The following is a 461,373-nucleotide window of genomic DNA, read 5'->3' on the forward strand; positions in this document are numbered from 1 at the left end:
AGCTGCTCCAGCGCGCGGTGGGCAGCGCCGGCGCGGTGGTCATCAGCGTCATCATCGCCATCTCCGCGCTGACCTCCGCCAACGCCACGGTGCTGACGGGCGCGCGCACCCACTATGCCTTCGGCCGGGACAGTGTGCTGTTCAACGGCCTGGGCCAATGGCATGCGAGGGCCAACGGCCCCGCGCGGGCGCTGCTGGTGCAGGGGGCCATCTCCCTGGCGTTGGTGGGGCTGGGCACGCTGACACGCCAGGGCTTCGAGACGATGGTGGAGTACACCGCGCCCGTCTTCTGGCTCTTCTTCCTGCTCACGGGCGTGGCGCTGATGGTGCTGCGCGTGCGTGAGCCGGACGCGCCCCGGCCCTTCCGGGTGCCGCTGTATCCGCTGACGCCGCTGCTCTTCATCGGCGTCTGTGCCTACGTCCTGTACTCCAGTCTGGCCTACACCGGACTTGGCGCGCTGGCGGGGCTCGCCGTGCTGGGGACGGGCGGCGTGCTCTTCGCCGTGGAGATGGCGCGCACGCGCCGCGCGGCGCACGGCACGCCTTCCAACACGACAACCACTCCCAGGCTGCAAAGAACGAAGGAGGCGACATGAAGCGACAGATGATGGTTCTCGCGCTCACGATGGGGACGGTGGCGGGCGCAGCGGGCGTCTCGACGGCGCAGCAGAAGGTGACGGTGCAGGTCCGCGGCTCCACGAGCGGCACGGCCCCGTCCCCCGACGTCCCCTACGTCCCCACGCCCGAAGAGGCCGTGGACGGGATGCTGGCGCTGGCCGGCGTGAAGCCCGGGGACACTGTCTATGATTTGGGCAGCGGAGACGGACGCATTGTCATCTCCGCCGTCCAGAAGCATGGGGCGAAGCGCGGCGTGGGCGTGGACATCAACCCGGAGCGCATCACCGAGGCGAACCAGAACGCGAGTCAGGCCGGCGTGAAGAACAAGGTGGAGTTCCGCCAGGGTGACCTCTTCGACGCGAACATCAGCGACGCGTCGGTGGTGACGCTCTATCTGCTGCCCTCGGTCAACGAGCGGCTCAAGCCCAAGCTGCTCAAGGAGCTGAAGCCCGGCACGCGCATCGTGTCGCACAGCTTCGACATGGGTGACTGGGAGCCGACCAAGACGGTGCAGAGCGGGGGACGGACCCTCTACCTGTGGGTCGTCCCCGAGCGCGGCACGGGCGGGGCGCCCAAGTAGGCGTCCACGAGGCGACAGCCTGGCGCGGACGGGCCCGGTGCCACCGATGGGGGGGCGCCGGGCCGTTCCCTGTCAAGGCACGGGCTGCGGCTTGCCCGGGCTGCGCGAGTAATGGAGCACCATCTCCTCCAGGCGCGACAGGGCCTTGTCCAGCGTCTCCATCGACGGACCGAAGGACAGGCGCACGTAGCCGCGGAAGCGCGAGGGCCGCGCCCGGCGCTTGCCGGGATTCACGTCGAAGAACTCGCCCGGCACGGCGATGATTTTCTGGTCCAGCGCGGCGCGGAAGAAGCCCATGCCGTCGTTGAGCGGCGGCGGCAGGCCGGACACATTGCCCCAGACGTAGAAGGTGCCATCCGGCGCGCGGTCCGTGCGGATGCCGATGCGCTCCAGCCGGGAGTGGAAGCGGTCCCGCTTCTCGCGGAAGACATTGTGGATGGCCAGGGTCTCCTTCACCACCGGCTCCTCCTGGAGCAGCGGAATCGCGGCGCGCTGGAGCGGCCGGCTGCCACCGCCATCCAGGAAGCTGCCCGCGCTGGAGACGGCCTCGATGACCTGCCGGGGCCCCACCGTCCAGGTCATGCGCCAGCCCGGGTAGCGCCAGTTCTTGGTGAAGCCGTCGAACACGACCACCGGGTCCTTGTTCACGTCCTCCACGTAGCGAGTGGCGCTCTCCACCGGCAGGTGCCCGGGGCGGCCCGTCCAGATGTAGTGCGAATAGAACTCGTCGATGAGGAGCGTGCACTCGTGCTCGCGGGCCACGCCCACCCAGCGGGCCATCTCCTCGCCGTGCACCAGCTTGCCGGTGGGGTTGCAGGGGTTGGAGAAGAGCAGCGCCGACAGGCCCCGGCCCTGCACCTCGCGCCGCAGGTCCTCGGCGGTGAAGGCGTAGCCGCGCTCACCCTCCAGGAGGATGGGGATGGCGGTGAAGGCCTTGAAGACGTCCAGCAGCTCCTCGTAGGCGGTGTAGTCCGGCAGGAAGTGGCCCAGGTTGACGGCGCCCAGGCTCGCGGCGGCGCGCGTGAGGGCCGCGCGTCCGCCGCCGGAGAGGCACACGTTCTCCGCGCTGTACTGGCTGGGCATGCCCCGGCGGTAGAGCCGGTTGTAGAGGCTGGCGATGGACTCGCGCACCTCCCAGAGGCCGGCGACGGGCGCGTACTCCATGTCCGCCACGTCGATGGTGACCTGGTTGAGCCGGGGCGGCGCGCCGGGGAGCTCGCCCGTCTCCGGCTGCCCCTGGCCGAGGTTGCACCACTCCGGGTCGCTGGAGCGGTAGCCGCGGCGGGTGGCCTCGGCGGTGACGAAGATGACGCCGGTGCGGGGCACGGCGCGGAATGCCGGAAGGGAAACGTCGTCGCTCACGGCGCCCACCCTAGCGGAAGTCCGGAGCGGGCGCGCTGCCTGCTCGCGCCCGGCTCGGGACCGTCCGCTCGCCTGCCCCGGAGCGAGCTTCAGCCCTCGAGCGAGGCGCGCAGGAACCAGGCGTGCTTCTCGAACTCGGTGATGATGTCCGTGGCGAGGCCCTCGGAGTCCGTATCCCCGTGCTCGATGAAGAGGGCGCGGCTCTTGCGCAGGCCGTCCAGGTACACCTCGATGCGCTCGGCCAGGAGCTTCACGTGCTCCATGTCGCGCGTGGTGTCCTGCGGATACTCCGGCAGGCGGCTCGTCTTGCCGACGTGGCGGCTGGTGCCGTAGGCCTTGCCACCCAGCGTCACCGCGCGCTCGGCGATGGAGTCGTTGTGCGTGGCCAGGCTCACCGCGAATGTCTCGAACAGCGGGTGGAGCGCGGCGAACTGCGGGCCCTTGATGTTCCAGTGCGCGACCTTGATTTGCGAGTGCAGGTCGAGCCCGTCGGCGAGCCGCTCGTTGAGGGAGTCGGTGATGGCGGCGCGGGCCTTCTCGGGCAGGGGGCTGGGGCTGCGGTACATGATGTCTTCCTTTCGGCTGCGTGTTTGTCGATGTCTGGCAGGTTGGATGCGCGGCGGCCAAAAAAGGAGCGCCCCCCGGTGTTTCCACCGGAGGGCGCTTGAATCATCGGCGATGCCTCGCGACAGGCCGGCTTACGACTCCAGGCCCACCGCCGCGGCGTGGATGACCGCCGCGATGCGGACCGCGTCGTGCACCTGTTCCTCGGAGAGGCCGCCCTCGAGGACGACCTTCTCGTGGGACTGCATGCACATCTCGCAGCCGTTGATGGCGCTGACGGCGAGGCAGACCAGCTCGAAGTCCACCTTGTTCGTCAGCACCTGCGCGAGCCGGTTCATCCGCAGCCCGGCGCGCTTGGTCGAGTAGGACTCCTTCCCGATCATGTGCCGGAAGCGGTAGTACACATTGTTCATCGCCATCAGCGACGCCGCCGCACGCGCGTCCTCGATGACAGGCTCGGGGTTCGCGAGGGCCTTCTTCGCCTCGTTGAGCATCGCCTCCTTCAGCCGCTCGTTCCGAACGGCGAAGGCCGATGCCACCGCCACGCCCCAGCGCTGCTCCGGGGTGAGGCTGCCACCTTCCAGGACGCCCTGGAGGTTGAGGCGGGTGTCCTTGTGGGCGTCCGCGAGCTCAGAGCGGACGACTTCGAGCGAGGCCATGGTGGATTACCCCGCCTTCGCCAGCTTCTGGGTCAGGGTCTCCTCACCCTTGGTCCAGTTGCAGGGGCACAGCTCGTCCGTCTGGAGCGCGTCCAGCGTGCGGAGCGTCTCGGAGACGTTGCGGCCCACGGACAGGTCGTTGACCGTGACGTGGCGGATGATGCCCTCGGGGTCCGCGATGAACGTCGCGCGGAGGGCCACGCCCTCCTCCTTGTGGAGGATGCCCAGCGCGTTGCACAGCTCGTGCTTCAGGTCCGCCAGCATCGGGAAGGGCAGGTCCTTCAGGTCCGGGTGGTGCGTGCGCCACGCGTGGTGCACGAACTCGCTGTCGGTGCTCAGGCCGAGGACCTGCGCGTCACGGTCAGCGAAGTCCTTGTTCTTCTTGCCGAACTCCGCGATCTCCGTCGGGCAGATGAAGGTGAAGTCCTTCGGCCAGGCAAACAGGACCAGCCACTTGCCCTTGAAGGTCTCGTTCGTGATGTCCTGGAACTCCTTGCCCTTCTCCAGGGACACGGTGGCCTTCACCTTGAAGTTCGGGATCTTGTCGCCAACGGTCAGCATTACGGCTCCTTGGGATGGGGGCCCGGCGGTGAAGCCGACCCCGGTGAATGAGTTCTGTCCTACTGCTTAGCAGTCACCGTGCCAGGACCTCGAATCAGTGATTCCAAGGGGTTGGCTTCAACCCCCGCTGGGTCGGTGCCGCTGGGCCGGTGTCTAACGAAATCTCGGTGGGGCTCGCCACTGCAATTTCGGTGGATCGAAAAACTGGGTGCGGCTGGCTGCTTCCGCCCCGGCCGGGACGCGGCGGCGCAAAATACGAGAACCCCCGTGTGGTTGCACCCGGCGCGGACAGCCAGGCGCACGATTGTGCAGCGGCGAACGCGTGCTCCGTCCACCTACAACAGGGGACATGGGCACGCCCTTCGCCAAAAGCACCAGGGCATGGCCTTCGGGGGCTCCGGCTCCGGTTGGCCCGGACGCTGGGGCGCCGACCCCGGCGCGTTCGCGAGCCCCGTCAAGCCTGGGGACGCCCCATGGGACATCCCAGCTGAATCACCTGGAATTCCAGGGGGTTGGTGAGTCCAGGCAGGCGGGCCACGAAATCTCGGTGGCGGTGGGCACTGCAATTTCGGTGGAACCCTATTATTTCGTAGGCATGCAGGACGACTTTTCAGGCTCCCTCAGCAGCGCGAAAGACGCTCAGGACCTCATCGAGCTGGCCACCGCGGAGGACGCGGTCGGGGACCTTTTGCGCCGGGGCCTGGACTGGCTGACCCGGGTGGTGCGCTTCGACCTGGCCACGGTGTTCCTCCTCAAGGAGGGTCGGCTGGTGGCGGTGGCGGCACGCGGGCCGCTGGCCAACGCGCGGGTGCGCCAGCACACGCTGCAGCTGTCGGAGTTCCCCACGCTGCGGCAGGCGCTGGAGACGCGGCGGGCCAAGGCCTTCACGGAGGAGGACCACGCGCACGGGGACGGCGACCCGTTCGACGGCGTGCTGGACCTGCCGCCCGGACATTCGTGCATGGTGGTGCCGCTGTGCGCCGGGGAGCGCTGCTACGGCGTGCTGTCCCTGGACCGGGCGGAGTGTGAGACGTACCCGCAGCCGGTGGTGGACCTGGTGGAGGTGTACGGGCAGATGCTGGCCACGGCGCTGCAATCCGCCGAGCAGCGCGCGACCTTCGAGCGGCTCCACCGCCAGGACCACGAGCACGCGAAGCTGCTGGAGGCGCAGCTGGGGGGCGACTCCGAGGGCATCCTGGAGACGTCGCGGAGCCCGGTGATGCGCGACCTGGCTCGACGGGCGCGGCAGGTGGCGGAGACGGACACGCCGGTGCTGATTACCGGTGAGACGGGCACGGGCAAGGAGCGGCTGGCGCGCGCCATCCACCGTTGGAGCGCCCGGGCGGACCAGCCCTTCGTCACGCTCAACTGCGCCGCCATTCCGGCGGGCCTGCTGGAGAGCGAGCTGTTCGGCCACGTGAAGGGGGCCTTCACCGGCGCCACGAAGGACCGGGCCGGGCGCTTCCAGATGGCGCACGGTGGCACGCTGCTGCTGGACGAGGTGGGCGAGCTGCCCTTCGACCTCCAGGCGAAGCTGCTGCGCGCGCTGCAGGAGAAGACCTTCGAGCCGGTGGGCAGCGACAAGACGGTGCGCGCGGACGTGCGCATCCTGGCGGCCACGCACGTGGACCTGCAGCAGGCCATTGCCCAGAAGCGCTTCCGCGAGGACCTCTACTACCGGCTGAGCGTGTTCCCCCTGCGGCTGCCGCCCCTGCGCGAGCGGCGCGAGGACCTTCCGCAGCTGTGCGCCTTCCTCCTGGAGGAACAGGCGCGGCGGACGGGACGGAGGGGCATGCGCGTGACGCCCGCGGGGCTGGCGCGGCTGGAGGCCTACGACTGGCCGGGCAACCTGCGCGAGCTGGCCAATGCGCTGGAGCGCGCCACCATCCTCTCCCGGAGCACGGAGCTGGGGCCGGAGGCGTTCGACGTGCCCACGGGCGGCGCGGTGGTCGCCCCGCCATCGGTGGAGCCGCCGTCCTCGGCGGGAGAGCCGAAGCTGGCGCCGGTGCTCACGCTGGCGGCCGTGCAGCGTGAGCACATCATGCGGGTCCTCACGCTCACGCGAGGCCGCGTCTACGGCGCCAATGGCGCGGCGGCGCTGCTGGGACTCAAGCCGTCCACGCTCCAGAGCCGGATGAAGAAGCTGGGCATCGCCCGGCTGGAGCAGTTCGTCGTCGACGAGGCGTGAGGCGGGCGCCGCCGCCGGCTAGCTGACGCGCGGCGCCTCGGGCGTCACCGGATAGCTGCCCTGGCGGCCGAAGGGCGGGTCGAACAGGGCCGGGTCCGACTGGCGGGAGCGGAAGAGGTCGACGATGTAGTTCATCCGCTGGTCCAGCTGGCTCCAGTCTTTCGCGCCGGTGCCATTGAGGCTGTCCGGGCTCTTGTCGAGCTGGTCCAGCAGCGTGCGCAGCTCGGGGTTCTCGATGCTGCGCAGGTGCGGCGGGAAGAGCGTCGACTCCATGCCCGGAGGCGGCGGCAGGTCATTGCCCAGCTTGAGGGCGCCGCCCGGAACCGCCAGCTTCATCATGTGCTCGGTGGCGAGGCGGCGGAAGACGTTGGCCATGCCGTCCACCACGGGGCTCAGCGCTGCGTCCACCAGCCCCGTCCTCAGGGCCGCCTTGCCCGCGAGGTTGGCGGGGAAGGGGAGCGCGTTGATCTGCGCCTCGACCGTCTGCTCGAGGACGTCGCGGAAGGTCTCCTTCACCGGGGCGTTGAGCGCCTTCTCGACGTAGGGCTGCAGCTGCGTCTGCTCGTGCAGGCCCACCTTGTCGTTGGCCAGCAGCATCAGCTCGGCCTTCTTGTTCGGGTCCTTCTCGAACATGGCCTCCGCGTAGTGGCCGAAGGCCTCCTTCATCAGCGGCTTGTCCGTGGGGAAGCCGCTCAGGTACTGCGCCACCTTGGCCGCGTCGTACTGCGTGTCGCCCTGGAAGGTCTCCACGAAGCGGGCGAACTCCTGACCCACCTCCTCGAACACCCGCTTGTTGCCGTCGGCGATGGCCTTGCTGACGTTCTGGAGCGCCTCGTTGCCCGCCGAGGCGAGGTCACCCAGGGGCAGCGAGGGCAGGCCCAGCTTGCGCAGCAGGTCGTCCACCTTGGCCAGCGGCCCCATCACGTTGTCGGCCTGCTTGAGCGCGTCCGTGAAGAACTTGGGCATGTCCTCGCCACGGATGCTCACGCCGGCCTGCTTCGAGGCCCACGTCGCGAAGGTGGACCAGTTGGCGTTCTCCGTGCCCAGCAGCTGACCCATCGCGTTGGACAGGTCCGAGTAGCCCTGCGTAATCGCGTAGTTGCGCGCCACCGGGTCCTGCATGGCGGCGATGTTCCGCACGTCCGCGGCGGTGGGGTAGCTGCCCGGCGCGACGCGCGGACCCTGCGCCAGGGCCGCGGGGGCGTTCAGCGCCACGGGTTGTTGCCGCGGGGCCGTGGGCTCGAACTGGGACACCCCGGACATGCCAGGCCGGGACACCTGGGCCTTGGCCTGGGGCTTCACCTCGTTGCGCGCGGGACGCGGCGGCTCGCGGAGCTCCGTGGGACGGGCGGGGATGCGGGAGGGAATTCTAGGGGGCGTCATCTTCTCCAGTATCGATGAATCCCCGGAAAAGTTGCGTGGCCCTCAGGCGACGCGTGGGGCCGACGGCGCCACGGGATAGCGACCCCGGCGGCCGAAGGGCGGGTCGAACAGGGCCGGGTCCGACTGGCGGGAGCGGAAGAGGTCGACGATGTAGTTCATCCGCTGGTCGAGCCGGCTCCAGTCCTCGGCACCGCTGCCATCGAGGCTGTTGGGGCTCTTGTCGAACGACGCCAGCAGCGCGAGCAGCTCCGGGTTCTCGATGCTGCGCAGGTGCGGCGGGAAGAGCGTCGACTCCATGCCCGGAGGTGGTGGCAGGTCGTTGCCCAGCCTGAGCGCGCTTCCGGGAACGGCCAGCTTCATCATGTGCTCGGTGGCGAGGCGGCGGAACGCGGCGGCCAGGCCATCCACCACGGGGCTCAGCGCCGCATCCACCACGCCTGACTCGAGCGCCGCCCTGCCGGCGAGCCTGGCAGGGAAGGGCAACGCGTGGATGTTCGCCTCGACCGTCTGCCGCAGGATGTCGTGGAACGTCTCCTTCACCGGCGCGTTGAGCGCCTGCTCGATTTGCGGCTGGAGGCGTCGCTGCTCGTGCAGGCCCACCTGGTTGTTGGCCAGCAGCATCAGCTCGGCCTTCTTGTTCGGGTCCTCCTCGAACATGGCCTCCGCGTAGTGGCCGAAGGCTTGCCGCAGCACCGGTTTGTCCGTGGGGAAGCCGCTCAGATAATGCGCCACCTTGGCCGCGTCGTACTGCGTGTCGCCCTGGAAGGTCTCCACGAAGCGGGCGAGCTCCTGGCCCACCTCCTCGAAGACCCGCTTGTTGCCCTCGGAGATGGCGAGGCTGACGCCCTCGAGCGCGTCGTTGCCGGCGGAGCCGAGGTCGCCCAGCGGCAGCGCGGGCAGGCCCAGCTTGCGCAGCAGGTCGTCCACCTTGGACAGCGGCCCGATGACGCTGTCGAGCCGCTTGAGCACGTCGGTGAAGAACGTGGGCATGTCCTCTCCGCGGATGCTCACGCCGGCCTGCTTGGAGGCCCACGTCGCGAAGGTGGACCAGTTGGCGTTCTCGGTGCCCAGCAGCTGGCCCACGGCATTGGACAGGTCCGAGTAGCTCTGTGTCACGGCGTCGTTGCGCGCTACCAGGTCCTGCATGGCGCAGATGTCCCGCACGTCCGCGGCGGTGGGGTAGCTGCCCGGCGCGACACGTGGACCTTGCGGCGGGGGCGCGGGCACCTTGGGCGTATCGGCTTGCGTGAGCGCGGCCGTGGGTTCGAACGGGGCGTTGCCGGGAACGGCGCGCGGGGGCACCTGGCCCTGGGGCTTCAGTTCGTTGAGGGCAGGGCGTGCTGGCTCCAGGGACTCCGTGGAGCTCGCGGGGGCACGGGGACTGGGGCGGGGAGGCTTCATCCCGCCATTATCGAGGGAAATCAGGAAAAAGATTCAGCCCCACCCCAGAGGGCATGTCAGACCTTCCAGGTAGGAATCACTGGACACGCTGTTACAGGTGGGGTTCCACTTGGGGGAGGCAGGACTGATGATGGAGGGGTGGGAGGCGGCTGGCCTGGGGAGTACCGAGATGGGGAATGAGACGAAGCGTCCCGCGACGTATGAAGACCTGGTGGCGCTGCCCGAGAACATGGTCGGGCAGATCATCGATGGCGAACTGATTGCCCAGCCACGTCCCGCGAGCCCGCACGCGGTGGCGCACTCCGTCCTCGGAGGTCTTCTGGTCTCTCGCTTCCAGGTCGGACAGCGGGCGCCGGGGGGCTGGTGGATTACGAATGAGCCCGAGCTGCACTTCGGTCAGGACGTCCTGGTCCCCGACATCGCCGGGTGGCGCCGGGAGCGCATGCCGGTGATGCGGCGCGTCCCCTTCTTCACCCTGGCGCCGGACTGGGTGTGCGAGGTGCTGTCACCATCGACGCGGAACCTGGACAGGAATCGCAAGCGGGAAATCTATGCACGCGAGGGCGTCGGGTACGTGTGGCTGGTGGACCCTGCGTCTCGGACGCTGGAGGTCTTCGCGCGCTGGGAAGGGGACTGGGTGCTGCGGGGACAGTACTCGGGGACCGCCTGTGTCCGCGCCGAGCCGTTCGAAGAGCTGGAGCTGGACCTGGAGGCCCTGTGGCCTCCAGAGCTGGAAGCCCCGTGAGCCCACGGGGGCGCGCTACGCGGGGCGGCGGACGTCCAGGCCGAAGCGCTCCGCATGCTCTCGCCAGGCCTGCCGTGCCTCTGCGAGGCCCACTTGCTGGAACCGGATGGCGGCCCCCGGACGTCGCGCGCACAGCCGGCCCCAGTCGGCGCGGATGACGGTGGCGATGAGCGGATAGCCTCCGGTGGTCGGGTGGTCGGGGCCCAGCACGATGGGCGTCCCCGACAGGGTGACCTGGATGGCGCCGCGCACCATGGGGCGGGATGTGCCCGAGCCTTCATCACCGTGGGTGAGCGGGGGGCCTTGCAACCTCATCCCCACGCGGTCGCTCGATGCCGAGACGCTGAATGCCCCCGACAGCAGCAGGGCCACCGTGGCTGGCTCGAAGCGCTGCGCGTCTGGCCCGAGCGTGACTCGGATGGGCGCAGTGGCATCCAGGGCCTGCTCCAGCTCCAGGGGCACCGCGGCTCCGCTGGCGCCGCCGAGCGGGAGCGCGTCACCCGAACGCAGCAGGCGCCCTTCATGCCCGCCCAGCCGAGCGACCGGCAGCGTGCCGCGCCCTCCCAGCACCTCCGGCACCGCGAGCCCTCCATCCACCGCGACGTAGCGCACGCTCAGCGCGTCAGGTGCGGGCACCGTGAGGCTTCCGCCATCCGCCACGGTGAAGGTGCGCCCGTCCACGGCGACGCGGACCTGACGTCCTCGGGCACGTAGCTCCAGCCTGCCGAAGGCTTCCAGGGCCGCCGCGCCGCTGGCGTTGCCCACGGCGCGGTTGGTGAGCGCCAGCAGCTCCGGTACCAGCGCGCCTCCGGGCGGCACCCCATGGTGCATCTGTCCCGGGCGTCCGGCGTCCTGCACCGTCACCGGGGCGCCCACGCTGATGACATCGAGCCAGCCCGTCATCGGTCCACCCGTTCGAAGCGCACCCGGTCGCCGAGCTGCAACGCCGCGCCCCGTTCGGGTGTGAAGGCGGTGAAGTCGAGCGCGGTCCCGATGAGGTTCCAGCCCCCAGGCGAGGCGAAGGGGTACACGCCCGTGCGTCCCCCCGCGATGCCCACCGCCAGCGCTGGCACCCGGGTGCGTGGTGTGGCGAGCCTGGGGATGGCGATGCGCGGGTCCACTTCACCCAGGTAGGCGAACCCTGGAAGGAAGCCCACGCAGCGCACCGTGTACTCGCGTGCCGCATGGCGGCGGGCCACCTCGTCCTCGGTGAGGCCCGCGCGTGCGGCGACCGCGCTCAGGTCCTGTCCGTCGTAGCGCACGGGGATGGTCGTGAGCGGACGTCCGGGCGTGGGCGCGGGAACGCGGAGCAGCCGCGTCAGCGCGAGCCGGGGCTCGTCGGGTGGGGCATCCGGGGCGAAGTACACGCAGGCGTGTTCCTCGGTGATGACGGCGTCCTGCACGAGGGGAAGGGAACGGAGGGCCTCCTGCGCGGCGCGCCGCTCCAGCCCTTCGGGGAGCACCAGGCGCAGGGCGCCGTCACCCAGCGGCTCCGAGGGCAGCGCGAGGGCGTCCAGCGTGGCGCGGACCTCGCGCGCCAGCTCCACCGCGCCCGGCGTGTCGCCGTGCACGCAGACGGTGTCCACGCCGCCGCCGGTGGCGAGCCTCACGGTGTTCGCTCGCGCCAGGGCGTGGTCGGTCAGCACCGCGCCGGGCTGCCCGCGCGGGATGAGCGAGCCATCCGGCCGCGTTCCCCGGTCCGCGAAGCCTTCGCGCGCATACGCGAGGCCGGCCGCGCGGGCCGCCTCGTGAAGGGCGCCGGTGCCGGGGCCGATGAGGGTGACGCCCGGCCCGAGCGCCGCCACCACGCCGTCCACCACGGCCCGGGCCAGCGCGGGCGCCGCGTTGGCCGCGTGATACAGCGCACCGTGCGGCTTGGCGTACTGCACAGGCAGGTGGCGTTCGGCGGCCAGCGTCGCGAGCCGCGCGCACTGGCCGGCGACCTGCGCTCGCAGCTGCTCTGGCGCCACGTCGAGTGCCCGGCGGCCGAAGCCCTCGCGGTCCTCATAGGACGGGTGCGCGCCGGCCCGGGCGCCGTGCCGCTCGCACAGCTCCAGGGCATGGCGCATGGAGGCGTCGTCCCCCGCGTGCCCGCCACAGGCGATGTTGGCGATGTGGGCCAGCGCATAGAGCTGGGCGTCCTCGCCGGGAAGCTCGCCCAGGTCGATGTTGAGGAGGCACTCCGTCATGCGGTGCACCGTACGCGAGCGGCGCTCCGGGTGCAGCCATCCCAGAAGCCGCAGGCCGGGGCGGGCCAGCCGACGATGCCAGGGGAAGTCTCACGCGCCACCCCGGGGCTGGGGCCGGTTGGCACCGGGGTGGCACGTGCCCGGACGGGGCCTCGACGAGGCACTGTCCGGGAGCTTCCACCTTGCATACGCCGGCCGGGGATTTTCCCGGTCATTTCCAGGACGTTTCCCGGACGGAGGCGGTCGCCTCAGCGCGACGTGGAGGGCAGCGAGTCCGGGCCGCCCGCCTTCAGCCAGCGCACGAGCGCCCGCGCCGTCTTCTCGTCAATCAGCTCGGCGTAGGTGGGCATGGGCGTGCCGGGGAGGAACTGCTCGGGGTTTCGTACCCAGCGCACCAGCTCCGCGTCACTGCGCGTGGAGACCTTCGCGAGCCGGTCATGGTAGCGCGCGCCCGGGGCATGGCAGCTCGCGCAGCCGAGCTGCGTGAAGAGGGCGGCCGCGTCCACCGCCGGCGTGCTGGGACGTGGCTTGTGCACGGGGCCGGGCTTGCGTGCGGGGGGCGCGGCACCTGTCGCGCCCACAGGCGTAGGCGCGCTGGCGGACCGTTCCGCCTCACCTGCGTGCTGCTCGGCGGAGGCGGCAGCCGTCGAAGAGACGTGAGGGAGCGCGGCGGTGGCTGCATCCGCTTCTGCCGCCGGCGCGGCCCGGCCGCTGGCTTTGTCCGAGGGGGCGTGAGCCGACGTGTTGCCGGGGACCGGCTCCCCCCCGGAGGAGCCGGAGGCGACCGCGGTGTCCACCGGCTGTGCTTCCTCACCCGAGGCCCCGTCGTCCGTCGTGGCGCCCTCCGTCACCCACTGGGGGCGCACCGAGGTCGCGGTGAGGCGGGGCCGCGCGCCCTTCACGGCGTTCTTCTTGGGGGGCACCGAGCGCAGGTAGTCATAAAGCGCCCGCGCCTCCACTTCGTCCATGCCCCGGAAGCGCGGCATGGGGGAGCGCAGCACGGAGCCGTCCGGCGCGAGCCCGTCCCGCACCGCCCGGGTGAAGTCCTCCAGCGTCCAGTGCGCGAGGCCCGTCTCATGGAACGTGATGTTGCTGGAGTGGACCTTCTGGCCCTCCGGGTCCACGAAGGCCATGCCGCCGGCGAACACGTCGTCTCCCTCCGTCTTCCGGGGGCTGAAGCCGTCCGTGTGACAGGAGGCACAGTCGTAGACGTCATGCGCCATGTAGTGGCCGTACTCGAGCGTCGCCGCCTTCGGGGGCACGGGGATGCCGGAGGCGGGCCGCTCCACCGGCTCGTTGCCGGTGATGACGCGGAAGCCAATGCCGCCGAAGAAGCTGAATTTCGAGGGCGGCACGGGCTCCGGAGTCGGCGCGAAGAGCGGATGCCCGGAGCGCATGAAGCCCAGCACCGCCGCCAGGTCCGCGTCGCCCATGCCGTAGCTGGGCATCACCATCAGCCGCCCGTCGCGGCTCACGCCGTAGCGGATGGCCCGGGCGAGCTCCTCGTCCGTCGCGCCGCCGATGCCCGCCTCCGCGTGCGAGGTGAGGTTCGCGGCGTAGAAGCGTCCCATGTACGAGGGCAGCTCGCGCAGCGGCGCCCCGGACGCCGTCTCCGCGTCACCGCCGCGGTGGCAGGACTCGCAGCTCGCGTGGAAGATGGCGGCGCCTCGCTCCAGCGCGGCCGGAGACAGGTCCGCGCGGATGGGCGGGTAGGGCGCGTGGACGGTTCCCGCACAGCCCGCGAGCAGGCTGGCTCCCGCAAACAACGTGCTCCTCACGGCGTCCAGGATGGTTCGGCGCATGGGCCCTCTTCGCGTCGAGCAGGACCTGACGCATATCGCATCCGCCCGGAGGACGGAAAAGGGCCCGGCTGTCCGCCGCGGACACCCGGCCCCACGCGTGCCCCGCCGCGGCGCGGCGGCGTGGCTACACTCCCAAGCACCATGACGCGCCCGCTCGAGTCCTACCGCGACCTCTTCCCCGTGCTTCGGGAGCAGCTCTACCTCAACCACGCCGGGGTGGCGCCCACCAGCCTGCGCGCCGCCGAGGCCGTGCGCGGCTGGATGGAGGACCTCGTCCACCACGGCATCAAGCACGAGCGTGGCTGGGAGGCCCACTGCGAGCGCGTGCGAGCCCTGGCCGCTCGCCTCATCAACGCCGAGCCCGGCGAAGTGGCCTTCGTGCGCAACACCAGCCACGGCCTGGGGCTGGTCGCGGAAGGGCTCGACTGGAAGCCCGGTGACGAGGTGGCCGTGGCGTCCTCGCTGGAGTACCCCTCCAACGTCTACCCGTGGCTGCATCTCAGGGACCGGGGCGTGGAGGTGCGTGAAATCCAGGCGCCGGAGGGCGGCGTCACGCCGGAGGCGGTGGCCGCGGCCCTCACCCCGCGCACCCGGGTGGTGGCGGTGTCGTCCGTGCAGTTCGCCACCGGCTACCGCACGGACCTGGACGCGGTGGGCGCCCTGTGTGAGCGCGCGGGCGTGCTCCTCTGCGTGGACGGCATCCAGAGCGTGGGCTGCATCCCCGTGGACGTGAAGAAGAGCCGCATCCACTTCCTCAGCGCGGACAGCCACAAGTGGATGCTGGGCATCGCCGGCAGCGGGTTCCTCTACGTGGCGAAGGACGTGCTGCCCCGGCTGCGGCCGGTGCTCGTGGGCTGGCGCAGCACCACCGACGCGTGGAACTTCAACCGCAGCCACTTCGAGCTGCGCCCCGACGCGGGGAAGCTGGAGGATGGCAGCGCCGCCTACACCGGCATCTACGCGCTGGGCGCCGCGCTGGAGCTGCTGCACGAGGTGGGGATGGACGCCATCTCCGCGCGCATCCGCGAGCTGCTCGCCCGCCTGGAGTCGGGGCTGCGCGGGCTGGGCTGCGACGTGGGGCCCGCGCCGGAGCACCGCGCGGGCATCCTCACCTTCCTGCCGCCAGAGGGCGAGGCCCGCCCGCTCGGCGCGTGGCTGGCCGGGCGGGACGTCGCCCTCTCGGTGCGCCGCGGGCGCGTCCGCCTCTCACCCCACTTCTACAACCTGCCCGAGGAGATGGACCGGCTGGTGGAGCTCGTGCGGACGCACCGCGGCTGAGGGCCCGCTACTGGGCGGGGAACAGCGTCTCGATGGAGAGGTAGCGCTCACCCGTGTCGTAGTTGAAGGTGAGCACGCGGCTGCCGTCGTTCATCTCGCCCAGCTTCTGGTTCACCGCGGACAGCGCGGCGCCGGTGGAGATGCCCACGAAGATGCCCTCCTCGCGCGCGGCGCGGCGGGTGAACTCGAAGGCGTCCTCCTCGGCCACCTGAATCACGCCGTCCAGCGCATCCTTGTGCAGGTTCTTGGGGATGAAGCCGGCGCCGAGGCCCTGGAGCGGGTGCGGACCCGGCTGGCCGCCGCTGATGACGGGCGACTTGGTGGGCTCCACCGCGAAGACCTTCAGCTTCGGCCAGACCTTCTTCAGCTCCTCGGCGCACGCGGTGATGTGGCCGCCGGTGCCCACGCCGGTGATGAGGTAGTCGAGCCCCTCCGGGAAGTCCTTGAGGATTTCCTGCACCGTGGTGCGGCGGTGGACCTCGATGTTGGCCTCGTTGTCGAACTGCTGCGGCATCCACGCGTTGGGCACCTGCGACACCAGCTCGTTGGCGCGGGCGATGGCGCCCTTCATGCCCTGGGCGCGCGGGGTCAGCTCGAAGGTGGCGCCGTAGGCGGCCATCAGGCGGCGGCGCTCGATGCTCATGGACTCCGGCATCACCAGCACCAGCTTGTAGCCCTTCACCGCCGCGACCATGGCCAGGCCGATGCCGGTGTTGCCGCTGGTGGGCTCGATGATGACGCTGTCGGGCTTGAGCAGGCCGCGCTTCTCCGCGTCCTCAATCATGGACAGCGCGATGCGGTCCTTGATGCTGCCGCCCGGGTTGGCGCGCTCCAGCTTCATGTGCACCGTCACGCGGGACGGGAACAGCCGGTTGATGCGCACGTGCGGCGTGTTGCCGATGGTCTCCAGGATGTTGTTCGCCTTCATGTGGGGGGCCTCGTCGGTGGGTCAGATGTGGAACTCGAGTGCGTCCAGCGAACCGTCCGCGCCGCGCTGACGCACCTCGCTGCGGCGGGTAACCACGGATTGAGAGGGGATGCTCTGCGTGAGCCAGGCGTTGCCGGCGATGATGCTGCCCCGGCCCACCACGGTTTCACCGCCGAGGATGGTGGCGTTGGCGTACACCACCACGTCGTCCTCGATGGTGGGGTGACGCTTCTTGTCCGTCAGCCCCTTCTCCACCACGAGCGCGCCCAGGGTGACGCCCTGGTAGATTTTGACGTTGTCGCCGATGAGCGTCGTCTCGCCGATGACGACGCCCGTGCCGTGGTCGATGACGAAGCGCCGGCCAATGGTGGCCCCGGGATGGATGTCCACGCCCGTTCGCTGGTGCGCGTACTCGGTCAGCAGCCGGGGCAGCAGCGGGAAGCCCAGCGCGTGCAGCGCGTTGGCCACCCGGTAAATCGCAATGGCGTAGAAGCCCGGGTAGGTGAGGATGACCTCGTCCACCGTGCGCGCGGCCGGGTCCGCCTCGAAGATGGCATCGGCGTCTTGACGCAGCCAGTCATAGAGGCCCGGCAGCCGCTCCATGAAGCGCGCGGGGAGGTCCCGCTCGATGCCGGGGTAGAGCGGCGCCAGGGTGTCGCGGATGCGGTGGAGGCTGGCCTCGACGGTGGTGACGTCCCGGCGGACGGCGGCGGCCGTACACTCCAGGCGCTCGGCGAAGTGGGGGAAGAGCAGGCCCAGCACCTGCCCGACGAATTCGGGGGCGGCGCGCCGTACGTCCGCAGGGAAGCAGTGGCGCTGCCGGGCTTCCAGCAGGGCCGCGACCAGCCTGGCGTTGGAGTCGTCCATGAGCCTTCGTTTCTAACGCAGTGCGTGGGCCGGCTGCACGGCGGAATGGCCGATTCCGGGATGGACTGTCGTTTCCCGGGAAGGCCCGCTGTCCAGGACCCGCGCCATCAGTGCGAGCCGCTGTCCTCCAGGCCCGCCAGGCGCGCGCCCGCCGGGTGGGTCCGGGGTGCTTGCCGCACGCCACCACCGGCGGGACGATGACGCCATGTCCCAAGCCCCGGCCCCTTCCTACGCGCATGGCACCAGCACCACCCCCCTGCTGGGAGAGACAATTGGTCAGAACCTGCGGCGGACGGTCGAGCGGTACGGAGACCGGGAGGCGCTGGTGGTCGCCTCCCAGGGGTACCGGGCCACGTACCGCGAGCTCTGGGCGCTCACCTCGCAGGTGGCGCGCGGGCTGATGGCGCTGGGGATCGAGAAGGGGGACCGGGTGGGGCTCTGGTCACCCAACCGCTTCGAGTGGGTGGCCGTCCAGTACGCCACGGCGCGAATCGGCGCCATCCTGGTCAACATCAACCCGGCCTACCGCACCACGGAGCTGGAGTACGCGCTCAACCAATCCGGGACGAAGGTGCTGGTGCTGTCGCGAGGCTTCCGGCAGACGGACTACCGGAGCATGGTGCAGGAAGTCCATCCGCGCTGTCCGGGCCTGCGCCAGGCGCTGGTGATGGAGGACGACTGGCAGCGGCTGCTCGAGGGGGCGAAGGACGTCTCCGAGGAGGCGCTGGCCGCCCGCGAGGCGTCGCTCCAGTTCGATGACCCCATCAACATCCAGTACACGTCCGGGACGACGGGCTCGCCGAAGGGCGCCACGCTGTCGCACCACAACGTGCTGAACAACGGCTTCTTCATCGGCGAGGCCCTGCGCTACGGGCCGGAGGACCGGGTCTGCATCCCCGTGCCCTTCTACCACTGCTTCGGCATGGTGATTGGTAACCTCGCCTGTACCAGCCACGGCGCCACCATGGTGATTCCAGCCGAGGCGTTCGACCCGTTGAGGGTGCTCCAGACGGTGCAGGCCGAGCGCTGCACGTCCCTGTACGGCGTGCCCACCATGTTCATCGCGGAGCTGGACCACCCCCGCTTCGGTGAGTTCGATTTGTCGACGCTGCGCACCGGCGTCATGGCTGGCTCGCCATGTCCGGTGGAGGTGATGAAGCAGGTGCAGTCGCGCATGCACATGCGCGAGGTGACCATCTGCTACGGCATGACGGAGACGTCGCCGGTGTCCACGCAGAGCGCGCTGGACGAGCCGCTGGACAAGCGGGTGTCCACGGTGGGGCGCGTGCACCCGCACCTGGAGGTCAAAATCATCGACGCGGGCACGGGCGCGGTGGTGCCCCGGGGCTCGCCCGGCGAGCTGTGCACGCGCGGGTACAGCGTGATGCTGGGGTACTGGGCCAACCCCGAGGCCACCGCGGCGGCGGTGGATGCCGCCGGCTGGATGCACACGGGCGACCTCGCGGTGATGGACGAAGAGGGCTACGTGAAGGTGGTGGGCCGCATCAAGGACACCATCATCCGCGGCGGTGAGAACATCTCCCCGCGCGAGGTGGAGGAGTTCCTCCACTCGCACCCGGGCGTGAGCGAGACGCAGGTCATCGGCGTGCCGAGCAAGAAGTACGGCGAGGAGGTGATGGCCTGGGTGCGCACGAAGCCCGGCGTGACGCTCACCCCCGAGGAGCTGACGGCCTTCTGCACCGGGCGCATCGCGTCCTTCAAGATTCCCCGCTTCTGGAAGTTCGTTGACGCGTTCCCGATGACGGTGACGGGCAAGGTGCAGAAGTACAAGATGCGCGAGGCGTCCATCGGCGAGCTGGGACTGGAGGACGCCGCGGCCATCAAGACGGCTTGACGCGGGACGCGCGTGGCTTCGCGCGGGCCGTGTGTTGGCGGGGGCCGCCTTTGGGCGCGAGGCTTCCGGAGCGCGGCCTGGGCCGGCTTTACGGACTGCTTCGCCGCCGCCTTGCCTGGGCCAGCGTCACGGACTGCTTCGTCGCCGCCTTGCCTGGGCTGGCTTCGCGGGCCGCTTCGCCGTCGTCTGTGGCTGCTTCGCGGGCGCCTTCGCTGCCCGGGGCGTCGACGTCTTGGGCGCTCTCGTCGCTGCCGGTGTCTGCTTCGAGCCGGGCTTCTTCGCTGCCGCCTTGGCCTGGACTGGCTTCACGAGTTGCTTCACCGCCGCTCGTGCCGGCTTCGTGGCTGTCTTCGCCGCCGTCCGGACCGGCTTCGTGGCTGTCTTCGCCGCCGTCCGGACCGGCTTCGTGGCTGTCTTCGCCGCCGTCCGGACCGGCTTCGTGGCCGTCTTCGCCGCCGCAGGGACCTTCGTCTTGGCCGTCTTCGTCGCTGTCCGGGCGGGGCGCTGCTTCTCGGCAACCTGCGTCTCGGGAGCAGGGGCCGCGGCCCTCGCCCGAGGCTTCTTCGCCGCCTTCTTCAGCGCCGCCCGGTTGGCCGCGTCCACCGCGCGCCGGGCCCAGGGCAGCAGTGCGTAGGCGTCATCCGCCGCGTCCGCGGGCGGCGTCCAGTAGCCCATCTCCACCGGCTTGCTGCCGCCGTCGTAGACGAAGGGCCGGCACCCGGCGGCCTGGAAGTCGGGCTTCGTGACGTCATCCACCTTCAGGAAGAGCTGGCCCTCCGCGATGAGCCCGAACATCCGCCCGCCCAGGTAGAGCCCCCAACCGCCGAACATCCGGCGTGACTGCACGGGCCCCACTTTCTCCAGCAGCTCCACGGTGTACTCAACGAAGCTGTCCGTCCGGGCCATGGTGATTCTCCGTGTATCGACGGCCCACGAGCGCGGAGGCCATCACGCGCGGCACGCTAGCGCACCCGGGGGCCGGGTGAAGCCTTCCTCATGCCCCACGGCTCGGGCATGGCGCGCACGCGCTCCACGATGAAGGCCTTGAGCGCTCTCGCCGCGGCCGTGAGGTAGCCCTCGCCCCGGTGTATCAGCGCCACCTGTCGTTTCAGTCCCCCGCGCGCCAGGGGCACCACGTCGAAGCCCTGGGCCCGGTGGTCCCTCACCATCAACTGGGGCACCAGCGCCACGCCCAGGCCTCGCTCCACCATGCGGCGCATGGCCTCCGCGTTGTCCGTCTCCAGCGCCAGCCGGGGTGTCACGCCACGCGCCTCGCACGCCGCCTCCATCGCCCGGGTGCCGCTCATTCCTGGGATGACGACCCAGGGCTCTTCCACGGCCTCGTCCAGGGCCACGGGCTTGCCCAGCCGCGTGAGGCGGTGGCCCCTGGGCACCGCGAGCACCAGCGACTCCTCCCACAGCTTCTGGGCGACCAGGTCCGCTCGCCGCACCGGAAGGGACAGGATGGCCAGGTCCAGGACACCGCGCGCCACGCCTTCCTCCATCGCGGGCGCCAGGCCCTCGCTCAGCCGCGGGCGGACTTCCGGATACCGCTGCGCGAAGGCCGGGATGATGTCTGGCAGCAGATAGGCCCCGACGGTGTGCAACGTCCCGAGTGCCACCACGCCGTGCGGCGTCCCGGACAGCCGCTCCAGCTCCGAGGTGCCCGCCGTCAGGGCGTCCAGGGCGCGCTGGGCGTGGGGCAGGAAGCGCTCCCCCGCGTCCGTCAGCACCGCGCCGCCCGGGGTGCGGACGAGCAGGCGCGCGCCCAGCGTGGCCTCCAGCGACTGGAGCTGCCGGGACAGGCCCGACTGGGACAGGCCCAGGCTCCTCGCGGCGGTGGCGAGGCGTCCCGCCCGGGCGACTTCAAGGAAGGCTCGAAGCTGTTCGGAGGTCATGCGGATTCCGCAAGCAGCCTATGCGGAAGATGCGATTTCCGCATGGAGCACCGAGGCGTAGAGAAAGGCGATGGACGGAAGCGGCGTCACGGTGGAACCCAGGGTCAGTGCGCGTCCGGGCACGGCGCGGCGGATGGCGACGGGCGCGGTGCTGCTGGCCCTGGTGGTCAGCGCCTTCGAGGGCACCGTCGTGACGAGTGCCATGCCCACCATCACCCGGGAGCTCGGGGGGCAGCACCTGTATTCGTGGGTGTTCTCCGCCTTCCTCTTCGCGTCCACGGTGGGTGTGCTCGTCTCCGGCAAGCTGGCGGACCGGCTGGGGCGCAAGCCCGTGTTCTTCGCCGGCATGGGCCTGTTCCTCCTGGGCTCGGCCCTTTGCGGCCTGGCGCAGTCGGTGCCCGGGCTCATCGCCTTCCGCGTGCTCCAGGGCCTGGGCGCGGGGGCGCTGCAGCCGACCACGCTCACCATCTCCGCCGACCTCTACACGTTGCGCGAGCGCGCCGCCGTGCAGGGCCTCTTCACCGGCGCCTGGGGCGCGGGCAACGCGGTGGGGCCGCTCATCGGCGGCTGGCTGGTGATGCACGCCTCCTGGCGCTGGGTGTTCCTGGTCAACGTGCCCGTGGGCCTGTTCGCCGCGGCGCTGCTGTACTTCTCGTACCGTGACCCGCCCCGCAGGCGGGACGTCCGGATGGACCGGTGGGGGACGGTGCTGGCCGGGGCCTCCGCCGCGCTGCTCCTGTTCTCCCTGGAGCCGGGGACTCCCGGCCTTCGGTGGCTGTGCGCGCTGGCCGCCTTGGGCGCGGGCATCGCGCTGGTGCTCCATCAGCGGAAGGCCGAGGTGCCGCTGCTGCCGGGCGAGCTGCTCAAGGACCCCGCCATGCTCACCGGCATCGCGGGGGGCATGGCGAGCGGGGCGCTTCTGTACAGCATGGCCGCGTGGGTGCCGCTGTGGATGACGGAGCAGGGCGGGCACACGCCGCTGGCGGCGGGCCTGGCGCTGCTGCCCATGCTGCTGGGCTGGTCCGTGGGCTCCACCTTCGGCGTGAGGTTGCTGGTGCGAGGCGGCATGCGGCTGAGCGCGGGCGTGGGCTTCACGGTGGCGGCCGTGGGCGCCGGGTGGCTGGCGCTGGCGGCCGCGCGCGGGTGGGGCGTGACGGCCGCGCTCATGGGGCTGGCGGTGCTCGGCCTGGGGCTGGGACCGGCCGCCAGCACGTCCCTGCTGGGGCCCCAGTCGCGCGCGCCCTGGCACCACCGGGGCATCGTCACCAGCACGCTGTACGCCACGCGGCTGCTGGGAGGCTCGTTGATGGTGGCCGCGCTCGCGCTGGCCAACGGGCACTTCGCGCGCCAGTTCGCCCTCGCCGCGGGGCTCACGGCCGTCGCGGCGCTGGTGCTGGCCCTCGCCGCTCCCGGACGGGCGGAGCCGGCCGCCGCCGACGCGTGAGCCGGCGCGGGTGCGTGCCATGGAGGCGGTGCCGACGTTGCGCCTTGGCTCGGGCACGCCCGCATGTCGGGGCTCGGTGCGTGCCGCGCCAGGCCGGGGGAGCGCGTCCTGGGATGCGGCGCTCAGCCCACACCACCGTCCGGCACCGACGCACGGGCTCCCGGGGTCGGTGCCCGCGCGGCGCCGGCCAGCGCCAGGGGCCACAGCTTCGCCAGCGCGGAGCGCAGCTCGGCGGCGCCCCGGTAGCGGTCCTCGGGGCGCTTCTCCAGCAGCTTCAGCACGACGCGCTCGATGGGCTCGGGGAGGTTCGGCCGCAGCGTGCGGGGCGGCACCGGGCGCTCCTGAACGTGCAGGAACATCAGCGGCACCGGGTCGGCATGGCGGAAGGGGAGCTGGCCGGTGAACAGCTCATAGGCCACCACGCCGAGCGCATACAGGTCCGTGGCGGGTGAGACGGCGGGGCTGCCCATGACCTGCTCGGGGGCCATGTACTCCGGCGTGCCGAGCACCGCGCCCTGCGCCGTCGTCCCCATGACGTGCGTGCTCTTGGCGAGCCCGAAGTCCATCAGCTTCAGCACGCCGGCGCGGGTGATGAAGAGGTTGGCGGGCTTCACGTCGCGGTGGAGCACGCCCCGGCCGTGCGCGTGCTCCAGCGCCACCGTGGCGTGGGTGAGCCAGCGCAGGGCCTCGGCCAGCGTGGGCCGCCGCTCCAGCAGCCGCTGCCGCAGGTCCACGCCGTCCAGCAGCTCCACCGTGAGGAAGTGTCGCTCGCCGTCCACGCCCACGTCGAAGACGCGCAGGATGTTGACGTGCTCCAGCGCCCGCGCGTGCTCCACCTCCTGGCGGAAGCGCGCCACCAGCGCGGCATCCGCGTGGGGCACCGCGAGGACCTTGAGCGCCACGCGCGTGTCCTGCCGCAGGTCCGTGGCCTCGTAGACGGCGGAGCTGCCGCCGGCGCCGAGCCAGCGCTCCACCCGGTAGCGGCCCGCCACCGCCTGCCCGGGCACCAGCCCGCGCACGACGCTGGACGGCGACGCGGGGACGGGGATGCCCTGGAGCAGCGTGCCGTGCGGCGACATGGGCGTCACCGGCCGCAGCGTCTCCGCCAGCGAGAGCGCCGGCGGGGGCGTCACCGGGCGGAGCGCGACGTCAGGGGGCGTGTCGCCCCGGTGGGGGAGGCCCGTGCCAGGGCCCTGGGGCCTTGCGATTGCCGGCGGCGGCGTCACCCGCGGCGGTGGCTCCAGCGTGGCGCCCCCCAGGTACGCCACGCCTTCTTCGTCGTCGGTCGAGTGCACCTCGGCCTCCCTCGTCGGCCTCGTCGCGGCGTGGGTTCAGGGGTCCAGCAGCGAGACGTGGGACGGTGCGCCCACGCCCTCGATGTCCAGGTGCGGCGTGGGCAGGTTGTACTCGGCCGCGGCGGTGGTGGCCTCGACGATGATGGGGCCGGCAATCTCCGGCGGCTCGCCATGGCACAGCAGGTCCACCACGTGCTCCAGCGTCCACTTGCCCAGCCGGCTCAACACCAGCCGCGTGCCGTCGTACTGCGCGGTGTCCGACAGCTCCTGGCTCGCCGCCAGCTTGACCTCCACCGAGTCCCCCAGGTAGCCGCGCGCCAGCGCCAGCACCCGGTCCAGCACGGCGTTCCAGGCCTGCAGGTGCGTGCGGTCCTGCGCCTCGTCCATGATGTCCAGGCCCACCTGGAGCTTCTCCATGCGCTCCAGGAACTGCTGCACCAGCGACCCGCGGATGATGCGGCCGTGCTGCGGCGCAATCATCTCCACCCCGGGCTCCAGCTTGCGGATGGCCGCCACCGCGCGCTGCAGGGCCGAGTTCACCGGCATGTAGATTTGATGGAACGCGCGGATGCCCGCCCAGTCGGACTCGTCCGCCCAGAGCCCCTTCGCGTTGGAGTCCGTGAGGCCGCCGAAGAGGTCCCCTGTGAAGAGCACGCGCGTCTGCGGGTCGTAGAGCATGACGGCGCCGCGGAAGTGGCAGAAGGGCGAGGGCACCGGCAGGAGCCGGTGGCCGGTGGGCACGCTGAGCCCCTGCGCGAACTTCTCCGTGGGGATGAAGCGGTGGCGCGGCAGGTTCTGGTGGACGATGAGCCGCCAGGTGTCCTCCGAGCAGAGCAGGCCGGCCCGGGGCGCGTAGCGCGCGGAGATGATGCTCGCCGACGAGCCCACGTCCGGGTCCTGGTGGTTGATGAACATGGCGGACAGCCGCTCCATGCCACCGATGAGGGACGTCACCTTGGTGTGGATGGTGGAGAAGTCGCTGCTCGAACCCGGGTCGACGAGGAGGTTGAACTCCGTGGGCCGCTGCGTCTTCTTGTCCGTGCCGCGGAAACGCAGCAGGTAGGGGTTGGCGTAGAAGATGTTGCCAGGCTCGCGCTTGCCCACCCAGAACGTCTCGGGGGCAATCTCCACCGGCACGAGGCGGAGGTCGGAGCTCTGGCTCGGGCTCGGGACTGGGGCAACGGTGCTGCTCATGGGCGCGGCGTTCCTTCCCTCTCTTGGGTGTATGCCCTTGCCCCGTAGCAATCGCCGCGCCGGGAGCGCTTCCCTGGGGAGGGCACGTGCGCGCGCCAGCGCGCGGCGCAAATCCTGCGCGGAGGCGGGGTGGGGCGCAGGTCCTGCGTCCCGGGTGTTGGCGGCCGTGCACGGGCCCGTGCGGCGTGGCAGGCTCGCGAGCCCCACGCGCGCTCCGCCCATGCCCGACCCGTCCGTACTCGCCACCTGGGGGCTCCCGGGGCTCTTCCTCATCGCGATGCTGGCGGGCTCGGTGGTGCCGGCGCCCTCAGAGGCGCTGCTCGCCGCGCTCGTCTACGGCGGGACGGCGCCCGCGACGGCCGTCGGGGTGGCGACCACGGGCAATGTGCTGGGGGCCCTCTCGCTCTATCTGCTGGGCCGGTGGGTGGCTCGCGGCGGCGGTGGGGCCGTGGGGCGGTGGTACGCGCGGCGGCGCGAGAAGGAAGGCCCGCGGCTGGAGCGCATCGAGGCGTGGACGCGGACGTGGGGCGCGCCGGTGCTGGTGCTGTCCTGGCTGCCCGTGGTGGGGGACGCGTTCGTCCTCGCGGGAGGCATGCTGGGTGTGCGCCCGCTGCCCTTCGTCTTCTTCGTCACGCTTGGCAAAGGCTTGCGTTACCTCGCCGTCGCGTTGTCGGCCGCGGCGGTCGTGTAGCGCGTGGTGCCTGACGTTTCACCCATGTTTCACGCAACGACGGCGGTGTGCCGGTCGAAAAACGAGACAGGTGAACAGCGCATTCCCCGTGAGTCGGGGGTAGTGTGCGAATGTCTCACCTGACCTCTCAACAGCTCCTTGCCAGGAGCAGGACCGGACATCGTGCGTGACAAGGCAACTCCTTCAGGGCTTGGGCAGTCCAACTGGCGGCGGCAGGCCGCGGCGCTGCTCCTGGCGGTGCTCGCGGCGTGTGGAGGTGAGGACCTGTCGCAGGAGGCCCCGGGCCTCGACGATGCCGCGGTGGGGCAGCGGCAGGACGCGCTGGGCAATGTCCGCCTCCGGCTGCTGGCCGCCAACACGTCCAGCGGCAACGGGCAGGACTACGACCTGGGGCACGGCATCCGCATCTTCCAGGGCACCGACGCCGACGTGGTGATGATTCAGGAGTTCAACTACCGCTCGAACACGGCGGCGGACCTCCGCAGCTTCGTGGACACGGCCTTCGGTCCGGGGTTCCACTACTACCGCGAGGGTGGGGCGCAGATCCCCAACGGCATCATCAGCCGCTATCCCATCATCGCCTCGGGCGAGTGGGATGACCCGTATGTCTCCAACCGCGACTTCGCCTGGGCGCGCATCGACGTGCCGGGCCCGCGGGACCTCTGGGCGGTGAGCGTGCACCTGCTCACCACGAGCAGCGGCAACCGCAACGCGGAGGCGTCCAGCCTGGTCAGCCGCATCCGGGCCAACATCCCCGAGGACGACTACCTGGTCATCGGCGGCGACCTGAACACCGGCAGCCGCAGCGAGTCCACCTTCAGCACGCTGGCCCAGGTGGTGCGCACCGCCGGCCCGCACCCGGCGGACAAGAACGGCAACACCAACACCAACGCGGGCCGCAACGAGCCCTATGACCACGTGCTGGTGGACAACGACCTGTACGCGTACCAGACGGCGGTGGTCATCGGCGGCAGCTCCTTCGCCAACGGCCTGGTGGTGGACACGCGCGTGTACACGCCGCTGAGCGAGATTTCCCCCGCGCTCTTCGGTGACAGCGGCGCCTCCGGGATGCAGCACATGGCCGTCATCAAGGACTTCCTCATCCCGGGCGATGACGCCTCCCATGACGCCTTCGTCACCGTGACGTCGCCCAATGGCGGCGAGAGCTGGGCGGCCGGCGGCGTGCGCAACATCACCTGGGCGTCCTCCGGCATCAGCCAGGTGAAGCTGGAGTACACGCTGAACGGCAGCACCTGGAGCACGCTGGCCGCCAGCACCTCCGCCGCCACGGGCAGCTACGCGTGGACGGTGCCCTCCAGCGCGACCACCACCGCCCGCGTGCGCGTCAGCAACGCGGCCGACGCCAGCGTCAGCGACACCAGCGATGCGGCCTTCACCATCACCACCTCCACGGGTGGCGGCACGGGCAAGGTCCTGGTCAACGAGGTCCTGGTCAACGAGCCGGGCTCGGACGTCCGGGGCGAGTTCGTGGAGCTGGTGAACACCGGCTCCGCGGCGGTGAACCTGAGCGGCTGGACGGTGTCTGACGCGGCCAGCGTCCGTCACACCTTCCCCAGCGGCACCTCGCTGGCGGCGGGCGGCGTCATCGTGGTGTTTGGCGGCGCGGCGGGCATTCCGGCCGGCACGCCCCATGCCGTGGCCGCCTCCACGGGCACCCTGGGCCTGTCCAACAGCGGCGACACCGTCACGGTGAAGTCCAGCACGGGCGCGGTGGTGGACACCGCGGTGCTGTCCTCCGGCGTGAGCGGCACGGATGGCGTGTCCGCCAACCGCAGCCCGGACCTGGGCGAGGGCGCGCCCTTCGTGCTGCACACCAGCCTGTCCAGCCTGAAGTCCTCGCCGGGCCGGCGCGTCAACGGCGCGTCGTTCTGAGCGGCGCCGTCCGAAGTGCCACGGCCCTGTTTCCCCTGGCGGGAGGCGGGGCCGTTCCGCGTCCAGGTCTCAGTGGCTCTCCGGAGGCGTGGGGGACAGGGGCACATGTGTCTCCGCGGGCCGCGCCGAGGGGCGGATGATGAGGCCCTCCTCGGTGTCGGGAGGGCCTCCGGGCGTGGCCGGGTCGCCGGGGCGCGGCGTGGGCCGGCCGTAGTCACGCTCGTAGATGCGGAGCAGGGCAAGGAAGAAGGCCACGATGAGCGGCCCCAGGAGCAGGCCCACCGTGCCGAAGGCCGCGAGGCCTCCGAGCAACGCGAAGAAGACGATGGCCCCGTGCTGGTGCATGCCGCGCTTGGCGAGCAGCGGCTTCACGACATTGTCCACCAGGCCCACCACCACCGTGCCCCAGATGGCGAGGAACAGCGCCGCCCAGGGATGGCCGCTGAAGAACATCAGCGCCGCGGCGACCAGCACGACGATGGCCGCGCCCACGGCGGGAATGAGCGCCATGAAGAAGGCCACCCCCGCGAAGAAGAGTGAGGCGGGGACCCGGGCGATGAGGAAGCCGACGAGCGCCGCCGCTGACTGCACTCCGGCCGTGGCCACCGAGGACACCAGGACCGCTACGGAGACGTTGCGGAACTCCCGCAGGATTTCGTGCGTCTGGCCGCGCCGCAGCGGCGACACGCTCTCCACCCACGCCACCAGCCGCGCCCCGTCTGTCAGCAGGAAGAACAGGGCGATGAGCATCATGATCGTCTGGAAGGCGATGGAGCCCGTCGCCGCCACCGCCCCCGTCACCGCCCGCGCCGCCGTTCCGCCCTGGGAGCTCACCTGCTGCTGGAGTGTTTCGTCGAGCTGGGCCTCCTCCAGCGGGATGCGCTCGAGCAGGCTCTCCACCGGCCCGCGCACGGGGCCCGGAATCTTGTCAATCAGCCCTTCCACGCCCTCGCGCTGCACCGTGTCGGAGACGAACTTCACGCCGTCGGACACCTCGGTGACGACGAAGGCCGTCAGGCCGCCCAGCGGCAGCAGCAGGGCCAGGATGACTCCCGAGACGATGATTCCGGCCGCCAGGCCGGAGCGCCCGCGCAGCTTCCGGCTCAGCCCGGAGTAGAGGCCGTAGAAGGTCCCCGCGAGCACCGCCGCCAGGAAGAAGGCTTTGGCAAGCGGGCGGACGACCAGGGCCAGCAGGAGGATGGACAGGAGGATGAGACCGGTGAACACCCGCCGGGCGGTCTGCTCGGTTGCCATACCCGTCAAGGTAGGGCGACCTCCGCGGATGGGCAGGGGCGGGCGGCGCCTCTGCCTGCTCGCCCGCTGTCCTGGCAAGAAGGCTTGGGCTCGGCGCCAGGGCGGCTAGAGTGGCCGCGCCATGCCGCCCTTCGAATCCACCCAGTTCACCGTCTGGCTGCTCCAGGCGCTCTGCGCCAGCTTCCTGGCCATCCTCTTCCTCCAGTCCGGGCTCGACAAGGTCATCGACTGGAAGGGCAACCTGGGTTGGCTCACGGGCCACTTCGCCAAGAGCCCGCTGCGTGGCGTGGTGCCGCCGATGCTGGCCGTCCTCACGCTGCTGGAGCTCGCCGCGGGCGCGCTCAGCGCCGCCGGGCTGGTGGCGCTGGTGGCGACGGGCCGCGCGACGCTGGCCTTCTGGGGCGCGCTCCTCTCCGCGGTGTCCCTGGTGGCGCTCTTCTTCGGCCAGCGGATGGCCAAGGAGTACGCGGGCGCCGGGGGCCTGGTGCCGTACTTCCTGCTGGCGCTGGCGGCCGTGTACATCACCCGCCTGGGCTGAGGCCGCGCGCCGCCTCAGAGCACCTTGCGCGTGGGGACCAGGGCGTTGGCGGACAGCAGCCCCGCCACCAGCGCCACGGCCACCATCAGCATGGAGAAGGCCGTGTCCACGCCGGCCACCACGTCCCGCTCCAGCAGCGAGGACAGGCTGCGGAAGCCGACGCTGCCCGGCACCAGCAGCATGAGTCCGGGCACCAGGGTGGTGATGGAGGGCTTGTTGCGCAGCCGGGCCAGGGCGTTGCTGCCCATGGCTAGCAGCAGCGAGCCCACGAAGGCCCCCAGCTGCGCGCCCAGCAGCAGCGAGCCCAGCCGGGCGCCCGCGAAGGCGAAGGTGCAGGCCCCGGCAATCCAGCCCCAGTCCCGGGGGCGGGCGCGGAAGAGCACGCACACCGCGAAGATGGCCACCAGCAGCATCGGGAGCTGCGTCCAGCCCGGCAGCCCGGGCGGCAGCGGCGCCACCGGTGGTGGTGGCAGCACCGCCGACAGCCGGCTGCCCAGCGCCACGCCGAAGCCGAGCTGGAGGAAGGCGAGCGCCGCGGCGGTGAGCCGCGAGGTACCGGAGATGAGGTTGCGCGTGGCCAGCTCGTTGATGGCCACCGTCAGGGACAGGCCGGGCAGCAGGACGATGAGGCCCGCCAGCGTGGCCACCTGGGAGGACAGGGGCCCCAGCAGGCTCGCGGCGAGCGCGGCGAGGGCGGAGGACAGGATGGCCGCCACCGGCTCCAGCACTCGCGCCGTCGTGGGCTGCTTGCGCGTGAGGACACCCAGGGTACCGATGAGCAGGCTGCTGAACGCCGCCACCGCCATCTCCTTGAGTCCGCCGCCGAACAGCCTTCCCGCCGCGCCGCCGGCCAGCATCCAGCACAGGAGCTGGAGCGCGGGGCCGAAGCGCTCGGGCTGGGCGAGGATGGCCTCCACGCGCCTGGAGCCCTCGATGGGATGGACATCACCATGGATGACCTCGTCCGCGAGGGTGTCCAGCAGCGTCAGCCGCTCCAGGTCCATGTCCCCGGGCTCCACGCGGATGAGCGAGGTGCGCAGCGCCTCCGGTGGCCCGAAGGACGAGAAGATGGACGTCGGCGTGGAGAAGAAGCGCCCCTCCAGGCCGAAGCGCTCCGACACCCGCGTCATCAGCAACTCCAGGCGGTGCGCGGGCGTGCCATAGCGGTGCAGCGCTTCGCCCAGCCGGAGGGTGAACGCGACGGCGGGGCCCGGCGGCGGTGGGTGACTGGCGGCGAGGAGCTCGGGAGGGACGGCCACGGCCGCGCACATGGCAGAGGCTCCGGGCCGAGTCAAACGCGGGGGGGGCGGGCGGACCGCTCCCCCGCGCCGATGCTTCGGCCCGTGACACGTCTGTGAGGGGCTCGGGGCGCTCCGGGCTTCAGCGCTTGAGCAGCCGGCCGAGCACGAAGCCTGCCGCCAGGCAACCCGCGACGACGAGCCCCGGGCGCTCCCGGGCGCGGTCCTGGGCGTCCGCCATCAGCTCCGCCGTGGTCTCGTTCTCCAGCCGGTCCGAGGTGCGCCGAAGCACGCCCGCGGTGCGGGTGAGCAACGGCCGGGCCACGCCTGCCTCCTCCGTGCGCGACGCGCCCTCCAGTGTGGACGCCAGGCTCTGGATGCCCCGGGCCAGGCCGCCGCGGTGGCCGTCCACCTGCCGGTAGAGGTGCTCCCGGGCCGTGCCTCGCAGGTGACGCAGCGGAGCCTTGCCGCCCTGCCTGCGCGACAACGCTGACGACGCCTCGCTGTCGCCTGGGGCGGTCCGCTCGGGGCGCGAAGGGACGCCCGGGGCTGGTGGGAAGGGGGAGTCGGTACCGATGCCCATGTCATGTCCTCCAATCGTTTGTTCGGCGGGGCCGCACGACACGCTTGTGCCCGCGCCACATTGCCCAGAAGGTAGGTCCGCGGCGTCGATGGACGGACGCGGGCCCGCCCCTCCGGCTGGGCAGGCTGCGGCGGAGGTGGGCGTCATCGGCCCGGGGCCAAGGCAAGGAGATGGGCGGATGGCGCGCAGGCAGCGGACACCCAGGTGGCTGGAGGCAGCGAGGCGGCGGGGGCCGGAGGACGCCCGGTTCGCTGACAAGCCGGACTGGCTGGCGCGGGCGCTGGGCAAGGCGGGCGTCATGCCTCGCGCCCAGGCCGAGGCCGCCATCCGCGAGGGGCGGGTGACGCTGGCCGGGCAGGTGGAGCGCGAACCCTTCGCCCCAGTGCGCCCTGGCGTCGAGGTGCGCGTGGATGGGCAGGTCGTGCGGCTGGAGGCACCGGTGCTGGCGTTGATGTTCCACAAGCCCGCGGGCCTGGTGGTGCACGGCTCGGATGCGGAAGGCGTGGGCACCGTCTTCGAGTGGCTGTACGAGGTGCTCCCGCCGCCCATGCGCGGCTTCGAGTGGCTCGCCGTGGGCCGCCTGGACCGGGACACCACGGGCCTCCTGCTCTTCACCAATGATGAGCGCCTGGTCCGGCACGGGACGTCACCCGAGCAGCACCTGCCCAAACGCTACGTGGCGGCCGTCGCCGGGAAGCCAGGGGAGGACGCGCTCCGGCGCCTTCGCGAAGGACTGGTGCTGGAGGACGGCCCGACGCGGCCCGCGGGGGCCCGGCTGCGCGCGCCGGACGTGGTGGAGCTCACCCTCACGGAGGGGCGCCACCACCAGGTGAAGCGGATGCTGGCGGCGGTGGGGCATCCGGTGTGGACGCTGCATCGCGAGGCCGTGGGCGGTGTGGCGCTTGACGTGCCCGAGGGCGCCTGGCGGCGATTGGACGACTCGGAGGTGTCGGACGGGCTGGCCTTCACGCCCACCTGACGGCGGGAGTGGCCGAGCCTGGCGCGTGTCGCACCCGGACCATGGAGGTCTCCGCGGCTCCCCTGCCAGGGGGAGACCGGCGGGTGGGGTTCACCGAGGAGCTTCCCTCTTCCCCGCTCGTCCCTCCTCGCCATCGACACACTTATCGGGACGCGACCTCAGCGCTCGCGCGCCGCCGCGGACCCGACGAGCGCTCGGACCTCGCTCGCCAGCGCCAGGCTCTCAGGCAGGGGCCGCCCGAGCAGCCGTGGGACGCCCGTGGCCAGCATGGCGGAGTTGGTGAAGAGGCAGGCGCTGACGTCGGCGAGGCGTGCGAAGGGCACGGCTCGCTCCATGATGGGCCGCGTCCCCACGCGTCCCACCTCCAGCAACACCTCGCGGACGATGCCCGGCAGGCAGGGGGCGGACAGGGGCGGGGTGATGAGCGCGCCATCGAGCTGGAAGAAGACGTTGGCCGTGGGCAGCTCGCAGACCTCGCCGGATTCGTTGCCGAGCAAGCAGAGGCGCTCCATGCATGCGTACTGGCGGAAGTAGGCGAGCCCCTTGTGGTTCAGCGTGGGCTCTCCGCCGCGGTAGGCGCCCGGCTCCCAGTCGTCCAGGGCCCGCCCTTCGCTGTGCAGCCGCTCCGTCTCGGGCGCGTGCGCGCGGAAGGTCAGCAGCACGCGTCCATCACTTGCCGACAACTTGCCCACACCGCGGAAGCCTGGCCCGAGCGCGGCATCGGCATGGAGGCAGCGCCGGAGCGTCTCACGCACCGCGGCTTCGTCGAGCCACTCCGCCGGAGGAGGGCGGACGGCGTTGGGAAAGGCCGCCAGACTCGACCGCAGCCGCGCCAGGTGCCGGGCGAGAAACCAGGGGGCTCCTGCTTCGATGCGGAAGGTCGTGAAGAAGCCTGCGCCGAAGAAGAAGCCCTGCGAGAAGTCACTCAGCCGCAGGTCCTCCCAGCGCCGCACTTCGCCGTTCACCGCGACGGTGGAGAACATTCGAGCCTCCCGTGCGCTCAGCGCGCCGGCTCCAGGAAGTTGGCGAGCAATCGGGGACCCTCGGGCGTGAGGAACGACTCGGGATGGAACTGCACGCCCTCCAGTCGAGGCAACTCGCGGTGCCGCAGGCCCATGATGAGGTCGTCCTGCCACGCCGTGACTTCCAGGCACGCGGGCAGGCGCTCCGGGTCCACGACCAGCGAGTGGTAGCGAGCGGCGGTGAAGGGCGAGGGGAGTCCCCGGAAGACGCCCTGTCCCGAGTGCTCGATGGCGGCTGTCTTGCCATGCACGGGCACGGGCGCGCGGACCACCTTCGCGCCAAACACCTGTCCCAGGCACTGGTGCCCCAGGCACACGCCGAGCAGGGGGATGCGTCCGCCGAAGGCGCGGATGAGCGCCATGGACACGCCCGCCTCGTTGGGCGTGCAGGGCCCGGGGGAGATGAGGATGTGGTCGGGACGGAGCGCCTCGACCTGGGCCACGGTGATGGCGTCGTTGCGCACCACCTTCAGCTCCGCGCCCTGCGCACCCAGGGCCTGCACGAGGTTGAAGGTGAAGGAGTCGAAGTTGTCGATGAGGAGAATCACGCCATCCTCCTCACGGCGGACAGCGCGAGGAGCTGCGAGCGCGCCTTGTTGAGCGTCTCCTTGTACTCCTGGCGGGCCACGGAGTCGTGGACGATGCCGCCTCCGACCTGGGCGTAGGCCCGGCCCTCCTTCACCACCAGCGTGCGGATGACGATGTTCAGGTCCAGGTCCCCGGTGAAGGACAGGTACCCGAGCGAGCCCGTGTAGAGGCCTCGGGCCTGCGGCTCCAGCTCGGTGATGATCTGCATGGTGCGAATCTTCGGCACGCCGGTGATGGTCCCCCCGGGGAAGAGCGCGCCCACCACGTCCAGCGGCTCCACGCCCGGAGCGAGCTGGCCCACGACCTCCGACTCGATGTGGATGACGTGGGCATACTCGACGATGTCCATCAGCTTCGTCACCTTGACCGAGCCGTAGGTGCAGACCCGGCCCAGGTCGTTGCGCTCCAGATCCACCAGCATGGCGTGCTCGGCGCGCTCCTTCTCGTTGGTGCGCAGCTCGTGGACGAAGTGGGCCTCCTCCTCGGGCGTGCCCCGTCGGCGCGTGCCGGCAATGGGCCGCGTGGTGGCGCGGCCAGCCTCCACGCGGACGAGCCGCTCCGGAGAGGCGCTGACCACGTGAAAGCCATCCCCTTCGAGATAGCTGGCGAAGTGCACGGGGTTGATGGCCGACAGTGCCTCGTAGAGCGCGAGCGGCTCACCGGCGAAGTCCACCTCCAGCCGCTGCGAGAGGTTGACCTGGTAGGTGTCGCCCGCCCGGATGTACTCGCGCACGCGCTCCACCGCGTCCAGGTAGGCCTCCTGGGTGAAGTTGGAGCGGTATGCCGCGCCAGGTGCATCCGCAGGAGGGGGCGCGGGGCGCGGAGTGGGGCCCGCCGAACGGACGCAGGCCTCCAGGGCCCCCAGCCGGCGTTCGCAATCCTCCCAGTCCGAGCCGGTGGCCACCACGAGCAGCGCTCCCTCGTGGTGGTCCACCACCAGGAAGGTGTCGATGAATGACAGGGCGATGTCGGGCAGGCGCAGGTCGTCCCGCGGGTGGTGTGGCAGGGCCTCGAAGCAGTGCGCGGCTTCGTAGCCGAAGAAGCCCACCGCGCCGCCACAGAAGAGCGGCATTCCCGGGTGGCGCACCCCGCGCCACCGGCGCAGCAGCCCGCGCAGGACCTCCAGCGGTGGGCCTGGCTGGCGCTCGCCGTCGATGAAGCACTGCCCCTCCTTGGCGGTGAAGCTCAGGAAGGGGCGCGCACCGAGGAACGAGTAGCGCCCCTCCGCGCTGACCCGGGTGCTCTCCAGGAGGAATCGGCTGCCCGCGGGGAGGGCACGCAGCAGGTCCACGGGGCGCAGCATCCCGAGTGGAAGCCGCTGTACCACGGGCACCTGGTTGTAGCCCTGGGCCACGAGCGCCTCGAAGGACGCTCGGTCCGGAAAGCGGGTGGGGGGAGGTGGCCGGCGCATGTGGAGGCGCTTGATACCAGGAACCCCGCCGAGCGTTTCCAGAACCCTGCATGCGGCCGGGGCGCCTCGCGCGGTGCGCGGCGCCTGGCACGTGGGGAAGCCCACCCGGGTGCTCGGAAGATGACGCCAGGAGGCCAACGGCTTCCCTGTCGACCGGTGTCGTTGGGACGGGCGGGGTCTCCCTTGTTGACGGTGGCAGTGCCGCCGTTTCTAGCTCCGACGACGTTGCCTGGCCGTCCTGGGCGACGACGTCTGTCTTCGGGGACTGGCCGCCTCCAGGTTCCGGCGGGCCTCCGCCACGCGGCCCGCCGGGTTTCGCCGGTGTAAGTGCACGCCAGAGCGCCTCCGCCGAGGCCTGGACCTCCTCCTCCAGCAGCTCCTCGCCCTGGCTGACTCTGCGCACGAGCTCTCCCAGTACACCCCATACCAGGCACTCGTGGACGCGGGTTCGGCCGGGCGCCAGGGCTCCCTCCCGTTCGCCATGGATGAGGACCTCGAGTACCTGCTCGCGCGTCTGTCCTCGAAAATCCGCGTGCGCTTCGGTGCCCACCGCCGGGTGGAGGAAGGTGAATCCAAACAGGTCGGGCTGTTGGAGCGCCCAGTCGGCCAGCTCGTACCAGAAGGCGAGGAAGACCTCGCGGAAGTCCCCCTTGCGCTGGCTTCCATCCGCCAGTTTGTAGGCGACGAATCCGACGTAGGACAGCTCTTGTTCCGTGAGGTTCCTCACCGCCTGCGCGAAGCCACGCTTGCTTCCGTAGGCGCGGTAGAGCGAGCCCACCGAGATTCGCGCGGCCCGGGCCAGCTCTTCGGCCCGGACGTTGTCGAAGCCGCGCTGCGCCAGCAGCTCTGCCGCGTTGCGCAACCCACGGGCCCGTATCTGCGCCAGTGTGAACATCTGTCCCGCCCCCCTTCGCGGCGACCGCTGCGTGGAAGGAACGTTCCTTCCACGCAGCCATGTCTACAGGGAGGGGCTGACATGCGCTGAGTCGTCAGTGCGGGCCACCGGCCTTGGGTGTCCCGGCCGTGCTGCTGCGCTCCAGCGTGCGGCGCGCCTCCTTGAGGATTTCGTCCTCGGAGAGCTGGTCGGTCTTGATGACGGACCGGTCGGCCTTGAGTTGCTGTACCTGGCCGTCCCGCAGGACATGGAACTGGCCTTGCTTCTGGCCAGGGAGCCTGGTTTCTGCATCGACCCGGGCCTCGGAGAACATGGGCTTGAGTTTCTTCAGGGCGTTGTCTTCCTTGACGCCTCCAACGAACCAGGTCCGCACGTTCTCCCGGCACTTGTAGTCCAGGTCCCCTGGGCTCTGGGTGGCGAGCATGACGCCGATGCCTGCCGAACGCGCACGTTTGAGCAGGTTCTCCATGGGCTGTTTCGTTGCGGGTTTGCTCGTCGCTGGCAGGTAGAGGTCCGCCTCATCGAAGAGCAGCACGGCTTGAAGCTCGGACGAAGGGTGCTGACTGGCCCAACGGTTGGTCTCGAGGAGGAGCTGCGCGACCCAGAAGAGGATCCGGGAGTTGTCTCCCAGGTACTTGGTGCTGATGATGCTCAGCCGCGTCTTCCCAGGTGTCTTGGACGCGCCGAGGCCTAGCAGGTCCTCGACATCCAGGCGCTCGCCACCCGCCGCCAGCATCGGGCGGATGTCGAGTCGAAGCACTTCCAGGTCCTGCGCAAGCTTGGCGAAGGTCCTCGCCGGGAGGCCCCTGGTTTCCTGAAGGAGCGCCTCATCCTGGTCGGCAACGAACTTCTGCACCATGTCCAGTGACAGTTCCTTGCCCGGGGGGCGCTGCACCAGCAGCCGCAGCGCTTGGGCCAGCAGCGCCCGCGCCGCCTTGTCGTTGGGGGTGGCCTTGTAGTCGAGCATGCCCGCGATGGCGTCCGCGGCCTGCTGGACACCCTGCTCGCGCTCTTCCGTGGGAAGGGATTCGAGGCCCCGCGGAATCACGGGGATGGCGAGCGGCCGCCCGTCGGAGCGGCCGGGCGTGTAGACGGCGACTTCGACGCGCTCGCGCAGCAGCCTCCTTCGCTCGAGGAGCGCGCTGTCCTCCAGCTTCTCTTCCCAGGAGGCGTCGCGCGCATACGCGGCGAGGTCGCCTTTGCGGTCGATGAGGATGGCGGGGATGCCGCGCAGCAGGAGTTGCTCCAGCACATTGAGGGCCAGCGTCGTCTTGCCGCTACCGGAACCGCCCAGGAATGCGCTGTGCCGCGTCAGCTCGGAGGGTTCCAGGGTCACGACCTGCGTGAAGACACCCTCCGACGCGCCAATCCGCAGCGGTCCGGTGAGAACCTCCGCGGGAGGCGTGGGCGTGGCCTCCGTGGCGGGAGGAACGCTCTGGTTGCCGGCAAAGCCAATGCGCGGCTTCGTGCCACCTGGAGGCGTGACCGTGCGAGCCGTTGTCAGCATCGGCGATGGGATGGTCAGGTTCTGCAACGGGTCATCTGAAACGGGGGCCGCCGCGGTATTGCGGCTCATGCCCAGCTCTGACTCATGGCGAGGCAAGGTGTCACCTGGCGCAAGCCCGGTTGCTTCGGCGCGAGCAGCTGGCTCCCGGGTGGCCCCAGCGCGCAGTTCGACGGGAACAGGGGTGCCATAGGGCAGGGTGGTTGGCCCATTGAACAACTCGGTCTGTCCCTTGGCGGCCGTGGGGCGGGCGCCGACCTGGCCAATGGGGACCCCGACCCCGGTGTCGCTCCTGGGCACGGGCCTGGTGGACTTCGGTCCGGAGGGCGGTGGGGGCGAGTCCAGCCGCTCCAGCCCCAGGATGTCGCTCACGGACTTGAGCCGCGTGATGGGCTTGGCGGTTCGGCTCCACTCGATGAGCGCGGCCTCAGCGGCATGCTTCTCCCGGAAGCTGCGCAAGGCCACGAGGTCTCGGAGCTCGGTGTCACCCACGATGACCCGACGCCCCCCCTTGCGCATCAGCACGCCAATCTGCTCTGCGACAATGGTCCCGGTCGACGAGGGAAACTCCGACGTCCGTACGAGGACCGGCGTCTTGCCCGCGGCCTTCTTCAGCGCCTCCGTCATCTGCCGGCCGAGCGCGCCACCTCGTGGATTCCGGTCACAGAGCGCGACGAGGAGCTTGCGGCCCTCCGGCTGGACCTGGACATCCAGCATTTCGTTGTCCTTGGGCTTCACATCGAAGCGTGGCGTGCCTCCAAGCTCGTTGCTGCCCGCCTCGATGGCCCACGCGAGCAGGGCCGCGACATCGGAGTCCTCCTCCGGCAGCTCCGCCTTGAAGGCGGCGCGGAAGTCCGTCCAGAGCTGGTCCATGTCCAGCGTGGGTGGGTGCGCAACGGTCGTGTGCGCCTTTCCATCCGCCCGAGGGCGTTTGAGCGGAAACTCCGCTGGCAGCTTCTGGTCCTGGATGGCGCGGTCGCGATAACGACGGCACTCGTTCAGAACATCACGTGCGCGGTGTCCACCGAGCACATCGAAGCCCTGCGCTGGGATGGGCCACGTCGGGTCTGCCGGATTGCTGGAGGCCCCGCGCTGCTCGAAGAGCGAATGCAGCCGTCGAGCCGCGAGGTCACGAGCCGTGTCGGCCGTCACCGTTTGCTCCAACATCACCGGCTCGGGGTCGTTCTCGATGCGGTCCACAATCGATTGATTGAGGAGGGGTCGCATCTTTGCCCAGTAGTCGGAGAGGCAGCAGAACACCACGATGGACCGAGGGACCCGGCTGGCGATGGCCGCGAGGCTGTTCATGGCGCGGCGGAACGAGCCCTCCATTTGGGGCCGTTGCTCGAAGTCGCTGACGTCCTCCACCTGGTCCACGCAGAGCACGAGCGCCTGGCCCAGCGCGCCCATGAGTCGTCCCAGATGCTCCACCATCCGTGCGGGGGCGTCGTCGGCGGTGCGGGGAATCAGGTCGCCAATGACACGTCGGTCCGCGAGGGACAAGTCCTCGCAGCGCAGCCAGTGGAAGATGCGACGGTTGAGGCGTGGGTCTCGCCGCTGCAGGTAGATGAGCGCCCGCAGCAGGTCCACTTCCACCTGCTGGAAGCGCGGGTCCGCAAGCAGTTCATCTGCCACCGCGCGGATGGTGCCGTGCAGCTCGTCGTCCTCCAGGACCTTTTCGTCCGGGATGAGCGGCGCGAAGGCGCTGTTGCACTGGGCCATCAGTGCATCCGACAGATGCATCAAGCCGCTGTCGTCATCGTCTCCCGCCAGGTCGAAGGGCTTGTCCAGGGAGTCGATGAGGTTGGAGAGGATGTAGCGGTCATACTGCGCGGCATCGACCGTCATCGGCATGTAGCCGACGAAGCCCTGGCGCTGACCGTGCGCGAAGTTGCGGAACGCGCGCACCAGGTGCGTCTTGCCGCTGCCCGACTCTCCAAGCAGGAGCAGCAGCTTTCCCGCGTCCGGGGGCGCGTCCGACGTGGCCCGGGCGAGCAGCCGCTTGAAGGCGCGGCGAGCCGGGGCATTGAGGGCCTCCACGTCGAACGGGTCCGCCTGCCAGATGTGCTGGCCCTGTTCGACGCTGCTGAAGACCTCGCGGGGGTCGTTGAGGAAGATATCGAGTCGAGGGTCGTTGGCCACGGGACGCTCCTGGAAGACGGGCTAGACGACGACGAAGTGGAAGCTGGCGCCGAACGAACGCACCTCTGACTCGGCGACATCCTTGGGGTCCATGGCGGACACGAGGTCCGCCCGCGTCAGTGACAGCAGTCGGTTGCGGTTGGCCTCCAGCAGCGCCGCGTCGAAGGACTCCCGGTTGCTCCACTCCGGCTGGAGGGCCTTCCACACGTGGGAGATGAAGACCTTGTTCGGGCCGAAGCGGCCCGTGGGGAGCGCTCGGGCCACCGTGAGCACGTGCTCGGCGAAGACCGCTGGAGACCGCTGGGGCGGCACATCCGCGTCTGGCGCCGACACAGCGGCGGGGACCGTGGGGGTGATGGTGACGCCAGCGTGCCGGGGCATGACACCCTCGGCCGTGGACGGCGGCGTTGAATGCGAGGGCTCTCGCAGGGCCTTGCTCGAGTCGGGCTGTGCCCGGGACTCCGTCTCGGAGGCTCGTTGCGGTGTGGTGTCAGGCGCCGCGCGTGAGGCCTTGCTCGAAGCGGGCGCCGTCTCGGAGGCTCGCGGCGCGGTGCCAGACGCGTCCTCGTCCTCGGAGAGGGCCCACCGCCGCAGCAGTGACAGCCGCACGGCCTCCGCGTCCCCCCGGGTGGCGCCGGCGGCCCGGGCGGCGAGCTGCTCCACGCCCCGGCGTGGGTCCTTCGCCTCCGCGTCCAGCAGCTGGCCGAGCAGGTGCGCCTGCACCGCGCTCAGCGTGAAGGGGCGGGCCGTCTCCACGCCGAGCTGCCGCCAGAGGAGCCGGTCCCGCGTCTGCGCCAGGGTGAGGCCTTCTCCGACGTCCAGCGCATGCGCCCGCTGCAAGGCGGCGGCGCGGACCCCATCCGCGCCCTTCATCCGGGCCAGCACGGCCTTCGTCAGTGGCAGGTCCAGGCTGTACGCCGCCAGGTAGGTGGCCTTCAGCTTCTTCCAGGTGAGGCCGCGAGGCGGCTGCTCCAGCTTGAGGAAGCGCAGCACCCGCGTCCGTCCGGAGGGCGTCAGCTCCAGGGCGCTGCGCGCGCGCAGCGCCACCAGGTTCCCATCCAGCAGTGCCTCCAGCAGTGAATCGAAGCGCGCCTTCCATTCCGCACGGCTGAGCCGGTGCTCCACGAAGGGCCGGAGCGCGGCCTCCAATTCCTTGCGCGTGCCGCGGCGCTCGGAGCGGGTCATCAGCCAAGACAAGGCAATGCCTGAAAGGCGGTGGTCAGCGCTTCCCATGCGGTGCGTCCTTCCCGGTGAGCTCACCCCTGCGGGTGGCAATCAACGTGTCGAGGGTTTCGAGAATCTCTTCCAGGCGGTCCACCACGTCGTCCGCGAGGAAGCGGACCACCCAGTAGCCGGCGCACTGGAGGGCGACGTCCTTGCGCCGGTCCCTGCGGAACCCGTCCGGGTTGCGGAAGTGGAAGTACCCGTCGATTTCCACCGCCAGCCGCAGCTCGGAACAGAGCAGGTCCACTTCCAGCGGCCGGCCGCCGTTGCCTGGGTCCAGCCGACCATTGAGGATGAAGAGGCCGCGGGTGGCGGGGTGCTCCTGGAGCCGGGCATGCAGGAACTTCTCCGCCTCGCTGCGGGCCCTGCCATCGGCGTCCCTGTAGGCGGAGGCAATGGTGCGCGCCGCCGCGTCGTAGAGCGAGACGACCTTCTCGGAGGCGCCCTCTTGCCGGAGCCGCGCGCGCGTGGAAGCCACCGAGCCTCCCACGGTGACAGGCAGCTCCACCACCGCCTGGGCGAGGTCCAGCCGTCCCTCCCGCAGCATGGCGAGGACGTGGGACTCGCCCCGCCGGAGGTGCTCGTCGATGGCCTCGGGCGCGAGCACGCAGCCCGCAGTGAGTGCGGGCGCCGCCGCACACAGCGCCGCGGCGGCGCGGAGCGGCCTGAAGTCCGAAGGGCCGGCCCGGACGCGGAGCGCCGGAGTGCTTCCCTCGGGCGCCAGCGCGAGCAGGGCTTGCAGCGCCTCGAGGGGCGCGCGGTCGATGGCCTTGCCCACCGCCTCCGGGAGCACGCCTGGCGGCGCGCCCACGGGGGCCTCCAGGATGGCCTGACACAGCTGCCAGGTGGCGGCATGGGCATGGGGCGGCGTCAGCCCTTCCAGCAGCACCCGACGCTCATGGGCCGTCTTGCCATGGAACCGGGGCACCCGCCCCTTGTCCATGGGTTGGGTTCGCAGGACGAACGCCTCGGCGTCTTTCGACAGGTTCCTGTCCCTGGCCAGGGCCGCCGCCCAGGCGGAGACGACGGCTCGCAGGTCGTCCCCATCCACGACGACGACGCTCGACCCCCGGCGCTGAATCCACTCCGTCCAGACAGACAGCGCCCGTTCCGGAGGCCCGACGAGCGTGCTCAGGGTGGCAATGCCTTGCGCACGTCTCTGGGCATGTCGGTCCAATGCGTCGAGAAGCGCCGCATCCAATGATGGCTGCAAGCCATTTCCCCCGGAATCGCGTGACGGGTGGGAAGCCTGCGCCTCCCAAGGACTTCAATGCAACCCCCTGGGGAGGTATGGACAGATGCAAGTCATTGTGCTGGGGCGCGACGCTGAGTCAGACATCACATCTCGAGGTCCGACGGGCCCCAGTCATTGCAACTCCAGACAGCGCTGTTCGCGCTCAAGGCTCATCGACACCCAGCGCGGCCCGCATCTCTGGCAGGCGGGCGAGCGGCACCGCGCCAAAGACGAAGCGGTCCGGCCGCACCACGGCGATGTCCGCCTCGTGCTGCCGGAACCACTCCGACAGCCGGCCGGTGTGGTCCTCCACGTCGTCCTCGTACAGGCCCGGCACGCCCGCGGCGCGCACGGTGATGGCCCGGCCGCCCAGCGCCTCGGCCAGCTCGCGCGCGGCGTCCGCTCCCGGGCTGCCACCCCGGCTCAGCACCGCGAAGCCCGTGCCCAGGCGGTCATCCAGCAGCCGCTCCTCGCCGGAGGCCCAGCGCACGCGTGGCTGGGGCAGGTAGCTGCCTTCGGGGGCATTCCTTCCCGAGCGGCGGCCCCCCAGCACCCAGCCCTCTTCAATGGAGGGCGCGGGTTTGAAGGGAAAGCCCTCCACGAAGCGGCGCGTGGCCGGCAGGGCATGGAGGCCCCGGAGCACCGTGTCCCGCACCCAGGCCATGGGACGGCTGCGGGCCGTGAAGATGGCGCCCAGCCGCGCCGAGACGTCGAGCAGGGCCCGCACGTGGGGCCTGCGCTCGGAGGCATAGGTGTCCAGCAGTGCCTCCGGGGCGCGGCCCTGGAGCACCCACGCCAGCTTCCACGCGAGGTTCGCCGCGTCGCGCAGGCCGGACACCAGCCCCTGGCCCAGCAAGGGCGGCATCAGGTGGGCCGCGTCCCCCGCCAGGAAGGCGCGCCCCACCCGCCAGCGCTGCGCCACCACCGAGCGGAAGCTGTAGAGCTGCGCGCGCTCCACCTTCACCCGGTCTGGATTCACGTACGGGCCAATCAGCCGGCGAATCATGCCCGGCTGCATCATCTCCTCGTCCGTCTCGCCGGTGCGCAGCCGGAACTCCCAGCGGAACTGGCCCACCGGCCCGCGCCCCACGAAGCCCGGGCGCTCCGGGTCGCAGACGACGTGGCACTCGGGGGACGCGTCCTCCTCCGCCACGGTGCCGGAGATGGCAATCCACGGCTCCTGCGGGCCGCGCTCCTCCAGGGGGATGCCCAGCAGCGCGCGCACCGTGCTCCGCCCGCCGTCGCAGGCTACCAGGTAGCGGCACCGCACCGCATGCCGCTCGCCGGTGGAGGGCGCGTGGTAGCGCACCGTGACGCCCGTGCTGTCCTGCTCGAGCGACTCCACGTCCGTGCCCGTGCGCAGCTCGACTGCGGGGAAGCGCGACAGGCCCTCGCGCAGCGCCTTCTCCAGGAGCGGCTGGTAGAAGAACCAGATGGGCGTGTACCCGAAGCCGGAGTCCACCTCGCCCAGGCGCACCTGGGCAATTCGCTGGCCGCCCACGCCGGTGAAGGTGACGCGCCGGCCCTGGCGCAGGTCCGGCTTCAGCACGTCGATGAGGCCAGCGGCCTGGTAGATGCGCAGCGCCTCGTCGTCACAGGAGAAGGCGCGGGGCTGCCCGTGGGGCGTCCGCTCGCGTTCGAGGACGAGCACGCGCACGCCCTGGAGTCCCAGGAGGTTGGCGGTGAGCACGCCCACCGGCCCGCCTCCCACGATGACGACATCCACTTCCTCGACGTCCGCCGACATGGACTTCCCCCCGGAAGCAGGTCCGCTACGGGGGAAGTCTAACGTGCCTCGCGGCCCGCGGGGAGGATGGGGGCCGATTCCCGGTAGATGCGCAGGGAGTCCGCCACGCTGTGTCGGTACTCGAAGCCCGTGGCGTCCAGGAAGCGGCGGTTGTCCACGACGATGGGGAAGCGCAGGTGGTCCAGGGCGCCCACCGACAGGCGCGGGAAGCCCGCCCGGCCGAGCAGCAGCGACAGCAGCGGCGCGGGCAGTGGCACCGCGGTGCGCCCCGTCTCCCGGACGATGACGGACAGCGGAATCGGCGGCGGGCCCGCCACGTTGAAGATGCCGCGAATCTGCTTCTCCAGCGCCAGTGTCAGCGCCGTCACCACGTCCTCCTCCTGGAGGACATGGAACAGCGGGTCATACCCGAGCACCAGCGGCACGCGCCGGCCCTTGAGGAAGGACGACAGCGTCCCGGTGCCCGGCGCGCCCAGCGTGTAGGGCAGCCGCAGCACCGCCGTCGTCATCTTCGGCAGGCGCCACAGCGCGGTGGCGGCGTACAGGTCGGCGGCCACCAGGTCCGCCAGCTCGGGGATGGCCTCCAGCGCGCGGGGCGGCTCGTCCTCGGAGTGGTACAGCGGCGAGTCCGGTGCCGCGCCGTAGAAGGTGTGCCGCCCCACGAAGAGAACCTGCTTCACGCCGTGGGCCGCGCAGTGGTCGAACACCGCCTTGGTGCCGTCCAGGTTGATGCGCCCCCGCTCCTTGCCCGGCACCGTGAAGGCGGTGACGGTGGCCATGTGCACCACCGCCTCGGGCCGCCACCGGCGGAAGACGTCCTCCGCGGCCCGCTTGCGCACGTCGCCGCGGTACACCTGGATGCCCGCCTCGCGCGCCTCCGCCCAGGGACGGGTGTCGATACCGGCCACCTGGTGTCCCCGCGCGTGCAGGTGCAGCGCGAGCTGACGGGCGATGCCTCCCGAGATGCCCGGAATCAGCACCCTCATGGCAGCAGCTTCCTTCCGAGCCGGCGGCTGTGCCGCTGCGCGCGGCCGCGCTCGATGAGCCCCGCGATGCGCTGCTTCACCTTCTCCACATAACCCTCGATGACGTGGTCCTCCTCGTCCCCCGTCCCCTGGAACACGAGCGGCTCGCCGTAATGGATTTCCAGCTGCACCGGCATGGGCAGCGGCAACAGATAGGGCGTCAGCGGCACGTAGGGCACGCCGAGGAGCTTGCCCAGCGTGTACGCGTTGAACACCGTGGGGATGGCCGAGCCGCCGCCCAGGAACGCAAAGGGGATGATGGGCGAGCGCGTCTGCAGGGCGAGGCGGACGAAGCCGGTGCCGAAGTCCACCAGCGAATAACGCTCGTTGTAGAGCTTGGCGGTGCCGCGGGCGCCCTCGGGGAAGATCATCAGCAGCCGGTCGTCCTCCAGCAGCCGCCGGGCGTGCTCGGGCAGGCCGATGAACTGGCCGGTGCGGCTGGCCCACAGCGAGGAGATGGGGAAGCTGTGGAGGAAGCGCTCCACCATGCCCTGCGCCAGCCGGGGCGGGTCCATCTCCAGCATGGTGGACGTCAGCACCATGGCGCCGTCCACCGCCACGCCGCCGGAGTGGTTGCCCACCAGCATTCCCCGGCCCCGCGGGGGGATGTGCTCCACTCCGTAGCAGCGCACGCGGAAGTAGTAGCGGTAGATGGCGCCAAAGATGCGCAGCGCGTGTTTCACATGAGACTTGGAGATGCCGTACGGGTCGACGCCGAATTCGTTGAACGGCAGTTCCAGCCGGTCCACCCGGGCATCCAATGAGTCGGTCAGGGCCACGGCCTGGCACCGTAGCATCCCGACGCGCTCGACCCCTCGGGTTTCCACACCGGGTCCGTTGGGCTCCAGCCGGGTGTTGAGCCATACTCGCTCGCGCTCCCCCGGCGCCCTCTTCATGACACACCCGGACGAACTCGACATCGAGGTCCAGCGCTTCGGCGACTGCGCAGCCGTGGAGGGCATCGACCTGCACGGCCGCCGCGGCGAGCGAGTGGGCCTGCTGATTCCCCAAGGCGCGGGCCTGGCGTCGCTGGGCACGTCCGTGGGGGCGTGGACCGTGTCGCCGCTGTTGCTCGCCAGTCGCCTGTTCCGCTGGACCTGAAGGAGCGCTGCCTTGTCTCAGCCTGCTATCGCGCCGTCTCCCGCATTCGTCCAGCAGCTCAACTTTCACGCGCGCGACGCCAGCAATGAGGCCGCGGCGCTCCAGGCCGCCTTCTCGCTCGGGCTCTTCGCCCACCTGCCCGAATCCGGCACGGCCGAGCCGGTGTCCCTGGAGGCACTGGCGGCGCGGGTGGGTGGGGCGGTGCGAGGCGTTCGCGCCGTCATCGAGCCCCTGGTCGCGCTGGGCTTCGTCCACCTGGAGGACGGGCGGGGGTACTCGCTGCCTGCGTCGAGCGCGGCCTTCCTCCGCGACGCGGCCTTCGCCGCCACGCTGGAGGAGGCGCGGCGCTGGTGGCAGGTGCTGGCGCTGCTTCCCCAGGCCGTGCGCGGCGGCGCCCCGGTGGAGTGGGATGGCGCGTCGTGGGACCTGCTGGGCTGGTACCGCGCGCTGTTCCTGGCGCCGCCCGTGCCCGCGCCGAGCGCCCAGGCCCGCGACTTCCACGACCGCTTCGCTCGCAATCCCGCCCGCACCCTGGCGCTGGTGGCGGCGGCGGAGCTGGACGTGCTGGCCCGGCTGGTGCGGGGGCCGGTGCCGCTGGCGGCGCTGGCCCGGGAGGCGGACGCGGTGCCCGAGGCGCTGGCGGTGCTGCTCGGCGTGCTGGCGTCGATGGGCATCGCCCAGGAGACGGACGGGGGCTGGGCCTTCACCGAGTCCGCGGGCCGGGCACTGGACGCCCAGAGCCTGCCGTACTTCCAGCGGGCGCTGCCGGCGACCCTGGCCTACTGGGAGGCCCTGGGGCACCTGGACGAGGCGGTGCGCGAGCAGCGCTTCCGGTTGGACTTGAGGGACCCGGAGGCCGCGCGCCGCATCTACCAGGAGAACGCCTCGCGCATCTCCAGCATCTTCGCCTCGCACCTGCGGCTGAGCCGGCAGGCGGCGGCGCTGGTGCGCTCCATGCGTCCGCTGGCGGAGGCGCGCGTGCTGGACGTGGGCACCGGCTCGGGCGTCTGGGGCGCGGCCTTCGGGCTGGCGGACCCGTCCTCGCACGTCACCTACCTGGACTCGCCGCACGTGCTGGACGCGGTGCGGCCCCACCTGGCGAAGCTGAAGCTGGAGGCGCGCTCGCACCTGTGGGCCGGGGACTGCCTGGGCGTGGACTACGGCGAGTCCCGCTATGACATCATCCTGCTGCCGCAGATCATCCCCGCGCTGCCGCCTTCGGAGCTGCCCGGCTTCTTCCGCAAGCTGGCCCGCGCGCTGAAGCCCGGGGGCCTGCTGCTCATCTCCGGCTATCTGCTGACGGACCGCCGCGATGGGCCGCTGGACGCGCTCTACTTCGCGCTGCGCCGGTACGTGACGAACGAGGGCGACGTGCTGTCGCTCCCGGAGTTCCGCGCGCTGCTGGCGCCCGTGGGGCTCACCCACGCGCGCGCCTTCGACATGCCCATCCAACAGGTCGTCATCGCCCACCGCGGCGACGTCGCGTGGGCCGACGCCGCCTCCTCTGCCGCCTGACCTCGCCCAGGAGCACCATGGACCCGCTGCGAACCTTCTTCATGGAGGACTACCTGGAGGGCTCGCGCTTCACCGCGCGCTACAACCTGGGGGAATCCGGTGGCCGTCCCGTCACCGTGGGCGAGCTGCTCGCCGGCTCGGGCGTCAGCGCCGAGCGCGCCATGGAGGTGTTCCTCTCCACGCCCCTGAATGACAGCCCCAACTGGGGCCGCGCGGACCTGCGCGACGCCGTGGCGGCCATGCACCCGGGCGCCACGCGGGACAACGTCCTCATCACCACGGGCACCAGCGAGGCGCTGCTGCTGCTCTTCCGCCAGCTCCGGCCGCGCAAGGTGGCGCTGGCATGGCCCGCCTTCCAGCTCCTCTACGAGCTGCCCCTGCGACAGGGGGCCGAGGTGGTCCGCCTGCCGGTGCGCTGGGACGCGCGGGGCGTGCCCTCCGTCGACGTGGACCGGTGGCTGGCGCGGCTCGAGCGCGAGCGGCCCGACACCCTCATCATCAACAACCCCCACAACCCCAGTGGCCTCGTGCTGGAGACAGAGGCCCTCGCGGCCCTGGAGGCCTGGGCGGAGCGCACGGGGGCCACGGTGGTGGGGGACGAGCACTACCGCTTCCTGTCCTCGGAGACGTCCGTGCTGGGGGAGACGGTGTACCGGCCGGGCTCACGCCACTTCGTCACCGGCTCCTTCATCAAGTGCCTGGGCTGTCCGGGGCTGCGTATCGGCTGGACGGTGGGGGACACGGCGATGCTGGCGCGGATGCAGAACGAGAAGAACTACACCACCCACACGGTGAATCCGGTGACGGAGTGGATTGCGCGAGAGGTGCTGCGCGATTTGCTCAGCCCGGCGCTGCGCCGCGCGCGCGAGGACTGGCTGCGCAACCGGGCCACGCTGGCGGCCTTCCTGGAGCGCTCGCGCGGCGTCTATGGCGTGGCGCCACGAGGCGGCCTCGTCACCTGCATTGGCCTGCGCGCCGCACGGGACGCCGAGGATGCGGACGCGCTGCTGAAGGCGCTGTCGGAGGCGGGGGTGTTCGTCCTGCCCCTGAGCGCCATGGAGGCGGGGGCGCCGGAGGGGGCGCACCCGCTGGAGCGCGGGTATGGCTTCCGGTTGGGGCTGGGCATCTCACCGGAGCGCTTTCCCGAGGCGCTGGAGGCGATGGAGCGCGCCACCGCACGGTGAGCCGCCGCTACCGCGTCAGCGCGGAGAAGGCGTGCTCGCGCGCGGCATACTCCGCGTCGCGCAGCAGCAGGTGGTGCACGCGCCCCTGGAAGGGCGTGGGCACCGCGGGGAAGAGGTGGTGGGTGAGGTGGTACTGGTCATTGCGCGGGAAGAGCAGCCGGTTGAGCAAGCCCCACGCGAAGATGTGGTTGCGCGAGCGGTGGAACTCGTCCGCGGATGCGATGATGCCCGCGTGGTCCACGGCGTCGGACCAGTAGCGGATGACCTGGTAGGCGACGAAGTAGGGCACCGCGTAGGCACGCAGGAAGACGGCCCAGCCCACGAAATGCCCGAGGGTGAGCAGCCCCGCGATGAAGGCCCAGCGCATGAGCGTCACCCACGCCGGGTCCTCGCGGTGGAACAGCACCGGGCGGATGAAGGCGGGCAGGTGGATGAGCAGCAGGGGCCGCAGCAGGTGGTCCCGGGCGAAGGGCCGGTCGGGGTCCGCGAAGCCGAAGCGGCGGCGCGGCTGGAAGTCCAGGTCCTTCTCGGCGTCACCCAGGTGCAGGTGGTGGGTGAAGTGGTCCCTCCGGTACGGGGCCAGCGCCGTCAGGTCGAGCACCGCCAGCAGGTGTCCCAGGTTCCGGTTGTTGCGTTTGCCGCGCACGAGCATGCCGTGACAGGCCTCGTGCAGCATGTTGCCCACCGCACGGAAGCGGGTGGCGATGAGGAAGGCGGCCACGGGGTACAGGAGCCAGCCGGCCCGGGGCGCCAGCGCCAGCACCTGCTCGAATGCCGCCGCCACGCCCACGGCGAGGCCCAGGTGCATCGCCAGGTGCGCCAGGGCCCCGGGCACGGCGTGCGCGTGGTAGCCGAGCGCGGCGACCTCCCGGGCATACTCGGCGCGCAGCCTCGCGGCGATGGAGCCCGCGCGCACGCCGCGGACGGGCCGCGCGGCCGGGGACGGCAAGGCGTTGCTGTCCTCCCTGGGGGCGGCGCTCACTGAAGACCTTTCGATGCAGGGGGGGAACAGGGGAACGGTAGCCGGGGCCTCCCGGCCGGGCAAGGCGGCGCCCGCGGCAGCGGCACAACGTGTCAGGCGGACGGCGCTCGGGGCGGAGCGGCCAGCGCGGTGGGCAGCGGGACCCCGGCGCGCGCCGCGAACACCAGCTCCTGCGTGGGCAGGGGGATGCACACGGAGGACGGGAGGCCCGCGTCCGCGAGCAGCTTCGCGTACTCGGAGGCGGAGAACAGGTCGCCCTCATTGGTCATGAAGCGGCGCAGGCCGAAATAGAGGTGGTCCAGGGGGCCGTCGCGGCGCTCGTTCAGCACGTACTCGGCGATGACCAGGATGCCGCCGGGCCGCAGCGCGCGCGCCACGCGGGCCAGGAGGCCCGGGACGTCCTCGGGCCGCAGCACGTTGAGCACCTGCGGGAGGATGATGACGTCGAAGTCCGCGGTGCCGAAGTCCTGGGTGAAGAGGTTCCCCGGCCAGAAGCGCGCCCGGTCCGCCACCTCCAGCTTCGCCACGTTGCGCCGCACCTGCTCCAGCACCACGGCCTGGTCGAAGTAGGTGACGTGCGTGGAGGCGGACGCGCGCGCGAAGGCCGCGCCCCACACGCCCGAGCCCGTGCCGATGTCGAGCACCGAGGCCTCCTCCAGCGGCCGCACGCTCGCGAGCGTGGTGGCGGCGCGGCGGCTCAGCTGGAAGTGCGAGGCGAACACGGCGGTGATTTGCTGGGAGTTGTCCGCGTAGAAGCGCCCGCTCACCTCGGGGTCCTTCAAGTCCAGCACGTAGCGCTCGTGGCGCACCGTCTCGTCGAGGCGGCCCAGCGCCTCCCAGTACCGCGCGGAGACGGAGAGCGAGCGCACCAGGTACGCCAAGGCCTTGCCCTCCAGCACCGGGGCGGCTTCGGGAGAGAGGGCCCAGTCCTCGCCCTGACGTCGCGTCAGCCCCATGGCCGCCAGCGCCTCCACGAGGACGCCCGGGCTCCGCGTGCGCGTGGCCTCTCCCAGCGCCTCCAGGGAATGGGGGCCCCTGGCAAGCGCCTCGAGCACGCCCAGGCGCCCCGCCGCCAGGAGCACCTGGTGCCGCAGGCCGCCGCGGGTGAAGCGGTCGAAGAAGTCCGCCTGCTCGGCGGCGGTGGGAGGCGCGGGCTCCACCAGGTGCTGGCGCACATGTCCCAGGACGTCCCAGCGCTGGCCCTCGACGTCCACCGCCTCGCCGGACGTTACCGCCTCCGCCAGCAGGCCCATGGGGCCCCACCACGGCAGCTCCGCGCGGAGTCGCGCCTGAAACACCGCGTCATCCAGGAGCGCCGCCGTGTGGGTCGCGAGCCTGAAACGGCGTGTGTCATCCATCTGGACGAATCCCAGACACACCAGCAGCTCCAGCAAGGCGCGGAGCCCTCGCGCCGAGCACCCCAGCCGCTGGGCGAGCTGCTCCACCGCCGGCGCCGTGGCCGCGTCTCCCACGGCGAGTGCGTCGAAGAGCCCCAGCCGGAGCGAGGCCTGGAGCAGCGCGGACTCGTTGGAGGCATTGCGCGCCCAGAAGTGCAGGGACTGCGCGAGGGAGGGGGGCTCGTGGGGGGCGGCCATGTGGACGCAGCTTGGCCTGTCCTTTCCATGGCGTGCAACCCGGCCCTCGGGGGGCCGCGTGGCAAACGGCTCTGATACGCTTGAAACATGGAATCACGCGTGTCGGTGGTGCAGCTCGCGGAGGCGCTCCTGCGTTCGGACGACCGCGTCCGGGACGTCTGGGTGGCGGAGCAGGTGGCCTGGGTGGTGCCCCGGCGCGCGGTGACGTCGGCGGAGCTGACCGCGTGGCTCGAGGAGCGGATGCCGGGGGAGGCGCCGGCGGTCGCGCTGGTGGACGCCCTGCCGAGGCAGGACTCCGGGCGCGTGGACGAAGCCGCGCTGCGAGCGGCGCGGCCTCCCATCCCCTCGAGGCTCCGGGCGCTGGAGGACGCGCTCCAGCACGAGGGCACCGAGGCGGTCGCGCTCGTGGGACCTCGCCAGGACGCGGAGTCCTTCACGCCCCTGGCCAGCCTGCTGCCCGACGCGCTGCTGGCGAGGGCCGGCGGCGTGGCGCCCGTGGAGGCCGCGAGCGCGTCGGCGTCGGCGCCCGTGGATGCCAGGCCGTCGCTCATCGACTCGGGGCCGCGCCAATCGCCGCCGGGCGCGCCCCGGACGCTCATCGAACTGCTCCAGCAGGCCGGGGCGGAGGCCCCGGAGCGGGTCATCACCTTCATCGACGTGGAGGGCCGGCGTGAGACGCTGACCTTCGCCGCGCTGTGGGACGAGGCGCTGCGTGCCTGGGGCGGCTTGCGTGCGCGGGGCGTGAAGGCGGGGGACCGGGTGATGCTCGCCATGGAGCGCCCGGGCGACTTCGTGCGCGGCTTCTGGGCCTGCACGCTCGGCGGCGTGGTGCCCGTCCCGCTGGCGTTGCCCGCGTCGCTGGAGCGCGCCCAGCCCGGCGTCGCGCGGCTCGCGTCGGTGTCGGAGCGGCTGGGCGCGCCGCTGCTGCTCACGGACGCACGGGCCGCCGCGCCCCTGGCGGAGCTGGGCCTGCGGGCCCTGGGCCTGGACGCACTGGCGGACGCGGAGCCGGGGGCGCCCGCCGCCGTCACGCCGGAGTCGCCCGCCATTCTCTCCTTCACGTCGGGGAGCACCGGCCGCCCCAAGGGCGTGGTGCTGTCGCACGCCAACCTGATGGCGATGGGCGAGGGCATGGTGGCCGGTGGGTGGTACCTGCCCGGGGACCTCGGGGTGAGCTGGATGCCGCTGGACCACGTCGCGGGGACGAGCTACCCGCACCTGCTCGCGCTGCGGACGCGGACGCCCCACGTGCTGGTGGCGCGCGACTACGTCCTGTCGGATGTGCTGCGGTGGCTGGACCTGCTCACGGAGTTCGGCGGGACGATGAGCTGGGCGCCCAACTTCGCCTACGGGCTGGTGGCGGACCGCCTGGAGCGCGGGGAGCGCCGCGCGTGGCGGCTCGAGCAGGTGCGCGTGCTGGGGTGCGGCGGCGAGTCGGTGCTGCCCGCGACGCTGCGGCGCTTCTCGGAGCCGCTGCGCGAAAGCGGGCTTCGCGAGGACGCGGTGTGCCCGGCCTGGGGCATGGCGGAGACGTCGTCGTACTTCACCATGACGCGCGGGGTGCGGAGCCATCCGGTGGAAGGGGCCACCGAGCTGGGGCCGCCGCCCCGGGGGGCGGCCCTGCGCGTGGTGGACGATGCCGACCAGGTGGTGCCGCAGGGGCGCGTGGGGCACCTCCAGGCGCGCGGCGCGCAGGTGCTGTCCGGCTATCTGGACGACGCGGAGCTCAACGCCCGCTCCTTCACCGCCGACGGCTGGTTCCGTACCGGCGACATGGCCGTGATTCGCGACACGCAGATGTGCATCGCGGGACGGCAGAAGGAGGTGCTCATCCTCCACGGCAACAACGTCTACCCCCAGGACATCGAGGAGGTGGTGGAGACGGTGCCCGGCGTGCTGCCGTCGTACACGGTGGCCTGCCCGACGCGGAGCGGTGATGCGCAGACGGACGAGCTGGCCGTCTTCTTCGTCCCCGCGCCGGACGCGCCGCCGCTGGCGGAGCTGCTGCGAAGCATCCGGGAGATGGTGGGGCGGGTGCTCGGCTTCCACGTGGCGTGCCTGCTGCCGCTGGAGCGTCACCAGGTGCCTCGCACCGAGCTGGGCAAGCGGGGCCGGACGGAGCTCCGCCGCCGCTTCGAGGCCGGGGAACTGGCCCGCGAGCACCAGCGCGCGCTGCGAATCCTGGGCGGGCCCGCCACGATGCCTCCGTGCCTCGCCGTGGCACGGTGGGTGGTCCGGCCGCTGCCCACGCCGGCGGGGGACGCCACGCGGGGGGTCCTCATCGCCCTGGCGGACGAGGCCTTCACCGAGGGGCTGCGCGCGCGGCTGCCGGGCCGCGAGGTGGTGCGGGTGGCGCCGCACCAGGGGCAGACGCTCGCCCAGGTCCTGGGCGCGCTGGCGGGGCGGGGCGTGCACTGCGAGGACGTGGTCGTCGCGCCGCCCGGAGTCGAGGGGGCCGCGGCCTCGTCCGAGGCCGCCGCGTGCGTGACGCCGGTGCTGCACGCGGTCCAATCGCTGGCACGGGACATCTCGCGCTCCGGCCCCGTGCGCCTGCTCGTGGTGCTGCCCGAGGCGGAGCGTGACGCCGCGGGCCTGCTGCTGGTGCCCGGCCTGTCGTGGGCCGCCGCGGCGGAGGTGCCGGGCCTGGAGGCTCGGGTGGTGTGGACACCGGATGGGGCGGAGGAGTCGGCGCGCCTCGCCGCGCTGGAGCTGGCGTCCCGGGATGCCGCGCGCGAGGTGGCCTGGCGGGACGGCACACGGTGGGAGCGCGTCTTCACGCCCTGGATGCCGCCGCCACTCACCGCGGCGAAGCGACTGAAGCAGGACGGCCTCTACCTGGTGACGGGCGCGCTGGGCGGGCTGGGGCGTGCCTGGGCGCGGCTGCTGCGTCAGGGCCTGGGCGCGCGGCTGCTGCTCGTGGGCCGGCGGCCTCACGGGCCCGAGGCCCGGGCCCTGGAGTCCGAGCTGGGCGCGGCGATGTACGTCTCCGTGGACGTCACCGACGTGGCGGCGCTGGGCGAGGCGGTGCATCGCGCGGAGGCGCACTTCGGTCGCCCCTGCGAGGGGGCCTTCCACTTCGCGGGCACGCTGACGCCGGCCACGCTGGCGGAGGAGACGCCGGAGGCGCTGGTGAAGGGCGCGTCCGCTCATGCACGCGGCGCGCTGTCCGTCGCCGCCGCCCTGGAGCACCGGCCCCAGGCCCTCCTCGTCTTCGCATCGTCGCTGATGGGGACCCTGGGCGCGGGGCGTCACGCGGCCTACTGCGCCGGAACGGGCCTGCTCGAGCGGCTCGCGGAGCGGCTGGCCGCGCGAGGCCGGCCCGCGGTGACGGTGTCGCTGAGCCAGGTGCGGGAGACGGGGCTCGCGCGCTCGCTGGGGGCCGCGCCGCCGGGCTACCGGGTGCTGGAGCCTTCCCAGGCGCTGGCGGCGGTGGCGCTGGGGGCGGAGCATGGCCCGGTGCATCTGCTGGCGGGCGTGGCGGCATCCGCCTGGCCCTGGCGCCACGCCGGCCTGGGGCAGGGGACCCCCTTGGAAGCGGCGCATGTCTTCGCCGTTCCTGGAGCGACGGGCCGCGCGCTGGAGGTCCTCGGGGACGCGGTGCTCCACGCCGTCACGGACTGGCCCCGCCGCGCGGATGGCGGCGTGGACCGTGAGGCCCTGGCGGCGCGGCTGTCAGGGGCCACTGGGGACGCGCCGCCGGGACCGCTCGAAGCGGTGGTGATGGAGGCGTTCCACGAGGTGCTCGGCGCGCAGGGCGTGGGGGCCGGCTCCGACTTCTTCACGCTGGGTGGGAGCTCGCTCCAGGCCACCCGGGTGATGGCGCGCATCAACGAGCGCACCGGCCTCCGGCTGCGCGAGGCGGCCCTCTTCGAGCACCCCACGGCCACGGCGCTGGCGGACCACGTCCGGCGCGTGGTGGACGTGACGCAGGTGGACATCTCGGCGCTCAGTGATGCCCAGGTGGACCTGCTGCTGCGCGTGCTGGGGCCGACATGAGCGGGGAGCGGTAGTTCATCCGGGTTGTCCGGTGTAGCGTCCCTTCCGCCCGGGTCGAGGTGTCACCCGGGCTTGTCATCGTCCCAGGAGCCTGCGTGACGCTGTGGTGGCTCACCCTTCAAAGCGTGCTGGCCCGCCCCCGGAGCTGGGTGGTGGGGCTGCTCGCGGCTGGCGCGGCGGCGTTGCTGACGCCGGGCGTGTCTCTGATGAACAGCATCCACGAGGGCACCCGGCGCAGCCTCATCGAGAGCGGCGCGGGCGACCTCCAGGTGTATGCCGCCGCTTCCGCCGGCACGCCGCAGGTGGTGGTGGGGCCGGGCGGTGTGCCGGACCTGCTCCCCATCCCTGACTACGCGGCGCTGGAGCCGCGGCTGAGCGCGATGCCCGGCGTGCGGGCGGTGGTGCCGCTGGAGCTGGGCATGGGCGCCACGTTCCGCGGCAACGCCCTGGACGAGAAGCTGGCGGTGCTGCGCGCGGTGGCGCGCGAGCCGGCCACCGAGGCGCGGGACGCGCGGCTGCGCCGGCTCGGCGAGGACCTGCGGCAGACGCTGGAGCGGGTGGCCCGGAACGCGGACCGCCGGGGCGAGGCCTTCGCGGAGGACCCCGTCTTCACCGAGGACCTCCGCGTCCTCCGGGAGGCGGCGCAGCCCGCCTTCTGGGCGGGTTTCACCGAGGACCCGCAGGGTCTGCTGGAGCTGCTGGAGAACCGGGTGGCGCGGCAGGCGGGCGAGGGCGAGGAGCTGCCGGTGGACTACCTGGGCACGGACGTGACGCGCTTCGCCCAGGCCTTTCCGCGCTTCGAGCTGGTGTCCGGGCAGCTGCCTCCGCCAGGCACGCGCGGCCTGGTGATGGGCCACGCCACCTACGAGCAGCACTTCAAGCACCCCATCGCCGTGCGCCTGGACACGCTGCGCCGCGACCGGGGGCAAGGCTACACCCTGGCGGAGGACGAGCAGCTCCGCACGCTGGTGGCGCGCAACCTCGCCGAGGTGCCGGACCTGGTGGCCCGGCTGGACGTCGAGCGCGCCACGGCGCTCCAGGCGGAGCTGGCCCGGGTGCTGGGGGAGACGGGGGAGCTCGAGACGCTGCTCACGCGCTTCCTCTCGGTGGACGACGCGAACTTCGACACGCGGTATGGCCAGTTCTACGGTGAGCTGGCGCCGCACCTGCCGCTGTACCGGCTGAAGCCCGGCGACACGCTCACCCTGCGCTCTCCGCTGGAGAACGTCATCTCCGCGCCGGTGCGCGTGTACGGCACCTTCCGCTTCCGGGGGCTGGGCGGCGACGACAGCCGGGTGAATACCTTGAGCCTCGTGGACCTGGTCACCGCGCGGCGCCTGTCCGGGCGTCCCACGGAGGCCCAGCAAGCCGAGGCCCGGGAGCTGTTCGAGTCCTTCGGCATGGAAGGGGACGCGACGGCGCCGCCCGAGTCGCTGGAGGCGTTCCATCCGCCGGCCATCGTCGAGGGCGAGGCCCAGACGGAGCACCGGGAGATGTCGCCCGTCTTCGAGCGGGCCCGGGCCCTGCCGGAGACCTACTCTGAGGAGGACCTCACCGGCGGCGCGGTGATGCAGGCCGCGGTGGTGCTGGAGCCGGGCGTCGCCGCGGAGGACGTCGCCGCGCGCATCGGCGCGCTGCCCGGCGGCGACGCGCTGGCCACGGTGGGCTGGCAGGAGGCGGGCGGACTGCTGGGAGGCCTGGTGGTGATGCTCCAGGCAGTCCTGCTGCTGTTCGCGCTGCTGCTGTCGTCCTTCGTCGCGCTGGTGGCCGCCGGCACGCTGCTGCTGCTGGCGCGAGAGCGGGTGGCGGAGGTGGGCACGCTGCGCGCGGTGGGCATGCAGCGCCGCGAGGTCTTCACCTCCCTGCTGCTGGAAGGGGCCTTGCTGGGCGGCGCCGGGAGCCTGCTGGGCGCGGCCCTGGGGGCGTTGCTCCTGCGGCTGGCGACGGGCGGGGGCGTGGCGGTGGAGGATGGCTCGTTGCAGTTCTTCCTCGGAGGGCCGGTGCTGCATCCGGAGCTGTCGCTGGGTGGGACGCTGGGGGTGGTGGTGGCGGTGACAGGGGTGGTGGTGCTGGCCTCGCTGGTGCCCGCGTGGCGCGGCAGCGCGGTGGCGCCCATCGAGGCCATGCGCAAGGGCGAGGGCTGACCGGATGCGAGCGCTCTTCCAGATTGCCTTCCGAAACCTCCTGGCCCACCGCGAGCGGGGCCTGCTGCTGCTCGCCGTGCTCGCGGGTGCCAGCGCGGTGCTGGTGGGGGTGATGTCCGTGAACGCGGGCATCGCCAGCGCCCAGCGTGAGGCCGTGCGGACCTTCCTCGCGGGCGACCTCAACGTGGGGGGCTACTTCAAGGAGCACCCCGACTCCATCTTCCCCGTGGTGGGTGACACCGCCGGCGTGCGCTCCGTGCTCCAGCCGCACGTGCCGGCGGAGTGCCAGGTGCGCGAGCGCGGCCGTGGCTCGGCCACGGCGGGCGCGGGCCGGCACCGCGTCCGCTCCTACCTGATGAGCCTGGACGTGGAGGCCGAGGGCACCGCGGGCTTCCGCGTGCGCTCGGGCGCGCTGGAAGCGCTCGCGAAGCCCCGGACGATTGCGCTCTCCACGTCGATGGCGGAGCGGCTCCAGGTGGAGGTGGGGCAGCTGGCCACGCTCTTCGTGGAGATGCCCGGCGGCAAGCGCAACGCCGTGGACGTGGAGGTGGTGGCGCTGCTGGAGCGGGCCGGCGTGCTCGGCGAGTCCGCGGGGCTGCTCGTGTCCAACACGCTGCTGCGCGAGCTGTATGGCTTCCGGCCAGGTGCGGTCAGCGTGATTCAGCTGCTCTGCGAGGACGGCGTGGCGCTGGAGCCGCTGGCGGGGGCGCTGCGCGGCGCGCTGGGGCAGGCCGGCTTCGAGGTCCTCCCGCCGGCGCACGAGGCCTACGGCGACAAGCTGGGGCCGCTGCTGCGCGAGGGCTGGGCCGGCCAGCGCCTGGACGTGAGCACCTGGGAGGACGAGGCCGCGTTCCTCGACTTCGTCGGCCAGGGCCTGGGGCTGCTGCTGGTGCTGGTGGGTGGGGTGGTGTTCGGCGTCGTGGTGGTGGGCCTCTTCGTCTCGCTGAGCGTGTCGGTGCGCGAGCGCACGCGCGAAATCGGGACGCTGCGCGCCATGGGCATGCAGCGGCGCTCGCTGGTGGCCGCCTTCGTGCTGGAGGGGCTGCTGGTGGGGCTGGTGGCCTCGCTGGCGGGGGCCGTCCTGGCGGCGGGGCTGGGCGTGCTGCTCCGCGACGTGGTGCCGGTGCCGGACGCGCTCGCCACGCTGTTCTTCAGCGGCACCCTGCCGCTGGCCCCCACCGCCGGGCACGTGGTGGTGGCGGTGTTCCTGGTGACGCTCGGGGCGGGGCTGGCCTCCATCGGGCCCGCCTTCCGGGCCGCGTCGCTTCCTCCTCGTTCCGCCATGGAGTCCCTGTGATGAACAACCCGCGCCGTTCGCTGTCCGTCCTGTTGCTCGGCTGGGCCCTGCTGCTGCCGGCGGTGTCGCTGGCGGAGGGCGAGGAGCGGCTGGCGCCCGAGGCCCTGCTGCGTCACATCGACGAGAAGATGTCCTTCACCAGCGACTACAAGGGCGTCATCCGCCTCTATGAGACGCGCAAGGACGGCGCCAAGCGGGCCATGGAGGTGCACGTCTACCGCCGCGAGGCGGACAACGACCTGCTCTTCCTCTCCACCAAGCCGCGCTACCTGGCGGGCATGGGGACGCTGCGCATCGGCCGGAACCTGTGGGACTACGAGGCGACCACGGGCTCGTGGCGGCGCAACACGCAGCGCACCAACCTGCTGAACACCTTCACCTGCGAGTCCGACTTCGACCGCTCCCGCCTGGCCCTGGACTACAAGGCCGTGGACGAGGGCGACGAGACGGTGAGCGGCGTGAAGTACCGCAAGCTGCTGCTGACGGCGACGAACTCGCAGGTCACCTTCCCCCTGCTGCGCATCTGGGTGGACCCGCAGAACAACATCGTCAAGCGCGTGGGCTACACCTCCTCGGGCCGCACGCTGCGCACCGACATCGTGCGCAGCTACCAGCGCATCAAGGACCCGCTCTCCGGCAAGCACGTCCTCCACTACAAGGAAGTGCTGGAGACGGAGGAGCAGGAAGGCACGCAGATGGTGGTGCGCTACGACGAGGTCGTGCTGGCGCCGCTGGACCCCAACATCTTCACCAAGGCGTGGCTGGAGAGCCGGCTCCGTTAGTCCCGCCGCGCCAGCCAGTCCAGGACGCGCGCCGCCAGCTCCTGGACGTTGGGCGGCTGGAGCGTGCCGAAGTGGGAGCTGGCCAGCGGCACCACGTCGATGCGCTCGCGCGGCAGGTGCCGCTCCCAGCCCAGCGCCTCGCCGTGCTGCGCCCGTGACGGCGCGCTCGCGAAGAGCCGCGCCCGGGCCCGCAGCGGCGGCACCTTCCAGCCCAGCACCTGCGGCACCATGACCTCGCCGAGCACGTGCCAGATGCGGCGCAGGTCCGCGGGCTGGGCGTGCGGCGCCAGCATGCCCAGCCCGCGTCCCAGCGCCGTCACCCGCGCCCAGCGCGCGTCGTCGTCGAGCGCGGCCAGCTCGGCCTCCAGCGCCGCGTCGAGCACGCCGAACTCCTCGGCCATGGCGCGCACCGGGTCCTCGGACGCCTCGGGGCCCTCCTTGGCCGGGAGGGCATCCACCAGGGCCAGCAGCTCCACCGCCTCGCCCTGGGCCTCCAGCGCCGCCGCGACGCCCAGCGCCGGGTAGCCGCCGAAGGAGTAGCCGAGCAGCCGATAGGGGCCGTGCGGTTGGACCTCGCGCACGTCCCGCACGTAGGCGGCGATGCGCTCGTCGAAGGTGGCGTGGCCGTGCCGGGACATCGTCTCGGGGGCCTGGACGCCGTAGCACCGGAGCGCGGGCTCCAGCAGCGGCGTGAGGTACCGGTAGTAGTGCAGCTCGCCGTCCGCGGGGTGGAACAGGAAGAGGGGAGGCGCGTCCTTCGGCGTGCCCTTCGCGGACAGGGACACCACGCTGGAGCGCGGAGGCCCCTCCTCCAGCAGCGCGCGCACGGCGTCCGCCGTGTCGCGCAGCACCGGGTACTGGAAGAGCGTGGCCAGCGGCACCGGCAGGCCGAGCTCTTCCTCGAGCCGGCTCAGCAGGCGCATGGCGAGGATGGAGTCGCCGCCGGACTGGAAGAAGTCGTCGCCCGCGTCCACCTCCTGCTGCCCCAGCACCTCGCGCCACAGCCGCTCCAGCGCCATCTCCAGGGTGGAGCGGAAGCGCGTCTCCAGGTGCTCGCCCGAGGGCGTCGTGGCGGGCATGGCGGTGCTGGCCGCCGGAGCCGCCTCGAGCGAGGGCAGCGCGCTCCGGTCCACCTTGCCGTTGGCGTTGATGGGCAGTGATTCCAGGACGGCGAAGGCCGCGGGCACCATGTACGACGGCAGCCGCGCGGCGACGTGCTCGCGCAGCGCCTCCACGCGGGCCTGGGCGGGCTGCGCCTGGACGAAGGCGTGGAGCTGCAGCTGGCCCGAGGCGCCCGTGCGCGCCAGCACCACGGCCTCCTCCACGCTCGGGAACTGGCGCAGGCAGGCCTCGATTTCGGCCAGCTCGACGCGGAAGCCGCGAATCTTGAGCTGGTGGTCCGCGCGGCCCAGGAAGCGCAGGCGGCCATCGGGCAGCATCCGGGCCAGGTCACCCGTGTGGTACATGCGCGCGCCGGGCTCGGGGGAGAAGGGGTCTGGGATGAAGCGCTCCGCCGTCTGCTCCGGAGCGCCCAGGTAGCCGCGAGACAGGGCCGCGCCGCTGATGTACACGCGGCCCGGGAGGCCCGGCAGCACCGGCTCCAGGTGCTCGTCGAGCAGGCGCACCTGGACGCGGGGAATGGGGCGGCCGATGGGGAACGTCGCCTCCGTGCCCAGCCCCTCCACGCCGGGGATGTCGCAGGTGGCGGACGTAATCGTGCACTCGGTGGGGCCGTAGACGTTGAGCCACGGCGCATGGCCGCCGCCCACGCGCACCCAGGCCTCGTACGTCTCGCGCTTGAGCACGTCGCCGCCGGGCGCCAGCAGCCGCAGCCGCGCGGGCACGCGCTGGCCGTGGGACTCCATCTGCCGAATCCACTCCTCGATGTACGTGGGCGGCAGGCTGATGAGCGTGATGCCCGTCTCCTCCAGGTACGGCGTCATGGTGTGCGCGGGGACCAGGCCGCTGCGCATCACCACCGTCGCGCCGACCACGAGGGGCGGATAGAGGTCCTCGGCCGCCGCGTCGAAGCTGAGCGGCGCGAACTGGAGCATCCGGTCTCCCGGGCGCAGGCCGAAGCGCGCGGCCAGGGCGACGTTGTGGTTCACCACCGAGCGGTGCTCCACCATGACGCCCTTGGGCTCGCCGGTGGAGCCCGACGTGAAGACGATGTACGCCAGCTGCGAGTCCGCCACGCGGCGAGGGCCGGGACGCGTGTCCTCCGCCACCTGCGCGGGGCACGGCGGCGCCTCGACGTCGGGCACCAGCCCCGCATGGGCCTCCAGGGCCTCCGCGTCCACCCAGAGCCGCCGGACGCCCGAGCGCGCCAGCACCGCGCGCTTGCGAGGCTCCGGCCACCCCGCGTCCAGCGGCACGTAGGCGCCGCCGGCCTTGAGGATGCCCAGCAGCGCGGCCATGCCCTGGTTGGAGGGCTCCATCACCACGCCCACGCGCTCCTCGGGCTTCAACCCCTGGGCCAGGAGGTGCGCGGCCAGCAGGTTGGCGCGGGCGTTGAGCTCCGCGTAGCTCCACGTCGAGTCCCCGTGCGCCACGGCCGGGGCGTGCGGTGAGCGGCGCACCTGCGCCTCGAAGAGCGTGTGGATGCAGGCCCCCTCGGGCACTGCCTGCGCGCCGCCGTCGAGCGCCTTCAGCACCTGGGCGCGTTGCCCGGCGGAGAGCAGCGACAGCCGCGCGAGGGGAGCGTCCGGTGCGCGGACGGCCTCGGCGAGGAGCTGCTCGAAGGCGCGCGCCATTCGCTGGGTCGTGGCGGCGGTGAAGAGCGCGCCGTCGGTGGCGAGGAAGCCCAGCGTGCCGCCCGTGGGCTGCTCGATGAGATGCACCACCACGTCGTAGGCGGGGAAGATGCTGTCTCCGTCCAGGTAGGTGGTGCTCAGTCCGGGGAAGGACACGGAGGCGGGACTGTCCAGCAGCAGCAGCGCCTGCGCGAGGTGCGGCGCCGTGCGAGGCGCGTCCGGCTGCACCGCGTCCGCGATGCGCTTGAACGGCACCTCCTGGTTCGCGGTGGCGTGGGCCACGACGTCCCAGGTCCGGCGCAGGAGCGCGCGGAACGACGGCGCGCCCGCCACCTCCGTGCACAGGGGCAGCACGTTGGCGAAGTAGCCCACCTGCCGCTCGGTGTGGGGCAGCACGCGGCCGGCGAACGGCGAGGCCACCACGACGTGTGGCTGGGCGCTGAGCCGGTGCAGCCACAGCTGCATCAGGGCCAGCACGGCGGTGAAGGGCGAGACGCCCTCGCTCCGAGCCAGCGCCAGGAGCGAGGCCATGGCCTCGGCGGACGGCTTGAGGGGCTCCGGCCGCATGTTGGCGTTGAGCGCGGGCGCGCGGCGCGGGAAGTCGAGCGGAAGGTCGAGGACGGGCGGCGCCCCGGTGAGCGCGTGCTTCCACGACGCCAGCGCGGCGTCCACCTCGCGCAGGTGCTCCGGCTGACGCTGCCAGAGCGCGAAGTCCGCATACGTCCGCGGCAGGGGCGGGAGCGGGGACGTCGCGCTCCAGGCCTGGGCGAGCTCTTCGAGGAACACGCCCATCCCCATGCCGTCATTGACAAGGTGGCTCATGGACGCGACGAACACGTGCCGCGTGCCTTGTGCGTCCAGCTTCGCCAGCTCGAAGCGGTACAGCGGTCCCCGGTCCACGGCGAAGGGCTCGCGGTCGTGACGGGTGGCGATGGCGCGCGCGGCGGCCAGGGCCTCTTCGGCCGGCAGGTGGGACAGGTCCACGCGGGTGAGCACGGGCCGCGACACGGGGTGCTCGCGGGTGACGAGCTCGCCCTGCTCCATGGCGAACGTGGTGCGCAGCGTTGCGTTCCGCTCCAGCACAGCCTCCAGGGCCGCCTCCAGCCGTGAGGCGTCGAGCGGGCCTTCCAGGGCGAGCGCGGAGACGACGACGAAGGCGGGCGCCTCCGGCAACTGCATCGCGTACCAGAGGCGCTCCTGGACCAGCGACGCGGGGATGCGTGCCGGGCGCGCTGGCACGGCGGACATGCCCGCTTCCCGATGCCGAGGCATCGCGTCGATATGGGCCGCGAGCTCCGCCAGCGTGGGATTGGCGAAGACCGCCGAAATCGGCAGCGTGACGCCCAGCCGCTCCCGCACCCGCGAGGCGAGCTGCACGGACAGCAGCGAGTGCCCTCCCATCGCGAAGAAGTCATCCCCTGCGCGGACCTGACGCACGCCGAGCAGCTCGGCCCAGAGGGACGCCAGCGCGGTTTCCGTCGCGGTGGCCGGTATGGCGTGCCCCGCGCCCTCTCCCTGGAGCGTGGACGCATCGGGGGCGGGCAGGGCGCTCCGGTTCAGCTTCCCGTTGGGCGTCCGTGGCAGCGCCTCCAGCGCGACGATGGCCGACGGCACCATGTGCGATGGGAGCCGCCGCGACAGGGCGGTGCGCAGGGCCGCTCCATCGGGAAGCGCATCATGGCCGGTGACGTAGCCCACCAGACGGGGACCGGCGGCGCCGTCGTCGCGGAGGACCACGACCGCGGAGGCGACCCCGGGTAGCTCGCACAGCGCCGCTTCGACTTCACCCGGCTCGATGCGCATGCCGCGCACCTTCACCTGGAAGTCGACGCGGCCGAGGAAGGAGAGGGAGCCATCGGCGAGCCACAGGCCCCTGTCGCCGGTGCGGTAGAGGCGAGCGCCGGGGGTGGAGCTGAAGGGGTGGGGGACGAAGCGCTCAGCGGTGAGCTCGGGCCTGCCGACGTAGCCGCGGCCGACGCCGGTGCCGCCGATGAAGAGCTCACCGGGGACGCCAGGAGGGAGAGGCTGGAGGGCGTCGTCGAGGACGTACACCTCCATGTTGGGCTTGGGGGTGCCGATGGGGGTGCTGGCGCCGGAGGGAGGCGCGAGCATGGAGAAGAGGGTGGCGGTGTCGGCGCACTCGGCGGGGCCGTAGGCGTTGACGAGGGGAATGCCTGGGTAGCGCTCGAACCAGGCGCGGCAGGTGGAGGGGGGAAGCGCCTCGCCGATGGTGAGCATCCGGCGGAGGGCTGGGAGAGGAGGGGGGCTGGGCTCCTCGAGGAGTGCCTGGAGGAGAGAGGGGACGAGCTCGACGACGGAGGCACGGGAGTCGGCGAGGGAGGAGAGGAGGCGGGAGGGCTCGCGGACGACGTCGTCGTCGAGGACGAAGGTGGTGGCGCCGCAGGCGAGGGGGCCGAGCATCTGCCAGAGGGAGATGTCGAAGGAGAGGGGGGCGGTTTGGGCGAGGACGTCGGAGGGGCGCAAGTCGAGGGAGTGCTGCATGCCCAGCAGGTGGTTGAGCATGGCGCGGTGGTCGACCATGACGCCCTTGGGGGAGCCGGTGGAGCCGGAGGTGAAGAGGACGTAGGCGAGGGAGGAGGGGGAGACGAAGGAGGGGAGAGGGGAGGTGGGTGCGGCGTCGAGGCCCGCGAGGGAGAGGAGCTGGGGGCGGTGGCCGTCGGGGAGGAGGGAGAGGACGGAGGAGAGGAGGGAGTCGACGGGGCCGAGGGGGAGGAGGAAGGGGGCGCGGCTTTCGGACAGCAGCTGGGCGAGGCGAGCGGGGGGAAGCTGGGCGTCGAGAGGGAGGTAGGCGGCGCCGGCCTTGTGGAGGGAGAGGAGGGCGCGGACGGTGGCCTCGGAGCGGCGGCCGAGGACGGCGACGAGGGACTCGTGGCGGACGCCCTGGGCGCGCAGGGTATGGGCGGCGCGGAGGGTATGGGACTCGAGCTGGGCATACGTCCAGCGGGCGTCATGAGAGGCGAGCGCGAGGTGGTGGGGCGTGGCCTGTGCGAGGGCGCTGAGGCGCTGGGGCAGGCAGGTGTCGAGGTCGAAGGAGACGGGCGGGGGAGAGGCGAAGCGGAGGACGCGGGCGCGCTCGTCGGAGGAGAGGAGGGAAAGGCGGGAGAGGGGCAGGTGCGGGGCGTCGAGCACCTGGGCCAGCAGGCGCTGGTAGTGCTCCAGCATCCGCCGCGCCGTATCAGCCTCGAAGAGCTCCGTCCCGTAGCGGAACGCGAGCGTATAGCCGCCAGCGCTCTCCGCCACCCAGAGGGACAGGTCGAAGGGGCTGGTGAGCAGCTCCGGCTGGAGCGGGCGCGCGCGAAGGTCGACGAAGGCGTCCGCGAGCGTGCGCTCCGTCCGCACCATGTCGAACATCACCTGGAACAGCGGAGAGTGTCCGGCGGAGCGCTCCACCCCGAGCGCCTGGACGACACGGTCCAGGGGCACGTCCTGGTGGGCCAGGGCCTCCAGCACGGTGGCGCGCACACCGCTCACCACCGTGGTGAACGGCGCCTCGGGCGCCACCGGCGTGCGCAGCGCCACCGTGTTGAGGAGCAGTCCGACGACGCCCTCCAGCGCGGGATGCGTGCGGCCCGAGACGGGCGTGCCGATGCAGAAGTCCTCCTGCCCCGTATAGCGGTGAAGCAGGGCGGAGTACGCCGCGAGCAGCACCATGTACGGCGTGGCCTGATGCTCCCGGCAGAACGCATGCAGCGCGCGCACCGTCTCCGAAGGCAACACGAGGCCCTCGGTGGTGGCACCCGCGAGCAGGGGCTCGGTGGGCCGGCGCTTGTCGGTGGGGAGCCGCAGCACGCCGGGCACGCCGTCCAGCTTCTTCCTCCAGTACGCGAGCTGTGCCTCGTCTCGTGCGCGGACGGGAGGCGTGCGCAGCCACGCGGCGATGTCCGCGTGCCCCAGCCGGGTCGGTGGCAGCGTGAGGGCACGCCGGTGGCGGAACGCGGCATAGGCCTCGCCCAGCTCCCGCACCAGGACGTCCAGCGCCAGGCCATCCACCACCAGGTGATGGAAGGCGAGCAGCAGCACGTGCCGATCCGGCGCCGTGCGCAGCAGCCCGAAGCGGTACAGCGGGCCCTGCACCAGGTCGAAGGGTTGGTGGACCGACTCTCTCGCCCACCGCGCGGCGTCCTCTGCTTCGGTGACGTCCAGCACGCGCGAAGGCACCGGGCGCAGCACGGGCGCGGGTTGCCCATCCTGCGCGGGGACGGCGAGCCGGAGTACGGCGTGCCGCGCCACCAGCCACCGCAGGGCCTCCTCCATCGCGGTGGCGTCGAGCGCGCCTTCCAGCTCCACCGCTTCCGCCAGGTGGTAGGCGCTGGTGCCTGGATGGAGCTGCTGCACGAACCACAGCCGCTCCTGCGTAGGGGACAGCACCAGGGGGGAGCCCTCGGGCAGGGCCACGGGCGCCGGCAGCAGGGATGCGCCGCCGCGTCGCTCCTCCAGGGCCCGTGCGAGGCCCGCGACGGTGGGCTCGGTGAAGAACGCCTGGAGCGGCAGCTCCACATCGAACGCCGCGCGCACCCGTGCCACCAGCCGCGTGGCGGCCAGCGAGTGCCCGCCCAGGTGGAAGAAGTCGTCCTCGCGCCGCACCTGCGGCAGGCCCAGCACCTGGCAGAACAGCAGGGCGAGCAGCTCCTCCGCGGCGCCGCGCGGCCGCTCACCGGGAGCCGTCTCCTGTGGTGCGTCCACCACCGGCAGCGCGGCGAGCGCCTTGCGGTCCACCTTGCCACTGGTCGTCATGGGCAGGGCTGGCATCACCGTGAAGCGTGAGGGCACCAGCGCGTCCGGCAGCGAGCGGGACAGCGACTCGCGCAGCCGCGCCTCGCCCCGGGCCGCGCCTTCCTCCAGCACCAGGAACGCCTCCAGCCGTGCGTCACGCTGGCTGCCGCGCACCACGACCGACGCCTGCCGCACGCCGGGCTGGCGCAGGAGGGCGGCCTCCACTTCCTCCAGCTCCACGCGCACGCCGCGCACCTTCACCTGGAAGTCGGTGCGGCCCAGGAAGCCCAGCGAGCCGTCGCCGTTCCAGCGGACGCGGTCTCCCGTGCGGTACAGCCGGCCGCCGGGTTCTCCCGAGAAGGCGTCGGGGACGAAGCGCCCGGCCGTGAGCTCCGGGCGGTCCCGGTAGCCACGGCCCAGGCAGGTGCCGCCGATGTAGAGCTCGCCCGGCACGCCAGGGGGCACCGGCAGTCCACGCTCGTCCAGCACGTAGAGGCGGCAGCGGTCCAGCGGGCGGCCCAGGCGCACGGGCCGGTCGGGCAGCGTGATTTCCGCCGCGACGTTGATGCTCGTCTCGGTGGGGCCGTAGGTGTTGACCAGCCGCGTCCGGGTGAGCGCGAGCTGCCGCACCAGCGGATCCGGCAGCACCTCTCCGCCCGTGACGAGCACCTTCAACGCGCGGAACGCCTCGGGAGCGCCCGGCTCTTCCAGAGCGGTGGCCAGCGAGGACGGGGTGATGACCACGTGGGTGATGCCGTGGCGGAGAATGTCGCGGCCCAGGCCGAGGGGGCCGACCTCGCGCAGCACCGTGCGGGCGCCTCGGGTGATGCTGAAGAGCAGCTCTTCCAGGTGGATGTCGAAGGACAGGCTGCCCGACGAGGCCCAGCAGTCGCCCGGCTGGGTGGCGTAGTACGTGTCGAACGCGGCGAAGCAGTGGACGACGTTGCGGTGCGTGAGCTCCACGCCCTTGGGCTCACCCGTCGAGCCGGAGGTGTAGAGCAGGTACGCGAGGTGCTCGGCCCGTGCCGGCTTCAGCGCGGCGATGGTGTCGCCCTGCACGTCGGGCGTGACCATGGGAACGCCGGGCTCCACGTCGGCGAAGAGGCCTGGACGGCTGACGACGAGCCGCGCGCGGGCCTGCCGCAGCAGCGCCGCGCGACGGGCGGGCGGATGGGTGGCCTCCAGGGGCAGGCAGCCCGCGCCGCTCATGAAGATGGCCAGCAGTGACACCACCGCGTCCAGCGAGCGCTCCAGGCACAGGCCCACCACGGCTTCGGGCGCCGCGCCCGCGGCGGCCAGATGTCCCGCGAGCCGCGAGGCCCGTGCGTGTAGCTCCCGGAAGGTCAGCGTCCCTTCCGGCGCCACCACCGCGGGCGCGTCCGGCGTGCGAGCCACCTGCGCTTCGAACAGCGAGACGACGGTCGCCTCGGCGTCGAACGGACGCTCGGTGGCGTTGAACCCGTGGAGGACCTGTTCGCGCTCGACGGGCGACAGCAGGGACAGCTCACCCACGGCCGTGCGCGGCGAGGCCACGGCGTGCGCCAGCAGCTGCACGTAATGGTTGCGCAGCCGCTCGATGGTGCCGGCGTCGAACAGGTCGGTGCTGTACTGGAAGTAGACCTCGAAGCCGTTGCCCACCTCGATGGCGGTGAGGAACAGGTCCACCTCGCAGGTCCACGTCTCGATGGGGACGCGCCGCGCGCCCTGGGCGTGGAACCCGCTTGCGGCGGACAGCTCGGTGCGGTGCAGGTCGAACATCACCTGCACGAGGGGCGCGTGGCTGGGACTGCGCTCCACGCCCAACGCCCGCACGAGCTGCTCGAAGGGGACGTCCTGATGGGAGAGCGCCTCCAGCGTGGTGCCGCGCACCTGCTCCAGCAGCGACGCGAAGGACGTCGTGCTGTCCACCTGCGTGCGCAGGGGCACGGTGTTGGCGAGCAGGCCGACGACGCCCTCGAGCGAGGGATGGGTGCGGCCGGAGACGGGCGTGCCGACGCAGAAGTCCTCCTGCTGCGAGTAGCGGTAGAGCAGTGCCGCGAAGGCGGCATACAGCACCATGAACGGCGTGACCTGGTGCTGCCGGCACAGCGTCCGCAAGCTCTCGGAGAGCGACAGCGGGAGCGGGTGGTAGCCGGTGTTGTCTCCGCGGTGGGAGAGGACCGCGGGGCGAGGCTTGTCGGTGGGAAGCTGGAGCAGCTCCGAGGCACCGGAGAGCCGCTGTCTCCAGTAGTCGAGCTGGGCCTCGTTGCGCGCCTGGACGGGCGCGGAGCGCTGCCATGCGGCCACGTCGGCGTAGTGAAGCGCCACGGGCGCGAGGCCCGGCACCTGACCTTGCTGGAGCGCGGCGTAGGCCTCGCCCAGCTCCCGCATGAGCAGTCCCGCGGAGAGCGCGTCACTCACGAGGTGGTGGAACACGACGACCAGGACGTGACGATCGTTCTCCGCGTCGAGCAGCAAGAAGCGGTACAGCGGTCCGTGCTCCACATCGAAGGGCCGGTTGCCTTCTTCGGTGAGCCGACGGGCCTGCCGGGCCAGGGCATCGGCTCCGGGCTCCAGTGCCTCCAGATGAAGCACGTGCGCGGGGACGGAAGACACGGCCGCCACGGGTTGGCCCTGCTTGGAGGACACGGTGGTGCGAAGCACCGGGTGCCGCTCCAGCAGCCAGCGCGCGGCCGCGTCGAGGGCCTGCACATTCACGGGGCCTGTCCACTCCGCCGCCTGCCCGACGACGTGCGCACCCGACTCTGGCTGGAGCTGGTGGATGAACCAGAGGCGCTCCTGGGCCTGGGAGAGGAGAGGAGGCGCGAGGGAGGGGAGAGGCGGAGGCAGCTCGGAGGAGGGGCGCTGGAGTGAGGAGACTTCGAGGGCGAGGGAGGCGACGGAGGGGGAGGTGAAGAGGGAGGCGAGAGGAAGCTGGACGCCGAGGGAGTGGCGGACGCGAGCGACGAGGCGGGTGGCGGAGAGGGAGTGGCCACCGAGGTGGAAGAAGCTGGCTTCGCGCTCGATGCGCTCGAGGCCGAGGACCTGGCAGAAGAGCTGAGCGAGCAACTCCTCGAGGGGGCCGCGAGGGGGGCCGCCAGCGGGAAGTGCGTCGGCGTCGGAGACGTCGAGAGGGAGAGAGGCGAGGGCCTTGCGGTCGAGCTTGCCGGTGGAGGTGAGAGGCAGCTGGGGCCTGAGGACCCAGCGGGAGGGGAGCATGAAGGGCGGCAGCAGCCGAGAGAGGGCTGCCTGGAGGGAGGAGACGTCGACGTCAGGGGAGGAAGGGACGACCCAGGCGGCGAGCCAGGAGTCGGAGGGCCCACGGCGCTGGACGGTGACGGCGGCGGAGCGGACACCAGGGAGGGAGGCGAGAGCGGCCTCGACTTCACCCAGCTCGATGCGCATGCCACGCACCTTCACCTGGAAGTCGACGCGGCCGAGGAAGGAGAGGGAGCCGTCGGCGAGCCACAGGCCCCTGTCGCCGGTGCGGTAGAGGCGAGCGCCGGGGGTGGAGCTGAAGGGGTGGGGAATGAAGCGCTCAGCGGTGAGCTCGGGCCTACCGACGTAGCCGCGACCGACGCCGGTGCCGCCGATGAAGAGCTCACCGGGGACGCCAGGAGGGAGAGGCTGGAGGGCGTCGTCGAGGACGTACACCTCCATGTTGGGCTTGGGGGTGCCGATGGGGGTGCTGGCGCCGGAGGGAGGCGCGAGCATGGAGAAGAGGGTGGCGGTGTCGGCGCACTCGGCGGGGCCGTAGGCGTTGACGAGGGGAATGCCTGGGTAGCGCTCGAACCAGGCGCGGCAGGTGGAGGGGGGAAGCGCCTCGCCGATGGTGAGCATCCGGCGGAGGGCTGGGAGAGGAGGGGGGCTGGGCTCCTCGAGGAGTGCCTGGAGGAGAGAGGGGACGAGCTCGACGACGGAGGCACGGGAGTCGGCGAGGGAGGAGAGGAGGCGGGAGGGCTCGCGGACGACGTCGTCGTCGAGGACGAAGGTGGTGGCGCCGCAGGCGAGGGGGCCGAGCATCTGCCAGAGGGAGATGTCGAAGGAGAGGGGGGCGGTTTGGGCGAGGACGTCGGAGGGGCGCAAGTCGAGGGAGTGCTGCATGCCCAGCAGGTGGTTGAGCATGGCGCGGTGGTCGACCATGACGCCCTTGGGGGAGCCGGTGGAGCCGGAGGTGAAGAGGACGTAGGCGAGGGAGGAGGGGGAGACGAAGGAGGGGAGAGGGGAGGTGGGTGCGGCGTCGAGGCCCGCGAGGGAGAGGAGCTGGGGGCGGTGGCCGTCGGGGAGGAGGGAGAGGACGGAGGAGAGGAGGGAGTCGACGGGGCCGAGGGGGAGGAGGAAGGGGGCGCGGCTTTCGGACAGCAGCTGGGCGAGGCGAGCGGGGGGAAGCTGGGCGTCGAGAGGGAGGTAGGCGGCGCCGGCCTTGTGGAGGGAGAGGAGGGCGCGGACGGTGGCCTCGGAGCGGCGGCCGAGGACGGCGACGAGGGACTCGTGGCGGACGCCCTGGGCGCGCAGGGTATGGGCGGCGCGGAGGGTATGGGACTCGAGCTGGGCATACGTCCAGCGGGCGTCATGAGAGGCGAGCGCGAGGTGGTGGGGCGTGGCCTGTGCGAGGGCGCTGAGGCGCTGGGGCAGGCAGGTGTCGAGGTCGAAGGAGACGGGCGGGGGAGAGGCGAAGCGGAGGACGCGGGCGCGCTCGTCGGAGGAGAGGAGGGAAAGGCGGGAGAGGGGCAGGTGGGGGGCGTCGAGCACCTGGGCCAGCAGGCGCTGGTAGTGCTCCAGCATCCGCCGCGCCGTATCGGCCTCGAAGAGCTCTCCGCTGTAGCGCAGGAACAGCTCGAACCCACCCTCCCGCTCGATGACGCTGAGCGCGAGGTCGAATGGGCTCGCCTTGATGTCGACGGCGACGGGCCGTGCATCCAGGCCCACGAAGGCATCCGCGAGCGAGCCCTGGAGCCGGTGCAGGTCGAACATCACCTGATACAGCGGAGAGTGGCTGAGGCTGCGTTCGACGCCGAGCGCCTGCACGAGCCGCTCGAAGGGGACGTCCTGATGGGACAGTGCCTCCAGGGTGGTGCCGCGGACCTGCTCCAGCAGCGACGCGAAGGACGTCGAACTGTCCACCTGCGTGCGCAGGGGCACGGTGTTGGCGAGCAGGCCGACGACGCCCTCGAGCGAGGGATGGGTGCGGCCGGAGACAGGCGTACCGACGCAGAAGTCTTCCTGCTGGGCATAGCGGTACAGCAGCGCCGCGAACGTGGCGTACAGCACCATGAATGGCGTGGCCCCATGCTCGCGACAGGCGCGCTGTACGTGAGCCGTCAGCTCGGGCGCCAGCGCCCGCGTGCCCGTCGAGGCGCCCTGATGCGTGAGGACCGCGGGGCGGGGCTTGTCGGTGGGCAATTGGAGCAGCGCCGGTGAGCCCGAGAGCCGCTGCTGCCAGTACGTGAGCTGCGCTTCGTCGCGCGCCTGGACGGGCGCGGAGCGCTGCCACGCGGCCACGTCGGCGTAGTGAAGCGCCACGGGTGGAAGGGTGGGCGACCGGCCTTGCTGGAACGCGGCGTAGGCCTCGCCCAGCTCACGCAGCAGGATGTCCAGCGAGAGCCCATCCACCACCAGGTGGTGGAAGACGACGAGCAGCACCCTCCGGTGCCCGGCTCCGTCGAGCAGCAGGAAGCGGTACAGCGGGCCATGCTCCAGCGAGAAGGGCCGCCAGGACTCCTGCTGGAGCCGCCTGCCGAGCGCGTCGGCGTCGTCGCTCAAGGCCTCCACCTGAAGCACCTGGGACGGTACGGGCGACACGCTGGGAAGCGTCTGCCCCTGCTTGGAGGACACGGTGGTGCGAAGCACCGGGTGTCGCTCCAGCAGCCAGCGCACCGCGGCGTCCAGCGCCTCTGCGTTCACCTCGCCACGAAGCTCGACAGCCTGGGGGATGTGGTAGGCGCCCGAGCCCGGCTGGAGCTGATGGATGAACCAGAGGCGCTCCTGGGCCTGTGAGAGGAGAGGGGGCGCGAGGGAGGGGAGAGGCGGAGGCAGCTCGGAGGAGGGGCGCTGGAGTGAGGAGACTTCGAGGGCGAGGGAGGCGACGGAGGGGGAGGTGAAGAGGGAGGCGAGAGGAAGCTGGACGCCGAGGGAGTGGCGGACGCGAGCGACGAGGCGGGTGGCGGAGAGGGAGTGGCCACCGAGGTGGAAGAAGCTGGCTTCGCGCTCGATGCGCTCGAGGCCGAGGACCTGGCAGAAGAGCTGAGCGAGCAACTCCTCGAGGGGGCCGCGAGGGGGGCCGCCAGCGGGAAGTGCGTCGGCGTCGGAGACGTCGAGGGGGAGAGAGGCGAGGGCCTTGCGGTCGAGCTTGCCGGTGGAGGTGAGAGGCAGCTGGGGCCTGAGGACCCAGCGGGAGGGGAGCATGAAGGGCGGCAGCAGCCGAGAGAGGGCTGCCTGGAGGGAGGAGACGTCGACGTCAGGGGAGGAAGGGACGACCCAGGCGGCGAGCCAGGAGTCGGAGGGCCCACGGCGCTGGACGGTGACGGCGGCGGAGCGGACACCGGGGAGGGAGGCGAGAGCGGCCTCGACTTCACCCAGCTCGATGCGCATGCCGCGCACCTTCACCTGGAGGTCCGCGCGCGAAACGAACTGGAGCACGCCTTCGGGCAGCCAGCGTCCCAGGTCTCCCGAGCGGTACAGCCGCGCCCCGGGGGTGGAGCTGAAGGGGTGGGGGACGAAGCGCTCGGCGGTGAGGCCCGGTCTGCCGACATAGCCACGCGCTACCCCCAGGCCGCCCAGATACAGCTCGCCCACGACGCCCGCCGGGACAGGCTGGAGGGCGTCGTCGAGGACGTACACCTCCATGTTGGCCTTGGGCGTGCCAATCGGAGTGAAGGTGCCCTCCGGGGGCTCGTTGATGAAATGCAGGCTGGCGATGTCCGAGCTCTCGGTGGGCCCGTAGGCGTCGGCCAGCCGGCATCCCGGGCAGCGCTCCATCCACGCCCGGCACAGCGCGGGGGGCACGGGCTCACCACCGAGCACCACCCAGCGCATGTCCGGGAAGTCCTGCTCCACGGGAGCGGCCTCATGGATGGCCTGGAGCACGGACGGCACCATCTCCATGACGGTGGCGCGGCCCCGCACCAGCGCCTCGACGAGCCGGGGCGGGTCCCGCATCACGTCGTCTTCGATGAGGTACGTGGCGCCGCCGCCGGGCAATGCGCCCAGCATCTGCCAGATGGAGATGTCGAAGCTGAGCGCGGCAATCTGAGCCACGACGTCGTGCGCGTCCAAGCCCAGCGCCTCGCGCATGCCCAGCAGGTGGTTGAGCATGCCGCGGTGGTCCACCATGACGCCCTTGGGCGTGCCGGTGGAGCCCGACGTGAAGAGGACGTAGGCCAGACAGTCCGGTGTGGCGCGAGGTGGCAGCCGCCCGGCGCTCTCCGCGTCGAGCCCCTCCAGCGACAGCACCCGGGGCCGCCGGGAGTCGGGCACGCCCGCGAGCACTTCGCTCAACAGGGCTTCGTCGGTGCCCAGCGGCAGGACGAAGGGCGCGCGGCTCTCATCCAGGAGCCGGGCCAGTCGCGCCGCCGGGAGCTGGGCGTCCAGGGGCAGGTAGGCGCCTCCCGCCTTGTGCACGGAGAGGAGGGCGCGCACGGTGGCCTCGGAGCGGCGGCCGAGCACGGCCACCACCGACTCCGGGCCGACCCCCTGGGCCACCAGCCGGCGCGCGGCGCGGTTGGTATGGGCCTCCAGCTCCGCGTAGGTCCACCGTGCGCTGGAGGACGCCAGGGCCACGTTGCCGGGCGTGCGCTCCGCCTGGGTGGAGAAGAGCTCGTGGAATGGCGCCTCCATCGGGAAGGGCCGGCGCGGCGGGCTCGAGTCAGCCAGCACCTGCCTGCGCTCCGCGTCGGGCAGCAGCGCCAGGGCATCGATGCGCGTCTCCGGGGCGCGCATCGCGTGGGTGAGCAGCTGGATGTAGTGGCCCAGCAACCGGCGTACGGTGGCGGCCTCGAAGAGGTCGGTGCTGTAACGGGCGAAGAGCTCGAAGCCGGACGCGCTCTCGAAGACGGTGACGTGCAAGTCGAACTCACACGCCCCCGTATCCATGGGGAGGTCGCGGGCCTGGGTCCGCGGGAAGGCGCCCGCGAGCGAGTGCTCGACCCGGTACAGGTCGAACATCACCTGGAACAGCGGCGACTGGCTGAGGCTGCGCTCCACGCCCAGCGCCTGCACCAGCCGCTCGAAGGGCAAGGCTTGATGGCCCAGCGCGCCCAGTGTGGTGGTGCGCACCTGCTCCAGCAGCGAGCCGAAGGCGTCGGCGGCGGAGACCCGCGTGCGCAGCACCACGGTGTTGACGAAGAGCCCGACGAGGCCCTCGAGCGAGGGATGCGTGCGGCCCGAGACAGGGGTGCCGACGCAGAAGTCGTCCTGCCGCGAGTAGCGGTACAGCAGCGCGGCGAACGCGGCGTACAGCGCCATGAACGGCGACACCTGCCGCTCGCGGCTGAAGGTGCGCAGCGTCTCGGCGAGCGCGGAGGGGAGGGGAACGCGCTCCGTCAGCGCGCCCCGGTCCGAGCGCCGCGGGGGACGCGGCTTGTCGGTGGGCAGCTCCAGCCCCTGCGGCGCCCCTTCGAGCTGGCGCTTCCAGTACGCCAGCAGCTCGGGCTCCTGCGCGGAGGCGTCGGCGGTGTGCTGCCAGGCAGCGGCATCCGCGTACGACAAGGGAAGCTCGGTCAGCGCGGGCGCTTCACCCTGGAGGTGCGCGGCGTGGAGCACGCCCAGCTCGCGCATCAACACGTTGATGGAGGCGCCATCCGTGACGAGGTGGTGGAACACCAGCACCACCACCTGCCGCTCCGGCGCGAGGCGCAGCAGGCGGAACCGGTAGAGCGGGCCTTGCTCCAGGTCGAAGGGCCGTGAAGCCTCCTCGCGCAGCCTGCGCGGCAGCGCGGACTCCTGGGCATCCTCCAGCGACAGCACGCGCGACGGGACATCGAGGGTGCGCACCTGGGGCCGGCCGTTCACCGCGGGGAAGCAGGCGCGCAGCAAGGGGTGACGCACCAGCAGGGCCCGGAGCGCCCCGTCGAGCGCATCCGCGTCCACCGCGCCTTCGAGCATCGCCGCCCAGGGCACGACGTAGGTCGCGGTGTCCGGGCGGAGCTGATGCAGGAACCACATGCGCTCCTGCGCGGGGGACAGCACGTCGGGCGTGCCTTCCGGACGGCGGGAAGGGCCCACCACGTTCCGGTGGGGCGCGCTGCTGGCCGCGGGGCTCGCGCCAGCGGGCGCCTTGCGCTCCAGCAGCTTGCGCAGTTGCTCGCGCTTCGCATCGGAGGCGAGGGAGTCGGAGTCGGATCGCGAGGTCATGAGGCGGATTCCGGAAGGCCCGATGGGCTAGAGGCGAACGTAGAGGCTCACGCCGGCGCGGAAGACGCCGAGCCCCGAGCCGGGGACGGTGGGGTCCGCGGGGACGCTCTCGAAGCGGAACTCGCTCCCGCGCTCGCCGTAGGGCACCTCGACGAAGGTCTGGACGAAGATGTCCCGGATCTCGAAGGGCGAGGAGTTGAACGCCAGCCGCGACAGGTAGGACGCATCCTGCACGTTGGCGATGGTGGTGAAGATGAGCGACATCTGCGACATGCCGCGCCGGCCGATGTTCACCTGCCCCAGGGCGTAGTAGCGGCCGTAGAACAGCGGCCGGTAGTCGCCCTGCGCGCTCAGCCACGGCAGGTAGGCGCGGTCGTCATAGCCCAGCGGGTTGTGGAAGCCCTCCACCCGGATGACGGCGCGGTAGAGCTCGGCGAAGTTGAACGTCGCGGACACGCCGGCGCTGACCAGCAGCTTGCGGCCCTCCAGCGCGCGCTCCACGAAGCCGTCGCCCTCCCGGGCCCACAGCCGCGTATTGGCGTCGCCCACCCAGGCCACCTCGGCGTTGAAGTCCAGCAGGCCCAGCGCCATCGTCGCGTCCAGGCCGTACCGCGGGCGGCGTGACTGGTCGAACACCGCCGTGGCGGCGACCTCGCCCGTGCCCACCGCCATCTCCGCGCGCACGCCGCCGCCGTAGCGCAGCCGCCGGAGGTCCGTGCCCACCTCCTCCACGTTGGCCGTGCCCAGCAGCGACAGGTTGGCGGCCATGGCCTCCCACGGCACCGTGAGCCGGACCATGTCGACGCCCGTGCGCAGGTCGAAGGTGTTGAGCGGGTCCGGGTTGGGGGCCTGCAGGAAGTCGGTGGGATTCCAGATGAGCGAGCTGCCCCAGCGAATCTCCTGCCGTCCGGCCGTGACGAACAGCCGCTGGGCGATGTCGAACTTCAGCCACATCTGCCCCAGCGCGGCGGCCGGGCCGTTGGCCTCGGTGGACAGCGGGTCGTACGCGAGCCGCCCCATCAGGAAGCCGCGCACGTGCTTCGACGGCGTGGCGTCCAGGTAGATGTCCGCGAGCGCGGGCAGCACGGGCTCGAACGACGTCTTCCCTTGCGAGCGCACACCCGTCAGCTCCGCGCGCTGGAAGTAGATGCCGCCCACCGCCAGCACGTCCTGCCGCTCCTGGTGGTTCTCGTGCCACGGGTCCTCGGCCTCGCCGCCCGGGCCCTGCCACCCCGTCACGACGGCGCCGGAGCCCGGCGCGGCGCCGGTGGGGGCGGGGGCATCGAGCAGGCCCTCGAAGCCCGCGGGCGCCTCGCCTTCCTCCGTCACCACCGATGCGGTGGCGAGCCCGGTGGCGCTGTCCTCGGCGGGTGGCGGCGGCACCGCCGCGGGGGCCAGCACGGGCGTGTCCCGTTGGGTCGCGACGGCGGGGACGGCGGCCGGCCTCTCGCCCGCGCGCGTGGGCGCGGGGGCAGGCTCGGGCTCGGTGTAGACCATCGACTTCACCTGCTGCCGCCGGTCCACCAGCACGGACAGGCCGCGCGCCCGGTAGTGCAGCCAGCGCTGGCGGGCCGGTGCCGCCGCCGCCTCGTGGCAGCCCGCGCCCGCGGGCGCCTCCGCGCCGCACGCGGGGCCGTACAGCGCGATGAGCCCCGCGTACTTCGGAGGCTTCGTGGGCGTGACCTCGATGCGCCGGAGCACGCCCTGGCGCGCATCGAAGTGGAAGCGCGTGCTGCGCGTCCCTCCCGGCGCCGCCTTGCGTTGGTAGGTCAACACCACCTCGCCATCCGTATGGACCTGGCGGCTGGGGGCACCGAACGAGAGAAGGACCTGCTGGAGCGTGGTGGTGCCCGGCTCGGCGCCGTTCCACGGCTCCGCGGACACGCCATGGCTCCAGAGCAGGACGGCCGCGGCCAGGGCTCGGACGAACGAGGGGGGCATCATCACAGGGGCCCCCCGAGCGTATACGACTCTCAATCAACGATACATGTGTCGAAAAATTCTTAAGAATGGGGACTCTGGATTGACAGGCCCCCCTGTCAACCGGAAACATTCGCGCCCCCCACCCCCCGCTCCAGGAGGCCTCATGGCTTCGGAAGAGACCCTTCACGTACCGTCCGCCCAGTCCACGTCGTCTTCCGAGCCTGCCCCCACCGAGGCCTCCGCGGCGCCGGAGAAGCTGGATGAAATCGAGGAGATCGACTTCCTCCTCGAGGAGATCGAGAGCAAGATCGCTCCGCTCGCGCTGGCGTAAGGGTCGTGCGTTCCTACGTTGACGCCTTCTCTCCCTATTGGCACCCGGTCGCGTTCTCCCATGAGCTGACAGGCGCTCCGCTCGCGGCGCACCTGCTGGAGACAGACCTGGTCCTGTGGCGGACGGGGACGGGCGTGGCCGTCACGCACCGCCGCTGCTCGCACCGGGGCGCGGACCTCAGCCTCGGGCGCGTCACGCCCGACGGACTGCGCTGTGGCTTCCATGGCTGGACCTATGGCGTGGACGGACGCTGCGTGCGCGTGCCGTCACAGCCGGGTGCGCCCATTCCCGCGGGGGCGCGCGTCTCCGCCTTCCGCGCCACGGAGCGGTACGGGCTCATCTGGGTCTGCCTGGCGCCGGAGGCCGCGGCGCCCCTGCCGGAGTGGCCGGAGCTGGAGGACGGCAGCATGGCCACCGTCCCGCTGCCGCTGCTGGACTGGAACGTGTCCGCGGGCCGGATGATCGAGGTCGTACTGGACGTGGCGCACCTGTCGTGGGTCCACGAAGGCACCTTCGGCAACCCCGAGCAGCAGGAAGTGCCCCCATATGAGGTGGAGCGGCGTCCCACGGGCGTGGGTGCGCGCATCGTCTATCCCGCGCTGGCTCCGGCGATGGACGACATGCCGCCCCGCGTGGACCGCACCACGCTCACGTACGACGTGACCTTCCCCTTCGCCGCGAAGCTGGCCTTCAAGCCCACGCTCTTCTACGTCCACACGGTGTACGCCATCGCGTCGCCGCTGTCGGAGGAGAAGATGCGGTGCTTCTACTTCGCCTCCTACCATCCCCGGCTGCGCAACCACTTCCCGGACATGTTCGTGAAGAGCGAGCTGGCCATCCTCGAGCAGGACCGTCGCGTGCTGGAGGGCGTGCGTCCCCGCGCCCACCCCCTGGATTTCGCGGGGGAGGTCCACACGCCCGCGGACCGCCTGCCCATCGAATACCGCCGGGGCATCATCGCCCTGCGCCTGGGCCGTCCCGTGGATGGGCCCGCTCCGGAGTGAGGAAAGAACCCCCGATGCGTTCCTGCCTGCCCCTGTTGTTGCTGGCGTTGTGTGCCTGCAAGCGCGACGAAGCGCCACCCGCGCCACCGCCTACCCCCGTCTCCACCCCCGCGCCGGCCCCCAAGCCCACGACCGCCCCGGCGGGTGACGCGGCCACGCTCGAGCGCGGGCGCTACCTGGTGGAGAACGTGCTCGCCTGCGGCTCGTGCCACACGCCGCGCGACTGGTCCCGCTTCGGCGGGCCGGCGTCCGGACCCGCGCTCTCCGGCGCCTGCTGGGATGATGCGAGCTGGGAGCTGCCGGGCCGCGTCTGCGCGCCCAACATCACCTCCGACCCCGAGCACGGAATCGGCAAGTGGACGGACGCGGAGCTGATGCGTGCCTTGCGTGACGGCACCGGCCGGGACGGGAAGACGCTCGTTCCGCTGATGCCCTTCCTCCTCTACCGGGAGATGTCGGACGCGGATGCGCGCGCGGTGATTGCCTTCCTGCGTCAGACCCCACCGTCCCCCCGCGCGAGCGTGCGCTCGGCCATCCCGGACGAGGTGTATGCGCAGTACAAGGACCTCGCCGCGCCCATGACGGCCGAGGTGCCGGAGCCCGCGCGCGACGACGTCTCCCGTGGCCGCTATCTCTCCACGTTGGCGCAGTGCGCCGCCTGTCACGCCGGCATGGACGAGGCGGCCACGCCCTTCGCCGGAGGCAGGCCCATGCCCACGCCCTATGGCCCGGAGGTCGTGGCCAACCTAACGCCGCATGCGCAGGGCCTCGGCGCGCTCGACGAGGAGGCCTTCGTGGCCCGCTTCACCGCGTTCAAGGACCTGGCGCCGGCGTCTTCGAAGGCGGGGCAGGTCAACAAGCTCACCATGCCCTGGGGCTTCTTCGCCGGAATGGCGGAGGCCGACCTCCGGGCGCTCTACCGCTACCTGCGCACGGTGCCCGCGGCGGCACCCGTTGCGTCGTCCCCTCCTGGCAAATGACCCATTCTGGCGCCATCCGGGAGCGTCCAGTAGACTCCCGGAGCGTCCCCGAAAGCCCAACGTCCCGCCCCATTCCCCCGTGGTTGCGCGTGACGCGTGCCCTCATGAAATCTCTCTCTCAGAGACTGCTCCTGTCCTTGCTGGCGCTCGTCGCCGGCTGCGACGTCTTCAACATCAGCGACGCCGAAGGGACCCGCGGCCGTGGCGCGAGGGCCTTCGACCCGTACTCGAGCTCGGCCTCCGGCGCCATCTCCCTGTCCCTGCTGTACTTCAACGGCTGCGCCATCCTGCCCTCGGGTGAGCCGGTGTCGCCCGGCTCGCTGTCGCTGCCGGACTACCCCACCACCTGCGAGCACATGAACCAGCAGGGCGCGCAGGTGGTGCCGTCCGCGCGGCTGGAGGTCACCCCGGGCGTCAGCTACTTCGTCCGCGAGTTCACCGCGGTGGACACCGTCTCGGGCGTGCACACGGACTTCAACAACCGCCACGCCCCGTCCTTCTGGATGCGCAACCAGTCGCGCTTCAAGGACCTGGACTGGTCGGGTGTCAGCGTGGGCCGCGACGAGTGGACCAACGACTACGACAGGACCTTCCAGCGCGAGACGTACTACGAGAACGCCGCGTGGATGCTGTCGCTGGACGACACCTTCCTCATCGAGGTGCTCGACGCGGACGGCGCCGTGCGCACCTCCGCGACCTACAGCCGCCGCGACTTCATGGGGGAGAGCCCCATCACCGGCCGCACGCGCGCCAGCTGGCTGGTGGCGGACGTGGCCCGGCCGCTCTTCCCGGGGGACCCGGAGGTGCGGATGCTCCCCGACGGAACGCCTCCCAGCTACAAGACGATGGTGAAGGCGTCCTTCTCCGGCGCGACGAACCCCTTCAAGACGCTGACCATGCCGCAGCTGTCCGGCGAGGGCGTCATCCGCGTCACCTGGAGCCTGCTGCCGCTCCAGCCCTTCATCTTCCCGGTGACGTTCACGCCCGAGTCCGAGCGCCCGGCCACGTGCTACCGCCTGGACGCCAACGGGCTGGCCACCGACGAGCAGGTGCCCTGCGGCTTCGGCCTCAGCCAGGCCGTCCGCCTGGCGCGGCCGTCCAACGGCAGCTACTACATGCCCGGTGAGGCGGTGAACTTCGTGGTGTCGCTGCGCGATGGGGACGGCAACGGCCTGCACCCGCGCGACGTGATGCCCAGCTACAACGAGTACGTCGGCGAGGCCTCCAACGGCCTGGCGTACTTCAACGAGGGCATGCTGCTGACCTACCGCGATGCCAGCTCCTCCGAGTCGGGCTTCAAGGTGGTGGGGCCGCTGCAGGACCTCCAGGTGTCGCGCGGCTCCTACTCGCTGCCGTACTTCTCCTTCCCGCAGTACAGCGAGCCCTACTTCTACCTGCCGCCGGGCTCCAACATGCTCGCGGGCGGCGGTGATGCCCGGCCACCCACGCGCTACTCCGTGCAACTGCCGCCGGACGCGAAGTCGGGCACCTACGCCATCATCCTCAAGGGCCACCGCACCTTCATGGGCGAGCGCCTCAACCGGCTGGACCCCTTCTTCTTCCAGGTGGGGCAGGCCGAGCCCACGACGTACCCGGGCCGCGTGGGCAACTGCCAGGTGTGCCACAACGGCGTGAACTCGCTCTCCAACGTCCACCACGGCATGTCCGTGGACCACGTGGAGGCCTGCAAGACGTGCCACACCGAGGAAGGGTACGGCTACCTGCCGGACGTCATCCACCGCCTCCACATCAACTCGCGCAAGTACACCCAGAACAAGGGTGACTGCACGATGTGCCACCTGACGCGCGAGAGCACGGTGTGGCCCAGCCTGATGAGCTGCAACGGCTGCCACGTGACGTCGCACGGCTCGGAATACTTCGACCTGCGCTTCGAGCCCGTCCAGAACACGCCCAACGGCTACGGCAACTGCGCCGAGTCCTGCCACGTCACCACGCCTCCGGCCGAGCACATCCTCCCGCCTCGCTGAGCCCTCTGAGGACCGCCATGAAGGTTCGCTCCCTCGTTGTCTCGTCCCTGTCCGCCGCCGTGCTCTCCGCGTGCGCGGACAGCAGTGCGCCGCCGCCGCCGGTGCTGGACTCCAAGGCGCCCTACATCGATGACCTGCCCGAGCACCGGATTCCGGTGTCGGGCGTCGTCTTCGACCCGGAGGCGATGTTCTATTCCTTCGTCACCTGGCCGGCCGACCCTGAGGACCCGGAGGGCGCGCCGCCTCCCGCGCTCCTCTACGGAATGCCCACGGTGATGCGCTCGTCCGTCTGGGGCGCGCAGGTCCACATGGTGTCGCCCACCGGCGAGGTGGTGGACAGCAGCGGCCCGGCCCTTCCGCCCTGGGGCAACTTCCAGACGCGGGGCCTGCCGGCGGACCCGACGGTGCCCTACCTCATCCGCGCCGAGCCCGCCGAAGGCCTCATGGTGGGCGCCTCGGACTTCTTCCCGCCGGAGGCGGGCTTCGCGCCCATCCCCGCGGTGCCCTACTACCCGACCACCAGCATGCGGCCCATCGCGGCCACGGGCACGCAGTGCCTCATCCAGTCGCCGGCCATCGTGGGCGAGGCGGGCGCGCTCGGCGCACTGGCGCAGGTGATTTCCGAGGAGACGGGCACCTCGATGTCCGTGGCCAGCCTGGCGGATGCCGCCTCCGGGCGCTCGGTGGCCCTGCTGTGGGTCTACTCGCCCAGCCCGGTGCTGGACGCGTTCCTCTTCCCCAGCGGCGACATCGCGGCGGAGACGACGGCGGGCACGCTGTACGCCATCGACTGGGCGCCGCCCGGCTCGTTCCTGGGCCAGACGGAGATGGGCTACTTCGCCACGCGGGACGGCGTCAGCACGCTGGGGTACTACGCGCTGGTCGTGCAGCCCGGCACCGCGGGTGCGCTCACGGTGAGCTTCGTGGACACGCTGGAGGACCCGGAGATGGGCCGGCCCTGGGAGGTGCCTCCCTTCTTCGTCCAGGGCCTGCCCCCGGGCGTGTCCTTCACGCGGCTGTTCGCCATGGCGCCCATGCCGCCCGTGGAGGAGAACCCCTACGAGGAGCCCGCGCCGCCGCCGGACTTCGGCTTCCTCTGCTATCCGATGGAGTGACGCCCCCGGGCACCCACGGTGCTCACCGGGTGGGCTCGACCTGGAGCCGCCGGAAGCGCACCGTGGGCTGCCCGAAGGACACCGGGAGCGGGCCGTGGTCCAGCTTCCGGCAGCCGCGCGTGGCGAAGAGGTTCTTCGCATCCGCGCCCACCGCGTCGATGGCCGCCAGCGCGTCCAGTCCGTTGCCTCGGAGGACGCCGGGGCCCACGCGGCGGCCGGGACGCCCGTCCCGAATCTCCCGGGCCTCCACGATGTAGAAGCTGAAGTCCCCCGACAGCAGGTCCATCTGCCTGGGCAGCAGGTGCTGCACCAGCAGGCCATGGGGGATGTCCGCCATCAGCGCCTTGAGGTGGCCTTCGTGCGCCTCCACGCGCGTGTGCGCCATGCGAGGCAGCGGCGGGTGCCGGTAGCTGACACGCCGTCCGTGGCCATTGGGTGCGCGGCCCAGCGCGGTGGCACTGCGAGCATCCAGCAGGGGCGCGTCCACCCGGCCCTCGCGGATGAGCGTCACCGGCAGGGCGGCGTGGCCCTCGTCGTCCCACGCGAAGCCCAGCGCGCCGCGCCCGTCCGTGGGGTCGTCGGACACGGTGAGGTGCGCACCCGCCACCGCCTGGCCCAGCCGCCGGGCGAGATAGGAGCCTCCGCGCGCGACGACGTCTCCCTCCAACGGGTGGCCGCACACCTCGTGGAAGAAGCACCCCGAAGCCGCGCCCGGCGGAAAGACGATGGGGAGCGCGCCCTCGGGGCAGGGCACCATGGGCGACGTGTCACGCAGCTCGCGGACCATGCCCTCCACCAGGGCCTCCAGCTCCGGCAGCGCCGCGTGCCGTTTCGTCCCGTCGGGCCAGGCCGCGCAGCGCCAGAGCTCCGCGACGCCAGCGCCCGTGTCATGGAAGGCCTTCACCTCGAGCAGCGCGTGGCGCTGTGCGTCCTCCCTCGAGTGGGATGGGCTGGCGGACAGCGTGCGCCGGTCCACCTCGCGCAGCAGCACGTCCAGGTGCGTGGCCCCCGCGGCTCGCGCCGTCTCCACCAGCCTGCGCACGAGCGCCAGCGGGGCCTCCGTGTCGCCGGGGAGCGTGGGGTCGGCGTCGAGCAGCGGACGGGCGCGGTGCTCCAGCTCGGCGGGCAGGACGCCGCGCCGCCACTGCGCGCCGGCCACCGGGGCCCAGCGCCAGCGCATGCCTTCCGGAACGCGCTCGCCCAGGGACCATCCCCGGTCGAGCAATGGCGGGATGACGCGCGGGCCGGACCGCGTGTGGAGCACCTCGGTGACTTCTCGCCGCTCCACGAACCAGTCCACGCGTGTGTCCTCCGGCCGAGAGAGGCTTCGGGTGAGGGGCCGTGCCACGGGCCAGCCGGGCGCCAGGCAGGGCCGGATGGGAAGCATACGCCAGCCAGTGTGACGACCCCACGCACGGAGGGCGCACGCGCGGAGGAAAGAGACCGGTATCCTCACGCTCGAGCCCGGCGAACATCAGGTGGAGGCAACGGATGCAGGGCAGGTTCAAGGAGGAGGGGGCGTCGAGCGCGTGCGCGGGGCTGGAGCCAATGGCGTTGCTGACGTCCGCCAGCGACGCGCTGGATGCCTTCACGCGCAGGCACGCGCCCTCTCAGGCGGAGGTGTTCCTCGCCGCGGAGCGCAGGCTGTCGCTCGAGTACGAGGCCGGCACGGGGACCTCCGTCCTCAACCAGGGCGCGTCGATGGATGCCACGGCGCGCGTTGCGTGGAGCACCCGGCAGGGACTGCTGAGTGCCCCCGTGGACGATGCGGCCGGGCTGTCGCTGCTGCTCGACCGCGCCGAACAGCTCGCGTCGCCCGGACGCGCGGCCGTCCTTCCCGACCTCCCCGCGCCCGCCTCGGCGCTTCCCGCGGGCCCTGCCGGACTCCTGCCCGAAGCCGCCGCGCGCCGGATGGCGCACTTCATTCGTACCTCCGTGCCCCGGGACAGCGTGGTGCAGGCGGCCGTGCTCTCCCAATCCTCGACGTGGCGCGCGGTGGTTCGGGCGGGCGGCATGCGCAGCGCTCGCGCGGAGTGGCGCGAGGAGCTGTTCGTGCGTTGCGAGACGCCGCGCGGCGCCGTCGTGGACGCGGTGTCGTTCCCTCCGGGCGCGGAGGATGAGGCCGCGCTCGTGGCCCTGCGGCTTCGCCTGGCGGAGGCCGTTGAAGCCCTCACGGGGCCCGCCGAGGCGGTGGACCGGAGTCTGCCCCTGGTGCTGCGGCCCGCGGTGGCCGCGCCACTCGCCGCGGGGCTCGTCTGGTTGTTGCGCGGCGACATCGCCGCCGCCACGCCCGCCCTGGGCCGGGCGGTGGGCCGCAAGCTGTTCCCCTCCGCGCTGAGCGTGGTGGATGACCCGAGCCATCCAGCGGGCACGCGGCGCGTGGACCTGGACGATGAAGGCGTGCCCACCGCGGCCGTGTCGTTGGTGGAGGAGGGAAGGCTGCGGGGCTTCCTCCATTCCGCGGACACCGCGTCACGGCTCGGTGCGCCGCTCAACGCGCGTGGCTTTCGGTCCTCGCAGGGGGCACCCACCCCCGAGGCCGTGAACCCCTTCGTGGTGCCCGGCGCGTCCCTCGCGCTTCCCGCGCACCACACGGAGCTCGTGGCGCGCGTGGAGACCTTCACCACCATGCCGCGCCCCGGCACCGTCACGCTGGTGGCGGGCGGCTGGGAGGTGCGCGACGGCCGCCGCGTGCGCCGGGTGGCGCCGGTGGAGCTGGAGCTGCCCGTGCTGGAGACCTTCCGCGCCCTTCGGGGCGTGGGCGCGGACCTGGCCTTCTTCCCCACCGCCGAGGGCTGCGGCACGCCGACGCTCGTCTTCCCGCCCTTGCTGGCCGGTGGAGGGGGCGGGCAGGCGTCCAGGTGACATCCACGTCCCTGGGGGTGGGGTGGGGCCGGCTGAGGGACGCCAGGCGGCCTGCCCAACGAGCAGGGCGCGCGTGGGCGCTGAATCCGGTGCATGCTGCGCGCACGACGCCGGGTCGCCGGGCCAGGACCCAAGGGCGCATGTGGGCGGCGTCACGGGAGGACGCGGATGTCGGGTCAGTCGCTGGCGGCGAAGATGCTGGAAGGGGCACGGGAGTGGGCGAAGCGGCTGCCGTCCGCGCTCTCCAATGACATGGCGGTGGATGTGGGCCGCCGGCGGGTGCGGCTCTCCCATGCGCGTGTGGAGACCGTGGTGCGCCAGCTGCTGAGCCGGCTGAAGAACTTCGAGCTGCGGGAGTGGTCCGCGCGCAACGAGGTCTACGAATTGCGCTTCTCCGTGCACGGCTGGAAGCTGCGCGTGGAGACGGCGCTGGAGCGCGTGGAGCTCGCGTCCGGGCGCTACCGCCTGTGGCTGAAGACACCGGGCGTGGTGGAGTTGGAAGAGTCCCGGACGGCATCGTCGTTGATGATGGGCGTGCTGCGCGCGGGGGCGGGGCGGGCGGCGATGCGCATGTTGGCGGAGCGGCTGCTTCCGCCCGGCATCCGCTGGGACGGGCAGGTGCTCCAGGTGGAGGGGCCCCTCCCCGAGGAGGGCGTGCTGCCCGCCAGGCTCTTCGAGTCCGCGTCGCTGGCGATGACGGCCGAGCATCAGGCCGAGGGCCTGTGGCTGGCCGCCGAGGCTTGGCCGGGGTTGATGGACCTGCTCCAGGTCGTGTTCGGCACGGAACTGCCGCGCACGCCCCCGGGCGCCTAGCGCTTGCTGGGACGCCCGCGTGCGGCGTGCGCCCGGCCCGTCCGGCGAGTGAAGCGGAGCGGCGTCGCCCTGGGGCCTGCCCTTCAAGGCGCTCCCCGAAGGCCTCGGGGGCACCCACATTGGCTGGGAGTCAGGTCCGGTCCGGCGGCACGGTGGAGGCGCCAAGGGGCCGGAATTCTTCGGTAAGTCGTCGCGTTTCCTTCACACGGCGAACAGCCGGTGGAGATTGGGGGCCTTCCACATTCGACATGGGCCCCTCGACAGGCTAGAGGCTACCTGTCCCGCGGTTGGGATGGGCTGCGGCCTCGCGCCGTACGCAGAAAGAAGAAGAAACATGGCAACTGGCACCGTGAAGTGGTTCAACGACGCGAAGGGCTTTGGCTTCATCGCCCAGGACGACGGGGGGCCTGACGTGTTCTGCCACCACACCGCAATCCAGGCGGACGGCTTCCGCACGCTGGCCGAGGGCCAGAAGGTGGAGTTCGAGACCCGGAAGGGCCCCAAGGGCCTCCAGGCCGAGAACGTTCGCGTCGTCGGCTGAGAGCGCAGGCTCCAGCACGCATCAGCCCGGTCTCCTCGCGAGCGAGGCCGGGCTTTTCTTTTCGTCGAGGGAGGCGCAATGCAAGGACGATCAACGAAGCGTCAAAAGGAACAGGCGCGCAAGCAGCACCAGCAGGAGAAGGACGCCAAGCGCGAGGAGCGCAAGAAGCTGAAGGCCGAGCGCGGACCGCGTCAGCCGGGCGACGTCGACCCTGACATCGCCGACATCATCCCCGGCCCTCAGCCGCCGCTGGAGTACTGAGCTCCAGCCGGATGCCGCCCAGGGCTCGCCACGCACCGTGGAGTGCCCAGGGCACCCCCTTCCGGGATGGCAATCCAGCCCCCCGGGAGGACGCCGTACCTACCTCTCCGAGCGCTCCAGGTGCGTCCCATCCTGGATTCGAAGCCGGGAGGGGCTGGCGCGCGCCCCGTGCTCAATCCGGGTGCGGGAGTTGCTGAATCCTGCCGGCGTTGACGAAGAAGAGGCCCATGTCGTTCACCGCCAGCTGGCTGATGCCACGGAGGTCCGGCAGGAGGCGGGAGAAACGGCTCTCTTTCACGTTCCATTGGTGGATTCCCTGGGCGTGCGTCGAGACGTAGTAGACGCTCCCCTCGTGAAACCCGAGGCTCGCTGGTCCGGGGGGCAGCTCCTCGAGGCTGGTGAGCTGGGCCGCTGCGTGCGGCTCCAGCGGGAGATGCACCAGCCTGCGTGAGGGCTCGTCCTCCAGGCCGAACATGGCGAAGAGGCCCAGGGGCGTTGGCATCATCGGGATGGGCGCATAGGGAGTGACCAGCCCCTCTTCTTCGGGCCAGGTGAGTACATCCACTTGGGGGCCCTCCGACTGGATGTCCAATCTCACCAGCGCGTTGCTGACCACGCGGGGGCTGTCGCTCACCGTCCTTTTTTCCCGCCAATAGAAGTACGTCCCACTCCGCATGAAGTTGTACGTCGAATGCTCCGAGATTCCGGCGACGCGTTCGATGGGGCCTGGCGCATCGGCGCTCGTGCGCCAGAGCGAGCTCGTGGGTTGATACGCGCTGTTCAGCCAGTACAGGTGGGAGCCCGCGAGGACTGGCTCTTCGATGTATGCCAGTTCCAACCCCTCGGTGAGCAGCTCCTTGCTGCCACCCGACCTGGGGACGCGAAAGAGACGGCCCAGGTCGCGGTATCCACCGTTCGGGGGCTCATCGACACGCACGTGCTCGACGAAATAGACGTGCGTGGGGCCCACCACGAAGCGGCTGAAGGTCCCTTCCGCCAGGACCGTGGCGGCCTCCTGAGGCGCTCCGATGGGCGTGCGATAGAGCGTTGCCCGAGGCGGCCCGGCGCGCTGTGAGTCTTCGATGACGTTCAGCACGTAGACCGAGCTGTCATCCACCTCGACCTGCGCGACGTACACCTGGCCGGGCCGCGGCGCGAGGGTGAGTGGCTTCAGGCCATCCGTACCTTCGGAATCCCCGCACTCCCCCTCATGGCTTCGTGGAGCGCAGCACCTCCGCATGGGCGATGCGGTCCAGTCGGAAGGGGCGCCGCTCGCCCGTGGTGATGTCCTCGCAGTCCACGCGCGTCTCGTGCCGGTTCATGATGACGGACAGGATGCGCACGTCTCGGACCGACTCGATGAAGTTGCCATCGACGTAGGTGATGCGCAGCGGCTGCTGTTCGAACCACGCGCGCTCCAGGGCTTCCCGGACGGGCTTCTTGCTTGGCAGCGACGGCACGCCGATGAAGGACAGCTCCCTGAGCCGCGTGAGCAGCTCGCGCTGCGCGGACGTGGAGAGCGCGGCGCGCACCTTGTCCAGCGCCGACTCCAGCGTGCCGGCGAAGGGCAAGAGCCGCATGTCGATGGCGAAGCGTCCCAGCGCGACGATGAGCGCCGCCTCCCGCGCGGTGAAGTTCACCGGCGGCAGGCTGTAGCTCCGGTCCAGCGCGTAGCCGCCCCCGCGTCCGCGCTCGGCGGAGAGGGGCAGGGCGGAGGCCCGCAGCGAGTCCAGGTCGCGGTAGATGGTCCGCACCGTGACGCCGAACCGCTCGGCGAGCACCTCGGCGGTGACTCCGGTGCGACGGCCCCGGAGGTATTCGGCGAGGGCGAAGAGACGCTCGGTGCGCTGCATGGTGAGGAAACCTGACATACCACTGTCACCCTCCACCACCAAGATGACCTCATGCCCCTCGAGCAACGCGCCTTGCATCCCACGCCGACAGCGGCTTGCATCGCGCACGTTCACGGCACGCACGCCCGGAGGGATTCCATGGAGGACGAGTGGCTCTGGGGGTGGGACCCCACGCCGGGCATCGTCTCCGTGTGGGCGGAGCCGGATGGCCGCGCCTTCGTGTGGCGCCGCATCCCGAAGACGGGGGCGCTCGTGCGAGAGGACGTGCGCTTCCGCCCGTGGCTGCTGCTCGCGTCGCTGGAGGACCTGGGGCACCTGGGCCCTCGGCTGCGCCCGGAGTCGGAGGGGCCCGCGCGCCACCGCGTGACATGGCAGGAGCTCGAAGGGCCTGGAGCGCTTCGGTACCTGGTCCGCGCGGACGACGGCCGGGCCCTGGCGGGCGCCGTGCTCGAAGGCGCGTCGCGCCGGCTCGGCCGCCCGGTGGGGCACCTGAAGGAGCTGGGGGCGAACGCGGTGCTCGCGCTGCCACCGGAGGAGCAGTACCTCACCACCTCCGGCCGCACCTACTTCCGCGACCTCGCCTTCGACGAGCTGCGCCGCATGCAGTTCGACCTGGAGACCACCGGACTGGACCCATCGCACCACCGCGTCTTCCTCGTGGCGCTCCGGAGCCCGGACGGGGAGACGGAGACGCTCGAAGCGCAGGGGGATGACGACTCGGCGGAGGCGGACCTCCTCTACCACCTGGCGGAGCGCGTGCGCGCGTGGGACCCCGACGTCATCGAGAACCACAACCTGCACGGCTTCGACCTGCCCTTCCTCGCCCGGCGCGCCAGGCACCTGGGCGTGTCGCTGGCGCTGGGCCGTGCGGGCGCACCCGGCTTGCGCCACCGGCCCTCCGCGCGAGGCGCCGCGCTCGGGCGCCCGGTGCCCGGTGCGCCGCCGGATGCGATGCGCCGCGCCCGCTACACGGTGCCCGGACGCGAGCTCATCGACACGCTGGACGCGGTGCTGCGGCACGACTTCTCCACCCGGGACCTGCCGGGCCATGGCCTCAAGGCCGTCGCCAGGCACCTGGGGATTGCGGGGCCGGAGCGCGAGCACATCCCTGGCGCCCGGGTGTACGAGGTCTTCCGCACGGACCCGGAGCGCGTGCGGCGCTATGCGCGCGACGACGTGAAGGAAGCGGCCGGGCTCGCGCGGCTCCTCGGCGGCGCGGCCTTCGCGCTCGCGCGCATGGCGCCCCGCCGCTACGAGCGGCTCGCGGACGCGGGGCCGGCCACCGGCGTGCTGGACCCGCTGCTCGTCCGGGCCTACCTCCGGGAGGGCGCGGCGCTTCCCACGCATGAAGAAGGGGACGGCACGTCGCACAGCGGCGCGGCGCTCCACCTGTTCGCCAGCGGGGTGGCCCGGCGCATCGTGAAGGCGGACGTCGCCAGCCTGTATCCCTCGCTCATGCGCCAGTACCGGATTGGCCCCAGCCGCGACCGGCTGGGCGTGCTGCTGGCGCTGGTGGACCGGCTGGTGGACCAGCGGCTGGCGGCGAAGGGCCGGGCGCGCGCCGCGCCCGTGGGCTCGCAGGAGCGCTTCACGAACGAGGCCCTGTCCGCGGCGATGAAAATCGTCGTCAACTCGGCCTACGGCTATCTGGGCGCGGTGGGGCTCACGCGCTTCTCGGACGTGCACGCCGCCAACGAGGTCACGCGTCAGGGCCGCGAGGTGCTGGGCCTGCTGTGCCGGGAGCTGGCGCGCCGCGGCGTCACGCTGCTGGAGGCGGACACGGACGGGGTGTACTTCGCCGTGCCGGAAGGCTGGCAGGAGGCCGATGAGCGCCGTGTCGTCGCGGAGGTCGCCGCGCTCCTGCCGCCCCGGGTGCAGCTGGAGTTCGACGGGCGCTACGCCGCGATGCTGTCGCACGAACCGAAGAACTACGCGCTCCAACCGTATGACGGACCGCTGGTGCTGCGCGGCGTGGCCTTCCGCTCCAGCCGCGCGGAGCCCTTTGGTGAGGCCTTCCTGCGCCGCGCGCTGCGCTGTCTGCTGGCGGGCGACATCCCGGGCGTCCGCGACGTGTACGTCTCCACGGTGATGGCCCTGCGCCGCAGGGCGCTGCCCACGCCGGAGGTCTGCGCCCAGGTGCGGCTGACGAAGACGGGCGCGCAGTACCTCGCCATCCGCTCGCGCCGCCGGGAGCTGCCCTACGAGGCCATGCTGGCGAGCGGGCGCAGCGACTGGCCCGTGGGAGAGCAGGTCCGCGTCTACCGGGCGAACGGAGGCCGCGCGGGCCTGCTTCCCGTCCCGGAGACGGACGACGTGGGGACGTCCCGGCCACTCACGCGCGAGGAGGACCCGCGCGACTACGACGTCGAGTACTACGTGCGGCTGTTGCGGGAGACGTTCGCCGCCCGGCTGGTGCGCGCGCTGACGCCCGAGGACTTCCGGACGGTGTTCGACGACCCGGGACAGCCCTCGCTCTTCGCCCCCTCGCTCGCGGAGGCGAAGCCCATCCTCACGGTGCTGATGGGGCCTGGCGGCCCGGAGTAGCCGGGCCGTTCACCGCCCCAGCGCGTAGCTGCGCCGGAGCGGCACGCGCCCGCTCAAGGTGTTCCGGTGAACGGCTCCACGGCGCCACTGGCCGCCGGCGGCATCGTCTGCTGCGCCAGGGCGGAGCGTTGCAGCCAGCCCGCCAGCCCCATGAGCACGAGCCCCGAGGTGCGGAGCGTGCGCAGCAGCTCCTCTCCCTGCGCGGCGCCCCCGGGCAGCAGCGGGGCGAGCCAGACGCGGGCGTCGTAGAAGAGCCACATGGCGCCGGAGATGCCCATGGCCCACCACACCCAGGCCAGCCGCCCGCCGCGCAGCATGTACGCCACCCCCAGGATGGGCGCCACGAGCAGGATGGTCGTCATGTCGGCCAGCGTCGAGGCGATGCTGATGATGGCGGACTGGGTGGCGCTGGTGCTGGAGCCCAGGTCTCCCACCGCGGCGGCGAGCGCCGGCAGGCCCACGGCCAGCGCTGCCACGGCCGTCCCCGCCCACAGCGCGTTGCTGCGGAGGGTGGAGGGCGGCTGGAGACCGGACTGCCGGTACGTCATCGCCAGCAGGATGAGCGCGTAGGTGGTGCACACGTTGGCCAGCACCACGACGACCATGCGGACCGGCAGCAGCGGAGACGCGGTGAAGGGCACGTCCGGGACGGCGTGCAGCCAGTAGCTGCGCAGCGCCGTGCTGACCAGCGACAGCAACGCGCCCGCCGCGAGGCCGCCCCACACCTTGCGCAGGTAGTCTCCCGACTCGAACGAGCGCGCCGCCGCGAAGGTCCCGAACACGGCCAACAGGCCACTGCCCCAGCCGACGACGTCGTGCACCAACTGAAGCCGGTGGGGCTCGCCCAGGGACGCCGCGGCCGCGAAGGCGTGGGCGAGCTGGAGCACGAGCACGGCCCCGAACCAGGGCACGATGCTGCCGGATGCACGTCCCGAAGCCTGAGCGCTCATCGCAGCTTCTCCAGGGAGGCGGAAATCTCCCCGAGGATGACCTTCGCGTGGAGGGCACCGATGAAGGTGTTCAACATGGGCTTGAGTCCCTCGAGAAGCTTGGGGAGGTCCTCACGCCCCAGCTGCTCGGGGGGACGCTTGAGGGTTCGGAGGGAGGCAGTCTGGATGGCCATTTTCGCGGTGAACGCGCCGAGGAGCGGCTCCAGGTGACGCACGAGCGTGTCGTGCCAGCCGGCGGGGGGGCTCTGGGAGGACGAAGGAAGAATCGCGCCACCTCCTGGTGGAGACCTGGAGCGTAGGCAGTTTCCAGCCCGCACACGAGGGGCACACCCTGTCTGGCCATGCGGAATGTGGCAGGTTTTGCTTGTTTTTAATTGAATGCCTGGAGTTGAGTCGGGCTCGCTGGCCGGGAGCTGCCGTGCTGACTGTTTTTCCCGGAGGTGGCGTGCCCAGGCCGTCCCCTAGAATGCGCCGGCCCGTCTCAAGAGAGCCCATGAACGCCCCACGCCTGAGAGATGTCCCGTCACCCTCCGCTCCCCGGCCGCATGCCGTCCGGGCGCCCGCGCCACGCCGCTACTGGGACTGGCTCAAGAAGGGGCTGGGAGCCCTGCTGGCCGTGTGGGGGGCGGGTACCGCCTTCTTCGGGGCGATGGGGATGATGGTGGGCGTCGCGGAGACCGTCTCGCCGGACGAGGGAAGGTCCACCGCGGATGGCCTGGGCATGCTGCTGGTATTCGCGGTGTTCGTCGCCGTGGGCCGCTTCGCATGGAAGAAGGGGCTGGCTCCCTTTCGGAACGCGCGCCGCCGCGAGCAACTGCTCGGCTTCATCCGCGCCCATCCGCGCATCCGCGTCAGTGACGTGGCCGCGCAGCTCCGGCTCCCAGAGGAGGAGGTCGCGGCGATGCTGACCACGCTCATCGCCCGCCATGAGGTGGACCTCGTCTATCTTTCGGATGAACGCGTTTACCTCCACCGCGAAGCTTTGGAGCGGGGGCAAAACGTCGCCCAGCGGTGCCCCTCGTGCGACGCCCCCGTGTCCGCGGTGGCCGTCCTTCCGGGTGACAAGGTCACCTGCGCGTACTGCTCCGCGGCCTTCCTGGTGGCGTAGACAATCGGCTCCTCGGGGACCGTGCGGGTTGCCGCTGGCCTGAATCTTTGGCAATCGGAACTCGCAAAGCGCCGTAGTGGCTCCGTCATTCGACGAGTAGCCAGGTCACCCAGGGGAGGTCCGATGAGAAGAGTATTCGGAGCGGTAGCACTGGCCGCGTTCACCGGCTGCGCGACCACGCAGGAAGCCCAGAAGCCGGAAGCGCCGCCCGCCGTGGAAGCGGCGAAGGTGGAGCCGTCCGCGGCGCAGCCGAAGCTCCAGGTTCCCGTGGACTACTACAAGCTCGACAACGGGCTGAAGGTGGTCCTCTCGCGCGACAGCTCGGCGCCCAAGGCCGTCGTCGCCGTCTATTACAACATCGGCTTCCGCATCGAGCCGAAGGACCGCACCGGGTTCGCGCACCTGTTCGAGCACATGATGTTCCAGGGCTCGCAGAACCTCGGGAAGATGGAGTTCGTCCGCCTCATCCAGAAGAACGGCGGCATCCTCAACGGCTCCACCCGCTTCGACTTCACCAACTACTTCGAGGTGGTCCCCTCGAACACGCTGGAGACCATCCTCTGGGCCGAGGCCGACCGCATGCGCGGGCTCGAGGTGACGGAGGAGAACCTCAAGAACCAGCAGGGCGTGGTGATGAACGAGGTGAAGGTCAACGTCCTCAACCAGCCCTATGGCGGCTTCCCGTGGCTGGACATGCCGCAGGTGGCCAACAGCAACTGGTACAACGCCCACAACTTCTACGGCGACCTGAAGGACCTGGAGGCGGCCTCGCTCGAGGACGTGCGGGCCTTCTTCAAGACGTACTACGCCCCCAGCAACGCCGCGCTCGTGGTGGTGGGTGACTTCGAGCCGGAGCAGGTGAAGGGCTGGATTCAGAAGTACTTCGGCCCGCTGCCCACGGTGGCGCAGCCGTCCAAGCCGGACATCTCCGAGCCGCGCCAGACGCAGGAGAAGCGCCACGACAAGCAGGACAAGCTGGCCCAGCGCCCGGCGCTCGCCGTGGGCTACCACATGCCCGACGTGGGCACGCCCGAGTACTTCGCCATGGCGCTGGTCGACGAGGTGCTCCTGCATGGCAACGACAGCGCGCTCTACCAGCAGCTCGTGCAGAAGAAGGGGCTGACGGGCGACGTCTCCGGCGGGGTGAACCAGCTGGGCAACCACTGGAATTACAACGGCCCCATGCAGTGGACCGCCTACCTGTTCCATGACGCGGGCACCCCGACGGAGACCATCCTGAAGGAGTTCGACGCCGTGGTGGAGCAGCTCCAGCGCCAGCCCATCGACGCGGCCACGCTGGCCCGGGCCCGGGTGAAGGCGCGCTCGCGGCTGTACGGGCAGCTGGAGGGCTTCCTCGGCTTCGGCCGCGCGGACCTGCTGGCCTCCTTCGCGCTCTTCTTCGACGACCCGGCGCGCATCAACCGGCTCGAGGACGAGCTGATGAAGGTGACGCCGGAGCTCATCCAGAAGACGGCGCAGGAGTACCTCCGCCGCGAGAATCGCACGGTGCTGACGGTGACGCCGGCCGCAGCGACTGCCTCCAAGACGCAGGCCCCCTGAGGACATGCACCCATGACCACGCACTCAATTCGCACCCGCCTTGTCGCGCCCGCGCTGATGGTGCTCGGGATGCTGTCCGCCCCGGCGCTCGCGGCCGCTCCCGCCGCTCCCGCGCCCACCCGGCAGGCGCCTCCGGCCCCCGCCGCGCCCAAGCCCTTCAAGGTCCCCACCCGCACCGAGTTCAAGCTCGACAACGGCCTTGAAGTCTCCCTGCTGCCCTACGGCGACATGCCCAAGGTCGCCATCCAGCTGGCCATCGACACGGGCAACATCCACGAGAAGGCCACCGAGACGTGGCTGGCGGATCTGACGGGCAAGCTGCTGTCGGAGGGCACCACCACGCGGTCGGCGGAGCAGATTGCCCAGGCGGCCGCGCAGCTCGGCGGCTCGCTCAACATCGGCACGACGATGGACCAGACCTTCGTCGGCCTGGAGGTCCTCTCCGAGTCGGCGCCGGACGCCCTGGCCCTCATCGCGGACGTCATCCAGAACCCCGCCTTCCCGAAGGCGGAGGTGGAGCGCGTGAAGGGAGACCTGGCGCGCGAGATGGCCATCTACAAGAGCCAGCCGGGGACGATTGCCGACGAGAAGCTCCTCCAGGCCCTCTACGGCGACCATCCGTATGGCCGGTACTTCCCGCCCGAGGCGCAGCTCAAGGGCTACACGCAGGAGGCCGTCCGCGCGCACTACGAGGCGAACTTCGGCGCGGCCCGCTCCCGGCTGTACGTCGTTGGCCGGTTCGACCCGGCGCCCGTGGAGAAGGCCATCCGCGACGCCTTCTCCGGCTGGAAGGCGGGCCCGGCGCGGCTGCAGAACCTGCCCAAGCAGCAGGTGGCGAAGGCCGTGCAGTTCATCGACCGCCCGGGCGCGGTGCAGTCCACGGTGCGCGTCGCGGTGAAGGCCCTGCCGCCCTCCCACCCGGACTTCGTCAAGCAGACGGTGCTGAACACGCTGCTCGGCGGCTACTTCAGCTCGCGCATCACCGCGAACATCCGCGAGGCGAAGGGCTACACGTACTCGCCCTACAGCGAGGTGTCCGCGCACCTGGAGGACGCGTACTGGGTGCAGAACGCGGACGTCACCACGGCCGTCACCGGCGAGTCGTTGAAGGAAATCTTCAAGGAGGTGTCCACGCTGCGCAAGACGCCGCCTCCCGCCGAGGAGCTGAGCGCCGTCCAGAGCTACCTGGCGGGCACCTTCCTGCTCCAGAACTCGTCGCGCGGCGGCATCATCAACCAGCTCCGCTTCGTGGACCTGCACGGCCTGCCGGACTCGTACCTGCAGAACTACGTCCAGTCGGTGATGGCGGTGACGCCGGAGGACGTGCAGAAGCTGGCCGCGAAGATGCTGACGCGTGAGGCGATGACCATCGTCGTGGTGGGCGACCAGAAGGTCGTCTCGCCGCAGCTGAAGGTCGTCTCCCCCGCGCTGAAGTGAGTTTCGGGAGGGCGGAGGCCGTCCTGGGCCTCCGCCTTCCCGCGCGGAACCTGCTCTTCCACGGCGAGCTGGTGTCGCTGGGCCCCATCACCGTGCAGGAGGTGGCGTGGACCTACTACAACGACTACTCGACCTACGCGGATTCGTTGAAGGCGAGAGTCGTCGTGGCGGATGACCGCTCCGACGCGGTGGATGACGTGCGGGCGGACCGTCACTGAGCAGGCCTGTCAGGGCGGGGAAACCTGACAAAAGGCTGTCACTGACAGGCCCCATGACCTCCAGAGTCACTTCACTTCCTCTGGAGAGCCCGCCATGACCGACTCCCCAACGAGTTCCATCTCCCTCAAGCGCCACCAGGGCGGCTGCCAATGTGGCGACCTTCGCTTCCATCAACGTGAACTGCATCGATGACATCGACCCGGCCACGCTGACCTACCAGTACTGGGATGGCCGTCACGACAACTGGGCGGCGGGGTTCCGTGACACGCCCTGGCCGGTGCATGCCTGAGACGTCCCGGCGTCTGGTTGGCCGCCCGAGCAGACCTTCCGCATCGCGGGCCTCCGGATGCCGGATGGGAGCACGCCGACCGCGAATCACTCCTGGCTCGGGAGCTGGCGAGCGAGCTGAGCCCGGAGGCGCTCCAGGCCTGAGGCGACAGGGCCTGGCGCTGGAGCGCCGCGCGGCGGTGAATCAGAGGCAGTCGCCCAGGCCTTGGTAAATCGTCGTCTGGGTGCCGGGCAGCGTCGCGTAGAGCGGCGACGTACCCGCCAGGGCCGTCAGGAACGCCTGGAAGGTGGTGTTCGGGGCCAGCGGAACCTGGCAGCTCCACGTCTGGGCATCCACCGTCACGGCGCCCGTCGTCGGGGACACCTCTTCGTTGCTGGCGGCGAACACCCAGACGCACTGGCCAATTTGGCCCGTCGTCGTCTCCACCGAGCAGCGGAACCGCAGCGACTCGATGTTGCTGTAGTCGCCTTCGCAGAACGTATCACCGCAGATGTCGTCGAAGTTCTGCTTGAGGTTGTACCGGAGCTGGAACCACGCCTCGATGTCCCCCTCGGACGTCACATAGCTGGAGGCATCCACGTACTGGCTGGTGACATTGCTCTCAGAAGCCAGGGCGGCGGTGGAGGTGAGAAAAGTCAGACTCAGGGCGGCGATGGAAAGCGGGGTGGGGATGGTCATGCCGTCTATTTAATACCATCCCCGCGTTTGTGAATCCGGTCACATGTCCTGACACGGAGTTTTGACCGCAGCCGGATAGGAAAACTTCGTCTGTGTTGCCGCTACCCAGGCCCGGGCCGTGAAGCAAGGGCCTCGGTGGGGCATGGACAGCCGAGTCTGGACGGCTGCCGCCTGCGTGCCTTCGCTCACGGGCGCCGCGCCAGTCTCCTCATGCGTCATGGCTCCACCACATCCCGTGGCGACCCACATGCCCACCACGCCAGCCATCGCCTTCCATCCCTCACGCATCGCTGTCTTCCCCCCTAGCGATGCTTCGCCTCAGCGTGGACCGCGAGGTGCCCGGTGTAGGCAGCCGCGCATCCACCGTGGGGCGGCTTGAGCAAGCGCGGTGCCGCTTTCGGGATGTCCGAGGGGAAACCGTGGCTCCATCAGGCGGGCTGCCAGGACCTGCCTGCCGGGACAGGTGCCATGGCGGTCAGCCGATGGCACTGCGCGGATAGAGTCACCACCGCTCCCCGTCGAAGTGCCACCGGGTCACAGACATGGCACATCGTGGGAACCCTGGGGCCGCGCTGCACTCGCAGCGCGGCGCCACTCACGGGAGGAAGGCGTCCTTCACCGCGTCGAGCAGCGGATTGGCGCCGGTGGCCGGGTCCGTGCATCCCTGGTTGATGGTCCAGATGATGGTGCCGCCGAACCCGTTGTCATGCGCGAAGGCGCCCTTGGCGGCAATGGCTTGCGGTGAGTCATACGAAATCCACCGCACGGTGCCGTCCTCCACGGGGACGTCGAAGGTGACATAGCTGGCCTGCGCCGCCGCGTCCCAGTGGTGGACGCCCGTGGCGGACAGCTGGAGAATCTTGCTGTAGGGGAAGGAGTTGTCGCTGCCCACGTAGTCGGACCAGTGGGTGTACGGCTGGTAGGGGCCGGTGATGTTTCGCCAGGCCATTCCATAGAAGGGGATGCCCATGCCCAGCTTGGTCTTGGGGATGCCCGCGTTCGCCCAGGCATGGAGGCTGGCGGACACGGACGTGGGGTGATAGCCCGACTCCCCCGTCAGCGCGGAGGTGTACCAGGACAGCCAGCCGCCCCACGGGCCCGTCATCTCGTAGGTCATGACGTTCATCTGGTCCAGGTAGGGAACCAGGTTGGCGAACCAGGGGTCCGCATCCTCCGGGAAGTTGCTGTTCACCCAGCCAATGGGCATGGTGAGCAGCATCTGCGGGCGGGCCGCGCGCAGCGCTTGAATCAGCGCGAGCAGAGACGGTTTGTCGGCGGGCTCCACCGGCTCCCAGTCGATGTCCAGTCCGTCATAGCCAAAGGTATCCATCGCGTTGAGGAGGTTCTGGACGAAGCGCGCGCGGTTCGCGTTGGAGGCGGCGCCCACCCAGCCATGATGCTCGCCCGCGCCACCCACCATGATGAGGGCCTTGCGGCCCGCCGCGTGCGCCCGGGTGGCCAGCGTGCGCGCGATGGCGGGCCCATTCGAGTTGTCGAACTGGGTGTTCACCGTGCCGTCCGGATTGGGCGTGACACGCCCGACGAGGATGTGCGTCAGCGCCGAGAAGTCCACCTTCTCGGGCGGGTACAGGTCGGCGTTCCAGCCGGTGTAGTAGCCCGACACCCACTTGCCGCCCGGCGGAGGCGGCGTGCTCTGCACGGTGACGGTGGCCACCGCGGACTTCGTGGGGGCGGCCTGGCTCGTCGCGACCACGTGATAGGTGCCCGCGGACGCAGGGGCGGTGTAGAGGCCTCCCTGGGTGATGGTGCCGCCGGCCGCGCCTTCCTGGACGGACCACGTCACCGCCGTGTTCGAGCTGCCCGTCACCGTGGCCGTGAAGGCCTGCGTGCCCGAGACGGGCAGCGTGACGGAGGTCGGGGCGATGGCCACCTCCACGGGCGGCGGTGGCGTGGACGGCCTTCGCACCCCCAGCTCGTCGAAGTACAGCGTGGGCAGGCTCAGCCCACCGCCCTCCTGGATCAGCAGCCCCGTCAGCGCCCTCTCCTGGGGAACCAGCACGGAGATGGGCACGTCGCACGTCACCCAGGTATTGGCGCGAATGCGGCCACCGGTGCAGTAGGGGCCCAGCTCGGTGCCGGGCATGAGGGTGCCGTTCACCACGGCCCGCACCAGGAGCACCGCGTTGTCCCCTGACGTTCCGCCATGCACGCGCAGGGTGAACATGGTCCCGGGAGGCGCGGCGAGCGGCGACGTATTGAAATACAGGGCCTCCCGCGCACGCATCGTCGTGGAGATGGAGTAGCGTCCCGCCGCGACGGGCGTGGTGTTGGTGAGTGAGTGCGGCGCCCACGAGTAGTCCTGCCACGGGGCCTCCATGGCATCGCGGTAGATCCAGCTCGTCGTACCGGGCTCGAGCTCGGTAGGGGCCTGCTCCTCCGTTTCACTGCCCTGGATGGAAGCCCCTGCCTCGGCCTGCGCCGCCAGGGCCGCGCTTCCACCCGTGGCCAGGGCCATGGCCATCCATGAAACCAACCATGCGACCAACCGGTTCATTTGCTTCTCCTGTTGAGGCCCGCTGGAATTCATCGCGCATACATGCAACGCCGTGTGACAGCGTCCGGCTGCCTGACTGAGATTGATGGGCCTCGGGCAACCTGGGGGAGGAGCCCTTCATGGCAAAGCCCTCCTCAAGGCCGCTTCCATCACGCTCAAGCCAACAGTCCAGACGCAATGCAGCTCGCCAGTCGGCGTTGGAGGACCTGGCCGCCGGGCACCTCCCGGGACGTAGACAGCGATGAAATCCGCGCACTCCCGCCAGTGTCAGCCGCGAAGGCCTTGCGGCACACGGCGACCGTGGCATGGTCCGGCTGGTATTGAGTGAGATTGGGTTGTATTTGTATGTCTATTGCGCGGCCTGGATGGGACGGCCCAGGCCGCTCATCGGGAGGCCCGGGCCGGGACTGCATGCCGGTACCGCGGCGGGCCTTCCGGCGCGTCAGCGCAGCGGCGCTTCGAGCGGGGCACCGGCCAGGGGCGCCTCCCTCCCGGGCGCCAGGCCGCCGAGGACCTGCTGCGTCTGCGCCCGTGACAGCGCGCCGTTCCCGACGGAGACGACGGCGCTGCCGGGAGTCCGTGCCCGGAACGAGAAGGTGGCCTGGGCCTGGGCGTTCCCCAGGTCGAGCGTCGTCACGGCGGGGCCGGTGCAGGAGGCGTTGGCGAAGAACTGGAGGCCGACGGACGCGGGGCCCGTCGCGGTGACGTCGAAGGTGGTCGCGGCGGAGCGGGACAGGTTTCCGCTGGCGTCCTGGGTCTGGACGATGAGCGGACCCGAGCAGGTGCCCACGGTGGACGTGTGTGCTGGCGTGAGGAACGTCAGGTTTGCCGCGGCGCCCGCGAGCACGTCCACGGCGTACGTGGCTTCAGGCAGGGTCGCCGGGTCATACCCGGCCCCGGTGACGACGTTGGAGTGGATGACGTTGCCGGTGCCCAGGTCGGAGATTCCGGCCTGGTACACGTAGCCGTTGGTCACGTCGTCGTAGTGAATCAGGTTCCCCACGACCTCGATGTCCGTGGGCACCGGCGGAGGGCTGCCGTCCGCGTTGCCCTGGGCCAGGTAGACGCCGATGTCGTTGTTGAACAGGGCGTTGTCCCGGATGGTGACACCTGTCGACAGCGGGCCTCCGTACTGCTCGCCACCGTAGACGAGGATGCCGGCCGCCACGCCCTCGCCGGTGTATGAGTGTCCGGAGATGGAGTTGCCCACGACGCTGCCGGTGGCCCCCAGCCCGAGCTGCACACCCGCCTGGGCGATGTTGCCAATGGGGCCCGCTCCCATGATGCGGTTGCGGGTGACATTCACCACGACGTCTCCCGTGGCCACGATGCCCGCCTTCTGGTGACCGACGAGGAAGCTGTTCCGGATGTCGACGGTGCGCGTCTCCGTCGTGGTGCCCTCGTTGCGGACCATGACGCCCACGCCCTCCTGGCACCCGCCGCTTCCGTCGCCGTGGCGGATGTTGAAGAGCTGCGTGTTGACGACGGAGCCGGAGGCGTTGTCGAAGACGATGCCGGTCAGCATGTCGTCACCGACGTCGCAGACGCTCGCGAGCCCCAGCATCATGAGCCTCAGGTTCCGGTACGAGGCGCTGGTGCCACAGTTGCGCGCGATGGGGCCGACGAAGTGCGTCGTCGGTCCGTCGATGGCGATGATGGAGTGTCCCGCGCCGTCGAGCGTGTAGCCCTCCGGGATGAACATCGTGGAGAAGGTGGCACAGCTGCCCACCAGCGTCAGGACATTTCCGGCCACGGAGACGGGGCAGGGGATGAAGCCACAGGTGGGGTCCTGAAAGGTCTCATGAAGCGAGGCCTCCTGCTTCGCGGTGGCGTGGGCGTGCGTCTCTTCGGGAGAGCGTGCCTCGCCTGAACACCCCACCGCGGGAGCCGCCAGGGCTCCCGTGAGGATGGCCCTGAAATACATCCATCTTGTCCTACGCATGCCGTGCTCCTTCCACTGAGCAGATGCTCGGTTGAGCAGGCCTGGATAGTGTGAGTCCGTGCAGGGCAACATGGACTCTCCGGACGGTGTTGTCGCTCAATGTGGACAGTCTTTCAGGCCCGGGCCCGTGTATGATGCGCGTGGGTTGGTGAGTGCGATTGCACTCCAGCGGCCCTCTTGCCGCATGGCTGTGGCGGATGCCGTCCGTGCGGTGCGCCCGTGGCCGTGTCGGCGCGAGACACAGGGGACGGGGCCCGCGGTGGTGTGGGGTGCACGGGGGACGGGCATTCTCGTCGTTCAGACGACGGGTGACTGCCCCGGAGGGGGGCTCGCTTGCAGCCCCGATGGCGCGTTGCATGGATGCCAGGTTCCTGGTGCCCTGGGGTAACCCTGTTGGGAGGATGCCGCGATGAAGTGTGTGGACACACTGAGCCTGTTCCGTCTGGCGGGCGTGTTGTTGCTGGCCGCGACGGGGTGTGACCTGAAGGATTCGCCGGTCCTCGAACTGGAGCCTTCCGCGTCGGCGAGAGTCCTGGTGGTGCTGCCGCGCTCGCTGGAGGCCACGTCCGTCACGGCGGTTCGCGCCACCGTCACGCCCGCCCATGGCGAGGCCGTGGACGCCGTGCTCGGAGGCGGGGACGGTCTGCGACAGGCGCTGGTGCGGGGGCTTGTCTCCGGCGGCGATGCCCGGGTGCGAGCCACGGTGGAGGGGGCGGGCGGTGACGTCGTGGCGCAGGTGGAGGTTTCAGCCATGACGCTGGACGCCCATCGGACGGCGCTTGCGGTCCTGGTACCCCGGCCCACCGCGCCGAACCGCCCTTCGATGCAAGTGGCCCCGTTCATCGACGCGGTGCTGGCGTCGCTCGCGGAGGTGCGGCCCGGCGGGCAGGTGGCGCTGCGGGCTGTCGCGGAGGACGCCGTCCCGGGCGGAGCGCTCACGTTCGCCTGGCGCGCGTCGCACGGAAGCTTCGGGGACGCCTCGGCGGTCGCGCCCGTGTGGACGGCGCCGGAAGAGCCCGGGCTCGTCACGCTGACGCTCCAGGTGACGAACGCGGCGGGGGCGGGCGCCGTGCTGGACGTCCCGGTACGGGTGGCCAGGGACCATGGCTTTGGCGTGGAGGCGGAAAGCCGACTCAACCGCTGGCCCATGCTGGTGGAGTTCGGGTCGCAGCCTGCCAGCGAGGTCCCCTACGGTGACTCCGTCCAGTTGCACGCGCAGGGCTGGGACGATGATGGGGACGCGCTCACCTACGCATGGACGGCGAGCTGCGAGGGCACCTTCGATGATGCCAGCGCCGCGTCGCCGCGGTTCACGCCGTCGTCGCCGCCGGCCGGGGCCTGCGGGGCGTGCCAGCTCCGCGTCACGGTGCAGGACAGCTGGGGCGGTGTCCGGGAAGACGCGGTGGACCTGTGCGTGGTGCAGCGGCTGCCGCCCGTCATCGTCTCTGTGTCCCAGTCGAGCGCCGAGGCCGTGGGCGGGGACGTGGTCCGTTTCCAGGCGGTGGCGGAGGACCCGTGGGGCGGACCGCTCACCTTCACGTGGACGGCGAACACCGGCCTGCTGGGGCCGTCGTCCCAGCAGGGCGCGCGGGTGGAGGTGAACTGGTCCGAGCTGTCCTGCGTCCCCGCCGGGCAGGTGCCCACCGTGCGGCTCACCGTCACCAATGCGTCCGGGATGAGCGCGACGCACACGTATCAGCTCCGCTGGGAGGGGCGCGGGTGTGGCGCGTTTCCTCCGTGCGCCGCCCGGCTGGAGGATGGCCGGGTGACGTTGACGGCGGACTGCACGACGGAGGGCACGGTGTATGTCCCGGACGGGTACCTGTTCGACGGGGCGGGACACGTGGTGACGGCCGTGGACCCGGAAGGCGACCGCTTCCGGGGCGCGGTGCTCCGGAACCGGGGCGGGACGGCCCACGTCCACGACGTGACGGTGGAGGCGCGAGGCTTGTCGGAGAGCGCATGTGACGGAGGAGAGGCGCTGCTGGGGGGCATCCGCTTCGTGGACGCCAGTGGCTCCATCACCGACAGCCGCGTGAGGGACGTGCGCCAGAATGGAGACCAGGGCACGTGTCAGGAGGGCGTGGCCATCGAGGTGCGCAACGCCCAGGGCGCTTCCCAGGTGACGCAGGTGGAGGTCCTGCGCAACCACGTCACTGGCTATCAGAAGCAGGGCATCCTGGGCTCGGGCCCGGTGGTGCTGGCCGTGGAGGACAACACGGTGGAGGGTGGGGGGCCCGCGGCGGCTATCGCCAGGAACGGCATCCTCCTGAGCGCCGGCGCCACGGGGCACGTGGTGGGCAACCACGTGAGTGGGCATGGCTATACCGGGCCCGGCTACGTCGCCGCCGGCATCCTGGTCATCGGTGGCCCCTACTACGACACCCCGCTGTGTGAGGACATTCGAATCCAGGGCAACACGCTGATGGCGAACGACATCGGCATCGACCTGGCGCAGGCGGAGGCGGGCGGAGGTCCGCTCACCCAATCCACGAGGCTGGTCGTGGTGGAGAACACGTTGCACCATGACGCGGTGGTGAACGGCTTCCCCTATCAGGCAGCCATCTCGGACCTGGGTGGCGCCAACATCATCAGCCGCAACCGCATCAGCGGTGCGGGGTATGACCGGGCCACGCTGCCGGGCGCCACCTTCGACGTGGACGTGGTCGCGGGGGTGGCGGAGCGGGTGACGTTCCTGACGCCGCCTCGGGACGTGGCGGCGGGCGCGTGCTCCGAGGCGCTGGTGGTGCAGAGCCAGGACACCGTGGGCAATCTCTCCCAGCTGGCGTCGGCATTGCTGCGGGTGGAGGCCCAGGGGCCGACAGGCGGTGTGTCTTTCTTCCTCGATGCGGCGTGCACGCAGCCCCTGCCATTGGCGGGAGAAGACAGCGTGGTGTCGCTGGAAGGACCACAGCAGGAGGCCGTGTTCTACTTCCGTGCGTCACAGGCGGGGCCTGTCGGCGTGCGCGTCTGGGGGGATGATGTGGAGGCGTCCCAGGGGCACATCGTGCGGTAGAAGGCCGCGCCAGCTCCGCGGTGGGGAGCGGGCGCGGGCCCTCGCGTTACGGGTAGCAGAACTGCGGCTGGTTGACGCAGTCGCGACACAGGCCATTCACGCACGTGGTGGTGCCAGGGCACCAGTTGTCCGGCTCCGCGCAGGCCAGTCCCTGCTCGATTTCGCCCGGCGCGGGAGCTTCGGCTTCCGGCGGCGGACCCCCACAGCCCAGCAGCGAGACGACGGCCATCAACCCCAAGGCATGCTTCCAGAGTCCATGCATGGAATACTCCTCGTTCGGGTTTGTACGGCCCGATGAGGGTAGCTGACTTCCGTCAGCGATGCGGACCCAGAGGCCGGTCGCGTTCCGCGGTAGGGGTTTTGAATAAAGATTCACCCCGGCCGTTGTCCGCACCGCCAGCGCTTCTTCCGGTTCGCCATGACTCCGAACTCTTCCGGGCCTGCGTACACCATCCAGACCCCTCGCACGCTGATTCGTTGCTGGTCACCCGCGGATGCCGCGCGGGCGCTCCGTGCCATCGAGTCCAGCCTTGACCACCTGCACCCGTGGATGGATTGGGCGCGGAACTATCCGATGAGCGTGGCGCAGCAGGCGGCCGTGCTCCGGCGCTTTCGCGGCCTCTTCGACCTGGGACAGGACTTCACCTATGCGGTGGTCGACCGCAGCGGCATGGAAGTCCTGGGGGGCTCGGGACTGCATCCTCGCGTGGGCGAGGGTGCGCGGGAGATTGGCTATTGGATTGCGGCCGAGCACGCCGGACAGGGGCTCGCGACCGAAGTCGCAGCCGCACTTACACGCGTCGCGTTCGAGCTCGAGGGCGTCCGCCGCGTCGAGATTCATTGCGACCCGCGCAATGTCCGCAGCGTCGCGGTGGCCCGCAAGCTCGGCTTCACGCACGAAGGCACCTTGCGCAAGCGCCTGATGGCACCCGACGGCGTGTACCGCGACATCATGCTCTGGACCTTGCTGGCGGAGGACTACCGGGCCAGCCCCGCGGCCGCCAGCAACCTGGAGGCGTTCGACGTGCTGGGGCAGAAGCTGCTGTAGGCCCCCTGGCTCAGGACTCCGCCGACGCCTTCTCCTGGGCCGCCGGAGCCGCCGTGTCCGGGGCAGCCTCGGGCGCCTGGTTCTCGCGAGCCGGTTCTTCCTCCAGCGTCACGTCCCGCGGCGGCGAAAAGTAGACGCCAATGGTGGTATCCCGGGGAGCACCCAGGTCGACGACGCCTCCGGCAGGGCCGAGCTGCAGATGGCTGCAGCCGAAGAGCGCGAAGAGAGGAAGGGCAGCCAGTCGACGCATGGGATGGACCTCCGTGGGACGGCGGCGCTCATTGAACCGCGCGCATGGTGGGGAATTCCAGGGCCCCGGAGGAGGGGCGGCGCGGTGGTGACTGCAAACACCAGGAGGGAGCGCAGTCACCAGGATGCCGCGGCGCCGGGCCCCGGCCGTGGCCGCTCTGCCTGAACGATTTCAGCAGGTTGTGAGGGCCTTGGCGCGAAGGTGGGCATGGCACGGCGCCTGCTCCTGGTGGCGGCATCCACCCCGAGCAGAAGGACCCCTTCCATGGCGCTCTCCCCCGTTTCCCGTTCGTGCGTCTCCAGCCCCTCCCTCCCGCGCGCCGCCGGAACCGAGGGCCCCGCGACGCCGCGGCAGTCCGCCGCGGGGCTGCGCCAGCTCGAACCGCTCCGGCAGTTGCTCCAGCGCGATGGATTCGACGCGCCGCGGGGCGCGGTGCAGGGCAGTGGCGTGGAGGCGCTGGCGCAGAACTTCGCCAGGCTGGCCCAGCTGCTGACGGACGCCGCTCGCGTCCTGGGGGGTGAGGGCGCCCCGCGGCCGCAGGGGGGCACCCAGCCGCCGGCTCCGGCAACGGCTGCCGCCCCGGCCGCTCCGCGGAACCAGAAGGTCGCGGGCGTCTCCGAGGCACCGGGCGTGTCGAAGGATGGCAACACCATCACCTTCACCAACGATGGCACCTCGCCCATGACCATCCAGTTCACGCCCAACGCAGGGGAGAAGGCGATGGATTCCATCACCCTGGCGCCGGGCAAGACGCAGACCGTCCCATTCCCGGAGAACTGGTCCGGCAACTTCCGGAGCACGTCGGGGGACGGGAGCGCGGCCACGCTGGGCGAGGTCAAGTTCGACGGGGGCTTCGGCAAGACGTACTACGACGTGAGCTACATCGAGGGCCACAACGCCTCCATGACGATGCAGCCCGAGGAGGGCGGCCGGGTGTCTGGCACGCACGACGATTTGCTGGCCGCTGCTCCGGAGGCCATCAAGGCGCGCGACGCGGATGGCTCCGTGTATGGCATCAAGAAGAGCACCACCTCCAACGTCCAGGACCCCGGCGTGGTGGACTTCTACCGGAAGCACGTGGGCGCGGATGAGGGCTACGTCATCCCCACCGACGACGCGAGCACGCTGGGCACCAGCGACAAGAACCTCGTCGTCCGCATGAAGAACCTCGTCTGAGCGAAGCGGGCCCGAGCCGGAAGGCGACGCGCCAGCGTGCGTGGGGGAAGCCGGGCCGCTGACGTGGCGGTCAATGCCGCCAGGTTCGCCGTGTCCGTCGTTCGGTCAGGTACCACGGCGTGTTGATGATGACGATCCGCGGGCCGCCGCGGAACAGGAGCATCATCTTCAGCAGCGTGGCGGTGTGGCTGGGAAGGATGTAGTGATGCCAGCGGCGCTCGACGAGCTCCGGCACGAGCACCGCGATGAACCGGCCCGGATGCTCCGCGGCGAGCCGCCGGACATAGCCGAGCAGCGGGTCCACGAGCTGCCGGTAGGACGGGACGAGCACGTCCAGCCGAGGGGTTGGAAGGCCCGCCGCGCGTAGTGGGGCGGCGACCTGGCACTCCCAGCGCTGCTCCAGCGGCTCCGACGCATCCGGCTGCCCGCGAACCTGCACGGCGTACACGTCCCGGGAGATGGACAGCGCCAGGCGGAGCCCCTTCTGCGTCACGCGGTCCAGCCGCCGCAGGGGCACCACCACCACGGGAGCGGCCAGGGGCTTCACGGGGATGGGGCCGTGGGTCTCCGTCGCGGTGTGGACGCGCTCCGCGTGGTAGCGGGCCGTCCGGAGCAATGCATATGTCAGGGGGATGAAGACGACGGTCAGCCAGGCGCCTTCGGTGAACTTGGCCGTCGCCACCACGACCAGGGCGGTCGCCGTGCAGGCCGCCCCCACGCCGTTCACCCACTGGAACCGGCGCGTGCCGTGCCCGCCCATGCGGCGCCAGTGCATCACCATGCCGAGCTGGGACAGGGTGAAGGCCGACAGCGCCCCCACCGCGAACAGGGGGATGAGGTGGTCCGTCACGCCGTTGAAGAGCACCAGCAGCACCGCGGCCAGCAGTGACAGCACGATGATGCCCGTGGAGTACACGAGCCGCCGGCCCACGTGCGCGAAGGCCGGTGGCAGGTTGCTGTCGAGCGCCAGCGCCCTGCACAGTCGCGGGAAGTCCGCGAAGCTCGTGTTGGCGGACAGGCACAGCACCCCCACGATGGCCGCGAGCGTCACGTAGTAGAAGACACCGCGCCCGGTGATGGCCGCGACGACCTGGGAGAGCACGCTCTGGTAGCCCGCCTGCCCCGGAGGCGTCGCCCCAATCCCGTAGGCGTGGCTCATCCACGCCACCCCGCAGAGCAGCATCACCAGGATGCCGACGATGCCCGCCAGCGTCCGCCGGGCGTTGCGCACGCGGGGCTCGCGGAAGATGGGGACGCCGTTGCTGACGGCCTCGATGCCGGTCATCGCGGTGCAGCCGTTGGCGAAGGCATGCATCAGCAGCCACAGGCTCGCGGTGGCCGTGCTCTCCGGAAGCCGGGGCGGCGCCACGACGGGCACGGGACTTCCGCCGGAGGCCAGCGCCTTCCAGGTCCCGGTGAGCAAGGTGATGCCCAGGCAGCCGACGAAGAGGTAGGTGGGCAGCAGGAAGGCCGTGCCCGCCGTGCGGATGCCTCTCAGGTTCACCAGCATCAGGAAGCCCAGCAGGGCCAGACACAGGGACAGGGTGTGGGGGAAGAGGCTGGGGACCGCGGACACGAGCGCCCCCACTCCGGCCGAAATCGCCACCGCGACGTTGAGCACGTAGTCCAGCGCCAGCGCGGCGGCCGCCAGCAGCGCGGGCCGCACGCCGAGGTTCGCCCGGGCCACGGAGAAGGAGCCACCGCCGTCGGGGTAGGCGGCAATCGTCTGCCGGTAGGAGAACTGCACCACGAGGAGCAACGCCACGATGATGCTGGTGAGCAGCCCGATGTACTGGAGCCCCGCGCCGCCCAGGACGAGCAGGGCGGTGAGCGCGGCCTCGGGCCCGTAGGCCGCGGATGCCAGCGCATCGAGCCCGAGCACGGGAATGCCGGTCAGCGGGCCAATCCTCTCCTCTTCCGCCTGCTCGTTCGGGATGGGCCTGCCGAACAGGAGCTGCCGCAGGGACATGCCTGGAAGGTAGTACCGGGCACGCGAGGACTCCGACTGGCGGCGGGCCATGCGCCCGGCCCTACTTGGAAAGTTCCTGCGGGCTGCGCACCCTCGTCATGGATTTCCACTGCATGACGGAGGCGCCATGACCCCGCCCGAGTTGACGGCCCAGGAGCTGCAACATCAGGTGCATTCGCTAGGGGAGTGGTTCCACAACCTGGACCTGCGTGGCGTGCAGACGGCGCCCCTGCACCCGTTGGGGGACTTCCCGTCGGTGTTCTGGAAGACCTTCCAGCGGGCCTTTCCCCGGGACCTGAGGGGCAAGTCCGTCCTCGACATCGGCTGCAACGGAGGCTTCTACAGCATCGAGATGAAGCGGCGGGGCGCATCCCGCGTGGTGGGTATCGACAGCGACCCGCGCTACCTGGCCCAGGCCCGGCTCGCCACCCAGGTGCTGGGCGTGGACGTGGAGCTGCACCAGCTCGACGTGTACGACGCCCGCTGGCTGGGCGAGAAGTTCGACGTCGTGCTGTTCATGGGCGTCCTCTACCACCTGCGCCATCCGCTGCTCGCGCTGGACCTGCTGCACGAGCACGTCGTGAAGGACCTGCTCATCTTCCAGACGATGGAGCGCGGCAGCACGCAGGTGGGCCCCGTGGCGGAGGATTATCCCATCGGCGAGCGGTCCGTCTTCGAGCGGCCGGACTTTCCGAAGCTGCACTTCATCGAGCACCGGTACGCGGGGGACCCGACCAACTGGTGGGTCCCCAACGCCGCGTGCTCGGAGGCCATGCTCCGCTCCGCGGGCTTCGAGGTGCTCGAGCGACCCGCGCGGGAAATCTATCTGTGCAGGCGGAACACGCGGCCGGAGGTGCGCCGATGATTGAAGCGGTGAAGTTGTGGAACGAGCCCAACAACATGTCGCACTGGGACTTCGGGCTCGACCCGGACTGGCGCATCTTCTCGCGCATGGTGCGCCTGGCGGGCGAGGCGGTGCGCGCGGAGAGTCCGCGGCTGCCGCGGGTGCTGGGCGGCATGGCGCCCATCGACGCCTCGTTCCTTCGCCGCATGGAGGCGCAGGGCGCCCTGGACGAGGTGGACATCGTCGCGGTGCACGGGTTCCCGCTCGACTGGAACCACTGGCAGCTGGACGAGTGGCCCCAGCGCCTGGAGGAGATTCGCGCCGTGTCACGCCATCCCGTCTGGGTGACGGAGGTGGGCGTCTCCACCTTCGGCGCGGAGGAGGTGCAGGAGTTCGGCCTGCGCCGCACGGCGGAGCTCCTGCTGGGCAACGTGGACCGCGTGCACTGGTACAGCCTCTATGACCTGCCCAAGGCCTGGCCCGCCACCACGCGTCACCGGGAGGCGGAGGGCTCGTCGTACTACCGCCACTTCTACATGGGCCTGCTGCGCGAGGACGGCTCACCCAAGCGCGCGATGCGCCACTTCGCGGACTACACGCCCCAGCTCGGCATCTGCCAGTGGTTCCACTTCGAGGACCATCGGCTGGATGACGCGGTGGCGTGGCTGCGGAAGATGGGGGTCCGCAAGCTGCGCACCGGACTGAGCTGGGCGGACAGCCACCGGCCCGGCGCCGAAGCCTGGTTCGACCGGCAGATGCGGGCGCTGGACGGCTTCGAGGTGACGCTGACCTACTGCTTCACGCCGGGCTCCCGCGGCCTCCGGGACCACCACACGAGCCCGCCCCAGCAGGTGGAGGAGTTCGCGGACTTCTGCGCGCGGATGACCCGCAGGTACGCGCGCTGACGCGGGTCAGTGTCGGACCCGCGCGGGTGCCAGCAGGGCGTCCCGGAGCAGGGCCGTGTAGCGCGCCGCCGCGCCACGAAGCCGCAGGGCCTCTGCGGGGGCCACCGTCTCCAACGCGGTGGCCGCCAGGAGCTGATGGCCGACCTGGAAGGCCAGATAGCAGGGCCGGTAGAAGGCCCGCAGCGCGGCGCTGACGGGGCGGCCGCTCACCTGCGCGACGTGCGCCGCGAGCGCCGTCTCCGAGGTGGCGTCGAGCCCCAGCTCCACCGCGGCCCCCACCACATCCCAGGCCACGTCCTGACAGCCCACCAGGTCGTGCCCGGCATGGTGGTCCACCGCATCCGCCTTGAGGAGCCGCCCGCCGGGCAGCACGAGCCACTCCCATGCTTGCAGCTTGTTGTCCGTCTCCACGCGGCGCAGCGCGTGCGCGAGCGCCACCAGATGGGGGGCCCAGGCCTGTTGCAGTCGCCGCGCCAGCGCTTCCCCATCTCCGCCCAACGCGCGCGCGGCGTTGTAGCGCGCCATCTCCAGCAGGGCGTCCAGCGAGGCGCCCCGGTCTGACGCTTCCACCGGAAAGTGGCGCGCACGGAAGCCGAGATAGTCGCCCACGCGCCCGCTCCACCGCGAGCGCTCGTGCTCCGGTGCCAGGGCCAGGGGACGCGCGTCCCCGAGCCAACGCTGGACGAGGAACCCATGGCGCAGTCCTTCCACTCGGGGGCTGAACCCGGCGTCCGCGAGCTGCCGCGCCCGGTGCAGTCGCCGCGCTCCGAAGTCTCCCAGCCCCGCGAACTTGAGCAGGAAGACGCCGCGCGGCGTGGTGAGCCGGTACTTGCGCCGCTCCTGCTGCACGTGCACGGCGGGCCAGGTGTCCACATCGGGGAACACGCCGCGCCGCCATGCCCCCGCGCCCAGGTCTTCCAGGGGGCCGATGGCGGGACCCGTGAGGTCCTCGCACCAGCGGATGAGGGGCGTCAGCACCGCGTCGAAGTCCGCCACGTACCTCCGTGCGCCCGACCACCGCGCCCGATGTCGCTCGCTGGCCATGGGGCCGAGCCCTCCCGTGTGGCTGGGGAAGAAGCACAGCCGCTGCGGGGCCACGCCCCGGTCCTCCAGGAAGTCCGCCACCGCGCCGAAGGAGCTGCCCGACAGGCCTGGTCCTTCGTCCACGATGGCCACGTCGCCACGCGTGGCACGTGTGAGCAGCTCGCGCTCCAGGGCGGGGCCCAGGTGGCAGGTGCGCTGGAAGGGATGCCCCACGGGACGCACGGTGATGGGGGGCGCCGCCGTCACCGTCGCCGCGACACCACACGCCAGGCTCGCGCCGATGCCTCGAATGCCCACCACCAGCGGCGGATGCAGTGCGCGCAGCGCCTTCGCGGCCTCCAGGTACAGCTCTGGGTAGAGGGCATGGTAGGCGTAGCCCTCAGGCACGGAGCAACCCACGCGCTCGGGGAGCGGCAGGCGCTCCAGCGCGTCGAGCGTGGCGGCGGGCACCGGCATCACCTCGGCGAAGCCCGTCGTCCAGGAGCGCTGGAGCGCCCGGGCGAGGGCGAAGGGGAGCGCGAGACATGCGGCGCCAAGCGGCCCGGGCTCGTCGCGTTGCCGGTCCGCGAAGTCCCGGTCGAGCACGCCCTGCGCCAGGGCGCCTGCATCGATGAACAGGGAGACCAGCGCTACATGGCGGTCGAGTCCAGGTGCCATCGTCGCCCACCGTTGGAGCGCTGTGCGGAGCGCCGCCACGAGCTCCCGAGGGTGTGCTTCCCTCGGGGTGTCTCCATAGACGCGCATCCGCTCCTCATCCGTCCTGGCGCAGGTGGCTGTAGGCGATGTCCGCGAGCGCGTCGAACGCGGGGACCTCCCAGGGCACGTCCCGGGAATCGCGGAGCGCCCGGGTGTACGCGATGAACGCCGTCAGCTGTTCGGGGCTGGGAGACACACGCCGTCGGCGGCGCTTGGCGAGTGACAAGGCCTCCAGGGGCGCGAGCCCGTCTTCCACGAGGACACAGAGCGCCAGCAGCGCGCTGCGGCCAATGCCATGCTCACAGTGGATGAGGACCTTCTCCTGGCGTTGCAGCCGTGAGCGGACCCACGCCACCCCGTCCAGAAGCATGGGCAGCCGGATGGCGCAGGTGTCTTGCGTGGGCAGGTGGAGCAGGGTGATGCCGTGCCTGCGGAGCACCCGCTCGTCGTCGCAGTCCTCCACGCGGACATCCACCACGGAGCGGATGCCCAGGTGGCCGGCCAGGTAGGCCGCAGCCTCCATGGGGTAGCGGCCCCCCACGCAGAGCGCTGGCGTCATGGCGTCGAGGTTGAGCTCCCACGTCCGCGAATGTCCCCGCATGGCTGCCTCCCCACGCTGCCGGTGCCGTCGTCCATGGAAGATAGGGAGGGCCACGCCAGGGACGGCATCCGTTCACGGGTTCGTCAGGCCAGCGGGCTCACGGTCATCCGCAAGCCCAGGCGTTCCCCGTGGCGCTCCGCGCGCGGTGACGCGGCACCCGGCCCGCCGTGCGCCGGCGCGGGCGTCAGCGCCAGGACACAGGGCGCGTGACGTGTCATCCGCCGGAGGCCAGGGACGTTCTGCGGTCCACGGCCGCCCGGCACGTCCCACGGGGCGGGTTGCCTGGGCGCTGACGGCGACACAGAACGGCAGGAGCACACCCGGGACGGGAGGAGCGGGATGGCGGACGGAATGATGCGGGCGGCGGTCGTCGCCGGGCCTGGACGGACGCGGGTGGACCACATCGCCCGGCCCGAGCCCGGTCCGGGCGCGGTGCGCGTGCGGCTGGAGGGCTGCGGCGTCTGTGGCTCCAACCTGCCCACCTGGGAAGGACGTGACTGGTTCCAGTACCCGCTGCGGCCCGGCACTCCGGGCCATGAGGGCTGGGGCGTGGTGGATGCGCTGGGCAGCGGCGTGACGGGGCTTCGCGTGGGGGACCGGGTGGCCACGCTCTCCTCGGCGGCCTTCGCGGAGTACGACGTGGTGGACGCGTCGTCGGCGGTGGTGCTCCCGCCCTCGCTCGAGGGCAAGCCCTTTCCCGGGGAGCCGCTGGGGTGCGGCATGAACATCTTCCGCCGCAGCGACCTCCAGGCGGGGCAGACGGTGGCCATCATCGGCATCGGCTTCCTGGGCGCGGTGGTGACGCGGCTCGCGGCGAACGCGGGGGCGAGGGTCATCGCCATCTCCCGGCGCCCCTTCGCCCTGGAGCTGGCCCGCGCCTACGGCGCCACCGAGTGCATCCCCCTGGACGACCATGGCCGCATCATCGAGCGTGTGAAGGCGCTCACCCAGGGCGCCCTCTGTGACAGGGTCATCGAGGTCGTCGGGACGCAGTGGCCGCTCGACCTCGCCGGCGAGCTCACCCGCGAGCGGGGACGGCTCGTCATCGCGGGCTACCATCAGGACGGTCCCCGCCAGGTGAACATGCAGCTGTGGAACTGGCGTGGCCTGGACGTCATCAACGCCCATGAGCGGGACCCGCGCGTCTACGTGGAAGGCATCCGGCTCGCCGTGGAGGCCGTGGCCTCTGGCGCGCTCGACCCTTATCCCCTCTTCACCCACCACTTCCGCCTGGACGAGCTCGGCCGCGCCTTCGAGGCCCTGCGCTCCCGCCCGGACGGCTTCCTCAAGGCCCTGGTCACCCCATGAGCACGCCAACCCGGCACCGGCCCCGGCTCGGCTTCCTGGGCGTGGGGTGGATTGGCCGCCACCGGATGGAGGCCCTGGTCCGCGATGTGGCCGTGGACGTGGTGGGCGTGGTGGACCCCTCGGATGCCGCCGCCCAGGAGGCGAGGAAGCTCGCGCCAGGCTGTGAGCGGGTGGACTCCCTGGACGCGCTGCTCGCGCTGGCTCCGGACGGCGTCGTCATCGCCACGCCCAGCGCCGTCCACGCGGAGCAGTCCATCCAGGCGCTGGAGCGCGGGGTGGCGGTGTTCTGCCAGAAGCCGCTGGGCCGCACGGCGGACGAGGTCCGGCGCGTGGTGGAGGCCGCGCGCCAGGCAGACGTGCTGCTCGGCGTGGACTTCAGCTACCGCTTCACGGAGGGGCTGCGCCGACTGCGAGCGCACCACCAGTCCGGCGCGCTGGGGCACGTGCACGCCGTCAACCTCGTCTTCCACAACGCCTATGGTCCGGACAAGCCGTGGTTCTACGAGCCGGCGCTCGCGGGCGGCGGCTGCGTCATGGACCTGGGCATCCACCTGGTGGACCTGGCGCTGTGGGTGCTCGACTTCCCCGCCGTCCGCAGGGTGAGCAGCCAGCGCTTCGCCCAGGGGCGTCCGGTGCGTGGCCGCGACACGGCCGTGGAGGACTACGCCGCCGCCCTGCTGGAGTTGGAGGGAGGCACCGCCGTCCAGCTCGCCTGTTCCTGGAAGCTGTCGGCGGGCTGCGACGCGGTGATTGAAGCCTCGTTCTATGGCACGGACGGCGGCGCGGCGTTCCGCAACGTGAATGGCTCGTTCTACGACTTCACGGCCGACGCCTTCCGGGGCACCGGGCGTGAGCGGCTCGCCGAGCCCCCGGATGGCTGGGGCGGACGGGCCGCCGTGGACTGGGCCACCCGTCTGGCCCAGGGCGAGCGCTTCACGCCGGAGAACGAGCAACTGGTCCGGGTCGCCGAGGTGCTCGACAGCCTCTACGCCTGAGAGCGTCCGCATGCCCGTCTCCCGAGACGCGGAGGTGTCGGGCCCCGCGGACTGACGGAAGGGGCGGGCGGGACACGCCGTTCCTCGTCGGACCATGCAGACTCCTCCCGTCTCACGCGGCGCGATGTGGCGAGCGCTGGGCTACCTGCGGCCCTACCGTCGCACCATCGCCTTCATCCTGTTGCTCGTCCTGACCTCCGCGAGCCTGAACGCCCTGGAGCCGTTGGTCCTCAAGAGCATCTTCGACCACCTGGGCAGCGCCGACGCCACGAAGCCCGTGCTGGTGGGCGTGGGGCTGCTGGTGCTCATGGGGCTGGCGCGCGAGGCGCTGGGAGCCGCCTCCAACTGGCTCACCTGGCGCACCCGCATCCAGGTGCACTTCGCCCTCAACGAGGCCACCGTGACGCGGCTGCACCGGCTGCCGCTCAGCTTCCACCGGCAGGAGGGCGTGGGCGCGCTGATGACGCGGATGGACCGCGGGCTCCAGGGCTTCGTGGGCGCCATCACCGAGCTCACCTTCAACGTCATCCCCGCCGCGGTGTACCTGTGCATCGCGGTGGGCGTCATGTTCCAGCTCGACTGGCGGCTGGCGATGCTGGCCCTGGCCTTCGCGCCGCTGCCCGTGCTCATCGCCCGGCGCGCCGCCCCCGTGCAGGCGCGGCGCGAGGAGTCGCTGCTGGAGCGGTGGACGCAAATCTACGCCCGCTTCAACGAGGTGCTCTCCGGCATCATCACCGTGAAGAGCTTCGCCATGGAGGAGCGGGAGAAGCAGCGCTTCCTGCATGGGGTTCAGGACGCCAACGCGGTCGTCACGCGGGGCGTGGCCTTCGACTCGGCGGTGACGGCTGGCCAGAATACCACCGTCCTCATCGCGCGCGTGGCCTCCATCTGCATGGGCGGCCTGCTGGTGATGAAGGGACAGCTCACCGTGGGAACGCTGGTGGCGTTCCTGGGCTACATCGGCGGCCTCTTCGGCCCGGTGCAGGGGCTGAGCGGCGTGTACAAGACGCTGCGGACGGCGTCGGTGGCCATCCGTCAGGTCTTCTCCATCCTCGACGCGCAGGACTCGCTGGGCGACGCCGAGGACGCTCGGGAAGTCACGCACATGCGCGGTGACGTGACGTTCGAGGACGTCCACTTCGCCTATCCCTCGGGCGCCGGCCAGCCGCTCATCAACGGCATCTCCCTCCACGTCCGCCACGGCGAGACGGTGGCCCTGGTGGGGCCCAGCGGCGCGGGCAAGACGACGCTGATGAGCCTCTTGTGCCGCTTCTATGACCCGGACCAGGGCGTCGTGCGCGTCGACGGGAGCGACCTCCGGACGCTCAAGCAGCTGTCGCTGCGGCGCCACATCGGCGTGGTGCTCCAGGACGCGTTGCTCTTCAACGAGAGCGTGCGCGCGAACATCGCCTACGGGCGGCCCCACGCCTCGGAGGCGGAAATCGAGGCCGCGGCGCGGGCGGCGCACGCGCACGAGTTCATCCGCAACCTCCCCCAGGGCTACGACACGCTGGTGGGCGAGCGCGGCAGCCGGCTGTCCGCCGGTGAGCGGCAGCGCATCGCCATCGCACGCTCGCTGCTGAAGAACCCGCCCATCCTCATCCTCGACGAGCCCACCAGCGCGCTCGACGCGGAGAGCGAGGCGTTGGTGCAGGACGCGCTCGGCGAGCTGATGAAGGGCCGGACCACCTTCGCCATCGCGCACCGGCTCTCCACGGTGGTGAACGCGGACCGAATCCTGGTGCTCAAGGACGGCCGCATCATCGAGGAGGGGACGCACGTGGAGCTGATGCGCCGGGACGGTTACTACGCCTCGCTCGTGCGCAAGCAGACGCGGGGGCTGCTCCCCGAGCTGCCCGCGTCGCCGGTGCCGCCGGCGTCCACGCCCGTGGCCGCGTAGGGGCCCGCCACCCTGGCGGCTCGTGAGCAGCCATGAGGGAGGCGCTCCCCCGGGCGCCGGCCCGCGGCGTGCTGGGGCGCGTGCAGGCGCCTGACCGGGATGAACGTCGGTAGCAGATGGCTAGCACCAACAGGTGTGGTGGCTACCTTCAACATGCGTGGAGGTCATCCGCGACGCGCATCCAACGCCTGCATGGGCCGGGGGGCACATGACGCAGAAGCAGATTCTCATTACGGGAGGCGCGGGCTTCATCGGCTCGCACCTGGCGGATGCGCTCCTGGCGCGTGGCCATCGCGTGAGGGCCCTGGATGCGCTGGTGCCCCAGGTCCACGGTGAGGCCCGGCGGCGTCCGGCCTATCTGTCCCCGGACGTCGAGCTCATGGTGGGCGACGTGCGCGACCGCGACACCGTCCGCCGCGCCCTCGAGGGCGTCGACGCCGTGTACCACTTCGCCGCGGCGGTGGGCGTGGGCCAGAGCATGTACGAGGTGGCCCACTACACCTCGGTGAACAACCTGGGCGCGGCCGTGCTGCTGGAAGCCCTCATCGGCCACCCGGTCGAGCGGCTGGTGGTGGCCTCCAGCATGAGCGTCTACGGCGAGGGGCTCCTGCGCGCTCCGGATGGACGCCTCGTCACCCGCGAACAGCGGTCGCTGGAGCAGCTCAAGCGAGGCAGGTGGGAGCTGGAGGGACCCGACGGCGAGCCGCTGACGCCGGTGCCGACGCCGGAGTCCAAGCCGCCCGACCTCTCGTCCGTATATGCGCTGTCGAAGTTCGACCAGGAGCGGCTGTGCCTCATCCTGGGCCGCGCCTATGGCATCCCCACCGTGGCGCTGCGGTTCTTCAACGTCTACGGCCCGCGGCAGGCGCTCTCCAATCCCTACACCGGCGTGCTCGCCATCTTCGGCGCCAGGCTCCTCAACGGAGGGGCGCCGCTCCTCTTCGAGGACGGGCTGCAGCAGCGCGACTTCGTCAACGTGCGGGACGTGGCACGGGCGTGCGTGCTGGCGCTGGAGGCGGAGGACGCGGCGTCACGGGTCATCAACGTGGGCAGTGGCCGGGCCATCACCGTTCGGGAGGTGGCACTGGCGCTCGCCGAAGTGATGGGTCGGCCCGCGCTCCGCCCCGCGGTGGCGGGCCGCTATCGGATGGGCGACATCCGCCACTGCTTCGCGGACATCTCCCTGGCGCACGACCTGCTGGGTTACGCACCCCAGGTCTCCTTCCACGACGGGCTCACGGAGCTGGCGTCGTGGCTCGAGGACCAGGTGGCGATGGACCGCGTGGCCGAGGCGCGCGCGGAGCTCGAGGCGCGAGGGTTGACCGTATGAGCGCGGCGGAACCGTGGAAGGAGGAAGGGGGCAGGACGGTCATCTTCGGTGGTGCCGGCTTCATCGGCTCCAACCTGGCGGACCACTACCTGTCCGCGGGACGGCACGTGCGCGTCGTCGACAACCTGACGCGGCCGGGCGTGGTGCACAACCTCCGCTGGCTTCAGGCGCGTCATGGCTCCCGGCTGGAGGTGATGACGGCGGACGTGCGGGACGCGTACGCGGTGAAGCAGGCCGTGCTCGGCGCCAGCCACGTCTTCCACTTCGCGGCGCAGGTGGCCGTCACCACCAGCCTGGAGGTCCCCGTCACCGACTTCGAGGTCAATGCGGGTGGCACCCTGAACGTGCTGGAGGCCCTGCGGGCCATGGAGCGCCCCGCCTCGCTCGTCTTCACCTCCACCAACAAGGTCTACGGGGGCATGCCGGGGCTGGAGCTCGTCCAGGGCCCCAGCCGCTACGAGCCCCGGGACGCGCGCGTGCGCAGCCAGGGCGTGGACGAAGGCTGCCCGCTGGACTTCGAGAGCCCCTACGGCTGCTCCAAGGGCGCGGCCGACCAGTACGTGCTCGACTACGCGCGGGCCTACGGCCTTCGGACGGTGGTGTTCCGGATGAGCTGCATCTACGGCCCCCGGCAGTTCGGCACCGAGGACCAGGGCTGGGTGGCGCACTTCCTCCTGCGCATGCTCGAAGGCCAGCCGCTCACGCTCTACGGCGATGGCAAGCAGGTGCGCGACATCCTCGACGTGGGGGACCTGGTGCGGGCGCTGAGCCTGGCGCAGCAGCACATCGGGCGGCTCAAGGGACAGGCCTTCAACATCGGTGGAGGCCCCGGGCGCGCGGTGAGCCTGCTGGAGCTGCTGAGCCTCCTCACGCAGCGCACCGGCCTGCGGCCCACGGTCCATTTCGAGGACTGGCGCACCGGAGACCAGCGCTACTACGTCTCCGACACCCGGAAGTTCCAGGCGGCCACGGGGTGGGCACCCCAGGTGGGGATTCGCGAGGGCGTGGACCGGCTCCACGACTGGCTGCGGACCCTGGTGCGCGAACGGCCGGCGGCGTCCGGGCTGGGAGAGGCACGTGAAGTCCACGCTGGCTAGGGGGCGTCCCGTCCGCCGCGTCCTGATGACCACCGACACCGTCGGGGGCGTGTGGACCTACGCGCTGGAGCTCTGCCGGGCCCTCGCCGAAGCGGAGGTCCAGGTGGACCTGGCGACGATGGGCGAGCCCGTGACGGCGATGCAGGCCGAGGCGGCGCGCGAGGTCCCCGGGCTGCGGCTCCACGAAAGCACCTACCGCCTGGAGTGGATGGACGACCCGTGGGAGGACGTGCGTGCCTCGGGCGACTGGCTGCTGGCGCTGGAGGACCGGCTGGCGCCGGACGTCATCCACCTCAACGGCTACGCCCATGGCGCGCTGCCCTGGCGGGTGCCGTCGGTGGTGGTGGCCCACTCGTGCGTCCTCTCGTGGTGGGAGGCGGTGCTGGGGACTCCCGCGCCCGCGCGTTACGCGCGCTACCGGCGCGAGGTCCGGCGCGGGCTGCGCGCGGTGGACAGGGTGGTGGCCCCCAGCGCGGCGATGCTCGCTTCCCTCGAACGGCACTACGGGCCGCTGCCGTCCAGCTGCGTCATCCCGAATGCGCGCCGGGCAGAGGCCTTCTTCGCGGCGCCGAAGGAGCGCTTCGTCCTCGCCGCGGGCCGGCTGTGGGACGAGGCCAAGAACCTGGCGGCGCTGGAGGCGGTGGCGTCGCGGTTGTCCTGTCCCGTGCGCGTCGCGGGAGAGACGCGGCACCCGGGGGGCGGCAAGGTGGCCCGTGCGCGGAACACCGAGCCGCTGGGGCAGCTCTCGCCGGAAGCGCTCGCCGGGTGGATGAGCCGCGCCGCCATCTACGCCCTGCCGGTGCGCTACGAGCCCTTCGGACTGTCGGCGCTGGAGGCCGCGCTCTCGGGGTGCGCGCTGGTGCTCGGCGATATCCCCAGCCTCCGGGAGGTGTGGGCGGACGCCGCGGTGTTCGTGCATCCGGACGACCTGGAGGGCCTGGCGCGGGAGCTGCGAGGCCTCCTGGACGCCGCGTCCCGGCGGGAGCGCATGGCCGCCCGGGCCCGTGCCCGCGCGCTGACCTTGAACCCGCGCCGCATGGCCGAGGACTACCTGCGGCTGTACGCGACGCTCTGGGCGCGGCCGGTGCGGCCCGAAGCCGGGCTCGCGCTCGGCGCGCCTTGAGGACGGGAGGGCCCTCGCGAATGCGCATCGTCTTCTTCTGCCACTCGCTCCTGTCGGACTGGAACCACGGCAACGCGCACTTCCTGCGCGGAGTGGTGACGGAGCTGGCGCTGCGCGGCCACGACGTCCGTGTCTTCGAGCCCGCGGATGCCTGGAGCCTGCGCAACCTGCTGGCGGAGCCGCGCGGCGAGGCCGTGCTGGAGGAGGTCCGCCACGTCTATCCGCGGGTGCGCCCGGAGCAGTACGTGTTGGAGTCCTTGGACCTGGACCGCGCGCTGGAGGGGGCCCACCTCGTCGTCGTCCACGAGTGGAGCGCCCCGGAGCTGGTGCGCCGCCTGGGCGAACGCCGCAAGGCGGGCGCGGCCTTCCGCCTGCTGTTCCACGACACGCATCATCGTGGGGTGAGCGCTCGGGAGGAGATGGCCCGCTACGAGCTGACCCACTACGACGGCGTGCTCGCCTTTGGCGACATCCTCCGCCGGCTCTACCTGGAGCAGGGCTGGGCCCGGCGGGCGTGGACCTGGCACGAGGCCGCGGACACGCGGGTGTTCCACCCGAGGCCCGAGGTGGAGCCGGAGGCCGACGTCGTCTGGATTGGCAACTGGGGCGACGAGGAGCGCACCGCGGAGCTGCACGAGTTCCTGCTGCGCCCGGTGCGGGCGCTCGGGTTGAAGGCGCGCGTCCATGGCGTGCGCTATCCGGCTGACGCCCGTGAGGCGCTGGCCGCAGCGGGGTTGGCTTACGCGGGGTGGCTGCCCAACCACCGGGTCCCCGAGGCCTTCGCCCGCGCCCGTGTGACGCTTCACGTTCCCCGGCGGCCCTATGCCACGTCCCTGCCAGGCATCCCCACCATCCGCCCCTTCGAGGCGCTCGCCTGCGGCATTCCCCTGGTGAGCGCGCCGTGGGAGGACGCGGAGGGCCTCTTCACACCGGGGAGCGACTACCTGGTCGCGGACACCGGAGCGCGGATGCGGAGCCACCTGCGCGCGTTGCTGGCGGACGCGGACCTGCGCCGCGCGCTCGCCGAGCACGGGCGCCGCACGGTGCTGGCCCGCCACACCTGCGCGCACCGGGTGGACGAGCTGCTGCGCATTCACGCGTCACTGGCGCCCCACGCCACGGAGGCGGGGCCAATGCCACGGGGGAGGGTCACCGCATGAGCAGGGGACTTCGCATCGCTTTCTTCGGCTCCAGTCTCGTCTCCGCCTACTGGAACGGCGCGGCGACCTATTACCGGGGCCTCATCCGCGCGCTGCACGCGCGGGGGCACCAGGTGACCTTCTACGAGCCGGATGCCTTCGGACGGCAGCAGCACCGCGACATGGCGGACCCGGACTGGGCGCGGGTGGTCGTCTACTCCGAGCAGGGCACGGCGGACGTGGAGCGGTGCCTGGAGGAGGCGCGCCAGGCGGACGTGGTGGTGAAGGCCAGCGGCGTCGGCGTGTTCGACGCCCTGCTGGAGGCGCGGGTGCTCGACCAGCGGCGCCCGGACACCCAGGTGGTGTTCTGGGACGTGGACGCGCCCGCCACGCTGGAGCGCCTGGAGCAGAATCCCGCGGACCCGCTCCGGGCGCTCGTTCCCCGGTACGACCACGTCTTCACCTACGGGGGCGGAGCGCCGGTGGTGTCCGCCTACCGGGCCCTGGGCGCGCGGCGGTGCGTGCCCATCTACAACGCGCTGGACCCCACCACGCACCACCCCGCGCCGGCGGAGGCCCGCTTCGTGGGGGACTTGGCCTTCCTGGGCAACCGGCTGCCGGACCGGGAGGCGCGGGTGGAGTCCTTCTTCCTCCACGCCGCGGAGCGGCTCCCCGACGCGCGCTTCCTGCTGGGGGGGAGCGGCTGGGACGCGCGGCCCCTGCCGGCCAACGTGACGAACCTGGGCCACGTCTATACGCACGAACACAACGCGCTGAACTGTTCCGCACGGGCGGTGCTCAACATCCACCGGGACAGCATGGCGCGCTTCGGCTTCTCGCCCGCCACGCGCGTGTTCGAGGCGGCTGGCGCCGGTGCGTGCCTCATCACCGATGCCTTCGAGGGCGTGGAGCTGTTCCTGGAGCCGGGCCGGGAGGTCCTCGTCGCGCGCTCCGGCGAGGACGTGGCCGAGCACGTCCGCCGGCTGACGGGGCCCGAAGCCCGGCGAATCGGTCAGGCCGCGCTCCGGCGCGTGCGGGCCGAGCACACGTACATGCACCGCGTCTCGCAGGTGGAGGCGGCGCTGGGGCTTCGTGCCGAGCCTGTCAGCGCGACCCAGGAGTGCGTGGCATGAACGTGGTCATCCTCGGACTGTCCATCACCTCGAGCTGGGGCAATGGCCACGCGACCACCTACCGGGGGCTGGTGCGTGGGCTGGAGCGGCGGGGGCACGACGTCCTGTTCCTGGAGCGCGACGTGCCCTGGTACGCGGCCAACCGGGACCTGCCCCACCCACCGCACGGCCGGACCGAGCTGTATGCAGGCCTCGACGACCTGGCCGAGCGCTTCACGGAGAGCGTGCGCCGGGCCGACCTGGTGGTGGTGGGCTCCTACGTCCCCCAGGGCGTGGAGGTGGGCGCCTGGGTGCAGCGGACGGCGCGGGGCATCACCGCCTTCTATGACATCGACACGCCGGTGACGCTGGCACGGCTGGCGCGGGGGGATTGTGAGTACCTGCGGCCGGAGCTCATCCCGGGCTACCGGCTCTACCTGTCCTTCACCGGAGGGCCCACGCTGGCGCGCATCGAGCGGGAGCTGGGCGCTCCGGCGGCGCGGCCGCTCTACTGCAGCTGCGACCCGGAGCTGCACGTCCCGGCGCCGTGCGAGCCGCGCTGGGCGCTCGGGTACCTGGGGACCTACAGCGAGGACCGGCAGCCGGTGCTGGAGCGGCTGATGCTAGACGCCGCGCGGGCCTGGCCGGAGGGCCGCTTCGCCGTCGCGGGGCCTCAGTACCCCGAGCACCTCCACTGGCCGGGCAACGTCACCCGCCTGGAGCACCTGGCGCCGCCGGAGCATCCGGCCTTCTACAACGCCCAGCGCTTCACCTTGAACGTCACCCGCGCGGACATGGTGCGAGCAGGCTACTCGCCCAGCGTGCGCCTCTTCGAGGCCGCCGCGTGCGGCGTGCCCGTCATCAGCGATGACTGGGCCGGGCTGGACACCTTCTTCGAACCCGGGCGGGAGCTCTTCATCTCGCGCTCGGCCGACGAGACGCTGCGCTACCTCCGGGACGTCCCGGAGCAGGAGCGTCAGGCCATGGGCCAGCGTGCGCGGCAGCGCGTGCTGGCGGAGCACACGGCGGAGCATCGCGCGCGGACCCTGGAGGACTACGTCTCGAGCGCGTAGGGGGCCTCCGCGAGCGGGGAGAGACATCACCATGCGCATTGCCATCATCGGAACCGGATATGTGGGCCTCGTGGCGGGCACGTGCTTCGCGGAGTCGGGGCATGACGTCACCTGCGTGGACCTGGATGTACGCAAGGTGGAGGCGCTGCGGCGCGGAGCGCTGCCGCTCTACGAGCCAGGCCTGGAGGAGCTGGTGCGGCGCAACATGGCCGCGCGGCGGCTGCGCTTCACGGACCTCCTGGCCGAGGCGGTGTCCCCCTCGCAGGTGGTCTTCATCGCGGTGGGCACGCCGCAGTCGGAGCGGGGTGGGGCGGACCTCCAGTACGTGCTCTCCGCCGCCGAGCAGATTGGCCGGGCGCTGCGCCACTACACCGTCATCGTGAACAAGAGCACCGTGCCCGTCGGCACCTCGGACCACGTGCGCGCCGCGGTGGCCCGCTGTACGGACGTGGCCTTCGACGTGGTGTCCAACCCCGAGTTCCTCAAGGAGGGCGCCGCGCTCGACGACTTCCTCAAGCCGGACCGGGTCGTCATCGGCACGTCCTCCGAGCGGGCGCGCAAGCTGATGGCGGACCTGTACGCCCCCTTCGTGCGGACGGAGAACCCCATCCTCTTCATGGACCCGCACTCCGCGGAGCTCACCAAGTACGCGGCCAACGCGATGCTCGCCACGCGCATCTCGTTCATGAACGACATGGCGCTGCTGTGCGAGCGCGTGGGCGCCAACGTGGACATGGTGCGCAAGGGCATGGGCGCCGACCGCCGCATCGGCTACGCGTTCCTCTACCCGGGCATCGGCTACGGTGGCAGCTGCTTCCCCAAGGACGTGCGGGCCCTGATGTCCACCGCGCGCGACGTGGGCGTGGAGCTGGACCTGCTGCGGGCCGTGGAGAGCACCAACATCCGGCAGAAGCGCTGCCTGCTCACCAAGGCGCTGAAGTTCTACGGCTCCCTCGACAGCCACACCTTCGCCGTGTGGGGGCTGGCCTTCAAGCCGAGGACGGACGACATGCGGGAGGCGCCCTCCGTGGAGCTCATCGAGGGGCTGCTCGGCAAGGGCGCGCGCGTGCAGTGCCATGATCCGGTCGCGGGGCCCGTGGCGCGTCAGTACTTCGGGGAGCGGGTTGCCTACGCGCCCACCTGCTACGAGGCCGCCGAGGGCGCGGACGGCATCTTCCTGGTCACCGAGTGGAACGAGTTCCGCCGCCCCGACCTCAAGCGCCTGCGGAGCCTGATGCGCCGACCCATCATCTTCGACGGCCGCAACGTGCTCGACCCGCAGCTCGCTCGGAGCGAGGGCTTCACGTACATCGGCATCGGGCGCGACTGAGGGGCTCTCGGCCGACCGCCCGCGGTCGTGGGTTGGTGGCTCCAGGGCGTTCGTGGTGGTATCCCGCGCTCCTGCCCCGATGCGCACCGACGCCCCGCACGCCGTTCCTCAGGAGGTCTTCCGGACGAAACTCGATGGGCTGCTCATCGCGTTGATCGTCGTCTGGGGGCTCACCCAGCTCGCGCCACACCTGGCCCATCCCGCCATCTACATGTGGGATGAGGCGATGCACCAGGCCGCCACGCGCGGCACGCACGACACCTTCTTCACGCCGCACATCTACAAGGACCCGCTCTATCCTGTGGACATCCGGCACTGGTGGGCCGCGCACATCTGGATGCACAAGCCCACGGGCCCGTTCTGGTTCGGGGCGCTGATGATGCACATCGTGGGCGTGACGCCGCTGGCGCTGCGGCTGGGCTCGCTCCTGGGGCACCTGGCCGCGGCGGTGGCCATCTACCTCATCCTGAGGCGGCCCACCGGGCGCTTCTGGGCCGTGCTGGGGGCCGCGGGCTTCCTGGCGATGCCCTTCGGCTGGCAGCTGGTCCAGGGGCGCATGTTCGGGGACGTGACGGACTGCACGCTGACGGGCTGCAACGCCGTCGCGGTGGCGCTGCTCTTCCATGCCACGCGGCGGGGCTCCTGGCGGTGGGGGATGGCGGCGGGTGGGGTGGTGGGGCTGGGCTTCCTGTGCAAGACAGGGCTCGCGCTGACGCCGCTGGGCATCGCGGCGACGCTGTGGGGCCTGGGACGGCTGCGCTTCTGTGAGGGCCCCCGGTTCGGCACGGTGGCCGCCATGGTGGGCACGGCCGTGGTGGTGGTCGCGCCCTGGAGCCTCTACTCCGCGTGGCGCTGGCCCGAGCTCCATGAGCTGGAGTCGCGCGTCACCCGCGCGCACCTCTTCGCCGACCCGACGGTGGACGTGGGCCCCTGGCACCGGCCGGTGGACGCCCTCCTCAACGAGGTGAACATCATCAGCTTCGCGCCGCTGCCGGCGGTGGTGCCGCTGCTCGCCTTCGTGTGGCTGCTGGTGCGCGCCGTGCGCAAGCGCGAGCTGGAGGTGGTGGGGCTCGCGCTGTGGGTCGGGGCGACGTGGCTCGTCCTCTCGTTGAGCGTGGTGAAGGTGCCAGCCATTGCCTGGGGCGCGGTTCCGGCGGTCCTGGCCGCGCTGGCCATCGCGGGCGCGGACGCCAGACGCCACCCCGCGCTCGCGGCGGCCTTGCTGGTGGGCGTGTCGACGCCCTGGCTCCTCGAACACCTGCCTCGCATGGGACGCGTGCGCGCGGCGCTTCCCACCTTCCTGGCCCAGACACGCTCCACCCCTGGGCTCGCCGAGGGCGTCCTCCTGTCCGCCATCGCGGCGCTGCTCGTCGTTTTGCTGTCCCTGCGCCTGTCGCGGAGGCTGCCGTGGGCCTTCACGGGCCTGGGCGCTCTGGGGACGGTCGCGGTGGCCTGGGTCCTGGCCGTGACCTTTCCCCTGGCGCGGGCGCGCTACGTGGCGGACCACCTGGACGAGCTGTACATCAGCTACTCACGTGAGGTGGGACAGGCGCTCGCCAGGGCCACGCCGGAGCGGAGCGTGCTCTTCCTGGCCCATGACTCGGACGTGCCTCGCTCCATGGAGTACTTGAGCCTCATGTTCTGGAGCAACCGCATGGCGTATCGGCGAGCACCGGACACGGCGGCGGCCCATCGCCGCGACTACCACCCCTATCTGGTCTCCCCTCTGGCGGAGCGCTATGCCCCGGTTCCTGGCGTGCCGGCGTCCGCCGCGCTCCGCGCCTATGACTTGAAGGCACCTCGCCCCACGCCGGCGCCGCTCCCGGAGGGCGTCACGCCGTTGTCGTTCCGTGAAGGCGACATGGAGGTCCTCGGCGTCGCGGCGGGCCACGCCGGCGCCGGGCGTGACCAGTACGCCTTCTACGTTCGCTCGCACGGCACCCTCCGCTCGTTGAGGGTGGTCTTCCAGGGACCGGACGGCAGCGTCGAGCGCATGCTGGAGCCCGGCGCCGCGATACGGAAGGACACCGCGTTGCGGCGCGCGGACTGGTTCATCGTGCCCGTGCTGGGGCCACCCGCTTCTGGTGTGACGCACCTGGAGCTGGGGAGCAGCGGCCAGCGCGTCGCGCTCTCCCTGCCAGACGCGTGAATCGGCGGGGAGCGTCGGCTTACGGCTCCGGCCGTGCGTCGCTCGGCTCGACGGGGACGTCTCGAGGCGTCGCGAGCTGGGTGTCGCCCTCCGGGTGATGACGACGTCTCCCCCAGGCACGGCACGAAGAGCCGTCCATCCGGCAGCAGCCCGGACCGCCGCGGGGCGCCTGGAAGTCCTCGCCAGGGCTCCGCGACGTAGGCGCCGTCGCGTGCCACCTCCCGGTAGCGCCGCCCGCGATTGAAGACGATGTGGGCCAGTCCCGCCACGGCGATGACGTGCTCACCGCTCGTCCCTCGGGGCCGCCTCCTGTCGGGTGCAGTGACTTCACCATGGGAGGCATCTGCAGGGCCATGGGAAGCGTTTGCCATGGTCACCTGGGTGCGCGGCGGTCGCGGGTGAACCCTTTGCCCTCCTCGCGAAGCCGCGACATTGCTCCGGTCGCGCCGGGCGGCTCCCCACAATGGGGCGCGGATTTCCCCACGACGCGAGGAAGGGCGTAACACCTACCTCCATTGGGGAATCCTTGTGTCAGGGGCTTGTCGCCTCGCTTGTTCCCGCTGATGGCACAAACAGTGAAAACACCGCGCCCGAGCCTTGGTGGCTCCTGAACGAGGTCGAAACAATGCGGATGCAGAAGAAGCGCAATTGGGTCGCGGCTGTCTGTGCGGTGGCGATGGGCGGCAGCGGCGTCGCAAGCGCCCATGACCTGATTTGCGAGAAGCGGGTGAATGGGCAGCGGGTGGCCGTGGCCGATTCCTTTCCATACACGGCCAATTACAGTTTCGAGGTCACCAACGTGCACCCCACGTTGCCCTCCATCCTGCTGACGGCGACGGATGACGTGCTGTCCAGCGAGGGGTTCATGTTCACGCCGACGCCGCCGGTCAGCATCCCCGTCAACGGCTCGCTGACGTCGAACTTCGCGCTCGAGATTGACAGCTACGAGGATTGCATCGCCCTCGCGGAGCAGGACGGCCTGGCGGACACGCACATCGACAACGTGTTCACCGTGACGTTCGACCTGGGGTCGTCCTACTGCACGGCGCGCCTGACGTGTGAGCAGGACGAACCGCCTGCGTGCACCGCTGCGACGCGGACGCTGGGCTTCTTCAGCACCCACATCCTCGCCGTCACGCAGTGCCTGGCGCAGGGCCCCATCAACCTGGGCGCCATCGGGACCATCTCCACGCTGCCCGCCGCCGAGGGCATCCTGTGGGGCAGCCCGGCCATGTACCCGCAGGGCGGGATGCGCAGCGAGCTGGACCGGCTCCGCTTCCTGCTCGCGCGCCAGACGCTGGTGGGCATCTGCAACCAGCGCCTGTTCGGCGCGACGCCCACCCCGTCGTCGCTCCTCACGGACGCGGTCGCCGCGCTGAACACCACCAACTGCAGCCTCATCTCGTCGCTCATCGACCCCGTGGATGACTTCAACAACGGCTGCGACTCGTTCCCGTTCCCCCCGAGCTTCATCCCTGGCCCGTCCACGCCGCAGACCGCGCAGGCCATCGCGGTCGACCCGACGTCCAACTCCGGCCAGAGCTGCTCGCCCTGAGCCACTTCTGATTCATTTCCAATCCATCCCTCGAAATTCAAGGAAAGACACGCCATGAAGAAGATCATGTTGTCGACATGTGTTTCCGCGGCCCTGGCCCTGACTGCCTGCGGAGGCGACGGCGCTCGGCTCAGCTCCGTCCACGACCAGAACCCCACGCCCACCGAGCAGACTCCGCCCGTGGAGACCGCGGACGGACGGCGCTTCGAGCTGCGGCTCCGCGGCTCCGCGGTGGAAGGCTTCGACAAGCTGGAGCTCCCCATCGGGGCCGTCCGCGTCACCGCGGATGGCAAGCCGCTCAAGGTGGAGCTGGCGGCTGACCGGGTGGACGTGGCGGTCGCCAACCACGCGCCCCTGGTGGCCCACTTCTACGTACCGGAAGGTGTGGAGCGCGTCCGCGTGATGCTCCAGCTCGAGGGGCTCGGGGGCTACGCCCAGGCGGAGAAGGCCGGCCTCGTCGACGCCACCGTGGCGCCGGTCACCTTCGAGGCGCCCGTGCACGAGCTGGCGCTGCGCGGCCGTGCGGTGGTGCAGCTCGATGTGGCCCGCTCCCTCGTGGACATGGGAAGCCACCGCCTGCTGCTCCCCAACGGCGTGGTCGCCTACTGAGCCCTACCTCCCTCCTGAACGTCCCTCCTGCTGAGCCCGCTTGACTGTCAGCGTCTCATGTCACATATGAAGTGGCATGAGACGCGACAGCCGGCTCTCAGTCGCCTTGCATGTCCTCCTGCACATGGAGGACATGGGGGGCGTGGTGACGTCAGAGGTGATGGGCCGGCTGCTGAAGGCCAACCCCGTGGTGGTCCGGCGGACCATGGCCGGGCTGCGGAAGGCGGGCATCCTGACGTCGGTGAAGGGGCATGGGGGTGGATGGTCACTCGCACGCACGCTCGACACCGTGACGCTGGGCGACGTGTACGTCGCCCTCGGGACGCCAGCGCTCTTCGGCATCGGGCCTCGGGACGAGAGTCCGGGCTGTCTGGTGGAGCAGGTTGTCAATCGCTCGCTCCAGGAGTCGCTCGACGAGGCCGCGGCGCTGCTCATGCAGCGCCTTCACGGGACGACGGTGGCGGACCTGGGGCGCCGGGTGCGCCGCAGCCAGCCCCGCACGGCGAAGAAGCGTGGCCGGTCCGTATCTCCCTTTCCTTGAACCCACTGAAAGCCGGGAGCGCGCGACATGGCCGACATCAAACATCACACCGTCAGGACGAATGGCATTCACCTTCACGTCGCGGAGGCCGGCCAGGGGCCGCTCGTGCTGCTCCTGCATGGTTGGCCGGAGTCCTGGTATTCGTGGCGCCATCAGCTCCATGCGCTCGCGGAGGCGGGTTACCGCGCCGTCGCGCCGGACATTCGCGGCTATGGCCGCAGCGACAAGCCGGAGCCGGTCGAGGCGTACAGCATGAAGCACCTGATGGGCGACGCGGTCGGCCTGCTCGACGCCCTCGGTGAGCAGACGGCGGTCGTGGTCGGTCACGACTGGGGCTCGGCGATGGCATGGAATTGTGCCGCCCTCCATCCCGACCGCTTCCGCGCGGTGGTGGGGATGAGCGTTCCCCATCTGGGGCGTGCGCCCATGCCGCCGACGCAGCTCTTCGAGCGCATGTTCGGCGAGAAGTGGTTCTACATCCTCTACTTCCAGACGCCGGGTGTCGCCGAGGCGGAGTTCGAGGCGGACGTTCCGAAGACGGTCCGGACGATTTTCGCCGGAACGCCTGGCTTCGATGTGACGGCCAGCGCCGTGCAGGCCAAGAAGAAGGGCGACCGGTTCCTCACCGGCCTCGACACGCCGGCGACGTTGCCCGACTGGCTCACGGAGGAGGACCTCGCGTACTTCGCGAGCGAATTCTCCCGCAGCGGATTCCGAGGGAGCCTCAACCGCTATCGCAACATGGACCGGGACTGGCAGGAGCTCCCGGAGCTGGCGACGGCGACCATCAAGCAGCCCGCGCTCTTCATCATCGGGGAGAAGGACCCGGTGCGGGCGTTCTCCCCCGTCGATGCCATGAAGGCCCTGGTGCCGAACCTCGAGGACATCCTCGTCGTGCCGGGCGCGGGCCACTGGATTCAGCAGGAGCGGGCGTCCGAGGTGAACGCAGCGCTGCTGGCCTTCCTGAAGAAGCTGCCCGCCTGAGCACCGTGCGTCCACCGCGCTCCGGGAAAGTGTGCCGCTCTCGGGGCGCCGCAGCTGTGCTGCAAGCCCTCTCATGCGGTGGCGCCCCGGGGCGAATGGGGTATAGGTGAGCGCCGCTGGAATGGAGGCTGCGCTCATGGTGATTCCTGGGAAGTGCCACTGCGGCAATCTGTCTTTCACGCTCGTCTGGGAGCCCGCTCCCGACGAGATTCCCGCTCGGGCTTGTGGCTGCTCGTTCTGTACCAAGCACGGGGGCGTGTGGACCTCGAATCCCAGCGGCGCGCTCAGGGTCGTGGTTCAGGACCCCTCGCTCGTCTCCCGGTATTCCTTCGGGACGCAGACCGCGGAGTTTCACACCTGCAGCCGGTGCGGCATCGTGCCCGTGGTGACGAGCCGCATCGACGGACAGCTCTTTGCCGTCGTCAACGTGAATGCCTTCGAAGGGGTCGACCCGGCGCGGATTCGCCGCAGCGCGGGTGTCTTCGACGGCGAGGACACGGCGACGCGCCTCGCGCGCCGGAAGCGCAACTGGATTGCCAACGTGGAGTACATCGAGCCGCAGGGGACCTGAGCTCCCGCCGCGCTGATGCAGCGCTCCTGGATTTTGCCGACGCAGCGAGAGGGCTCGGGGCCCGGATTGCAGGATGCGCCCGTTGCATCCGTATAATCCCACCTTCCTTGTCTCAGTCTGTGGAGGTCCCCATGTTCCGAATTCTGTCTGTGGTGGCGGTGTGCGCGCTGGGGCTCACGGCGTGCGGTACGGATGTCGCCGAAACGCCCGATGCGTTGGAGAGCAGCACCCAGGGGCTGGCGTGTGAGTACGGCACGTGGGAGTGCCCGGGGAACACCGTGTGTGCCTTCCTGCGTGATGACGAAGGGCTCTGCCGCCCTCCGTGCATCAACGGTGCGTGCGCGAACACCTCCCAGGTGTGCTGCACGCAGCCGAGCGGCCAGCCGTACTGCAACAGCCACTGCTTCTGACGCGGTGGGGAGGGCTGGGCCGCTGGCCTGGGGGCGGCTTCAGCCAGGCCAGTGGCCGTCGGCGTGTCAGGACGCGGATGCGCTCTCCAGCGCGGGGCGGGCGCGCTGATACACGTCCAGGTCCCGGTCGCTGAAGAGCACGACGGTCACCCGCTGGAGCGACGGCATCCGCTTGAGCGCGGCGAGAATCTCTCGCAGGGCAATTCGCGAGGCCCGCTCGATGGGGTAGCCGTAGGCGCCGGTGGAGATGGAGGGAAAGGCGATGGTGCGCAGCCCGTGCTGCTCCATCAAGGCGAAGGCGCTTCGATAGCAGTTCGCGAGCAGGGACTCCTCTCCACTGCCGCCGCCCTGCCACACGGGCCCCACGGCATGGATGACATGGGCCGCGGGCAGGTTGTAGCCGCGGGTGATGCGCGCCTGTCCCGGAGGACACCGGCCCAGCGTGCGGCACTCGGCCAGGAGCCCGGGGCCGGCCGCGCGGTGGATGGCCCCGTCCACGCCACCGCCTCCTGTCAGCGAGGCGTTGGCTGCGTTCACAATCGCGTCCGCCTGGATGAGGGTGATGTCCCCGCGCATCAGCTCCAACCGCTCGTCACCCATGGTGCCCTCCATCGTTCCTGTGCGTGTGAACAGGCAATGCTCGCCTGGCTCAGGAAGAACCCCTCTATCATCATGCCCATGGCCAATCTTCTCAGAGACACACTCCTTGGACAGCTCGACATTGCCTGGGCGCTCACGTGCTACCACCTGGAGGGCGTGACGACGGAGGAGTGCCTCCGGCGGCCTGGGCGTCAGGGGTTGCATGTGCATCGCGGCGAGGATGGGCGCTGGCGTGCGGACTGGCCCGAGCACGAGGGCTACGACCTGGGGCCCGCGAGTGTCGCGTGGCTGACGTGGCACCTCGGCTTCTGGTGGTCCATGGTGCACAACCACTCCTTCGGAGACGCGACCCTGGCAAGGGAGCACGTGGACTGGCCGGGCACCGCCGACGAGGTGCGGGCCTGGGTGAACCGCCTCCACGCCGAGTGGCGCGCGGCCATCGAGCGCCTCACGGACGAGGACCTGCGGTCGACTGAACGAACGCGCTGGCCACTGCAAGGCAAGCCGTTCGGAGACATCGTGGCCTGGGCCAACCTGGAGCTGATGAAGAACGCGGCGGAAATCGGTTACGCCCGGTTCGTCCTGGCCGTGGCACCCACGGGCACGACAGGCGCCTGACACGGCGCGTCGCGCGGTCAGTCCCCTTCGGGGGAGACATTGTTGGCAGAGCGCCAATAGTATGGGGCCATGGGTCTTCCGGTGCGTGCCGCGCTGCTGGAGTCAGTGAAGGGTCCCTTCATCATCGATGAGGTCGAGCTCGAGCCGCCTGGAGCAGGGGAGCTGCGGGTGCGGGTGGTGGCGAGCGGCATCTGCCACACGGACCTGACCTACCGCGCGGGGGCGGCCCGCTTCCCGTTCCCCGCCGTGCTCGGCCACGAGGGGGCGGGGGTGGTGGAGTCCGTGGGGGAGGGCGTGACGGGCTTCGCGCCGGGGGACGCGGTGGTCCTCAGCTATTACGCCTGCCGGGCGTGCAGCCTCTGTGAGCGGGGGCATCCGGCGTACTGCCAGCGAGGGGTCGCGGCGAACGTGTCGGGTGCCCGGCCCGATGGCTCCTGGCCCATGCGCTGGCGCGGCGAGCCGGTGCGCTCGAGCTTCTTTCATCAGTCGTCCTTCGCCACGCACGTCCTCGCGCACCAGCACAACGCGGTGAAGGTCGACGCCTCGGCTCCCCTGGCTCTCTTCGCGCCGCTGGGCTGCGGCTTCCAGACCGGCGCCGGCGCGGTGCTCGCGTCCTTCCAATGCCAGCCAGGGCAGCAGCTCGCCGTCTTCGGCGCGGGCGCCGTCGGGCTCGCGGCCATCATGGCGGCGCGCGTGGCGGGCGCGTCGCGCATCCTCGCGGTGGACCTCAGCGAGGCGCGGCTGGAGCTCGCGCGCGAGCTGGGCGCCACGGACACCTTCCTCGCGAGCGAGCCCGGCCTCACCCAGGCCATGCTCAAGCGCACCCGGGGCGGAGTGGACTACGCCCTGGAATGTGTCGGCTCGCCCCAGGTGCTGCGCCAGGCGTTCGACGTGACGCGGCCCCTGGGGACGTGTGGGCTGCTGGGCCTGCCAGGCCCCGGCGCGACGGAGGTCACCCTGTCGATGATGGCGCTGCTCTCCGGCAAGCGGCTGGTGGGCATCCTGGAGGGGGACGCCGACCCGAAGACCTTCATTCCCAGGCTGATTGCGCTGCATGGCGAGGGGCGGTTCCCCGTGGAGAAGCTGAGCCGTCCCTACGCCTTCGAGGCCATCAACGACGCGGTGCACGACATGGAGATGCGCACGGTCATCAAGCCCGTGCTGTGCATGAACGGAGGAGCGAGGTCATGACGTTCGACGAGGTGGTGAAGTCGGGGCGCATCCGCGGCGAGGACGCGCTCGCGTTGTTCGACAGCCTGCCCACGGTGGACCTCGCCTTCATGCGTGGCACGTGGAAGGGCAGTGAGCTGCAGACAGGGCACCCGATGGACGGGATGCTCGGTGCCACCGGCTGGTACGGCAAGCAGTTCCTCGATGAGGAGCGCGTGCACCCGCTGCTCTTCTTCACGGAGGACCGCGCGTCGGTGTTCGCGGTGGACCCGCGGAAGTGGCCCTCACCGGAGCTTCGTGGCCTCGTGGGCGCACACCGCGCCGCGGTGGAGACCTCGCAGTTCAAGGCCCGCCTGCGCCTGACGGAGTTCCGCGGAAAGGTCAGCGCGACGATGATCTACGACGACCGGCCCATCCTCGACGTGTTCCGCAAGGGCGACGCGTCCACGGTGCTCGGGGTGATGGACGCCCGGGGGATGGCGGCGCCGTACTTCTTCGTGCTCCGGCGCGACGAACGTGCGCCTGCCGTGGGGACGCGGGCCGGGGCGGGCACGCCGTAGTCCGGCGGCCACCGGCTACGGCTTCTGGACGTCCACGACTTCGACGTTGCGGAAGTCCTCGCAGGGCTGCTTGAGGCCCAGCACGTACTTCAGCGAGCGCAGCTCCATCATCAGCTTGGCCCAGAGCTTGCGCGGCAGGCTGGGCCCCAGGGGCTCGGGAGGCGCCAGGGCGAACGTGTTCAGGTCGAGGTAGTGCGTGGCCGTCCGACCCACGCCCTCGAACTCGTGCTCGAGCCCGCAGGTGAGCTGGCGCAGCTCCGGCGCGAGCCGCTGGTGCACCACGTCGGTCATCAGGACGTACTCCGAGACGGGCACGTCGTTCTTCAGCATCCGGTGCACGAGGATGACGTCCACGCCGGCGAGCTCGGTGAGGTGCTTCACGCGCTGGAAGGCGACTTCGCCGGCATGGGCCACGAACTTGAGCGTCAGGGCGCCCACCTGCATGCAGCCATCACACTTGCACATGCGGTCGACGACGAACCGCTCGCGCCGGGACAGGAAGGCGCGGCGGATGTTCGACACCTGCTGCGCGAAGGCGGGGAAGTCCTCCCCCACGGCGTAGAAGAAGGCGGCGTCCCCCTCGAGCTTGGCGAGCTTGAGCGGGCCGGAGGCGTCGATGACGGCCTCGAGCAGCTGCGCCACCGTCTCCTGCGCGTGCGCCAGGCTGAAGCGGTGATGGCTCATGAAGCGGGTGTACCCGCCGATATCTGCGATGAGCAGAAGCGCCTTCTCGATCGCCATGCGGCTGGCACCCTACCACGCTCGCCGATGGCTCGGCGTGGTTCACCGACCGCTCCGGCGGCTTCACAGATGGGTTCACGGATTGTGCGCGGCCATCGCCTAGCGTCGACACCGCGCCAGCCCCCCCCCTCATCCGGCGCACGGAGGATGACCCTGTCCCGCTTCGTCTCTTCACGTCGAGCCGTCCTCGCGGGCGCCGCCGTGGCGGCCTCGGGGCCCGCGCCGCTGCCGGTGGGGCGTGAGGCCGGGTGGTAGGCTCCGCCGCATGAACCACCGGCCGGCCCCCGCCCCCTCCTTCTGGGCCCTGCAGCTGGGGGGATGGGGACTCTATGCCCTGCTGCTCATCGTCACCTTCCTGCCCATCGCGTCGGCCGGTGACAGTGAGCTGCGCCTCGTGCTGGCGAAGGGCTCGCGCGCGGTGTACGGCCTGGCCCTCACCAGCGTGATGCGGCTGTGCTACCGGCCCCTCTTTCCTGGCTCCTTCAAGCGCCAGGCGGTCTGGTCATTGCTCACGAGCGCGGTGTTCGGGGGCCTCTGGATGGCGCTCGCCGAGGTCTGGGCCAGCTGGTTCTACTCGGGGACCTACCACTGGATGGACCACCGCCGGAGCTTCCCACGGTATGCGCTCGACTACGCCGTGACGCTGCTGGGGTGGAGCGGCCTCTACTTCGGCATCAAGCACGCCCGGGCCTGGCAGCAGGAGCGGGAGCGTGCGCTCCGGGCGGCCACGCTCGCGCACGAGGCCCGGCTCGCTTCCCTGCGGCATCAGATGCACCCGCACTTCCTCTTCAACGCGCTCACCTCCGTGCGGGCCTTGATTGGGGAAGACCCTGCCCGGGCCCGTCGCATGGTGACGGAGATGGCGGACTTCCTCCGCTTCTCGCTCCAGAAGGGGGATGCGCCCCAGGTCCCGCTGGAGGAAGAGCTCGCCATGGTGCGCAGCTACTTGAGCATCGAGTCCGTGCGCTTCGAGGAGAAGCTCGAGATGCACCTGTCGGTGATGCCGGGGACCGAGCAGCTCACCGTCCCGGCGTTCCTCATCCAGCCGCTCGTGGACAACGCGGTGAAGCACGGCCTGGCCTCGGGGGAGCTGCCGGTGCGCGTGCGTGTGGACGTGAGCCGGGAGCGCGAGGTCCTCCGCATCCATGTCGCCAACTCCGGGCGCTGGGCGCCGCCGACGCGGACGCCGGAGCCCCAGGGCACGGGCACCGGCCTGCGCAACGTGCGCGAGCGGCTGGCGCAGCTCTTCGCGGAGCGGGCTCGCCTGGAATCCGTGGAGAAGGACGGCTGGGTCCACATCACCATCGAAATCCCCGCCCGGGAATGGACGCCCATCATCGCCGAGGAGTCCCATGACGCTGCCATTGCGCGCCTTGCTGGTGGATGACGAGCGGCTGGCGCGAGCCGAGCTGCGCGAGCTGCTGGCGCCCCACCCGCAGGTGAAGGTGGTCGGAGAAGCGGATGGCGTGGCCGCCGCGCTCGCGCAAATCGAGGCGCTGCGGCCGTCGCTCCTGTTCCTGGACGTGCAGATGCCAGGGGAGGGCGGCTTCGAGCTGCTGGCCCGGCTGCCCGAATGTCCCTTCGACGTCGTCTTCGTGACGGCCTATGACGCCCATGCGCTGCGGGCGTTCGAGGTCAACGCGCTGGACTACCTCCTGAAGCCCGTGCACCCAGAGCGCCTCGCGCGCACGCTGGCGCGGCTCTCGGCCCGGGACACCGGCAAACCCTCGCCCCCGCAAGGCCCCGTGCGCCAGAAGCTCGTGGAAGGCGACATGCTGTTCCTGGAGAACGGCGCCCGGTCGCGCTTCGTGCGGGTGGACCAGATCGTCTGCCTGTGTGGTGCGGGGGACTACGCGGAGGTCGTCACCGCGGATGGCCTGCGCACGCTCTCCCCGCGCCCGCTGAAGGAGTGGGAGCAGCGGCTTCCGCCCCGCACCTTTGCCCGCATTCATCGCTCCGCGCTGGTCAACCTGACCTTCGTCGAGCGGGTGGACCGGGGGCTGGGGGGCAGTGGGGAGGTCTTCCTCCGCGGCGTCCCCGAGCCGTTGCCGCTCAGCCGCAGCCACGCCACGGCGCTGCGCGAACGCTTCGGGTGACGGCGGAGCCCCCGGCCGACTCCAGGGCGGGACGGATGTCTGCTTTTGTCCTGTCGCCCGCCGCGGCTCGCCTTTCCGGCGGCCGAGGGTTGCCAGGAATTGCCGCGCGATTCTAAGTGACGCCCGCTCATCTCGACGGATTGGGAGTGGTTCGCTCGAACTTCCCGGCGTGGAAACCCATGCCGGAGTCTGGATGCGTGTGTCATCGACTCAAGGGAGCCGGAAAATGAACGTCATCAAGACGCCCGAGGTATCCACGAAGGAAGGCAAGGTGCAGGGGTTGGTGGAGGGGAGGATCTCCGTCTTCAGGGGCATCCCCTACGCGAAGCCGCCCACCGGTTCGCGCCGCTGGCGCGCCCCCGAGCGGGCCCAGCCATGGACTGGCGTGCGCGACGCCTTCGAGTTCGGGCCCTCGTCCCTGCAGTCGCGGCAGGACTGCATCGAGAACGGCGGCGGAGACCCGGGGGAGCTGAGCGAGGACTGCCTCTACCTCAACGTGTGGACGCCCAGGGTGGACTCCTGCGCGAAGCTGCCCGTGGTGTTCTGGATTCACGGCGGGGCCTTCGTCATCGGCTCGGGCCGCGTGCCGCCGTATGACGGCATCAAGCTGGCCTCGCGCGACGTGGTGCTGGTCACCATCAATTACCGGCTGGGCCACCTGGGCTTCTTCATGCATCCGGCCCTGGAGAAGGAGAACCCGGGCGGTCCGGCGAACTTCGGCCTGCTGGACCAGATGCTGGCGCTGGAGTGGGTGCGCGACAACATCGCGGAGTTCGGTGGCGACCCCGACAACGTCACCGTGATGGGCCAGTCCGCCGGCGCGAAGAGCGTCCTGTCGCTCTACACGTCGCCGCACGTCCGGGAGAAGAACCTCTTCCGCCGGGGCGTGGCGATGAGCGCGTATGCGCTGCAGGAGAAGTCCTGGGCCGACGCGAAGCTCGCCGGCATGGCCTTCGCCTGGAGGAACGGGCTCGACCGGCTCCTGGCCACCATGGAGGAGTTGCGTGGGCTGGACGCGGAGAAGTTCTGGACGCTGCCCCCTGACACCGTGAATGCACCCAGCTCCATCTACGGCGACTCCGTGCTCCCCGAGCCCATCCGCAACACCTTCGCGAGCGGGGGGCAGCTCGACCTGCCGCTCATCGTCGGCAGCACGAGTGATGACTCCAGCGTGGTGTCCGCGTTCGACATCGACCCCGCCACCATCCTCGAGAGGCTGGGGGCCTTCGCCCCGGTCATTCGCCAGCTCTACCCCGACGTGAACGACGACCGGGAGATTGGCCGCCGGATGTGCCGCGACTTCGTGTTCACCGTGTTGCCGCGGCTGCTGGCGAAGCACCACGTGGCGAAGGGCGCCCCGGTCTGGCGCTACTACTTCGAGTACCGCGCCAGGTTGCTTGCACCCAGGCAGCGTCTGGGGGTTCAGCACGGCGGCGAGGTGTCCTACTTCCTGGAGACCGCCGCGGATGTCCCGCCCGCGGGCGAGCTCTTCACGGATGAGGACCGGGTCTTCATGCGCGGCCTCGTGACGTCGCTGGTCCAGTTCGCCAGGACGGGCACGCCCGGGCCTGTGGGGCAGGTGACGTGGGAGCCGCATACCGAGAGCCAGGACCGGCTGCTGAGGCTGGATGCGACGTCCACGGTGGAGGCCAACTTCGCGAGCACCGTGCTCCAGGCGGCGGAGAACATCCTGCCCATCCTCGACACCATGGCCAGGCCGCCTCCGCCCAAGCTGCCGAAGTCCGCGCCGGCAGCGGCTGCGGCTGACTCGAAGCGGCCCGAGGTCCGTCCGTAGTCGCGGGTCGCGCCGGCCCGGGGGATATCCAGCGTGACACCGGTGCGATACCAGGAGGCTGGGGCTTTTTTGCCCTGGCCCTGGATGTATCACCGGCGCGCCAGGCACCCTCCGGGCCGCGCGTTGCGCCTTCAATGACAAGCCGCGGACGCTCGCCCCAGCTTGAAGTGCGACGCGGATGTAATGAAACAGGCAGGCCGCACGACGTGTGACCAGGAATCATCAGGGAGAGCGGATAGATTCTGGAGGGTCTGGTTAGTTGGTAAAACTGTGTGTTACGGTTTTTCCGTGAGCCGGTGTTTCATTGCCTGACGGTTTCACGTCCCTCCCTTACCCGAGGTCTCCATGCGTTCAGTGCAGTTCATGCGTCGTTGGTCGACAGTGGGCGCCATGTCGTTGCTGGTCGGTTGCGGACCGGAGCTGGCCGAGCAGCAGGCGGAGGCGGTGACGCCGGCCACCATCGAGCAGGACATCATTGGTGGCACCAACACGACCATCGGCGCCAACCCCTGGCAGGTGTCCCTGCAGGACGGCACCTTCCACTTCTGCGGTGGCTCCATCCTCAACGAGAACTGGATTCTCACCGCGGCGCACTGCGTGGTGGATGGCGCTCCGGGCCGCATCCTGGCGGGCAGCACCACCCGCAACGGCACGGGCCAGTCGCGCACCGTGGCGCAAGTCATCGTCTATCCTGGGTATGTCGACGTGGTCGAGGGCAAGGACGTGGCCCTGCTTCGCCTGTCCTCACCGCTCGACCTGAGCGGGGCGAACGCCAAGGCCATCCCCATCGTCACGGCGGCGGACGCCCAGAATGGGGCCACCAACGCGGGCGTGGTCGCGCGCGTCACGGGCTGGGGCAGGACCTCCACCAGCACCTCGCCCACCACGCTGCAGACGGTGGACGTCAACCTGATTTCCAACGCCCAGGCGCAGAGCAGCTACCCCAACGAGACCATCACCGCGGACCAGCTCGGTGCCGCCGCCCCTGGCAAGGACTCCTGCCAGGGTGACAGCGGTGGTCCGCTCACCGTGTCCGTCAATGGCACCCGCAAGCTCGCGGGCGTCGTGAGCTGGGGCTACGGCTGCGCCGACTCGCGCTACCCGGGCATGTACGCGCGGGTGTCTCACTTCGAGAGCTGGATCAACTCCTACATCGGTGGCACGAACCCGCCGCCGCCCCCGCCGCCCCCGCCCGGCACCATCCTGCTGGAGGAGACGGGGCTGTCGGGGAGCCGCGGCTCGTGGGAGGACTTCGAAATCACGGTGCCGAGCGGCGCCACCTCGCTCGTCGTGACGCAGACCGGCGGCAGCTCGGGTGACGCGGACCTCTACGTGCGGCAGGGCTCCCTGCCCACGTCCACCCGGTACAACTGCCGCTCCCAGGCGAGTGGCAACAACGAGACCTGCACCATCTCCAACCCCGTCGCCGGCCGCTGGTATGTCTCCGTGTACGGCTACAGCGCCTACTCGGGCGTCTCCGTGACGGCCACGGTGCCGTAGCGGACGAGCCCACTGGCGGTTCCAGAAGCCCCCTGTCTTCCCTCGGGAGACAGGGGGCTTTGTCTTGGCCCACGCTGCCGCGGGGCCTCAGCCCAGGCCTACTCCACCCAGTCCTGCGCGGTGAGCACGCGGTAGCCCGTCGCCGTGTCGATGAAGAAGGCGACGACGGTGCCAGCCCAGCTGGCCTCGGTGTAGTAGCTGATGTAGCAGCCCTTGAAGGTGCCGCCGGCGGTGTTCGCCTCGAGCTCCGCCAGGCCGGCGGTGATGACTTCCTCGGCGAGCGGGCCGTTGCGCTCCGCGTACCCGACGGTGCTCTCGACCTGGCCGAGGACCTCGGCGCCCGTGGCCAGCGCCGGACGGGTGTTCCACTCGCCCTCGGGGTAGAGGTTCGGGTCGATGCCGAAGCACGTGGCGTTATCGAGGCGGCCACCGTTGCTGTAGGCGCCGTTCAGGACGGACTCCACGCTGAAGTTCTGGCTCAGCCGGCTGGTCCACAGGGACTCGGGCTGCGCGTTGATGGCGGCGATGAGCTCCGCCAGGGCATAGCCCTGGGTGGCGGCGTTGCGCAGGTCCCGCAGGCTCGCCGAGCCGATGCCGCTCGTCGCGGAGACAGCCTGGATCGAGCTGAAGGGACGAAGGCCGATGAGGTTCGCCGCGCCCGTCGACGCGTTGGGCAGGATGGCGTACAGCGTGTGGGCGGCCACGGTGTTCACCAGGGAGACCACCGCCGCGGCGTCCTCGGTGGAGAGCGCGAGCTCGTCGTAGATGCCCGCGCAGGTGCTGGTGATGAAGCCCAGCTCACGAGAGGCCCCTTCAATCTGCGTCAGGCGCGCCGCACCGACGCCGCTGACCGAGGCCACCTGGGCCATCGTCGTGAAGGGCGCCGTCGCACGCTGGTTCACGAGGTTGGTGGCGACGTTGCTGGGCAGGTACGCGTCCAGCGCCTCGAAGGACGCCGTGTTCAGGTAGGTCAGGATGCCCTGGCACTCGGGCGCCACGTCCACGTCCGTGGTGGTCAGCGGCGCGCCCTGGCGCTCGGTGGACGGAGACGACGGCTCGGACTCGGCGGGACCACAGCCGACCAGCAGGCTCGCGGAAAGAAGGGCGGGAACGAGATGACGCATCGAGGACTCCTCTGAGGGACTGCGGGGACCGCGCCTCCATACACCAGTCGCGCGGCTCGCTGTTCATTCTCGGAATGTGCAGAATGAGGTGTTTACGAGAAAGTCATCATCGAGGCTGTCCATGCCCGACGTCCGAACCCTCTTGTCGGAGCTCCGCACCTGGCATTCGCGCCTGCCCGACCAGCAGGCCGCACCCGTGCAGGGGCTCGCGGCGACGTGTGAAGCGCTGCTCTACGGGGAGCTGGGCTACGCGGACGAGACGCTGTTCCTCTATGGCTACAGCGTGGGGGAGGATGAGCACTGCTTCCTGTACGATACGCCCTGGGACGAGGTGCACCGGGCTCTTGGCGGGGGACATCCCCCGGAGTGGTACGACGGCCTGGAGATGCCGCGGTCCTTCCAGGTGCGCTACGCCGTCGCGGAGCCCCGCCGACACGAGATTCTGGACCCGCTGCTGAGGGAGATGATGCAGCGGCCGCTCCGGTATGTCGGGACGCGGCCCGCCGTGCCCCACCTGCTCACGGCGGGGGCGGAGGCGCTCTTGCGGGATATCCAGGAGTGGGATGAACGGCTCCGCTTCCTGAGGCGTGGCTACACCCTGCTGGCGGCGGATGAGCCCAGGGCCGAGGGCTGGACGCAGGCGGTTGCCCGGTTCGGTGGGCTCGTGGGGAGCGGGAGCGCCACCTATGCGCACTACCGTTATGCGGCCGCGGGGACGAACTACGTCTTCGCCGTGAAGTGCCAGCCACCCCTGGCGAGAATGACGCCCAGCAGCCATGCGCCCATGAACTCCCGGAAGGAGCGTCGCGCGCATCTGGCCCTGGCGCGCCGGCAGGAGCAGGGCTTCCGGTTGTTGTCGCCCGGCGAGGAGCTGCAGGTGCGGTTCAACCCGGTGGACCCGGGAGAGCACGCGCTGGGCCCCATCCTGCGCTCAGTGGGACCCGAGCCGCTCGAGCTGTCTTCGTCCGTCGTGGCATTCCAACTGGAGCCCGTCCGGCTGCCCCGGTCGAGATAGGGGCGGGCGCACCGTGACGTCCATGTCCTGTCCATCCGGGGGCCCGGTATGACGGCTCTGCCTTGCCAGGGGTGTTGCGCAGGATGGGCGAGCGTTAACTGGCGACGTCTGTCATTGGGGGGACGTGCCGTGCGAGCGGGGCGACCCCGGATGGCTCGTCGCCCGGGAGCGGGCACCTGGCTGGAAGGAAACGTTCGTCGTGGACCTGAGCCTGGACCTCCCTCGGTTCGGGGCCACGTTCTGACTACCGCGGGGGCGCGGCGACGCTCGCGCGCGCCCGGTCGCATTCTTCGCAGGCGGCGTCCGGTGGGCAGAGGAAGATGAGCGGCTCCGCGCGGAGCCGCTCGACCGCGACGCTCACGATGTCGCGGGCATCGCAGAGCCAGGCGTCCGCGTGGCCCACCTTGCCTTCGCGCGGCAACCCGCGGGCCTGGAGCCAGCCGTCGGCGCGCTGGAAGCCACGGCAGCAGTGGTCCGTCTCGGCAATCTCCACCGTCTGGACCACGCCATCCACCTCGACGACACAGGGGTGGGTGACGGAGTAGGGCACGGGGGCGAGGGCCTCCGCGAGATGGAGCGTCGTATTCTCCCCCTGTGTCACGCCGAGCAGGAGCACCTGGCCGCCCAGCTTGTGGACCTCGCCCACCGGGCTTTCAGGGCCATGCGGAGGTGACAGGGGCTGGGGCTGGCAGATGCGCTCCGCCTGGGGACCGGCGGCCGCGAAGGAGCCGCCGGGATGCGTGCTGCGCACGACGCCGGGTTGCCGCCAGAAGAGCTCGGCGGTGATGCCCATGCCGTCGGTGGGCGTGGTTCGGGGGTCGAACACGCTTTCGCCATCCGTCATGGTGGGCATGACGAGTGTGCCCTCGCTCCCGAGCGCCTCGCGCAGTGCGCGAATCAGCCCGAGCGGGCCTCCTTCGACGGGGCGAACCGCCCTGAACGACGTGTGCACCAGGAGGACACCGCCCTGGCGCACGCCCAGGCTCCGGAGTTGCTCCACCATCTGCGCGCCGCTGACTTCGTTCATGGGTGGGTTATCGCGCGGCCCCCAACCATCCGCAAACGCGGAGGTGACGCGAGGCTCGGAGCGGGATGCTAGAAGTGCCACGTCGCGAGCCCGGCGCCACGGCGCTGACGCTCGGTACGGATGGAGCGCATGGCGAACCGGTCAGAAGACGTCGAGCGATACATGCGGGAGCTCCAGCACTCCCGCAAGGACGAGGTCGAGCGCCTCAGGGCGGCCATCCTGGACGCGCACCCGGGCATCACCGAGCGCATCAAATGGAACGCGCCGAGCTTCTGCTTCAAGGATGATGACCGGGTGACGCTCAAGCTGAAGCCCAGGGATTGCGTCCAGCTCATCTTCCACCGAGGTGCAAAGGCGAAGAGCGCCCGCGGCTTCTCGTTCGAGGACCGAAGCGGCCTGCTGCAGTGGGTGGCCGAGGACCGGGCCGTCGTCACGCTTCAGGACATGAAGGACGTAAAGGCGAAGAAGGCGGCACTGAGCAAGCTCGTGGTCCAGTGGATGGAGTCGACCACGCCGCGGGAGTAGGCACGGCCCGGGCGCGCGCCATCCAGGCGCGGCCTCTCTCTCAACCTCTTCGGCCCTCAATCGCCCGGACGTGACCCCGGGGCGCGCCGGTCCTTGTCGAGGCGCCCTCCGGCCAGGAGCCAGTCGCGGACCGCGAGGAAGCGCGCCGTGGGCGCCGCGGCCTTGCGCCAGGCCACCCAGAGGGTTCCCCAGGGCTGCCGGGGCGAGCGCCGGGGCGTGTCGGGCGTGAGTGTCACGAGTCGGCCTTCCCGCACCGCTGTCTCCACCAGGTAGTCGGGCAGCACCGCCAGGCCCACGCCGGCCTCCGCGAGGGCCTGCATCTCATCCAGGTTGGCGATTCGGCAGACCACCTGGGCCGGAAGTCGCTCCTTCGGCCCGAAAGCCGCGCGCCACCAGGGCGCGAGCATCGCCAGGTCGGCGTCGAAGGCGATGAAGCGGTGGGCCGCGAAGTCCCGCGCGCTTCGGGGCGTGCCCCAGCGATTCAGGTAGGCCGGCGAGGCCACGGCCAGGAAGCGCTCCTGGGCCACGGCGCGGACCTCCAGGCCGGGGGCCTCTGGCAGGAGCCCGACGATGCCCAGGTCCAGCTCGCCGTCCAGGAGCCGGCGGGCGACGCGGCTGGGCACGTCGAAGCGGACGTCCAGGTGCAACTCCGGGAAGTGCTCCAGGAGGCCGGGAAGGCGGGGCCGCAGCCAATGCCGGAAGAAGGGCCAGGGGCCCCCGAGGGAGACCTCGCCGCGCACGGCCCGCTGGGCTTCGGAGGCCTCCTCCAGCGCGGCGTCCAACGCGGGCAGGTGTTCACCCAGCCGCTGGACCAGGGCCGTTCCGGCCGCCGTGAGCCGGGCCCGGCGTCCCACGCGTTCGAACAGCACCACGCCCATGTGCCGCTCCAGCGCCTTGAGCTGCTGACCAACCGCCGACGCGGTGATGCCCAGGCGCGCCGCCGCGGCGGCGTGGGTGCCCGCCCGGCTCACCTCCCACAACGTCCAGAGGGCCTCGTGATTGCCAAGCATGGCTTCACATTATGCGAAGGTCCTCTCGGTTTTCTTGGGGGTAGGGGCGGCGTACTCCTTCGTGCCATCGCCCCCATCCGGAGGGCGGAAGGAGCCATGCCATGGAAGCCCTGACCGCCGTGAAGATTCTGCTGATTGTCACCAGTCATTCCCAGTTCGGAGATACGGGGGAGCGCACGGGCTTCTGGTTGGAGGAGCTCGCCGCCCCATACGAGCAGTTCGTCCAGGCGGGAGCACAGGTGGACATTGCCTCGCCCAAGGGCGGCGCGGCTCCGGTGGACCCTCGCAGCGAGAAGGAGGCCACCGCCGCCACACGCGCCTTCCTGTCCGATGCCCGGGCGGCGAAGAAGCTCGCGAACACGCTCGTGCTGTCGGAGGTGAAGGACACCTACGACGCCTACTTCGTCGTGGGCGGGCATGGCGTGATGTGGGACCTGGCAACGCATGCCCCGCTCCACCAACTGCTCTCCCAGAGCTTCGCGCGAGGCGCCGTGGTGGCCGCGGTCTGCCACGGCCCGGCGGCGCTGGTGGGCGTGAAGGGGCCGGACGGCGAGCCTCTGGTGAACGGCCGGCGTGTGGCGGCCTTCAGCAATGCCGAGGAGAAGGCGGCGAAGTTCGACGCCATCGTTCCGTTCGCGCTGGAGACCCGGCTTCGCGAGCTCGGGGCCCGGTACGAGTCGGGTCCGTTGTGGGCCAGCTTCACGGTCCGGGACGGGCGGCTCGTCACCGGGCAGAACCCCGCGTCGTCCGCCGACACGGCCCGCGAGGTGCTGCGCGTGCTGCGCGAGAAGAAGTAGCCACCTGATTCGCCCCACCCCTGGGTGGACGGCGCGTGGGCGCCCGTGTCGTGGCTACCAGGAGCGGGGGCGTTACGGGTGATGAAGCGGCCCGTCTTCGAGCGTGGCAGCCGGGCCGCGTCCATCACGCGCTGCGCGCCCCCGTCCGCGGTCAGCGTGCGCGCACCAGCCGTGGCGGCGGATTCCCTGCGCACGCTGGCCGGACTGCTCGCGCGAGGGCTGCGCCATTCGCGAGGGTCAGGCCGGGTCGTGGAGCTTCAAGACGTACAGGAGGTCCCGTTCGGTGCGTCCCCGTCCCAGGACCAGCCCCTCCCGCAGGATGAGAATCTCTTCCATCGCGTCGTGGAAGTGGACGAAGGGTGAGTGCTCCTGCTGTCGATGATACGCGACGGGGCCGTCTCCCAGGGTCTCCCAGTACCGTCGGCGCACGACGTCCTCGGGGGGGGCGCATCCGTCCAGCGTGACGAGCAGCGCGCCCGTGGCGAGGTCGAAGACACGCGTGCGCATGTCATCGGCCTGCGTGACGACCACCTCGTCACCGACGGCCACTGCGTAGGCCAGGGCTGGATGGGGGAGCTCATGCAGGACCACGCCTCTGCGGGAATCGAGGAGCCGTACCCGCTTGTCCATGCAACAGGCCGCGACGAGGCTGCCGTCATCGGAGAGGCCCAGGCCGATGACAGGCGCCCCCGCCACGCGAAGGACCCGCTGGGCACCGCCAGGCAGTTCGCAGAGTTCCACCTCGCCGGACGTTCGGCCCAAGGCGATACAGGGCGCCTGCGCCGCCGCCGCATACGCGGGGGCGGGATGCAACAGGGCCGTGGTGTCAATGACCCGCGTACCGCTTCGCGCCTCATGGACCAACACGCGAGCACTGCGCTCGTAGCCAGACACCACGAAGGTGCCGTCTGGCGTGAAGTCCACAATGGCCGCGGGCTCCCGTGGGCCTCGCAGCGTGTGGACCAGGGCTCCATCGGAGACACGCCAGACGTGAACCGCGCCCTCCTGGATGAAGGCCGCCAGGAGCTGCCCGTCAGGGGAGAAGGCCATGGGCAAGCGGGTCGCGATGACGCTCTTTTCCGCTGGGCCCTTGGGGGACGCCGCCAGGGTGTGGATGGGCTCCAGGCTCCGCGTGTCGATGAGCTGGATGCCCGGCCGGTCGGGGCGCTCGCCGAGGTACATGAGGGGCCGCGCCAGCAGGACCCCGTCGGGGCTCACCTTCCACGGGACCAGGGCGGCTTCCCGGTAGTCATGCGGGACGGTGTGCTCGCGCCCGGCCGTGTCGAAGGTCAGCGCCGCCTGTCTCAGCCGAGCGACGCCTCGCGCTCCCTCGGGTTGTCCCCACAGGTGGTCGACTGGGTTCTGAAGTGCCAGCAGCGTGGGAGAAGGTGTCTCCTCCAGGTCGCCGATGAGCAACCGCCCATTGGCAGCCGTCAGGGCAAAGTGCTTGCCAGCAGGGTGAAACGCGGCGCTGCGCTGATGCCCGTCGCTCAGATAGGGCCGCGTCCGCAGCACGTCGCCGCTTCGAGCATCCAGCACTTCCACGCGGTTGAAGGCGAGCACCCCCAGGCGCGAATCGTCCACCCATGAGACACCCGAGTAAGGGCCCTGCCCCGTCACGCCGGGCTCGCGCTTCCAGTCTTGCGTCGCCACCCGGACGATGCCGTCCAGGTCCGTCAGCGCGAGCCAGGCGCCATCCGGGCTGAAGGCCACGGACCCCACGCTGCTGATGGTGGGGATGCGGGCAACCTGCGTACCCGTTTCCAAATCCCAGACGCGGGCGGTGTTGTCCGACGCCCCCGTGGCCAGCCAGCGGCCGGATGGGTGGAAGGCCACGGCCAGCACGGACTGCTGATGGCCTTTGAGGGTGCGAACCACCTGCCCCGTGGCCACATCGACCAGCCGGACGAGCCAGCCCAGGTTCGCCGCGGCGAGCCAGCGGCCGTCGGGGCTGAAGGCCACCGACGTCACCTGTCCCTCCTGTCCCGTCAGCGCATGTAGGAGGGCTCCCGTCTCCACGTCCCAGATGCGCGCGTCATGGCCCCGCGAGCCGGACGCCAGCCGCGTACCGTCCGGGCTCCAGGCGACGCTCCGCACCTCGCCCTCGTGCCCGGCCATGGTCTGGATGCACGTCCCGGTGGCTACGTCCCAGACGTGAACGTTCCGCCCGTCCTCCCATGTCCCTGTGGCCAGTCGTGCTCCGGAGGGGCTGTAGGCCGCGCTCAGCACCTGGGCGTCATGCGCGAAGAAGCGGTCGTCGCCCTCCAGCGGGCCCGGGAGCGGGCGTAGGGACTCCACCCATGGCGCGCGACCTGGGGACGCCCACTGCTGGCGCCAGTGCTCCGCGAGCCGCCACACCTGCGCTTCCGGGGCGCCAGCAACGAAATGCGCCGCGGCGTCGGGTGCGTCGAACCATCGCAGCCGGTTGTAGAGGCACTGGAAGAGTGACTCGGGATGCGCGCGCAGGAACGCCTTGTCGAGCGCGAGGGCACGCAGGAGGACGCGCAGGGCTCTCGCGGCGACCCGAGGGCCTCCCTCCCGCTGGGCGTATGATTCGGGAGGCGTCTGGGATTGCAGTTGCTCCAGGGCGGCGATGAGCGCATCCAGCCCCTCGTTTTTCAGAAGGCCTTCGAGTGTGGAGAAGTCGGCGAGGGCTGCGAGGGTCAGGGCTTGCTGGGGCATCCGTGGCTCGGTGTCTCGGTCGTGGCGCCACACCGCTTCAGGAGGGCTCCATGAAGCGGGGATGGCTGCGTCATTGGCTGAAGGCGGGCTGCAGGAAGAGCAGGTAGTGGTTCGGCAGGTCGTTGTACTCGGAGACCACGGCGTAGCCCGCGGACTGGGCGGCGGAGACGAGCGGCGGCCGGAGGGCGCGAAGATGCGTCACCGCGATGCGGCCCTGGGGCGTGAGCGCGGGGCGCAGCTTGTCCAGGTAGGCCACCCGGTCCGCGAGGAAATGGTCGACCTCGGAGAGCAGGATGAGGTCGTACTTTCCCGGCTCGAGCCCTGGCTCGTCCGGTGCCACCTTGCGCACGACGACATTCTTGCGGTCCGCGACGCGCCGTCGAAGCCGCGCGAGGGCCTCGTCATTGATGTCGGTCGCGACCACCTGACCCGTCGGCCCCACCGCGTCCGAAAGCCGCAGCGTGAAGTATCCCAGGCCCGCGCCGACATCCGCGATTCGCTGCCCGGGTGAAATCTCCAGGGCCGCGATGAACCGGGCCGGCTGGCGGGACTCGTCATAGGCGGCCCTTTCGCCCTCGATGCCTCCGACCCCGTGCAAGGGCACCGGTGGTTCTCGCGGAGTTGCTTCCACGGGCGCGGGAGGCGTCTCACGGTGCTGACGCTCGCCTCCCTCGGAGCGGCAGCCGCTCGTCACGGCTGTCATCAGACAGAGGCACCAGCGCACCCAGCCACCACGTGTCGTCGCCATTCGAGTCCCCCGAGCAAGCAAGGCGTTGCGTCTGAATCCAATCAGGGTTTCGTGCCCCGGTCGACGGTTTGCGGGCGAGCAACCCGGCTCGGAACCTCTCGCACGGCCTCGGGGCTGGCGGGAGAGGCCAAGGGTGACTCCCGGACGGCCGCGTGGCAGTGTGCCCCGCCGTACCATCCGGCCTTACGCTCGAGTGCAGCATGACGACGGACGCAGGAGCGCCATCCGGCGCGGAGCCCGTGCCGATCAACCGCGGTGACGTCTTCTGGCTGGGGCCGGACGACGCTCGCGGTCCTGTCCCGGCCTATGCCCATCCCCACGTCGTGGTCCAGGACGACATCTTCAACCACTCGCGCATCGCCACGGTGGTGGTGTGCGCCTTGACGTCGAACCTGCACCGGGCCAGCGAGCCTGGCAACGTCCTGCTCGAGGTGGGCGAGGGGAACCTTCCCAAGCAGAGCGTCGTCGTCGTGTCCCAGATTTCCTCGGTCGAGAAGACGCGCCTGGGCGCGCGCATCGGAACGCTGTCCGATGCACGGGTGGAGCAGATTCTGGCCGGGCTGCGATTCCAGCAGGTGTCGTTCTTCCGGCGGTAGCTGCCCGTTCCAGGCTGGCGCCGTCAGGTGGGGCTCACGTCTTCACCGGCAGAGCCCGCAGGGGCCCGCGTTGCGACTTTGGCAGTCCGCCGTCTTGCTCGACACCTGGGCAATGAGGGATGCCTGGGAGCGGGGTGCGGGCAGGTGTACGCTCCCGCTCGCCATGGAAGCGAATCGCAACTCGATTGCTAGGGCTCGATGGGGCGTCTGGTTCTTCCTGGGGCTCGTGCCCTGGCTGATGGGCGCGGCCACCGCGCCGGTCGACCCCGCAGCGTCATTGGTGGGGACATGGGGCAGCGAGCGGGTCCTCGGGCCGCAGGTCCGGGGCGAGTTGACGCTGGTGCGTGGCGAAGGCGCCTGGCGTGCTCGTATCGGTGCGTTCGACGTCCCCGTCCGGGTGGAGGGCAGGCGGATCTCCGTCGCTCTCCCGGGGGGCCAGGGTGAGCTTCGGGGAACGCTGGAGGCGCGAACGGGCCACATCTCCGGCCACTGGATTCAGCCGCGGGTGCTGATGAGCGGTATGTCGTTCGCCACGCCCGTGGTGTTGCGCGTCCTCCAGCCGGGCGTCTGGCGCGGCGTCGTCGCGCCCCTGGAGGACCGGTTCTCCTTGTACCTGGTGGTCCAGAAGCAGCCGGATGGCGCCGTGAGCGCGTTCATTCGAAATCCGGAGCGGAACTTCGGCAACCGGCTGCTGTTCCGGGTGGCGCTCCAGGGAAGCGACGTGCGCCTGACGTCGACCACGGGGAACGTGCAGCTCGAAGGGCGCTTCGACGCGCAAGCGGGGCGGCTGTCCTTGTTCCTGCCGTCCCTGGGCACGACGTTCGATTTCACGCGTCGGGACAGGGACCAGGCCGTGGGCCTCTATGCGCGTACGCCCGCGCCGGGGCCCTATGTCTACCAGCCTCCCATCGCCGAGGATGACGGCTGGGAGACCGCTTCCCTGGCCGATGTCCAGATGGACGTGAAGCCCATCCGTGAGCTCGTGCAGCAGATTCTCGACCAGGAGCCCGGGCCGGAGTCCGCGCCCGCCATCCAGGGGTTGCTCATCGCGCGCCAGGGGAAGCTCGTCGTCGAGGAGTACTTCCAGGGCTTCGACAAGGAGCGTCCCCATGACCTTCGCTCCGCCGCGAAGTCGTATGCCTCCTTGTTGATGGGCATCGCGCTGGACCAGGGGGACTCCTTCACCGTGGACACGCCGGTCGTCTCGATGTTCCCGGAGTACAAGGGGCAGATTGCGAACCTCGACGAGCGCAAGCGCAAGCTCACCGTCGCGCACCTGATGACCATGTCGACGGGGCTGGCCTGCGACGATGATGACCCGGCCTCGCCTGGCAACGAGGACCGGTTCTGGGACGACGTGCCGGACTGGTACAAGTACACGCTGGACCTGCCGATGGTGGGCGCGCCCGGTGAGAAGGGCGTGTACTGCTCGGCGAACATCAACCTGCTGGGGGGCGTCCTTCGCAACGCGACCCACATGTGGATTCCGGAGTTCTTCGAGAAGAACGTGGCCCTGCCGCTCCAGATGCGCGGCTATCACGTCGACCTGATGCCTTCGGGGGAGCAGTACCTGGGCGGCGGCATCTACATGCGCCCTCGCGATGCCCTCAAGCTGGGGCAGCTCTACCTGTCAGGAGGCATGTGGAATGGCCGGCGTGTGGTGAGCCAGCGCTGGGTGGAGCGCTCCACGGAGAACCACGCGACCATGGGGGATGGGCGTACCTACGGCTACACCTGGTGGCGCCACGAGCTGCGTGTCGGCGACCGTGTGTACTCGCAGTACGAGGCCAGTGGGAACGGGGGCCAGCTGGTGATGGTGGTTCCCGAGCTGGACCTCGTCGTGATGTTCACCGCGGGCAACTACAACCATGTGTCCATCTGGCGGAAGTTCCGGGAGGAGCTGCTGCCGAGGTTCATTCTGAGCGCCGTGGCCGCCCCGTAGACGCTCCGTCGCTTCCGGGGCGGCAGTGTTCCGAGGCGCGTCACCGTCACGCGGGGAGCCCCGTGAAAAAAGCGCATGGGAAGTGAAGGGATTTCCTCCTCACGCCTCTGAGCTGGCGAAAGGAGGAAGCATGAGCACGAAGAGTTGTGACGAGTACCAGCTGGCGCTGGAGATGAGCCGCCACGGTGCACTCGATGCCCTGGAGATGAAGGAGGCCGCGGCGCACGTGGCCACGTGCCCGGTGTGCCAGCGCGCGGAGGCGCTGTCGGCGGAGGTGGGGCGTGCGCTCAGCACTGGCCCCAGGCCCGCCTCGAGGTACGCAGTCGTCTCGAAGGCGCTGGCCAGGGACCGCTTCTGGCTCAAGTACGGGCCCTGGATTGCGGTTGCGTCCTTCGTGGGGCAGGGCGCGTTTCTGGGACCGCTGTTCGCGCCGGATGCACCGCTTCGGCTGTGGGCCATCATCTCGGCGGTGGGGGTGCTCTTCGCGGTGGGGTTGGCCCTGACGCTGCGTCACCAGCAGCGCCGGGCAGCGGAGGCGGCCAGCGTCGGTGTCGAGGCCTGGATAGGGCACCGGCGGGCTCAGATCGCCACGGAGCTGAAGGACCTGCGCACCCAGCTGTGGCTCTGGCCGATGATGGCGGTGGGAATGGTGGGGACCGCGTTCCTCGTACGCCACAAGGGGACCGCTGGCTTCGTCACCCTTCTCTTCGCCGCCACGGTCAACATCGCCGTGACGGTCTACATCATCGGCAAGCGAAGGCCGCAGCTGCTGCGTGAGCGCGCGGAGCTCGAGGTCGAGCGATGACGCCGCGCCTGCCATTCGACGAGGAGGCCCTGCGCGCCACGGCCCTTTCGGGGGACGCCACCGTGCGCGAGGACGTCATCCGCCGCCTGTATGAGGCCCTCAGCGAGAAGCTGTACGTGCTCTGCTTCGGTATCACCCGTGACGCCAGCGATGCCCAGGATGCCGTCCAGGAGACGTTCCTGTCGATCCAGCGTGCCCTGCCCCAGTTCCGGGGAGATGCGCAGCTGTCGACCTGGGCATATCGAATCGCGGTGCGCGCGGCCGTTGCGGCGCGGACGCGACGCCTGCGCCACACCGGCGATGCGGTCGATGTCGAGGTGGCGGACCCCCGGGCCAAGGTGGAGGAGACGGTGGAGGGCCGGGAGCGGAAGCGCAGGCTCGATGCGGCGATGAGCACGCTCTCGTTGGAGCACCGCACCGTGCTGTCGCTGTTCGCGGTGGAAGGGCTGTCGCACGCGCAGATCGCCAGCGTCCTGGGGATTCCCGAAGGCACCGTCTGGTCTCGCTTGCATCTGGCGCGGAAGCGGCTGGCGGCGGCGCTCGAAGCGTCTGGTCCGTAGTCAGAAGCCACGCAATCCCATGGGGTCCCACGCCGCGGCCGATTGGCCGTGGAAAGGAGAGGGTCATGTCCAATGTCTATCTGGAGCAGGCAGCACGAGGGCTCAACCAGCCGTGGCGATACGTCCTGACCGCGATATTGCTGGGGCTCTCCGTCACGCTCTTCAATGTGCCTTACTCGGTGTTCGTGTACCTGGCGGCGCAGCGCGCGGGCGACACCGGATTCCGGTTCGACCTGGCGGCTGGCGTGGTCGAGAACATGCCATTCCCGGTGTTCATGGTCGGCATGGTGTCGTTCGTCGTCATGCTCGGCATGCTGGCAATTTGCGTCCGCGCCCTGCACAAGCGTCCCTTCACGAGCCTACTGGGACAGGAGGGAGGCTTTCGCCTCGGCATCGTCGTGAAGGCGGCAGCCGGCACGTTCGCCGTCCTCGGCGTGGCCACGCTGGTAAACGTGCTCGTCGACGGGGATTCGTTCCGCGTGAACTTCGAGGCGGGACGCTTCTTCTCCGCGGTGTTGCTCACGCTGGCCCTGGTGCCGCTCCAGGCCGCGGCCGAGGAGCTGCTCTACCGCGGCTGGCTGATGCAGGGCCTCTATCGGCTTGTCCTCCGGCCATGGTTTGCCGTTGGCGTGAGCAGCTTGATGTTCTGGGTGGCCCACCTGCCCAATCCCGAGGCTTCGGCGACGCCGGTGGGGGCGGCGGCCTACTACCTCGCGGTGGGGAGCCTGCTGGCATGGCTGACCCTCCGGACAGGGAGACTTGAAGCTGCCATCGGGGTCCACACGGGACTGAACCTGTGCAGCTTCCTCGTCGCGTCGCCGGAGTCGATGATGTTCCAGGCCGCGAGCATCTTCGTCGATGTTCGGCCTGGCTCGGCGCGCGACCTCGTGCTCGTCGCTTTGCTCGCGGGGAGCTTGTTCCTGGTGCTGCGCCGCGGGAAGCGCCGCGCTGGCCTGCACCCGGTTGCCGTGCGGTAGTGCATTGGGCGACAGGGCGTTGGGTAAAGGCAATCTTCGTCCCTGGGAGGCGCTGGCGTTCGCTCAATGACAGGCATCCCCCGGGGGTGGACAGCCAGGAGGCTCGGGCATATGGTGGCGCCATGGCCCAACGTCATCCCATATTCCTGGCGGCCCTTACTGCAATCGTGGTGGGAGGGTCGGCATGTGGCGACTCCGACCCGCTCGATTCCCTGACGATTTCGCAGGGAGTCTTTGGCGTGACCACCTACGTCGACGATGTCTGTTCCGGGAAGTGCGAATCCGAGCCGAGGTCGATGACCTTGCTGATTCGAGCGCTGCCAGGGGAGACGGAGGTCGCCTCCGTGACGTCGAACGGGGACGGCTTCTACGAGGCGGCACTCGAACCGGGAAGCTATCGAATCTGCACGTCGTTCGAGCGATGCACGGACTTCTCGGTGGGGGCAGGGGAAGTGGTGCGCCGCGATTACGAGATGTCCGTCGGACCGGGCTGGTCGAAGTAGGCGCAGGCCCCCCACCGCCGCCGTGCGCCTCAGCCCCTGGCAGCAACGAGGCCCGAGAGGTCACTCACGATGCGCCCGTCCACGATGGGAACGCAGTCCGGTGGGCACGCCGTGGTGAAGCGCATCCCCCTAGCCTTGGCCTCGTGGAGGAACCCGTCCAGCCCTTCGAGGCAGGCATCCGGGATGTCGTGGAGGACCATCAGCGTGTGAGCGCGTGACGCGCAGTCCGCGAGCGCCTTCTCGGGCCAACCTTTGGGGTCGAGCCAGTCCCCCGGAACGCTGTTCCACAGCACGCAGGAGTACTGGTGGCGGAGCAGGTGCTCGACAGCGGGTGGGCTCAGCAGGTGCGGACCGAGCTTGCCGCCCCCACCGAAGGGGCGGAACCACTTCGGTCCGGGCACCAGGGGCGCGAGGAGCGCATCCGTGGCCGCAATCTCCGCCTCCACCGCATCCGGGCGCACGTCCTCGCCGAGCGGGATGGCGTGCGTGTACGAATGGTTCCCGACGAGGTGCCCTTCATCGCGCGCACGCGACACCAGCCGTCGTCCCTCCTCCGTGACGAGGTTCTTCCCCAGCACGAAGAACTGCGCGGTGATGGCGTGCGACGCGAGGACGTCGAGCACCCGAGGCGTCACGCGAGGGTCGGGCCCGTTGTCGAACGAGAGCGTGAGGAGGCTCACCGGAACACGTTGTTGGAGGTGCGGTCCCCGGCGAGCCATCGCTTCAGCTCCTGGTGCGCCTTGGCGCGGCGGGCCTGGACCAGGTCGGGCTGCACGGCCTGCGGACTGTCGTGGGTGAATTCGACAATCATCCCGTTCGGGTCGTTCACGTAGAGCGAGCGGCAGTAGCCATGCTCGAGCACGTACATCTCGGGCTCCTTGTAGCCGGCGGCCCGCAGGCGCTGCTCGATACCCTGCTGCGTCTCCTGGTCCACGTTGAGCGCGATGTGGTGGAACGGCGAGGAGGGAATCTCCGGCCCGAAGAGCTTCTGGTCCTCCGGCTTCTCGAACTGGAAGAACGCCAGCGCGCTTCCGTCGGCGAGCTCGAAGAAGGTGTGGCAGTAGGTGCGGACGGCGCCGAACAGCTCGTCCGACTCACACCAGGTCGCGACGAGCGGCAGACCAATCAGGTCCTCGTAGAACTTCCGCGTCGCTTCGAGGTCCTTGGTCACGTAGGCCGTGTGGTGAAGGCGGCTGGGCAGCTTCGCTTGCGTGGACATACGTCCTCCCTTGGGTGCGTCCTCAACGACTCGTGCTCACTCCGTGGCCTGGGCGACGGGATTGCGCAAGACGCCCACGCCCTCGACGGAGACCTCGCAGACGTCTCCGGCCTGGAGGAAGCGCGGCGGCTTTCGCGCGGCCCCCACACCGCTGGGGGTGCCCATGGCGATGACGTCCCCGGGCTGGAGTGTCATGGCCTCGGAAAGGTCCGCGATGACGGTGGCGACGTCGAAAATCATGTCCGACGTGTTCGCGTCCTGGAGGAGCTCGCCATTGACGCGCATCTGGATGCGCAGTCCGCGGGCACCCGCGGGGAGCTCGTCAGGGGTGACGAGCTCGGGACCCAGCGGTCCCGTCCGGTCGAAGTTCTTTCCGACGGTCCACTGGTGGGTGCGCTTCTGGTAGTCGCGAATCGAGCCGTCGTTGAAGAGCGTGTACCCCGCGACCCATTCCAGCGCGCGCTCGCGGGGGATGTTCCGCCCCGGGCGGCCCACCACCACGGCGAGCTCGGCTTCATAGTCGAGCTGGTGCGAGCAGGTGGGCACCACCATCGACTCCTCATGGGCGAGGAGGCTCGACGGCAGGCGCGTGAAGACCACCGGGTGCCGAGGCGTTTCGTAGGTGGCCTCCGTGGCATGCGCGACGTAGTTCAGCCCCAGGCAGAGGAACTTGCTCGGCTCGGGGACGAGCGGCCGGTAGCGGAACTCCGAGTCAGCGAGGAGGTGCGGGGCCGAGGCCTTGGCGGCGAGGTCCACCACGGCCGTCAGCGCACCGGGCCCGCGCTCCAGCAGGGCACGCAGTGAGCTGCCGACCGACGGGGCGAGCGCCGTCACGTTGGCCATCCCCCTGGGCGTGCGCACGCCCAGCGCAGGCTCATCCCTCACGAGAATCGAAGCAATCCGCATTGTCGCTGGTCTCCCTCGGCTACGCGCGCAGGCTAGCGAGAGAGGTCCCCGAGCTCAATCAATTGTCGACAAAATGCGCTTTGCATCCAATTTGACGCCTTGTGTCAATTCCGCGCGGTGTCGTATAGGTGCGCATCGGTGAGGAAATCGATGGCTGTTCCATCCCGCATTCGTGGCCCGGTGTCCGAACCCACGCTCGCATCGGCGGTCGTGGACCGGCTGCGTGGCGACATCCTGCATGGGGCGCTGCCGCCGGGAGAGAAGCTGCGGCTCGAGCACCTGGCGCCGCGCTACGGCGTGGGGCGGACGCCGCTTCGGGAGGCGTGCTGCCGCCTGGCGTCGGAGGGGCTGGTCACCATCGAGGACCAGCGCGGCTTCCGGGTGGCGCCCATCTCCCGGGCGGACCTGCTGGACCTGACGCGGACGCGCCAGCAGATTGAAACGCTCGCGCTGCGCGCGGCCATCGTCCACGGCGACATCGGGTGGGAAGGAGAGGTGACGGCGGCCCTGCATCGCCTCCAGCGGCGGGCGCCGGCGTCGGGGAGCGGGACGCTCGATGACACCTGGGAGCTCGAGCACGCGCGCTTCCATGCGACCTTGCTGAGCGCGTGCGGCTCGCCCTGGCTGCTCAAGTTCCATGCGACCCTGTTCGACCAGACGGAGCGCTACCGACGGCTCGCCCAGGCCTATGGCAAGGCGGGGCGGAACGTGGAGGACGAGCATTCCACCCTGGTGAAGGCCACCCTGGAGCGGGACGCGGAGCGGGCCTGTGCGCTCCTGACCGAGCACATCGCCCGGACGACGGAGCTCGTCCTCGCCGGGCACCCCGGCCTTCGCGCGGAGGCCTCGGGCGCCACGGTGATTTTGCCGACAAAACGTCGGAGTCATCGCGCGAAGGATTGACGCTCCGCCAGCATGGGCGTACTGCCTCTGGGCACCATGGTGCGCACTGGCTTCGTCGAAGGTTCTGGGGGTGTTCGGCTCGCGGTGAGTGAGTCAGGGCCGTTGTCCGGCGCTCCGTCCGTGCTCTTCCTTCATGGCATTGCGCAGAGCCGCCAGAGCTGGAGCGGCATTCTCCAGGGGCGCCTGGCGCGGAGCCATCGCCTGGTGGCGCTCGACCTCCGGGGGCACGGCGATTCGGACAAGCCCGAGGGGGATGCGCCGTACGTGGACGGTGTTCACTTCGCTGGGGATGTCGAGGCGGTCATCGGGCAGCTCGGCCTGGAGCGACCGGTGGTGGTGGCCTGGTCGTACGGTGGCGTGGTGGCGGGGGACTATCTCCGGCACCGGGGTGACGCCGAGCTGGGTGGCCTCTTCTTCGTGGCGGCATCGCTCAAGACGGGCAAGCCCGCCCGGGCGTTGTTCGGGGCGGGGATGATGTCCAACGCGCGGGGCCTGCTGTCGGAGGACCCCGTCACCTATGAGGCCACGGCGAGGACCTTCATCGAGGCGTGCTCGGCGCGACGACTCGAACCGTCGCAGGTCGAAGAGGGCCTTCGCGCCATGCTGCGTGTGCCGCCGAACGTTCGGCGTGCGCTCCTCTCACGGGCAGAGGACTATTCGGTGGAGCTGGAGCGCTGCCGCCGGCCGGTGGCGACGCTCCACGGCGAGCTCGACCAGGTGGTCCTGCCAGCCATGAGCTCGGAGGTGGTGCTGTCGTCCGCCCGCACGGGCCGAGGCATGTGGCTCCCGGCTGTGGGGCATCTGCCATTCCTGGAGGCGACGGCGGAGTTCGAGGCCGCGCTCTCCGAGTTCGTGGCGGCCGCCCTGGCCTGAGGCGCACGGCCCTCCCGTCGCGGTGGGCTCCTGGGCATGCCACTGGGGCTGTTTGGCTGCCTCGGGGCCCGGCTACGCTGTGCCGCGTATGAAGTATGCGTTCGTCTTCTCCACGGCTGCCGTGCTCGTCGCCCGAGGTGACGCGAATGCAGCGATGGCGCTCTCGCTGGTGCAGCGCGCGCGGGGGGGCGGGTGGTTGCTCGCATCCGCGCATGGCAGGAGCAGGGTGGCGGCGGTGGGTGGCTCTCCGCGGCTCGCGTGAGGTGGGGGCTTCATGGGACGCCGGACACCGAGAGGCCAGCCAACGCGCCTTTGACGTGCGCCCCCCGCCATGGGAGAGGGCTGAGCCGTGTCTCAGCCCACGCGCCCTTCCGACACGCCGAGCGTGCCCCGGTTCTGGCCGTTCATGTTCAGCCTGTTCGCCGGGTCGTTCATGTCGGTGCTGAGCTCCAGCACGATCACCATCGCCATTCCCGAGCTCCAGCGTCACTTCGGCGCGGAGCTCTCCTCGCTGCAGTGGACGTTGACGGGGTTCATGCTCGCCATGGGCACGAGCGCGCCGCTCACCGGGTACCTGGGCGGACGCTTCAGCTTCAAGTGGGTGTACGTCGCCAGCCTGGCGGGCTTCGTCGTGGCCTCCGTGCTGTGTGGGGTGGCCTGGGACGTGCGTTCGCTCGTGGCCGCGAGGTTCCTGCAGGGCGCTTTCTGCGGCGCCATCATGCCCGTGACGATGACGCTCATCTATCAGCTCCTGCCGCGCGAGCGGCAGGCGCTGGCCGCGAGCCTCTGGAGCCTGGCGTCGATGCTGGCCCCCGCGTTCGGGCCGACCCTGGCGGGCTGGCTGATAACCCTGGGCAACTGGCGATGGCTGTTCTTCATCAACGTGCCGCTCGGGCTCGTCGCCGTGGGGCTGGCCGTGCGGACCGTTCCCTACTACCGCCTACAGGTTCCGAAGGCGTTCGACCTCCCCGGGCTGCTCACCGTCATCACCGGCACCCTGGCCATCCTGCTCGGCCTGAGTCAGGGGAGGGCCTGGGGCTGGTCTGATGCAAAGACCCTGGCGCTGTTCTCCGTGGGGACGGTGTCGCTGGTCTTCTTCGTCGTCCGGCAGTTGAGGACGCACGCGCCGCTGCTCGAGCTGCGTGTGCTCGCGAACGGCCGCTACGTGGTGACGCTCATCATCGCGAGCGTCATCACCATCAGCCTCTATTCAGGCGCGTTCCTCATCCCGCTGTTCTTGCAGCAGATTCAAGGCGCGTCGCCGCTCGACACGGGCTTGATTCTCCTGCCCGCGTCGCTGGTGATGGCGCTGCTGATGCCGCTGGTCGGCCGCCTCTATGGGACGCTCGGGCCCCGCATCCTCATGACGGCGGGCGTCCTGATGATTGCCGGGGGCACGTTCGCCTTGAGCCGGCTGACGCCGGAGGTTTCCCACACCTATGTGCTGATGTGGATGCTGGTGCGGAACGTCGGCATCTCCCTTTCGATGATGCCGGCGAGCAACGCGGGCATGGAGCAGCTTTCGCGCGAGCTGAGCGGACACGCTTCCTCCATCAGCAACTGGCTGCGCAACGTGTTCGGCGCGTTCTCCATCGCCATCTTCACCTCGCTCCTCTCCACCTTCTCGGCCTGGGAGGCGGAGGCGCTCGTGCGGCAGGGCGTGACGGACCGTGCTCGCCTCGACCTGCTCGCGTACGTGACAGGCATCAACGACGTGTACCTGGTGGCCACGGTCATCGCGCTGGTCGCCGTCCCGCTCAGCCTGACGGTCCGCAAGCTGCGGAGCTGAACGAACGAGCCGGTGTCACCTGCCGCATGGCGTAACAGCCCTGTGTCGCACCCGGTCGCGGCGTTTGCTTTGTAGGGAATCCCAGTCCCTGTCCGCGGCGGCCTCCCGTCCGCTCACAGCGTTGCTTGACACCCGTAGCGGGCGGGGCTACTCCATTCGGCCAGCGTCGATTTTGAAAGTGAGTGTCAATTTCAGGGCATGGGCGGCCGGACGACGCCCTGACGACACTCACTGACCTGGCCAGCGTGAGGAGACAGCGATGCGTGGCGGAGCACTGAGGTTTGGCAAGAGCCGTTTCTCGCGGGGGCTCGTGGCCTGCACCGCGTTGTTCCTGGCCGCCTGTGGCGACGATGACCCGCCTACGCCCGGCCCGGGGCCGGGAGACGGCGATGAGGGCCCGCTCTACCTGGTGCACTCCGCGGTGGAGACCAACGGCAGCCGGATGAGCTACTTCACCCTGGTCGACTCGCTGGATGAGCCCCAGACGCTGGACTACGAGAACTCGCTGGAGCTTCCGGGTTCGCCCCGGCTCTATGCCGCCCAGGGCGCGGGCTTCTTCGCCATTGGTGCGGGTGAGTCTCCCACCATCACGCGCTACGAGGTGCGCGACGGCGCGCTGGTGCCGGGCGCGAGCCTCTCGTTCCTGAACCTGGGGGTTCGCTCGATGGGCGCCCAGGCCGTGCATTTCGTGAGCGAGACGAAGGCCTATTACAAGGACCCGGGCCAGGGCATCGTCATCGTCTGGAACCCGGCGGAGATGGTCATCGAGAAGACGCTGGAGCTGCCGGCGGAGGTCATCCAGCAGGGCTACGTCACCGGGATGAGCCAGTGGGCCAGCCGTGAGGGCGAGGCCTTCTTCGCGGTGGGCTGGTCGACGCCGACGTATGACGCGGTTCAGCCGGGCACCATGCTGGTCCGCATCGACACGGAGACGGATGCGCTGACCTGGGACGCGGACGAGCGCTGCCGTGACCTGTCGAAGACGGCCCGCCAGGGCGACACGCTCTACTTCTTCAGCGGCGTCATCAACGGGCTGGGCTACGCGGTCAATGGCGCCGGCGAGGCGGGCCAGCAGGACTGCTTCCTGCGCATCTCCCCGGGGCAGCAGACCTTCGATGCCGACTTCGTGGGCAGCGTCTCGTCCGCGCTCGGGGACGGCATGGTGGGCTCCGTCATGGCCGTGACGGAGGACGGCACCGCGTGGCTCCAGGTCGCGGACACCGCCATCACTCCGACCGCGCCGGGCACCACGTACGGCGAGTGGTACAGCAAGGGGTGGAGCTGGTGGCAGGTTGATTTCGACACGCTCACGGGCGCCACACGCGTGGCGGGCGAGCCGGGGGCCTACAGCGGCTTCACGCTCGCGTCCGGCTCCAGCTTCTTCGTGAGCCAGGCCTCGGCCGACTACAAGCTGTCCACGTTGATGGACCTGTCCCCTGGCGAGCCCGCGCCGGGCGTGGCCTTCCCCGGCTTCGTCCTGGACGTCGCTCGCATCCGCTGACGGCCCCGCCGCGCGGAGTTCCTGGCCGCGCGGCCTCGCAGTGTCCGAGGTTTCCCGCATGGACGTTCTGGCTCCGTCGCTCCTCTGGCTCGGGGTGGTGTGCCTCTACGGCGCGTGGTGGTGTCGCCACATGGGACGGTGGCCGGGCTTCCTGCGCGCCTACCCCTGTGTGATGGGGGCCGGGGCGGTCCTCGTGCTCGGCGGGCTCGTTACCTCCCTCCAGGGGGCCATCAGTCCCGGGGCGGCCCTGGGCTCTGCCATGGCGTACGTGATGGCGGCCGGCACCTTGCTGGCCGTCCTGTCGCCCCTGGCGCGCAAGCCGGTGTGGGCCATGGCGCTGCTGCTTCCCGTCGGCCTGGTGCTGGGCGTGCTGGAGCGCGCATCGTGAGTGCCGGGCCACGGCGCCGCCCTGGGGTGACGTGGCTGCTGGCGGCCGTGGTGGGGGCTCCGCTGGCGGCGCTGCTCGTCTCGCTGGCGCTGCCGGCGGTGGTGCCCGCCTCCTCGGACGTACGTTACCTGGTGGCGTGCATCGCCGTCATCCCGCTGATGGCGGCCGCTCCGTGCGCCGTCCTCCTGGCCCGGACGGAGGCCCGCGCGTGGGCCGGCATCGGGGTGACGAGCGTGGCGGCACTGCTCGTCCTCTGGAGGTCGTTCACGTGAAGCTCAAGTCCGAGACGTACCGCCTCCTCTGGGAGGCGCATGCGTGGGCGGGCGCCGTGGCTTCCGTGCTGCTGGTTGGGATGTTCCTGCTTGGTGTCGTCTCCCTGTTCCGCCACGAGTTGATGCCCTGGCAGGAGCCACGCCTGCGGGCGCCCGTGGCCGCCGACGAGTCGCAGGCGCTGGCCACGCTCCAGACGTGGCTGGACGCGCACGTCGCCAGGGAGGGAGCGGCCGTGCTGGACGTGGACCTGCCCGCGCCCCATTCGCCATGGCTCCGGCTCGAGTGGAGGGACAAGGGCGGTGAGCGGACCGCCATCTGGCTGAACCCTGCCTCGGGCGAGCAGGCGCCGGAGCGCAGCGACCTGGGCTACTTCCTCTTCCTGGTGCATTTCCTCTATCCACTGCCGGGGGGCATGTTGATGGCCGGCCTGGTGGCCATCGTGCTGCTGCTGGTGGTGGGCACGGGGCTCGTCATCCAGGTGGGGCGCTTCCGCAAGGAGTTCGTGCGCTTCCGGCCCCGCGAGGCGCTGCGCACGATGTGGGGCGACCTGCACAAGGTGCTCGGCAGCATCGGCCTGCCCTTCCAGGCGGTGATGGCCTGGACGGCGGCCATCATCTGCCTGAATGCCGCGGTCCTCCAGCCGGTGGTGGTGCGCACGGCCTTCGACGGCAACCTGGATGCGGGCCTGGCCACCATCGGCTATCCGCGAGGCAGCAAGGCCTCGGGGCAGCGCGCGGAGGCGCCGCGCGTGGCCACGGTGCTGGCGCAGGCCCGCGCGGCGCTGCCGGGCGTCGGGCACTATCGCTTCTCCATGCGCAACCTGGGGGACGCCTCGGCGTATGTCGACGTCCGCGGCCATGCGCGCCAGGGGCTCCACGAGTTCACCACCGTTCGCGTGTCCCGCGACGGCGAGGTGCTGCACGTGCGCGAAGCTGGCGGGCCCGGCGCCACGGCGCAGTTGCTCGAGGCCGCGTACGTGCTCCACTCCGGCCTCTACGCGGGCATGGGGCTGCGGCTCGCCTACGCGCTGCTGGGCATCTTCAGCGCGCTGTGCGTCGTGACGGGCAACCTCGTGTGGCTGGAGCGGCGCGCGCGCAGCATGCGCCGCGTGGACGTCATCCTCGCGCGCATCACCGCGGGGGGCTGCGGAGGCGCCGCGTTCGCGCTCGCCGCCGTCCTCCTGGCCAACCAGCTGCTGCCGGACACGCTGTCGCGCCGGGTGCAGTGGGAGCACGGCATCTTCTTCGGGAGCTGGTGCGCCTGCGTGTTGGGCTCGCTCGTGTATCCGCGCGCGCGGGGCTGGGCGCAGCAGTTGCTTGCGGTCTCCGGTGGCATCCTGGTCCTGCTGCCCTGGCTGGACGCGTGGCGGAACGCGCGGCGGGTGTTCGACCCGGCGGGCTCACCCTACGTGTTCTGCGTGGACCTGGCGCTGGCCGTCCTGGGCGCCCTGTTCCTGGTATCTGCCTGGACCATCGGGCGCATCTCCCCGCGTGACCCCCGGGACGCCCGGCTGCCCCTTTCGATTCCGGCGCACGAGGGACGATGAATGTCCCCGTCCATGGCGCGCGCCGCCTTCTTCACGCGACTCATGCAAGGCAACATGGCTCTCTTCGTCGAACCTCCGGCGCGGGCGTGTGGCTCCGCCCGCCGTGCGCGCCTCCTCTTCCGTGGCCACGCGCGCTGGCGCGCCATGGGTCTGCTGGCCCTGGCCGTGGCGGCACCCGCGGCGGCGCAGGACGCGCAAGCCCCCGCGCCGGCCCCCGCCACACAGGAGCGCCCGGGGGTGGGAGACATCGGAGGGCAGCTGTCCGCGTGTGAAGGCGGAGACCTGGCGCAGGCGGAGGTCCTGTTGCTGGCGCCCGATGGAAGCACCTGGTCGCCGCGCGTCGATGCGCGGCGGCGCTTCCAGGTGACGGGGCTTGTGCCTGGCACCTACGAGCTGCACGCCTACGTCCCCGGCTGCGAGCCGCAGGCCTACCGCGTCCAGGTGGCCGCGGGGCAGCGCACCGAGGTGGACGCGGTGCTCAGTGAGAGCGTCAGCCTGGAGACCACCATCGAGGTGACGGGCCGGCAACTGAGCAAGGGGGAGGAGCGCACCCTTTCCGCTGAGGCGGTCCGGGTGGTGGAGCTGAAGGAGGCCCGCCAGCAGACGGCGGACCTGGGCGAGGTGCTCAGCCGCAACAGCGGCGTCAGCGTGCAGCGCAATGGCGGCCTGGGCTCGGCCAGTCGCTTCTCGCTCAATGGCTTCTCCGGCGAGCAGGTCCGCTTCTTCCTGGATGGCGTGCCGCTGGACCTGGCGGGTTTCGGGCTGGGGCTGGCCAACGTGCCCGTCAATCTCCTGAAGCGCGTGGAAGTCTATCGGGGCGTGGTGCCCGTGCGTTTCGGCGCGGACGCGCTCGGCGGCGCGGTCAACCTCGTCTCGTCGGACGGGGACGAGCCGAACGGCGCGTCCGTGTCGTTGCAGGCGGGGTCCTTCGGGACGTACCGCGGCGCCGTCTCGGGGCATTACCAGCTGGGCACCAGCGGGCTGTTCGTGAAGGGCCACGCCTTCGGAGACCTGGCGGAGAACGACTACAAGGTGGACGTGAAGGTCGACGATGATCGGGGGCGGCAACTGGACGTGCGCGTGCCCCGCTTCCATGACGGCTTCGTCGCGGGCGGCGCCGGCCTGGAGGTCGGCGTCGTCGAACAGCCCTACGCGGATCGGCTCAGCCTGCGGGTGTTCGGCACGCGCTCGCGCAAGGAGCTGCAGCACAACGTGGTGATGACGGTGCCCTACGGCGAGGCACGCTCCGGCGAGTCGAGCTACGGCGCACTGGCGACCTGGACTCGGGGCGGGCTGCTCTCCGGGAAGTTGCGCCTGGAGGCGGTGGGCGGCTACAGCCGGCGCGATACCGACTTCCGGGACATGGCGGAGGTCGTCTACGACTGGTACGGCAACCCGGGCGTGGTGCGTCGCCAGCCGGGCGAGCTGGGCATCCTCCCCGCGGACCAGGTGATCTGGCAGCACAGCGTCCTGGCCCGCGTGCACGCCGACTACGAGGTGTCGCAGGCCCAGCGGATGCGGCTGTCGCTGGCGCCCACCTTCGTGACGCGCCAGGGAGAGGACCGGCTCCGGCAGGGCACGGGGCAGCGGGACCCGCTCACCGCGCAGCGCGACCTGCTCACGCTGGTGGGCGGGCTCGAGCATGAACTGGTGCTGGGCGACGGTCGGCTGAAGAACGTGGCCTTCGTGAAGGGCTACATGATGCGCTCGGACTCCGAGGAGGTGCTCCCGGGCAACGTCTTCCGGCGGCACGACCAGGCCACGGAGCGCCTGGGCGTGGGCGACAGCCTGCGCCTGTTCCTGCCGCACGGCCTGCTGGCGAAGGCGTCCTACGAGTTCTCCACGCGCCTGCCCGGCCCGGACGAGCTGTTCGGCGACGGTGTGCTGGTGCTCGCGAACCTGGGGCTGCGGCCCGAGGTGAGCCACAACGCCAACCTGGAGCTCTTCCTGGACGACTGGCGCACCGGGGCAGGGCGCTTCCGCGGAAGCGTGGGCGGCTTCGCCCGCTTCGCCGACCAGCTCATCGTGCCCCTGGGGAACGGGACCACCTTGAGCTACCAGAACGTGAACGCGGCGCGCTCGGTGGGCGTCGAGGCCTCCGCCGGATGGACGGTCCCAGGTGATTGGCTGGCGCTGGACGCCAACGCGACGTGGCAGGACTTCCGCAACTCGGGCGGAGGTGGGGACTACGAGGACTTCAAGGGCGACCGTATCCCCAACCGCCCCTGGCTCTTCGCCAACGCCTCCGCCCGGCTGCAGCGCCGCGCGCTCCTGCAGCCCAGCGACACCGCCGCGCTCGTCTTCACCTCGCGATACGTGCACGGCTTCTTCCGTGGCTGGGAGAGTGCGGGCCTGCGCGAGTACAAGCAGGACGTCGATGCGCAGCTCATCCACACGGCGGCGCTCTCCTATGTCAGGGAGGGCACGCCCACGCTGGGCGGAACGCTGGAGGTGTTCAACTTCACCAATGCCAAGGCCTTCGACTTCTTTGGCGTCCAGCGTCCCGGTCGTACGCTGTCCTTCAAGCTGACGGCGGACTTCTGACACCGCGGCGCGGACGTCTCCCCCGCCTGGACCTGGCGCGGGGGAGGGGCCGCGCGCGTCAGTCGTGCGCGAGCGGGTTGGGCAGCGTCCCGTTCGGGTAGAGCGCGTGGCGCAGGGCCCGGTCGGTGTAGCGCGTCACCACGATGCGGTCCCGGTTGAGCGCGTAGCGCGGAATCTCCGGCACCAGCAGGTCGTACTCGGCGAAGCGCTCGCGCAGCTCGGGGTTGCGCTGGTGGAAGGCCAGGATGGTCCGGCGCACCTGCTTCCAGAACGCCTTCTCCGGCAGACCGAGCTGCTCCTCGACCATGGGCGCGAGGTAGCGGAAGTGCCCCACGAAAATCTGGTCCACCACGTGCTGGCGGATGACCGAGGGGTGCTTGCGCGGCAGCACGTGGTCATGCCCGTCCGGCTCCGGCCCCCGCTCGGGGACGTCGGTGAAGGACACGCAGACGTCGTCGACGAAGTCCTTGAGGTACAGCCGGCGCGGGATGTCATTCGCGTCGTAGCCCAGCAGCGTGTTCTGCCCGTGGGGGTTGAAGGTGATGCCGTACCGGTAGAGCACGTGCATGATGGGGATGAGCAGCGTGTCGAACAGGTGCTGCAGCCATGCCTCCGCGCTCAGCCCCGACGCGCGGACCAGCTCCGCGACGAAGGCCGTGCCCTTGCTGTCCACGTGCAGCAGCGAGGCGAAGGTGCGCACCCGCTCCGACACGTCCTGCCGCGCGGCCACCGGCTCACGCCAGATGCAGCCCAGCGTCTCCAGGTGCTGGTAGGGCACCTCCGGCACCTTGGTGAGGTACGGATGCCGCACCGTCACCGAGGCCACCTCCCCCAGGAACACCGTGCGGCACTCCTCCGTGAGGAAGGGGTCGCTGTCCAGCAGGCACTGGAGCCACTGGGTGACGACGGGGGCTCCCAGCGTGCAGTGCGGCGGAATCCCGCGCCAGACGAGCGTATTGAGGATGCGCAGCGGCAGCTTGACGTCGTAGCGGCCCGGCGTGGTGATGTTGGCCATGGTCCGGATGGACTGGCCCGGCAGGTACAGGTCGGGGCTGTCGCCCAGCGGGACGATGCGCCGCTGCGCCACGTCCGCGGCGTGCAGCACCTGCACCGCGTGCTCCCACTGCCACGGGTGCACGGGCATCCACACGAAGGCGTCCGGCTGGAGGCCCGCGTTCGAGAGGACGCGGGTGAAGCGGTTGCGCGTCGCCTCGTCCAGCTCCCGGGCGAGGATTTCGCGCTCGGAGAGCTCCGAGGTGCCACGGAACTCCGACAGCCCCCGGTGCACGGCCACCCAGAGCAGCCGCACCGGCTGGCGTGACTCGGGGGCGTAGCGGCGCACGTCGGAGGCGGAGAAGCCCACCCGGCCCTTGTTCGCCACCAGCCAGTTGTGCCCCGTCATGTGGCACTCCAGCTCCGTGTGGCCCACGGCGCGCAGCTCCGCGGCGGTGTGGCCACCGTGGGCGATGCGCGCGGCGTCCACCGCCAGCGTGGAGGACAGCTCGTTGAAGTACGTGGCCAGCGTGGACGGGTCCGTGCCCAGGCTGGGCGCGGCGTCCGTCAGGAACTGGAGCGCGTCCCAGGCCGGCTCGGCGATGCTGTTGCCCAGCATACCGGTGGCGCTGCGGGTGATGGAGGCGGGGTCCACCTTCATCCAGCCGAAGGCGCCCGGCCGCGCGGAGAACACGTACGAGGTGCCGCTGCCCAGGTCGACGCGGTATTGCCCCTCGCCATGAGGGATGGCTTTGAGCATCTCCTCGAAGCACCACTCGCCCAGGGCCTTGGCCAGCAACTGCCGGTTGGCCTCACGCCAGGCGGCGGGGCCCACCTCGGGAAGGGCTGGCACCGGGTGGTCGCTGCCTTCGGTGGGCGCGGCGCCAGCGGTGGTGGGGAGACGGGTGACGGAGGGGTCGAGATTCAGGGCTTCGCTGCGGGGATTCACGGGGACTCCTTCAAGGACAGGGAGGACTCACGGACGGCCGGGCGGGACGCCTGGGCCGCCGGTTTGGAAAGGACGCGGAGGGCGAGCACGGCGCCCCCCAGACACACCGCCGCCGCGGCCAGGCACACCGCCAGGTAGGCGTTGGCGAAGGCCGTCCGGGCGAGCGGCAACAGCGTGGACTCGACGGCGTCGAACTGCCCGGTCTCCACGGCGGTCCGCGTGTGACGGGCCACCTCGGGGGCGAGCTGCGCGGTGGAGAACTGGCTGCCGAGCCGCGAGGAGAACACCGCACCGAAGACCGCCACGCCGGTGGCGGTCCCCAGGGGATAGCAGGCGTTGGTCAACCCGGAGGCCATGCCCGCGCGGTCCGGCGGGACGACGCCCACCGCCACGCCCATGAGCGGCGGGAAGATGATGGCGCCGCCCGTGCCCATGAGCACCAGCCCGAGGAAGTTCGCCCCGGGCACCTGCGGCGCGCCCGCGCTGAGCGCCAGCATCGCCAGCCCCGCCCCCTGGAGGACGAAGCCGCTGGCCACCAGGGGGGCGGCCTGGAAGCGCGTCTGGAGCTTCGCCATGAACATGCCCATGACGAGCAAGCTGCCCGTCAGGGGCAGCAGCCGCAGGCCCACCTCGAGGGGCGAGCCTCCGGCCGCGAGCTGGAGCCACAGGGTGGTGAAGACGAGCACGCCCAGGCTGGACATGCGGGCCAGGAAGCCGAGCGCCGCCGTCCCGGAGAGCGCCGGGATGCGGAGCAGCTCCAGGTCCAGCATGCTCCCGGGCCGGCGCTGGCTGGCGATGAGCGCGATGAGGAGGCCCACGCCCGCACACGCCGGCACGAGCACCTGGAGGGAGCCCCAGCCCGTCTCGGGTCCCATCATCAGCGGGTAGTGCAGCGACAGCAGCACGCCGATGGCGAGGAGCGCGCCCAGCAGGTCCAACCGCCGGGACGTGTCCGAGGGCGTGAGCGCGGGCATGCGCGCCATGGCACCGAGGACGACGCCCACGCCGATGGGCACGTTGACGAGGAAAATCCACCGCCAGCCGACCAGCTCGACGAGCACGCCGCCCACCACGGGGCCCAGGGCGCCCGCGGCGGAGGCGATGGCCGCGTAGGTGGCGATGGCGCGCTGGCGCGCTGGGCCCTCGTACACGGCCGCGATGAGGGCGATGGCGGGCGCGAACACCATGGAGCCGCCCAGGCCCTGGGCGACCCGCGCGGCGACCAGCGTGCTGGCGTTGGGCGCCAGTCCGCACAGCGCGGACGCCAGGGTGAAGAGGGTGATGCCCGCGACGAAGACGCTCCGCCGGCCGATGCGGTCGGACAGCGCGCCGGCGGTGAGCAGCAAGGCGCCGAACGCCAGGGAGTACGCGGACACCGTCCACTGCACCTGGGACAGCCCCGCCTGCAGGTCCGCGGCGATGGCGGCCAGCGCGACGTTGACGACCGTGACGTCCAGGGTCATCACCACGCCGCCCGCGCTCACCAGCGCGAACGTCCACCGGGCGGTGCGGCGCGCATCCTCACTCGACGCCGCCTCGCCCTGTGGGGTGGTGATGTCCTGAGAGGCAGCGCTCATGACGCCTCCGAGAGCCGGGGCGTCCGGGGCCGCGTCAGGCCGTCAGGGACCACGGGCAGGTCGGGCGTGCGCGGCTCCTGCGCGATGGGCCGGGGCCGCGCGGCGACCTCCGGAACCCCGAAGCGCGAGAAGGCCGTGCGCTGGGGCAGCGTGAAGATGTCGCGTCCCATGACGGTGTTGAGGATGGTGGCGTTGCGGAACGCGGAGATGCCCAGGTCGGGGGCCGCGACGCCGTGGCTGTGGAGGTCCGCGTGGGTGACGAAGATGCGTCCACGCACCTCGGGCGACAGCTCCACCGAGTAGTCCAGGCGGACGCGGTAGCGGCCCTGCTCATCCCAGCGCACCCGCCCGTCCATGGCCTTCAGGAAGCCGGGAGCGCGCTGCTTGTATCCCGTGGCGGCGACGACCAGCGCCGTCGTGTGCTCGAACGTCTCGCCCGTGTCCATGTGCCTGCAGCACAGGCGCACGTCGCCACTGCCGGTGACCGAGGATTCCTCCACGGCGACCCCGCTGCGCAGCTCCACGTCGGCCAGTCCCGGCTCCAGCTCCCGCCGGTACAGCAGGTCATGGAGGGCCTCCAGCGTCTCCGTGGAGATGCCCTTGTAGTGCCGCCACTGCTCGGCGACGAGCCGGTCCTTGGTCGGCTGGGGCAGCGTGTGGAAGTACCGGACGTAGGCCGGCGTGGTCATCTCCAGCGTCAGCTTGGTGTAGTCCAGCGGCGCGAAGGACACGGTGCGCGTGAGCCAGCTCATGGCGGCGCCGCCGTCCAGGTTGCGCTGGAGCAGGTGCAGGGCCACCTCGGCGCCCGACTGCCCGGAGCCCACCACCGTGACGTGCCGCGCTGCCTCCACGTCCTTCAGCCGGTGCAGGTAGTGCCCGGTGTGGACGAGCTTGTCGGAGGGCAGCGACGCCAGCGACTTTGGCAGCGAGGGCTCCGTGCCGATGCCGATGACGACGTCCTTCGCCGTCATGATGACGCGCTGGCCGTCGCCTCGCACCACGTGCAGGACGAAGCGCTGCTGCGCCACGTCCCAGTCCATCGACTCCACGCGGTGCGAGAAGCGCACCGACGGGAGCCGGGTCACCGCCCAGCGCAGGTAGTCCTCGTACTCGCGGCGCGTCGGGTGGAAGCGCTCGCGGATGTAGAAGGGGTACAGCCGGTCCTTCTCGCGCAGGTACGCGAGGAAGGACAGTGGATGCGTGGGGTCGATGAGGGTGACCAGGTCCGCGAGGAAGCTGAGCTGGAGCAGCGCCTCGTCGAACATCAGGCCCGGGTGCCAGCGCAGCTCGGACTGCGCCTCCAGGGCGACGAAGTCCAGCCCCTTGACGGAAGAGGCGAGCGCGGCGAGGCCGAGGTTGAAGGGGCCGCAGCCGATGGCCACCAGGTCGTGCGCGGAGGAAGCTTCAGGGGTGTCGTTATTCATGGGAGGTCTGCCTCGGAGCGGGGGTAGACGAGCAGCGTCGCTGCCTTGTCTGGAAAGGTGATGGGGCCGACGACGCGGAAGCCGGCGGCGGTGAACGCGCGCAGCGACGGGGCGTTGCGCGAATCGGGCTCGGCCATCACCCGGGTGCACCGCGGGTCCGCGGCAAGCAGCCCCTGGGCCACTTCGCGCAGCAACGTCCGGCCCAGGCCGCGGCCGGTGCTGCCGAGCTCACCGATGGCCACGTGGACGCCCAGGTCATGCGGGCGCTCCGCGTAGTGTCCGGCCAGCCGGTCCCGAATCACCCGGTACACCTCGAGGTACGCCACCGGGACGCCCTCGCGCTCGAGCATGCACGGCAGGGAGTGGTCCCCCGAGAGCTGCCGTTCCAGCTCGGCCCGCCAGCGGTCCTCGGGCCAGGCCTGCTTCCAGAACGCGGCGACGTGGGGCGCCTCCATCCAACGCACGAGCCGCTCCAGGTCCTCGGAGACGCTCGCGGGCCGGATGGACCACGGCGCGTTGACGTGGGGCACCGGCGGCGCGGGCACCCCGGCGTTCATGGTGTCCTCGCTCAACGCGGCGCTCATCGCTTCGCCTCGCGCAGGGGGTTGGGCGCGTCGAGGTAGACGGACTGCGCGTCCAGCGGCGCGAGCACCTCGTCGATGCCATGCAGCCGGGTGAGCAGGTTGCTCTTGCAGGGCAGCGTGTCCGCCTCCAGCCACCGGCGGGCCAGCCGGTCCCCTTCGGGCCCCGCCGCGGCCAGGGACGGCAGCGCCGCGCGCAGGCGGTCCGCCATTACCCCGAGGAGCCGACGCTCATCACCCAGGCCTTCCACACCCAGGCAGCCGATGACCGCGAGCGCCTGGTTGCGCAGCAGGTAGTAGGAGAGCCGCTCGTCGACGATGGCGTCGTCGACCACGGCCAGGGTGGACGCATCCACGCCCAGCAGCCCGAGAAGCCTGGGCAGGTGCGACGACGCCAGGTAGTAGCCCTGGTTGTCGCGGAACGCCGAGCCGACGACGCGGCCGTCCCGGTCGAGCTGGACCAGGGTGTTCTGCTGGTGGGCCTCCAGGCCGATGCCGGTGGCCGCGTACAGGTGCAGCATCGGCACCAGCACGCGGTCCGTGTAGTCGGCCACCCACTGTTCCGCCGCACCCGCTCCCAGCCCCGCGACCATCGTGCCCAGCAGGCTGCGCCCCATGCCCGGACGCGGCGCCGCCAGGCCCACGAGGCAGCGCAGGTCCGCGACGTGGGAAGGCACCTCGCGCACCGCCACGTCCAGGCCCGTGACGTCGGGACCCTCCGGACGGGAGGGCTCGTCCACGGCGAGCCACGCCGGGTCCCTGACGATGGAGAAGTGGGGGTGAGCGGCGTAGGTGCTCCGGGCGTAGCCGGCATCCAGCAGCCGGTGGATTTCCAGGCCGCGGCGCAGCTCCGTGCGCGTGGACTCCCGGCGGGAGTTGGTGAGCCGCAGTCCCAGCGACAGCTTCAGCATCACCGAGACGTCCGGACGGTAGACGGTGCGCACGCTCGACGTGGCCCACCAGCGCGGTCCCCGCTCGCCCAGGGGCGTCAGCAGGCCCGCCTCGATGAGCGCGGCGATTCGCGGCCGCCGCAGGACGTCGCGGGCCTGCCAGGGGTGGGCGGGGACGAGCACGCGGCCGTCGTTGCGCGGCAGCTCCGCGAGGTCCGCCAGCAGCGCCACCGTGTCCCGCCCGGCGAGTGACGGCGAGCCGTCCACCGCGTCGTGCGACACCACGGAAGGGTCCGCGGCGAACCAGTGCAGCCGGAAGGCACCCCGCTGCTCCGGTGAGAAGTCCGCGCTGTCCGTGGCGGAGAGCCCATCCCGGCTCTTGGGCGCAGGGTGGTGCAGGTGCCCGAGCAGCAACGCCTGCTCCGCCGCGAGGAAGCCATCCACCGAAGGCGGCGGCCGCGGGTGCGCGCGGCGGTGGGCCACGAAGTCCGCGGTCCGGCGCACCGACTCCGCCGTGCGCTCGACGAGGTCGGCGACCTGGCCCGAGGGAATGCCGCCACGACGGGCGGCGCCGCCTCGCCGCTCGGCCTCGTGGGCGACCAACGCCACCGCGAGCACGGGGTCGGCGAAGGACGTCGCGCCGCCCGGGCCCTCGAGGTGCACCGGCCCGAAGCGGTGCCAGCCTGTCGGCGAGCAGTGCGTCACCTCCGTGCGCAGGATGAGCCCCGAGCTTGGCAGCGTCACCCGAAGCGGCCCCGCGTGGACGGGCGTGTGCGTTTCGGTGAGCCAGCAGCGCAGCAGGGCCTCCAGGTGGGCATGCTCCGCGGCGCGGCGCGGGTCCGCGTCGTTCAGCGGGTCCGCGTCGTTCAGCGGGTCCGCGCCGTGCAACGGGTCCGCTCCAGCAGGGACGTTCAGGGGAAGGGCGGCGCTCATGCGGCCCCCTTCTGGAGGCGGGGCGAGCAGGCGCGGCCCGCGACGAGCACGGCATCCACGAGCGCGTCGAGCTCCTCGGGCGTGGTCGTGGGGTTGAGCAGGGTGAACTTGAGGCAGACGCGCTCCGGCGAGTCGGGGCCGTCCAGGCGGACGGCGGTGCGCCCAATCAGCGCGGCGCCCGTCTCCATCAACCGGCGGCGCAGGGCCCCGTTGATTTCATCCGCGCGCTCCGGCTCGTCCTCGCACCGGAAGCGGAACACGACGGTGGTCAGCTCGGCGGGGGACACCAGCTCCAGCTCGGGCTCGGCGGAGATTCGCTGCTCGGCGTGGCGGGCGAGGTCGTGGCAGGTGTCCACCATGTCGCCCAGGCCCCTGCGGCCATGCGCCATCAGCGTGGCGGCGACCTTCACCGCGTCCGGCCTGCGGGTCGTCTGAAGGCTGCGTCCGAGCAGGCCCTCGTAGCCCGCTTCCGCGTCATCCTCCGGATTGAGGTAGGCGACCTCCCGCTCCAGCGCGGAGAAGGCGCTGGCGTTGGAGACCAGCAGCACGCTGGTGGCGGCGGGCTGCCAGCCCAGCTTGTGCAGGTCCAGGGTGATGGAGTCCGCCAGCGCCAGGCCGGTCAGCCGGCCCGCGAGCCGCTCCGAGAACAGCGCTCCGAAGCCATAGGCCGCGTCGACATGCATCCAGACGCCGTGCTCGGCGGCAATCGCCGCGATCTGGGGCAGCGGGTCGATGCTGCCGAAGTCCGTCGTTCCCGCCGTGGCGACGATGGCCAGTGGCGTGTGCTCCGGCGGCAGCTCCCGGAGGATGGCGGCCAGCGCGTCGGGGCGCATCCGCCGGCGCGAGTCCGTGGGAACGAGCCGCACGGCGTCCTCGCCCAGTCCCAGCGCCGCACAGGCGCGGTGGACGGAGAAGTGCGCCAGCTCCGAGCACAGCACCACCGGTCCCGGCAGCCTGCCCACGCCCTGCCGGCGGGTGTCGATGCCACGTCGCAGGGCGCCCGCGTCGCGCGCCAGCAGCAGGCCCAGCAGGTTCGACATCGAGCCTCCGGGCGTCAGGACGCCGTCGGCCTTGGGCCCGAGCCCCGCCAGCTCCACGAGTCCTTCAATGAGCCAGCGCTCCACGGCGATGGCCGACGGCCCTGAGTCATATGTGTCCAGGGACGCGTTGCTCGCGCTGGCCAGCGCATCCGCGGCCACCGCGACCGTCAGCGGCGGCGGCTGGAGGTGGGCCACCGCATGCGCATGTGACAGATGGAGCCCGTACTCCACCAGCACCTTCCCGAGCCGCGCCAGCGCGGCCTCCGTGCCCAGGCCGTCCTCGGGGATGCCCTCCATCCCCAGCGCCGCGCGGGCCGAGGCCAGGACGTCCGCTGGCGTGCCCGCGCGCATGGGGCCCGAGGGCCACCGCGCGACGGCCAGGGCGCTGCCCACCGCGCCCGTCAGGGCCGCGGTCACCGCCGCCAGCCCCTCCCGAGAGCCCGCCAGCAACGACGACGGACGGCGAGGCCAACGGGGCGCCAGGTCTGGCCCCCGCCTTCCTTGTTCTGTCTCTGCTTGCATGTGTACGACCTCCAAAGTTGATTTGGCTGATGCAAATGAATGTCTGTGAATGGGCACACGAGTGCCTTCGCGCGCGCAGACGTGCTGCGAACGCGTTTCAACGGCCGGGGCAAACTACGGCCTGGGCCTGACATGCCTTCGTCAATGGGACGACGAGGCATGGCTTTCCCGTCACGAGGACCGACATGCGGTGACCCCGGCGGTAGGTGCGTGAGATGTCTTTCCACCGATGTTACACGGTGGGTATCAGGGAGGAGGTGTCAGATCAGGTGGAGTGGGTGCGACGCCATGAAACGTGGCGTGCACTGATGGCAGAAGATTCTTGTCTCATCTGGTTGTACGGCCGTGACACTGCTTCCATGGTACCTGGGCGAGTGCGCTCGCCAGTCCCATGCCAAAGGGGCTATCCCGTAGAGGATGGTGTGGATGCGGTGACGGGGGTGCTCGGGCTGGGCGAGCCACGTCTGTGCTCAGGCCAGAAGAATCGGCCTGCGCGGAGTCGCTCGGTAGTTGGCTGAATTGATAATGACTTGCAAGTTCAAAGTCATGATATAGCCGAAAGGCGTGAGACCTGCCACTTTCTTTTGTGCAGGATTTGCGCGCCCGTGACATCGAATTGAGTGTCACCAGCAGGATGAAAGAGTTTCATGTGTTGGCACGTGTGTACGTGCCTGGACGACGATCTGCTCTTCGTTTGAGGTGAGTATTGAAATACCCCCTCCGAAAGGATGGGGGCGGGAGTTGTCGCACGCGGAGTGTTGGGGTGGTGTGACAGCCGACACCTGAGCTGGCATCACGAGGCCTCTCGAAGTGGGGCGTCACCTCGGCTGTCGACTGCATGGGTGCGGCGACGTTGCGTAGCGCACGCTCGGGCGGCTGTCCCCTACGGGCGCGTGCGCGCTCGGCCCTCGTGCGTCGCCGCCGCCAGCGCCGCTGGAATCGTCTCCCGCATCAACGCCACGAACTGGCGGAGCCTCGCTGGGTGGAACCGCGCATGTGGATAGAGCAGGTACATCGGCAGGGGCGCGGCCTGCCACGACGGCACCAGGTGCTGGAGCCGGCCATGCGCGAGGTCCTCTCGGAGGAGCCAGGCCGAGGCCACGCAGGCGCCCAGCCCCTTCAGCGCCGCGCTTCGGAGGGCGTAGAGGCTGTCCGTGCTCAGGCGGGGATGGAAGGTGATGGGCTGGACTTCGCCGGTGCTCACATGCGTCAGTGAAATCTCGTTGCGATAGAACGTACGCAGGGACAGCCAGGGCAGGTGCGCGAGCGCACCTGGATGGGCGGGCAGGGGAGCGCCGTTCAGCACCGAGGGGGCGGCGACGACGATGCGTGGCACCTCGGCCACGCGGAGGGCCACCACGCTGGGGTCGTGCACCTCGCCAACGTGAATGGCGCAGTCGATGCCTTCGGTGATGAAGTCCACCGCCCGGTCGTGCAGCAGCCATTCGACCGACACCCGCGCGTGGCGGCTCAGGTACTCCGTCAGCGGCTCCACCAACAGCTGCTGACCGAAGGCATGGGGCACCACGACGCGCAGCGTGCCCTCCGGTTCGTGGCTCGCCCCACGCAGGTCGGCCTCGAACATCTCCCAGCTGGCCAGCAGCTCCTTGGCGCGTTCGTAGCAACGCGCGCCATCCTCGGTGAGCTTCATCGCGTGGGTGGAGCGCTGTATCAGCCTCACCCCCAGCGAACGCTCCAGTGCCTGGAGCCGGCGGCTCACCGTCGGCTGCGTGGTCCCCAGCTGCGCCGCGGCGGAGGACAGGCTCCCGGCCTCCACGATGCGAACGAAGGTCTGCATCAACTCGAGCCGGTCACCAGGCACCGTCACGGCGGACCGAGGCGCTCGCGCCCGGGGCGCTCGAGACCGAGCCGGCTTGGGAGGCGTGGGCATTATACGCACAGCGTATATCCGCTGTACGGCCCCCGCTACTACCGGCGCCAGCTTCACTCGGACACATTCCCCCCGACTCGCATCGCCAGGGGTAAACGATATGTCCTTCATTCGCACCATACATGGGGCCGCTGGGAACGGCGTCCCATCCACGGCGGTCCCCACCGCACCTCATGCGCCCCTGGCTTCAGCCACCGGCCACGCGGGTAGCGCCTCGCTGTCGAGCGGCCTGCGCCTGCTGCTGGCCGCGAGCGCCGGAGTCCCGGTGGCGGCGCTCTACTACAGCCAGCCGATGCTCGGGGTGATGGGGGCCAGCTTCAAGGCCTCGGACACTGTGGTGGGCTTCCTTCCCACGCTCACGCAGCTGGGGTACGCGCTGGGCATCCTGCTGCTGACGCCCCTGGGGGACCGCTTCGACCGGCGCCGCATCATCCTCATCAAGGCTGCCTTGCTGAGCGGGGCGCTGCTGCTGAGTGGCTTCTCCCCGGGTATCGGACTGCTGCTGGCCGTGAGCTTCGCCGTCGGCCTGATGGCGACCGTGGCGCAAGACATCGTTCCGGCCGCCGCCACCCTGGCTCCCGAGCATGAGCGGGGCAAGGTGGTGGGCACGGTGATGACCGGCCTGTTGCTCGGCATCCTGCTCTCGCGCGTCGTCAGTGGTGTCGTCGCCGAGCACTTCGGTTGGCGCGCCATGTTCATGATGGCCGCTGGCAGCGTGGCCCTCATCGGGCTGGCGGCATGGCGGGGTCTGCCCCGTTTTCGCCCGACCAGCACACTGTCGTACGGCGCCCTGCTGGGCTCACTCGCCGGACTCTGGCGTCGCTACGGCGCCCTGCGCCGGGCCGCGCTGGCGCAGGGCATGCTCTCGGTGGGCTTCAGCGCGTTCTGGTCCACCCTCGCGGTGATGCTGCATGGCGCGCCGTTCCACCTGGGGAGCGCCGCCGCGGGCGCCTTCGGCCTGGCGGGCGCGGCGGGGGCGCTGGGCGCACCGGTGGCGGGACGTGTCGCCGACCGCTTCGGCCCTGAAGTCGTCACGCGCCTGGGGGCGGGGCTGGCCGCAATCTCGTTCGCCACGATGTTCGCGTCGCCCTGGCTGGAGCCGAATGCCCGGCTGTGGCTGTTCGCTGGCAGCGCGATTGGCTTTGACCTCGGCGTTCAGATGTCGCTCGTAGCGCACCAGACCCTCGTCTTCGGTATCGACCCTGCCGCGCGCAGCCGGCTCAACGCGGTCCTCTTCGTCTCCATGTTCATCGGCATGGCCTTCGGCGCCGCGAGCGGCAGTCTCGTGCTGGCGCGGTGGGGTTGGGGCGCGGTGACGCTGTTGGCGACCCTCTCCGCGATGGCCGCCTTGCTGGTCCGCCTGTTCCCCGGCGCCCGCGCCGCTCGCTGACCTCTGGGCCCACTCAATCGAGGCGAGCGATTCGAGGGCCTCCTCATGGGCACGTCGCTTGATAAGGAGCACGCCACCTGCGAGGCGTCCACGATTGCCTGCCTGCTGCTCACCGTCCTCATCGCGCCACTCACCGGCGCCTGGATGCCCTTGGCAGAGAGGTCCTGTCGAGGAGCGGAGGGCCGGGAATCCTCTGGCTCGCGCCGGGCGGCACACCTCAACGGCCCGCGCAAGGAGCCTTGCTTCGCATGCGATTCTCTCATTCCTCCAATTTGTTGGTGGCTTTGGCTGTCACCTGGTGCCTGCACGGTTCCATCGCCCAGGCCGGTGCGCCTCGAGACTCGCGGGACCAGCGACATGCCCGCGTGGACGCCGTGTTCGCGCCCTGGAGCGGCAAGGCGACGCCCGGCTGTGCCGTGGGAATCTCTCGAGACGGTGTCCTTGACTACGCGCGCGGCTACGGCATGGCGAACCTGGAGTACGACGTCCCCATCACGCCCCAGTCCATCTTCCACCTCGCCTCCATCTCCAAGCAGTTCACCGCGTTCTCAATCGGGCTGCTGGCGCAGGAGGGGAAGCTGGCGCTGACCGACGACATCCGGAAGTACCTGCCGGAGCTGCCTGACTACGGCCAGCCCATCACCCTCGCGCACCTGATGCACCACACCAGTGGTTTGCGCGAACAGGGACAGTTGCTGAACCTGGCGGGCTGGCGCGGTGACGACCTGTACACCGAAAGTGACATCCTCTGGGCGCTGACCCGGCAACGCCAACTGAACTTCGAGCCAGGCACCGAGGTCCTGTATGGCAATGCGCCCTACACGCTGCTGGCGGTGATTGTGCGGCGCGTGTCTGGAAAGTCGCTGCGGGCGTTCGCCGACGAGCGCATCTTCAACCCACTGGGAATGACCGATACCCACTTCCGCGATGACCACACCGAAGTCGTGTCCCGGCGCGCGTCGGCCTACGGCGCCCGGGAAGGTGGCGGCTGGCGCATCAGCGTCCCGCATATCGACCACTACGGCTCGACCAGCCTCCAGAGCACGGTCATCGACCTGCTGAAGTGGCAGCAGAACCTGCTCGACGCGCGCGTCGGCGGGCAGGCGCTGAAGACCCTGATGCAGACCTCCGGCACGTTGAATGACGGCGTCGTGACGGGCTATGGCGGTGGCCTGCGGTTGGCGGATTATCGGGGCCTGCGTATCGTGGGCCACGACGGGATGGATGGTGGCTTCCGCACGGACGCTGTCCTCTTCCCGGACCAGCGGCTGGCTGTCATCGCGTTGTGCAACGGCTCCACGATTGATGCCACGGACCTCGCGCGGAAGGTGGCCGAGGTGTATCTGGGCGACCTCCTGCGGAACACGCTGCCCCCCGCAGTCGAGCTGCCGGAGGCCGAGGTGTCCGCGCTGGCTGGCAACTACTGGAGCCCGGTGACGGATGAAATCGTGCGCCTGGAGTTCAAGGACGGGGCGCTGCGGCAGGTCGGTACGTCCACGGCATTCGTGCCCATCGGCAAGGGCATTTTCCGTCCGGGGGCGTCGATGCACGTGTGGCGCTTCTCCGTGCCGTCCGCCCAGTCGCCCACCCGGCTGAGCATCAAGGATGTCTGGCCGACGACGCGGGACTTCATCCGGGTGACGGCGCCTCTGCCCGCGAGCGCGGCGCTGGCGTCGTTCGCCGGGCAGTACCGGAGCGATGAGGTCGACATGACGTACACGGTGCGGGTCGTGGACGGGAGGCTGGTGATTCGGTGGCCACGCCGCGATGAGGTCGTGCTTGAAGCTGCCGGCGGGGACCGGTTCGTGGGCTCGCTCGGCGCAGTCAGCTTCACGCGAGCGGCGGCCGGTGGGGTCGACGGGTTGACCATCAGCAACCGCCGCCTGCGCCGCCTGCGCGCGGAGCGAGTGGGGGCCTCACGACAGGCTCCCACCGTGAGCACGAGCGCCTCGGGTCGGAAGTGACTGGACGCCCTCCACCAAGGGCGTTCGTGGGTTCACCGGTGTCGAAGGGGCGTGGAACCTGCTCACCGAGGCGACAGCGGTTGTGGACTGAAAGGCGGCCACGCTCTCGCGGCGGTATTCCAGGGGCGCTACGCGGCCGCGGGCTGAGGCGGCCCGCGCGCGAGGCTGGCTTCTCGCAGCGGGCGGGCCAGGGTTGCCCCAGCTCCCCGCCTGCCGAGCGCACCGTCTGCGGGCCCTGTCCACGGCTCGCCTCGGCATGGCGCGAATCCAGCGGCCGCCCTCGACAAGGGCTTCTTCTCGCTCAGGCCTGCATCGCGGATTCGACCTGTCGCTGGAGGGCCTGCAACTGGTCCAGCCTGTCCTTCAGCTTCTCGCGCATGTCGCGCTCGTCGGTGTGGAGAACCTCGTCGTGCAGTGCCTCGGTGCTTTCGGCCAGGCAGGCGCGAAGGAGGTGCATCTGTTGTTGGGAGAGCTCCAGGACCATGGGACACCTCCGTGTCAGCAAGGCAGCGGTGTCACGCCTCCTCCCTCGCACGGTGGCGCGGGTGCGAGCGAGCACGTCAGGCTCGGCAGGACCGGTGCTGCTGCACCTGAGGCCCGTCGCGGGACACCCTTGAAGTGTAGTGCGCGCTCGCCTCTCGCCCAGGGCACATCCGGACCGCTCCGGGCGGCTCGTCTGGTGTCCCTCATCCGTGGCTCAAGCCTGCCGCGGCAGGCGAACCTCATCGGGCGGGGAGCGCTCGGCGGTCCGCCGGAGCGCCAGCGCACCACGCGGCCAGGAGTTGCCGCGTGATGCACGGTGCCGGTCGCGGTGGGGCGCCTCCGGCTTCGAGGCGCCGCGCCGCGAGCGGTGACTACCTGAGCGCGATGAGCGAGGCCACGAGCAGCGACACGACGCTCATGACCTTGATGAGGATGGCCACGCCAGGACCGGAGGTGTCCTTGAACGGGTCACCGACCATGTCGCCGACGACGGCGGCCTTGTGGACCTGCGAGCCCTTGGCGTGGCCCGGCAGCTTGCCCTTCTCGATGTACTTCTTGGCGTTGTCCCACGCGCCGCCCGCGTTGGCCATGTAGAGGGCCATGGTGGCGCCGACGACGAGCGCGCCGGCCAGCAGGCCCGCCAGCGCACCGGGGCCCAGCAGGTAGCCCACCAGCGGCGGGGCGACGATGGCGACGATGCCCGGGAAGATCATCTCGCGCAGGGCGCTCTTGGTGGAGATGTCGACGATCTTCGTGGGGTCCGGGTCAGCCTTGAGCTCCATCAGGCCCGGAATCTCGCGGAACTGGCGGCCAATCTCCTCGACGATGGCGCCGGCCGCGCGGCCGACGGCGAGCATCGTGGAGGCGCCCACCAGGAACGGGAGGATGGAGCCCAGCAGCAGGCCCACGATGACGTTCGGGTTGGTCAGCAGCAGGCTCATCTCCGGCAGGCCGGCGGCGACGCGCGTGTGGTTGACCTCGAGGTTGAAGGCGGAGAAGAGCGCGATGACGGTGAGCGTCGCCGAACCGATGGCGAAGCCCTTGCCGATGGCCGCCGTGGTGTTACCCACCGCGTCCAGCTCGTCGGTGATGGCGCGCACCTCGGGGCCCAGGCCGGACATCTCGGAGATGCCGCCAGCGTTATCGGAGATGGGGCCGTAGGCGTCCACCGTCATCACGACGGCGGTGCCGCCCAGCATGCCCACGGCGGACAGCGCGATGCCGTACAGGCCCAGCGCCCGGTCCGCGATGTAGGCCACCAGGGCGATGGTGGCCATCGAGATGCCCACGCTCTCCATGCCCACGGCGAGGCCGCGGATGAGGTTGGTGCCGGCGCCCGTGATGGAGGCCTCCGCGATGCGCTGCACCGGCTTGGCCGACGTGTAGTAGTCCGTGACGAGGCCGATGATGGCGCCGCCGAAGGCGCCCGCGGCCAGCGCCACCGTGATGGCCTGGGACAGACCAAAGACGTTCATCATCACGAAGGACAGGCCCACCAGGATGACGGGGGGCAGGATGAGCGCGCTGCGCAGCACCTGGGCGGGGTTCATGTGCTTGAGGGCGCGCGCGATGAAGATGCTCAGCAGGCTGACCACCAGGCCCACCGCGGACAGCACGAGCGGGAGCACCACGCCGGCCACCTTCGCGCTTTCGGTCGCCGAGGGGTCCACCACGAGGCGGGAGAGGTCCGCCGCGCTGGCCGTCAGGGCCATCGCCATGGCGGCGACGATGGCCGCCACCATGGACTCGTAGATGTCGGCGCCCATGCCGGCCACGTCGCCGACGTTGTCGCCCACGTTGTCGGCGATGACGCCCGGGTTGCGCGGGTCGTCCTCGGGGATGTTCTCGATGACCTTGCCGGCGATGTCGGAGCCGACGTCGGCCGCCTTGGTGTAGATGCCGCCGCCCACGCGGGCGAAGAGCGCGATGGAGCTGGCGCCCACGGCGAAGGAGTGGAGGATGGGGGAGAGCTGCTCATGCCCCTGGAAGGCGTAGTAGACGCCGCCCATGCCGAGCAGGCCCAGGCCGGCGACGGCCAGCCCCATCACCGCGCCGCCGTCGAGGGCGACCAGGAGCGCGTTCGGCTTCGAGCCGCTGCGCGCGGCCTGCGCCGTGCGCACGTTTGCGTAGGTCGCGGCCTTCATGCCGATGTAGCCGGCCAGCAGCGAGAGGAACGCGCCCAGCACGAAGCTCGCGCTCGCAATCCAGCCCAGCGCCAGACCGATGAGCACCGCGACGACCGCGCAGTAGGCCGCGAGCACCTTGTACTCGCGCACGAGGAACGCCATCGCGCCTTCGCGGATGTAGCCCGCGATGCGGTTCATCGTCGCGTCACCGTCGGGGAGCGACTTGACGCGGAAGTAGAAGACCGCAGCGAAGATCAATCCCACCGCGCCGACGACGCCGGGGGCGATTGACCAGAAACTCGACTCGAGACTCGACAACTCCATCCATTCCTCCAGAGCAGTCCCGGGGGCTTGACCTGCCCCTCCGAGTCGCCCGTGTGCCGCGAAATTTTTGTGCGGGGGACGTATACGTGATTTCCAAGCGAGCTGGGAGCCTCCTGGGTGATCTCCCTTAGGAGGGGCGGGCTCCCACGGCGTGGGTGGGGCGCCACCACCGCGGCTCCCAGGTCTCCGCCAGGGCGGGAAGCGGCCCTGGGCAGCTGGCGGGGCAGGGGCGCCGGGCCCTGAAGCTGGAGGACGCGAGCGCGCTCAGCCAGCCGCGAAAGGCGTGTGCCTTCGCGGGGTTAAGGCCACTCCGCCATTCTGGAGAGGCCCGTTGTCCGCCCTGCGCCTACAGCCTTTGTTTGAGGTGCGCACGTCACGCTGGCGCGGGGCGCTCCCCGCTGGAGGCGCTCCTGGCTCCACGTTCGAGGCACCACCCCAGGGCGCGCGGCGGGACGGGGCCGGTTCGCTGCCAAGGGAACGAGGCGCCGCGTCATGCGCCGTGCCAGTCCGCCCAGGGGCATGCCGTATCCGCGGCCCGATCCACTTCCTACTCGCTGGCGGTCATCTCCAGATGCCGCGGTTCCCATGCGCCAGCTCCGTCCAGGGAGACGCGGTGGTGCGGGCAGGGTAGAGGCCCGCAGCCCGCCGTCCTGGCCAATCGCCGGAAGGCGCCAGCCGCCCTGATGGCGGGAATGCCGGCTGCGCTCCTCCAGGGGGAGTGTGGCGGGTGGGCGCTGCGCCCTCCACGCGCGGGTTCGTGGCACGCGTGCGCATCGAGGCCGATTTCAGGCTGCGCCACCGTTCGTGGTTCCGGCGTCTCCTGGTCGGCGGCGCTCGTGCGGACCTTCACGTCGCGCTGGGGCTGAGCGAGAGGTCTTCCCTCATTCTTCCGGCTCGTGCTTCGTCGTAAGAAAATCATCCGCGCCTCCCCACGGGCACCAGGCAGGACCCTTGGCGTGAATGACTGTCCATGGCGGGCGACTGCGCCGGTCGTAGATCCCATGTTGCGGCATATGAACTTGCTTTATGGGTGACGCCTAACCCAGGCAGGTGTGGGGCGAGGAGTCACTCATGGGTGGAAATCGATGTGGGTTGATTGGGATTGTCCTGGCTGAAGTGCTCTCGCTTTGGGTGGTGACGTACTCGGGCGATGGGCTTGCGGAAGAGCGGGAGCACGACACCGGTGAGGGCGTGATGGTCGCCCCGCAAGTGGACCCTGGGATGGAAACCCATTTCGAGACGTTTCAATCCCCGACATGCGGCTTCATTCCGTGTCCGGTAACGGCGAGCGGCAATGTCCTGACGCTTACGGCCAGCTGCGCGACCTATTCCTCGCTACTCATCCCAGACGGATACACCCTGGATGGTGCTGGGCATTTCATCGCCGCGGTTGACGCTCCAGGACAGCGCTTCGTCGGCCCTATCGTACGAAACTGTGGCAGCAGCGCATTCTATAGGAACCTGCGGCTCATGGCGGTGGGGTTGTCGAATATCTGCGACTCGGGCGATGACGCACTCACCGGCATCCGGTTCGACAACGCCTCTGGGTCTGTCACCAATACCCAGATCTTCAATATTCGACAGGGAGATGGGACCAGCGGATGCCAGGAGGGCATTGGCATTGCGATACGCAATCAAGAGCCCGGGGCTCCGACTCGTGTGGTCGCTGTCGGAAACAACATTCTGACGGGATACCAGAAGGCTGGAATCATGGCGGTCGGCAACGTTGATGTGGGCATCATTGGAAATCGGATTTCGGGGGCGGGCCCCATCGGAAACATCGCCCAGGTGGGTATCCAGATCGGTCTCGGTGCCACCGGAGTCATCGTGGCCAATGACGTCTCCGGGCACAGCTACACCGGCCAGGGCGTGGCCAGCGGCATCCTCGTCTATGGAGGTGGATTGTACGGAGGACCCCTGTCTTCGAATGTGGCCATCCGGGACAATCAGCTCTACAACAACGACATCGGCGTCTACCTGTCCCAGGGCAACGCGGATGGGAGCCCTCCCTCGGTCCGGACGAACATCGCTGTCGTGGACAACATCCTCGAAAATGGGGCGGTCACGAACGGGTACGTCTACCAGGCCGGTATCGCGGACCTGGGCACGGGGAACATCATTCATTCCAACCGCATCACGGGCCCGGGCTATGACCCGGCCACCTTGCCCGGCTCGACATTCGCGGTGGATGTGGTCGCCGGCCCCGCGGTAGGCCTGACCTTCCTCACGCAGGCCCAGCAGGTGGCCGTAGGGGCCTGTTCGGGACCCGTCGTCGTCCAGAGCCAGGATGTGAATGGGAACCTGTCCATTCCTGCCCTGACAGACTTCAGCATCACTCCCGTGGGAGAGGCCGCGCTCGGCATCCAGTTCTACGCTGACGCGAGCTGCACCGGCCCCGCACTGACGAGCCTCGACCTCTCGAATCCCGAGGCCTCGGGCCGCTTCTACTTCCGGGCAGCCGTTCCGGGGAACGTCACCCTCATCGTCTGGAACTTCATCATGACTCAATTCCAGACGCAGCAGGTCGTCACGGGGCTGGCGCCGGGAGAGACCTCCGGGCTTCCGGTTGCCACCAGCCCGGTGGATGCATCGCAAGGTTGAGACTGCGGCGTCAGCGCGCGTCCGCCGCGTGATGGGTACCCTCTGCGAGGCATGTCGGGCTTGTCTCGCTGGTGAGCTGGGCACGGTGCCCCCGTGCCAGCTCGCCGGGCTCCTGTGTGCGTCACGGGGGACGAAGGGCCTCCCGGGCGCGGCCTGGGCCGAGGTGCTAGTAGTAATCCTTCAGGGTGAGCCGGCGCTTGCTGCCGTCCTTCAACGTGAACTCCACCGTCTTTCCCGCAGCCCGATTCCGCCAGCGCGCGAGCTCCGAGCCCGCATACCCGGGCCCGATGCTCTGGCCATCGATGGCGATGATTTCGTCGCCCACCTTCCAGTCCGAGGCGGCGGCGGGGCTCCCGGGGGCCACCAGCTTCACCACGAGCCGCCCCTCGCTGGGGAGGGCAATCAATCCGGACCGGTCCTTGCGGAACGGCTGCCGTAGCGCACGGGCATCGGGGACCAGCATCAGCGTGTCCGTCGCATAGTCCGTAATCATCCGGAAGCGCGCGAGGACGGCGAGTCCCAGGTTGCCGAGGAGCCGGTCCGAGTTGGAGATACTGTTGCCCGCGTCGTCGAACACCGTTGGCACGTCCCGCAGGGTGACGCCCGCGAGCTCGATGCGCTTCAGGGTCGCCACGTCGCGCTCCCGCAGCCCGCCCACGGCCCCCGACAGCGTCTTGGAGCTGCGCCGGCCCGTCAGCAGCCCTGCCTGCTGCCAGTACGCGGGGAACAGGGAGAGCGCCCCGCTATTGCCCACGTCGAACAGCACTGGAATCGGAGGCCGGCCCTCGATGGAGACATGGACTGCGCGCTGCCCGCCCGCGGACTCGACCAGCGGGAGGCGCACCGCCCGCGGTGGAGGCTTGAAGCGAGCGGCCTCGTGGAAGGCGATGCGCCGGTTCGGGAAGTCCACGTCCACGACGAGCGGGTTGAAGGCCTCCTTGCCCAGGATGACGGGCAGCGGATGGCCAATGAGCCGCGCGACCTCGGCCAGGTCGATGATGGCGACCGTCAACCCGGTCAGCCGCAGGTGACCCAGGGTGATGTCCACGCCGCTGGCGAGCTGCGCCTGGGCCTGCCCGCCGCTGCCGACCGCCGCAAGCTGCCCCTGCGTCTTCAGCCCCAGCTCGCGTGCGTAGGCCGTGTCGACCACCGTCATCTCGGCGCCGCTGTCCAGCAGCACCTGCGTCGCATGGCCATTGACCTGTGCCGGGATGAAGACGCGGTTCTCGTCGAAGAACTCGAAGGGGATGAAGCCGGTGCTGTGGCGGCCGTTCGCGAAGCTCGCCTTGCTGGCGCCCTGGGGCCGTTCGAAGACGGTGGGCGGAATGGCGACGTTCAGCTCCAGCGTCTCCACCACTGTCCGCGAGTCGGAGTCCGGATTGTCGGTGAACACCTCTTCCAGGAAGGGCATGCGGACGCCGTTCACCTGACGCCAGTCTCCCAGCCGCACGAAGCGGGTGACGTTGTCCTCGCGGATGCGCAGGCCATGCAGGGCCCCGTTGGCGTCGTCGAGGAACAGGTCATAGAGGTCCTCGTCGCCGAAGGTGACGCGCACCACCTTCCAGGTGCGACCGTCACGTTGCTCGTCGGGTTGCAGTGCGAGCGTCGCGCCAGCACCTCCGCGCAGCGCCGTTCCAAAGTCGAGCGCCACCCGGTGCCGCGCATCACGAGCATCGGTGGGCGAGGCATCCTCGACCTGGCCGCTGGCGTTCAGCTTCCAGCCCCCCTCCGAGGTAATGGCCATCACCTCGCGCATCACGCCGTAGTTCGCTTCCCAACGGGCCCGCCCGTCCCGGTGCCGCCAGGACTCCATCGGGCCCTGGAGCCCTGCCGCCTCGCTCTTCCCCTTGGCGTGAATGCTCTCCAGTCGTGTGTAGGCGTCCCCGCCCCGCCACGCGAGGTGCCGCCCGAGCAGGGACTGCAGCGCGTCCGCCCTGGATGCGGAGGGGAGGAGCACGAGGGCCAGGGCCATCAGGAAGGGAGTGAAGAGTCTCATCGAGTAGCTCCGCGCTTGGGCTTGATGGAAGAGGAGGGCTGGCCCACGAGTTGGCGCAGGCCGGGGGGGCTCGCGCCGATGAGGGAGATGGTCCGCGACATGCGTGCGCGCGCCGACGGGGGCGCGCTCAGCTGGACCTCCGCGGACAGCCCGCTGTGTTGCAGGCAGGAGAGATAGACGCTGTCGCTCCAGATGGCCTGCTTGACGCCGGTACCATCCGGGGTGAGCAGGGCCACCAGGAACTCGCGGGCATCGACCACCAGCGTGAGCTGCGCCCCTGGCCAGCGCTCCCTCGTGAAGTCCGCGGAGGACGAGCGCACGCAGTCAAAGGGCACCTCGGGTGTGTCGTCGTAGACGAGCCCCGCGATGGACACGCGCCGGGCGCTCGCTTCGGTGAGCGCCGGGACGAGCGCCGCGAAGGGCGGCGGGAAGAGGTCGAAGAGCAGTCGCTCGGTGGCGCCGGCAATCATCGCTCGTGCGCGCTCCATCACCTGGGCGGTGCTCTTGAGGTGGTAGATGCGGTCGTCCTGCGCCGGAGCGTGGAGCCTGCGCAGCGCATCCGCGGCCTCGCGCTTGCGCGTCTCGAAACCACGCTGGAGCGCCGCGAGCACCTCGTCTGGAGGCACGGGCCTGAAGGACCGGGGCTCTCCCTCCTCGACGAGCACCGCCCCCTTGTGCTCGAGCGAGGCGAGCGCCTGGTAGATGCTGGGAGGCGCCTTTCCCAGCGCCTGCGCGAGCCGGTACCCGGTGGCGGGAGCGCCCTTGAGCAACTCACAGTACACCCGGGCTTCCATCTCGGTGAACCCGAGGGCCACGAGTCCTTCATCCGCGTCCATGGGCGTTGTTATTACTGACAGGTAATAATACGTCAAGCGAGATGCGGGAGGGCTGACCCCTGCTGCCCTCCGCCGCGTTGCCACCTTCGCCCACGCCGACACTGCGCAGCGCTGTGCACACTGTGCACGGGGAGCGCCTCATCGCCTGGAGGAGCGGGTGGCCGTTCCTCCTGGCCTCAGGTCTATACGCGTCGCTGGCATGACCAGTGCAGTCTCACGGCGCTCAGTGCGTCGAGCATGGGCAATCCCTTCGTGCCTGCTCGAGGCGTTTCCCCGTCAATGGAGTCAAACGTGCCTCAGGTTCTCTATCGCGGTCTCATGGCCGCGCTGCTGTTGAATCTCTCCGCGGCGTGCTCGGGCCCCCGGTCCTCGGATGGAGGGGACGAAGACCCCCCTCCGACGGAGGAGCCGGATGTGGTGCCGCCGGGACAGCCCTTGGAGGTTCAAGCGTGGCCGGAGATACGCGCCGCGAGCGTCACGTGGCGTGCGCCGCGGTCGGATGGTGGCGGCGCCATCGTGAAGTACACGGTGACGGCGAGCCCGGGTGGCATCACCGCGACGACCACGGGCGCCACGCAGGTCGAGGTGCCCGGTCTCGCCAATGGTACGCGCTATACCTTCACCGTGCGCGCCACGAATGCGTCGGGGGACGGGCCGGAGTCCGAGGCTTCATCGCCGGTGACGACGCCCGATGTTCCAGGGGCTCCGCGAATCGTCGACGTCATCCCGCGCAACACGGAGCTGACCGTGACGTGGGAGCCTCCGGCCTCCGAAGGAGGCGACCGGGTTCACTCCTATTTCATCGAGCTCCTGGCGGGCTCCTACCAGCGCTCCGTGCAGGCAGCTGGCTCGAGTGGGGTTGTCACGGGCTTGTCGCCGGACACGGAGTATCAGGTGGTGGTGCGAGCCGTGAACGGCGTGGGGATGGGGCCGCCCTCCGCGCCGCATGCGGCGCGAACGCGCTGCGACCGCATCGGGCTGGCAACACCCATTCATGTCCCCATGGGGGCCACGCTCAGGGGCCTGGCGGCAGGTGACTTCGACGGGGATGGGAAGATGGACCTCGCCGGAACGCGCATGTCCGAGAGCGCTGTCGCGACCTTCCTCGGAGCGGGGGACGCGAGCTTCCTGAAGAAGGGGGACTTCCAGGTGGGGGCGGACCCGGAGATGGTCCTCACCGAGGACTTCAATGGTGATGGGGCGCTGGACCTGGCGGTGCTCAATACGCGGGGGCAGACGGTCAGCGTGCTGCTCGGGCTCGGAGACGGAGCCTTCGAGCCCGCGCGCACCACCCTCACGGGCGCGGGCCCATGGTCGATGACGACGGCGGACTTCGATGGGGATGGGAATCGGGACCTCTTCACGGTCAACACGAGTCTCTCGACGGGGGCCTCGACGCTGAGCTGGCTGCAGGGGAATGGGCGGGGCTCCTTCACCCGGAGGGACTTCTCCCTTCCGTTCGCCGCGCTCTCGGTCGCCTCGGCGGACTTCGACGGGGACGGGCATGTGGACGTGGCTCTCCCCGCCTCGCTTGGCTACGACTTCTATATCTACATGGGCGCGGGAGATGGCTCGTTCCGCGAGGGCTATCGATACTCGGCCCAGAACTCGCCGAGGCAGGTGGCCGCGGCGGACCTCAACAATGACGGCAAGTCTGACCTGCTGGTGACCAGCAGGGGCGACACCTTCAATTCGCCCAGTGTGAGTGTGTATCTGGGCCGAGGCGACGGCACCTTCGAGGCCGTGAAGCGTCACGCCGTGACGGGGGAGGTCGGCGCGCTGACCGTGGCCGACCTCAATGCGGACGGGTGGCTGGACGTCGCCGTGACTGTCACGGCTGAGAACACGGTCAGCCTGCTGCTGGGGCTGGGAGATGGCTCGCTATCGGCACGACACGATGTCGCCCTGGTGGGCGTGCCGCGCGGGCTCGTGGCTGGGCGCTTCACCGCCAATGGCAGGCCCGCGCTGATGGTGAGTCAGGATGGGGATGATGCCCTCACGCAGCTGACGACGGCCTGCCTTCCCTGACGCCCGACGGCGCACGGGGGCTGTTTCTTCGGCGGGACGAGGGAGGGGCGCTGGACGTGCCCGGGCGTACGCAGGCCTTGACGAACATATGCGCCAAGGTGCATATACATGTCCATGCAACTTGATGCCTTCCAGGTGCTCGCCGACCCCACGCGCCGTCGCATCGTCGAGGTGCTTCGGGGGGGCGAGCAGCAGGTTGGGGATGTCGTCGAGAAGGCCGGAATCCACCAGTCCGGTGTCTCGCGGCATCTGCGCATCCTCTCCGAGTCGGGGTTCGTCTCGATGCGCCCGGATGGGCAACGGCGCCTCTACGCCTTGAGGCCGGAGCCGTTCCGGGAGCTCGAGGCGTGGCTCGCCCAGTACCGGGAGCTGTGGGAGGCGCGCCTCGATCGCTTCGAAGCCGCTCTGGAGAAGAAGAAGCAGCAGCAGCAGCAACAGACTCGTCGAGTCAGGGAAGGGAGCAAGCGGGGATGAGCAACGAGAACACGTCGCGCCGTGAAGGGAAGGTCGTCATCGAGCGCACCTATCGAGCGGGCATCCAGGATGTCTGGGACCTCTGGACCACGCGGGAGGGCTTCGAGTCGTGGTGGGGGCCTCAGGGCTTTCGCGCCGACGTCCAGGAGCTCGACGCACGAGAGGGCGGTGTCCTTCGGTACGAGATGATCGCCGACTCGCCGGAGATGATCGCCGCGATGAAGCAGGCGGGTGAGCCGACCTCCCACGCGACCCGCTCCCGCTTCACCGAGGTGAAGCCACGCTCGCGGCTGGTCCTCACGAATGTCATCGACTTCCTCCCTGGGGTCGAGACCTACGAGAGCAACATCGCCGTGGACTTCTTCCCGTCCGGCGACCGTGTTCGCATGGTCGTCACGCTGGACGCGATGCACAGCGACGCGTTCACGAAGATGCAGGAGGAAGGCTTCACCAGCCAGCTCACGAAGCTCGACGCGCGGTTCGCGTAAAGCCCGCGCGAAGCGCGCCCCGCCAGGCTGCCGGCGAACGGCTCGACGCAGGCGGCATGGGGCAGGCGCATCGCCACGAGTCCCCCTGGCGGCGCTCCTTCGGTGGCTCACCCGCCATGACACACGTTTCGACGCGGCTTGGATGCCTGGAGGACGCCGTGCTCGAGCTTGGGGTGGGCACGGGCCTGCTGGTCCTCCACGACGAAGGGCTCGCAGGGATGGCCCTCCGCGGTGCGGAAGGAGAGGTGGAGGCGCAGGGCCTTGCGCCTTTCACCGTGGGTGGCGTAGTCGGTCCCGTTGCGCCAGGCGTGCAGGTAGAGCGCGTAGAGCCCCTCACCGACCTTTTCCAGCGAGGGATGCCCGGGGCCGTTCCAGGCGCCTCCGAGCGCAGGGCTCGTACTGTCGATGAGCAACCGCTCATCGCGCACCTGCCCGTGTAGCACGTCGTCGAGCTTGCCCACGTAGGTGCGGTACTCGTGGTCGCCGAAGTACCCAGCGCTGTAGAGGACGTAGAGCTGCCCGTTCTCCCGGACGAAGAACTGACCCTCGACGAGCCCGCCGTGCTGGGGACCATTGGTGAGGAGGGTGTTCGGCGCGCCGATGAAGCGCAGCGCTCCGTCGGAATCCATCGTGAACTGCCGGGCGACGAGCGGCGTCGGCGCGCTGCGTGGGAGCCCGGTTTCCGGGTCCACCCAGCGCAAGGCGTTGCCGTCCACCTTGACCACCAGCGCAAGGCGTTGCTGTCCACTGCCGTCCTCGACGGGCACGACGGTTCCGTCAATGGTCCCCAGTTCCGGGTTCTCGCCGGAGGCGCCGCCCGGGTAGTCCGGAACGAGCGTCTTCACGCGCGGGTTGACGTCCAGCGGCCCATGGTCCGTCCAGGGCCCCTCGATGGAGCGGCTGGTGGCGTAGGCGCTGCGCAGAACGCCCTGGCGGTCTCGCGCCGTGTAGAAGAGGACCACCCACCCGCCGAGCTCGAACACCTCGGGCGCCCAGCGCGCACGCAGGAGGTCCTGCGGAAGGTCCGGCTCGGTGGGCACCGGCTCGCCCTGGTTCCACCACGCCGGCAACTGCCCCTCGGGGAACACGACGAGGTGCCGGCCGTCCTTCAGCGCGGGCTCGAACCGCTCCCGCGAAGCGCTCCACCGATAGAGCGGGAATGCGTAGGGCAGGCCGCTGGAGGTCGCTACGAGCCAGAGGTCGTGCGTCTGTCCCCCCTCCAGCATCGGAGTGGAGAGGGTGACGGCGAACGGGTCCGGCATGTTGTCGGCGAGCAAGGTCTGCGGCACCTCGGGCGGTCGGGCCAGCAGCGCGCCCAGGGTGGTGAGCCTGCCAGGCGCCCCACCTCCGAAGAGCCCGTGCGGAGCCGTGGGCAGCGCGGTGTTCGGCGCGTGCGTCGACGGCGTGGTGGCGCGTGCGGTGGAGGGGGCAGTCGGGTTCAGCGGCTCGGCTGCGTCAGGCGGCATCTCGTGTCCAGTGAGGTGAGAAGAACTGCCGAGCAACTGGGACCACGGCCGCGGTCATTCCTGGCGCTGCCTGCGCGGCCACGATGAGCGCGGCTGACCGGCAGGGGAGGACTGGGGTGGGCTCACGTGTGGCTCGCGTGGCGAGCTCCCTCGCCCAGCTTCTCCCGGAGCCGCTCCTGGGCCTTGCGCAGGTCCTCCGGTGCCTTCACCGGCTCGAAGCGGGACTCCCGGGCGCCCACGCGTGGCACCTCGACGAAGGCCACTGGCAGCACGGGCTTCCCGTCCGGGTCCACGAGGCTGCTGGCCTCCGCGGTGACCTGCTCGAGCTGGAGCGCCTCCTGGCCCTCCACCTGCTTGCGCACCACCCGGTAGGCCACCTGGATGTCCCGGTCCAGCAGGGCGGCAAGCTCGAAGGTGATGTTGTTCGTCGAGATGTAGGGGTGCTGAGCCGGGTCCACCTTCTCCACCAGCTGCGCCAGGCCGTTGATGCGCACCGGCGCCGCGCCAACGTCCAGTCCGCCTCCCTGAGGGTTGGCCCGGGCCGTCACCTCGACCAGCATGGGTTTTCCAAGCCTCCGATGCATTCCGAGGACGACCGGGTCGAGGGTCGCCGCCAGGTTGTCCACGTTGGAGAAAGCGAGGTAGCGGATGCCACGCCTGCGAAGCGCGTCGCCGACTCCACTCTCCCGCAGCGCGCGGTAGAAGTCGCCGTGGCCGGAGGGCGCGAACGAGAGGCGCCCCTGGGCGTCGCGGAAGAGCTCCAGCTCGGGCGTGAGCCGCGGGAGCATCCGCTGCCGGAATCGGAGGACCTCCTGCGCGAGCGGCTTGCGCTCCAGGTGGGCCGCAATGCCGTCATCGGTCAGGGACGAAGTCATGAGGACCACCGGGACGGGACGGCCGAAACGTTCGCCCGCCCGCCGGGCGTCTTCCAGCTTGAGGTCCAGGAAGGTGCGGTCGCCCAGCACCGGCACGAGCGCCTTCACCCCTCCGCCGAAGCGCGTGCCCGCGCCCCCCGCGACGACCAGGCTCGCGACCTGCCCGCTGCGCAGTACCTCCTCGCCGAGCCGGGTGCACTCGGCATGGAGCGGCGTACCCGCGGGGGGCAGCGGAGGGATGTCCCCGGGCCCGAGCGGCTGCGGCCCACCCGGTGGCATCGGGGCCGTCTCCGTCAGCTCGCCCCTCCGGAGCCGCCCGACGAGCGCCAGGAACGTCGCGACGTCGAGGTCCTCGCCGCGGGGGAGGGACCTGCTCACCTGCTCTTCGAAGGTCTGGCCATTCACGCCCGCGAATTTCCGGACGAGGTTGGCCGCGAGCAATGCCCCGAGCGGAGGTCGGAGGGACTTCCGCCAGCCATGACGAGCGGCGCCCGCCACGTCCCCTCATGTCGTGTATCGAGCGGTGTCAGCGCTGGCCCACGTCAGGGGTGCGTTGTGGCCCCTCGGCCTCATGTCCACCCTCACGGGGGATGAGGTCCGAGGCGGATATGAGCGAACTGACGACCAAGCTCGCGCGCGTGCGGGCAGGCATGCGCGAGCACGGCCTGGGGGCCATCCGGCTGCGCGGGGTGGACTGGTTCTCGTGGGCGACATGCGGCGGCTCGAGCGTGGTGCTCCTCTCGGCGGAGACGGGCATCGCCGAGGTGCTCATCACGGAGGATGGTGCGTGGGTCGTCACCGATGTCATCGAGGCGGCGCGGCTGGAGGCGGAGGAACTGCCCCCCGGGTTGCCTGTCTGGGCGCACCCGTGGACGGAGGCCACGCGACGCGAGACCTTCGTCGCGGAGCGCCGGGGGGCGGGGCCCGTGGCCTCGGACCGGCCCGCGGACGGAGAGGTTCCTCTGCCCGAGCCCTTCTGGCGCATGCGCTGGTCGCTCCTCCCCGAGGAGCTCGAGCGCTATCGTGCGCTCGGGCGTGTGGCCGCCGAGGCGATGACGGACGTGCTGCTCGCCGCCAGGCCGGAGTGGACGGGCTTCGAACTGGCCGGCGCCGCGTCCGAGGTGCTCTGGGCGCGCGGCATCCATCCCGCCCTCACCCTCGTGGGGGACGAGCGGCGCCTCCCCCTGTACCGGCATGCCACGGCCTCGCGGGAGCGGCTCGGGGGCCGGGCCATGCTCGTCTCCTGCGCGCGCCGACATGGCCTCTTCGCCAACCTCACGCGCTTCGTGTACTTCCGGCCGCCCACGGTGGAGGAGCGTCGGCTGGCCGACGACGTCGCCCGCGTGGAGGCCGCCGCGCTGCGAGCGTGTCGTCCAGGGACCACGCTTGGCGCCGTCTATCACGCGCTCGTCCAGGCCTACGCGGAGGTGGGGCGCCCCGGCGCCGAGGCGAAGCACCACCAGGGAGGCTCTTGTGGCTATCTCTCCCGCGACAGGGTGGCCCTCCCCGGCATGGCGGTGGTGCTGGAGCCCCACAACGCGGTGGCGTGGAACCCCTCACTGCCGGGGGCCAAGATCGAGGATACCGTCGTGGTGTCCCCGGGAGGCCTGGAGGTCCTCACCGTGGACCCGCGCTGGCCGACCTTCGAGGTGGACGGGCGTCGGCGGCCCGACCTCCTCGTTCGCTAGCCATGGCGCTCAGTGGGGCGCGTTCCCTAAGCCGGCCTCCGCTCCGTGGCCGGGGCGCTGCATCCAGCGCCACGCGGACTCGAGGATGGCCTCCAGGCGTTGGTGCTGGGGACGCCAGCCGAGCTCGTGCGTGATGCGGGCCGAGCTGGCGATGAGCACCGCCGGATCGCCGGGTCGCCGCTCGCTCACGCGCACCCGGATATCGCGGCCCGTGACGCGCCGGGCGCAGTCGATGACTTGCTTCACGCTGTAGCCCTTGCCGCCACAGCCCAGGTTGTAGATGGCGCTGGGGTGTCCCTGGACCAGCGCGCGGAGGGCGAGGACGTGGGCCTGCGCCAGATCCACCACATGGATGTAGTCGCGTACGCAGGTGCCGTCCGGCGTGGGGTAGTCGTCGCCGAAGACGAGGACCTCGGGCAGGTGGCCCGACGCTGCCTGGAGCACCAGCGGGATGAGGTGCGTCTCGGGGGCATGGCGCTCGCCACAGCGCTCGGTGGCGCCAGCCGCGTTGAAGTAGCGCAGGCTGACGAAGCGGATGCCGTGAGCCGCGTCATACCAGCGCAGGGCGCGCTCGAAGGCGAGCTTCGTCTCGCCATACGGGTTGGTGGGCTGGGTGGGGGCGGTCTCCTCGATGGGCTGCCTCTCTGGCTCGCCATAGACGGCCGCGGTGGAGGAGAAGACGAGGTGGCGCACCCCCAGGTCGTGCATGACGTCCAGCAGGTTGAGGCTGCCGATGACGTTGTTGCGGTAGTACTTCGCTGGCGCCTTCACCGATTCGCCCACCAGTGAGTCGGCGGCCATGTGCACCACCGCCTCGACGCCGTGCTGGCTGAACGTGTCGCGCAGCAGCGCGGTGTCCAGCAGGTCCCCCTCGACGAAGGCGGCGCCCTCCACCACCGCGTCCCGATGGCCCTTGTGGAGGTTGTCGTAGACGACGACCGCGTCACCCCTCTGGAGCAACTCCTCCGTCACCACGCTCCCGATGTAGCCCGCACCGCCCGTCACCATGATTCGCATCGTCGGTTCCTCCGCCAATGACGCGCTCCGCCCGGCGCTCATCTGCTGCCCGGGGCGCGGTCAGGACCTCGTCCTCCTCGAGGTAACGCACGATGGCCTCGTCGAGAGGGGGCATCAGCCGGGCGCGCTCACTCGCCAGCGCGCTGTAGCGCGGCCGCGTCGCCGCCCAGGCAAAGCCGGCCAGCGGGCGCCCCTCCACCTGCCGCGCATCCTGGCCGGCCAGGGTGGCGGCCTGGCGCGCGAACTGCGCCCACGTCATCGCGCCCTCGTTGGCGAGGTGCCACACGCCGGCCTCGCCATCGAGCAGCAGGTCCAGACACGTATGCACGAGGTCCGGAATGTACGTGGGTGACACGACGACGTCGTCCGCCGCGGCGAAGCGCTCCCCGCGGGCGAGCGCCTGGCGCACGCGGATGACGAAGTTGGAGCGGTCCCACGGGCCGAAGAATGCGCTCGTGCGCACCACCATCGCCGAGGGCTGTCGCTCCAGCACCCGGCGCTCGGCCTCCGCCTTGCTCCAGCCATACTGGTTGAGGGGGCGCACCGGGCAGCTCTCCACGTAGGCCGTGCTTTGCTCCCCTCCGAAGACGAGGTCCGAGGAGAAGGTGACGAGTCGCACGTCCCGGGGGCCGCAGGTGGAGGCGAGCACCTCGGGGCCGAGGGCGTTCTCGCGGAAGCACCGCTCCGTGTCCTGCTCGGCCTCGTCCACGTCGACGTAGCCCGCGGCATTGATGACGGCCCAGGGCGAGTGCTGTTCGAGCGTGCGCTCCACCGACCTGGGGGAAGTGATGTCCATGTCCTTGCGGGAGAGGAGGTGGAAGGCGAGCCCCCGGCTCCTGCACAGCCGCGCGAAGGCCTGACCCAATGCGCCATTGGCGCCCACGATGAGCAGGGGACGGGCCGTCTCGGCGCGCAGGCGGCGCGCAGGCGTCCACGTGGTGTAGGGCGCTGGACTGCCGGCATGGAGCGCCGCGGCGAAGTCTGGCAATGGCCGCTCCTGGCGCCGCCACCAGCCCGGTGATGCGAGCACGGGGTGCTCGAAGGTGCCTCGCGTGGCCAGCGCGCGCGTCATCGCGGCCAGTGCGGTGGGGCGCGGGCGGGGCGCACGCATGTCGAAGGCACCGGGCTCGTAGAAGCCGCGCTCTGCCGTCACCAGGGTGTTCCAGTCATAAGCGCCCAGGAGGCTCCACACGGTGAGGGCACGCACGTCGGCGCCTTCGGTGCGCAGCGTGCAGCACGCCTCCCAGGCCTCCTCCAGCCAGCGCAGCTGGTCCTCCCGGGTGCAGCCCAGCTGGACCTCGGTGAAGGCCACGGGCAAGCGGTAGCGCTCCCAGGCCCAGGAGAGCACGGCCTTGTGGCCCGAGACGGCGTGCGGCCAGATGCCGGCCGCGTGCACGTCCGCGTAGGCGTCGCGCTCGTTACCGCCGTGGGACCATGCCGGGTAGTGCTCCATCCGCTCGTCGAGGAAGCGGTCGCTGGTGATGTAGTAGTTGATGCCCACCACGTCCGGAGGTAGCGGCGCGTCGAGGAACTCTCCCAGCTCCCGCTCGGTGAGCCCCCAGCGCAGCAGGTGTGGCCACATCGGGTGGTGGCGGTCGATGCGCCCGCACAGCAGGTCGAGGCTCAGCCAGCGCCGGTGGTTCTCGAAGGCCGCCTGATAGGCCAGGCGCGGGGTGCTGTAGGTGCGCCCCATGTCCTCCGTCTGGATGAGACGGGCTCGGGGCGTCACCTCCCGGATGGCGCGCATCGCCTCGATGATGGCGCGGCACTGGATGAGCAGGGCACGCGCGAAGGGCGGATAGTCCCGGGTGTGGGGATACCAGTGGGCGTAGAGCGCGCTGAAGCGTGCCGTGGTGAGCGGCTCGTTCACCGGCGTGTAGTCCTCCACCCAGGGGTAGCGCTCGGCCACCGCCCGTGCGAAGCGCGCCAGCTCCAAGGGGAAGGACGGGTCCAGCAGGTGGGTGTGCCGTGGGCCGCTGCCGTGATGGACGAGCCCGACAATGGGTCGCACCCCCAGCATTCGCAGGCGTGAGAGCCGCTCGTCCGGCCAGCTCCAGTCCGCCCGCTCCGGACCGAGCGGCGCCGTCTTCTCCCAGAGCACCGGGTAGCGCATGGCCTCGAGGCCGAGCGCCGCCAGGAGGTCCAGGTCCTCGGGGCGCGCCCAGTGGCCGCTGCGCTCCATCTGGTCGAAGTACCGGTCTCCCACGCGGTTGACCGTGCACTCCACGCCCCCCCACACCTCGGGCATCCGCGGCTGGGGCGGGCTCATGCGTGCCCCTCTACCTGCGTGCCCAGCAGGTCGCTCCGCCGCATCCCCATGATTCTCGTGCAGAGCGTGAGGGTCTGCGCCACCACCTGGTCCATGTTGTAGTACTTGTACGTGGCCAGCCGGCCCACGAAGTGGACGCCCGGCGTCCCCTTCGCCCGCTGCTCGTACTTGCGATACAGCTCCGCGTTCTCGGGCCGTGGCACCGGGTAGTACGGGTCGCCCTCGGCGGTGGGGTACTCGTAGACGACGCCCGTCTTCGGGTGCTCCTGGCCGGTGAGGAACTTGAACTCGGTACAGCGCGTGTACGGGTACTCGTTGGGGTAGTTCACCACGGGGGCCGGCTGGAAACGCTCCACGTGGTGCGTCTCGTGGCGGAACTGAAGCGAGCGGTACGGCAGCTTGCCGAAGCAGTAGTCGAAGTACTCGTCCACGGGCCCGGTGAAGACGAGCTCCCGGTAGGGGATGATTTTCCGCACCTCGCGGTAGTCGGTGTTGAGCAGCACCTTGATATTGGGATGGTCCAGCATCCGCTGGAACATCCGGGTGTACCCGTGCCGCGGCATCACCTGGTACTTGTCGTTGAAGTAGCGGTCATCGCGGTTGTTGCGAACGGGGATGCGGGCGATGACGGTGGCATCCAGCTCGCTGGGGTCCAACCCCCACTGCTTACGCGTGTAGTTGCGAAAGAACTTCTCGTACAGCTCTCGCCCCACCTTGCTGAGGACGACGTCCTCGGAGGTGCGGATGACCTCCCGCTTCTCCGCGAGCTTCTGGAGGAAGGCGTCCACCTCGAAGGCGGTGAGGTTGAGGCCGAAGTATTGGTTGATGGTGGTGAGGTTGATGGGGATGGGCATGAGCTGCCCATCCACGCTCGCCAGCACCCGATGCTGGTAGGGCCGCCACTCGGTGAAGTGGCTGAGATAGTCGAAGACGTCTCGCGAGTTGGTGTGGAAGATGTGCGGGCCGTACTTGTGCACGAGCAGGCCGTCGTCGTTGTAGAAGTCATAGGCGTTGCCGCCAATGTGCGGTCGCCGCTCCACCACGATGACTTTCTTCCCGTGGCGGCTGGCGAGCCGCTCGGCCATCACGCTGCCCGCGAAACCCGCTCCCACGACCATGTAGTCGAACATCTCTCCTCCTTGTTGGGGGCGTCCGCGTCGGCGGTTGCTCAGCAGGTCGTAATGTTCTCGGAGCTCGCAGGGCCGCCGCTTTGCGGCGCTGACTCACGGCGTCGGGTGGCCGCGTCCAGGAGCGCTTTCATCCGCGTCCAGGTGGCGTCCCAGGACATGGTGGCCAGGTAGGCGTCTACCCGGGACAGCCACCCGGCGCGGTCCTCGACCAGGGCCGCCTCGCAGGCGCGCACGAAGGCCATGGGGGTGTCCGCGATGCGCACCAGCCCCTGTTCGCCGTAGGGGCGTACCACGTCGCGAATGGACGTGGAGACGACGGGCCTGCCAGCCGCGAGGTACTCGGGTGTCTTGGTGGGCGAGATGAAGCGCGTGGACGCGTTGTGCGCGAATGGCATCAATGCCACGTCCCAGCCGGCGAGGTACGTGGGCAACTGCGTGTACGGCTTGCTCCCGAGGAAGTGCAGGTTGGGGCGGTGCGGCAGGTGCGCGGCGTCAATCTTCACCACGGGGCCCAGAATGACGAGGTGCCAGTCTGGGCGCGCGGTGGCCAGGGCCTCCAGCAGCGCGAGGTCCATCCGCTCGTCCACCACGCCGAAGAAGCCGAGCCGCGGGTGGGGGATGGCGGCCTGGTCCTCCGGCTCGTCCTGGGCCCGGCGCGCGGTGGCGAAGTGCGCCACGTCCACGCTGCTGGGGACGGCGTGCACGTTCGGGTGCCGGTCGCGCTTGGCCTCGAAGAGGCTCTGCCCGCCGGTGAAGACGACGTCCGCGAGCGTGAGCAGCTCGGCCTCGTTGCGCAGCAGGTCCGGAGGCGCGCCCTGGAAGGCGGACAGCTCGTCCATGCAGTCATAGGCCACGCCACACGGCGCGAGGTGGCGCGAGAAGGGGAGCGCCATCGGCGTGTAGTACCAGCAGGCGTATCGGCGCACGGCGTGGTTGGCGAGGAGGTCGTCCAGCAGCATCCGTTGCGTGGCCGTTGCCTGCGCCCCGTCCATCCCCTCGGGAAGGTGGGGCACCGCAATCCAGACGCCCTCGGGGGACACCTCCACATGAAGCCGGGCACGGCCTTGGCCAAAGACGGCCTCCTCGACGAAGAACACCCGACGCTCACGCGCGAAGCGGCTCAGCAGGTGCTGGGGGCGCTGGAAGACGAAGTTCCAGCGCAGGTGCGAGAGGCACACCAGGTCCGGCGGCTGCCCGGCCTTCATCGAGTCCTGGCTCGGTTGGGTCGACAATGCTTCCTCCGGGGATTCGTGCGGCTCCGGAAGGAAGCTGGTCATTGGCTGTCACCAATCCCACAGGAATGGAAGGAGGGCCGGTCCGCTGGTGGGGCCACCTGCCCCTCCCCATGGTTCAGGTGGCGGTGGCAGGCTCTGGCACGAGCACCGTGGCCGGACGGCCGGCGTGCTCGGCATAGCGCGCGCTGATGCGGGCCGCGGCGGCCGCGCCCTTGCCTGCCCGCGCCAGCATCACCACCGAGCCGCCAAAGCCGCCGCCGGTGAGGCGGGCGCCGAGCACATCAGGCTCGGTGCGGGCGAGGTCCACCAGCAGCTCTATCTCCGGGACGGAGACTTCATAGTCATCCCGCTGCGAGGCGTGCGAGGCGTACAGCAGCGGGCCCAGCGAAGCCAGGTCCACCGCGCGCAACGCCCGCACCGCGTCCAGGACGCGAGCGTTTTCCGTGAGGACGTGGCGCACCCGGCGGCCCAGCGGCTCGGGCAGGGCAAGGGCCCGTGGCAGCTCCTGCTCGGTCAGATCTCGCAGCTGGGGCACGCCAAGCAACGCCGCGGCGCGCTCGCACTCCATGCGGCGCACCCGGTAGTCGCCGCCCGCATGGCTGTGCGTCACGCCCGAGTTGATGACGAGGGGCTCCACTTCCCAAGGCAGCGGGACGCGCTCGTACCGGAGGCTGCGGGCATCGAGGAAGAGCGCCGAGCCCTCCTGCGCGAGGCTGGAGGCCATCTGGTCCATCACGCCCACCGGCGCGCCGACGAAGTCGCACTCCACCCGCTGACCCAGCAGGGCGATGCGCACGTCGTCCAGCGCCAGCCCGAAGGTCTCACGCAGTCCGCGCAGCAGCGCGACCTCGAGCGCGGCGCTGGAAGACAGGCCGCTGCCTGCCGGCACATCCGAGCGCAGCCACACGTCGAAGCCCCGCAGTGTGTGGCCTTCGTCATGCAGTATCCGCGTCACCCCCTGCACATAGTCGAGCCAGCCCCGGCCGGGCTGCTCCTGTCCGAGCGCGTACTCACCCAGGCGCTCCGCGGGCCCGATGTTGGCGCTGTACGCGCGCACCCTTCTGTCCTCGCGCGGAGCCAGCTCCACCTCCGTGTGCTGGGGAATGGCCATGGGCAGCACGAAGCCGCCGTTGTAGTCGGTGTGCTCGCCGATGAGGTTCACCCGCCCTGGTGCGCGGGCGCGGATGCGGGGCGGCTGGCCGAAGAGCGCCTCGAAGGAAAGGACGTCATCGTGGGGAGCTCGCATCGCCGTTCTCTTTCCCAAGGTTCAGCCGTCGTGATGCGTGCATCGCGAGCCGTTCAGCCGGACGGCGGCCGTGGGGGCCACCGCGCAGAAGTGCTGGGCACGCCGCTCGCCTGGCCCGCGCGAGGGCGGCCCGATGTACCGGTGGCGTCCGGCAGGCGCCGAAGCGGCCCGTCTCCTCGATGCCGCGCTGCTCCGTGTCTGGCGCGCAGGGCACTCGGACACGGAGACCCCAGCCCAGCTTGGCCGGCGCCACCCAGCCCGCGCGCGAGCCTGGCGCGGAGTCCCGGGCGTCATTCAGCGGGCGCCAGGCAGTGCGCCGCGGTTGACGACACAATGGGGCACCCGGGCCCCAATCCTCGCTCCTGCTCGTGTCCTGGCGTCCCATTTTCCAAGGGTAGGCACCGCCTCGGGAGTCGCGATGGCCGGGCTTGCCGCGCCCCGTTGCATGGCGGCCCTCAGGCGTATCCGTCAGGGCCCGGGCACCGATGGGAGCGGGGCGGCGGGTGCCCGGGCCGCTGTCACGCAGCGCGAGGTAGCGACAGGCCGCTCGGGCTGCGCGCATGGCGGGCTGTGTCGCCGACGGCATCAAGATACGCACCACGGAGGAGGCAGGTGGCTGGGTGAGGCTCGAGGTCGTGTGTCGTCGGGGGAGGAGGGCTGCGCGCGGCTCTCTCCGAGGCACGCGGGGCGTCCCCTCCATCGAGGGCCGCCGCCCGCCTGCCTGGCGGGCGACGGGGCGCCGCCTTCCCTGGAGCCGTGCCCATGTCCGGCATGGGCAACTGTCTCCATCTTGCGGATGGGAGGCCACTCGCGGATGAACACACGCGCCAGCATGCTCGCCAAAAGGGACCCGTTGCAGGTTCAGGGCGCCTACTTCCTTGTGACGGGGCTCTGGCCCCTGGTCCACCTGCGCAGCTTCACATGGGTCACTGGCCCCAAGCCGGAGGGGTGGCTGGTGAAGACGGTCGGCGGACTGGTCAGCGTGATTGGCGCGACGCTGCTGTCTGCCTGTCGTCATGGCCGGGTCACGCCCGAGCTTCGCAAGCTCGCGGTGGGGAGCGCGGCCTCGCTCCTCGTAATCGACATCGTCTACGCGGCTCGGCGGAGGATATCCCCCGTGTACCTGGGCGACGCGGCCATCGAAGCGGCGCTGATTGCAGCGCAGTGGAAGGCGCGCCCGACGAACGTCCTCGCGACATGAGGCATTGCCTCGAAGCGCTCCGCCGCCATGACCATGCCCACCGGCGAGCCCTCCACGGTGACAGCCCGGCTTGAATGACGTCCCACGGCTCGGCAGTCAATTCGACTCGCCGGCTTCGCCGAAGCATCGACGGTGGGCATGGCCGGGCTGCTTCCTGATGACATGCGCACGGAAGGCTCCGCGGAAGTGGAACGGCTTCAGGTTCCGGGAGCGGCCTGTTCGCCGTAGCCCTTCTTCGCGGCTGGGCGCTCCAGCAGGCGGCTGGAGTAGCTCTTCAACACAGGCGTGTCATCGCCGAGCTGCTCCATCCTCTTCGCGAAGTAGAGCACACCTCCCAGCACCACGTCGGCCGCGGAGAACGTATTGCCGAGGATGAAGTCGCGCCCCTTCAGCCGTTCTTCGAGCACCGCGGCCACGGCCTTGAAGCGCTTGCTGGCGCGGGCGACGGTACCGGCGGAGCGCTCCGCCTCCGGGAGGAAGAGGGTGTGCTGCGCGATGGCGATGATGGGCGGCTCCATCTCGGTCATCGCGAAGAGGATCCACTGGTAGTACTCACCGCGCTCATGCGTGCCTACCGGCGGGGCGAGCCGCTTCTCGGGGGACGTGTCCGCCAGGTGCATGATGATGGCGGCGGACTCGAAGAGCGGGCCTCCCTCGTCCTCGATGGCCGGCAACGCGCCCAGCGGATGCACCTTCAGATAGGCGGGCTGTTTGTGTCCGCCCTTCAGCATGTCCACCGGCTCCAGCTCATAGGGGATGCCCAGCTCCTCGAGCATCCAGCGGACTCGCGTGGCACGGGACTGTTGAAAGTAATAGAGCTTCATGACCTTCTCCTGTGTGGGGTTGCCGCGAGCGCCGGTTTCCTCCATTTACGCACCGGCAGGCAAGGCCGCCAGGTCACCAGGGGATGCGCTTGCCCTCGAAGTCGAAGAAGCCACCGGTGTCCTCCGGGCCCAGGCGGGAGAGCACCTCGAGCAACCCCGCCACCGATGTCTCCACCTCCGTGGGCGCATCGCTGCCGCCCATGTCCGTCTGTACCCAGCCGGGGCTGAGGGCGAAGGCGAGGATGCCGTCCTCCTTCAGGTCGTGTCCCAGTGAGCGCGTGGCCATGTTGAGCGCCGCCTTCGACATGCGATAGCCGTACGCGCCACCCCAGCTGTTGTCGGTGATGGAGCCGAGGTTCGAGCTGAGGTTGGCCACCTTCGCGCCGCCGGCCGCGCGCAGTCGCGGGAGCAAAGCCAAGGTCATGCGCGGCGCCGCCACCGCGTTCACCTGGAAGGTCCGGGTGAGGTCGTCGCCGTCCAGGTCCGAGAGCTCGTCCGGACGGCTGCGCACGCCGGCGTTGTTGATGAGCAGGTGCACGGGGGCGGGGAGCGCAGCCGCGAAGGCGCGCACGCTCGCCTCGTCCGCCACGTCGAGCGCGTGGACGTGGAGCCGGTCGCGGGCGTCCCGGCCGAGCGCGGCGAGCGCCATGGCGCGCTCGGGAGCACGCGCCCCGGCGTGTACCACGTCGCCGCGGGAGAGGCACTGACGCACCAGCTCGAGGCCAATGCCCCGGTTGGCACCGGTGATGACGACGTTCATGGATGGCCCGCTCGCTTCGAGGGTTGGCACTTCGCAGTCTCTCTCAGCTCTGGCGATGTTTCGCGAAGCGCGGGTGGCACCCGCGAAGGAGACGCGCCATGACGCCCCTGTCACAGTCAGTGGGGCGCGCGCTCCCACTCCGAGAGGGAGCGGAGGCCTGCACCGATTTTGCACTGGCCGCGATGCTCACCAGAGGAGGCGATACACATGCGTTGGATGCGCACATTGACAATGGGCATCATGGCGGTTCTGAGCGGCTGTACCGAGAGCAAGGTAGACCACGACCAGGACATCGCCCTGAGCGGGCGGCTCGTTGACGAAGCGGGCGCTCCGCTCCCGGATGCGCTGGTGAAGCTCTACCGAAGCGAGAACTCCTCGTGCGCGTTCGCGGCCTTCTCGGCGAGCTGGAAGACGGTGAAGACCCGGGCGGACGGGACCTTCTCGCTCGACCTGCTGGGGGCGGACACCCGCAGTGGGAGCATCGCGCGCTGCTTCATCGCTCGTTCGCCCGCGCAGGCCGAAGGTCGGAGCCTCTCGGCCTACTTCCTCATCCAGCAGTCGGAGGTGGCGCTGCCCACCTTCCAGGAGTGGACCGGCGCGCCGACGGTCGCCGCGGAGGCGCAGGGAGTGAGCGTGGGCTTCCAGCCCCTGTCCGCCACGCACGGCGCTGGAAACGATGAGCACGTGCTGTCCGTCGGCCCTTCAAGCGTCACGGTGGCCTGGCGGGTGCGCCCGGCCTCCTCGCCGGTCCACCTGAGCGACTATGTCCTCGAGGACGCGGAAGGGCTCAAGGCCTCCTTCGGCGTCGAGCGCGCGGTCGAGGCGGCGGGCGTGACGGTTGGCCTCGCCTACTCCAGCGACGATGTTGACCTGCCCCGTCGCGCGCTCGTCCCGGTAAGCCGTGGCGCGGCGTGCACCTACCTGAACGCCGAGTCGCCCTGCCGCATCACCAACGGTGACCTCGGCGGGCTCGTGCTCTTCGAGCAGGGTGTCCAGGAGGTCGCCGTACAGCTGTCGCGCCCCGTGGTGCCTCGCAAGGCCGTGCTGCGCAACCTGGAGGTGTCGGGCACCTTGAGCGAGTTGGTGCTGGAGGGGAGCGCTGATGGCACCCAGTGGATGCCCCTGGCCAACCTGCTCGGTGACGCTGGCGTACAGCCCTTCTTGGAGCTGGACCTCCCGGGCACGACTCCGGTGTCGCAGGTCCGTGTGCGGGCCACCCCGCAGGATGCGACAGGCACGGGAAGGCTGCGCTCGCTGGGGCAGCTCTCCCTCTTCGAGTAGCGACTCGCCCGCGGGCCAGGCTCGCGCTCAGCGGACGGGCGGGAATGGCGTCTGGCCCGCCTCGATCAGCTTCTGATTCAAGAGGTCCTGGAGCCTGGCCCAGAGCGACTTGAGCGATTCGTCGGCGAGGTGTGGCTGATACAGGAGGTTGGTCATCTGCGCCTTGTCCGTTTCCAGGTCGTACAGCTCGTACTGATACTGGCCCGGCAGATTCGGGGAGAAGTACACGGCGTAGGTGAAGTGGCGGTGACGGATCGCGCGGATATGGCAGAGGTACTGCAGGTCGCTGATCATCGCCGACTCGTCGTCGTAGCAGAACAACACCGTGTCCTGCACCGAGCTGCTCGGGTCGAGAATGACGGGGCCCAGGCTCCTGCCTTTCATCAGGCGTGACGCGTCACCGCCCGCGAGGTTCAACAAGGTTGGCAGGAAATCCACGTGGGCATACATCGCCTGGGTCCGCTGCGGCTCCGCGAACAGCTTCGGATTCGAGATGACCAGCGGAATGTGGAGGGTCTCCTCGTAGACGTTGTAGACCTTCTCCCGCATGCCGTGGGACAGGCCCATCTCGCCGTGGTCCGAGGTGCGGAGAATCAACGCGTTGTCGGTGAAGCCGCAGGCGTCGACCACATCCAGGAACTCGTTGACCCGTGCGTCCACGTACTGCGTCATGACGGCGTAGAACTTGACGTAGTTGTGGGTGGTGTTGACCGGGTCCGGCTGGAGGGGAATGGCGGTGTCGGTGCCGTCGGTCAGCTTGTCCTGACCGATGAGCGGCTGTCCCTTGTTCATGACGTCGCGGACATGGCTCTGAATCGTGGGCTTGGTCCGCAGGCTGTCGACGGCGTTGGACGGCAGCTCGATTTTCAGGTCCTCGAATTCCTCCGCGCGATAGCCGAGGCTCTGCCAGCCCCACGGAAAGAAGTTGATGTCGTGCGGGTTCACGAACGACATGAACATCAGGAAGGGTCGCTCTGCCGCGGGGTCCTTCAACTTCCGGCCGGCGGCCCGCGCTTCGAGGAACTCGAGGGCGCCCTCGCCGAAGCCATGGGCTTCAACCCCTTCGCCATCCTTGCGCAGATAACGCTTGTCGTTGGAGGGATTGACGAACCCCGGCTTGCCGGAGCCGGCGGTGGCCCAGGAGTCAAAGGTCGAGAAGCCAGCCACCGTGCCGGCGTCCGGCGGATTCCAGTCGGAGAAGCCGTATTGCTCCTTCATGTTGCCGATGTCGTAGGGCGACCATTGCATGACGTCAACGGGCGAGGACAGATGCCATTTGCCCTTCCAGATGACGTCGTAGCCCTGCGCCTGCATCAGGGCCGCGAGCTGAGGGATGCGCGGGTCCGCATAGGACAGCGTGCTGGGCGTCATCGCCAGCCCGGTGAGGTTGCTGTAGTTGCTGGTCAGCATCACGCCGCGCGACGGCGTGCACATGCAGGCTGACGTGTAGGCTCGCTCGAAGGTCAGTCCGTTCTGCTTGAGCCGCCGCCAGCTCGTCAGCGTCTCCTCGAAGCCACCCCAGTGGGCCGGGTAACGCTCCTGGTCGGTGAGGATGACGATGATGTCGGGCTTCTCTGGCAACTCTCTCTTCCGGTACAGGGCCTGCAATGCAGTTGGAACAGCGCCAGCGGCGGACGGCTTCTCCATGGTGCATACCCTTTCTTCCGTCGAGCCGTGCTCATGCTGCAATTCAATGCAGCGGCATCTGACGGTTCCCGTGGGACGCAGAGAATCGACGCACTGAAGTCATATCAGTGTCAAGTGGGCTTGACTTGACAGGAGTTGTGATGGGTGTCTTGGAATTCGCGCGGTGCGTCGAAGGGCCTGAACCGCGACTCGCTACGCGAGAGACTGCGCGCGGGGGGGACGATGGGGCCGGGACGGTCATGGTGCGCGGGGAGTCGTGTTCACGTCAGCCCGGTGGCAAGCCTTGCGCGGAGTCGTCCGTTTCGGGCCCGCTGCCGGTCCTTTCGCGTCGGGGATGGGGGCGTCGCGTCACGACGGGCGGGCTGCCCCCGAGCCACTCCCACTTCTCGCCGTCCCACAGCAGCTCGCGCCAGCCCAGGAGCGCCGCGGCCTCACGTGCCCTGTCTCCGTGGGGCCTGAGGGCCCAGCCGACCCGAGACTGCTTGCACTCGCCGCTCTTGAACTTCAGGAGCCGGTGCTCTCCCTGTGCCTCCTCGCGGTCCGCATCCCAGAGCGCCTGCAGCCGACTTCCGGGGCCCTGACAGTCCACCCCATTCCACTCACACCAGGCGACCACGTCCTTGAGCCGGACGAGCTTCGCACTTCTCGACAACGAGAGTTCCGTCACGGCCGCCACGAGGAGGCCAGGGGTGATGACACGCATGGAAGGCGCCCCAGTGCAGGTCAGCGGATGCAACCAACCTACTGCGTGACTCCGGGGCGAAGAGCCATGGGGCCACCATGCCTTTGTCATGGTTTCGTCATGTGGCGCTGACAGCCCGGTGTCCCGGGAGACGAGGGGCGGTGGCCAACCTCGAGGTCCGCCAGCGCCCCGTCAATCCGGTTTGGAGTCGGCTGGTCAACGAACGGAGGTGCGAGCCCCCGTGTGCAGGGCCTCCGCCTTCCAGCGCATCGAACTAGAGTCGCCTCATGAAATTTCTCGGCGAATTGGACGAAGCCTCGCTTGCGCGAACGCAACGCTGCAACCGCCGCCTCACGGACCCGAACCGGCTGCAGGCCATCCGGGACACGGGACTGATGGACACGCCCCAGGAGGAGGCCTTCGATCGCCTCGCCCGCCTGGCGGCCCAGCTCCTCAACGTTCCCCTGACCATCATGTCCCTGGTGGACGCGGACCGGCAGTTCTTCAAGGCGGACTTCGGCCTTCCCTCGCCCTTCCGGGAGACCCGGCAGTTGCCGATTGACGCTTCGCTGTGCCGCTACACGCTCGAGGGAGAGCCCATCATCTCCTCGAACGCGCCGGGGGACCCCTTCCTGCGGTTCCATCCCTCGACCGAGCCCTGGGGAATCGTCGCCCTCATCGTGCTCCCGTTGATCAACCCGGATGGGCACGTGCTGGGGACCTTCTGCTGCATCCAGCCCACGGTGCGCGAGTGGACCTCGCAGGACCTCACGGTGATGCGGGAGCTGACGGCGTCCATCATGACGGAGCTCAACCTCCGGAATCAGATCCAGAAGCTGAAGGCCGAGCAGAACCTCCGGGATACGTTCGTCGCGGCGCTCACCCACGACCTCCGCACGCCCCTGGCGGCGGCGAAGATGGGCGTGCAGATGTTGGGAAGGCGCCATGCGGATCTGCCGGGCGTCCAGGTCTCCGTGGCCCGGGTGAGCGGGAGCCTGGACCGCGCGGAGCGCATGATTCAGGACCTGCTGGACGCAAGCCGCATCCAGGCCGGGCAACGGGTGGCGCTGGAGATGAAGGCATGCGACCTCCACGCGGTCACCGTCCAGGCCCTGGACGAGCTCTCGGTTGTCTATCCGGAGCGCTTCGTCCTGAAGGCGGAGGGTGATTTCAAGATGAGGGCGGATCCGCTCGGACTGCGCCGCATCGTCGAGAACCTGGCCTCCAACGCGGCGAAGTACGGCGCGCCAGGTCCCCCGATTGAAATCCTGCTCGAACGAAACGAGCAGCAGGTGACGCTCCAGGTGCGCAATCAGGGCACGCCCATCGCCGCGGATGAGCTACAGACCATCTTCAAGCCGTTTCACCGCACGAGGTCCGCGACGGAGAGTTCCGCGAAGGGCTGGGGATTGGGCTTGCCCCTGGTGAAGGGCCTCGCCGAAGCGCACGGCGGCACGGCCACCGTGACGAGCTCCGCCGAGGAGGGGACCTGCTTCACCATCACCCTTCCCGCCGACGCGACTTCTCAGCAGCGGTTCTCGGCGTGAGGCGTCCGGTGTCAGGGACATCTCGCGACGAAGCGGCCGAATCCTGGGGTGTACCGAGCACCGCCGCTCGCGACGCGAGGACACCTGTTGGCCACGACCCGGCGTCACGTCATGCCTCCGACAGTGGGGACAGCGATATGGCCCCGCGCGGGCCTCAGCGGGGAGCGCCCAGGGTCCGGAGGAAGAAGAGGCCCACATCGTCCTGGTAGTAGCGGCTGGCGGCTCCCCGGGGAGAGTGGGGCTGGCCCGGCATGATGAGCAGCTCGAAGCGCTTGCCGGCCCGGATGAGGGCGTCCGCCATCCGCATCGTCACGGAGAGCGTGGCATTCACGTCGCTCGTGCCGTGCATCAGCTTCAGGTGCCCCTTCAGATTGCCGGCGAGCGCGAGGTTGTCGCCTGCCGCGTAGCCCTCGGGATTGGCGCTCGGCAGGTTGAGGTAGGGCTCGTTGATGATGGCCTCTTCCTCCAGCGCTCCTGGCGCCGCAGCATAGCCCGCCTTGAAGAAGTCTGGTGCCGTCAGCATGCCGCGCAGCGCGAAATAGCCGCCCCACGAACCGCCATGGATGCCGACCCGCTCCAGGTCCATCCAGGGGCGCGTGGACGCGGCCTGCTTCAGCCCCGTGACGTAGTCGGGAATCTCCGTCTGTCCCACGCGGCCATAGTTCGCATCCTGGAAGGCCTTGCTCCGCCCGGGGCCACCCCGAGGGTCCAGCAGCACCACGATGAAGCCGAGCTGCGCCAGGCCGCTGGCCGTCAGCGACATCGAATTGCCGACGTAGTGCCAGGGCACGATGGTCATGAATGGGCCCGCGTAGATGTAGGCGAGCACGGGGTAGCGCTTCGTGGGGTCGAAGTCGTGTGGCTTGTAGAGCACGCCGTGCAGGGGCGTGACGCCGTCGGCCGCCTTGACGAGCAGCGCCTCCGGGCGCGCGTCGCCGAGCGCCTCGAGCTCACGGGCGTCCGCCGTGGTGAGGCGGAGGCGCTTGCCGCTCTCCACGGACACCAGCTCCCTCAGCCGGGGCTGTGTCCGTGAAGACCACGTGTCCACGTAGTACTGCCCCGAGGTGCGCGCGTCGGCCCATCGTGAACACTCAGATCGGAGCATCGTGATCACCGAGTTCGGCCCATCGTGGACAGGAGGTTCGGCCACGTGGACACGGAGTTCGGCTGTGTGAACAGGGGGTTCGGAGCCGAATGAGCGCTGGGCAGTCCTGGCAAGAAGGCCGCCGGAGGGAGAGCGGCCATGGCCACCGAGAGACTGCCGATGCACAGCATTCGAGAAATCATCCGTCAGAAGTGGGGCCTGAAGCGAAGCCACCGGGAGGTGGCGCGAAGCGTGGGCGTCAGCCCTGGAGTGGTGGGCAAGGTGATGAGCCGTGCGGCGCACCTGGGGTTGACGTGGGAGGCGGTGGAAGCGCTGGAGGAGGAGGAGTTGGAGCGCCAGCTGTACGGCCCGAAGTGCGCGCCGGGCACGGAGCGGCCGCTGCCGGACCCGGTGTGGATACACCAGGAGCGCAAGCGACCCGGGGTGACGCTGGAGCTCTTGCACCTGGAGTACCTGGAGCGGCACCCGGAAGGCTACCGGTACACGCAGTTCTGCGAGGTGTACCGGGAGTGGTTGGCACGCCACCGGCTGACGATGAAGCAGGCGCACAAGGCCGGTGAGAAGGTGTTCGTCGACTACTCCGGGAAGAAGCCGACGGTGGTGGACGGTGGCACCGGCGAGGTGCGGGAGGCGGAGTTGTACGTGGCGGCGCTGGGGGCCTCCAGCTACGTGTACGCGGAGGCCACGTGGAGCCAGAAGCTGACGGACTTCGTCGGCAGCACCGTGCGCGCGCTGGAGGCCTTCGGTGGGGCGCCAGCGCTCATCGTTCCGGACCAGCTGAAGTCGGCGGTGACGAGGGCGGACCGGTACGAGCCGGAGGTGAACCGCACCTTCGAGGAGTTGGGACGGCACTACGGACTGGCGGTGCTGCCGGCGCGCCCGCGCAAGCCCAAGGACAAGGCGAAGGTGGAGCGGGCGGTGCAACTGGTGCAGCGCTGGGTGCTGGCCCGGCTGCGTCACCGCGTCTTCACCTCGCTGCGGGAGTTGAATGAGGCGATTGCCGAGCAGGTGGCGGTGCTCAACGACAGGCCCATGCGACTGTACGGCAAGTCGAGAGCGCAGCTCTTCGAGGAGTTGGACAGGCCTGCCCTCAAGCCATTGCCGCCGACGCGGTACGCGGTGTCGGAGTGGAAGCGGGTGAAGGTGAACATCGACTACCACGTCGACGTCCATGGCCACTTCTACTCGGCGCCCTACAGCCTGGCGCGTCAGGTGCTGGAGGCGCGCCTCACCGCCACCAGCGTGGAGTTGCTGCAGCGGGGCCGAAGAGTGGCCGTCCACGTGCGCAGCGCGAAGGTGGGCGGCTACACGACGGTGGCCGAGCACATGCCGAAGGCCCACCGGGCCCATGCCGAGTGGAGCCCCTCGCGCTTCATTCAGTGGGCGAGCCAGGTGGGCCCCCTTACCCAGTCGCTGGTGGAGGCCATCCTCCAGGACAGGCCCCACCCGGAAGTGGGCTACCGCAGCTGCCTGGGCCTGCTGCGGCTGGCGAAGCGCTATGGCAACGCGCGGCTGGAGCTCGCATGCGGCCGGGCGCTGCGAGCGCACGCGCGCAGCAGCCGGCACGTGCGACTGCTGCTGGAGAAGGGGCTGGAAGCCACCCCGCTGCCGGCCGAAGAGCCCTCCTCGCAGCCGGCCGCCGCGCACGAGAACGTCCGCGGCGCTGACTACTACCACTGAGTGGATTGCAGGCCTCTCCACTCGGAAGGGGGCCTCGGGCACGGCCATGGCGGCCGTGCCCGAGGTCCGATGAGGCCACCAACGACAAAGGACACCCGAGATGTTGAACCAACCCACCTTGCAGAAGCTCCAGGCGCTGAGGCTGTCCGCCTTTGCCCGCGCCTGGGAGGAGCAGCAGAAGTTGGCGGACATGAGCAGCCTGGCCTTCGACGAGAGACTCGCGCTGCTCGTCGAGGCCGAGTGGCTGGCCCGGGAGAACGCCCGGATTGGCAGAAACCTCAGAGAGGCGAAGCTCCGCATCTCCGGCGCCTGCGTCGAGGACATCGACTTCACGGCGAAGCGGGAGCTCGACAAGCCCCTGGTGCGTCAGCTCGCCCAGTGCCGCTGGGTGGAGGAGAAGCAGAACATCGTCATCACCGGGATGACGGGCACCGGCAAGACGTACCTGGCGTGCGCGCTGGCGCAGGCGGCGATTCGTCGCGGCCATCGGGTGCTCTACCGTCGGGCCCCGCGTCTGCTGGAGGAATTGGCGCTCGCGCACGCGGAGGGCTCCTTCGCCGCGTTTCTCTCCCGACTGGCCCGTGTCGACGTGCTCGTCATCGACGACTGGGCCCTGGCTCCCATCAAGGACGGCGAGCGCCGGGACATGCTCGAGGTCTTCGAGGACCGCTATGGCGCGCGCAGCACCATCATCGCCAGCCAACTGCCGACCACAAAGTGGCACGACCACCTGGGCGACCCTACTGTGGCGGACGCCATTTGCGACCGGGTCCTCCACCGAGCCCACCGGCTCACCGTGAAGGGGCCCTCCCGCCGCAAGGAGGAGAATCCGTCAACTTGAGCCCAGCGTCGCTTCGCTCCGACTGATCACGATGCTCCGAGCCTGCTGATCACGATCGCCGAAACGCGCACCGAGGGGGACGGCGTGATGCGGTGCACTCCCGAGCCCGAGGACAGCCGCGTCAATGCGCCGCCCTTCAGACTGCCCCGGTAGAAGAGGTGCTCGTAGGGCGCGCCGCTGTCCGCGGAGGCCAGCACGTAGAGGGCGTCGCCCTTGGGCGCGACGGCCACCACTTCGTGTACAGGGAAGGAGCCCCGCGTAAGCTGCCGCAAGAGCTTCCCGGAGCGGTCATACGCATACACGTGGCGCCAGCCGTCACGCTCGGACATCCACAGGTAGCCGCGCCCTCCTGTCAGCGCCGTCACCTGTTTCGCCCAGCCGCCCACCGCGAAGTCCAGGCCGGTGACGAAGGTCTCCGGGCGCTCCTCGCGCAGCACGTGCCGACGCTGGCCCGACGCGGGCTCCACGGCGGTCAGGTCCAGCCGCTTGGCATCACGCGAGAGGTGGAGGCACAGCGCCTCGGTGCCCTCGGGGTTCCAGCCCGCGAACCAGTCATATGTCTCGCCCGCGACGGGAGGAATGCGTGTCACGCGGCCCGTCGCGGCTTCCACGACATGGAGCTCCGAGCGCGGCAACGGCGTCCCCGACTTCGCGTATGGCACCGTCGTCACCTTCTCCAGCGCGGTGGAGTAGTCCACGATGGGCACCTGGTGAACGGCGCGCAGGTCGTCCCGCCACACCGCCAGGAAGCGGCCATCCGGTGACCAGGGACGCTCCGGAATCCGCCACTCCAGGTTCTTTTCTCCCGTGCGCTCCACCAATGTGGCCCCGTCCGCGCTCAGCACCGCGAAGCCACCCTGGCGCTGCACGGCCAGGGCGCCTCCTCGCGGCGCGAGGAAATGCTCTGGCGAAAGCGTCAGCGCGGCCCGGTCCTCCGGCGGCAGCAACGTGACGCGGCCACCTGACAGGCCCAGGCCGAAGGTCTTTCCTTCCAGCTGGAACACGATGCCTTGCTCATCCGGAGCGAGCGCGACGTCGAAGAAACGAGGCGCCGTGACGGGCTTGCCCAGCAACGCCGAGAGCTGCTCCCTCAGCTGCTCACCGGTCAGGAGCGGCGTCAGCTTCCCCGTCCTCGCGTGCGCCAGCATCCACGTCCCGCCGTCCTTGCCCTCCCGGGACCAGAAGACCAACCGGTCTCCGTCGCGCAGCCACCTGGGAGGGACGAGGCTGTCCCGCATCAGCTCCACCCGCCGGGTGAACCGGGCTGCCAGGTCCAGCTTCGCCTGCACCTTCGCGTCCGGTGTGGCTCCCGAGGCGGCGAGGGAGGGTGGGGCGTCGTCAAGCGCCAGGGCGGGAGCCCCCGTCAGCGCCGTGAGTACCAGGCCGAGGGGAACGAGGGGAAATCGCATGCGCCGATGGTAGGGAGCTGCATCCTTCACGACCAATATATCTTTCGGCATCCATCGAGATGGATATCGTCTCGATATGGAATTCCGTCAGCTCCAGCTCTTCATCGCCGTGGCGGAGGAGCTGCACTTCGGACGCGCCGCCGCGCGCATCGGTATGGCCCAGCCGCCGTTCAGCCAGCAGATTCGCCGGCTGGAGGCCGAGCTGGGTGTCGAGCTACTCACGCGCACGAGCCGGCGCGTGGCCCTCACCGCCGCCGGGGTGCGGTTGCTGGAGGATGCGCGCGCGTTGCTGGCTCGACGCGCGGATGTCATCCACTCGGTGCAGCAGGCGGCGAGCGGAGAGACGGGCACACTCCGTGTCGGTTTCTCGGCCTCGTCCGCGTTCGGCGTCCTGCCAGACATCGTGCTGCGCTTCCGCACGCGCTTCCCGAAGGTGAAGCTGGAGCTGGATGACAGCGAGACGCTGAACGTGGGCGCCGCGCTCGCTTTGGGCGAGCTGGACATCGCCATCATCCGGGCGCCCTTCCGTCACGAAGGGCTCACCGTCGAGCGGCTGCTCCGGGAGCGCTTCGTGGTCGCCCTGCCAGCGCGGCACCCGCGCGCGCGCCAGCAGGTCGTCGCGCTGTCCTCGCTGGCGAACGAACCGTTCGTGCTCTTTCCCCGCCATTCGGCGCCGGGCCTGCACGATTTGGTGATGAGCATGTGTCTGGCCGCGGGGTTCTCCCCGAACATCCTCCAGGAGGCCAGCTCCTGGCCTTCCGTCGTCGGCATGGTGGAAGCGGGCCTGGGGCTGACCCTTGCTCCCGCGTCTTCCCAGGCGCTGTGCCCCAAGGGAGTCGTCTTCCGTCCCCTGAGCGGCGCTCCTGGTCACGCGGAGCTGGTGGTGGCCTTTCCCGGGCCACGCCCCTCACCCGCGGCGCAGCACTTCCGCGACCTCGCGCATGAAGCCGTCTCGCGCTCGGCCAGGAATGCGACTGACTGAGCGGCAGTCGCGCTTGGCCCCAAGCCGTACTCGCTCTTCTCGGCGCTTCCTGGGGCCCGACCCATTCAGCGGAGCCGTGGACGCGCGGGCCCCACCCGCATGCTCATTGGCGCTTCTTGGGCTTCTTCGCGCCAGCGCTGTTGAGCGCGACGGCCGCGCGGATGAGTGCCTTGAACGCCTTCGCGTCAATCTTCTCGCCCTCGCGGATGTCGATGGCGCGCCTGACGTTTCCCTCAAGGCTCGAATTGAAGAGCCCTGAAGGGTCCTCCAGGGAGGCGCCCTTGAAGAAGGTCAGCTTCACGACCGACTTGTACGCCTCGCCGGTGCAGATACCTCCGTCCAGGGACCATACCGGGGTGCCCCGCCACTTCCACTCCTCCACGACGTCCGGGACGGCCTCCTTGATGAGGGCACGCACCCTTGCGAGGGTATCGCCGCGCCAGTCACCCAAATCGGTAATCCTGTCACTGATGAGTTTCGAGGCCGACTCGCCATCTGCCTTGGGTTGACTCTTCATCTTCCTACCTTCTGGTGGGGAGGCCGCATTGCCCACGGTGCCTCCGACCGATAGCACTCCCGCGGGACTTGGGAAACAAGTGAGGCCGAGGTGCGAGCCGCTACCGCAGCGCTGCTCGCGGCGGCGGCCCTGGTCTCACAGGGGAGTTGGACTCCAGGTTCAATCCCAGTCGACTGTCAGTTCAGCCGGCGCGTTGCGCGCTGCGTCCCTGGGGGGCGGCAGCAGGAACAAGGACAGACCTGTGAACAGGAGCAAGAAGCGCGGGGGCAGCGCCTGGACGTTCACCCGGACGGGAGGCGCCTCGTTCCCCAGGTCGCCGTTCAGGCCTGGCTGATGCGGATCATGTTGCCGGCGGGATCTCGCACGGCACAGTCACGGACACCCCACGGTTGGTCGGTGGGGTCCTGCACGATGTCCACACCGGCGGAGCGCAGTTTCTTGAAGGTCTCGTCGAGGTTGCTGCTGCTGAAGATCGCGCCGCCCAGCGTGCCCTTGGCCAGCAGGCGGGCCACGGCATCGCCGTCCTCCTGCGTGCGACCGGCATGCGGTTGGCTCAGCACGATGTGGACATCCGGCTGGTCGGGAGATGCCAGGGTGAGCCAGCGGAAGGGCCCATTGGCGACCTCGCCAACGAGGGTCAGGCCCAGGGCGTCACGGTAGAAGGTCAGCGCCAGATCGGGGTTGTCGACGACCAGATGTACGACAGAGAGCTTGAGGGACATGGCTCCACTGTGGACCATCACCCGGGAGACTGCTTCTCCAATCCTGCTCGACGAGGACGGGTGCGCTCCTTCTGGATGCAGGCGGGCAGCACACGGTCCTCCGTGTGGTCGAGGGCGCGGTAGTTGGACGGAGTCATGCCCACCAGCCGGGTGAAACTCGCGCTGAACGAGCCCAGCGAGGAGCAGCCCACCGCCATGCATACGTCGGTGACGCTCAGGTCTCCGCGGCGCAGGAGGGCCATGGCACGCTCAATGCGACGCGTCATCAAGTACGAGTAGGGGCTCTCCCCATACTCCTGGCGAAAGCGGCGCGAGAAGTGGGCGGGTGACATGAGGGCCGCCCGGGCAATCGACGCCACGTCGAGCTCGCGCTCGAACTCGCGATCCATGAGGTCGCGTGCGCGTCGCAGGCGCGCCAGCTCGGCGAGTTCGCGCGCCAGGGCATCCGTGATGGCCATGCGGCCAGGGTATGTCGTCAGCGGAGGGGGGCGAAGGACAATCCGGAGAGCGCGGAGGTCGCCCGAGTCCGCCGCTTCGAAGCGGGCCACGAAAACCATCTGTGTACGCAACTTCATTCATCGCGTTCTGAGAATCCGGATACAGAGCTCCGCCTGATATCGCCCCCACCCCCTCAGGCGAAAGGACCCGACAATGAGCGTGAAACGCGTTGCCAATGATGGTGCGACCGAAGCGGCGCGCCGTGCGGCGGAAGAAGCGGCGCGGCGTGCGGCGGAGGAAGCGGCGCGGCGTGCGGCGGAGGAAGCGCGCAAGGCCGCCGAGGCCGCGCGTCAGGCCGCCGAGGCCGCCCGCCAGGCCCAGGAAGCCCAGAAGAACGAATCGACCTTCGAGCCCGAGGGGCCGAAGAACACCTTGAAGCTGGATGGACAGAGCAGGGCGCCCGCGACGTCGCTTCTCACGGAGAACACCCAGGACGGCAAGGTCAACTGTCTCGACCTGGCAGCGGACTTCGTGAACAAGAGCTCTCCGGAGCTCCAGGGGCGCTCGGACCTGGTGTTCCTCAAGGACTCGCGCGCGGGCGCGGAGGGGCAGGCGGGCCATGTCGTCGTGCGCCAGGGGGAGCGCGTGCTCGACCCCAGCAACGGCAAGAGCTACGAGGACATGAAGTCCTACCTCAAGGAGCAGCCGCATTACTCCGAGGCGGGCTCCATCCCGGGCACGGCGGCCGCCAAGGTCTTCGCCGCGCCGCCGGGCTCCGCCGAGCGGGCCCAGGCGCTGACTGACGCGAAGGTGCCCCCCGAGCTCCAGAAGATGATGGTGGCCGACCCGGCCATCCCCTCGACCGCGCCCAACGCGGCCGCGACGCAGGCCGGAGCCCTCCCGCTCCCACCCGTCACCGTGCCCGTGGGCAATGCGGGCCAGGTGACCGTCGAGTTCACCTCGGAGCTCGACAAGAAGGTCAAGAAGTCCGGCGGCTACACCACCGTGACGCTCTCCGCGGAGATGGCCGCGAGCGCGAAGGGTGAGCTGGACATGAAGAAGGTGACGGTGGGGGCGGGCGTCTCCGGGGCGAACACCCAGACGTACGAAGTGAAGATGAAGGACGCGGACTTCGAGAAGCTGAAGCAGGGCAAGATTCCGCCGCCGCATCCGCTCAAGCCGGAGACGATTCCGAACGACGCCTCGGTGAAGATGGATGCCGGCCAGCTCAAGGGCTTCTCCTATGAGGGCAGTGTCGACGTGAAGGGCGTCGACTTCGGCCTGGGCGAGGAGATCAAGAAGGGCCGGGGCGTCTCCTTCGAGACCCAGAAGGACGCCGAGGGCAAGGTCACCGTGACGGCGGGCCCCACGGAGCTCATCGAGAGTGGAGCCTCTGTCAGCGTCGGCGCCGGCGAGGTCTCCCTCTCCCTCAACGGCAGCACCTCGTTGACGGACTACAAGATGCGCACCGCGACGTTCGACGTGAACACGGCGGAGGGCCGGAAGGCCTTCGAGCAGTTCGCGAAGACGAAGCAGCTTCCCACCAAGGACGGGAGCGGCGTGGAGGAGTCGGCCACGGTGCACAAGCTGGAGCTGAGCTCCGGCTCGAAGGTGGGGCTGGATGCGGGGCCGTTCAGCAAGGAATGGACGGCGGTGCCGGAGCACGGAGGCAGCATCACCGTGGCCACCAAGGGTGATGGCTCCCGCGTGAGCACGCTCGAGCAAGAGGCCTCGGACGGCACCACCACCGTCTACGAGCGCCACACCCGTCCCGATGGAACGGAGGACTACGACAAGCAGAAGTTCTCCCTCTACATGAAGGGCATGAGCGGCGACGAGGAGTACACGCTCTCCCAGGCCTTCAAGGTCGACGAGGCGGACTTCAACAAGAAGAAGGACATGCTCCTGCAGTTCACGCCGGCCGACCTGAACGCCCTGGCGCAGAACGCCCGGGACACCATCGCCAAGAAGCAGTCGGTGGGGGCCTGGGGGCCGGGCAACAAGGACTCCTTCATGGAGGAGCTGGCCACGAAGAAGAACCCCGCGGAGGTCGCTGACTTCCTGCTCATCCGGTCCAAGAACCGGGGCCAGTTCGCCGAGGACATGGCGGGCCTGCAGGGCCAGTTCCGCGCCCTGAGTGAGGCTCCGCTCCCGGGCACGGTCACCGCGCGCCATCGGGACGCCTGAGTCGCGCCCGGGCTCCGGGGGCAAGGTGCTCCCCGGAGCGTCCAGGCGGAATGCGGGCCCATGTGCGGGGCAATCAGGGCGGCGGAGGCGGGAGACCGCCATTCGCTGTTGGCGCTGCTGTCCATCTATTCCGTACGGAACACCGCAAAGCCGTGGCGCCCACGGTCCCTGTCTCGGGCCCTCGTTCCCCTCCAGCATGAGCACATTTCACGGATGGCTTCGGCTGACGGAGCGAGGCCAGCGAGGAGGACGCCATGCGATGGAGTCTCGCGGTGCTCGCCGTATTGGTCATGGGATGTGGCGCCGGCAGCGAAGCGCCCGTGGACGTCGTGCCACCCCCCACCGCACAGGCGCAGAGCTCGGATTCCAGTCTCCATGCATTGTCCGGCGCGACCCGGTGGGCACAGCGACTCACCGGGCCGAGCGAGGAGGTGGCCGTCGACGTGGCCCATGATGGAGACGGGAACTTCTTCATCGCCGCGACCTTCGAGGGCAAGTTGTCCGATGCGAAGGGGAAACTGGGGACGTCCGCAACGCGGGCCTCCGTCCTGGCGAAGTACCGGCCCAACGGGCATCGAGTGTGGTCCCGGACGGTGCCCGCGCAGGTGACGGCGCTCGCGACGAACCGGGCGCGGCATGTGCTTGTCACTGGCACCTTCGAAGGGAGCATTGACCTGGGCGGGGGCCCGCTCACCGTGGGAGAGTTCCAGGAGGGCGTGTTCCTGGCCGCATTCGACGCGGGCGGTCGCCACGTCTGGTCCCTCGCCTATCCGCTGGAGTTCTTCAGCTTCTTCGGCGCGCGGAAGATGCTCACGGACAGTAACGGCAACATCGCGGTCACCGGCCTGTTGCGAGGCGCCATCTACTTCGGCTCCGGGAGCGTCGTCGCGGACAGCGCGCCCGTCCTCCTCCGGTTCTCGCCGACAGGCATCTACCAGTGGAGCTACGTCGAATCACCGTTCTTCGGCGAGTCGGGCGGCGTCGCCACGGACGAGGACGACAACCTCTACATGGCCGGCACCATCATCACGGACCTGTTTCCACCGATGGATGTCATTCCCTTCGTGAACAAGTTCTCCCCAGCGGGGACGCGGCTGTGGCAGCGGCAGCTGGACACCACCCGCGGCTATGCCCAGAGCGTGGGGGTGCACGGCAATCGTGTGGTCGTCACCGGCACCTTCATGTCGCCGCTCTCCTTCGGTGGCCAGACGTTCTTCCCGCAGCACTCGCAAGATGGCTTCGTCGTCGCGCTCACCCGGGCGAACGAGGAGCGCTGGGCGAAGCAACTCGGTCTTGCGGTGCTGGATATCTCGATGGACCACCGCGACGACCTGGTGGTCGTAGGGAAGTACGAGGACGGAGATGACCTTGGCCTCGGGTCGCTCTGCGGCGTGCCCGGAAGTGATACCAACCTCTTTGCCGCGAAGTACGACCGGGTCGACGGCTATCCCCGCTGGACGAGGGGCTTCCCCATGGCGCACCCGCCCGGTGTGTCGACCGCCATGGACCGCTATCGCGTGTCGGTTGACGAGGCGGGGTCGTCGGTGTTCCTGGGGGGCCTCATCGCTCCCCTCGACGTCGGGCCCAAGACGCTCGTGCCGTCTGGCGTCCGCGACCTGTTCCTGCTGGGGCTGAAGCCCTGACGGGGCCTGGCCCGCACTGGCTTGTGGTGACACCAGATGTGGGAAGGGCTGCCCGACGCGCTCCGGGCAGCCCTCCCGCGTCACTTCACGGGGGCGGCCTGCGCCGGAGGCTCCCGGGGCACGACGGAGACCTTGCCCGCCTCCTGCTGGAGGGTGTGTGTGCTGCCAGGGCGGAAGCGCTGGAACTCCTCCAGCGTGTCGGGGGTGTAGGTGACGGCGGGCTGGTTATCGCCGTGAAAGATGACGCTGTACGTCGCGCTGCGCGCGTTGCGCTCCTTCTCTCCCTTGCCCAGGGCCTTGGCGGGCCGCAGCTCGGCGTCGGTCGGCCAGCGCGTCTCGAGGGTGGTGCCGTTCGCCGTCACGTCCCGCTCGTGTATCCAGCGCCACTCCTTCCAGGAGTACCAGGTCGCCGCGCGCGGCACGCTCCGGTATCGCGGCTCCTTGCGTGAGCGGCGCTCGTCGACGTAGCGCGGCACCTTGCGCGTCTTCTTCACGGAGCAGTAGCGGGTGGTGCACTCCCGCTCTCCGCCGGTGCAGGTCGTCTTGCAGGTCGCGAAGCCATTCTTGTTGCTGGTGCACTTCTCGCTGCACTTCCTGGGCGTGGTGGAGCAGTCCTCACCGCAGGCTTCCTTTTCCCGGTAGGTCTCGGTGGTGTACCCCCGCTGGACGCTCTCCGTGTAGTAGACGGTCTCGTACCCATCGCGCACCTGCTCGTCGTGGTGGTGGCGCTTGCCCTGGGCCTTCACCTGGAGGGCTCCCTCCGGCCGGTCCTCCTCGAAGCCCTCGTCCTCCACCAGGCGGTAGCGCTCCACGCTCACCGTGTGCTCCCAGGAGACCTCCTTGACCTGGAGGGTCCGCGTCCACTCCGGCCCCGTCTTGGGCGCGGTCGTGGCCGCCGTCGCGGAGGAGGTCTCCTTCTTGCCGGAGTTCATCCACATGGGGCAGCAGCAGCCGAAGAACAGGACGATGGAAACGATGTAGCAGCCCATGCGCCTGCCGCCCTTCTCGCGCTTCTTCTCGCTCGGAGCGGGAGGGGAGGGCTCGGCGGGAATCGAGCCCTCGACGGAGGATGCGCCGCAGTTTTTGCAGCCGCCGTCCAGGGCCCGCTGGTCGCTCTCGCAATAGGCGCATCGCCAGTTGGGACCGGCGGTGGCCATCCTCAGCAGGGCCTCTTCGGTCACCGTGACGGCGGAGGCGGTGTCCTCCGGCATCTCATACTGCTCACTGCCGTCCTTGGCGTTCTTGCAGCCCTGGCACACCATGTAGCGGCCGAGGTTGCGGTGGTTGCAACTCGAACAACGCCAGAACATCTCAATCTGCCGCTCCGACATCCTTTGTGTTCCCCCTCGGGTGCGTACCGCCGAGCGGGGGCTATATCACGGAGCGAGCCGGCGGGGGGCGGGTGAAACATGGCTCGAGATGACATCAGCGCCCTCGGAAGGTGAGGGCAGTGAAGCGCCGGCGTCACTCGGTGTGAGTGTCGATATCCAGGCGTGAGCTGCTCCTGCTGGACGTGCTCCGGTGGCAGGCCTTCCGTCGCTCTCATTCCCCCTCGAGAACCGTGGCGGGGCTGGGCCGATGGTCGCGTGGCCATGACGCGTAGCTGCTGGCGCCATTGACGGGCTCGTCGGCCCTCCGCCGCGAGCATTGGCCGGCCGGACGGCAGCGGCTTCAGGTGCGTGCGCCGCACGCTGAGGCCGTGGCGCGCAGCGAAGGCTTCGGGCACGAAGGAGAGGCGCGGCGTCTTCTCGCTGCTCCCCTCAACAACTCCCCGTCAGCCTTGTGTGTGACGCTTGCAGGGAATGTCTGCTCCATGACGGATGCGCAACGGCAGACTTCTGGAGAGCACGCCTCCGAAAGGCGGGCTCGCAAGTTGTTGCAGGTGCCTTTCTTGTAATGGCTTGCGGGAACGTGACGCTTGTGCGTAGGAAATTTCTCGCGGGACGGTGTGACCCGGCGCTGGCGGAGAATTGACATAACTGAGTCATCAATCCCTCGCGGGTTGAGGCACTTTGCGCTTCGTCGAATCCGGGGTGAGCCGGGTTCGATGGTCCCCTCCCTGATGCAATTCCTTCCAGCCCGAGCCCACAGCGTGGGAGGCGCCGGCGAGTCAACCCAATGCAACACCTGAGGAGTCGTCCATGAAGATGATGAAGAAGGTGATGTCCGCGGCGGTTGTGGCGGTGTCGATCGTGGGTTGCAATGGTCAGTCCACGGGTGGCACGGAGCTGAAGTTGGCGGAGCAGAACCTGGGCCCGAACAATGAGCTGTATGGCTCCGACACGCTGAAGGGCGCGCTTGTCGCCGCCAACAACGACTCTGGCGCCGGCCTGCTCTACGCGGGCACGGGTTCGAGCGTGGGTGAGACCTGTCTGCGTGGTGGCGGCAGCGCCGTGTGCCCCAACCCGCAACAGCAGGCGCTGGCCCCCATGTCGCGCGACCTCCGGACGCCCTGCCAGCCCGGTGAGCGGAGCAATGTCATTGCGCTGGACGCCGTGAACGTGTGGGTCAACCAGGACAACGGTCTCACCAACATCAGCCGCGACAACGTGGCCAACCTCTTCTTCAAGACCTACCGCCGCACCGTGAACGGCGTCGTCACCACCATCAACGGCGCGTGCTGGACGGACTGGAGCCAGGTCCCGGGCAGCACCCGCACCGGCCCCATCACGATCTACCGCCGCGACGACCTGTCCGGCACCACCGAGGTCTTCAAGGAGAAGGTCGCGGAGAACACCAGCGCCTCCTTCTGCGATGGCATCGTGACCATTCACGATGGCGCCACGTCCAACCCCGCGCCGTGCACCACGGCTGACAGCGCCACTGTCTGCATCGGCAAGCTGACGGCCAGTGACCTCATCGCCATCGGCTTTGCCGGTGACTCCGCCATCTACCCGTTTCCTCCTGCGCAGCCGAACAACCTGAAGCTCGATGTGGATGGCATCCCCTCGAACCCGAGCAACATCCGCAAGCTCATCACGGGCCAGCCGGGCGTCTATCCGCTCGCGCGCAAGATCTTCCTCAACGAGAACACCACCAGCCCGCGCTCGGTCGAGGAGGACATCCTCTACTCGTACATCTACGACACGAACACCGAGGACTTCGAGGAGATCCTCGAGGCGCAGGGCTTCATCGCCTGCGACGACAGCGCGCCCCTGAAGTGCGGCGGTCTGAACGACGACGGCCGCGGCGCGGGCAACTGCCAGTAATCACCGCTGCTGTCATCCCAGAACCCTGATGGAATCGGGCCAGGAGGGCATCCCCTTCCTGGCCTGTCTGTTGTGCGGTGTGGTCTCTCCTTTGGTCCGGCCGGATTCTTCTGTCTGGATGGCAATGTCTGGTTGGCCGGAGGTGCGGGCAAGAAGGCTGCCCATCTCCGCTCCACCAAGATGTCGTGACTTCAGGCAGGCGGTGACAGGCGGGTCACGAGACTGGCTGTGCAATGTGCCGCGCCATGGCGTGACGTCCTTGATGCGGTTTGGGTTGCTGGTATTTGTCTGGCGTGTGTCTATCGTTACGGCGGGGTGAATCTTCGTGTGTGTCTGCCCGTTGTGTCTTCTTTTGCCGCGACATTGGCGGAGGCTGAGATAGGGTGCCGCGCGAAATCCGCTAGGAATTAGGAGGCATACCTCATGAGGATGACGCGGGGGGGGCTCGTCCCACGTGTGGCGCTGGGGGTGGTCCTGCTGTCCCTTTCGGGGCTGTTCGGTTGCAAGGACGAGCCCCGACCAGCGCCTGAGCCTGACGCCGGGACGTTGACGTGTCTTCCGGCTCGCTCGAGCGAGCGGATTCCCATGCGCCCAGCGGCGCCCAGGAAGAGCTACCAGGAGTCCTTCGCTGGCCTGGCCGCGCGCGCGCGCGCTGAGTGTGGCACGTGCCACCAAGGTGGCAGGTCTGATGGCGGCTTTTCCTTCACGAGTACGTATGAGGACCTGAAGAGCAAGGCGCCGCGCATGCTCGTGCGCATCGAGCGCGGAGAGATGCCTCCAACAGCCTCGGCCGACCAGCTCAAGAAGGCGGTGGAGCTGGCCGCGCAGCTCTCCGCATGGCTGGAGCAGGGCGCCCCGGAGGGCACGTTCACCGTGAACGCGGGGACGGGAGCGGAACTTGACGATCCGGTGGCCCCCGAGGTGGCCGCGTCGATGACCGACCTGGGCAGCTGCATCCCCGCCGAGGAGGCGCTGGGAAGCGACCCGGACAAGGACGCCTACTTCGCGGGCCTGACGCAGCTGCCTCGCTTCCTGTCGGAGACGGACACCGACATCACCACGATGGATGCCGAAAAGCTGGCTCGTCACGGCACGTTCGCCTTCGTGCCCACCTACCAGCTCTTCTCGGACCACGCGAAGAAGCTTCGACTGGTTCATGTGCCAGCGGGGAAGTCCATTGAGTACGACGCGGCCACGAAGACATTCAAGATTCCGCCCAACACACGCTTCTACAAGACCTTCTTCAAGGACGTGACGGGCGCGGACGGCGAGGTGCGCTACCGGAAGATCGAGACGCGCCTCATCGTCACGCGTGAGCGGTGGCAGGACGCCGTATTTGGAACGTACATCTGGAACGAGGAGGGGACCGTCGCGGAGCTCCACAGGGGCACGTACCGGGATGGCACGGAGTTCGCCGACCGCGTGCTCACATATGAAACCGACGAGCGCGCCGGCACCACGCGCAACTATGCCGTTCCCGGGCGCCATCGCTGCATCAACTGCCACACTGGCTCCGAGGGACAGAACTTCGTCCTGGGCTTCACCCCGCTGGAGATCAACCGCCGCGCCAGGGGAGAGGGGGGGCTGGACCCGCTGGCGGACGTTCTGGAGGACGAGCTGTCACAGGTGGACCGGCTCATCCGCTACGGCGTCATCACCGGCCTGCGCTCGGCGGCGGAACTGCCGAAGCTGGAGACCGCCGCCGAGGGACGGCCACCGAGGACCCAGGAGGAGCTGGAGCTCCAGGCGTATTTCGTTGGCAATTGCGCGCAGTGCCACAACCCCAAGGGCTTCGCGGTGCAGAGCAATTCGGAGCTCGCCTTCCTGGACTTCTCCGCGGGCGGCATCCTCTTCGGCTGGAACCCCTTCGACGTACTGGAGACCAACAAGCAGCGCAGGTACGTCGTGGAAGCGGCGCAGTTCGGCTTGGACCTCCAGGCCGCTACGCCATCCAGCACCATGTACGAGCGCGTCGCGCGTGACACCAACGAGACGAACATCCATATGCCCGTCAATGTGCCGGGCAAGGACTGCCGCGCTCCGCTGCTGGTGGCGCGCTGGATTGCCACGATGGACTGGCCCAAGGCGGACGCGGGGCTGACCGAGGAGGAGAAGGCGGCCGCGAAGACGGAGCGGATTCGGCAGGCGAATGATGCCGTGGCGAATGACTGCGACACCACCACGGACGTGCGATGGGTGGGCGAGGACTTCACCGACAAGCTGCCCTATGAGCCCCGCAATCCGGATTGGAAACAGCGCATCGGCCAGGCACCCTGGGAGTACCTGACGCGCTTCCCCATCACCGAGGCACACGAGCAGTTCGCCAAGAAGCGCATCCCCACGAACTGGTGGGACCTCAAGCCGGGCCTCTGCGACTTCCCCACGGCTCCCGCACCCACCTCCATCGAGCCCTGGATGGTCGACCGGCGTGGCGTGCCGAGGCGGCCCTGGGGTGAGCTCTACTACACCACGCCGGGCGCCACCGTCTTCCAGGGGGTCTGCGCCAACTGCCACGGCCGCGCGGGCGACGGGCAGAGCGGCGCGGCCAAGGCGCTGGTGGCGTGGCAGGGCGCGCGTGTGGCCAACCTCGTCAGCCCGCAGTTCGGTTTGTTCGGCCGCGCCGCCTCGGGTGAGAGCCACCTGGTTCCCTTCGAGCGAGAGTACGGGCCGCACGGCGGCGCCCGCTATCTCGCATGGATGGCCGACGGAGGCGCCAACGTGAACCTCACGCCCCGGTTCATGCAGGCCTGGGTGAAGTACGGCGAGGTCGACATCGACTTCTCCAGCAATGTGGAGGACTGGGCGGACTGGGGCGCCAACATGTTGGGGGCGGCTCAGGGCGCATGTGAGCTCATCCGCCGCGGCGTCTTCGCCACGGCGACACCGCCGAGCGGAAACGTCCGGGCCATTGGCGGAACGAGCCTCTGGACGGAGATCTGCACCCTGGACAACCCGCTGACCGACGACATCCGCAGAGGGAGCGATGCCGCCGCCACGCAGGAGTGGCTCCTGCGTGCCCGGTTCAATGCGGGCGTGATGGCCTACATCTACCTGCGAGACGAGCTGTCCCAGGGGCGCATCGCGCCGCTGCGCAGCGAGTGCGAGAAGCGGTAGCGCCGGGAGGGGCAGCCCGCTGGCGCGCCCCTCTCCTCCTTTTACAGACACAACAACACCGACCTCCGGGGAGGGGGAGCACAGCGTCATGAGCAATGTTCTGAGAGGGTGGTTCCTGGTAGCCGGCCTCGGCCTGGCGGCGCTCGTCACCGGCTGCGGTTCCGAGTGCGTGGATGCATTCGATTGCCGCAGTGACAACGGGCAGGCTCCGGAGGGAGAACAGTGGAGCTGTCGTGACGAGAAGTGCGAGCTGGTGCCCACACAGGGCACAGGAACGGACGCGGGCGCGGATGCAGGCACCGACGCGGGCGCGGATGCAGGCACCGACGCGGGCGCGGATGCAGGCACCGACCCGGTGGAAGACGCGGGTACCGACCCGGGCGAGGACGCAGGCACCGGCCTCTGCCCTGCGACCGTCGCGTGTGTCCGCTTCGTCAACGTGCTGTACGAAGGCAATGCGTCGGAGCCGCATACCGCGTGGGACGCGGGCCTCGTCCGGATGGATGTCTGGCAGGGTGACACCCGGCTGTTCTCCGCGGTGGAGCCCGGTGACACCGGGACGACGGACTACGCGCAGGTGGCTCCCGGCACGGGGTTGAGCTTCGCCATTCGCACTGCGGACTCGGAAGGCACGAGCGCGGCCCTGGCCACGGTGTCCGATATGTCGCTCGCAGCAGGAGAGCGGGTGACGCTGGTGGGAGTTGGACTCATGTCCCGTGTGGGGCAGGCGACACGTTTCGACCGGCCGCAGCTCCTCGCGGTGAAGGAGGCGTTCGGCGCGGTGGGCGCCGACGAGGTTCGGTTGCGCCACATCACCGCGGATCGCGTGGCCGCTGCGAACCGTGCCCGCCGGCTGTCTGTCGGCTCCGCGGACCCGTTCTCCACCGTCTCGCCCTTCTCGGCGGACGCCACGACCTCGGGCATCGCGGGGCATGTTGCCCCGGCGAGCACCAGACAGCTCGTGTTGTCCGGGTCGGGGACGAACGACGTCATCCTCCCGTCGGTGAGCGGCACCGCGAGCTTCACGTTGCCGGCGGGGGCCCTGACTCCGGGAACGTCCTACTTCGCCATCACCTATGGAGATGACCGGCGTGGCATGGACGACGCCGGCGCCACCTCTCTGGTGCTGGTCCCTTCGGGAAGGAATGGCGCACTCCGCATCAAGCGCGACCCCATCCTCTTCTTCCTCCATGGTCTCGTTGGAGGGGAGCCGCTCCGCGTCTTCAACGCGGATGACCCGCAGAACATCCCCATTGCCGTGGACCTTGCATTCAAGGCCAGCCCCGCCATCGGCGACCTGCCTGCGTCCGCGACGGGCCACTTGCTGAAGTTCACCCTGAACACCGACCCCGCGACCACGGTGCTCGAGGGCGTCCAGACGGGGCCGCTCGAGGCGGGCCGTCGCTATCTGGTGGTCGTCAGCGGCCTGGCCGGGCAGACCGGCGCCCAGGGGCCGCGCGCCTTCACCTTCCCGGACACCTTCGCTCCGACGGCCCTGGATGCGCGCATCCTGGTGGTGAATGCCAGCCCCAACTCTCCCGCCGAAGGCATCTCCTTTGGCTATTTCGACGTCAACGCCGATGGTTCCCGGGGAAACACCTTCACCCGCGTCGTCAGCGGCTTGACCTATGGCGCTATCAGCAGTCCCGCCGAGGGCGTGCCTTTCACGCCGGCGACCGGCACGCAGGGCGGCATCAGCGTGTCCTACCTTGGTGTGGGAAGCCAGGTCGGGAGCAGTCCGGCGAACCGCTGGGCGAGGAACATCAACCAGATTGGCCGGCCCTATATCTTCGTGGTGCTGGGAGACTGGGAGCAGGCCGATGGACTCACGTACCGCGCTCCCAACGTTCGCAACCAGCGGTGGACCGCCCTGTCGCCAGCGGGGGATGACTTCTTCGCGCCAGCGACGCCGTAGCCGCCACGTTGTCTGTCCGCGCATCCATCCCGGAGGACGTTGAGGCTTGCGTCAGCCTCACTCCCTGGTCGTCGAGTCGAGGCGGCTGTTATGTGGCGGCCCACCCATGTGGCCGCCGCCTCGCTCGTGACCGGTGCGTGAGGTGTAGCAGCTTGATGTTTGGGATTTGTGTCTGGCCTGAGGCCGCGGGACTCGGCTCCTTCCCGAGTGCAGCATGTTCAGGGCAATCTCTGGGCCGTCCGCTGCTACCGGCAAGATGGAGAGCATCTACGACGACGCTCTCTATCGGGGCTCACCGTTGCGCGGAGCGGGCAACGTCACAGTGGCCTGCTCGGCCACCTGCCTGCCGGCCCCTCAAGGGCCTGTCCTCCCGATTCTCCAAGGCAGGCGCATTGGAGGCGTGGAGAGCTGTCGCACGGTTAACGCCTTGAGCGCTCCCATCCTTTGGAGGGAATGGCAAGGAGGGAGCGCCGGGTAGTATAACCGGCACGTGGGTGCGACTCGGCCTCTGCCGGACCGTGCGCCCACTTCTTTACCCAAAGGCCCGACACCATGGACTGCACCCCGGACTCTCGACCCGTGACGCTGGGTGGACGCCGGCTTGACCCCCACTTCCATGCCTGCGCGTTCTTTCATGGCGCTCAGGAGGAGTACCGGGTCCTGGCGCCCTTCATCCAGGAAGGCTTGAATGGCGGTGAGAAGGCGATCCACGTGACGGATCCCCGCCTGGTCGAAGACCACCTCAAGAACCTGATGGCCACGGGCATCGACGCGGACGAGTGCTGCGCGCGTGGACAGCTGGAGGTGCTCACCTGGGAGCAGGGTTACCTCAAGAACGGGTGCTTCAACCCCGACGCGATGTTCGCCATCTTCGAGCACGCCATCACCCAGAGCGAGGCCGCCGGTTATCCGCGCCTGCGCATCATCGGGCATATGGAGTGGGCGCTCGAGAAGCGCCCCGGTGTCGAGCAACTCATCGCGTACGAGGCTCGAGTCAACGCCTTCCTGAACGAGAAAAAGCAGCCTGCGGTCTGTGTGTATGACGTCCAGCGTTTCGATGCCGCCACGATGATGGATGTGCTGCGTACCCATCCCATGGTGCTCATCGGGGGGATGCTTCACGAGAACCCCTTCTTCGTCCCCCCGAACGAGTTCCTGCGCGACCTTCAGGCGCGTGTCTCGTGATGGCGAGGATGCCTCCCCCAGTGTGGCTCCTGGCATGGACCCAGTAACACGGCGTCCATAGTCGTTCTATCCGCTAGTGTCCGTCCCTCCCGAAGAGTTGCAGGTGCTGCGTCGGCAGGTGCGCGACCTCGCCGCGCTGCTCGCCCTGCCGGCGCTCTGGCGAGGGCTGGCGCCGGCCTTCGTCGCGTCGAGCCTCGTCGATGTGCTCCGCAACGTCCTCCGGCCAGATGTCGTCTATGTGTGCATGGACGTCTCCGCTGGAGAGTCCCGGTCAGAAACCCACTGGCCCCTGACTCCCGCCGACACGGTCCGCAAGGCGTGCCAGCGTTGGTGCACGGAGGCCCCGCGCAACACCCCGTGGACGGTGCCCCACCCACTTCAGCCCGGCGAGCTACGGTTGTTCCTCCTGCGGCCCGAAGGACTGGCGACTGGAGGAGGCGTGGTGCTCGTGGGGAGCGGACGTGCCGACTTCCCCAATCAGCAGGACCGCTATCTCCTCCAGGTGGCCGTGGGGCAGGCCGTCATCTCCATCAACGACGCAGAGCTGCTCGCGCGAGAGCGGCGCGCCCGGGGCGAGGCCCAGGAAGCCGTGCGCCTTCGCGACGAGTTCCTCTCCGTGGCCGCCCACGAGCTGAGGACGCCCCTGACCTCGCTCCGACTACAGCATGAGCTCGTCGCTCGCGCGCTGCCTCCGGAAACCCTGGCCCGCGTGAAGAGCCGGCTGCTCGGCGCCCAGCGTCAGGTGACGCGGCTGTCGGAGCTGGTGGAGAGTCTCCTGGACGTCAGCCGCATCGTGGCGGGCAAGCTGCATCTGAACCTGGCCAACGTCGACCTCGTTCGTCTCGTGCAGGACGTGGTTGAGCGGATGCGGGAGATTTTCAATCAGGCCGGTTGCGACGTCGAGGTGCTCGCGGATGGCCCCATTTCAGGCCATTGGGATGCGTTCCGACTCGACCAGGTGATGGTCAACCTGCTGACGAACGCCGCCAAGTACGGCGCTGGCAAGCCCATCCGTGTGGTCCTGGCCGCCGAAGCGGCGCATGCACGCATCACGGTGCGCGATGAAGGTATCGGCATTGCGCCGGAGGCGCTTCCTCGGCTCTTCGGAAAATTCGAGCGCGCCGTTTCGGGGCGTCACTACGGCGGACTCGGGCTCGGGCTCTTCATCTGCCGGCAGATTGTCGAGGCGCTCGGCGGCCAGATTTCCGTGGAGAGTGCGCCGATGGCGGGCTCCAGCTTCACGGTGGTCCTGCCGAGAGACGCTGCCGAGCCGAGGCGCTCGTCCGAGACGACGTGACGGGATTCCGAGCGCCACCTTGGGGGGGCTCAGCCTGAGGCCTCCCCCCGCTGGCCCGTTCCGTCCACTCCGGTGCTCCAAGCTTCAGCGACGACGGGGCACCTGGCGCGATGGGGCGTTGGCCGCGGGTGCCAGCGCGCGGTGGGCACGATCTCCGAGTTGGTGAAGGGCGGCTACGTGCGAAGCATCGGGCTCTCAGCGGTGGGGGCTGAGACGATTCGTCGCGCAGCGAAGGTGCACCCGTTGGCTGTTGACGGGCGCGAAGGCAGACGGTGCCCGCATGCACCTCCCTCACTTTAGTGGCGAGGCGAGCCAACGCAACGCAGCGGCCGTCGCGCGTTTCCACGCATACTCCGCGGAGCGTGGGATGACGCCTGCTCAGCTCGCCGTGGCGTGGGTGCTCGCGAAGCAACCGGCGCTCGTGCCCGTGGTCGGCGCTCGCACGCGCAAGCTGTTGCTCGACGTGCTCGGCGCGCTCGAGAAACCACTGCCGGCCGACGCCGTGGCCGTCTTCCGGATGACATCCGTCTCGGTCCATTCGGGCGTGACCCCTGCTCACCGCGCGGCCGGGTCGAGTCCGTGCCGCGGACGGGCGGGGCGGCGTCGCGAGTTGCACCACACGAGCAGGAGGAGCGCGCCCCAGCCCAGGCCCGCCGGTGCGCCCGCGCCGGTGCTGCAGCCCCAGCCCAGCTCCTGCGGCGGGTCCACGAGGGTGGGGCCACGGGGTGGCTGCACCGTGACGTGGAACTCGCACGAGGCGCTGTTGCCCGCCGCGTCCGTGGCCGTCACCGTGACGGGGGTGGTGCCCACGGGGAACCGCGTGCCGGAGGCCTGGCTGTAGGCCCGTGAGGGCGTGGACACCGCGTCCGTGGTGGTGGCCTCCGCGTATTCCACCTCGATGCCCGTGGCCTCCCGGGCCTGAACCGTGACATCCGCCGGGCACGCCAGGGTGGGCGCGGTGGTGTCGCGCACCGTGACGGTGAAGGAGCAGGTGCCCGCGTTGCCCGCCTCGTCGGTGGCGGTGAAGGTGACCTCGGTGGTGCCCAGGGGGAACGGGGTACCACCCGGGTAGGAGCTGGACACGGTGGGGTTGCGCGTCACCGCATCCGAGGGTGGGGCGCCGGTGAGGGGCACGTACATCGCGCCCTCGGCGCTCTGGGCTTCGACCTCGACGGACGCCGGGCAGCCGAGCTGGGGCGGGGTGGTGTCGCGCACTGTGATGGTCACGGTGCACGAGGCGCTGTTGCCGGCCGCGTCCGTGGCGATGATGCCGACCAGGGTCTCCCCGAGGGAGAACAGGGTGCCGGAGGCGTGGGTGTAGTGCACCGTCACTGGAGCCGACACTGTGTCCGACACCGTCGCGGCCGGGTACTCCACGGTGGCCCCCTGGGGGCCGCTCGCCTCCGCCATCACCGCTGCGGGACAGGTGAGGCCCGGGGGCGTGGTGTCGCGCACGACGATGGAGAAATCGCACGACGCCGTCTGCTCCAGGGCATCCCGCGCAGTGGCCGTGATGACGCTGCTCCCCAGCGGGAAGCGCGAGCCCGACGCCCGGCTGTACGTCACTTGCACGGGTTCCAGGCCGGAGGCGGTGGCGGACGGCCAGGTGACGGTGGCGCCATCCGCGCCCGTGGCTTCGGCCACCACCGTCGTGGGGCAGGTAATGGACGGCGGCGCGGGCGGGCTCACGGTGACGTTGAACGCACACGAGGCGGAATTGCCCGCGTCGTCGGTCGCGGTGACGGTGACGGAGGTGACGCCGAGGCCGAACGTCGTGCCGGAGGCCTGGCTGTACGCCACGTGAGCGGTGGAGACCCCATCGGTGGCGGAGGCGGGCGAGTACTCGACGGTGGCGCCCTCGGCGCTCGTGGCCTCCGCCTCCACGTCCTCGGGGCAGGAGAGGTCGGGCGCCCGGGTGTCGCTCACGGTGACGGTGAAGGTACATGCCGCGGAATGCCCCGCGTCGTCGGTGGCGGTGACGGTGACGGTGGTGGCTCCGAGCGGGAAGACGTCGCCGCTCGGGTGGCTGTAGCTCACCGCGGGCGAGCCCGGGAAGTCGTCTGTCGCGGACGCGGGCGGGTACTCCACGGTGGTGCCCTGGGGTCCCACGGCCTCGGCGGTAAAGGACTCAGGGCAGGTCACCGTGGGAGGCGTGGTGTCCGTCAATGCCTCCACGCTCCACAGCTCGCGGCCGGACTGGCCGTCGCCCGCCGAGAAGAACAGGGTGTCGCCGACGACAGTCAGGTCTCGCACATCGCTGGAGCCGGTGCCCGGCCATACGTCCGCGAGCAGCCGGGTCCCCTCCGGCGTTCCATCCGTCCACCACAGCTCCTGTCCCACGCCCGTGACGAAGGCGGACAGCGCCAGCCCTCCATTCCACGCCACCGCGCCGGTGCTGTAGTTCACCCTGGGGTCGACGCGCGTGGTGCCGGCCTCGGTGCCATCGCTCCTCCAGAGCTGGAAGCCGGTGCTGCTGGTGTAGACGTGGAAGTAGAGAAGGCCTTCCGCATGGGTCAGCGGCCGTGGGTCGGAGCCGGCGCTCCCGGGCGTGATGTCGCGCACGCGCACGGTGCCTGCCTCCGTGCCGTCGCTCTTCCACAGCTCGCTGCCACCCGTGGCGTCACTGGCCTGGAAGAAGAGCGTGTTGTCCACGGCGAGCAGGTAGCTCGGGTTGACGTCCGCCACCTTGACGGTGCCTGCCTCCGTGCCGTCGCTCTTCCAGAGCGCGCGGCTGGTGCCGTCACTGGCGGAGAAGTAGACCGTGTCGCCCACGCGGGCGAAGTCCCACGGGTAGGAATCCTCTCTGCCCGGGTTGATGTCCTTGACGAGCACCGTGCTGGCTGGGGTGCCTTCGCTCTTCCAGAGCTCCACTCCCCTGATGCCGTCATCGGCCCGGAGGAAGAGCCGCCCGCCCGCCGGGAACAAGGTGTAGGGAGAAGACGAGGACTCGTAGATGCCTACGGTGGAGATGTCCTTGACGAGCACGGTGCCGGCCGGGGTGCCGTCGCTCTTCCACAGCTCGGAGCCCACCACACCATCGCTGGCCGCGAAGTAGACCTGCTCGGCCACGCTCACCAGCGCATCCGGATAGGAGGTCGCGGCCCCGGGCTTGATGTCGCGCAGGAGTACGGTGCCGGCTTCGGTGCCATCGCTCTTCCACGGCTCCTTGCCTGTCGCGCCATTGTCCGCGGTGAAGAAGAGCAGCCCGCCCGCGCTCCTCAGCGACGAGGGCGCGGAGCCCCGGCCACCAGGCGAGATGTCCCGGACGCGCACGGTGCCGGCCTCGGTGCCGTCGCTCTTCCACAGCTCGGGGCCATCGCCGCCATTGTCCGCGCGGAAGAACAGCATCCCGTTCAGCTCGGTCAGCTCCCCCGGGTCGGAGCTGGCTGAGGTGGACCCCATCGGCTGGACCACTTTGGGGCAATCCATCTTTGCGCCTGAGCCGACGGTGAGAGTGTGTTGATACGTCGTCGTCGTGGTCGTGTCGAGGGGGGCGCGGGGGGAGACTCGTAACCTGTGGATAGCTGTGGAGGCCTGTGGAGTCACGCCGCGTGCTCGATGAGGCCGGTGCGGTAGACATGCATGGGCGTGCGGTACCCGAGCGCCTGGTGCGGGCGCTCAAGGTTGTAGAAGCGCAGCCAGCGGCCCACGCCCGCCCAGGCCTGGCGCACGTCGGCGTAGGCGTTGAGATAGACCTCCTCGTACTTGAGGCTGCGCCAGAGCCGCTCGACGAAGATGTTGTCCACGCACCGGCCCTTGCCGTCCATGCTGATGCGCACCTGCTGCCCCTTGAGCACCGCGAGCCAGTCCTTGTCCGTGAACTGCGCCCCCTGGTCGGTGTTGAAGATGCTGGGAGGTCCATGGTGGCGCAGGGCCTCTTCGAGAGCCTCGATGCAGAAGTCCGTCGAGAGCGTGTTGGACACGCGCCAGGCCAGCACCACCCGGCTGAACCAGTCCATGATGGCCACCAGGTACGCCCACCCGTACGCCAGCGGCACGTACGTGATGTCGGCCGCCCAGGCCTGGTTCGGCTTCACGATAGCCAGCCCTCGAAGCAGGTACGGGTAGACGGGATGCTCCGGGTGGGGCCGGCTGGTATGCGGCCCAGGTGCCATCCCCTCCAGGCCCATGAGGCGCATGAGCCGCTGCACGCGCTTGCGGTTCACCTCGTACCCCTCGTGCTGGAGCACCACCGTCATGCGGCGGCTGCCGTAGAAGGGCCGCGCCAGGTACAGCTCGTCGATGCGGCGCATGAGCTGGAGCTCCTCGGCGTTCACTTCGATGGGCTGGTAGTAGAGCCCCGAGCGCGAGACCTGGAGCAGGTCGCACTGCTTGCGCACCGAGAGCGTGTCGAGTCCGGGCTGCACCATCGCTCGCCTCTCGCTCAGCGGGAGCGCTGCAGCCCGCGCGCTAAAAAATCGCGCTCCACCGTCAGCTCGCCGATTTTCCGCAGCAGTTCGTCCTGCACCTTCTCGGCGTCCCGCCCCGCGGCCTCGGTGGTGAAGGCCGTGGCCGCCTTCTCCAGCAGCTGCTTCTTCCACTGGCCCACCAGCACCGGGTGCACCCCGTGCCGGCGCCCCAGCTGCGCCAGGCTCTCCTTCTCCTGCAGCGCCTCCAGCGCTACGCGCGCCTTGAACTCCGGGTCGAACCGCTTCTTGTTCCTCTGCTTCATGGCCGTTCTCCTACGTGGGAGTCGGCTCAAAACGCAAAGATGGGGGTGGTCCAAAAAACGGGGTCCACTTCAGGCGGCACCGGACTGGCGGATGTTTCGCACGCGCAGGGTGCCGGCCTCGGTGCCGTCGCTCTTCCAGAGCTCGCGGCCGGTGACGCCATCCTCGGCGGTGAAGAAGACGCTGTCTCCCACGCGCGTGAGGGCGCTGGCGCCGGAGCTCTCGGCGCCGGGGTGGATGTCGCGCACGCGCAGGGTGCCGGCCTCGGTGCCGTCGCTCTTCCACAGCTCATCTCCGGCCACGCCGTCATTGGCGGTGAAGAAGAGCGTCCCGCCCCCGTCCACGAGCGACCCCGGATACGAGCCCTCGACTCCAGGGCGGATGTCGCGCACGCGCAGGGTGCCGGCCTCGGTGCCGTCGCTCTTCCACAGCTCCGCGCCGCTGACACCGTCGTCGGCCACGAAGAAGAGGGTGCCGCCCACGGCCACCAGGTTCCGAGGGGTGGAGCCCAGGGGGCCCGGCACGATGTCCCGGACGCGCACGGTGCCGGCCTCGGTGCCGTCGCTCTTCCACAGCTCCGCGCCGCTGACGCCGTCGTCCGCCATGAAGAAGAGGGTGCTGCCCACCGCCGTCAACGACGCGAGGCTCGAGGAGGCGGAGCCCGGGCGGATGTCGCGCACGCGCACGGTGCCCGCGTTGGTCCCATCGCTCTTCCACAGCTCGCGGCCGCCCATGCCGTCATTGGCTTCCAGGAAGAGCGTCTCCCCCACCACCGTGAGCTGCGAGGGCAGGGAGCTGCCATACATGTTGTAGATGTCCTTGACCTGGACGTTGGCCCTGTTGATGGGGTCGAACCTGCACAGCTCGTAGCCGACGCTGCTGTAGCAGGAGTAGTAGACGGTGCCGCCCATGGCCGTCAGCACGGAGGCCCCGGGGCGCGAGGCGCCACCGTGGGCCAGGGGGGCCACGTACCCCGTGCCTCCCGGCGTGCCGTTGCTCCTCCACAGCTCGTCGGTGCCGGTCCCCTTGGTGATGACGAAGTAGAGCATTCCGCCCGAGGCGGTGAGGCTGGAGGCGGCGCTCGTCGAGCTGTCGTAGGAGAGGTCCGTGAGGCGCACCGTCCCCGCGACGGTGCCGTCGCTCTTCCACAGCTCGTAGCCGCTGCTCGACTCGTAAGCCGTGAAGTAGAAGGCGCCATTCATGGCGGCCTGTCGGACCGGCGAGGAGGTGGTGGAGGCTTCCACCTGGAGCTTGCGCAGGGCCGTGGTGCCGGCCTCCGTCCCCTGGCTCGCCCAGAGCTGCGCGGAGCCGGTGTCGTCCGTGGCGGAGAAGAAGAGGGTGGTGTCCACGGCCGTGAGCGAGCCGGGCGCGGAGCCCATGTCTCCGGGCCGCAGGTCCTTCACCCGCTTCACGCTCACCGGGAAGGTGCTCGAAAGGTCCTGCGCGGAGCGCGCCACGTCGCGTCGCGGGGACTCGGGAGCTTCCAGCTCCTCCGCGCAGCCGCCCACCGCCACGACAGCCAACATCCACCACACCATCAGCCGCTGCTTGTTCTTCATCGTCCCCGCCTGAGTGACGAGGCGAACCATCGTCTCAAAGGCATGTGGGAAGCAACTTGGGGTCCTCCGCCCCATGCCGCCTATCGGGTGGGGGACGAGCTGTACGGAGCGTGGGCCTCACGTCGTACGCATCGGGCACCGCCCCGCGAGCTCGCGGGGCGAGGCACACCGGGTCACCGGGCGATGGCGCCGAGCTCCGTCTCGCCCGGCTCGATCTTCGCTTCCGGGTTGACCCACACGAAGGGGATGCCCGGCTGCCGGTAATGCGTGGCCGGGATGTCCTGGGCGAGCTGCGCATGAAGCTCGGGCAGTTGGGACCAGTGCAGCCCGTGCTTCGCGTGGTGCGCGGTGTGGTAGCCCAGGTTGCCAGTCACCAGGTTGTAGCCCTTGTGCAGGATGTTGTACGAGGCGTGGGTGTGCTCCGTCGCTTCCAGCCCCACGTGGTGGAAGTAGGTGGCCCAGACGGTGACGTAGAGCGACACCATCATGGGGAGCAGGAACACCCAGAGGGCGTTGTACCAGTTGTGCCAGAACAGCACGCCGAGCAGCGCCACCTGGAGCGCGCCCATGGCCAGGAAGACGCGCATCGCCTTGGGATGAGAGCGGCCCACGCGGAACGCACGGGGATAGGCGACGAGCGCATTGAAGACGGAGTACTCCACCTCGCCCATGGTGGACCCGTCGCGGCGCTTCCACGCCGACTCGTCCTTGGTCTGGTCCAGGTAGTTGCGGTGGTGGCCCAGGACGTGGTGCAGGAACCACGCATGGGACGTCACGCCCGTCTGGAAGCCGAAGATGAGCTCCAGGAGCCGGTTGGGCAGTGTGTGCCGGAACATGGGCACATGCTGGTGGTGGTGGTTCCACGCGCTGATCCACCCCTTGGGAATCACCCCCAGGGCGAGCCAGAGGATGGGGAACCACCAGCTTCGCGCCGTGAAGAAGACCGTCAGGTCCAGGGCGAACACCAGGGTGAACAGCAGGACGGGGATGCGGTCTCGAGGGTGTCGGAACAAGGTCATGCGGATTCCACTGCGGGGGTGGGACGGGCTCCCGTGGGAGGGTGAAGGGTTTGCCGCTGGCGCGGGACGAGCTTGCCGGTGACGCCCTGGGGGCGCACCACGCCGAAGAAGAAGCCCTCCTCGAAGGGCTCCGTCGAGTCGACGTGGACGCGCGCGTGGGCGGAGAGGGTGGCCAGGGCCGTGCGCAGGAACACCATGGCGAAGTCCCCGGCCACGCAGGCGCGAGGGCCCCGGCCGAAGGGGAAGAAGTGGCCGCTGCCGAGCGGATTCCGCGCCGCGCCCCCGTCGAGCCAGCGCTCCGGGTTGAACGTCTCCGGGCTCGTCCAGTGGTCCGGGTCCCGGTGCAGGTGCTGGTTGGAAATCATGAGGGTCGTGCCCGGCGGCAGCGTGACCTCCGCCAGTCGCGTCGGCGTGGGCGGCGTGCGGCGCAGGAAGATGCGCACCGCGGGCAGGATTCTCATGGCCTCATAGGCCACGGCCTCGCCCCAGGGGGCGTCCTTCAGTCGCTCCAGGGTGAGCGGCCCCTCCGCCAGCGCGGCGGACTCCAGCGCCAGCCGCTCCTCGGTGGCGGGGTACTTGTTGAGTTGGTGGAAGGCACCCACCAGGGTGGTGCTCGAGGAGAACACGCCGCCGAAGAAGAACCCGCCGAGCAGGTTCGCGTGCACCTGGTCATCGAGCTGGGGCATCTCGCGCAGCGTCCACGACATCAGGTCCACGCGGTGCGGCGCCGGGGCCTGCCTGGCCGCGCGCACCTTGTCCAGGAACAGGCCGTAGAAGCGCTCCTTCGCGGCCGCGAAGCCCTTGGGGGGCGAGACGAACTTCAACGGCAGCTTGGCCTGGATGCGCGCGTCGGCCGCCGCCGCCAGGAGCATGAAGTCATCGTACACGGACGTGGGGAGCTTCTCGCCCACCGTGGCCACGCAGAACGCGTCGAACGTCAGCTTGCGCAGCGCGGGCGTCAGGTCGATGGACGGCTGCTGGAGCAGCGCCTCCACCGACTCGAGGATGGCCACGCGCAGGGGCTCCACCTGGGCGGCCTGCCAGGCGGGCGTCCACGGCTGCGCGAGCGGATCCATGGCGTGCTTGCGAGCCCAGTCCTCACCCTGCTGGGCGATGAAGGGCGTGTCGTCCGTGACGGAGTGGCGAATCTGGTCGCCGATGTTCCCCTTCTCGAACTCCAGCCGGCGCGTCTCGAGCACCTCGTGGATGAGGGCGGGGTCGTTGAGCACCAGCGCGGGGCTGGGCCCCAGCCAGGTGACGGCGACGGGGCCGTAGGTGCGCGCGTAGCGAGCGCAGACGTCCCAGGGCTGGGCGCCGAGGAAGTCGCCGATGTTGCCCAGAATCCCCGGCGGGGGCCCCGGCAGGCGTTCCAGGGGCTTGCGCCGGCCGCCGAAGAACAGGTTGAAGAGACCTCGAGAGAGCAGGTTGGGCATGGGCGCGTGTCTCCGGGGGCTCAGACGGTGATGCCGCAGGGAATCCGGTCGGGCCGCAGGACGGTGTAGGGCACCTCGGCGCCCGCGTTGCGCGCCTCCACCGCGTCGCGCTGGGCGCGCAGGCGCTCCTGGAAACGCTCGCGAATGGCCACCAGCGCCGGCTCCTGGAAGTACTCCTCGCGCCAGCCGCCCTCGTGCAGCAGGTACTCCTCGTCGTCCCCGAAGCTGGAGAGCGCCCGGCCGATGGCGACCTGCCAGAGCATCTGGGACTTGGTGGGAATCATCTCGGGGATGTCCTCGGCACGCAGCGTCCCCTTCTGTCGGGGAGGCGCCCGGCGCATGGACAGGGGCGCGTTCGGTACGAAGGCGTAGTGCTCGTATTGCAGGTAGTTCACCGCCGCGTGCTGCACGCTGACCGTGAAGAGGACGGTGGTGAGGATGTCGACCAGGTCGTCGACGCGGCGCAGCTCCCGGCACGGCAGCTTGTCCGCGGGCAGCCCGTGCTCGGTGAGGTCCTTCCACCACTGCTGCATCTCGGTGTCGCCCTCGAGGTCGGCATCGGTCCGGTAGAAGTGCCTGAGGACGCCGCCGACGTACTCCTCGAGCGCGTCCCACAAGGGCAGGGCGTCGTCGCGGTAGGGATAGTTGGGGAGCACGGCCGGGTCCAGCACGCCCCGCCGCTCGAGGTCCGGACGGGGCTTGTTGTCCGCCAGCGTCCAGCGCTGGAAGCCCTTCTTGCCCAGCTGGAGGTGGCCCTTGTCGGGGCCGCCCGTCGCGATGAAGTCGTCGAACACCCCGCCCGCGGCGAGCAGGCCCTTGCGTGCGCCCTCGTTGATGGCGAGCGTGTAGCGGAAGTGGCGCCGCAGCAGCTTGTAGACGGGATGCGGGTCCGGCAGGTTGCGCATCGTCGCCATGACGAACGGCTCCGCCACGAAGTGCGTGCGCAGCGCGTGCGCCACCATCTGGTGCGCGTTGCCCTCGCTGCACCGGAGGTAGATTTTCGCGGCGAGCCAGTCGTACGCGTCGTCGTTGGGCGTGAAGACCGGGTCCTGCTGGGCGTCCCGCCCGAGCTGGATGGCCAGGGGCCGCAGCTGACGCTGGTCATCCAGGTACAGCAGGCAGCGCGCCGCGGGCGCCCAGCGCCGCTCCTCGACGCCGTCCGCGTCCACCTTCCGGTACATCGTGATGTCGTCGAGGATTTCGAAGTCGAGCAGGAAGATGCGCTTGGCGTCGAGCGCCATGGCCAGCGTGGTGCCGGGCGACAGGAGGCCCCGGACGTCATCGTCGCTGAGCGGCATGCCCTGCGGCAGGCTGGGGATGAGGGTGATGTGAAGCGGGTTGATGCCCTGGACGGCCTGCCGCGCGAACTCGAGGTCGTCCTTCCAGCGCGGCGCGAGCTGGGGCACCTCCAGGTGCTTGAAGAAGTCGAAGATGTCCACCAGCCCGTTCCAGGCGCGGGCCAGCATGGGGAGGTTCAGCTTGATGGCCGCCAGCGTCTTGGCGATGACCACTTCGTAGCTGCCCTCCGTCAGGCCCCGGTAGAGCTCGTCCTTCGGCAGGGGCCGCGCCTCGCTGATGTCGAGCGCGCCGGGAAGCCCCTCGGTCGCCTCGGGTGCGCGCCACGGGTACATCCGCTGGCGGGCCTCCAGCAGCTCGCGCCGCGCCCTGGACTCGCGCTCGCTGCCTGCCTGGCGAGCGAGCTTCGCGGTCCCCTCGAGCACGTCCACCGTGGCGCCGCCCAGCACCCACCGGAAGAAGGGGAAGCGCCACTGCTTCTCTCCGGCCGTGACGGTGGCCCAGTCGAGCAGCCAGTCGGCCGCCACGCCGCCCGCATTGCTGAAGCGCAGCAGCACCAGGTCCCCCAGGTCCTCGGAGGAGAGCAGGTACACGTCCTCCGCGCCCGCCTCGAAGTCGTTGTGGAATTGCTTGTCCAGCGGGTGGGGACCGCTTTCTCCCTGCGTGCCCACGAGGACGACGGAAATGTTCGCATCCGTTCCCGCGCCCAGCTTCGTGCCCGTCCGAATCGTGAGTTTGTACTCGACCGTCATGAACCCCTCTGTGTAACGGGGGCAGACCGTAGAACGAGGAAAGCGAGACCTCAAGGCATGCTACCCTCCCTTGGGAACGAGCCGGCGTCGCGCAGCGCACGAGCGCCTCGGACACGCGGCGGACGTGCGCGCGAGTGTCATCCGGAGAGGTGGGTCTGATGACAGACGTTGGGACGGGCGCGCCCGCGGCAGGGGGACGGGCATGATGTACGAGGTGCTGCGCCGATGGATGAGCGCTCTCGGGTTCAAGGGTCGCGAGCGTGGAAGCAACGAGGTGCTCGACGCGGAGGAGCTGGCCCGGTGGTACTCGGGCCTCGCGCTCGAGGAGCGGCTGGCTATCAGTCGCGAGCTCGCACCACGCGTCCGGGCTGTCCGTCCCGCCAGGGACTCCGCCACGCTGCCAGCCGTCGCGGTGGGGCGGCTGGTCTTCGAGCAGGACGGGCCCCAGGGCCCCATTCCCCTGCATCACATCAAGGTGGAGCTCTGGGACCGGGACTTCGGCACGCCGGATGATTTCCTGGGGGAGGGGTTCACGGACGCGGATGGCGGGTTCTCCATCCGCTATGACCCGGCCGACGCGGGCGAGGGGGACCTGCCCGACCTGGAGGTGCGCTTCTTCGAGCCCCAGCACAGCTTCCGCCCGGATGGACAGGTGGTGGAGACGTGGCGGCGCATCGGCTCGGAGAAGGGGCCGGATGACCATGGTGGGCTCCACTACGACTTCGGCACGCTGCGGTTGCCGTATTGGGAGTACGACCCCACGACGCCGCTGGCCCGGTTGCATGTCACGGAGGCGGGGACTCCGCCCACGGCCTACGCGCCGGGGCGTGCGCTGGCGATGCTGAAGGCGGTGGCGCCCATCGAGCTCGTCAAGCGCCGTCACCTGCTCCAGGGACGGCTGGGGCAGGCGCCGAGCCTGGAGCGGATTCAGGCGGACTATCCGGAGGCGATGACGGTGCGGATGGAGCGCGAGTCACCGGGCTCCACGCGCACCGACGCCTTCTTCGGGGAGCGGCTGCTCAACGGCATGTTCTCCACCATCATGGATGGAGACCCTGAGGCCCCCGGCGACCCGGCGGCGTTCCGGCTCTACTTTCCATGGAACGCCTACGAGCAGGACGGCGTCCACTGCCTGCCGGACGTGGACGTGCGGCTGCGGCTGGTGGAGGGGCGACTGTTGCCGGTGCGCATCATCCTGGGCATGCGCGAGCCGGGCGCGACGGCGCCGGGCGCTCCCGTGACGCGGCGGAGCTACACGCCCGCGGACGGCGAGGGCTGGGAGGCCGCCAAGCGGATGGCGCGGGTGAGCGCGACGCTGGAGACGGAGCTGGGCAACCACCTGGGCCAGTGCCACTTCAACGTGGAGCAGTACGCCATCGCCGCGCATCGCAACCTGCGTCGCAGTCCGCTGCGCTGGCTGCTCATGCCGCACCTGCGCGAGGTGGTCCTCATCAACCACTCCGCCAACGGTTTCCTCGTGGGGCCCACGGGCTACATCACCCGCGCCAGCGCGCTCACCGAGCGCAGCGTGGAGACGCGCCTGTTGCACCTGATGGGCAGCTACGACTGGAAGGGCTTCACGCCCGCGCCGCCCATCTGCGAGTCGCACCGCTACGCACGCGCAGCGGGTCTGTTCTGGCGACTGGTGGGGGAGCACGTGGAGGCCTTCTTCGCGGAGCACGGCGCGGCGTTGGAGGCGCAGTGGGCCGAGGTGCGGCGCTTCTCGGACGACCTGGTGGCGCACTCGGCGCCCGCCTTCGTGTGCCGCTACCTGCGCGCGACGGTGCCGGGACGGGCGGCGCCGTGGTTCGTGCGCTCCGAGCGCATGGACCTGGACGCGAAGGTCGCCGAAGTCCACGCCAAGGCGGTCAGCGCGGTGACCCGGACGGACGCGCCCCAGCCCGGAGAGATGGACGCGCTCAAGCAGTTGTGCCGGTACGTCATCTACTTCGCGACCTTTCGCCACGCCTGGGCCAACAACCTCCAGTGGGATGACGCGGGCGAGGTGCTCTACGCGTGCCTGGGCCTGCGCTGGGGCAAGGGGGGCGCGCTGTCGACGGAGGCGGACCATGACGTCGCGCCGCCGCCGGAGGAGGCCACGGAGATGCTGTGGATTTCGTGGATGCTGTCGAAGACGAACTACGGCTTCCTCCTGGCGAACGAGGAGGCGGACGTGCATCCCCGTTTCGTGGAGCTCCTGCGCGCCCACGCCGCCGAGTTCTCCGCGCTGGGATTGGACATCCGCACCGTCAGCTCCCGCATCAACATCTGACCCCGGCACGACGATTGGGCCAGGGCGCGAGGCGTGAGCTGTCATGGCGCGCGGTGGAGGCGCACACCCTTGAAGGTGAGCGACGCTCCGTCCACCTCGTCCTTGGCGCGGAGCACCTCTCCCCGGCCTCGGCCCAGGCCCGCCACGGCCGCGAGGTCCTCACCGGCCGGGTCCAGCACCACGGTCACCGGTCCGTCGTAGAGCGGGCCCGTATAGGAGAGAAGAAGGAGCCCGCCCGCGTCGCTCAGCACGAGCGCGTCGAGCAGCTCGCGCGTGTGGCCGGGAGGAACCCGGTACGTGCCCAGCCGTGCACGCCACGACTCGGGCATGGGCGCGGGGGCGATGCGCGTTCCGAGCAGGCCCGCGCCTTGTGTCTCCGAGTGGCCCAGCAGCAGCGTGTGGCTCCCTGCCTGCTGGAAGCTGAGCCACAGCGGGGCGTCGCCCACCCGCGTCCTGAAGAAGCCCTGTTGGTGCGGCACCAGCTCGAGCACGAGGTCGCCGGCGACCGCCACCAGGTTGTCGCCCTGCACCTCGATGCGCATGGGGCCCGCGTCCGTCGCATAGAGCCCCGTCCACGTGGCGAGCGCCTCGGAGGGCTGGGGCTCGGGCTGCACCGCGGGCGCCGAAGGCTCGGCCACCACCTGGCCCGTCTTCACCTTCAGGGCGCGCGCGAGCACCTCTCGGGCGAGGCCATTGACGAGCCCTCCCGCGCTGTCGGTGTTGGACATCACGACCACGCCGAGCCGGTGCTCGGGCATCAACGCCACCATCGCGTTGAACTGGATGGCGCCACCGTCGTGCTCCACCATCCGCACGGTTCCTCCACCCTCCAGGGGCACGTCGTGCAGGTACCACGCGAGGCCAATGCGGGTGCCCACGTCGAGCGGATGGCCGGCGTTCTGCTCACGCCACAGCTCCTGGAGGGATTCGGGCTGAAGCACCTGTCGGCCGTCGAAGCGGCCGTCGTTCAGGAGCATGAGGACGAAGTGGCTCAGGTCCTCCACGGAGCCAAGCAGTCCACCCGCGGGCCCTTCGCTCTCCAGCCAGTACGGAGGGATGTCCTCCGGGGGCAGGGCGCCGTAACCCCTGGCCAGTCGCTCCGAGAGGGCCGGCGTCACGCGGAACGCGGAGTGCTCCATGCGCAACGGGCCGAAGAGGTGCTGCCGCATGAACGTGTCGAAGTCGCTCCCGGAGGCGGTCTCCACCGCGCGGCCCGCGATGACGAAGCCCGTGTTGCTGTAGGCGTGGAGGGTGCCCACCGGCCACGCGCGGTGCTCCTCACGCAGCGCCTCCACGCGCTCGGCGAGGGTGAGGGGGCGGGGGGAGAAGCCGCCACCGAGCTGCTCGGGGATGCCCGCGTGGTGCGTGAGCAGGCTCCGCAGGGTGATGGGGCCACCGGAGAAGCGGCTCTGCATGCTGAACCCCGGGATGACCTCCTCGATGGGTTGGTCCAGGCTGGCACGGCGCGCTTCCACGAGCTGCATGACGGCGGAAGCCGTGAAGACCTTGGCCACGGAGCCCATGCGGTAGACCGTCTGAGGCGTGGCCTGGAGGCCGGCCTCTACGTCGGCCATGCCGAAGCCCTGGGACCAGACCACCTCATCGCCGTCGACCAGCGCGAGGCTCAGGCCCTTCACCCCGGCTTGCATCAGGGCAATGGGGATTTCGCGCTCGAACCCCCGCTTCAGCGCGGCGTAGTCCGGCTCGGGTGGAGGCGTGTCGTCATCACAGGCAGCGGCGAAGGTGCAGGCGACCAGCAGCGCCAGGAGGCAGCGGCGCGGGGCAAGCGGGTGGGTATGCATCGGCGTCTCCCATGGCCCAGGGGGCGGGCTCGGGGGGACTCTTTCCAGAGCGGGGCGCCCGGGACCGTGGGAGTCGCGTCAGCGATTGTCACCGTTTGTCACCGCGCGCTCACGGGGCATGGGGCCAGGACAGCGCGACGCGTGCGCCTCCCAGCGGGGCCTCCGTCACCCATGCCTGGCCCTGGTGCGCCTGCATGATGCGGTGGGTGATGGCCAGCCCCAGCCCATGGCCGCCCGTCTTGCGGTTGCGGCTGTCGTCCAGTCGGGTGAAGGGGAGGAACAGCCGCTCGCGCTCGGAGGGGGGAATGCCGGGGCCGTCGTCATCCACGGCGACGGTGCAGCGCTGCTCGTCCCGGCTCACGTGGACGCGCACCTCCGAGCGGGCATGGCGCTGCGCATTCCGGATGAGGTTGCCGATGGCCCGCCGCAGATAGCGCGCCGAGCCTTCCGCCTCCACGGTGCCCGTGGCATGGAGCTGGAGCCTCAGGTTCGGGCTGAACACGGAGAGCTGGTGGAACAGCTCCGTCACCATCGCCGTCAGGTCCACGCGCTCCCGCTCCAGCGGTGGGGCGTCGCGATGCAGGCGTGTGAACGTGAGGAGCTCCTCGGTGAGCTGGTCCAGCTCGCCCACGTCCTTCTCCATGTCGGCCAGCTGTGCGTGGAGCGTGGCCACGTCCGGGGTCTCGCGCGCGAGGTGCAGGGCGAAGTGCAGGCGGGAGATGGGGGTGCGCAACTCGTGGGAAATCGCCTGCAGGCTGGCCTGCTGCTCCTGGCTCATGCGCTGGATGCGCTCCGCCATGTCGTTGAACGTCCGCGCCAGGTGGCCAATGGGCTCCGGCGCCCGGGCCTCCGCGCGGGCCTGGAAGTCGCCCTGCCCGAAGGTGCTCGCGGTCGCCGCCAGCCGCGTGACATGCCGGTACAGCGGCCACGTGAGCGCCAGCACCGCGAGCCCGAGCACGGCGAGCAGCACGGTCGTCTCGGGCGCGAGGAACTCAATCGCCCGCTCCGGGCTGGGGCCGAGGCGGAGCTCCTGCACCACCACCTGCTCCGAGCCGCGAAGCGGGAGGAACAGGAACACCCGGTCCCCCGTGACGCCCGAGGACTTCAACCACGCCGAGGGCACGCCGCGCGCCAGCCGCTCGCGGACGCGCCCCGGTGGATTCATGCCCAGCACGTCGCCCTGGGCGCGCAGCTCGATGGGGTAGTCGAAGTGCCGCCGCCACCTGGCCACGACCTCCGCCCACCGCTCCTGGGGCTGCGCGAGCAGCTCCTGCTCGATGAGCCATTGCAGGCCCTGGGTGAGGCCCTCCAGCTCGCGGCCCGAGGTCTCCGCGTGGGCTTCCGCCTGCGCCGCGTCGAGCGATTGGGGCGGCAGCCGCTGCGTGGACATTCCCACCATCACGACGAGCGCCAGGACGATGGCGGCGACGATGCCCGCGTACATCCGGAAGAAGAGTCCGCCCAGCTGGCGGAGGGGGACCACGCGCGGATTCATCATGGCGCGCAGAAGTAGCCCCGGCCGCGCACCGTCTTGATGATTCGGTGCGGTGGCTGCTCGTCGCCGAGCTTCCGGCGCAGCTTGGAGATGCGCATGTCGATGGAGCGGTCCAACCCATCGTGCTCGATGCCACGGAGCGCGGAGAGCAGCGCATCCCGGCTGAGCACCTCCGGCGCGTTGCGGGCGAGCAGCCACAGCAGGTCGAACTCGGCATCCGTGAGGTGCACCGGAGTGTCCGCGAGGCTCACCGTGCGGAGGAGGCCGTCGATGCGTAGCTTCACGGACGGGAGCCACCGGCTGTCATGAGACGGTGCGGCGGCCCCTCGGGTGGCACGGCGGAAGAGGGCGCGCAGGCGGGACAGGAGCACGTGTGGGCGCACCGGCTTGGTGAGGTAGTCGTCCGCGCCTGTATCGAGCGCCACCACCTCGTGAATGTCCTCGTCCAGGGCGGTGAGCATGAGAATCCAGCCCGGGTAGATGGCGCGCGCCTGCCGACACACCTCGATGCCATCCATGCCGGGCAGGAGGATGTCCAGGACGACGCAGTCCGGTGGCTCGCTCCGGAGGGCGGCGAGCGCATCTGGGCCATTCGTCACGGTCCGCACCCGGAAGCCCTGGCCCTTCAAGAAGGAGCTGACCAGCTCGGCCAGCCGTTCATCGTCCTCCACCAGGAGGATGGACTGAGCGCTCTCCATCACTCCTGCCAGCATCCCGTATCAGGTCCGCCAGGTGAAGTGACGTTCGTGACGCAGACACCGGGGCCTTGATGCTGCTGTCACGCGCGGAGGACCGCGACCGCTTCGACTTCGAAGAGCATTCCGTCCAGTGCCAGCCGAGGGACGGGAATCAGCGTGCAGGTCGGCTTCATGCCGCCGTTCCAGGCCGCGTCCAGCTCGGGGCCGATAATCCGGAGCTTCTCCTCCGTGTGGTCCACCACGAGCATCGTGAGCTTGGCGACATCGCCGACGCTGGCCCCCACGGACTCCAGCGCCGTGCGGATGTTCCGGAATGCCTGTCGCACCTGGAGGCGGAAGTCGGGCTCGAGCGCCCCGGTCTCGCTCTCCCCACCTTGCCCCGCCAGGTAGATGAGCCGGGTGCCGGGCGCCACCTGCGCCACGTGCGAGAAGCCGTAGGGCGCCGGGTCGAACAGTCCCTTGGGATTCGTCAGGACCAGCGGCGGCGTCTTCGAAGGTTCAGCGGTCTGTCCCATGATTCACCTGTATGACTTCAGGAGGCGACTTCTTCCGGTTTGGCCTCGAATATGCGAGCGAGCGACAGTCTCTTCAATTGAATCAGGCCGCGGCCCGACCAGGTTCTGGCAATGGACAGCACCGCACATCATCCGAAGCGCTCGGGGCGCCGCTCGTTCAGCACGCCGCCCATGATGCAGCAGCCGGGTTCTGGGACACACAGGCGCTTCAGGCCTCCGAGCGAAGCACGGTCATCGGGTCCACGCGCGACGCGCGTCGGGCCGGCAGCCAGCTCGCGAGCAGCGCCACGCCGAGCAGGAGGAGCGCCACCGTGACGAAGACGAGCGGGTCCGTGGTGCTCACCCCGTACACGAGCCCCGTGAGCACGTGGCTGAGCCCCACCGCCGCCAGCACGCCGAGCCCGATTCCCAACCCCGCGAGCCGTGCCGCTTGCCGGAGAACCAGCCCCAGCACGTCTTCCGCCGTCGCGCCCAGCGCGAAGCGGATGCCGAATTCCCGCGTGCGCTGCGCCACCGCGTAGGACACGACGGCCGCGAGGCCCGCCACCGAGAGCAGCAGCGCCGCCGCACCAAAGGCCCCCAGCAGCAACAGGCTGAAGCGCCTGGGGGCGAGCGAGCCCGCGAGCAGTCCCTCCACCGTGGACAGGCGCGAGGGCAGCTCGGGGGCAAGCTCCTGCAGCACCTGCCGCGCCGCGGTGACCAGGGCCGCGGAGCCCATCGGACCGTGCACCGCGAGGTGGAAGCGGGAGGAGAACTGCTGACGCTGCCGGGAGCAGCCATAGAGCATGGGGCTGGGCGCGTCATCCAGCCCTCGCTCCCGCACGTCTCCCACCACGCCGACAATGGTGAAGGGCCGCAGGTCTCCGTCCATGTTGCCGAACTGGATGAGCTTGCCCAGCGGGTCCTCGTGGGGCCAGCGGGCCTTCGCGAGCGACTCACTGATGACGGCCACGTGCGGCGCGTCGGCGTGGTCGCGCGCATCGAACAGCCGGCCGCGCACGAGCGGGATGCCGAGCGCGGCGAAGTAGCCTTCGCTCGCCACGCGGTACTCGGCGGAGCCGGTGCGCTCGGGCTCGCGCGACAGCCGCCCGAAGTCGTCGAGGTCACCCACCTCGTCGGGGCGGTTGAGCACGAGGAAGGTGCCATCGCCCCCCGGGCTTCCCTCGAGCGGGAAGTTGCTCACGGCGCCCGCCGCGCGCACGCCGGGCAGCGCCCTCAGTCGTGAGAGGAGGTGCTCCTGTAGTTGCACGTTGCGCTGTCCCTGCGCCTCGTCCTCGGCTGGGGGGAGCACGAGGCTGAGCACCGCGACATTCTCGGTGCGATATCCCGGGTCCAGCGCGAGCAGTCCCAGCAGGCTCCGTCCGAGCAACGCCGCGCCCACCAGGAGGACCAACGCGAGGGCGAGCTGTCCCACGACGAGGGCACGGCGCGTTTGCTCGGCGCCACCTCCGCCGCTGTGCGTGCGCCCGGCGCGCGCCAGCGTGGCCCCCGGGGGCTGCCGCGCCGCGCGCAGCGCCGTCATCAACCCCAGCCCCAGTGCGAGCAGCAGCGAGAGCCCGAGGGTGAAGAAGAGCACCGTGGCGTTCACCCCCACCTCGTCGACCCGTGGCAGGTGACCCGGCTCGGCCGCGAGCAGCGCGCGCACGCCCCAGGCGGCAAGCACGGCTCCCAGCGCGCCTCCCGCCAGTGACAGCAGGAGCGACTCCAGGACGAATCGCCGCGTCAATGCTCCGGGCCCCGCGCCAAGGGCCACGTGGATGGCGAGCTCCCGGGACCGGGTGGCCGCGCGGGCGAGCAGCAGGTTGGTCACGTTGGCGCCCGCCACCAGCAGCAGGAAGGCCGCGGCGCCCGACAGGAGGAGGAGCGTGGGGCGCACGCGGCCCACCAGGCTCTCCTGCACGGGCTCCACGGCGATGTCATGCATCCGCGTGTCACGGCCATGCACGGCCGCGAGCTCGCGGGCGATGTGTGTGAGCTCCGCTCTCGCGGCCTGGAGGTCGATGCCGTCCGCCAGCCTTCCCACCACTCGCCAGTTGTGCGCGGTGCGGCTGGGCAAGGGGGCCTCCAGCTCCCGCGGAATCCACAGCTGCGTGCCTACCGGGTAGTCGAAGGACTCGGGCATCACGCCCACCACGGTGTACGCGCGTCCTTCGAAGGTGAGGGTGTCCGGTAGGGGTAGCGGGCGTGCGCCCAGGTAGCGTTTCCAGAAGGCGTGGCTCACCACCACCACGGGAGTGCCTCCCACCCGTTGCTCCTCCTCGGCGAAGAGGCGGCCCTGGATGGGCCGCACCGCGAAGGCGGGGAAGAAGTCACGCGAGGCGAGCGCCAGCGTGGCGAAGGCCGGCTCGTCGGCGCCCGTGACGGCGACGCTCGCCGCTCCCGACACCTGGGCCAGCGCCGCGACGGTGCGAGTGCGCGCCCGGACATCCTCGAAGTTGGGGTCCGAGAACCGCGTCAAGTGGCCGTCCGCCGCGCGCTGGGAGAGCTCCACGAGGCGCTCGGGACGCGGATAGGGCAGGGGGCGCAGCAGGACGCCTTCCACCACGCTGAAGAGCGCGGTGCTCGCTCCGATGCCCACCGCCAGCATCAGCACGCACGCCAGCGTGAAGCCGGGGCTGCGGCCCAGTGAGCGCAGGCTCTGACGCAATCCATCTAGAACAGTATCCACGCGAGACGTCTCCTGGCGCCGTTCAGCGGCCTCCGGGGCGGCTACGTCCAGGCCGGCGGACGATTGCGTGGCCCTCCACCGGCTCCAGCTGGGAAGCCGCGCCGGTCAGCGGCTGACCGCGCTCGGCGGCCGTTCCTCCCGGAAGATCAGCAAGCCGTCCATGACCGTCTCCCAGGGGGCCGTCACCCACGCATAGCTCAAGGGACGGGCTGCCCGGACCCGCGCGTCACGAAGCTGGCCGCGGTCCAGATACCGGGTGTCCGCGGTGTGGGCCGAGAACGCCCAGGCCTCCAGGGAGTCCTCCAGGGCGGGCTCCAGGACATACCTGCGCGGCGTACTGGCCAGGGAATAGCTGCCGGAGAGCGCCGAGAAGCCCAGCACGAAGGCCTGGTCTCCGAACCGCTCCTGGACCTGGGTGCCGAAGGAAATCGGATGCCGCCCATCCTTCTCCAGGCTCGCGAGGCTCTTGGCGGCATGAATCGTGGCGAGCCAGACGATGGTCTTCCGAGGCCTGGGAGACTGGGCCAGGAACGCCTCGAGGTTCATGAACATGGAGCGGGCACGGTGGTTGAAATCGCTCCAGTCCTGGGGCGCGCCGGCTTGCTCCTGAGGCCGGGACATCACCGCGGCCTGCCGCTCGAAGAACCGGTCCAGGTTGCGGACCATCCGCAGGTGCCCCCGGGCCCTCGAGTCCGCGGGCACGGCAGGCCCGGCGAGCACCGTTTCCAGCTCCTTCCAGCAGCCCTGGATGAACCGCGCCCTTTCCGCTGTGAAACGATGGGCGTCGTCATACCTCCAGGACATGTACCTCTCGATTTCCGCTCCGCATTCCGCCTGCCTCGGGCCCGCCAGGTACGGCATGAGCTCACGCGTCATCTCGCGCTGTGCGTAGGTGCCCCGGTTGACCTGGTCATCGAGCCCCCCGGCGATGAGCGTCCCCGACGTGAGCCGCTTGGTCAGGACTGGAATCAGGGGCTCCATCTCCTGGTTGGCCCACATCCCTCCAATCGCGTCCGCCACCATGGCCTCGTCGACCGGCTCGCCCGCGTCCAGTCTCGACTGGATGTGGAGGAAGTCATAGAGGCCCGTCTCGATGATGAAGCCATCGTATTGGCACTCCTCCATGAGCCGGCGGGTCAGCTCCACCTTGAAGGCGATGGTCCTGGCGCTTCCGTGATGGGACTCCTCCCCCAGCAGGGCGAGTCGCTTGTCGCACAAGTCGCGCACAATGCGATCGGCGTCGGATGCCGCCAGGGGCTCTCGCGCGGCCACCACGCTCTGGGAGGGCGCCACGCAGCCCGACAGGAGTAGCGACAGGAACAGCAGGTATCTCATTCGTGGTCTCTCCGGGCGTAGGCGCTCGTTCCCCTTCAACGCAATTCACGCCCGGATTCCCTCACCCCCTGACCGGGGAAATGTCGTCCCTGGCCGTGCGGAGGCCGGAGCCACCCTCCAACTCACTCTCGACGAACGAGCGTGCGACCGAAGACACGAGGACCATCCTGGTGCCGTCGTCATGGCGCGGCATGCCTTCACCCATGACACCGTGGCCGGGTTTTGGGTAAGGACGAAGGGGCGTCCCTTCTGCAGCACCTGGCGGTCGATACCCTCGGAGTAGACAGGGGCATCATGAGTCAGCTTGACGATGACGATGAGAGAAGCACCGAAGTGCTCATCCAGGCTTCACTCGAGGGGGACGAGGATGACGAGCGCGCCTGGGCCGCTATCCGAGCGCTGCACCGTCGGGCGTCGCGTGACGTACTGGATGCCGCCATACGACTTCTTGGCGCGCCCTCTGCGAAGGCGCGGGGGCGCGGAGCAGATATTCTGGGCCAGCTTGGAGCAGGGGGCCCCGTCTTCTCGGAGGAGCGTGGCGAAGCGCTGGTGGCCCTGCTTCGGCGGGAGACGGAGCCCGCTGTCCTTCTCTCAGTAGGCGTTGCACTGGGGCACCTGCAGGAGCCTCGCGCCCTTCCCGAGCTCATCCGTCTTGCGAATCATCTCTCTGCCGATGCGCGGTACGGCGCGGCGTACGGGCTGGCTGGCCTGGATGCGCCAGAAGCGGTGGCGACGCTCATCAGGCTTTCGGCCGACGAGGATCGCGACGTCCGGGACTGGGCGACCTTTGGCCTGGGGTCTCTCATGGAGGACGTCGACACACCGCAGCTGCGGGATGCGCTCGCAGCACGCCTCGGTGACGAGGACAAAGAAATCGTCGGAGAGGCCCTGGTCGGCCTCGCGGCGCGCAAGGACCCTCGTGCTGTCGAGCCCGTGCGCGCTGCGCTTCTTGGAAGTCAGGTGACGGTGTACGCGCTCGAAGCCGCTGCGTCTCTGGGCGACCCGGAATTCTATCCGCTTCTCCTCGCCATCCGCGATTCACCGGCCCCTGCGGATAGCTACTTCCTGAGCGTCCTTGATGACGTCATCTCCCAGTTCGAACAGGGAGAATAGGCCGGAGTCAGTTGCATTGGGCCCAACCCGCTTGGTTCGTCTGATGCAGCGAACTGATTCAACGGCGATGAAGGCCGAGTCAGCTCGCACGCGCATAACGCCCTGGAGACTGGCCCACGCGTCGGCTGAACGCCGTGGTGAAGGTGCTTGCAGAGCTGTAGCCAACGCGCTCGGCGACCTCGGTGATGGAGAGCTCCTGTCCGCGGAGCAGGCTCCTCGCGACGGCCATCCGCCAGTCCAGCAGGTACTCCATGGGGGGCATGCCCACCGTGCGCATGAAGCGCTCGAAGAACGCCGAGCGAGACAGCGCCGCGCACTTCGCGAGCTGCGCCACCGTCCACGGCCGGTTGAGGTGGCGGTGCATCTGCCGTATCGCAGGTGCGAGCCGCGTATCCGCCAGTCCGCGTAGGAGCCCCGGAGGCGCGTCGTCGCTCGACGTTGACCGCAGCGCCTCGATGAGCAGCAACTCCACCAGACGCGTCAGGACGAGGTCGCGGCCCGAGCGCTGCTGGCTCGTCTCGTCACTGACGAGCTGTACCAGCACGGAGAGCCGCTCCACGCCGCGTACGTGCACCAGGGCCGGGAGTAGCGACACCATCAGGGCTGCGTCAGGCGAGTCGAAGACGAAGTAACCGCCGAGCAGCCGCACCTCCGGGCGGCCGCCTCGCTTGCCATGGCGCACCTCGCCTTGGGGGGAGGGGGCCACCTTGGGGTTGACGCGCTCGGGCGTCACCGGCTCGAAGCCCGAGATGGTGAAGCCCGGCGTTGCTGGTAGGAGTACGAAATCCCCCGCCTCGATCGTGAGGGGCGCCTGGCCATCGACGGCCAGCCGGCAGCTTCCTTCGAGCACGGCACAGAAGCTCGGCTGACCAAATTCCGAGTAGCGGACGCCCCAGCGGCCCGCTCCGCTGATGCCTTTCGAGAAGACGGCTCTTGGCTGAAGTAGCGAGATGACTTCAGAGAGAGGGTCGGTCATGGCTGGACTCTAGCAGAAGAAATATGGACTCCCTGTGGTGGAGAGTCCTGATTGCCGCGGGTACCTTGAGAACATCGACGCCGCGCGAATCGCGGCAAGGAGTCTGCATGAAGACAACGTATGGATTCCGGGCGACAATGATTGCTCGTCCGGGCAGAGGCGATGAGCTGGCTGCGCTGTTGCTCACCGCGGCGAGCGGCACGGACTCGGCAGCCCACGAAGACGGTGTCCTCTATCTCGTCGGGCGCTCCGCGAGCAACCGGGACGTCGTCCACGTCACGGAGGGGTGGACGACGAAGGCGTCGCACGCCGCGAGCTTCGCGAGTCCACGAACGCGGGCATTCCTCGCGGAACTGGCTCCGCTCGTCACCGGAGAGGCTCAGTACCAGGACGAGGTGCCCGTTGGCGGTAGATTCCAAACGGAGGGACACTCATGAAGACGGTGCTCATCACGGGGTGCTCCTCCGGATACGGGCTCGAGACCGCACGCTACTTTCACGCCCAGGGCTGGAACGTGGTCGCAACCATGCGAACGCCGCGTGAGGATGTCCTGCCTCGTTCGGACCGACTGCGCGTGGTGCCGCTCGACGTGACGAAACCCGAGAGCATCGTTTCCGCGCTGGAGGCGAGCGGGCCCATTGATGTGCTCGTCAACAATGCGGGGATCGGGCTCATGGGGGCCTTCGAGGTCACGCCGATGGCCACGGTACGTGAAGTGTTCGAGACGAATGTCCTCGGCGTCATGGCGATGACGCAGGCGGTGCTGCCGCAGCTTCGCGCACGCAAGTCGGGCGTGATTGTCAACGTGACATCGAGCGCGACGCTGGCGCCGATGCCACTGGTGGCCGTATACACCGCAAGCAAGGTGGCCATCGAAGGGTTCACCGAGTCGCTCGCGTTCGAGCTCGAAGCCTTCAACCTGCGCGTGAAACTCGTCGAGCCGGGCTATTGCCCGGACACCCGCTTCGCGAGCAATGGCAGTTCCCGAATGGAAGGGCTGTTTCCAGAGCCGTATGCGCCCTTCGCCCAGCGCATCTTCGCCTCGCTCGGGCAGCTGGCCGCGACGACGCGCGAGTCCGACGTGGCGGAGGCGATCTGGCAGGCCGCGAACGACACGTCCGGGAAGCTCCGCTTTCCCGCGGGGCCCGACGCGGTGGCACTGGCCCGGTCGGCGTGAACAGGCTCGAGGAGGCGTGGACTGTGCTTCGCGGCGGCGCCAATCCGTCATCCTGAGCGGCCGAACCGACTGCGGGCAACAGCTCTCAGGGACGGCCGCTGCGAAGCACGAAGTCGACGCCCGCCAGCGCACGGCAGCGTCAGCTCCCTATGGGCTGGCCAGCCGTGGGACGGCGGGCACCCTCCGTCGGTCGGAGCCTGAGGCCCTGCTCCGCGCTTCATCAATGCATGCTCGTCTCCGCCATGGCGGGGAACGCCACCTTCCGTCCCGAGACCTTGCTCTCGAGGAGGAAGACGCTATTGATGAGACCAACATGTGAGAATGCCTGCGGAAAGTTCCCCAGCTGGCGTTGCAACCCAGGATGGTACTCCTCCGCGAGAAGGCCGTAGGTGCTCCTCAGGGAGATGAGGCGGTCGAGGAGCGCCTTGGCGTCGTCGAGGCGCCCGACCATGGTGTAGTTATCGACGAGCCAGAAGCTGCAGATGAGGAACGTGGCCTCATGACCGGCGAGCCCGTCCACCCCGGTCTCGGTCGCGTACCTCAATACCAGCCCGTCCCAGGTGAGGCCCCGCTCAATGGCGGCGACAGTGGAAAGCATGCGAGGGTCTGTCGCGGGCAGGAAGCCCATGTGCGGAATCAGGAGCACGCTCGCATCGAGGGCCTCGGAGCCATAGGACTGTGTGAAGGCGCCGACGCGCTGGTTGAAGCCGCGCGTCAGGATTTCGGCGCGAATCTCTTCGCGCAGGGAACGCCAGCGGTACAACCGATTCTTCAGTGGCTCGGGTGCCCTGGCGTGGTTGTTCTCGATGAACCGGACGCCGCGGTCGACTGCGACCCATGCCATCAGCTTTGAATGTGTGAAGTGGAGGCGGTTCTTGCTGCGGATTTCCCAGATTCCCTCGTCCGTCCGCTGCCAGTTCGCCTCGACGAAGTCCACGATGACTTTGATCATGTCCCAGGGAATCGGGACATCGTCCACGACACCGTGTTCGCGTGCCTCGTACATGGTGTTGAGCATCTCGCCGTAGATGTCCAGTTGGAACTGGTCATATGCAGCGTTGCCGATGCGAACCGGCCTGGACTCCTCGTAGCCCGGAAGCCAGGGGAGGGAAATCTCGGTAAGGCGATGCTCGCCGGCGACGCCGTACATGAGCTGCATCTCCGCCGGAGCGCCGGCGACCGCTCGCAGCAGCCAGTCTCGCCAGGCGCGTGCCTCCTCGAAGTAGCCACCGCGCATCAGCGCGTCGAGCGTGAGCGACGCGTCTCGCAGCCAGCAGAAGCGGTAGTCCCAATTGCGGACTCCGCCGAGCTCCTCCGGAAGAGACGTGGTCGGAGCGGCGACGATGCCTCCGGTCGGCTCGTGGGTCAGTGCCTTCAGGGTGATGAGCGAGCGTACCACGGCATCGCGGTAGGCCCCGTCATAGCTGCAGTGGCTCACCCACTGGCGCCAGTGGTGCTCGGTGCGTACGAGCTCCCGCTCCGCATCGACGGAGTGGTGGGGCTCGCGCTCGTGCGACCGATAGAAGGCCAGTGTGAATGGCAGTCGCTGCCCCGCGCGGACGACGAAGTCCGACTCCAGGCGCGCCGCATCCCAGTCCGGCCTGATGGGGACCGGGCTTTCATATGCGAGCGCATCGGGTCCCGAGACGAGCGTGGCCCGCTGTGCTTCGCAGCGAATCCACGGAATCAGGTTGCCATAGGCGAAGCGTGCCTTCAGGTCGGCGTGCATCGGGACTTCGCCCTCGAGACCCTCGACGATGCGGATGATGTCGTGGTCCGCGGCCCCCGGGGGCATGAAGTCGATGATGCGAGCGCGACCATTGTCGCACGTCAGCTCCGTTTCGAGGACGAGGGTGTCCGGCCGATAGCGTTTCTGGGTGCCCTGTATCTTCGTCGCGGGCCGGATGGACCAGTAGCCGTGCGCATCGTTGCCGAGCAACTTGGCGAAACAGGCATCGGAGTCGATTCGCGGCAGGCAGAGCCAATCGAGCGAGCCGCTGCTCGAGATGAGGGCAACGGTGGTGGTGTCGCCAATAAGGCCATATTGCTCAAGGGGGGCCGCCATGGCCGAAACGTGGCGGCGCCCCGCTCGATGTGCAAGGTTCGTAGGCCCGGCTCATGGTGCGCGTCCGTTCGCCAGCTTGACCACCTGCTTGATGCCGCCGTGCTCTGTAACGAGCCTGGGCGACTCTTCGAGCGTGCTCCTGCGCGTGATGAGCGCGCGCACGCTCTGCGGAAAGAGGAACATCGCCTGCTCGAGCTCGGAGATTGCCAGTTCATACGCGCTTCGGCTCGCATTGACCGTTCCGAGGATGAGCTGATTCTTCAGCACGATGTCGCGCATGAGTGCGTCCGTGTTGATCGGGTTGGCAGCGCCATGCCCAGGAATCCCCGTGAAGATGAAGAGCCCGTTCGAGTCCAATGCCGTGAAGGCCGCGAACGCAACACTCGAAATGCCAACCGCCTCGTAGATGACGTCGAATGGCTCGAGGTCCCGGAGGGACACGTCCTGTCCGCAGATATACGAGGCGCCGAGGGCCCGGATGAGCGCCGCGCGTTCGCTCGCCGCGGACTCCAGTGAATAGACGAAGGTGTCATAGCGCTTCACCACCATGCTCATGGCACCCAGGATTCCCACGGGCCCGGCGCCAAGGACGAGCGCCCGTATTCGGGTTCGCTCCCACGGAAGCCGCTCCTGAACGGCTTGTGCCTGCTCCGCTGCCTTGGCCGCCACGGTGAGCGGCTCGATGAGGACGGCCACGTCGGAAAGCTCGCGAGGCACGACGACCAGGTACGCCTCGTCCTCCACGGTCCACTCTTGAAGAAAGCCGTGCGCCTCTTTGATACCTCGCTCGCGGAAGTCCCCAGTGACGCAGAAATCCTGCCTCTCCGCGCGGCAAGCCCGGCACCGCGCGTGGGGACATGGCCTGCGCACGGTGGGCACCACGAGGTCTCCCGGTCGCACCAGGGTGACATCCGGTCCTGTCTCCGCCACCTCCGCGAGGGCCTCGTGCCCGAGGATGAGGTGGTCGGAGCCTGGAGGCGGTGTGCCATACGTAAATGCACCAATCTCCCGGTCCGTCCCGCAGATTCCTACCTCGAGGATTCTCAGGAGCACCTGGGTGCCCGTTACGGGCAGGGGCTCGGGTTGCTCGACAAGGCGAACCTCGCGTGCTTCGGGAAACACTGCCAGTCCCCGCATTCCACACCTCGCGCAGCGACGTATTGGTCCCGCAGGGAAGATGGGCACGCGGTCTCGCCGAGAAGACAGTTTCGGGCCTGCCGAGTCGTACGCCCGCTAGACGCCTCGTGTGCTGGGCGAAGTGGGGAGCCTTCCTGCGCGGGCTCGTGAGCGGCTTGATTCACGAACGCCCGATACACACACACAGCCTGTGGCGCGAGGATAAGGAAGGATGAGATGGAATACGCCTTGATTTCAGACGTGCCGGTTTCTGCCAGCCGAATTGGCTTGGGGACATGGGCCATGGGCGGGACGCAGTGGGGGGGCGCTGACGACGATGAGTCGGTGCGCACCATCCACGCGGCGCTCGACCTTGGCGTGACACTTATCGATACTGCGCCGGCCTATGGATTCGGGCACTCGGAGGAGGTCGTCGGCAGGGCGCTGGCCGAGCGAGGCGGTCGTGACAGGGTCGTCCTCGCAACCAAGGTGGGCCTCGAGCAGCGAGGGGATGGGGTCGTCCGCAACTCGTCCCCTCGTCAAATCTCCAATGAAATCGAACGCTCGCTCAAGCGGCTGAAGACTGACTACATCGACCTCTACCAGGTTCACTGGCCGGACTTCGCCACCCCGTATGAAGAGACTGCGCAGGCGTTGCTCGACCTCCAGCGCGCCGGAAAGATTCGGGCCATCGGCGTATCCAACTACTCCATCGAGGCAATGGAGCGCTTTCGCCGTGTGGCTCCACTCGCCTCCGCTCAACCCCCGCTCAACCTCTTCGAGCGTGAAGCCTTGGAGGACATCATTCCCTGGTGCCGAGCGCACGGTGTGGCCACCCTGACCTACGGCGCGTTGTGCCGGGGGCTCCTGTCCGGCACTTTGAATGAGGGGACCGCGTTTGAGGGCGATGACCTGCGAAAGACCGACCCGAAGTTCCTGCCACCGCGGTTCGCGCAGTACCTGCAGGCCGTCCAGCGCCTGGAGCGGTTCGCGCGCGAGCGTTACGGCAAGGGCGTGCTCGCGCTCGCCGTCCGTTGGGTGCTCGAACAACCCGGTGTCTCGGTGGCGCTATGGGGCGCCAGGCGCGCGACCGAGCTCGATGCGCTCAAGGACGTGATGGGCTGGCAGCTCGATAAGGAGGCGCTGACGTATATGGACTCGATGGTCAACGAGTCCGTGCGCGAGCCCGTGGGCCCGGAGTTCATGGCGCCTCCAGTGGGACGTCCAGAGGAGCCGGAAGCGCGGGTGTAGGGATGGATGCTGGCGACCACTGGGAACAGTTGAGAGGTGCGCCCAATCCGATTGCTCGAGGGAGGAGTCCCTGGTCAGACTTGGGGGGCTGCCTGCGACACCTGGTCCATCCGACATGACCGAACCCCTCCTGCAACCGTCGCTGGGAATCGCCCTTCGCCGCTGGCGGAGGCTCCATCACGTCAAGCAGACCCATGCCGCCGAGTTGTTCGGCGTCGCGCAATCGACCATCTCCCGCTGGGAGCGAGGCGTGCAGGGGATGGAGCCCTCCGAGCAGGCGCGCCTCGAAGCCCTGCTGTCCGCCCGCCTGGATGCTGCGGCTGACCAGGCGCTGGCACGGCTCGTCCGGGACAGCCATCGCCCCGTCCATCTCATCTGCGACCTGACGCACCGCCTGCTCGCCTGCTCGCCTTCGCGTGCCTCGGAGTTCGGCGTCCCCGTCGCCGAGCTATTGGGCCGCTCACTCTGGCGCTACTCGACCGAGGAAATCGTCCGCAAGGAGTCCGCGCTCGATTCGCTGGGCTGGCGTGAGGTGCTCGCGCCGCCGGCCCTGGAGTTCCCCAGTGGGGCCAACGACTCAGCCATCATTCCCATCCGCCCCAGCGTTTGCCGCTGGACGCGGATGACCCTCTCGGATGGCACGGCCGCGCGGTTGGTAGAGACGCTCTGAGCGCGCATGTGCCGGGGACGCATACTTTATGCGTGGACTCCGGACAGCGGGGTGCCCAGTCTTCACGGCAGCCCACGTGGGCATTCGCCATGAGTATCGACACCCTCCAGGGCCGCCTCGACTTCCTCCGCGAAGCAGCGCGGCTCAAAGATGTCCTGAGAAGTGGACACACCTCCCACGGCCGTGTGGAGAGCACCGCCGAGCACAGCTGGCGCCTCTGCTTGATGGCCATCGTGTTCGACGACGCGCTGCTCGGAGTGGACCTGCTGAAGGTCCTACAGCTGTGCGTGATTCACGACCTGGGCGAAGCCATCCACGGCGACATCCCCGCGACCCATCAGGGGGCGTTCCCCAACAAGCGCGAGCAGGAGCGGACCGACCTGCTGCACCTGACGCGGACGCTCGACGCCCCCCTGCGCGAACGCATCCTGTCCCTCTGGGAAGAGTACGAGCAGGCCGCGTCACCAGAAGCCCAGGCCGTGAAGGCGCTCGACAAGCTGGAGACGCTCCTGCAGCACACCCAGGGCGCGAACCCGCCGGACTTCGACTACGCGTTCAATCTGGACTATGGCCGCAGGTACACCGATGCGAGTCCCCTGTTCAGGCGCCTGCGCGCACTCATCGATGAGGCCACTCGACGCAGGCTGCGCGGTGAACCTCCCGGCCGCGCCACGGAATCCCTACCCCCGAGGAACGCCCTCATGCCCCTGGCGATACGACCTGAAACCCCCGACGACGCTGGGAGCATCGAACGGTTGATCACCACCGCGTTCCAGGCCGCGCCCCACACGAGCCACACCGAGCAGTTCATCGTCAGCGCGCTCCGGCGGGCAGGTGTGCTGTCCGTGTCCCTGGTCGCGGAGGACGACGGTGTCATCATCGGCCACGTCGCGCTGTCACCTGTGAGCCTCTCCTCAGGGGAGACGGGCTGGTACGGCCTGGGCCCCATCTCCGTCTTGCCCGAGCGCCAGGGGCAGGGCATCGGCGCGCGCCTCATGACGTCCGCCCTGGCCGAGCTGCGGAGCCTCGGCGCCTCGGGCTGCGTGCTGCTCGGCGACCCGGCCTTCTACCAGCGATTCGGTTTTTCTTGCAGACCGGGACTGGTGCTGCCCGGCGTGCCCGCCGAGTACTTCCAGGCCCTCTCATTCACCGGACATTGGCCCGTCGCGCAGGTGACCTATCACGACGCGTTCAACGCGACGGAGTGAGCCCAGGCCCCTGGTGCGTGGGACGCCCCGGGGCGGGATGCCCGCGGGGCGTCCCAGGCCCAGCAGTGGCTATAGGGGGGCTGGGGAGGCCACCGGGGGCGGAGCAGGGGGGGCTCAGCGTCAGCCATGGGGGACGCGGATATCCGCCCGGATGTCACATCCCGCGGGCGCCCGGTGTCTCCATCGCGATTGAACCCGATGGTGACACCAGGAGACGACATGACCTCGACCAGGATTCCCCCGAAGCCGCTCACCGGGCTCTACGGCGCGATGGTGAAGAAGTTCGCCAGTAGAAGATTCGGGCAAGTCCCCAAGTCGCTCGGCGTGATGTGGCACCACCTGCCGGTGCTCAAAGCCAGCATGCGCTTCGGGCAGAAGGTACAGGCGTGGGACGAGTGCGACGAGAGCCTGAAGTCGTACGCGCACATGGCAGTGGCGTCGCTGGTGGGCTGCTCGTTCTGCCTGGACTTCAACTACTTCATGGCCCACAACCATGGGCTGGACGTGGACAAGGCGCGGGAAATTCCGAGGTGGCGGCAGTCGAACGTGTTCACGCCACTGGAGCGGCAGGTGCTGGAGTATGCCGAGGCGATGAGCCAGACGCCCCCCACGGTGACCGACGAGATGGTCGCGAGCTTGAGGGCGCAGCTCGGTGCCGCGGCGCTCATCGAGCTCACCACTGTGATTGGGTTCGCCAACCTGACGACCCGCTCCAACACCGCCCTGGGCATCGAGTCGGAGGGCTTCGCCGCCTCGTGCGGGCTGAAGCCGATGGCCCAGCCAAGCGTACGGCTGGGGGAGGTGTCCGCGTCATGACGGCCTCGATGCGCCCGACGTCGCCGGGAAGCGAGCCTCCCGGCGACGAGGCTGACTCGGCCTCCTCGCCCGACGCGGCCCGGGCTCCGCTGGGCTCGGAGGACCTCTTCGTCACCCACCGCAGCCTGCTCTTCACGGTTGCGTACGAGATGCTCGGCTCCGCGGCCGACGCCGAGGACGTCGTTCAGGAGACCTGGCTGCGGTGGGCGGACCTCGGTGAGGCAGGTCGGGCCGAGGTGCGCGACCCGCGCAGCTACCTGGTCCGGATCGTCACCCGGCAGGCGCTCAACCGGCTGCGCACACTCTCCCGCCGCAAGGAGGAGTACGTCGGCGAGTGGCTGCCCGAGCCGCTGCTCACCAGCCCCGAGGTCGCCGAGGACGTCGAGCTCGCGGAGAGCGTGTCGATCGCGATGCTCACCGTGCTGGAGACCCTCACCCCGGCCGAGCGGGCGGTGTTCGTGCTCCGGGAGGTCTTCGACGTGCCGTATGACGAAATCGCCCCGGCGCTCGACAAGACGCCAGCCGCCGTCCGGCAAATCGCCCACCGGGCGCGGGAGCACGTGGCCGCACGCCGGCCGCGGATGAAGGTCGACCGGGCGGAGCAGCAGGCCGTCCTGGAGCGGTTCCTGGCCGCGGTCAACTCCGGTGACCTGCAGGGCCTGCTCGACGTGCTCGCCCCCGACGTGGTGCTGGTCGCCGACGGCGGCGGCGTGGCGGCGGCGGTCCGGCGCCCGGTCAGCGGCAACGAGCGCGTGGCCAGGCTCCTGTCCCGCTTCCCCACGCTCGCGCCTGGCCGTCGGATTGCGACGGTGTGGCTCAACGGCGCGCCCGCGCTCCGGGTCGACGCCGCCGGCGAATTCGATACAGCAATCAGCGTCGTCGTCGAGCGCGGCCGGATTGCGCGGCTCTATGTCATGCGCAACCCGCACAAGATGGGCCGGCTCGACGAGCAGGTGACGCTGAGCCGGTAGCGGGCATGGCTCGGCTGCGTCCGAGCATCGGAGCGTCTGGCGCGCGATTGAGGGTGGGCAGTGCCATGAGCTTGAGCGTCGAGTGCGGTGCGCGTGGCTCGGCGTTGCCACGCGACGCCGCCCGCCTCAGTCCCGGCTGCGAAGTCCGCTTCCCTCCCAAGGCAGCGCGAGCTCGGTCATCCAGGAGCCGCCCTCCGCCGTGTCCGCGCGCAGGTACGTCTCGCGCAAGGGGATGGAGGGGCTGCGCTCCTTCGCATGGAGGTGGGCGAAGAGGCGGGCCCAGGAAGGGCCCACCGAATCGGGAGCCCCGGAGTGGACGAGCGTGACGGCCTGGACCTCGGGCAGTTCCTCGATGGAGACGCCTTCCGGGGTGGCCCCCGGTGCCAGGGGGACACACCAGGAGAGGTCCGCGTCGCTCTCGCGGTACTCCGCCTCGTGCAGGAGGCAGAAGGGCGCGCCGGCCACGTGGGGACCGCACGCGGCGAGCAGCCGTGGGAAGACCACCGACGCGTCGGAGTACCGCCCCCGTGCTCGATGCACGGCGACGCGGACCGGAGGGAGCCATCGCTCGAGGAGTGGCGGTGGTGCGCGCAGGTACGCCACCGCCTGGGCCTGGTGGCGCAGCAGCGTGTCCAGCGCGAGCACGGAGCGGTGCGCGCTGGCGGCCTCCTCCGCGAGCCGGGCCCGCACGCGGGTCAGTTGCTCCGCGAGCGAGTCGCCCGACCCCAGCTCCGTGAGCACGCCCTGAATCTCCTCCAGGGACAGTTTCAGGTCGCGCAGCGCGCGCAGCGTGTGGGCCAGGGCGATGTCGCGCTCGGTGTAGTAGCGGTAGCCGGAGGAGGGGTCCACGCGCGAGGGCTCGAGCAGTCCCTTCTCCTGGTAGAAGCGCAGCGCCTTCACCGTCAGGCCGGTGATGCGCGACGTCTCGCCAATGGAATACAGCAGTCCGCTCACCGCTCCACCTCGGAGAGGAAGGCGCTCACCGTGGCCGCGAAGGCCTCGGGCTGCTCCTCGAAGGGGAAGTGCCCGCTGCCCGCCAGCTCCACCAGCCGCGCGTGGGGAAGCGCTTCTACCACGCGCACGGTGGCCGAACGCGGCTGGAGGTCCTGGGCGCCGTGGATGACGAGCGTGGGCGCACGTACCCGGCGCAGCCAGTGGCTCCAGTCGTGATGCCGGCCCAGGCTCAAGTAGAGCCCCAGCGAGAGGAAGCCGCCAGCTGCACCGGCGTCGGGAAGCACTGCGTCGGGGGACTCGCGCCGCGCGGCCTGGACGTACAGCGGTGCGAAGGCGGCGAAGTGCTGGGCGAGTCGGCCCTCGTCGTCCTTCAGGCGGGCAGGGAAGTCGAAGGTGTGCTTCATCCACACCGCCAGCTCGCGCTGGCCCGCCTCGTCCAGCCGTGTCCGCACCTGGGCGAAGAGGTCTCCATCGCCAGCGGGCATCGTCACCAACGGCGCGGGTGCCACCAGCACGAGGGCATCCACGCGCTCCGGCCACTCCGCGGCGTACAGGGCCGCCACCAGGGCCCCGAAGGAGTGTCCCACCAGCGTGAGGCGCTCCTTGCCGAGCAGGCGCCGGATGCGCTCGAGGTCCGCGAGCTGCGCGGCGAGTCCCAGTCGGGCTTCCACCTGCTGCATGGCCTGCCACGTGCCGCCGGGTGGAGGGTGGGTGAGGGGACGCGAAGAGGCGCCGCAGCCTCGCTGGTCATAGAAGTGCCAGCGCAGGGAGTCGCCAGTCAGGACCGCCCCGCGCCAGGGCTTCGCAGGGGGAAGGCCGGGACCGCCATGCACGACGACGACGTCCCGCCCGTTGCCCACGGTCACGTGGTGGAGCCGCACGTCACGTGTCACCTGCCAGGACGGGGCGTCCGCACGTTGTCCTGGGGGGACGTCCAGCGTTTCGCCCCGCGCGGCCAGCACCTGCTCCACGGTGCCTGGCTGGAAGAGCGCTCGCCCCATCCACCACCACGCGCCCGCCGCCGCTCCTATCAGCAGGATGAGCGTTCCAAGGACTACCGCCATGAGCTTCCTCCGCGCCGTGCCTCCGGTTGACATGCGTGGAGGGTGGCGGTCTCCCCTTGGAGGAGAGTCAAGCGGGCTCCTCGCCGTGGGCTTCCCACGGGCCTGGCTCGACGCGGCTCGCGTGTCAGGACGGCGTGCCCCCGTCACCCCCGCGCAGCCGCTGTGTGAAGAACGCGAGGATTTCGTCCCGGGCCGCCAGGGTGGGCTCCCCCGCGGCGTCGATGAGATGGGCTGTCACGACGCTGTGAGCGCAGCCGACGACCTCCGCGAAGAAGGGCGGCGGGGAGGGGTGGGCGGCGGAGGACGGCAGCACTCGCGGGACGAAGCGGTCGCCCAGGGCCTCCGCATATGCCTTGAAGCGCTGCGCCGTGCAGAAGCGGTCGCCCTCGAAGCGGTAGGCAAGCACCGTCAAGTTCTCACGCTCCAAGCGCTCCCGTACGGTGGCGGCGTCGTCCGGGGAGATTTCCAACCCGCCGGGTGAGTTGAGGGGCAGCGAGGGCTGGCACAGCACCGGCGCGAGCATCGCGCGCTCCAGCATCATGGTGAGTGCGAAATTCCCCGTGAAGCACATGCCTATCGCACCGACTCCCGGTCCCCCGCACTCCCCATGCGCGAGACTCGCCAACGCACGCAGCCAGCGCGTGACAGGGCTGGACGCGTTGGCTGCGAACGCCCGGAACTCGGCGCTCACGCAGGCTTGCTGCATGACCGCGCGGCCTTCCGCCGTCCGGGGGAACGCCCCGTCTCGACCGAAGAGGGAGGGCATGTAGACCGTGAAGCCTGCGTCGCGCACCCATCGCGCGAAGCGCGCGACGTGCGGGCTGATGCCAGGCATCTCCGCCAGAACGATGACCGCGGGGCCTCGGCCCATGACATGGACGACCTTCCGTTGCCCTTCCACGGTGATGTCGCGGTGCTCGACGTCATCGAGAGGATCATCTGCCTCGGGGCCAGTCGTCGTCATGCCGTCTCCTGTCTGGATGTGCGCGGGGCCTTGCCCGCCGCGGCTCACCGGGCGCTCCCGGCGTGTTCCGGGGGCTGACGATGGGCGAGAGCACGGCTGGAGGCCAGATGGCAGGAATGACAACATCCGGTCTATTCTCGCCAGATGATTGCGCACCTGGTGTTCGATGGAGTCTCGGACGGTTCGCTGGGCGTCGGCCTGGAGGTCATGGGGGCTGCCGCCCGGCTCGCCCGAGCGGGACGCATCGCCGCCCACGTTTCGGAACGGGTCTTCCGGCAGCGCGTAGTATCCATGGCTGGCCAGTCAGTCCGTACTGGCACCGGCCGAACATTCGCGGTCGATGGGCCCCTGACAGTTCGCGAACTTCGACAGGGGGACGTGCTGGTGTTGCCGGGGCTCGGTGCGGCGACGGAGGACCAACTGGATGCGCTCCTGGCTCGGGAGGACATCCAGCGCGGGCTCGGGATGTTGGCGCGTCTGGCCCGCAAGCGCGTCACCCTGGCCGCCTCCTGCTCCGCGACGTTCTTGCTGGCGGCGGCCGGAGTGCTCGAAGGGCGGCAGGCGACGACGACCTGGTGGCTCGGCCCGGCATTCGCCCGCCGCTTCCCACGGGTATCCCTTCGCTCGGACAAGATGGTGGTCGACGCTGGCGACGTGCTCACCGCCGGCGCGGCGCTGGCCCACGCGGACCTGATGCTTGGCATCGTGGCACGCACGGCGGGCGTCTCCCTCGCGCACCAGGTGGCGAAGTTCCTGGTGCTCGACGAACGCACGTCTCAGGCACGCTACATGGTGACAGAGCACATCCGCAGCTCGGACCCCACGGTCCTCGCGCTCGAGGCGTTCGTGCTGGCGAACGTCGGGCGGCAGCTCTCGCTTCACCACATGGCACGCGCCACGGCGACGTCGCCACGCACGCTGGTGCGCCGGGTCCAGTCCACGCTCGGTACGACGCCCTTCCGGATGGCCCAGCGCCTTCGCATCTCCCGGGCGGTGCACCTGCTCGAAACGACGAATGAATCCGTCGAGCAGATCGCCGCCCGCGTGGGGTACGCCGACCCGGCGGCATTCCGGCGCATCTTCCGCCGAGAGACAGGAGCTGCGCCGCTCGCGGTACGTCGTGGGGCAGGCGTCGCGCGGAGAGGAGAGCCGCAGCGTGCCCGCGAAGCCGCGGCGCGGTTCGCTCAGGAGGCCGCGGCAACGCCCAAGCGGCGTACCGGCTCGTGAGGGCGAATCAGGCCGTCCATGCCGTCTCCACCGGCTGCCGTGTGTGGCCGAGGTTCCGGTCCACCACGGTGAAGCCGGAGGTCTGGTAGAGGGCGACGGAGGCCGGGTTGCCCTCGAAGGCGTACACGATGGCCTGCCTGGCTCCCAGCATGTGCATGCGTCTGAGCCCCTTGTGCAGGAGCGCGCGCACGAGCCCGCGCCGCCGGTGCTCTGGGGCGCAGGCCACCGGCTCGAACTCACCCACTGCGTTGGCCTCGTCGAGCCAACCGAGTGCGCAGGCGGCGAGGGTGCCGTCAGGTGCCTCGGCGACGAGGTCCAACGCGGGTTGGTATCGCGGCGCCTCCATGAGGCGCGCGTACACCTCCGTCGTCACCCGCTCGGTGCCGAAGCCGCGCCGGTGTACGAGGGCGCGCGCGGCGACCTCCTCGGGGCCTCGCACCGCGCGCACCCGGTAGCCCGCGGGCAGCGCAGGCGGCGGGGGCGGCAGCGTGTGTAGTGGCAGTGCGAGGTGCAGGTAGCACCCGCCCGTGGTGCGCCGCCAGCCGAGCCGCTCCAGCGCCGCGAGCAGCGGGCCGTTGCTCTCCAGCGCCCAGAGAGTGGTCGGCTGAGAGGTGCGCTCGTGGCGTGCGCGCACCCAGGGCAAGACATCCCGCGCGAAGGCTTCCGCATGCACGAGCGGGTGGACGAGCAGGTCCACGTCGCCATTGCTGTAGGCCCACGCAAAGCCAGCAAGCTGCCCGGGCGCGTGCTCCCACAGGATGATGTCCTCCTGGGGGCGCACCTGGGCGTTGCGCAGCAGGCGCCAGCTCAGGTCCCCCACCGCGCACTCCACATGGGGGCCGCGCTCCGCCCACGCCTTCGCCACGAGGCAGGCCATGGCTTCGAGGTCGGCCACATCGCGATAGGGACGAAGGCAGCGCATCTTTCCTCTCTCGATGAGGCTGGGTGTGATTCGCACTCCGCGAGACGCCGCCACGGAAGGAGCCGGCCGGGCATGGCGGGTTCCCTCCGTGGAGCCTCTTCCCTCCTGCCCCACTCACTCTTCTGGCGTGAGCTGGTCCCTGCCTTCGTCGAATACTCCCAGGAACAGGCCGAAGTAGCCCGACCAGGTGCTTGCCCTCCCGAGCATCATTCCCAGTGGGGACTTGGACCCGAGGAGCTCGGAGGCCGCGCCGGTCGCGGTTCCCCACAGTCCGTTGTGGTTCGAGAGGGTGGTGACGGGGTCGGTATCCCCGGTGATTGCCTGCGTGAAGATCCCGAGCTCCGTGCCAAGGAGCCCGAAGCCCAATCCCAGAGGGCCACCAAACCCGATGGAGAGCAAGCCCAGGCCAAAGCCAGCACGTCGTGACCACCGCGAGAGGATGCGATTGAATCGACGGCGCTCTTTCGCGCGCTCCTTCTGCCGGAGGGCTCGCTCCTCGCGCTCCTTCAAGGTCTTGGCGCTGAGCTCATGTGAGGCCCTTTCAATCTCGAGGAATCGCTGGTCGAACTGCTCGAGGCCGAGTGTGAGCCCACGGAGCGCTTGTTCCGCCCGCGCCCTCGCGATGGAGTACTCATACCAGCTCTTCTCCAGCTCGTACTGTCGCCTTGCCCGCTCCAGCGCGGCGGACGCCTTCCGTTGTCTCTTGGACGGCGCAGGCGTGTCGCGCTGGACCTGCACCGGGGCCGCGGCCGCCTCATTGGACGGCACGGGAACGGGGTCGACGGCGGCCCTGGGCTGCGAGTACTCGTGCTCGGAGTTGCCTGGATTGAGGGAGGGGGCACCGCCATTGCCACCTCCACCGCCACTGCCGGGCCCGGAGTCACCTCCGTGCTCGGGAATGAGCGGGTCGCTGCTCCCGCCTCCTCCTGAGCCCGAGCCGCATCCCCATCCCCCTGGGGCGCGGATGGAAATCCCGCCTCCCGTCCCGCGTGTGCCGGGTCCGCTCCACTCTCCCTCCTCGCAGAGGCCGGTCGGGTCGGTCACGCTCACCGGGTTGTTCCACGCATAGCTATAGCGGTTGAGGTCCGCGAGCATGAAGGGCGCCTGGACGATGGGGTCCGGGCTGATGAAGCGGCCCACCGACGGGTCGTACATCCGCCCGCGCATGAACGTGAAGCCTCCATCGTCGCGGCCCTCGTGACCGGTGAAGCCCCGGGTGACCAGAGAGGCGGTGCTGAACAACGCGGACTGGGTCCAGTCGAGCGGGTCTCGCGGCTGGCCCCAGGCGGTGTAGCTGCGCCGCTCCACCACCGCGCCCGTGTCGTCCGTCACGACAGTCGTCGAGCCCAGCTCGTCGGTGAGCAGGAAGTGCGTGTCGGAGTCGACGATGTTCCCCTGGGTGTCGTAGACGCGTGTCAGCTCGGCGACTGTTTCGGCGCCGACCTTGACCAGGTGGGTGTGCCGCGCCGACGTCAGGGGCGCCTTCACGTCCCGCTCGCGCCGGTACCACTCGCCGATGGACAGCGTCTCGAGCCCGCTCTGGGCGTCGAAGCGGCGCACGCGGTTGCCATCCGCGTCGTAGTCGAACTTCAGCTCGTAGGCCGGCAGGCTGAAGATCGACGTGACGCGTCCGTGGGGGTCATGGGTCAACGCGGTGTTGATGCCATTGACGGAGCGGGCAATCAGCTCGCCATTGTCGTTGTACCAGAACGACGCTCCCCCCGCGCTCTGGAGTCGCTCGTCCTGATAGGTGTAGGTGCCGACGTCCGGGCGGTCCAGCAGGTTGCCGAAGGGGTCATAGCTGAAGCTCGCGTTCTGGGTGGAGGCCCCCTTCTCGGCCTGGGTGCCGAGGAGGCGGTGCTTCGGGTCGTAGAGGAAGAACTCGCTCTGGTCGTTGAGCGCGTCGATCCGCTTGCGCAGGTCCATGGCCTTCGTCCATTCCAGCCGCAGGTCCTGCACCGTGGTGGCCGCGCCCTGGGGCTGGAACACGGAGCGAATCGACTCGAGCCTCCCTGTATGCTCATCGAAGGTTCGCGTCGTGACGATGCCGTTGCCGAAGCGCTCCTCCTCGACGCCGCCAAAGGGATCCGCTCTCAGCTGCTCCCACAGGTCGAAGCCCGCGGCGCGATTGTCGAAGCCATTGAGGCGCAGCAGGTTCCCGAAGTCGTCGTACTGCATCGTCACGATGAAGTTGGACGGGTAGCGCAGGCTTCCCGGCCTGCCGAACGCGTCATAGGCGGTCTGCATCCGGAAGACCTCGCCGTCGATGGTCCAGTCCGTGGACGTCGGCCTCCCGAACACGTCGTACAGATGGGTCTTCGCGTGCCCGTCGCGCGAGACCGACTGGTGCAGGAACCCGGGACGGGTCACGTCGTAGGTCCACGTCGCGCTTCCGCCCTCCGAGTCCACGATGGTCGTGGGCCGACCCAGGTCGTCGTACTCGTAGATAAGCGTCTGGCCTTTCGCATCGAGCGAGGTCCGGAGCTGCCCGAGCGGGTCGTAGTCGAAGGTCTGCAGCCCCGTCTGCTTGTCGTCCATCATCAGCCGCCGGTTGTAGAGGTCCAGCAGGAACTGGGTCGGGGCACGCAGGGGGGTCGGCTGGCAGGGCTCGAGCCGGTACAGGCCCTCGAAGTGGCCGTAGCGGTAGCACATCTCGGTCGCGGTGCCCGGGGCATCCGCCTTGTGTCCATCCGCCGTGCGCACGATGTTGCCGCGCGTGTCGGAGAGGAGCCACGTCTGGTTGCCATCCGGATCGATCTGCGTCGTCTTCAAGCCGTCATAGCGCCAGCGCGTCGTGATGACTCCCTCGATGCCACCAGGGGAGATGCGCTCGATGAGGCGGTCGCGGACGTCATATTCCATGCGGGTCCACACGGGGGACTCGCCGGTCTTCGCCGGATGAGACACGCGCACCAGGCGACCTCGGTAGTCGTACTGGGCATAGTTGAAGACCTCGTACTCTCCCTTGAAGCCCTTGCTGACGGACTGCACCGGGCGGCCCAGCTCGTCGAAGGTCGTCTCCGAGTAGCCCAGGCCGGGGGACTCGACGATGACCCGTGGTGGTAGGAACGCCAGGGGCTCATAGGTGATGGACGTGCCCGGCGTCATCGCCGCGCCCTGACTCCAGGTCTGGCTGAAGGTCGGGCGCCCGAAGCCGTCATAGTCGCTGATGGACTTCACTCCATCCGGGGCGGTGGAGGAGAGGACCAGCCCCATGCCCGGCTCCCAGAGGCGCGTGGAGGTGTGCCCCAGCGCGTTCGTGAAGGTGACCGGGAAGACGCCGTCCGGGGCGTACTGGATGGAGACGCCGCGGTCGTTGCCCTCGCCGTCCCAGACCTGGACGGCGGTCGTGTTGCCGAAGGAGTCATACCCATAGCGGGTGCTGAAGCGGTACTCCGCCAGGGTGGGCTCGACCGTGACGACGTCGGGCTCTCCCGTGGCCGTGTACGTGGTCTGGACCGTGCGCGTCCTGGACTCCGGCAGGGCGCCAGGTAGCTTGTGGGTGACCTTCTCTTCGAGGACGAGGCCCAGGTTCCACGTGTCGAGCCGGTGTTCGTAGGTCAGCTCGGTCTCGTACCGCGCGCCGGAGCTCAGGTCCTCGAAGTAGTAGCGCTTCGGGAAGCCCAGCTCGTCATAGTCATGGGTGGTGTTCGGGTTCTCGGCATCAGGGAACGTGGAATACCCTCGCTTCGTGTGCTTCAGCGGGAAGATGCCTTGCATGACGTCCGCGTCGGCCATCTCCGCGAACTGCGCCGGCGTCAGCGCCGTCCAGTGGAATCCTCCATAGGTCCAGAGCCAGGAGTCGAACTTCTCGAAGGTCCGCACCTCCGAGGAGCGCGTCAAGGTGGAGAAGAAGTAGGACGCGCACTGGCTCTGGTCGAACTGATAGCCACAGGGGCCGAACCACTCGGGACCCACCTGCCACTCCGGGTCTCCATGGAAGTCCGCCCTGGGAACCATCGTGTAGCGGTTCTGGGTGAGGACGGCCAGCGCGCCGTCCAAGCTGTCCTGGCGCTGCCGGAGCGAGAGGGATTGCAACAGCTTGCCAGCATGCGGGGAGACCCGGCCGTTGTGATTGATGAGCGCGGTGCGAGTCGCGTAGGTCTCGAGTCGCCAGCTGATGAAGTCGTGGAACGGTGCATCGGGACCGGTGGCTCCGGCATCCCTGACGCTGCGATGCTCGAAGCCCAGGAACTGGTGTCCTTGGAGGAGCTGCTGCGCGTTCTTGTAGAAGTACTCGGTTCGCCGCGAGCCGATCGTCGGAGAGACGCCCGTGGGTGAGAGCAGGGCGGCGGCCAGGGGACGGGTGTCGAAGACCCGGTTGGCCTCAATGGCGCCTTCCAGACCGGGGAACGGGGCGAAGGCCTCGCGGTAGACGTCCGTGTCGGACATGGGCTTGTAGAGCACCATCCATGACGCGCCGTTCCCGTTGGTGAGCCGCTGCATCAGGTCGGGAACGTCGCCCTGCCGGACGTGGAAGTCCAGCAGCCAGGGGTCGTTGTATGGGTCGCTGTCGTTGTCCGGGTTCCGGCTGCGCACCAGCACGTCTGTGAGGCCATCGGCGTTGTAGTCGCCCAGCGACAGCGCGCGCTCGTCCAGCTTCCAGGGCAGGGGCGGCAGCGTCGTCATGCTCCATTCGAGCGTCCCTCCGCCCTGGCTCGGATAGTCGATGATCATCGGCTGGGCGTTGGTGTCCGACGGAACGCCGTTGCGAATCAGCAGCTCGTCGCGCCCATCTCGGTCCCAGTCGACGAGATGCGCGGACAGGAACTGCGCATGGAACGAGGTGGCACCGAGGGTGTGCATCCAGTCATGGCTGCGCACGAAGTAGCCGCCGATGTTGAGCCAGACCTCGATGCGTCCCTCCCAGGCCGCTCCCGCGTCCGGGAGCAGCGCTCCGTCCGTCTGGTTCACGAAGGGGCTCAGCCCGTTGGCCGCGAGCGTGGCCTCGGACTCGAAGCGGACCACGTCTGGGAACCCGTCCCCGTTGACGTCACCAACCTTGTCCGCGCCGATGCCGTTGCCGCGGCACAGGGCGCCGTACTGGTCCAGGCAGGCGCGGTTGCCTCCGTTGCCCGCGTGGAGACGCTGGTAGTAGTCGAACGGCAGCCCCGTGTTCCGGGTGTAGAAGTCAGATTCTCCGGCGTGCTGGCCGAGCGCCCTGTGGAAGACGAGGGCCTGGTAGGTCTCGCCGCGGAGTTGCTCCGGACTGAACCACGAGCCATTCCTCCACAAGGGGGGCCAGTCGCCGGGTTTGGAGGCGAGGTCGGCTCCACGGGCGTCATAGCCGCGGATGGTCAGCAGGTTGTCCGTGCCGTCGCCGTCGAAGTCCATGACATGGACCTTGTCCAGGGCCGAGCAGGGGTGCTTCGTCAGCGTCACTGGCGTGAAGGTGTAGGGATTGAGGTAGCTCCTGTTCTCCAGATAGACCCAGTAGCCCTGATACAGGGTCGAGCCCTCCAGCTCCGGTGGCAGTGTCTTGGAGCCGTTCTGCGGGTCGAAATAGGCGCCTCGGTCGTCGCTCTCGGCGCACACCATCAGGTCCGAGAGCCCGTCGCCGTTGAAGTCGCCTGGCGCGACCAGCAAGGCATGGTGGGAATAGGGGGCGTACGTGTCCGCGAGGGAGAATCCCTGGGGCAGTCCCGGCGTCTGCCGCAGGACCTGGAGCGTCGGCGCGAATCCCCACAGCATCTGCCGGTCGGAGTGGTCGCCAAAAGGAACCAGGACGTCCGTGCGGTCGTCTCCATCCAATTCGAAGGTCGCACTGGAGATGGCGTCGCCGGGCAGCAGGTAGGTGCGACAGTTGTTGGCGTGGTCACAGACCTCGACCGGCTCCTGGGGAATGGGCAGCGGGGCCCTCACGGGGAGGCCGGTGTCGATGATCTCCGACTCCTGCGGAGAAGGACGGATGGCCCAGAAGCTCCAGTTCTGGGCCTGGCCATTCCCCTCCCACCAGGGGGCCACCAGGAGGTCGGTGGTCCCATCCTGGTTGCCGTCGAGCTGGAGCAGCTGGAACACGGCCTCGTGGTCCTGCTCGGGGATGCCGTGCACGGGGAAGAGCTTCTCATCGAAGGCGAAGTCGCCGTCCTTGTCGTCGAGGAGGATGTCTCCGTAATAGCCTCCGGCCTGCCAGGTGAACTCGGTGGCTCGCTTGCACACCGCGGCGCCGTTCTCCTGGACACACTCCTGCAGGCTCTGCAGCAGGGAGCGCTTCGTCGTCGACGTGTTGTTGGCGTAGGTGAAGACATACTGTCTCACCATGCGCTCACCCGCGGTGGCGATCGCCGACGGCGCGAAGGTCGCGATGCGCTTGAGCCGGAAGGACTGGCGGTAGCGGGTCATCGAGAAGAAGCCGTTGAACACCTCCTGCTCCGGCAGGCGCTCGTACTGGAAGGTGACGCGGCGCGTGTTGTTGACGTACCGGATCTCACTGAGCCGGTGGTCCAGGCGCGAGTGCGTGCCCAAGGGGTCGTTGAGGTTGTCCGTGAAGACATAGTGATACGTCATCGCGTTGTCGTGGGGGTCCCGGACCCGGGTCAGCTTCCATTCGTACGGCTTCTTGATGGGGCCCCCCGCCGCATCGAGGTCGAAGCTGTAGACGCGGCTCTGGTCGTCCGTGCCGTAGAAGTGGATCGAGCCATCCGGTAGTTGCAGCTCGAAGCCGGGCCGGCCGTCATCCGAAGTCCGCGCGATGACCCGGCTGCCGTCGTCGCTGTACTTGCGATAGACCCTGCCAATCTTCAGGCCGTTCTTCAGGCCAATCAGCCGCATGCCGTCGAGGCAGAGCCAGTCCGCCGGGAACTCAGGTGGACTCTCGTTCGCCTCGTCCCGGAAGGTGATGGGGTGGAGCGCCGCGTCGTCGCTCATGATGCGACCACAGCGCTTGATGCTCGAGGTGGCCGCGAGGGAGAACCCCACGCCGAGCTCCCCGCTCTCGGTGTTGCTGCTGTAGTTGAGGCTGATGGTGGGAGACAGGGCTCCGATGCCGGGAGGCACCTGGAGGGGGATGGAGGTCACTGCCTGGCCCGTCGAGGTCACGGCGAGGTAGCCGCCGGTGTTGCCCGTGGGCGCTGTCTGGCTCAGGTGGCCATCCGGGCTGCTGGCGCTGGCCGTGCCGACGGTCAGGAACACCAGTAATATGAACATGGGGCGTCGCATTACGAAGTCTCCGGAACCCCGGATTGGGGTGTCACGGAGATGACGCTCAAGCCCTGCCAACCCCCTCAATCGTGATGTCGGTTTCTGCGAAGGAGGCGGAAGACCCTGGGCCGCACCGGATGGTTGAGGCACGCTGGCCCCCCCCCCGGCGACGGCCGGTAGGCATCGCAAGACGCGGGTCCTCGAGAAGGCGCTGCTCTCGGCTCTGCGGCTGAGGCGGGAACACCGGCGCGCCGTGGAGTGCGGTGCCCCGGCCTCCCTCTCCTCTGTGACGTGCTTCAGCCCTTGCGCTTGCCCTCGGCCTCGAGCTGCTTGCCGTACGCCTCGGTCTTCTGCGCGAAGTTGCCGCTCGCGAGCACCATGCCCTCGGCGAAGAGCGAGCCCATGCCCACGATGTTCATGTTCTGCTGCAGGTACTGGTTGAGCCACTTCTTCGTCATCTTCAGGCCAAGCGGATCGTACGAGAGCAGCTTCTTGATGAGCGCGTCGACTTCGGCGTCGAGCTGGTCCGCGGGGGCGACCTTGTTGATGAGGCCAATTTCATAGGCCTCCTTCGCCGTACAAGCTCGGTCGGTCATCAGGAACTCGCGCGCCCGGCTCAGGCCGATCCGGGTCGGCCACAGCAGCGCGCCGCCGTCGCCGGGAGGCACGCCGAAGCCGGAGAGGTGCGGGTCGCTGAAGGTGGCGTCCTCGCTCGCGTAGACGAAGTCGCAGGCCAGCGCGATGGACGCGCCCATGCTGTGCGCACCCGGCGCGTACACCTTGGCGATGGTCACCTTCTCGCAGTTGATCTGGTCGCGGACGATGTCCTCGGCCTCCTTGAAGATCTGCAGCATGTCCTTGTAGATGCCGAGCTTCTTCACCCACTCGAACTCGTACTTCTCGGGCGCGAGGAAAGACTTGTTCTTTCCGGTCACGACCACGACCCGGGCGTCGGACTCGTGCGCCAGACGGAAGACGCGGGCGAGGCCGGCGTGGGTCTTTCCGTTGAGGCCTCCAATCTCAATGGTGAAGACATCGTCCTTCTCGGTGATTTCGATAAGGCCAAATTCCGACATGCGGTGCTCCTTCCTGGGTTGTGCTGGCTTCAGCTGTCGATGGCGCGTGACGAGCCGGCGCGAGAGCGCAGCTCGAACTTCTGGATCTTCCCGGTCGAGGTCCGGGGCAGCGGGCCGAAGACGACCGCGCGTGGCACCTTGAAGCCGGAGAGCCGTTCCTTGCAGAAGGCGATGATGTCCTCGGCGGTGGCCTGGGCCTCGGGGCGGAGCTCGATGAACGCGCACGGCGTCTCTCCCCACTTCGGGTCGGGCTGCGCGACCACCGCGGCTCCGAGGACAGCGGGGTGCCGGTAGAGGACGTCCTCGACCTCGATGCTCGAGATGTTCTCTCCGCCGGAGATGATGATGTCCTTGCTCCGGTCCTTGATCTTCACGTACCCATCCGGCGACATCACGCCGAGGTCGCCGGTGTGGAACCAGCCGCCAGCGAACGCCGCGCCGGTGGCTGTGGGGTTCTTGAGGTAACCTTTCATGGTGATGTTTCCGCGGAACATCACCTCACCCATGGTCTCTCCGTCAGCGGGCACCGGCTGCATCGTCGCCGGGTCGAGCACGGCGATGGCCTCCTGGAGGTGGTACCGCGCACCCTGCCGGGCATTGAGGCGCGCCCGCTCGGAGATCGGCAGCGCGTTCCAGCTCTCGTGCTTCTCGCAGACCGCCGCCGGGCCGTAGACCTCGGTGAGACCGTAGACGTGGGTGAGGTCGATGCTGAGGTTCTCCATCGCCTCGATCATCGCGGCAGGCGGCGCGGCGCCGGCGACCATGCCCGACACCCGGTGGGAGATGCCCTGTCCGTGTGCGGCGGCGGCGGCGATGAGCATCGAGTGCACGATGGGCGCGCCGCAGTAGTGGGTGACGCGGTGTTCACGGATGAGGTCGAAACACGTCTGCGCATCGACCTTGCGCAGGCACACGTTCGTCCCTGCGCGGGCGGCGACGGTCCACGCGAAGCACCACCCGTTGCAGTGGAAGAGTGGCAGCGTCCACAGGTAGACCGGGTGCTTGGGCAGGTCCCACTCGAGGATGTTGGAGGTGGCGTTCAGGAACGCGCCCCGGTGGTGATAGACGACGCCCTTCGGATCGCCGGTCGTGCCCGAGGTGTAGTTGAGGCAGATGGCGTCCCACTCGTCGTCGGGGCCGGTGTAGACGAACGAGGAATCGCCCTCGGCGAGCAAGGCCTCGTATCCGAGCCCCGGCGCAGGCGGCAGGTCGAGCTCGGGCGCGTCCACGTCGACGACGAGGATGTCGCGTCCGAGGCGGGCGACGGCCGCGCTCGCCACCGCGGCCAGCTCGCGGTCGACGAGCAATGCCTTGGCCTCGCCGTGCGCCAGCATGAAGGCGATGCTCTGGGCGTCGAACCGGGTGTTGAGGGCGTTCAGCACCGCGCCGCTCATGGGCACCCCGAAGTGCGCCTCGATGAGCGCCGGCACGTTGGGCATGAGCGCCGCCACGGTGTCGCCCCGGCCGATGCCCCGCTTCTGCAGTGCGCTCGCCAGCCGCCGACAGCGCGCGTCTGTCTCGCGCCAGGTCTGCCGCAGCGCGCCGTGAATGATCGCCACACGCTCGGGGTGCACCGCTGCCGCGCGCGCCAGAAACGTCATCGGCGTCAGCTGGACGAAGTTCGCGTCGTTCTTCTCGAGGCCGAGGTCGTAGATGGATGCCATGTGCTTGCGATGGAAGTCGGAGGCAACTGCCGAACTGCTGAGCACGGTACCGGCGCAACTCGAGGTGGTCTTGAATGCCTCGGAGGTGCCAATGGAACGATTCGGACGACGCGACGCGGCAGCATCACGCGTTCGCGGAGAGGTGAAACACGGCCGAGGCGAGAGCCTGGCGAACCGGCTCTGCGTCCGTCGGCTTCTTCATCAGGCGCGGGGTAACCCAGGACGTCCGAGGAGAGCGGCTTTGGTGCGTTGCTCGAATGCTTGCTCAGGCACCATCCGTTGAACGGTTGCGGTTTCCAGAGGTGAGATTCGGCGCTAGCCTTCGTGGCATGGCCCCCGCAACGCACACGAGGGTCCGCCTCGATGAACTGGTGCGGACCACGGCCAACTACTCGGCGTGGCTCGAGGGCACGTCCGCGACCGCGAAGCAGGTCGGCGTGCACGGCTTCCGGTTCGACGCCCATCAGCAGTTGACCGGGGTGACCCTCGACAGCTTCCACGTCCTCCTCTGCCTGGGCGGGCGCGCGTCCATCCGCCGGATCATGAACGACTCGGTCGAGGTGATGGACCTCGGCCCAGGCGACGTGCTGGTCAACCCGATGGCGACCTCGCTGCGCTGGAGTTGGTCTGGGGCGGTCGAGGTGCTCAACATCGCGGTGCACCCCGGCTATCTCGACGAGGCGGTCCGTGAGTCGATGGGGGGGCTGGTGCGCCTGCGCCCGCGGGCCCGTCCGTATGCGCCCGATCCGTCGCTCGTCCAGCTGGGGTGCGATCTGCACCGCGAGGTCTCCACGCCAGACCTGCTCGGGGCGCAGCGGGGTGCCCGGGCGGTCGGCGAGCGCATCGCGCTCCACCTTTTACGCAACTACGTCGACGTCGAGCGCACCGGGCACGACCGCACCTTCAGCCCCGAGGAGCGGCGGACGCTGCTGGACTACGTCGAGGCGCGGCTCGACCAGCCGCTGCGGGTCGAGCAACTCGCGGCGCTGGTACGTCTGGGCGAGCACCACTTCTCGCGCACCTTCCGGGCGACCTTCGGTCTCGCCCCCCACGCCTGGCTGCGGGATCGTCGCCTGGAGCGCGCCCGCGAGCTCCTGGTCACCACCGACGACTCGATCTTGAGCATCGCGATGGCCACCGGCTTCGCGGACCAGAGCCACCTCACGCGCTGCTTCGGTGCGCGCTACGGCACCACGCCGGCGGCGTTGCGCGGCGGTCGACAGCGGCTGACCTGAAGGCACGCACGGAAGCGCTTCAGGAGGGCGGCCCCGAATTCCTCCCCAGTTGGACATTGCCGGCGAGGCCATGCTCGCCGGAAGAGCGCGGCGAAGAGGATGTCTTCAGCAGGTTGGTTGATGAGCCAGGGCTCGCCGTCTGAGCTGACTCCCTGGCGCCTGGACCTGTCCGACCCCACCGACCGCGCCGGCCTCACGTGCCAACCAGGCCGACACGAGGAGACTCTGGGCGTTTGCAAACCTGCATCATTCACAATAAAACCACAAACCAAGCGTTCCTGTTTTTTTAAACTATCCTGGTTTGTGTACATCGCTCATGAGAATGGGAACAATGCCCACTGACACCGCCTTGCCGCTGCGCCGATTTCTCGGCGTGCCCGCCATCCTGCTGTTGTCCTCATTGCCCGCCAGCGCGACGCCCACCGGCTCGCCGGAGTTCCTCATGGAGTCACGGGCCAGTCGGGTGGGAGGCCAGTTGAAGCCGGGTATCCCCGACTTCAATTTCATTACGAAGCCAGTCCCCATCGCTCCTGAAGACGAGGCCCTCCTTCCGAATGGCCTCGTCACGTTCGAATGGGAGCCGTCCACGGACCCTTTGGGTTACCCCGTCTTCTATTACTTACGAATTTCCCAGGGAGGGATAGCTGTTCGGGGGTACGATACGGCGCAAACCGTCTTCTCCCTGAGTGAAGCTGATGCGTTGGCACCGGGCGTCTACTCCTGGGTCGTCATAGCCCTGAACGCAGGGGGCGGTTCCACCTCCGTGGAATCCCATTTCACCGTCGCAGGCGAATCAGCTTCCGATGGAGGCGTCGCGGACGCTGGCGTCGGTACGGATGGAGGCTCAATTGGCGAAGAGCCATCAGATGCCGGAAGCCCAGACGCAGGGACCCCGGTGATTGTCGGCCCACGCCCCCCTCAGTCCTTTGATCCACCGGAGTCGTCCGGGTGCGCAGCCAGCCCGGCCGGCCGGCTAGCTTCTGGCGCATCGTTTCTCCTCACGGCCCTCCTGCTCATTGCCCGTGGGAGCAATCGCCGGCGCAGAAGGTGATTGACCCGGAGTCCTCCGCCCCAGGATTTCTTGAGACACCTCTCTGGGGGATAACCTCCCCTCGTGAGGTGGATGTGAAGAAGCAGCAAAAGCAGCACAGGACGGCGGAGCGCGGGCGACTTCGCGCGCATGTTCTACCCGACGTTGTGAACGGGCCTCCGCCAGGTCCATGCCGCGACTGGAGCCTCCATGACCATCAAGATGCTTCCACTTCCCGCTGAGTTCCTGGAGAGGGGCTGGATTTAACGCAGGGACGACCGAGCGCAGGAGGTGCAGCCCTTCGTTTCGACCAACGGAGGCGACGCCCTGCGATGCTGCGTGCGCCCTGCGCTCGGAGGCGAGCACGTGGCGCTCGTCTCCTTCAGCCCATTCCTTCGGCAGAACGCCTTCAAGGCGTCTGGTCCCATCTACGTGCATACGACCCCTGTGAGGGGCCGCCGCGGACCTCCGCGCTTCCCGTCACTTCGACGGAAGCAACTTCAGCTTCCGTGCCTACAGCGCCGAGCAAGTGATTATCGAGGCAACGCTCGCGCCAGGCGCCCGTGCCCACGACAGAATTGCCGCGCTTCTCACTTGGCCTGAGGTGGTGCATGTGGACGCACGCTTCGCTGGCTACGGGTGCTTCCTTACGAGGTTTGTGCGCGCTTCGGCGGTGGCCGATGGAGGAGCGGCATGACGGAGTTGCGGGAGAGGGTATCCGTATGCGCCCCGGTTCCCGCAGACCGCAGCGACCCGATTGGGCAGGCAGAGCTCCTGACACCCAGGGGACCACCTGGGCGCCTCCTCGCGGTGACACTTCGATGCGGACCGAAGTGAGCGCGTGCTACCACCGGCCCATGGCTCCAAACACTTCGGGCGCCGGGGCGCTGACCCCGGCGGACGTGCGTTACATCACCGAACACTTTGTCCCACTCAGCGCGGTGGCAGCAGGCCGGCCGGAATCCCCGGACACGCTTCAGGCCCTCATCGACTCGGGACACCTGCCCCAACCCACGTATACGCTCGCCGATGGCACGGGCATGTACCCGCGAGACGTGTTGGGCCTCCTGGACGCGGCCGGGAGCCCGGACGCGGTACGCGGACATTTCGACGCGCGCCTGCTGCGCATGGCGGTCCGCTTCGGGACGACCCTCACCCAGGAACAGCTCGACGCCGAGTGGCGTGGATACCTGAGGGGCCATTACGGCGCGTGTCTGCGCGTCGTCACTCCGGAGCACATCTTCTGCAAGGAGTGGCTGGTTCGCCGACTGGCAGAGGCCCTCGCCGCTCCCGCTCCGGACGATGAGGCCTGGTGCGCGCGGCTGCGCACCGACGTGGAGGCACTGGACGCCCTGGAGCGCGAGTTCGCGCCGTGGGACCGGATCCGCTTCGGTGGTCCGGTGTCACGTGACCGATTCATCACCGCCCCCCGGCTGCGCTACCCGCACCTCTTCGCTCGTGCGGGGACTCCTGTGGGAGCCAGCCAGGCGTGTTGACGGAGCCGGACATCGCATCGGTCGCGGCGGCGGTGGGCGAGCCGTCGCGGGCCGCCATGCTGGTGGCGTTGCTGGAAGGCCCGCCGCTCGCGGCGCGGGAGCTGGCACGACGCGCGGGCGTGTCCGCGCAGACCGCGAGCAGCCATCTGGCGCGGCTGGTGGAAGCGCGCCTCCTGACGTCCCGGACGCAGGGCCGGCAACGGCTGTTCCAGCTCGCGGGACCGGAGGTCGTCACGTTGCTGGAGGCCCTCGCGGTGCTGGCGCCACGGACACCCGCCCACCTCGTGACGGACACGCGCGGAACCGCGGCGCTTCGCGAGGCACGGACCTGCTACGACCACCTCGCGGGCCGGCTCGGAATCCGCGTGACGGACTTCCTCCTCGAGCGCGCGTTTCTCCAGCGCCATGAGGACGCGTTCCAGGTGACGCGGACCGGGGAGGCATGGCTGCGCGACTTCGGCATCTCCTTGGAGGTCCTGCGCACCGGCCGCCGGCCTCTCACGCGCGCCTGCCTGGACTGGACCGAGCGCCGCCCTCATCTCGCGGGCGCACTGGGCGCGGCGCTGACCGAGCGGTTCTTCGAACGCGGGTGGCTCACGCGGTTGCGCGGCACGCGCGCGGTCCGGCTCACGGAGCGAGGGCGGGCCGCGCTGAGTGGCGAATGGGGGATGACCCTGGATGGGAGCAGCCAGGTTTCGTAGGCACCCACTCCGCTTGGGACAGGGCGCGGCAGAGCTCTGGCCTGCCAGCGTTCGCCAGGAAGTATCGCAAGATGCGGGCTCTTGGAATGGCGCTGGTCCAGACGATGCGCTCGGCGCCTGCTGCGCGAGGACCCGCGTTACGGCAACGCGAGCCGGACGCACCTGTTGCTCAGAATGGGGCGCCCGGGAGGCGCGAGGTGCGCGGCCCGGAGTGTGAATCCAAGGTGTCATCGCATCAGACTCGACTTTCGCCCTTTTGGGGCGAGGGAGCGCGCGCGGAGGTCTACGCCGCGCGCCCTTGGGAGGGCGTGGCACGGGAGGCAGCGCGTAAGTTGGCGCGAAGTCGACGCGGCGAGTGCCAGCGGGTACGGGCCAGGGTGGATTGAGCCAGGCGCAAGACATCCTCGAAGCTGACAGTGGTCTTGGTGGTGTACCAGGGCCGCAGAGGTAGCTTCAGCTGCTGCCAACTGGTGGCCAGTTCCATGTACCAGAGGACGAGCAGGGTGTAGCTCAAGCCTGCGAAGGGCGCGGTGCGCAGCACGGCCAGGCGGCGGCGGGCTCGCGAGTCGGCGAAGCCGAGCAGCTGCTTCAAGTCCCGGAAGAGCACTTCAATGCTCCACCTGAAAGCATACCTTTCCACCACCTGGAGGGCGGTGAGGGAGGCGTCGGTGCAGAAAAAGACTCGCAGGGGCCGGCTGCCGCCCGTCATCCGTACGATGACGATTTTGAGCATCCGCGCTCCGGCCGCGCTCTTCCACCGAGCCACCAATTCCTTGCAGTCCACCTGTCGCGACTGGCCGTAGAGAAAGGCCGTCATCCGCTGCCAAGGCAGCGCGCCATCTCGTGCGAGGGCCTCGGGCTTGGGCACCGGCACGTCTCGCGTCAGCCACCGGCCCGTCTTCGGCGAGCGGCAGCGCTGCGTGCGCGGGCGAGTCAGCACGGCGTCTGGGCGCATGGCGCCGACGAAGATGAGTCGTTGCGGCAAGCCCTCGAGCACGGTGCTGCATGAGTAGGCCTCGTCAGCGGCGAGTTCCAGGCAACCGGTGGGCAGCCAGGCGAGGACACGCTCCACCAGCTCTCGGCCCAACTGCGTCTTCTTCCGGTGCCGCAGGCCCTTCTTCTGGCACTCGGCCTGGGTGCGGTAGAGCCGGAAGAGGACGGGCAGCGCCCAGGGGCGCGAAGCAAAGGGGACGTGCACCAGCACCGCGAGCGTCACCCAGACGTGGCCGAAGCAGAAGACATGCACGGCCCGGCTGGAGCGCACCGCATCCAGGTGGCTGCCCAGGCCGAAAACCTTCGGCCCTTTGTGGCTGCACAGGGTGTCGTCGAGGACCAGCCGCACGGGCCCCAGGGCCGCCAGCTTCAGAAGTAGCAGTCGGCCTACCTCGTCCGCACTCCAGCGAGCCCGCGAGAAGAAGCGATGGAAGGCCGCATGGTGCTGCACGCCCGCGACGCCCGAGGCCACCAGCGCCCCGGTGACCGCGTGCGTGCCGCCACAGCTCACCCAGCCGGCGAACAGGACCAGGAAGCGCAGGAACGAGGGCTCAGTAAATGCCGGCCGAACCAGCTGCAAGACTTGCAACAGTGCATACAACTGGGAGGCGGCCATCGGGAGACCTCGAAGGTGCTGGAGGAGGCGTGTCTTGCCGGACACCTCACTCAGCTGGCCTCGATGGCCGCTCTTCTCCTACCCTCAGCCCGTCCTACCCTCGCCCCCTTGCTTGGGCCACACAGCCCAAAAGGGCGAAAGTCGAGTCAGAGCCCGACGGTCTGTCCACCGTCGATGACCATGGCATGGCCCACGACGAACGCCGCCTCGTCCGAGCACAGCCAGAGCGCCGCGGCAGCAATCTCTTCGGGCCTTCCCATGCGCCCGATCGGCTCCTGGGCGATCACGCGCGCCCTCCCTTCGGGGGTGCCGCCGCTGAAGCGATCCATCATCGGCGTGTCGATGATTCCGGGGCAGAGTGCGTTGATGCGGATGTTCGACGGAGCGTAGTCCAGCGCCGCCCACGTCTTGGCGCAGCTGCCCGCCTGGTTCGACGACTACAACCGCTGCCATCCGCACCGCGGGCTCGAGATGAAGTCACCCCGCGAATTCCGTACTGCTAACTCTCAACCTTGAGCTGTCCGATTTGACGGGGACAACTCCACCCGCGAACCGACGCTGCCTCTCGGTTTCCATGTCACTCTCCTTTCGTATTGGCTGCACTGCCGACCAGGGGAGGCCTGGCTCACCGCAGGTTGGCTTGGAAGAACGTGGCCAGCCTGTCAAATGGGATGAGGTTGACGCGATCGTAGAGGTCCACGTGACCGGCGCCGGGCACGACGGCCAACTCCTTGGGCTCACTCGCGAGCCGGTAGGCCTCTTCGCTGAACTCCCGAGAGTGCGCGTTCTCGCCCGTGATGAAGAGCAGCGGACGCGGAGAAATCGTCTCGATGTCCGTGAACGGGTAGAAGTTCATGAACTTGACGTTGCTGGTGAGCGTGGGGTGCGTCGTCGTGTTCGAGCGATGTCCCCGCGCCGTCCGGTAGAAGTCGTAGAACTCGCGATCGATCGCGGTCGAGCTCGCATCGAGCTGCTCCGGCGTCCCGCTGGTGTATCTGACTTCGCCACCCGCGAACTCCACATCGCGCTGGCGCGCGGCTTCATCGAGTAGCGCCTTCCGCTGCTCGAGAGTCACTGAATGCCGGAGCCCATTGCGATTGGCGGCACCCATGTCGTACATGCTGACCGTCGCGATGGCCTTGATGCGCGGGTCGATTTTCGCCGCACTGATGACAAAGCTCCCGCTGCCGCAGATGCCAATCGCGCCAAGCTGCTCCCGGTCGACGAAGGGCTGGGTGCGCAGGAAGTCCACCGCGGCGCTGAAGTCCTCCGCATAGATGTCTGGCGAAACCACGTTGCGAGGCTCGCCGTCACTCTCACCCCAGAAGGACAGATCCAAGGACAGCGTGACGAAGCCGCGCTCGGCCATCTTCGTCGCATACAGGTTCGCGCTCTGCTCTTTGACCGCGCCCATGGGATGCCCGACGACAATCGCGGGGTGCCGCGCGCCGCGATTCAGGTCCTTGGGGACGAAGAGGGTGCCGGCGACGTTCATCCTGTACTGGTTCCGGAAGGTGACCCTCTGAACGGTGACCCGGTCGCTCGTGTAGAAGTTGTTGGCACCGTTGGAGGTGTCGCCGGATGCCAGGTTCGGCGTTGGTTGGGCCACGGATGCCGATGTCGCCGCGCAGGCCGACAGCGCGGAGAGCGAGCCGAGCAGGAGCCCCCAGCGCAAGCGGCGCCGGGTGTTCGCGAGGGTGTGCTTCATTGCCTGGTTGGATTTCGTCGTCGTTGGCGTGTCGGTCATGGGGCAATCTCTCGAGGCGTACATTCCTGGTCGCTCCGGAGTTGTCGGGCGACATCCATGGCCACATTGCGGTCGACATCGACGGCGGACTAGGCCCCGATCGATGAATGGGCTGTGAAGCCGCGTTGGACAGCGCTGGGAACGACTCGGGTAGTACACGTAGAAGCCGGGCACGCCCGCGGTATGCGGTTCGAGCACGCTGAGAAGGCGCCCCTCGCGGAGAGGCTTCCTCGCCAGGGGTTCGAACGCGCAGGCCAGCCCCAGCCCCTGGAGCGCCTACTCCAAGCAGAGGTGGCCATGGTTGGTGACCAGGCACAGCACTCAGTGGGACGGCCTGGTCCCGTGGGCGGGGGCAGCACCCCATATCCTCTTCACCGGACGGCTGCCCAGGCCCAGGCCACATGTCCATCCGGACGCACGAGCAGCCCGTCCACGCCGTGCAGGGGGCTGGTGTCTGCGAAAGCCTCCAGCGTCAGGACCTCCAGGCGGGGTTTCCAGCCCGGCATGGGCTCCCATCCGGAGGCAGGCGCGGCGGCGTGCCGGGTGTGAAGCCACAGCCACCGGCCAGCATGGAGGGCTGCGTAGAGCGAGCACGGGTCTCCGTCGGCGAGCCGCAGCGTCCAGTCGGGAAGCCTGCGTCCCGTCCAGCCTGGCAGGACCCCTGAGGCGGGCGCGGGGACGGGGGCCTGCGGGTAGGCCACGTCCAGGCCTCCGAGCTGCTCGGCGAGTTGCCGGTTGACGGCGGGCAGGCGCAGCAGTCCGTTCATCAGCTCCCGCAGGGCAAGGACCTCCGGGGTGAAGCCCATGAGCGCGGACTGGGCCTGCGTGTTGCTCAGCAGGGCCCGGCCCACGGGGTGCCGCTCCTGGTGGTAGGTGTCCAGGAGCGTCTCCTGGGCGCCCTCGCGCAGCACGGCGGCGAGCTTCCAGCCCAGGTTCATCGCGTCCTGGAGACCGACGTTGAGGCCCTGGCCACCGGCCGGGTAGTGCATGTGCGCCGCGTCTCCGGCGAGGAACACGCGCTCCTGGCGGTAGTGCTCCGCCAGCCGCGACTCGTCGCCGAAGCGTGAGAGCCAGCGGGGCTCCCTCATGCCGAAGTCGGAGCCGGCCACGCGCGTGAGGCTCGCGCGCAGTTCGTCCAGTGACAGGGGCTCGCGCAGCGGCGTGTGCTCGCGCTCCGCGTCCGTGACGATGGCGCGGTGCATGCCGTTCCCCAGGGGCACGAGGACGGCGTTGCCGCGCGCGTTGGTGAGCGCCAGGAACGGCGTGGCCGGAGGGTGCTCCAGCGTGACGTCTCCCAGCATGGAGGTGCGGGTGGTCTCCGTTCCCGGAAAGCCGATGCCCGCCAGCTGCCGCACGGCGCTGCGCGCGCCATCCGCGCCCACCACATATCGAGCCCGGCAGCGGAAGCGGGCCCCCTGGGCGCTCCCGGTCAGCTCCACGCCCTCCTCGTCCTGGCTCAGGGCCTCCACGACGTGGCCCCGCAGGAGGTCTACGCCCAGTTTCCGCGCGTGCTCCGCCAGCAAGGCCTCGGTGATGGCCTGGGGCAGGAACAGCGTGTATCGGAACGTCGTGTCGAGCCCGGAGAAGTCCAGCCGGGTGTCCAGCAGGCCGAAGTGTCCCGTGGGCAGGGGACGTCCGCGCTCGAGCGCGCGCGACTCCAGTCCCCGCAGCGCGAGCACCTCCAGGGAGCGCGGGTGCATCGTCAGGGCACGCGACTCCCGCACCGGCTCCTCCCGCCGCTCGAACACGCGCACCTTCACGGACGCCAGCGCCAGCTCGCACGCCAGCAGCAGTCCCGTGGGTCCGCCTCCGACGACCGCCACGTCGATGACCTGCTCCATGACCCGCCTCCTCAAGGGAAATCTAACGTTGTTAGATTTCATCTAACGGCGTTAGATTGAGGCGTCAAGACGAGGTGCTGAGGTCGCATGCGCATCCAGAAGGAGCAGGTGGTCCGGGCGGCGTGGGCCTTGGTGGATGAGGTGGGCGTGGAGGGGCTGACGATGCGCTCGTTGGCGCAGGCGCTCGCCATCCAGGCGCCGTCGCTCTACTGGCACTTCCCGAGCAAGCAGTCGCTGTTGGAGACGATGGCGGACGCGCTGCTGGAGGATGTGGGGCTTGAGCGTCCGGAGGGGCGGAGCTGGGAGGAGGTGGTGCGGGACGTGGCGGGGCAGTTGCGGCGCGCGTTCCTGAGTCACCGCGACGCGGCCCGCGTCTTCGCGGGGACCGTGGTGGTGTCGGAGAACACCTTCCGCATCAGCGAATGGCTCATGGAGGCGCTGGCGCTGGCGGGCCTGTCATCCAAGGAGGCGGGATGGGCGACCTTCACGCTGCTCGACTACGTTCTCGGTTTCACCATCGAGGAGCAGTCATTTGGCGCGCCTGACATGAAGGAGCCTCCGGTGGCGGAGCGGATGCGGGCCCTGGCCTCGACGCGCTTTCCTCACGTGGCCCGGGCGGTGGATGCCATGGTCGACCTCGACTTCGATGCGCGTTTCGCGTTCGGCCTGGACCTGCTCCTGGCTGGAATGCGTGCCCGTCGGCCGACGCGCGCGCGATGAGTCCGCGGGGGGCTCTCATGGACCAGGCACCGCGCGCCTCCTTCAGCCGGCGCAGGCGGACCTCGCACGCGCGGCGGAGTGGAAGGGAAGGGGAGCCTCGCCCATGTCGACGGCATTCCAATGTCAACCAGCCGGTGTCAGGATGCCCTACGCGCTCCAAGCGCTTCAGCGATTGACCCGGCCAGGAGGCCCGAAGCCAGCCTCCAGGGCATGTGGCCCATGGAGGAAGTGATGCGACGGTTCGGACTGATGCTGGGGCTCCTGGGGTGCGTGGGCTGCGCGACCGCCACGCGAGGTATCTCCACCCGATACAACCCGGAGACGGGTCGGTACGAGACGCCCACGCACGAGCTCGTCTATCAGGTGCCCGTCGAGGACGCGCTGATGACGGTCCGGTACATCCTGGAGAAGAGCCGCTATGACGTGATGGAGAAGGAGGGGGGACTGGAGATGTTCTCCTCCTTCATTCCGGAAGCCATTCCTCCCGAGCGCTACTACATCCAGGGAGAGCGGCTCGGGCCTCGGCAGGCACTCGTTCGAGTCTTTCGCATCAGGTACACCCAGGAGGGGGTCGGCACCACCGCGGAGGTATCCGGTCGGTCCGGTGAGCAAGTCTCCGTGCCGAGTGCCTTCAACAATATCCCTGGGCTGGAGGGTTACCGGCCGGCGCACGGCTATCGCGACATGGGCATCGAGCAGAAGCTCCTGGAGCTGCTGGAGATGGCTCCCGCGCTGGAGCTGGTGGGCGGCAATCCCCCGGTTCCCATCGACCCGGCGGCGATGGGGAGCTTGGGCGAGAAGGGGGGGACCACGGCGGCCTCCACCGCACCCGCGTGTGGTGCTCCCGTGGAGGGCGCCTCGCCCCTGTTCTCCGCGGGAGGCGTCCTGCTCGTGGCGGACCCCCTGGGCACGCAGCAGGTGCCGGCCGCGGCGCTGCGGATGTTGTGTGAGGCCACGGCCCAGGAACTACCGGTGACGCTGGCGCTGTCCATTCCCGCTTCTGAGCAGCCGCTCCTGGAGCGCTACCTTTCGAGCGAGGACGGTTCAGCGGCCGTTGAGGAGCTCCTTTCGGAGAGCGCTTTCTGGCGCCGGGCATATCAGGACGGACGCAGCAGCCGCGCCATGCTGTGGCTCGTCGAGCAGGCCCGCCGCTTGCGCTTCTCTGGAAAGGATGTGGCCATGGCCGCCATCGACTCCGACGGGGCCCAGGGCAATGAGCGCGAGGCGCAGATGGCCCAGCACCTGCTGAGCGCCCGGTCGAAGCGCCCCCAGGCCTGGACGCTGGTGCTCACGGGCAGCGTCCACGCGCGCACCACGGAGGTGAGCTGGGATGGCGACTTCGAGCCCATGGGCGCTCGCGTGGCACGCGCACTGCCCTCGGTGCGTGCCCTGGACGTGGGCTTCCAGCGCGGCACCCAGTTCACCTGCCGCTACAACGTCTGGGACGAGGAAGTGGCGTGCAACGTCTTCGGTATCAGCCCGACAATCGAAGCCTGGCAGTCCTCCACGCAGGCCGCTGGCCTGAAGCTCTTCACAGCCCAGCAGCCCCACGGATTCCACGGCCGGCTCTACCTGGGCTCGCTGACCGCATCGCTTCCAGCGCTCATGGCGCCGAGCAAGGTCACGACCGTCGACCACGCGCCCGCCACGAAGTGACCCCGCGGTGGGGATGGAGGTAGGCCAGACAGCGGCCGCACGGTACATGCCCTGGCCGGGAGCGGAGCTTCTCATGCTCGCAGTTGGCGGAGTCCGCGGGCATGTATTTATTTGGCATGTGATGGCGCTGCGGGATGCCTTCCGGCGCCACCACGGGGACGAGCGCCGAGTTGAGTAGCGTGTCGGTCCCTCCAGCAACCCCCTCATCGACGTGCGCCCGCTGCACCATCCAGCCTCCGTTCGCAGGACGGGAGGGGTGTGCCCATACCAGGCATCGAGGCGGTGAGGCGTCTGGTTCGAGGGGAACCACATGAAGTGCGGGGCGCCACGGGGCCGGTGCAACGCCAGCCGCGGCTGCTCGAGGCGTTGTCGGCGTGCGTGGCCACCGGGGCCTTACTCAGTTCCCTGCCTCCGAACGCCTCATGCTAGATGGGGGCCCGTCTAGAAGAGGACTCTCATGTTGAAAGAGCATATGGGACGGGGAGCGATGTCGAAGTGGCTCGCGGGTGCTGTCGTGAGTGGATGGCTTCTGGCTGCTTGTGGGGGGAATGACGACGAGCGGCCAGGCGGCCCGACGCCGGCGGATTCTGGGACGCACCCCGAGCGGGATTCCGGCACACCGGGGCAAGAGGATGCGGGCCTCGGGGACGCAGGGACTCCGGAGGACACCACGCCTCCCGACGCGCCGATGGTCATTGGGACCGAGCCCGTCTCTCCTGCCAATGACAACACGCCCCACATCCTGGTCAGGACCGAGCCCGGGGCCCGCGTGCGCTTCTTCGCAGGCACGACGTGTCTTGGAGAAGCACTCGCCTCGCGTACCGCCGACAGCGAGGGCCAGGTCGAGCTGTCGCTCTCAGTGGCCGACAACAGCACCTCGACCTACGTGGCCCAGGCAACGGACGCGGTCGGCAACGTCTCGGCCTGCTCCGAGGCGCTGACGTTCGTCGAGGACAGCACGGCGCCCTCCGAGCTGGCTGCCACGGTGATGGACGGCCTTGCCGGCCCGGAGCTCGAATATCAGAACAGCAACACGCGCGTAGCGGCTCGCTGGTCCGGTTTCGTCGACTCCGTGGGCATCCGGCGCTACGAGCTCGCCGTGACGTCCACCGCGGCGTGTCCCGGCAATGCGAGCAGCATCCAAAATGTCGGCGCCACTTTGTCCGCGGAGCTCACGGTGCTCACCTTGGCCGAGCAGCGCTACTACAGCTGCGTGCGCGCCGTGGATGCGGCTGGGAACATCTCGGGCTGGAAGATGTCGAATGGCTTCATCGTGGACGTCACGCCGCCGCGCGTCGTGTCCGCCACGCCTGAAGCGTCCTCGGTCACGGCCTCGCCCTGGGGTGACATCGAGGTGTCGTTCAGCGAGACGACCCTCGACACCGCCAGCGTGACGCCGGCCTCGTTCCACGTCACGGCGGACGACCTGGTGTTGTCCGGAGGCGCGGTGAGCTGCGAGGCGGGCAGGTGTACGCTCGCGCTGAAGCAGTTGCCAGCCTTCGGTGCGCAGGTGAACGTCGCCCTCAGCGGGGTGAAGGACCTCGCTGGCAACGCGTTGGCCCCCGCCCACGCCTGGAGCTACTCGGTCCGTGCGGCCCAGTGGGGCTCTCCGCTGGTCTTCTCGAGCAACTCGAGCCGCAATGCAGCTTCTCCCGTGCTCACGATGGACTCCTCTGGCGTGGCGACGGTCCTGTATGCCGACACGGAGCTCCGGGCGCGGCGCCACAAGCCAGGCGCGACCTGGGAGGGGGATCAGCCCGTGGGGGGTGGGACGCTCAACGCCTCATCCGCCAGACCGGCAGCGCTCACGACCCTGTCTGACGACACGCCCCTCGCCGTGGTGGATGCGTGGCCGGCGGGGGATTACAGCGCCCGCAAGGCCTATGGCATCCTTGCCACGGGCTCCGACAGCGACGTCCAGAGCTGGGGTGTGCCGCAGCTGCTCGGCGAGAGCACGGGGCTGGATGTGATGGCCCCCCGCGTGGTGGCTGCACCCGACAAGGGGGCCCTCGCTGCCTGGGTCGAGGAGGGCTCCACGCAGGCCTTCCTGTGGGTGCAGCCGTATACCGGGAGCGTGGGCTGGGGCGCGCCGACCCTCGTGCGCACCATCGACGACTCGAACTGGACCTATGGGTGGGACGGCTATGACGTCGGGGTGGATTCGCGCGGTAACGGGATGCTGGTGTGGTCCGAGCCCAACAGCGCTCTCCAATACTCGCGCGAGGAAGCCGGAGGCTGGAGTGCGCCTGCGCGTGGTGAAAGCATCGGAGGCCGCTACCCCCATATCGCCCTGAACGCGGATGGGTCAGGCATTGCCGTCTGGATTCGCAGGTATCAAGACAACAATCGGTTGTACGCGAAGTCCTTCACGCTCGACTCTGGCTTTGGCGACCAGGAGGTTCCCCTCCACACGGAGGGAAGCGTCATTGACGGGCCGCGGGTGGCCGCGGACGCGAACGGCAACGCGTTCGTTCTCTGGAGCCACAGTGCCCCCGGCTCCGGGTGGGGACTGTGGTGTGCTCGTTACGTGAGGGGCTCGGGCTGGCAGCCGGCCCAGCAACTCGCGACGGACTACGGAGGGGTTAGCGGCCTCCACGTCTCGCCCTCGGGCACGGCCATCGTCGTCTATGGCCGCACCGAGGGAACGTTCAGTTCCGTTTGGGCTCGACGCTTCGTGCCCGGCACGGGCTGGTCCTCCACCACGCGGCTCGACTTCGGCACCGTGAAGGGGTACCTCGGGAACCTCGAGGTGGTCGCCAGCCCACTCGGGAACGCCGCCGCCGTCTGGGCTCGTGAGGACCCGGACACGGGCACCGATTCGCTGGTCTCGGCCTTCTTCGAGTAGGCACGGATCTGCGCAAGAAGCGGATCGCGGCGCGGGCGACTTCGCGCGCATGTTCTACCTGGCGTTGTGAACGGGCCTCCGCCAGGTCCATGCCGCGACTGGAGCCTCCATGAGCATCAAGATGCTTCCACTTCCCGCCGAGTTCCTCGAAAGGGTCTGGATTCAACGCAGGGACGACCAGGCGCAGGAGGTGCAGCCCTTCGTTTCAACCCACGGAGGTGAGGCCCTGCGATGCTGCGTTCGCCCTGCGCTCGCAGGCGAGCACGTGGCGCTCGTCTCCTTCAGCCCGTTTGTCCGGCAGAACGCCTTCAAGGAGTTCGGTCCCATCTTCATGCACACGACCCCCTGCGAGGGGCCGCCGAGGACTCCCGCGCTCCCGGTCGACTTCGACGGAAGCAACTTCAGCTTCCGTGCATACAGCGCCGAGCAAGTGATTATTGACGCAACGCTCGCGCCAGGCGCCCGTGCCCGCGACGCGATTGCCGCGCTTCTCACACGGCCTGAGGTAGCGCATGTGGACGCACGCTTCGCTGGCTACGGCTGCTTCCTTGCGAGGTTTGTGCGCGTTCCGGAGGGGGCCGATGGAGGAGCGTGTTGACGCAGCTTTGACGCGCTTGGGGGTAGGTATACCCATCTCGACCGCACTGGTTGCCATGTTAGGATGCACTGGCCTTACAACCTCGCCATCGGAGGATGCATGAAGCTGACGCTCCTGAAGCAGACGGCTCCAGGACTCGCCCTGCTCGTAGGCATCATGGCAGGCTCAGCCCTGTCCATGGTTCCCAGGTCGACGACGGAGGCAACCGACGCCCAGGCAACCCCGACCAGGATGATCTGTTCGCGCAGTTGCAAGCCGTGCTCGAGCCAGTTCGAGTGTGGTCAAAATGAGGGTTCCTGCGGAGTCTGGCGCTGTATGCAGTAGAGGACATCAGCTCCCCCGTTCGCATCATCGCGCCGCTCATCGACAGCAGCCTCTCGGTCTCTACCAACCGGGCCGTCTGCTGCGCACCGATTCGGGCACGGAGTTCCTCGGCCGCTGGGACGTCGACGCGCTGATGGACTCCGCGGGGGCCTGGCCGACACCGGACGCCGGCGGTGCGCTGCGCTCGCCCGTGGCCAAGCCGGTGCCGGTGGTCTTCTTCCATGGCGACTGGGACACGGCCCCACGCTCATCTGATACTCGACCTGGACGAAGCCCTCATCCACGTGAGCGCACAATCCCTGGCGCGCGCACTTCCAGCTGTCGGGGCCTGGCTTGTCAGCGATGGGTGAGCAGGTTCACCAGCCTTCCGAAGGGGTCGCGCACGAAGAATCTGCGCACGCCCCAAGGTTCATCAGCCGGTCCATACTCTATCGGGATTCTCGCCTTCTTCACCCGAGTGAGGGCTGCATCGAGGTCGTCGACCTCGATGGACATGTCTGGCACGGGGGCGCCTGAGCCCCCTTGCGACATGAAGCTGATCTGCACAGTCATCGTTTCGCTTGAGCCGTAGGTTTTAATCCATCCCATATCCATCAGGAGGTCGAGCCCGAGGACGTCCCGATAAAAGCGTCTGGCGACGTCTGGCGTCGTCACGCCCACATTGGTGACAATACGCATGACCTTCACGACGGCCTCTCCTTTTCGTGCTTTGACAGGGCCCATTGCTTGAGAACCACTTCTCCCGAGTGCGTTTCCTTCTGGTTGCCGAGAATCCACAGGTTTCTGAATGGGGCATGCATGCGGCTCCCAGGCTTGCTGTGTGGTCGGGCCTCGATGGGATTCTGAAGCGCTCCATCGTGCCCAATGTGGCGGGCGCACTCGGGGCCGGAGCGGTCGGCGTTGATTGCGCCGGCTGCGCGCTCGACTCCCGGGTGGGGTTGGACTTCGGTCAGGGTTCCGTCTGGCCGCATTGGCGCAATGTGCCCGGGGGCGGCCCAGCGCGTCTTGAAGGAAATTGCCGCTCGTCGAGAGGCACGTGGTTGCGGTCCGCGTCCGACCGGGGGCGATACGTGGTGGGAGTGGCTCCCGAGAATGCCCTGAACTCGCGGACCAGATGTGCCTGGTCCGAAAACCCGTGCTCATCGGCCAACGTGGCCCAGTCCGCCTCCCCCCAGTCCGATTCGAGCACACGCTGGAACCTGGCGATGCGCGCGAAGAGCTTGGGCTTGACGCCGACATGCGCTTGAAACCGCTCAATGAGCCGGCGCGGCGAAAGGCCGAGTCGAACCCCTACGGCACGGACGCTCGCGCCGCCCGTCAACAACGAGCACGCGGCCGCCACTGCTTCGTCGCGAGGCTTGGACGAGCGTCCCCGTGCGAGCAGCTCCGCCTCGAGCACGTCGAGGCGGGCCGCGGAGGTAGGGGCCTGGAGCAGGCGTTCACGAAGGATGGTGCCGTCGCGGCCCCAGAGCTCGTAGAGGTCGACGACCTTTCCGGTAAGCTCTGAGGCCGGCATGCCCAGAAACGGCGACGCACTCGCGGGAGCGAAGCTCACCCCGCAGATGGAGCGCTGGCAGATTGTGTCGACGACTCTCGGTGCGGCGTGGGCGCCCTGGAGCGCTATGCCGCGAGTCGTGTGTACCAGGCGGCCGTCGAGCCTGTAGTCCCGGAATGCATCTTCATGAAGATTGACGAGGAGCTGCATACGGCCAGATGGCAGAACGCGTTCGAGCCTGTGAGGGGGCTGCCCCTCGTACGCCCAGAGAAATTCCACGAGAGGAGCCAGAGTGGGGCTTCGAGGCCGGCGCGCGAGAATCATGGCAGCGCGACCGTAACAGAGCCGGGATGCACCTCCTGTGACGGATGTGGAGTCCACCTGCTGCTCATCGCTGGGGCGAGATTCTCGAACGACCCGGAGGGCAGTCCGGCGCAGGGCGAGCAGGGGAGCGGCAGGAAGCCGCTTGACCCGGCCTTGCATGCGCAAGAACCCGAAGAAGAAGCAAGCCCTGCGTCAGGGGGAAGGCTGCGCCTGCGCAGGTTACCGGCGGCGGTCACGAGCGCGGGCCGCGTGGGCGTTGCTGTGCGCCACCTCTGCCCAGGTGGTCGCCGCCCAGCGCTCCCTGGGGAGCGGACGCGAAGGGCTGAAGGAGCGGCGCACTTACACAGGGGCACGCAGGCGGCCATTGTCGCCGCCTCACCGAGCCCTCCCATGACTCCCGAGCCCGGTGGTGGTGCCAGAGGCGCGGGTTGAGTGCGATGTCGATACGGGCTGTACCCTGCTGGCCTCCCACCCTTATCACTCGGGCTTGTGACGGCGCGACGATGGCCTCGCTCTTCCAGCGGCAGCTCGGACCGCGCGAGCTCGCCGAAGAACGAGACCTGCTGCCCGCCCTCACACGCGAAACGGGTCCTCTCGTAGACGTGTCCACTGAAGCCCAGCGCCGCCGAGCAACCCCCGGCGCGAAGCGGACGAGCCGGCGCCAGAAGTCGTGAGGTTCTCGCAAGCAAAGCAAGGCCCTGTCTGCGGCCAGTGACCAGAAGCCGAGCAGTTCGTCCCCGCCTGCTCACAGCGGCCCGAGCATGTGCTGCCTCACGTTTCATCCGCGAGACGCCAGCAGGAGGGGCAAATCTCCAGGGCCCGCCGGAACATCCCGTTCAGCTCGGGCACGACCTGTGGGGTGAAGTCGCAGGGTGGAGCTTGATTGCCTCGCGCGACTCGCTCACCTGCCTTGGCGTGTTGCTCAATGTGGCCTGGACGCACCCGTGCGCGGCGACCGAGGTTCTGGGAGGCTCAGGGGCGCTACGAGCCAGCTGAACGCCGCTGGAGATGCTGGACGAGCTCGTCGGGACTCCGTTGAGGGGAGACTTCGCTCGCGTTGGCCGGATTCGTTCCCGAAAGGATGGCCCAATGAGCGTGGGCGCTGACGCGTCAAGCATCCGGCTGACGCGTTAAGTACCGGGTGCGAGTGGTGGTACGCGAGCCTTCCCCCTCAGGGAGCGCCAGCATGAGACGCTGGCACGGCTCCTGCTTGGGGTCGGCGGGACTGGACGCGGAACCGTGGACGAGTGCTCCTTCCAGTCACTTCGTATCGAAGTAGCCAGGAGCGATTTCCTTCCCCTTCCTCAGCCCCCTGAGCGCGGGTCTGAGTCCCCACGTCAACCAGGTCGTAAGTGTGTAAGACCTCGCTGTGCCCCGTCGTGACGGGCTCCGGCCTCTCGTGAGACCTCCCTTGGCCACACGCCAGGAGGTGGTCCATGGAGTTGGAGAAGGAGTTGGAGCAGTTCCGTCAGGAAGCACAGCGGTTGAAGGCCGGGCGGCGCAGTGGCTCGTTGCCCTTTCCCGAGGCGCTGCGCGCCTTCGCGGTGCGCTACGCCGAGCACACCGTGGCGGCGGGAGGGACGGTGACGGACGCGGCGCAGAGGCTGGGCGTGTCCGGGCCGACGCTCTACGAGTGGCGCAAGGGGCGCCCCGCGGGACACCGCCGCCCGAAGCCCGCCGAGAAGGGCGCGGCGCTGGTGCCGGTGCGCGTGGGCGAGCGTCCTGCCAGAGCGGAGGTGGCGGGAGTGCAGCAGGTGGCGCTGGTCTCTCCGGGCGGCTGGCGAGTCGAGGGGCTGACGCTGGAGACCGCTGCCCAACTGGTGGGGAGACTGGGGTGCTGACGCCCACGCGCGCCGTTCGCGTCTTCGCGTACGCGGCCCCGGTGGACATGCGCAAGGGCTTCGATGGACTGGGTGCCCTCGTCGAGCAGCAGCTGGGGCGGCAGCTGCTCAAGGGCGACGTCTTCCTCTTCGTCGGCCGCAGCCGGCGCCGGGCCAAGGTGCTGCACTTCGACGGCACGGGCCTGGTACTCCTCACCAAGAGACTCTTCCGGGGACGCTTCGCTCGGCCCTGGTGCGAGGAGGGCGCGCAGGCGGTGGAGCTGACGGTGAGCGAGCTGTCGCTCTTCTTGGAAGGCTGCGAGCTGGCCGGAAGGTGGAGGCTGTCGCCTCCGGCGGTGGACGAGAAAGTCCTTGCGGTAGGCAGTGGCTTGTAGCACCTGTCAGGTAGTCATGACGCGCGTCGAGCAACTGCGAGACTTGGAGACGGCCAAGCAGGTGGCGGCGCTGCTGGAGGCGGAGAATGCCCGGCTGCACCAGCGCCTGGAGGCGCTCGTCGCGGAAGTGGCCCGGCTCAAGGGCGAGGACGCCCAGGCGCACCTGCAGTTGGAGTTGACGCAGCTCAAGGAGCAGCTGGCCCTCATGCAGCAGCGCCTCTTCGGCGCCTCCAGCGAGAAGCGAGGCGACAGGCCGCACAAGCCTCCGCGTGCCAAGCCGCAGAAAGGCCACGGCCCCAAGGCCCAGCTCGAGCTGAAGGTGCAAGAGGTGCTGCTGCCGCTGGACGAGGCGGACCGGGTGTGTGGCCTGTGCGGCAGCGGCCTGCACGCGTGGGAAGGCCAGACGGAGGACTGCGAGGAAATCACCGTCGTCGAGAGAAGCTTCCTGCTGCGGCGGGTGAAGCGGCAGAAGTACCGCTGCGGCCAGGGCTGCGCGCCAGTGACGGCGCCGGCCCCACCGCGACTGCTTCCGGGTGGCCGCTACTCGGTGGACTTCGCGGTCCACGTAGCCCTCATGAAGTACGGCTTCCACCTGCCGCTGGCTCGCCAGGAAAGGCTCTACGCACGCGAGGGTCTGACGGTGGAAGCGCAGACACTGTGGGACCAGCTCGAGGCGCTCGCCCGGCACCTGCAGAAGTCCTACGAGGCACTGCTGGCCGAGGTCTTCACCTCGCCCCTCATCCACGCGGATGAAACGCATTGGCTGCTGCTGGACAAGGGGCCGGGCACCAAGTGGTACGCGTGGACGGTGGCCTCGCCTGACACCGTCTTCCATCGCATCTACCCCAGCCGCTCCGGGGCGACGGCGCGCACCGTGCTGGGCGACTACGAGGGCGTCGTGCTGGTGGATGGATATGCGGCGTACCAGACGGCGACCAAGTCAGGCCCAGATGGGCCCTGTCCGGCCACCCTGGCCTTCTGCTGGGCCCACGTGAGGAGAAAGTTCTTCGAAGCCCAGCAGTTTGCCCCTGCCTGCAAGGAGGTGCTGGACCTCATCGGCGAGCTGTACGCCGTCGAGGCGGACCTGCCGGGCTGGTACGCCCTGGAGGGCGAGGAGCGTCAGGCCGCGCTCGCGCACCGGCTCGCCGTGCGTCAGCAGAAGTCCGCGCCGCTCACCCAGCGAATCCGCGACTGGGCGCACGCGCAGCGCGCGCTGCCTGGCAGTGCCTTTCGCAAGGCGATTGAGTACATGCTCAACCTCTGGGCGGGGCTGACGGTCTTCCTCACCCAGCCGCAGGTGCCATTGGACAATAACCACGTCGAGCGCCAGCTGCGTGACATGGTGATAGGCAGGAAGAACCACTACGGCAGCAAGTCAAAGCGGGGCACCGAGGTGGCGGCGCTCTTCTACTCCCTCATCGAGACGGCGCGGCTGCGCGGTGAGGACCCGGGCCACTACCTGCGGCGCGCTGCGCTCGCTGCCATTGAGAACCCGGGCACCGTGACGCTGCCGAAGCCCCAGAGCTGACCCCCTCTCCCGCCGTGCGACCGGGGGGGGCGGGGCAGGTCAACTCGGTGCCGGGACGGGGCACGGCGAGGAGTTACGTAAGTGTCGTGCCTTTCAGCTTTCCCACTCTCGCCTGTATCCGCCCTCATGAGCCACTTGTTCTCTCCTGTGTTTCTGGCGCTTTGGGTCGCCTGTATTCCTGCCGCGGCATTCGCGCACAGTGTTCTCAGGTATCCCCCGCCATTCGATGGCACGACGACTCACGTGAACAAGGCGGGGCTATGCCACGGCAGGAAGCACGTCACCGGGCAGCCAACGAAAATAGGGCGCAAGCTGACGCTCGAGTTCTATGTCCTTGATTCGCACGAGGGTGAATGCGTGGTTGAGTTTCGTGATCCGAATAACATCACGCGGGTTGAGGCTTTAGTCACAAAGAAGCGAGACTGCGTGAAGGTGGCGCATCCCAAGTCTAGCGCTGAATGGACGATTACCATTCCTGAGACCATAAAGCCGGGAAATTGGGCGCTCCGGTGGGCGTTGGTACCCAAGAATCCAAAGGAGCCCAGTCATTTCGAGAGCTGCGCCTACGTCTTCATCGAAGGCTCGAAGCCGCAATCCCCGTCCACAGACGGCAAGTCGGCAAATTGGGGGGAGTTCAGGAAGGATAGCTGCTCCGCAGTCGGCAAGCGGCAGTACTCTGCCATTCTCTGGAATATCAATGGCTCCTGGGAAGAGGCGTGCACGAAGACGCCAGCGACTATCAACGGCAAGTACTTTGCTCGTCCCACGCGGTGCAAGAACACGGGAACCAATATGTGGGGTGAGTTCGATGTTCCGGACGCCTCATGCACCTGATTGGAGGCTTGACGCCTCCCACAGGATGAGTCTGGAATAGCTGCGCCGTCTTTGTGGTGTTGTACCGCACTGGATTGTTGAGGCGCGTGGTTGCTCGTAACCCGGCCGCCTGCTTTGTACCGCACCGGATTGTTGAGACACGAGGTTGGTCGTAATCAGGCCGCTTGCCTCGACTGCATCAACTCTCGCCGGGCCTGACTCGGCGAGAGGAAGTTGTGACGCTCCAGCAGCCAGTGCTCGCTGTAGCGGTGAGCCCAGTCCAGCAGGGCCTGCCGCAGTTCCTCCACGGTGGAGAAGGTGCGCACCCAGAGCAGCTGCTCTTTGAGGGGGCGGATGAAGCGCTCGGCGCAGCCGTTGCCCTCGGGGCTGCGGACGAAGGACGGACTGGACTGGGCGCCCAGGAAGCGCAGCTCGTTCTGGAAGACGTCGGAGGTGTACTGGCTGCCGTTGTCGTGGCGGATGGCCAGCCCCAGAGCCACACCCTGGCCGTACGACGCACCGAAGCGAGCCTTGATGCCCTGGCGAATGGGCTCGAGAGCCTCGAAGCGGCTCCCCACCTTGGCGGCGTGGATGCCGACGCACTCGGCAGTGCCACGGTCGACGGCGATGAAGACGGTGGCCTGCCCCTGAAGCGTCGTCTGGGGGCGGGTGGCATCGGTCGCCCGCATGACCTCCGGTGCCTTGGCGGTCATGGTGCCACTGTGGTGGCGTGAGCCCTGTCCCCGCGGGCCCTGCCTGGTGCATCAGCCGCAGGCAGCGGCCTTCGGAGTGTGCACGCACCGAGCGCGCAGCCGCGGCCACGGCTTGCGGTACCCCTCGCCCATGAAAGGCGAGGCAGTCAGCACTCCGCGGATGGTCCCCAGCAGCGCCTCGTCCGTCAGTGCCGTCTTGGGGGCCCCCTGGGCTGCCGGAAGGGCCGTGGCCTGATGGCGGGAGCGGTGTTGGTACACGGTGGCACGCGACACACGCCAGGTGGCCGTCATGAGCGCCAGCCCGTACCGCCTGGCGCTCATCCTCTCGAGTTCTTCCAGGGAAGACCCGGAGCGTTGCCCTCCAGAAGCCGCGCCATCTGGGCCAGCAGCTCGTTCTTCAGCATCAGCTCGCCCACCATCGCCCCGCGCCGCAGCACCTTGTCTCCCGCGGGGCTCGGGCTCGCAGCTCTCTCAGTTGATGACGAACTGGATCGGATAGTGGTCACTCACCTCCCTCATCAATTCCATGCTCAGGTTGAGCTTTTCGCTCACATGCGCGGTGAGGCCCTGCTTGGCATTTGCGCGCATTTTATCGCCTGCCACGACGGCTCGGTCGTAAGGGCAACTCTGCTGGCCGACGGTGGTGTTGGCATCATCCCCGATGAGCCAGGTGAACCGCGAGTCCAACCGCAGGGGATTCGTCTTCCAGTGTTTCTTGGCAAAATAGGCGCAGCCTGCGTTCAGGGTACCCATCATCACGCCGTTCTTGATGCTCCAACGCTTCACGGCATCGTCGTAGACCTTGACCAAGGAGCCGACCTCCTCGACTGCCGACTCGGGGGCCGCATGGAGAGGAACGACAAAGAACTCCTTCACGTTCGCCTTGGTGGTACGGAACCTCACGATGAATGGCTCACGTGCGAAGAGGTCGTCGGGGTCGGCATAGTGGTAGGCGTCGACCACCTTGAGCACGCTCTTTCTGTAAAGGTAGGCGTATTGCTCCTTCGCGCTTCCCCGGCCCAGACGATTGCTCACGAGGAGATTGTATGCGTTGCCAGTTGCTGCGTTGACCTGGCTCAGGAGGGCCGCCGTCGCATTGTCGGTCGTGTCTCTAACCTCCTGAACGAGGATGAGGTCGTACTGCTTGACGGTGTCCACGATGACCCTCATGACGTCCGCATTCTTCGCTTTTTGCTGACCGAAGATTTGGATGTTCCAGCTCGCTACCTTCAGGGCCGCCGATGCGTCCCCGGCCCATGTCAGTGCGCCGACGACGGTCAATACGGTGACGAAGGTGTGTGTGAAGGACTTCCGGCCAGGCATGATGCTTCATCCTTTCAGTGCTCCTGATGGAGGAGCGCTCAGGTCAGAAGAATACTTCCGCACCGCGGATTCCTAGTAAGCGCAGACGAACGACGGACATGCGCTCCGTCGACACCGTTGACGCTGGAAGGTGGAGCGGCTCTTGACCTGACTCCAGAACGTCCGCCGTCTCCTCACGCGCTCTGCGGTGAAGTTGGAGAACATCCTCTGTTTCCGCCACCTCGGCTGCAGCCTCATCTTCTTGATGCAAGTCTGAGCGCACCTCTCAGCTCCAGCCGGCTCACGCAACTTCAGCCCACCGGCAGCGGCCGATTCTTCCGAGCCGTGAATCAGAGCCGAGTCCTTGGCACCAGACGGACCCCTTGGGGAATGAGGAAAGATGCGGTCGCGAGAGGGCGAACCTTCGCGCCTGATGCGAGCGTGAGGCGGTAGCGGCGGGCCACCGTCGCGATGACGAGCACCAGCGCCAGCTTCGCGAGCGAAGCCCCCATGCAGAGGCGCGCTCCGCCACCGAAGGGAACGTATGCGAACTTCGGAAGCTCTTTGAGCGAGCCGTCGAGCCATCGCTCCGGGCGAAAGGCATCGGGGTCTGCGAACCACCGCGGGTCCCGGTGAGGAACCCAGGGACTCAGCGCCAGGCTGACGCCTGCGGCAATCCGGTAGCCTCCGATTTCACATTCCTGGAGCGACTCCCGGGCCGTCATCCATACTGGCGGATAGAGCCGCATCGACTCCTTGATGACCGCCGACGTGTAGACCAGTCGGTCCGGATCCTCTGCCGTGGCGTGTCGCTCCCCAAGAACGTGCCTCACCTCGGCTGCCACACGCTCGTCTACTTCTGGGTGCAGCGCCATCAGGTAGAGCGTCCAGGCCAGTGCGATGGCCGTTGGCTGATGTGCGGCGAGGAGCATGATTGCGACCTCGTCGCGGGGATACCACGGAGGAGCCAGACAGCCATCTTCCCCATCGCGAGCCTGATGTACGAGCTCGAGAAGATTGGACGAGCCACGGCTCCGCTCTCGGAGACGTTCTATCAGGCCGTAGATTGCCCGGTCGAACTGCCTGACGGACCACTTGAACCGAAGGCTTCCAGGCGTCGGGAGCCAGCTCGGTATCCGAATTGGGAGTGGCCGGAAACTCCATGCCAGGAAGGAAGTCACCCGCGAGACCTCGGTGTCACTGAGCTCCGAGCCCAGGAGGAACCGTCCCACCAACCGGGCCGCAAGAGGCGCGACGTCGCCCTCTATCGCGCGCGACTCCCCGGGGCGCCAGCAGGCCATCATCGCCTCTGTGGCCGCGACGATCGACTCCGAGCTGGCGCCGACACGCTCACGCTTGAACAGCGGCTGGAGGAGCCTTCGCTTATAAAGCCAATCCTTCCCATCCGTGTGCATCAGCGCAAAATGGTATGAGCCAGTCTTGGGCGAGGACGGCTTCTGGCCGGTCGCTTTCGCGAAGCTCCGCTGGCCGTTGACGAATACGGACTCGATGTCATGGGGATGGCAGACGAGGTAGTTGTTCTGGCCCAACCGAACGACATCACCGAACTCCCGGGCGCAACGGGTCACGAACCCGAGCGGGTCGGCATGGAAGTCCGCGAGATTCGCGATACCCCACATCCCTTCTGGACCGGGAGGCTCTCCATGGGGCGCGGTCATGCAAACACTCTCCTCACGGACGGCCGAAGCACAGTCCATGAGAACCGGCCAGAAGCATGAATTCGCCCCTGGCCGATTCGACGGTACGGCTTCTGGTCAGTCTCCGTACGCGCCGCCGGGCGTCATCGCCTGGTAGGGGCGCGTCAGCTTCTTCGGATTGGACAGTCTCAGTGCCACCGCGATGTAGAACAGCACTTTCATGTTCACTCCTTCTCTGGGCTTGGAGTTTAGGGGTGCTCGCTCCAGTGAGGCAGTAGATTGGATTCTCTCGTGACTGTCAAATCACCATCAGGTGGGCGTGGGCTGCTCACACGTCGTGAAGCGACTGACATAGACGAGCTCCAGCTTCAGCGTGGAGAAAGAGTTCTCCACCACCGCGTCATCCCAACAGTTGCCCTCGCGCGACATGCCGCACTCGATGCCTCGCTTGTCGAGCAACCGGCGGTAGTCCTCGCTGGCGTACTGCTAGGATGCAAGGGAACGACTCAACAGCATCCGCTCGCTGATTGGAACACTTCATGGCGAGAAGGCGCCAGGAGTTCTCAGCGGACCAGAGCGCCGGAATTTGGAGGAGGTGGAAGGCCCCGCAGTCGCTGAGTGGCATCGGTCGGGCACTTGACCGCATGTCAGGAGTCGTCCACGGTGTACTCGCTGCGAAGGGTGGCTTCGTCCCTTCACGCCGGTGCGCGTCAAGGTAGCTGCTGCCTGGTGGTGCACTCACGGTTGCGATGGTTCGTCACCAGCAAGCTCCAGGAGGACTGGCCGCCTGAGCAGCTCTCTGGATCCCTCCCGCGAGTGTTTCCACAGGAGCCATCGATGCAGATTTCCCAGGAGACGATCTTCAAGAGCCACCTCATCCAGGCCCGCGGGGGCGCGAGCAGGAGCTGCTCAAGCACCTGTGTTCTCGCCGGACGATGAGGCATTCGAAGCTGGCGGCGGCGGGCCATCGACGCGGCCAGCGCCTGGACGCGGTGTCGATTCGCGAATGGGAGGAGTGCCAGGGGCGTGTTGGCAAGCGCGCCTGGCTGCCCTTCCTCGGCGCCCGCCGGTGCTTCCCGTCCCGCCAGTCGCTGCCGGACGACCTTATGACGCAGCGACTGGATTTTGGATAGGCACAGGGGAGGGGGCAGCGCGCCGACCAGCTCGCCGAGCTCGCGAAGACGCAGTGGCAACACCTCGCCTCACGAAGGTCCCGAGGGTCGCCGTAAGGGGCTGGCGTCATGGGGCCAGCACCCGGATGCGCCTCCTCTTGTCGTCGAACGCCAGCTTGCACCCCATCGGTGTCCGTCCCGCCTCGGGACCGACCTGCTCACACACCTTGACGTCGCATGCGCAAGGCGTGCCTGGCTTCGCCGCCGCGCAGGCCAGTGACTGTGGCATCTCCAACACATAATCCCGACGCCGGATGGCCCGAGGGAACCAGGCGGGAACTTGCTTGCGCTGGACGGCGGCCAGGACGACGACTTGATCCCACTCCGCCTGGGTCAGCTGGTGCGGCAAGGGCTCTGTGATGCGGTAGGCCACCTCGCACTCCGCCCCTTTGCATTGGATGTGGGGATTACAGAGCAGGGAGGGCTCGTCCAGCTTCGACGCAACATAACCATCAAAAGATTCGCAAGGCTTCTGGGAGCGCGCCAGCAAGAGGAGCCCCGGTGCCTGAAGCGAATGCAAATCCATGGCTTCACATGCATAACGCGTGGCGGCGGCATCCCCCAATCGATGGTGCACCCAGGCCAGGGCTGGCGCCAGCGAGTGCGCACGGGGCTCCTGCGCCACGGTCCTCAAGAAGATGGAGTGCAGCAGGGGCTCCGTTTCCGTGGACGCGCCGATCGTCGACAGGAGGGCCGTCAGCGCGGAGGCGTCCACGGTGCTGTCTGGACGCGAGAACCGGACCTTGAGGCCCTCGCGCACCTGTCCCTGAATGGATTCAGACGAGGCGACGAGCTCGTTCAGCCAATCATCATCCCAATAGATGATGTCCTTGTTCGCGCCGATCCGCTCCGTCATTCCAAATGATTGAACGAAGAACCTGCTCAGCTCGGACTCCGTGGCCACTTGCCGGTAGAGCCGAGACACGTTCGAGAAGCTCGTGCAGCGGACCAGCTCCGGCGCCTTGGTCTTGAAGTCCTTGGCCACGCTCCAATCCAGCGTGCCCCCCATCGGATACGGGGGGCACTCCTCGATGAGCTTGTCTTTGACCTTGTAAACCACGCGCCATTGCTTCTCTCCGCACCAGAAGGCCAGGCGGCTCTTGTCGGGAGACTCCTCGATTTCTCCCTCTTCCCCCGAACAGACCACTCGCAAGGGCTCGTGCCCCTCCACCTGGAGGGTATATCGGGTCTCCTCGCCCAGGGCCGGCACCAGCATGTAGCTCCGGACGAGCTTCGTCCCAGGAGGGTTGTTCGCGCCGTCCACATCCTGCGAGGTGAAGCCCCCCCCAGGGTGACAGCCAACATCCACCCGCCTGCCATCCCCAACGTCCTGCCTGTCGTTGCGCGCATGTGGGCTGCTCGGCTCGTGAGTCTCGTTGAGTTCACTCAGACGATACTACGAGGCAAGTCGTGAGCGTCACCGGCTTCGGGAGCACTCCCGCCCTTCGTGTGGACCGTAGGTTCAGACGGTGCACAGCACGCGACGGCGCAGCAGGTCGACGCGGGGACGGGTTGGACTCGGCGCCCAAAGAGCGCAGCTCGTCCTTAAAAGGCCTCCGAGATGTACTTGCTGCCGCTGTCGTGGCGGGTGGTCAGCCCCGTCGCCAGGCGCTGGCTGTACGCGCCGAAGCGAGCCTTGACGCCCTGGCGAGTGGGCTCGCGAGCCTCGAAGCGAGTTCCCACCAGGGCTGCATCGATGTCGACACGCTCGGCGGTGGCATGCTCGATGGCGGTGAAGACGGTGGCCCGTTCCTCCTGCGCCGTCCGAGTTCGGGTGGCGTCGGTGTCCCACACGACGTCGGGCGCGTCGGTGATAGTCGTGCCGTCGTGGTGGCGCGGCCCCAGCACCCGGTGGGCGCGGCCCGGTGCCGGCACTCCCGCCTGGTGTATCAGTCGCAGGCAGCGGGCCTTCGAGGTACGCACACCCCGGGCTCGCAGTCGGGGCCATACCTCGCGGTACCCCTCGTCCAGGAAGGGAGCGGTGGCCAGCACAGCGCGGATATCGGCCAGCAGGGCCTCGTCGGGTTGGCGCAGAGGGTTCGGCCTGGCGGCGTGCGCGGTGCCGGTACACCGTGGCACGCTCCAGGTCGCCGTCGCGAGCGCCAGCCCGTACGACCTGCCACTGGAACGCAAGCGTGTGGCGCTCCGCCTCTCGACTGCCTCAGGGAAGGCCCGGCGCGTAGATCTCCAGCAGCCGCGCCTTCTCGGCCAACGGCTCGTGTTTCATCATCAGCTCGCCCACCATGGTCTTCAGGCGCAGCCCCTCGTCATTCGCCGGCTCTTGCCCCCGGCTCTTGAGGTTCGCCTCGGCTCCGTCCAGGAGCTTCTCCCGCCACTCGCTCAGCATCGCCGCGGTGACACGCAGCACCCCGAGAGTGCGCCGAGTCCCGCGCCCTCGAGAATCCGGAGCACGGCCTCCTTCTTCCGCTTGGCGGAGAAGACGAAGACGCATCTCTCCCGGTCCATCGCTTCCCGGAGCCGGACGAGATACCGGGCCGCGCGGAAGGTTGACCGGTGAGGGGGGAGGGTTGACGGGTGGGCGAGCGCGGCGTCTGCTTGATACATGTCAGAGACTGCTTCGCCTACGCCGACGCCACTTCTCGATGCTCGCCCCGTGGATGCCACCGAGCGAGTCGCTTTGCTCGACGCGCTTCGCGGCTTTGCCCTGTGGGGTGTCTTCGTCTCCAACAGCATCACGTGGTTCAGCGGCCGGGCCATGATGCAGCGGGACCAGCTCCTGGCCCTGGACACGCCGTTCCTGGAGGCTGCCCTCAGGACGGTTTACGACTTCACCATCAATCAGAAGTTCATGACGTTGTTCACGTTCCTCTTCGGGCTGGGTTTCAGCATCCAGTTCGCGCGCTCGGAGGCGCGTGGCACCTCCATCCTCCAGCTCTACTCGCGGCGGCTGCTGGTGCTCCTGGGGATTGGCGCGTTTCATCACTACGCCATCTGGTGTGGGGACGTGCTGGAGACCTATGCGCTGCTGGGCTTCGCGCTGATGTTGTTTCGCAACAGCTCGAACAGGACGGTGCTCATCTGGGCGGTATTGTTGCTGGGCGTGGTGCCCCTGGTGGTGCCGGCGCTGATGCGCCTCGTCCCTGTCTGGATGTACGGGGCGGAAGCGGCGGCCGAGGCGGCGAAGGCGAGGCAGGCCCTGATGATGGCGGGGCGCACGCAGCTACTGGAGGCCCTCTCGAGCGACTCGTTCTGGACCTCCCTGGCGGGAACGGCGCGCTTCAACGTGGACTCGTACCTGAGCATCAACCGAATCACGTGGATGTGCTCGGTCCTGGGCCGCTTCCTTCTGGGGCTGCTGGCGGGGCGCTACCTGTTGCTCCAAGACCTCGAGCGCAACCGCCGCGTGCACCTGCGGATGCTGTTCTGGGGCCTGTTCCTGGGCGCGATTGGCAATGGCACCCTGCTGGTCATCGGGCAAATGCGGCGGTCGGGGTTGCTGGACGCGAGCTCCAGCTCGTGGACGTGGCCCCTGGGGGGCATCCAGGAGGTGGGCTTCCTGGCGTTGGCGGGGGCGTACGTCGCCATCTTCGCGTTGCTGGCCCGGCGCGGATGGTGCCAGCGCTTCTTCAACCTGCTGATGCCCGTCGGCCGCATGGCGCTCACGAACTACCTGATGCAGTCGGTGGTGAGCGTATGCATCTATAACGGCTGGGGCCTGGGCCTCATCGCGAAGCTGCCCCCGTCGAGAGTCATCCTGCTGAGCCTGGGCATCTTCGTGGTGCAGGTGGTCTTCAGTCGCTGGTGGCTCACGCGCTTCCGCTTCGGCCCCGCGGAGTGGCTGTGGCGCTCGCTCACGTATGGACGGGCGCAACCCATGAAGGTGGCGCCACGGCAGGATGAGGCGGGCGCGGCGGCCGCGTGAGTCGCCAGCCCTGGACGCTGGCGGCGACCTCGCGTGGGCCGGCAGCTCCACGAGGCCGCGGAAGGGGCGGGGGCGCTGCGGAGCCCCCCCCGCACACGCAATTCTCTCCGAGAGGCGGAGCGGCGCCGGGGCTGACGTGGAGCTGCTGCGCCTCGCGCGCCAGGGGGCGGCTGGCACGCCGCCGTGATGACGGTCGCGATGTCGCTTCCTCGCCGCGACGCACTGCCGTACGTGGCCTTGCCCCATCCTTGATACAGTGGCAGAGGGCGGGGGACACCGCCGAAGTTGTCGCCCAGCGCGATGCGGAGGGCTGGTTCATCCATTGCAACGAATCGGACCCGGACAACCGAGGGCCGCTATCAGCTCCACTCCGCTCCTTGACAACGTGTCAGAGGAACCACCGGCCGAGATGTGAGCGGCGGATGAACCCTGCCCCAAAGGCAAGGAACATCAAGGCGAACGCGAAACCTAGCCAATCTGCACGCGCTCTTCCGAGAGACATAATTGCGCCGAAGAGGCAGGCAACGCCCCCGAGCAGCGTGGCTCGCGCAAACACCGCCAGCTTTGAGACCTTGCGTCCCTCGACACTCCCGATGACCGAAGCCGCTCGCGCAGCATCCAACTCGGCCTCGGTCATCCCGAGGGTGTGCATCAACATCCCCCACGCGCGTGGTTGGGGCAATGCATCTCCAACCCTCAGCGTCTTGCGCGCGAACGCCTCCAGGAGCGCTGTATCGTCTTCCTCATCAGAGCTCTCCTTCGCGGCCTCGAGCTCCTCATCCGAGAACAACCATGCTTCCCATGGCTCCGGGGCTCCCTCTACACGGGTCCAACCATGCTCCTCGAAAACGATACAGCGTCGTACCTGGCCGTCTTCGCAGTGCATGACGCTCATCACATCGGCTGAAGTCTGTATGAGCACCCAGATGACCTGGCCAGGAACCTGCGTTGACAGAGCGAGCGCGGTGGACTCACCATCGTCAACGCCAGGCAGCTGTAACTCGACCCAGCCCGATACATGGCGTATCGGACACGTTCCCACGTCGTCCGGACGGAAGCCGGTGGGTACTTCCCCGTGCATGTAAATTGCGTTCCAGGTAGCCATTGTCTCCTACTACTACGCGCCTCTCCTGTTGTGCATCCGCTTGTTGAGACGCCGGGGTGGCCGCCATCAGGCCACCTGCTTGGGGCCGAGCTCCTCCCGCCGGGCCTGACTCGGCGAGTGGTGATGGAGGCGCTCCAGGCAGCCCTGCGGCTCGCAGCGCGGTCCATGTGGGCGGATGATCACGCGCCTTGGCGCACTGTGGACCGGGCTTGACGCACCCATGCCGCAGCGACCGAATTCTGGGTAGGCGCAGGTCGCGCCAATCTACTTCGTTTGACGCAGCTGTGCTTCCCAGCGCCGGCGCAATACAGAGCGGCGCTCGGGGTAGGGCGCGTCGAGGAAATTCACGCTGAGCAAGCGCTCCGTCCTGAAGATCCGAAAGTCCTGGCGCAGCTCACACCAGGCGATCAACACGCGAACGCCGGTCACGTAGCCCACGAGGATTGGCCACACCGTGCGCTTGCTCGTTGTGCCTTCCGAATCGGCGTAGTGAATGTGGAGCTTCAATTGCTTCCGCGACCACTCACGCAGTCGGCTCAGGTCGACGGTGCCGTCCGGATTCCGCTGCTTCGCTGGCGGAGTGCCCACCACCGGGTCGTCGACCAGCTCGCGCAGGTGCTCGGGGATGATGGCCGCGACCTTCGCCAACACATCTCCCGCTGCTGCCGACAACGTCATGTCTGCGTTGGCCGCGACCCACTGTGCGCCGAGCACCACCGCCTCGATTTCACTCGGCGTTAGCATCAACGGAGGCAGGTCGAAGCCGCGCTCGAGCACGTAGCCGACACCTGCTTCTCCTCGAACCGGTACGCGACGCGCCATCAGCGCTGAGAGGTCCCGGTAAACCGTGCGCTGACTCGTCTCGAGTTGCTCGGCGATCGCACTGGCTGTCATCGGTCCCTTTGCGCGCCGCAGCACCTGCAGAATCTCGAACAACCGGTCAGCGCGTCGCATGCGTCCCCTGTACTATGCCATGGCCGTAAGAATCGCGCAGCTCACGAGGTTGCTGAGCAGGAAGTAGGGAGCGTTGATGGCACCGTACAGGACCGGCCGCGGGATGTTCGGGTTGATGGCCACGTTGAACACCGTGGCAACGAGATAGCCAATTCCGCTGATGGCTCCGAACACGAGCGCATTCGACATCGCGTCGATGTGAAACGAGCGCAGCAGAATCGCGTTCGCCATCGTCACCACGAGTCCGCAGAGCAGAGGCCCTGCGATGAAGATTGGCTCCGGCTTACGGCCCACGAGGTCGGTGCGATCGAGCGCCCGCGCATACGGCTTCGGGATGACACCCATGAACCACGCCGCGCCGAGTAGCTGCAGCGCCACGGCCGAGAGAAGAACCGCGAACCAGTTGATCGAAAGAGTGAACATCGGGTGCGTCCCCGGTTGAGGTGAGACGCATGAAGTACTGCCACCCTGCTGCCACCGTGGTGGCAGCAGGGAATCGCCTGCCTCACGTCGCCGTCGGTCACCACCGCGGCAGTGAAGTGCCCCGGCTCCGTAGCGCGTTCCGGGCTTGGGTCATCAGGCGGCCGGGCGATTCGCAGCCGAGCGCGGAGTGCCGCCGGTTGCCCATGGAGGGACGCACGCCGGCTCCCCGGCACCGCAGGCCGAAGGCGAGCGAGGTGTATGGGGCACTCTGGTCCGAGCGGTGAATGGCACCAGTTGGCCGCCTTGGCCGCAGAGCCATCCCAGGCGCTTGCAGGGCAAGCTCGGCCCGCTGGTGGGGGGCATGGCCCATCCGACGGTTCTTCGGCGCCAGCCATCCATCACCACGGCCAGGTAGAGGAAGCCGCCCGAGGTGGGCTCGTGCGCGATATCGGCCACCCGGAGTTGGCTGGGGCCGGGCGCCTCAGTCTGGTGGTCGGCCAGGTCCGGAGCCGGCCGCGACTGCTCGTCCCGCACGGTCGTGGTGCATCGCTTCCGTCAGCTCACGCCCTGTAGGCCGACCGCACCGGGGCAGCTTCCGTCACGACTCGACGATGAACGTGGTGTAGTCCACTCCGGTGTTGCCGGTGACGGGGTCGTATGCAGTCACGGTGACTTCGTAGATGCCGTGCTGCTGGACGGTCAGCGCTGCCTCGAAGGTGCTGGTCTTCCCGGCATACTTCAGGGGGAGCTGGGTGAGCGGCTTCCCGTTGTGCTTCACCGTGGCCTCCAGCTCATACCGGTTGGAGTCCCAGAGTCCCTTGGGCTCGGTAGGGCAGCCACACATGAGCGTGAGGTTGGCGCGAAGAGGAAGGGTGAGCTTCTTGTCGGCCGGGAGCTTGAAGAACTCGTGGGCTGACGGGGTCACCACATCCATGACGAAGCCGGGAAGCTCCAGGATGAGGCCATCGCCATCGAGGTGCTTGCCGGGCAGCATCCAGAGCTGGGTCGTGCTGGTGGCGAGTGCCTGCCGCTGCGCGAGGGGCCCGGACACCTCCACGGTCACCAGCCGAGGTTCGGTGAGCTCCAGGGTGGCCGTGAACTTCGCGGAGGACGCGTCCGCGAGCGGCGCCCCCCGCGCTTGTGGCTGCTTCATCAGCGTCTGGGTATTGCCTGTCGAGCCGGCGGTGACACCGCTGGCCAGCACCTGGCCGGACTGCGCATCCCGGAGCACCACCCGCACGCCCCCCATCGACGTCCCGACGAACTTCCCGTCCCGGGCGCGAGCCCTCACGACCAGTCGTGTCTCGGTTGCCAGGGCCGTCGTGGAGAACAATAGCAGGGTCCAGAGAAGGAGGCTTCGCATGACTTGCTCCGTGACGGAAGGTCTTGAGCGGAGCGGCATAACACGGCATGCGCACGGGAGGCGCACGCCCTGGCGGAGGAACGCCTCAATGCGGCACTGACAGTGGGGCTTCGCGAGTGAGGAGTCGTACCTCACGGACCGGGTGCTGGTGAACATCAGCAAGCCGCAGCGCTACGCCACCCAACTGGAGGAGGTGAATGGATGGATGGTGCCCAAGGAATTGGAGGACCCGGAGAAGGTGAACGAGCGGCGCGCCGCCGTGGGGCTTGGGACGCTGGAGGAATACATCGCGAGCTTCGAGCGGATGAAGGCCGCCGCGACCCAGCAGAAGCCCTGATTCACGACTCGGCTGATGGAGCCGGGCACCTGGGAGCGCCGGGAAGATTGAGCACCGCTTGGGGCCGAGGCGGTAGTAGTCCAGCCCCAAGCGAAGCGCCTGCCGCAGCTCGGTCATTTCGTCGACGAGGCCGTTGGGGGTGGTGCGCTGGCGCAGCGGCCGCCCCGGGCACTCAATAGCCTGCAGTTGAGGGCTGTCGGGCGGTCGCCGGCACAGCGTCAGAGCGGGCCTGCTCGAAGGAACCGGCAGGTAGGTCGGTAGCGGCGCATGCCATGGCGGTGCCCGATGAACCCGCGACTCGCGGCGGATTCATCCGAGCCGTGAATGAGGTCGTTCGAGAACCATCATCGTCTGGTTGAAGATACCTAGAGGGCCTTGGCAGTCGCCTCATCGAAGGGTCGGCTGTCGCAGGTGACCAAGCCCGGATAGACGGCGTTGTCGGGCGCGGGCGGGTGATAGCAGGCCATCAGGTCATGATGACCGCACCCTTTTGCCTCGAAGACCTCCCATGCATCGAATCGCGCGCGTTCGGCTGCCATTTGCGCTTCTCGATCTTGGCGCCACTTGGCCAAGCGGGCAGGGTCCTTCGCCACCTCCTCCGGGGGTGTGGCTCTGGAACTGAGCAACGAGTGAGCAAACAGGCAGGGGGCTCGCCGGGTGCCTAGTGGTCGGCAGAATGAGAGGTTTCTGGCGGGTTGTGCCACCGGAGGACACCAGACGATGCCGAAGGTCACCATCGAAGTGCCGGAAGGGTTCGAGGACAGCGTGAAGGCGCTGGAGGAGACGCTGAAGCGCGCCCACCGAGGGGTGGAGGGGGCGAGCAGAGGGGACCTGGCCGCGTTCGACGCCGCGTGGCAGGAGGTGAATGCGGGAGCGGAGCAGACGGAACGGTTGCTGAAGCGGAGGTTGCTTCGAGGGCTCGACGTCGACGCGGCCCGAGTCCTCATCGAAGGCCAGCCCTACGTGCGAGTCGGCCGGTACCCGGCGACGTACAAGACGCGGCAAGGGCCCGTCGAAATAGAGAGAAGCCTCTACCGGCGGGTGGGCGAGCGCAATGGCCTCACGGTGGACACCATCAGTGTCCAAGCCGGGTGCGTGGCGGACGGCTGGTTGCCGGAGGCGGCGGTGCCCATGGCGTACCTGCTGGCGCGGGGCACCTCGCGGGAGGCAGAAGCGACGGCGCGCCAGGTGGGCGTGCTGCCCTATTGCCGCGCCTCCTTCGAGCGGGTGGGGCATGAGGTGGGAGCGCTGTACGGTGGCCAGCGGCCCCGGGTGGAGGCGGCGCTGGCCCGGGCGCAGCGAGTGCCCCGAGGCACCCGGAGTGTGAGCGTCAGCATGGACAGGGTGGCGGTGCCGATGGAGGAGCCGAAGAAGCGGCCAGTGGGCCGCCCTCGCAAGGGCGCCCCCACGCGCCGGGTGGACGTCGTCTGGCGAATGGCCTACGCCGCCTGCCTCACCTTCCATGACGCCCACGGCGAAGCGCTGGGCACCCTCCGCTACGGGCGGATGCCGCGGGGCGAGGCCCGCGAGGTTGCCGAGCGCCTGGCCCGCGACGTCCAGGCCCTGGTTTCCAGACGGCGCGGCCTCTACGTCGCCGTCCTCACCGATGGCGCTCCCGAGTTGCACACCTTGCTGGACGAGGCGCTCGCCACCCATGCCCCCTCGGCCAAGAAGCCGGTGCGCCTGGTGGACTTCTGGCACCTGATGGAGAAGCTCGGAAGTGCGGCGCGCGTGGTGGCTGGGGAAGAGAAGGCCTCCGTGCTGCGTGAGAAGTGGAAGCTGTCCCTGCTCAATACGCCCGGGGCGGCGTGGACCATTGCCATGGCGTTGCACGCCAGCGGCAAGCGGCACGTCGTCCTCGGTGACGGCCAACCGGTGCATGAGGCCCTCACCTACCTGGAGAACCACGGCGAGCGAATGCACTATGCCGAGGCGCGAGCGCGGGGACTGCCCATTGGCAGCGGCAACGTGGAGGCCACCTGTAAGTCTCTCGTCTCCCTGCGCATGAAGCGCCCTGGCGCCCGCTGGAAGGAGGCGTCTGGCCAGCACATCCTGGACTTGCGCGCCCTGGTGCTCTCGGAGCGGTGGGACGAAGCTATGCACCTCACGCTTGCACCGCACAGGGCCGACGTTCGGCGCGCAGCATGATCAGGATGGGAGCCACACCCTCCTCCGGTGGTGAGGGAAGCGACGGTTTCCCTAGAACGACATTGCTCCATTTGATGTCTGACCGCGCTTGCACCGTGACGCGGTCCTCGGGGCAGCTGTGCTTCTTTCCGAATTCTTCGCGGGCGCCGGTCTTGATCGATTTGCAGGCGATGAACGGCGTGAAGAGCAATGGGACAAGCGGGGCCAGCCAATGGCGCGGGGCGTTTCGCACTGAGGAAACATAGCGCTCAGCGCGCAGGTGCGACACGTACGATCGGTGAAGCCCAGGGGGATGAACAGGTTTGGGGTTCCCCCATAGAAGCCCCATGGCGGTTTTCCACGAGGGGGGAGCCGCCTCCCTGAATGAAGCCCTGTGCGAACCCGTTCCCGGTGTCTCTCTAGAGACTGCGACGGAAAGCACGAGGAACATCATGGGGTTGCGCGCACCGTTCACATTCGAGGGCGATTGAGTCTCCGCGAACTTCTCCGCGGCCGTTCCCGGATATCGCGGATAGGGGATGGTGTGGCTTTTTGTCGCACGGACTTGAGGCGCCGGACCTGTAGGACCCTGGGCTACCCCGGCATGCAGCACCGGCTCCCTCGTGTCCAACCCTTCTCGTGGCCCCACAGGTGAATCAATGTTGGCGGTGCATTCCGACGGTCGCGCCGCGAAAAGTGACGCGCCGGTGGCCGTGCACCGGGGCAGCGCCCAGTCTGAAGCAGGCGGCGGGCCCGGCCCGTCTTGTCCGGCCGGGTCGATGACCTTGCCTGTCTTGTCGCACTGCCGGATGCAGACTCGATGCCCCCCGTGACGCAGCGACCGAAGTCTGGGTAGGCACACGGGGATGGAGACAGTTCGGACTCCGCCCTCAAGTGCGACGCGGTCGGGTGGTGTACCTCGTGGAAGTCGGACAGCACGCCGGTGACGGATGCCCCCTGCGCTGAACGGAGGCTCGGTGCGTGATGGCCTGTACCGCCTGGATCGCGGCTCGGAGAACGCGCGTGCCCTGCTCATCAAGGGTAAGTCCGTCCTCATTGTGGGCAAACTCTGGGGGAGCATCCTGGGGACCTGGAAGGTGGATGGGGGCCCCATGGTCATCACCACAACGAGCGCCTACCGAAGAGGCTCCTTCAGCGAGACCTTCCGTTATGCGTTCGCCGTCAAGGGAGACATGCTGCACCTGTACGAGGACGAGTTCGAGGACATGCCCATCGAGGTCTGGCGCAAGGTGGACTCGCTCTGTGGGGAGAACGCCTCGTTCAACTGCAAGGTGAGTACCTGCACCTGCAAGTACGTGGCGAGCTCGTCCTTCGAAACCTCGGAAAGGTGCTTCTGGGCCAGGACGTCACGGGCCTCGGGCAACGCCGGTGCCGGCGGATCCGTCGAGAAGCTGCATCAGGTCCGCGCGGGTGATGACGGCACCGCCAGCGCCGCCGCCATGCAGCCACTCAGTGACGCGGCCCCTGCCGTGCCCTGGAAGCTGATTGCGGCTGCCGCCACCATTGTCCGCCGCCGCATCGTCAGTCTCGCCTCTTCGGCGGCTGGATGCCCTTTCTCCAGAATGCTCAGTCGAGAGGGCGGTCGGTCTGGAAGAAGCAGGCGAGCTTAAGGAATCGGAACAGCGCGTTGTAGCTGGCCCGATCGAGCCGGTCGATGTCGCTGGCCAGCGCCGCGAGAATCGCCGCGGTGTCGATCTCAGCATGGCGCGATAGCGGAGAGTGTTCGACGAGCTGTCGCAGATAGGCGCGGTTTTCGGCGATGCCGCGTCGCGCCACCGGGTCGAAGCTCTCCTTGGCGTACGCCGACTCGAACGCCGGATCGCCCAGCCACTTGGTCAGCGTCTGGCGCAGTATGCGGCGGTCGCGCCGGAATGCCGCGGGCAAGCGTGAGACAAATCGCGCCAGGGCGACGTTCAGATAGGGGTAGACCGGCCACAGACCGTACCGCAGCAAGCGTTGCGATTGGCTCGCGGCACTCTGCCAACAGGTCTGCTGCAGCCAGGCCGACGGATAGGTGCTGCGCGCGCTGAGCGCAGTCGCCATGCCGCGGGCTGTGAGGAACGGGCACGCCGGCGGCTCGGCTGCGACCTCCTCTTCCCCGGCTTCACCTCGATACGCGAAATAGAGTTCGTCCCCACCGAATCCCGAGACGAGCGTGTCGATACCCGCGGAGCGCAGCATGTGAAATGCGGCCTCGAAGATTTCCGGGTAGTTCTCATCTTCTGGCCACACCTGATAGCGGAGTCGCCGCAAGCTCTGCGGGGCGAAGGGAGCATAGCGCCCGGCCGGCAGGGAAAGGTCGGCGAAGCCGCCAGCGCGGCACAGCAGCAGACGGCGCGCGCGTTGCGCTTCCCCCATCGCGCCGTCGAACTGCGCGCCAATGCTCATCGCGCCGTCGCCGGTCACGTGCGCTGTGGCGAGCGCGGTCAGCGCCGAGTCCATACCGCCGCTCAACTCCACCGCGGTTCGCCGCGGGTCAAGGGGGCGCGCGTCGAGGATCGAGATCACCGTTTCGCGGAACAACGCCTCGACGTCGACACCGGGCGGAATCTCGCGTGGACCGTCGTGGCGCACCGGTTCCGGCAGAACGGCATCCACCCCCGCTGTGGTAACCACCAGCGTCGCCCCTGCCGTGGCGCGATATAGCCCCGATAAAATCGTCGCCGGGCCATATGTGGAGATGCCGGCAATGTGGGCGAGCACGTAATCCCACACGAACTCGTGGGGGCCGGTGCCGAGCAGGCGGGCATAGTCCCAATCGAAGCGAGCGCGGCCCTCGGTCGCGAGGCAATAGACCGGGATCGATATCGTCGGCGAAGCTGTGTATCGGATTGCGCGCCGCCGACGGTCGATGGTCAACGCGGCGAAATCAAGTGGGTAGTTCTCGAGGTCGTCGAGGTGCGCCTGGATCAGGCCTTCCGTAGCGCCGACGACATGCTCGAGCCCTTCCGGATCGTCGGCGAAGCGCTCTAGGACAATGGCGACGATTCGATCGGCGCCCTCCAGGAGCACGGCCCGCAGCATCCGGTGCTGCACGAGCAAGACCCGCGAGCGGCCGATGGAAAAGCCCCCCTCGATGAGGCCAAGGGGAGCTGAAAGGTCGTCGAACGCAAGGTCGGCGTGCAACATCGCGATCGACCGACGGGCTCAGGGGTAGCCGCCGAACCGGTCGTTGCCCTCGTTGATCTTCGGAGCCATTGGCGCACCGGGGTCGGACACTGTGGAGGCAGGCAGTACGCTGTCGAGTGCCTCAAGCTGCGTCTGGAACCGCTTCGACTTAGACGATCTGGTCATAACCATCTCCTCCTGCCTGGCGGGAAACGCCCAACACCGGGCGACTCGGAAGCCGCCAGGGTGACAATCATGCCAGTACTGCCGGGCAGACACAATCAACCGGGGGCAGTGGCGGGCCAGCGTCATCGCGGCTGCTTCACCAGGAATGCATCGGCCTGCTGCTGCAGGCCCTGCTCCAGCTTTGATGCATCGCGCCCATGCTCCCCGGCCAGCGTGAACGGGCTTTCTCCACGAGTTTCCCTTCAGCTGCGATGAACCGCCACGCGAAGCGGTGCGCGTGGAGCTGAGCACTTCGGTGCGCCCTGTTCGTCCGTGATGTCCCAGCGCCTTGACGCACTGCCGAATGTGGCCCTGATGCGCTCAGGGCGCAGCGGCCGGATTAGGGTAGGCACCGCGGGAGCGCGACGGACGCGGGCGACGCTCACGGATACTCAGCCTATCCGTAGGGCGTCTCTTCGTTCCGTTGGAACGGGTAGACGAGCTGCCCCAGGTATGTCTCCGGGGGCTGGAATTTCGTTGTTCCATAGCGCGACGGCCAGTGGGCCGGTAGGTGAGCAGTGCCGAAGAGCGCATCGATGAACGACAGGAAGACGGCGAAGTTCTTGTCGATTCCTTCCTCATCCGACGTGTGATGCCAGTGGTGGAATTCCGGTGTCGCGAACACCCAGCGCAGATAGGTGAAGTGGACCCCGTTTTTTGGACCACCCCCATCTTTGCGTTTTGAGCCGACTCCCACGTAGGAGAACGGCCATGAAGCAGAGGAACAAGAAGCGGTTCGACCCGGAGTTCAAGGCGCGCGTAGCGCTGGAGGCGCTGCAGGAGAAGGAGAGCCTGGCGCAGCTGGGGCGCCGGCACGGGGTGCACCCGGTGCTGGTGGGCCAGTGGAAGAAGCAGCTGCTGGAGAAGGCGGCCACGGCCTTCACCACCGAGGCCGCGGGGCGGGACGCCGAGAAGGTGCAGGACGAACTGCTGCGGAAAATCGGCGAGCTGACGGTGGAGCGCGATTTTTTAGCGCGCGGGCTGCAGCGCTCCCGCTGAGCGAGAGGCGAGCGATGGTGCAGCCCGGACTCGACACGCTCTCGGTGCGCAAGCAGTGCGACCTGCTCCAGGTCTCGCGCTCGGGGCTCTACTACCAGCCCATCGAAGTGAACGCCGAGGAGCTCCAGCTCATGCGCCGCATCGACGAGCTGTACCTGGCGCGGCCCTTCTACGGCAGCCGCCGCATGACGGTGGTGCTCCAGCACGAGGGGTACGAGGTGAACCGCAAGCGCGTGCAGCGGCTCATGCGCCTCATGGGCCTGGAGGGGATGGCACCTGGGCCGCATACCAGCCGGCCCCACCCGGAGCATCCCGTCTACCCGTACCTGCTTCGAGGGCTGGCTATCGTGAAGCCGAACCAGGCCTGGGCGGCCGACATCACGTACGTGCCGCTGGCGTACGGGTGGGCGTACCTGGTGGCCATCATGGACTGGTTCAGCCGGGTGGTGCTGGCCTGGCGCGTGTCCAACACGCTCTCGACGGACTTCTGCATCGAGGCTCTCGAAGAGGCCCTGCGCCACCATGGACCTCCCAGCATCTTCAACACCGACCAGGGGGCGCAGTTCACGGACAAGGACTGGCTCGCGGTGCTCAAGGGGCAGCAGGTGCGCATCAGCATGGACGGCAAGGGCCGGTGCGTGGACAACATCTTCGTCGAGCGGCTCTGGCGCAGCCTCAAGTACGAGGAGGTCTATCTCAACGCCTACGCCGACGTGCGCCAGGCCTGGGCGGGCGTGGGCCGCTGGCTGCGCTTCTACAACCTTGAGCGCCCGCACCAGGCGCTCGGGTACCGCACGCCCATGCATGTCTACCGCACCGGCCTCATCGAGCACGCGGCGTGACTCCACAGGCCTCCACAGCTATCCACAGGTTACGAGTCTCCCCCCGCGCCCCCCTCGACACGACCACGACGACGACGTATCAACACACTCTCACCGTCGGCTCAGGCGCAAAGATGGATTGCCCCAAAGTGGTCCAGCCGATGGGGTCCACCTCAAGGGCCAGCGGTGGTTCACGTTGGCGTGGATGTACACGGCGTGGAAGGACACGAAGACGAGGTAGCCATAGATGGCGGACGGGCTGAAGCCCATCAGGAACACCGGCACGAATCCCGCGATTCGGTTGACGAGCACGTCCACCAGGTGCGAGCGCGAGCTGGCCAGCCAATCCATCTGAAGACTGGAGTGGTGGATGGCGTGGAACCTCCACATCCATGGCACCTGGTGGAAGGCGCGGTGCACCCAGTAGCTCACCAGGTCCACCGCCACGAGGATTTCGAAGAACTGCAGCCACACCGGCTGGGCGGCTACGTGCGCCTGGAAATCCATGCGTACCGCCCAGGAGAAGAAGACCTGCACTGGAATCAGCACCATGAAGGAGATGAGCTGCACACCCACGTGGCTGACAAAGAAGTGCTTGAGGTCCGTCTGCCACCCCTCCCGGAAGATGCGCTGAGGGCGGAGCTCCCAAAGCCGCTCCATGGGAATGAACAGCAGCCCCAGCACGAGGAGCTCCAGCGCGAAGTAATCCAGTCCCGCGCTCAGCGCACGCGGCTGATGGGTGAGTGGCTCCGCCTCGCTACCGCCAAGCAGCAGGGCTACCATCGCGAGCAGCATGGCAATGCCGCCATGCGCCTTGGAGCGCAGGGTGAGCACGCTGAAGGCTCCCAGCGCGAAGGTGGCAACGATGGCCGCCTGGAGGACGCCCCGAAACAGCCCCAGGTGCTCCACGTAGAAGGCCCGGCTGTCGTTGGACACCAGCAGGTGGGGAAACAAGAAACAGAATTCGGCGCACACGCACAGTACGCCGAGCAAGCCGCTGGTGACGCCGGCGCGCTTGCCCAGCTTGATGCGCAGGGCAGGAGTCAAGGGGAGTTCCAAGGGCGCCTTCCAGAGAGAGAACGATGTGACTCAAGCCTATGCTACTTCCCGTCCAACGCTAGCTCCGCCGCTGCCGCTGGAGCTGACTTCGCAGGCGCGCCGGTTCCGGGCCTCATTGGGCTGGTGGGCTCTGGTCTGCAAGGCTCGCCCACTTTCTTCCAGGGGGCGGAATGTGCGCATCATGCACAACTGCTCCTGGTGGGCAGGTGAGTCTCTCAGCACAGCTGGTTCCCTTGTTGGCGGTCGTGCGGAAGCGCAGGTTCCTGGTCATCGGCTCGACTGGTTTTCCAGGGCGCCGGCTACCGCATGCCCCGCCGAGTCAAGGGCAAGCTCGCCCCGCTCGGCGCCCCTGTGATTCGGGGAACGCGCGGTGACAGGGCGCTACCGGCCAGCGCTCGGAGCGCACTGGCCTGAAGGCAAGGCCCTCTCCGGCCTGGATGCGCGCCGCTCGTACGACATGGACGGCGCGCATCAGGGGCCCCCATTGACTCAGTACACCACCACTGAGGCGTAGACCCTGGTGCCGTTCGTGAAGGCCACCAGGGCGCCGCCGTTCGACGGAAGCGCCGCGACTGCTGGCGCGGCGCCTGGGCCTACAGTCCTGGCATCCGTGGCCAGAATCATGGCGGCCCCCACGAGCATCCGGTCCAGCTGGATGTCGCCCGTCCCCCGCTGGGACGCGATGTAGCCGTTGCCGAGCGCGTCCGCGTCAATCGTCCGGAGGGGCGCGGGACTGATGTCCGTGGGGAGGCCCGGCACCTGGGTGCTCGTCCCCGGCTCGGACATCGGGATGACGTCCACGTTGTCGTCTCCAAAGGAGCCTGTGGCGTAGATGAAGCCGTTGGAGCCCGTCCAGTCCGAGAAGAACGCCTGCCCCGGTGGGGAGCTCGGCGGGCCGAAGGTGGTCCCCTGGTCGCTGCTGCGGCGGATGCGGAAGGAGGGGTCGTCGCTCACCGAGAAGACATCTCCGCTGACCTTGTCAACGATGATGTCGAAGAAGGCATTGTCCTGGTCTACGTCCGTCGCGCTGAAGTCGTTCGCGCCTCGCGTGAAGTTCTGCAGGACGCGCACCCCCGCGGAGCCTTGCGAGACGGAGATGTAGAGGGCGTCGCCCCTGGAATCCAGACTGAGGGTAGGACTGGCCGCCGGGCTGAGGATTCGCGGTGCTTCCCAGCTTGCTCCCGCGTCGACGGTCCGGGTGAACATCAGCGTGCCCGCGCTGGTGGCGGCGACATAGGCGACCCCGGTGGGGCCGCCTTCAATCGCGACTTCAGCCGCGTTGGTGATGCCCAGGGGAGTGGGCCCTACCCAGGTGCGGCCACGGTCCACGCTCACGCTGACATGGACCGCGCCACCACAGTTCATGGCGACGTAGAAGCGCCCCAGTGCATCCACCGCCGCCTTGCGGCCTGGATTCGAGTTGGCGGTGGTGCAGTTCATTGTTCCACTGATGAGTGTGGGGGGCACATTCGAGAACGCATCCAGTTGGCACGCGGCGTCGCAGCCATCCCCGGGAGTCGTGCCGCCATCATCGCATTGCTCTCCCGTCACGCTGTCGACCAGGCCGTCGCCGCATACCTCCACGCCCTGGCAGTCCGCTCTGCAGCCGTCTCCCGCGACGCGGTTGCCGTCGTCACACACCTCACCCGAGTCGATGTAGCCGTCGCCGCAGACAGGCGGTCCCCTGACGGTGAGGCTGACCGTGGCGGTATTGGAGGGCAGCGTGCCGTCGGTGGCCGTGAAGGTGAATGGGTCCTCCCCTTGGAAGTCCGCGGCCGGTGTGTAGAGCACCACGGCGCCCGTCCCGGACAGGGTTCCGTGAGCGGGAGCCGCCACGGTGAACGTGAGCGCATCCCCATCCACGTCCGTGGCCGCCAGCGTGATGAGCGTCGGCGTGTTGTAGCTCACCGTCACAGAGACAGAGGAGGCCACGGGTGCGTCGTTGACCGGGGTCACCAGGACCGAGACGGTGGCCGTTGTCTGCTTCTTGCCGTCGGAGACCGTGACCTGGAAGGCGTCCTCTCCGGCGAAGTTCGCGTTCGGGGTATACGTCACCGCCGCCCCCGTACCCGTGAGCATCCCATGGCCGGGCAGGGTGAAGGAGAAGTCGAGCACGTCTCCATCCGGGTCCACCGCGGAGATGGTGATGTCCACCGGGATGTCCTCGGAGGTGGTCGCGTGGACGTCCTCGACCCTGGGCGCTGAGTTGTCGTCGCAAACGCTTGGCTGCCCTGTGCACGTGTAGCCCGGCTCCACCTCACAGACACTGCTACAGCCGTCTGTAGAGCGCTGGTTGCCGTCGTCACACGTTTCGAACCCGCCCAGCACCCCATCACCACAAACGGCCCGTAGTGACGTCTCCACCGCGTCCACCAGGTAGAGCGCGAGCACTGTGCCCCTCAGCCGCACGTAGCGATAGGGCACGTTCCCCGAGTACGTCGCCACCGCCACGTGCGTCCCCAGGCCCAACTCCACCAGGTGCAACGAGCTGGAGCCGATGTAGGTCCCATCCGCCTTCAGGAAGTCCACCTGCGCCACCAGCGCCAATGACAGCCCCTGGTAGTAGACGCGCAGGTCGCCGGTGCCTTCCTCTCCCTGGCCCAGGTCCAGCACCAGCGCCGCGTTGAGCAAGCCCAGCAGCGTCGCAGCCTGCCCGTCCGGAGCGCCCAGCGCTGCTCTCGCGTTGAGCACTGTCGCCGTGGTGCCCGATGCCACGGCGTCCGCATACGGGTCCCACGTCAACGAGGCTTCCGGGCGCTCACGCGTCAACGCCCCGTTGTCCTCTTGCGACGCCCCATCCTCCAGAAGACGAGCCTGCTCCTCCGGGGACTCCACACCACATGCTCCCAGTGACAGGGCCAGCATCACGCGCAGCCCCCACGAACGCAGCACTTCGGAACGGCTTCGCATCGAGTGCCTCCCCAGGGGGCAGGATGTAGCCCTCAATGGGCCGTCCCCCTCATCGAATGCATGATATCAATCCACACTCCCTGGCGCTCGGCGCGCAACACGTGGATGGCCAACTTCGTCTGACCACCAGTCGCCAAACACTTGAGTGCCATGGACCCCGAGTCCCTGACATGCGTCCGTCTGCCTCCGCGAGTTGTGAGACGTCCCGCCACCTCGTCTTCCGGGCAGCGCCTTCTGGAAGGGGAAGAACCACGATGGCAGCAAGTCCGAAAGAGGCACTCAGGGAGCTGCCTTCTTCTCCTGCTGATTGAGATGGCCAAGCTGCGTGGCGAAGACCCGGGGGATTACCTGCTGCGCGCCGCCCACGCCGCCATGGAGAACCCCGGCACCGTCACTCTGCCAATCTGCTACGACTGATGGCTGGCCGTCCGGTGCGCCCCGACCCGAGCAACCGCGCTGGAAGGGGACACGGTGATTTCCTACGTGCAGAGTGTCCACCATGTCCTGGCGCATCCTCTTTGTCTTCTGCGTCGTATCGTTGCTGCCCACCCAGGCGGTTGCCCAGGAGGCGCGTCCAGCTGGAAAGTCCGTGCTCCTGCTCATTCCCGAGGATACGGCGCTGCCTGCCATGGCGACGCTCGTCGCCAGTCTCCGCTCCTCCTTGTGGGAGGCCCAGGACGGCCCGCTAACGCTGGATGTCGAGAGCTTGGATCTGGGGTGGGCCCGCGGGCCCGCCTACACACACGCCCTGCACACCTGGTATCTGGCCAAGTACCGGGAGCGCCGGCCGGATGCCCTTATCGCCTTCCGCTCCGACGCTATCCAGTTGGTCCTGCAACTGCGCCAGGAGTTGTGGCCGGATATCCCGATGATCGCTCTCTCCGAGGATGGTCAGCTCTGGGAGCAGCAGCCTCGCCCGGAGCGGGTGGCGGGCCTCTGGATTCATTATGACATGCGGGCCACCGCGGAGCTCGCCCTGCAGCTGCTCCCCAGCACGCGGAGGCTTGCGCTCGTCAACGGCTCCAGCCCCTGGGAGCGCGCTCAGCAGGAGCAGATGGTGCGAGAGCTGCAACCGTTACTGGCGCAGCGGGGGCTGGAGCTCATCGACCTGAGCAATCTGCCGCTGGCCGAGTTGCTCGAGCGCGCGAGGACCCTGCCTGACGACACCGCTGTTCTCACCTTCACCTTCATGACCGATCCGAGCGGGAGGCCTTTCGTTGGGCGCGATATCGCACGCATGTTGCTCTCCGCCAGCAACCGGCCCTGCTTTGCCCTCCACGACACCGTCCTGGGGCTGGGGTTCGTCGGCGGAGCGCTCGTCAGCTACGAGGCCGTGGGCCAACAACTGGGCATGCTCACCTCCAGCGTGTTGCGCGGAGAGCAGGAGGAATTCCTCGCGCCCCTGAAACCTGCATCCGTGGATACGCTAACGGTCGATGCCCGAGCGCTGCGGCGCTGGAACATCCCCCGCGAACAGGTGCCTCCCGGAGTGCAGCTCGCCTTCGACGAGCCCTCGTTCTGGGAGCGCTATCGCTGGTGGGTCCTGGGCGCCCTGACGATCACCGGTCTGCAGGCGCTGGTGGTCGGTGGGCTCGTCGTGGAGCGGCGCCGCCGCATGCTTGCCCAGGCCGAGCTCCTCGAGCGCCAACGCTTGGAGAAGCTCGCGGAGCTGGAGGCACGTCGAACCCTGGAGCAGCTGGCCCATGTGAGCCGGGTGGCCGCCCTGGGCGAACTGACCGCCTCACTGGCTCACGAGCTCAACCAGCCCCTGGCCGCAATTCTCAGCAATGCCCAGGCCGCACGCCGCCTGCTGAACGCCACCCCTGCGGAGTTGGACGAGGTGCGCGAGGCCCTCGGGGACATCATCTCCGATGACAAGCGCGCTGGCGAAGTCATCCACCGCATGCGCGCGCTGCTCAAGCGAGGGGAGCCCCGGCAGGAGCTCCATTCGCTCAATGACCTGGTGTGCGAGGTGGTGCGCCTGCTGAACAACGACATGTACCTGCGCGGCGCGACCCTCCAACTGGCGCTGGCCCCGTCGCTGCCCTCCGTCCAGGGGGACGGCATCCAGCTCCAACAGGTGGTGCTCAACCTGCTCATCAACGCCATGGATGCCATGGCCGATGTCCCGGCGGGCCAGCGCCAGCTGCAGGTCCGTACCGCCTCGCCAGGTCCGGGGCAGGTGGAGCTGAGCGTGCAGGACTCGGGGCGAGGGATCGAGCCCTCACAGCTACCCCTCATCTTCGAGCCCTTCTACTCCACCAAGGAGCAAGGGCTTGGCATGGGGCTGTCCATCAGCCGCTCCATCGTCGAGGCGCACGGCGGCCGCTTGCAGGCCGAGAGCCCTCCCGGGCAAGGGGCCCTGCTACGGTGCGTGCTTCCCGCAGCGCACACGGAGTCCTCGCCATGACACAAGTCCCCGCCACCATCTTCCTCGTGGACGACGATGAGTCCGTGCTGCGGGGACTGGGGCGACTGCTGCGGGCCGCGGGCTATGCCACCAAGCCCTTCACCTCGCCCTCCGAGTTCCTCGCACAGCTGTCCGGGGATACGCCGGGCTGCGCCGTACTCGACCTGCGGATGCCGGGGCTGAACGGGCTGGAGCTGCAGGAGGCCATGGCGTTCAAGAATTGCCACCTGCCTGTCATCTTCATCTCGGGCCATGGGGATGTGCCGGCCAGCGTCAGGGCCATGAAGGCCGGCGCCGTGGACTTCCTCCTCAAGCCCTTTGATGAGCAACAACTGCTGGGAGCCATCTCCCAGGCCTTGACCAAGGACGCGGCGGCCCGTGCCGGCCGTGCCGAGACAGCCGCGCTGCATGCCCGACACGCCGTCCTCACTCCCCGCGAGCGCGAGGTGTGCGCGCTGGTGGCCCAGGGGCTGACCAACAAAGAGGTCGCCCAGCGGCTGGGCACCACCGAAAAGACAATCAAGGTGCACCGCGCCCGCGTCATCCAGAAGCTGGACGTGGACTCGGTGGCGGAGTTGGTGCGGTTCGTGGACCGGATGGGCCAGGGCTGAGCCCGCGCAGTGTAAGCACTAGGTCCAATAGCCATTGCCCTGACACTATGAGTAGAGGTGGCCGAGCTGACATGCCCCGGCACCTCCTCTGGCTGCTGGCCGGCTGGGTCTTTCCCCACCATGAACCCAGAGCCACTTCGCATGAAAAACCTATCGTTGTTGCTTGTTGCCTGTTGCTTGACGTTGGCAGTCATGGGGTGTGATGACCGTCCGTCTCCTTCTCCATCCCCATCAGACGATTTCTCCCTGCGTGTCGTCCTCGCGGAGGCCACCATCTCCGCGGGGATGACGACCACCGCGAAGGCTCAGCGGGTCTATGACGATGGCCGCATCGTCGACCTCGACGCCTCCACTTCACAGCAGTGGACATCATCCGCTTCTCAAGTGGCCTCAGTCGAACCGCAACCGGACGGCACTGTCAAAGTGACGGCTCTCAAGCCCGGTAGCGCCATTATCACCGTCAATGCGGACGAAGCCTCGGGCGAGGCAACCCTCGACGTCACCGACGCCCGTCTGCTCTCGCTGCAGGTGTCACCTTCCATTGTCTCCGTGCCCGCGGGCATCACGCAGCAGTTCACCGTCGAGGGCAGCTATAGCGACGGCACCACGGTCGATGTGACGAGCCGCGCGACGTGGACGGCGAGTGACACCGCCATCGCCACCGTGAGCAGCACGGGCCTGGGCACCGGCGTGGCGCCGGGTGGGCCCGTCACCATCACCGCCACCCTGGATGGCGTGAGCGGCACGGCTCAATTCACCATCCTTTCTCCTCCGCCCGTGCTCACCTCCCTGGATCTCACCCCCATGATGGCTTCGGTGAGCGCGGGCTCGGCACAGCAGTTCACCGCCGAGGGCCGCTACAGCGATGGCACCACGGTCGATGTGACGAGCCGCGCGACGTGGACGGCGAGTGACACCGCCATCGCCACCGTGAGCAGCACGGGCCTGGGCACCGGTGTGGCACCGGGTGGGCCCGTCACCATCACCGCCACCCTGGATGGCGTGAGCGGTGAGGCTCAGCTCAGCGTCACTGGGTGGACGTCCGCGGGGGCCATGTCCACGAGCCGCGACCATCACACCGCCACGCTGCTCGACTCAGGCCAGGTGCTCGTCGTGGGGGGGCGCGATGGGACGACCCCCTTGAGCAGTGCAGAGTTGTACGATCCCGCGACCAACTCCTGGTCTCCCGTCAGCGCCATGTCCAATGGCCGCTTTGCTCACGCCGCCCTGTTGCTCTCTGTTGGCTACGTGCTCGTCACTGGGGGCGTCGGCGCACCTACCAGGGCGGAGGTGTATGATCCCGCGACCAACTCCTGGTATTTTGCTGGCATCTTGAGTGGGGGCCGCTACGGCCACACCATGACGCTGCTTCCCTCGGGCAAGGTGCTCGTTACTGGCGGCACCGATGGCACCAACGCTCTAGCCACCGCAGAAGTGTACGATCCGCTCATCAACCTCTGGGCCAACGTCAGCCCCATGAGCACCGCCCGCTTCCGCCACACGGCCACATTGCTCCCCTCGGGCAAGGTCCTCGTCTCAGGGGGGAACAATGGCTCCGGGAGCTTGAGCAGCGCCGAGGTATACGACCCCGGCACCAATTCGTGGGCCCCAGCCGCCACCATGATGACGAGCCATGGCCTTCACGCGGCCACGCTGCTCCCCTCTGGCGAGGTGCTCATCTCAGGGGGGCAAGCGCTCAACGAACCCTCTGCCTCGGAGCTGTATGATCCAGACACCAACACCTGGTCCGCGGCTGGGCCCATGGTCGAGGGCCGCTCCCGCCACACCGCCACGCTGCTCGCTTCGGGCGAGGTGCTCGTCGCGGGGGGCGACGGCAGCAGCTATTTCCGCACTGCGGAGCTGTACAGCCCAGCCACCTCTTCCTGGTCCGCAACGGATTCCATGGCTGCGTCCCGCAGCGCTCACACCGCGACGCTGCTGACCTCTGGCAGGGTTCTCGTCGTGGGTGGTGAAGATGGCAGCCACCAACTTGCCACGGCGGAGGTGTACGTGCCCTGAGCGCACAGCCTCTCTGAAGGCTGCATTGAACCCACGGCCGGGAACTTACGGCGTCCGAGGTCGACTCAACGACCGCTCGTGATTCTCGAGCGGGCGGGCGCGCGGAGCGACAGGAAGGGGCGGGGCACATCCCGTGCTCCACCTCCACGGTCGTCTCCGCTGTCCATTGCTACCGGAAGGGCGCCCCAGCTTCTTCTTGGGCGCAGTAGCAACCGAGCCCCGAGCGCAGCGCGTGCTGAAGCGCGGTCAGTTCGTCGCAGAGGGTGGTGTGCAAAGGCCACCTGCCGCGCGCCAGCTGCGAACTGGGCCGCAAGGGCGGCGGGGTGAAAGGGCCGCCGCCTAGCACCTCGCTCACGCGTGATGGCGTGTGTTTGACGCGCAAGTGAGGCAGCGAACAACTTTAGGGGGGGGCATACCGGTTCGTGACGGCGCTCAGTCGCTGTTGACATGAGCGTACGGAAGCTCGACGGTGAATGTGGCGCCGTTTCCGGGCTCGCTCTCGACGCGAATGACACCCCCGTGGGCTTCGACGATCTGCCGGCTTATCCAGAGCCCGAGCCCGAGCCCCCCATGGTTCTGTGAGGACACCGCGCGTTCGAAACGCTCGAAGATGCGCGTCTGGTCCTTGGGCGGGATGCCGATGCCAGAATCTCGCACAGACAATCGTGCCCCGTTCGTACTTGCGCACGCCTTCACCTCTATGGGGCTGCCTGCTCCGTACTTGAGGGCGTTAGAGAGCAGGTTCGTGACAACCTGCATCAGGCGAAGGCGGTCCCACATCCCCCTCACGTGCTCCTCCAAGCTCAGGTGGAGCTGGCATTGCGCTTGGGCCACGGCGCTCGAGGAACGTTCCAGCACCTCGCTCACGAGCGCTGACAAATCGCACGCCTCGAGCCGCAGCGTGAGCCGGCCTGCGCTGATGTGGACCGCATCCAGCAGTTCGTCCGCGAGCTGGGTGAGGCGTTCGGCCTGCCGCCGAGCACGTACCAGCTTCTCCTTCATGCGCTCGTCTCTTCGCTCCTGCGCCATGCCCAGCAGGGTGTGGAACTGGAATTGGAGCACGGTGAGTGGCGTCTTCAGTTCGTGGCCGGCGACGGAGAGGAAGTCATCGCGCAGCTTCATCGATTCCAGCAATTCCAGCTCGACGCGCCTGCGATGCTCGATTTCAGCCTCAAGCGCCTGGGCGCGCTGTTGGAGGATGGAGACCTCGCGCAGGCGGGCGCTCTCGGACTCGGCTCGTGAGTACTGCTCGGTGGGGACGACATGCGTGTGCGCGGCGCAGACGGCCTGGAACGCCCGTGCATCTTCCTGCGTGCGGAAGTTTCCCATCGAGTAGGCGCACAACAGACTGAAGAGATGCTCCTTCGCGAGGTCATTCCATTGCGCCTCCAACAGGAGCGCGGCCTGCGCGTTGCCATCCTTCCAGAGCAGATCCACCATCTCGCCATAGGCACGGACACGCGCCCCCTGGGCGCCACGATGGCTTTGCTCAAGAACCGGCCCGATGGCACTCTTGAACTGATGCCAGTCAGGCATCCCCTTGACCATGAATCGGTTGAGTGTTTGTCGCGCGTCGAGGAGGACCAGTCGCCCCTCCGCGCACGCGCGCTCCACGTCGGTGCCTCGAGCTTTCAAGCGCTGCGCGAAGCTCGCCCGATGGGGCTCCGTGGCGATGATGACAGCGGGTTCTCCGACGTGGAATCCCGCGTCGAGGAACTGGACGACCACGTCTGACAGAAACGCGGAGTCCTCGTAGAACTGGACGACGTGGTTATCAGTGGCCCTCCACGAATGCTGGTCCTGCCTGCATGCTGGACTTTCGAGTGCGGAGGTCATTACCGAAACTATACCGCCAGGGGGGAGTCGTCATTCTTTTCGCCCCCTTTGGGGCTGCCCAGAGGCTGAAGAGTCGACGCCAAAAGCTCTTGACGCCCAGGGCGTTGGGTACTCAACGCTGAAGGGCTCGGCCGGCCGCTTGGTGGCCTGGTACAACAGCGAGCATCGGCACGCCGCCATCCGCTTCGTTTCGTCCGACGACAGACATTTCGGCCGCGAGGCCGCGCTCCTCGCCCAGCGCCACCTGGCGTATCAGCGTGCCCGAGAGCGTTGGAGTCGCGACACCCACGGCTGGACGCCCGCGGGCCCCGTCCGTCTCGACCCCTCTTCGAACCTCCCTGGGCAGTGCAGGGACTGGAGTGCATCCGCTGGGCCCTCTCCCGTGACAACGACCTTGACGCTCACCGCACTCCCGACCGAGCGCTGCTTGAGCGTGACGCTCGCGGGCCCCGGCACCTGCTCCCAGCGCGGCGCCGATGCCTGGGCCAGGGCGTTCGATGCGGAAAGCACGAGCAGGGCGGCGGCAATGCTCCGCCCAGGCGCTTCAGGAAAGTGTGGCGCGCCGGCGCCGCTTGCTCGGGGGCCATTCAATCTCAGGGGGCATGAGGTCTCTCCAGGGAGTCGTGGGGCCAAGTCCCGAGCTCATGGCACGCACACGCCATGGCTGAGGTGCTGCCTGAAGCAACCCCGCCACTGCGCCCTCTGCACACGCTTTCCAACGCGCATCCGCACCAGCGTTGCGCTCTTCTGGTGGCTTCAGTTGTCGCCGCCTTGCGGCTCGTCCCATACGCCACTTGTACGTCGCCATCCGGTCAAAGACGTGGAGTGAGCGGTTGCAGATACGCGAGGACCGTGTTCGGCGGCGCCGCGAGCGAGCCGTTCAGGGATTGGCCTGGAGGAGTGAGTCGGGCGGTCCGGCGAGATGTCGTGCTCACCGGCTGACGCGCGTTTTGACGCACCCATGACGCAGCGACCGAATTTTGGGTAGGCGCACGCCAGCCAGTTGGACTGCGATGCGCCATGCCGTACGTGTCAGCGAAGCAATATCAGCCATATGGACCGCCGATGCCACGCACGAGAAGGAGATTCGCCCAGTGATTTGCCCCAGAGCTCCCGGAGAGGACAACAAGGCTGTTCCTTGACGGGCATGCGCTCCCCGGGCACTATCCTTGTCTCATCTAAATAGTATCTGTCCCTCCCTGCTCTCGATGCAGTATTGATTCAGCATTTGGCCCGCATCAAAAGAGAGGCAGCGCTCGCGGGAACAATTGGCTTTGTGCTCACCCCTGGTACTCCTATGGACCGAATGATGTACACGCTTCGGGCTTTCCCGATCTTTTCTCTTGTCGTCCTTGCAGCGTGCGAAGCCCCCACCGACGAGGAGGGCAAGGGTCTCGAATCAGGTGAGACAGCCTCGTCGGCACTCGTCCTATCGAGCGTATCCCCCAGCAGCGATGTTGCTATGAGCGGTATCTGGGCGGGTGGGGGAAGCGCGCCGATTTACGGCTTGATGGATGACGGTGTCTCCTTCGCGGCGAGCGATCGCGGCGGTTCGTTCGCGCGCAGCGCTCCTGCCCGGGCATCATCGACCCTGACCTTGGGCTATCACGACAGCGCCAGGCCCGGCGGCGCTTCGAGAGTCGTCGTAAACTACGACGGGTGGGCAATCAACGGCGGTGCAGGTTCGCTCCGTGTGAAGCTCTACGAGGGCGCAGCCCTGCTCGCCACGGGGCCCACCCATGTGCTCACCAACACGCCTGCCAACTTCAGCGATACTTTCGCCGACCTGGACGTCACGGATGCCAAGCTGCTCCGCACGGAGCTCATCTTTGAGAACAGCGCGGCCGCCGGCTCGCTGGTCTCATCCATCATCTGGCTCGACGTCACCAGCCGCAGCGGTACCGGACTCCAGGGGCAGTACTTCGACAACATTGACTTCACCGGTGCCTCGGTGAGCCGTGTCGATTCCTCCATCGATTTCGATTGGGGAGCAACTTCGCCCGCCTCCGGCATCAGCGCCGATACCTTCAGCGTGCGCTGGACGGGCAAGTTAAGCGCCGATCACACGGAGACCTACACCCTCTATACGACCAGCGACGATGGGGTTCGTCTGACCGTGAACGGCACTCGCATCATCGATAACTGGACCAACCACGGCGCAACCGAGAACTTCGGGGCCATCGATCTCCAGGCCGGCCATTCCTACGACATCGTGCTCGAGTACTTCGAGAACACTGGCAACTCCGTGGTCAAGCTCTCGTGGTCATCATCGTCGACGCCGAAGAGCATCATCCCCAAGGAGAACCTCTTCCCCGGCCCGCCCCTCGCCCCCATCGCGACGCTGACCTGCCCCGTTGGTTTCCCCAACGAGGTCTTCCGCGACGACTTCGATGGGGCCGCCCTCGACAACACGAAGTGGAATATCATTCAAGGAAACAACAACCCCAGCGGTGGCGCGTTCACCCAACTCACCAAGATGCTCCGCGCCAACGTGAAGGTGGAAGACGGCAAGCTGAAGGTCTCCTCCAAGCGCCACTGCGAAGACCCGTATCCCAACGTCACGCCGGAACATCCCGCCAGGTGCGCAGGCACGAACTACTACTCGGGCGCATGGCTGAAGGGGAAAGACACCTTCGCGCCAGGAAAGGGCGTGATGGCCTTCCATGCCAAGCTGCCGGCGCCCATGCCTGGCACCTTTCCTGCCCTTTGGGCCCGCAATAGCTTCGGCGATGCACGCTATGGAGAACTCGATCTTGTCGAGACCTGGTGGGACTCTCCCAAGGGCATCCCCAACGATCCAAACAAGTACTCGGCCACCACGCACCTTGGCATGAGTCCGATGATTCACACCACGGGCAATGAAGTTGGCCCCTTCGCCAATCTGGTCTCTGCTTTCCACGTCTGGGAAGTCGAGTGGGACGCCGACGCAGTTCCGGCGGTCGCCAGATACTACTATCGGGACAGCCCGAGTTCCTCGCGCATCCTGGTGCGTGTCGCGAACTACCAGACCCCTGGTTTCAATGGGAGAGTTACCGACGAGGCCTTCCGCACTGCGCTCAGCGATGGGTGGCGGCCCTATATCGACTTCGCTGTGCAGCCGGAAGGCAACTGGAACGTCGGGCCGGACGCTGCGGCGGTCTATGACCCGCAAGACCTCGAGGTTGATTCGGTCATCATCTGCGCCCCCTGAACCAGCGCCTTTTCTCTATGTGAAGAGCCCGTTTCATCAGCCGCGGGGACGGTCTCCTCTCATGTACGTCAGCGAACGCATCACTGAATGCACGGAACTGCGAATGGGGCCCTGAATAGCGCGGGGACCCCTGCATGCTGGGGCCAGCACGAGGGCGAGTGTGCGCGACGGTCGCTGGGGCGTCAGGCGTCCCATGACGGGGGGCAGAATTCTGCCCTGTCAGCCACGGTCGGCAAGAGTGGCACGAGGCGGGACTCCGTCATGCGGGATGGTGACCATGGCGTGGATGCGAGCGTCGAGTTGCTCAAGAGCGCGCTCAAGGTCGGCTCATGACGCGCGGTCGACACTCCACTCGTGGTTTAGAGCTTATCTCGGGAGGAGCGCGTGGAACCAGGTGATGATGCCCAGCGCGAGGTGCAGCATTCCCAGGTAGGTGTCCTCGTGCTTCTCCCATCACACCGGCCGTCGCCGGAAGCGATTCATCCAGGAGTGCCCGCACTCCAGCCCCATACGCCAGCCCTCCTGCCGGCAGTCCGCAGCAGGCGGGCCGACTTCTCGGTTTGCTGGCCGCGTTCTGGAAGAGCGGGCTTATGCAAGCCCTATTCCAGTCCATAATCGCTCTTTCTTCGCGACACCTCTCTGTTCTTGAAAGGATAGCGCTCCTCTGGTTCCTCCGACGCTCGCCTCCGCGCCGCAGGGGCTGCCCCTGGGGCCGGATGGCGCGGTGTGGATTGCCTCGGAGAACTGTGCAACACCGGCATGAAGGCGGACGCCCGCACGGCCGCCTCCTCAACCCTCGCCGGACTGTCGTCTCCACTTCGGGGCCTGCCCATATTCACCCGCGTTCTTCACATCCATGGGGGAAGGCGCGATGGCCAGGAAGATGAAGGCGGTGCAGGTGAAGCAGGCGAAGGGCCCGCTCGAAGTCGTGGAGCGGGACGTCCCCGAGCCTGGCCCCGGACAGGTGCTCATCGCCGTGGACGCGTGTGGCGTCTGCCACAGCGATGCGATTACCAAGGAGGGGTGGATGCCTGTCCAGTACCCGCGGGTGCCCGGCCATGAAGTGGTGGGCCGCATCGATAAGGTGGGACCTGGGGTGACTGCGTGGCAGGCGGGCCAGCACGTGGGCGTGGGCTGGCACGGGGGCCACTGCGGCCAATGCCCCGCGTGTCGCGTGGGCGATTTCGTCACCTGCGACTTCCAGCAGATCTGCGGCATCAGCTACGACGGCGGCTACGCCGAATACATGCTCGCGCCCCAGGAGGCCCTGGCCCGCGTCCCGGACGGCATGAAGTCCGAGGACGCCGCGCCGCTCTTGTGCGCGGGCGTGACGACGTTCAACTCCCTGCGGAACATGGGCGCGAAGCCGGGCTCGCTGGTGGCGGTGCAAGGCATTGGTGGCCTGGGGCACCTGGCCATCCAGTTCGCGCGCAAGCTGGGCTACCGCACCGTGGCCATCTCGCGCGGGGAGGACAAGCGGAAGCTGGCGACGGAGCTGGGCGCCCATGAATACCTCGACACGGAGAAGGGGGAGGTGGGCAAGGCGCTCCAGGCCCTGGGCGGCGCGCGCGTCATCATGATGACGGCGTCGAGCAGCCGCCTGGCGGCGGACATGATTGGCGGCCTGGGCCGCGACGGTGTCCTGCTCTTGCTGGGCGCGGGCGCGGAGCCCATTCCCGTCACCAGCCTGCAACTCATCATGAAGCGCCAGCGCGTCCAGGGCTGGCCCAGCGGCATTCCCCAGGACTCGCAGGACACCATGGACTTCAGCGCGCTCACGGGCGTGCGCTCGCAGAACGAGGTGTTTCCCCTGGAGCGAGCTGGTGAGGCCTTCGAGCGAATGATGAGCAACCACGCTCGCTTCCGAGTGGTGCTCAAGATGCGATGAGCCATGCACTCGCCTCTCATGCTGGCTGTCTGCGCGGGCGCGTCCTCGGGCTGGCTGCTTGGTTCACAGGCCCATTCGAGAGCACGCGCCCCGCGTGGAGACGCGCAGCGCGGCGGGGGCAGAGCAGCGCCGCAGACCCACCTCCAGCGTCGCGCGACTTTCACTCACGAGATTTCTCCGAGTCGCATGTTGATTGGCCAGACGATGGTTCGCTGCTGGTTTGGGTCGCCCCAAAGCGCGAGAAGGTCGGTCGAGAACTTCGCGAGCAGCTCCCCCTTGCCAGCCCCGAGAGCGCGTCGCGTCGCCGACCACGTGGACAGGTATCCGAGGAAGGCATGCGCGTTCCACTCGCGCCGAATCTCCAGCTTGGGTGCCCTTCGCTCTGGAAACGGGAAGGACAGGTCGGCATAGCCGCTGTCGACGAGCCTCCGTTCGGGAGGCCAGTAGGGACCAATCTCATCCGTGTAGAATGCAAGGAAGCGCTCGTTCAGCTCAGCGTCGAGCTGCGGGACGCCATAGCTGATCAGCGCGAGTATCGCGCCCGGCACACTGACTCGCCGCACTTCGTCGTAGAAGCGAGGCAGATCGAACCAGTGCGCGGCTTGAGCGGCCGTGACGAGGCAGGCGCCGTGGTCGGTACCAGCAATGCGCTCGGCAGGCGCCACCCGATACTGGATACGCTCGTGGGGCACTGCGCTCGCGAGCTGGTCGGCGCTGGGGTCGATGCCTACGACCGTATCGAAGTGCTCGGCGAGTGCCCGGGTAAGCTGCCCCGTACCGCAGCCGACGTCGAGCGCCATCCTGGTGCAGGGGGATACCTGTGCGAGGAACTGCGCCAGCGAGCTGGGGTAGTCAGGACGATAGCGAGCATAGGCGTCGCCTCCTTGCTCGAACCAGTTGGGCTTGGGACTCTGCATGGGCTCCCGCTTTCGGCATGGTGGACGGTTTCGACTGGGCGCGCAGGCGTTCAGTCAAGCTACGGCGCTCCAGCGCGTCGGCGACATCCGCTAGCACGCGCCGCAGCGGGTGACCGAGCTCCTGCTCCAGCTCATCGAGCGCGCTGAAGAGCGCATCCCACTGGGGGCTCAAGATGAAGTCACCCCGCGAATCCCGTACTGATAACTCCCAACCTTGAGCTGTCCGATTTGACGGGGGCAACTCCAGACAGCACCCGCTGAGGCTGCCCGAAGCACGGGCGTGTAGCGGGCGCAGTATCTCAGGCCGAGCTCGGAGTAACGCTCCTCCGAGCCACGATCGACCAGCTCGGTCACGTACCGGAGGAGCGCTCCAAGCCCTGGTTCAAGTCGCACCATCATGTCGACAATGTGCATTAGCGCTAATGCATCTGCAAATACGACCGAGGAAGGCGGCGAAGCGCTCACGCAGCGGCTCGCTGCCCCAGGGAGGACCCGTGTACACCTGGCCTGCGTCGCGAGGAGCACCATCCCATGTGCGACTTCGGTGGGCGTCATGTCGAAGGGCTCAAGTCGAGGAACACGCGGTCCGCGCGTCGTAACAGTCCTCGGTCGATGCCTACGGGGTTACTCGCTGGATGCGCTCGTGACGCAGCGAGCGGATTTGGGGCGGAACAGCGCTTGCGCTACTCGATGTTCGAGCGAACGAATCGCACCCGTTCTCGAATCGATGCTTGGGGAAGGGGGAGCAGCTCGTAGCCAAGGCTCGTGTAGACCTCGACCATCGCGCGATGGGTGGCCTCCGCTTCCGCGGAGTCCTGTTTGCGCTCGGCATCTTGCGCGAAGATCTCGGGCCAATGGGGCGCGATGAAGACACGTCGATTGTAGCGAAACAGCTCCGCGGCCTTCCAGAGATGTGGAGGCACCGGAAGGCCACATACCCGAAGGTATCCGATGACGTCGGGAATGCCGCGATCCAATATGACGGGATGGCCTCGTTCGCGGGCCTCCTTGTGGGTACGCATCTCCCATCCAAGCATCAGCTCGGCAAAGGCCGCCCGGTCAGCCCAGGGAAGGGCGGTGCCGCCAATCGCGACCTGCTGCTGAATGATGGCACGGCCTGCCTCGGGCATGTGCGCGAGTCCCTCCGCCGCCAGCGCCTCGATGAGACTGCTTTTTCCGGAGCCTGGGCCACCCGTGATGACATGAAGATGCTCGGTCATGGTCTTCCTCGAACTCTGGGCGCAAACCCCACCCGGCCCAGACAGAACGCCGACCGTGCGCGCCTCGTTCACTCGCATTGCCGCTCCACCGAAAGTCGCCTGGACGTGCCCATGACGCAGCAAACGGAACTGGGGCAGGCATAGGACTGCATGGCCTCGACTCCGGCCCGGTGAACAGCCCGAGCGGCACCCGTCAGCGGTCCTCCTCGGCTCCTCTGCACCTGCCACCGCCCTCAACAGGGCCTCCATCTCTCCTATTCTCGAGACGGACGCCCAGGTGGAACGGATGTGTCATCGCGGATAGGAGTCCTTCGCTCGCGCCTTGCGTTCCTGCTCCAGGCGCTGTTGCTCGTCCAGGTGGCGCTCCATCGCGCTCGCGCTCGCGCGTCGTTCGCGCAGTTTCTCGGGATATTGCGCGACGATGAGGGGAGCGAAGTGTTCGAGCGCCTCCTCGAGGTCAGGGAAGGGCACTTCCGCCTTCTCGACCTGGATAACCCAGGGCTCAGACAACGAGCCGCGGCTCATCTCGAAGCCGACGCCCTTGTCTGCCCAGGTGCCTGGGACATCGATGAGGACGCTGATGTACTCGCCCACCGTGCACGTCTCGATGAAGACCGAGCTCGGATACTGGCGCTGGCCGCGCTTGTCGCGCCGCCGGTAGGTGATCGAACAGGCCTCAAGGGGTCTCAGCTGCTCCTGGACCTGGGCCAACTCGGGGAGCCCTCCCACGTCCGAGGTCGTCAGGAAGCCGCCCTTCCGGAGGCCCTGGCTCACCACACCCGTGCCGATGCCGAGAGCGAGCGTGGCGCAGATGACGGCGAGCACCTTCGTGCTGGAGTGCTTGTTGACGGGCCCTGTCGTCCCCGGCGCGTTGGCGGGCGCCGCCGAGGCATCCTGCGCCGTGCCGCTCCAGAGCATGGATGCGATGCTGTAGCCCAACACGAACGCCGCGAACATGGCGACGCCCTGCAGCATCCCTGGCGTGGGCGCGAAGGGCAGCGCGCCGAGCGACCTGAGCCACGCGAGGGTCCTGGGCGCCATGAGGCCGTTGCAGGCCAGCATCAAGACCAGCGTCCCCGGGAGGTTCACGATGGCCCAGAGCCTGGCGGCGGACGCGTCGTCCCCGGCGCGTTTGCGGCGCCACCTCCCGACCCCCACGCCCAGGAGCAAGGGAACCCACAGCAATAGCGCCCCGAAGAACATCGCGGACTCCTGCCGATTCATGGCTCGACCATGCTTCAAGCCACGTCGAATCCCAAGGAGAGAGCGGTTGTTTCTGTGCTTCCATAAAGTGGGGGCAGGGCTGAATGCGGAGGAGGCGAGCTCTCCGCCTGATTCAGGCCTCGGCTGATTGGGTCGGGGCGCCAGGGAGAGCCGAGAAGCTCGAGTACTGCGTGGGGGCGCGCGAGAGAAGCGGTAGGTGGGTCCGTAGGGCGGACTCCCTGTCGGCGGCAGATGTTGCCCATGGCCGCCCCCCGCACGGGAATGCTGGTCTCCCGGTGGAGGAAGTCGGCCAGAGTCACATGCGTCCAGTTGGCGCGCTTGAGGCCGCAGGCGCGGGGGCCCTGGCGAATCCAGTTCAGAAGCGTGGGGGACAGCCCCTCCGGAATGAGGGGCGTCTTGCCAATCAGGTGCGCATCCGCGAGGAGCGCCGGGATGACCTCCACCTCGCCCGCATTTGCCTGGGCGACAGCCTCATCCGGCTGCAAAGGCTTGCCGGGCATGATTGAAGGAACGCTTGATTGGGTGCTTGGGACCTTGAAAAAGCCGCATACACTGCTGTCCCCTGGTGCCTCCGAGCACGCGCTTGGAGGACCCGCGTTCATCCCTCACACCCCTGGAGTGCCATGCGTCGAATCATCGTCCTGCTCGCCGCGCTGAACCTGGTTGCATGTGCCCACGGCGGTGGCGCCCCGGAGCCTGCCGCGCCGGAGTCCGCCACAGCCGCGGCGCCCGTGGCGCCGAAGCCCGTCGCTACGCCCGAGGCGACGAAGGCTGCCGCCGAGGCGGACGGACTGGCCAGGAAGGGCGACAATGCGGGAGCACTTCCCCTCTACCGGAGTGCTTGGATGGGCGGGGTGCGGGGCAAGTACATTGCCTACAACGCGGCCTGCGCGGCGTCCTTGCTGGGAGAGCGCGAAGAGGCGCTGGTCTGGTTGGAGCGCGCCGTGGAGGAGGGCTACGATAACGCGAAGCACCTCCAGAAGGACCCTGACCTGGGCAACATCCGGAGCCTGCCCGGTTACGCGGCGCTGGAGCAGCGGGTCATCGCCGCCGAGGCGAAGCAGTACGAAGCCGCGGACCCGGCGCTGCGCGACGAGTTGCTCAAGCGCATGGAAGAGGACCAGCAGGCGCGCAATGCCCTCATTGCCTCGAACTTCAAGGATGAGGCCGCCAAGGCAAGAATGATGGAAGTCGATGCGCGTAACACCCGTTGGCTCAAGGGAGTCATCGCAGAGCGGGGCTGGCCGGGAAGCGCGCTGGTGGGCACGCGCGCTTCCTTCGCCGCGTGGTTGCTGGTGCAGCACGCGGACCAGGACGTGGCCTTCCAGAGCGAAGTCCTTCCGATGTTGGAGGCCGCTGTGGCGCGAGGAGAGGGCTCGGCGAAGGACCTCGCGTACCTCACTGACCGGGTGCTGGTGAACACCGGCAAGCCGCAGCGCTACGCCACCCAACTGGAGGAGGTGAATGGGCGGATGGTGCCCAAGGCGCTGGAGGACCCGGAGAAGGTGAACGAGCGGCGCGCTGCCGTGGGGCTCGGGACGCTGGAGGAGTACATCGCGAGCTTCGAGCGGATGAAGGCCGCAGCCACCCAGCAGAAGCCCTGAGCGGAAGGGCCGGGCGGCGTCAGGGCACGCTGCCGAAGCGCTCCGCGTGCTCCCGTGGACGAGCGACTTTGCCTTGTGCGGGTCGCTCGCTGCGCGCAGGCCCATCGATGATGACTGGGGCGCTTCCTTGCAGGTGACGCGGCGTCGCGTTCAGGCTCAGCCGCCGCTCGATGATGATTGAGACCGGGGACGCTTGCCGGTGGGGACACATGCCGGTGAAGTCCTCCATCGGGCGCGGGACGGGGAGCGCGCGGACTGAGCCTCCCTGCCTTGCTCGACTCGTGACACAGGCGACTCCGCCGATTCCACGGGTATGCGGCCAGGGACTGCGCGGAGGGCGAAGGGAAGGTGCCCAGGCCTCGAGGTGCCCCGGGGACTCTCCCCCCACTTCGACCGCCCAGACAGACTGATGACCGCGCGCCTCGCTCACTCGCATTGACGCGCTGTCGCAGGCAGCCGTGACCCGCTCAGGGCGCAGCGACCAAGTCTTGGGTAGGGGCGGGGGCCTCCGCGCCGTGCCTCCGCGAGCGGCGTTACAGGGACGACGCAATCCTGTTCTCGCGCCCGCGCTCCTCGTAGTCGGGCCAGCCGAAGTGGCCTTCGTACTCCTCGACACCCAGCTCCGCGGTGGCCGAGGCGCGCAGGCCCTCGAACTGGCCGCTGTCCCGCATCTCGAGCAGCGTCGCGACGAGCATCTTCCCCAGGTGCTCCTCGGGTTGCGCGTGCGCCTCGGACGTGCCCCAGGTCCCATCCTCGCGAGCCGCGAGCTTCACGCCATCGAGGCCCACCAGGGACGGCCTGTGCTCCTTCACGTCGGCCCAGCGCGGGACGAGGAGGTCCGCGAAGCCGAAATGGGTCATCGCGTCGCCACGTCCTGGCTCGGCCGCCGGGTCGAGGTCGAAGCTCACGTTCAGCGTCCCGTTGTCGGTGGAGTACTGGAGCTCCAGTCGCTGGAGCGGCCGTGCGTCCTGGACCCGGGCGAAGTCCTTCACCGCTTTGGCGAGGAACTTCGCGACGCGCTGGCGCTCCTTGCCCAGGTCCAACGGGGCGACCTTCTTCTTCGGGGGAATCTTGACGTAGTACGAGGCGCGGAAGGTGCCCTCGGTGCCCGCCCATGGAGCCAGGGCGATGAAGGCCTCGGTCTGGTGGCCCTTCGCGTTCTTCAGCACCAGGTCGCACCAGTACGTCGGTTGCGGGTGCAGGCGCTGCGTGCGGAAGATGGACCACCGGGGCTGCACGAAGGGCTTCAGCGTCGCGCTCGCGACTCGAAAGCCGCTCTTGCCGAGTCCGCGGATGAAGCTGTCGTTCTGGCCAGGAGGGCCGGCCTCGGGAAAGTCGGGGTGCTCGTGCGCCCGCAGGCCGGACCAGTCACAGGCATCGAACAGCTCGCGCCAGCGGTCCACGAAGGCGACCGCGCCCGGGGGCGGGGGAGGAGAGGACGTCATGCGGTTGCTATACCTCAACGGACGCGCGGTTTGGGCTCCTCCCCGTCGTCCGGGTACCTGTCTTCCGGGTTCGTCTCGTCATCCGGATACATGTCCTCGGGCTGGGCTCTGGAGCCTCGACGCGCTCATGGCGCAGCGACCGAATTGAGGGAGGTACAGCGGTAATTCCAACTGTCGCCTGACGCGGGCGGACCTCTCTGTCCTCCAAGTGTACAGGCTCGTGGACAGCACCCGCCTGCGTTGAAGCTGTTCGCGTCGATGAAGTGGCTCAAGAAGCAGCAGCGGCTGGAACTCGAGCTGAAACAGCTCGATGGCTTCGAGTTGGATAGCTGACGTCAGTTGAAACGACCGAGGACCCGTATCCACCACGGGTGCTTCGTCACGCTGGTGGCGGCGCTCCTCGCAGGTGACTCGTTGAAGAACCACACCGGCGGCGTCGGCGGAAGCCAGCCGAGCTGCCAGCACACCGGGCAACTGTGCTGACCGTCCGAGCCCTTCACGGCGCACCGCGGGCACTCCTGCGCGTCGGAGGGCCGCCTTGGACCGAGTGTTGCCAGCTCGGGATACCTCCGTGCTGCGCCGATGACCGCCGCCAGGTGCGCAGTGCTCGAGGTTTCCTCGCGAGTAGCTCTATCCGGTCCATCCCAGGGAATGCCGACGATGGTGCCGTCGCGTTTCATGCCGAGGATGCCACCCATGTCGAACACAACGGGGAGCGCTCGCTCTTGCTGGCTCCACGCACGCACCCACTCGCCGTGCACCGGAGTAGGTTCGTATTCGTCGATCAGCCGATCGAGCATCGAGCCGACGTCGACGTCGTCGAGCCGGAGCGCAACGACGGCAGCATACGGAACGTTGGGGGCGGTGAATGCGACCTCGGCGAGCCGATCCGCCAGCACCGTAGGGCTCGCGTACCCCGCCGCAACGAACGCAGCATCATCGACAAAAACAGACGAGTCGCGAATGGCAGACCGGCTCATCAATAGCAGCGTGTCCCCAGAGACGCTCTCCATGGGCGCTTCAGCGGCCATCCTCTGGCGGGGTGTGGACATTGTGCGGTTGAGCGCCGTCTCCAGTCGCAGAAGATCGTGGACATTGTCCAGCGGGCCCTTCGGCTGGCCTCCAGGTACCCGTACTCTGGCCGTCCGTCCCACAGCCCCGCCTTGAACCGTTTCCGCCGGGGCCCATGGAGCTGAGCACGCAGTCCGGCCAGCCCGACGCTGGCCGGACGGGCACAGGAGTTCCTCGTCGGCACCACGGCCACTTCGCTAACTCAACGCGACGGCCGACGCAGTCACGAGTGGCACGCGGGCGCGCACCTCACGCGCATAAGAGAAATAGGAGCACGGTTGAGGGCAGGGGGATGGGGCAGAGAGGCGAGGGAAGGCAGCTGAGGGGAGCCCAAGAGAAGTGAGCCATGCCGGTGCACGCGCGCCTGGGCTACGGCTGGAGTGCGTTCACCTCCACCACGCGCTCGGGGGGCCCCGCGCCGGGGCCAGCCTCGGCGGCTGCCAGGGCAGTGCCAGGTGCTACAATATCGCCCGCACTGCCTCCCTCCCCGCCAAGTACGCCAGAACCCTGCGCCGGCCCCCACACCGCGGGCAGCAGAACACTTCCAGCGGCGAGACGGGATTCTCGAGCGGCACTGCGTCCCAGGTTGACAGCGTCAACCTGATGAATATGCTGGCGGTTGACATCGTCAACCAAAGGAGTTGCCCCTGCAGACCGTACTCATCACCGGCGGGTATAGCGGGATTGGCTTCGAATGCGTCAAGCAGCTCGCTGCGCAGGGGTTCGACATTGTCTTGTCCGGCAGAGACCCCACGCGCCTGGAAGAGGCCGCATCGGCGATCCGGTCCGGTTGCGGCGTGAAGGTGGTGGCCGTCGAGATGGACGTCTCGTCGCTGCGCTCTGTCCGCAACGGCGCCGCTCAATGTCGCCAGATGATCGAAAGCGGAGAGATCAGCCGGCTTCGGGCGATTCTCTGTAATGCGGGCGCGACGTTCCGAGGCGACCCGACCTATACCGAGGATGGCTACGAGCTGACCTTCGCCACCAACTATTTGGGCCACTTTCTGTTGGTGCAGCTCCTGCTCGACAGCCTCGAGAGCGACGGCCGGGTGGTGTTCACCGCGAGCGGAACCCACGACCCCGACACGGCGGACGGCAAGCTCATCGGCCGCGCGGTGAAGCCGGACGCACTCGCCTTGGCGAAGACGGGATTGGATGGGAGCAGACCGCTTCCCGGTGGTAAGCGCTACACCACCTCGAAATTGTGCGTGGTGCTGCACGCCTACGAGCTCGATCGCCAGCTGAACGCCGCCGGCCACCGCATCTCCGTCATCGCTTACGATCCCGGAGCGATCGCAGCAACCGGCTTGCTCAGGGACCTCCCAAGGCCGGCCCGGACCATGATCGGATCGCGGCCGGTCCGCTGGCTGATGAAGCGGATGGGCGTGACCATGGGCGATCTGGCCCAGTCCGGGCTCGCCCTTGCCGATCTCGCGGTCTCGGGGAGCTTCCCCTCTGGGCGCTATTTTCAGTGGAAGAATGGCGAGCTCAAAGAGAGACGTTCGGCGGCAATGACATATGATCAAGAACTGGCTCAGGCGCTTTGGCGCGATTCGAAGACGCTGGTGGGCCTCACACCGGACGAAGCACCCGACCGCCTGAAATGACGACTCGCGACAAGCTCGTTCAGGCCGCAGCGACCCTGCTCGATCGTGGCGGCGAACAGGCCGTCACCCTGCGAGCCGTCGGCCATGCCGCGGGGCTCTCGCACAATGCCCCCTACAAGCACTTTCGGAATCGCGACGCCCTGCTGGCCGCCGTCGCCACGGCGGACCTTGCCACTCTCACGCGCGCCTTCGCGGACATACGCAGTTCGACACAATCGCCGGGAGACAAGCTGCTGGCCGCCCTTACCTCCCTGGTGACGTTCAGCCGTAAGCGGCAGGCGCGGTATCGGCTGGTATTCAGCGCGCCCGCGCTCGCGCGTCACGATCCGGATCTGCAGGCGCAAAGCACCGCCTGCCTTGGCCAAATCATGATCATGGTCGAGGACTGCAAGAAGGCTGGCGAGCTCCCGGACGTGCCCACCAAGGGCCTGGCGAGCCTCTTTCTTGCGACCATGCATGGCCTTGTCACCATGGAGGCCAATGGCATGCTGCAGCGGGAAAAGGGCCTGCCGACCGTCGAGGAGAATATCGCGATGCTCGCCAGCCTGTTGTCGCGCTGACGGCGGGTGTGCCGTCTGCCTGGACCAGGATAACAAATCAGCAACGCCGCTGAGCCGCTGTGCGGTAAGTTCAGCAAATGACGCGACTGGACGCAGACGCGCCAGGACCCAATGTAGCGTGCGACTTCTCGATCTGGGTGCCGTGGGAAATGCGACTGACTATCCCGGACGGCCATGGCGGCCACGTGCATGAGTACGGCGCATAAGAGAAACAGGGGCACGGTTGAGGGTAGGGGGATGGGGCAGAGAGGCGGGGAAGGCAGCTGAGGGGAGCCCAAGAGAAGTGAGCCATGCCGGTGTACGCAGCGTGCGGTCGCCTTGAGGCACACGTCGGCCGACCTGCCAGCAGGGGCAGCTCAGGGGAGCAGGGGGCTTGGGCCTGTTGGCAGTGGCGGCGGGGGCCTCAACACCCCGGGGACTGGGGTGGCGCTGGCGCCGGGGGCAGGCTGGCACCAGCCGTGGGCAAACTCCCACGCGTGCAGCGGACCGTGGGTGAAGCGCCCTCCCAGGCAGTCATGGTTCAGCAGCTCGCGGGGGTGTCGGGGACGCCCGCGACGCGCGAGGTATTCGGGCGAGGCGGCCGCCGCGAAGCGCTGGACGCGGGGGCCGATGGGAACCGCCACCATGTCCTGCGCGAGCCGCTCCTCGTAGCGGATGCCCACGTCATAGCCCTCGGCCACCACGTCGACCAGGCGCTCCTCGGCGATGACCTCCATGCGGATGTCGGGGTACTTCGCGAGGAACGGCGGCACGATGCGCGGCAACACCAGCCGCGCCGCCGCGATGGGGACGTTGAGCCTCAGGCGCCCCGAGGGTCGGCCGCGGAAGTCGTTGACCACGTCCAACGCCGAGCGGACCTCGCTGAGCGCGGGCTCCAGGCGCTCGAGCAGCCGGGCCCCCGCCTCCGTCAGTGTCACGCTGCGCGTCGTCCGCTGGAGCAACCGGACCCCCATCCGGGCCTCCAGCCGAGGGACTGCGTCTCCCAGACGCGAGGCGCTGCTTCCCGTCGCGCCCGCCGCGCTGCGGAATCCCCCCTCGCGAGCGACCGCCCTGAATGCCGTCAGGTCCGCGAACTCATCCATGACTGTGCGGATTTTCGAACGACCCGTGCGGATTGCCATCGTTCGTCGCGCAGCGGTGCCCTGCGTAGAGGAAGGGGCAACCTCGCTGCCCCAGGACCTTCGCCGTGCCCCACACTCCCATCCCCCGCCACTACCGACTCGGCACACACACCGTTCGCCGCATGGGCTACGGCGCCATGCAGCTCGCCGGCCCCGGCGTCTTCGGCCCCCCCAGGGACCGGAAGGCGGCCATCGCCGTGCTGCGAGAGGCCATCGCCCAGGGCGTCGACCACATCGACACCAGCGACATCTACGGCCCCATGTGACCAACCAGCTCATCCGCGAGGCGCTGCACCCGTATCGCGAGGGGCTGGTGATTGCCACGAAGGTCGGCGCGGTGCGTGGTCCCCACGGCTCGTGGGAGCCCGCCTTCACGCCCGCGGACCTCGAGCGCGCCGTCCACGACAACCTGCGCCATCTCGGGCTCGAGGTGCTCGACGTCGTGAACTTCCGCGCGATGTTCAGCGCCGAGGGCCTTATGGAGGCTCCATCGAGGCGCCGCTCACCGCGCTCGCCGAGCTTCAGCAGCGCGGCCTCATCCGCCACATCGGCTTGAGCAACGTCACGCCGAAGCAGGTCGAGGAGGGACGCAACCTCGTCGAGATTGTCTGCGTGCAGAACCACTACAACCTGACGCACCGGCGCGACGACGCCCTGCTCGACCAGCTCGCCGCCACGGGGACGGCCTACGTGCCGTACTTCCCGCTGGGCGGCTTCACCCCGCTACAATCGAGCGCGCTGAACGACGTGGCCACGCGCCTGGGCGCGACGCCGATGCAGGTGGCGCTGGCCTGGCTCCTCCACCGGTCCCCCAACGTGCTCCTCATTCCGGGCACGTCGTCGCTCAAGCACCTGCGCGAGAACCTCGCGAGCGCCACGCTCACCTTGAGCGCCGAGGACCTGGACACCTTGAATCGCCTGGTGGAGCGGACCTGACGTCATGGAGTGACGCGTGCGAGCCTTGCACGGCCCGGGTGCGCCGCGGAGTCCGAGCCGGGCATGCGCCCGGGGTTGCCCCATTCGAGGACGGTGGACTAGGAATCGCCACCCACCATTCATGGAGTTCGCGATGAAGGCCGTCCTGTGGGTCATGCTCGTGAGCCACGCAGCCGTACCGCAGAAGGTTGCCACCGAGCGCGTCGAGACATCACCTGGCATCAGCGAGAGCGCGATGCGCGAGAGCCTGGCGCGCGTCACCGGCGCGCTGGAGCGCTGTGTTCCCGAGCTCCTCCCGGACACGCCCGAGCTCGACGACAGGGTCTCGATTCGCTTCACCGTGGACAAGGAGGGAAGGCTCAAGCAGCCCGACCTCGGCCCCGCCCTCAAGGTGAAGGGGCTGCTGGACCGCCAATGCGTGAACGAGCAGGCGAAGGACTGGGCGTTTCCAAAGCCCTCCACGGGTCAGCGCGTGGACGTGGAATGGTCCCTGCGCGTCCAGCTGGACCGGGCGCGCTCCAACGCGCTGCGCACCGAGGCCCGGCAGGAGGTGAAGGCCTACTGCGATGCCTTCAAGAAGCGCCTTCAGAAGACCCCCAAGGCCCCCTGGATTGCCGGCCAGGCGCTGGTGGACTTCCTGCGCCTTCGCGGGGTGAAGGTGACGTCGGACGACCAAGAGGGCATGAAGACCGCCGACCTGACCCAGGCCCGGTTGACCTCGTATGGGCGCCGCTGGGTGGAAGCCATGCAGCAGGTCCTCCCGCCGAACTGGCGGGACATCGTCTTGAGTACCGGCGAGGAGCTGGGAGACCCCAACATCTGCCCGGAGCTGGCGAGCTGGCAGCCCAACTGGGACGGGTGAGGCCGTCCCCCCCTCTCCCGGTGTGAGCCCCCTCCGAATCAGGTACGGAGGGAGGGCCGCGCTGGAGTCACCCACGAACGGAGTCTGTGATGGCGTACATGCTGTTGATCATGGAGGAGGGCACGCGCAAGCGGAGCCGGACGCCCGAGGAGGGCCGCCGCGAGATGGCGCGGATGGTGGGCTTCGTCGAGGACCTCAAGTCCCGTGGGATTTGGAAGGCCAGCGACTCGCTGCGGTCCGTGTCGGAAGGCGTGCGCGTCGAGGTCCGGGGCGGCCAGCGCACCCTACGCGATGGCCCTTTCACCGAGGCCAAGGAGATTGTGGGGGGCTACGTCCTCTTCGAGTGCCCGACGCGGGCCGAGGCGCTCGAAATCGCCAGCCAGTGCCCCGCCGCCGAGTGGTCCACCGTCGAGCTGCGCGAAATCGGTGTCTGTTACGAAGAGGACTGAAGCGCGCTCACCCGCCCCGTGTAACCGGGATATTTCCGCTGCGTATCCCCCATGAACCCACCCACCACGGGAGAGGCACATGGGGATTTCTTTGTCGTCCACCAAGGAGGCCGTGACGGATATGGTCGACACTGTCGTCGACGCTGGCGAGGAGGTCGTCGACACCGCGACGTCCCGGGCCACCGAGGTCTATGAGGGCGTCAGCGACTTCGTCGAGTCTCCGCCGTCCATCCCCCCGTCATCCTCGACCCCTTCATCCAGGCGCGCGACCGCGTCGTCGAGACCGTCGAGCAGGGCATCGAGTTCGCCCAGAACGTCGGGCGCAGGGGGATTGACACGGTGGAGGACAAGGTCGACTTCCTTGCCATCGAGAAGCAGAGCGAGGACCTCGGCCCGGGTGACAGCTACCAGCTCAGCGCCAGCCTCGACGGCTCGGTGTACGGCATCGGCGGCCGGCTCGACGGCACGCAGACCATCACGAAGAACGAGGACGGCACGTACACGCTCGCCGTCGCGGGCGAGGCGGGGGCGGGGCTGATGGCGAGCCTCCAGCAGAAGGACGGAGAGCTCAGCGCCGGTGGATTCTCGAACACCGGCGGCACCGTCGAGTTCACCTTCGACAGCGCCGAGGAGGCGGCGGACGCGACCCGGACCTTCCTGGGCCCCGTCGCCGGCGGAGTCTCCGGGTTGATCGACGGCGGAATCGAAGGTGCCCTCGACGGCGCGACGCCGGACTACGGGGCGCTGCTCGACAACGTCTCCGCGGTCGAGCTCAACCCGAACACCTCCACCGAGCTCGCCGCCAGCCTGAGCGGCGGCAATCGCGCCTCGCTCGGCGCGGGCGTGAACCAGGAGTACGGCGCGAAGGTGCGCCTCGAGTTCGGCGATGGCGCCCCCAGGCTGGTGCTCAGCCAGTACACCAACATCGCCGCCGGCGTGGCCTGCGGCATCCCCGGCATCAAGGGCGAGCTCGGCGGAGACGTCAAGCTGCAGGTGCAGCAGAGCTTCGAGTTCCCCGACGGCATCAGCGCCAGCGACCTGATGAGGAACCCGGGCGACGTCGTGAAGGCGCTCGCATCGACGGCCGTGAACACCGGTGAAGTCTCCGTCTCGCTCACCGCGGACGTGAAGGCGCAAGGCCATGTGCCCATCGCGGGCACGCTCGGCGGCCAGGCCGAGGCCCGGCTCGAGTTCACCGGTGGCGTGGACGAGGTCTTCGGCTCGGGCGGCATCGAGTCCCTCCTCCGCGGCCGGTTCGGGACGGCCTTCAACCAGCTCGCCGTGGTGACCCAGCGCGAGGCGAGTCTCACGCCGTACGAGACCGACGTCACCGAATTCTCCCAGGGGGTCGGTCGGGGGCTGGGCTCCATCAGCGGCGGAGTCTCCGCGACCACCACCGACCGCAAGGACCCCACCTTCCAGTACTCGGGTACGGTATCGGACGTGCGCGACCAGCTGCGCGAAGCGGTCAACCGCTTCCGCCTCCAGGCGCGCTACGCGTAATCCCCTGGCCCGCCCTGGCGGACCTTCAGGGTTGCATGCCATGAGCGCCGGGGCGGGAGCACTCGCCCCGGCGTCATCGCTTCACCGGATGCCGGACGACTCGAGGACAGTGCCCGTGAGGCCGTGGGTGAAGACCTTCGAGGGCGGCAGGCCGAACATGCCGCGAAACAGCCGGGAGAAGTGGGCCGAGTCGTAGAAGCCCGCGGCGTGCGCGACCTCGGTGAGGCTTCGGCCCCGGAGCGCGAGCGTGGTGGCCGCCAGCATCCGGTGCCAGGCCCGGAACGCGCCCATCGGCACGCCGACCTGCTCGCTGAAGCGATGTTCGACGAGCGAGGTCGAGGCCCCCACCCGCTGGGCCAGCGTCACCGCGTCCGCGGGCTCGTCGTCCAGCGTGGACAACAGCGCGGCGACGCGGGCGATGCGCGCGTCGAACGTCAGCGCACAGGGTCCCAGGTTCAGCGCGTTCTGGAAGAGCTCGGTCCACGGCTCCGGCTTGCGCGCGGCGAGCGCGGTCTCCACCGCCTCGCGCAACACACCCGCGTCGACCTGACGACTGAGCCGCACGCCCGGCTCGAGGAACAGCACGGCGGCACGGCCCCCATGGAAGTCGAGCGCGTGCCACTGCCAGCCCCGCACGAAGGCGGCCTCGTGCTGCTCGCGGCGGCCGTCTTCGTCGACGAGGTCGAACGCATCATCGAGCCCCACCAGCACCGCGTTGGCGGCGAACCGGTGCCTGGGCAGGGCGTCGAAGCAGCCGACGTACAGCGCCCGTCCCCCGCCCAGCAGCAAGTGGCTCCGCATCTGCAGAATCATACAAGCGCGGGCACGACGCCGCCCATAGCGTGACGCGTCGAACCTTGCCCGACCCGATGACCCTCCGCTCCAACCGAGGAGGCCTCATGAGCGTTGAACACCCGTCACTCCCCCACATGATTCTCGACCGGTCCCGGACGTCGCCGCATCGCGTCGCGTTCCGTGTGCGACGTGGCGATGTCTATGTCGATTACTCCTGGTCCCAGCTCCTGCCGCGCATCGAAGCCATCGCCGCGGGCCTGTTGAGCGCGGGCCCCCTGGACGACGGCGCGTGCCTCACCCTCGTGGGGAACACCTCGATGGAGTCGTGCCTGGTCGACTTCGCGGCCCTGTCCGTCGGGCTCAGGACCATCCCCATCTACGCGAGCCTGCTGCCCGAAGAGGTGGGCTACATGCACGCGGACACCGCGGCGCAGCTCATCGTCGTGGCCGACGCGGGCCAGCTCGATAAGGTGCGGGCCTTCCGCGAGGGCTTCACCTTCTTCGGGCGGACCTACCCGCCAGCCGGGCCGAGGACCCGCGCGAAGGTGGTGGTCATCCATCCAGACGGCCTGGCCCCCGCGGACGACTGGGAGGGCCTGGAGAGCCTCGAGGCCCGGGGGCGCGCCCGACAGGCGTCGCTGGCGGACGAGGTGCGCCGCAGGCGGTCGCTGATTCGACGCGAGCACGTCGCGACCTTCACTTACACCTCGGGGACCACCGGCGCGCCGAAGGCGGTGATTCAGACCCACGACAACATGCTGGCGATGCTCGAGGACGTCGCCGACGCGGGGCTGATGGACGACGGCGTGCGCACGCATGGCTTGTTCCTCTTCCTGCCCGCGGCGCACTCCTTCGGGCGCATGGTGGAGTTCGCCGGGCCGTTCTTCGGCGCGCCGCTGGTCATGTCCTCGGTGCCCACGCTGGCGGCGGACCTCGTCGCCTCGCGCCCGGGGTTCTTCCCCGCGGCGCCGCGCGTCTTCGAGAAGATGATGGCGAAGGTCACCAGCGTCATCCAGGGCGAGCGCGGGCCGCGACGCTGGCTCGTGGAGTGGGCGCTGGACGTGGGGCGGCGGGTCGCGTCCCGTCGCGACTCGGGCAGGGCGCTGCCGCCCGGGCTGGCGGTGCAGCGAGAATTGGCGGACCGCCTGGTGCTGGCGAAGCTGCGCGCGCGGCTGGGACTGGACCACGCCTCGGTGCTCCTCTCGGGCGCCGCCGCGCTCCGCGAGGACGTCCAGCTGTTCTTCCAGTCCCTGGGGCTGACCGTCCTGGAGGCCTACGGACTGACGGAGACGTGCCCCGGGTTGACCATCAACCGCAAGGAGGACGTGCGCCCCGGGACGGTGGGACGGGCGTTCAGGCGCTGCGAGCTCAAGGTCGGCGCCGATGGGGAGTTGCTGGCGCGCGGGCCGAACATCTCCCGGGGCTACCTGAATCGCCCGGAGGCCACGGCCGAGGCCTTCGATGACGACGGCTGGTTCCGGACGGGGGACCTCGGCTCGATTGACGCGGAGGGCTTCGTCCGGATTACCGGGCGCAAGAAGGAGTTGCTCAAGACGAGCGGTGGGAAGTACGTGGCGCCGCTGAAGATAGAAGCCCGGCTCAAGCGACACCCGCTCATCCAGGAGGCCGTGGTGGTGGGCGACGGACGCAACTACTGCACGGCCGTGTTCGCGCTCGACCCGGAGATTCTCGCCGAGATGGCCCGGCGCGAGGGCATTCCCGCCGACCCGGCGCATCCGCGCATCCAGGACGTGCTGCGGACCCTCATCACGGAGACGAACTCGGGCCTGGCGTCCTTCGAGCGCATCAAGACGTTCCGCGTCGCGCCCGCTCCATTCACGGTGGATGGCGGCGAGCTCACGGCGTCGCTGAAGGTCAAGCGCCACGAGGTCGCGAAGAAGCACGCGACGTTGATTGAGTCGATGTACGAGGCGGCGGAGTCACCCCGCTGAGCAGCCCCCTCGTCGCGGGAAACGCCCACCCGGTGGCGGCGTTGATGGGCGGGGATGTCCGTCCTTGCCCGAGGTCGCGCTCCCATCCGCGGCGCAGAGCGGAGACGCGCTCGTGGCCGGAATCGTGGCGAACGCCGGGCCGATGGGGTGAGACGCCGCGCCTGACTCCGCGGTGCTCAGGGCGCGCGGACCATTCGTGAGACCGGTCGCCTGGCCGCCCCGCCAAGCCCGCTCGCGCGGTTCGCACCGGTGGAGGTGTTCTACAACCGCGGAGACACCCCTGGTTTCACCCGCGCCCATCGCGGGTGCCCCTCCTCCAGGATGAAACACGCATGACCCGCCCGAACACGTCTCCGGACTTCGATCCTCAGCTGGCGCCCCTCCTCCCTCCGCTGAAGGGGGACGTCCCCTGAAGATGACGCTCAAGCAGCTCAAGCACTTCCGCCAGCTGAGCCACGTGACGTGGGAGGCCCTGATTGGCGACGCGGAGGTCCACTGCGTCGACTACACCATCCCGGGCCATCAGAGGGCGGACATCGGCGTCTCGGTCATCTCCCGGAAGGACCACGCGGTGCCCGGGCCCGCCGTCTACTTCATGCATGGTGGTGGAGAAATAGGGGCAGGGGGATGGGGCAGAGAGGCGGGGGAAGGTAGCTGAGGGGAGCTCAAGAGAAGTGAGCCATGCCGGTGCACGCAGCGTGCGGCCGCCTTGAGGCACACGTCGGCCGCGGCCGACCTGCCAGCAGGGGCAGCTCAGGGGAGCAGGGGGCTTGGGCCTGTTGGCAGGGGCGGCGGGGGCAGGCTGGCACCAGCCGTGGGCAAGCCCAGGTGCTCCAGAATAGCTCGCACTGCTCCCGCTTGCTTCACGTACGCCAAGAGCCGCCGCCGGCCTCCACACCTCACGCAGGCGAATACGTCGAAGTCGAACGTCCTCTTGAGCACCTCCGCCCAGTCCACTCCCGCCGGCCTCTCCTTCATCGGCTCCTTGCTGGCCGCTGCTTCAAGCGCCACGCTCGCCTCCTCCTCACCTGCTTGGGGGAGCTATCAGATTCCTCGGCTGCCACGCCATGGGAAGCCTCCTGTCTCATCATGGCGTAACAGCCTTCTCCCTTCGGTAACTTCCCTGAAGGGGATTGGTAACCATCCGAGCGGTCAATGGCGCCACACCCGACGCGTACCTCTCGGAGGTCTTGCTGCGCGTGCAATCCCATGCTCAGTCCCGCCTCAACCAATTGCTATCCTGCGAGTGGAAGCATCGCCGCGCCGCTGATTCTGCCTGAGCCCTCCGCGCTGGTCTGCCCCAATCTCATCTTCCTCCCGCGCGCGAATGCCGCCGAGCACTGCCTCCGTCCGTCATCACCCCTTTCGGACCAACGTCCGAAAGGGGAGTTACAGGACTGAGCGCGTGGCGATTTGCGCCCCTGCGCTTTTTCTGGTTGGGAGTTCCGAAGTCCCGTCAGGAATCGAAGTGGCGTGGAAGAAGCGTCCCGTCCTGAAACCGTTCGAGACAGATCCGTGCAGGGGTCCCCATGAGCGAGCCGCAGCCGAAACCCTTCTGACAGTCCGCATCAGTGGCGCAAACACGCTCACAAGAGCGATAAACTCTTTCGTCGCGCCTGGCTTCTATATACTGCAGAGGCTCTTCACAGTCACCGAAGAGCACACACTCGTAATGTATTCCATACTCGCGAGGATGGTACGGTGCTTCGGATCTGCGAAGGCAAGACGCACACAGAACCGTAGCGCAGGCCCCGGCAGCGACAAGCCATTTATTCATTGTCAATGCCTCCTGCGGGGGGCGCCAATGCTCGGCACATTCAGCGACTGTGGGACCCACGGCTGTGGCCTCACCGCGTTCTCCCAGCGCAAGGAGGCTGCCTTGTTCTCAGCGGGCCCAGCTCGGTGATTTTTCCAGTACCCCCCCCATGTATGACCAAGCTCATGTGCAATGACCGACGCGGCTGAAGCCCCGTTCACGTCGTGGGGACCAAACAGACCCAAAAATCCAGTGCGAGACGAAGCGGCATTCACGAAAGCTTCCTGCCCCTCTTGGCTCATGATCCATGTCAGATCCACGAGGATGGCCGCGCCAGTGCTGTCCTCCTTGTCGTGCGCCTGAGCTCGCTTGGACTCATTTCGGAGATATTCGATAAATTCTTTCCCCCACCAAGCAGGGCTGCTTTGGACGCAGACGTGACCTTCACCGTGAACGTAGTGCTATCCTCCAAGTCTGCGTACCCCTTTCCAATTCGCTCTCTCAGCAACTTTCGCAGATCCGCCTCCGTCATCCCACTAAACGCCCGATCACGAATCTCGCACGCGCTCAGGCGGCGCGCCGCAAATGGTCCTTGCGGAGGATAGGACTGGCACACCGCGGGGCGTTGCGAGCGTGCAGGTAGGCATGGACGCGGTGGATTCAACTGGTCGTCGCAACGCCCGAATCTTGTGTCATTCGTCGGGAGGGGGCAGGGCTGAAGGCTCCCCTCATTTGGCGCCTTGTTCAGCCGACGCGTGGTAACCCGGAGCGGGAAGTCGGGCTCGGGGCCAATCCTACGGACGTGTTTTGAGGCGAGCGCCTGGCGCCCGGTAGTGGCAGCGCATGGCGATAGCTTGGTAATGGCGGCGCGCCAGCGACTCCACGTCAGGACTTGTGCGAGCGAGGGCGCGGTGCGTTGGAGTGGCGCCAGAAGCAGCCTTCGCACTTCCTGAACGGAGTAGAGGAAGAGGGGGCGGGTGGGCTGGGAGCTCATGGGCGGCCCCACGGCGCAGTTCGCGTTCCCGTCCGTTCCCCGAGGCCTCCTCGGCCCCTCCCTATACCTTCTTGGCCTTGGGCGCGCGCCTGGGCCTGGGGGAGGGCTTGGGCGTCACACGTGGGGCCGGAGCCGCCGCGGGCGCCTGAGCCGCCGAGAGCTGCTGTCGCGCACGGGAGCTGAAGTTGGGGTTGGTCGTCCACCAGTCCAGGCCCATCTCCTGCGCCCGCTCCACCGAGCAGATGATCAGTCGGATTTGAATGGTCAGCAGCTCGACGTTCGTCAGATTGATCTTGATGTCCCCGGTGATGACGATGCCCTTGTCCAGCACCCGCTCGAGGATGTCTGCCACGGAGCTGCTGCGGGTCGAGGTGGGCGGGTAGTGTCGCTGAGGGGGCGTCGTCATGCGATCGTCGATCTGGGCCATGGCTCCTCGCTCTCTGTCCGCTGCTCGGCCAGCCTCACAGCGTCGTGCCCAGCGGCCCGAGGTCCAGATTCAGGTCCTCGTCCGTCAGGTGGAATTGCTTCTTCAGGGCATCCATCTGCTCCTGCAGGCGCAGGAAGGTGACGCCCAGCCTTTCAATCTGCTCCTCGCTCAGTGAGCCTGCGTCGATCCGGCGCAGCGCCTGCCTCTCCAGCAGCTGGCGGATGAGCTCGACGACGGCGAGCACCAGCCGCACCAGCCCGGCCTGGACGTTCTCCTCGTCCAGTTCCAGCTTGGGCGGCTTCGTTGGCTCCAACGCTCGGGCGAGCTCCTCCACCGCCTGTGGTGCGCCCTCGACTGCCATGGTTCACCCCGCCTCACTGCAAGCGCTGCGGATGTTCGGGAAGGGTGCCCACCTCCAGCGCCGTCTCCACCGAGGTCAACAGCAGCCGCAGGCCCAGGTAGATGAGGTCCACGTCGGCCACCGAAATCACCAGGTCACCGCTGATGACCACGCCCTTGTTGAGCACCCGGTCCAGCAGCTCCAACACCGAGGCGCGCTCCTGCTGTGCCTCGGGTGTCGTCGCCTGCCCGTTCATCTGTTCTCACCTCCAGGGCCTGTTTCAGGAGTCGCAGGCCCTGCCCCCTCCTGCGCTTCCTTCAACGCGTCCAGGCGGTCGAGCAGCTGCGACTCCTGCTCGTCGAACTGCTCCTCCGTGATTTCGCCGCGCTCGAGCTCCCGGTACAGGTCGCTCAGGCGAGTGCGGAGGTCGGTCTGCTCCTTGGCCTGTTCGTCCTGTACGGCCTTGTGCACCGAGCGGAAGATCCACGAGATGCTCCGGACAGGGGCCATCAGGATGTCGTCCAGGATGATCAAGGTGCCCCCTGCGCTGCTTCCTCCACCTGCTCGAAGTGGATTCGCAGATGGGTGAAGTTGTACGGCGGCCAGGGGCCGGTCACGTCCACCTGGAAGTTCTCGGGCAGCGTCGCGCCCAGCTTCTCCACGGCCGCGTTGAAGGCGTTGACCTTCTTTTGTGGCACCAGCGCGGCCAGATTTACCACCTCCGACTCATTGCGCGGTTCGTTGACCACGATCTGGCTTGCCACGGACTCGATTCCATCGAGCACCTTGTCGGCGGTCGCCTCACGGAAGCCGTTGAGCAGGTCGACGAAGTACTTCCCCAGCTCGATCTTCTCTTCGCGCGACGGTTCCCCCTCGCGGTAGAGGTCGTCCCGCATCGCCTTGAGCTCGGGGAAGGCGTTGACGTAGTACCCGAATGCACTGGGGTCGGTGAGCCGGATCCGAAGGCCCAGCTCCACATTCCCACTCACCGCACGGAGCTGCGTGAGGAAGTCGTTCGCGTGCTCGGCCAGCAGATTCCGGACCTCCCGCTCGCTGCCGGCAATGATGCCGAACGCGACCGGCAGCATCGGCGCCTGGTCCATCACCTGGCGCAGCACCGCGCTGTGGGTGCTGAGGAGCTTGCGCTCCGGTCGAAGCGTCTGCTGTTCGATGTTGCTGACGATGGCCGCCAGCTTTCCGGACGTCACCGGGTGCACGTCTGCATCCTGGATGCCGGGAGTGTCGAGGTTCAGCGAGTCGACCACCTCTACCGGAACCACCGCGTACAGGTAGCGGCCCTCCGGGGTGGACTTCTCGTGTCGAGTCTTGGCGCGTGGCATGACGTTGTCCTGTCCTGTTCAGGTCGAGATTCAGACCGCGGCAGGCGCAGCCGCAGCGGCGGTGAGGCCGATGGCGTCGGCGTACTTGAGGTAGGTCTCGACCGAAGCGATCACGACGCGTGCCTCGATGGAGAGCACCTCGATGCCGACCAGCGAGACCTTTACCCAGGCATCGACCACGATGCCCTTGTCCAGGATCCGGTCGATGACGTCGGCCGTCGAGGAGTTCCCGGTCGAAGTTGAGACATTTGCCATGACGTATTCATCCTTTCTCTTGGAAGCGCTCCAGCTCGGCGAGGGCTGCGACGGCAGGCTTTGCCAGGTCTGCCACGAAGCCGTAGGGGGGCCACGGGCCGCTGCACATCACCTTGCCGGGGCAGTCTTTCTGGAAGCGAAGGAAGGCTTGCCGGAACTCGGCGAGCTTTGGGCGCTCCACCAGGAAGGCCATGGAGAGCAGCTGCCCGTCTGGGCGAGCGGCATGGTCCCAGGTGCAGCGGACGAACAGCCCGGAGAAGGCCGCCTGCGCCCGCTCCGCCATGCGCCGGGTAGCGCGGTCCACACGTGTCTGCTGCGCGTAGAAGCGACGCCGGTTGTCCAGGTAGGCCCGTCCGCGGGCCTGGGTGTCCGCCTCGGTGGGCGCCCCTTTCTGCTCCGGGGGCTCGGCCACGTCCGACGCCTGGAACAGGATGCGCAGACCCATCTCGTCACAGCCCTCCACCTGGGCCAGCGCGTCCGAGAACTGCCGCTCGTAGCGGTGCAGGAACTCCACCACCTGTTCGGGGTGGTGGACGAAGCAGCCGTAGCGCATGGGCAACACCGCCAGTCGGCGGTGCAGCTGCTCCACCACCCGGGCGTACTCCAGCGCCTGCTCGATGCCGGCCGAGGAGGCCAGCTCCTCGGCCACCGGCGAGATGGCCGCGGCCAGGTTGCCGTGCTTCAACGCCCTCAGCGGCGCTTGGTTCAGCCCCGGCGGCAGCGCTTCCTTCGCTGCCTGCCGTGCGTCCAGGATGCCGTACATGATGGACTTCACGGCCGCTCCTCCAGACTGGGGCAGAAGCTGTAGGGAGGCCAGGGGCCGGTCGCTTCCACCGTCAACCCCTGCGGCTGGTACCGGGCCGCGAGCTGCTGCACGCGCTGGGTGAACCGCTGCACCTGCCCGGAGTGCACCAGGAACGCGGAGTTCAGCACCATGTCGTCCTTCCGGCCCGAGAGCCCGCGATCCGCCAGGCGCAGGGGTTTCACCGAGATGGCCTCCGGGGCGAGCTCCTCCCGGATGTGGGCCGCCAGGCGCTGTCCCTCGTTGCGGCTGCGCTCGTCGAGCTCGCGCTGCAGCTTCTTCTCGTGGAAGTAGCGCGCGCCGGGAGTCTCGGGGAGGCGCTGGAGGCGCTGGCGGAACTCGGGCGCTTGCTCCAGATGCGCGCGCAGGCGCTGGGCGTTGGCGTAGACCTTGACTGCCCATTCCTCCTTGTCGGCGATGTCGTCGAGGAAGCTGGAGATCTGCTGCCGGTGGGCGTCGACCACCTCGGACAGCGCTCGCGGTGAGGAGAAGATCGCCCCGAAGCTCACCGGGAGCACCGGCGAGGACTGCATCACCTCCTCGAGCACGCGCTCGTGCCTGACGGCCCGGGGGGCCACCCACTCCAGGTCCTGGGTGTGGTCCGCGCCCTCCGGCCCCAGGAACTCCTCCATCGAGAGAGGACTGTAGATGGCGGCAAGTTTCCCCAGCTTCAGCGTCCGCACGTCGGCGGCGCCGCTGACACCGGGAACGGAGAAGCGCTCCACCGCCCCTGCCCGCGTGAAGCCATAGACGTACAGTGCCTGCTGGCCCTTGCGGCGCCTCTGCACCTCGGGATGGGCGTGGGCTCTCATGGCCGGCGTGCCTCCTTGTGCCCACGGATCGCCCTGAGCAGGCTCTCGGAGGTGATGACGAGGCGCTTTCCCTTGCCGCTGATGACGTGACGCACGGCATCCCAGGCGGCCTGGTTGCACACGGCCTGGATGTCGGCGCCGGAGAAGGACTCGCTGCGTGCAGCGAGCACGTCCAGGTGGAGGTCCTTCTCCACCGGCTTGTCGCGCAGGTGGACCTGGAAGATGTCGCGCCGCGCCTCGCGGTCCGGCAGCGGCACGTCGACGAGCAGGTCGAAGCGTCCCGGGCGCAGCAGCGCAGGGTCGAGCAGGTCCGCGCGGTTGGTGGCCGCGAGCACCAGCACGCCGGTCAGCTCCTCGATGCCATCCATCTCGGACAGGAACTGGCTGACGACCCTCTCTGTGACGCGCTCGTCCATCCCCCCGGCGGAGCGCGTCGGCACGAGCGAGTCGAGCTCGTCGAAGAAGATGATGCAGGGGGCCGCCTGACGGGCCTTCTGGAAGGTCTCGCGCACCCCCCTCTCGGACTCCCCCACGAACTTGCTGAGCAGCGCCGGGCCCTTGACCGAGATGAAGTTGACCTGGCTCTCGTGGGCGGCGGCCTTGGCCATCAGCGTCTTGCCGCAGCCGGGAGGGCCGCTCAGCAGCACGCCCTTGGGGGGGCGGACCCTGGCCCGCGCGAACTCCTCGGGGTACCGGAGCGGCCATTCCACCGCCTCGATGAGCCGCTGCTTGAGCTGCCCCAGTCCGCCCACGTCCTTCCAGCCGACGTCCGGGGTCTCCACGAACACCTCGCGGATCGCCGAGGGCCCCACCTCGTGCAGCGCCGACTGGAAGTCGGCCATCGTCACCTGGACCTGCATCAGCTCGTCATAGGGAATCTCGGCCGAGGCGAAGTCGATGTGGGGAATCAGCCGGCGCAGGCAGGTCATCGCCGCCTCGCGGCACAGGGCCTGGAGGTCCGCGCCCACGAAGCCATGCGTCACGGCCGCCAGATGGTCCAGGTCCACGTCCCCCGCCAGCGGCATGCCCCGGCTGTGGATGGCGAGGACCTCCTTGCGCGCCGTGCGGTCCGGGATGGAGATGGCGATCTCGCGGTCGAACCGCCCCGGGCGACGCAGCGCCGGGTCCAGCACGTTGGGGATGTTGGTGGCCGCCAGCACGATGACGTGCCGGCGTTGGGCCAGGCCGTCCATCAGCGACAGCAGCTGCGCCACCACGCGCTTCTCCACCTCGCCCTGCACGTTCTCGCGCCGGGGAGCGATGGCGTCTATCTCGTCCACGAAGATGATGGCCGGGGCCCTGCGCTGGGCCTCGTCGAAGATCTGCCGGAGGTGGGCCTCACTCTCTCCGTAGAACTTGTGCATGATTTCCGGGCCGGTGATGGTGAAGAACGCCGCCGCCGTCTCGTTGGCCACCGCCCGGGCGATCAGCGTCTTGCCGCAGCCCGGAGGGCCATACAGCAGCACCCCCTTGGGGGCGTCGATCCCGAGCCGCTCGAACACCTCCGGATACCGCAGCGGCAGCTCCACGATCTCGCGGATGCGGCCCAGCTCCCGCTTCAGCCCACCCACGTCCTCGTAGCTGACAGCGCGCGCCCGCTCGTGCGTCACCTTCTCCTTCTGCGGCGCCTTGGCGACCTCCAGCAGGGTGTTGGGGTGAATCACCACCGCCCCCACGGGAGTGGTCTCGACGACGCGGAAGTCGGCCGTGCGGCTGCCGAACAGCAGCGCCCGGACCCGGTCTCCCTTCACCACCGGCAGTCCGTCCAGCAGCGTGCCGATGTAGGCCAGGTCGCGCTGCGCGGGGGTGAACTCCAGGGGCGCCAGCACGACCTTCTCGGCGTGTCGGGCCGGGGCCAGGGTCAGCTTCACCGGCTCGTCCAGCTGCACCCCGGTGTTGGCCCGGGTCACACCGTCAATCTGCAGGATTCCGCGCCCCCGGGCGTCCGGGTAGGAGGGCATCACCTTGGCCGCGCTGCGGCGCTTGCCGGACAGCGTGACGATGTCGCCGATATGCGCCCCCAGCCGCTGCATGTCGGCGGGGTCCATGCGGGCGAGGCCTCGGCCCAGGTCCTTGCCGAGGGCCTCGGCGGCACGCAGCGTCTGCGTATGTTCCCGTGTCGCGACGGTCACGAGCGGCTCTCCTCCTGGGCGGTGAGGCGGATCTCGAGGACGCCGTTGCGGCAGCGGGTGTGCATCTGCCGGCGGGTGAAGCGCCTGGGGAGCAGGACCTCCTTGTGGTACTTGAGCGCCCCGTGCTCGGCATGCAGGGTCAGGATGTCTTCGCGGAGCTCCAGCGTGATGTCCTTGCGGTCGACACCTGGCAGCTCGGCCACCACCAGCACGCCCGGCCCCTCCTCGAAGACATCCACGAGGGGCTCGCGGATGGGGTGGACGACCGCCTTGCCGGTCTGGTGATCCTGGCGGATGTTCCCGAAGGGCTCCACGCGCGGAATGCCGCTCGGTTGACCGGGTGCGCCTCCTCCGATCCGCACGTTGAAGCCATAGACGCCCCTGAGCCTCTTGTCGGAGGCTCCGAACTCTCCGGAGCGTTGGAGCTGTTCGCCCTTCTCCGCGAGCTCCGCCAGTTTCGTGACAAGGGTGGTGATTCCTTCGAGGAACCCTCCACCGCTGATGCCCGTCTTCTCTGCCATTGCTTCACCTGTCGTGATTCAAAGCTCTGGCATCCCCCTCTCCATGCCCAGCGGCAAGACGCGAAGGTGGGGATTCCGCCCGCCCCATGCCCAGAGAGGAGCGGCACGGATAGGGGCCGGCTGGTGATGCCTGGTCGGCGGGTATCGGCGCATCGCCTGAGGCGGGCTCGTCAGGCGTGGCGACCCCCTGCCCATCGCCTGGGAGGTGGCAGGTCGACCTGGAAGGAGCGGGGCCGCCTCACTTCCCTGAACTTCGCCGCCTGTCGTGTCTACGTTCACCACGGACAACGCATGCGCGACCGGCACGCGTGTGCGTCAGCGGTGTGAGCACCCATGGCCTCGGTCAAAGGAATTGCGAACGGCGGGAACACGCGCAAGCGCGTCCAGCAAGAGACGCTCCCCCAGGATGTACAGGCGCAGCGCGAGGCGCTCATCGCCAACTTCGCGCAGTCCGGAGCGAGGCTCCTCACGGTCGCGGCCAGGCGGTTGCCGACCGTGCTGACGCAGCCCGTGCTCGAGGGGGGAAGCCGCGTTCTCCAGGACACCACCCTCTATCTCCAGGAAGCGTCGATGGAGGAGTGGCTCCGCGCCGCTCAGAAAAAGCTGAAGGAGAGGCCGGGGAGCTCCATCCTCGGGCTGCTGGGCATTGGACTGCTCGCCGGGCGGCTGCTCCGTAAGATGGCGGAGAAGGGGGGCAAGAAGGGAGGGGCCGAGGCCTTCCGAGAAGGATTGCGCGAGAGCATGTTCCTGGCGACCCATGGTGGAGTGGGGCGGCCCCCAGCCGCAGCACGTCAGCGGTTGCTGAGGGGGGAAGCGGGGGGAGCGCCGACGCCGGGAGGTGTGGCCGAGGGCTTCAAGGAGCGATTGCGCGAAGGCATGTCGACGGCGACCCAGGGTGGTGGAGTGGGGCGGCCCCCGGCCGCGGCGCGCCTGCGCCTGCAGAAGGCTGGAGGGCCGAAGCAGGAGGCGCCACGCAAGCGCGACGTGAAGGAGAGAGCGCCGCGAGCGCCCGCGGTGAGGGCGAAGGAAGTGGCGCGAGACGTCGCCGAGGGCGCCCAGGATGCAACACGCGCCTTCGACGAGGTCGCCAAGAGCGCCCAAGGTGCAACACGCGCGTTCGCAGAGGCGACCCGGGGCGCAGCGCGCGAGGGCGGTAAGGTTGCGAGCGGCGCGCGCAAGGCGATGAAGGACACAACGCGCGAGGTCGCTCGAGGGGCAGCGAAGCCAGGGGGGAAGAAGTCGCCGCCCAGCACCGAGGCCACGTCCACGAAGGCGCCCGCACACGAGTCGAGCGGCTACCTCGGTATGGGGGCCTTCCCCGTCCGGCTGCCGGAGCGGCTTGCGAAGGCCCATGGCACCCGGAGCGGCCTCAAGGTCGCGAGCGTGGAGCCGGAGGGCCCGGCCGAGGAGGCGGGGCTGCATCCGGGTGACACGCTGCTCACGCTCGAGGGGCAGCCACTGCGAGAGGTGGATGACCTGCTCGCGCAGCTGCCTCCGGAACGGGTGGGCCAGACCGTGCACGCCAAGGTGCTGCGCGCCGGGGCTGCCAGGGACATCGACCTCACCGTTGGCGCGCACCCCTGAGCCGGGTGTGGCGCGTGCTGGACTCGGAAGGTGCGTGGCCATGGAGCCCGGTGGAGGCGGCGCTCAAAGCTACGCGCCCGTGGCCGTGCACTGGGGCGCCCAATCTGAAGCTGGCGGCTGGCTGGGCTGCTCTTGGCTGGCCGGGCCGATGCGCTCGCCCGTCTGTGCGCACTGCCGGATGCGGACTCGATGACCCCATCGCGGGCGATGAAGCTCAGTCCCCTCCGAGCGCGGCCCTGAGCTCCTGATAGGTCGGGGCGAGTGCCCGGAGCGTCATCGCCGCGGCCCGGTCGTGGCCGGTGACGAGCGGATGCTGAATCGACCCGATCAGCTGTGCCTGCTTCGTCAAGATTGACGCCGCAGCGGGATGGCCGACGCGCTGCAGGCACCTCGCGGCGTCCGCGAGGCGCCGCGCGCCGACTCGGATCGCGAAGTGGATGAGGTGGCCGCGCAGCCCGTCGTCGCAGCCGGCTTCGATGCGTGCCGCGAGCGCCATCGCCGCATCCTCGTTGCCGACCGTGGCTGGCGCGACGTTGTGGCAGGCGTCCGGGCGCAGCCAGTCGAGCGCACGGGGGATGACTGCGCGGACGGCCGTCGCCGGGTCGACCCGCGCCACCTGCGTGAAGTTCGTCCGCATCGTAAACGGCCTGGCGTAGTCGATGGTGTCCGCCTGCCAGGCGAGGGTGAAGTCGGCCAGCGGCAAGCGTGCGTATGGATATCCCTGCGGATCATGCATCGTCACGTGCCCATCATCGATGCCGAGCACGACGATGTAATGGTCCGCGCCGATTGGTCCCGTCTTGCCGGGCTGGTGCCGCAGGTAGCCCATCTCGACCGGACCGACCATCACCGGACCGCGAGCAAGGCATGAGGCGAGGCAGTCCAGCGCTGAGGAAGCACTCTGCCCGTACATGGTATCCGCTCGCCATCCCAGGGCCGCCAGTGCGTCCTCGATGCCAATCTCGGGGTTCCAACCATAGGGGTCGAAAAATGGCAGCACGCCACCGGTCAGTTGCATGCCGAAGGGGCTGCCCGTCACCGTCTCGATGATGCCGACGTCGGGGGCAACATCGTCACCGAGCATCATGGCCAGGGAGTTCGAATAGCAGTACGGACCGGAGCCGAAGTAGGGGATGTCCATAGACCGGCCATGGTTCCCCTATTGCGCTGATTTCACCAGCCACAGCCGTTGCGAGCCAGCTAAAGGGCCACCTCCACCCGCTGCTCCGGCACGGGTGGGCGCACTGCCAGGGCCCGTTCCAGGTCTACGCCCAGCGCCGCCGCGGCCGGCGGATAGCGCTCCCGCGGCCGGTTCCCCACAGGCATAGGCGGGCGTCCCGGTCAGCTGTGGCCAGAGTGCACAGCGCAAGGCTGGTACGCCCCGGGGCCGCCTCGCCGCACCCTCAAGGAGCAACTGCTCTTGGGGCGCACCTTCGCCACCGTGGAGGAATTGTGGCGGGCCTGCTGGTCAGCGCCCACCGTCACAGCTCGCGCTGGCTGCTTGAGCGCCACAAATTCCTCTCGTCGAGTGAGGCCCGGTAAGAGTTGATGCAGTCGAAGCAGGCGGCCTGATTACGGCCAACCCGGTGTCTCAACAATCCGGTGCGGTACATGCCTTTCAATCCGCTCACCGCAGGGCGTCGGCCAGATAGTCGACGAACACCCTGACCCGCGCAGGCAAGTTGGCGCCGCCGACAAAGACGGCGTGGACGTTCTCCACGTCGCCCGGATTGTAGCGCTCCAGCAGCGGAACCAAGCGGCCCGAGCGTAGCTCTTCTGCGACGCTGAAGGCGCCGACCCGCGTCACCCCCACACCGGCCGCAGCCAACTGGCCCAGCGTCTCGCCGTTATTGGCTTCGATGCAGCCCTTCACGCACAGACTGTATTCGCGCCCGTCGCGCACGAAGGGCCAGACCGCTTCGGCCCGGCGAAAATTGAAGTTCAGGCAGTTGTGGTGGTGCAGGTCTTCGGGAACCATCGGCGTCCCGCGCCGGGCCAGATAGTCGGGCGAAGCCACAATCACGCGCCGATTTTCGCCGAGCTTGCGCGCGGTCAAACCGCTGTCCGCAAGCGGGCCGAAGCGAATGCCGACGTCCGCCTGACCCGCTGCAATATCGACCACCCTATCTGTCAAGTTGATGTCTACCAGGATGTGCGGGTATCGCGCCGCGAAGTCGCCCAGCAGGGGGACCACGCACAGGCGCCCATGCGCAAGGGAGGCGCTCACCCTCAACCGCCCGCGCGGCGCGCCCCGGTCGGCGATGGCCTGCTCAGCGTCGTCCAACTCCGTCAGGATGCGCCGCGCCGCACCGAGATAGGCTTGCCCCTCGGGCGTCAGGGTCAGGGCCCGGGTCGTGCGCAGCATCAGTCGTACTCCCAGCCGCGCCTCGATGCGGTCGATCGTCCGGCTGACGGCCGATGGGGTCAGGTTCAGGTCACGCCCGGCCGCCGAGAAGCTGCCGGTCGCCGCCACGGCCGAAAAGATGGCCATCTCTCGCGCCCGATCCGCGCCGCCCGGCTGAACCTGCACCTTTGCGTTCATCTCAAGAATCCTTGGCTTTGAAGGGCTCTAACGCGCCCGCGACGGCCCAGCCATCTTTGCGTGCTCAGAACAACGCACCCCGTCGCGAACCGTCGCTGCGGGGGGCAGAGAAAGGTTCCTGCGGATGAAGCCCAACCCCCCTCTTCTCGCCCTGGCGGTCGGCGCCTTCGGCATCGGCGTCACGGAGTTCGCGCCCATGGGCATGCTGCCTGTGATCGCCGACGACCTCGGCGTCTCCATCCCCGCGGCGGGGCTGCTGGTCAGCGCCTACGCCTTCGGGGTGCTGGTCGGCGCGCCGGTGATGACCTTGACGACCGGTCGCGTGCCGCGCCGGACCCTGCTGGTCGGCCTGATGGGCATTTTCACCCTGGGCAATCTGCTGTCGGCGCTCGCGCCGGAGTACTGGACCTTGATGGCGGCCCGGGTGGTGACGTCGTTCAACCACGGCGCCTTCTTCGGTGTGGGCGCCATCGTCGCGGCCAGCGTGGTCGCGCCGAACAGGCGGGCGGGCGCTGTCGCGGCCATGTTCATGGGGCTGACCGTTGCCAACATCACCGGCGTTCCCCTGGCCTCCTGGGCAGGCGAGAGCCTGGGCTGGCGCGCCTCCTTCTGGGGCATCGCGGGGCTGGGCGCCCTGGCGATGGTTGCGCTCCGCCTGACCCTGCCGCACGGCCGGGTCGAGCCCTCCGCCGACAGCGGCGTCATGAAGGCCGAATTGGCGGTGCTCAGGCGCGGCCCTGTCCTGGCCGCCCTGGCCCTGACCGTTATCGGCTCCAGCGCCATGTTCACCGTCTTCACCTACATCGCTCCAATTCTGAAGGAGCAAACCTTGGCCTCGGCCGGCTTCGTCACCGCCATGCTGGTGACCTATGGCCTGGGGCTGACGATCGGCAACTGGCTGGGAGGGCGCTTCGCCGACAGGTCGGTGGACCGTACCTTGATGGTCTCCCTGGCGTGCCTCGCCACACTGCTGGTCGTCTTCGCCGGGGTCATGCCGTGGCAGGCGCCCGCCGCCGTGGTGATTTTCCTCTGGGGTGTGGCGAGCTTCGCCTTGGTGCCGCCGCTGCAGATGCGAGTGATGACCGCCGCCAGTGACGCGCCGAACCTGGCTTCGGCCATGAACATCGGGGCCTTCAACCTGGGCAACGCCATTGGCGCGGCCCTCGGTGGGGCCGTCATCGGCCTCAACCTCAGCTATCCGGCCGTGGCTTTGGCCGGGGCGGCGATGGCTGGAGCGGGCCTCATCCTGGTCTTGTTGCTGGTTCGCCGCGAGGCCCGCGTGGTCGCGACGCTCCCGGCGCGCTGCTAGGAGCCTGTCGCGGTAATCGTGACGGGGCCTCGCCTGGCAGGGGCTGAGGGGCCTCAATGCCCTCCATGAGCACGAAGTACCGCCCCTGGAATGTGCAGCAGGACTCCCTGCTGCCGCCGTCGCTGAGGAGTGGGCGCTCATCTGCGCCACCCGCAACCTCCTTGAGCTCTTCCACGCAACGGCCGCGGAGCGACCGGCTGCGCCTCAATCCGGCGGCAAGCTCTCTGCCTCGTCCGCGCTCGCCTCCTGGCTCATGACCGCCACAGGCTCCTAGCGCAGCGCCGAGAGGGCCGCGCCGACCTTCGCCACCGTCACCGACACGGGCGTCGTCACCTCCGGAGCGAAGATGGCCACTCGGAGCTCCTCGAAGGCCCACCGCAGCTCCTGCGCGGCCTCCTGGTCACGCACGGTGGCACGCCTGGCGAGGAAGGTCTCCCACAGGGGGGTGAAGGGCGCGGCCTTCCCTGCGTCCTTGCCGGGGTTCGCCACCGCACGCGCCAGCCGTGCCTGGGCCGCGCGGAGATAGCGCGGGTAGTGCAGCAGGCGCACGAAGGGGATCCACTCGATGAGCTTCGCGGGGAACAGATGCTCGAGCTGCGCGCGGATGTCCCGCACGGCCGCCGCGCCGCTCGGCCCCCTGGATGCTGCCTTGAGTGCAGCGAGCGTCTTGGCGAGCTCCGAGGAGGTGACAACGACGGCGTTCGCCCAGTCCCGGGCCGCCTGCTCGATGCGCGGTGAGCCCTCTCGGAGCAGCGCCTCGAAGGCCGCCTTCGTGCGGGGCAGCGGCGCGCCCGGTGCGAGCTTGAACGCATCGTCGACGCCGCGTGCGAGGACGAGCGCCCGGAAGGCGTCGGCCTGGCCCCGCGCGGGCGGCGCGCCGTCCAGAGAAGGGAAGGGAGGCGGCATGCGCGCGGCGCTGACGGCCACGTGCCCCCGCGCGGCGAGCATCAGGAGCCGGCGGACCCCCGTGCGCGTGGCCGTGTCTGCGGCGGAGGAGGTCTCGAGCAGCACCAGGTCCACGGTGGCGCCCCGGTCGACGAGCGCGGGATGGCTGCGGACCTCGAGGTTGCCGACCCGCCGGGTGACCACGGAGGGCAGCTCGCCGAAGGTCCAGGCCGTCAGTCCCTTGCGCTCCCAGTCCGAAGCCGGTGCCGCGCTGCGCAGCGCCGCCCGTGCATGTCCCCCGTGCTGCTTGAGCAGCGCGTCGACGTCGCGGCCCCGCGCGAGCTCCTTTCCCCGCTCGTCGAGTACCCGGAGCGTGATGCGCAGGTACGGCACCACGGCATCCGCCCGGAAGGACTCATCGGTCACCTCCACGCCGCACAGGCGGGATACCGCACGCGCGAGCGCTGGAATCAGCGGCCCGCGGAAGGGCACCAGTTCTTTTTCGAGACGGTCGACCAGTTCCGGCAACGGCCCCAGCTGCTTGCGCTGGGCGCGGGGGAGCTGCTCGAGCAGGGCGGTGAGTTTCTCCCGCTGCCACCCGGGGATGGTCCAGTCGAGCTCACCCGGGACCAACTGCGCGAGCAGCAGCAGCGGCACGCTCAGGGTGATGCCGTCGTCCTCGGCCGCGGGGTCGAAGGTGTACGTCACCGGCACGGACGCGCCATGCAGCTTGATGGCATCCGGGTAGTGCGCCGGGGACAGGCCCGGGTCGTGCGAGAGGGCATCCTCCATCGAGAGGACGAGCACGTCGGGGTCGGCCGCCTCGGCCTTGCGACGCCAGACCTCGAAGCCCGCTCCGTCCGTCACGTCCGCCGGGACGCGCTTGTCGAAGAAGGTCAGCATCGCCTCGCTGTCGAGCAGCTCGCTGCGCCGGGCCTTGTCCCGCAGGCGCGCCACGCGCTCGAGCACCTGGCGGTTCTTCTCCTGGAACGCCCCCCGGGTGCGGTACTCGCCCCGCACCAGGGCATGCTCGAGGAACATCAGCCGTGCTTCGGCGGGGTCCCTGCTGGCCAGGGGCACGGGGCGCTCCCTGAAGACGGTGAGCCCGAAGAGGGTCGCGTTCTCCTTCACGATGGCGCGCGCGGACTTCTCCGACCAGTGCGGCTCGGAGTAGCTGCGCTTGAGCAGGTGGGGGGCCGCCGCGGCGAGCCACTCCGGGTCGAGCTTCGCCACGGTGCGCGCGAAAAGCTGGGACGTCTCCACGAGCTCGAACGCCATCACCCAGGCAGGGGGCTTCTTCGCGAGCGCCGACGAGGGGTGAATCATGAAGCGCGTCTGCTTCGCGCCCGTGTAGTGGCGCTGCTCCGGATTCCACTGGCCGATGCGGGACAGGAGCCCGGTGAGGAGCGCCTGGTGCAGGGCGTCCCCGCGCGCCGGGGCGCCCCGGCCCTTGCGCGGCAGGCGCAGCTCGCGGACGGTCTCCTCGAGCTGGCGCTGGACGTCCCGCCACTCGCGCACCCGCAGGAAGGACAGGAAGTTGTCCCGGCACACGCGCCGAAGATGGGACGTCCCCCGGCCCTCGGCCTCGCGCACGAACGCCCACAGCTTGAGGAGCCCCGTGAAGTCCGAGTGCTCGTCACGGAAGCGCGCGTGCAACGCGTCCGCCTTCTGCGCGAGCTCCCGTGGCCGCTCGCGCGGGTCCTGCAGGTTGAGCGCCGCGGCGACGATGAGCACCTCGTCCAGGCACCCGTACTCGGCGCCGGCGAGAATCATCCGCGCGATGCGCGGGTCCACCGGGAAGCGCGCGAGCTGGTGCCCGAGTGGCGTCAAGGTGCGCTCCTTGCCCTCGATGGCCCCGAGCTCCTCGAGCACCCGCCAGCCCTCGGCGATGGCCTTGGGCTGGGGCGGGTCGAGGAAGGGGAAGTCCTCGACGTCACCGAGGCCGAGGGACTTCATCCGCAGGATGACCCCCGCGAGCCCGGTGCGCTTGATTTCCGGGTCGGTGAAGGCGGGCCGCGTGGTGAAGCTCACCTCGTCGTAGAGGCGCACGCAGATTCCCTCGCGCACGCGGCCGCAGCGCCCCTTGCGCTGGTCGGCGCTGGCCTGGGAGACCGGCTCGATATGCAGGCGCGTGGTGCCCGAGCGTGGCTCGTAACGCGACAGGCGCGCCACCCCCGTGTCCACGACGTACACAATCCCCGGGATGGTGACCGACGTCTCCGCGACGTTGGTGGCGAGGATGACCCGGCGCTCGGGGATGGTGGCGAAGACACGCGACTGCTCGGCGGCCGACAGGCGCGCATACAGGGGCTGCACCACCGTGCCGCGAAGCTCGCGCGCGTTCAGGGCATTCTCGGCCTCGCGGATTTCCCGCTCCCCTGGGAGGAACACGAGGACGTCCCCGTCGGGGTCGAGCGAGAGCACGTTCGCCACCGCATCGGCGACGGCGTCGGCGAGCTCGGCGTCCTCGGGGGGCGGCTCGTAGAGCACGTCCACCGGGAAGGTACGGCCCTCCACCTGGATGACCGGAGCCCCCCCGAAGAACTGCGAGAAGCGCTCGGTCTCGATGGTGGCCGAGCTCACCACCACCTTGAGGTCGGGGCGCCTGGGGAGGATGCGCTTGAGCCACCCGAGCAGGAAGTCGATGGTGAGGCTGCGCTCGTGGGCCTCGTCGAGCACGATGGTGTCGTAGCGGCGCAGGAGCGGGTCGCTGTGAATCTGCGCGAGCAGGACCCCGTCGGTCATGAACTTCACGGCCGTCTGCCGGGACGAGCGGTCCTCGAAGCGAATCTGGTAGCCGACGTCCGTGCCCAGCTCCGTGCCGAGCTCGCGTGCCACGCGCGCCGCCACGCTCGTCGCGGCGATACGCCGGGGCTGGGTGACGCCAATCTGGCGCGGGCGGCCGCGCCCCATGGCGAGCAGGATTTTCGGCAGCTGCGTCGTCTTCCCGGAGCCGGTGGCCCCCGCGACAATGACCACCTGATGGGCGGTGATGGCCGCGGTGATGTCCTCCACCCGGCTCGAGATGGGGAGCTCGGGGGGAAAGTGCAGGGTGGGCAAGCCGCCGGAGGTGGGGGCAGGTGAGTCGCCGGACATGGCAGCATGGCCTATCACTGAAGCGTACGCTCCGCCCCTGCCGAATCGTGTGGGCGCCTGCTCGCCCAGCATTCCTGGAGGGAAACTCCCCGCACGCCAATACGCGCCTGCAGGCGAACTGTGGGAGTGACGCACGGAGGGGCGCGGAGAAACTGGCCGAGGGGACGCTGGTCGATGTCTTCCCCGTCAAGGGACTGGTGCCCTTCCTGCGCAAGGTCATCGCCACTCTCGCGGCCGGGTTCAGCCCAGCCCCGCCGTCACGCGCGCCACCAGCCAGAAGGTCCCCCTCACGATGTTGCCGGGCCGCAGCCGGGGTGTCGCCTCGTCGGCCGCCGCGAGGGCGTCATAGGTGCCTCCATAGGTCTGCACGAGGGCGTGCTGGAACGGGTGACCGGTGACGCCGTTGGTGCGCACGTCCGCGGCCTCGACGTGCCCGGTGAAGTGGGCTCGGGGCTCGAAGGGCCGAGGAGGGCTGCCCTTCGACATGAGCGAGGCAGGGTCGGGGGATGAAGAACCGCGAGCCCAGCAACGCCTTTCCCGGCTTGCGCGAGGCCTCGTAGGCCGCCTTGTCCGGCCAGGCCTGCAGCGACTCGGCGAAGGCGCACGGCGCCAGCTCCAGCACGATGCCGGTCTGGATGCACTCGCGCACGAGCACGAGGTCATCGAGCTGCGTGGCGAATGGGTAGAGGACGTGGCCTTCGGCGTCCACCAGCTCGGCCTCCAGCGGGTCGCAATAGCGGCAGCTCTTGTGGGCGGCAAAGCCGGTGGCGCGGACCCGCAGGCGCGACTCCGCTTGGAAGCCCGGGGTGGCGCACTGCACCTCGCCCGCGTGGTTGAAGACGAAGCTGTAGCTCGCACCCGAAGCGTCGGACCACACCTTACCTTCAACTCGTGGTCGCGCGTCGTGCCCGCGGTCGAGGTGTGCTCCAGCAGGGAATCCATAACGTGCCCGAAGGCCGCATTGTCGTTGGCGTGGATTCCGATGCAGGCGATGTGGCTTGTCATCCACCGATGGTAGCACGCGCGTATTGCTTTCCCGCGCCGCGCACCTCGTCCAGGGCGCTCAGGTCGACCAGGCCCTGGATGCAGGCGTCGGGGATGAAGCCCGGCCCCTTCGCGTGGGCCGCGGCGGTGGCGAGCGCGGAGGGCACCAGGGCTCGGTCGGGCTCCATGCGGGAGAAGGCATCCTGGAGGAAATTGGCGGGTAGGGGCTTGCGGGGGAGCCGGGCGAAGGCGGCGTTTACGGTGTTCCCCGGCCCAAGGTTGAAACCTGTGGGCTTGGCCCCCCGGCGGAGAGGGTAAGAAGGTTGGATGTGAATCGCCTGAAGCAGGACGAGCAGCAGCCCTCCCAGCCGCATTTTTCGAGGCCCACCGAAACCGCGCCTGACGGCGAGCGCCCCCAGCCCGTGCAAGGGGCCGACAGGCCCGGAGCAACCGGCTTGCCCTTGCAGGAGCGAGGACGCGAGCCACACTCCGCACACGAGGAGGGGCCTGCTGCCGAGGTACCGGAGGTGCGAGTGCGGCCGGGGCGCCTCGCTCACTCGCCTTGACGCACGCAATGACGCAGCGACCGAATTTTGGGTAGGCACACCTTCACGAGGAGGCACTCCTCCTCTGGGGCATATGGCGGCTGAAACGCGCGGGCAGTGGCGAACGGCAGCGAGACCTCCTCGCCGGTCGGGCTGCTTGCTGGGGCCTGTACGTGCTCGCCAACGACGATGGCTTTGGACCGTCGATGGCCTGGAAGCTGCGGTCGGCGAAGTCGACGGCCTCGGGTATCGTCACCGAGCGGCCTCCGTAAAGGCCGCTCCCGCAGAAGAGCCGAAGCCGTGATGACCTCAAGGGCCTCGCTTAGTTGATCTCGAACTCTATCGGATAGTGGTCGCTCACCAACCTCATTGCTTCCGGGGACAGATTGAACTTGGTGTCCAGGTATACGGTGCGACCCTTCGCGGCCTGCGTGCGCAGCTTATCGCCTGCCACGACAGCTCGGTCATAAGGGCAGCTCGCCTTGCCGACAGAGGAATTGGTGTCGTCCCCGATGAGCCAGGTGAACCGAGCGTCCGAACGCAGGGGGTTCGTCTCCCAGTGTTTCTTGGCAAAGTAACTACAGCCCGCTTGCCAGTCTCCCATGAGGATGCCGTTCTTGAGATTCCAGCGCTTTACGGCGTCGTCGTAGACCTTGACCAGGGCGCCAATTTCTGCGACCGCCGCCGAAGACTCCGCGTGGAGCGGAACGACGAAGAAATGCTTCACGGTCGCCTGGGTGGTGTTGAACCTGACGACGAACGGTTCGCGCGCGAATAGGTCGGCTGAATCGGCATAGTGGTAGCTGTCGACCACCTTGAGCGCACTCTTCTTGTAAATAAATGCGTATTGCTCCGTCATGTTCGCCCGACCCAGACGATTGCTCACGAGAATGCTGTATGCGTTGCCCGTCGCAGCGTTGAGCTGCTTCATGAGGGCTGTCGTCGCGATGTCGGTCGGATCTCTGATTTCCTGTACGAGGATGAGGTCGTACTGCTTGACGGTATCCACGATGACCTTCATGACGTCCGCGTTCATCGCCTTTTTCTGGCCGAAAAGCTGAATATTCCAGCTCGCTACTTTTATGGCAGCCGAAGCTTCCCGAGCCCATGTCATCGGGCCTGCGATGAATAATATTGCGACGAAGGTGCGTGTGATGGGCTTCAGTGCAAACATGCTATTTCGTCCTTTCAGCGCCCCTGCCGCAGGAACGCTCGGATTGGAAGTATACGCTCGCACCGCGGATTCCTCGCAGCACATTGACGAAGGAGGAAGGCATCGCTGATGGCTCAAGGAGCTCACACGCGTTCCAACCCAGTCCCTTGCCTCCACACATAGTCCACCGGCACGGGCAGGCGCAGCTCGCCCCGCCGTGCCTTCGCGAGCGCTGCGTCCACCATGCGGCGGCGGATGACCGTGAGCTCGAATTCGCTCATGGTGCCCTTCAGGCTGAGCAGCAGGCCGTCATTGGGGGGACTCGGGTCATACACCCCTTCCTCGTCCACGACGCGCGCCTGCACCATGCCACACAGCTCCAGCAGGTGGTGCCAGTCACGGCCGTTGCGCGCTAGGCGCGAAGCCTCCAGGCAGAAGCCGGCACCGACGCTGCCTTGGCGCAGCTGCGCAACGAGCGACTCGAAGCCGGGCCGTGCGACGGCACCGCTCGCCGGGCGGCCGAGGTCATCATCAAGGGTGGCGACGTCCTTGAAGCCGTCGGCGCGCGCCAGGTCGGCCAACGCATACTACCGCCGCTGGCGCTCTGGGTGCCCGTGGACTGGCGCACATCGATGAGTGCTCGGCGCTCGAGGACGCTCGGGGGAAGCTCAGAGCGGCTCATCGCCGGCCTTCCTTTTGAAGCGCATCAGACGGCGGCGACATGGGGGCTCAGCGGATGAGCGCGACGACCACGCTGCGCACGCGCATGGGGCTGCTCACCGCACGCCGACCGTCGGTCGGTTGCACATGCACGCCAGGGTCCACGGCGGCGGCTCCTCACTCAACACCCTTCGGCACGTTGTTCGCCGAACGGATACGGATGGAGATGGCCGCATAACCCACCGAAAGTTCTGAGCTTGGCCTTGCAATCCGCTGGACTGAGTGCCTGGGCAGCCCCAAGATTCCGAGGATGGATGACGAGTTGCCATCTGCTGACCTTGTTCGACGCTTGGCCACGGGCTCGCAGTTGGAGTGCATCGAAGCCGCGAAGGAACTCGCCCGCAGGAAGGAGCGTACGGTACTTTCCGAAGTGACCAACATCCTGCAGCGAGGCGAATACGGGCATGGACGGGAGATGGCCGCGTGGTTGCTCGGGGAACTGAGTCCAGGCACGGCCCTCACCCTCGATGCGCTCCACGCAACCATCATTGACCCGGCCGCGACCGAGAGCCTGCGAGGCCAGGCCATCGAGTCGCTGGGCAATCAGGTTAGTCACCTGAAGGGGGGCGACGTTTACGAGCGCGCCGCTGATGTCCTCATCCCCCTCCTGCAACATCCGTCTGTAGAGATCCTCTACAACGCCGTCTTCGCGCTTGGGACGATGCGCTGCCGTCGCGCTCGCCCGGAGTTGGTGCGACTCGCTGCGCAGGACCGCCGCACGTACAAGGGGCTGGAAACGATAGGCCAGAATGCTCAGTTCGCAATCGAATGCATCGACTACGAACCGCATGGACGCTGAAAGCAGCTTTTCGGGGCGGGCTGCGCTACGTGCCAGCACTGGGAATGAACGTCACGCGCTCTACCTCGACCAAAGAGCCAATCAGGTTCTCGCAGCGCAGATCGGCTGGGCTTGATTGAAGTGGTGTGGAGGTGCATCGGTGTCGAAACGCTCGCTCGTCCCAGCTTCGCCCAACGGATAGGGGCGCCCCGACGAAACCGGTGAGCGTCAAGGTTGTTGCCACGTGAGAGGGTTCAGCCGCTGCGCTTCATCTCTTCCACTACCGGGGGGAGGTTCGGAGAGGGGCGAGACTGACAAGGGCCAAGGCAAGCCGGGAGCTCTCGAGTGAGGAGCGCGCGGAGCTTGCCGGGCTGCATTCTCTGCCTGGAGTCCCTATCCAGGGCATGCGCCGAGGGGGAGACGAACGGATCGGCGGGGACAGAACCGTGGCGGTCGAGACGCGCGGCCGAGACAATCTGAGAGTCGTCTCGGAGAGTCGGTGCCGCGCGACGAAATCGTGAGTGTCCGGTAAATGCGAGCCGCGATTCGCTCTCGGTTACTAACCGTGCAATACAAAAGGGCCCTACCGATCTGTAGGGCCCTTCGCTCAGCTCCCCGAATGAAGCCCTGCGCGAACTCATCCTTGGCTTTTCGAATCCAGGGCAGGCACAGGAGGGGCAAGAATGACTGAGATGCGAAGATTCGTAACGCTTCGCTGTGCTCTGACCCGGTGCGCTTGCCCCCGCTCCACGGACAGCGTGGCCACGCTGCCTGAACGACCTGCTCCAGCGCCGAACACTGGAGCAGGTCGCAATCGTCCACTCAGGCGATGAGCTCGGAGAGCACGCCCTTGGGTAGCGCCGGGTCGCCGAAGTCGTCCAGGTACCCGCCGGCCGCGTTCCTCAGCCCCACGGCGGTGCCAATCGTGTTCAGCATCCGGTTGTGGTTGGGATTGCCGCCGCCCGACGCCTCGACGTAGACGCCCTGCTTGAGGAAGCCATTGCAGCTCCCCGCCAGGACGAAGGGCACATTGCGCGCCGAGTGAGCCGGCCCGTTGCCCAGGTCGTTGTACCAGACAGCCACGCCGTGCTCGATGAGTCGCTTCCCGTCCGGCATCTGGTAGGCCACCAGCCGGTCCAGGAGGTGCTTGAAGGCGCTCGCGAACTGCACGTCCACGTGGTGGTGCAGCAGGTCCGAACCGGTGATGATGCCGCCGCTGGAGTCGTGCGACGAGCGACGGTGGGACACGTAATGGAAGTTCTCCATCAACTGCCCCGTGTCCGGGTTGCGGTAGCGCGTGTCGCCGTCGTTGCCGTTGCCCACCTGGATGACGGCCGCGCGGTTGGTGCCGCACGCCATGGCCATCACGGCGATGTCCATGTGCAGCCTGGCGGTGGCGAGCACCTCGGTGCCGTCCGTGCTGTCATAGCCGGGCGCCTGCTGCTGGAGGATGAGCTCCTGGTCCGCGCGCATGCGGCAGCTCAGGGCGACCTCCAGGTCCCGGACGTTGGACAGGTGCAGGTCCAAGCGCTGATGGTCGGACGCGCTCAGCTCGGGACGCCGCTGGAGCGCCTGGAGCTGGGCCTTCACCAGGTCGTTCACGCTGCGCTGCCGGACGAGGAGCTGCTCGCGCGCCTCGGGAGTCAGTCCTCCCGGGCCGCCAATCATCGTCTGGTACGCATTCCACGGGTCATGCAGCGCGGCCCGGCGCACGTTGCTGCTCCGGTAGGAGAGGCAGGGCCCCCCGAGCCAGCCGCCACGCCGGCCCGCGTAGAAGACGAGCGAGTCACGCTGCTGCGGATTGAGCTCGCGGCCGATGCGGTTGTCGATGGACTCGCCTCCGGACTCGGAGTCGCCGCCCGCGCCCTCCACCACGGGGCCCCGCGCGGTCAGCCCCTGCATGGCGCCGCGGGCGTGGCCGTCCCCGTAGTTGTAGTCCTTCATGTTGACGTTGCGCACCACCAGCAGGTGCGCGCGGTGGTCATTGAGCACGCCCACGGCCCGCCCGGCGATGCTCTCCTCGGTGAGCGCACCCAGGGTGCGCGGCCAGAAGCGCTCCGGCTCCGCGCCGAGCTCCGACGTCGTCTGGGCCGAGGCGACGCCGTTGGCCTGCCGGAAGAAGATGGCGTACGGCAGCACCCCCGGGTCCGCCGCGCGGGCGGTCCTCGGCATCAGCCCCTCGAGAAACGGCAGGCTCAGCATCGTCCCGCCCAGGCCCTTCAACACCATCCGGCGACTCAGCTTCATGGCAGCTCCTCCGGGTGGCGATTCACGAAGCCCTCGCTGGTGACGACCTCCACGACGAGGTCGACGATGGACAGGTTGCCCGCCTGCGACAGCTTTCCGAGCCGCTCCACCAGCGGCTCATCCTCATGGGCGGACGGGCGCCCGTGGAGGTACTCCACCCAGTGCCGCGCGTAGCACGCATGCACCACCTCATTGGCCGCGAGTGCGTCCGCCAGGTCGAGCGCGTCGCGCACCTGCACCGTCTCTCCGAAGATGTTGGGAGACGCGCTGGCGTCCACCGGGTGTCCGTTGTCCGTGGTGCGGTAGCCGCCGATGGCGTCGTAGTTCTCGAAGGGGAAGCCGAGCGGGTTGATGAGGTTCGAGTGGCAGCTGGCGCACGCAGTCCCTGGCACTTCGGTGTGCGAGGCGACGACCTCGCGATTGGTGCGGCCCTGGGGGGCGGGGAGCGGTGGGATGTTGGCCGGCGGCGCGCCAATCTTCCGGCAGATGATGCGCTCGGACACGAAGACGCCGCGGTGGATGGGGTCCGGGTCCACCGACGTCGCGTGCGAGGCCAGGAAGCCCACCTGGGTGAGCACGCCCTTGCGCTCGCGCGAGTCCAGCGTCACGGGGACGAAGTCGGCGGTGAACGTGCCACTCAGCCCGTAGACGCGCGCCAGCTCGTCGTTGACGAAGGTGTCCGGCGAGGTGAGCAGGTCGCTGTAGCCGCCCTTGCGGGAGAAGACGACGTCCTGGACGAAGAGGCTCGTCTCCCGGGCCGCGTACTCCCCAAGGCGCTCGGACACCTGCGGGTAGCGCGTGAGGGACGGCCGGATGGCGGCGTAGCGGGGCACGTCGAAGAGGGTGCGGTGGAAGGCCTCCACCACCTTGTTCGAGCGCGCGTCCTGGAGCATGCGCCGTGCCTGTGTGGCGACGCCCTCGCGGGAGCGCAGGGTGCCCTCGCTCGCGGCGGCGAACAGGGCGTCGTCCGGCATGGAGCTCCAGAGGCCGTAGCTCAGCCGCGAAGCCACTTCGTAGTCGTCGAGCGGCACCCGGTCCTGCACGGCCTCCGTGCTGCGCTCCACGCGGTAGAGGAAGTGGGGCGACTGGAGGAAGGCTTCGATCATCAGCCGGATGCCACCCTCGAAGGCCGGCATGTCCGCGTAGGCCTGGGGCCCCTTGCGGTACAGCGCGAGGTAGCTCTCCACCTCTTCGGACGTCAGCGGGCGCCGGTGCGCGCGCAGGCCGAAGGACTCCACGAAGGCGCGGGCGCGCTCCTCGTCGGTGGCGGCCGACGGAGGCAGCAGGCGCGCGAGCTGCGTCGCGTCCGTCGTCACCTGGCTGGCGAGCTCCGCGGCGGCGCGCTGGTAGGCGCCCCAGAGGGCCTCGTCGACGGAGAGGGCGCGCGCATCGTTGTCAAAGAGGAAGCCGCTCTGGGCGGGGTCCGCGCGGAAGGTGCCCGCCAGCGTGGTGGGCGGTGCGTCCAGCCTGAGCAGCTCCTGCACGCTGTTGGTCCACTGCACGTGCGTCAGGCGAGCCATCCGCACGGACGGGGCTGGCTTCTCGATGGCGGTGGGCGGGGGCGTACCGGGGCCCTCCGGGTTGGAGATCATTCCTTCACAGCCAGCAGCCCCGCTCAAGACCAGCCCGAGCACCACCGGGCGCCACCACCGTCCCCGCTCCGCTGGCTCTCGTGACAACCGTTGTGACCGCGTCCTCGGCACGAGCGCCTCCATCATTGGGAGACATACCCATCGGATGGATTGCGCGTTCCTGTCAATGTATCCGCGACTCGCACGCGCATCGGTCAAATGGCCCATGACACGGATACTGGAAAACTCGTGTCACGCGCGCATGCGTGGTTCATCAGACCCGACTTTTCGCGCGGGCCTCGCGGAAAGTGTGGAGGAGGCGCCACAGGCGTGGGGGACAGCCCCCCTCAATGCGTCAGTGCTATAGCCTCAGGTACACGCCGAGCTGACCGCTGAAGTACAGGTCCTTGGCGCCGCCGGCGACGACCGGGGCTCCCTCCGCGGCGTCGGCGGTGAAGGAGTAGCTCCGCATCTCTCCGCCCAGCCGCAGACCCAGCATGCGCGTCAGGGCGAACTCCACGGCGAGCTCGCCATCGAGTCCGGAGCCGCTCAGCTCCGGGAGGTAGTCGTCCGAGGACAGCTCGCCGCCGCTCAGCACGTGCTGGTAGCCCACGCGCGCGGCGATGGCCCATCGCTCGGTGAGCGCCTTGCGCAGGCCCAGCTCCACGTGCGCGAAGCGGTAGTCCACGTCGGGCAGGGCGAAGGTGCTCTCCGGCGGGAGCTCCACCGCGAAGGAGTGGGTGCCGTACAGCGCGCCCACCGAGACCTCCAGCCACCGCAGCGGCACGCGGAAGCGCAGGCCTCCCTCCAGGAGCTGCGCGGTGGTGCCGTACCTGGAGCCATCCGGGAGCCGCGTGGACAGCCCGAGGGCGCGTGAGCCCCGCGCCACGATACCCAGGTTGTGCACCATCCCATCCGTGAAGTGGGAGAGCGGGAAGTAGCTCACCGTGAGGCTCGCCGCCGCGGCGCTGTTGAGGCTGTAGTCGGGCAGCTCGTTGCCGTTGTTGCCCGAGAAGTTGAAGCGACGGAACAGCCCCTGTCCGGACAGCAGCGCCTCCAGGATGGGGCCGTCCAGTTTGCGAAGGCCCGCTGCCTTCGGCTCGGGCTCCACTGGCGGCTCCTCCTTCTTCGCGGTGGGCGGAGGAGGCTTCACCACCGCCGGGCGCGGTGCCTCCGCGATGGGGGCCGGGGGCGCGACCTCCGGCTCGGAGACAGGCGTCGGAGGCGTGACGGCGGCAGGCGGGAGGCGCTGCTCCGGGCCCGCCTTCAGGGCCGCGCCCAGCTTGCGCTCGAGCTCGCGCCGCACGTCGGGGAAGGCGCGGTTGGCGCGGACGTCCCAGCGCTCCTCCGCGAGGAGGGTGCCGTCCTTGCCGGAGTAGGCGCGGACCTCCACGTCCCAGCGCTTCGTCCCCTTCACCGAGGAGAGGATCAGCACGTCCGCGCCGAGCTTCTTCGCCAGCGCCTGCCGCTGCGCATCCGTCTTCGGACCGCCGCGGATGCGCTTCACCTGGGCATCCACCTTCTTCGCGGGCAGCACCTGTCGCCCGCGTCCCTTCTTGCCCAGCTCCTGCGTCAGCACCCTGCGCAGCGCAGCCGCCTGGCGGCCCTCCGGGCGCAGCACCGCCACCTGGGTCTTCTGCGCCTGCGTCTTCTTCGCCTGCGCGGCCTCGGCTGGGCGGTACGACACGACCAGCGCCAGCACCAGCAACACCCATCCCGCGATGCGGCTCACAGGGCCACCTCCTTGGAGCGGACAGACGAGGTGGACGCGGCCGGGAGGACAGAGACGAAGGGGCGGGAACGCATGGGTGCTCGGCTTCCTGTGACGAGACGGGGGGCTGCCTCAGCCCAAGGCAATTGAGGGGCCAACATCCCGGAGCTTAGCGCTTATCTCGGCAGGAGCGCGTGGAACCAGGTGATGATGCCCACCTCGAGGTGCAGCATTCCCAGGTAGGTGTCTTCGCGCTTCTCCCATCGCACCAGCAGTCGTCGGAAGCGATTCAGCCAGGGGTGCTCGCGCTCCACCGTCGCGCCTTCTGTCGAGCGTGGCTCGTCTTGGTGCGCACTCCTTTACCTCGTCGAGGTACGTGAAGCGTGAAGCAGAACTCTTTCGCCAGCCGCCGTACCTCGTCGTAGTCATAGCCTCTGTTGGTGTAGCCTGAGAGTCCCCCCGCTTCCGTGGACACCCTCGATGTGATGGAAGGGTGTTCGATGTCGGAGAGCGAGAAGAAGCAGAGGCGACAGCGGCGTGGCTTCAGCCCGGAGTTCAAGGCCGGGGCCGTGAAGCTGGTGCTGGAGGAGGGCAAGTTCGTCGCGGAGGTGGCGAGAGACCTGGACCTGACCGAGACGGCCTTCCGCAGGTGGGTAGAGCAAGCCAGGACGGACAAGGGCCAGGGCAGGGTCGGCGCGCTCGGAAGACCCTGGAGTTCGAGTCCCCGGCAGCCAAACTGCAGCAGGTGTTGCGTTGACCGATTGCGTGCATCCTTGCCTACTTTTGAGGCCCCTCCTGGACCAGGGAGCTAAAAGGCCTGGAGTTGGAACGTAGGATTGGAGCCCCCCCATGACGCGCGCCCCATCATTCACCCTTCGCGAGTACCCCATCTGCGACGACGGCTGTGGTCCCTACGACATCACGACGGGGGCAGACGGAGCCCTCTGGTTCACGCTTGTCCACCACGGCCAGATTGGTCGGCTGACGACGGCAGGGCACGTCACGCGCTTTACTGTCGAAGGCGCGGATGGACTGTCGCGAATCATCCCCGGCCCCGACGGCGCGCTGTGGTTCACCGAGTTCAAGAGCCACCGCGTCGGCCGCATCACCCTGGATGGGAGCGTGAGCAGCTTCCCGATTCCCGGCGAGGGCGGCCCTTACGGAATCACCGTGGGCGCGGACGGCGCACTCTGGTTCACGCTGTTGCGCAACGACCGCATCGGAAGACTCACGCTCGACGGAGACGTCCGCGAGTATCGCCTGCCCACCACCGGTGGATATCCGTCTGCCATCGTCACGGGCGCGGACGGCGCTCTCTGGTTCACCCTCAACCAGACGAACGCCCTTGGCAGGATGACCCTGGACGGCACCGTCACCCTCTTCCCGCTCCCGACCCCCAGCGCGGCTCCCGTCGGCGCGGCCGCGGGGCCGGATGCCATCTGGTTTGTCGAAATTATCGCGGGACAGGTTGGCCGCATGGCCCTGGACGGAACGGTGGCGGAGTTCCCCCTGCCTCATCGCGATGCAAAGCCCCACGCCATCGTGGCCGGCAGGGACGGAACGTTCTGGTTCACTGAATGGGGTGGTAACCGCGTTGGCAGCCTCACCGGAGCCGGGGCGATCCAGCTATATGACCTTCCGACGCCCGCCTCCGAGCCGCACGGTCTGACCCTGGGCCCGGATGGCGCGGTGTGGATTGCCTTGGAGAATGGCCGGGTGGCCCGCTTGGAGCCACTGCTTCCATGATGGTTGCCCCGGGGCGGCTGTCGGCCCGGTGCCCATGCAACGGGTGTGGCTCTGGAACTGAGCAACGAGTGAGCAAACAGGCAGGGGGCTCGCCGGGTGCCTAGTGGTCGGCAGAATGAGAGGTTTCTGGCGGGTTGTGCCACCGGAGGACACCAGACGATGCCGAAGGTCACCATCGAAGTGCCGGAAGGGTTCGAGGACAGCGTGAAGGCGCTGGAGGAGACGCTGAAGCGCGCCCACCGAGGGGTGGAGGGGGCGAGCAGAGGGGACCTGGCCGCGTTCGACGCCGCGTGGCAGGAGGTGAATGCGGGAGCGGAGCAGACGGAACGGTTGCTGAAGCGGAGGTTGCTTCGAGGGCTCGACGTCGACGCGGCCCGAGTCCTCATCGAAGGCCAGCCCTACGTGCGAGTCGGCCGGTACCCGGCGACGTACAAGACGCGGCAAGGGCCCGTCGAAATAGAGAGAAGCCTCTACCGGCGGGTGGGCGAGCGCAATGGCCTCACGGTGGACACCATCAGTGTCCAAGCCGGGTGCGTGGCGGACGGCTGGTTGCCGGAGGCGGCGGTGCCCATGGCGTACCTGCTGGCGCGGGGCACCTCGCGGGAGGCAGAAGCGACGGCGCGCCAGGTGGGCGTGCTGCCCTATTGCCGCGCCTCCTTCGAGCGGGTGGGGCATGAGGTGGGAGCGCTGTACGGTGGCCAGCGGCCCCGGGTGGAGGCGGCGCTGGCCCGGGCGCAGCGAGTGCCCCGAGGCACCCGGAGTGTGAGCGTCAGCATGGACAGGGTGGCGGTGCCGATGGAGGAGCCGAAGAAGCGGCCAGTGGGCCGCCCTCGCAAGGGCGCCCCCACGCGCCGGGTGGACGTCGTCTGGCGAATGGCCTACGCCGCCTGCCTCACCTTCCATGACGCCCACGGCGAAGCGCTGGGCACCCTCCGCTACGGGCGGATGCCGCGGGGCGAGGCCCGCGAGGTTGCCGAGCGCCTGGCCCGCGACGTCCAGGCCCTGGTTTCCAGACGGCGCGGCCTCTACGTCGCCGTCCTCACCGATGGCGCTCCCGAGTTGCACACCTTGCTGGACGAGGCGCTCGCCACCCATGCCCCCTCGGCCAAGAAGCCGGTGCGCCTGGTGGACTTCTGGCACCTGATGGAGAAGCTCGGAAGTGCGGCGCGCGTGGTGGCTGGGGAAGAGAAGGCCTCCGTGCTGCGTGAGAAGTGGAAGCTGTCCCTGCTCAATACGCCCGGGGCGGCGTGGACCATTGCCATGGCGTTGCACGCCAGCGGCAAGCGGCACGTCGTCCTCGGTGACGGCCAACCGGTGCATGAGGCCCTCACCTACCTGGAGAACCACGGCGAGCGAATGCACTATGCCGAGGCGCGAGCGCGGGGACTGCCCATTGGCAGCGGCAACGTGGAGGCCACCTGTAAGTCTCTCGTCTCCCTGCGCATGAAGCGCCCTGGCGCCCGCTGGAAGGAGGCGTCTGGCCAGCACATCCTGGACTTGCGCGCCCTGGTGCTCTCGGAGCGGTGGGACGAAGCTATGCACCTCACGCTTGCACCGCACAGGGCCGACGTTCGGCGCGCAGCATGATCAGGATGGGAGCCACACCCGGTGGGAACGCGTGCACGCTTCTGCGTCACTTCTCGGGGTTCGACGCCTATCAAATCACGCGATGCGTTCTCACCTGCCAGCGCTGCTTGCTTCCGGGGGAGCGGCTGCATCTCCATTGTGTGCGGGAACAGGCCGACCATTTCAGGATCACAGCCCACAATAACATGGGCAAGCTCGTTTCCACCTTTGACATTGATGCGCGAGCACGCGGGCACTGAACTCTGTGGGAGACAAGGCGATGCTCAAAGAGAGACTGGTTGGAACCTGGCGGCTCATGGCCGTGGAGGGCCGCCTGCCTGATGGCAGCCGGAACTACCCCTACGGGCAGAATCCGCTCGGTGTTCTGGTCTATGACAGCCATGGGAACATGGCGGTGCAGATCATGGATCGCGACCGCCCTCCCTTCAAATCCACGGACCTGAAGGGGGGCACGGCGCAGGAGGCGAAGACCGCGCTGGACGGGGCCGCTGTGTACTTCGGGACCTACGAGACCGAAGAGCAGACGGACACGGTCTGCCACCACATCACGGGCAGTGTCTTTCCGAACTGGATCGGAACAGTGCAGAGAAGGAAGGCAACCTTGGAAGGCAACCGGCTGGTCTTGAGCACTGGCCCTCTGTTGATGGGGGGAAGCGCAGCCGACATCGTACTGGAATGGCAGCGTGTGTCCCCCCTCAGCTGACCCGTCTGGCGGTAACATCATGGCCATGAAGCCTCGGCCTACGTCGAGCCCATCGGCTCCTCAGTAGGCCGACCTTGGCGATCGCCCTGGAGCATAGAGGTGATGAAGCGGCCGGCCAGCCGCGGATGCGGAGGCAGGCCCACCGAACCCTGGATTGCCGCGGCGCAAAGAAGACCGCCGAGGTAGGGGGAGAGTTCATCGGCATCGACGTGCACCAGAGGGGCAGCCAGGTATGCATTCTGGCGCAGGGGGGGGCGAGGTGCTGCTGGAGCAGCGGCTGCGCGCCCAATGGGAACGGTTGAGAGGGTTGCTGGGCAAGCGCCCGAAGGCGCGGGCGCTGCTGGAAGCTTCGACTGAGAGCGAGTGGATGGCGCGGAGCCTGGAAGATCTCGGGCACGAAGTGGTGGTGTCCACGAGAGCGGATCACGCCCACAACCCGCTAGGATTGTCAGAATCGGCCGCCCGTGGTGGTTAACAAAACTGTTAACCACTCTCGGCCTCTCTCTCCCCGAAACGAGCGAAAGAGCGCTCCAGCGAGCCCAAGTGGCGGCGGAGAAGAGGGAGCATCTCGCTCTGCGGGGTAGAGGCCCAAGAGCACTCTCTTCAGCACCGAGAGCCAAAATCCCTTGTAATTCAGCGGCTTAAGAACGAAGTCCCCGCGATGTTCATCGCAGGGTCCATGAAAAACAAAAGGGCCCTACCGGTTGGCAGGGCCCTTCGTTCAGCTCGCCGCCGGGGACCCGAGCTACCAGAACAGCTTCATCCCGCAGTCACGCTCCGTGAATTTCCGGGCACACCGCACGTCAGTGGTACGCTCCCCCTTTCCGGAAGGTCCCTCGCATGCCCCAGCGCTTTCCCTCAGGCTTCGCCCTTGGTCTCCTGCTCCTTGCCGCCTGCGGCGGCCAGGAGCGCGAGGTCGGCATCTACCGCTTGGAGATCGTCAAGGAGTCGGACACGTGCACACCGCAGCGCGCGGGGCCCGAGGTGCACACCGTGGGGCTCTCCCGGCGGGATAACGGCGACTACTTCGTGAGCGTCCCCGAGTTCGGCGAACAGTCGAGGCTCTTCCTGCCGATGGGTCGTGTCCCTATAAGTGTGTAGATGGTGAGGAGGGACGAGCGGGAAAGAGGGAAGCTCCTCGGTGAAACCAACCGAGCCGGTCTCCTCCTGGCAGAGGAGCCGAGGAGTTCCCCGACGTGGACGTTAGCGAGTTTGAGTCCCCCGCGCACGAAGAGGTGCAGGCCGACCTGCGGGCGCTTTTCCGCGGAGCCATCCGGATGACGCTGGAGGCCCTGCTGGAGGAGGAGGTACGGGAGTTGGTGGGGGCTGGCCGGTGGCAGCGGATGGTGGGCCGGGCGGACGTGCGCAACGGCAGCTACCTGCGCACGCTGGTGACGACGGCGGGGGCTGTGGACGTGGCGGTGCCTCGCACAAGGCACAGCGGCAGCGCGGGGGAAGTGCTGGGGCGCTACACGCGTCGCAGCGCGGACCTCGACGAGGCGATTACCAGCGCGTACGTGCAGGGCGTCTCCACGAGGAAGTTGGGCAAGGTGACGCGCGCCCTCATGGGCGAGGACGTCTCGCGCTCGACGGTAAGCCGGGTGACGCGGACGCTGGAGGAGAAGGTGGAGGGGCTGCGCAACCAGCCCCTCACCCAGGCCTTCCCGTACCTGTACCTGGATGCCACCTTCCTCGATGCCAGGTGGGCACGCACGGTGCAGAACGTCTCGGCCCTGGTGGCCTACGGCGTGGGCGAGGATGGACACCGACACCTGCTGGCCGTCACCTTGGGCGGCAGCGAGTCGGCGGAGTCCTGGCTGGACTTGCTGCGCCAGCTTCTGGAGCGAGGGCTGAAGGGCGTGCGGCTCGTCATCGCCGACGGGCACGCTGGCTTGGCCACCGCGGCCCGCCAGTCCCTGCCGGAGGCGCGGCTGCAGCGCTGCACCGTGCACCTTACCCGGAACGTGCTGGCCAAGGCGCCCTGGAGGCTGCGTGGGCGCCTGGGCAAGGAGACGTCCGCCGTCTTCGAGGCTCCCAACCTCCAGGATGCCAGAAAGCGGCTGGAGGCCCTTGAGGAGGGGCTGGGACGCCACCTGCCAGAGGCCATGGAGTGCCTGCGCGAGGGCTTCGCCGCCGCCACCTGCTTCTTCGCCTTCCCCGAGGCCCACTGGAAGCGTCTTCGCAGCACCAACGGCTTGGAGCGGCTCCACGGCGAGGTGAAGCGCCGCATCCGCGGCGTCGGTGCCTTCCCGGACCGCGCCAGCGCCCTGCGCCTCATCATCGCCGTCGCACTTGACGTCACCGGCGTTTGGGATGACCGCCGCTACCTCGACATGTCCCTGCTGAAATCAACCCCTGACACCGACGCTGCATAATGCCGCAAAGGAGCCTTCCTCCCCCGAACCCCCTCCGAACCAACTACACAGGATTCGGGACTTGACCTCGAGCAGGCACGCGGTCGCCTTCGGAGCTCGCTGCCCGTACTCCGCGACGAAGGCGTCGCGCAGCGCTTCGGCCTCGGCACGGGTTGCGGCATAGGGGAGGGGTTTGAGCAGGGCCCGGGCCGTCTCCAGTTCCTTCTTCGGCAGCTTGTCCAGCACGTTGCGCAGCTTGTGATTGAAGCAGCGCTGGTGCTCGGCCTGGGGCCAGACTCGTGCCACCGCGCCCCAGATTCCCAGGTGGCCATCGGCCACCACCAGCCGAGGCTCCTCGAGCCCTCGCTTCTTCAAGTCCCGCAGCGTCTCGGCCCACGACTCTTCGGATTCCCGGTGTCCGCTGACGAGTGCCAGCACCTCCTTTGTCCCATCCCGCCGCGCCCCCAGGGCGGCCAGCACGTCCGGTACGGCCGCACTGAACCCCAGCTTCTCCACCGGCTTCTCCGCCCCCAGCCGCATCCTCACCAGCGCATCGCGCTCCAGGGCGGCGCACAGCCGCGCCTGGATGTCCACGACGAGCAGCGCGGCCTGGTCCTGCTTGCGGCGGAACGTGGGCATGGGGCTTCTCCTTGAGAGGCCCCATGGAGACGCGAACGCCGCGCGCCCGTCGAGCACGGGACGCGCGGCGCGCCGCACGGGTGGACGTTCCGGCCCGGGCGAGCGTCATCCTCCCGCCCTGGGGCGCGCCGCGCTCAGGGCGCCACGTATACGCGCGCCACCACCTCGGTCGTGTTGCCCGCGGCGTCCGTGGCCCGGACGTGGACGAGCGACCAGTCGCGGTGCACCAGGTTCACCGTGTGCCGCAGCACGTTGCTGCCCGCGGGCACGTCCTCCATCACGATCCCCTGGGTCACCACCGTGGCGGGGCTGGCGTCCTGCTGCTGGATGACCATCGAGACGACCGGGTCGGGATTGGTCTCCTGCTCGGTGGGCGACAGGATGACGAGCACCGGCGGCGTGAAGTCCGCGGACACCGTCTGCTCGCGCCACGTCACGTGCCCCAGCGCGTCCACGACGCTCAGTCGGACCACGTGCGTCCCCTCCGTGAGGTGAAGCTGGGTGGAGACGAAGCCGCCGCCCGCGTCGGGCATGACGGGGATGGGCGCGCCGCCATCCACGGTGAAGTACGCGGAGACGATGCCCGTGCTGCTGCCGCCCGCGGTGGCCCAGCCGCACGCCTTGATAGAGGTCCCGTTCGTGTAGCGGGGCAGGCCGCACATCGTGAGCTCTGACGCCCAGCCGAGCACCACCTGAGCGCTGTCGGTGGCGGTCGCGGTGCCGTCATTGGCGGTCAGCGACACGGTGACGGTGCCGGCCCCGTCACACTGGATGCTCGAGACCGGGGCTGAAGGCGACCCGAAGGTGCAGTGCACGCCCGGGGGCGCCACATAGCTCCAGGCATAGGTGAGCGGGTCACCATCCGGGTCCGAGGCCGAGCCCTGCAGCGTCAACTGCTGGGAGGCCATACCCTCCAGGTCGGGCCCCGTGTCCACGATGGGCGGGGCGTTGGGCTTCGTCCAGGTCACCAGCACCTGGTCGGTCACCGAGCCGATGCTCGCGGTCACCGCATCCTCGCCGGGTGCGGTGCCCTCGAAGCAGAACTCGGCCTGCCCGTCGGCGGTGGTGTTCACGGAGGCCAAGGCGGAGTTCACTCCGGACGAAGCGAAATCCACTCGCACGCCCGCGAGCGGCCGGTCCGCGGCGTCCCGGACCGTGGCCGTCACGCAGTAGAGGTCCCCCACGACGGCGACGCCCTCTCTGGGCGACAGCGTGAGCGTGCTCACCTCCGCCACGGGCGCCAGGGCCATTCCTCCCGGGTAGCCATAGGAGTCGTAGGCATCGAACCCATAGAGCATGACGCCGAAGGGCTGCGGCGCGGACAGGCGGTGCGCCCCCAGCGCGACGGGGAGCTGGACCCCCGAGAAGCCGCTGGCCCCGATGGCCTGGAACTGGCTCGCCGGGATGAGCGCCCCGTCCAACATCACCTCGGCCACGACGTCGTTGGGGACCACGATGTTGGCGAAGTTGCTGCGGAACCCCGAGCTCGGAGTGGTGACGGTGTACTGGGCGGCGAATTGCTCGAAGGGCGGCACCAACATCATGAACGGGTCGGACGGGATGCCATCGAAGCCCGAGCCATTGGAGTACTGCGTCACGAGGATGGGCTCGTTGGCGGTGATGCTCGCCGGGCCCTGGATGTTCGTCTGGAACACCTGGCCGCGCTGGAGTTGCGCCACCACCGCGCCGTTGAGGCTCACCTGCGTGCCGTCCCTGGCGGCCGCGAAGCGGAAGGTGTCCCCGCCGAGGCGTGTGGCCAGCGGCACGGTCACGAAGCGCCGCCCCCACGTCGAGGTCGGGGGGAGCTGCTCCACCAGGTAGTCACAGGCGATTGTGGTGCCATCCGGGATGTTGGCGCACTGATGCCCGCCGAAGACGGCCACCGGCCGCGTGGCATGAACGAGCGTGCCGGAGACGTCCGAGGGCGCGGCCCCCGTGTTGCGAAGCTGGTACGCCTGCCCCTTGTTCAGCGCCACGTGGAAGGGCACTCCCGCGGCGTGGTTGCCCACCACACTCGCGGGGGTGATGGTCACCTCTGTCGCGTCCTCCGTGGCCACGACGGAGAACTGCGAGCCATTGAGGACGTTGACGTTCGGATATGCCTGCACCACGTAGTCCGTGCCCAGGCTCGCGGTGGGCAGGCCCAGGAACGCATCCGTCGTTTGCAGGAGCCGGTTGAGCCCATACACGGAGATGTCCGCGCCCGCGGTGACGTGGATGCCCTTGGACTCCACGCCATCCACGGCCACCTGTGCCACCGAGGAGGGCAGCGCCACCGCCGTCACCTGCCCCGGCGTCACCGAGAAGTCGAAGGACAGCCCCTGCCCCGGAACGCGAACCTGCCCCGTCGTCGCCGTATCACTGGCGATGAACAACGTCAGCACCGCAGTGGCCTGGTAGTTCCCCGGGAAGGCCAGCCAGAACTCGCGGCCCCGACTGGTCGCCTTGCTCAGTCCGTGCACGCGCGCATCGTCCTTGTTCGCGAGCCCTTCTGGAGCCCAGTCCCGAGAGGACTCCTCCACACACCCCATCATCAAACTGCTGACCGCAGCCGCCAGGGCCAGACCGGCCTTCATCCGCATGAGCACGCAACCCCCTCTGTGTTACTTGGTTGAAAGACTGTTCGCTTCTATTCATGTGTGTCGAAAAAACACCAACAGGCAAAACGCCCGGGCGCTCCCCGGGAAACGCGGACTGGGAGGCCAGGGGAAAGTCGTCAGCGCGACACCTCGACCCGCGGCTCTCCCCCAAGCGGGCAGGGCGCACAGTTAGGCCTGGCGCTCGCCTCCGCCACCTGTCAGCGGCCCCGGGAACTCGCGCGGGACAGCAGAGGTGGATGTGTCCGAACCTCAATGCAGACGGCTTTCTGAAGATGCTCGAGGAGGGCGGCGTCGGTCCAGGTTTTGTTTTGCACAGGGAACTCTGAGGTTGATTCGAGGTGCCGTGGATGGATGCGCCGGCGAAGGCAATGTTCGCGCCAAGGCTTGCGGAAGAACGGCTCCAGTCATTTCAACTCCTTGCGGTGATGCCAGTCTCCGGGTGCCAGGGGAATCCCGTGTCAATGACACGTCAGTGACGGAGGCTGATGTGTCCGCCCACTTTGCGCTGGGCGTGGTGAGAATCCTGAGGGCGGTCAGGCCGTGCTCGCCCGCCGCGCTCAAGACCAGGCGGACGCGTTCCCTCTCTGCCAACGTGAGTGAGTCAGCCCGTATCCGGCAGTTTAGTGTGCAGGGCGACCCAGGCAGGGACGATGAATCCGGTGGAAGAGGCTCGGGTCCGGGAGACCGAGGTGGAGGAGAAGGCCAGGCGACGAGGCTTCACTGCGGAGTACAAGCTGCGAGTGCTGGCGGAGGCAGACCGCTGCACGCACCCCGGAGAGGTCGGGGCGCTGCTGCGCCGCGAAGGGTTGTACTCATCGCTGCTGAGCGCGTGGCGGCGCCAGCGCGATGCGAGAGAGCTGTCGGCCCGCAGTCCGAAGAAGCGCGGCCCGCCGGCGAAGGTGCCCGATGCGAGCACCCGGCGCGTTGCTGAGCTGGAGAAGCAGCTGGCCCAGGCCCAGGTGCGGCTCAAGCGCGCCGAGGCCCTGCTGGACCTCCAAAAAAGTTTCGGAAATCCTGGGCGTGGAGCTGCCCAAGCCCGACGAGGAGCCCTGATGCGCGTGGCTCTGGAAGCGGTGAGCGAGCTGGGAGCGGCGCCGGTGTGCCAGGCGCTGGGCGTGCCGCGCGCTACCTTCTACCGACGAGCACGGCCCAAGCACGGACCGGTGCGCAGAAGCCGCTCACCGCGGGCGCTGGCCCCCGAGCAGCGGGCCGAGGTGCTCGCGGCGCTGCATGAGCCGAGATTCCAGGATCCAGCGCCAGCGGAAGTCTACGCGCAGCTGCTCGATGAGGGGCGCTACCTGTGCTCCGAGCGCACCATGTACCGGGTGCTGGCCGAGAACCACGAGGTGCGCGAGCGCCGCAATCAGCTGCGCCACCCCAGTCACCCGGTGCCCCAACTGCACGCGACGAAGCCCAACGAGCTCTGGAGCTGGGACATCACGAAGCTGCACGGCCCGGCGAAGTGGACGTACTTCTACCTCTACGTCGTCTTGGACGTCTTCAGCCGCTATGTCGTCGGGTGGATGGTGGCACACCGCGAGTCGGCCACCCTGGCCCAGAAGCTGCTGGCGCTAACGTGCGAGCGCCAGGGCGTGGCACCCGGCCAGCTGACGATTCACGCCGACCGAGGCTCCTCGATGACCTCCAAGCCGGTGGCCCTGCTGATGGCGGACCTGGGCGTGACGAAGACGCACTCCCGGCCTCATGTCTCCAACGACAACCCCTTCAGCGAGGCCCACTTCAAGACGATGAAGTACCGGCCGGACTTCCCCCAGCGCTTCGGCTGCCTCCAAGGCGCCCGTGGCTTCTGCGGCGACTTCTTCGGCTGGTACAACGAGGAGCATCACCACGCCGCCCTTGGACTGCTGACGCCCCACGACGTGCACCACGGCCTGGCTGATGCGCGTCTCGAGGCCCGAGCCCCCGTGCTCGCTGCGGCCTACGCCGCTCATCCCGAGCGCTTCCCGCGCGGCGCACCCAAGCCGCGGGGGGTGCCGAACGCCGTCTGGATTAACGACCCCGCGCGGCTCTCTACCGCTCAGGAGGCTGCGCAGTAATTTCACGAACTCGCTGTCTCATCCGCGTTGACAGGTTCCGAGGCGCCTGGCGAGGGGCGGCCCTTCGTGCGTCGTCGATTGGTTGAACGAATCACCCATGAGCATGAAGTATTCGGTCTGCATGGCTGCACGTGGTCCGTGTGGCTCGTCGAATCCATTGAGATTGTCAGCGCGACGTGCGCCAGGTGCGTATTCCGGCGATGGTGAGCACCCGTTCCGGCTCAAGCCGAGCAGCCGTTCCGGCCATGGCGAGCAGTCGGAGCGTCAGCGACGCTGGGACGTCCCATCACTTCGCTTGCTTGCGCCCCTTCGTCAAATTCGCGTCCGCCTTGCGGATGGACTCGCCTGCCAGGCGCAGGCGGTGAGCGTTGTGGACCAGCCGGTCGAGGATGGCGTCGGCCAGCGTCGCGTCACCGATGACCGCGTGCCAGTCCTTCGGTTCGAGCTGGGAAGTCACCACCGTCGAGGACTGCTGGTAGCGGTCCTCCAAGACTTCGAGCAGTTCCTTGCGCTCGGCGGCGCCGAGCGGCTCCAGGCCGAAGTCATCGAGGATGAGCACCTGCGCCTTGGCCAGCCGCTTGAGCGCATGCGGATGCGTACCGTCAGCGCGAGCCTGGGCCAGTTCGTCGAAGAGGCGGGAGGCGCGCCGGTACACGACGCTGTAGCCGTCGCGGCACGCCTTCTGCCCCAGGGCGCACGCCAGGAAGCTCTTGCCCACGCCGGTGGGCCCGGTCAGCAGCACATTCTGCTTGTCGGCCACCCACTTCGAGGTGGACAGCTCCAGCACCTGGGGCTTCGTCAGGCCGCGGGCGTGGGCGTAGTCGATGTCCTCCAGGCATGCCTGCTGGCGCAGCTTCGCGTGCTGCAGGCGCGCAGTGAGCTTCTTGTTCTCCCGGTACATCCACTCCGCGTCCGCCAACAGGCCCACCAGGTCCGTGGCACTCAGCGTCTTATCGGCCGGCCTCTCCACCCAGCTACGCAGGTAGTTGGCCATGCCGTGCAGCTTCATCGCGTCGAGCTTCTCCAGCGTCTGGTCCACCAGCATTTCTTCCTCTCCGTCGGTCTCGGTGTCCGGCCGGAGCGCGCCCAAGAGGGCGCGCGCAGGCCACCGCCGATGCTGGGAGACTCGAGCCAGCATCGACGGGCCATGTCCGCGCACGGCCTTCAAGCCGTGCGTGCAGTCAGTGGTAGTAGTGGGCGCCGCGCACGTTCTCGTGCTCGGGCAGCGGGCCCTTGTCGGCCGTCTTCTCGTCGGCGTCCTCGAGGTGGTGCTGGAGGATGGCGACGATGGACTTGTAGCTGACGGCGCGGTGGCGAAGTGCCCGGGCGCACGCCTTCTCCACGCGGGCCTTGCCGTACTTCTTCTCGTCGGCCAGGCGCAGCACGCCCAGCGCCGAGCGGAAGCCCTGCTGTGGGTGGGGCCGCTTCGTCATGAGCTCCTCCACCAGCTTCGCGCACGAGGGGCCCACGCCTTCGGCCCAGCGGATGAGGCGCGAGGGCGTCCACTCGGCATGCTGCCGGTGGGAGGCGGGCATGTGCTCGGGCTGCGTGGTGAAGCGCCCCTTCTCCAGGCTGCGCACGTGACTGGCCACGCGACGTCCGGCGAGGAAGACCTCGACGCACGACTCCGTGTGGCGCATCTCCACCGGCTTGCCGACCAGCGTGTACGGCACGCTGTACCAGTGGCCGTCCAGCTCGACGTGGTAGTCGATGTTCACCCGCGCCTTCTTCCAGAAGGCCAGCTGGTAGGACCGCGCCGGTAGGGGCTTGAGCGTGGCGCGCTCCACCTGCTCGAAGAGCTCGCGGCGACTGATGCCCAGCTTGCGCAGGGGCCGCGCGTTGAGCTTCTCCAAGAGGGGCCGGACGGCCTCGTGCACCTCAGCCAGCGAGGTGAAGCGTCGGTGGCGCAGGGCCGCCAGAATCCACCGCTCGGCCAGCAGCACCGCCGCCTCCACCTTGGCCTTGTCCCGAGGCTTTCGCGGGCGCGCGGGCACAATCGCGAAGCCGTAGTGCCGGGCCAGGTCCGCGTACGTGGGATTGAGGTCCGGCTCGTACCGGTGCGCCCGGGTGACGCCAGCCTTGAGGTTGTCGGGCACCACCAGCTGGCTGACGCCTCCGAAGAACTCGAAGGCCCTCACGTGGCAGCCCACCCACGTGGCCACGTCCTCGCTGAAGACCGGCTCCACGTAGGTGAGGTTGCTGGCACCCAGCACCGCCACGAAGAGCTTCGCCACGCGCTCCTCCCCGGTGACGGCGTCCCTCACCGCCACCCCATCGCCGCTGAAGTCCACGAGGCACTTCTCTCCGGCGCGGTGCTCCTGGCGCAGGGTGACGCTGGCAGTGGCCAGCCACCGTCCATACCTCTCGCAGAAGCGGCTGTACTGGTAGCCGCCCGGGTGCGCCTGCAGGTACTCCTGCCAGAGCAGCTGCTTGGTGACGCCCTTCTTCTTCAGCTCCGCGTGCACGTGCGCCCAGTCCGGTTCCGGCCGCTCCGCCAGCGCCTTCGCGTCCTCGGGGAACAGCAGCGCCGTCAGCGCCTCGTCATCGTCCAGCTCCGGAGGCAGCGGCCACGTCAGCTTCGCGGCCCGAGCCCGCCCCAGGTAGTCGCACACCGTGCCGTTGCCGATGCCCAGGCTGGTAGCAATCGACCGCGTCGTCAGCTTCGCCTCGTACCTCAACCGGAACAACTCTCTGAGCTTCCGCATGGACAGCCTCTGTGCCGCCATCTCCACCTCCAAAAGGGAGGGCGGAGTGGCCCGCTGCTGCCCAGCGCCGTCAACGCTCCTGTCCGCCTCGCACCCCGCTCACCTCGGGTGCTCGGCATCACCGGAACCGGTGCTCGCCTTGCCCGGAATGCCTGCTCGGCATCCCCGGAATCGCTGCTCGGCATGCCCGGAACGGCTGCTCACCTTGGTCCGGAATCGCTGCTCGGTAACCGTCCGGCCAGTGACGTGGCGCGAGGGGTTGCGGGCGGACGCGGACCGTGTTCGGCGGCGCCGCGATGAGCGGGCTGTTCAGGCGTGGGACTGGACGAGTGAGTCGGGCGGGTCGGCGGCGCGTCGCCGTTTCCACTCGTGGGGCAGCAGCTCACTGATGCGCGAGTTGGGGTGCGACTGCACGCGGAGCAAGACGTCCGCGAGGTACGCCTCGGGGTTGACGCCATTGGCCTCGCAGGTGGCCACCAGCGCGTAGAGGCCCGCGAGGTTTTCGCCCGCGGTTTCGTGGCCGACAAAAAGAAAGTTCTTACGGCCCAGGGCCGCCTTTCTTAGCGCCGCCTCCGAGCGGTTGTTGTCGAGGGGCAGGCGCTCATTCTCGATGAAGCGGGTGAGGGCCTCCCACTGCTTCAGCGCGTAGGAAATGGCTTGGCCCAGTGGACTCTTGGGCGGGTGACGCGGCGCCTGGACTTCGAGCCAGGTGCGCAGCCTGGCGAGGACGGGGGCGCTGTGTAACTGGCGCAGTTCGCGATGGGCCGCGGTGCGCACCACGTCAGCCTCACGCACCTGGGCTTCCACCCGGTAGAGCTCGAGGATGAAGTCCAGGGCCTCACGCGCCTCGGGGGCGGTGGCCAGCGCGTCGAAGAAGCGGCGACGCACGTGGGCCCAGCACCCGACACGGACTCGGCCCTGGGGCAGCGTTACCGCGTTGTAGCCGGTGTATGCGTCCACCACGAGGGCGCCCGCGGTGCCGCCCAGGACTTCCTTCGGCGTCTTGCTGGCGCGCCCCATGCTGAAGCGGTAGCCGATGAGCCACTGGCCTTCCTCATTCTGGGTGAGGAAAGTCCAGAGGTAGCCCAGCCGCGTCTTCTTCACGTCCAGCACGCGCAGCGGCGTCTCGTCCGCCCACACCACGTCCGCGGACGCAATGCATTGCAAGAGGTGCTGGGAGAGAGGCAGCAGCACCGAGGCGGCCTGGTGGAAGAGGTCCGTCAGGGTGCTGCGGCTCATGGGTACGCCGCTTCTCTCGACTCTTTGGGCCAGCCGGTGCAGCGGCATGGCATCGGCGCACTTCGACGTCACCACGTGCGCCAGGAAGCCGGGGCCGTACTCGCCCCTGTCCACCACCCGGGCCGGAGGCGGCGCGGTGACGACGCCCCGGCCGCACGTGCACGCCAGCACCTCCTGCACGTGCACCTGCTTCTCGAAACGCGCGGGCACATACTCGTACAGCACCGAGGCACGCCCCTTGCCCAGCGGCTTCAGGTCCTCGCCGCCGCAAGCAGGGCAGTGGCGCTCCTCGGCTGGCACCGCGTGACGAATCTCCCGCGCAGGCGCCTGCTCGGCTTTCCGGGCCGCCCTCTCCTGGCGCTTCTTCATCGCGGCCTCGGCCCGCGCCGCCGTCGAGTCCGCGTCCCCTCGCAGCTCAGCGGCTACCGTGGGCAATTTCTCCGCCCTGCGGCCGAAGACGTGGCGCTGCAGGGCCGCTAGCTGCCCCTTGAGCGCGTCTACCTCTCCGCCGATGCGGCTCACCTCGGCCTTGAGCTCCTCGGCTTCCTCGCGCCAGGGGCAGAAGTGGTCTTGAGGGAGCTCGCGCGGCACGCAGCCTCAACACGCTGCCGCCGCGCTGCGTCCCGAGCCGGGCCCGTCAGGTGCCCGTGCGCCCGGGAGGCGTCCAGGCGGGCTGGCGCCGCACCTGGGCCACGTCAATGCCGTCCAGCAGCATGGCCAACTGCGTGGCGTCCAGGTGCACCACCTGAGCGCCCGCGTCCACTGGCGGCAGCCGGAAGCGCCCCGTCTCCAACCGCTTGTACAGCAGCACGAAGCCGCCCCGGCTCCACGTCAGCACTTTGACTCTGTCGCCCTTGCGCGAGACGAAGGCGAAGAGGTGCCCTGAGTAGACGTCCTCGCCCCACTCAGCGCGCACCAGCGCCATGAGGCCGTCTATCGACTTGCGCATGTCCACTGGCGCCGTGGCCAGCACTACGCGCACCGAGGCTGGGAGGGCGAACACGCCTCACCGCCCCAGCGCAGTGACGAGCCGGGCCACGTAGTCGACGTCGGTGCCCGAGGCGAATCGCAGGCGCGCTCCGCTGGCCAGCGCCACCTCGAGCAGCGCCGTGCGCGGCTGTGCCACGCCAGCTACCTCCACCGGCAGCAGGCGCACCGGCTCCGTCTTCTTAGCCAGCTGGCGCCTCCGCCGGTACACCCACGACTGAAGCGTGCTCAGCCGCAGCCCTCGCTGCGACGCGAACTCCTGCTGCGTCAGCCCGCTCGCCTCGAAGGCTTCAGCGACCCGGAACCACTCCTGCTTCTCCACCGGCTTCGACATGCACGCCAGCGTCCACGGCGCCGACTCCTCACTCAACGTCCCTCACCACGTCGTTGGCCGGACGCTTACGCTGCTCGGCTTGGCCCGGAATCGGTGCTCGGCATGCCCCGGAACACGCACCTCGACAACAACCGCTCGGAGGCGGCACTGAGGAAAGCGGCCCTGGGCCGTAAAAACTTTCTTTTTGTCGGCCACGAAGCCGCGGGCGAAAACCTCGCGGGCCTCTACGCGCTGGTGGCCACCTGCGAGGCCAATGGCGTCAACCCCGAGGCGTACCTCGCGGACGTCTTGCTCCGCGTGCAGTCGCACCCCAACTCGCGCATCGGTGAGCTGCTGCCCCACGAGTGGAAACGGCGACGCGCCGCCGACCCGCCCGAGCCCCTCCAGTCCAGTCCCTGAATACCTCGCTCATCGCGGCGCTCGCCGAACACGGTCCTCGTCCGTCGTCAAACCTCCCGGCACGACGTCTACCGGACGGTTACGTTGGGGTTGCGGATGATATGCTGGCGGACTTGGGCAGAAAGAGTACCTTCCGCTTGGCCGAAGATTCCTCCGAAAACTGTCTCACGCTCCCAGAGGCGCTGGACCAGATCGAGAAATGGGCTCGCCCTGAGATATAAACCTGCCCCCTCAAGTGCTTTTGCCAGTTGGTATCGTGTGCGTTTGGAGATCGTGATGGTTGGTGTCGCGACCCAGCAAAGCTCTTCCAATTCGAACCAGTCCACCGTGACGAAGGTTCTGGCATGCAGCCTTAGAAAATTCCCGGCGATTGGGGCTAGGTCGCGGTCGGTCACGAGTGCGAACCGACTCTCAATGTATTCTGCCTTCGTGAGTTTGGGGTCGTCGAATGCGGGAGGGATTCCGAGCGCGTCAAGCATGGCTGGCAGGGCGTGCCTAGCTTGAGGCTTGATTCCAGTCAGAATTGCTGAGTGGAGGGCATTGCGCAGCGCATCAAGAGTCACATGGGGAAGTTTGCCACGAGTGGAAGGAGCGAATCTAGCCGGTTGCTGAGAAAGTCCATGGGGGTAGAGATCGACACTCCCCTTGGCTTCCTGGGAAGAAAAGACGCATGACGGGCGCGAGCTGCGCAGGTACCGACGACGCTGGAAGGTGGAGCGACTCTTCGCTTGGCTTCAGAACTTCCGTCGCCTCGTGACGCGCTACGAGGTGAAGGTGGAGAGCTTCCTCGGCTTCCTCCACCTCGGGTGCATCCTCATCCTCTTGAGGCAATTCTGAGATCACCTCTAGTCTCCGACGCAGATGCGTTCTGATATTAAGGCTATAGCAACGGCACTACCTTCGAAGTCCTTGCAGATGAGTCACAACTTTTCCCATGTCGTCCAGTCGCTCGTCTGGTTCGTCCTGCAATAGATCGAGAACCAAGCTATGTAAGGCACCGCCGAAGGGGTCTCGCCTTTTCGAAGGAATACCTGCGGAGACATCTCCCGTCGCAACGAACCAAAGGAGCTTTCCGAATTGAAACATGTCGGAGCGATGATCTACCAAGCGCGTCTTGTCCCGCGCATATGCAAGCAATTCGGGTGACGAGAAGTTGGCGGGACCCACAAACTCTGTAATCTGTGTGAATTTATCCAAGGGTCGCCCGGCGACATTCTCACCCACGCGCTTGGCGATTCCAAAGTCAATCATCATGGCGCCTTTTCCGTGCGCCTTCCGCACAAAATTCTCCGGCTTAATGTCCCGATGAATGAAGCCGGCCTCGTGCAGGTGGCTAATTGCGCCCGCCATCTCTAGTGCAACGTCGCAGAATTCATTTCCCTGAATCACCCCGAGCTTATGAATGACTTCTCGAAAATTATTCCCACCCATGGACATTCCCATCCATGGCACAGGAACAGTGTGCCCCTTCTTGTCAGTGAACTCCAAATCCCCTTGGCCAAAAAACTCAGCAATATTTTTCTGGCCACCAACCTCATCAAGTATTCTCACCTCATTTCTGAACCTATCTACCCGCGCAGCGTCAAGCTGCCTCAGAAACTTAACGGCGCAGGTTCCGGCAAGAACATTCTTCGCTGTGTATCTGGTTGCGTCGAACACAATGCCGTTCCCCCCTTTCCATGTGGATGTTCCAAGCTGGAAGGTGGTGCTGTTTGTTGCGATGACCTTCTGGGGAAGAGTCATCGTCACTGGCGGTTTGTTCTTCTCCAGCTTGAGTTCGATGTATCCCACTGATGGCTCCGTTGGATGAGTTGCTCTGTCTAGCCGAACCCCTGGGTGGACCCAGGCACTATGACGTATTCAGCCGGGTTGGGTAAGGCATCAAATACGCCACTTCTTCTTGCTGGGCATGGCCTCGCTCATTCACCGCGCTGTGAAAGCAGTGGGCTTGCTGCCCACTCACCGGGGCCCTCTCGTCTACGCCCTTCCCGTGGTCAGCTTTTCTCCGCGACGGGGGGGCCGTACCGTCCTCGCCGCCTACCGTGAGGACAACTGGCTTCGTGCCGTAGCGGACGCCGTCTCTACGCCGCGCCTCGCCCCCATTCCTCTCCGGCCATGAAGCGCATGACTCCCACGAGCCCGCTCGATTCGGAGTTGGGAGAGCCCGGCTGCGTCCACCAGATGGGCAGCTCGGCCAGCGCGGCATATGCTCGCTCTCGCTCATCCCAGTGCTCCAGGAAGTACGTACCTGCCAGCCGGCGGCATTCGTCGAGCGCAATTTCGTGATTCGTTTGGGGCTGCTCCTGGTGCTCCAGCACACCGACGGGGACCCAGCCCTCCTCGGTTCGCGCCCACGCGGCCAGGCCCTCCTGCTCTTGTGTCTGGGCCGGGGAGGCCGCCATTTCCGCGTCGGTCAGGATCCGCTCTCGGAGGAGGGTTAGCAGCGCACAGCGGAAGTCAGGGGCATCGAACACCTGACCATTCAACTCGCTCTGGACCCGCTTGGGCATTGGGCATTCCCCGCGCGGCCTGGCGCTGCTGCCGCTCGTCGTGGGGACAGTAGCTAACCACCTTCAGCAAAGTCGGTTGAGCCAGCCTCCCACGAGGGGTCAGCCGGTCTACCGCTCTGGCGAGTTCACCGACTTCACTGAGGGAGTCTAGTAGCGGTACGCCTTGCTCACGCCGCCAAGGTGATCACAGCAAATCGGGGTATCTCTATCCCCGGCCTGTCCGTAGCTGCAACAGCCTGCTAGCCGCAGGTCCAGGACTCCACGCCGCCGGGATTGGTCGCGTCGCAGCACGTCGGATTGTCCAGTGCGTAGAGGTAGCACCCCCCCTGAATGCAGCTAGTCCGAAACTCGACGGCGACTCTTTGGCCCCGAACGTACACGCATTGGTAGTCGTGCCAGCCGGCTGGGCACGCACCACCATATTGCTTCCTCAGACAGGCCAACTCGTAATCCGTACTGGTGTTGCACACGGTGCCCCGCTCCCGCGAATTCAGAACCAGCTCGTAGCACTGCCGGGGCTCGCTCTCAGCACAATCACCGCCACCACACGCCGCCATGGCAAGCACCGCCGCAGTGAACGCAATCCACTTCATTTCCGCTCCCTGGTTGGACGCCAGTGATTCACGAACGCAGCTTACTTGGGGCAACGATGCAGGTCACGGGTGAAGACGTCTTCAGGGGCATCAGACGACGACGTTTCTGGGAGCACTACGGCCGAACCCCTTCACACGCCGGCCTGAGCCTTAACGGACTTCCCTGAAGCAGGTTAGCCCTCCAGGGGGCGTCGAGGAACTGCTGGCCGCCCGGGCCTCACCCCTAGGTGGTATGGACAAGGAGGCTCGGCAGTGCCTTCGAACACGCCGCGCCCGAAGGCGTGGACGAGCGGCTTCTGGACAGTCTCTGTCCGCGGGCGGAGACAGAGACGTGCGGGCACGGAGCGATTCTTCGAGGAAGTCTTCGGCGCTCAGAGAGAGACTCACCAAGAGCCGGAGTAGCGGCTTGACGAGGGGAGTAGGGAAGGCGCCATCATCCCGGCATGAGTCAGGACTCGCCTCCTCAACCGCTTTCGTCTCCTCCTCCGCAGCCAGCACCGTCGAAGGGGATTTCTGTTCCTGCGCTGCTTGTTGGCTCCTGCTTCGGGCTGGGCCTGATGGGCTGGCTCATTAGGCTCGGATATCCTGGAGCCGTATTGGGAGTGTGTGCCCTCGCAGGGTGCATTGCAGTTTTCAGAAAGAAGGGCTCCCGCCACCAAGGCGTTGCCGCCATCGGCGCACTCGCTTCTGTCATTGTCGTCTTCGGCGCCATCGGGAACGGGAGCGAGAGTTCGCGCAAAGAGGCTGCGATGGCGGCCTCCATCGAAGAAGCGCGGCAGAAGGCTGCAGCGAGCCGCGCCCGTGAAGAGGACTTGTCCGCGCGCATTGCCGCGCTGCCTGCGTCGACGTCTACGCAGGAAGCTGTCGAACTCTGCGAGAAGTTCGGGGACCTCAGAGACGTCCCTGTTACGAGCCGTGCGCGGTGCGGCGAGTCGTACCTGGCCAAGGGCCGCGAGTCGCTGGCCGCAGCGAGGCCTGCGGAGGCCGTGGCCCTCCTGGAGAAGGCGAGCGCCCTGGTTCCGAGCAACGCAGACGTGGCGTCCACGCTGTCATGGGCCGGGGTAATGGATCGCAGCGGGGCCACCCAAGCTGTTCGTAGCGAGGCCGGCCAAGCGGATCGCGCCGGGGTCGGCCAAGCGGATCGCAGTCAGGATTGAAAGAAACGAGGTTCGCTGACGGGTGAATTCTTACCCGGCGGCCTCACGCGAGCATCCTCGCGCGCCCATGAGCACCGCCGGAGCGGTGCGGGCAGGGACAGCGCGCGGATGAGTCACCGGAGAGTCGACATGGACAGGTTGAGAGAGCTGGTGCGGCTGCACCGGATGGGGACGGGTGCGCGCGAAGTGGCCCGACTGCTGGGGATGGGGCCGAATACGGAGAGGGCGTACCGCACGGCGCTGAAGGCGGCTGGGGCGCTGGAGGGGCGGCCGGAGGAGGTGCCGGAGTTGGAGGCCCTCAAGGCGCTGGTGCAGACGCACCTGCCCTCACGGGTGGCGCCGCAGCAGACGTCGTCGCTGGCGGCGTTGCAGGGGCGCGTGGAGGCACTGCTGGAGAAGGGGCTGGGGCCGCGGGCCATTCACGACAGGCTGAGGCTGGAAGTGGAGGGGTACGCGGCGAGCGTCTCGGCGGTGAAGCGGCTGGTGTGGCAGGTGCGCAAGGCGCAGGGGGTGAGGGCCGAGGAGGTGGCCATTCCCGTCGTCACGGCGCCCGGAGAGGCGGCGCAGGTGGACTTCGGGTACGTGGGGAGGCTTTGGTGCCCGCGGCAGAAGGCGCTGCGCAAAGCGTGGGTATTCGTGCTGGTGCTGGCGCACAGCCGCTACCTCTGGGCGGACGTCGTCTTCGAGCAGTCGCTGCCCACGTGGCTGCGGCTGCACGTGGAGGCCTTCGAGGCGTTGGGCGGGGTGGTGGAGACGGTGGTGCCCGACAATTTGAAGGCCGCCGTGCTGCGCGCGGCCTTCACGCCGGACGTGCCCTCCGCCCTCAACCGCAGCTACCGCGAGGTGGCGCGGCACTACGGCTTCAAAGTCGACCCGACGCCGCCGTACGCGCCCCAGAAGAAGGGCAAGGTGGAGGCGGGCGTCAAATACGTCCAGTCCAGCTTCTTCAAGGGCCGCCAGGGGCAGGACGTCGAGGTGGTGCGCGCGGAGTTGAAGCAGTGGCTGGCCGAAGTGGCCAACGTGCGGCGGCACGGGACAACGGGAAAGCGCCCGGTGGACGTCTTCCGGGAGGAGGAAGCGCCCGCGCTGCGGCCCCTCCCCGAGAAGCGCTTCACCCCCGTCGTCTGGAAGCCCACGCGCGTCCACCAGGACAGCCACGTCCTCTTCGAGAGGCGCTTCTATTCGGTGCCCTGGCGCCTGGTGGGCAGCGACGTGTGGCTGCGCGTCACCGACGCCAGCCTGGAGGTGTATGCCCAGGACGTCCGCGTCGCCACCCACGCCCGGCGCGGCACGGGCCTCTACGCCACCCGAGAGGAGCACCTGCCCCAGCACCGCGCCGACTTGCGCCACCGCAGTCGCGGCTACTGGGAGGAGCGCGCCACGCGGTTGGGCGAGGACGTCCTCACCTACGTGCGCGCCGTCTTCGACTCCGACGAAGTTCTCTCCCAACTGCGCGCCGTGCAGGCCATCGTCACGCACCTGGAAGCCTTCCCGCCCGAGCGCGCCCGCGCCGCCGCACGGCGCGCCCACTACTACGGCACCTACTCCTACGGCGGCCTCAAGAATCTGCTGCGCCAGGGCCTCGACTTGCAGCCGCTGCCCCTGGCCCTCACTGCCCCCGCGACGTCTTCCCTCCCTCAGCCGCGCTTCGCACGCAGCGTGGCCGAGCTGCTTCACCACCCCGCCGTGCACCAGGAGTCCGAAATTGAGTCCCACTGACGAGCTGATTCCCATGCTCAAGAAGCTGCGCCTGTCCGGCGTCCTCCAGTCCCTCCAACTGCGCACCCAGCAGGCCGTGGACGACAACCTCTCCCACTCCGAATTCCTCTACCGCCTGCTGGGCGACGAGGTGGAGCGTCGCGACTCCAAGCAACTCTCCCAGCGCGTGCGTCGTGCCTCCTTCGAGCACGCCCGCACCCTCGAGGACTTCGACTTCCACTTCAACGCCAGCGTCCCCAAGGCCAAGGTGCTGGAGTTGGGCACCTGCTCCTTCCTCGAGCGCCACGACAACGTCCTCATCGTCGGCCCCACTGGCGTCGGCAAGTCCCACCTGGCCCAGGCCCTCGGCCACCGCGCCTGCCGCGCCGGCTTCAGCGCCCTCTACGTCGGCGCCCACGAAATGCTCATGCAACTGCGCGCCGCCCGGGGCGACGGCAGCTACGACAAGCGCCTCCTGCGCTTCACCTCGCCCGACTTGCTCATCATCGATGACCTCGGCCTGCGCGGCCTGACTCAGGACGAGCCGATGGACCTCTACGAGGTGGTCCGTCAGCGCTACGAGCGCCGCAGTACCGTCATCACCTCCAACCGCTCCATCGAGGAGTGGCCGCCCCTCTTCGGCGACCCGCTCATGGCCAGCGCCGCCATGGACCGGCTCCTCCACCACGCTCACGTCCTCGTCATCGAAGGCGACAGCTACCGCAATCCGCCCCCTGCCCGGCGGCGCAAGCCCTCGGCTGCCGACGCCAGGTAGTCCGCTGTGGATCCGCTTGGCCGACCCGACCTCGTCAGCGCTGCGAACTCGAATCGCCGCTCCTTGACGCCTCAGCAAGGCGATCCGCTTGGCCGAACCTCAGGCGATCCATGGCCCCGGTCCTTGACACCACGCTTTCGAATGCGAGGGAGCTGCGCGCCAAGGAGGACTTCAAGAGCAAGGGGCCGGAGGTCTCCGCCGGGCTGGCGCGGGCGCTGGCCCATGCCAAGGCGAAGCAATGGGAGGAGGCGGAGACGGAGCTGAATGCGGCCGACGCTACTCTGAAGGAGTTCGAGGGGCTCGAGGTCGCAAAGTCGAAGGAGTGGAACACCCTGTCGGCTAAGGCCGCTCAACAAAGGAAGCGCATCCAGCCGGGGCTGGAGAAGCTCCAGCTCCAGCGCGAGGCCCAGAAGCTGATGGTGGAGTTGCGCGGGCCGAAGCCTGAGAACTCAGCCTGGGACGGCTCCGTGTTGGAGGTGAAGCAGTACCTCATGCAGGTGATGAATGACCCGGACAGCTACGAGCACGTCGCGACATCGGCTCCTGTTGCCCGCGATGCCTACTGGATTGTGAAGAGCTCCTTCCGGGGAAAGAATGCCTTCGGAGGGAAGGTCCTCAACACGAGGTACTTCTTCATTCAGCAGGGGCAGGTTGTCCGCGTGGAGGAGTAGGGCGGGTTGTCCGCCTTGGCACGAAGGGGAGAGCCTCTTCGCGCCACCCCCCTCTGCCTAACCTTGTCCCCGCAGTTGCAACGGCTGGGACAATGGCCGCCGAAGCAACGCTCTGCGTTCGATGGACCTAACAAGCTATGAATTGTCATCCGACGCTGCACCCTGAGTTCCGAGCCCGATGGCTGCGGGCCGCCGTTCTGTATGTGTGCCCTCTTGGAATAGTCGCGGCGCTTGCGACGTCGTGCAGTCGCGGCGAGCCCGGACCGCCGGACTTGCCGAAGCAACCAGATCGATGGGTGACTTCGATTGCGCTGGACGCAGACAGCAAGACACGGCACGTCGGAAAAACTAAGGACTACTTGATAACGGAAGTCACCTCGTTTGAGGCGGTGAACGGATTGCAGTCAGTCAGCGTGGGAGATGACATCGCTGGAATCCGAGTCGGGGCTATCCGGTGTTCGTTTCACTGGCGGGATGCGAGCTACGGCGGCGAGCAGTACATGTGGCGCGGTCGATGGGCCTGTCTGGCAGGTAGGAGCAGAGAAGAGGTCGAAACGGCCGTCGCGGAGGACGGCACGAAACGGTTCGACTACATCCACGTGGCACCTATCCGGCTGCAGGCGGAGTGAGGCGGACAGCCCGGGAAGAGGCTGTGTTGGCGGCAGGCTTGGTCACGAGCTTCTGAGGTTCATCTCGGAGAGTCCGTGCTGGGGGTTGAAGCCCCCTGCGACAACGCGCCCACGGCCGGGCTACGGTGCCCTTCAAGCTGTCGGGGGAAAGTGGCTGCTGTTGCCGCCCACGTGACCGGTGTTCGTTCACGTGCTCCCGCTCCTGCCAGGCGGAAGCGCAGCCTCGCCCCAGCGGGCCCGTCGTGGGGCAGTCGCGGCGGACTGCTGCGCGGGCCTCTGGGTGGCTCAGCACAGGAGTGGGCGAACGCGGGCGCATCCTCGGGCCGCCCTTCCTTGGCCAGCCGGAGCCACCACGGTGCGCGGGCAAGAGCAGAGAGGCGGGGCAGGGGGGCCGTGCCGAGGGCTCGGCCAAGAGTTTCTGAGAGCCATCTCGGAGAGTCTGCGCCGCGCGACGAAATCGAGAATACCGAGTAGCGGCTAGCCGCGTTTCGCTCTCTCGGTTAACAGGTGGCCCAATTCGGCATTCTGAAAGAGGGAAATGGCGTAACCCTGGAAGGTACGAAATCGAAAGCCCGGGATTGTCAGAGTCGGCTGCCCTCGGTGGTTAACAAAACTGTTAACCACTCTCGGCCTCTCTCTCCCCAAAACGGGCGAAAGAGCGCTCCAGAGAGGCCAACCGGCGGCGGAGAAGAGGGGGCATCTCGTTCTGCGGGATTGGGAGCCGAGAGCGCCCTCTGCAGCACCGCGAGCCAAAATCCCTTGTAATTCAGGGGCTTAAGCACGAAGGCCCCGCGATGTCATCGCGAGGCCTGTGTTAAACAAAAAGGGCCCTACCAGTTGGTAGGGCCCTTCAAGTAGCTCCCCGAATGAAGCCCTGCGCGAACTCGTTCTCGGCGATTCTCTGAGAGGACTCAAACTCTCTGAGGGCCGAAAACCGAGTGATATCCAGAGGTTTCAAAGAGGGGACTGGGGGCCCCCTTCAATCGGGGGCCGATTGAATGTCCGCAAACTGCATGGTGGGTGACCTCCCGTCCATGGCTTCAATCGGCCGGTGTCCGCTTCACAGTGCGTGCGTTGCGCAGCGGTCCACGTGGGCTCGCGGGCGAAGCATGGGGTAGATGAAAGTCGCATGGCCTCGACGCGCGCGGGACCTGGGATGGGCGAGGCCCTGCCCAGGTGGCCCCGTGGCCCATCGCGGCTGGTCTGTCCAGCGCCCACAACCTCGCGGGCGGTGTTGTCGAGTTGGCCGCGTGCGGCGGTAGCTTGGTGCGCTCCGAGGACATCTCCCCATGCTTCATTCTCACTTCACCGTCACGAGAACTCGCCGGCCCTGTGCGCGCCGTACTCACTTACCATGGCGCACACAGCGACCAGATTCTGGGTAGGCTCAGCGGCCTCGGCCACAACATGCCGTGCCCCATGCCTCACGCCGCGTCAGCGACCGACAACCTGACCGACGGCTGCTAGCCTGCTCCTTCTTCGGCCGCCAATCTCCCCTCAAAGGCTACCCAGGAGACAGCGCAGCGTGAGCGGCGGTGTCCGCTATCTCAAAGCACTAAGCTTTACACCAATTGACGCCCATGTCCACTACCCTCGCGGCGGCTTTCGTCGGGCTTCCTCCCTGCAGTACCATCCGACGATGCACGTCTTTACTTGGCGCGGCCCTATCTCTATTGCATTCCTGATGTGGCAGACTGGGTGCGCCCATGTCAGAGAATCCAGAACTCCCCATGCCCCTGAGCTGAAGGTAGTTGCTTCACAGGATGCCGTGCGGACCTTCGCCCATCAGGTACTGGACCTCGAGGAAGAACTCGGCACTGTGACTCCTGCGATGCGCTTGCTTGTCGATGAGCTTGAGCAGGCAGCGCGTTCAAAAATCCAACTATCCTCGGGAGAGCCCAGTCGCGAACAGGCCCTTTCCGCCCTAAAGCAGATGCACGACCTCCTTGCCGAACGGGGCTTCACAGTGGCGCCCGACGGGTACGTCGAACTTCTCTCACAGGCGCTTTCACCCGTGGAAGTCTCCGGTGTGGAGTTGGAGGCTTTGAGGCACTCCTACTATACCCAAGGAGAGAGAGCGCGTTGGCTGGCCGAACACACCTCCAACGGAGGTGCTGTCGTGTACCTCGGCGATTGCGACACCCTGGCCTTTCTCTACATGTCCATGGGCGACGCCATTGGCCTTCCCCTGGAATTGGTGGAGCGCCCCGCCGGAGAGGATGTCGTCGGCCACAATTGGATTCAGTGGACGAACAAGACCGCGTCTATTGGTTGGGACACGTTGCGCGCCGAGGAATATAGCATCACCACCCCCCTCACTCGGAGCCAGGCGATTGGCTACGTGCAGAAGCTCACTGCCTTCAATTGGAAGGATCGTGGCAACTACTTCAAGGCCGCTGAACGGTTTAAGCAATCCATCCAGCGCTTCCCAGTGGCTTCCACCTTCAACGAGTACGCATGGCTGCTATCGACGGCGCCGGATCCGAAGGTCAGAGATCCTGCGGTGGCCCGTTCGCTCGCACGAGTCGCCGTCGAAAAAAGCTGTACGCGCTACTCGCTCGGGACACTGGCCGCCGCGCACGCGGCCGCTGGAGACTTCTCACAGGCCGTGAGCATCCAGCGGCTAGCAATCTCGCGGGTTCCTAGCGACCGCCCCCTTGACCTCGCGGACTTCAAATATCGTCTGAATCTCTATGCACGAGGGCTCCGTTTCGTCCAGGCGCACTCTCGTCGCGAGCAGCAGCTCCGGACCTGCGCATACACAGCGGACCGACTCTTCAAGCAGGAGGCTCTATCCGACGTGGAAACAGCGCGCGAGGTATGCGGTACGCTCTACGACAAGAAGTACGTCGGTACCAGGGGCGAGCTTGAAGCCAAAACGCTTCAGCGCAGTGGGATCACGATTCCCGTCACCAATGAATCTCTTCCTGCCAGTTGTTCACGTGCGCGCGACGCGACGACCCAATGAGCGGGGAGTGGGCTTCGCTCCCCTTTCGTAACTTGCCCACGCTTCGCATGGGCTGGGCTTGGCCGAGTTCCGTGGTTCTCCCACACTTTGCGTGGTTCCCCTCTGGCGAGTAGGCAGGCGGCAAGCTGCCAGTGGGGCGAATACACTCTGGGAATGGAAACGTTGTATCTCCTTCCTGGGGGTTGGCTGGACCGGGTGTCCCCCAGCCGCGCGACGGGAGGCCTCCTCGGGATGCGCATGGAGGGTACGGGAGCACGATGTCCCTCCTGCCGGACGCCCATTACCGTTGAGTGGGACGACGGACCTCAACCGCCAGGGCAGCGGCACGGGCACGGTGCGGGTGACGGAGTAGGGGCTGTACCGTGTGCGGAGCGTCGCGAGTGCCCGGCGTGCCCGGGACGCCTACGTCGAGGTGACGGACGCGGATGGTGTCCTCGACGCTACCGTCCTTGGGGTTGACGACGAGATGCCACGCACTACGGGGCCCGTGCTTCAGCCCCTTGAGGAGAGATCCGGCATCACCTCGGCCCGGGCTGCACGCGCCGCTCAGCGGCGTGATGCGGCTGATTCGCTCGCGGACCATCTCGAGGCGGGCTGCGTGCACGTCGTCCTTCCGCACGTGGTCCTCACCGTGGAAGGACTGGAGGTGCCGCCCCTCAAGGCCGTCAGCGACAAGCCACTCGCCTATGCGCGGGCTGTCCGCGCGAGGGCGTCCATGGCTTCCTCAGTGCGGTGCTGGCGCGCGGCGCGAGGCTGCCACGCTCTGACGTTGAGGATAAGATGTCGCTGCTCGTCGGCCGGGTGCAGCGCCACCCGCGTGTGAAGACGGAGAGTCGCTACTGGCTGGACGGCTAGGCGCGCGTGGACCCGGGCGGCGGCGTGTGGGGCGAAGCCTTCCGCGAGGCACGCGCTGGGAAGGAGGAGATGCCCGCGGACCCGCTTCTCCACATCGACATGGCGTGGCCATGAGCCTGAGGCTGGTTTCAGACCTCTTTGTGGCGCAGGGATGCGCGAAGCCTGCTCGCCTCGCTAACTTTCAGTGGCGCGCTTACTCATTATTCGACCTCGACGCGCGCGTGACGCAGCGACCAAGTTTCGGGTAGGCACAACGGCGGGTACCTGAGTCAGGTGGTTACGATGCGTTGGGGCACTTGCACTGGTCCGCGATCATGCCAAAGGCAATCCCTGCATCTTCCATGAACCCCTCCGGGTGAGGCGTCTTCTCCGCGAGGATGCTCTTCAGTTCGTCCGTGCTCCGACTGACGAGTCCCTCAAATGAGTTCCTGCATTCTGGCCCATGGCTATCGAACCTCGCCTTGAGCTTCGCCATAGGAGAGAGCGGTGATGCGAGGGGGGGCGGAGGTTTGGCTTTCGGACTGTTCATCCCCTTCAAGGTACGATCAACCATCTCCAAATTCTTCAAGGGCATGTCGCGCGACTTAAGCGCACAATTCAATACGGCCCGAATCCGGTCGGGCGCAAGCCGCTGAAGAAATTTGGCCTGTCCATCCCGTTCAATGCTGTCGAGCTTCGAGCGTGTCAATAGGTGCGCATTGTTGAACTCGACCCACGTGGCGATCGGAAAACACGCTTCTTGCTTAGGGTCAATTCGAAAGTATGGGTGCTCTGGACATCCGCATGCAGCCGTCTGGGGCGGGTACCGTTGGGCGCCACGCGAAGTGGTAATGGCCGCAATGGACAAACTGCCTGGTTGAGAAAGGTCGTTCAAAAGCACCATGTATTTCAGGCGTTCCTTGCCGTCACCAAAGTCTTTCTCAAACTTCCATACCGCCCCCGGCAGATAAGCGTCCGTCATTCAAATAGCGCAGCAGCTTCCCACGCCTCCTCATCGATCAACTTGGCCTGTTCCTTCGTGATCGATCCCGGTTTGGAGTCCAATGCAAGGGTGTACGGAATTAGCGCTTGGGGGCTGTTCTCAACTTCGAAGACCTGATGCCAGGGGGTGTTTGCAAGGTGCGTGACCTCCGTCATCTCTTTGGCGCTGGCGTCCACGTAGATCTCCGCCAAGCGGTTGAGCGCAGCCAGCTCCCGCCGCGTGAAGAAGGACTCATCGAAGGCGACACGGGGTATGATGGTGAGCCCTCGGTCCTTGAAGTCCGGATCGGGGTGCGAGGTACTCGCCAGCTTGAACACGAGCGCGTCTTTCAGGTCCGGCTTCGGGCTGTCCAGTTCCCGGTAGAGCTCTCGTGGCACCGGGCCCATCGGCCAAGCGAAGTAGTCGAGCCCCGTCGCGGGCCTGCCAGTTTCTCTGAAGATTTGGAAATCAAAGAGGAAGAGGAGCTTGAAAAGCTTGAGCTTCTTGCAGGACTTCGTCCTCTTCGTGAAGAAGACGATTGCGTGAACGAGCTTCTCGCGTGCGTATGGTGGAGTGAACGCCATTGGGTCAGCCCTATTCTCGCGGATGGGCTTGAAGTTTCCAACTTCGCTCTGACGTGCGGCGACGACACCAGCACACCAGCTAACGCCCTGTAATTACTCTATGTCGGGGCTTCACGCACTTAGAGTTCCCGCCCCCCTGGGCGCAAATGGAGGAGCATGGAGAGAGCCGCCTGAACGCTCAAGCGCTAACCGCCACTCCTCAACAGTTCTTCCGTCCTTGAGAGTGGGCGTCGTATCGCCCGCCCAGGCAACGAACCTATCAGGACGCATGAGCGGCGCCCTCGGCCCTACGCGATTCATGGCGTCGCTGGCCAAGTACATACCTGACAGGCGCGCCCCAAAGACCATCCAGCGCTTGGCGCGACGCCTGCCGGCCTAGAGTTGCCCTCGTCAAATCGGACACGGTCAGTGGGGTGAACGCGCGCCACCCCTACACGCCCCTTCTGGTATGGCCCTTGTTTCGCCCGGGCAGGAACTCAACGCCCTCGCACGCCGCGCTCTCTGGCCATGATGCCCTGCGAAGTGGCGACTGGACTCTGGATAAGTGCACCTATCTGCTCCATGGTCGTTCGCCCCCTTCTTCTCGTTCACGTCCAGCCGCGCGACAGGAGTTCGCCGATGCAGCCCCTTCATTGTTTCGGGCTCATCGTGATTCAGCCGCGGCGGTCAACCGCGTCGCCCATTGCGAGGATGAACTCGCTTGGCTCCGTTCCGGACCAGAGGACATGCAGCGAGCGGCGACAGCGCGAGAGCGCCACCAGGAATAGGCGCAGGTCGTCCTCTCGTCGCGTCTCACGGTGCAGTTCGCTCTTTACACTGCTGAAGTCAGGCATGCGGTCACGGTCCGCTCCCACGACGATGCAGAGTTCGAACTGCTGGCCCTTGATTTGCCGTGCCGAGCTGAGAGTGATGGCCTTTTGGGGCGTCCGCCGGCCTTCCCCCTGTGGGCGGTGGTGCTGGATTCCATGGGCCACGAGGAACGCACCCACCCGCTCAAGGAGGGCATCGTCGAAGCCGATGACGCCCACATCCCGGGGCGTACCCCCTCCGTCGAGATAGCTGCGCGCAAGGTCGCGCACCTGGGCGAGCATGGCCTGCTCCCCCGCAAACCCGCTGACAATGGGACGCTCGCCGTTGTTTCCCTCGCTGCCCGTCTGGAAGGCTCCCCAATTGTCAACGAGGCCGAGCGTCGGGTAGGCGGTGATGAGCTGGTGAAGGGCGGCGACGATTTGGCGGGTGCTGCGGAAGTTCTGCTCCAGGCGGGTACCTTGGAAGCGCACGTCCGTGTCGAAACCGATGTCGCGCAGGCTAGGGTAGCGGGCGTACACGGCTTGCGCTTGGTCGAAGCACATCATCATCCCCTCGGGCCGCTTCACCAGGTGGCGCAGGAGTGTGAGCTGATTGCGGAAGAAGTCTTGCGCCTCATCGAGGATGAGGTAGTCGAAGCCGTCCTCCGGCTTGCGGTATTGTTGCCATACCGTCTTGGACACCTCTTTGATGGCGTCGTTGGTCAGGTCGTCCGAGTCCACGAAGCCAAGGCTCCGCAGCGTCTCGTTGTAAATGGTGGCAATTTCCCAGACGAAGCGCTTGAAGGGCTTCTCCGCTGCGGTCAGCCACCAGTTCGGAGGCCGCTTCTCGTTGAGGTAGGTGGTGAGGTCCGCGATATCCCGAGCCTTGATGAACTGGCTAATCTCAGTCTCGATTTCCCAGAGCCCGTTCTTGCTACGGGCGTCGAACTGGGACCAAAGGGCTTCGTATTCTCCTCCGGTGAGTCGGCGCCGCGCCTCGTCAACGGCGAGCCGCAGGGCCGTGTGGCGGTCTGCGTCCCCCTTCTCTGCGCGGTAGGGGGCGAGCGGCTCGATGCCGAGCTCATCCACTTTCACGAAGCGGGCGCACCACTCGTGGAGGCTGGTGATGGCGATGTGCTGTGGATGGGAAGGGGCGAGAAAGCGCTCCAGTCCCAGTCCGCTGACCTGCTCCAGTACCTTCACTCCGAGGTCGGGGTTGAAGACGAGAAAGCCGATGCGTGTCCGTTGCCCTTGCTCCTCCGCGCGCCTCGCCACGTAGCCCGCCCGCATGACGGCGGTGAACGTTTTGCCTGTGCCTGGGCCACCTTGCAGTCGAATGGGGGCGTCGCGTTCCGTCTTCACCACGGACGCCTGCTGCAGAGTGAGCATGGCGAGCGCGGACTCGAAGCTTTGCCCCAGAGAGGATGAGCGCCCCGTGGCGCTCATCTGGTAGACCTCGAGTGTCGTCAGTCGCTGCTCGCGTCGGCGCACCTCCGTGATGAGCTTGTGCTGAAACGCGCGCTCAATGGCCTCGTACTGCTCATAGGTGAGGTGGTCCATCAGCCCGATAAGGTCGTCCTCAATGCGCATGCCAAGAACTTGGCGCATGAGGGTCGGGTCAGCGACGCCGAGTTCGCGCATCCGGTTGAGAGGGAGCCACCCGTCACGGAGTGGCTCCTCGATAGCGGGTGTCTCCGTGATTCTCGGCCGGTCCAGCGGCTCAAGGCGCTCGCGCATCCCGAGTGCCGCCTCCTGCAGCTTGCGGAAGCCCGATAGTTGTTGCTCGGGGGGCTGCCGGATTGAGGCAGAGCCAGCGTGTGTGGCCCACGGCCTGGCGTCGAACAGACCCAGGACCGCTGCGAAGCTCGGTGCCTCCACGAGGAAATGAAGGCGGTGGTAATCCCCTGGTGCGAAGACGGAATGGATGCTCTTCGTGCGGTGGTACTTGAGACCCGCTCGCTCGCGCGCAGAGTCGATGTTGGCTATGTCGAGCAGTCGTCGGAAGAGAAACTCCCAGTCGCGGTCAGTAATGAACTCCTCGACGACGTCGCCCGGCAGGATGAGGTCGCGCCACGTCTCCTGCGGAGCCCCATCGTCGGCGGGAGACACGTCGAAGATGCCAGTCACCCCCGAAAGGATGCTGGCCGCTCGGAAGCGACGGCCAGCGACCTCGAAATCCAGGCTGCTGCGGCTGATGGGCGGCGGGGTTCGGTCAACGTGCTCCATCGCTTCGGCCAGTGCAGTGTGCCCCTTCGCCCCCAGCCCTCTCATCAATCGCTCGCTTAGCCACACCGTGTTCACTCATGCCCCCGTGAGGTGACGTCCCTACACGATAGTGCCGATGCAAGATGGGCAGGGTCAATGTAGTTCCCCTTCCCGTCCACCTGTGGACTTGGAGTTCCCCTTCAATGGTGTGCGATGGACCGCTCAGGGGGGGCTTGGGGCGGCCGGGCAGGGACCTCCAGGGCCGTGCCCAGTGTGTGGAGATGCTGCGCAGTCGCGCGAGGTCCACGTCACCCCAGGCCGCCCTCCCATGAATCGCGCCGCAGAGGACTGTTCCTCTTGGGCGGATTTGGTCTGTTCCGCACCGGGTTGGTGAGACACTTGGTTGGTCGTAATCAGGCAGCCAAGTTTGGCTGCATCAGCTACGGCCGGGCTTGACGGGGCGCAAGATGTCCGGAGTGCTCGCCTTTCCAAACTTCGGACTTCTGCTGGGTGGAGCTGCTCTGGAGCGGTGCATGCCGGGGGCACGTTTCTTGAGCGGGACGCGCTCCCAGGCAACGGAATCAGGTATCGAGGTAACCAGTGATGGGCAAGTGGGCCGTTGGAATGGTCGAGTAGAGTAGACCTGTTGGGTTGCATTTGTGGGTGAAAGCCGGAACTTCTCGCCGAACGAACTTGCTGCCTTGGGGCGGCCGTAGCTGTGCTGCGGTCCTTCATGTCCGACTTCCTCGAGGCCGTTGAATCGATTTCGGAAGCCCAGTGCTCCGAGCATCCAGGCTTCTCCGCCGCCATCGCCTGTGCTCGTTGCGGCACCTTCACCTGTGCCTTCTGCGCCTCGTCCAGGGCGGGCCTGTGCTTTCGCTGCCTTAATGCAGCTCCGGAGCTGGCGACGTGCTGGGCCCGGCTCACAGCAAGCCTCGTTGATGGCGCCGCGCTCCTGCTCCCGTCCCTGTTCCTGGGCGTCCTCCGGTGCCTGGCACTTCCGGGCGAGGATGCAATGCAGGCCCCAGCGAGCTACATCCCGGCGGTCTTCGTGTTGCTCCTACAGGCGAACCTGATTCGAGGAACCGGGGCGAGTCTCGGCAAGAGGCTCTTGGGAATCTGTGTCGTCCGAGGCGACGGCCGTCCGGCGGAGGTGTGGCGCATTGCCCTGCTGCGGAACGCGCTCCCGATGGTGCTCTGCGGCTACTGCGTCTGGTTCGGCCTCGTGGATGCGCTCTTCATCGTCGGAGAGGAGCGGCGATGTCTCCACGACTGGGTGGCTGGCACGCGCGTCGTGAAGGACCTTGAGCGCAGCGCTCATTCGCTGCGCGGTGCGTGACTGGCGGACGCGTTGGGTTCGGAGTCCCTTTACAGCGAGGGGAGAATGAGAGGAGATGACATGGAAGGAGCGGTGAGGTCCGTGCTCCCCCGGTGGTCAGTCGGGCTCGTGGGCGCGTTGGTTGCGCTGGCGCTGGGGTGTGCCCGGCAGACGTGGAAGCGGGACGACGTCATGACGTGGGAGGGCTGCTGCAAGGGGGCCGACGCGTGCCTTGCGCTGCTTCAGGAAGTCCACGGCCCAGACGCAGGAGAGCGATGGTTGCCGCCGGAGCAGTCGTGTGCTGCATGGAAGTTGGGGCAAGTGGGAGAGGACGTCGTCCCCCGTCTGACTCCGCTTCTTCGTCACGCGGACCGTCGCGTCCGCGGCGGTGCTGCGCAGGCACTGGCGAACATGGAAGAGAAGGCCAGGGGCGCCGCGCCTGCGCTCATCGAGGCGTATGAGAGGGAGCCCGGTGGGCTGGCCCTGCACGCGCTCTCCTCACTCGATGACGAGCGAGCAGCATCAGCCATTGTGCGCCACCTCCTGGAGTCGCCCACATCGGCGCTGGAGCACCTCGGCCCGATACTGGCCCCGGTGCTGTTGGACGTGCTGGAGAATCCGGAGTCGAGTTGGGAGGCGCTGGTGCTGGTGCGCCATGTCCTCGCCCGGCGTGCCTCCGTGTACACGGAGACGTTCGCCCCTCGCCTGCGGACGCTCCTCGCGCGGGAGCTGGAGGAGCCCACTCTGCGGCGCCCACCAGGGACGTCCTGCCCGGCGGCCCCTACGCCAGGCTGCGGGGCGGTTTTCGACGCGTGCACCCCGCGAGCGGCCTACGTGGCGTCGGTATTGGCGGCCTACGGGCGCCAAGGCGCGAAGGCCGCGCCCGAGGCGTTGCAGGCGCTACAGCGGGCGGACGTGCGCCTCACACCCGTGGCGCTGCAGGCACTGGTGGCCTTCGGGAGTCCTGCTGCGGTGCCGGGCGTCATTGAGCAGCTCGCCGTGCCTGAGTGCCGTGCCCGGGCCCTCGCGAGCCTCGTGTCGCTGGGGGACGTGGCGCGGCCAGCCGCGACGGAGCCGCTGCTGCGGCTGCTGGCCACGGGGGAGGAGGGTTGGGAGCGCGCGCGGGCCGCAGAGGCCCTTGGACGCGTAGGAGACGCAGCCGCCCTCAAGGCGCTACGCCAGGCGGTGTACGCGCCGCACAGCGAAGTCCAGGCCGCGGCGGTTTATGCGTTGGGCAGCTACTCCTTCCATGCCCATGCGGAAGAGCTGGTGCCGCTGCTCCAGCGGGTGGTGACGACGCACGCCTCTCCGGTGGCGCGGAGCCACGCGAGGTTGGCCCTGCAAGGCCTCGCCGAACAGGAGGTGCGGCCTGCGGAATCCATCGACTGCGTCCGCCTCATTCCTGGACGCAGCGGGGGTTGGACGCTGCGCGAGGGGCACACCTCTGTCCAGTTGCACTGGGAGAAGCCGAAGGCGCCCCCACGAGGGAGTCCGTGTGCAGCTGTGCGTGGTGGGGATTCAGCTTCCGTCCTCGAAGCCATGGGAGAGGCCTGCCTCGTCGGATGGGACGACGGGGAGTTTGGGGGCACGCTGGAAGTGCATGAGGCCGGGCGGGTGATGGTGCTGGATGAGCCCCGAGTCAACCCCCTGCGTGTCGTGCGGATGCACGGCGCCCTCGTGGTGGTGGAGGGCCTCGCACACATGTATGGCGGAGCCGGGCGTCTGGTGCGTGTCGACGCGTCCGAGGGGCGGTGGCGTGCCACGCCTTGGGTGACTCTCCCTGGCGCACCGATGGCATACGCACTGGATGAAGCGGGGGACTTGGTGGTGGGGACGACGAACCAGCGACTCGACGCAGTCGTGTGTGGCCGGGCTGGCACATTCGCACCCGCCCACGTGGTGCGCGTTACGCGGGACGGGCGCATGGCCCCCGTCGAGCCGGACGGACGGCCCTGATGCTACCGCGTGGGAGAGGGTGGCCCTCCCAAGTCGTCAGGCCCGTGACGCCGGGCTGCTGTTGCCGCTGTTACGGAGGCACGCGTGCCGGCGCTCGTCGGCGGGGCGCACCGGGCGAGAATGCGCTTCCACCCATTCCGCGCTGCTGCGGCTTCCCGGACGAGCTCCGTCACCTCTCTCACCGAGGCACGCTCATCGGACGGCGCTGCGCAGGCTGCGTACTCCTCGGCGAGCGACATGCGCGCCTGGCGGTTGTGGCCGGCTTCAAGGACGCGGCTATATGTCTCGCAGGCGTAGGCGAACGTCTCGCGCTTCCGGAAGTCAATGTCGAGGAGCCACTCGCGCCGACGTGTCTCGGGCAGGCCCGCCGTGCGGCGCTTGCAGTTGTGGAAGACGTGGGCAGCCTCATGGACGAGGAAGTCGGCGAAGGGGGACTCCTCGTCGAAGTACGAGAGGGAGACGTAGCATGTGGTGTGCTCGCTGAGGCCAAGGATGCGGGGCGCGTCCTCTCCCAGCAGCTCCGCGCCGACGCTGAGGAGGTACAGGTTGGCCAAGTCCCAGGCGGTATTCAGCCAGGAGGACTTCAGCAGCACCTGGGAGATGTTGGCCGGAGTGAGGAATACGACGGAGCGCTCCAGGACGGCGAGGACGGCGTCCTGCTCCGCGCTGGGGAAGAGGCCTCGCACCATGGGCTCCACCTTGCGGCGGGTGAGGGCGACGACGTCGAGGCCTTGGAGCTTCTCCGGGACGCCGATGCCCTCGGTGCGTCGCTGTACCTCCATGGCGAGGGCCTGACGGAGTTCGTCGTGCGCCCGCCTCTCCCTTTCGAGGATGTCGCCCGGCCAAGCCCCGCTGTGGGCGTCGTAGTCGCCGGTGCGGAGGAAGCGCTCAATCTCGCTGCGGTTGTCCATGGAGGGGCCTGCTCCAGCCTGTCGCGACGAGTACAGCAAGAGACTGTGTGGCTGATGTAGAGAGCGAGGATGCCACCGCAGGATAGCACGCCTTCTGGTCCGCGCTGCCCTCGTGCAGGAGAAGTGTCTTGCTGCCTCAAGGGCCTGCACGAGGCACAGGGAAAGCGGGCCATGCCAGCCTCGCTCCCATTCGCCGTCAGGCTCGCGCGCAGCATTTCCTCTGCCCGCGATGAGGCGTTGAAGAGGTGCTGAACGCCATGTGGATGGTGGTCGCGTCAACCACCGCTCAACTCCTCCTCATGGTCGCTGATGACTTCCTCCAGAACCCGCTGCTGTGTCTCGTCACGCGAACGCAACTCAATACTCGTACTTGGAATGAGCGTCGAAGGCGCACTGATAAGGACGACCGCGCTGCGCTCTGGATGCTCCAGGGGCACCACCGCCGGCGATGCCCCGAGCTCCGTAAGTGAGAATCCTAGTTGTGTGAAGAACGCGTAGGCCTTGGCCGGCGCCTCGGGATTTGAGCCAAGGTCGTAGGATGTCGTTCTCTTTCGCGGGTCGGCTTCCAGGCAGACTCTGGATACGATTACCGCTCGGAGAAGGTCGGAGAAGGTCGGGAAGGGCTGCTCTGCCTCTGCTTTGCCACTTATCAAGTGCCGCTCGTGGATGCGGATAATCGCTGCGTCGCGTCCGTCAGCTGTTCGGTGGGAGAGGTCGAAGAAGTCATCGGGATGGCGGCCATTGTAGTCATCCTCGCCGATGGCGAACTTGAGGTAGCGGCGCGAATCGGGCCGTTCTCGCTGGGGCTCCTGGCGCTCCTCGAGCAGCGTCGAAATCGAAGTCGTGCCCCACATCAACCGCAAGCCGCCAGTCGATGCGCCCATCGTCGCAAGGAACTCGCGATAAACTGGGGGCAGCGTGTCGAGCCCTCCGTGAGGCTGGGCCAGTGCCGCAATCTGGTCGGCCGTAGCTGGTTCGAAGCCGTGCGTGCTCCCTGGCTTCCATCGCTCCATAAACGTGAGCATGCCCGCCACCGAGAGGGGGGGCGGGGCCTTGAGGAGTTCCGACCAGGTCATCCGCATGTCTGCACCTCGATATCGCACCGGGCCATGTAAAGCGTGTCCTGACATGAGCGACATGAAGGCACGGTGGTCTCCTTCTTGCGTTTCATGTCACGACGCTCCTCGATGTTCTCTCCGCCCTCGCCACTTAAGAGAGAAGCTACGCTGGGAGGAGTCCAAGTTCCCTCGGATGGAGCGAATTTGTTGGGGCCGCGATATAGCACATTGAAGGTCAGCGCTCGCCTGCCGCCTGTGAACGAGAAGTAGAGTTCCGTCATCGAGTGAGCGACATGGCCGCTCTTCCCGATGAGTTTGGCGCCTGCGCAAGTCCCTGGGCGGTTGGAATAGCCAGTCTCTCCTCTTGCGACCCTCATCGTCGTGTCGTTCCACTGCTTGGTCATTTTCTGGGTAGCCGCGGTGTCTCCGGCGGCACATCGTGGATTCAGGGCCTTGAAGCTCTCCAGCGTGGCCGAATCCTTGATGACCGTGCAGCCGTAACTTGCGGCGATGGTTTCGAACGCGGGCGGCACCTCATTCCCCGACACCGCGGCGAACTTCTTGCCGGTGAGGCACACCATGACTCCAAACATGTACCCGGTGGAGTCTTCTCGGCGATGGCCCTCGAGTTCATCGCGCGTCCGCTCCAGTGACTGGATGGTCGCCCGTCGCTCCTCCAACGTCGCCTGTTTGGGGGGGACAGGTTGGCGTCCAAGGCGCTCGAGCTCAGCCACCTTCATGGCGATTTCCTGGTTGACCCTGACCCATGCGTCCTCGCGCGCCTTGAGGTCCTTGAGAATCTTGTTGGCGACATCCAGGCTGCCTTCGAGGAGCTCGGGCACTGCGTGGCTCTCCGCATCCTTCTGGCAGATGCTGCACACCCCTTCGAAGTCGTCCCCGTAGGCGAAGCCAGTTCCCGCCCGGCCATTCGACATGAAAGCGGTGTTGAAGGAGTTGCCGTTGTGGAGGGTGACGTCGAGGTAGCGCACGACGCCCTTGCCCTCAATCTTCACGTCCACGCTGCCGCTGCCCCAGGCCAGCTTCCCTTTGAATTTGGAGGAGATGAGGCCGCCCGCCGTCCCCGGCTCGTCGCCCGAGCTGACGCTCAGCTCGGAGTCCGTCAGCGCCACCGGGTGGCCGTTGATGGTGACGCTCTTGCTACCCTTGGTGAGCATAGAGTCCTGGGCGGAGTTGACGAAGGGAGTGGGCACCGGCCCGCCCGGTGTCGGCACCTTGCAGACGTCGGGGGCCGCCGATGTATGCGTGTTGCCGCTCCCCTTGTGAATGATTGAGCGGCCGTTGGCGTAGACTTTGCTCATGCCTTCTCCTTAGCACTTCGAATCATTTCCACGACGCAGGCGCCGATGCGCCCGCTGTCGGAACTGCCATAGACGAGCGTCCTGCGCGCGCCAGCCTGGCGCCAGCGCGCTCGGTGCAGGGCCACGCCCAGCATGACGGGGCCCGCGCCGGCCCCCGCGTCCCCCAGTCCTTCCCCCGCGACGAGGACGCGCAGGGGCTCGGGCATGAGGGCGGCGTTGCGCAGGTAGGAGCGGGAGAATTCGGTGGCCCAGAAGGCGTCACCGGGTTGGCAGGCCAGGACTGCGTCTACGCATCGCCCGCCCGTTGCTGAGTCCCGCCTCAGGGCATGGAGGGCTTCCGTCAGCCCCTCGGCCAGGCTGGGGCGGCTCTGCGCGAAGGGCCTCGGCTCCACGGCGAGCGAGGTGCCCAGCAGGACGCCGAAGGACTCCAGCTTCAGGGGCTTGAGGGCGCTCGGCCGCGCCAGGGCGACGAAGCCCGCCGCCTCGCCTGGAATACGCCCGTCCGGATTCGGGCGCCCCAGGTGCAGCCGCGCGCCCACGTGCGCCTCCAAGGAAGCGCTGTCGGCCAGCGAGTCCACCGCGCCCACCAGGGCCAGCGCTCCCGCGCGTCCGGAGTGCAAGTCCTTCTGGGCCGAGGCCAGGGCCTCGAAGAAGGCGGCCCGCCCAGCCGCGTGCACCTGCACGACGTCCAGGCGCCCTTCCGTCTGGGCCAGCAGCGCCGCCACCAGCGCCTCCTGCTCCACCTGGGGCCCCAGCCCCGCCTCAGGTAGCCCGAGGTACAGCGGCACCCGCCCCGGAGGGAGTGCGTCCATTAGCGGCCGTACGCCGGTGAGGGCCTGCCGGGCCAGCGCCACCATTCTCTCTGTGCGGGAGAGGGAGGCGTCGAGGAGACTCAGCCGGGAGGCCCGGACGGGCTCGGCCACCGCGTCCAGCACCTCAGTTTCCGCGAAGCGCACGAGGCCCGCGCGCAGCGAGGCCAGCGTCATGTGTGCCGAGGTGCCCACCGGCGTGCACAGGCCCAGGCCCACCACCTGCACTGCACTCATGGCGTGTCCTCCCCGGGCAGCAGCAGCCGCACGGTGCTTACCTCATGCGTGGCGAGCTGCCGGTGCGCCGGAAACGTCGCTCGCCAGGTGAGGACGAGTCGGCCCTCGTCCGGCTCCAGCAGCACCGTGTCCAGCACCATGCGCTTCTTCACCCGCCGCCCCGCGAAGGTGCAGCGGGCCAGGAGTCGGTGAGAGGGGAGGCGGAATGCGAGCGGCCCGTCAGGAGAGACACCTTCCAGCACCACCGGCTCTCCGCCCTGCAGGTGAGTCGGAGCTCGCAGGCCGTCAGGGGCGACGTGGAAGAATCGCTCGTCGAAGTCCCGGGGCCAGAGGGGAGCGCGCTTCTCCACCCAGGCCGCGTCGTACGTCCCCGCCCAGCCCAGGCGCGGCTGCCAGTGCCTTGCCACCGGGCCGAAGCTGCAGGGAGGGGGCCTGTCCGCCCAGCCGCGCACGAGGGCCTCGGGCGCCTCAATGGAGGGGAGGGGCTTCTCCAGCGCCTCCTTCGCGCTGGTGTAGAAGCCCCGGCCCACGGGGTTGCGCGCCTCATGGCCCGAGGCCGTGGTGCCGCCGAATGCGTACTCGTAGCGCAGCGGCACGGACTCGAAGGGCAGGGCGTCCGAGGCACTCAGCCCCATGAGGCCGCGGTACCACACGCGAGTGCCGAAGACAGTGGCCCGCTTCTCCAGTGCGCCCACCCGCACCGCAACCTGCGTGCGCGTCACCTTGCGGCCCCTCGGCGCCCAGGCCTGGCCGTGTAGCAGCACGTCGGTGCCGGGCCGCGTATAGGCCGACTGCGTCTCGTAGCGCAGGCTCGACTTCTCCGGCTCGCCCCAATACGTGTCCGTGGTGACGGGCTTCGGCTGCTCCTCGCATACCGCCAGCGGCGCGTCCGAGGCACGCCCCGCCGGGGGGAGGACGAAGCTGCCGGCGACGACGAGGACGAGGCACTCCTCGCCCTCCTTCGTCAGCGAGAGGAAGTCGGTGGCCGCGAAGGGCGTGAAGTTCTCCAGGGCGGGCATGGGGTATCAGCGGAGGGTTGCAGCCAGGGGTGTTCTCTTCAGGCGGGCGCAGGCGCCACGGGCCTGGGCCAAGGCTTCGCGTTGGCGCCAGGTGAAGGCGCGGGTGGGGATGACGTGCTGTCCGCCGGTGCGAATCGCCAACTCTCGTGCCAGCACGTGCCGGCGGCGCATGGGGCTGGACTCCAGCGCCTCCAGCAGCACCGGGCCGCTGAAGGGCTGCCCCAGGAGGTAGCGCGTGCCCTTCACGAAGCGCGTCTGGTTTTGTGCCCACCAGTCCTTCACGGCGGCCACCTCGGGCCAGGGCAGGTCGTCCTCGGGGCGGGGCGTCAAGTCGGCGTCGAGGCTCTCCTCCTCTTCCAGTGGTACCGGTGCCCCCTCGGGCGTCTCTCCCGGTGGTAGGGCGAAGGCGCCCTCCAGGCGCAGGCCCGTCATGGCGGAGAAGGCCTCTCCCGCCAGCCGTGCCACCTCGGGCACCGCGAGGTACTTCACACAGGACTCCATGGCCGCCACCCGGCCGCTGAAGCCCAGGGCCCAGAGGGCGTCTGCACGGAGTTCCGCGGAACCGAGCAGGTCCACCAGCAGGGCGGCCTCCGCCTCGTCACCGCCCAAGGCCAACAGCACCATGGCTTCCCGGGCATGCGCGCGGGGCGCTTGCACGTCCTTGCGGCAGGCCTCCCAGGCCATGCGCACGCCAGAGGCCAGTCCCGCCTCCATGGCCGCCGCGCGAGTGCCGGGGTGCGCCGAGTCGAGCAGCGCGGGCAAGTGTCTGCGCACCAACTCCTCGGGCAGCGAATGCGCCCCGCGCAGGGCGGCGACTCGCGCCCGCGGCTCCTCATGGGTGAAGAAGCGCGCCAGCACCTCCATGGGGGCTTCCTGGCGGACGGCCAGCGCCTCCAGCACCCCGGCCTGCAGGGCCATGTCTTCCAACTTCAGCAACTCCAGCAGGCGCGTGCCCAGTCCAGGGGCCTCACTCACCTCCACCGCCCGGAGAATGGCGGCACGGGCCGGCGCTCCTGCCCCTCGCAGCCGCACCAGCACCTCGTCCACTTCGCCCAGCCCCAGCAGGGCATGGGCCGCGGCCGAAATGCGTGGCGCCTCCTCCGAGTCGAAGGCTGGGCGCACCACCATGTCCAGGGCGTCCGTGTCCTCCAGCCCTTCCAGGTACGCCAGCAGCCGCTCCTCGCGCTCCGCTGTCTCCACCAGCGTGAAGTCGGGCGCCTCCAGGGCCCTCTCCCACTGCAGCCAGCGAAACTCGGCCTCGTCCAGGTATTCCTCCAGCACGTCTACCAACACCATGGTGCCCTCACCCCTCTCTGGACTGTGGCGAAGCGTAGCTGCAAGGGCTGACATGAAGGTGCAAAGGACTCCATGCCTCGTCGGCTGTTGGCGTGTGAGAACCATTGCTTGAAATGTCGTGGCAGTCGCAATCGCTAACTGGAGAACGCGCGGACGAGGCCGCGCGTTCTAAACCCGGAGAGGCAACTCGCTGTCAGCCTGTGGATAGAGTCCGGCTGATTGAGACCACGCCCTTCAATGGCCTCGCCCTCCGGGGCAATTCAATCCACGGACCACCGTCGCCAGGGACGCACGCTGCGTGGGCGGCGACGTCTGCCGGCCTGGACAGGGGAGTGCGAGGCGGCGGACGCGGGCACCAGTTCCCCGCTCCGCGTGTCTCGAGCGAAGAGGCGTCCGTAAGGTGCGGCATGCCCCCTGCTTTCCACCCTCGGCCATGAGCATGAAGAAGCGGCGGGCGCTCGCGGAGCGCCTGGGGCGGGCAGAGGTGGAGCTGCAGCGGGCGCACGCGAGGTTGGACGGGAGTCCCGAATCGCGGACGCGGCTTGCCGAGGCGAAAGCCGAGTACCGACTGGCGGAAGCCGCGGCGTTGCAGATGTTGGGCGCCCGTGAAGCCTTGGTGTTGGTGGAGGCGCGAGGGGCCGGTGAGGGCCCTCTTCGCGCCACGGTGGGCCTCCTGGCTGAGAGCCACGTCGCTGCACACGGTGGCCAGGTGGCTGATGCGTGGCGAGGCACGCGCCGCAAGCGACGGGCGCGGCCTGCGTCCGCTGAGCGATTCCTTCGAAGCGGAGCCGCTACGGCGAGCGGCTGAAGCCGTCCTTCGCCGTATGGGAGAGCGCGCCTGGCGGGCGCGCCCTCACCCCTTCGTTGCCAGGCCCTCGCGCAGCATCTCATTGACGAGGGACGCGGCCTTCTCCTCGTCGGTTGCGCCTTGCACGCGCAGCGCGACGGACTCGAAGCGCTGGGCATTGGCCACCACCCAGTCGATGTACTCGGGCAGCGAGAGGCGCTCCACGCCGAAGGCGACGTCCTGCATTCCCTTCACGATTTGGACGGCCGTGCCCTGGAAGACACGCCCGTCGCGCATGACGATTACCATTGCTTCCTCTCCTTCAGGTGTCGACGCCAGCAACCGGACTCGATGATGGGGCGGCCAGAGAGCCGCTCCTTGGGAAACAGGTATGCCTCGACGCGGCCGACGTCGTCGAGGGTAATGGGCGTGCGTCGGTAGAAGCGCGGGTGGCTCTCGAGCCTGTCGAGCGCCGCCAGCATCGGCGCGTCGACTTCGTACACCTCGCCCTCGACGGCGTGCTTGCCCCTGGAGGCGAGGGCGGGGAAGGGCCCGTAGTCGTAGAGGGTGAAGCGGGGCCGCGTCCGCGCCGGGCCGATGAGGCGTGCGCCGCGCAGGAGGCGGTGGTTGGGCTCGCCGGACAGCAGCGTCCCGTAGACGAAGACGCGCGTGGCTGCGGTGGAAGCGCGCTTCATGCCGCACCTCCCAGGGCGTCCGCGAGCACGGCGCGGTTGAAGCCCAGGCGTCCGTAGGCGTGCCAGAGGACGCGGAAGTAGCGGACAGCGGGCGGCCAGGCCTCGAGGCTCGACTCGGGCTGCAGGTACACCAGCGCGCGGCGGCGGCGGCCGGCCCTGTCCGTCACCAGCCGGGTGGCGCGCCGGTACGCGAAGGGGTGCCCCTCGAAGCCGTCGAGGGCGCGCAAGTCCTCCGGGGTGAGGCGGTAAAGCAGCCCCTCGACGTGGGCGCCGCGCACACGCTGGAGGCTGGCGACGGCGCCGCCCCAGCGGTGGCTGAATCCGCCAAACACCAGGGTGTGGCCGGGAAGGATGGCCCGGGCCTCGACGGTGGCGCCGGGGCAGCGCGTGCGCATCTGGGCCCTGTCGAGGTTGGAGCCGTAGGCGAAGTAGAGCATGTGGATTCTCCGGTGGAGGGCGGGCGCGCGGCCCGCCGGTGTCATTGCCAGTCAGGGCGCCCGCTGGGCCCTGGTACAGTGCATCTGTGGTGGCGGCGTACTGGGGAGGGCGCGTCGTCCCGCGCGGCGGGGCGACCTCTCGTTGCTGACGCGGGAGGCGTCGCGCCTCTCGTTGAAGAGGGCCGCCCTCGCCTGAGCCCGGGCGCGCCGGTGTGCGAGCCGGGTGCCGCGGACGTGGACCTCCCGAGAAAGACGTCCGCAGTAGCTTTTTGTGGGGTACCTGCCGTGCGATGGGCAGCAGCCCCATCGGCAGTTGCTCCGGTCCTTCCGGGTGATTCCGTATGCTTTCATTGCAGCGTTTCTTGTGTTGGCGAGGGCGCTCGCCCTTTGCGAAAGACATACACGCTCTGGTTCGGCATTGAAGCAAGCGCTGTTTGAGGAGGCGCGAGGGGCGCGGGAGGGGCGGGCCCGGCATCCCTCTTGGGGAGCCCCCTGGCGCGAGCGCAGGCGGGCGCCAGGGCTCCGTGGCGCCCGCGAAATCCCCGTCACGCGGCGGCCAAGGCTTCGGTGGGCGCTCCGCCCTGCGTGGCCCCAGCGCCGCCCTGCGCGCCCTGCGGGCCCTCGCTGCCGGGCGAGCCGTCCTCGCCCCCGCCCGAGCCGCGCCGGTCGCGGCGCTGGCCCTTCCAGGCCGCGCTGCCCTCCAACTTCTTGAGGAGGTGGAGGCGGGCCGTCTTGAATTCCTCGCCGATGAGGCCGAGGTGGAGGAGGAACACCCGGAAGTCATACTTGGCGGTGGCGGGGTTGAAGTCGCGGCGCTTGCTGGAGGCTGCCTTCGAGGCCAGGGCCCGGGCGGCGAGGGCCAACACCAGCTGGACGTAGGCCTTCACTTCGCCGGCGTGTACCGTGCCGTTGAAGTACCGGAATTCAATCGTGCCCCGGAAGAAGAGGCTGTTTAAGTTGAGGCCGTGGTAGCGGCTGGAGTCGTAGCGGCTGGGCATGCTGTTGCGGCGCCCGTACCAAGCCTCATTCACCTCCTGCAGGGTGCGCGGGCGCCGGGCCTCCAGCCGCTGGAGGAAGGCCCCGTCGATGGGCCGGCAGTACCGGGCCAGCCGCGCCGCGCTCACCCCGAGGGCCGTCTCCAGGAGGCGCTCCTGCTTGTGCACCATTTTGACGAGGTTGGTGACGCCCTTCGCGTCGAAGCGGCTGCCGTCGACGTGGATGTGGATTCCGGTGGAGGCGTCGGCGCGGGCGCCGGCCTCGCGGGCGGCGCGCACCACCTGCTGTAAGGCTTCCATGTCCTGGTAGGTGAGGATGGGGGAGACGATTTCGCCGCTGTAATCGCCCCCGCTCAGCGAGGCGTCCGCCACCACCTTCCAGGCGCGGCCCTGGGCGTCCGTTACCTGCATGCCCCGGTAGTCGCCGGAAACGTGCCCGCCCACCGCGCTCTGAATCGCGTGGGCCAGCTTCTGGCGGCTGGCGCCAACCGTCTCAATCTCAATTCCAAACCGGAGCGTCTTCATGGGATTTGCCTCTCGCATTCGCGCGGGGCTGTGGCGCCCGTCGCGAAACACATACACGCTCTTGTGTGCGAATGAAGCAAGTCCACTTCGGTGTCTGGCTTGGTGGATTCTGGTGTCTGGGGGTAGTCGCGAGAATTCGCGAGGTTGCGCGGCGGCCGTCTGTGAGACGGGCGAGGCGAGCTTGCCTGGGCTGGGGGGGCAGCCGGCGGAATTCCAGTGTGTGTGATTGTCTCGGCGGCATGTTGCCAGGGGGCGACATATCCCGGACCGGATTCCTCCACTCCGCCCGCAGGCTCAACCGGAGGAGCCTCCCATCGGAGCCGGGCTGCTGGCGGGCGCGCGGCGCCTGCCGAGGGGCTCAGGAGGGCTCATCCCACGAGGCTTTTGAGCATCGTCATCGCGCGCTCGGCTTCGTCCGGAGTGCCCTCTGCAAGCTCCACGTGCACGATGCCCCCGGAGTAGATGAGGAGGTCTGGGAGTAGCTCGATGCGTACGTTCCAGCGCGCGCTCTCTCTCTCCGGGGTTGCCATCTCAACGTCGGCGTAGAGGCGATGGAGCGCGGCGTTCAGCGTGCGCTGGCGCATGCCCTTCGGGAAGCGCGCCTCGATGTAGGGCTGGGGAATTCCGTAGCGCGCGGTGCGCTGCCCTACCATCGTCATCTGCTGGCTCGTTGCGGCCATTATTGTCCTACCGCGGGGTTCACCCCGAAGGATTGGAGGGCCCTGCAGTTGGCGACGAAACGAGGCACGGAGGTGTGCGGGATGCGCTTGGCTCTGAGGTGTGGATGGAGAACGTCCTCGGAATCCTCCACCATCGCTGCATCCTTGTCCTCTTGAGGTGATGTTGTATTCACCCTCTGTGTAAGGGGGCGCCTCGAATGGTCCTGCCCTAAACAAGAACATTCGCCAAGGCCCTGGCTGGGCCAGAGGTGCTTGATGCTGAGCTTCCGATGGCCTACTAATACCTCGACACAGTGAATTCCGAGCGGTTTCGGACGGCTCCGTCCTCCTCGGCGCGGGCCCAAGGCCAACCGGTCAAAATCTCTGCGTAGAGCTACTAGAAGAAAATTACCCGCCGAATCTCCCACGACGGGAAGCGCCCGAAAAACGGCAGTGGGCTCACAATGCCACTTCAGAAATGCGCTGCATCTATAGCTACCACTCACCGCACATCTGAGGAACTTGCACGTGGCTCCTTCATCATGCGACATGACACACGCTCTCCGCTGTCATGCCGACGTGCACGCGCTGATACAAGCAGCCCTCGATGAGGGCCTTGCGCAACTCGCTGATTCGGATGCTCCGCGTGAGCGCCAAGCAACCATACTGCTCATCTGGCTGGTGGCCCGCCTGAAGGGCGCCCATGACCTTGCCGCCGCAGCCGGCCTCTGGTCGGCAATCCAGCAGACGGGCTCGGTGGTGTGCTGCGGCGTTCGACTCCGCTTTAACGCGGATGGGCCGGCCCCCCCCATCTCGGTGGAGCCAGGTCATGAGACGCGCTAGGCGCCTACGGTTGCGCGCCTTACCACCAGGAGTGCCGCTAACGCTGCGAGTCGTCCTGGCGCTTGGGGTGACGAGCGACGAACTGATGCCCGTCCTCATTCTTGCAGCTCGCCATCCAGACAGGCTGCGGGTGGGTATTACGGAAAGCCTGTCTTTAGCGGAGCGCTGGCTGCTGGTTATCACGCTGGTTGCCGCGCTGCTGGTGGCGCCGCCGCTACTGGTGGTATCCGTCATCACCCGAGTTCCGGCTTTCGCTATAGGCGCCGCGGGAAGCGTGGCCCTTCCCGGCCTCGCGTTTTTCGTGGCCTACCCATGGAGGCTGCGCGGCGTCATCATCCGCCGGGCCTTCGCCACTCAAGCCGGGGCGCAGGCAATGCCCGACACGACATTGATGGGCAGCGTCCTCTCCGATGTCATCCGGGAGCCGGCGCCTCGTCGTTGAAGGCCTTTGGGCGCTTGCCCCACCTGATTGCCTCCCGGCAAGAAGGAGGAGGGCCACATTGCGCTGCAGTGAGGAGGTGCCCTGCGGAAAGGTGACTTCGACTTCGGGCCGCAACTCGGCGCCGCAGTCGGGGAGGGCCAGCTTCACTTCCACGCGGGCTCCCGAGAGCGCCTTGCGAAGCGCCACCGACACGAGGATGTCGGCGGCTTGTTCCTTTGTCGCCATGCTGGGCCTTACTCCTCCGTCTTCGGAGCGAAGTGCTCGGCGGCCTGGGTGGCGCCCATGGCCGTGAGTTCCCGGTGCACCGCGCGCATGAAGAAGCGGGTCCGACTCGGCAGGCCCGCGTCGCGCCAGGCCTTGTCCAGGGCGTCCAGGGCCTCTGCGTCGAAGGAGAGAGGGATGACGCGCTTGCCGTCCTCGCGCACCTTCACCTCGCGCTCGGGACGCGGGCCTACGTTGATTCGTCCAGCCTCCGCCTCCCGAATCTTCCACTGGAGGTAGTCGGCGTTGCTGCTGCCCGTCGGGCGCCCGACGACTTCGCGGTACTTCTCCTGCAACTGCTGCAGCGACATGCCCGCGAAGCGCCCGCGCTGGCGAGCGGGCTGCGTGCCCTCGGTCGAGGTGGTGGCCGGTGCGGCAGGGGCCGGAGGAGGGGCGCTGGGGGTGATGGCCGCCGCCCGGCGCGTGGGGCTGCGCCGCTTCTTGGCGGCGAGGGCCTCCTCGATGCGGCGGATGAGGTGCGTCTTGTTGGGGCTGCGCGTCTCCTCGCCCACCACTTCGCGGAAGCGGGCGCGCAGCTCCGTCAGGTTCATGGACTCCAGCTTCTTCGTCTTCGGGGCGGTGGTGCGGGGCATGGTGGTGTTTTCCTTTCCGGGCCGTGGGTACACGTCTGCCATTCACAAGGGCGGCCCGGCGGCCCTCATGCGCTGGCGCCCCGCTGGGCGGGGCGTGGGTGGTGAGAGGAGGCGCTACTTGCTGCGGGTGTTGCTGGCGGCGCTCAGGCCGGCCTGATAGGCGGCTTCGAGAGCCTCCTTCAGGCGCCACACCGCCACGTCGTGAAAGTCGAGGCTGTCGCTGTTGCGTGTCTTCAAGGTTTCGATGTTGAGCGCTTCGCTTGCGATGCGTTCGAGGGTTGCCTCGGGCGCCCGGGCAGGCTTCGCGGTGCTGGCGGTGCGGGGCTTGCGGGGTGTCATTGTTTTATCCTCCTGGCGCCTCGGGCGGCGCGCGTGAGACATACGCGCTCTGTTTCGAGCGGATAGCAAGTCATTGTGCGCTGGGATTGCGCAGGTGCGCGAAGCACTCCAAATCGATGGCGCGCGGGTCGACATGCACGAAGGAGGTAGTGCCGTCCGGGCGAATGGGGGCCGCGTCAATGCGGTCCTCGGCCGTGACGCCCCCGAGGCGCGCCAGCTTCTCGTCCGTGTCCGCGTAGTAGTCGTCTGCGTCCGGGTCGGCGTCAGGGCGGGTGCCGCCGTGTAACACGGCGAAGATGCGGACCTTCTGCCCCTGGAGGCCGGGGATTTCGTTGCCGAGGTAGATGGTGTCAGTGCCGATAACCATAGGTGTCTCCTGGCGCGCAGTGGGCAGCGCGTGAAGACATACACGCTCTATCTTCGAGACATAGCAAGTCGAGGGGAGAGGGGTTCGGACCACCTCGGCGCATGGCGGGCGCGGGGGGGGGCATTTTGCTGGCAGTGTATGTCTATCGACTGGACTCCTCCGGGGCGCGGGGCTGTTTGTCGGGCGGCCCCGCGATTCGGAGGCCTTGGGGGAACCAGCGCTCTTGGGCCTCCTGCGACAGCGGACTCACCAGCACCTTGCTGGCGCCGCCCCCCTTGGGCTTGAGCGCCGTGTGCAGGCGCCCGCGCTGGACGAGCTCGGCATGGAGGTGGCCGACGAGGAGCCGGTGCAGGTGCCCGAAGCTGCCAGGCGCGGGATGCTCCGACTCCCCCTCGTCCGCGCGGATGAGGAACTCGGTGGAGCGGCAGGCGGGGCAGGGCGGGAGCTGGACGAGGCCGTCGTCCACGTCCTCCCGGCGGGCGACGCCCACCTCCAGAGAGTCGAGGGCGAGGCGATTGCCGCTGCCGCACCGGGCGCAGCGCTGCAGCACGTCTTCGGCGGTGACTTCGTGAATGGCCATGGGCGTCCTCACGCGACAGCGGTGTACGAGCCGTACCAGTACGTCGCGGCGAGGGGCTGGAGGCTTTGGTGGCTGTAGAAGGCGAAGCCGTCTCTGTCCGGCACCATGACGGTGGGGTTGCCGACGAAGCTGCCGCTGGTGGCGTAGGGTGTGAGGGTGATGGAGGAGGGCGCGGTGGGGAAGCGGCTGCGGAACGTCACCGAGCCGCCGCTGGCGAGGTTGTCGTGCGCGGCCGTGTCGCTGTTGCAGTACTGGAGGCCGAGCCTGCCCACTTCGCGCACGCTGCCCGCCACCTCGAAGGAGGTGTTGCTGGCGGTGCTGCTCAGGGGGAGTCGCAACGTGCGCGTCCAGGAGGTGAAGGTGGCGCCAGTGCTGGCGTCGTGGAGGAACTCCGCCTCATTACGCGAGAGGCGAAAGCCGCCTGCTGCCGCCCCGGAGGTGTCCCGGGCCCAGGCACTGCCATTCCAGGCCGCGTTGAGGGTGAACCACACCGAGTCGTCGTCGGCGTAGAGGCGCAGGCGCGCGGCAGCGCCCCCCACGCCGAGGGCGTCGAGGAGGAGGACGCGGCCACTGCCCAGCCTGGGCTGGAGAATGGCCTTGTGCTGGCCTGCCGCCGTCTCGTTGCTCCGGTAGTGCCCGTTGCTGAAGGCCCCGAGGATTTCAGCGAGGGCGGCTTCGACGGTGCCAGCCCCCAGCAGGTTGCCCGTGTCCGCGACGGAGACGGCGGAGGCCGCGTGGGCTGCGGCGGCCTGGGTGACGTGCCCATTGAGGAAGCCCAGCAGCGCGGCCACCTGCTGCCGCAGGCTGCCGGCGGCGAGGGAGTGGGGCGTCCCGGCCAGCGCTTCTCCTCCAACGCGAGACGCACCGGGGCTTCCGGCCGTCGTCTCCCCCAGGCGGGTGACGACTTCCTGCAGCTGCGCCTGGACGCTGGTGCCGTTGACGTAGCTGTGCGGCGAAGCGCTGATGGCGCTGGCGTGGTGTGCCCCGGTGGCCGCGCCCTGGTGGGCATTGACGAAGCCCAGCAGAGAGGAGAGCTGGGTGTCCACGGTGCCCGCCGGCAGGAGGTTTGGCGTGCCGGGCACTGCGTCCGCGCCCACGCGGGAGGCGCCCGGTGTTCCCGCGGCGGTCGAGGAGAGCTTGTCGACGACTTCGTCCACGGCCGTCTGCACGGTGGTGGCGTCAACGAAGCCATGGGGCGCGTAGTCCACGGCACTGGCCGCGTGCCTCCGGGCATCGCCGGAGAAGTGCCCGGCCAGCTCGGCGTCCACCTCGTCCAGCGTCGCCTGCACCGTCGCGGAGCTGGGGCTGAGGATGTCCCAGGTGCCACTCTCCACGGCGACGGAGGTGCCCCGGGCGAAGATGAAGGCCTGGCGGCGGGAGGTGTCCAAGTCCGCGGCGAGAATCTGCGTCTGCCCGGGGCGGCGCCGCACGTCACACAGCAGCAGCTCGTCGGGCTGGAGGGCGGGCTTGGGCGCCTGGCCGACGGGGCCCTCCGGCGCCTGGCGCACCACCAACTCGAAGGACTCGTCGCGGCGGAAGTACACCTGCTGGGAGTTGCCGTCCGTGCGCGGCTCAGAAAGCAGGCGGGTGAAGCGCAGGAAGATGCCCAGCCACCTCTCGCTGCCCGAGGTGGAGACGTCGGTGGGGATGCCCGACAAGTCCACCGCGCAGTCCACCGTCTGCCCGGTGCCGAAGAAGATGCGCTGGCCGAGGTTGTCGTAGGCGCGGCCCGGGGCCGTCAAGTCAACGGAGAGGTTGGGGACGGGGGAGTGCGGCGCGGGTACGGCCCCGGAGATGACGCCGTGGACGCCCAAGTCGGAGGCGAGGTTTCTGTCCGCCTGCTCCAACTGCGCGAAGGCCAAGTCCAGCTCGGCCTCCGTCACGCGCTGCCTGAAGAAAAAATCCAGCCGGTTGCTCATGCCTGCGCCCTCCAGAGGAAGGCAAAGGCATGGCGCGAGAAATCGGGGACATGCCGGGCGAACGTCAGTGGAGTGTCGTCGTCTCGCCCAGCTCGCTGAGTCCCAGCTCCCAGTGCTCCGGGAGAATGGGCGGCAGGGGCTCCACCAGGTCGACGAAGTGGGTGTGCGCGGGCTTGAGGTACTCGACGAGGGTGCGCAGGCGCTGGCGCTCCGGGGGCGAGAGAAGACGCTCCACCTCGACGTTGAAGGCGTAGCGAGCGAAACGCTCCGAGGGGCCCAGCACCCAGTCCTCCCCCAACTCGGACTCACCCAGCACGAGGGTGTCCGAGGCGAAGGGAGAGATGGCCCTCACCTCAATGCCGAGGAAGAAGCGGATGGCGTTGCGCAGGCCCAGCGCGGTGCCCTTTTGGCGGTACATGTCCACGAGGATGGCGGCCAGGCGGCGCCGGGCGAGGACGTCCAGCTCGAAGGCGAAGGGGTTGCCCAAATCCTGGAGGATGGCGTCCAGGAAGGACTCCGGCGCGCGCTCCAAGTCGAAGACGTCGGGGAAGGCGTCCAAGTCCGCGAGAAGCAGGTCCGTCACCTCCTGGAGGCAGGAGATGAAGCGGTGCAAATCTCCCGTCACGTCGTCGCGGCGGTTGTGGCCCGGCAGCATGTCCCAGAGCTGGAAGTGCCGGGAGGGCGGCCGGGCCGGCCGGAAGCCCGCGAAGGTGGCGCGGTGGTAGGGGGCGAGCACCAGGTTGCCGCGAGTGTCCGTCACGCCCTCCACGAGCACCTCGTACCCCACGTCCGGCGTCAGCTCCGTGTCGAGGGCGAGGTGAACGAGGGGGCCATCCGCCGCGGCGCCAACGGAGGCCACCGGGACTGCGGGCGCGCCGCGAGCCGTGAAGGCGAAGCGCGCGGAGGGTGGCACCCGCACGTCCTCGTCGAAGGCCAGGCGCACCGACTTCGCTGCCAGGGCCTGCGCACCCACGAGACGGGGCGCTGTCCTGTCCTCCACGGTGAAGGTGTACGTCTCGTCGAGGAGGTGCGCGCCTCCAGCAGTGGCCGAGACGACGCGGACGGAGACGGTGGCCTGGCTGACCAGCGGCACGGCTGGATGGAGCACCACACGCAGGGTGTCCGCCGTTTGCGTCACCTTCGCCCGAGGCCCAGTGAAGGCGGGTTGCACCTCGACGTCAGCCCCGCCTTCGAAGGCGAGGAAGCCGTCCACCCAGACGCGCGTGGCCGCCCGGGCAATGCCGTCCACGCCGACATCCGCCAGCTCCAGCTCCAGCGCGGCATCGATGGGGACGGCCGCCTCCCCAGGGCCTGGAGCGCGGTTGAGGAGGAGGGGCCGGCGCGTCTCGGCGAAGAGGGAGACGGTGTCGACGTAGAGGGCGGGCAGCTCAACCGTGGCCATGGGGCTTCCTCAAGGGGAGACGAGCTCCAGGCGGACGCCCACTGTGTGGACACCGAAGAGCTTCGAGACGTTGGCGGCCATGTCCGTGACTATGCGCTCGCGGCCGGGGCGCACCAGAGTGCGGGCGTGCTTCACCCCGTCGACGACGAGGGACGCTTCCCAGGCCAGGCCCGCCGGAGCGCCTGCCGGCACACGGAGGCGCAAGGCGGTGCGGACTAGGTCCACGCCGGTGACGTCCACGGCTTGCGTCACCTCGGCGAAGTCCCCGGGGGCCAGCTCGAAGCGGCGTCCCGGTTCCTCGTCTCCGAGGACGAAGAGGTACTCGCCCGAGGCAGGCGTGGCCCGCTCGGGCCGAATGCGGCCCTGTCCCAGGCCCAGGCGACTGGTGAAGGCGGTGAGGGCCATGGCTTCACACCTGCCGGGAGAGCTCGAGCGAGTCGAAGTAGGCCCGGCGCGTGACGTCCTTCACCGCGAAGCCGAAGCCGCTTCGGCCAGAGGTGAGGGGTTGGCTGCCGGAGTTGATGCCCAGGGCGTCGTCGATGAAGTCGGCCATGCCTGGTACCGGCTGCCAGTCGGGAGGCGTGCGGAGCGGGTGCGCGGCCAAGTCGTTGTGGAAGGCCTTGAGGACGACGTCGCCGTTGGCGTTGACGATGACGTCCAGCCGCAGGTGCAGCCAGGTGCCCTGGGTGAAGCTGGCCGAGGATTTCAGGAGGACGCCGGGGCCGTCCGCGTCGGGAAGCCCGGTGGCCACCGCGCCCTTGCGGAGCACCACCCGGTGCGGCTCATCGTCGGAGAGACCCAGGAGGTAGGCGGAGTCGTTGACGGAGGTGCCCTGGCCGCAGAGGAAGAGGAAGGGGGAGAAGCCGGTGGGGCCGCCACCAGGCCCGCGCTGGATGCAGCCGCGGATGCTGCCGCCCTTGGCCATGGGGGCGAAGTCCGGCAGGTTGGCGAAGAGGGCAACGGCGCCCTGGGCGGCCGACAACGAGTTGAAGGCGAAGAGGAAGTTGCCGCCCCCCGGGGGACGGGCAATGCCCGCCGTCACGCCCCTGTCCACGGTGGCGATGTCGAGTCCTTGATTGAGGTAGCTCCAGTCTGCGAGTGCCATGGTGTCCTCACTGCGTGGTGACCAGAGGCCACCCGGTGTCGAAGTCCTCGGTGGGCTGCGTGGTGTTGAAGAGGGCCCCGCGCGCCGTCACGTCCTCCCAGCGCCAGGCGAACGCCTCGTGGTCGAATTCCTCCCGTGGCGAGTCCTTGAAGAGGCTCTCCACGGAAGCTGCGTCCGCCCAGTCCGTGAGGAAGGGGCCCTGGCCCCACGTCTCGACGACGTCCCCTTCAAAGCGGTGCGGGACGAGCTGCGCGGGCGGAAGCTCGAAGAGGAAGCCGTCGTTGTCCCAGTCCCGGGAGAAGGACTCGAAGCCCTCACGCTGGCCGGAGAAGAAGGCGAGGGCCTCAGGGACGTCGGAGAGGGCGGCGCGCCACACGTACCAGCGCTCGAAGTCCTCGCAGGACTCCTCCGGCACACCGAAGCCCGCCAGCGCTTCGAGGCGCGTTACCGCCGTTAGCGTCCAGTGAGCAGCTTCGCCGGGCCAGGCGCCCGCGTCCTCGAAGCTGGGGTTGAGGAGGGCCATGTCAGAGCATCCCTCCGGTGTCGCCGTCCTGCAGGGTGACGCTGCCCAGCACCGGCAGCTCCCGCACCGTCAGCTTCACATCCGCAGGCAGGCCGTTGAGTGTCAGGTCCATTCGCGCGTCGCCCAGTTTCCGGACGCCGGGCACGTCGCGGATGACGTTGAACACGTCCGACCAGGCCACCTCTCCGGCCGGGAAGCCCTGGGTGTCCTTGAGGTTGAAGCCGAAGTCGATGCGCGGGTTGGGCGTGCCGTCCGGCTCGCTGATGCGGAAGTGGGCGGTGAGCGCCTGGCGGACGCGTGCGGCGACGTCCTGGGCCGAAGCGCCCTGGCGCAGGAAGAGGCGGGCGGAGACGTCCACGCGCCGGTACACCGGCTCCTGGACGCTCACCTGGAAGGTGAGGGTGCAGGGGTAGACTTCGGTGACTTGCCGCAGCACCTGGGCCTTGAGCGCTGGCGTGGGCGCCCCGCCGCCTTGGGGCACCACGTAGAGGATGCCGGCATTCTCACCGATGGTGGCGTCCTCGTTGGACGTCAGCATGAGGGCGCGGGCCACACCGGGCAGGCGCCGGGCGTTGATTTCGAAGTCCTCGCGGGAGACGGTGCGCGTCAGGGCCCGGAGACTCTCGGGGGCGAGCAGCTTGGCCGAGGCCACCGTCTGCCTGTCCGCGCCACCCGAGGCGGGGGCGGGGTTGTGGACGGACACCTGCACCGCGTGGCCATGGGCATCCCGGAAGCTGCCCTCCAGCACGACGAGGCGGCCCGCGTCCACGTTGCCGGCCGCGCCGCCACCCGTCTTGTACACCACCGCCACGGTGCCAGCGGGCGGCAGGCCGTTGGTGCCGGTGCCGAAGCGGACGGTGGCCTTGTCCCCCTGGTCGACGCTGACGAGGAAGTGAGCGTCGGAGGCGCGGGAGTTGAGAAAGGTGTCCACCTCGCGGAAGGCGCCCTGGGCGGTGGACACGCGGGCGGAGCCGTCGAGGTAAGGCGAGAAGTCCAGGTGCGCTTCGAAATCGGCGAGGCCGCGGGCGTCGAAGAGCTGGGTGTGCGTCTTCGAGTGCTCAGCCACCGCGAGGACGCGCGGCGGGTTGGCGCCGGCCGGAATGGTGGCGGGCGCCAGCAACTGGAAGCGGACGGCCTCCGTCACCTCCTGGGTGCGGACGACGGTGCCCGCGGGGAAGGTGACGGGGGCGGCGGGAGGCTGGGTCAGGCGCAGCTCCACCTCGGCCGTGGCCGCCTGGGCACCATGCAGCCGGTAGCCCAGCATGCGCGCCAGGGTGATGACGTTGCGGCGCTGGGTGGCGGTGGAGAGGCGCGATTCGCGGGCGAGGTTGTCCTGATAGAAGCCGAGGACGTCGCCGACGAAGGCGTACATCTCCAGCAGCAGGTTGCCGAAGCTGGCGACGTCGAGGTCCGTCCAGTCCGGGAAGACGCTCTTTACCAGCGCTACGAGGCGCGCGCGCAGGGCGTCGAAGTCGCGGTGGCTGTAGTCGGTGGACTCGGGAAGAAGTGGCACGTCAGCGAAGGCCTCCACCGGGAGACAAAGGCCTTCGGCCCACTTCTTTTCGGGGACATGGGGATGGCGATTCGAGTCGGGAGCCGCCACGCTACTCTTATGCGTGGCTCCAGCACTTCAGTACCTATCCCGATTCGATAAAGTCCCGTAAGTCAGCAGCTTGCTGTCGCTCTACACCTGCGAACAGGCGGAGGATACGTCGTGGACATAAAGCCGAATGGCACAATCCACTTCAAGCACGTTTATGCGACGGACATGGAAGACTGGGGCGTTCTAGCCTTCCCAAGGGCTCAGGATGCAGCCGAGGCAGGTCGCCGCTATCGCAATGGCGATCCGGTCCTTCTAGCCATTCCTCTCAAGCCCGTGGAAATCGCAGGCCCGGTCCCCGCTGAGGTATGTGGCCGGGTATTTGCTGTTTGTACTCTGGCGGTGCTCGCGAATGCCTCCACACGTGAGATCGCAAACCCGGAGATGGTCCGCCAGTATCCAGATGTGGTCGAGCGGTGGGGCACTGCGCTCCCCATTCGGAGACTCTGGCGGCTGCACAACCCTCGGCCGTACCACGAGTTCGGGCAGGAACTCGTCGAAGCGGCTCGGACACGAAGAGGCCAGTTGATTCAGTTGGCAGCCCCTGCCCCTGCTGCGGAGGTCCGACAATGGCTTGGGGCGGCCCGGTGCGACGAAGCAAAGTTGAGCCACTCAAGCAGGGTCAAGGCGCTCCTCGCTCGCTTGAGCCAAGCCTCGTAAGTCAGTCCATCTGGATGAGGTATCTGCCCCTCTGATTGCGGTTTCTCGACCTACCTGAAGGAGGGAATGCTCCCATCGAGAGTAGGATGGGGTGCAGCAACTGGCGTGCGAATTCCCTTCGACGTGAGGAGGCCTTCCAGCATGGATGCAGCGTGGTTCTGCCCGACTTTCGACTTCCGACGCCATACACCTGACGAGGTGCTGCTTCGGGGAACCCGCCTCCTGATTGACAACATCGGCGCCAAGCACGTCGACCATTGCTTCTGCGGACGGTGCGGCGTGCCGGTTTACAGGTCGCCTACCGACGGGGCTCGAACACTCGGTGGACGTGTAGCGCGCCTGTCGCACTACCCTGGCTACGAGCGCGTTCCATGTACTGAGCGTCCATCGAAAGCCAACGCTACGTCGCGCGGGGCCACTCCACTCGGACGCCCGTCCTTTGTTTCCGGACCAGAAACGACGCTGGTACCAGTTTGGCTACCAGCTCGCGAAGCGCCGCGCGGAGTGGGAGGAGAGGCGAGCTCTACTCTTGAGCATGAACGCAAGATGGTCCGACCTCGCGTCGCGTCAGGGGTCGCACGCTCGCGCTCGAGCGCCCGGGTCAGCGTTCAGCAGATCGCGGACAATCTACCCGCTTTGCTCGACAATCCCTTCGCGACAGGTAGGCGACTGCGCGACTTCATTCGTCCAATTCATCTGATTGGCAGTGCCGATGATGGAAGCGATCCAATGCTGTGGTGGGGCCACTTACATAGCTTCAGTCCCGGCGGCGCGTATAACTGGCTCAACATTCGAACGCGTGACCGCTCCCCTGCAGCTTTCTGGGTCAAGCTCAGCGTCGTGCCGAAGTTCCGCCGCGAGTGGGAAGAGGAGGACCGAATCGTACTCGCCTTCGCGCCCTTCGTTAGGGAGACGAAGAACGGCCGTCTGAAGCTGCGCTGGGACATTCACGACAAGCGGCAGATCGCCCTCGTCCCTGAAGAGCACGAGTCGTGTTTGACGAGCCTGTAGCAGACCTCCAGCAAGAGCTTTAGGGGGACGCACGAGCGCTGCTCACGACTCAAAGTCCCCGCTGGAGGGGCACGTCAAAATCCGCTGCCGTGTCACCCTCGCGCACGCGCACACGAAGCGTCAGCATGGCTGCATCCTTCTCGACGCGGACCAGCACGAACTGGACGCCGGGCAGCCAGCGCGCGAGGGCATCACGGACGTACACGCGCGCCAGCTCCGCCAGCACCGTGTCGTTGCGCTGGTGGCGCAGCCGCGAGAGGCCCGCGCCGAAGCTGGTGCGCCAGGGCAGCTCGCCGGTGGAGTGGGGCGTGGCGCCTTCCGTCAGCAGCACCTGCCGCACCTTCGAGGCGAGCAGCTCGGGCCCGGTGCCGGAGGCGAAGTCCCGCTTCCTGTCTCTGCGGAAGGGGACGAGGAGACTCTGGGGCGCTCGACTCACGATGTCCTCCTCACGGGATGGGGATGGCCGCGCGCACCTGCTGCAGCGTGCGGACGATGGCGTCGAGGGGGGCAATTGCGTCTTCCAGCGCGCTCCCCTCGAGGCTGGAGAAGTCCGGCACCTGGGGGCCGCCCACCAGCCCCAGGAGGACGTTGAGGAGGGCCATGAGCTGGGAGAGGGCGGCCAGAGCCTTGCCGACGTTGGCGGCCTCCTGGGCGACGTTGGTCTCCGCGCAGCCGGCCACGGTTAGGAGGCCCGCGTCCCCAAGCTGGGCTGCGCGTTGCCGGGCCCGCGCCACACTCGACAGGCGCTGCTGCAGGTGGACGAGCTGGCTTCGCGCCTGGCCCAACTCGCCCAGGACGATGTCGATGACACCCACCACGGTGTAAGGCACCGAGAGCTGGGGGACGAGGCGGAGCAGCTTGGACACCTTCTCGGCCAGATTCGGCAGGGCTGCGGCGATGGCTGTCGGGTCCGGCGGCGGCCCCAGCGCGTCAGGTATCGCTTTCACGACGTCGACGAGTGCCAGCACGGTGCCGATGACGTCGAAAATAGGCATAAGCGGCGCGAGCGCCGGCTGGACGGCCTGCAGGAGCTGGTGGTGCTGCAGCGTGGCGCCGCCGGGCAGGGTGAGGGTGGGCGCCTCTGGCAGCGGGGGAATGTGGATGCAGATGGGCAGCGCCATGGGCTTCCTCAAATCGGCTCGGCGGTGGGGCGCACCACGCGCCCGGCGATGGTGACTTGAGCCGCCTCCAGGGAGATGGCGCCGACCGCGCGCAGGGTGAGGGCGGTGGTGGCCTCCAGGGTGACGGAGTTGGTTTCCGCGTCGAAGGTGAGGCAGTCGCCCGTCATCCGGTTGGTGAGCTTCAGCTTGCGGCGGCCCGCGGACTCGTCCAGCTCGACACGGAAGGTGGGCGTGGCGAGGACGCGGTTGTCGGGCGGAGACACCTGGGCCTCTTCAGGCACCTCACTCTGGCCGCCCGGCTTTCCCCAGTGCGCGCTGAGGTAGTAGGGCGCGTCGATGTCGCCCATGTTGAAGAAGACGGCCACCTCCGCGCCCACGTGCGGCACCGAGAAGAAGCCCGTGTCCTTGGCGCCCCCGCCGGAGGTGCCCAGCGGCCAGGCCCAGGCGGACTCGGGCTCGAGGACACCGGGGATGCACACGCGGACGCGGCCGAGTTGCGCCTCGTCGTCGCGGTTAGTGACGTAGCCCACGTACATGCCGAGGAGGCGCGTGTCATGGGCAAGGATGTCGTCGTCGAAGGTGCTCATGGTGGGCTCGCTACCTGGGGAGACTCATTCCGGCTTCTGGGTCCTCGACACCGATGGGTTGCCCGTCTCGTCGGTACTCGACGTGCGTGCGTCCTGACTTCGCGTCGACGACTTCCAGCTCCGTCAGCGCGCCGCTCGTCGCGGGCGCGCTGGTGTTGGGCTGTCCCCCCTGGGGCTGGCCTTGCTTCTCGGGGCTGGCTTGCTGCCGGCGGCTGGTGCCGTCGCGCGACAGCTTCAAGTCGGTGGTGTAGCCAGAGGAGGAGAGGACGTGCTTCGCCTCGGTGACGTAGTACTTCCCGGAGAGGAAGCTGGAGATGCCGCGCACCTCCACGACGGATTTCGCGCGCAAGCTGGGGTTGCCCACCACCTGGAGGGACAGCTTCACGGTGCCGGCTTCCGCGCGTCGGAATCGGGCCTCGGACTCGCGCTGGGCTTGTCCAGGTGTCGACGCCGAGGTGGGCTGGACGCTGGAGGTGCTGTTGCGAAGCTGCAGCGACGTGGTGCCCGTGCGCTTGTCCACCACCTCGAGGAAGTCCGCGAGGGTGGTGCGCTCCACGGTGGCACTGCTCGCCTGGGCTTCGATGGTCGCCTTGGCCATGGCGTCCCGGCCACGGACGCCCACCTGGCCCACTCGGCGGCCCAGCTCCGACTCGACGTTGACGGAGAGGATGTCGCCCCGGCCCGCGTCCGCGTACCACCACAGCACCCGGGTGGGCGCGGCGGCCTGGTTTCGCGGACCGAAGGTGAGGCCCCTGTCGTCGACGTGGAACTCGAACTCCTCCCGCGCGGCCAGGCGCCGGAGAAAGCGCGCATCCGTCTCCCCGGCCTGGTGGATGGTGTCGAAGGACTCTCCTGTGTCCTCGACGTGGACGGCGTCCTCCTCGTAGCCGTACTCGGCGGCCACCTCTCGCACTACCTGGGCGCGCGTCTTGCCCTTCCAGGCGCGCGTCTTCGCTTCACGGTGCATGAGGGCGCTGAGCGCCTGGCCCTCGACGGTGAGCACCTGAAAGCCCTTCAGCTTCTTCACAACCACTCGCCGCGGGGGCGCCATGAGCCCGGGGTAGCCCCAGGACACCTCCAGCACCGCGCCGCCCACCAGCTCCGCCCTGTCGAAGAGGGCCAGGTCGAAGTTGTCCAACTGGAGGGACAGCTTGTCCGCCTTCGTCGCCGAGTCCTCAAAGGTGAGGCCCAGGACGCGGCCTTCAAGGGAGAGGGGCTCACCGCCGGGGGCCCTCTCGTGTGCCAGCAGTGTGAGGCGCACGCCAGGCGCGCTCCTGTCGAGGGGGCGCGTCACTCGCTGGCCCTCCGTCGCTGCTCGCTGAGGATGACGTCGGTGAGGACGCGCAGCGAGGGGATGTAGACGTGCCGCCCGGCCTCCAGCTCCAGCGTCGCGTCGATGATGGGCTCCGGCTGGAAGTCGGCGATGGCCCACCAGAAGCCGCAGGCGCGCGGGAGGGGCGCGAAGTAGCGGCCGGCGAGGCCCCAGAGGGAGTCGCCCTGAGCCACGAGGTGGACGCGCGTGTCCGCGTGCGACTGGAAGCCGTAGGGAATTCTCTCGGTGAGGAAAAGGCGGCCGGCCTCGTCCCGGAGGCCGAGGGAGAAGGAGTAGCGGCTGCCGGCGTGAGGGGCCACTACGGCACCTCCTGGCGGAGCTGCTCGGACGTGACGCGGGTGTCCAGCACCTCCTCGAAGGTGACGGTGGCGGTGTAGACGAGGACGCGGCCGTCCACGGCCAGTTGGCGGTACTGGAACTCCACGCTGGCGACGACGCACTCCACGGTGAGGACACCGGGCCAGAGGACGAGGACACGCGGCGGTGCTGTCGCCAGCACACCCTCGGTGCCCGCCGGAGGCACGGTGAGCGCGCGCAAAAAGGCACGGAACGCCATGATGTTGGACGTGTCGGCCTGCTGCGTGGCGAAGAAGGCGTCCAGGTAGAACTCGACGCCCGCCAGCTGTCGGTTGGAGGTGCCCTGAAACTGGAGCACCTGGTGGGAGAGGCCCGGCACCGCGAGGCGGTTCCAGTTCACCTGGAGCTTCTCGGTGAGCTGGGTGGGGTTGAAGAGGCACTCCATGGCCTCGCCGGTGAGGACGTTGACGAGGACGCAACGGGGGCTCCGAGGGAATGCAGAGTTGGGGGACACTGCCGAGGCTCCTTCTGCTTGCTACAAAGGCCTCGGGCTCTCGGCGGGGACAGAAGTGAGTGTATGAAGGTGTGGGTGCGGAACTCCAAGAGCCGTTCGGCTGGGAACACGACGGGCTCAAGGGGGGCATTCGAGTCCAGATGACACGAGCGCGGCTCGTCTTCCGGTGGGCGCCACCAAGTACCAGTGCGCGTCCTTGTGGGACGCATTCGATTCCTGTTCGGACGCACGGCACCGCCGCGCCGGCACCCGTCAGGCTCGACGCAAAGGCTCATGGGCCCTTAGATGGGCGTAGCCTCTGGCTTGGGCCTTGCTCTACCCAACTATAGAACCCCTACTCCAGGAGGTCGGGATGAGCTTCTTTCCCCGGCTTGCGATACTCGTGGCTCTTCTCACACAGTCTGTCGCGCTCAATGCGCATGGACAGCCTCTCCAATGCAATTCGACGACGTTGTGGCCGAACAACGTCGGGACTCAGCCGACATGGACTGATGGTGAAAGCACCTTCGGTCCAACCGTCAGATGCTGCGGGCCTGGTAGCACGCCGAATGGTATTCAGAACACCGAGTTGAGCCGCACCGCCGCACAGGCGTATTGCGCTGCGCGGAATGTCCCTTGGTATTCCTTCAATGTCCGCGTCTCCGAAGGACACCCTTACCTCGACATCACATGTTGTCGTCCGCCAGGACAGTCGAGTGAAATTAGTCTCAATGTCCTGACGTTCATGAATGCACTCATGCAGAATGGCCAGTTGCGTGATCGCTTCTCGAATAGCGAGAGTCTCGCCAGCGTCATCGCCACTGCGCAGGCGAGCGGCTACCCGATTACAGAGGACGATATTCCAGCAGCGGTCAGTTCGTCGACGGCGTCACGCGTGCTCGCAGCATGCGGTGGCCAGGGAGAAGTGCCGTGCACCAAATGCACGAAATCCGTTACCGTTTATTTCCCGCTCAACTTCTGTTGCGTCCCGCTTTCCACCGAGTGCGTCCAGAGTTCGTACGCGTGCAACAGCGGACTGTCGGTCAATCCTCTTGGAGTGTGCGTCGCGCCTGCACCAGCCCCGCCACCCGCAACCACGGCGACTGTCTCGTGGTGGGACGGGACACCGGCTGCGGATGTCACCGTTGTTCTCGGGACAAGCGTGTATGTCACGAATGCGCAAGGACAGTTTACGCTCAAGAAGTCGGACTCTCCCGCCCCAAACATTACGCTTCGGCTGGCGAATGAAGGCATCAGAGCGTTCACGGTGGAGACAGGCTCGACAATCATATCCCCTCAGTTGGTAGCGACGCGGGGAACCGGAACGCAGCTTACCTATGTCGGCACACCCCCATCGCCCGGAGAGGTGCTGGATTGGCAGAAATGGCGGAGCCTTTTCAGCCAGGTTAGTCGCGCAGCGGCGTACTTGAAGGCGCAAGCTCCGCCGGGCGTGACGATTAGGCCGGTTGGCTTGGTTGTTTCTAGTGGCGGACAGAAGTACGTTCCTCAGGAGGATAATCTGCGCATTGCCGTGCCGGAGGGAAAGGTAGTTAGTTTGCCGGACACGGTCGTTTTTCATGAGTATGGTCACAAGGCGATGGTTGAGATGTATGGAAAATTCGACCATCTGCTTGGTTCGGCCTGTGGGAAGAATAATGGTATTGGATATGCGGTCGATCCGACCTGTGCGTTTGTTGAAGGTTGGGCTCATTTCTTTGCGATGGCGGCGCTGAATATTACTAGGTTCGGAGACCGGTGGGGTGGTTCAGAAGATCTTGAGAACTATCCCGCGAATAAAAGAAGCCTCTCGGATGAGGGGCGCGTGGCGGCGGCTCTGCTTGATGTTTATGACAACAGGGATGATTCCTGTTGTGGTGATGCTCTGTATTCTGATGGTAATGACGGTGTTTCCATGCAGCATATGTTGATGAACCTGAAGAGGCTCGCATCGGTTTCGCAGTCTTTGTGTGTCGGGAAGGGTTGCTTGAGTGTTGTGGATTATTCGGGCTTGTTCAAGCCGCTGACGCCCGAGGATGGGAGGGCGTGGTTGTATAATTATGTCGCGCCTCCGTAGGGCTCGTAGTGTCCTGGCATATTTTGTGAGGCCTCAAACGGCCATGTGTTGCTAGTGGCTGTGCGTTGAGGCGGGAAATAGGTGGATGCGGCGCCGCCAAGAAGCGCGGCTGCTGATGCCAGGGCGCCAATTGGCTTGTTGTTCTTTGCGCGGACGCCGCCCCACCTGTTTCTCATGGAGGTATTCCACTGAGGTGGCCGCGTGTGGCGCTAGGCAGCGAATTCCTCTGCTTCTGATTTTGCAGCCAGCGTCTTGTCGAAGCGCTTCAGTACTCCGGCATAGGGGAGAAGCTGCGGGAGGCGGCGTCCCTCTCGGCGCGCGCCGTGGCCTGGGCAAGCACCTCGCCGTCCACCTGCAGGCTGACGAGGACGGGCGCGGCAGGAGGCGAGGCCGGCTGCGAGGAGAGCACCTCGGGTTGGGGCAGGGAGGCCTGGAGGGCCGCCACCGCGGGCATGGACGAGGCCTCCAGGGGCCAGTCCATTGGCGAGGTGGGCGAAGCGGTAGTGACGACGGACGCGGGTGTGGCGGCGCTGCCGGTGGCGTCCTCAAGGCCGAAGGCGACGGACAAGTCCCGGTGGAGGCCCAGTCGTGCCGTCCGCAGGGCCTGTTGGAGGCCGGTGTCCGTGCCGAAGAGGCTCGCCACCGCGTCCACGACGCCGAGGATGGCGCCCACCAGCTCCAGGAGGACGCCGGAGATGGCGTCGACCGTGCCGAAGACGATGAGCCGCATCCCCGTCCAGGCCTCGGCCCAGTCGCCGGTGAGGATGCCACTGAGCGTCAACACCACGCCCCAGAAGACGTCGACGATGCCAGAGAAGGCCGCCAGGGCGGCGTTGAGGACGCCGCCCACCACGGACACCGCGAGGGAGACGGCGGACACCAGCACGCCCACGACGGTGGTGATGTTGCCGATGGCAAACCCGATGGTTTGCCCCATGGCCACCCAGATGCTGCCGCCTTCCCTCGCGGCGGAGCTGGTGCCCAAGAGGCCGGAGAGCGCGCCACCGAGGACTCGGCCGAGGTGCGCCAGGCTGCTGAGGAGGACGTCGACGCCGGCCTTCATGTAATGCCATTGCCCCGCGAGGCCCTCCGCCACCTCGGCACCGGCCGTCAGGCCCATGACGACGAAGTCGAAGACGCGGGCGAGGACGCGCCCTACCGTGGCCCCCGCCTCGCCGAAGGCGGCGAACTTCGCGGCGGCAGTGGCCGCGTCGTCCCTCTCGGAGAGGAAGCCCAGCGCCTCGCCCACCCGCCCCAGCGTCGCTTGGAAGGCGTCGAGGGTGGGCCGCGCGGCTTCCAGTCCAGCGGAGAAGCCGTCGGCGATGCCGGAGAAGAAGCTGTGGATGCGGTGTGCCCACAGGTAGAGGTTGACGAGGAAGTCCTTCAGGCCGGCGTTTTCTGCGCGGCCCAGCTCCTCCCGCACCGCACCGGAGAAGCCTCCGTCCTCGAAGATCTGGACGAGGCCGCGGAAGGCGAGCGTCACCTGCTCCTGCACACGCCGCGCGAAGTCGCCCAGGCCCCCGAGGTTGTGACGGAAGGCGTAGGCGAGGCCGGCCACGGCGACACCCAGGAGGACGACGGCGGCTACCGCTGGCAGCACCGTGGCCAGGAGGCTCCCCAGCGTAAGGCCCAGCACCTTGAGGCCCACCACCAGCAGCGCCAGGCCCACCTTCGCGGCGATGACGGTGCCGACGAGAGTAACCAGGCCGCCAGCTCCGAGCGCGAAGGCTGCGAAGGCGCGCTTCACTGGGCCAGGCAACGCCTGGAAGACACCCAGCACCTGCTGCACCGCGCTGGCGACGAGGGTGACGAGGGGCTTCAAGACTTGGGCGAAGGGCTCCCCGAGGACGATGGCCAGCGTCTCCAGGTTGCCAGCCAGGAGCGTCTTCTGGCCCTGAAACGTGTCCAGCATCTGCTCGCGGAACTTCGTGGCCGTGCCGCCCGCATTCTCGAACGAGCCTCTCAGGTACTCGAGGGCCTCGGCGCCGCGGACGACTTCTCCAGTGTCCTTGCGGATGCCGTTGGTGAACTGCGTGAGGATGGCATTCACACCACCGAGCGCTTCGCGGCCGAAGGCTTTCAGGAGGAAGGCGGAGCGCTGCGCCGCCGTCATGCGTTCGAGGGCGGGCGACAGCTTATCGAGGATGCCGAGGAAGCTGAGGAAGTTGCCGCTGGAGTCGGTGACGGCCACGCCCAAGCCGCGCAGGTGCTTCTGCACCTCCGGGTCCGCCATGCGCTCCATGGCCACGGCCACGGCGGTGGACGCGCGCTCCACGCCGGGGACGACGTTCTTCACGAGGCCAAGGGCGATGAGTGTCTCGGGCAGGGACTGGTTGAGGGCCTGCGCACCACGCGCGGCGGTGCCGAGGGCCAGAGGCAACTCATTCGCGCTGAGGGCGAAGACGTTGACAGCCTGGAGCATCTGGTCGACGGAGATGGCTGCCTTGTCGGTGGAGATGCCGAAGGCCTTCATCGCCTGCGACGCCAGTCCCGCCGCACCCTGGGGCGTCAGCTCTCCCAGCGAGCCACCGGCCAAATCCAACACCGGCAGCAGCAGCTTCATGGCCTCCGCGGCCGTGAAGCCGGCCTGGGTGAGCTCGCGCAGGCCCAGCACGGACTCCGTGGGGGTGAATTGCGTGGCGAGGCTGGCCTTGACGGCCGCGTCACGCAGCTCCCCGAGCACCTCGGCCGAGGCGCCGGAGACGGCGGCAACGCCTGCCAGGGCTTGCTCGAACTGGCCGGCGGTGTTGGCTAGGGACAGCGATGCACCAAGGGTGACGGCGCCGGCCGTGAAGATGGCCATGGCGACGCCGAGCCGCTGGAAGGCGGTTTCAATGCGCGCGGTGCCCAACCCCACTCGCCTGTCGAGGCTCATGAAGTTGCGCTCCACGCCCTGGAAGGTGCCAGAGGCCAAGTCCCGCGCCGTGAAGACGAAGCCCAGGCCGAGGTTGTTGAGCACGCGCTACCTCCGCTTCGCGGCCTTCTCCAGCGCCTTGGCCTCCTGGGCGCGTTGCTGGCCGATGCGCTCAAGCAGCCAGTCCCTGTCCGAGGTGGGCAGCTCCAAGGCATCACCAAGGGGGACTGCGAGGCCGCTGCCGCCGTGCTGGTGCCAGCACAGGTTGAAGAGGCCCTCGCGCCACGTCTCCAGCGTCACGCCGGGGAAGAGGTGGAGCGCTCCCGTCGCCTCGTCGTCCGCTGCGTCCCCGGAAGGAAGAAGCCCCGGTCGAAAGGGAGCTCCACCTCCTGGCGCATGAAGCACTCAGGGCACTCGACTTCGAGGGTGGTGTCCACCCCGCAGTCGACGCGGTCGAACTCGTCGACGAGGAAGTCGGCGTCGCGCAGCGTGAGGTCCTCGAGGAAGCGGCGCTTGTCGCGCGCGTCCACGCCGTCGACGTCTTGCACCCGGTAGGCGAGGACGGAGGACAGCAGCTTCTCGGGGGCCGCGCGCTGGAGCTGCGGCAGCCGCCGCTCGTCCTCACCCGTCAGCAACCTGAATCGCACGCGCGTGCCGGCGTCCGGCAGCGTCGTCTCGAAGCGGTTGCCAGCCGTGAAGGCCGCGCGGCTGGCGTCCGAGAGGGCGCGGACCGGGAGCTGCGTCAAATCCAACTCCCAGTCGATGCGGGAGCGGCAGGCGGCACTCTGACAGGGGACGGCGAAGGCGTACTCGGGACCGTAGGTGAGGACGCGCACCTGCAGGAGCGCGTAGAAGCGGTCCCCCTGCAGCACCTGGCCCCAATCCACCTTCCCGTCGGCGAAGGCGTAGGGGCCTGCCTCCTGCAGTTCCTCCCAGCACGCGGAGAGCAGCTCATCCACCTGGCCGCCGCTCTTTGCCAGCTTCCGGTCCGCGAGGACACGCTCCTCCCGCACTCGCATGCCGCGAATACGGCCTGTCAGCCCCGAGGGGCATGAGATGATGTTCGCCATGTCCTTCCTCCGGGAAGGACAAAGGCTTCGAGCGGCAAATCGGGGACATCGACAGGTGCAGCACCCAACCTACGTGGGGAACTCATGAAGCCACTGGTCTGGTCAGGTCCGTTTCGGATTTCAGAGCTGCTGGCGCAGTGCATGAACGATGCGCAACCCTGGCCTCCAGCGGGGCGCGGCGTGTACCTGGTCTCGCGGAACGCGTGGGCGGGCTCGCCGAACTCCGAATGCTATCCCCTCTATGTGGGGAGCAATACCGGCAAGTCCCAGCGGTTCTGCACGCGCATCGGCGACCTCATCGCCGACCTGCACGGCTTCTACGACGGAGGAACGGGACACCACAGCGGTGGGCAGAAACTTTGGGGGTGGTGCCGTGACAACAAGGTGCATCCTGGGGCGCTCTACCTGGGCTGGGGAACGTGCGGAGGCTTTTGCTATCGCTGTGCCGAAGTCACGGTTGCGATGCAGGTCGTCAGTTCATGGGCGGAGCGGGCGCCCCTACTGAATGGGAATCGCCCGCCCGCGTGTAAGGCCCATAAACACTACGTTGCTGGCTGAGGCCTACTTGGCCAGCTCGAAGAAGTCGTAGGTGAGGGTGACGGACTCGATGACGTTCTCGTCCGACTCGTTGTCCCATTCCCCGGCAACGAACTTCACCGGCCAGGCGCGGGAGAGGCTCCACCGGCGCAGCGTGGTGCCGTCCCGGTCCTGCTGGACGATGTCGAGGCTGCGCTTGTAGAGCGCATCGGGCAGGCCCAGTCCGCTGGCGGTGTGGACGACGTCCTGGAACCAGTCGAAGAGCTGGTGGTCCTGCGTAGCGCCTCGCTCCAGGGTTACGTCTGAGAAGGTGAGGCGCCCCGGGGACTTGTTGGGGATGAGGCTGCCGCCCTCGAAATATTGGACGTTGGCGACTTCGACGGACAACTCGCTGCACTTCTGGAAACCAGAGTGTCCGAGGCCGTCCACCTCGCAGAGGAACTTGAAGCGCTTATGGAAGCTGCGCGGCTGTCCGATGATGGCCATGGTGAGGTCCTCACAGGCCTGCCGAAGCCAGCTCGGCTTCGAGGGCGCGGGTGTCCTGGGCGATGCGCAGGACGATGAATTCGGCCGGCTTGTTGGTGGCGAGCCCGATGCGCGCCACCAGCTTGCCGGCGAAGACGACGGACGGCGGGTTGAGGGCGTCCGAGACGTCGACGAAGAAGGCCTTGGCGGGCTCCTGGCTGCGGAAGGCGCCGTTCTTCATCTGTGCGAGGAGGAAGGTGGCGATGGAGCGCCGCACCTGGGCGCGCAGCCCTTCCGTGTTGTTGCGGTGCCGGGCGAACTGCAGCCCTGCCTTGAGGCTGCGCTCGATGAAGGACACCCCGCGACGCTCGGCGACGTAAGGGAAGTTCCCGCTGGCCTTCAGCGTGCGGCTGCCGTCGATGAAGCGCGGCAGGCCAGGCCCGGTGGTGAGCGGGTTGATGCGGCGGGGGTAGACGATGTCCCGCTTCTTCTCGTCGAGGCACTCCTTGGACTCGAAGCCGAGGACGCCGAACATGCGCCCAGCTTCAATGCCCGCGGAGGCTTCATACACACCACCGGGGCGCGCGGCGTCGTTGCGCGCGAAGGCGCCGGCGATGATTCCAGAGGGCGGGACGACGAGCTGCGCGACGTTGCCGAAGACGCCGCGGGCAGGGTTGAGCACCTTCACGCGGGGCCAGTAGATGGCCGCGTGCTCAGAGAGGCCTTCGAGAGCGGCTTCCTGCGAGACGTAGGAAACCATGTCCGCCGCCCTGTAGCCCGCGGGCGAGTCCAAGACGGCGAAGGCCAAGCCGCCTCGCGCCACCTCGCAGTAGCGCACCATGGCGTTGTGCACGGCAGGCGTGGCCCGGCCCGGTACCAGGAGAAGCGTGAGGTCCTGCACTTCGTCGAGCGCGTAAAAGACCGCTCCCGCCGGCCTCCGAGCCGATGAAGTCCGCGTCATTGAGGCCGACGAGGCCCTCGGTACCGCCTGTGAGCGCCACCGTCTGCTCGTCAGGGGAGGCGCCGGGTTGCACCATGAAGGCCCGGACGTAGGCGGAGCCGGTGCGCTCGTCATTGAGGATGCGCTCGACGTAGCGTGCGTCGCCCCGGACCGAGGAGAGGTTGGGGAAGGACTCGCGGTAGGCGCCGTCCTCAAGGACTAGGACGTCGAAGGTGTCGGGCGTCCCATTCGTCGCGGGGCGCACCTCCACCTCGAGGCGGTTGGCGTAGGCGCCCGCGTCCTTGGCCTCCAGCAGGAGGACGTCGATGTCGCCGGAGGCATCGCCTGTGTGCAGCATCGCGTCCAGCCCGAGGCCAGGGCCCGCGTCTCCCTGCACACGCAAGGAAGCGCCAGGCCCCGTGGACTGGGTGAGCAACTGCAGGGCCCCCAGGGAAGAGGGCGCCACGCGGACACCCGCCACGGCCGCCTCCACGAGGGCCCGCACCTCGGCCAGCTCCACGGCGCGCAGACTCTGGACGTTGCCGCTCCCTACCTGGGGGCCCAGGGGGAAGCCGAAGACGTCGCCAGCCACCTCGTCGCCCACCTCCAGGCGGCTGGCTGCGCCTTGGGTGTCGCTGGCGATTCTCAGCACACCCTCCTCCACTGTGGCGCGCCCTCCAATGAGTCCGGCGTTGAGGACGGCGGCCACCTCCTGCGCGGTGGCCTGGGCGATGTCGCCGAAGTCCTCCTCGTTGAAGGAGACGAAGACGTCACGCCCGTCGTCGACGCGCACGCGGAGCGCCTGGCCGGCGGTGAGGGCATATGGCCCGGGGCGGCCCGCGGAGACGGAGGCCTCGGCACCGGAGAAGCCGACTTCCACCGCCTCGGCGCCGTTGACGGACACGCCCAGTCGCTGGCCGTCAGCCAGGGTGAAGGGAGGCCGCAGGGTGCCGCGCACGACAGCGGGCGTGGGCCCGCCACCCGTGGTGAGGGCCGCCGCCGCACGCGTGGCCGTGTGCGACTCGGGGATGGAGGCGTCCTCGTAGTGGGCGGTGCGCACCACCCAGAGGTTGCTGCCGCCATTCTCGAAGAAGCCCATGGCCGCGAGGGCCAGGTCCGAGTCTGGGGTGAAACCACCAAAGGTGGCCTGGTACTCCTCGAAGGAGGTGCACTGCACTGCCTGGCCAATGGGCCCGCGCTCCGCCAGGCCGACAGCGCCGGCCACAGAGGTGGGCGCGGAAGGAATGCCACGGACTTGCGGCTCCTCCTCCTCAACCACGATTTTCGACGACAGCAGCTCACGACTCACGAGGCACCTCGCTTTTTCCGGGACACGCGCGCGGACGCTTCCGGCGCGGGGAGGAGGGATGAAGAGGACGGTGGGGCGGAGGGGGTTTGGCGCTTCAGCGCGAGCTCGCCCCGGCGGATGGCCGCAGCCACCACAGGCACCGAGAGGACGGCCTCGGGCACGCCCTCCAGCGTCACGCCCGTGGCCAGGGTGAGAGAGGTGGGCAGGCGCCGGCCGCCACGGCCAGGCTGCACGCCGCAGGCGCACGTGCCGCGTGCGACGCAGTACGACTCGTGGGGCAGGAGGAAGGTGACGAGCCTGCCCAGGGCATTGGTGAGGGTGACGCTCATGAGGTGCCTCTGGAGAGAGAGTCCGTTTCGAGGTGCGTCCCAGCGACGGCCTTGCCGATGTCGAGGGGCAGGCCCTCGTCCACGTCGAAGCCGCGCACCACCAAGCCCCAGGTGAAGGCGCGCACGTCGTCGCGGCTGCCGAGCTGCGTGCGCACCTCGCCGTCAGCGTCCATCTCCCAGCGGACGGTGCCAAGGGAGGCGTCGTCCACGTCGCGGGCCATGGAGAGCCAGCGGTTGCGGTTGAGGAAGGTGGCCACGGCGGCCATGAGGTTGAAGAGCTCGGCGGTGCGCTCGGAGGCCACCGTGAGGGTAAATGCCAAATCCACCGTGTACGCGGGGCGCCTGCGCACCAGCTCCGCGCCGGAGGGGCCCTGCACGACGTCCTCGTGGAGGACGTTGGTGGAGTAGCGACGACTCTCGCGCAGCGTGGGGCCTGACAGCACCACGGAGGGCAGCGAGGCCATGGCGATGACGTTGAGGCCGTCCGCGACCGTGTCGTCGTAGTCGACGGAGACGCTGGCGCTGACGTTGGCCACAACCTGTCGCTTCAGCTCGCGCAGCAAGGTGCGCACGAGGCGGGTGAGCGCCGCTTCCTTCGCGACGCGAGGGCGCAGGTAGCGGTACGCACCCGAGAGGACGGCGGCCTCGCCTGGAACGGGATTCCCGCCCGCGGAGAGGTTGAGTAGCTCCACGTCGAAGGTGCCCGCCTCGTGGGGCGGCGTCCTCACGTCCACATACGAGGTGCCC

Annotated in this window: 364 protein-coding genes and 12 pseudogenes (2 of these 376 only partly in view); 170 read left to right on the forward strand and 206 right to left on the reverse strand. The window is 68.8% G+C overall.

The window, feature by feature from the left end; translation table 11 throughout:
- On the forward strand, positions 1-596 hold the 3' portion of the coding sequence (locus tag VZL07_RS21945) for an APC family permease (protein ID WP_426749559.1). It extends 847 nt beyond the left edge of the window; 596 of the gene's 1,443 nt are visible here — the last part of the coding sequence; the start codon falls outside the window, past its left edge; the stop codon is at positions 594-596.
- A complete protein-coding gene (locus tag VZL07_RS21950; RefSeq protein ID WP_426749560.1) occupies positions 593-1,198 on the forward strand; it encodes an SAM-dependent methyltransferase in 606 nt (201 codons plus the stop codon). The genes VZL07_RS21945 and VZL07_RS21950 overlap by 4 nt, the downstream gene beginning before the upstream one ends.
- Positions 1,199-1,270: 72 nt before the next feature.
- On the opposite strand, the gene VZL07_RS21955 is transcribed toward VZL07_RS21950, so the two are convergent.
- The 4 genes from VZL07_RS21955 to VZL07_RS21970 form a co-directional block, all read right to left on the reverse strand.
- Complete coding sequence (locus tag VZL07_RS21955; RefSeq protein WP_426749561.1) at positions 1,271-2,560, reverse strand: pyridoxal phosphate-dependent aminotransferase; 1,290 nt, start codon at positions 2,558-2,560, stop codon at positions 1,271-1,273.
- A gap of 89 nt (positions 2,561-2,649) precedes the next feature.
- Positions 2,650-3,126: a DNA starvation/stationary phase protection protein Dps gene (gene dps, locus VZL07_RS21960; RefSeq protein WP_426749562.1), complete on the reverse strand. Its 477-nt coding sequence runs from the start codon at positions 3,124-3,126 to the stop codon at positions 2,650-2,652.
- Positions 3,127-3,258: 132 nt separating this feature from the next.
- Positions 3,259-3,783, reverse strand: coding sequence for a carboxymuconolactone decarboxylase family protein (locus tag VZL07_RS21965; RefSeq protein WP_426749563.1), 525 nt, complete (start codon positions 3,781-3,783; stop codon positions 3,259-3,261).
- Between the two features lie 6 nt (positions 3,784-3,789).
- Entirely contained in the window at positions 3,790-4,344 is a 555-nt protein-coding gene (locus VZL07_RS21970) for a peroxiredoxin (RefSeq protein ID WP_426749564.1), read from the reverse strand.
- Positions 4,345-4,939: 595 nt separating this feature from the next.
- On the opposite strand from VZL07_RS21970, the gene VZL07_RS21975 reads away from it, so the two are divergent.
- Complete coding sequence (locus tag VZL07_RS21975) at positions 4,940-6,532, forward strand: sigma 54-interacting transcriptional regulator (RefSeq protein WP_426749565.1); 1,593 nt, start codon at positions 4,940-4,942, stop codon at positions 6,530-6,532.
- 18 nt (positions 6,533-6,550) lie between these two features.
- Here the strand turns inward: VZL07_RS21975 and VZL07_RS21980 are convergent, their stop codons facing one another.
- Positions 6,551-7,915 (reverse strand): hypothetical protein, encoded by a 1,365-nt coding sequence (locus VZL07_RS21980; protein WP_426749566.1) that lies wholly within the window; start codon positions 7,913-7,915, stop codon positions 6,551-6,553.
- A gap of 42 nt (positions 7,916-7,957) precedes the next feature.
- Positions 7,958-9,316, reverse strand: a complete 1,359-nt coding sequence (locus tag VZL07_RS21985) for a hypothetical protein (RefSeq protein WP_426749567.1) — start codon at positions 9,314-9,316, stop codon at positions 7,958-7,960.
- A gap of 169 nt (positions 9,317-9,485) precedes the next feature.
- On the opposite strand from VZL07_RS21985, the gene VZL07_RS21990 reads away from it, so the two are divergent.
- Complete coding sequence (locus tag VZL07_RS21990) at positions 9,486-10,061, forward strand: Uma2 family endonuclease (RefSeq protein ID WP_426749568.1); 576 nt, start codon at positions 9,486-9,488, stop codon at positions 10,059-10,061.
- 15 nt (positions 10,062-10,076) lie between these two features.
- On the opposite strand, the gene VZL07_RS21995 is transcribed toward VZL07_RS21990, so the two are convergent.
- The 3 genes from VZL07_RS21995 to VZL07_RS22005 form a co-directional block, all read right to left on the reverse strand.
- Positions 10,077-10,964, reverse strand: coding sequence for a biotin-dependent carboxyltransferase family protein (locus VZL07_RS21995; RefSeq protein ID WP_426749569.1), 888 nt, complete (start codon positions 10,962-10,964; stop codon positions 10,077-10,079).
- Complete coding sequence (locus tag VZL07_RS22000) at positions 10,961-12,250, reverse strand: LamB/YcsF family protein (protein WP_426749570.1); 1,290 nt, start codon at positions 12,248-12,250, stop codon at positions 10,961-10,963. Before VZL07_RS22000 ends, VZL07_RS21995 begins: the two co-directional genes overlap by 4 nt.
- 248 nt (positions 12,251-12,498) lie before the next feature.
- Positions 12,499-14,052, reverse strand: a complete 1,554-nt coding sequence (locus VZL07_RS22005) for a c-type cytochrome (RefSeq protein ID WP_426749571.1) — start codon at positions 14,050-14,052, stop codon at positions 12,499-12,501.
- Between the two features lie 141 nt (positions 14,053-14,193).
- Between VZL07_RS22005 and VZL07_RS22010 the strand changes: the two genes are divergently transcribed.
- A complete protein-coding gene (locus VZL07_RS22010; protein ID WP_426749572.1) occupies positions 14,194-15,330 on the forward strand; it encodes an aminotransferase class V-fold PLP-dependent enzyme in 1,137 nt (378 codons plus the stop codon).
- A gap of 7 nt (positions 15,331-15,337) precedes the next feature.
- Here the strand turns inward: VZL07_RS22010 and cysK are convergent, their stop codons facing one another.
- Both cysK and epsC read right to left on the reverse strand, forming a co-directional pair.
- A complete protein-coding gene (gene cysK, locus VZL07_RS22015) occupies positions 15,338-16,258 on the reverse strand; it encodes a cysteine synthase A (RefSeq protein WP_426749573.1) in 921 nt (306 codons plus the stop codon).
- Positions 16,259-16,279: 21 nt separating this feature from the next.
- Complete coding sequence (epsC, locus tag VZL07_RS22020) at positions 16,280-17,125, reverse strand: serine O-acetyltransferase EpsC (RefSeq protein ID WP_426749574.1); 846 nt, start codon at positions 17,123-17,125, stop codon at positions 16,280-16,282.
- Between the two features lie 205 nt (positions 17,126-17,330).
- Between epsC and VZL07_RS22025 the strand changes: the two genes are divergently transcribed.
- The gene (locus VZL07_RS22025; RefSeq protein WP_426749575.1) at positions 17,331-18,980 is read left to right on the forward strand and encodes an AMP-binding protein; all 1,650 of its coding nucleotides are present in this window, start codon (positions 17,331-17,333) and stop codon (positions 18,978-18,980) included.
- A 126-nt stretch (positions 18,981-19,106) separates the two neighbouring features.
- Here VZL07_RS22025 and VZL07_RS22030 read toward each other — a convergent pair whose 3' ends face one another.
- Both VZL07_RS22030 and VZL07_RS22035 read right to left on the reverse strand, forming a co-directional pair.
- Positions 19,107-19,886, reverse strand: a complete 780-nt coding sequence (locus VZL07_RS22030) for a TfoX/Sxy family protein (protein WP_426749576.1) — start codon at positions 19,884-19,886, stop codon at positions 19,107-19,109.
- A gap of 56 nt (positions 19,887-19,942) precedes the next feature.
- Positions 19,943-20,878: a LysR family transcriptional regulator gene (locus VZL07_RS22035; protein ID WP_426749577.1), complete on the reverse strand. Its 936-nt coding sequence runs from the start codon at positions 20,876-20,878 to the stop codon at positions 19,943-19,945.
- Between the two features lie 70 nt (positions 20,879-20,948).
- On the opposite strand from VZL07_RS22035, the gene VZL07_RS22040 reads away from it, so the two are divergent.
- Positions 20,949-22,322 (forward strand): MFS transporter, encoded by a 1,374-nt coding sequence (locus tag VZL07_RS22040; protein WP_426749578.1) that lies wholly within the window; start codon positions 20,949-20,951, stop codon positions 22,320-22,322.
- A 122-nt stretch (positions 22,323-22,444) separates the two neighbouring features.
- Here the strand turns inward: VZL07_RS22040 and VZL07_RS22045 are convergent, their stop codons facing one another.
- Both VZL07_RS22045 and VZL07_RS22050 read right to left on the reverse strand, forming a co-directional pair.
- The gene (locus VZL07_RS22045) at positions 22,445-23,617 is read right to left on the reverse strand and encodes a serine/threonine-protein kinase (protein ID WP_426749579.1); all 1,173 of its coding nucleotides are present in this window, start codon (positions 23,615-23,617) and stop codon (positions 22,445-22,447) included.
- A 36-nt stretch (positions 23,618-23,653) separates the two neighbouring features.
- Entirely contained in the window at positions 23,654-24,811 is a 1,158-nt protein-coding gene (locus VZL07_RS22050; RefSeq protein ID WP_426749580.1) for a hypothetical protein, read from the reverse strand.
- Between the two features lie 220 nt (positions 24,812-25,031).
- Between VZL07_RS22050 and VZL07_RS22055 the strand changes: the two genes are divergently transcribed.
- Both VZL07_RS22055 and VZL07_RS22060 read left to right on the forward strand, forming a co-directional pair.
- Positions 25,032-25,502 (forward strand): YqaA family protein, encoded by a 471-nt coding sequence (locus VZL07_RS22055; protein ID WP_426749581.1) that lies wholly within the window; start codon positions 25,032-25,034, stop codon positions 25,500-25,502.
- Between the two features lie 162 nt (positions 25,503-25,664).
- Positions 25,665-27,395: a lamin tail domain-containing protein gene (locus VZL07_RS22060; RefSeq protein WP_426749582.1), complete on the forward strand. Its 1,731-nt coding sequence runs from the start codon at positions 25,665-25,667 to the stop codon at positions 27,393-27,395.
- A gap of 69 nt (positions 27,396-27,464) precedes the next feature.
- Here VZL07_RS22060 and VZL07_RS22065 read toward each other — a convergent pair whose 3' ends face one another.
- Positions 27,465-28,649 carry an AI-2E family transporter gene (locus tag VZL07_RS22065; RefSeq protein WP_426757349.1) on the reverse strand — a complete coding sequence of 395 codons (1,185 nt, stop codon included), beginning with the start codon at positions 28,647-28,649 and terminating at the stop codon, positions 27,465-27,467.
- Between the two features lie 121 nt (positions 28,650-28,770).
- Between VZL07_RS22065 and VZL07_RS22070 the strand changes: the two genes are divergently transcribed.
- Complete coding sequence (locus tag VZL07_RS22070; RefSeq protein WP_426749583.1) at positions 28,771-29,187, forward strand: DoxX family protein; 417 nt, start codon at positions 28,771-28,773, stop codon at positions 29,185-29,187.
- 14 nt (positions 29,188-29,201) lie between these two features.
- On the opposite strand, the gene VZL07_RS22075 is transcribed toward VZL07_RS22070, so the two are convergent.
- Positions 29,202-30,458, reverse strand: coding sequence for a threonine/serine ThrE exporter family protein (locus VZL07_RS22075; protein WP_426749584.1), 1,257 nt, complete (start codon positions 30,456-30,458; stop codon positions 29,202-29,204).
- Between the two features lie 109 nt (positions 30,459-30,567).
- Complete coding sequence (locus VZL07_RS22080; RefSeq protein WP_426749585.1) at positions 30,568-31,008, reverse strand: hypothetical protein; 441 nt, start codon at positions 31,006-31,008, stop codon at positions 30,568-30,570.
- Positions 31,009-31,186: 178 nt separating this feature from the next.
- On the opposite strand from VZL07_RS22080, the gene VZL07_RS22085 reads away from it, so the two are divergent.
- On the forward strand, positions 31,187-31,987 hold the full coding sequence (locus VZL07_RS22085) for a pseudouridine synthase (protein WP_426749586.1): 801 nt from the start codon (positions 31,187-31,189) through the stop codon (positions 31,985-31,987).
- Positions 31,988-32,145: 158 nt separating this feature from the next.
- Here the strand turns inward: VZL07_RS22085 and VZL07_RS22090 are convergent, their stop codons facing one another.
- From VZL07_RS22090 to VZL07_RS22135, 10 genes and pseudogenes are all read right to left on the reverse strand, one after another.
- Complete coding sequence (locus tag VZL07_RS22090) at positions 32,146-32,970, reverse strand: aminotransferase class IV (protein ID WP_426749587.1); 825 nt, start codon at positions 32,968-32,970, stop codon at positions 32,146-32,148.
- 17 nt (positions 32,971-32,987) lie between these two features.
- On the reverse strand, positions 32,988-33,557 hold the full coding sequence (locus tag VZL07_RS22095) for an anthranilate synthase component II (RefSeq protein WP_426749588.1): 570 nt from the start codon (positions 33,555-33,557) through the stop codon (positions 32,988-32,990).
- A complete protein-coding gene (locus tag VZL07_RS22100; RefSeq protein WP_426749589.1) occupies positions 33,554-35,008 on the reverse strand; it encodes an anthranilate synthase component I family protein in 1,455 nt (484 codons plus the stop codon). The genes VZL07_RS22095 and VZL07_RS22100 overlap by 4 nt, the downstream gene beginning before the upstream one ends.
- Positions 35,009-35,792: 784 nt before the next feature.
- Positions 35,793-35,903 (reverse strand): annotated as a pseudogene (locus tag VZL07_RS22105) (hypothetical protein); the annotation flags it as partial.
- Between the two features lie 94 nt (positions 35,904-35,997).
- Entirely contained in the window at positions 35,998-39,549 is a 3,552-nt protein-coding gene (locus VZL07_RS22110) for a helicase HerA domain-containing protein (protein ID WP_426749590.1), read from the reverse strand.
- A gap of 21 nt (positions 39,550-39,570) precedes the next feature.
- Complete coding sequence (locus tag VZL07_RS22115; RefSeq protein WP_426749591.1) at positions 39,571-40,782, reverse strand: hypothetical protein; 1,212 nt, start codon at positions 40,780-40,782, stop codon at positions 39,571-39,573.
- A complete protein-coding gene (locus tag VZL07_RS22120; protein ID WP_426749592.1) occupies positions 40,769-41,986 on the reverse strand; it encodes an endonuclease domain-containing protein in 1,218 nt (405 codons plus the stop codon). Before VZL07_RS22120 ends, VZL07_RS22115 begins: the two co-directional genes overlap by 14 nt.
- 184 nt (positions 41,987-42,170) lie before the next feature.
- Entirely contained in the window at positions 42,171-43,754 is a 1,584-nt protein-coding gene (locus VZL07_RS22125) for a bifunctional 3-(3-hydroxy-phenyl)propionate/3-hydroxycinnamic acid hydroxylase (protein WP_426749593.1), read from the reverse strand.
- 38 nt (positions 43,755-43,792) lie between these two features.
- A complete protein-coding gene (locus VZL07_RS22130) occupies positions 43,793-44,740 on the reverse strand; it encodes an NAD-dependent epimerase/dehydratase family protein (RefSeq protein ID WP_426749594.1) in 948 nt (315 codons plus the stop codon).
- Positions 44,737-45,558, reverse strand: a complete 822-nt coding sequence (locus VZL07_RS22135) for a lysophospholipid acyltransferase family protein (protein WP_426749595.1) — start codon at positions 45,556-45,558, stop codon at positions 44,737-44,739. Before VZL07_RS22135 ends, VZL07_RS22130 begins: the two co-directional genes overlap by 4 nt.
- A 115-nt stretch (positions 45,559-45,673) precedes the next feature.
- Here VZL07_RS22135 and VZL07_RS22140 point away from each other — a divergent pair, with 115 nt between their 5' ends.
- From VZL07_RS22140 to VZL07_RS22150, 3 genes are read left to right on the forward strand one after another with little or no spacing between them, the layout of a single operon-like run.
- Positions 45,674-45,880 (forward strand): hypothetical protein, encoded by a 207-nt coding sequence (locus tag VZL07_RS22140; RefSeq protein ID WP_426749596.1) that lies wholly within the window; start codon positions 45,674-45,676, stop codon positions 45,878-45,880.
- A 12-nt stretch (positions 45,881-45,892) separates the two neighbouring features.
- Complete coding sequence (locus VZL07_RS22145; protein WP_426749597.1) at positions 45,893-47,395, forward strand: class I SAM-dependent methyltransferase; 1,503 nt, start codon at positions 45,893-45,895, stop codon at positions 47,393-47,395.
- A gap of 17 nt (positions 47,396-47,412) precedes the next feature.
- The gene (locus tag VZL07_RS22150; RefSeq protein ID WP_426749598.1) at positions 47,413-48,579 is read left to right on the forward strand and encodes an aminotransferase class I/II-fold pyridoxal phosphate-dependent enzyme; all 1,167 of its coding nucleotides are present in this window, start codon (positions 47,413-47,415) and stop codon (positions 48,577-48,579) included.
- A gap of 7 nt (positions 48,580-48,586) precedes the next feature.
- Here the strand turns inward: VZL07_RS22150 and VZL07_RS22155 are convergent, their stop codons facing one another.
- Positions 48,587-49,528, reverse strand: coding sequence for a fatty acid desaturase (locus VZL07_RS22155; protein WP_426749599.1), 942 nt, complete (start codon positions 49,526-49,528; stop codon positions 48,587-48,589).
- A 125-nt stretch (positions 49,529-49,653) separates the two neighbouring features.
- Entirely contained in the window at positions 49,654-51,156 is a 1,503-nt protein-coding gene (locus VZL07_RS22160; RefSeq protein ID WP_426749600.1) for a class I SAM-dependent methyltransferase, read from the reverse strand.
- 87 nt (positions 51,157-51,243) lie between these two features.
- Here VZL07_RS22160 and VZL07_RS22165 point away from each other — a divergent pair, with 87 nt between their 5' ends.
- The 4 genes from VZL07_RS22165 (at position 51,244) to VZL07_RS22180 (ending at position 59,375) form a co-directional block, all read left to right on the forward strand.
- Positions 51,244-55,152 carry an SDR family oxidoreductase gene (locus tag VZL07_RS22165; RefSeq protein ID WP_426749601.1) on the forward strand — a complete coding sequence of 1,303 codons (3,909 nt, stop codon included), beginning with the start codon at positions 51,244-51,246 and terminating at the stop codon, positions 55,150-55,152.
- Positions 55,153-55,247: 95 nt separating this feature from the next.
- Positions 55,248-57,296, forward strand: a complete 2,049-nt coding sequence (locus VZL07_RS22170) for an FtsX-like permease family protein (protein WP_426749602.1) — start codon at positions 55,248-55,250, stop codon at positions 57,294-57,296.
- Positions 57,297-57,300: 4 nt separating this feature from the next.
- A complete protein-coding gene (locus tag VZL07_RS22175; protein WP_426749603.1) occupies positions 57,301-58,593 on the forward strand; it encodes an ABC transporter permease in 1,293 nt (430 codons plus the stop codon).
- Positions 58,593-59,375, forward strand: coding sequence for an outer membrane lipoprotein-sorting protein (locus tag VZL07_RS22180; RefSeq protein WP_426749604.1), 783 nt, complete (start codon positions 58,593-58,595; stop codon positions 59,373-59,375). Before VZL07_RS22175 ends, VZL07_RS22180 begins: the two co-directional genes overlap by 1 nt.
- Here the strand turns inward: VZL07_RS22180 and VZL07_RS22185 are convergent.
- Complete coding sequence (locus VZL07_RS22185) at positions 59,372-76,192, reverse strand: amino acid adenylation domain-containing protein (RefSeq protein ID WP_426749605.1); 16,821 nt, start codon at positions 76,190-76,192, stop codon at positions 59,372-59,374. The genes VZL07_RS22180 and VZL07_RS22185 overlap by 4 nt on opposite strands.
- A 27-nt stretch (positions 76,193-76,219) precedes the next feature.
- A complete protein-coding gene (locus tag VZL07_RS22190) occupies positions 76,220-78,136 on the reverse strand; it encodes a hypothetical protein (protein ID WP_426749606.1) in 1,917 nt (638 codons plus the stop codon).
- 142 nt (positions 78,137-78,278) lie between these two features.
- Here VZL07_RS22190 and VZL07_RS22195 point away from each other — a divergent pair, with 142 nt between their 5' ends.
- From VZL07_RS22195 to VZL07_RS22215, 5 genes are all read left to right on the forward strand, one after another.
- On the forward strand, positions 78,279-78,446 hold the full coding sequence (locus VZL07_RS22195; RefSeq protein ID WP_426749607.1) for a Xan family putative trans-acting RiPP leader peptide: 168 nt from the start codon (positions 78,279-78,281) through the stop codon (positions 78,444-78,446).
- 5 nt (positions 78,447-78,451) lie between these two features.
- Positions 78,452-79,450: a Rieske 2Fe-2S domain-containing protein gene (locus VZL07_RS22200; protein WP_426749608.1), complete on the forward strand. Its 999-nt coding sequence runs from the start codon at positions 78,452-78,454 to the stop codon at positions 79,448-79,450.
- A gap of 14 nt (positions 79,451-79,464) precedes the next feature.
- Entirely contained in the window at positions 79,465-80,430 is a 966-nt protein-coding gene (locus VZL07_RS22205; protein WP_426749609.1) for a c-type cytochrome, read from the forward strand.
- Positions 80,431-80,534: 104 nt separating this feature from the next.
- Positions 80,535-82,418, forward strand: coding sequence for a hypothetical protein (locus tag VZL07_RS22210; protein ID WP_426749610.1), 1,884 nt, complete (start codon positions 80,535-80,537; stop codon positions 82,416-82,418).
- 17 nt (positions 82,419-82,435) lie between these two features.
- Positions 82,436-83,533 carry a hypothetical protein gene (locus VZL07_RS22215; protein WP_426749611.1) on the forward strand — a complete coding sequence of 366 codons (1,098 nt, stop codon included), beginning with the start codon at positions 82,436-82,438 and terminating at the stop codon, positions 83,531-83,533.
- A gap of 22 nt (positions 83,534-83,555) precedes the next feature.
- Here the strand turns inward: VZL07_RS22215 and VZL07_RS22220 are convergent, their stop codons facing one another.
- Positions 83,556-84,833: a TldD/PmbA family protein gene (locus VZL07_RS22220; protein WP_426749612.1), complete on the reverse strand. Its 1,278-nt coding sequence runs from the start codon at positions 84,831-84,833 to the stop codon at positions 83,556-83,558.
- Positions 84,834-85,024: 191 nt separating this feature from the next.
- On the opposite strand from VZL07_RS22220, the gene VZL07_RS22225 reads away from it, so the two are divergent.
- The 4 genes from VZL07_RS22225 (at position 85,025) to VZL07_RS22240 (ending at position 88,013) form a co-directional block, all read left to right on the forward strand.
- Positions 85,025-86,398 (forward strand): metallopeptidase TldD-related protein, encoded by a 1,374-nt coding sequence (locus tag VZL07_RS22225; RefSeq protein WP_426749613.1) that lies wholly within the window; start codon positions 85,025-85,027, stop codon positions 86,396-86,398.
- Between the two features lie 168 nt (positions 86,399-86,566).
- Positions 86,567-87,211, forward strand: coding sequence for a hypothetical protein (locus VZL07_RS22230; RefSeq protein ID WP_426749614.1), 645 nt, complete (start codon positions 86,567-86,569; stop codon positions 87,209-87,211).
- A 334-nt stretch (positions 87,212-87,545) separates the two neighbouring features.
- On the forward strand, positions 87,546-87,752 hold the full coding sequence (locus tag VZL07_RS22235; RefSeq protein ID WP_426749615.1) for a cold-shock protein: 207 nt from the start codon (positions 87,546-87,548) through the stop codon (positions 87,750-87,752).
- Between the two features lie 78 nt (positions 87,753-87,830).
- The gene (locus tag VZL07_RS22240; protein WP_426749616.1) at positions 87,831-88,013 is read left to right on the forward strand and encodes a hypothetical protein; all 183 of its coding nucleotides are present in this window, start codon (positions 87,831-87,833) and stop codon (positions 88,011-88,013) included.
- 172 nt (positions 88,014-88,185) lie between these two features.
- Here VZL07_RS22240 and VZL07_RS22245 read toward each other — a convergent pair whose 3' ends face one another.
- Together VZL07_RS22245 and VZL07_RS22250 are read right to left on the reverse strand one after the other, a co-directional pair.
- Positions 88,186-89,130: a hypothetical protein gene (locus tag VZL07_RS22245; RefSeq protein WP_426749617.1), complete on the reverse strand. Its 945-nt coding sequence runs from the start codon at positions 89,128-89,130 to the stop codon at positions 88,186-88,188.
- Positions 89,131-89,221: 91 nt separating this feature from the next.
- Positions 89,222-89,866, reverse strand: a complete 645-nt coding sequence (locus VZL07_RS22250) for a helix-turn-helix transcriptional regulator (protein ID WP_426757350.1) — start codon at positions 89,864-89,866, stop codon at positions 89,222-89,224.
- A 138-nt stretch (positions 89,867-90,004) separates the two neighbouring features.
- Here VZL07_RS22250 and VZL07_RS22255 point away from each other — a divergent pair, with 138 nt between their 5' ends.
- The gene (locus tag VZL07_RS22255) at positions 90,005-92,410 is read left to right on the forward strand and encodes a ribonuclease H-like domain-containing protein (RefSeq protein WP_426749618.1); all 2,406 of its coding nucleotides are present in this window, start codon (positions 90,005-90,007) and stop codon (positions 92,408-92,410) included.
- 53 nt (positions 92,411-92,463) lie between these two features.
- Here the strand turns inward: VZL07_RS22255 and VZL07_RS22260 are convergent, their stop codons facing one another.
- On the reverse strand, positions 92,464-93,360 hold the full coding sequence (locus VZL07_RS22260; protein WP_426749619.1) for a hypothetical protein: 897 nt from the start codon (positions 93,358-93,360) through the stop codon (positions 92,464-92,466).
- A complete protein-coding gene (locus VZL07_RS22265) occupies positions 93,357-93,575 on the reverse strand; it encodes a hypothetical protein (RefSeq protein WP_426749620.1) in 219 nt (72 codons plus the stop codon). Before VZL07_RS22265 ends, VZL07_RS22260 begins: the two co-directional genes overlap by 4 nt.
- A 278-nt stretch (positions 93,576-93,853) precedes the next feature.
- Between VZL07_RS22265 and VZL07_RS22270 the strand changes: the two genes are divergently transcribed.
- From VZL07_RS22270 to VZL07_RS22290, 5 genes are all read left to right on the forward strand, one after another.
- Positions 93,854-94,468, forward strand: coding sequence for a hypothetical protein (locus VZL07_RS22270; protein ID WP_426749621.1), 615 nt, complete (start codon positions 93,854-93,856; stop codon positions 94,466-94,468).
- Positions 94,469-94,591: 123 nt separating this feature from the next.
- Complete coding sequence (locus tag VZL07_RS22275) at positions 94,592-96,028, forward strand: M16 family metallopeptidase (RefSeq protein WP_426749622.1); 1,437 nt, start codon at positions 94,592-94,594, stop codon at positions 96,026-96,028.
- 12 nt (positions 96,029-96,040) lie between these two features.
- Entirely contained in the window at positions 96,041-97,465 is a 1,425-nt protein-coding gene (locus tag VZL07_RS22280; RefSeq protein WP_426749623.1) for a M16 family metallopeptidase, read from the forward strand.
- Positions 97,462-97,683, forward strand: coding sequence for a hypothetical protein (locus VZL07_RS22285; RefSeq protein WP_426749624.1), 222 nt, complete (start codon positions 97,462-97,464; stop codon positions 97,681-97,683). Before VZL07_RS22280 ends, VZL07_RS22285 begins: the two co-directional genes overlap by 4 nt.
- 152 nt (positions 97,684-97,835) lie before the next feature.
- Positions 97,836-97,973 carry a hypothetical protein gene (locus VZL07_RS22290; RefSeq protein WP_426749625.1) on the forward strand — a complete coding sequence of 46 codons (138 nt, stop codon included), beginning with the start codon at positions 97,836-97,838 and terminating at the stop codon, positions 97,971-97,973.
- 183 nt (positions 97,974-98,156) lie between these two features.
- Here VZL07_RS22290 and VZL07_RS22295 read toward each other — a convergent pair whose 3' ends face one another.
- The 3 genes from VZL07_RS22295 to VZL07_RS22305 form a co-directional block, all read right to left on the reverse strand.
- On the reverse strand, positions 98,157-98,651 hold the full coding sequence (locus tag VZL07_RS22295) for a hypothetical protein (RefSeq protein WP_426749626.1): 495 nt from the start codon (positions 98,649-98,651) through the stop codon (positions 98,157-98,159).
- 595 nt (positions 98,652-99,246) lie between these two features.
- Positions 99,247-101,166 (reverse strand): glycosyl hydrolase family 18 protein, encoded by a 1,920-nt coding sequence (locus VZL07_RS22300; protein WP_426749627.1) that lies wholly within the window; start codon positions 101,164-101,166, stop codon positions 99,247-99,249.
- Positions 101,167-101,608: 442 nt separating this feature from the next.
- Entirely contained in the window at positions 101,609-103,108 is a 1,500-nt protein-coding gene (locus tag VZL07_RS22305) for a right-handed parallel beta-helix repeat-containing protein (RefSeq protein WP_426749628.1), read from the reverse strand.
- Between the two features lie 409 nt (positions 103,109-103,517).
- Between VZL07_RS22305 and VZL07_RS22310 the strand changes: the two genes are divergently transcribed.
- A complete protein-coding gene (locus VZL07_RS22310; protein WP_426749629.1) occupies positions 103,518-106,124 on the forward strand; it encodes a right-handed parallel beta-helix repeat-containing protein in 2,607 nt (868 codons plus the stop codon).
- A 46-nt stretch (positions 106,125-106,170) separates the two neighbouring features.
- On the opposite strand, the gene VZL07_RS22315 is transcribed toward VZL07_RS22310, so the two are convergent.
- Entirely contained in the window at positions 106,171-106,386 is a 216-nt protein-coding gene (locus VZL07_RS22315) for a hypothetical protein (protein ID WP_426749630.1), read from the reverse strand.
- Positions 106,387-106,542: 156 nt separating this feature from the next.
- On the opposite strand from VZL07_RS22315, the gene VZL07_RS22320 reads away from it, so the two are divergent.
- Complete coding sequence (locus VZL07_RS22320; RefSeq protein WP_426749631.1) at positions 106,543-107,172, forward strand: GNAT family N-acetyltransferase; 630 nt, start codon at positions 106,543-106,545, stop codon at positions 107,170-107,172.
- Positions 107,173-107,182: 10 nt separating this feature from the next.
- Here the strand turns inward: VZL07_RS22320 and VZL07_RS22325 are convergent, their stop codons facing one another.
- Positions 107,183-107,422 carry a hypothetical protein gene (locus tag VZL07_RS22325; protein WP_426749632.1) on the reverse strand — a complete coding sequence of 80 codons (240 nt, stop codon included), beginning with the start codon at positions 107,420-107,422 and terminating at the stop codon, positions 107,183-107,185.
- 264 nt (positions 107,423-107,686) lie between these two features.
- Between VZL07_RS22325 and VZL07_RS22330 the strand changes: the two genes are divergently transcribed.
- Positions 107,687-108,598, forward strand: a complete 912-nt coding sequence (locus tag VZL07_RS22330) for a hypothetical protein (protein ID WP_426749633.1) — start codon at positions 107,687-107,689, stop codon at positions 108,596-108,598.
- A 70-nt stretch (positions 108,599-108,668) separates the two neighbouring features.
- Here the strand turns inward: VZL07_RS22330 and VZL07_RS22335 are convergent, their stop codons facing one another.
- On the reverse strand, positions 108,669-110,618 hold the full coding sequence (locus VZL07_RS22335; RefSeq protein ID WP_426749634.1) for an APC family permease: 1,950 nt from the start codon (positions 110,616-110,618) through the stop codon (positions 108,669-108,671).
- A gap of 76 nt (positions 110,619-110,694) precedes the next feature.
- On the opposite strand from VZL07_RS22335, the gene VZL07_RS22340 reads away from it, so the two are divergent.
- Complete coding sequence (locus VZL07_RS22340) at positions 110,695-111,432, forward strand: TIGR04290 family methyltransferase (protein WP_426749635.1); 738 nt, start codon at positions 110,695-110,697, stop codon at positions 111,430-111,432.
- A complete protein-coding gene (locus VZL07_RS22345) occupies positions 111,429-112,316 on the forward strand; it encodes a beta-xylosidase (protein ID WP_426749636.1) in 888 nt (295 codons plus the stop codon). Before VZL07_RS22340 ends, VZL07_RS22345 begins: the two co-directional genes overlap by 4 nt.
- A 6-nt stretch (positions 112,317-112,322) precedes the next feature.
- Here the strand turns inward: VZL07_RS22345 and VZL07_RS22350 are convergent, their stop codons facing one another.
- Positions 112,323-114,017: a hypothetical protein gene (locus VZL07_RS22350; RefSeq protein WP_426749637.1), complete on the reverse strand. Its 1,695-nt coding sequence runs from the start codon at positions 114,015-114,017 to the stop codon at positions 112,323-112,325.
- A gap of 94 nt (positions 114,018-114,111) precedes the next feature.
- Positions 114,112-114,657, reverse strand: a complete 546-nt coding sequence (locus tag VZL07_RS22355; RefSeq protein WP_426749638.1) for a protein-tyrosine phosphatase family protein — start codon at positions 114,655-114,657, stop codon at positions 114,112-114,114.
- Positions 114,658-114,996: 339 nt separating this feature from the next.
- Here VZL07_RS22355 and VZL07_RS22360 point away from each other — a divergent pair, with 339 nt between their 5' ends.
- From VZL07_RS22360 to VZL07_RS22440, 17 genes are all read left to right on the forward strand, one after another.
- Positions 114,997-115,965, forward strand: coding sequence for an MDR/zinc-dependent alcohol dehydrogenase-like family protein (locus VZL07_RS22360; RefSeq protein ID WP_426749639.1), 969 nt, complete (start codon positions 114,997-114,999; stop codon positions 115,963-115,965).
- Positions 115,962-116,960: a Gfo/Idh/MocA family protein gene (locus VZL07_RS22365; RefSeq protein ID WP_426749640.1), complete on the forward strand. Its 999-nt coding sequence runs from the start codon at positions 115,962-115,964 to the stop codon at positions 116,958-116,960. The genes VZL07_RS22360 and VZL07_RS22365 overlap by 4 nt, the downstream gene beginning before the upstream one ends.
- Positions 116,961-117,054: 94 nt before the next feature.
- On the forward strand, positions 117,055-118,860 hold the full coding sequence (locus VZL07_RS22370; protein WP_426749641.1) for an ABC transporter ATP-binding protein: 1,806 nt from the start codon (positions 117,055-117,057) through the stop codon (positions 118,858-118,860).
- A gap of 208 nt (positions 118,861-119,068) precedes the next feature.
- Complete coding sequence (locus VZL07_RS22375) at positions 119,069-120,190, forward strand: NAD-dependent epimerase/dehydratase family protein (protein WP_426749642.1); 1,122 nt, start codon at positions 119,069-119,071, stop codon at positions 120,188-120,190.
- Positions 120,187-121,287 carry an NAD-dependent epimerase/dehydratase family protein gene (locus tag VZL07_RS22380; protein ID WP_426749643.1) on the forward strand — a complete coding sequence of 367 codons (1,101 nt, stop codon included), beginning with the start codon at positions 120,187-120,189 and terminating at the stop codon, positions 121,285-121,287. Before VZL07_RS22375 ends, VZL07_RS22380 begins: the two co-directional genes overlap by 4 nt.
- A 25-nt stretch (positions 121,288-121,312) precedes the next feature.
- A complete protein-coding gene (locus tag VZL07_RS22385; protein ID WP_426757352.1) occupies positions 121,313-122,410 on the forward strand; it encodes a glycosyltransferase family 4 protein in 1,098 nt (365 codons plus the stop codon).
- A gap of 20 nt (positions 122,411-122,430) precedes the next feature.
- Positions 122,431-123,570, forward strand: a complete 1,140-nt coding sequence (locus VZL07_RS22390) for a CgeB family protein (protein WP_426749644.1) — start codon at positions 122,431-122,433, stop codon at positions 123,568-123,570.
- The gene (locus tag VZL07_RS22395) at positions 123,567-124,682 is read left to right on the forward strand and encodes a CgeB family protein (RefSeq protein WP_426749645.1); all 1,116 of its coding nucleotides are present in this window, start codon (positions 123,567-123,569) and stop codon (positions 124,680-124,682) included. Before VZL07_RS22390 ends, VZL07_RS22395 begins: the two co-directional genes overlap by 4 nt.
- A complete protein-coding gene (locus VZL07_RS22400; RefSeq protein WP_426749646.1) occupies positions 124,679-125,734 on the forward strand; it encodes a CgeB family protein in 1,056 nt (351 codons plus the stop codon). The genes VZL07_RS22395 and VZL07_RS22400 overlap by 4 nt, the downstream gene beginning before the upstream one ends.
- Before the next feature lie 31 nt (positions 125,735-125,765).
- Complete coding sequence (locus tag VZL07_RS22405; RefSeq protein ID WP_426749647.1) at positions 125,766-127,064, forward strand: UDP-glucose dehydrogenase family protein; 1,299 nt, start codon at positions 125,766-125,768, stop codon at positions 127,062-127,064.
- Between the two features lie 79 nt (positions 127,065-127,143).
- Positions 127,144-129,213, forward strand: coding sequence for an ArnT family glycosyltransferase (locus VZL07_RS22410; RefSeq protein ID WP_426749648.1), 2,070 nt, complete (start codon positions 127,144-127,146; stop codon positions 129,211-129,213).
- 631 nt (positions 129,214-129,844) lie between these two features.
- Entirely contained in the window at positions 129,845-130,768 is a 924-nt protein-coding gene (locus VZL07_RS22415; protein ID WP_426749649.1) for a hypothetical protein, read from the forward strand.
- Positions 130,769-130,822: 54 nt separating this feature from the next.
- Positions 130,823-131,377: a hypothetical protein gene (locus VZL07_RS22420; protein ID WP_426749650.1), complete on the forward strand. Its 555-nt coding sequence runs from the start codon at positions 130,823-130,825 to the stop codon at positions 131,375-131,377.
- Positions 131,378-131,453: 76 nt separating this feature from the next.
- Positions 131,454-131,918 carry an RrF2 family transcriptional regulator gene (locus tag VZL07_RS22425; RefSeq protein WP_426749651.1) on the forward strand — a complete coding sequence of 155 codons (465 nt, stop codon included), beginning with the start codon at positions 131,454-131,456 and terminating at the stop codon, positions 131,916-131,918.
- 27 nt (positions 131,919-131,945) lie between these two features.
- Positions 131,946-132,902 carry an alpha/beta fold hydrolase gene (locus VZL07_RS22430; protein ID WP_426749652.1) on the forward strand — a complete coding sequence of 319 codons (957 nt, stop codon included), beginning with the start codon at positions 131,946-131,948 and terminating at the stop codon, positions 132,900-132,902.
- Positions 132,903-133,038: 136 nt separating this feature from the next.
- The gene (locus tag VZL07_RS22435; RefSeq protein WP_426749653.1) at positions 133,039-133,473 is read left to right on the forward strand and encodes a GFA family protein; all 435 of its coding nucleotides are present in this window, start codon (positions 133,039-133,041) and stop codon (positions 133,471-133,473) included.
- Between the two features lie 131 nt (positions 133,474-133,604).
- Positions 133,605-133,883 (forward strand): hypothetical protein, encoded by a 279-nt coding sequence (locus VZL07_RS22440; RefSeq protein WP_426749654.1) that lies wholly within the window; start codon positions 133,605-133,607, stop codon positions 133,881-133,883.
- A 66-nt stretch (positions 133,884-133,949) separates the two neighbouring features.
- Here the strand turns inward: VZL07_RS22440 and VZL07_RS22445 are convergent, their stop codons facing one another.
- Entirely contained in the window at positions 133,950-134,483 is a 534-nt protein-coding gene (locus VZL07_RS22445; protein WP_426749655.1) for an O-acetyl-ADP-ribose deacetylase, read from the reverse strand.
- Positions 134,484-134,561: 78 nt separating this feature from the next.
- Here VZL07_RS22445 and VZL07_RS22450 point away from each other — a divergent pair, with 78 nt between their 5' ends.
- From VZL07_RS22450 to VZL07_RS22460, 3 genes are all read left to right on the forward strand, one after another.
- Complete coding sequence (locus tag VZL07_RS22450; RefSeq protein ID WP_426749656.1) at positions 134,562-135,101, forward strand: DinB family protein; 540 nt, start codon at positions 134,562-134,564, stop codon at positions 135,099-135,101.
- Between the two features lie 69 nt (positions 135,102-135,170).
- A complete protein-coding gene (locus tag VZL07_RS22455) occupies positions 135,171-136,292 on the forward strand; it encodes an NAD(P)-dependent alcohol dehydrogenase (protein WP_426749657.1) in 1,122 nt (373 codons plus the stop codon).
- Positions 136,289-136,831 carry a DUF4334 domain-containing protein gene (locus tag VZL07_RS22460; RefSeq protein ID WP_426749658.1) on the forward strand — a complete coding sequence of 181 codons (543 nt, stop codon included), beginning with the start codon at positions 136,289-136,291 and terminating at the stop codon, positions 136,829-136,831. The genes VZL07_RS22455 and VZL07_RS22460 overlap by 4 nt, the downstream gene beginning before the upstream one ends.
- A 15-nt stretch (positions 136,832-136,846) precedes the next feature.
- Here VZL07_RS22460 and VZL07_RS22465 read toward each other — a convergent pair whose 3' ends face one another.
- The gene (locus tag VZL07_RS22465; RefSeq protein ID WP_426749659.1) at positions 136,847-137,572 is read right to left on the reverse strand and encodes a DUF2652 domain-containing protein; all 726 of its coding nucleotides are present in this window, start codon (positions 137,570-137,572) and stop codon (positions 136,847-136,849) included.
- A 265-nt stretch (positions 137,573-137,837) separates the two neighbouring features.
- On the opposite strand from VZL07_RS22465, the gene VZL07_RS22470 reads away from it, so the two are divergent.
- From VZL07_RS22470 to VZL07_RS22485, 4 genes are all read left to right on the forward strand, one after another.
- The gene (locus tag VZL07_RS22470) at positions 137,838-138,959 is read left to right on the forward strand and encodes a sensor histidine kinase (protein WP_426749660.1); all 1,122 of its coding nucleotides are present in this window, start codon (positions 137,838-137,840) and stop codon (positions 138,957-138,959) included.
- The gene (locus tag VZL07_RS22475; RefSeq protein WP_426749661.1) at positions 138,925-139,668 is read left to right on the forward strand and encodes a LytR/AlgR family response regulator transcription factor; all 744 of its coding nucleotides are present in this window, start codon (positions 138,925-138,927) and stop codon (positions 139,666-139,668) included. The genes VZL07_RS22470 and VZL07_RS22475 overlap by 35 nt, the downstream gene beginning before the upstream one ends.
- A gap of 226 nt (positions 139,669-139,894) precedes the next feature.
- Entirely contained in the window at positions 139,895-141,463 is a 1,569-nt protein-coding gene (locus VZL07_RS22480) for a carboxylesterase/lipase family protein (RefSeq protein WP_426749662.1), read from the forward strand.
- Between the two features lie 345 nt (positions 141,464-141,808).
- Positions 141,809-142,963 (forward strand): trypsin-like serine protease, encoded by a 1,155-nt coding sequence (locus tag VZL07_RS22485; protein WP_426749663.1) that lies wholly within the window; start codon positions 141,809-141,811, stop codon positions 142,961-142,963.
- A 98-nt stretch (positions 142,964-143,061) separates the two neighbouring features.
- Here VZL07_RS22485 and VZL07_RS22490 read toward each other — a convergent pair whose 3' ends face one another.
- Positions 143,062-144,087, reverse strand: coding sequence for a hypothetical protein (locus VZL07_RS22490; RefSeq protein WP_426749664.1), 1,026 nt, complete (start codon positions 144,085-144,087; stop codon positions 143,062-143,064).
- Positions 144,088-144,208: 121 nt separating this feature from the next.
- Between VZL07_RS22490 and VZL07_RS22495 the strand changes: the two genes are divergently transcribed.
- Complete coding sequence (locus tag VZL07_RS22495; protein WP_426749665.1) at positions 144,209-145,102, forward strand: hypothetical protein; 894 nt, start codon at positions 144,209-144,211, stop codon at positions 145,100-145,102.
- 244 nt (positions 145,103-145,346) lie between these two features.
- Here VZL07_RS22495 and VZL07_RS22500 read toward each other — a convergent pair whose 3' ends face one another.
- Positions 145,347-146,129, reverse strand: a complete 783-nt coding sequence (locus VZL07_RS22500; protein ID WP_426749666.1) for an AAC(3) family N-acetyltransferase — start codon at positions 146,127-146,129, stop codon at positions 145,347-145,349.
- 129 nt (positions 146,130-146,258) lie between these two features.
- Here VZL07_RS22500 and VZL07_RS22505 point away from each other — a divergent pair, with 129 nt between their 5' ends.
- Positions 146,259-146,654 carry a DUF1801 domain-containing protein gene (locus tag VZL07_RS22505; RefSeq protein ID WP_426749667.1) on the forward strand — a complete coding sequence of 132 codons (396 nt, stop codon included), beginning with the start codon at positions 146,259-146,261 and terminating at the stop codon, positions 146,652-146,654.
- 56 nt (positions 146,655-146,710) lie between these two features.
- On the opposite strand, the gene VZL07_RS22510 is transcribed toward VZL07_RS22505, so the two are convergent.
- Positions 146,711-147,664 carry a LysR family transcriptional regulator gene (locus VZL07_RS22510; protein WP_426749668.1) on the reverse strand — a complete coding sequence of 318 codons (954 nt, stop codon included), beginning with the start codon at positions 147,662-147,664 and terminating at the stop codon, positions 146,711-146,713.
- Between the two features lie 101 nt (positions 147,665-147,765).
- On the opposite strand from VZL07_RS22510, the gene VZL07_RS22515 reads away from it, so the two are divergent.
- Positions 147,766-148,461 (forward strand): type 1 glutamine amidotransferase domain-containing protein, encoded by a 696-nt coding sequence (locus VZL07_RS22515; RefSeq protein ID WP_426749669.1) that lies wholly within the window; start codon positions 147,766-147,768, stop codon positions 148,459-148,461.
- Between the two features lie 237 nt (positions 148,462-148,698).
- On the opposite strand, the gene VZL07_RS22520 is transcribed toward VZL07_RS22515, so the two are convergent.
- Both VZL07_RS22520 and VZL07_RS22525 read right to left on the reverse strand, forming a co-directional pair.
- The gene (locus VZL07_RS22520; protein WP_426749670.1) at positions 148,699-151,143 is read right to left on the reverse strand and encodes a WD40 repeat domain-containing protein; all 2,445 of its coding nucleotides are present in this window, start codon (positions 151,141-151,143) and stop codon (positions 148,699-148,701) included.
- Between the two features lie 70 nt (positions 151,144-151,213).
- Positions 151,214-151,891, reverse strand: coding sequence for a class I SAM-dependent methyltransferase (locus VZL07_RS22525; protein WP_426749671.1), 678 nt, complete (start codon positions 151,889-151,891; stop codon positions 151,214-151,216).
- A 200-nt stretch (positions 151,892-152,091) separates the two neighbouring features.
- Between VZL07_RS22525 and VZL07_RS22530 the strand changes: the two genes are divergently transcribed.
- The 6 genes from VZL07_RS22530 (at position 152,092) to VZL07_RS22555 (ending at position 157,274) form a co-directional block, all read left to right on the forward strand.
- Positions 152,092-152,487: a type II toxin-antitoxin system PemK/MazF family toxin gene (locus VZL07_RS22530; protein ID WP_426749672.1), complete on the forward strand. Its 396-nt coding sequence runs from the start codon at positions 152,092-152,094 to the stop codon at positions 152,485-152,487.
- Positions 152,488-152,650: 163 nt separating this feature from the next.
- On the forward strand, positions 152,651-154,429 hold the full coding sequence (locus tag VZL07_RS22535; protein ID WP_426749673.1) for a serine hydrolase: 1,779 nt from the start codon (positions 152,651-152,653) through the stop codon (positions 154,427-154,429).
- A gap of 130 nt (positions 154,430-154,559) precedes the next feature.
- Positions 154,560-155,234, forward strand: coding sequence for a hypothetical protein (locus VZL07_RS22540; RefSeq protein ID WP_426749674.1), 675 nt, complete (start codon positions 154,560-154,562; stop codon positions 155,232-155,234).
- Complete coding sequence (locus VZL07_RS22545; RefSeq protein ID WP_426749675.1) at positions 155,231-155,794, forward strand: RNA polymerase sigma factor; 564 nt, start codon at positions 155,231-155,233, stop codon at positions 155,792-155,794. The genes VZL07_RS22540 and VZL07_RS22545 overlap by 4 nt, the downstream gene beginning before the upstream one ends.
- A 65-nt stretch (positions 155,795-155,859) precedes the next feature.
- A complete protein-coding gene (locus tag VZL07_RS22550) occupies positions 155,860-156,771 on the forward strand; it encodes a CPBP family intramembrane glutamic endopeptidase (RefSeq protein ID WP_426749676.1) in 912 nt (303 codons plus the stop codon).
- Positions 156,772-157,010: 239 nt separating this feature from the next.
- A complete protein-coding gene (locus VZL07_RS22555) occupies positions 157,011-157,274 on the forward strand; it encodes a carboxypeptidase regulatory-like domain-containing protein (protein ID WP_426749677.1) in 264 nt (87 codons plus the stop codon).
- Between the two features lie 29 nt (positions 157,275-157,303).
- Here VZL07_RS22555 and VZL07_RS22560 read toward each other — a convergent pair whose 3' ends face one another.
- Genes VZL07_RS22560 through VZL07_RS22570 form a run of 3 tightly spaced genes read right to left on the reverse strand, consistent with a single transcriptional unit; the run spans position 157,304 to position 159,378 of the window.
- On the reverse strand, positions 157,304-157,993 hold the full coding sequence (locus tag VZL07_RS22560) for a polysaccharide deacetylase family protein (RefSeq protein WP_426749678.1): 690 nt from the start codon (positions 157,991-157,993) through the stop codon (positions 157,304-157,306).
- Positions 157,951-158,493, reverse strand: a complete 543-nt coding sequence (locus tag VZL07_RS22565) for a VOC family protein (RefSeq protein WP_426749679.1) — start codon at positions 158,491-158,493, stop codon at positions 157,951-157,953. The genes VZL07_RS22560 and VZL07_RS22565 overlap by 43 nt, the downstream gene beginning before the upstream one ends.
- 36 nt (positions 158,494-158,529) lie before the next feature.
- A complete protein-coding gene (locus VZL07_RS22570; protein WP_426749680.1) occupies positions 158,530-159,378 on the reverse strand; it encodes a fumarylacetoacetate hydrolase family protein in 849 nt (282 codons plus the stop codon).
- Between the two features lie 171 nt (positions 159,379-159,549).
- Here VZL07_RS22570 and VZL07_RS22575 point away from each other — a divergent pair, with 171 nt between their 5' ends.
- The 8 genes from VZL07_RS22575 to mxcH all read left to right on the forward strand — a co-directional run bounded on the left by VZL07_RS22575 (position 159,550) and on the right by mxcH (position 169,216).
- Positions 159,550-160,302, forward strand: coding sequence for a GntR family transcriptional regulator (locus VZL07_RS22575; RefSeq protein WP_426749681.1), 753 nt, complete (start codon positions 159,550-159,552; stop codon positions 160,300-160,302).
- A 12-nt stretch (positions 160,303-160,314) separates the two neighbouring features.
- Positions 160,315-161,175 carry an alpha/beta fold hydrolase gene (locus VZL07_RS22580; protein WP_426749682.1) on the forward strand — a complete coding sequence of 287 codons (861 nt, stop codon included), beginning with the start codon at positions 160,315-160,317 and terminating at the stop codon, positions 161,173-161,175.
- Positions 161,176-161,524: 349 nt separating this feature from the next.
- A complete protein-coding gene (locus tag VZL07_RS22585; protein ID WP_426749683.1) occupies positions 161,525-162,964 on the forward strand; it encodes a DHA2 family efflux MFS transporter permease subunit in 1,440 nt (479 codons plus the stop codon).
- Positions 162,965-163,223: 259 nt separating this feature from the next.
- Positions 163,224-164,465: an MxcI gene (locus VZL07_RS22590; protein WP_426749684.1), complete on the forward strand. Its 1,242-nt coding sequence runs from the start codon at positions 163,224-163,226 to the stop codon at positions 164,463-164,465.
- 58 nt (positions 164,466-164,523) lie between these two features.
- Positions 164,524-164,853 (forward strand): hypothetical protein, encoded by a 330-nt coding sequence (locus tag VZL07_RS22595; protein ID WP_426749685.1) that lies wholly within the window; start codon positions 164,524-164,526, stop codon positions 164,851-164,853.
- Complete coding sequence (locus VZL07_RS22600) at positions 164,850-165,125, forward strand: hypothetical protein (RefSeq protein ID WP_426749686.1); 276 nt, start codon at positions 164,850-164,852, stop codon at positions 165,123-165,125. The genes VZL07_RS22595 and VZL07_RS22600 overlap by 4 nt, the downstream gene beginning before the upstream one ends.
- Positions 165,122-166,672 (forward strand): PepSY-associated TM helix domain-containing protein, encoded by a 1,551-nt coding sequence (locus VZL07_RS22605; protein WP_426749687.1) that lies wholly within the window; start codon positions 165,122-165,124, stop codon positions 166,670-166,672. Before VZL07_RS22600 ends, VZL07_RS22605 begins: the two co-directional genes overlap by 4 nt.
- Positions 166,673-169,216: a TonB-dependent siderophore myxochelin receptor MxcH gene (gene mxcH, locus VZL07_RS22610; protein WP_426749688.1), complete on the forward strand. Its 2,544-nt coding sequence runs from the start codon at positions 166,673-166,675 to the stop codon at positions 169,214-169,216. It abuts the gene before it with no gap.
- 58 nt (positions 169,217-169,274) lie between these two features.
- On the opposite strand, the gene VZL07_RS22615 is transcribed toward mxcH, so the two are convergent.
- From VZL07_RS22615 to VZL07_RS22645, 7 genes are all read right to left on the reverse strand, one after another.
- The gene (locus tag VZL07_RS22615; RefSeq protein ID WP_426749689.1) at positions 169,275-171,158 is read right to left on the reverse strand and encodes an IucA/IucC family protein; all 1,884 of its coding nucleotides are present in this window, start codon (positions 171,156-171,158) and stop codon (positions 169,275-169,277) included.
- The gene (locus tag VZL07_RS22620; protein ID WP_426749690.1) at positions 171,155-172,735 is read right to left on the reverse strand and encodes an MFS transporter; all 1,581 of its coding nucleotides are present in this window, start codon (positions 172,733-172,735) and stop codon (positions 171,155-171,157) included. Before VZL07_RS22620 ends, VZL07_RS22615 begins: the two co-directional genes overlap by 4 nt.
- Positions 172,732-174,159, reverse strand: coding sequence for a lysine N(6)-hydroxylase/L-ornithine N(5)-oxygenase family protein (locus VZL07_RS22625; RefSeq protein WP_426749691.1), 1,428 nt, complete (start codon positions 174,157-174,159; stop codon positions 172,732-172,734). Before VZL07_RS22625 ends, VZL07_RS22620 begins: the two co-directional genes overlap by 4 nt.
- Positions 174,156-174,743, reverse strand: a complete 588-nt coding sequence (locus VZL07_RS22630) for a GNAT family N-acetyltransferase (protein WP_426749692.1) — start codon at positions 174,741-174,743, stop codon at positions 174,156-174,158. Before VZL07_RS22630 ends, VZL07_RS22625 begins: the two co-directional genes overlap by 4 nt.
- Positions 174,740-176,563, reverse strand: a complete 1,824-nt coding sequence (locus tag VZL07_RS22635) for an IucA/IucC family protein (RefSeq protein WP_426749693.1) — start codon at positions 176,561-176,563, stop codon at positions 174,740-174,742. Before VZL07_RS22635 ends, VZL07_RS22630 begins: the two co-directional genes overlap by 4 nt.
- Positions 176,560-178,125: a pyridoxal phosphate-dependent decarboxylase family protein gene (locus tag VZL07_RS22640; protein ID WP_426749694.1), complete on the reverse strand. Its 1,566-nt coding sequence runs from the start codon at positions 178,123-178,125 to the stop codon at positions 176,560-176,562. Before VZL07_RS22640 ends, VZL07_RS22635 begins: the two co-directional genes overlap by 4 nt.
- A gap of 883 nt (positions 178,126-179,008) precedes the next feature.
- The gene (locus VZL07_RS22645; RefSeq protein WP_426749695.1) at positions 179,009-179,953 is read right to left on the reverse strand and encodes a LysR substrate-binding domain-containing protein; all 945 of its coding nucleotides are present in this window, start codon (positions 179,951-179,953) and stop codon (positions 179,009-179,011) included.
- A gap of 163 nt (positions 179,954-180,116) precedes the next feature.
- Between VZL07_RS22645 and VZL07_RS22650 the strand changes: the two genes are divergently transcribed.
- Together VZL07_RS22650 and VZL07_RS22655 are read left to right on the forward strand one after the other, a co-directional pair.
- Positions 180,117-181,406 carry an MFS transporter gene (locus VZL07_RS22650; RefSeq protein WP_426749696.1) on the forward strand — a complete coding sequence of 430 codons (1,290 nt, stop codon included), beginning with the start codon at positions 180,117-180,119 and terminating at the stop codon, positions 181,404-181,406.
- A 248-nt stretch (positions 181,407-181,654) separates the two neighbouring features.
- Positions 181,655-183,370 carry a serine hydrolase domain-containing protein gene (locus VZL07_RS22655; RefSeq protein WP_426749697.1) on the forward strand — a complete coding sequence of 572 codons (1,716 nt, stop codon included), beginning with the start codon at positions 181,655-181,657 and terminating at the stop codon, positions 183,368-183,370.
- 301 nt (positions 183,371-183,671) lie between these two features.
- On the opposite strand, the gene VZL07_RS22660 is transcribed toward VZL07_RS22655, so the two are convergent.
- Positions 183,672-183,854, reverse strand: coding sequence for a hypothetical protein (locus tag VZL07_RS22660; RefSeq protein ID WP_426749698.1), 183 nt, complete (start codon positions 183,852-183,854; stop codon positions 183,672-183,674).
- 370 nt (positions 183,855-184,224) lie between these two features.
- Positions 184,225-186,303, reverse strand: a complete 2,079-nt coding sequence (locus VZL07_RS22665) for a sodium-translocating pyrophosphatase (protein WP_426749699.1) — start codon at positions 186,301-186,303, stop codon at positions 184,225-184,227.
- 1,071 nt (positions 186,304-187,374) lie between these two features.
- On the opposite strand from VZL07_RS22665, the gene VZL07_RS22670 reads away from it, so the two are divergent.
- A complete protein-coding gene (locus VZL07_RS22670; RefSeq protein ID WP_426749700.1) occupies positions 187,375-188,904 on the forward strand; it encodes a right-handed parallel beta-helix repeat-containing protein in 1,530 nt (509 codons plus the stop codon).
- A 166-nt stretch (positions 188,905-189,070) separates the two neighbouring features.
- Here VZL07_RS22670 and VZL07_RS22675 read toward each other — a convergent pair whose 3' ends face one another.
- Both VZL07_RS22675 and VZL07_RS22680 read right to left on the reverse strand, forming a co-directional pair.
- Entirely contained in the window at positions 189,071-190,900 is a 1,830-nt protein-coding gene (locus VZL07_RS22675; RefSeq protein ID WP_426749701.1) for an aspartyl protease family protein, read from the reverse strand.
- Positions 190,897-191,715: a TrmB family transcriptional regulator gene (locus VZL07_RS22680; protein WP_426749702.1), complete on the reverse strand. Its 819-nt coding sequence runs from the start codon at positions 191,713-191,715 to the stop codon at positions 190,897-190,899. The genes VZL07_RS22675 and VZL07_RS22680 overlap by 4 nt, the downstream gene beginning before the upstream one ends.
- 312 nt (positions 191,716-192,027) lie before the next feature.
- Here VZL07_RS22680 and VZL07_RS22685 point away from each other — a divergent pair, with 312 nt between their 5' ends.
- From VZL07_RS22685 to VZL07_RS22695, 3 genes are all read left to right on the forward strand, one after another.
- The gene (locus VZL07_RS22685) at positions 192,028-193,764 is read left to right on the forward strand and encodes an FG-GAP-like repeat-containing protein (RefSeq protein WP_426749703.1); all 1,737 of its coding nucleotides are present in this window, start codon (positions 192,028-192,030) and stop codon (positions 193,762-193,764) included.
- Between the two features lie 108 nt (positions 193,765-193,872).
- Complete coding sequence (locus VZL07_RS22690; protein WP_426749704.1) at positions 193,873-194,238, forward strand: ArsR/SmtB family transcription factor; 366 nt, start codon at positions 193,873-193,875, stop codon at positions 194,236-194,238.
- Entirely contained in the window at positions 194,235-194,726 is a 492-nt protein-coding gene (locus VZL07_RS22695) for an SRPBCC family protein (RefSeq protein ID WP_426749705.1), read from the forward strand. Before VZL07_RS22690 ends, VZL07_RS22695 begins: the two co-directional genes overlap by 4 nt.
- 107 nt (positions 194,727-194,833) lie before the next feature.
- On the opposite strand, the gene VZL07_RS22700 is transcribed toward VZL07_RS22695, so the two are convergent.
- Together VZL07_RS22700 and VZL07_RS22705 are read right to left on the reverse strand one after the other, a co-directional pair.
- Positions 194,834-196,192, reverse strand: coding sequence for a xylosidase (locus VZL07_RS22700; RefSeq protein WP_426749706.1), 1,359 nt, complete (start codon positions 196,190-196,192; stop codon positions 194,834-194,836).
- Between the two features lie 122 nt (positions 196,193-196,314).
- Positions 196,315-197,445, reverse strand: a complete 1,131-nt coding sequence (locus tag VZL07_RS22705; protein ID WP_426749707.1) for a UTP--glucose-1-phosphate uridylyltransferase — start codon at positions 197,443-197,445, stop codon at positions 196,315-196,317.
- Between the two features lie 230 nt (positions 197,446-197,675).
- Between VZL07_RS22705 and VZL07_RS22710 the strand changes: the two genes are divergently transcribed.
- Entirely contained in the window at positions 197,676-198,755 is a 1,080-nt protein-coding gene (locus tag VZL07_RS22710; protein ID WP_426749708.1) for a M24 family metallopeptidase, read from the forward strand.
- A 9-nt stretch (positions 198,756-198,764) separates the two neighbouring features.
- On the opposite strand, the gene galE is transcribed toward VZL07_RS22710, so the two are convergent.
- The 5 genes from galE to galK all read right to left on the reverse strand — a co-directional run bounded on the left by galE (position 198,765) and on the right by galK (position 205,652).
- Positions 198,765-199,772: a UDP-glucose 4-epimerase GalE gene (galE, locus tag VZL07_RS22715; RefSeq protein WP_426749709.1), complete on the reverse strand. Its 1,008-nt coding sequence runs from the start codon at positions 199,770-199,772 to the stop codon at positions 198,765-198,767.
- Positions 199,699-202,041, reverse strand: coding sequence for a family 1 glycosylhydrolase (locus tag VZL07_RS22720; RefSeq protein ID WP_426749710.1), 2,343 nt, complete (start codon positions 202,039-202,041; stop codon positions 199,699-199,701). Before VZL07_RS22720 ends, galE begins: the two co-directional genes overlap by 74 nt.
- On the reverse strand, positions 202,038-203,171 hold the full coding sequence (gene glf, locus VZL07_RS22725) for a UDP-galactopyranose mutase (protein ID WP_426749711.1): 1,134 nt from the start codon (positions 203,169-203,171) through the stop codon (positions 202,038-202,040). The genes VZL07_RS22720 and glf overlap by 4 nt, the downstream gene beginning before the upstream one ends.
- A gap of 38 nt (positions 203,172-203,209) precedes the next feature.
- Positions 203,210-204,403 (reverse strand): glycosyltransferase family 1 protein, encoded by a 1,194-nt coding sequence (locus VZL07_RS22730; RefSeq protein WP_426749712.1) that lies wholly within the window; start codon positions 204,401-204,403, stop codon positions 203,210-203,212.
- 118 nt (positions 204,404-204,521) lie between these two features.
- Entirely contained in the window at positions 204,522-205,652 is a 1,131-nt protein-coding gene (galK, locus tag VZL07_RS22735; protein ID WP_426749713.1) for a galactokinase, read from the reverse strand.
- Positions 205,653-206,484: 832 nt separating this feature from the next.
- Here galK and VZL07_RS22740 point away from each other — a divergent pair.
- Positions 206,485-206,853 (forward strand): hypothetical protein, encoded by a 369-nt coding sequence (locus VZL07_RS22740; protein WP_426749714.1) that lies wholly within the window; start codon positions 206,485-206,487, stop codon positions 206,851-206,853.
- 197 nt (positions 206,854-207,050) lie between these two features.
- Here VZL07_RS22740 and VZL07_RS22745 read toward each other — a convergent pair whose 3' ends face one another.
- Complete coding sequence (locus tag VZL07_RS22745) at positions 207,051-207,677, reverse strand: glutathione S-transferase family protein (protein WP_426749715.1); 627 nt, start codon at positions 207,675-207,677, stop codon at positions 207,051-207,053.
- A gap of 73 nt (positions 207,678-207,750) precedes the next feature.
- Positions 207,751-208,437, reverse strand: a complete 687-nt coding sequence (locus VZL07_RS22750; protein WP_426749716.1) for an SDR family oxidoreductase — start codon at positions 208,435-208,437, stop codon at positions 207,751-207,753.
- 240 nt (positions 208,438-208,677) lie between these two features.
- Here VZL07_RS22750 and VZL07_RS22755 point away from each other — a divergent pair, with 240 nt between their 5' ends.
- The gene (locus tag VZL07_RS22755; protein ID WP_426749717.1) at positions 208,678-209,718 is read left to right on the forward strand and encodes a carboxypeptidase-like regulatory domain-containing protein; all 1,041 of its coding nucleotides are present in this window, start codon (positions 208,678-208,680) and stop codon (positions 209,716-209,718) included.
- Positions 209,719-209,745: 27 nt separating this feature from the next.
- Here the strand turns inward: VZL07_RS22755 and VZL07_RS22760 are convergent, their stop codons facing one another.
- Together VZL07_RS22760 and VZL07_RS22765 are read right to left on the reverse strand one after the other, a co-directional pair.
- The gene (locus tag VZL07_RS22760) at positions 209,746-211,365 is read right to left on the reverse strand and encodes a sulfatase-like hydrolase/transferase (RefSeq protein ID WP_426749718.1); all 1,620 of its coding nucleotides are present in this window, start codon (positions 211,363-211,365) and stop codon (positions 209,746-209,748) included.
- 265 nt (positions 211,366-211,630) lie between these two features.
- Positions 211,631-212,068 (reverse strand): hypothetical protein, encoded by a 438-nt coding sequence (locus VZL07_RS22765; RefSeq protein ID WP_426749719.1) that lies wholly within the window; start codon positions 212,066-212,068, stop codon positions 211,631-211,633.
- Between the two features lie 266 nt (positions 212,069-212,334).
- Here VZL07_RS22765 and VZL07_RS22770 point away from each other — a divergent pair, with 266 nt between their 5' ends.
- On the forward strand, positions 212,335-213,594 hold the full coding sequence (locus VZL07_RS22770) for a GAF domain-containing sensor histidine kinase (RefSeq protein ID WP_426749720.1): 1,260 nt from the start codon (positions 212,335-212,337) through the stop codon (positions 213,592-213,594).
- 154 nt (positions 213,595-213,748) lie between these two features.
- On the opposite strand, the pseudogene VZL07_RS22775 reads toward VZL07_RS22770, so the two are convergent.
- Positions 213,749-214,657, reverse strand: a pseudogene (locus tag VZL07_RS22775) (alpha/beta hydrolase family protein); the annotation flags it as partial.
- A 201-nt stretch (positions 214,658-214,858) separates the two neighbouring features.
- On the opposite strand from VZL07_RS22775, the gene istA (VZL07_RS22780) reads away from it, so the two are divergent.
- Together istA (VZL07_RS22780) and istB (VZL07_RS22785) are read left to right on the forward strand one after the other, a co-directional pair.
- Positions 214,859-216,379 (forward strand): IS21 family transposase, encoded by a 1,521-nt coding sequence (gene istA, locus VZL07_RS22780; RefSeq protein ID WP_426757258.1) that lies wholly within the window; start codon positions 214,859-214,861, stop codon positions 216,377-216,379.
- 100 nt (positions 216,380-216,479) lie between these two features.
- A complete protein-coding gene (gene istB / locus VZL07_RS22785) occupies positions 216,480-217,220 on the forward strand; it encodes an IS21-like element helper ATPase IstB (RefSeq protein ID WP_374270940.1) in 741 nt (246 codons plus the stop codon).
- A gap of 26 nt (positions 217,221-217,246) precedes the next feature.
- On the opposite strand, the gene VZL07_RS22790 is transcribed toward istB (VZL07_RS22785), so the two are convergent.
- A complete protein-coding gene (locus VZL07_RS22790) occupies positions 217,247-218,629 on the reverse strand; it encodes a DPP IV N-terminal domain-containing protein (RefSeq protein WP_426749721.1) in 1,383 nt (460 codons plus the stop codon).
- A 76-nt stretch (positions 218,630-218,705) separates the two neighbouring features.
- On the opposite strand from VZL07_RS22790, the gene VZL07_RS22795 reads away from it, so the two are divergent.
- Positions 218,706-219,611, forward strand: a complete 906-nt coding sequence (locus VZL07_RS22795; protein WP_426749722.1) for a LysR family transcriptional regulator — start codon at positions 218,706-218,708, stop codon at positions 219,609-219,611.
- Between the two features lie 103 nt (positions 219,612-219,714).
- Here the strand turns inward: VZL07_RS22795 and VZL07_RS22800 are convergent, their stop codons facing one another.
- From VZL07_RS22800 to VZL07_RS22810, 3 genes are all read right to left on the reverse strand, one after another.
- Positions 219,715-220,128, reverse strand: coding sequence for a DUF1801 domain-containing protein (locus VZL07_RS22800; protein WP_426749723.1), 414 nt, complete (start codon positions 220,126-220,128; stop codon positions 219,715-219,717).
- Between the two features lie 320 nt (positions 220,129-220,448).
- Entirely contained in the window at positions 220,449-220,850 is a 402-nt protein-coding gene (locus VZL07_RS22805) for a VOC family protein (RefSeq protein WP_426749724.1), read from the reverse strand.
- A 17-nt stretch (positions 220,851-220,867) separates the two neighbouring features.
- The gene (locus VZL07_RS22810; protein ID WP_426749725.1) at positions 220,868-221,425 is read right to left on the reverse strand and encodes a helix-turn-helix transcriptional regulator; all 558 of its coding nucleotides are present in this window, start codon (positions 221,423-221,425) and stop codon (positions 220,868-220,870) included.
- A gap of 76 nt (positions 221,426-221,501) precedes the next feature.
- On the opposite strand from VZL07_RS22810, the gene VZL07_RS22815 reads away from it, so the two are divergent.
- Complete coding sequence (locus VZL07_RS22815) at positions 221,502-223,475, forward strand: hypothetical protein (RefSeq protein WP_426749726.1); 1,974 nt, start codon at positions 221,502-221,504, stop codon at positions 223,473-223,475.
- A 254-nt stretch (positions 223,476-223,729) separates the two neighbouring features.
- Positions 223,730-225,118 carry a hypothetical protein gene (locus tag VZL07_RS22820; RefSeq protein ID WP_426749727.1) on the forward strand — a complete coding sequence of 463 codons (1,389 nt, stop codon included), beginning with the start codon at positions 223,730-223,732 and terminating at the stop codon, positions 225,116-225,118.
- Between the two features lie 80 nt (positions 225,119-225,198).
- Here the strand turns inward: VZL07_RS22820 and VZL07_RS22825 are convergent, their stop codons facing one another.
- On the reverse strand, positions 225,199-226,449 hold the full coding sequence (locus VZL07_RS22825; RefSeq protein WP_426749728.1) for a hypothetical protein: 1,251 nt from the start codon (positions 226,447-226,449) through the stop codon (positions 225,199-225,201).
- Positions 226,450-227,259: 810 nt separating this feature from the next.
- Between VZL07_RS22825 and VZL07_RS22830 the strand changes: the two genes are divergently transcribed.
- From VZL07_RS22830 to VZL07_RS22855, 6 genes and pseudogenes are all read left to right on the forward strand, one after another.
- Positions 227,260-228,327 (forward strand): substrate-binding domain-containing protein, encoded by a 1,068-nt coding sequence (locus VZL07_RS22830; protein ID WP_426749729.1) that lies wholly within the window; start codon positions 227,260-227,262, stop codon positions 228,325-228,327.
- Between the two features lie 744 nt (positions 228,328-229,071).
- A complete protein-coding gene (locus tag VZL07_RS22835; RefSeq protein ID WP_426749730.1) occupies positions 229,072-231,441 on the forward strand; it encodes a hypothetical protein in 2,370 nt (789 codons plus the stop codon).
- A gap of 88 nt (positions 231,442-231,529) precedes the next feature.
- Positions 231,530-233,356: a hypothetical protein gene (locus VZL07_RS22840; RefSeq protein WP_426749731.1), complete on the forward strand. Its 1,827-nt coding sequence runs from the start codon at positions 231,530-231,532 to the stop codon at positions 233,354-233,356.
- Between the two features lie 552 nt (positions 233,357-233,908).
- Positions 233,909-234,541, forward strand: a complete 633-nt coding sequence (locus VZL07_RS22845) for an MEDS domain-containing protein (protein WP_426749732.1) — start codon at positions 233,909-233,911, stop codon at positions 234,539-234,541.
- 103 nt (positions 234,542-234,644) lie between these two features.
- The gene (locus tag VZL07_RS22850; protein WP_426749733.1) at positions 234,645-235,838 is read left to right on the forward strand and encodes a sensor histidine kinase; all 1,194 of its coding nucleotides are present in this window, start codon (positions 234,645-234,647) and stop codon (positions 235,836-235,838) included.
- A 280-nt stretch (positions 235,839-236,118) separates the two neighbouring features.
- Positions 236,119-236,289: pseudogene (locus VZL07_RS22855) on the forward strand (aldo/keto reductase); the annotation flags it as partial.
- Positions 236,290-236,393: 104 nt separating this feature from the next.
- Here the strand turns inward: VZL07_RS22855 and VZL07_RS22860 are convergent.
- The 6 genes from VZL07_RS22860 to VZL07_RS22885 all read right to left on the reverse strand — a co-directional run bounded on the left by VZL07_RS22860 (position 236,394) and on the right by VZL07_RS22885 (position 246,567).
- Entirely contained in the window at positions 236,394-239,240 is a 2,847-nt protein-coding gene (locus VZL07_RS22860) for an ELWxxDGT repeat protein (protein ID WP_426749734.1), read from the reverse strand.
- A 140-nt stretch (positions 239,241-239,380) separates the two neighbouring features.
- Positions 239,381-240,510 (reverse strand): IS3 family transposase gene (locus VZL07_RS22865; protein WP_426749735.1). Its coding sequence is split into 2 segments (ribosomal slippage): positions 239,381-240,228 and positions 240,228-240,510, totalling 1,131 coding nucleotides; the frame shifts between segments, so codons are not numbered across the junction.
- A 69-nt stretch (positions 240,511-240,579) separates the two neighbouring features.
- The gene (locus tag VZL07_RS22870) at positions 240,580-242,067 is read right to left on the reverse strand and encodes an ELWxxDGT repeat protein (protein ID WP_426749736.1); all 1,488 of its coding nucleotides are present in this window, start codon (positions 242,065-242,067) and stop codon (positions 240,580-240,582) included.
- A 173-nt stretch (positions 242,068-242,240) separates the two neighbouring features.
- Entirely contained in the window at positions 242,241-243,086 is an 846-nt protein-coding gene (locus tag VZL07_RS22875; protein WP_426749737.1) for a fatty acid desaturase family protein, read from the reverse strand.
- Entirely contained in the window at positions 243,083-244,519 is a 1,437-nt protein-coding gene (locus VZL07_RS22880; RefSeq protein WP_426749738.1) for a cytochrome P450, read from the reverse strand. The genes VZL07_RS22875 and VZL07_RS22880 overlap by 4 nt, the downstream gene beginning before the upstream one ends.
- A 20-nt stretch (positions 244,520-244,539) precedes the next feature.
- The gene (locus tag VZL07_RS22885; protein WP_426749739.1) at positions 244,540-246,567 is read right to left on the reverse strand and encodes a lipoxygenase family protein; all 2,028 of its coding nucleotides are present in this window, start codon (positions 246,565-246,567) and stop codon (positions 244,540-244,542) included.
- Positions 246,568-246,769: 202 nt separating this feature from the next.
- Here VZL07_RS22885 and VZL07_RS22890 point away from each other — a divergent pair, with 202 nt between their 5' ends.
- Entirely contained in the window at positions 246,770-248,839 is a 2,070-nt protein-coding gene (locus tag VZL07_RS22890; RefSeq protein ID WP_426749740.1) for a lipoxygenase family protein, read from the forward strand.
- 41 nt (positions 248,840-248,880) lie between these two features.
- On the opposite strand, the gene VZL07_RS22895 is transcribed toward VZL07_RS22890, so the two are convergent.
- The 6 genes from VZL07_RS22895 to VZL07_RS22920 form a co-directional block, all read right to left on the reverse strand.
- On the reverse strand, positions 248,881-250,641 hold the full coding sequence (locus VZL07_RS22895; RefSeq protein ID WP_426749741.1) for a serine hydrolase domain-containing protein: 1,761 nt from the start codon (positions 250,639-250,641) through the stop codon (positions 248,881-248,883).
- A gap of 109 nt (positions 250,642-250,750) precedes the next feature.
- Positions 250,751-252,124, reverse strand: coding sequence for an ATP-binding protein (locus VZL07_RS22900; protein ID WP_426749742.1), 1,374 nt, complete (start codon positions 252,122-252,124; stop codon positions 250,751-250,753).
- 11 nt (positions 252,125-252,135) lie between these two features.
- Entirely contained in the window at positions 252,136-252,834 is a 699-nt protein-coding gene (locus VZL07_RS22905; protein WP_426749743.1) for a response regulator, read from the reverse strand.
- Positions 252,835-252,914: 80 nt separating this feature from the next.
- The gene (locus tag VZL07_RS22910) at positions 252,915-253,349 is read right to left on the reverse strand and encodes a RidA family protein (RefSeq protein ID WP_426749744.1); all 435 of its coding nucleotides are present in this window, start codon (positions 253,347-253,349) and stop codon (positions 252,915-252,917) included.
- Positions 253,350-253,557: 208 nt separating this feature from the next.
- Complete coding sequence (locus VZL07_RS22915; RefSeq protein ID WP_426749745.1) at positions 253,558-256,017, reverse strand: ABC transporter permease; 2,460 nt, start codon at positions 256,015-256,017, stop codon at positions 253,558-253,560.
- A gap of 105 nt (positions 256,018-256,122) precedes the next feature.
- The gene (locus VZL07_RS22920) at positions 256,123-257,352 is read right to left on the reverse strand and encodes an erythromycin esterase family protein (RefSeq protein WP_426749746.1); all 1,230 of its coding nucleotides are present in this window, start codon (positions 257,350-257,352) and stop codon (positions 256,123-256,125) included.
- Between the two features lie 294 nt (positions 257,353-257,646).
- Here VZL07_RS22920 and VZL07_RS22925 point away from each other — a divergent pair, with 294 nt between their 5' ends.
- On the forward strand, positions 257,647-258,465 hold the full coding sequence (locus tag VZL07_RS22925) for a HEAT repeat domain-containing protein (protein WP_426749747.1): 819 nt from the start codon (positions 257,647-257,649) through the stop codon (positions 258,463-258,465).
- A gap of 79 nt (positions 258,466-258,544) precedes the next feature.
- Here the strand turns inward: VZL07_RS22925 and VZL07_RS22930 are convergent, their stop codons facing one another.
- Positions 258,545-259,441: an AraC family transcriptional regulator gene (locus tag VZL07_RS22930; RefSeq protein WP_426749748.1), complete on the reverse strand. Its 897-nt coding sequence runs from the start codon at positions 259,439-259,441 to the stop codon at positions 258,545-258,547.
- A gap of 107 nt (positions 259,442-259,548) precedes the next feature.
- Between VZL07_RS22930 and VZL07_RS22935 the strand changes: the two genes are divergently transcribed.
- Complete coding sequence (locus tag VZL07_RS22935) at positions 259,549-259,878, forward strand: putative quinol monooxygenase (protein ID WP_426749749.1); 330 nt, start codon at positions 259,549-259,551, stop codon at positions 259,876-259,878.
- Positions 259,875-260,618 (forward strand): SDR family oxidoreductase, encoded by a 744-nt coding sequence (locus VZL07_RS22940; RefSeq protein ID WP_426749750.1) that lies wholly within the window; start codon positions 259,875-259,877, stop codon positions 260,616-260,618. The genes VZL07_RS22935 and VZL07_RS22940 overlap by 4 nt, the downstream gene beginning before the upstream one ends.
- A gap of 220 nt (positions 260,619-260,838) precedes the next feature.
- Here VZL07_RS22940 and VZL07_RS22945 read toward each other — a convergent pair whose 3' ends face one another.
- Both VZL07_RS22945 and VZL07_RS22950 read right to left on the reverse strand, forming a co-directional pair.
- Complete coding sequence (locus VZL07_RS22945) at positions 260,839-262,683, reverse strand: glycoside hydrolase family 15 protein (RefSeq protein ID WP_426749751.1); 1,845 nt, start codon at positions 262,681-262,683, stop codon at positions 260,839-260,841.
- A gap of 51 nt (positions 262,684-262,734) precedes the next feature.
- The gene (locus VZL07_RS22950; protein WP_426749752.1) at positions 262,735-263,820 is read right to left on the reverse strand and encodes a glucose 1-dehydrogenase; all 1,086 of its coding nucleotides are present in this window, start codon (positions 263,818-263,820) and stop codon (positions 262,735-262,737) included.
- A gap of 216 nt (positions 263,821-264,036) precedes the next feature.
- On the opposite strand from VZL07_RS22950, the gene VZL07_RS22955 reads away from it, so the two are divergent.
- The 5 genes from VZL07_RS22955 to VZL07_RS22975 all read left to right on the forward strand — a co-directional run bounded on the left by VZL07_RS22955 (position 264,037) and on the right by VZL07_RS22975 (position 268,715).
- Positions 264,037-265,050, forward strand: coding sequence for an aldo/keto reductase (locus VZL07_RS22955; protein WP_426749753.1), 1,014 nt, complete (start codon positions 264,037-264,039; stop codon positions 265,048-265,050).
- A gap of 115 nt (positions 265,051-265,165) precedes the next feature.
- On the forward strand, positions 265,166-265,720 hold the full coding sequence (locus tag VZL07_RS22960; protein WP_426749754.1) for a helix-turn-helix domain-containing protein: 555 nt from the start codon (positions 265,166-265,168) through the stop codon (positions 265,718-265,720).
- A gap of 89 nt (positions 265,721-265,809) precedes the next feature.
- Positions 265,810-266,928 carry a bifunctional HD family hydrolase/N-acetyltransferase gene (locus tag VZL07_RS22965; RefSeq protein ID WP_426749755.1) on the forward strand — a complete coding sequence of 373 codons (1,119 nt, stop codon included), beginning with the start codon at positions 265,810-265,812 and terminating at the stop codon, positions 266,926-266,928.
- Between the two features lie 219 nt (positions 266,929-267,147).
- Positions 267,148-267,744 carry a carboxymuconolactone decarboxylase family protein gene (locus VZL07_RS22970; RefSeq protein ID WP_426749756.1) on the forward strand — a complete coding sequence of 199 codons (597 nt, stop codon included), beginning with the start codon at positions 267,148-267,150 and terminating at the stop codon, positions 267,742-267,744.
- A complete protein-coding gene (locus tag VZL07_RS22975) occupies positions 267,741-268,715 on the forward strand; it encodes an RNA polymerase sigma-70 factor (RefSeq protein WP_426749757.1) in 975 nt (324 codons plus the stop codon). Before VZL07_RS22970 ends, VZL07_RS22975 begins: the two co-directional genes overlap by 4 nt.
- A gap of 126 nt (positions 268,716-268,841) precedes the next feature.
- On the opposite strand, the gene VZL07_RS22980 is transcribed toward VZL07_RS22975, so the two are convergent.
- From VZL07_RS22980 to VZL07_RS22990, 3 genes are all read right to left on the reverse strand, one after another.
- The gene (locus VZL07_RS22980; RefSeq protein WP_426749758.1) at positions 268,842-269,669 is read right to left on the reverse strand and encodes a MerR family transcriptional regulator; all 828 of its coding nucleotides are present in this window, start codon (positions 269,667-269,669) and stop codon (positions 268,842-268,844) included.
- Positions 269,666-270,733, reverse strand: coding sequence for an alpha/beta fold hydrolase (locus VZL07_RS22985; RefSeq protein WP_426749759.1), 1,068 nt, complete (start codon positions 270,731-270,733; stop codon positions 269,666-269,668). The genes VZL07_RS22980 and VZL07_RS22985 overlap by 4 nt, the downstream gene beginning before the upstream one ends.
- A gap of 124 nt (positions 270,734-270,857) precedes the next feature.
- A complete protein-coding gene (locus tag VZL07_RS22990; RefSeq protein ID WP_426749760.1) occupies positions 270,858-271,697 on the reverse strand; it encodes a dienelactone hydrolase family protein in 840 nt (279 codons plus the stop codon).
- A 144-nt stretch (positions 271,698-271,841) separates the two neighbouring features.
- On the opposite strand from VZL07_RS22990, the gene VZL07_RS22995 reads away from it, so the two are divergent.
- Positions 271,842-272,924, forward strand: coding sequence for a GlxA family transcriptional regulator (locus tag VZL07_RS22995; RefSeq protein ID WP_426749761.1), 1,083 nt, complete (start codon positions 271,842-271,844; stop codon positions 272,922-272,924).
- Between the two features lie 7 nt (positions 272,925-272,931).
- Here VZL07_RS22995 and VZL07_RS23000 read toward each other — a convergent pair whose 3' ends face one another.
- The 4 genes from VZL07_RS23000 to VZL07_RS23015 all read right to left on the reverse strand — a co-directional run bounded on the left by VZL07_RS23000 (position 272,932) and on the right by VZL07_RS23015 (position 283,726).
- The gene (locus tag VZL07_RS23000) at positions 272,932-273,846 is read right to left on the reverse strand and encodes a GNAT family N-acetyltransferase (RefSeq protein WP_426749762.1); all 915 of its coding nucleotides are present in this window, start codon (positions 273,844-273,846) and stop codon (positions 272,932-272,934) included.
- A gap of 114 nt (positions 273,847-273,960) precedes the next feature.
- Positions 273,961-281,004, reverse strand: a complete 7,044-nt coding sequence (locus tag VZL07_RS23005) for an RHS repeat-associated core domain-containing protein (RefSeq protein WP_426749763.1) — start codon at positions 281,002-281,004, stop codon at positions 273,961-273,963.
- A 278-nt stretch (positions 281,005-281,282) separates the two neighbouring features.
- Complete coding sequence (locus tag VZL07_RS23010; RefSeq protein WP_426749764.1) at positions 281,283-282,062, reverse strand: enoyl-CoA hydratase/isomerase family protein; 780 nt, start codon at positions 282,060-282,062, stop codon at positions 281,283-281,285.
- Between the two features lie 29 nt (positions 282,063-282,091).
- Entirely contained in the window at positions 282,092-283,726 is a 1,635-nt protein-coding gene (locus VZL07_RS23015) for an acyl-CoA synthetase (RefSeq protein WP_426749765.1), read from the reverse strand.
- A 371-nt stretch (positions 283,727-284,097) separates the two neighbouring features.
- Between VZL07_RS23015 and VZL07_RS23020 the strand changes: the two genes are divergently transcribed.
- The 4 genes and pseudogenes from VZL07_RS23020 to VZL07_RS23035 all read left to right on the forward strand — a co-directional run bounded on the left by VZL07_RS23020 (position 284,098) and on the right by VZL07_RS23035 (position 288,188).
- Complete coding sequence (locus tag VZL07_RS23020) at positions 284,098-284,961, forward strand: helix-turn-helix domain-containing protein (protein WP_426749766.1); 864 nt, start codon at positions 284,098-284,100, stop codon at positions 284,959-284,961.
- 1,321 nt (positions 284,962-286,282) lie between these two features.
- A pseudogene (locus tag VZL07_RS23025) lies at positions 286,283-286,688 on the forward strand (DUF1203 domain-containing protein).
- A gap of 160 nt (positions 286,689-286,848) precedes the next feature.
- Entirely contained in the window at positions 286,849-287,487 is a 639-nt protein-coding gene (locus VZL07_RS23030) for a DUF6058 family natural product biosynthesis protein (protein WP_426749767.1), read from the forward strand.
- The gene (locus VZL07_RS23035) at positions 287,481-288,188 is read left to right on the forward strand and encodes an ArsR/SmtB family transcription factor (RefSeq protein ID WP_426749768.1); all 708 of its coding nucleotides are present in this window, start codon (positions 287,481-287,483) and stop codon (positions 288,186-288,188) included. Before VZL07_RS23030 ends, VZL07_RS23035 begins: the two co-directional genes overlap by 7 nt.
- A 283-nt stretch (positions 288,189-288,471) precedes the next feature.
- Here VZL07_RS23035 and VZL07_RS23040 read toward each other — a convergent pair whose 3' ends face one another.
- Together VZL07_RS23040 and VZL07_RS23045 are read right to left on the reverse strand one after the other, a co-directional pair.
- Positions 288,472-289,797 carry an IS701 family transposase gene (locus VZL07_RS23040; RefSeq protein WP_426749769.1) on the reverse strand — a complete coding sequence of 442 codons (1,326 nt, stop codon included), beginning with the start codon at positions 289,795-289,797 and terminating at the stop codon, positions 288,472-288,474.
- Positions 289,798-289,943: 146 nt separating this feature from the next.
- A complete protein-coding gene (locus VZL07_RS23045; RefSeq protein WP_426757354.1) occupies positions 289,944-290,192 on the reverse strand; it encodes an SDR family oxidoreductase in 249 nt (82 codons plus the stop codon).
- 10 nt (positions 290,193-290,202) lie between these two features.
- Between VZL07_RS23045 and VZL07_RS23050 the strand changes: the two are divergent.
- A pseudogene (locus tag VZL07_RS23050) lies at positions 290,203-290,313 on the forward strand (integrase core domain-containing protein); the annotation flags it as partial.
- A 109-nt stretch (positions 290,314-290,422) separates the two neighbouring features.
- On the opposite strand, the gene VZL07_RS23055 reads toward VZL07_RS23050, so the two are convergent.
- Positions 290,423-291,544 (reverse strand): alpha/beta hydrolase, encoded by a 1,122-nt coding sequence (locus VZL07_RS23055; RefSeq protein WP_426749770.1) that lies wholly within the window; start codon positions 291,542-291,544, stop codon positions 290,423-290,425.
- A 371-nt stretch (positions 291,545-291,915) separates the two neighbouring features.
- Complete coding sequence (locus VZL07_RS23060) at positions 291,916-293,385, reverse strand: FAD-dependent monooxygenase (RefSeq protein WP_426749771.1); 1,470 nt, start codon at positions 293,383-293,385, stop codon at positions 291,916-291,918.
- Positions 293,386-293,472: 87 nt separating this feature from the next.
- On the opposite strand from VZL07_RS23060, the gene VZL07_RS23065 reads away from it, so the two are divergent.
- From VZL07_RS23065 to VZL07_RS23080, 4 genes are all read left to right on the forward strand, one after another.
- Positions 293,473-294,105, forward strand: coding sequence for a TetR/AcrR family transcriptional regulator C-terminal domain-containing protein (locus VZL07_RS23065; protein WP_426749772.1), 633 nt, complete (start codon positions 293,473-293,475; stop codon positions 294,103-294,105).
- Positions 294,106-294,336: 231 nt separating this feature from the next.
- Complete coding sequence (locus tag VZL07_RS23070; protein WP_426749773.1) at positions 294,337-295,761, forward strand: hypothetical protein; 1,425 nt, start codon at positions 294,337-294,339, stop codon at positions 295,759-295,761.
- Positions 295,762-296,449: 688 nt separating this feature from the next.
- Entirely contained in the window at positions 296,450-298,606 is a 2,157-nt protein-coding gene (locus VZL07_RS23075; protein ID WP_426749774.1) for an Ig-like domain-containing protein, read from the forward strand.
- A 109-nt stretch (positions 298,607-298,715) separates the two neighbouring features.
- Positions 298,716-299,204 (forward strand): DUF1203 domain-containing protein, encoded by a 489-nt coding sequence (locus VZL07_RS23080; RefSeq protein ID WP_426749775.1) that lies wholly within the window; start codon positions 298,716-298,718, stop codon positions 299,202-299,204.
- Positions 299,205-299,864: 660 nt separating this feature from the next.
- On the opposite strand, the gene VZL07_RS23085 is transcribed toward VZL07_RS23080, so the two are convergent.
- Entirely contained in the window at positions 299,865-300,206 is a 342-nt protein-coding gene (locus VZL07_RS23085; protein ID WP_426757355.1) for a VOC family protein, read from the reverse strand.
- 271 nt (positions 300,207-300,477) lie between these two features.
- Entirely contained in the window at positions 300,478-301,347 is an 870-nt protein-coding gene (locus VZL07_RS23090) for a DUF6597 domain-containing transcriptional factor (RefSeq protein WP_426749776.1), read from the reverse strand.
- Positions 301,348-302,783: 1,436 nt separating this feature from the next.
- Here VZL07_RS23090 and VZL07_RS23095 point away from each other — a divergent pair.
- The 4 genes from VZL07_RS23095 to VZL07_RS23110 all read left to right on the forward strand — a co-directional run bounded on the left by VZL07_RS23095 (position 302,784) and on the right by VZL07_RS23110 (position 305,924).
- Positions 302,784-303,188, forward strand: coding sequence for a transposase (locus VZL07_RS23095; RefSeq protein WP_426749777.1), 405 nt, complete (start codon positions 302,784-302,786; stop codon positions 303,186-303,188).
- Positions 303,182-303,562 (forward strand): IS66 family insertion sequence element accessory protein TnpB, encoded by a 381-nt coding sequence (gene tnpB / locus VZL07_RS23100; protein WP_426749778.1) that lies wholly within the window; start codon positions 303,182-303,184, stop codon positions 303,560-303,562. Before VZL07_RS23095 ends, tnpB (VZL07_RS23100) begins: the two co-directional genes overlap by 7 nt.
- Before the next feature lie 16 nt (positions 303,563-303,578).
- On the forward strand, positions 303,579-305,090 hold the full coding sequence (gene tnpC, locus VZL07_RS23105) for an IS66 family transposase (RefSeq protein WP_426749779.1): 1,512 nt from the start codon (positions 303,579-303,581) through the stop codon (positions 305,088-305,090).
- Between the two features lie 126 nt (positions 305,091-305,216).
- Positions 305,217-305,924: a hypothetical protein gene (locus tag VZL07_RS23110; RefSeq protein WP_426749780.1), complete on the forward strand. Its 708-nt coding sequence runs from the start codon at positions 305,217-305,219 to the stop codon at positions 305,922-305,924.
- 155 nt (positions 305,925-306,079) lie between these two features.
- On the opposite strand, the gene VZL07_RS23115 is transcribed toward VZL07_RS23110, so the two are convergent.
- The 5 genes and pseudogenes from VZL07_RS23115 to VZL07_RS23135 all read right to left on the reverse strand — a co-directional run.
- The gene (locus VZL07_RS23115) at positions 306,080-306,592 is read right to left on the reverse strand and encodes an integrase core domain-containing protein (RefSeq protein WP_426749781.1); all 513 of its coding nucleotides are present in this window, start codon (positions 306,590-306,592) and stop codon (positions 306,080-306,082) included.
- Between the two features lie 75 nt (positions 306,593-306,667).
- The gene (locus VZL07_RS23120) at positions 306,668-306,937 is read right to left on the reverse strand and encodes a hypothetical protein (protein WP_426749782.1); all 270 of its coding nucleotides are present in this window, start codon (positions 306,935-306,937) and stop codon (positions 306,668-306,670) included.
- A 150-nt stretch (positions 306,938-307,087) separates the two neighbouring features.
- Entirely contained in the window at positions 307,088-307,939 is an 852-nt protein-coding gene (locus VZL07_RS23125) for an exonuclease/endonuclease/phosphatase family protein (RefSeq protein ID WP_426749783.1), read from the reverse strand.
- A 329-nt stretch (positions 307,940-308,268) separates the two neighbouring features.
- The gene (locus tag VZL07_RS23130; RefSeq protein WP_426749784.1) at positions 308,269-309,597 is read right to left on the reverse strand and encodes a cytochrome P450; all 1,329 of its coding nucleotides are present in this window, start codon (positions 309,595-309,597) and stop codon (positions 308,269-308,271) included.
- A gap of 303 nt (positions 309,598-309,900) precedes the next feature.
- A pseudogene (locus VZL07_RS23135) lies at positions 309,901-310,062 on the reverse strand (IS3 family transposase); the annotation flags it as partial.
- A gap of 449 nt (positions 310,063-310,511) precedes the next feature.
- Here VZL07_RS23135 and VZL07_RS23140 point away from each other — a divergent pair.
- Positions 310,512-310,709, forward strand: coding sequence for a hypothetical protein (locus VZL07_RS23140; RefSeq protein ID WP_426749785.1), 198 nt, complete (start codon positions 310,512-310,514; stop codon positions 310,707-310,709).
- Between the two features lie 106 nt (positions 310,710-310,815).
- Here the strand turns inward: VZL07_RS23140 and VZL07_RS23145 are convergent, their stop codons facing one another.
- The 3 genes from VZL07_RS23145 to VZL07_RS23155 form a co-directional block, all read right to left on the reverse strand.
- A complete protein-coding gene (locus VZL07_RS23145) occupies positions 310,816-312,057 on the reverse strand; it encodes a hypothetical protein (protein ID WP_426749786.1) in 1,242 nt (413 codons plus the stop codon).
- A gap of 236 nt (positions 312,058-312,293) precedes the next feature.
- A complete protein-coding gene (locus VZL07_RS23150; protein ID WP_426749787.1) occupies positions 312,294-312,827 on the reverse strand; it encodes a hypothetical protein in 534 nt (177 codons plus the stop codon).
- 82 nt (positions 312,828-312,909) lie between these two features.
- Positions 312,910-313,116 (reverse strand): hypothetical protein, encoded by a 207-nt coding sequence (locus VZL07_RS23155; protein WP_426749788.1) that lies wholly within the window; start codon positions 313,114-313,116, stop codon positions 312,910-312,912.
- A gap of 246 nt (positions 313,117-313,362) precedes the next feature.
- Between VZL07_RS23155 and VZL07_RS23160 the strand changes: the two genes are divergently transcribed.
- Positions 313,363-314,631, forward strand: a complete 1,269-nt coding sequence (locus tag VZL07_RS23160; protein ID WP_426749789.1) for a DUF418 domain-containing protein — start codon at positions 313,363-313,365, stop codon at positions 314,629-314,631.
- A gap of 388 nt (positions 314,632-315,019) precedes the next feature.
- Here the strand turns inward: VZL07_RS23160 and VZL07_RS23165 are convergent, their stop codons facing one another.
- From VZL07_RS23165 to VZL07_RS23180, 4 genes are all read right to left on the reverse strand, one after another.
- Entirely contained in the window at positions 315,020-315,736 is a 717-nt protein-coding gene (locus VZL07_RS23165) for a hypothetical protein (protein WP_426749790.1), read from the reverse strand.
- A 264-nt stretch (positions 315,737-316,000) separates the two neighbouring features.
- On the reverse strand, positions 316,001-316,690 hold the full coding sequence (locus VZL07_RS23170; protein ID WP_426749791.1) for a helix-turn-helix transcriptional regulator: 690 nt from the start codon (positions 316,688-316,690) through the stop codon (positions 316,001-316,003).
- A 12-nt stretch (positions 316,691-316,702) separates the two neighbouring features.
- The gene (locus VZL07_RS23175) at positions 316,703-317,113 is read right to left on the reverse strand and encodes a DUF1761 domain-containing protein (RefSeq protein ID WP_426749792.1); all 411 of its coding nucleotides are present in this window, start codon (positions 317,111-317,113) and stop codon (positions 316,703-316,705) included.
- A 598-nt stretch (positions 317,114-317,711) separates the two neighbouring features.
- Positions 317,712-318,476: a hypothetical protein gene (locus VZL07_RS23180; RefSeq protein ID WP_426749793.1), complete on the reverse strand. Its 765-nt coding sequence runs from the start codon at positions 318,474-318,476 to the stop codon at positions 317,712-317,714.
- Between the two features lie 136 nt (positions 318,477-318,612).
- On the opposite strand from VZL07_RS23180, the pseudogene VZL07_RS23185 reads away from it, so the two are divergent.
- The 3 genes and pseudogenes from VZL07_RS23185 to VZL07_RS23195 form a co-directional block, all read left to right on the forward strand.
- Positions 318,613-318,813: pseudogene (locus tag VZL07_RS23185) on the forward strand (DUF6624 domain-containing protein); the annotation flags it as partial.
- Positions 318,814-319,533: 720 nt separating this feature from the next.
- Positions 319,534-320,961, forward strand: coding sequence for an ISKra4 family transposase (locus VZL07_RS23190; RefSeq protein ID WP_426749794.1), 1,428 nt, complete (start codon positions 319,534-319,536; stop codon positions 320,959-320,961).
- A gap of 956 nt (positions 320,962-321,917) precedes the next feature.
- Positions 321,918-322,571, forward strand: coding sequence for a hypothetical protein (locus tag VZL07_RS23195; protein WP_426749795.1), 654 nt, complete (start codon positions 321,918-321,920; stop codon positions 322,569-322,571).
- Here the strand turns inward: VZL07_RS23195 and VZL07_RS23200 are convergent.
- The 3 genes from VZL07_RS23200 to VZL07_RS23210 form a co-directional block, all read right to left on the reverse strand.
- Positions 322,528-324,090, reverse strand: a complete 1,563-nt coding sequence (locus tag VZL07_RS23200) for an asparagine synthase (RefSeq protein ID WP_426749796.1) — start codon at positions 324,088-324,090, stop codon at positions 322,528-322,530. The genes VZL07_RS23195 and VZL07_RS23200 overlap by 44 nt on opposite strands.
- A gap of 18 nt (positions 324,091-324,108) precedes the next feature.
- Positions 324,109-324,255, reverse strand: a complete 147-nt coding sequence (locus VZL07_RS23205; RefSeq protein WP_426749797.1) for a hypothetical protein — start codon at positions 324,253-324,255, stop codon at positions 324,109-324,111.
- Positions 324,256-324,691: 436 nt separating this feature from the next.
- Entirely contained in the window at positions 324,692-324,919 is a 228-nt protein-coding gene (locus tag VZL07_RS23210) for a sterol desaturase family protein (protein ID WP_426749798.1), read from the reverse strand.
- 86 nt (positions 324,920-325,005) lie between these two features.
- Between VZL07_RS23210 and VZL07_RS23215 the strand changes: the two genes are divergently transcribed.
- Positions 325,006-326,135 (forward strand): IS3 family transposase gene (locus VZL07_RS23215; protein ID WP_426749735.1). Its coding sequence is split into 2 segments (ribosomal slippage): positions 325,006-325,288 and positions 325,288-326,135, totalling 1,131 coding nucleotides; the frame shifts between segments, so codons are not numbered across the junction.
- 90 nt (positions 326,136-326,225) lie between these two features.
- Here VZL07_RS23215 and VZL07_RS23220 read toward each other — a convergent pair.
- Together VZL07_RS23220 and VZL07_RS23225 are read right to left on the reverse strand one after the other, a co-directional pair.
- Entirely contained in the window at positions 326,226-327,161 is a 936-nt protein-coding gene (locus VZL07_RS23220) for a sterol desaturase family protein (RefSeq protein WP_426749799.1), read from the reverse strand.
- A gap of 501 nt (positions 327,162-327,662) precedes the next feature.
- The gene (locus tag VZL07_RS23225; RefSeq protein WP_426749800.1) at positions 327,663-330,083 is read right to left on the reverse strand and encodes an Ig-like domain-containing protein; all 2,421 of its coding nucleotides are present in this window, start codon (positions 330,081-330,083) and stop codon (positions 327,663-327,665) included.
- Between the two features lie 499 nt (positions 330,084-330,582).
- Here VZL07_RS23225 and VZL07_RS23230 point away from each other — a divergent pair, with 499 nt between their 5' ends.
- From VZL07_RS23230 to VZL07_RS23240, 3 genes are all read left to right on the forward strand, one after another.
- Positions 330,583-332,493 (forward strand): sensor histidine kinase, encoded by a 1,911-nt coding sequence (locus VZL07_RS23230; protein ID WP_426749801.1) that lies wholly within the window; start codon positions 330,583-330,585, stop codon positions 332,491-332,493.
- Positions 332,490-333,104: a response regulator transcription factor gene (locus VZL07_RS23235; RefSeq protein WP_426749802.1), complete on the forward strand. Its 615-nt coding sequence runs from the start codon at positions 332,490-332,492 to the stop codon at positions 333,102-333,104. Before VZL07_RS23230 ends, VZL07_RS23235 begins: the two co-directional genes overlap by 4 nt.
- Positions 333,105-333,245: 141 nt before the next feature.
- Positions 333,246-335,123: a kelch repeat-containing protein gene (locus VZL07_RS23240; protein ID WP_426749803.1), complete on the forward strand. Its 1,878-nt coding sequence runs from the start codon at positions 333,246-333,248 to the stop codon at positions 335,121-335,123.
- 432 nt (positions 335,124-335,555) lie between these two features.
- On the opposite strand, the gene VZL07_RS23245 is transcribed toward VZL07_RS23240, so the two are convergent.
- Positions 335,556-336,959 (reverse strand): ATP-binding protein, encoded by a 1,404-nt coding sequence (locus VZL07_RS23245; RefSeq protein WP_426749804.1) that lies wholly within the window; start codon positions 336,957-336,959, stop codon positions 335,556-335,558.
- A 1,306-nt stretch (positions 336,960-338,265) separates the two neighbouring features.
- On the opposite strand from VZL07_RS23245, the gene VZL07_RS23250 reads away from it, so the two are divergent.
- On the forward strand, positions 338,266-340,149 hold the full coding sequence (locus VZL07_RS23250; RefSeq protein ID WP_426749805.1) for a PA14 domain-containing protein: 1,884 nt from the start codon (positions 338,266-338,268) through the stop codon (positions 340,147-340,149).
- A 366-nt stretch (positions 340,150-340,515) separates the two neighbouring features.
- Here the strand turns inward: VZL07_RS23250 and VZL07_RS23255 are convergent.
- Positions 340,516-340,695 (reverse strand): annotated as a pseudogene (locus tag VZL07_RS23255) (IS5/IS1182 family transposase); the annotation flags it as partial.
- Between the two features lie 325 nt (positions 340,696-341,020).
- Between VZL07_RS23255 and VZL07_RS23260 the strand changes: the two are divergent.
- Entirely contained in the window at positions 341,021-342,037 is a 1,017-nt protein-coding gene (locus VZL07_RS23260; RefSeq protein ID WP_426749806.1) for an alcohol dehydrogenase, read from the forward strand.
- Between the two features lie 164 nt (positions 342,038-342,201).
- Here VZL07_RS23260 and VZL07_RS23265 read toward each other — a convergent pair whose 3' ends face one another.
- The 3 genes from VZL07_RS23265 to VZL07_RS23275 all read right to left on the reverse strand — a co-directional run bounded on the left by VZL07_RS23265 (position 342,202) and on the right by VZL07_RS23275 (position 345,398).
- Entirely contained in the window at positions 342,202-342,954 is a 753-nt protein-coding gene (locus VZL07_RS23265; protein ID WP_426749807.1) for a class I SAM-dependent methyltransferase, read from the reverse strand.
- Between the two features lie 683 nt (positions 342,955-343,637).
- Positions 343,638-344,174 carry an AAA family ATPase gene (locus tag VZL07_RS23270; protein WP_426749808.1) on the reverse strand — a complete coding sequence of 179 codons (537 nt, stop codon included), beginning with the start codon at positions 344,172-344,174 and terminating at the stop codon, positions 343,638-343,640.
- A gap of 291 nt (positions 344,175-344,465) precedes the next feature.
- On the reverse strand, positions 344,466-345,398 hold the full coding sequence (locus VZL07_RS23275) for a hypothetical protein (RefSeq protein ID WP_426749809.1): 933 nt from the start codon (positions 345,396-345,398) through the stop codon (positions 344,466-344,468).
- A gap of 623 nt (positions 345,399-346,021) precedes the next feature.
- On the opposite strand from VZL07_RS23275, the gene VZL07_RS23280 reads away from it, so the two are divergent.
- On the forward strand, positions 346,022-347,002 hold the full coding sequence (locus tag VZL07_RS23280) for a DUF6624 domain-containing protein (protein ID WP_426749810.1): 981 nt from the start codon (positions 346,022-346,024) through the stop codon (positions 347,000-347,002).
- 533 nt (positions 347,003-347,535) lie between these two features.
- On the opposite strand, the gene VZL07_RS23285 is transcribed toward VZL07_RS23280, so the two are convergent.
- Both VZL07_RS23285 and VZL07_RS23290 read right to left on the reverse strand, forming a co-directional pair.
- Complete coding sequence (locus VZL07_RS23285; RefSeq protein WP_426749811.1) at positions 347,536-348,447, reverse strand: hypothetical protein; 912 nt, start codon at positions 348,445-348,447, stop codon at positions 347,536-347,538.
- Between the two features lie 335 nt (positions 348,448-348,782).
- On the reverse strand, positions 348,783-349,460 hold the full coding sequence (locus VZL07_RS23290; protein WP_426749812.1) for a hypothetical protein: 678 nt from the start codon (positions 349,458-349,460) through the stop codon (positions 348,783-348,785).
- Positions 349,461-350,159: 699 nt separating this feature from the next.
- Here VZL07_RS23290 and VZL07_RS23295 point away from each other — a divergent pair.
- Positions 350,160-351,125 (forward strand): SDR family NAD(P)-dependent oxidoreductase, encoded by a 966-nt coding sequence (locus VZL07_RS23295; RefSeq protein ID WP_426749813.1) that lies wholly within the window; start codon positions 350,160-350,162, stop codon positions 351,123-351,125.
- Positions 351,122-351,685, forward strand: a complete 564-nt coding sequence (locus VZL07_RS23300; protein WP_426749814.1) for a TetR/AcrR family transcriptional regulator — start codon at positions 351,122-351,124, stop codon at positions 351,683-351,685. Before VZL07_RS23295 ends, VZL07_RS23300 begins: the two co-directional genes overlap by 4 nt.
- A 356-nt stretch (positions 351,686-352,041) precedes the next feature.
- Here VZL07_RS23300 and VZL07_RS23305 read toward each other — a convergent pair whose 3' ends face one another.
- Positions 352,042-352,767, reverse strand: a complete 726-nt coding sequence (locus VZL07_RS23305; RefSeq protein ID WP_426749815.1) for a LysR substrate-binding domain-containing protein — start codon at positions 352,765-352,767, stop codon at positions 352,042-352,044.
- A 104-nt stretch (positions 352,768-352,871) separates the two neighbouring features.
- Here VZL07_RS23305 and VZL07_RS23310 point away from each other — a divergent pair, with 104 nt between their 5' ends.
- From VZL07_RS23310 to VZL07_RS23335, 6 genes are all read left to right on the forward strand, one after another.
- Positions 352,872-353,072, forward strand: coding sequence for a hypothetical protein (locus VZL07_RS23310; RefSeq protein ID WP_426749816.1), 201 nt, complete (start codon positions 352,872-352,874; stop codon positions 353,070-353,072).
- Positions 353,069-353,362: a hypothetical protein gene (locus VZL07_RS23315; RefSeq protein WP_426757463.1), complete on the forward strand. Its 294-nt coding sequence runs from the start codon at positions 353,069-353,071 to the stop codon at positions 353,360-353,362. Before VZL07_RS23310 ends, VZL07_RS23315 begins: the two co-directional genes overlap by 4 nt.
- Complete coding sequence (locus tag VZL07_RS23320) at positions 353,353-353,742, forward strand: aldo/keto reductase (protein WP_426757357.1); 390 nt, start codon at positions 353,353-353,355, stop codon at positions 353,740-353,742. The genes VZL07_RS23315 and VZL07_RS23320 overlap by 10 nt, the downstream gene beginning before the upstream one ends.
- Positions 353,743-353,875: 133 nt before the next feature.
- Entirely contained in the window at positions 353,876-354,604 is a 729-nt protein-coding gene (locus VZL07_RS23325) for a hypothetical protein (protein ID WP_426749817.1), read from the forward strand.
- Positions 354,605-354,693: 89 nt separating this feature from the next.
- The gene (locus VZL07_RS23330) at positions 354,694-355,053 is read left to right on the forward strand and encodes a YciI family protein (RefSeq protein ID WP_426749818.1); all 360 of its coding nucleotides are present in this window, start codon (positions 354,694-354,696) and stop codon (positions 355,051-355,053) included.
- 339 nt (positions 355,054-355,392) lie between these two features.
- Positions 355,393-356,556 (forward strand): hypothetical protein, encoded by a 1,164-nt coding sequence (locus VZL07_RS23335; protein WP_426749819.1) that lies wholly within the window; start codon positions 355,393-355,395, stop codon positions 356,554-356,556.
- Positions 356,557-356,637: 81 nt separating this feature from the next.
- Here VZL07_RS23335 and VZL07_RS23340 read toward each other — a convergent pair whose 3' ends face one another.
- Positions 356,638-357,357, reverse strand: a complete 720-nt coding sequence (locus tag VZL07_RS23340; protein WP_426749820.1) for a helix-turn-helix domain-containing protein — start codon at positions 357,355-357,357, stop codon at positions 356,638-356,640.
- A gap of 98 nt (positions 357,358-357,455) precedes the next feature.
- On the opposite strand from VZL07_RS23340, the gene VZL07_RS23345 reads away from it, so the two are divergent.
- Entirely contained in the window at positions 357,456-359,303 is a 1,848-nt protein-coding gene (locus tag VZL07_RS23345) for an AMP-dependent synthetase/ligase (RefSeq protein ID WP_426749821.1), read from the forward strand.
- A gap of 415 nt (positions 359,304-359,718) precedes the next feature.
- Complete coding sequence (locus tag VZL07_RS23350) at positions 359,719-359,961, forward strand: hypothetical protein (protein ID WP_426749822.1); 243 nt, start codon at positions 359,719-359,721, stop codon at positions 359,959-359,961.
- A 2,153-nt stretch (positions 359,962-362,114) separates the two neighbouring features.
- On the opposite strand, the gene VZL07_RS23355 is transcribed toward VZL07_RS23350, so the two are convergent.
- The 10 genes from VZL07_RS23355 to hsp20 are packed head-to-tail and all read right to left on the reverse strand — an operon-like array spanning position 362,115 to position 368,682.
- Positions 362,115-362,480, reverse strand: coding sequence for a gas vesicle protein (locus VZL07_RS23355; RefSeq protein ID WP_426749823.1), 366 nt, complete (start codon positions 362,478-362,480; stop codon positions 362,115-362,117).
- A gap of 34 nt (positions 362,481-362,514) precedes the next feature.
- Entirely contained in the window at positions 362,515-362,841 is a 327-nt protein-coding gene (locus VZL07_RS23360; RefSeq protein WP_090488917.1) for a gas vesicle protein K, read from the reverse strand.
- Positions 362,842-362,854: 13 nt separating this feature from the next.
- Complete coding sequence (locus VZL07_RS23365) at positions 362,855-363,076, reverse strand: gas vesicle protein (protein WP_011552834.1); 222 nt, start codon at positions 363,074-363,076, stop codon at positions 362,855-362,857.
- Positions 363,073-363,354 carry a gas vesicle protein GvpG gene (locus VZL07_RS23370; RefSeq protein WP_426749824.1) on the reverse strand — a complete coding sequence of 94 codons (282 nt, stop codon included), beginning with the start codon at positions 363,352-363,354 and terminating at the stop codon, positions 363,073-363,075. The genes VZL07_RS23365 and VZL07_RS23370 overlap by 4 nt, the downstream gene beginning before the upstream one ends.
- Positions 363,351-364,160, reverse strand: a complete 810-nt coding sequence (locus VZL07_RS23375; protein WP_426749825.1) for a GvpL/GvpF family gas vesicle protein — start codon at positions 364,158-364,160, stop codon at positions 363,351-363,353. Before VZL07_RS23375 ends, VZL07_RS23370 begins: the two co-directional genes overlap by 4 nt.
- Before the next feature lie 30 nt (positions 364,161-364,190).
- Positions 364,191-364,415, reverse strand: a complete 225-nt coding sequence (gvpA, locus tag VZL07_RS23380; RefSeq protein ID WP_426749826.1) for a gas vesicle structural protein GvpA — start codon at positions 364,413-364,415, stop codon at positions 364,191-364,193.
- Positions 364,416-364,422: 7 nt separating this feature from the next.
- On the reverse strand, positions 364,423-365,190 hold the full coding sequence (locus VZL07_RS23385; protein ID WP_426749827.1) for a GvpL/GvpF family gas vesicle protein: 768 nt from the start codon (positions 365,188-365,190) through the stop codon (positions 364,423-364,425).
- A complete protein-coding gene (locus VZL07_RS23390; RefSeq protein WP_426749828.1) occupies positions 365,187-366,029 on the reverse strand; it encodes a GvpL/GvpF family gas vesicle protein in 843 nt (280 codons plus the stop codon). Before VZL07_RS23390 ends, VZL07_RS23385 begins: the two co-directional genes overlap by 4 nt.
- Positions 366,026-368,161, reverse strand: a complete 2,136-nt coding sequence (locus VZL07_RS23395; protein ID WP_426749829.1) for a CDC48 family AAA ATPase — start codon at positions 368,159-368,161, stop codon at positions 366,026-366,028. Before VZL07_RS23395 ends, VZL07_RS23390 begins: the two co-directional genes overlap by 4 nt.
- Entirely contained in the window at positions 368,158-368,682 is a 525-nt protein-coding gene (gene hsp20 / locus VZL07_RS23400; RefSeq protein ID WP_426749830.1) for an archaeal heat shock protein Hsp20, read from the reverse strand. Before hsp20 ends, VZL07_RS23395 begins: the two co-directional genes overlap by 4 nt.
- A gap of 333 nt (positions 368,683-369,015) precedes the next feature.
- Between hsp20 and VZL07_RS23405 the strand changes: the two genes are divergently transcribed.
- Complete coding sequence (locus VZL07_RS23405; RefSeq protein ID WP_426749831.1) at positions 369,016-370,266, forward strand: PDZ domain-containing protein; 1,251 nt, start codon at positions 369,016-369,018, stop codon at positions 370,264-370,266.
- Between the two features lie 214 nt (positions 370,267-370,480).
- Here VZL07_RS23405 and VZL07_RS23410 read toward each other — a convergent pair whose 3' ends face one another.
- Positions 370,481-371,407 carry a hypothetical protein gene (locus VZL07_RS23410; RefSeq protein ID WP_426749832.1) on the reverse strand — a complete coding sequence of 309 codons (927 nt, stop codon included), beginning with the start codon at positions 371,405-371,407 and terminating at the stop codon, positions 370,481-370,483.
- Between the two features lie 486 nt (positions 371,408-371,893).
- Entirely contained in the window at positions 371,894-372,808 is a 915-nt protein-coding gene (locus tag VZL07_RS23415) for a LysR family transcriptional regulator (RefSeq protein WP_426749833.1), read from the reverse strand.
- Positions 372,809-372,932: 124 nt separating this feature from the next.
- Between VZL07_RS23415 and VZL07_RS23420 the strand changes: the two genes are divergently transcribed.
- A complete protein-coding gene (locus VZL07_RS23420; protein ID WP_426749834.1) occupies positions 372,933-374,117 on the forward strand; it encodes an MFS transporter in 1,185 nt (394 codons plus the stop codon).
- A 270-nt stretch (positions 374,118-374,387) separates the two neighbouring features.
- On the opposite strand, the gene hrpA is transcribed toward VZL07_RS23420, so the two are convergent.
- From hrpA to VZL07_RS23445, 5 genes are all read right to left on the reverse strand, one after another.
- Complete coding sequence (hrpA, locus tag VZL07_RS23425; RefSeq protein ID WP_426749835.1) at positions 374,388-378,098, reverse strand: ATP-dependent RNA helicase HrpA; 3,711 nt, start codon at positions 378,096-378,098, stop codon at positions 374,388-374,390.
- Positions 378,099-378,338: 240 nt separating this feature from the next.
- On the reverse strand, positions 378,339-378,584 hold the full coding sequence (locus VZL07_RS23430) for a hypothetical protein (protein ID WP_426749836.1): 246 nt from the start codon (positions 378,582-378,584) through the stop codon (positions 378,339-378,341).
- A gap of 515 nt (positions 378,585-379,099) precedes the next feature.
- Positions 379,100-379,270 (reverse strand): hypothetical protein, encoded by a 171-nt coding sequence (locus VZL07_RS23435; RefSeq protein WP_426749837.1) that lies wholly within the window; start codon positions 379,268-379,270, stop codon positions 379,100-379,102.
- 679 nt (positions 379,271-379,949) lie between these two features.
- Positions 379,950-380,801 carry an exonuclease/endonuclease/phosphatase family protein gene (locus VZL07_RS23440; protein WP_426749838.1) on the reverse strand — a complete coding sequence of 284 codons (852 nt, stop codon included), beginning with the start codon at positions 380,799-380,801 and terminating at the stop codon, positions 379,950-379,952.
- A 122-nt stretch (positions 380,802-380,923) separates the two neighbouring features.
- Positions 380,924-381,361: a recombinase family protein gene (locus VZL07_RS23445; RefSeq protein WP_426749839.1), complete on the reverse strand. Its 438-nt coding sequence runs from the start codon at positions 381,359-381,361 to the stop codon at positions 380,924-380,926.
- Between the two features lie 389 nt (positions 381,362-381,750).
- On the opposite strand from VZL07_RS23445, the gene VZL07_RS23450 reads away from it, so the two are divergent.
- A complete protein-coding gene (locus VZL07_RS23450) occupies positions 381,751-382,299 on the forward strand; it encodes a HEAT repeat domain-containing protein (protein ID WP_426749840.1) in 549 nt (182 codons plus the stop codon).
- Between the two features lie 801 nt (positions 382,300-383,100).
- Here VZL07_RS23450 and VZL07_RS23455 read toward each other — a convergent pair.
- From VZL07_RS23455 to VZL07_RS23470, 4 genes and pseudogenes are all read right to left on the reverse strand, one after another.
- Entirely contained in the window at positions 383,101-384,525 is a 1,425-nt protein-coding gene (locus tag VZL07_RS23455) for a DUF1552 domain-containing protein (protein WP_426749841.1), read from the reverse strand.
- On the reverse strand, positions 384,522-386,117 hold the full coding sequence (locus tag VZL07_RS23460; RefSeq protein WP_426749842.1) for a DUF1592 domain-containing protein: 1,596 nt from the start codon (positions 386,115-386,117) through the stop codon (positions 384,522-384,524). The genes VZL07_RS23455 and VZL07_RS23460 overlap by 4 nt, the downstream gene beginning before the upstream one ends.
- A gap of 340 nt (positions 386,118-386,457) precedes the next feature.
- Positions 386,458-387,828, reverse strand: a complete 1,371-nt coding sequence (locus tag VZL07_RS23465) for a hypothetical protein (protein ID WP_426749843.1) — start codon at positions 387,826-387,828, stop codon at positions 386,458-386,460.
- Positions 387,829-387,983: 155 nt separating this feature from the next.
- Positions 387,984-388,121: pseudogene (locus VZL07_RS23470) on the reverse strand (IS5/IS1182 family transposase); the annotation flags it as partial.
- 186 nt (positions 388,122-388,307) lie between these two features.
- On the opposite strand from VZL07_RS23470, the pseudogene VZL07_RS23475 reads away from it, so the two are divergent.
- The 7 genes and pseudogenes from VZL07_RS23475 to VZL07_RS23505 form a co-directional block, all read left to right on the forward strand.
- A pseudogene (locus VZL07_RS23475) lies at positions 388,308-388,508 on the forward strand (transposase); the annotation flags it as partial.
- A gap of 148 nt (positions 388,509-388,656) precedes the next feature.
- Positions 388,657-389,553 carry a virginiamycin B lyase family protein gene (locus VZL07_RS23480; protein ID WP_426749844.1) on the forward strand — a complete coding sequence of 299 codons (897 nt, stop codon included), beginning with the start codon at positions 388,657-388,659 and terminating at the stop codon, positions 389,551-389,553.
- A 159-nt stretch (positions 389,554-389,712) separates the two neighbouring features.
- The gene (locus tag VZL07_RS23485; protein WP_426749794.1) at positions 389,713-391,140 is read left to right on the forward strand and encodes an ISKra4 family transposase; all 1,428 of its coding nucleotides are present in this window, start codon (positions 389,713-389,715) and stop codon (positions 391,138-391,140) included.
- A 259-nt stretch (positions 391,141-391,399) separates the two neighbouring features.
- Positions 391,400-391,843 (forward strand): lipocalin-like domain-containing protein, encoded by a 444-nt coding sequence (locus VZL07_RS23490; RefSeq protein WP_426749845.1) that lies wholly within the window; start codon positions 391,400-391,402, stop codon positions 391,841-391,843.
- Positions 391,844-392,102: 259 nt separating this feature from the next.
- On the forward strand, positions 392,103-392,318 hold the full coding sequence (locus tag VZL07_RS23495) for a hypothetical protein (RefSeq protein WP_426749846.1): 216 nt from the start codon (positions 392,103-392,105) through the stop codon (positions 392,316-392,318).
- Positions 392,319-392,683: 365 nt separating this feature from the next.
- Positions 392,684-392,944 carry a hypothetical protein gene (locus VZL07_RS23500; protein WP_426749847.1) on the forward strand — a complete coding sequence of 87 codons (261 nt, stop codon included), beginning with the start codon at positions 392,684-392,686 and terminating at the stop codon, positions 392,942-392,944.
- A 95-nt stretch (positions 392,945-393,039) separates the two neighbouring features.
- Positions 393,040-394,218, forward strand: coding sequence for an IS256 family transposase (locus VZL07_RS23505; RefSeq protein ID WP_426749848.1), 1,179 nt, complete (start codon positions 393,040-393,042; stop codon positions 394,216-394,218).
- On the opposite strand, the gene VZL07_RS23510 is transcribed toward VZL07_RS23505, so the two are convergent.
- Both VZL07_RS23510 and VZL07_RS23515 read right to left on the reverse strand, forming a co-directional pair.
- Complete coding sequence (locus tag VZL07_RS23510; RefSeq protein WP_426749849.1) at positions 394,192-394,836, reverse strand: transposase; 645 nt, start codon at positions 394,834-394,836, stop codon at positions 394,192-394,194. The two genes, VZL07_RS23505 and VZL07_RS23510, sit on opposite strands and share 27 nt — an antisense overlap.
- Before the next feature lie 134 nt (positions 394,837-394,970).
- Positions 394,971-397,418, reverse strand: a complete 2,448-nt coding sequence (locus tag VZL07_RS23515; RefSeq protein ID WP_426749850.1) for an Ig-like domain-containing protein — start codon at positions 397,416-397,418, stop codon at positions 394,971-394,973.
- Between the two features lie 668 nt (positions 397,419-398,086).
- Between VZL07_RS23515 and VZL07_RS23520 the strand changes: the two genes are divergently transcribed.
- Complete coding sequence (locus VZL07_RS23520; RefSeq protein WP_426749851.1) at positions 398,087-399,493, forward strand: IS3 family transposase; 1,407 nt, start codon at positions 398,087-398,089, stop codon at positions 399,491-399,493.
- A gap of 286 nt (positions 399,494-399,779) precedes the next feature.
- Here VZL07_RS23520 and istB (VZL07_RS23525) read toward each other — a convergent pair whose 3' ends face one another.
- The 5 genes from istB (VZL07_RS23525) to tnpA form a co-directional block, all read right to left on the reverse strand.
- A complete protein-coding gene (gene istB / locus VZL07_RS23525; RefSeq protein ID WP_426749852.1) occupies positions 399,780-400,538 on the reverse strand; it encodes an IS21-like element helper ATPase IstB in 759 nt (252 codons plus the stop codon).
- Positions 400,539-400,674: 136 nt separating this feature from the next.
- Positions 400,675-402,198 (reverse strand): IS21 family transposase, encoded by a 1,524-nt coding sequence (gene istA, locus VZL07_RS23530; RefSeq protein WP_426749853.1) that lies wholly within the window; start codon positions 402,196-402,198, stop codon positions 400,675-400,677.
- 309 nt (positions 402,199-402,507) lie between these two features.
- On the reverse strand, positions 402,508-404,028 hold the full coding sequence (tnpC, locus tag VZL07_RS23535) for an IS66 family transposase (RefSeq protein ID WP_426749854.1): 1,521 nt from the start codon (positions 404,026-404,028) through the stop codon (positions 402,508-402,510).
- 46 nt (positions 404,029-404,074) lie between these two features.
- Positions 404,075-404,440, reverse strand: a complete 366-nt coding sequence (tnpB, locus tag VZL07_RS23540; protein ID WP_176416745.1) for an IS66 family insertion sequence element accessory protein TnpB — start codon at positions 404,438-404,440, stop codon at positions 404,075-404,077.
- 3 nt (positions 404,441-404,443) lie between these two features.
- On the reverse strand, positions 404,444-404,794 hold the full coding sequence (gene tnpA / locus VZL07_RS23545; RefSeq protein WP_426749855.1) for an IS66 family insertion sequence element accessory protein TnpA: 351 nt from the start codon (positions 404,792-404,794) through the stop codon (positions 404,444-404,446).
- A gap of 12 nt (positions 404,795-404,806) precedes the next feature.
- Here tnpA and VZL07_RS23550 point away from each other — a divergent pair.
- A pseudogene (locus VZL07_RS23550) lies at positions 404,807-405,157 on the forward strand (transposase domain-containing protein); the annotation flags it as partial.
- A gap of 68 nt (positions 405,158-405,225) precedes the next feature.
- Here the strand turns inward: VZL07_RS23550 and VZL07_RS23555 are convergent.
- Complete coding sequence (locus VZL07_RS23555; protein ID WP_426749856.1) at positions 405,226-405,636, reverse strand: hypothetical protein; 411 nt, start codon at positions 405,634-405,636, stop codon at positions 405,226-405,228.
- A 181-nt stretch (positions 405,637-405,817) separates the two neighbouring features.
- Between VZL07_RS23555 and VZL07_RS23560 the strand changes: the two are divergent.
- A pseudogene (locus VZL07_RS23560) lies at positions 405,818-405,994 on the forward strand (transposase); the annotation flags it as partial.
- A 57-nt stretch (positions 405,995-406,051) separates the two neighbouring features.
- On the opposite strand, the gene VZL07_RS23565 reads toward VZL07_RS23560, so the two are convergent.
- Positions 406,052-406,948 carry a serine/threonine protein kinase gene (locus tag VZL07_RS23565; RefSeq protein WP_426749857.1) on the reverse strand — a complete coding sequence of 299 codons (897 nt, stop codon included), beginning with the start codon at positions 406,946-406,948 and terminating at the stop codon, positions 406,052-406,054.
- A gap of 290 nt (positions 406,949-407,238) precedes the next feature.
- Entirely contained in the window at positions 407,239-407,667 is a 429-nt protein-coding gene (locus VZL07_RS23570; RefSeq protein ID WP_426749858.1) for a hypothetical protein, read from the reverse strand.
- 1,342 nt (positions 407,668-409,009) lie between these two features.
- Between VZL07_RS23570 and VZL07_RS23575 the strand changes: the two genes are divergently transcribed.
- From VZL07_RS23575 to VZL07_RS23600, 6 genes are all read left to right on the forward strand, one after another.
- A complete protein-coding gene (locus tag VZL07_RS23575) occupies positions 409,010-409,417 on the forward strand; it encodes a hypothetical protein (protein WP_426749859.1) in 408 nt (135 codons plus the stop codon).
- A 129-nt stretch (positions 409,418-409,546) separates the two neighbouring features.
- The gene (gene istA, locus VZL07_RS23580; protein ID WP_426749860.1) at positions 409,547-411,136 is read left to right on the forward strand and encodes an IS21 family transposase; all 1,590 of its coding nucleotides are present in this window, start codon (positions 409,547-409,549) and stop codon (positions 411,134-411,136) included.
- Entirely contained in the window at positions 411,123-411,890 is a 768-nt protein-coding gene (gene istB / locus VZL07_RS23585) for an IS21-like element helper ATPase IstB (RefSeq protein WP_426749861.1), read from the forward strand. The genes istA (VZL07_RS23580) and istB (VZL07_RS23585) overlap by 14 nt, the downstream gene beginning before the upstream one ends.
- Before the next feature lie 110 nt (positions 411,891-412,000).
- Positions 412,001-412,561, forward strand: a complete 561-nt coding sequence (locus VZL07_RS23590; RefSeq protein WP_426749862.1) for a hypothetical protein — start codon at positions 412,001-412,003, stop codon at positions 412,559-412,561.
- A 296-nt stretch (positions 412,562-412,857) separates the two neighbouring features.
- Positions 412,858-413,190 (forward strand): hypothetical protein, encoded by a 333-nt coding sequence (locus VZL07_RS23595; RefSeq protein ID WP_426749863.1) that lies wholly within the window; start codon positions 412,858-412,860, stop codon positions 413,188-413,190.
- Between the two features lie 1,525 nt (positions 413,191-414,715).
- Positions 414,716-416,158, forward strand: coding sequence for a hypothetical protein (locus VZL07_RS23600; protein ID WP_426749864.1), 1,443 nt, complete (start codon positions 414,716-414,718; stop codon positions 416,156-416,158).
- A gap of 1,132 nt (positions 416,159-417,290) precedes the next feature.
- Here VZL07_RS23600 and VZL07_RS23605 read toward each other — a convergent pair.
- The 3 genes from VZL07_RS23605 to VZL07_RS23615 all read right to left on the reverse strand — a co-directional run bounded on the left by VZL07_RS23605 (position 417,291) and on the right by VZL07_RS23615 (position 421,647).
- A complete protein-coding gene (locus tag VZL07_RS23605) occupies positions 417,291-417,974 on the reverse strand; it encodes a hypothetical protein (RefSeq protein ID WP_426749865.1) in 684 nt (227 codons plus the stop codon).
- Complete coding sequence (locus VZL07_RS23610) at positions 417,971-418,558, reverse strand: Panacea domain-containing protein (protein ID WP_426749866.1); 588 nt, start codon at positions 418,556-418,558, stop codon at positions 417,971-417,973. Before VZL07_RS23610 ends, VZL07_RS23605 begins: the two co-directional genes overlap by 4 nt.
- Positions 418,559-419,211: 653 nt before the next feature.
- Positions 419,212-421,647 carry a UvrD-helicase domain-containing protein gene (locus tag VZL07_RS23615; protein ID WP_426749867.1) on the reverse strand — a complete coding sequence of 812 codons (2,436 nt, stop codon included), beginning with the start codon at positions 421,645-421,647 and terminating at the stop codon, positions 419,212-419,214.
- A 637-nt stretch (positions 421,648-422,284) separates the two neighbouring features.
- Here VZL07_RS23615 and VZL07_RS23620 point away from each other — a divergent pair.
- Positions 422,285-422,890: an RDD family protein gene (locus tag VZL07_RS23620; protein WP_426749868.1), complete on the forward strand. Its 606-nt coding sequence runs from the start codon at positions 422,285-422,287 to the stop codon at positions 422,888-422,890.
- Between the two features lie 60 nt (positions 422,891-422,950).
- A complete protein-coding gene (locus VZL07_RS23625; RefSeq protein WP_426749869.1) occupies positions 422,951-424,825 on the forward strand; it encodes a HEAT repeat domain-containing protein in 1,875 nt (624 codons plus the stop codon).
- Between the two features lie 2 nt (positions 424,826-424,827).
- On the opposite strand, the gene VZL07_RS23630 is transcribed toward VZL07_RS23625, so the two are convergent.
- The 11 genes from VZL07_RS23630 to VZL07_RS23680 all read right to left on the reverse strand — a co-directional run bounded on the left by VZL07_RS23630 (position 424,828) and on the right by VZL07_RS23680 (position 435,593).
- Positions 424,828-425,736: a hypothetical protein gene (locus VZL07_RS23630; RefSeq protein WP_426749870.1), complete on the reverse strand. Its 909-nt coding sequence runs from the start codon at positions 425,734-425,736 to the stop codon at positions 424,828-424,830.
- A 275-nt stretch (positions 425,737-426,011) separates the two neighbouring features.
- On the reverse strand, positions 426,012-426,818 hold the full coding sequence (locus VZL07_RS23635) for an SMI1/KNR4 family protein (protein ID WP_426749871.1): 807 nt from the start codon (positions 426,816-426,818) through the stop codon (positions 426,012-426,014).
- Complete coding sequence (locus tag VZL07_RS23640) at positions 426,809-428,113, reverse strand: DUF4150 domain-containing protein (protein ID WP_426749872.1); 1,305 nt, start codon at positions 428,111-428,113, stop codon at positions 426,809-426,811. Before VZL07_RS23640 ends, VZL07_RS23635 begins: the two co-directional genes overlap by 10 nt.
- Positions 428,110-429,159 (reverse strand): 3-oxoacyl-ACP synthase, encoded by a 1,050-nt coding sequence (locus VZL07_RS23645; RefSeq protein WP_426749873.1) that lies wholly within the window; start codon positions 429,157-429,159, stop codon positions 428,110-428,112. Before VZL07_RS23645 ends, VZL07_RS23640 begins: the two co-directional genes overlap by 4 nt.
- On the reverse strand, positions 429,156-430,178 hold the full coding sequence (locus VZL07_RS23650; RefSeq protein ID WP_426749874.1) for a DUF2169 family type VI secretion system accessory protein: 1,023 nt from the start codon (positions 430,176-430,178) through the stop codon (positions 429,156-429,158). Before VZL07_RS23650 ends, VZL07_RS23645 begins: the two co-directional genes overlap by 4 nt.
- 6 nt (positions 430,179-430,184) lie before the next feature.
- The gene (locus VZL07_RS23655; RefSeq protein WP_426749875.1) at positions 430,185-431,474 is read right to left on the reverse strand and encodes a TIGR02270 family protein; all 1,290 of its coding nucleotides are present in this window, start codon (positions 431,472-431,474) and stop codon (positions 430,185-430,187) included.
- An 853-nt stretch (positions 431,475-432,327) separates the two neighbouring features.
- The gene (locus VZL07_RS23660; protein WP_426757359.1) at positions 432,328-432,558 is read right to left on the reverse strand and encodes a hypothetical protein; all 231 of its coding nucleotides are present in this window, start codon (positions 432,556-432,558) and stop codon (positions 432,328-432,330) included.
- A 5-nt stretch (positions 432,559-432,563) separates the two neighbouring features.
- Positions 432,564-432,956 (reverse strand): gamma-glutamylcyclotransferase family protein, encoded by a 393-nt coding sequence (locus tag VZL07_RS23665; RefSeq protein ID WP_426749876.1) that lies wholly within the window; start codon positions 432,954-432,956, stop codon positions 432,564-432,566.
- A complete protein-coding gene (locus tag VZL07_RS23670) occupies positions 432,953-433,393 on the reverse strand; it encodes a gamma-glutamylcyclotransferase family protein (protein WP_426749877.1) in 441 nt (146 codons plus the stop codon). The genes VZL07_RS23665 and VZL07_RS23670 overlap by 4 nt, the downstream gene beginning before the upstream one ends.
- A gap of 545 nt (positions 433,394-433,938) precedes the next feature.
- A complete protein-coding gene (locus tag VZL07_RS23675; RefSeq protein WP_426749878.1) occupies positions 433,939-434,913 on the reverse strand; it encodes an amidoligase family protein in 975 nt (324 codons plus the stop codon).
- 368 nt (positions 434,914-435,281) lie between these two features.
- Positions 435,282-435,593, reverse strand: a complete 312-nt coding sequence (locus VZL07_RS23680; protein WP_426749879.1) for a hypothetical protein — start codon at positions 435,591-435,593, stop codon at positions 435,282-435,284.
- Positions 435,594-436,482: 889 nt separating this feature from the next.
- Between VZL07_RS23680 and VZL07_RS23685 the strand changes: the two genes are divergently transcribed.
- Positions 436,483-436,857 (forward strand): hypothetical protein, encoded by a 375-nt coding sequence (locus tag VZL07_RS23685; RefSeq protein WP_426749880.1) that lies wholly within the window; start codon positions 436,483-436,485, stop codon positions 436,855-436,857.
- Between the two features lie 233 nt (positions 436,858-437,090).
- On the opposite strand, the gene VZL07_RS23690 is transcribed toward VZL07_RS23685, so the two are convergent.
- The 10 genes from VZL07_RS23690 to VZL07_RS23735 form a co-directional block, all read right to left on the reverse strand.
- Complete coding sequence (locus VZL07_RS23690; RefSeq protein WP_426749881.1) at positions 437,091-437,711, reverse strand: DUF2924 domain-containing protein; 621 nt, start codon at positions 437,709-437,711, stop codon at positions 437,091-437,093.
- Positions 437,712-437,825: 114 nt separating this feature from the next.
- Positions 437,826-438,050 (reverse strand): DUF6900 domain-containing protein, encoded by a 225-nt coding sequence (locus VZL07_RS23695; RefSeq protein WP_426749882.1) that lies wholly within the window; start codon positions 438,048-438,050, stop codon positions 437,826-437,828.
- A gap of 70 nt (positions 438,051-438,120) precedes the next feature.
- Positions 438,121-438,417 (reverse strand): hypothetical protein, encoded by a 297-nt coding sequence (locus VZL07_RS23700; RefSeq protein WP_426749883.1) that lies wholly within the window; start codon positions 438,415-438,417, stop codon positions 438,121-438,123.
- 142 nt (positions 438,418-438,559) lie between these two features.
- On the reverse strand, positions 438,560-438,997 hold the full coding sequence (locus VZL07_RS23705) for a hypothetical protein (protein ID WP_426749884.1): 438 nt from the start codon (positions 438,995-438,997) through the stop codon (positions 438,560-438,562).
- Between the two features lie 8 nt (positions 438,998-439,005).
- Complete coding sequence (locus VZL07_RS23710) at positions 439,006-440,916, reverse strand: hypothetical protein (protein WP_426749885.1); 1,911 nt, start codon at positions 440,914-440,916, stop codon at positions 439,006-439,008.
- A 64-nt stretch (positions 440,917-440,980) separates the two neighbouring features.
- Positions 440,981-442,318, reverse strand: coding sequence for a phage tail protein (locus VZL07_RS23715; RefSeq protein ID WP_426749886.1), 1,338 nt, complete (start codon positions 442,316-442,318; stop codon positions 440,981-440,983).
- A 9-nt stretch (positions 442,319-442,327) separates the two neighbouring features.
- The gene (locus VZL07_RS23720) at positions 442,328-442,723 is read right to left on the reverse strand and encodes a hypothetical protein (protein WP_426749887.1); all 396 of its coding nucleotides are present in this window, start codon (positions 442,721-442,723) and stop codon (positions 442,328-442,330) included.
- Between the two features lie 4 nt (positions 442,724-442,727).
- Positions 442,728-443,423, reverse strand: a complete 696-nt coding sequence (locus VZL07_RS23725; protein WP_426749888.1) for a hypothetical protein — start codon at positions 443,421-443,423, stop codon at positions 442,728-442,730.
- A gap of 7 nt (positions 443,424-443,430) precedes the next feature.
- The gene (locus VZL07_RS23730; RefSeq protein ID WP_426749890.1) at positions 443,431-443,946 is read right to left on the reverse strand and encodes a hypothetical protein; all 516 of its coding nucleotides are present in this window, start codon (positions 443,944-443,946) and stop codon (positions 443,431-443,433) included.
- 1 nt (position 443,947) lies between these two features.
- Positions 443,948-445,477, reverse strand: coding sequence for a baseplate J/gp47 family protein (locus VZL07_RS23735; protein WP_426757361.1), 1,530 nt, complete (start codon positions 445,475-445,477; stop codon positions 443,948-443,950).
- Between the two features lie 1,275 nt (positions 445,478-446,752).
- On the opposite strand from VZL07_RS23735, the gene VZL07_RS23740 reads away from it, so the two are divergent.
- A complete protein-coding gene (locus tag VZL07_RS23740) occupies positions 446,753-447,217 on the forward strand; it encodes a hypothetical protein (RefSeq protein ID WP_426749891.1) in 465 nt (154 codons plus the stop codon).
- A gap of 49 nt (positions 447,218-447,266) precedes the next feature.
- Here VZL07_RS23740 and VZL07_RS23745 read toward each other — a convergent pair whose 3' ends face one another.
- Genes VZL07_RS23745 through VZL07_RS23770 form a run of 6 tightly spaced genes read right to left on the reverse strand, consistent with a single transcriptional unit; the run spans position 447,267 to position 451,069 of the window.
- Entirely contained in the window at positions 447,267-447,653 is a 387-nt protein-coding gene (locus tag VZL07_RS23745) for a GPW/gp25 family protein (RefSeq protein WP_426749893.1), read from the reverse strand.
- A gap of 10 nt (positions 447,654-447,663) precedes the next feature.
- On the reverse strand, positions 447,664-448,338 hold the full coding sequence (locus VZL07_RS23750) for a hypothetical protein (RefSeq protein WP_426749895.1): 675 nt from the start codon (positions 448,336-448,338) through the stop codon (positions 447,664-447,666).
- A gap of 8 nt (positions 448,339-448,346) precedes the next feature.
- Positions 448,347-448,925 carry a phage baseplate assembly protein V gene (locus tag VZL07_RS23755; RefSeq protein WP_426749896.1) on the reverse strand — a complete coding sequence of 193 codons (579 nt, stop codon included), beginning with the start codon at positions 448,923-448,925 and terminating at the stop codon, positions 448,347-448,349.
- 10 nt (positions 448,926-448,935) lie between these two features.
- A complete protein-coding gene (locus VZL07_RS23760) occupies positions 448,936-450,186 on the reverse strand; it encodes a phage late control D family protein (protein WP_426749897.1) in 1,251 nt (416 codons plus the stop codon).
- 29 nt (positions 450,187-450,215) lie between these two features.
- Positions 450,216-450,557: a hypothetical protein gene (locus VZL07_RS23765; protein WP_426749898.1), complete on the reverse strand. Its 342-nt coding sequence runs from the start codon at positions 450,555-450,557 to the stop codon at positions 450,216-450,218.
- The gene (locus VZL07_RS23770; RefSeq protein WP_426749899.1) at positions 450,557-451,069 is read right to left on the reverse strand and encodes a peptidoglycan-binding protein; all 513 of its coding nucleotides are present in this window, start codon (positions 451,067-451,069) and stop codon (positions 450,557-450,559) included. Before VZL07_RS23770 ends, VZL07_RS23765 begins: the two co-directional genes overlap by 1 nt.
- Before the next feature lie 352 nt (positions 451,070-451,421).
- On the opposite strand from VZL07_RS23770, the gene VZL07_RS23775 reads away from it, so the two are divergent.
- The gene (locus VZL07_RS23775) at positions 451,422-453,122 is read left to right on the forward strand and encodes a Nif11-like leader peptide family natural product precursor (RefSeq protein ID WP_426749901.1); all 1,701 of its coding nucleotides are present in this window, start codon (positions 451,422-451,424) and stop codon (positions 453,120-453,122) included.
- Positions 453,123-453,387: 265 nt separating this feature from the next.
- On the opposite strand, the gene VZL07_RS23780 is transcribed toward VZL07_RS23775, so the two are convergent.
- The 3 genes from VZL07_RS23780 to VZL07_RS23790 are packed head-to-tail and all read right to left on the reverse strand — an operon-like array spanning position 453,388 to position 457,046.
- Complete coding sequence (locus VZL07_RS23780) at positions 453,388-456,081, reverse strand: phage tail tape measure protein (RefSeq protein WP_426749902.1); 2,694 nt, start codon at positions 456,079-456,081, stop codon at positions 453,388-453,390.
- A gap of 3 nt (positions 456,082-456,084) precedes the next feature.
- The gene (locus VZL07_RS23785; RefSeq protein ID WP_426749903.1) at positions 456,085-456,276 is read right to left on the reverse strand and encodes a hypothetical protein; all 192 of its coding nucleotides are present in this window, start codon (positions 456,274-456,276) and stop codon (positions 456,085-456,087) included.
- Positions 456,273-457,046, reverse strand: coding sequence for a hypothetical protein (locus VZL07_RS23790; RefSeq protein ID WP_426749904.1), 774 nt, complete (start codon positions 457,044-457,046; stop codon positions 456,273-456,275). The genes VZL07_RS23785 and VZL07_RS23790 overlap by 4 nt, the downstream gene beginning before the upstream one ends.
- A gap of 84 nt (positions 457,047-457,130) precedes the next feature.
- Between VZL07_RS23790 and VZL07_RS23795 the strand changes: the two genes are divergently transcribed.
- Positions 457,131-457,604 carry a hypothetical protein gene (locus tag VZL07_RS23795; protein WP_426749905.1) on the forward strand — a complete coding sequence of 158 codons (474 nt, stop codon included), beginning with the start codon at positions 457,131-457,133 and terminating at the stop codon, positions 457,602-457,604.
- A gap of 3 nt (positions 457,605-457,607) precedes the next feature.
- Here VZL07_RS23795 and VZL07_RS23800 read toward each other — a convergent pair whose 3' ends face one another.
- The 5 genes in view from VZL07_RS23800 to VZL07_RS23820 are tightly spaced (at most 10 nt apart) and all read right to left on the reverse strand, a layout consistent with a single transcriptional unit that may run on beyond the window.
- On the reverse strand, positions 457,608-458,069 hold the full coding sequence (locus tag VZL07_RS23800; protein ID WP_426749906.1) for a phage tail protein: 462 nt from the start codon (positions 458,067-458,069) through the stop codon (positions 457,608-457,610).
- A gap of 10 nt (positions 458,070-458,079) precedes the next feature.
- Positions 458,080-458,808 carry a phage tail sheath family protein gene (locus tag VZL07_RS23805; RefSeq protein WP_426749908.1) on the reverse strand — a complete coding sequence of 243 codons (729 nt, stop codon included), beginning with the start codon at positions 458,806-458,808 and terminating at the stop codon, positions 458,080-458,082.
- Entirely contained in the window at positions 458,762-460,297 is a 1,536-nt protein-coding gene (locus VZL07_RS23810; protein WP_426749909.1) for a phage tail sheath protein, read from the reverse strand. The genes VZL07_RS23805 and VZL07_RS23810 overlap by 47 nt, the downstream gene beginning before the upstream one ends.
- Complete coding sequence (locus VZL07_RS23815) at positions 460,294-460,626, reverse strand: hypothetical protein (protein WP_426749910.1); 333 nt, start codon at positions 460,624-460,626, stop codon at positions 460,294-460,296. Before VZL07_RS23815 ends, VZL07_RS23810 begins: the two co-directional genes overlap by 4 nt.
- Positions 460,623-461,373 carry the 3' portion of an IPT/TIG domain-containing protein gene (locus VZL07_RS23820; protein ID WP_426749911.1) on the reverse strand. It continues 152 nt past the right edge of the window, so 751 of the gene's 903 nt are visible here — the last part of the coding sequence; its start codon lies off the right edge, out of view; its stop codon occupies positions 460,623-460,625. Before VZL07_RS23820 ends, VZL07_RS23815 begins: the two co-directional genes overlap by 4 nt.

This window comes from Pseudomyxococcus flavus, assembly GCF_050038885.1.
GTDB classification, from domain to species: Bacteria; Myxococcota; Myxococcia; order Myxococcales; family Myxococcaceae; genus Myxococcus; species Myxococcus flavus.

Bases quoted from the DNA above. Each gene is read 5' to 3' on its own strand.
- VZL07_RS22840 (WP_426749731.1), top strand. From the start codon at position 231,530: ATGAGCAATGTTCTGAGAGGGTGGTTCCTGGTAGCCGGCCTCGGCCTG.
- VZL07_RS22630 (WP_426749692.1), bottom strand. From the start codon at position 174,743: ATGAGCGCCGCGTTGAGCGAGGACACCATGAACGCCGGGGTGCCCGCG.
- VZL07_RS22885 (WP_426749739.1), bottom strand. From the start codon at position 246,567: ATGACGGTCGAGTACAAACTCACGATTCGGACGGGCACGAAGCTGGGC.
- VZL07_RS22450 (WP_426749656.1), top strand. From the start codon at position 134,562: ATGGCCAATCTTCTCAGAGACACACTCCTTGGACAGCTCGACATTGCC.
- VZL07_RS22720 (WP_426749710.1), bottom strand. From the start codon at position 202,041: ATGAGCCCGCCCCAGCCGCGGATGCCCGAGGTGTGGGGGGGCGTGGAG.
- VZL07_RS22635 (WP_426749693.1), bottom strand. From the start codon at position 176,563: ATGAGCGCCGCCCTTCCCCTGAACGTCCCTGCTGGAGCGGACCCGTTG.
- gvpA (WP_426749826.1), bottom strand. From the start codon at position 364,415: ATGGCAAATGTCTCAACTTCGACCGGGAACTCCTCGACGGCCGACGTC.
- VZL07_RS22130 (WP_426749594.1), bottom strand. From the start codon at position 44,740: ATGAGGGTGCTGATTCCGGGCATCTCGGGAGGCATCGCCCGTCAGCTC.
- VZL07_RS22215 (WP_426749611.1), top strand. From the start codon at position 82,436: ATGAAGGTTCGCTCCCTCGTTGTCTCGTCCCTGTCCGCCGCCGTGCTC.
- VZL07_RS23265 (WP_426749807.1), bottom strand. From the start codon at position 342,954: ATGCAGAGTCCCAAGCCCAACTGGTTCGAGCAAGGAGGCGACGCCTAT.
- VZL07_RS23570 (WP_426749858.1), bottom strand. From the start codon at position 407,667: ATGCCCAAGCGGGTCCAGAGCGAGTTGAATGGTCAGGTGTTCGATGCC.
- VZL07_RS22330 (WP_426749633.1), top strand. From the start codon at position 107,687: ATGGCGCTCTCCCCCGTTTCCCGTTCGTGCGTCTCCAGCCCCTCCCTC.
- VZL07_RS22890 (WP_426749740.1), top strand. From the start codon at position 246,770: ATGATGTACGAGGTGCTGCGCCGATGGATGAGCGCTCTCGGGTTCAAG.
- VZL07_RS22910 (WP_426749744.1), bottom strand. From the start codon at position 253,349: ATGGGACAGACCGCTGAACCTTCGAAGACGCCGCCGCTGGTCCTGACG.
- VZL07_RS22510 (WP_426749668.1), bottom strand. From the start codon at position 147,664: ATGCTTGGCAATCACGAGGCCCTCTGGACGTTGTGGGAGGTGAGCCGG.
- VZL07_RS23500 (WP_426749847.1), top strand. From the start codon at position 392,684: ATGCCCCAGCGCTTTCCCTCAGGCTTCGCCCTTGGTCTCCTGCTCCTT.
- VZL07_RS22970 (WP_426749756.1), top strand. From the start codon at position 267,148: ATGACCTCGACCAGGATTCCCCCGAAGCCGCTCACCGGGCTCTACGGC.
- VZL07_RS23290 (WP_426749812.1), bottom strand. From the start codon at position 349,460: ATGGAGAGCGTCTCTGGGGACACGCTGCTATTGATGAGCCGGTCTGCC.
- VZL07_RS22115 (WP_426749591.1), bottom strand. From the start codon at position 40,782: ATGGGAAGCGCTGACCACCGCCTTTCAGGCATTGCCTTGTCTTGGCTG.
- VZL07_RS23015 (WP_426749765.1), bottom strand. From the start codon at position 283,726: ATGGCATCCATCTACGACCTCGGCCTCGAGAAGAACGACGCGAACTTC.
- VZL07_RS22895 (WP_426749741.1), bottom strand. From the start codon at position 250,641: ATGCATACCCACCCGCTTGCCCCGCGCCGCTGCCTCCTGGCGCTGCTG.
- VZL07_RS23645 (WP_426749873.1), bottom strand. From the start codon at position 429,159: ATGAGTGCAGTGCAGGTGGTGGGCCTGGGCCTGTGCACGCCGGTGGGC.
- VZL07_RS22190 (WP_426749606.1), bottom strand. From the start codon at position 78,136: ATGATGCCCCCCTCGTTCGTCCGAGCCCTGGCCGCGGCCGTCCTGCTC.
- VZL07_RS22430 (WP_426749652.1), top strand. From the start codon at position 131,946: ATGGCCGACATCAAACATCACACCGTCAGGACGAATGGCATTCACCTT.
- VZL07_RS22150 (WP_426749598.1), top strand. From the start codon at position 47,413: ATGGACCCGCTGCGAACCTTCTTCATGGAGGACTACCTGGAGGGCTCG.
- VZL07_RS23275 (WP_426749809.1), bottom strand. From the start codon at position 345,398: ATGAATCGGCAGGAGTCCGCGATGTTCTTCGGGGCGCTATTGCTGTGG.
- VZL07_RS22525 (WP_426749671.1), bottom strand. From the start codon at position 151,891: ATGGCGACGACACGTGGTGGCTGGGTGCGCTGGTGCCTCTGTCTGATG.
- VZL07_RS22880 (WP_426749738.1), bottom strand. From the start codon at position 244,519: ATGCCCAACCTGCTCTCTCGAGGTCTCTTCAACCTGTTCTTCGGCGGC.
- VZL07_RS23325 (WP_426749817.1), top strand. From the start codon at position 353,876: ATGAAGGCCGTCCTGTGGGTCATGCTCGTGAGCCACGCAGCCGTACCG.
- VZL07_RS22940 (WP_426749750.1), top strand. From the start codon at position 259,875: ATGAAGACGGTGCTCATCACGGGGTGCTCCTCCGGATACGGGCTCGAG.
- VZL07_RS22140 (WP_426749596.1), top strand. From the start codon at position 45,674: ATGACACACCCGGACGAACTCGACATCGAGGTCCAGCGCTTCGGCGAC.
- VZL07_RS22360 (WP_426749639.1), top strand. From the start codon at position 114,997: ATGGCGGACGGAATGATGCGGGCGGCGGTCGTCGCCGGGCCTGGACGG.
- VZL07_RS22875 (WP_426749737.1), bottom strand. From the start codon at position 243,086: ATGACCTTGTTCCGACACCCTCGAGACCGCATCCCCGTCCTGCTGTTC.
- VZL07_RS22320 (WP_426749631.1), top strand. From the start codon at position 106,543: ATGACTCCGAACTCTTCCGGGCCTGCGTACACCATCCAGACCCCTCGC.
- VZL07_RS23125 (WP_426749783.1), bottom strand. From the start codon at position 307,939: ATGCCTGGCCGGAAGTCCTTCACACACACCTTCGTCACCGTATTGACC.
- VZL07_RS23790 (WP_426749904.1), bottom strand. From the start codon at position 457,046: ATGGCGAACATCATCTCATGCCCCTCGGGGCTGACAGGCCGTATTCGC.
- VZL07_RS23805 (WP_426749908.1), bottom strand. From the start codon at position 458,808: ATGGTTTCCTACGTCTCGCAGGAAGCCGCTCTCGAAGGCCTCTCTGAG.
- VZL07_RS23170 (WP_426749791.1), bottom strand. From the start codon at position 316,690: ATGCGACGCGCTGACCGGTTGTTCGAGATTCTGCAGGTGCTGCGGCGC.
- VZL07_RS23725 (WP_426749888.1), bottom strand. From the start codon at position 443,423: ATGGCACTCGCAGACTGGAGCTACCTCAATCAAGGACTCGACATCGCC.
- VZL07_RS23650 (WP_426749874.1), bottom strand. From the start codon at position 430,178: ATGCCCGCCCTGGAGAACTTCACGCCCTTCGCGGCCACCGACTTCCTC.
- VZL07_RS23285 (WP_426749811.1), bottom strand. From the start codon at position 348,447: ATGACGTCCTCTCCTCCCCCGCCCCCGGGCGCGGTCGCCTTCGTGGAC.
- VZL07_RS22935 (WP_426749749.1), top strand. From the start codon at position 259,549: ATGAAGACAACGTATGGATTCCGGGCGACAATGATTGCTCGTCCGGGC.
- VZL07_RS22425 (WP_426749651.1), top strand. From the start codon at position 131,454: ATGAGACGCGACAGCCGGCTCTCAGTCGCCTTGCATGTCCTCCTGCAC.
- VZL07_RS23755 (WP_426749896.1), bottom strand. From the start codon at position 448,925: ATGAGCACCTTCGACGACGACATCCTTGCCCATGACACGCGCCTCCTC.
- VZL07_RS22460 (WP_426749658.1), top strand. From the start codon at position 136,289: ATGACGTTCGACGAGGTGGTGAAGTCGGGGCGCATCCGCGGCGAGGAC.
- dps (WP_426749562.1), bottom strand. From the start codon at position 3,126: ATGTACCGCAGCCCCAGCCCCCTGCCCGAGAAGGCCCGCGCCGCCATC.
- VZL07_RS22065 (WP_426757349.1), bottom strand. From the start codon at position 28,649: ATGGCAACCGAGCAGACCGCCCGGCGGGTGTTCACCGGTCTCATCCTC.
- VZL07_RS23520 (WP_426749851.1), top strand. From the start codon at position 398,087: ATGAATCCGGTGGAAGAGGCTCGGGTCCGGGAGACCGAGGTGGAGGAG.
- VZL07_RS23225 (WP_426749800.1), bottom strand. From the start codon at position 330,083: ATGCGAAGCCGTTCCGAAGTGCTGCGTTCGTGGGGGCTGCGCGTGATG.
- VZL07_RS22340 (WP_426749635.1), top strand. From the start codon at position 110,695: ATGACCCCGCCCGAGTTGACGGCCCAGGAGCTGCAACATCAGGTGCAT.
- VZL07_RS22380 (WP_426749643.1), top strand. From the start codon at position 120,187: ATGAGCGCGGCGGAACCGTGGAAGGAGGAAGGGGGCAGGACGGTCATC.
- VZL07_RS22375 (WP_426749642.1), top strand. From the start codon at position 119,069: ATGACGCAGAAGCAGATTCTCATTACGGGAGGCGCGGGCTTCATCGGC.
- VZL07_RS22920 (WP_426749746.1), bottom strand. From the start codon at position 257,352: ATGAGATACCTGCTGTTCCTGTCGCTACTCCTGTCGGGCTGCGTGGCG.
- VZL07_RS23240 (WP_426749803.1), top strand. From the start codon at position 333,246: ATGAAAAACCTATCGTTGTTGCTTGTTGCCTGTTGCTTGACGTTGGCA.
- VZL07_RS22760 (WP_426749718.1), bottom strand. From the start codon at position 211,365: ATGGAGAAGCCGTCCGCCGCTGGCGCTGTTCCAACTGCATTGCAGGCC.
- VZL07_RS22770 (WP_426749720.1), top strand. From the start codon at position 212,335: ATGAAATTTCTCGGCGAATTGGACGAAGCCTCGCTTGCGCGAACGCAA.
- VZL07_RS22295 (WP_426749626.1), bottom strand. From the start codon at position 98,651: ATGACCATCCCCACCCCGCTTTCCATCGCCGCCCTGAGTCTGACTTTT.
- VZL07_RS22185 (WP_426749605.1), bottom strand. From the start codon at position 76,192: ATGACCTCGCGATCCGACTCCGACTCCCTCGCCTCCGATGCGAAGCGC.
- VZL07_RS22055 (WP_426749581.1), top strand. From the start codon at position 25,032: ATGCCCGACCCGTCCGTACTCGCCACCTGGGGGCTCCCGGGGCTCTTC.
- VZL07_RS22435 (WP_426749653.1), top strand. From the start codon at position 133,039: ATGGTGATTCCTGGGAAGTGCCACTGCGGCAATCTGTCTTTCACGCTC.
- VZL07_RS22300 (WP_426749627.1), bottom strand. From the start codon at position 101,166: ATGAACCGGTTGGTCGCATGGTTGGTTTCATGGATGGCCATGGCCCTG.
- VZL07_RS23510 (WP_426749849.1), bottom strand. From the start codon at position 394,836: ATGCCCACGTTCCGCCGCAAGCAGGACCAGGCCGCGCTGCTCGTCGTG.
- VZL07_RS23070 (WP_426749773.1), top strand. From the start codon at position 294,337: ATGCGACGGTTCGGACTGATGCTGGGGCTCCTGGGGTGCGTGGGCTGC.
- VZL07_RS22960 (WP_426749754.1), top strand. From the start codon at position 265,166: ATGACCGAACCCCTCCTGCAACCGTCGCTGGGAATCGCCCTTCGCCGC.
- VZL07_RS22690 (WP_426749704.1), top strand. From the start codon at position 193,873: ATGTCCATGCAACTTGATGCCTTCCAGGTGCTCGCCGACCCCACGCGC.
- VZL07_RS23230 (WP_426749801.1), top strand. From the start codon at position 330,583: ATGTCCTGGCGCATCCTCTTTGTCTTCTGCGTCGTATCGTTGCTGCCC.
- VZL07_RS22230 (WP_426749614.1), top strand. From the start codon at position 86,567: ATGTCGGGTCAGTCGCTGGCGGCGAAGATGCTGGAAGGGGCACGGGAG.
- galK (WP_426749713.1), bottom strand. From the start codon at position 205,652: ATGCGAGCTCCCCACGATGACGTCCTTTCCTTCGAGGCGCTCTTCGGC.
- VZL07_RS23085 (WP_426757355.1), bottom strand. From the start codon at position 300,206: ATGCGTATTGTCACCAATGTGGGCGTGACGACGCCAGACGTCGCCAGA.
- VZL07_RS22390 (WP_426749644.1), top strand. From the start codon at position 122,431: ATGCGCATCGTCTTCTTCTGCCACTCGCTCCTGTCGGACTGGAACCAC.
- VZL07_RS21965 (WP_426749563.1), bottom strand. From the start codon at position 3,783: ATGGCCTCGCTCGAAGTCGTCCGCTCTGAGCTCGCGGACGCCCACAAG.
- cysK (WP_426749573.1), bottom strand. From the start codon at position 16,258: ATGAAGGCGAACAACATCCTGGAGACCATCGGCAACACGCCGCACGTG.
- VZL07_RS23800 (WP_426749906.1), bottom strand. From the start codon at position 458,069: ATGGCCATCATCGGACAGCCGCGCAGCTTCCATAAGCGCTTCAAGTTC.
- VZL07_RS22925 (WP_426749747.1), top strand. From the start codon at position 257,647: ATGAGTCAGCTTGACGATGACGATGAGAGAAGCACCGAAGTGCTCATC.
- VZL07_RS22955 (WP_426749753.1), top strand. From the start codon at position 264,037: ATGGAATACGCCTTGATTTCAGACGTGCCGGTTTCTGCCAGCCGAATT.
- VZL07_RS23080 (WP_426749775.1), top strand. From the start codon at position 298,716: ATGAGCATCAAGATGCTTCCACTTCCCGCCGAGTTCCTCGAAAGGGTC.
- VZL07_RS22385 (WP_426757352.1), top strand. From the start codon at position 121,313: ATGACCACCGACACCGTCGGGGGCGTGTGGACCTACGCGCTGGAGCTC.
- VZL07_RS22410 (WP_426749648.1), top strand. From the start codon at position 127,144: ATGCGCACCGACGCCCCGCACGCCGTTCCTCAGGAGGTCTTCCGGACG.
- VZL07_RS23115 (WP_426749781.1), bottom strand. From the start codon at position 306,592: ATGCGGGCGACCGATGCCACCCGCCCCCAGACGACGCTTCAGGGGCAG.
- VZL07_RS23655 (WP_426749875.1), bottom strand. From the start codon at position 431,474: ATGGTGTTGGTAGACGTGCTGGAGGAATACCTGGACGAGGCCGAGTTT.
- VZL07_RS22905 (WP_426749743.1), bottom strand. From the start codon at position 252,834: ATGGAGAGCGCTCAGTCCATCCTCCTGGTGGAGGACGATGAACGGCTG.
- VZL07_RS23430 (WP_426749836.1), bottom strand. From the start codon at position 378,584: ATGTCGAAGGGCAGCCCTCCTCGGCCCTTCGAGCCCCGAGCCCACTTC.
- VZL07_RS23680 (WP_426749879.1), bottom strand. From the start codon at position 435,593: ATGGCCGCAACGAGCCAGCAGATGACGATGGTAGGGCAGCGCACCGCG.
- VZL07_RS23710 (WP_426749885.1), bottom strand. From the start codon at position 440,916: ATGAGCAACCGGCTGGATTTTTTCTTCAGGCAGCGCGTGACGGAGGCC.
- VZL07_RS23730 (WP_426749890.1), bottom strand. From the start codon at position 443,946: ATGGCCCTCCTCAACCCCAGCTTCGAGGACGCGGGCGCCTGGCCCGGC.
- VZL07_RS22420 (WP_426749650.1), top strand. From the start codon at position 130,823: ATGAAGAAGATCATGTTGTCGACATGTGTTTCCGCGGCCCTGGCCCTG.
- VZL07_RS22595 (WP_426749685.1), top strand. From the start codon at position 164,524: ATGGACGTTCTGGCTCCGTCGCTCCTCTGGCTCGGGGTGGTGTGCCTC.
- VZL07_RS22235 (WP_426749615.1), top strand. From the start codon at position 87,546: ATGGCAACTGGCACCGTGAAGTGGTTCAACGACGCGAAGGGCTTTGGC.
- VZL07_RS22815 (WP_426749726.1), top strand. From the start codon at position 221,502: ATGAGCGTGAAACGCGTTGCCAATGATGGTGCGACCGAAGCGGCGCGC.
- VZL07_RS23635 (WP_426749871.1), bottom strand. From the start codon at position 426,818: ATGCGGATGACCTGGTCGGAACTCCTCAAGGCCCCGCCCCCCCTCTCG.
- VZL07_RS21990 (WP_426749568.1), top strand. From the start codon at position 9,486: ATGGGGAATGAGACGAAGCGTCCCGCGACGTATGAAGACCTGGTGGCG.
- VZL07_RS22010 (WP_426749572.1), top strand. From the start codon at position 14,194: ATGACGCGCCCGCTCGAGTCCTACCGCGACCTCTTCCCCGTGCTTCGG.
- VZL07_RS21980 (WP_426749566.1), bottom strand. From the start codon at position 7,915: ATGACGCCCCCTAGAATTCCCTCCCGCATCCCCGCCCGTCCCACGGAG.
- VZL07_RS23670 (WP_426749877.1), bottom strand. From the start codon at position 433,393: ATGCTCTACTTCGCCTACGGCTCCAACCTCGACAGGGCCCAGATGCGC.
- VZL07_RS22625 (WP_426749691.1), bottom strand. From the start codon at position 174,159: ATGAATAACGACACCCCTGAAGCTTCCTCCGCGCACGACCTGGTGGCC.
- VZL07_RS22580 (WP_426749682.1), top strand. From the start codon at position 160,315: ATGGGCGTACTGCCTCTGGGCACCATGGTGCGCACTGGCTTCGTCGAA.
- VZL07_RS22490 (WP_426749664.1), bottom strand. From the start codon at position 144,087: ATGCGTCATCTCGTTCCCGCCCTTCTTTCCGCGAGCCTGCTGGTCGGC.
- VZL07_RS22745 (WP_426749715.1), bottom strand. From the start codon at position 207,677: ATGAAGCTCTATTACTTTCAACAGTCCCGTGCCACGCGAGTCCGCTGG.
- VZL07_RS22075 (WP_426749584.1), bottom strand. From the start codon at position 30,458: ATGTGCGCGGCCGTGGCCGTCCCTCCCGAGCTCCTCGCCGCCAGTCAC.
- VZL07_RS22545 (WP_426749675.1), top strand. From the start codon at position 155,231: ATGACGCCGCGCCTGCCATTCGACGAGGAGGCCCTGCGCGCCACGGCC.
- VZL07_RS23200 (WP_426749796.1), bottom strand. From the start codon at position 324,090: ATGTTGCACGCCGACCTTGCGTTCGACGACCTTTCAGCTCCCCTTGGC.
- VZL07_RS22480 (WP_426749662.1), top strand. From the start codon at position 139,895: ATGAACGTCATCAAGACGCCCGAGGTATCCACGAAGGAAGGCAAGGTG.
- VZL07_RS23340 (WP_426749820.1), bottom strand. From the start codon at position 357,357: ATGCGGAGCCACTTGCTGCTGGGCGGGGGACGGGCGCTGTACGTCGGC.
- VZL07_RS22740 (WP_426749714.1), top strand. From the start codon at position 206,485: ATGCTCGCCAAAAGGGACCCGTTGCAGGTTCAGGGCGCCTACTTCCTT.
- VZL07_RS23270 (WP_426749808.1), bottom strand. From the start codon at position 344,174: ATGACCGAGCATCTTCATGTCATCACGGGTGGCCCAGGCTCCGGAAAA.
- VZL07_RS23610 (WP_426749866.1), bottom strand. From the start codon at position 418,558: ATGGCGTTCACTCCACCATACGCACGCGAGAAGCTCGTTCACGCAATC.
- VZL07_RS22100 (WP_426749589.1), bottom strand. From the start codon at position 35,008: ATGCGCCGGCCACCTCCCCCCACCCGCTTTCCGGACCGAGCGTCCTTC.
- VZL07_RS22225 (WP_426749613.1), top strand. From the start codon at position 85,025: ATGCAGGGCAGGTTCAAGGAGGAGGGGGCGTCGAGCGCGTGCGCGGGG.
- VZL07_RS23010 (WP_426749764.1), bottom strand. From the start codon at position 282,062: ATGTCGGAATTTGGCCTTATCGAAATCACCGAGAAGGACGATGTCTTC.
- VZL07_RS23165 (WP_426749790.1), bottom strand. From the start codon at position 315,736: ATGGCTACCTGGAACGCAATTTACATGCACGGGGAAGTACCCACCGGC.
- VZL07_RS22495 (WP_426749665.1), top strand. From the start codon at position 144,209: ATGCCCGACGTCCGAACCCTCTTGTCGGAGCTCCGCACCTGGCATTCG.
- VZL07_RS23005 (WP_426749763.1), bottom strand. From the start codon at position 281,004: ATGCGACGCCCCATGTTCATATTACTGGTGTTCCTGACCGTCGGCACG.
- VZL07_RS23350 (WP_426749822.1), top strand. From the start codon at position 359,719: ATGACGCTCAAGCAGCTCAAGCACTTCCGCCAGCTGAGCCACGTGACG.
- istA (WP_426749853.1), bottom strand. From the start codon at position 402,198: ATGCGGAAGCTCAGAGAGTTGTTCCGGTTGAGGTACGAGGCGAAGCTG.
- VZL07_RS22810 (WP_426749725.1), bottom strand. From the start codon at position 221,425: ATGAAGTTGCGTACACAGATGGTTTTCGTGGCCCGCTTCGAAGCGGCG.
- VZL07_RS23180 (WP_426749793.1), bottom strand. From the start codon at position 318,476: ATGCGAAGCCTCCTTCTCTGGACCCTGCTATTGTTCTCCACGACGGCC.
- VZL07_RS22160 (WP_426749600.1), bottom strand. From the start codon at position 51,156: ATGGCCGCCCCCCACGAGCCCCCCTCCCTCGCGCAGTCCCTGCACTTC.
- VZL07_RS22240 (WP_426749616.1), top strand. From the start codon at position 87,831: ATGCAAGGACGATCAACGAAGCGTCAAAAGGAACAGGCGCGCAAGCAG.
- VZL07_RS22070 (WP_426749583.1), top strand. From the start codon at position 28,771: ATGCCGCCCTTCGAATCCACCCAGTTCACCGTCTGGCTGCTCCAGGCG.
- VZL07_RS22040 (WP_426749578.1), top strand. From the start codon at position 20,949: ATGGACGGAAGCGGCGTCACGGTGGAACCCAGGGTCAGTGCGCGTCCG.
- VZL07_RS22860 (WP_426749734.1), bottom strand. From the start codon at position 239,240: ATGGGGTCCACCTCAGCCAGCTCCGACCCGGGGGAGCTGACCGAGCTG.
- tnpC (WP_426749779.1), top strand. From the start codon at position 303,579: ATGACGCGCGTCGAGCAACTGCGAGACTTGGAGACGGCCAAGCAGGTG.
- VZL07_RS23235 (WP_426749802.1), top strand. From the start codon at position 332,490: ATGACACAAGTCCCCGCCACCATCTTCCTCGTGGACGACGATGAGTCC.
- VZL07_RS22025 (WP_426749575.1), top strand. From the start codon at position 17,331: ATGTCCCAAGCCCCGGCCCCTTCCTACGCGCATGGCACCAGCACCACC.
- VZL07_RS23120 (WP_426749782.1), bottom strand. From the start codon at position 306,937: ATGAGCGCCAGGCGGTACGGGCTGGCGCTCATGACGGCCACCTGGCGT.
- istB (WP_426749852.1), bottom strand. From the start codon at position 400,538: ATGCTGGTGGACCAGACGCTGGAGAAGCTCGACGCGATGAAGCTGCAC.
- VZL07_RS22930 (WP_426749748.1), bottom strand. From the start codon at position 259,441: ATGACCGACCCTCTCTCTGAAGTCATCTCGCTACTTCAGCCAAGAGCC.
- VZL07_RS22550 (WP_426749676.1), top strand. From the start codon at position 155,860: ATGTCCAATGTCTATCTGGAGCAGGCAGCACGAGGGCTCAACCAGCCG.
- VZL07_RS23555 (WP_426749856.1), bottom strand. From the start codon at position 405,636: ATGCTTGACGCGCTCGGAATCCCTCCCGCATTCGACGACCCCAAACTC.
- VZL07_RS22590 (WP_426749684.1), top strand. From the start codon at position 163,224: ATGCGTGGCGGAGCACTGAGGTTTGGCAAGAGCCGTTTCTCGCGGGGG.
- VZL07_RS22195 (WP_426749607.1), top strand. From the start codon at position 78,279: ATGGCTTCGGAAGAGACCCTTCACGTACCGTCCGCCCAGTCCACGTCG.
- VZL07_RS22660 (WP_426749698.1), bottom strand. From the start codon at position 183,854: ATGGTCCTGGAGCTCTCCCAACAACAGATGCACCTCCTTCGCGCCTGC.
- VZL07_RS22080 (WP_426749585.1), bottom strand. From the start codon at position 31,008: ATGGGCATCGGTACCGACTCCCCCTTCCCACCAGCCCCGGGCGTCCCT.
- VZL07_RS23140 (WP_426749785.1), top strand. From the start codon at position 310,512: ATGAGGCATTCGAAGCTGGCGGCGGCGGGCCATCGACGCGGCCAGCGC.
- VZL07_RS23590 (WP_426749862.1), top strand. From the start codon at position 412,001: ATGGCCCCGGTCCTTGACACCACGCTTTCGAATGCGAGGGAGCTGCGC.
- VZL07_RS23490 (WP_426749845.1), top strand. From the start codon at position 391,400: ATGCTCAAAGAGAGACTGGTTGGAACCTGGCGGCTCATGGCCGTGGAG.
- VZL07_RS22315 (WP_426749630.1), bottom strand. From the start codon at position 106,386: ATGCATGGACTCTGGAAGCATGCCTTGGGGTTGATGGCCGTCGTCTCG.
- VZL07_RS22255 (WP_426749618.1), top strand. From the start codon at position 90,005: ATGGAGGACGAGTGGCTCTGGGGGTGGGACCCCACGCCGGGCATCGTC.
- VZL07_RS23260 (WP_426749806.1), top strand. From the start codon at position 341,021: ATGGCCAGGAAGATGAAGGCGGTGCAGGTGAAGCAGGCGAAGGGCCCG.
- VZL07_RS23795 (WP_426749905.1), top strand. From the start codon at position 457,131: ATGAAGCCACTGGTCTGGTCAGGTCCGTTTCGGATTTCAGAGCTGCTG.
- VZL07_RS22575 (WP_426749681.1), top strand. From the start codon at position 159,550: ATGGCTGTTCCATCCCGCATTCGTGGCCCGGTGTCCGAACCCACGCTC.
- VZL07_RS23665 (WP_426749876.1), bottom strand. From the start codon at position 432,956: ATGAAGCGCGCTTCCACCGCAGCCACGCGCGTCTTCGTCTACGGGACG.
- VZL07_RS22365 (WP_426749640.1), top strand. From the start codon at position 115,962: ATGAGCACGCCAACCCGGCACCGGCCCCGGCTCGGCTTCCTGGGCGTG.
- VZL07_RS22700 (WP_426749706.1), bottom strand. From the start codon at position 196,192: ATGCCGCCTGACGCAGCCGAGCCGCTGAACCCGACTGCCCCCTCCACC.
- VZL07_RS23055 (WP_426749770.1), bottom strand. From the start codon at position 291,544: ATGACCGACACGCCAACGACGACGAAATCCAACCAGGCAATGAAGCAC.
- VZL07_RS23090 (WP_426749776.1), bottom strand. From the start codon at position 301,347: ATGATTCTCGCGCGCCGGCCTCGAAGCCCCACTCTGGCTCCTCTCGTG.
- VZL07_RS23030 (WP_426749767.1), top strand. From the start codon at position 286,849: ATGGCTCCAAACACTTCGGGCGCCGGGGCGCTGACCCCGGCGGACGTG.
- VZL07_RS22000 (WP_426749570.1), bottom strand. From the start codon at position 12,250: ATGACGGAGTGCCTCCTCAACATCGACCTGGGCGAGCTTCCCGGCGAG.
- VZL07_RS23455 (WP_426749841.1), bottom strand. From the start codon at position 384,525: ATGAAGCTGAGTCGCCGGATGGTGTTGAAGGGCCTGGGCGGGACGATG.
- VZL07_RS22280 (WP_426749623.1), top strand. From the start codon at position 96,041: ATGACCACGCACTCAATTCGCACCCGCCTTGTCGCGCCCGCGCTGATG.
- VZL07_RS23660 (WP_426757359.1), bottom strand. From the start codon at position 432,558: ATGCGCGACGGGCGTGTCTTCCAGGGCACGGCCGTCCAAATCGTGAAG.
- VZL07_RS22250 (WP_426757350.1), bottom strand. From the start codon at position 89,866: ATGCAGCGCACCGAGCGTCTCTTCGCCCTCGCCGAATACCTCCGGGGC.
- VZL07_RS22620 (WP_426749690.1), bottom strand. From the start codon at position 172,735: ATGAGCGCTGCCTCTCAGGACATCACCACCCCACAGGGCGAGGCGGCG.
- VZL07_RS23675 (WP_426749878.1), bottom strand. From the start codon at position 434,913: ATGAAGACGCTCCGGTTTGGAATTGAGATTGAGACGGTTGGCGCCAGC.
- VZL07_RS21975 (WP_426749565.1), top strand. From the start codon at position 4,940: ATGCAGGACGACTTTTCAGGCTCCCTCAGCAGCGCGAAAGACGCTCAG.
- VZL07_RS22825 (WP_426749728.1), bottom strand. From the start codon at position 226,449: ATGTCGGAGCGGCAGATTGAGATGTTCTGGCGTTGTTCGAGTTGCAAC.
- VZL07_RS22870 (WP_426749736.1), bottom strand. From the start codon at position 242,067: ATGAAGAACAAGCAGCGGCTGATGGTGTGGTGGATGTTGGCTGTCGTG.
- VZL07_RS23705 (WP_426749884.1), bottom strand. From the start codon at position 438,997: ATGGCCATTCACGAAGTCACCGCCGAAGACGTGCTGCAGCGCTGCGCC.
- VZL07_RS23060 (WP_426749771.1), bottom strand. From the start codon at position 293,385: ATGGAGCAGGTCATCGACGTGGCGGTCGTCGGAGGCGGACCCACGGGA.
- VZL07_RS22505 (WP_426749667.1), top strand. From the start codon at position 146,259: ATGGCGAACCGGTCAGAAGACGTCGAGCGATACATGCGGGAGCTCCAG.
- VZL07_RS22180 (WP_426749604.1), top strand. From the start codon at position 58,593: ATGAACAACCCGCGCCGTTCGCTGTCCGTCCTGTTGCTCGGCTGGGCC.
- VZL07_RS22695 (WP_426749705.1), top strand. From the start codon at position 194,235: ATGAGCAACGAGAACACGTCGCGCCGTGAAGGGAAGGTCGTCATCGAG.
- galE (WP_426749709.1), bottom strand. From the start codon at position 199,772: ATGCGAATCATGGTGACGGGCGGTGCGGGCTACATCGGGAGCGTGGTG.
- VZL07_RS23345 (WP_426749821.1), top strand. From the start codon at position 357,456: ATGAGCGTTGAACACCCGTCACTCCCCCACATGATTCTCGACCGGTCC.
- VZL07_RS22275 (WP_426749622.1), top strand. From the start codon at position 94,592: ATGAGAAGAGTATTCGGAGCGGTAGCACTGGCCGCGTTCACCGGCTGC.
- VZL07_RS23620 (WP_426749868.1), top strand. From the start codon at position 422,285: ATGTCCGACTTCCTCGAGGCCGTTGAATCGATTTCGGAAGCCCAGTGC.
- VZL07_RS22965 (WP_426749755.1), top strand. From the start codon at position 265,810: ATGAGTATCGACACCCTCCAGGGCCGCCTCGACTTCCTCCGCGAAGCA.
- VZL07_RS22165 (WP_426749601.1), top strand. From the start codon at position 51,244: ATGGAATCACGCGTGTCGGTGGTGCAGCTCGCGGAGGCGCTCCTGCGT.
- VZL07_RS23415 (WP_426749833.1), bottom strand. From the start codon at position 372,808: ATGAACGCAAAGGTGCAGGTTCAGCCGGGCGGCGCGGATCGGGCGCGA.
- VZL07_RS22755 (WP_426749717.1), top strand. From the start codon at position 208,678: ATGGCGGTTCTGAGCGGCTGTACCGAGAGCAAGGTAGACCACGACCAG.
- VZL07_RS22475 (WP_426749661.1), top strand. From the start codon at position 138,925: ATGACGCTGCCATTGCGCGCCTTGCTGGTGGATGACGAGCGGCTGGCG.
- VZL07_RS22305 (WP_426749628.1), bottom strand. From the start codon at position 103,108: ATGCGTAGGACAAGATGGATGTATTTCAGGGCCATCCTCACGGGAGCC.
- VZL07_RS21985 (WP_426749567.1), bottom strand. From the start codon at position 9,316: ATGAAGCCTCCCCGCCCCAGTCCCCGTGCCCCCGCGAGCTCCACGGAG.
- VZL07_RS22830 (WP_426749729.1), top strand. From the start codon at position 227,260: ATGAAGATGATGAAGAAGGTGATGTCCGCGGCGGTTGTGGCGGTGTCG.
- VZL07_RS22405 (WP_426749647.1), top strand. From the start codon at position 125,766: ATGCGCATTGCCATCATCGGAACCGGATATGTGGGCCTCGTGGCGGGC.
- VZL07_RS22535 (WP_426749673.1), top strand. From the start codon at position 152,651: ATGGAAGCGAATCGCAACTCGATTGCTAGGGCTCGATGGGGCGTCTGG.
- VZL07_RS22640 (WP_426749694.1), bottom strand. From the start codon at position 178,125: ATGCAAGCAGAGACAGAACAAGGAAGGCGGGGGCCAGACCTGGCGCCC.
- VZL07_RS22945 (WP_426749751.1), bottom strand. From the start codon at position 262,683: ATGGCGGCCCCCCTTGAGCAATATGGCCTTATTGGCGACACCACCACC.
- VZL07_RS22465 (WP_426749659.1), bottom strand. From the start codon at position 137,572: ATGGCGATCGAGAAGGCGCTTCTGCTCATCGCAGATATCGGCGGGTAC.
- VZL07_RS23410 (WP_426749832.1), bottom strand. From the start codon at position 371,407: ATGGACATCCCCTACTTCGGCTCCGGTCCGTACTGCTATTCGAACTCC.
- VZL07_RS22325 (WP_426749632.1), bottom strand. From the start codon at position 107,422: ATGCGTCGACTGGCTGCCCTTCCTCTCTTCGCGCTCTTCGGCTGCAGC.
- VZL07_RS22795 (WP_426749722.1), top strand. From the start codon at position 218,706: ATGGAATTCCGTCAGCTCCAGCTCTTCATCGCCGTGGCGGAGGAGCTG.
- VZL07_RS22750 (WP_426749716.1), bottom strand. From the start codon at position 208,437: ATGAACGTCGTCATCACCGGTGCCAACCGGGGCATTGGCCTCGAGCTG.
- VZL07_RS23405 (WP_426749831.1), top strand. From the start codon at position 369,016: ATGGCCTCGGTCAAAGGAATTGCGAACGGCGGGAACACGCGCAAGCGC.
- VZL07_RS23460 (WP_426749842.1), bottom strand. From the start codon at position 386,117: ATGATCTCCAACCCGGAGGGCCCCGGTACGCCCCCGCCCACCGCCATC.
- VZL07_RS22205 (WP_426749609.1), top strand. From the start codon at position 79,465: ATGCGTTCCTGCCTGCCCCTGTTGTTGCTGGCGTTGTGTGCCTGCAAG.
- VZL07_RS22485 (WP_426749663.1), top strand. From the start codon at position 141,809: ATGCGTTCAGTGCAGTTCATGCGTCGTTGGTCGACAGTGGGCGCCATG.
- VZL07_RS22985 (WP_426749759.1), bottom strand. From the start codon at position 270,733: ATGGCGGTAGTCCTTGGAACGCTCATCCTGCTGATAGGAGCGGCGGCG.
- VZL07_RS23485 (WP_426749794.1), top strand. From the start codon at position 389,713: ATGCCGAAGGTCACCATCGAAGTGCCGGAAGGGTTCGAGGACAGCGTG.
- VZL07_RS22990 (WP_426749760.1), bottom strand. From the start codon at position 271,697: ATGACGACGACTGGCCCCGAGGCAGATGATCCTCTCGATGACGTCGAG.
- VZL07_RS23245 (WP_426749804.1), bottom strand. From the start codon at position 336,959: ATGACCTCCGCACTCGAAAGTCCAGCATGCAGGCAGGACCAGCATTCG.
- VZL07_RS23365 (WP_011552834.1), bottom strand. From the start codon at position 363,076: ATGAACGGGCAGGCGACGACACCCGAGGCACAGCAGGAGCGCGCCTCG.
- VZL07_RS22210 (WP_426749610.1), top strand. From the start codon at position 80,535: ATGAAATCTCTCTCTCAGAGACTGCTCCTGTCCTTGCTGGCGCTCGTC.
- VZL07_RS23110 (WP_426749780.1), top strand. From the start codon at position 305,217: ATGAGCCACTTGTTCTCTCCTGTGTTTCTGGCGCTTTGGGTCGCCTGT.
- VZL07_RS21950 (WP_426749560.1), top strand. From the start codon at position 593: ATGAAGCGACAGATGATGGTTCTCGCGCTCACGATGGGGACGGTGGCG.
- mxcH (WP_426749688.1), top strand. From the start codon at position 166,673: ATGTCCCCGTCCATGGCGCGCGCCGCCTTCTTCACGCGACTCATGCAA.
- VZL07_RS22805 (WP_426749724.1), bottom strand. From the start codon at position 220,850: ATGTCCCTCAAGCTCTCTGTCGTACATCTGGTCGTCGACAACCCCGAT.
- VZL07_RS22085 (WP_426749586.1), top strand. From the start codon at position 31,187: ATGGCGCGCAGGCAGCGGACACCCAGGTGGCTGGAGGCAGCGAGGCGG.
- VZL07_RS22670 (WP_426749700.1), top strand. From the start codon at position 187,375: ATGGGTGGAAATCGATGTGGGTTGATTGGGATTGTCCTGGCTGAAGTG.
- VZL07_RS23250 (WP_426749805.1), top strand. From the start codon at position 338,266: ATGATGTACACGCTTCGGGCTTTCCCGATCTTTTCTCTTGTCGTCCTT.
- VZL07_RS23450 (WP_426749840.1), top strand. From the start codon at position 381,751: ATGGATGACGAGTTGCCATCTGCTGACCTTGTTCGACGCTTGGCCACG.
- VZL07_RS23040 (WP_426749769.1), bottom strand. From the start codon at position 289,797: ATGGCCGCCTCCCAGTTGTATGCACTGTTGCAAGTCTTGCAGCTGGTT.
- VZL07_RS22395 (WP_426749645.1), top strand. From the start codon at position 123,567: ATGAGCAGGGGACTTCGCATCGCTTTCTTCGGCTCCAGTCTCGTCTCC.
- VZL07_RS23515 (WP_426749850.1), bottom strand. From the start codon at position 397,418: ATGCGGATGAAGGCCGGTCTGGCCCTGGCGGCTGCGGTCAGCAGTTTG.
- epsC (WP_426749574.1), bottom strand. From the start codon at position 17,125: ATGGACGACTCCAACGCCAGGCTGGTCGCGGCCCTGCTGGAAGCCCGG.
- VZL07_RS23330 (WP_426749818.1), top strand. From the start codon at position 354,694: ATGGCGTACATGCTGTTGATCATGGAGGAGGGCACGCGCAAGCGGAGC.
- VZL07_RS22310 (WP_426749629.1), top strand. From the start codon at position 103,518: ATGAAGTGTGTGGACACACTGAGCCTGTTCCGTCTGGCGGGCGTGTTG.
- VZL07_RS23375 (WP_426749825.1), bottom strand. From the start codon at position 364,160: ATGCCACGCGCCAAGACTCGACACGAGAAGTCCACCCCGGAGGGCCGC.
- VZL07_RS22995 (WP_426749761.1), top strand. From the start codon at position 271,842: ATGATTGCGCACCTGGTGTTCGATGGAGTCTCGGACGGTTCGCTGGGC.
- VZL07_RS22335 (WP_426749634.1), bottom strand. From the start codon at position 110,618: ATGGCCCGCCGCCAGTCGGAGTCCTCGCGTGCCCGGTACTACCTTCCA.
- VZL07_RS23390 (WP_426749828.1), bottom strand. From the start codon at position 366,029: ATGAGAGCCCACGCCCATCCCGAGGTGCAGAGGCGCCGCAAGGGCCAG.
- VZL07_RS22455 (WP_426749657.1), top strand. From the start codon at position 135,171: ATGGGTCTTCCGGTGCGTGCCGCGCTGCTGGAGTCAGTGAAGGGTCCC.
- VZL07_RS23630 (WP_426749870.1), bottom strand. From the start codon at position 425,736: ATGGACAACCGCAGCGAGATTGAGCGCTTCCTCCGCACCGGCGACTAC.
- VZL07_RS23440 (WP_426749838.1), bottom strand. From the start codon at position 380,801: ATGTTTGCACTGAAGCCCATCACACGCACCTTCGTCGCAATATTATTC.
- VZL07_RS23205 (WP_426749797.1), bottom strand. From the start codon at position 324,255: ATGACCAGATCGTCTAAGTCGAAGCGGTTCCAGACGCAGCTTGAGGCA.
- VZL07_RS23480 (WP_426749844.1), top strand. From the start codon at position 388,657: ATGACGCGCGCCCCATCATTCACCCTTCGCGAGTACCCCATCTGCGAC.
- VZL07_RS22515 (WP_426749669.1), top strand. From the start codon at position 147,766: ATGGAAGCCCTGACCGCCGTGAAGATTCTGCTGATTGTCACCAGTCAT.
- VZL07_RS23355 (WP_426749823.1), bottom strand. From the start codon at position 362,480: ATGGCCCAGATCGACGATCGCATGACGACGCCCCCTCAGCGACACTAC.
- VZL07_RS22445 (WP_426749655.1), bottom strand. From the start codon at position 134,483: ATGGGTGACGAGCGGTTGGAGCTGATGCGCGGGGACATCACCCTCATC.
- VZL07_RS23605 (WP_426749865.1), bottom strand. From the start codon at position 417,974: ATGACGGACGCTTATCTGCCGGGGGCGGTATGGAAGTTTGAGAAAGAC.
- hrpA (WP_426749835.1), bottom strand. From the start codon at position 378,098: ATGTCCGGCGACTCACCTGCCCCCACCTCCGGCGGCTTGCCCACCCTG.
- VZL07_RS22500 (WP_426749666.1), bottom strand. From the start codon at position 146,129: ATGAACGAAGTCAGCGGCGCGCAGATGGTGGAGCAACTCCGGAGCCTG.
- VZL07_RS23190 (WP_426749794.1), top strand. From the start codon at position 319,534: ATGCCGAAGGTCACCATCGAAGTGCCGGAAGGGTTCGAGGACAGCGTG.
- VZL07_RS22050 (WP_426749580.1), bottom strand. From the start codon at position 24,811: ATGAGCAGCACCGTTGCCCCAGTCCCGAGCCCGAGCCAGAGCTCCGAC.
- VZL07_RS22565 (WP_426749679.1), bottom strand. From the start codon at position 158,493: ATGTCCACGCAAGCGAAGCTGCCCAGCCGCCTTCACCACACGGCCTAC.
- VZL07_RS22270 (WP_426749621.1), top strand. From the start codon at position 93,854: ATGAACGCCCCACGCCTGAGAGATGTCCCGTCACCCTCCGCTCCCCGG.
- VZL07_RS23700 (WP_426749883.1), bottom strand. From the start codon at position 438,417: ATGGTTATCGGCACTGACACCATCTACCTCGGCAACGAAATCCCCGGC.
- VZL07_RS22175 (WP_426749603.1), top strand. From the start codon at position 57,301: ATGCGAGCGCTCTTCCAGATTGCCTTCCGAAACCTCCTGGCCCACCGC.
- VZL07_RS22470 (WP_426749660.1), top strand. From the start codon at position 137,838: ATGAACCACCGGCCGGCCCCCGCCCCCTCCTTCTGGGCCCTGCAGCTG.
- VZL07_RS23000 (WP_426749762.1), bottom strand. From the start codon at position 273,846: ATGCGCTGCCTTCGTCCCTATCGCGATGTGGCCGACCTCGAAGCCATG.
- VZL07_RS23095 (WP_426749777.1), top strand. From the start codon at position 302,784: ATGGAGTTGGAGAAGGAGTTGGAGCAGTTCCGTCAGGAAGCACAGCGG.
- VZL07_RS23305 (WP_426749815.1), bottom strand. From the start codon at position 352,767: ATGGATGAGTTCGCGGACCTGACGGCATTCAGGGCGGTCGCTCGCGAG.
- VZL07_RS22665 (WP_426749699.1), bottom strand. From the start codon at position 186,303: ATGGAGTTGTCGAGTCTCGAGTCGAGTTTCTGGTCAATCGCCCCCGGC.
- istA (WP_426757258.1), top strand. From the start codon at position 214,859: ATGCACAGCATTCGAGAAATCATCCGTCAGAAGTGGGGCCTGAAGCGA.
- VZL07_RS22125 (WP_426749593.1), bottom strand. From the start codon at position 43,754: ATGTCGGCGGACGTCGAGGAAGTGGATGTCGTCATCGTGGGAGGCGGG.
- VZL07_RS23690 (WP_426749881.1), bottom strand. From the start codon at position 437,711: ATGCCCCGCACCACCGCCCCGAAGACGAAGAAGCTGGAGTCCATGAAC.
- VZL07_RS22440 (WP_426749654.1), top strand. From the start codon at position 133,605: ATGTTCCGAATTCTGTCTGTGGTGGCGGTGTGCGCGCTGGGGCTCACG.
- VZL07_RS22675 (WP_426749701.1), bottom strand. From the start codon at position 190,900: ATGAGACTCTTCACTCCCTTCCTGATGGCCCTGGCCCTCGTGCTCCTC.
- VZL07_RS23775 (WP_426749901.1), top strand. From the start codon at position 451,422: ATGAGCTTCTTTCCCCGGCTTGCGATACTCGTGGCTCTTCTCACACAG.
- VZL07_RS22790 (WP_426749721.1), bottom strand. From the start codon at position 218,629: ATGCGATTTCCCCTCGTTCCCCTCGGCCTGGTACTCACGGCGCTGACG.
- VZL07_RS22260 (WP_426749619.1), bottom strand. From the start codon at position 93,360: ATGAGCGCTCAGGCTTCGGGACGTGCATCCGGCAGCATCGTGCCCTGG.
- VZL07_RS23815 (WP_426749910.1), bottom strand. From the start codon at position 460,626: ATGAGCGTCACCCTCACCAATGCCCTGGGCAGGCTCGTCACCTTCCTC.
- istA (WP_426749860.1), top strand. From the start codon at position 409,547: ATGGACAGGTTGAGAGAGCTGGTGCGGCTGCACCGGATGGGGACGGGT.
- VZL07_RS22710 (WP_426749708.1), top strand. From the start codon at position 197,676: ATGAGCGAACTGACGACCAAGCTCGCGCGCGTGCGGGCAGGCATGCGC.
- VZL07_RS21995 (WP_426749569.1), bottom strand. From the start codon at position 10,964: ATGACGGGCTGGCTCGATGTCATCAGCGTGGGCGCCCCGGTGACGGTG.
- VZL07_RS22530 (WP_426749672.1), top strand. From the start codon at position 152,092: ATGACGACGGACGCAGGAGCGCCATCCGGCGCGGAGCCCGTGCCGATC.
- VZL07_RS22415 (WP_426749649.1), top strand. From the start codon at position 129,845: ATGCAGAAGAAGCGCAATTGGGTCGCGGCTGTCTGTGCGGTGGCGATG.
- VZL07_RS22835 (WP_426749730.1), top strand. From the start codon at position 229,072: ATGCTCGTGCGCATCGAGCGCGGAGAGATGCCTCCAACAGCCTCGGCC.
- VZL07_RS23640 (WP_426749872.1), bottom strand. From the start codon at position 428,113: ATGAGCAAAGTCTACGCCAACGGCCGCTCAATCATTCACAAGGGGAGC.
- VZL07_RS23065 (WP_426749772.1), top strand. From the start codon at position 293,473: ATGCGCATCCAGAAGGAGCAGGTGGTCCGGGCGGCGTGGGCCTTGGTG.
- glf (WP_426749711.1), bottom strand. From the start codon at position 203,171: ATGTTCGACTACATGGTCGTGGGAGCGGGTTTCGCGGGCAGCGTGATG.
- VZL07_RS22350 (WP_426749637.1), bottom strand. From the start codon at position 114,017: ATGGCACCTGGACTCGACCGCCATGTAGCGCTGGTCTCCCTGTTCATC.
- VZL07_RS22030 (WP_426749576.1), bottom strand. From the start codon at position 19,886: ATGGCCCGGACGGACAGCTTCGTTGAGTACACCGTGGAGCTGCTGGAG.
- VZL07_RS21970 (WP_426749564.1), bottom strand. From the start codon at position 4,344: ATGCTGACCGTTGGCGACAAGATCCCGAACTTCAAGGTGAAGGCCACC.
- VZL07_RS23720 (WP_426749887.1), bottom strand. From the start codon at position 442,723: ATGGCCCTCACCGCCTTCACCAGTCGCCTGGGCCTGGGACAGGGCCGC.
- VZL07_RS22345 (WP_426749636.1), top strand. From the start codon at position 111,429: ATGATTGAAGCGGTGAAGTTGTGGAACGAGCCCAACAACATGTCGCAC.
- hsp20 (WP_426749830.1), bottom strand. From the start codon at position 368,682: ATGGCAGAGAAGACGGGCATCAGCGGTGGAGGGTTCCTCGAAGGAATC.
- VZL07_RS22520 (WP_426749670.1), bottom strand. From the start codon at position 151,143: ATGCCCCAGCAAGCCCTGACCCTCGCAGCCCTCGCCGACTTCTCCACA.
- VZL07_RS22950 (WP_426749752.1), bottom strand. From the start codon at position 263,820: ATGCGGGGACTGGCAGTGTTTCCCGAAGCACGCGAGGTTCGCCTTGTC.
- VZL07_RS22540 (WP_426749674.1), top strand. From the start codon at position 154,560: ATGAGCACGAAGAGTTGTGACGAGTACCAGCTGGCGCTGGAGATGAGC.
- VZL07_RS23715 (WP_426749886.1), bottom strand. From the start codon at position 442,318: ATGGCCACGGTTGAGCTGCCCGCCCTCTACGTCGACACCGTCTCCCTC.
- VZL07_RS22355 (WP_426749638.1), bottom strand. From the start codon at position 114,657: ATGCGGGGACATTCGCGGACGTGGGAGCTCAACCTCGACGCCATGACG.
- VZL07_RS22820 (WP_426749727.1), top strand. From the start codon at position 223,730: ATGCGATGGAGTCTCGCGGTGCTCGCCGTATTGGTCATGGGATGTGGC.
- VZL07_RS22560 (WP_426749678.1), bottom strand. From the start codon at position 157,993: ATGGCTCGCCGGGGACCGCACCTCCAACAACGTGTTCCGGTGAGCCTC.
- VZL07_RS22090 (WP_426749587.1), bottom strand. From the start codon at position 32,970: ATGTTCTCCACCGTCGCGGTGAACGGCGAAGTGCGGCGCTGGGAGGAC.
- VZL07_RS22035 (WP_426749577.1), bottom strand. From the start codon at position 20,878: ATGACCTCCGAACAGCTTCGAGCCTTCCTTGAAGTCGCCCGGGCGGGA.
- VZL07_RS23420 (WP_426749834.1), top strand. From the start codon at position 372,933: ATGAAGCCCAACCCCCCTCTTCTCGCCCTGGCGGTCGGCGCCTTCGGC.
- VZL07_RS22845 (WP_426749732.1), top strand. From the start codon at position 233,909: ATGGACTGCACCCCGGACTCTCGACCCGTGACGCTGGGTGGACGCCGG.
- VZL07_RS22650 (WP_426749696.1), top strand. From the start codon at position 180,117: ATGTCCTTCATTCGCACCATACATGGGGCCGCTGGGAACGGCGTCCCA.
- VZL07_RS22975 (WP_426749757.1), top strand. From the start codon at position 267,741: ATGACGGCCTCGATGCGCCCGACGTCGCCGGGAAGCGAGCCTCCCGGC.
- VZL07_RS23575 (WP_426749859.1), top strand. From the start codon at position 409,010: ATGGCGGCCTCCATCGAAGAAGCGCGGCAGAAGGCTGCAGCGAGCCGC.
- VZL07_RS23280 (WP_426749810.1), top strand. From the start codon at position 346,022: ATGCGTCGAATCATCGTCCTGCTCGCCGCGCTGAACCTGGTTGCATGT.
- VZL07_RS22655 (WP_426749697.1), top strand. From the start codon at position 181,655: ATGCGATTCTCTCATTCCTCCAATTTGTTGGTGGCTTTGGCTGTCACC.
- VZL07_RS23175 (WP_426749792.1), bottom strand. From the start codon at position 317,113: ATGTTCACTCTTTCGATCAACTGGTTCGCGGTTCTTCTCTCGGCCGTG.
- VZL07_RS22400 (WP_426749646.1), top strand. From the start codon at position 124,679: ATGAACGTGGTCATCCTCGGACTGTCCATCACCTCGAGCTGGGGCAAT.
- VZL07_RS22765 (WP_426749719.1), bottom strand. From the start codon at position 212,068: ATGCGTGTCATCACCCCTGGCCTCCTCGTGGCGGCCGTGACGGAACTC.
- VZL07_RS23130 (WP_426749784.1), bottom strand. From the start codon at position 309,597: ATGACCGCGCCCCATGGAGAGCCTCCCGGTCCAGAAGGGATGTGGGGT.
- VZL07_RS23625 (WP_426749869.1), top strand. From the start codon at position 422,951: ATGGAAGGAGCGGTGAGGTCCGTGCTCCCCCGGTGGTCAGTCGGGCTC.
- VZL07_RS22800 (WP_426749723.1), bottom strand. From the start codon at position 220,128: ATGAAGAGTCAACCCAAGGCAGATGGCGAGTCGGCCTCGAAACTCATC.
- VZL07_RS23750 (WP_426749895.1), bottom strand. From the start codon at position 448,338: ATGGCGCTGCCCATCTGCATCCACATTCCCCCGCTGCCAGAGGCGCCC.
- VZL07_RS23695 (WP_426749882.1), bottom strand. From the start codon at position 438,050: ATGACACCCCGCAAGCCCCGCACCGCCAGCACCGCGAAGCCTGCCCGG.
- VZL07_RS23740 (WP_426749891.1), top strand. From the start codon at position 446,753: ATGGTCCGACCTCGCGTCGCGTCAGGGGTCGCACGCTCGCGCTCGAGC.
- VZL07_RS23360 (WP_090488917.1), bottom strand. From the start codon at position 362,841: ATGGCAGTCGAGGGCGCACCACAGGCGGTGGAGGAGCTCGCCCGAGCG.
- VZL07_RS23435 (WP_426749837.1), bottom strand. From the start codon at position 379,270: ATGGAGCCCGACCGAGCCCTGGTGCCCTCCGCGCTCGCCACCGCCGCG.
- VZL07_RS23075 (WP_426749774.1), top strand. From the start codon at position 296,450: ATGGTCATTGGGACCGAGCCCGTCTCTCCTGCCAATGACAACACGCCC.
- VZL07_RS22370 (WP_426749641.1), top strand. From the start codon at position 117,055: ATGCAGACTCCTCCCGTCTCACGCGGCGCGATGTGGCGAGCGCTGGGC.
- istB (WP_374270940.1), top strand. From the start codon at position 216,480: ATGTTGAACCAACCCACCTTGCAGAAGCTCCAGGCGCTGAGGCTGTCC.
- VZL07_RS22005 (WP_426749571.1), bottom strand. From the start codon at position 14,052: ATGCGCCGAACCATCCTGGACGCCGTGAGGAGCACGTTGTTTGCGGGA.
- VZL07_RS23300 (WP_426749814.1), top strand. From the start codon at position 351,122: ATGACGACTCGCGACAAGCTCGTTCAGGCCGCAGCGACCCTGCTCGAT.